This is a genomic window from Pseudooctadecabacter jejudonensis (assembly GCF_900172275.1).
Taxonomy (GTDB): domain Bacteria; phylum Pseudomonadota; class Alphaproteobacteria; order Rhodobacterales; family Rhodobacteraceae; genus Octadecabacter; species Octadecabacter jejudonensis.
In genome coordinates, this window is the sequence record NZ_FWFT01000002.1 from 1 (window position 1) to 452,183 (window position 452,183).

A 452,183-nucleotide genomic window follows, 5' to 3' on the forward strand; every position below is an offset into this window, starting at 1 on the left:
GGCCGTGATGGCCGGTGCGAACACCGAAACCAACGTCGACATCCGCCGCTCCAACGTTGACGCGATCGCAGTCCTGAAAGTGGGCGGCCAGATCGTCGACACCCAGGAAATCGAGTTCAACTAAGTCGATCTTTTCAAGACACAGCACGGGCCGCCCCTTTGGGGCGGCCCGTTGCCGTTGCGCAGTTTAGAATCGTTCCAAACCTTGACAGCGCAGCGACGGGCCCGCATATGTAAAGCCTGACAAAAAAGGTTTTCGCAGATGTTCATCCAGACCGAATCCACACCGAACCCCGCCACGTTGAAATTCCTGCCAGGTCAGCCTGTGTTGGAGATGGGCACAGCCGATTTCCCGTCGGCTGAGGCCGCAGAGAAAAGCCCGCTGGCCCGCCGCATCTTCGCGGTAGAAGGCGTCACTGGCGTGTTCTTTGGCCTTGATTTCGTGACGGTCACCAAGGGCGACGATGTGCAATGGGATCACATCAAACCTGCGATTTTGGGTGCGGTGATGGAACATTACCAATCCGGCGCGCCCGTGATGACCGGCGAACAGGCGGCATCGGGCCACGCCGAACACACCGGCGAAGACGGTGAGGTCGTGAACCAGATCAAGGAACTGCTGGACACGCGGGTGCGCCCTGCTGTGGCCCAAGACGGCGGCGACATCACGTTCCACGGGTTCGACCGCGGTGTGGTCTATCTGCACATGCAGGGCGCCTGCGCGGGTTGCCCGTCTTCGACCTTGACGTTGAAGATGGGGATCGAGAACCTGCTGCGCCATTACATCCCCGAGGTGGTCGAGGTCCGGCCCGTCGCGGCCTGAGCGGACGCACGCTAAAAGATGCAGCCTGATCCGACCCTTCTGGCGTTTGATACATCGGCGGCGCATTGCGCCGCCGCTTTGCGTTTGAATGGCATGGTCCATGTGGTCGTCGAAGAGATGGCGCGGGGTCAGGGGGAGCGGCTGATGCCCCTGCTTGAGGGGCTGTTGGCCAAGCACGATCAGACATGGGCCGATCTGGATGCGATTGCCGTGGGCATCGGGCCGGGCAATTTTACAGGCATTCGGATTTCGGTGTCGGCGGCGCGGGGCCTCGCCTTGGCCCTTGAGGTGCCTGCCGTTGGCATGTCGCTCTTCGAGACCACCCAGCATCTGGCCAATTGCGCCATGACGACCGTGCCAGCGCCGCGCGATCAGGTTTATCTGTTTGACGCTGAAACGATGCAGACCCCTGTGATGACTGACACCCCGCCGGCAATGGCGCGGTCATCGGCTGCGTTCGCCGCCTCTGCGCATATGGAGGCGATGGCGCACATCGCCGCGGCACGGATCATGCAAGGCGGCGATATTCCCGCCCCCGCGCCGCTGTACGTCAAGGCGCCCGATGCTGCGCCGTCGCGCGAACACCCCCCCCTGATCCTGCCATGACCGACGGCGTGACCCCCGCAGGGCTGACCGAAACCCATGACGCGGCCTTTGGCGCGGGCAAGGGCTGGCCGCCAGCGGATTTCGCCCGCTACCTGCACGATCCAACGGTTTCGATCTTTGGCGACGATGCCTGTTTCGCCGTGATCCGCCGCATCGGGCCCGAGGCCGAGGTGCTGACGCTGGCCACACACCCCCGCGTGCAGGGCCAAGGGCGGGCCAAAGCCATGTTGGCATCGGCTCTCGCCACAATGGCCAAAGCGCGGATCGAAGATGTGTTTCTTGAAGTCAGCGACACAAATTTCGCGGCCTCCGCCCTCTATCGCGGGCTTGGGTTCACCGCCTACGCCACGCGGGCTAATTATTACAAAGACGGCAGCGGGGCGATCTGCATGAAACGCAGGCTTGACCCCACGTCTGATGCCTCATTCTAAGGCGTTTGCCCGCAAACCTGTCAGAATCAGTTGAACTTCCCTGTCCTTCGGGGCCTACTTGTGCATGATCAAACATCCGCACCGCATCCTACTGCGGCGCCAAGGATCAACGGGGCGCACCAAAGCGCCCACCACACGAAACGGGGAGACCTCTACATGAGCCTTACAAAAACACTTCTGGGCGCAACGACCGCCATGGCACTGGCAGCCGGTGCTGCCTTCGCAGACGGCCACAGCGCTGGCCCAGCCATTATCTATGACCTGGGCGGCAAGTTCGACAAATCCTTCAACGAAAGCGCCTACAACGGGGCACAGCGTTGGGCCGACGAGAACGGCCAGGAATTTGCTGAATTCGAAATCACATCCGACGCGCAGCGTGAACAGGCGATCCGCCGCTTTGCCGAAGACGGCAACAGCCCCATCGTCATGGCGGGTTTCTCTTGGGCGACCGCGCTGGAAACAGTGGCCGCCGATCACCCTGACACAGACTTCGTTGTGATCGACGTGTCCTGGATCGACATGCCAAACGTCCGCGCTGTGGGCTTCAAGGAACAGGAAGGCTCCTACCTTGTGGGCATGATGGCCGGTATGGCGTCTGAAACGGACACCGTGTCCTTCGTGGGCGGTATGGACATCCCGCTGATCCGTCGTTTCGCCTGTGGCTACGCACAGGGCGCAATGGCGGCCAACGAAGACATGACCATTATTTCCAACATGACCGGCACGACACCAGCCGCTTGGAACGACCCCGTAAAAGGGTCCGAACTGGCGCTGAGCCAGATCTCTCAAGGGTCTGACGTTGTGTTTGCGGCCGCGGGCGGTACCGGTGTTGGTGTTCTGCAAACCGCAGCCGACGAAGGCATCCTGTCCATCGGCGTGGACGCCAACCAGAACTACCTGTTCCCGGGTCAGGTCCTGACATCCATGCTCAAGCGCGTTGATAACGTGGTTTATGAAAGCTTCTCGGGCACCACAGACGCGGGCATCGTGATCCTCGGTGTGGCTGAAGGCGGCGTGGGCGTGGCCCTCGACGAATTCAACGCCGAACTGGTAAGCGAAGACATGCTGGCCTCCGTCGAAGCCGCAACCGCTGCCATGGCATCGGGTGAGCTGATGGTCCACGACTACATGTCCGACGAAACCTGCCCTGCGCTTGAATTCTAAGACCAGTTAACCGAACATGAGAAGGCCGCGCCGAGAGATTGGCGCGGCCTTTTCAAATCGCCAAACGGGCACCGTCCACAGGGGAACAGCACATGGATGACGCACTAGCCACCTTTTTCGCAAGCTGGGGAGAGGCCGACGCCGACGCGCGCAAAGCCATGATCGCAAAGGCCATTGCCGACGGTTTCACCTATTCGGACCCACGCAGCGGTGGCCGCCTGTCCGGCCTGGATGCAGTGGCCGATTATGTCGGCATGTTCAGCGCCAACGCCCCCGGATGGACCGCCAGCGTGGACACGGCAGACACCGTAAACGACTACACCCGCGCGACCGTCGCCTTTGGCGGCAAAGGCCCCGATGGATCCGACATGATCCAGCACGGCACCTATTTTGCGGACACAAACGCCGACGGTAAGCTGGTGATGCTGGCCGGATTTGTTGGGTAAAGGACAAAGCGCATGAACGCCCCCGCCATTGAACTCAAAGGCATTTCTAAGGCCTTCGGCCCTGTGCAGGCCAACAAAGACATTTCCATCAGCGTGATGCCCGGCACGATTCATGGCATCATCGGGGAGAACGGCGCGGGCAAATCCACGCTGATGTCGATCCTGTATGGCTTCTACAAAGCTGACGCCGGTGAGATTTACGTGGGCGGCAACCGCACCGACATCCCCGACAGCCAGGCGGCCATCGCAGCGGGCATTGGCATGGTGTTTCAACACTTCAAACTGGTGCAGAATTTTTCGGTGCTGGAAAACGTGGTGCTGGGGGCCGAAGACGGCGCGATGTTGAAACCGTCCCTTGCCAAGGCGCGCAAGCAGTTGAAATCGCTGGCTGAGGAATATGAGTTGAACGTCGATCCCGACGCGATCATCCAGGATATCGGCGTGGGCATGCAGCAGCGGGTTGAGATCCTCAAGGCACTGTATCGTGAGGCGGACATTCTGATCCTGGATGAGCCCACGGGCGTTCTCACCCCGGCGGAGGCCGACCAGTTGTTCCGCATCCTGCGGCGGCTGAAGCAAGAAGGCAAAACGATCATCCTGATCACCCACAAACTGCGGGAGATCATGGACATCACCGACACCGTCAGCGTTATGCGGCGTGGCGAAATGGTGGGGTCTGTGAAAACGGTCGACACCAATCCGGCTGATCTGGCCGAACGCATGGTGGGCCGTAAGGTGTTGTTGCGGGTGGATAAAACGCCCGCACAACCCAAAGACACGGTGCTTGAGGTGCGCGGGCTTAACGTCACCGACGCCCAAGGCGTGCACCGTTTGAAAGACGTCTCCTTCAACATCCGTGCTGGCGAAATCCTTGGCATCGCGGGCGTCAGCGGCAATGGCCAGTCTGAACTGTTGGAGGTTCTGGGCGGCTATGAAAAGGCCACGGGTGAAATTCTGCTGAACGGGGAGGCGATTGATTTGACCGGCGCCCATTCGGACGGACAATCGCGCCGCAACCGTGGCATTGCCCATGTGCCGGAGGATCGCCAGCACGAAGGCCTGATCATGGAGTTTTCCGCCTGGGAAAACACCGCCTTCGGCTACCACCACGACGCGCGTTATCAAAAGGGTGCGTTGATGGACAACAAGGCCATTCTGGCGGACGCGCAGGAAAAGATGGACCGCTTCGATGTGCGCCCCCCCAATCCAATGTTGGCAGCCAAGAATTTCTCCGGCGGGAACCAGCAGAAAATCGTCGTCGCCCGTGAGATTGAACGTGATCCCGACTTGCTGCTGGTCGGCCAGCCCACCCGCGGTGTGGACATCGGTGCGATTGAATTTATTCATCAACAGATCGTGGCCTTGCGTGACAAGGGCAAGGCGATCCTGTTGGTGAGCGTGGAACTGGATGAGATCATGGGCCTGAGCGACCGCATCGCGGTGATGTTTGACGGCCAGATTATGGGCGAACGGCTGCCATCCGAGACGGACGAGACCGAATTGGGCCTGCTCATGGCCGGTGTGACCGATACGGACGCGCCTCATTCCGTAAAAGAAATTGAAGACAACCTTGCCCACGCGGGCACAGGCGAAAAGGTGTAACCCATGGAAAAGATGCCAAAATGGGCCGATGTGATCCTTGTGCCGGTGGTGTCGTTGCTGCTGGCGGCGATCATTTCGGTCATTGTGTTCTGGTCCGTGGGCCAAAACCCGTGGGAGGCGATCAAGCTGATGGCCTTTGGCGCGGTCGGCACCTCGGATTTCCTCGGCTATACGCTGTTTTACGCCACGAATTTCATCTTTACGGGGCTCGCCGTGGCGGTGGCGTTTCATGCGTCGCTCTTTAACATCGGCGGTGAGGGTCAGGTGCTGGTCGGCGGTCTGGGTGCTGCCATCGTGTGCCTGTTTATCCCTTGGCCCCACTGGACCTTGGCGCTGTTGGCGGGCGGGGCTGCGGCGGCGGTCTTCGGTGCCCTTTGGGTGACGATCCCCGCCTATTTGCAAGCGCGGCGCGGCAGCCACATCGTGATCACGACGATTATGTTCAACTTCATGGCGTCGGGCCTTTTGGTTTACATGCTGTCTGACGCCCTGCGCCCTGCGGGCCAGATGCAGACGGCTACGGCCATCTTCCCGGAGGCGACGCACCTGCCGTCTTTGAACGACATCGCGGGGCTGTTCGGGTCCGAATTGTTCGGGCGCTCCCCCGTCAATATCTCCATCTTCATTGCGCTTTTGGCCTGTGTGGGCGTGTGGCTGCTGATCTGGCACACGCGGCTGGGGTATCAGATCCGCGCCTTTGGACAGTCTGAAAGTGCCGCGAAATATGCGGGCATTTCGGCGGTGAACATCACAATGATTGCCTTGCTGATTTCGGGCGCCTTGGCGGGGATGATGGCGGTGAACAACACCATGGGCATCAACACGCCGCAACTGGTGGACAACGCCGCCGGCGGCGCGGGTTTCATCGGCATCGCCGTGGCGCTGATGGGACGCAACCACCCCGTCGGCATCATCATCGCGGCCCTTTTGTTCGGCGCGCTGTATCAAGGCGGGGCGGAACTGTCGGCGGCCACGTCGATCCCCGTCCAGATCGTCGTCGTGATCCAGGCCCTGGTGATCATGTTCACCGGCGCATTGGACCAAATGGTGCGCAGCCCGATTGAAGGGTTGTTCATGCGGTTTAGCAGCAAAGCGGTGAAGGAGTAAGCGACATGGATTTCTTCACAATCGTCCAACTTGGCGACGCCTCGATCCGCATGGCGATCCCGCTGCTTTTGGCCTGTTTGGCGGGGCTTTTTTCTGAACGTGCGGGGATTTTCGACATCGGGCTTGAGGGCAAGATGCTGGCGGCGGCGTTCCTGTCGGCGGCTGTGTCTTTCGCCAGCGGGTCCGTCTGGGTTGGCCTTTTGGCGGGCATCGGCATCTCAATCGCGCTGTCCATCGTGCATGGGCTGGCGTCGATCACGTTCCGGGGCAACCAGTTGATTTCCGGCGTGGCCATCAACTTTTTCGCCGCTGGCCTGACGGTCGTGATTGCGCAAGGCTGGTTCGCCCAAGGCGGGCGCACGCCGTCGTTGTCGGGGGCCGCGCGGTTTGATGGCATCGATTTCCCCGGCGCGCTGACCCGTGTCCGTGAGAAAATGCAGGCCTCTCCGGGCATGCAGTTCTATTCCGAATTCGTCTCGGGCCACTCGATCCTTGTGTATATCGGCCTGTTGTCCGTACCGCTGACGTGGTGGATCTTGTACCGCACGCGGTTCGGCCTGCGCCTGCGCGCCGTGGGCGAAGCGCCAGAGGCCGTGGACACCGCAGGCATCAGCGTCGTGGGTCTGCGCTATTCCGCCGTCATCATCTGCGGCATCCTGTGCGGCATCGCGGGGGCGTATCTGTCGACCGCTGTGCAAGCGGGCTTTACCAAAGACATGACCGCCAACCGTGGCTTTATCGCGCTGGCCGCGTTGATCTTTGCCAAATGGCGCCCGTGGTATGCGCTGGGGGCCTGCCTGCTGTTTGGTCTGTTCTTTGCGATTGATAATCGGTTCCAAAACATCCAGCTGCAGGTGCTGTGGATCATGGTGATCCTGATCGGCGCGTCCGCGGCCATGGTCCTCTACGCGATCAAACGCGAAAAGATCGACGTGATCGTACTGGGCGGGCTGTCGGCTGTGCTGACTGTCATCGCGCTGGCCACTTGGGTTGGCTCAACCGGCGAAGAGGCCGGTCTGGTCGCAGCCCTGTTCGAAACCGTCAAAGTGCCCAGCCAGCTGATCCAATCCCTGCCCTATCTGTTCGTCGTGATCGTGTTGGCGGGCTTTGTGGGCAAGGCCATTCCGCCGCGCGCAGGGGGACAACCCTATGTCAAGGAACGCTGAAGACCTCGCGGATAAGATCCGCGAAATCGCAGGCGATGCGCCGGTGCGGCTGGGCCTGATCCTTGGGTCCGGTCTGGGGCATCTGGCCGGTGCCGTCGAAGGCGTCGCCATTCCTTATGACGAACTGGAGGGGTTCCCCCACGCAGGCGTCAGCGGCCATGTGCCCCAACTGGTGATCGGCCAGTTGGAAGGCGTGCGCGTCGCCGTCTTCGGCGGACGGGCGCATTACTACGAAAGCGGGCGCGGCGATGCCATGCGCCTGCCCCTTGAGGTTCTGAAAGCCTTGGGTGCGGACACGATGATCGCCACCAACGCGGCCGGATCCATGGTGCCAGACATGCCCACGGGCGATATTATGATGCTGTCGGATCACATCAATTTCAGCGGCCTCAACCCGCTGATCGGCGAACAGACCGACGCGCGTTTTGTGCCTATGAAAGACTGCTACAACCCCGCCTTGCGCGATGTGCTGCGTACCGCAGCGGTTACGGCTGATGTCCATCTCCACGAAGGTGTGTATGCGTGGTATTCAGGCCCGTCGTTTGAGACCGTCGCAGAAATCAAGGCCCTGCGCACCTTGGGTGCCGATGCCGTGGGCATGTCCACCGTGCCTGAGGTCATCCTGGGCCGGTTCCTGGGCCTGCGCTGCGGCGCGATCTCAACGATCACCAACATGGCCGCAGGAATGAGCGACGAATCAATCTCCCACTCCCACACCAAAGCGATGGCCCCCATCGGTGCAGCAAAGCTGGAAAAGGTCCTTCGTGCTGCACTGCCGCATATTTAACCAAAATTCTCGCTGATTGAGACGTCTGGTCTTATCCATAGCCTCAATTGGGCGTTGATCATACGGCCAACAGGGGCGTATGGAGGCCGCATGCAAATCTACCTCCCCATCGCCGAAGTTTCGGTCAACGCCTTTTTGTTGCTGGGCCTTGGCGGGATTGTGGGCATCTTGTCCGGCATGTTCGGCGTGGGCGGTGGATTCTTGATGACGCCCCTGTTGTTCTTTATCGGCATTCCCCCCGCCGTGGCCGTGGCGACCGAGGCCAACCAGATTGTGGCCTCGTCCTTTTCCGGCGTCTTGGCGCACCTGCGGCGCAAGACCGTCGATTTACGCATGGGCACGGTGTTGCTGATCGGGGGGCTTGTTGGGGCGGCCCTTGGCGTTGTGCTGTTCAACTACCTGAAATCCTTAGGCCAGGTCGATCTGCTGGTGCGGCTGTGTTACGTCGTCTTTCTGGGGATCATTGGCGGGCTGATGTTCGTTGAAAGCCTGAACGCCATCCGCCGGTCGCGCAATCCGGCAACGGCTGTGCCCACGCGGCGCAAACACGGGCTGATCCATGCGCTTCCATTCAAGATGAAATTCCGCGTCTCGGGCCTTTATATCTCGGTTATTCCGCCGCTGTTGGTGGGGCTGTGCGTGGGCATTCTGGCCGCGATCATGGGCGTGGGCGGCGGGTTCATCATGGTGCCTGCGATGATCTATTTGCTGGGCATGCCCACCAAGGTCGTGATCGGCACATCGCTGTTTCAGATCATCTTTGTGACCGGTTTTACCACCTTGCTGCACGCCACGACAAACTACACCGTCGATGTCGTACTGGCCGTGCTGTTGCTGGTCGGCGGCGTGATCGGGGCGCAGATCGGCACCCGTATCGGCGTCAAAATGAAAGCTGAACAGCTGCGCATCCTGCTGGCGATCATGGTGCTGGCCGTGTGCGGTAAACTGGCGCTCGATCTGCTGCTGACACCGGCGGAACTTTATAGCATCGGCGCGGCGGGGGGACACTGATGATCCGGGTCCTGCTTCTTTCCGTTCTTCTCATCCTGCCGACAAAGTCGGTCGTGGCCGAAGAAATCGTCCTTGGCCTCAGTCGGAATGAGGTTGCGATCACCGCGACCTTCGATGGCTCCGACGTGTTGATTTTCGGCGCGATCAAACGCGACGCCCCCGCCCCCGCAGGCGGCCCGTTGGAGGTGATCATCACCCTCGCCGGGCCTGACCAACCCGTGACCGTGCGCCGCAAGGAACGGGTGGTGGGCATCTGGGCCAACACCGACGCGGTTGAGGTCGACGCGGCGCCATCGTTCTATGCTGTCGCCACCTCGGCCCCCCTGCGCGACGTACTGAACGATACGGAAGACCTGCGGCACCATATCTCAATCCCGCGGGTGATCCGGTCCGTGGGCGCACCCGATACGGTCGCCAATGCCAGGGCGTTCACGGATGCCTTGATCCGCATCCGCGCAGGCAACGGACAATACCAAGTGCTCGAAGATCAGGTGTTGATCGAAGAAGAGACCCTCTTTCGTGGCCAGATCACATTGCCCGCTGCCCTGACCGAAGGGGCCTACACGGCCCGCATTTTCATCACCCGTGATGGTGAGGTTGTAGACCTCTACGAGACTGAAATCGCCGTGTTCAAAGCGGGGCTGGAACGGTTCTTGTTTGAGATGTCACGCAATCAGCCACTGTTGTACGGTCTGATGTCGCTGGCCATTGCGATCGCCGCAGGCTGGCTTGCCTCCGCCGCGTTCCGCATGTTCCAACGATAATCTAAATTTCGCGGAATTTAGATCACCAACAAAATTCCGGAATTTTGTTCAGCCCCGCCCGACATATGGCATTTTCGTTGCCATGATCGTCTGAAACAAGGTGGTCGCGTGCAACGGCAGGTTCGCCATATGCCACACCGCATCCGCCACAAGATCCACCTCCATCGTGGGCGGCGGGGTCTGGCCATCGGCCACCGCGCGGTCCACGATCCCTTGCAACAATTCGGTCTGGGCATTGCCAATGTCGATCTGGCTGACAGCGATATCAAAAGACCGACCATCCAGCGCCAGCGATTTGGTCAACCCCGTTACACCATGTTTCGTGGTCGTATAGGTCACTGATCCTTCACGGGGCGCATGGGCCGAGATCGACCCGTTGTTGATGATCCGTCCGCCCATGGGCTCTTGGCCTCGCATCTGCCCAAAGGCCGCGCGGGCGCACAAAAACATGCCTGTCAAATTGACGTTCACGGCCTGCATCCAGTCGTCCACCGCGACCTCATCAATGGGGGCAGCGGGCGTGAACAGGCCTGCGTTGTTAAAGAGACAATCCAACCTGCCCGCCTGAGCCACAAAGTCTGCAAAGGCCGTGGTAACGGTCTTCGGCTGGGTCACATCGCAGGGCAGGACATGGGCGTGATCGCGCCCCTCCGCCACCTCACGCAGTGCCTCTTTGCGTCGTGCGATCAGGCCGACGGCCCAGCCTTCCTCCAGAAACCGCTCCGCCACGGCCCGCCCGATGCCACTGCTGGCGCCTGTCACGATAAGCGTTTTCATCCCTCATCCTCCTGCGTCTCAAGTGCCAGAGGTGCCGGTGCCGTGCGCAAATCATCCGTCGTCAAGAGCCCGCTGGGCCGCGCCAGCCGGTTGCGCACCACCCAACACAGTTTGTTTTCCGCCCGGGTGATCGCCACATAGGCCAGCCGTTTCCACAGCGGCTGCCCCGCCTCGACCCGTCCCATGCGCGAGGCTGCGTAAATGTCCGGCGCAAAGACCTGCACCGTGTCCCACTGCGATCCTTGCGCCTTGTGGATGGTCACCGCCGCGCCATGCAAGAAGGTGGCCCCCATCTTGGCTGCAAACGGAATGAACGGCTCCTCATCCCCTTCGAATTCGATCTTCACAATTGACGCCGCACTCAGCTGCGGGTCTTCGGCCCCCATCACATGCAGGCGCGAGAACCCAGGTTTGCGACCGGGCCCCAAGTAGACCACCTGCGCCCCTTTGATCAGGCCACGGGCCTCAAGATCCAGCCGTTTTTTGCGGTGCTTCATGGGCAATTCAATGCCGTCGCAAATCAGCGGCTCGCCCTCCAGAAGTTCATCATCGGGCGCGCCGTAAGCTGCGCGAAAGGCGTGGATCAGTTTGATCCGCGTGGCATTGCGCCAAACCAGACAGGGAGACCGTGCCATCAGATCGCTTTCCACCCGCCCGGCCATAACCACACGGTCATCCTTGGCCGCAGCCTCCCCCACAAGCTTTTCAAAGGCGTAGAAATCCACCGCTGGATCTGCCAGCGCATGCGCCAGATCAAGGATGGGGTTGTCAGCGGTCTGCCGGTGCACGCGGCTCAGCTCCAGCTTGCGCGGGGCAGGCAAGGTATCAAACACCATCTGCCCGCCCTCCGCCTTAACGGGCGGCAGCTGGGCCGGGTCACCGAACAAAACCAACGTCGGAAAGATATCCTTCAGGTCTTCGAATTGCTTGGCGTCCAGCATGGAGGATTCATCGACAAACCCGATGTCCAGCGGATCTTCGCGCCGCTTCCAACCGGTGATGAAATCGGACCCACGCAGCCCGGCCGCCGCAAGGGCCGCGGGCACCGACGAATTCTTCTGATAGCTGTCGAACGCCCGTTCCAGCGCCACATCGGTCAGCCCCTCGATCTCGGGTTTGTCGCCTTGACCGGCCAGCCATTCGGCCACCTTTTCAAACTCTGGATCATAGACGGGCGTGTACAGAATGCGGTGGATCGTGGTTGCGGGCACACCACGTGTGCGCAACACCGATGCGGCCTTGTTGGTGGGCGCAAGGATCGCCAGCGTGCGGCGGTCGCGTTTTTTGCGGCCTTCCCAATCGCCAGACACCACATCGACGCCCGCCGCCTGCAGCGCCTTGAACAACTGGGCCAACAGCAAGGTCTTGCCGCTGCCTGCTTTGCCCAGGACCGCCAACGTGGAATTGTCAGGATCCTCAGCGGGGGGCAGCGTTGTCCCCTCCACCAGATCGACGCCGACCGACTGCAACAGGTCCGATACGGTGTCCCACGCATCGGCTTGATCTTCGGAAAGGGTGAATGCGGGAAGGGCCATGGCGGGACACTATCCCCGCCACCGGCCATGTTCCAGCGGTTACGCGGCGCGCGCCTGCAATTTCAGAGGACGCGATCCAAAGGCGCGGGCGTACCAGTGTTCCGACACCGTGGACGACACGCCTGCACGTAGCAAAACGCGCATCCGGTCAATCGGGTCAAACGTCCACAGTCCCACGCTGATCTTTGCGCGGCCTTCGCCGGTGCTGCCCAAAACATCGGGGCTTGCCCCGATCATGCGGTAAATGCGCACCATGCGCGCATCGAACACGCCGACACATTGTGTGATGCCAAAGCCGCGCCCGATCTCGATGCCGCCCAGAACCAGCGCCGCCGCCACGCGGCTGTTGCTGTCACACGACAGACAAAAACGGGTGGATTCCCAGATGTGGGGGCTTTGCACCCTGTCGCCGTCCATCAAATCGCTGAAGTGGTCATTGACCATCGTGGGGCCTGTGGTTGGCAAAAACCGCATGGACCCGCCGTGGCTGCCATCGGGCTGTTGCCAGATGACATACAGCGGATCGCAGGCGTCGTATTCATCGCGTTCATAGCCTTGGGCATCAACCGCGACATCCCATTTCAACCGGTCGCGGAATTGCGCGGCGCGGTCGCGAAACATCGTATCTGAAAGTTTGGGGTAAGCGTCGAGTTGTGATCCGTAAAGATATCGTAGCATGTGGGCCTCCGTCCGTATGACGAAGACCCTAGGGCGGGTGGTTTAATGCCCTCTTTTCAGACCGTTCGGTGGGTGTTGCGCGGCACGTCGAAACGGGCGCTATTCCGCAGCCTCAATCGCTTCGCGCCCGGGCCATTTGCCCTGCGCCGCACGGGCAGCGCCGCCCATGATGATATGGCCCTCTGACACCGCGCGGGCAATTGCGTGCATGGTATTGCTGGCCGACAGTTTGAACCGCGCGCTTTCGATGTAGGCCCGCAACGTGTGCTCCGACAGGTTCAACGTCTGCGCCACCTGGCCCCGTGAATACCCCATGGCCAAATACGTCAGCACATCCACCTCACGGCCGGACAAGGGTTTGACAGGTTCTGGACGCCGCTTGTCCTCAATCTCCAGCGCTTTTTGATTGAACGAATGGGCGCACAGGATCAAATCGCGCCGGTGCGTTTCGGTGAAATCGGCCCAGTCCTCATCCGTCGCGTTGTGAGACAGTGAAAACAACGCGAACTGCCCGCTGGGGCCGCGAATGGGGATGGAATAGCCTTGGTTGCCCACGCCCGCCTCAATCGCTTCCTTGCGAAAGGCGATGGCGGGTTTGCTGGACCAATCCAGCTCTTTCCAATCCACGGGGTGGAACCGTTGGAAACAGCCGATGATAACGGGGTCAATGCGAACGTAATCGTTCTGCACGTACCGGGTAATCCATTCGATGGAATAGGTGCCACAGCCGTATTGTTCGCCATCCGCAGACACCCAATGATAGCCCAGATGGGCCACACCGTAATGGTCGCGCAGGGCTTCGGTGCAGGTCTGTAGGGCGCTAAGCTCCGTGGCCTGTTCGAGTGTCGCCAAATGGCGGCGAAGGTTGCCTTGCATTCTCATTCGCCGCGAACGGCGCCCCCTCTTGCATCGACGTGAGCTCAGCCTGCGCAACAGTCGAGGTCACTTCAAGCTGGTGAGCCAGCATGGGCAACCCGTTCTGGTCAGCAAATGTGCGAAGGTCGGCGATTACGTCGATGATCCATTTCTGTCCCATGAATGAGTCTCCTTTTGAGGGGTTAACGAAAGGTTAACACTTGAGGGCCACAGGGGGTTTTCCTGCGCCTGTTCCTCACTTTTCCATGTTTCTGGGGGCTTACCTACCCGCTGAAACCACCCCGCTATAAATGGGGAGGGTCCGATTCCCTAATATATTGGTTTTTCATGGGTCATTCGGCGTCCAAATCCGCGCACTCGCCCATAGGGTGATTCGGGCCATTCGAACTATCGCAGGTCTGCGGCCTGTCTTACAGCCGCGGCCCCACCCTAGTTCCCCCCCATCGGATCGATGCAAAAAACCCGCACGACAAAGATCGTGCGGGCCAGTCTCAGGGGAAAAGATTTCAGCGTCAGCCTTTGGCGGCAATCACATCTTCAAGGGTGCGCAGACCGGTTGTCGGGGCCTGAACCAGCACCGACATATTGCCCGGCTTGTGTTCATTGCGCAGCATTTTGGTGTGCGCGTCGGGCAGTTGATCCCAAGGGAACACTTCGGACATGCACGGATCCAGACGACGTTCCACCATCAGGTTGTTGGCCGCCGACGCCTGCTTGAGGTGGGCAAAATGGCTGCCCTGCAGACGTTTCTGGTGCATCCACATGTAGCGCACGTCAAAGGTGCAGTTGAACCCTGTGGTGCCAGCACAGATCACGACCATGCCGCCCTTTTTACAGACCAACGTGGACACAGGGAACGTGGACTCACCGGGGTGTTCGAACACCATGTCGACATTGTTGCCCTTGCCTGTGATATCCCAGATGGCCTTGCCGAACTTGCGCGCCTCAGTGAACCACTCCTTATATTCAGGCGTGTTTACCGTCGGCAGCTGGCCCCAGCAGTTGAAATCCTTGCGGTTGATGACGCCCTTGGCGCCCAGCCCCATCACGAAGTCCCGTTTGTCCTCGTCCGAGATCACGCCGATCGCATTGGCACCCGCCGTATTGATCAACTGGATCGCATAGGACCCCAAACCGCCCGATGCCCCCCAGACCAACACGTTCTGGCCCGGTTTCAGGTCATGGGGTTCATGCCCGAACAGCATCCGATAGGCCGTCGCCAGCGTCAGCGTGTAACACGCGCTTTCTTCCCACGTCAGGTGCTTGGGCCGCGGCATCAACTGTTGCGCCTGCACGTTTGTGAACTGTGCGAACGATCCGTCCGGCGTCTCATACCCCCAGATGCGCTGGCTGGTGGAAAACATCGGATCACCGCCGTTGCATTCCTCATCATCGCCATCATCCTGGTTGCAATGGACGACAACCTCATCGCCCACTTTCCAGCGTTTCACCTTGTCGCCCACCGCCCAAACGATGCCCGACGCGTCGGAGCCTGCGATGTGATAGGGCGCGCCGTGGCCGTCGAAGGGGGAAATCGGTTGGCCCAAACCGGCCCAAACGCCGTTGTAATTCACGCCCGCCGCCATCACGAGGACGAGAACTTCGTTGCTGTCCAACGTCGGCACGTCGACGACTTCAACCTCAAACGCCTTGTCCGGTTCACCATGACGTTCACGGCGGATCGTCCAAGCATACATCTGCGCGGGCACATGGCCCATGGGTGGAATTTCACCCATCTCATAGAGGTCTTTCACCGGTGCCTTCGCAGTCGCGGCATTTTCTTGGGTGTCGAGGGCCATATCGCTCATCTCCGTCTAAAACTCCGAGTGCCGCGCCGCAGAATCGGCGCGTTGAAGCAAGAATTAGAGACGGCAAAGCAATAAAGCAACCCAATGATTGCCAGTATTGTAATTTTATGTCTTCTGCGTTGCGGCATCCTGAGGCAAAATCACAGGATCCTTGAAATGATGCGCGATTGTGTTGGCGTAATATGTGACCACATCAGCCTCTCCCTCGGTGACACGCAGGATGTCGCCCCTGTCGATCAGCCCCCGGCGCTGCAAAATCCGTACTCCGTCTTGCGCCAATTGCGCTGGATCACGCCGCGGGGTGCGCAGCCCGACCGGCATGGCATCAAGGTCAGCGGCGATCTGGGCCACGATCTCCGCCTGGGTTGTGGCGCCGTTCAAGAGCGCGCGGCAGACCAGCGGCACGGGCACCACGGGGATGACGGCGCTGATCCGGCCCATCAACTCCTCGCCCAAGGCTTTGGTGTCGCCATCGTGACGGTCAGCAAAGTCGTGCAGGGACAGTGGCGCGCCAAAGCTGACACTTGCGGTGCCAAACACCGTCATCTTGCGCGTCAACCGCGCCCACAAATACCCCACGACCCCGCCCAACACCGTAAACAAGGGCGGCCGAAACCGCCGTATACCGGTTGCATGGGCCTTGATCAGGAACCGGTCCTCCAACACGCGGTCATAGTTCAGCGCCACCGGCACAAAGACCACGTCCCGCCCGTCGGGTTTGAAACCGTCCGTAATATAGCTGAGGATTCCCAACCGGGGCCGCGCAAGGTTGCCATCCAACGACAACCCACCCTCGGGGAAGACCGCCTGCGTAACACCGCCCTCCGTCGCCATCTGCACGTAGCGGGCCAAAACCCTGCGATAGAGATCACCGCTTTCTTCCTGCCGGCGCGATTTGCGGCGGATAAAGTACCCGCCCATCATCTTGATCACCGCCGACAGCGGCCAGACCCGCGCCCATTCGCCCACCGCATAAGACAAAGAGGTCGCGCGGCTGACCAGATAGGTCACCAACACATAATCCATGTTGCTGCGGTGGTTCATCACGAAGATCACGGTGGCGTCGGGGTCAATCGCCTCATACTCCGCACGGTCAAATTGTCCCACGCGCAGACGGTACAAAAACCGCGACAGCCATTTCGCCGCCCGCATCCCGAAACTGAAATAGGCCGTGGCACTGAACGAGGGCACGATTTCGCGCGCGTAATGGCGGGCCTTTTCAAACGCCACGTCTTCACGGATCCCCGTGGCCTGCGCGTAGTCATTGATCGCCTGAATAACCTCTGGGTCATAGACCAGACGTTGAATGGTGTCGTAGCGCCGCGCCAGCTTGAACGGCTCGATCGGTTTTTGCAGCCGCGCATTGACCCGCGCCACCACCCTCTCCGCCCGTCTGCGGAAAAACCAACGCACCGACGGAAACAGGAAATGGGACGCGAACGTCACCGCCGCGAACAAAACCATCAAAATCAAAAGCCAAAGGGGAATGGCCACAGGCATTGTCATGGGGTGGACCGTGGCAGGGAAAGACGTTGGGGTAAATGGGGTCATGCCGCAGCGCAGCGCGTTGACAAGGGCATAATCTTTCAGATACGTCATTGATTGAGTAATAAAATTGCGCAACCTGATTCACGAGGCCCGCCCATGACGCAGACGCAGAAAGATCGCCACGTTTCAAAGTCCGATCGCCAAGCCGATCGTCCGTGGCTGTTCAGAACTTACGCAGGCCATTCCACCGCCAAGGCCTCAAACGCGCTTTATCGGGGCAATCTGGCCAAGGGCCAAACCGGCCTGTCCGTGGCTTTCGATCTGCCGACGCAAACCGGCTACGACAGTGACCACATTCTGGCCCGCGGTGAGGTCGGCAAGGTCGGCGTGCCCGTCTGCCATCTGGGCGACATGCGCGCGCTGTTTGATGACATCCCGCTGGAACAGATGAACACGTCGATGACGATCAACGCGACGGCACCTTGGCTGCTGGCGCTTTATATTGCCGTGGCCGAGGAACAGGGCGCCGACGTCAGCGCCCTGCAAGGCACCGTTCAAAACGACATCATCAAGGAATACCTCAGCCGTGGCACCTACATCTGCCCGCCCGAGCCGTCCTTGCGCATGATCACCGACGTCGCCGCCTATACCCGCGAATACCTGCCAAAATGGAACCCGATGAACGTGTGTTCCTATCATCTGCAGGAAGCGGGGGCGACGCCGGAGGAGGAGCTGGCGTTCGCCCTCGCCACAGCGATTGCCGTTCTCGACGACCTCAAGGGCAAAGTGCCCGCCGAACATTTCCCTGCCATGGTGGGCCGCATTTCGTTCTTCGTGAACGCAGGTATTCGTTTTGTGACCGAGATGTGCAAGATGCGCGCATTTGTCGAACTTTGGGATGAAATCTGTCAGGATCGCTATGGCGTCGAAAACCCCAAATTCCGTCGTTTCCGCTACGGTGTGCAGGTCAATTCACTGGGCCTCACCGAACAGCAGCCCGAAAACAACGTCTACCGCATTCTGATCGAAATGCTGGCCGTCACGCTGTCCAAAGACGCCCGCGCCCGCGCCGTGCAATTGCCCGCCTGGAATGAGGCCCTGGGCCTGCCCCGCCCCTGGGATCAGCAATGGTCCCTGCGAATGCAGCAAATCCTCGCCTTTGAAACGGATCTGTTGGAATACGACGATCTGTTCACCGGCAATCCGGCGGTCGAAAAGAAGGTCGGCGAATTGAAAGAGGGCGCGCGGGCGGAATTGGCACAATTAGACGGCATGGCCAACGCGCAGGAAAAGATCGAATATATGAAGGCGCGGCTTGTTGATTCAAACGCCGCCCGCATCGCGGGGATTGAGGCAGGCGACACCACCGTCGTTGGCGTCAACAAATACCAGAACGGCGAACCCTCGCCCCTGACCTCCGGCGACGACGCCATTATGGTGAGCGACCCAGAGGCCGAGGCCGACCAGCTGGATCGTCTCAGCACTTGGAAAGACAGCCGCGATGCCGCCGCTGTCGCACGTGCGCTGGCCGATCTGAAGGCCGCCGCCCTAGACGGCAGCAACATCATGCGCCCCTCCATCGCCGCCGCGAAAGTCGGCGTCACAACCGGCGAATGGGCCGAAGTCATCCGTCAGGCGTTCGGCCAGTACCGCGCGCCCACAGGCGTATCGCAGAACCCATCCAACCGCACCGAAGGCCTTGATGACATTCGCGACCGTGTGTCGACCGTCAGCGCGAAACTGGGCCGCAAGCTGAAATTCCTCATGGGCAAACCGGGCCTCGATGGTCATTCCAACGGCGCCGAACAGATCGCAGCCCGCGCCCGCGATTGCGGCATGGATATTACCTACGAAGGCATCCGCCTCACGCCGGACGAAATCATCGACGCCATCCAACGGGATGATGCCCATGTCGTCGGCCTGTCGATCCTGTCGGGGTCTCACATCCCGTTGGTCACCGACATGATGGATAAAATGCGCGCCCTTGGCCTGTCCCACGTGCCGGTCGTGGTCGGCGGCATCATCCCGGACGAGGACGCAGATCGCCTGCGTGCCATGGGCGTCGCACAGGTCTACACGCCCAAGGATTTCGAATTGAACCGCATCATGAACGACATCGTTGATCTGGCCGACCCGTCCGCCGTCGCCGCCGAATAGACCGCCCGATATCAATTCCGACGGCTACGGGGCTGTATAAAAGGACAGATAAACTGAAATAGCCCATTGCGATCCAGACGATTGGCCTTCACTACGCGCATCACATTCGTGAAAAGGAGCGCGACATGGCAATTGATCTGAAATCAATGTCCAAAAAGGAATTGGAAAAACTGGCGCGTGATGTGCAAAAGGCATTGGATCGTCTGCATGCGCAAGACGTGAAAAAAGTACGTCAGGAAATGGAAAAGCTTGCCGCATCACATGGCGTTTCCGTGGAAGAGGTTTTGGGCGCCCCCGCCAAACCCGGCAAAGCAACCAAGGCCGCCAAATCCCCGTCCAAACCCAAATACGCCAACCCCGCCGACCCCAGCCAAACCTGGACCGGCAAGGGCCGCAAACCGGACTGGTTTCACGCCGCCATCAAATCCGGCGCGACCGCGGAGAGTTTGGCAATCTGATTATTCCAGCCTCTCGACCAATTCATCGTAGGTGTATTCTTCGGCAATAAAGCCGTCATCACCTTCGATGAAATCGGGATCCTGCGCCAGACAGCCAATCCCGCAGATTTGAAATGTCACCATATCCGTGGTGTCGATATACCAAAGCCGCCCGCCCGGTGTGGCGACCCAACCATCGATGCCTTCTTCTTCGTCCCCTTCCATGTCTGCACCGCTCGGTGTTTCGGAACTGTACTCGGTCGAAAAATCTCCATGGGTGTGATAAGATGCCGTGATCACCGCAATCTCCGTTGGGTCATCGGACAAACAGCTGCTTTCGTCCCCTGCTGTCGGAGGCGAGGCAATCAATTCGCCCGCATCATTAAAGCCCACATAACCGCAATACTCGGTCCCCGTCTCGAAAGACTGCAGGTTCAATTCCGTCAACGTAGCCCGCATCAACGCCTCTTCGTCGGCCGGTTGGGCCAGTGCCATTGCAGGCAAACACGCGGCGAATAGTGCAAATCTTTTCATGAATCTCTCCCCGTTTCGGGCATCTTTGATATGTTGCCCAAACAAAAGCTAGGGGAAATTGAAAGAGAATTGATCCCGCAATTGCATCTCAATACGGTGACGGAAAACGAGAGTATGGGACCAGTATGACACTCCACATCGGTGCGAAAACAGACGACATTGCTGACGTCGTATTAATGCCAGGCGATCCCTATCGCGCGAAATGGGTTGCAGAAACCTTTTTGACCGACGCCCGCTGCATCAACAATGTCCGCGGAATGCTGGGTTTTACCGGCACTTGGCAAGGCCACCGCGTCACCGTCCAAGGGTCCGGCATGGGCATGCCATCGATGTCGATCTACGCCAACGAATTGATCCGCGACTTTGACGTCCAAACCCTGATCCGCATCGGGTCCTGCGGGGCGATGCAAAACACCATTGCCCTGCGCGACATCATCATCGCGATGACGGCGACCACCTACGCGTCTCCGTCCAGCAGCATCTTCCGCGACCTGAACTTTTCCCCCTGCGCGGATTTCAGTTTGCTGTCGGCTGCGGCGCAAGCAGCCGCCTCCTTGCAGGTGGGCGTCCACGTCGGCGGCATCTACTCATCCGATACGTTCTACGACGAACGCCCTGACCTGAACGAAGCCATGATGCGCCACGGCATCCTCGGCGTCGAAATGGAGGCCGCCGAACTCTATACCCTCGCGGCCCGATATGGCCGCCGCGCCTTGGCCGTCATGACCGTGTCCGATCACCTGTTAACCAAAGAGGCCCTGCCCGCCGACCAGCGCGAACGAAGCTTTGCCGACATGGTTCACCTGGCGCTTAGGGCGGCCTTTGAAGGCTGACCCCCGTTTCTTTGGGTCAAAAATACCTAATACCCCCAGACAAGAAAAAGGCGCCCCCGTTTGCGGATGGGCGCCTTTTTCATCGTCTTCAGGGCGCGATCAAACGGACCGTTCGACCATCATCTTCTTGATGTGGGCGATGGCCGCAGCCGGGTTCAAACCCTTGGGGCATGTCTTCGCGCAGTTCATGATCGTGTGGCAACGGTACAGCTTGAACGGATCCTCCAGATCATCCAACCGCTCCCCCGTGGCCTCATCACGACTGTCGATGATCCAGCGATACGCATGCAACAACGCCGCTGGCCCCAGATACCGATCACCATTCCACCAATACGACGGGCACGACGTCGAACAGGACGCACACATCACACATTCATACAAACCATCCAGCTTCTTGCGGTCCGCAATCGACTGCTTCCACTCCTTCGCGGGACGGTTCGTCTTCGTTTCCAACCACGGCATGATCGACGCGTGCTGGGCATAAAAATGCGTCAGATCCGGGATCAAATCCTTCACCACCGGCATGTGTGGCAACGGATAGATTTTGATGTCGCCCTTGATCTCGTCCATGCCATAGATACAGGCCAGCGTGTTGATCCCGTCGATGTTCATCGCACAAGACCCGCAAATCCCCTCACGGCAAGACCGGCGGAACGTCAGCGTCGGATCGATCTCGTTCTTGATCTTGATCAACGCGTCCAGAACCATCGGGCCACAGCTGTCCATGTCGACGAAATAGGTGTCCAGACGCGGGTTCTGTCCGTCGTCAGGGTTCCAACGGTAAATCTGCACCTTGCGCAGATTGTTTGCCCCTTCAGGACGCGGCCAAGTCTTGCCTGTCGTCATTCGGGAATTCTTGGGCAGGGTCAATTGAACCATGTTAGCCTCCTTCGAACGATGCGATCACCGCATCTTTTGTTTTCAATTTCACACATCACATCGCCACTTGCAGGGACGGGTCAGGCGTCAATTCATTGATCCACGACGCGTCCGCTGCATATCCAAGCGCGACCACATCATCTCCAAACCGATCGACGAACGTCTTCGCCACGCTCGGCGGCAATGTAGAACGCCAGTCCTTGCGCGCACCTTTTCGCACATGGCCCTTCAGCGTTTCGTCCTGCTTCAGGTTTCCAAACAGACTATTCCGGCGAAACACCGACCGCGCCATATCAAGGTCAAGGCCATCGATACCCCAGTGGTCCATCCCGCGATCAAATTCCGTAAACTGTTTGTCGACCATCAGCTTCTCAAAGTGCCAGCGCACATGCGCCACGCCAGTGGCAATAAACGCACGGATTTCGCCCATCGTCTTTGCAAAATGATGGTCCATCTCAAACCGCATCTGATCTTCAAACGTCGGCAAAGCCAACATCTCTTCTTGATAGCTGCGGCCGCCAAAATTCTCACGCGGGATGTGCAACCACCGTTCGGTCTGGTTGCGCAGATGATAATGCGTGCCGGACACCAACACCTCCCGCGGGTCGCGGACCATATGAATGAACCGTGCGTCGGGGTGCGCCAACATGCCTTGGTTGAATTCCCCGTGCCAGCTGATCAGGATAGATCGGTCTTCATCCGGCTCCCACGTTGGATCGTTCAACTTCTCGCCCTTGATCACGTTCCGCGCAATCTTCAGACGTCGAGACAGCCGCCGCGTCACCAAATCCATCCAGACGGTGCCGGTCTTGTGATGCGTGCCAAGGCATAGGAAACGAGGGGTGCTCATCAATTGATCTTACCCTACGTCAGACCTGACGTCGCACAGGTCACTGTCGCAGGCCGTGCAAGAATGTTGGACACCAGTGTGATGTTGTCGGCGCTGGCCCCTTGTGCGGCCAGCACCAAAAGTTCGTCGCCCGTGGCGTTGTCGATGATACAGTTCGTCAAAACCTGCCCAGCAGGCCCCGGCACAGTGTCGGCCACAATCGGGGCCACAACGGCGCGGGCCGCGTCACGGCCTGTGTCCACGGCTGCGATTTCGACCATATCACAAGCGGACAGGGTCAGGGCAGCAGCGGCGAGGAAGGCGAAGGATTTGGTCATCTGGGTCTCCAATTCAAGTCAGCGCAGCACGGGTGGGCGAATAGGGTCCGCACCGGTGCGGTCTCGAACGCATTCGGTATAGACCTCAAGCGGGTCACGACCAGCGAGGAAATCGGACGACACCCCCACTTGAACGCCACCAAAGCCGCCCGTTCTGCTATTGGTGCCCACTGTAACACGGCCCGTCGGACCTTGCGCGGCCCGCGCCCGGTCTTCGCAAATTTCCGCCGCCCGCACCGGATCAACCGGTTGGGGGGTGCAGGCCGCGAGGACCAGCAGGACAGGGGCTGCGCGCCACATCAGAATGTGCGCTCTTTCGGGGCGATGCGCTTCATCTCAATGCCGCCTTCGGCCTCGGTCGTCAGCGGGTCAGTGACCACAGGACGATAGCTAAGCGTCACATCCGCGCCATCGACGTGGGAAATGGTATGCACCCGCCAGGTCTCGTCGTCACGCGTCGTGTAATCCTCATGGGCGTGGGCGCCGCGGCTTTCCTTGCGCGCCTCGGCTCCGGCCACCGTGGCCAGCGCGTTGGGCAGCAGGTTCGTCAACTCAAGCGTTTCCATAAGGTCGGAATTCCACACAAGGCTGCGGTCGGTGACCTTCAGATCACGTTCCTTGCCCGCAATGGCGGTCATCTTTTCAACGCCCTCTTTCAGCGTTTTGTCGGTACGGAACACGGCAGCGTCTTCCTGCATCGCCTTTTGCATTTCCAACCGCAGATCAGCGGTCGTCACGCCACCATCCGCGTGGCGCAGCCCGTCAAAACGGTCAAACGCCTTATCGACAGAGGCCGCGTTGGTCGACGGAATCGCGGCCCCGCGGTCCACCACATCGCCCGCGCGGATCGCCGCCGCGCGGCCGAAGACGACAAGGTCGATAAGGCTGTTTGACCCAAGGCGGTTCGCCCCATGCACAGACGCACAGCCCGCTTCGCCCACGGCCATCAGGCCGGGCACGATCCGGTTCGGATCGTCTTCGGTCGGGGACAACACTTCGCCGTAGTAGTTCGTCGGAATACCGCCCATGTTGTAGTGCACCGTCGGCAGCACGGGGATCGGCTCCTTCGTCACATCGACGCCCGCAAAAATCTTGGCGCTTTCCGAGATGCCGGGCAGACGTTCGGCCAAAGCCTCCGCCGGCAGATGGTTGAGGTTCAGGTGAATGTGATCCCCGTTGGATCCCACACCGCGCCCTTCGCGGATTTCCATGGTCATACAGCGGGAGACATAGTCGCGCGGCGCCAGATCTTTATAGTTGGGGGCATAACGTTCCATGAAACGCTCCCCTTCGGAGTTGGTCAGATAGCCGCCCTCACCCCGTGCGCCTTCGGTGATCAGACAGCCCGACCCATAGATGCCCGTCGGGTGGAACTGCACAAATTCCATGTCCTGCAGCGGCAGCCCAGCGCGGGCCACCATACCGCCACCGTCCCCCGTACAGGTGTGCGCGGACGTCGCGGAGAAATAGGCGCGGCCATAGCCACCTGTAGCTAAAACGACCATCTTGGCGTTGAACACATGCATCGTGCCATCGTCCAGCTTCCAGCAGACAACGCCGGTGCAGACCCCATCGTCCGACATGATCAGATCGATCGCGAAATATTCGATGTAGAATTCCGCCTGCTGTTTCAGGGATTGCCCATACAGCGTGTGCAGAATCGCGTGGCCGGTCCGGTCGGCGGCGGCACAGGTCCGCTGCACGGCGGGGCCTTCGCCAAACTCGGTCGTGTGGCCACCAAAGGGACGCTGGTAAATCTTGCCTTCTTCAGTGCGCGAAAACGGCACGCCGTAGTGCTCCAATTCATACACTGCCTTGGGGGCCTCACGGGCGAGGTATTCCATCGCGTCCGTGTCGCCCAGCCAATCCGACCCTTTGACAGTGTCGTACATGTGCCATTGCCAGCTGTCGGGGCCCATGTTGCCCAGCGACGCGGCAATGCCCCCCTGCGCCGCAACCGTATGCGACCGCGTCGGGAACACCTTGGAAATACAGGCCGTCCGCAGCCCCTGTTCGGCCATGCCCAAGGTTGCACGCAACCCTGCACCACCTGCACCCACTACCACGACGTCATAATCATGCGTCTCGTATTCGTAAGAAGCCATGTGTCAGATATCCTATCTGGTCAAAGCGCCATGCGGGCCAGTGCGAACAGGCCAACAGCGATCAAAGTATAGGCCAGGGCGTTCAACCCCAGCAGCGTCAGTTTTTCGGCCATCCCGTGCATGTAATCCTCAACCGCCTCAGCCGCTTCGGCGGTGAAGTGGGAAATCAACACAATCAGTGAGGCCGCCATGATAATAACGGGCAGCGGTTTGCTGAAATAGGCCTGAACCTCTTCGAATGTGCCGCCCAGGCCCATGCCAAAGGTGAACACAAACAACGGGATCATCACTTGCAGTGCGATCGAACTGCCAATCATTTTCCAGAAATGCTTGGTGCCCGATTTCGCAGACCCAAGGCCCTCGGCGCGTTTACGGTCGGTCAAATATGCCATTGTCCACCCCCCCCTTACAGTACGATGACGACAAACGCCGTCAGCAGGAATGAAATCAGGACCATCGCCTTGGCAAACAACTCGGACTTATCCACGTCCAGCATATAGCCGAAATCCCAGATCACGTGCCGGAGGCGCCCAAACATGTGGTAGAACAAGGCCCATGTCGCCAGCGCCATGATCAGGTCGCCAAACCAGCTGCGCAACAGCCCGTCGATAAAGCCAAAGGCGCTTTCGGACGTCGCCGCAGCAATCAGCCACCACACCACCAAAATCGACCCCAGCAAAAGTCCGATCCCCGTGATGCGCACAAAAATCGACGACATCGACGTCCACTGCGGGCGGTAGATCATCAAATGCGGAGACAGGGGGCGGTTGCCCCGATTCACGTCGGCCATATCGGTTCCCTTAGCTTGGACGCAGCAGCTATGCCGCGACAAATGTTGCTATTCTTTTAACGCAAATCCCCACCGTGTCACGGCACGTGAGCGCCAACAGGTGCGGATTCTTGACGCGGTTTGTTCATTTTATTGTGTTTGTGATCACACATTGAAACGGCGTGATCACAAAAATCGCAACTCCACGGGGCTTAGTTGTTTCGTGCAATCGACTGAGTCAATTCGCGGTAGAGTTTACGAATGATCTGATCGGGGTATTCGTCAAACCCATTCGCGGTGACGGCAAAAGCCCCCGGACCGGTGATCACGTTTTCCTCAAACCAGCCGGTGAGATCGAACCCCGTGTCCTCGATCACCAGCGCGTTCACCGTGACCTCCGCCGCCGCAAGGGCGGGCCAATGATCAGTGGGAAAGCTGCCCTCATTGCTGATCCCATCGCCCGAGATGTCGATGACATGGCGTTCGCACTCATCCACCAGTGCAAAATACGGCAGCGCCAGCTGCATCGCCTCCCCGATCGCGGTGGAAAAATCCCGCCACAACCGCGGCACGGTCGCGATCTCAAACGCGAAGGCATAAACGTCATCGGGGCTGTTCATCTGCGTCCAGTTGATCACAACCGTTTGCCGCCCCGTCCCCGTCCATTGCATCAGCGCCAGTTGGACATTCCCCTCGACCAGCGCGCCCAGGACGGCGCGGTCCGTCAGCCCTGCGGCCAACCCGTCCATCTGCGTGCGGTATTCGCTACCATCCACCGAACCCGACACATCTACGGCCAGCATCAACGCGACCTCGCACGCGGTGGCGGGGGCAGCGCAGATGGTTATGGCGGCAGCGGTCAGAACACCTTTCATCGGGCCAGCCTAACCTGCAAGCCGCCGTGCACCAAATCACAGATGGATCAGATCGGCATCAACGCCCAATAATCGAGGTCCAGCAGAACATCGGGCAGGTACTTGCCGTCCTCCCCCTTCAGCGCGCCAGCCTCACCGCCTTTGGTCGCCACCAGCCGCAGCCGCAGCGCGCCAACCCCCGGCACATCCGTCTCCGCCTTTTCCAACACCTCGGACCAGGCGCGCAGGGTGTCGCCGGAAAACGCAGGGTTCGCATGGGCGCCCGCGTTGATGGCGGCCATAAACTCCGCCCCTTCAAGCCCGTTGAACGACAGCGCGCGGGCCATGGAAATGATGTGTCCGCCATAGATCAGCCGCCGCCCATCGGGGCGCGATGTCACGTCGTAGTGCACCTTGGCCGTGTTCTGCCACAGCCGCGTGGCCATCATGTGCTCCGCCTCAGAAAGCGTCACACCATCAACATGGTCGATCACCTCCCCCACAGCATAATCGCCCCAGCGATGCGGTGCCCGCACGCCGACCTTATCCCAATGGGTGAAATCGAGGCCCTCGGGCACATGCAGGTCCGCCGCAGGCACCGCCTCGGGCAAATCCGGCACCACCGTCTCAGGGGCGGGCGCGTCCACGTCGCGTTTGCGCACCATAACCCAGCGCACGAAGGTCAGCACCTCATCGCCCTGCGCATCCAACCCCACGGTCTGCACCCAGACGATCCCCGTCTTGCCGTTGGAGTTTTGCTTGAGCCCGATCACCCGCGTCACAGCCTCCAACGCGGACCCGGGCGGCACCCGTTTCAGCCACCGCAAATCCGCATAACCCAGATTGGCCACCGCGTTCAGCGATATATCCGGCACCGTCGCGCCAAACACCTTGTGAAAGACGATCATGTCATCCAAAGGCGCGCCCTCAAGGCCCAACGCCATGGCCACCGGATCCGACACAGCGACCGCAAAGCGGGTCGGGTATAGCGCCTGATAGAGAGCGCGCTCCCCCTCCTCCACATTGCGCAGGGGGCCGTGGCGGAACACCTGGCCCACCTGATAATCCTCAAAGAAATAACCGGCGTTTGTCTTGGTCATTATTGCTGTCCCAGCTTCATGTCGGGCGCATACTCTGCCTCGATCTCTTTTGTCACAGCCTGCCCGCAGCGCAGCACGCCGTTGGCATGATCAAACGTGTATTGCGGGTCGCCATGCAGCACCCACCCCTTGGCCAGCGCCTCAGACACCTTGTGGCAAAAGGCCGACGTGTCGTCCTCTGTCAAAAATCGATAAATTACCCCCATGGCGTGACCCCCAACCAGTGATGAATAAGCATGACGATGACAGTCACGACGAGGGTTGCGACCACGGAGATGACCTCAGATTTCAAGGGCGGCGCATGATAAGCCCCGCGCGGGCCCTGTGCGCGGTTGATCAAAACCATTTCCGCCAGCGCCCAAAGGCCCATGCCGCCGAACAGCACGAAAGATGCGGTGTCCCCGTTCACCAACAGATGCGCCACAGCCCAGACGACCACCGCCGTCAGCTGCGGATGCCGCACCATGCGCGTGACCCGCGTGCCCTTGCCCGATGCGGCAAACAGATAGAACGCCAGCACCATAGCCAGGTTGTTCAACCACATCAGCCCGTTGCCACGCCCCCAATAGACCGCCCCATCAGCAAGGCGATAGCCAAGCACCATCAGCACAATCGCCAACACAGACGCCCCCGCCACGATGCCCTTGCCAGTGTCCCCAAAGGTCGCGCGATGCGCCGGCGCCACCCGTTTCCAAAAATGCGCGCCCGCCCACAGGGCCAGCCCAAGTAGTATAAGTGTCATTCCGCCTCCAATGCCGCGATTGCCTTTGCTTTGGCCAAGGTCGCCCGCGCGGTGACGATGTGCAAGTTCTCAACGATCTTGCCGTCTACGACGGCAACCCCCTTCCCTGCGGCCTCGGCCTCGGCAAAGGCGGCGATCTGGCGCTCCGCCAGATCGATTTCCGCCGCGGTCGGCGCGAATGCGGCGTTCGCGGCGGCCACCTGCGCGGGATGGATCAGTGTCTTGCCATCAAAACCCATGTCGCGGCCCTGTTCGCATTCCACCTTGAACCCCTCTTCGTCCTTGAACGCATTGTAAACGCCATCCACAGCCACCACGCCGTGGGCGCGCGCGGCCAGCAGGCACAGCTGCAACGACGTGATCAGCGGCTCACGGTCCGCGCGGTGGCGGGTGTTCAGATCCTTGGCCAGATCATTGGTGCCCAGAACGACCCCCTCAATCTGCGGGTGTGCCGCGATCTCGGCCGCATTCAGCACCCCCAGCGGCGTCTCCATCATGGCCCAAATCGGCTTGCCCGTCAGACGCGCCAGCGCATCCACGTCCGCCACGCCGTTCACCTTGGGCAGAAGCACCGCGTCACATGCCATCGCGTCCGCCGCGCGCGCGTCGGCCTCACCCCACTGGGTGTCCAACCCATTGATCCGCACCACGCGCAACCGGTTGCCATATCCGCCTTTGCCCAGCTCCTCGGCCAGTGTGTCACGCGCGGTGATCTTTTCATCCGGCGCCACCGCGTCCTCCAGATCAAACAGGATCACATCGACAGGCAAGCCCCGCGCCTTGTCCAGCGCACGCACTTTGGATCCGGGGATATAGAGGGCGGAACGATAAGGGCGGGACATGAGGAGACCTCCAACAGGTAATTATCTTGCGCCACATGGGCCAGATTATTTCGCATCTTGCAAGGCAAAAATGCCGCAACGCAGCGTACCACCCCCCCGGGCTGGCGCCACGCAACACCACCGAACGGTCGCGTTAACCTTATCTCAAACGGTTATCGTCCATGATTGGTCACAGACGGAAAGCCCATCACACACGCAGCCACCCCACATTGGTTGCCCCCTGAAGGAGAGACCAATGCACAAAACCCTGACATCACTCGCGGCCACCGCCGCACTGGCCCTGATCGCGGGCGCGGCGCCCACTCAAACCCAGGCCCAAACCCGCAACTGCGGTGATCATGCCCAAGTCGTCGAACGACTTGCATCGGGGTACGGCGAATCCCGACAGTCCATCGGCATGGGCGCGGACAACACAGTGGTCGAGGTCTTCGCCTCCCTTGAGACGGGCACCTGGACCATCACCGTGACAGCGCCCGGCGGGCCGACCTGTCTGGTGGCCTCCGGTCAGGCGTATCAAAACCTCTATGAGGACCTGCCAAATACCGATCAAGGCGCCTAAGCCCACAATCCACCCAAGCCGTCCCAGATCAGCTTGATCGACACGGCCAGCAACATCCATGTCACGACCGCATAAAACACGCGGTCGGGCAGCACCTTGATCAGCCGGTAGGCCACCCAGACACCGCCCAGCGCGGGCAAAAACAGCACCGCGGTGATCCACAAACTTTGCAGCTGCAACTGCCCCAAATGCCAATACGGTATGATTTTGAGGGCGTTCATAATGGCAAATCCCGCCGTGGACGTGCCCGCAAACACCATTTTGGGCAACTTCAACGGCAACGTCCAAACCTGCCAGGGCGGCGCGCCGGAATGGCTGACGAAACTGGTGAACCCCGCAACAGACGTCCACAGCAGGCCCCGCCCCCATGTGATCGGCCGCGCCGCGTCACCGGGTTTGCTGCGCAAGATGTAATTCAGCGAAAACGCCAAACCAATCACCCCGATCAGCACCCGCACGTGGTCTTCGGTCACAATGCTGGCCGTGGCCCAGCCCACCGCCGTTCCCACCAAGATCCCGAACACCGCGACCTTCAACACCCCAAGGTGGATGTATTTCCGATAGGTCCAGATCCCGAAGACGTCGGAAAAAACGAACACCGGCAACAGCAGCCCCGCCGCCACCAAAGGTGAGATGGTCAGGGACAAGATCGGCACCGCCAACGCCCCGAACGCAGGCGCGCCGCCCTTCGACAGCCCCACGCAGAACGCCGCAACCAGCGCCAAAATCCAAAATGTGGAACCGTCCAAACCCTGCCCCCTCTCCACACGGGAATCGCCGGATATCGCGCAAATCCCTCATGCAACTGCCTAGGGTGCCCGTGCCGTGAACGCAAACAATCCCATACAAACAAAGCCCTGAGGGATGCCGCGCCGCAGCACTCTTGCGCGATGCGCATCAAAAGACTACCCCTTGCGCCGATCACTCACGAACGGACAAAGGATCCATTGAACATGGCCAGACCCAAGATCGCCCTGATCGGCGCCGGTAACATCGGCGGCACCCTTGCCCACCTCGCAGCTGTGAAAGAGCTTGGCGACGTGGTGCTGTTTGACATCTCCGAAGGCCTGCCCGAAGGCAAAGCCCTCGACATCGCTGAATCCGGCCCCTCCGAAGGGTTCGACGCGGCCATGTCCGGCACCCAGTCCTATGAGGACATCGCAGGCGCCGACGTGTGCATCGTCACCGCCGGTGTCGCACGTAAGCCGGGCATGTCCCGCGACGACCTGCTGGGCATCAACCTCAAGGTCATGAAATCCGTGGGCGAAGGCATCGCGGCCCATGCGCCAAACGCCTTTGTCATCTGCATCACCAATCCGCTTGATGCGATGGTCTGGGCTTTGCGCGAATTCTCCGGCCTGCCCCACAACATGGTCTGCGGCATGGCGGGTGTTCTCGACTCTGCACGTTTCCGCCATTTCTTGGCTGAGGAATTCAACGTCTCCATGCGCGACGTGACGGCCTTTGTGCTGGGCGGCCACGGTGACACGATGGTGCCGTCTGTGCGCTATTCCACTGTCGCGGGCATCCCGCTGCCTGATCTGATCGACATGGGCTGGACGACACAAGAAAAGCTCGACGCGATGGTGCAGCGCACCCGTGACGGCGGCGCGGAAATCGTGGGCCTGCTGAAAACCGGCTCCGCCTACTATGCGCCTGCGACCTCCGCCATTGAAATGGCCGAGGCGTTCCTCAAGGATCAAAAACGCGTCCTGCCCTGTGCCGCCTATTGTGACGGCGATCTGGGCGTCAAGGACATGTACGTCGGCGTGCCCACAGTGATCGGTGCTGGCGGCGTTGAGCGGATCGTCAACATCAAGCTCAACAAAGACGAGCAAGAGATGTTCGACACGTCTGTCGCTGCTGTCAAAGGTCTCGTGGACGCCTGCAAAGGCATCGATTCGTCCCTCGCCTGATCTGAATCAAGACCAAACAAAGGCGCTCTTGTGACAAGGGCGCCTTTTTTTGTGCCATTGTCCCACGTTAAGAAACAATTAACCGTCTTCAGTCGGCCAAAAGCGCAAGTTGCACCAATCTGCGTGACTCAATCCCCTGAATTTTGTTAAAATTGTGTCATCGCGCAGATCGCGCATCAATCCTTGGGGGATGTTATGAAACGTATTTTTGGTCTTTTGGCCGTTGGTGTGGCTTTGTCTGCCTGTGCGCCGACCGGCAACAACTCTGTCTTCTTGGACAATGGCAACGACGTGTCGTTCTTGCGCACGGGTGCGACTGCCTGTCCGAATATCGGCACCGAAGTCAGCCCGCGTTATCCAATGCGCTGCGGTCCGCAGCAGCAGGTGATCCCGCGCTAAACGGACGATCCGACATTTGAAAAGCCGCGTGGCCCAATGACCGGCCACGCGGCTTTTTGTCGTTTTGGGCGACGGTGCGGACCTTTGGTTCAGACAAACGCGTGAATGATCCCGCGCCACACAGCTTGTGATTCCTCTTTAAATCCCTGTTATCCCTAACATCCATTAACAAGTGCACATTTGTGATCACACAATTTTCAAGTGTGATCACAAATGTCGCTTTTTCCGCAGTCACACCAAAAAAGTCATTTAGAGACGCCTCTTCACGGGTCTATAGCGGTTCTAACGCTTATCAGACCGAAGGACGGCTCTATGAACATCCACGAATATCAGGCCAAAGCCCTGCTCGCGCAATTCGGCGCCCCCGTCAGCGACGGCCGCGCCGTGCTGAAGGCCGAGGACGCGAAAACCGCTGCAGGTGAACTTGATGGCCCCCTTTGGGTGGTCAAGGCCCAGATCCACGCAGGCGGTCGCGGCAAAGGCAAATTCAAAGAGGCCGACGCGGGCGACGCAGGCGGCGTGCGCCTGACCAAATCGGTGGAAGAGGCCGCAGAAGAGGCCAAAAAGATGCTGGGCCGCACCCTTGTGACCCACCAGACCGGTCCGGCGGGCAAGCAAGTCAACCGCATCTACATCGAAGACGGTTCCGGCATTGAAACGGAAATGTATCTGGCCCTGCTGGTGGACCGCGCCACATCGCGCATCGGTTTTGTCTGCTCCACCGAAGGCGGCATGGACATCGAAGAAGTGGCTGAGGCCACCCCCGAAAAGATCCTGAACTTCACCGTTGATCCCGCCACGGGATACCAGCCCTACCATGGCCGCCGCGTGGCTTTTGCCCTCGGACTTGAAGGCCAGCAGGTCAAGCAATGCGTCAAACTGATGGGCCAGCTTTACAAAGCGTTCACCGAAAAAGACATGGAAATGCTTGAGATCAACCCCCTGATCGTGACCGACAAGGGCGATCTGAAAGTACTCGATGCCAAGGTCGCCTTTGACGGCAACGCCGTCTACCGCCACACAGATATCGCCGCCCTGCGCGATGAAACGGAAGAGGATCCAAAGGAACTCGCCGCCTCCAAATACGACCTGAACTATATCGCACTCGACGGCGAAATCGGCTGCATGGTCAACGGTGCGGGCCTTGCCATGGCGACGATGGACATCATCAAGCTGTATGGCGCGGAACCTGCAAACTTCCTCGACGTGGGTGGCGGCGCCACCAAGGAAAAGGTCACCGAGGCGTTCAAGATCATCACGTCCGATCCCAACGTCAAAGGCATTCTGGTCAACATCTTCGGCGGCATCATGCGCTGTGACGTCATCGCCGAAGGCGTGGTCGCGGCCGTGAAAGAGGTCGGCCTGCAGGTCCCCCTCGTCGTGCGCCTTGAGGGCACGAACGTGGAAGCCGGCAAAGACATCATCAACAACTCCGACGTTGATGTGATCGCCGCCGACGACCTCAAGGACGGCGCGCAGAAGATCGTGAAGGCGGTCAAAGGGTGATTGTCGGTTCGGCGCAGCCGATGAGGCATCCAGCGGATGCCTCAAGACAATCACGGGCGGAGCCCCGGGGTCAGAAATTTCGCGAAGGTAAAGCCTCGCACCACAGTTAAGGAGCCACCATCATGGCCATTCTCGTAAACGAAAACACTCGCGTCATCTGTCAGGGCCTCACCGGCTCGCAGGGGACATTCCACTCCGAACAGGCCATCGCCTACGGCACCAAGATGGTCGGCGGCGTGACACCGGGCAAAGGTGGGCAGACCCATCTGGACCTGCCGATCTTCAACTCCGTGCATGAGGCCAAGCACGTGACCGAGGCCAACGCCTCCGTCATCTACGTGCCGCCCCCCTTCGCCGCGGATTCCATCCTTGAGGCGATTGATGCCGAGATGGAGCTGATCATCTGCATCACCGAAGGCATTCCGGTGCTCGACATGATGCGCGTCAAACGCGCGCTTGAAAACTCCGCCTCTCGTCTGATCGGGCCGAACTGCCCCGGCGTGATCACACCGGATGCGTGCAAAATCGGCATCATGCCCGGCCACATCCACAAACGTGGGTCCGTGGGCGTCGTGTCCCGCTCCGGTACGTTGACCTATGAGGCGGTGAAACAGACGTCTGACAGCGGTCTGGGCCAGTCCACCGCCGTGGGCATCGGTGGCGACCCGATCAAGGGCACCGAACACATCGACGTGCTGGACATGTTCCTGGATGACGACGAAACCCAATCGATCATCATGATCGGTGAAATCGGCGGCTCCGCCGAGGAAGAGGCCGCCGAATTCCTGACCGAGCAAAAGAAGAAAGGTCGTTGGAAACCAACCGCCGGTTTCATCGCTGGCCGCACCGCCCCTCCCGGACGTCGCATGGGCCACGCCGGTGCTATCGTGGCAGGCGGCAAGGGCGACGCGGAATCCAAGATCGAAGCGATGAAATCCGCTGGCATCGTGGTGGCCGACAGCCCCGCGACACTGGGCGAGGCCGTGCTTGAGGCGATCGGCAAGTGATGTCTTTTGGGGCAGACGAGCGCATGGGCGCACAGCCAGCGAGGGCCATCTGATGGTTCTCGTGTCGCACGCCCACGCCTTCGTCTACCTCAAGACGTTCAAAACGGCCGGCACCTCCGCCGAAATGGCGCTGGAGCCGCTTTGCGCGCCCGCAGGCCATGTGCCTCAACACGCCTGCCCCGCCCAGATCAGCGATGTGGGCATCATCGGCGCACGCATGAAACCGGCCTCCACCGACACCACCGGCTGGTGGGGCCACCTGTCCGCCGCTGCCACGCGCGCCAAATTGGGCGACGCCCTATGGGCCGCTTATGACCGCATCGCGGTGCTGCGCAATCCTTTCGACAAAGCCGTGTCGTGGTTTTATTGGTCGCGCCGCAAGGACGACACCGAGGGCCGCACCATGATCGACGCCTTCCGCGCCTTCATCGCGGCCCAAACACAGGCTGGGTTTTTTGGATCCCCTCGTGATTTCGACCTGCACAGCACCCATATCAATGGCACGAACATCATCACCGGTTGGTTCCGGATGGAAACCCTGCGCCAAGATCTTGATCTCTTCGCCCGCGATAGGGGCATCGCCCCTGCGACCCTTGCGCTGGCCGCCACCAAACGCGGCCGCAGGTCGTCCGACACCCTGCCTGTCGCCGCCTATTACGACACAAAAACCGCCGATATCATCCGCCGCCATTACGCTTGGATGTTCGACATCGGCGGCTACTCACTTTACCCGCAAGACGCCCAGCGCGCCAGCCGAGAGGTTCTTACATGACCGACCAATCCAACAACGACGTCTTCCATGCCTCCTCCTTCATGCAGGGGCACAATGCGGAATATATCGAACAGCTGTATGCCCGCTACGCCGACAACCCCGGCGCTGTGGACGAACAATGGCAAGCGTTCTTCCGGTCGTTGGGCGATGCGCCGAGCGATGCCAAGGCGGAGGCCGCGGGCCCCTCTTGGGCCCGCACCGATTGGCCCCCGCAGCCCAATGACGATCTGACGGCCGCCCTCGACGGCCAATGGGCGGCTGAACCCGAGGCCGCTGGCAAGAAGATCAAGGAAAAGGCCGCCGAAAAAGGCGTCGAGATTTCCGAAGAACAGGTGCGGGCCGCGGTCCTCGACAGCATCCGCGCGCTGATGATCATCCGCGCCTACCGCATCCGCGGCCATCTGGTGGCTGACCTTGACCCGCTGGGCATGCGCGACCAGACCCCGCACCCCGAACTCGATCCCGCTTCTTACGGCTTCACCGCCGCCGACATGGACCGTCCGATTTTTATCGACAACGTCCTTGGTCTGGAAATGGCGACGATGAACGACATTCTCGCCATCGTGAAACGCACCTATTGCGGCACCTTCGCGCTTCAATACATGCACATTTCCAACCCGGAAGAGGCCGCATGGCTCAAGGAACGGATTGAGGGCGCGCACAAGGAAATCAGCTTCACCAAGGAAGGCCGCAAGGCCATCCTGAATTCCCTTGTCCAAGGTGAGGGTTTTGAAAAATTCCTGCACGTCAAATACATGGGCACCAAACGGTTCGGCCTTGATGGGGGTGAGGCGCTGATCCCCGCCATGGAACAGATCATCAAACGGGGCGGGCAGTTGGGCCTGCAGGACATCGTGATCGGCATGCCCCACCGCGGCCGCCTCTCTGTCCTCGCCAACGTGATGCAGAAACCCTACAAGGCGATCTTCAACGAATTTCAGGGCGGCAGCTTCAAACCCGAAGACGTCGACGGCTCCGGCGATGTGAAATACCACCTCGGCGCCTCGTCTGACCGTGAATTTGACGGCAACAATGTCCACCTGTCGCTGACAGCCAACCCGTCTCACCTTGAGGCCGTGAACCCCGTCGTTCTGGGCAAAGTCCGCGCCAAACAAGACCAAATCAATGACGAAGACCGCACAAAGGTCATGGGCATCCTGCTCCATGGTGACGCGGCCTTTGCAGGTCAGGGCGTCGTCGCCGAAGGGTTCGGCCTGTCGGGCCTCAAGGGGCACAAGACCGGCGGCACCATGCACATCGTGGTCAACAACCAGATCGGCTTTACCACCGCGCCGCATTTCTCGCGCTCCAGCCCCTACCCCACGGACATCGCCCTGATGGTCGAGGCCCCGATCTTCCACGTGAACGGCGACGACCCCGAGGCCGTGGTCCACGCCGCCCGCGTGGCCACCGAATTCCGCCAGAAGTTCCACAAAGACGTGGTTCTGGACATCATTTGCTACCGTCGGTTCGGCCACAACGAAGGCGACGAGCCGATGTTCACCAATCCGGTGATGTACAAAAAGATCAAAAAACAAAAGACCACGCTGACGCTTTACACCGAACGTCTGGTGCGTGACGGGCTGATCCCCGAAGGCGAAATCGAAGACATGAAGGCCGCCTTCCAGGCCCACCTGAATGAAGAATTTGAGGCCGGCAAGGATTACAAACCCAACAAGGCCGACTGGCTGGATGGGAAATGGTCCCACCTCGATAAGCGCGAAAAAAACAAATACCAGCGCGGCAAGACCGGCATTGAAAAAGAAACCTTCGACGAGGTCGGCAAAGCCCTGACCACAGTGCCCGACGGCTATCCTCTCCACAAAACAGTGGGCCGGATCCTTGAGGCCAAGAAAAAGATGTTTGAAACTGGGACGGGCTTTGATTGGGCCACCGGTGAGGCCTTGGCCTTCGGCTCGCTGCTGACCGAAGGCTACCCCGTGCGTCTGTCCGGTCAGGACTCCACCCGCGGCACATTCTCCCAACGGCACTCCGGCATCGTCAACCAAGAGGACGAGACCCGCTACTACCCCCTCAACAACATCCGCGACGGCCAATCCCGGTATGAGGTCATCGACTCCATGCTGTCGGAATACGCGGTGCTGGGCTTTGAATACGGCTACTCGCTGGCCGAACCCAATGCGCTGACCCTGTGGGAAGCGCAATTCGGTGACTTCGCCAACGGCGCGCAAATCATGTTCGACCAGTTCATCAGCTCAGGCGAAAGCAAATGGCTGCGGATGTCCGGCCTCGTCTGCCTTCTGCCCCACGGCTACGAAGGCCAAGGCCCCGAACACTCCAGCGCACGTCTGGAACGGTTCCTGACCATGTGCGGCGGCGACAACTGGATCGTGGCCAACTGCACCACGCCCGCCAACTACTTCCACATTCTGCGCCGCCAGCTGCACCGCAGCTACCGCAAACCGCTCATCATGATGACGCCAAAATCCCTGCTGCGCCACAAGATGGCCGTCAGCAAGGCGGAAGAATTCCAAACCGGATCGTCCTTCCACCGCGTCCTGTGGGATGACGCGCAATACGGCAATTCCGACACCAAACTGGTGGCCGACGACAAGATCAAACGCGTCGTCATGTGTTCCGGTAAGGTCTACTACGACCTTCTCGAAGAACGTGACGCGCGCGGCATCGACGATGTCTATCTCATGCGGTTTGAACAGTTCTACCCCTTCCCCGCCCAATCGGCGGTCAAGGAATTGGAACGTTTCCCACAGGCCGAAATGGTCTGGTGCCAGGAAGAACCCAAAAACCAGGGCGCATGGTCGTTCATCGAACCGAACATCGAATGGGTCCTGACCCGCATCGGCGCAAAACACACCCGCCCCTCCTACGCCGGACGCGCGGCCGCAGCCTCCCCTGCGACCGGCCTCGCCTCCCAGCACAAAGCACAGCAAGACGCGCTCGTGAATGACGCGCTTACCATCGAAGGAAACTAAGCCATGACCGAAGTCCGCGTGCCCACCCTGGGCGAAAGCGTCACCGAAGCCACCGTCGCCACCTGGTTCAAAAAACCAGGCGACAGCGTCGCTCAGGATGAAATGCTGTGTGAGTTGGAAACAGACAAAGTCACGGTTGAGGTTCCGGCCCCCGCCGCGGGCACCCTCTCCGAAATCGTCGCAGGCGAAGGCGACACCGTGGGCGTCGACGCCTTGCTGGCCCAAATCAGCGAAGGCGGCACGGCCACGACCTCAGAGGCCAAGGCCCCTGAACCCGAGGCCGAACCCGAAAGCCCCACCACCCCTTCTGGCGGGTCGGAAATGGACGTCATGGTCCCCACCCTGGGTGAGAGCGTGACCGAGGCCACCGTCTCCACCTGGTTCAAAAAACCAGGCGAAGCGTTCGAGGCCGATGAGATGTTGTGCGAACTCGAAACCGACAAAGTCAGCGTCGAAGTCCCCGCCCCCGCCGCAGGCGTCATGACCAAACTGCTGGCCGAAGAAGGCGCCACAGTCGAGGCGGGCGGCAAACTCGCCATCATGTCCACCTACGCCAACTCATCCGCCGCCACAGATGCGGGCGGGTCCTCGGCCCCGGCCGAGGGGTCGTCCGCGCCCGCACGCAAAGACACCGAAGACGCGCCCAGCGCCAAGAAACTCATGGCCGAAAACAACCTGCATGCCGATCAGGTCACCGGCACCGGTAAAGACGGCCGTGTCATGAAAGGCGACGTCCTCAAAGCCATGGCGGCCCCCGCCACAGCGCCTGCGCCCGCCGCCGCCCCACGCGCGCCCGTGGCCGCTGATCAGGCCGCCCGCGAGGAACGCGTGAAAATGACCCGTCTGCGCCAGACCATCGCCAAGCGTCTCAAAGACAGCCAGAACACCGCCGCGATGCTGACGACCTACAACGAGGTCGACATGACCGAGGTCATGGCCCTGCGCAACGAATACAAAGACCTCTTCCTCAAAAAGCACGGCGTCAAACTGGGCTTCATGTCGTTCTTCACCAAGGCCTGCGTGCATGCCCTGAACGAAGTGCCAGAGGTCAACGCAGAAATCGACGGCACTGACATCGTTTACAAAAACTACGTCAACATGGGCATCGCTGCAGGCACGCCCACGGGCCTCGTGGTGCCGGTGATCAACGACGCCGACGCCATGTCCTTCGCCGCCATCGAAAAGGCGATTGCCGAAAAGGGTGCAAAGGCCCGCGACGGAAAGCTCTCCATGGCCGAAATGCAGGGCGGCACCTTCACGATCTCCAACGGCGGTGTCTACGGCTCCCTCATGTCGTCGCCCATCCTGAACCCGCCGCAGTCCGGCATCCTCGGCATGCACAAAATCCAGGATCGCCCCATGGCCATCAATGGTCAGGTGGTGATCCGCCCGATGATGTATCTGGCGCTCAGCTACGACCACCGCATCGTCGACGGCAAAGGCGCGGTCACGTTCCTCGTGCGCGTGAAAGAGGCGCTCGAGGATCCGCGCCGGCTGCTGATGGATTTGTAACTTTGCATCGTGTCGACATAGGGCAGTCCCCGACCTTGTTGGGCGGGGGCAAAGCCCCCTCCCACGGGGCGTGTCGGGGGCTGCCTTTGGACGCACGGACTGAGACTTTCCGAAGCGTCCAGAAGGTCAGCTCCGGAAATGAGTCTTTCTGGCAATTTGGCGATGCAATGGGCGGCATTTTAGGCGGCTTCACCAAATCCCTAGGATCATAGCATGACCCCAGACCTCATCGCCCTCACCCCGCCAGCCCCGTGTCCGGTCCTACGCCGTGGCCCGTCGTCCGCACACCAAAGGCGCTGACATGACCGGCATCCTCAAAGCCATCCTTTTCGCCATCCCCTCGTTCGCCGTGGCAATCTTCGCGGCCTTCTTTGCGCGCCTTCGGTTTGAACAATGGTTGCCGCCCAGCGGCGGCACATGGAATGCGGTACAGGTCAGCCTGCTCACCCTCCTGACGTTCGCCGCGACCATGTGGCTGTGTTCGCGCCTTGCGACGTGGTGGCTCCAACGACAGCGGAAGGCAAACAAATGACCCCTGATCTCACCGTTCTTGCCCTCGCAGGCTTGCTTCAGGCCCTCCAGTTCGGCGCCTATTCCGTCCGCGCCAACATGGACGTTGGCCTCGGCTATTCCATGTCTGCGCGTGATCGCGCGCCGTCGCGTCCCCTCTCGGACCAAGCGGGCCGGTTGCAACGTGCGCTGAACAACCATTTCGAAGGGCTGATCCTGTTCACCCTTGCTGTCGTCTGTGTCGAACTCTCCGACCAGAACTCCGCCTTCACCGCCGCCTGCGCCTTCACCTATCTTGGCGCGCGCCTCCTTTACGTCCCCGCCTATTACTTCGGCCTGCGTCCATGGCGATCCGTCGTCTGGATGGTGGGCTTCACGGCGACCGTCCTCATGCTGATCTCTGCCTTGATCTAGGCAGCTCAGCCATACGCGAGCCATACGCAAACCATACGCAAGCCATACCGTCCAAAACGAAGGAATCTCACCATGGCCAACTACGACGTCATCATCATCGGATCCGGCCCCGGCGGCTATGTCAGCGCCATCCGCTGTGCGCAGCTGGGCCTGAAAACCGCCTGCGTGGAAGGCCGCGAAACGCTGGGCGGCACCTGCCTGAACGTGGGCTGTATTCCGTCCAAAGCCTTGCTGCATGCCTCCCATATGTTGCATGAGGCCGAACACAATTTTGCCGCCATGGGCCTCAAGGGCAAATCGCCATCGGTCGATTGGAAACAGATGTTGTCCTACAAAAACGACACCATCGGCGCCAACACCAGCGGCATCGAATTTCTCTTTAAAAAGAACAAGGTAGACTGGCTCAAAGGTTGGGGCTCGATCCCTGAGGCGGGCAAAGTGAAGGTCGGTGATGAGGTCCATGAGGCCAAGAACATCATCATCGCCACAGGCTCCGACGTGGCCACCCTGCCGGGCGTTGAGATTGACGAGAAAACCGTCGTCTCCTCCACGGGTGCGCTGGAACTTTCCAAGATCCCCAACAAGATGGTCGTGATCGGTGCGGGCGTCATCGGGCTGGAACTGGGGTCTGTCTACAAACGTCTTGGGGCTGAGGTCACGGTGATCGAATACCTTGACGTCATCACCCCCGGCATGGACGCCGAGGTGCAGCGCACTTTCCAAAAGCTTTTGAAAAAACAAGGGCTTGAATTCATCATGGGGGCTGCTGTTCAGGGAGTTGAGGCCAAGAACAACAAGGCGACCGTCACCTACAAACTACGCAAAGACGACAGTGAGGCGACGCTTGACGCCGATGTTGTCCTCGTCGCGACGGGCCGCAAACCCTACACCGATGGCCTTGGTCTGGCGGACCTTGGCGTTGAGATGTCGGGGCGGGGCCAGATCAAAACGGACGGTCATTACAAAACCTCCGTCGAGGGCATCTACGCCATCGGCGATTGCATCGACGGGCCGATGTTGGCGCACAAGGCTGAGGACGAGGGCATGGCCTGCGCCGAAGGCCTCGCCGGTCAGAAACCGCATGTTAACTATGATGTGATACCAGGGGTCATCTATACCCACCCTGAGGTCGCGAATGTCGGCAAAACCGAAGAACAGCTGAAAGAAGACGGGCGCGACTACAAAGTTGGCAAGTTTTCCTTCATGGGCAATGGCCGCGCCAAGGCCAACTTTGCCGCAGATGGTTTTGTGAAAATCCTTGCGGACAAGGCGACTGATCGAATTTTGGGCGCGCATATCGTGGGGCCCATGGCGGGCGATCTGATCCACGAGATTTGCGTGGCCATGGAATTCGGCGCCGCTGCCGAAGACCTCGCGCGTACGTGCCACGCACACCCGACATATTCTGAGGCCGTGCGTGAGGCGGCCTTGGCCTGCGGAGATGGCCCAATTCACTCATAAGGTGTGGCGAAAATTCGGCCAACAGATCAATGCCCGTCTTGAAACAGGCGGGCATTGATATTTTCTATTTTACTTTCAAATACTTAAATAAATTTACTTAAATTTAATCATCGCCATACCTTCGCCCTAAGGGCGAAATAGACCTGTCCCAATCGTAAAATCGATGGGATGAGTATGCGCCGTTTGTTTCTTTCATTTTCCTCCGCCCTTGCCATGGGTGTCACGCTGTTTGCAGCAACGCCAGCACAGGCCACCGTGGGTCAATATGGCACCGACTTGCGGTTCGTCACGCACACGACAATCCCCAGCCCTGGCGGGGGTGAGGCAATCGCCCTGTGTCATTTGGTGGATTACATGCATGTCCTGTTCATCCCCGTCTACACCACCGTCGAAGGCTACGCCCTCGCGACCGGCGACTGCACCGCGGAGACCTATCGCGACTTGAGCACTGAGAACCTGATGGACCTAAAGGCCGCAGGATTCGTGCCGCAGAACGTCCCAGACACACCGCACACCGGATGGGCTGATCTGGCTTGGGGTCACGCCTGGTTGATCATTGGCGCAATCGGGCTTCTGTACCGTGGCCTCACTTTGCTGCCCATGGGCCGCCGCAAACGGCGCGCCGCAGCGCCGGACACCCTTGCGATCCATTCGCTTGTCGCCATGTCGCAGGTGGCCGTGGCCGATGGCACAATTGATGATCGAGAAATCAGGCAGATTTCCACCATCCTGACCCGTCTGACAGGACAGGGGTATTCAATGGAACGGGTGGCGGAGCTTCTGCAACGCCTGAAGCCCACGCCTTCCGATCTGGCGCAAGTCGGCGCTGATTTGACGTCCAATGACCGCCAAATCGTGCTGGAGGCCGCGCTGAACATTGCCGTGGCAGATGGCGAAATTCACCCCAGCGAATATGCTGTCGTGTCTGATCTGGCGCAGCGGATGAAGATTGGGGCGGATCAGTTCCGCGCCGCACTGCACCGGATATCAGCCCACATGAGCATGGGTCAGGCCGCCTAGACCTTCAGCATCCGAAGGCCTTGCGTGGCGTCCGACCGCACGGCGAGCTTCAGGCTCGCCTCATCTCCGGCCTTCAGGGCGGCAAGGATCAGTTTGTGGTTGCGCGGCGTTTCCGTGCGGCGCAAGCGACCATAAAGCTTTGACATGGTCGGCCCAAGCTGCAGCCAAATCGTTTCCGCCATGGCCAGCATCGCAGGGGCCTGCGCCCGCAGATAAAGGGTGCGGTGAAATTCAAGGTTCAGCCGGATGTATCCCGGCGCATCTTGGCGGGCGATGACCGGCGCGATGCGGTTGTTGATTTCCTCCAACCGGTCAATCAGCGCCAGATGGGCGCGGGGCAAGGCGCGGGCGGCGAGTTCCGGTTCCAGCAAGGCCCGCAGGGTGGCCAGCTCCTCGATCCGTTCGTTCGACAGCTCAGGCGTTGAGACACGGCCGGACGAGGACAGGAACAACGCGCCTTCGGCCACCAAGCGCCGCGCCGCCTCTCGTGCGGGGGTCATGGACACGCCAAATTCCGCGCCAATGCCGCGCAACGTCAAAGCCTGGCCGGGGTGGATTTCGCCATGCATGATCCGCAGCCGCAAGGCACGGTACACGCGGTCATGGGCGGCGCCTGTTGGCTCTGTCGCTTTGGATTGGATCAACATGGGGTGAGTGTGATCACATCACGGGCGGGGGTCAATCGAAACGGACACGGTGCAGCGCGCTGCCATGATTTTTTAACCAGACGCGGCAGGCTTTGTGATCTGGAAACAAGTCTTCGACGACGCCCCAAAACCGGGACGAATGGTCCATGTGCTGCAGGTGGGCAACCTCATGCGCGGCGACGTATTCCAGCACCGCGGGCGGGGCCATAATCAGCCGCCATGAATACATCAGATCGCCTGCGCTGGAACACGACCCCCACCGGGACCGCGTGTCGCGCAGGGTGATGCGTCCATAAGGGCGGCCCAAGGCCGCCGCATATTTTTCAGACGCGGCGACCAATCCGTCCCGCGCCTGAAGTTTCAAAAATGCCTTCACGCGCGCCGCGACCTTCGCAGGCTCATCGGGCACGATCAGGCCCTCTGGGCCCACCCGCGCCCGCCGCACGTCACCCGCCATGACCCGCAGTTCTTGCCCGCGAAAGGGCACGGTGCCACCAATCTGCACCGCGACCTCGGGCGCGACCTCGGCAAGGTGTTTGCGCAGCCAGGCCTCACGGTCTTTGAGGAACGCCATCCCCTCACGTTCAGGCACCCGTGTGGGCAATGTCAGCGTTGCACGCCCATCGAGGCGTGACACGCGCAACGACAGCCGCCGCGCCCGCGAGGACCGCCGCAACAACACTTCTACTGGGGGGTTGCCATCAAGGATCAAACAGCCCATATCCGCCTTTCAATATGCACGCGCCAAACCCTTTGACACCATACCGGTGTTATGGCAGTTGGCGACGATCCGGCCAAGTGGCCGCACGGTTCAAAGGAAGATGACATGCCTAAGGAAGAGTGGGGAACCAAGCGCGTTTGCCCGACCACCGGAAAGCGGTTTTATGACCTGAACGCTGACCCTATCGTCAGCCCCTACACTGGCGAAGTCGTGACCATCGACACCGGCAAAACCCGCACCATGGTTGCGGATGCCGAAGATGCGCAGACCAAGAAGATGAAAGACGAGTCCGAGGATGAGGATCTGGTCCTCGATGACGACGATGACGATTCCGACGTCGATCTGGGTGATGATGTTCTGGATGATGATGACGACGACGATGATGTGTCCTTGGACGAAATCGCTGACGTCGCGGCGCCCGACGACGATTCTTAAGAAAACGGGTTTCAGGGCGAGAATTCCTCTTGATCTCGCCCGCCCTGCTGCGTAATCAGCACATCGTTGCCACCGTGATATAAACGGACACCAGACAGGCAACACCCAATGGTTTGGGGCATTAGCTCAGCTGGGAGAGCGCCTGCATGGCATGCAGGAGGTCAGCGGTTCGATCCCGCTATGCTCCACCAACCATTTCTCAATTCATGAAATATGAGCGGACCGGACACGCAGTGCGTCGAGGCGGTTTGGATTGGGGTCAGAGACGGTTGTTCAGCGCGCGGCTTTGATCGATCACGGCTTGGGCGAGCCGCGCGGTTTCGATCATTTTTTCCGATGCGATCTGCATGCGTTGCGCTGTCGTGCGCATGATCAAGGCCTCTGCTGTCAGATCAGCAACCTCATCCGAGATACGACGGATTTGGTCCAAAGACTGCGCATTTTGGCGATACATGATCATATCGTGTTTCATGTGTCCGAAACGCAAAACCGGCGAAATGGTTCCGCCGGTTTTCAACTTTTTTCGACTATTTTCGATATGTCTTTTTACATAGTTGATTTAAGACGATATTTTTTTGAAATCGCTGGCGTCATGACGTTCTTTTAGCTGCTCATGGGGTTCGCCCCAGGCGCGATTGACCATACGACCCCGCTGATATGCCGGGCGCGACATCACATCATCCGCCCACCGGTTCACATGTTCATAGCTGGCCACATCGAGGAAGTCTGCCGCGTCATACAAAAGACCTTTGACCAAGGCGCCGTACCACGGGGCCGTCGCCATGTCTGCGATCGTATACGCCTCTCCTGCGAGGTAGCGGCGGTCCTCAAGGTTGCGATCCAGGACATCCAGCTGGCGCTTGGCCTCCATCGCGAAACGATTGATGGGGTATTCGAATTTCTCTGGCGCGTAGGCATAGAAGTGCCCGAACCCACCCCCGAGATATGGGGCCGACCCCTGCAGCCAAAACAACCAATTGAGAGTTTCCGTGCGACCTTCCATATCCTTGGGCAGAAACGCACGGAATTTTTCGGCCAGATACAGCAGGATCGCGCCACTTTCGAAAACACGGACGCCGGTGGATTTGTCGAACAGCGCTGGGATTTTTGAGTTCGGGTTGACGTCTACAAACCCACTTGAGAACTGGTCGCCTTCATTGATGTCAATGAACCAGGCGTCGTAGTCCGCGCCATAGCCTGCCTCCAACAGCTCCTCCAACATGACGGTCACTTTGACCCCGTTGGGTGTCGCAAGAGAGTGCAGTTGCAAGGGGTGTTTCCCGGTCGGCAAATCCTTGTCGTGGGTCGGGCCTGCGATGGGGCGGTTGATGCTGGCGAACTTTCCGCCGCTTTCGGAATCCCACGTCCAGACTTTGGGGGGCGTATAGGTCATGTCAGGCTCCTTCATATGTCTTGGGACATAGCTAAGGGCCGCGGGCCAAACAACAATGGCCTGACATGATTTTGTCGGAATGTGCCGCCCTCAGGCCATGGCCATCGTGTCTTCAAGGATCAAATCGCTACACTTCTCGCCGATCATGATCGCCGGTGCGTTTGTGTTGCCGGACACGATTTCGGGCATGATGGAGCAATCCGCAACCCGCAGTCCGGCGATCCCATGGACGCGAAGACGGTCATCCACGACGCTGTCTTTGCCCGCACCCATCTTGCAGGTGCCCGTCGGATGGTAAATCGATGCGGTGTTGTTGCGCGCCCAATCCAGCGTTGCGTCGTAGTCGTTGATGTCCAGACTGCTGTTGGGCCGGAATTCTTCCGAAATTTTGCTGGTCAGCGGCGCATGACGGGCAATCGTGCGGGCGATGTTGACGCCCGCAACCACAGTGTCGCAATCCGTCTTGGTCGACAGGTAGTTCGGAATGATCGCCGGATAATCACGCGGGTTCTTTGATTTGAGGCGAATCTCCCCCCGCGATTCGGGCCGCAGTTGGCAGACGGACATTGTGAAGGCGGAAAACTTGTCCGCCCCCTTGCCCGGATTTTCAGCGGACAGAGGTTGGACGTGGAACTGAATGTCCGGCGTGTCCAGATCATCGCGCGTCTTGAGAAACCCTGTCGCAAGGCTGGCTGCCATCGTCATGGGGCCCGCGCGGAACATCAGGTACTTTAAACCGATTTTAGCCTGCCCAAAGAGGCTGGAGACCTCATCGTTCAAGGTTGGCTCATTGCATTTGTAAACCAGTCGCGCCTGCAGATGGTCTTGCATGTTTTTGCCTACGGCAGGCAGATCTGCCACGACATCAATGCCTTGCTCGGCCAGCTCATCCCCGGCACCTATGCCGGACAGCATCAACAACTGCGGGGAATTGATCGCCCCGCCCGACACCACAACCTCACGGCGGGCGGTCACTTTGACCTGCTTGCCGGACCGGTCGGTGTAGATGACACCGGTGGCGCGCTTGCCCTCAACCACGATCTTATCGGCTTGTGCATGGGTGACGATCTGCAAATTCTCACGCGATTTGACAGGATTAAGGTAGGCCACCGCCGCAGAACACCGCCGACCATTGCGCGATGTCAGTTGGAAAAAGCCGACGCCTTCCTGGTCCACACCGTTGTAATCAGGGTTAAATTTATAGCCCGCAGATTGCGCCGCCGCGACCCAGGCGTCAGTAATAGGACGTTGAATGCGCATGTTGCTGACCGACAGCGGGCCTTGGTCGCCGTGATACGCGTCTGCGCCACGCTCATTGTTCTCGGCCCGCTTGAACAATGGCAGCACGTCATCCCAGCCCCAGCCCTTGTTGCCCATCTGGCGCCAACGGTCGTAATCCTGGCTTTGCCCGCGCACATACAACAGGCCATTCAGGGAAGACGATCCCCCCAGAACCTTGCCGCGCGGCCATTCGATTGATCGCCCATTCAGGCCAGGATCGGGTTCTGTTTTATAACACCAGTCGACAGACGGGTTATGAATCGTTTTAAAGTAGCCCACAGGGATGTGGATCCATGGGTTCAAATCCCGCCCTCCGGCCTCAAGCAGGATGACCTTGTTTTTCGGATCGGCGCTCAATCGGTTGGCCACCACACACCCGGCAGAGCCCGCGCCTACCACAACGAAGTCGGCCTCAAGGTTTTCCATGGGGAACGGTCTCCTGCTTAAATTTTGGGCTGGGTGAAAAAATTTCTTGCCACACTGCAATAATGCGCGTCAGTATTGAGACTGCAAGTATCAATCTTGCCTTAGGGAGGAAAATTAATGAAAGCTTCTAAGGTGCTCAGCACCATTTCTCGCCGTGATCTGTTCAAGCTGACAGGTCGTTACGGCATCTCGTCCGTTGTGATGGGGGCCGCAGGCCTGACAGGTGCAGTGACCCTGCCCAACATCGCAAAGGCCGCCGAATCCGAATACGAAAAGCGTTTCGCGAATGAACCAAAGCACACCCTGACACTGGGCGCTGCTGGGTTTAACCCGCAGAACCTTTTGATCGAACGCGCTGGCGTTCTGACCTTTGCCCGCGATCTGGAGGAGCGCACCGAAGGTGAGATCCGTGTCGAGTTCGTCGGTGACAACCAGATCTGTGGTCAGCTGTCATGTGCCGAGAAGGCCCAGCTGGGCGTGATCGACATGTATTCTGCATCCACGCAGAACTCCGCCGGATCTACACCTTATCTGAACGTGCTGGACTATGCGTATATGTTCCGCACACGGGCCGACCAGTACCACTTCCTGTACAGCCCCGAGTCCATGGATCTGCTGCGCAACCCTCTCGAAGAGCGTCACGGCCTGAAGTTCCTCTTCAGCCACTGCGAATTGCGCGGCATCCAGCTGGGCAACAGCTTTGCTGACAAAGGCCCGATCACATCCGTGACACAGCTGGCCGGCACCAAGAACCGCGTGACAGGCACACAGCTGGGCCGCATCGCGATGGAGCTGATGGACCTGAACCCTGTGCCAGTGGCATGGGAAGAAACCCTCGACGCCCTGCGCACCGGTCTGATCGACGGCGCGGAAACATGGGCGTCTGCTGTGGCTTACGCCAACATGTCGCCTGCTGTGACCCAGTCTGTGGACATGGGCTTCTTCTGCGGCACAGAGCACACCGGCATGAACGCCGCCGTGTTTGACGCCATGGAAGAGCATCTGCAGGAAGCGATCATGGAATCTGCCTACCTAGCACAGGTCTATGTCCAGCACGCCAACGAGGCAGCCTTGGTCAACACGGTCGGCTTCACCGATCCGCCGATGCCAGGCACGATCTTTGCGGAAAACGATGTGGCTGTGTCCATCTTCACCGACGAAGCCCGCAAAGAAGCCGAAGAGATGTGTTCGCCTGAGTTCCAGCCAGCGGCTTGGGAACAGTGGCGTGAGCGCATCAACGGTTGGGCCGGTGGCCGCGACACGTATCAGGAAATCTATGACCTGGTCCGCAACGGCAACCCACACACAATCGCCGAAAACGTCGAACCACGTCGTTGGTGGCGCACCTAAAAGCGGCTTCAAGACCGCGAAACCAAACTGCGGGGCGGGTGGCACATGCCTCCCGCCCCTCTTTATCCAAGGCCATTCAATTTACAGCCGCCCACACAAGAGCGGCACAGAGTCAGCCAAGATCGTGCTGACCGTGGGAGGGACCAGAATGTTAGAGCTGTTAAGCGGCACAGGACAAATATTCGCCGGATTGGGCAGTGTATTTGTTGACGTGCTGACCGGCAATGAGCCGGACTTTTTTCCATTGCGCCGGTTAATGTTGTCGAATGCGGTCTGGATGTGGGGCGTGGTGACGACACTGTTGGGCGGGCTGCTGATCGCGCTCTTGTACCGTGCTGTCCCGTGGGTGGAACGCAATCTGGAACCGACATTGATGGTCGTGTCCTACCTGACCATCGGCGCCATCATCTTTGTCGAGGTGATCCGCCGCTTTATCTTTTCCGAACAATTCCCGTGGTCCACGACGATCCCCGGATATCTGTTCCTGATCATGACCTGGACCGGCTGCAGCTATAACGTGCGGCTGCGCACGCACCTGTCGTTCTCAGAATTCCGGTCAAAAATGCCGCGCATGCCGCAATTTGTGTTGCTGATGGCGGATGCTGCTTTGTGGTGGGGGATTTGCCTCTTGGTCATCGTGACCGCCACGGGCGTGATGGTGAACGCGGGCAACAACTTTATGATCGTCACCGGCACCAACAACGTCATGGTGTGGTGGTTCATGGCCACATTGCCGATTGCCTTTGTGCTGCTGTCGGCGCGGGTCTTTCAGAACCTGTTCCAAGACATCGGCAACTACCGGAACGGTCGTCCCCTGATCGAGCAAGCCGTGTTGGGAGGGCAGTAAAATGGATACCGGAACTCTCGTCACTCTCATTTCCATTGGCGTCACCGTGATGTTCATGCTGGGCATGCCTGTCTTTCTGGTCATCGCCTATTGGGTGCTGGGCACATCGCTGGCCCTGGGCCAACCGCTGGTCAACATCGGCACGGCCTTGTCGGATGTGTTCACGGACGGTTTTGCCTTGCTGGCGATGCCGCTCTTTATCCTCACCGGTGACTTGATCAACCGTGCGGGCATCGCGCGGCGGCTGTCGGACTTTGCCTATGCCTGCCTTGGCTGGCTGCGCGGTGGTTTGGCCATGGCCGCGATCGGAGCCTCTGGTTTGTTTGCCGCGATCTCGGGGTCGAACTCGGCCACGACGGCAACCATCGGGTCCATGCTGCACCCTGAAATGGTGAAAGGCGGCTACGATCCCCGCTTTTCAGCGGCAACCGCAGCCGCAGGCGGCACCGTCGGGATCATCATCCCGCCGTCGATCATCTTCATCGTCTATGGCTTCATCATGAACCTGTCGATCAACGACCTGTTCATCGCGGGCATTCTGCCCGGTGCCTTGATGGTGCTAGCGATGATCATCACGGCCTTCATCGTCTCCACGATGAACAAATGGGGCGTGTTGATTGGGCTGGATCCGATCCGCGTGATGAAAACCGCCCTTGGCGGCTGGTTGGGGTTCTTTGCCATTGGTCTGGTGCTTTGGGGCATCTACACGGGCAAATTCTCCCCCACTGAGGCCGCGGGTGTGACCGTGGGCTTCTGTGTCATCGTTGGCTTCATCTGCCTGCCGATCTATAAGGCGATGCGGATCGACGAAGAGCGGGACATCAACGAACGCGGGTTCAAGGAAATGGTCGTGGTGCGTGGTTTCGGTCCGCTTGAGCTGCCGTCCATTACCATGCGGTCCGCCCAGATCACCGGTATTCTGGCCCCGCTGATCGCCATTTCGGTGGTGATGCAGCAGAACCTGTCATCATTGGGCGCAAAGGAGCTGATCGAAGGCTTCCTGACCTCTATGGGCGGCTACTATCCGGTGCTGTTCACGGCCATGGCGATTGTGTTCGTGTCCGGCATGGTTCTGGAATCGCTGCCAGTCACGATCATTCTGGCGCCCATCTTGGCCCCTATCGCCCATTCTGTTGGCGTCGATCCGATCCAGTTTGCGGTGGTCTTCCTTGTGGGGGCGTCCATCGGCTTCATCACCCCGCCGTATGGTCTCAACCTCTACGTGGCGTCAGGGGTGACGGGGGTTCCGTATTTCAGATTGCTCAGATACTCGACCATGTATCTGTTCGCCCTGATCTCGGTCTGGTTCCTCGTGGCGCTTGTGCCCGGGATATCGAAGGCCTTGCTGCCGGGCGGCGTGATCTTTGAAATGATCCAGTCAATCTTTGGCGGAGGGGCCCCAGCCTAATGGACGGACAGACCTCGGATACGATCCCGACCAACCTGCGCCTGCTTTTGGTGCTGGAAGAGGTTGCGCGCGTTGGGGTGCCTGTCACCCCGACGGAGGTCAACGCCCAGTTGGGGCTGCCCAAACCCACAATCCACCGGCTTTTTGCCACATTGGAAGACGAAGGGTTCTTGCAAAAAGACATCGACGGGCGGGCCTATTCGCCTGGCCGTCGGTTGCGCGGAATGGCGACGGGTGTTCTGTCATCTCTGCGCATTCGCGCCGCCCGTCTGGCGGTGCTGCGCAAGCTGAGCGCGCAAATCGGCGAGACGTGCAACATCGCCCTGCCCGACCGCGACAGCATGATTTATCTTGAACGGGTTGAAACGGAATGGCCGCTGCGCATCCAACTCCCCGTGGGCACGACTGTGCCGTTTTATTGCACAGCGTCAGGCAAGATGTACCTATCGACGCTGCCCAAGGCCCATCTGGCCCGCTATGCCGCATCCGAAGAGTTTGAGGCCAAGACCGCAAACACAATCGCAAATGCCGACGATCTGATCGCCGCCGTGGCCGAAGTCCGCGCGCAAGGCTACGCGACCGACAGTGAGGAATTCATGGACGGCATGATCGCACTGGCCGTGCCGGTTATGGATGGCAACGACCGGTTGGTGGCCACGCTGTCCTTCCACGCGCCAACAGTGCGTTTTGATCTGGACCGGTCGCTGACTTTCCTTGAAGACATGCGATCTGCGGCCACCGATTTGGCGAGTCTGCTTTTGGACTAACCCTTGCTGAGGGTCTGCTCGGGATGGGCGCCTGCATCCTCTTCGCGCTGGACGAGGGTCGACCACTCCTCCGTCTTGGCCAATTCCGGCGGGGTGTCGCATGACCGGCGGTGAATGTTCACCTTGCTGATGAAATTCGCCGAAATGGGGGCCGTGACGAACAGGAATGCCATGATCAGCAATTCATGCAGCGATCCCTGCCCCTGTACGAACGAATAGACCATCGAGGCCAGCAGGATCATCCCGATGCCCATGGTGCCCACCTTGGTTGGTGCGTGCAGACGCGTCATGCTGTCGTTCAGTTTGATTAAACCAAAGGTGCCCACGAGCGCGAAAAACGCACCGACAAACAGGCAAATGGCCGCGAAATAGGTTCCGATCTCAGCCCAGTTCATTCGATGATATCCCCCCGAAGCACAAAGCGCGCATAAGCCACCGTGGACACAAAGCCCAACATGGCGATGATCAGCGCGGCCTCAAAAAACAACTGCGTGCCCTGCCACAAACCGATCAGAACGATCAGGCCAATGGCGTTGACCACCATGGTATCCAGCGCAAGAATGCGGTCCCCTGTGCTGGGCCCGATCACAAGACGCACCATCGACAGCACCTGCGACACGGCCACAGCAGCAAATGACACGATGATGGCAAGGTTCATCAGTTCGTCTGCGGGCATCATACGAAAATCTCCTTCAGGCGGGCTTCATAGCGGGATTTGATATCATCGCGCACGGCATCTGGGTCTTTTGCATCGAGGGCGTGGACAAGCAAATGATGCCCCGTATTGCTCATGTCCGCAGACACGGTGCCGGGTGTCAGGGTGATTGTCCCTGCAAGGATCGTGATCGCCTCAGGGCTGCGCAGATCCAGCGGGATCGTGATCCAGACGGAGCGCAGGTTCTTGTTGCGGCGGGTCAGGATGATCCATGCCACTTCGATGTTGGCAATGATGATGTCCCACAGAACGATCAGGACGTAGCCTATCATTTTCACGATACGGAACCCTTGGGGACGGTCCGGCCACCAGTTGGCTGTCAGCCGTGGAATGATGACGCCAAGGATCACGCCGAAAACAGCCATGCCCCAGGAAAATTCGTTCTGTAGCAAAATCCAGACCACGGCCATCAGCAGCGTCAGAAAGGGGTGCGGAAACAGCCAGTTGAAGAAACGGATCATGTTAGGAGCCCTCCGACGGGGTGCTGAGCTTTCCGGGGGTGTCGACCACGGTGCTGATATAGGCCTCGGGGTTGAAGAGCTGATCGGCGGTCGCAAGGGTGAAATCGTGGACAAAGCCCCCAAACGCCGTCAACGCAATAGACATCGCCAGCAGCCCCATCACGGCGGCATAAGCCATTGCGTTGGGCGGCTGCGCTGTCTGATCCTCCTGCGTGGCATAGGCTTTGGCCTTCCAGAACACGGTGCTGCCCGCGCGGCCAAACCCGACGATGGCGATCAAGGACGAGGCCAGAATGACCGTCCAGATCAGGGCCAGCCTGTCGGTGTCGTAGGCCGCGTCGAGGATCAGCAACTTGCCGATAAAACCGGACAGCGGCGGCAGGCCCGCCATAGCGATGGCCGCAGCAAAGAACAGAGCAGCGGTCAAAGAGGCACCTGCGACAGGGGGCATCGCCCGCAACACCAAAGACGTGCGGCTGTCTTTCACCATGTCCACGATCAGGAACAAGGCCGCCCCCGCCAACGTGGAATGGATGATGTAATACAGCGCGGCGCCAATGCTGGCCGGTGTGAACATGGAAATCGCGACCAGCACCATGCCCATGGACCCGATGACCGCGAAGGTCACCAAACGGTCGAGCTTCTTGGCGGCCAGCACCCCGATCATCCCCAACGCCAACGAGATCAGCGCCGCCGGTTGCAACCAGACATCATGCAGGCCCGATGTGACCTCAAGATCAGGGGGGAAGACGATGGTGTAGACCCGGATGATCGCATAGGCGCCCACCTTGGTCATGATCGCGAACAGCGCGGCCACTGGCCCCGGGGCCTCGGCGTAGCTGCTGGGCAGCCAGAAATGCAGCGGCACAAGTGCCGCCTTGATGGCAAAGACCAACAAAAGCAACACGGCCGCGACACGGATGCCCACGGTCTCGCTTGCATCAATCTCCGTCACGCGGCGGGCAAGATCGGCCATATTCAACGTGCCCGCTTCCGCGTAAATCGCGCCCAACGCGAACAAGAACAACGTCGATCCCAGGAGGTTGAACAGCACATATTGCACGCCCGCGCGCAGCCGTTCGTTGCCGCCCGCGTGGATCATCAACCCGTAGGAGGCGATCAACAGCACCTCAAAGAACACAAACAGGTTGAACAGGTCGCCCGTCAGAAACGCGCCCATAATGCCCATGATCTGGAACTGGAACAGCGCATGGAAATGGCGGCCCCGATCATCCCAGCCGGACCCAATGGCGTACATCAGCACAAACAGCGACAGCACCGCTGTCAGCAGGACCATCATTGTCGAAAGACGGTCCCCCACCAGCACAATGCCAAAGGGCGCGGCCCAATCGCCCAGCTGGTACAAAATGACGGTCCCGTCTGATGCGACCCACAACAGGCCGATCGCAATCGCAATCTGGGCCAGAATGCCAACCACCGAAAAGACCCGCTGAATGTTCAGGTGATACCGCGCAGCCAGCACGATAAAGGGCGCCAGAATGGCGGGCAGGATAACGGGGGCGATGATCCAATGGGTCATGTCACGTCCTCCGTCTCGTCAGACTTTGGATCGTTCACACGGTCATCATTGGACCCCAGATAGGCCCCCAATGAAATCATCACGACCACAGCAGTCATCCCGAATGAAATCACAATCGCCGTCAGCACCAAGGCCTGCGGCAACGGATCGGCGTAAACCTCGGCGTCTGTTAGAATGGGCGGCGCGCCCACGGTCAGGCGGCCTGAGGCAAACAGGAAGACGTTGACCGCATAGGTCAGCAGCGAAATCCCGAGGATCACAGGGAACGTGCGCAAACGCATGACCAGATACAGGCCTGCGGCGGTCATGATCCCGATGGCGGAGGCAACAAGAACTTCCATCGTTACACTCCCTCCGGGTTCGTGTTCGGAACGGCCTGATCCCGCGACGGGTCAATATCCATGGGTTCGTCAGAGTCCTTAATATGGGCGCGGCGCGCCAGACGTGAGAAACTTTCGAGAGACAGCATGACAGCCCCAAGAACGGCGAGGAAAACGCCAAGGTCAAACAGCAGCGCCGTCGCCAGTTCAAATTCCTGGAAGGGCGGAATGCGCACGTAGGTAAAATCCGTCGTCATGAACGGCTTGCCCACGAACCAGGACCCGATGCCGGTCAAGCCAGCGATCAGAACACCGGCCCCGATGATCCCGTGATAGGGGAAGCGTTGGCGGTCTTCGGCCCAGGCAAAGCCGGAGGCCATATATTGCATCACCACCCCAATCGACACCACAAGGCCTGCGATAAAGCCACCCCCGGGTTCGTTGTGCCCGCGCAGGAAGATGTAGAAGCCAACCATCAGCACCACGGGCATCATCACCCGTGTCAGCACCACCATCATCATCGGGTGCTGGGTGCCCGACAGCGGCTTATCCGGCACACGGTTCAACAGCCGTGCGCGCACTGGCCCGCTGAGCAGTGTTTCGGTCAGCGCGTAAATCAGCAGGGCCGCGATGCCCAACACGATGATTTCGGCGTAGGTGTCAAAGCCACGGAAATCCACGAGGATCACGTTGACCACATTGGTGCCGCCGCCGCCTTTGTAAGAATTCGCGAGATGGAATTCAGAAATAGGTGCCACTACCGCGTCACGCAGCAGATAGTGATATGACAACGCCATAGCGGCCAAACCGCCCACAGCAGCCACTGACACATCGCGGATGCGTTTCCACAACGGGCTTTCTTCGGGGGTCACGTTCGGCAGGAAATTCAGCGCCAACAGCAGCAGGATAATCGTCACCACCTCAACCGTGATCTGGGTCATCGCCAGATCCGGCGCGCTCAGGTAGACGAACCCGACAGACACCATCAGGCCCACGATCCCGATCAGGATCAACGCCAGCAGGCGGTTGTGATGCAACGAAGCAAGGCCTACGGTGGCGGCGGCCAGCATGACCCAGCCTGCGACCTCAACCCAACCGATGGGCTGGACCGCACGCACCGCCTCGCCCACAGTCCCTGTCGTCCACGCGTGGTAGCCTGCGGCCAAGATCGCGATCGTCGCGATCATCGCGTAGCGGGTGAAGGCACCATTGTGCAGCGGGTGGATCGCCCAGCGCGCCCACATCAATAAGGCAGCAATAATATCGTCGAAGATGGACTTCGCCTCGGGCCGTGGGGTTTTGTCCCACACCGCCAGGAGCGGCTTGAACAGCGCCAGAACGATCAAGCCACCGACAATGGCGATAATGGACATGATCAGCGGGGTGTTCACGCCGTGCCAGATCTTGATCGTGTAGTCCGGCACCTCAGCCACGCTGCCAATGACGGAGGCGGTGACCAGTTTCACAAACGGGGCCGCCAGAAACGGCGCCACACCGATGGCCACAACCAGCACGATCAAAATCGCAGGCGGCAGCCAGAGGCCGGGGCCCGGATCATGGGGTTTGGCCGGATAGCTTTCGGGATCACGTTTCTTCCCAAGGAAGGTGTGCCCGATCAGGCGGAAGCAGTAGGCCGCCGACATGAGAGACCCGAAAGTGACCAAGGCAGGCACCAACCATTCAGGACCAAAGAGATACGTCTTCTCCATCTCTTTGAGCATCATTTCCTTGCTGAGGAAGCCATTGAGCAGCGGAATCCCCGCCATGGACAGCGCACCCAACGTGGCGATGACAAAGGTGATGGGCATCAGGTGGCGCAACCCGCCCAAGATGCGGATGTCGCGGGTTTTGGTTTCGTGATCGACAATCCCCGCGGACATAAACAACGCCGCCTTGAACGTCGCGTGGTTCAGGATGTGGAACACCGCAACCATTGCGCCAAAGGCCGTGCCCGTGCCCAGCAACATGGTGATCAAACCCAGATGCGACACGGTTGAGAAAGCAAGCAACGCCTTCAGGTCATGTTTGAACAGCGCGATGACTGCGCCCAGAACCATCGTGATCAGACCAGCCGTGGTGACGACGTAGAACCATTCGGGCGTGCCCGACAGCACGGGCCACATGCGCGCCATCAGGAAAATCCCCGCTTTCACCATCGTGGCCGAGTGCAGATAGGCCGATACAGGTGTCGGCGCGGCCATCGCATGGGGCAGCCAGAAATGGAACGGGAATTGCGCGGATTTCGTAAAACAGCCGATCAGGATCAGCAGGAGGGCGGGCACATACAGCGGATCGGCCTGAATGGCCTCACGGTTCTGCAAAATTACGCTCAGGTCATAGCTGCCGGCGATGTTGCCAAGGATCAGCATGCCGCCAATCATCGCCAGACCACCCATGCCAGTCACCGTCAGCGCCATGCGCGCGCCTTGGCGTCCGGCCTCAAGATGTTTCCAGTAGCCAATCAGAAGGAAAGACGACAGCGATGTCAGTTCCCAGAAGATCAACAACAAAAGGATGTTATCGGACAACACGATGCCGACCATCGCGCCCTGGAACAACAACAGGTAGGTGAAAAATTCGCCCATGTTGTCTTCGCGCGCCAGATAATGGCGGCCATAGACGATGATCAACATGCCAATCCCAAGGATCAACAGCGCAAAGAAGAACCCGAGCCCGTCCAGCATCAACGTCACGTTCAGGCCCAACTGAGGGAACCAATTAAATCCGGTCTGGACAACCTCACCCGCCAAAATCGCGGGAAGATTTGTCAGAAGACCGATAAACGCGGCCAAGGATACCGTGAATGTCACGCCCCCTACGGCTTGCCGTCCTGCAGAATTCATCAACCCGGGCAGCAGTGCGCCCAAGAACGGTAAGGCGACGATAAGAAAGAGGGACACGTTAACTCCTGAATCCTAAGGGCCGAAGGTTTGGCCCTATCTGGGTCAGAACTAGTCCTCTCTCAAGAGAAACCGACAAAAATCCTCATAATTGACCCCGAAAATCGACATCAACTGACGTAAATTACCAAATTGTGGGTATGTCTTGGGCTATAAGCCTTCGACGAATTTGTAGTCTCGGTCAGATACAGGCAGCGCGTAGGACAGCGCCTCTTGGTATTCGGGGCTGTGATAAAACGTCTTGGCGGTGTCCATGTCTGCGAATTTGACGATGACACAGCGGGCACGGGTCGTGCCCTCCATCACCTCAACTTTGCCGCCACGGGCCAGAAATTCACCGCCGTATTTCGCCACGGCTGGTCCGGCCAGTTCAGCGTATTTGGCGTATTCGTCGGCATCTTTGACGTCCACTTGGACGATGGCATAGGCGGGCATGGCGGGGCCTCCGGCTGCAATTGCGTTCAGTTTCCGCCTTCATCTTAGGCAAATGGTGCTGCGCGTCTACGCAAAGTTCGGCAACATCACACCTTCCCCATGGTTCTAAATTTTACCGTTTGATAAAAAAATATTCTGTGCCAAGGTGAAATCAGCAACTGACACACGGGAGCCAACATGAATTCGCCTTACACCCCCGGCATTGCCGCCGCGCGTTTAGCGCCGGATGATCTGGCCGAGAATTTTGCCGACCTGCATGCGCCCCTTGACGGGCATGAGGCCGCCGTCGCCGCGGACCGTTGTTATTTCTGCCATGATGCGCCCTGCATCACGGCCTGTCCCACGGACATCGACATCCCCCTGTTCATCCGCCAGATCGCCACGGGCACGCCGGAGGCCGCGGCCAAGACGATCTTTGATCAGAACATTCTGGGCGGTATGTGCGCCCGTGTTTGCCCGACCGAGGATTTGTGCGAACAGGCCTGTGTGCGCGAGTTGGCCGAGGGCAAACCCGTTGAGATTGGGCGCTTGCAGCGCTACGCCACCGACACGGTCATGGCCAAAGGCACAATGCCCTACAGCCGCGCACCTGAGACCGGCAAAAAGGTGGCCGTGATTGGCGCAGGCCCCGCGGGTCTGTCCTGTGCGCACCGGTTGGCAATGTTGGGCCATGACGTGACAATCTATGACGCCATGCCCAAGGCGGGTGGCCTGAATGAATACGGCATCGCCGCCTACAAATCGACCGACGACTTCGCCGCGCGTGAGGTTGACTGGCTGTGTTCCATCGGCGGGATTGAGATCAAGACCGGCATGGCTTTGGGCAAAGAATTGAAGCTCGACGATGTGGTGGGCTGTTTTGCGGCCACGTTCCTTGCGGTGGGTCTGGGCGGGGTGAATGCCCTTGGCGCGCCGGGCGATGACAAAGACGGGGTCGATGACGCGGTTAGCTTTATTGAGACGCTCCGCCAGACGGACGATCTGTCCTCCCTCCCCGTTGGTCGCAACGTCGTCGTGATCGGCGGCGGGATGACGGCCGTGGATGCGGCGGTGCAGTCCAAACTGCTGGGGGCGGACACGGTGACAATCGCATACCGCCGCGGCCGGGATGCCATGGGCGCCAGCCGCTATGAACAGGACTTGGCCGCGTCCCATGGGGTGAAATTGCTGTTCAACGCGATGCCCATTGCAATTCACGGCAATGGATCGGCGGTTGAGATTGAACTGGAACGCACCGAGACAACAGACGGCACCCTGAAAGGCACGGGCGAGACACTCCGCCTGCCCGCCGATCAAGTGTTCCGCGCAATCGGCCAGACCCTGACGACCGATGCGGGGCTGGACCTGGACGGACGCAAGATTGCCGTCACGGGCGCGGGCCGTACGTCCCGCGCGGGCGTCTGGGCAGGCGGCGACTGTGCGGCCGGAGGCGATGATCTGACGGTAACAGCGGTGGCCGAGGGCCGCGACGCGGCGATGGATATTCATGCAACCTTGATGGGGGACGGATAAATGGCGGACCTGACAACAGATTTTCTGGGCATCAAAAGCCCCAACCCCTTCTGGCTTGCCTCTGCCCCACCCACGGACAAGGAATACAACGTCCGCCGCGCCTTTGAGGCCGGATGGGGCGGTGTGGTTTGGAAAACGCTGGGGTCCGAAGGGCCGCCGGTGGTGAATGTGAACGGCCCCCGCTACGGCGTGGTGTACGGTGCGGACCGGCGGGTGTTGGGGATCAACAACATCGAACTGATCACCGACCGCGACCTCTATACCAACCTTGAAGAGATCAAACGGGTGAAGGCCGACTACCCCGACCGCGCCGTGATCGTCTCCATCATGGTCCCGTGTGAGGAAGAGGCGTGGAAGGCGATCCTGCCGCTGGTTGAGGATACGGGCGCCGACGGGATTGAGCTGAACTTCGGCTGCCCGCACGGGATGTCCGAACGCGGCATGGGCGCCGCCGTGGGCCAAGTGCCCGAATACATCGAAATGGTGACGCGTTGGTGCAAGCAGTATTACTCCAAGCCTGTGATCGTAAAGCTGACGCCCAACATCACCGACATCCGCAAACCTGCGGCGGCGGCGAAACGTGGCGGGGCCGATGCGGTCAGCCTGATCAACACGATCAACTCAATCACCTCCGTCAACCTCGACACCATGTCGCCAGAGCCCAGCATCGACGGCAAAGGCACCCATGGTGGCTATTGCGGGCCGGCGGTGAAACCCATCGCCATGTCGATGGTCAGTGAAATTGCCCGTGATCCAGACACCGCCGGCCTGCCCATTTCCGGCATTGGCGGGGTGACCACGTGGCGCGACGCGGCGGAGTTCATCACTCTGGGCTGTGGCAACGTACAGGTCTGCACGGCGGCCATGACCTATGGCTTCAAGATCGTGCAGGAGATGATCAGCGGGTTGAGCCAGTGGATGGACGAAAAGGGCCACACCTCCATTCAGGATTTCATGGGCGCTGCGGTGCCAAACACAACGGATTGGCAGTACCTGAACCTCAACTACGTGGCCAAGGCCAAGATCGACCAAGACGCCTGTATTTCCTGTGGGCGGTGCTATGCGGCCTGCGAAGACACATCACATCAGGCCATCGCCATGTCTGAGGATCGCACGTTCAGTGTGATCGACGAAGAATGCGTGGCCTGCAATTTATGTGTTGATGTCTGCCCCGTGGAAAACTGTATCTCGATGGTGGCGCTTGAACCGGGAACAATTGATCCACGCACCGGCAAAACGGTGCAGAAAGATTATGCCAACTGGACAACCCACCCCAACAATCCGGCGGCACAAGCGGCGGAGTGATCAGGGTGTCAAAATAGCCTGAAGGGTGCGGTCCAAATGCAGGGCCGCGCCCTCAAACGGGTCTTCGTCGGGTAGAATGGCGCGGACCTGAACGTCGAAATCGGCGTAATGCTGGGTGAGCGACCAAATCGTAAATATCAAATGGTAGGGGGACACGTCGGCAATCCGGCCCGCCGCCTGCCACCTGCGGATGACGGCGACTTTTTCATCCACCAGATCTTTCAACTCTCCGCGCAGAACGTCCCCAATACGCGGAGCTCCTTGAATGATTTCATTGGCAAACAGGCGGCTTTCGCGGGGATAATGCTGGGACATCGCCAGTTTGCGCCGCGCGTATGCAATGATCTGTTCAATCGGATCGCCCTCGGCGTCCAAGGCCTGCAGCGGTTCCAACCAATCGTTCAGCAGCTGGGACAAGAGGGCGGTGTAAATCCCCTCTTTCGATTTGAAATAATACAGCAAATTGGGCTTCGACATGCCCGCAGCCTCGGCCACTTGGTCCAGTGTCGATCCGCGAAACCCGAATTGGGAAAACACCTCCAACCCCGCGCCAAGAATGGCCGCCTGGTTCTTTTTCTGAATGCGCGTGTCTGATTTGGCCATGGGGTGAACACTCTGCTGATGTTTTGGGCAATATGGCCCATATTAGCGGGGTTTAACGTCAACCTGCCCAAGGGTTAAGCAAAATCCTTGACGGACAGCGGACCTCTGTTAGCGTGTGTTTGACCAGATGGTCAAATATGAGAAGCCTGATTGGAGACATCATGCCAGCAGCCGGTGAGAACCTGAAGACCAACGGCGCCCGCCTCTGGGACAGCCTGATGGAGATGGCAAAAATCGGACCCGGCGTGGCGGGTGGCAACAACCGGCAAACCCTGACGGACGAAGACAGCGAAGGTCGGCACCTGTTTCAAACATGGTGCGAAGACGCGGGCTGCATCATGGGCGTGGACGAAATCGGCAATATGTTCGCGCGCCGTGAGGGCACGGACCCTGACGCCCTACCGGTGTATGTTGGGTCGCACTTGGACACGCAGCCCACGGGTGGCAAGTATGACGGCGTGCTGGGCGTGCTGGGCGGGCTTGAGATCATCCGCACGATGAATGATCTTGGTATCAAAACAAAGCACCCGATTGTCGTGACAAACTGGACCAACGAAGAAGGCACGCGCTTTGCCCCTGCGATGCTGGCATCCGGCGTGTTCGCGGGCAAACATGATCTGGAGTGGGCGCGGGACCGCCGCGATGCCGACGGAAAACGGTTCGGGGATGAGCTGGAACGCATTGGCTGGAAAGGCCCTGAAAAAGTGGGCGACCGCAAGATGCATGCCTTTTTTGAGTTGCACATCGAACAAGGCCCGATCCTGGAGGCGGAGGGGCGCGACATCGGCGTCGTCACCCACGGCCAAGGCCTGCGCTGGATCGAATGCACGGTGACGGGCAAGGAAAGCCACACCGGATCGACCCCCATGCACATGCGCAAGAACGCAGGGCGCGGTTTGGCGCTGATCACGGAACTGGTCCATGAGATCGCGATGAAGAACCAACCCAATGCAGTGGGCGCGATTGGGCATATTGATGTGTACCCGAACTCACGCAATGTGATCCCTGGCAAGGTGGTCTTCACCGTCGATATGCGCACGCATCTGTTGGATAAGCTCAACGCTATGGTGGACGAACTGATGGAGCGCGCACCAGCGGTCTGCGCTGACATTGGTGTTGAGTTTTCGGCCGAGATCGTCGGCCAATTCGATCCGCCTGCCTTTGACGAAGGCTGCGTGGGCGCCATCCGCGATGCAGCCGAACGGTTGGGATACAGCCACATGGATATCGTCTCGGGTGCGGGGCATGATGCGTGCTGGATCAATGATTTGTACCCGACAGCCATGGTCATGTGCCCCTGTGTCGATGGGCTGTCGCATCACGAAGCCGAAGAAATCAGCCAAGAGTGGGCAACAGCCGGGGCCGATGTTCTGTTGCATGCGGTGCTGGAGACGGCGGAGATTGTGACTTAGCGCCAAACCGGGGGGCCAGCCCCCAGACCCGCCACCGCTGGGGGCTGGCCCCCAGACCCCCAGAGTTTTTTGGTCAGATGAAGGAAGACCCCCCCGATGAGCGATACCCCCACAGGCGACGTCACCAACATTACCATTCGGTTCGAAGGCGACGGGCATGAAGCCGCAGCGCAGGCCTTCATGATCCAGTTTTCTGACGGCGGAATGGCAGAGGACATCGAAGAACGGCTTGCCCTGCAAGACATCACGGTGGCCGACACGGATTTCGACATCGACCAGAACCTTCTGATTATCCAAATTTAAGAGGCCACCATGACCAAAGTCATCAAAAACGGCACCATTGTCACCCATGACCTCACCTATGAGGCCGATGTCCTGATTGAGAACGGACAGATCGTTGAGATCGGCAAGGGCCTGAAGGGGGACGAAGAGCTGGATGCGACGGGCTGCTATGTCATGCCCGGCGGCATTGATCCCCATGTGCATCTGGAAATGCCGTTTATGGGGACCTATTCCACCGATGATTTTGAAAGCGGCACCCGCGCGGCACTGGCAGGCGGCACCACTATGGTCGTGGATTTCTGCCTGCCCAACCAAGGCGAAAGCCTGCTGGATGCGATCAAACGCTGGGACAACAAATCGACCCGCGCGAACTGCGACTACTCCTTCCACATGGCGGTCACGTGGTGGGGGGAACAAGTGTTCAACGACATGAAGACCGTGATCGAGGATCGCGGCATCAACACGTTCAAACACTTCCTCGCCTACAAGGGCGCGTTGATGGTGAACGATGATGAGCTGTTCAGCAGCTTCAACCGCCTGTCAGAACTGGGCGGCATCGCCATGGTCCACGCCGAGAACGGCGATGTGGTGGCGGAACTCTCCGCCAAACTGCTGGCCGAGGGCAACACAGGACCAGAGGCCCACGCCTACTCCCGGCCCAGTCAGGTCGAAGGCGAGGCCACAAACCGCGCCATTATGATCGCCGATATGGCGGGCGTGCCCTTGTACGTTGTGCACACGTCCTGCGAGGAGGCCCATGAGGCGATCCGGCGCGCGCGTCAGCAGGGCAAACGCGTTTGGGGGGAACCCCTGATCCAGCACCTTACGTTGGACGAGTCCGAGTATTTCAACAAAGATTGGGACCATGCCGCCCGCCGCGTCATGTCCCCCCCCTTCCGCAACAAGAAACATCAAGACAGCCTGTGGGCGGGCCTGCAAAGCGGTAGCCTGTCGGTCGTGGCAACGGACCATTGCGCCTTCACCACAGAGCAGAAACGCTTTGGCGTGGGCGATTTTACCAAGATCCCCAATGGCACCGGCGGGCTTGAGGACCGGATGCCGATGCTGTGGACCCACGGCGTGGAAACGGGCCGGTTGACCCCCAATGAATTTGTGGCCGTGACCTCAACCAACATCGCAAAGATCCTGAATTGCTATCCGCGCAAAGGGGCTGTGGCCGTGGGTGCGGACGCGGATCTGGTTGTGTGGGATCCGGCAAAGGAAAAGACCATCACAGCAGACGCACAGCAATCCGCCATTGATTACAACGTCTTCGAAGGCCAGCAGGTCAAAGGCCTGCCAAGGTTTACGCTGACCCGCGGCCATGTCGCCATCCACGACGGAGAGGTGCGCACCCAAGAAGGCCACGGCAAATTCGTCAAACGCGCGGGCAACGGGGCCACGAACCGTGCCCTGAGCACATGGAAAGAGCTGACGGCCCCACGCCCTGTGGAACGCACTGGCATTCCGGCGACAGGCGTTTGATAACACAAGCATTGATTTTCAAACCAAAGGATTTTTTCAATGCGTATTGCTGTTCTTTTGACTGGGCTTTTGCCGATCACCGCGCAAGCCCAGGTTTATGCCAATGAGGCCGGATGCGCCCGTTTGGCGGGTAAAGTTGCCAATGACGGGGTCATCATCTGGGCCGAAGGGGCCTTTGAATTTTGGGAAAGCCGCTGTCCCATCACGGGGTCCCAACAGGCGGGCAGTGGGGCGGCTCTTGTGACGCTCGAATGTTCGGGCGAAGGCGACACATGGGAAACCTATTACATGATTGAAACGACGTCGGATGTGGATCGCTATGTGGTTTACCCCTCCGACTACCCTGAAATTCGGAGTGAACTGACATCGTGCCAATGACGCAAGACCCAGTGATTTCGGCCCGTGCGCTTGATCTGACGTTTCAGACAAACGACGGGCCGGTGCATGCCCTGCGAGATGTGAATCTCGACATTCAGAAGGGGGATTTCGTGTCCTTCATTGGGCCGTCGGGCTGCGGGAAGACGACGTTTTTACGCTGTATCGCAGGGCTTGAGACGCCGACCGCAGGGCAGATCACGGTCAATGGCATGTCGCCCGATGAGGCCCGCCGCGCGCGGGCCTACGGCTACGTGTTTCAAGCCGCAGGGCTTTATCCGTGGCGCACGATTGGCGGCAACATTCGCCTTCCGCTTGAGATTATGGGATTCTCGAAAGCCGAACAGCGCGACCGCGTCGCCCGCGTTCTGGATTTGGTTGAACTGTCGGGATTTGACAAGAAATTCCCATGGCAGCTGTCGGGCGGGATGCAGCAGCGTGCGTCGATTGCCCGCGCGCTGGCGTTTGATGCGGATATCCTGCTGATGGATGAACCCTTTGGTGCGCTGGATGAAATCGTGCGCGACCATTTGAACGAACAGCTGCTGGCGCTTTGGGGGCGCACCGAAAAGACCATCGGCTTTGTGACCCATTCCATTCCAGAGGCGGTGTATCTGAGCACAAAGATCGTTGTCATGTCCCCGCGTCCGGGACGGATCAGCGATGTCATCGAAAGCCCCCTGCCCCGCGAACGGCCCTTGGATATCCGCGACAGCCCCGAATTTATCGAGATCGCCCACCGCGTCCGCGACGGATTGCGCGCAGGCCATCAGGATGACGCGGCATGACCGAGGGGGATGCTGCGAAACCATCGGCCCCACGCTGGCGCAAAGGCACGCCGCGGCCAAAACTGTCCCTGTTTGCGGCTGTCGTCTGTGCACTGGCCGCGGGCATGTGGGTGGCTGACGGCAGCATGACCGCGGCCCTGCTTTTGGGTCTGGCCGCAGCCCTGAACGGCTGGCAGGCCTACAAAGGCTGGGGCGTGCAGACAAAATGAACGCGCTTCGCACTCTCTTTCCGGTCGTCACAGTCATCGCTGTCATCCTTGGCATCTGGATCGCCGCCGTGGTGCCCATGAACATCCACCTGACGGCTGATCAGGCCGCCCGTCAGGACATCGCGGTCACACCCGACACACCGGCAGAGCGCAAAGAGCTGTCGGGCCTGTCGCTGGCCCTGCAAAACACCGGCATCTGGGGGATGACCTACACGCTTGAGCGGCCTCGCCTGCCCTCGCCCCATCAGGTGGGGGCAGAGTTATGGGATACGGTGGTGATGAAGAACCCAACCTCACGTCGGTCCTTGGTCTATCATGCCTGGGTCACGCTGTCGGCCACACTGCTGGGGTTTGCGATTGGCACCACCCTTGGCATCTTGTTGGCGGTGGGCATCGTCTACAATCGCACGATGGACAAATCCGTGATGCCCTGGGCGATCACGTCGCAGACCATCCCCATTCTGGCGTTGGCGCCCATGGTGATCGTGATGATGGGGTCCATCGGCATTCAGGGGCTTTTGCCCAAGTCCATCATCTCGGCTTATCTGTCGTTTTTCCCTGTGGTCGTCGGCATGGTAAAGGGGCTGCGCAGCCCGGATGGCATGCAGCTGGACCTGCTGCGCACCTACAACGCCAACGCCGGTCAGGGCTTTTGGAAACTGCGGCTGCCTGCATCAATGCCGTATCTGTTCGCTTCCTTGAAAATCGGCATATCGGCGGCGCTTGTGGGGGCGATCGTGGGCGAACTGCCCACGGGTGCGCGCGCGGGCTTTGGGGCGCGGATGCTGGTGGGGGACCAATATGGTCAGCCAATCGTCACATGGGCCGCGCTGTTCGGGGCGGCGATCACAGCGGCCTTGCTTGTCGCCATCCTGAGCCTGATTGAACGACGCACCTTGCGGCGTATGGGCATGGCGGGGGCGGCAGCATGATGGCATTGGCACTCATCCTGGGCGTTTGGGCGGCAGGCTGGTGGGTGAACACACGTCTGGCACATAGTGCGGCCTCTGACACGGCGGGCGTGCGCCTTTTGATCCCCGCCGTCTTCGGCCTGACCCTGATTGCCATGTGGGAAATCGCAGTGCGGGCCTATGACATCAGCGGCGTGATCCTGCCCGCCCCGTCTGACATCGCGGTGACATTCGCGTCGTCTATCCCGACACTCATGGCTGATTTCAACCAGACGATCATCAAGGGCGCGCTGACGGGGTATATCATCGGCATGATCGCGGCGTTTGGCGTGGCCTTGCTGGCCGACCGGTCCGATTTCCTGACCCGCGGCATCCTGCCTGTGGGCGCGTTTATGGCGGCCCTGCCTATTGTCGGCACAGCGCCAATTTTCGTCAAATGGCTGGGCAGTGATTGGGAAAGCAAGGCGGCGGTCGTCGCTGTTATGGTCTTCTTTCCGATCCTTGTGAACACGGTTGCAGGCCTACGGGATACCTCAGCTATGCAACGTGATCTGATGCGGACCTATGGCGCGGGCTATTGGCCCAGCCTGCTGAAACTGCGCCTGCCTGCGGCACTGCCGTTCATCTTCAACGGACTTAAAATCGCGACAACGCTTGCCTTGATTGGCGCCATTGTTGCTGAATTTTTCGGCTCCCCCACGGTTGGCATGGGCTTTCGGATTTCAACATCCGTCGGTCGCCTTGCCATGGATATGGTCTGGGCTGAAATTGTGGTCGCGGCCCTTGCGGGTTCGGCCTTTTACGGGGCGATGGCCCTGATCGAGAAACGGGTGACATTCTGGCACCCGTCCCAACGGTAAAGTCGCGGGGGAACAATCGCGCAACCGACCAACATGACTTTGGAGGTCAATATGAAAAAGACAATCGCAACCGCTACGCTCGCGGCATTGATGGGCACCACGGCTATGGCCGATGGCCACGCCAATGATGTCACGCTGCAACTGCAATGGGTCACGCAAGCCCAATTCGCAGGGTATTACGCCGCCCTCGATCAGGGGTTCTATGAGGACGAAGGGCTGAACGTCACGATCCTGCCCGGTGGGCCGGATATTGCACCCCCACAAGTGCTTGCAGGGGGCGGCGCGGACGTCATGCTGAACTGGATGCCATCCGCATTGGCCGCGCGCGAAGCGGGGCTGCCTGTGGTGAATATTGCGCAACCGTTCGTGTCCTCGGGTCTGATGCTGACCTGCTGGAAAGACACTGGCATCGAAAGCGTCGAGGATTTCCGCGGCAAGACCATCGGCGTCTGGTTCTTCGGCAACGAATACCCCTTCCTCAGCTGGATGAGCCAGGAAGGCATCCCAACGGACGGCAGCGACGACGGTGTGACCGTGCTGCGTCAGGGCTTCAACGTGGATCCGCTGCTGAACCGTGAGGCCGATTGCATTTCAACCATGACCTACAACGAATTTGGTCAGGTGCTGGATGCGGGCGTGTCCGAGGATGAACTGGTGACATTCAAGTACGAAGATCAGGGTGTGGCCACGTTGGAAGACGGCATGTACGTGCTGGAAGACAACCTTGAGGATCCGGTGTTCGTCGACAAAATGGAACGCTTTGTGCGGGCCTCCATGGCCGGTTGGCGTTGGGCCGAGGCGAACGTCGACGAGGCCGCCGCGATCATCATGGAATACGATGAAACCGGCGCCCAGTCCGAGGCCGCACAGGCCCGCATGATGGGAGAGATCGCCAAGCTGACCCAAGGCAGCACAGGCGCGCTGGATCAAGAAGCCTATCAGCGCACGGTGGATACTTTGCTGGCCGGTGGTTCCGATCCCGTGATCACTGCAGAGCCTGTGGGCGCATTCACGACAGCCATCACCGACGCTGCGCTGAACTAAACCGCGTTCCGTCAGACAGAAACCCGCCTGCGCGTGTCGTGGGCGGGTTTTTTCACGACCGCACCACACGGATTCGTGACGCGGCCCGGGTTACAATGCCAATGCCGTTCAGGCCATATCAACGCGCAACCAACCCCAAGGGGCGCACATGGCCAAAGCAGTTTTATACCGGATGGATTTGCCCAATTACACCTGCGGCTATGGCACCGCTGCACGCGATTTGCTGCGTGCCTCAGGGTTTGAGGTTGAGGAGCACATCCTGCGCACCCGCCCTGAAACCGATGCGTTCAAAGATAAGCACCACATCGCCACCACCCCTCTCATTTTTATCGACGGGCAAAAAATCGGCGGCTTCACGGATTTGAAAACTCACCTCAGGGCACAAAAACCCAAGCGTAAAGGTCTTTGGCGCAATCGTTAGATCAATGAGATTTCAGCTGCGCGACGAGGGCCGCATTCGCGGCCTCCCACTCCTTGAACGCCAAAAACGCCTGGGTGTTTTGATCGCGCGTCAGGATAGACCCCGGCTCGGACAAGGGGCCGTCCAAAAGCAGCCGCTTTGCCTGCTGATAGGTTTCGTTGCAGGCGAACCGTTCCACCTGACTCAGGACATGGGCCTCAGCAAGGGCTGAACATTCGTAGTAAACGGTGATGAGGGCCAGGAAGTCATCCATGCCGTCTTCATACCACACCCCATAGTCCGCTTGTGTTCACAAGATGGCCAGAGAGGTGTGAGGATGTCACGCCGACCTGAAGCCTCCGCCCCCCGTTTAGTTGGTTTGTGGGGCGGAGAAGGGAGGCTGTCTTCACCCCCAAGGCTCCGCCCGCAAAGGCTTCGGAAGGTCCACTGGACCTTTCACCGGGCCTGTGGTGTCGCGATTCACGCCAACCCCGGGGCTCCGCCCGCAAAGGCTAAGAAAGGTCCACTGGACCTTTCACCGGGCTTTGGCCCGGACTAGCCTTTGCCCTTCCACGGCACCAGTTTGCGTTCGGCCATGCGCATCAGCATATCGATGCCAAAGCCCACGATGCCGATGATAATCACGCCCAGCAGGATGATATCCGTCGACTGGAACTTCGACGCGGTGGTGATCATCTTACCGATGCCTTCTTCAGCGGCGACCAGTTCGGCGGCCACAACCGTGCCCCAGCATACGCCCATCGCGACCCGCGCACCGGTGAAAATTTCCGGCAGAGAGTTCGGGATGATCACATGCCGCAGGATTTGCCACTTCGACGCCCCCAGCGAATAGGCCGCATGCACCTTGGTGATCCGCACGCCGGACACACCGGACCGCGCCGCAATCGCCATGATCCAGAGCGCGGCGAGGAACAGCAGGAAGATCTTGCCGACTTCCCCGATGCCGAACCAGATGATCACCAGCGGGATCAGGGCCAGCGGCGGAACGGGGCGCATGAATTCGACGATGGGGTCAAACCAGCCACGGAACCAGTTGCTGAGGCCCATAGCGTAGCCCAGCGGGATCCCGACGATGGCGCCCAACAAAAAGCCCACGACAACGCGGAACAATGAAAAGCCCAAGTGCACCGTCAGATAGACGTTCTGATAGCCATATTTGGCGATGTCGATGAACGACTGCCAGACAACCTCAGGCGCGGGCAGGTACAATGGCTGCATTTGCACACCTTGGTTGGGCACAATGTTGATGGTGCCACGGTCGGTGATGGCCACGCGTCCAAAATCCAGATCGAAGGTCGGCGGGGTCTGAAGAAGGTTGCCGTCTTCGTCCTCAAGGCTGGCGTCGAACTCGAACTCTTGACCGTTGATTGCCACGATCCGCGCGCCATCATCGCGACGGCTGGCGGCATCATTGCGGTCCCATGCCACAATGGCGGAGCGGTATTCGACGATTTCAGTGGCGTCATTGGCGGCAATGCCGTCGCCAGGATCGACTTCGTAGTCGGTTTCTTCAGCACCTGCTTCGATCACACGCACGAAGACCTCGGCGTCGTCGCGATTTCCAGCCCCGTCTTCCATTGTGTAGGTGAAAGACGCCTCACCCAGAAACGGGCCCGGCAAATGAAGGAAACGCGGGATCAGGGACGATCCGGTGAAGGACCCCCAGATCACAAAGATCAGCACAACCGAGATGATCGAGGCCGACAGCATCGACCGCACAGCACTTTCATCGCCAAAGGTCACTGTCTTGAGGGATGTGTAATCCCGCGTCGGTGTCAAAAACGATTTCAACGCGCGCCATGCGAACATGAACGCCAAAATAATCGCCACATAGATCGCAATGGATGGGATCGCACTGAGCGCACCGATGAGGACGTTTTGGGTTTCGGTCCAAAGCTCTGAGCCAAGGAGGCCCATCTGGCCTGCGAAGACTTCCCAGCCCGTGGCCACGTCGCAGCCCTCAGGGGGCACGTAGCTTTCGCCTAGGATCTGGCCTTCGGGCACGGGGGAGGCACGCAATTCTGTCTGGGTCGTGCCCAGACGTTCAAAGGTGCACATGAGGTTGACGGTATCGACCATTGTTACGCCCCTTCCTCTGTTCGGCCCATGATTTCTTCTTCCATGTCCCAAATCATCGTGAGGATTTCTTCACGGGTGGGCGCATATTGGGGGTGTTCCTTGACCTCACGCAGGTCGGCATTCACGCCCATTTCGGCAAACGGCAGGCGGTATTCCTTGTGGATGCGGCCAGGTCGCGGCGCCATGACCAGAACGCGTTCGCCCAGCAGCAAGGCCTCGTCAATCGAATGGGTGATCAGAATGATCGTCTTGCCCGTCTCTTTCCACAGCTTCAGCACAAGACTTTGCATCTTTTCGCGGGTCAGCGCGTCCAGCGCGCCCAGCGGTTCGTCCATCAAGATGACGTCGGGGTCATTGGCCAGACAGCGGGCCAAGGCCACACGCTGCTGCATCCCGCCCGACAGCTCATACACCATCTTTTCCTTGAAATCCTGCAGGCCGACGATGTCGAGCAGATGATCCACGTTGCCCATGTAGTCGGCTTTTTTCTTACCTGCCATGCGCGGGCCAAAGCTGACGTTGTCGCGCACGGACATCCATTCGAACAGCGCGCCTTGCTGAAAGACCATGCCGCGTTCGGCGTCGGGGCCTTCGACAACGTGATCGTTCACGCGGGTCTCGCCCTCGGTCGGGGCCAGAAAGCCTGCGACGATGTTCAAAAGCGTGGTCTTGCCGCAGCCCGACGGGCCCAGCACACTCATGATTTCGCCTGGCTTGATGTCGAGGGTGACATCCTGGAGCGCCTGAACATGCCCGCCATTTGGCAGATCAAACCGCATTGAAATATTGTCGATGGCCAATCCGGACATTGGGGCCCCGCTGAAGTTTAAGGATTTCGTGGTGGTTGTTTCGTAAAAAGGGCCGCCCGTGCCGTGATCGACGCGGGCGACCCCTTTGGTCGTGTGTCAGGCCTTAGTTGGCAGCAGCCAATGGACCTGTGTTGATGTTGCCTTCGTAGCTGTCGAGGGCACCGTCGATGGAGCCAGCTTCAACGAACACGTTGGCCACGCCGGACAGGAAGGATGGTGCAGCGGCACCCAACCATGCGTCACCCAGCTGCTCTTCCACGGATGGGAAGACAAAAGTGGCGAGTGTGGCTTCGGTGGCTTCAACGTCCATACCAGCGTCCTGTGCGATCACGGGCAGCATTTCGTCTTTCATGTCGCCTGCGTTCCACATGGCGTTTGCTTCTGCAGTGACGGCAAGGAACTTGGACACAGTGTCTTCGTTCTCTGCAACCCAGTCGGTCGGGCCGGAGGTCACGTCGAACACCAGAATGCCGAGTTCGGTTTTCTCAGCGCCGGTCAGCAGGGTGTTGCCGTGCTCAAGCGCGCGACGCAGGGACCCGCCCCAGCCGCACATCATGTCGATGGACCCCTGAGCGATTGCAGCGGCGCCATCCGGTGGGGCCATGTCAACGATTTCCATGGATGCCACGTCAACGCCGAAGTGGTCCATCTGACGCAGGAAGCCGTAGTGTGCTGCGGTGCCCAGTGGCACAGCGGCCTTCAGACCGGCCAGATCGCCAGCTGTCGACGCGTCGATTTCCAGATCAGAGCGCACAACGCAGTTGTCGTTGTCAGCATAGGACACAGCCACGTCGAGCATCTGCAGGTCCTGACCAGCGGATGTTGCGACCACGAAGGGTGGCACACCCTGAGACACGGACAGCTGAACGTCGCCGGATGCCATAGCGGCGGACATCGCGGTGCCGGTGTCGAAGGACACCCAGTTGATTTCCATACCGAGGGCTTCTTCGTAGGTGCCGTTCACTTTGGCAAACTGGAAAGGCATGGGCCATTCGAGGAAGTAACCAACGGTGATGGCGTGGCCGTCAGCCATGGCTGTCGTGCCGCTGAGTGTTGCGGCAACGCCGAGGGCGAGGGCAGCAGTTGTTTTCTTGATCATAATGATCCCCTGTTGAGTTCACGTTGCATTCGCAACTTTATAAGTCATGCATTGGCACAACTTGCTTTAGAGCGTCGCCAGCCTAGGAAGGGAATCTGTCCGGCGTCAAATCATTTATCTTCGCTGGACTCACGGCGAGGGCTAATTTGGACCTAGAGAGGTTGAGAATGCCATATTCTGCGCTGGTTTTTGCCAAGCGCGTAAGCCGAAGATTTATTTTTCAGGCACCGTGAAAACGCAACAGACAGGCGCAGTCTTGACCCGTTTGCGCATCGGGGTTTCACCGTTGGCTCAGTCGATAACGTCATCCGTGCGCCCGTGGATCAGGTTTTCGCGCATAAGGCGATCCGCGAGGCTGCCACGGGGCATGGCGAGGGCCTCATGGTAGGCCATCTGGGACGCATGATGCGCCCGCGCGAGGGCGAACGCCTCCTGCGCGGGCAGGGCCTCAAACTGCAGCGTGTCATCCGCACGGTGTTGCGCCAGTCGTCCCCAATCCGCAGAGACGACGGTGGCGATCTTGGGATAGCCGCCTGTCGATTGGTGATCGGCCATCAAGACAGTAGGCACGCCATCACCCGACACCTGCACCGCCCCCCGCAAAACGGGTTCAGACGGGATCGACAACGCACCGTTGGGCGTAAGGCGCGGCCCGTTCAGCCGCATCCCCATCCGGTCATAGGCGGGGCTGACGCTGAATGCCCCCTCCAGAAAGGTCTGCCGTGCGGCGGCGGTAAAATGATGATCTTGCGGGCCCATGACAACGCGGATGGGCCCCTGCGCTGCGGGTGGATCCGGCAAAAAGCCGATCCGGTCGGGGCGCACCTGCGGGTCAATGACCGTCAAACGCGTCCCCGTCGTGATCATCGCCCCGCCCAGTCCCGTGACGGTTTGTGTGGCGGTGCTGTCCATCCACGACGCAGCCTCAAAGGCGCCCGCTACTGCGATGTAGGCCCAACTCCCGCGTGCGCCAGCCCGCAGACTAAGGGTTTCGCCGGGTCGCAACGTCAGGACTTGGGGCGTGCTGGTCTTCGTGCCCGCATGATCCACCTCAAACGCGCCACCGGTCAGGGCAAGGGTCATGGGCGCTGCTTGTCCCTTCAGGGTTATGCCACCCAAGGACACCTCAACCGCCGTGCTGCCTGCGGCATTGCCAAGGGCTGCATGGGCGGCGGCAAAGGCGTCTGGGTCCATGGGGCCAGAGGGTGAAATGCCGTACCGCAGCCCGCCTCTGCGGCCCGCGTCTTGCAGGCTGATCAAGGGGCCAGCGGCCACGACCTCAAGTTGGGCCGTCACGGCGTGACGCCTTGTCGGGCCATGTCATCGGCGCTGATCCGGTTGAACTGCACCCGGTCCCCCACCTGAAACGCGGTTGGGGCGTCGGCGGCCCCGGTCAAAATTTGCGTAGGCGACCGGCCGATGACGGACCAGCCGGTGGGCATCGTCAATGTCGTCACCAGGCATTGCCGGTCCGCAATCATCACAGCGCCCGCAGGCACACCGGGCACAGCGGCGGATTTGCGCGGCACGTAAATGGCGTCTGGCACGCCGCCCAAATAACCATAGCCGGGCGCAAAGCCGAACATCAGGACATCATAGTCGCCCGACAGATGCGCGTTGATCACCCCATCGCGGCTCATCCCTGTGGTTTTCGCCACCGCGGCAAGGTCAGGCGCAAAGGGCGCGTCATAGCACACATCGATGACGCAGGTTTGCCCAGACGTCGGCGCGACGTCGGCCTCTAATAGAAGATGTTCCACCGCTTGGGTCACCGCGCCGTGGTCCGTCTGCAGCGGATCAAAAACAACCATCAGATTGACCAAGGCAGGCACCCATTCGGTGACCCCTTCGATCGGTGCATGTGACAGCGCCTGATCCAGCGCGCGGATGCGGGCGTGGGCCCCCGCCTCGAACATGTCGGCAAAGGTCACAAGGACGCCGTAGTCGGCAACCGGCGTGCATGTCGGCATGCGCGGCACGTGGATCACCCCTCCAAAAACGCAGCTAAGGTCACGCCATGCGCCGTGAGACGGGCGCGAATATCCCGCGCCATGGCGACAGCTGTTGGGCCATCGCCGTGCACGCAGATCGACTGCGCCTTCAGCGCGATGGGCTCGCCACCCACCACCGGCATCTGGCCAGTCTCCAGGAACGACAGCAACCGTGCCGAGGCTTGGCCAGCGTCATGGATCATCGCGCCAATCTGTCCTCGCGGCACCAACTGACCGTTGGGCAGATAGCCGCGATCTGCAAAAACCTCAGAAAACACCGGATGGTCCGCGGCGCGGGCAGCCTCCTCGCTTTGCGTGCCGGAAATGGCCAAAAGCGCCAGCTGCGGATCAAGGGCGCGAATGGCCGCCACGATCGCATCCGCCACACCGCGCTCCCGCGCGGCCAGATTGCCCAGCGCGCCGTGCGGTTTGACATAGGCCACCTTGACGCCCGCGAGGGCCGCAATCCCCTGCAACGCCCCAATCTGCGCCACCACCATGCGCCCGATTTCATCAGGCGCCATGGGGATCACCCTGCGTCCAAATCCCAACGGATCATTGAACCCAGGATGCGCGCCGACAGTGACGCCTTTGTCGCGCGCCTGACAGAGGGTCCGATACATCGTATCGGGGTCGCTGGCATGACCGCCGCAGGCCACATTGGCCGATGTCACGATATCCAGCATGGCCGTGTCATCGCCCATGGACCAAGGCCCGAACCCTTCCCCCAAATCTGCATTCAGATCAATCTGCATCGGCCACCTGTTTCTGCGCGTCCTGCCATTGGGCCAGCTTTTGGCGGTGAGGACAAGCCGACTCTGACGGGTGATCTTGCCTTTTGCGCCATGCCACGTCACGTCTAGGCCATGGGAACGATGCGTGGACTTGGTGTGGTGGGTGTGCTGGCCCTTTTGGGGGTGCTTGCAGCGGGCCTGCATGTCGTGTCGTTCTCCTATTTCAAAACACAAGAGATTGACCGCGCCGCCGCCCGCCTGACGCTCTACACCAGTACGCTCACGTCCGAATTGCGCCATTTCGCCCATCTGCCGTTCCTGCTGTCGCTGGATCCGGTGGTTGTGGCGACATTATCAGGCGCCCCTGCGGCTGATCTGGACCGCCGCTTGGCGCGCTTTTCGCAAAGTGCCGGGGTTGACGCGATCTATCTGATGGACGGGACAGGGCTGACCGTCTCCGCCTCAAACGCGGCCACGCCCAGCAGCTTCAAAGGACAATCCTACGGGTTTCGCCCCTATTTTCAGGCCGCCCTGCGCGGCGAATTGGGCGAATTCTACGGCATCGGTGCCACCACGGGCATCCCTGGGTATTTCTATGCACTCGCTGTGCGCGCCGCGACGCCTCCGGATCGCGGGGTGATTGCGATCAAGGTTGATCTGTCCGAGGTGCAGGACAATTGGCAGGCCTCTGGAGAGCGGATCATTCTGGCCAATGACGACGGCGTGGTGTTGCTGGCCTCAGACCCTGCGTGGCGCTACCGGACGTTGACAAAACTCAGCGAAGGTCAACGCGACCGGATCGTTGCCTCCCGCCAGTTCGGCGCCGAAGGGTTGGCCCCGCTGGACGCCGCACTGGACGTGTCTGCGCAATCGGCGGTGCTCGATGGAGAACGGCTGCTGTACTTGCAAACCGGCAATTTACCCAACGGCTGGACGCTGCATTTCTTTGTGCCCGATGATGCGGCGTGGGCGCGGGCGTGGCTTGCGACAGGGGCGTTTTTGACGCTGCTTTTGATCAGTTTCAGTGTGTTTCAGGTGGCCCGCGTGCGCCGCATCCGGTCCGCGCTGCGCCGCTCCGAACGCGAAGAAACCGCCCTGCGGGCTGCCAACGCCCAATTGGCGGTTGAGATTGAGGACCGCCGCGCCGCCGAAGCCAGCCTGCAAAAAACGCAAAGAGAGTTGGAACGCGCGGGCCGCTTGGCCGCGCTGGGCCAGTTGGCCTCGTCAGTGACCCATGAATTGGGCCAGCCCATCGCGGCCATGCGCAACCAGCTGGCGGCCTCCGAGATGACGGTGGGGGCCACGCCGCTGCACGACAAGATGCAAGGGCTCGTGGCGCGGATGGAAAACATCACCCGTCAGCTGAAATTCTTTTCCCGCAAGGGGCGTGATCGGTTTGAGGTCTTTGATCTGCGCGCCGCGATGACAGCCACGTTGGACTTGATGGAGGCCACAATTGCCGCGCGCGGGGCCCACGTGCTGCTGGACGATGTGGCAGGCGATCTGACGCTAGAGGGCAACAAAATGCGGATTGAGCAGGTGATGACGAACCTCATCCGCAATGCACTGGATGCGGTGGAGGACGCGGACGTGCAAAACGTCACGATCCGCATGGGTGGGGAAGCAGATACGGTATGGTTTGCGGTGGCCGACACGGGCCACGGGTTGCGCGGGCAAAGCTTTGATGACTTGCGCGAACCCTTTGCCACCAGCCGCGAAAGCGGGCGGGGCATGGGTCTGGGCCTGACGATTTCCGCGGGCATTGTCACCGATCACGGCGGTACAATCACCGCGCAGGACTGCGCCGCGGGAGGCGCTGTGTTCCACGTGACGTTGCCGCGCAGGCACAGCAGCCCACCACAGACCCAAGGAGCCGAGCAATGACCGACACCCGCGTGCTGATCATCGACGACGACCGCGCCATGCGCTCCTCCCTTGTGGATTTGATAGAGGCCGCAGGCTGGACCGCCAAGGCGCTGGCCCGCGCGACCGAAGTCCCCCGCTGGGTGGCGCAATTCAGCCCCGATGTGATCCTGTCGGACGTGCGGATGCCGGATATGTCCGGCCTTGATCTGTTGCGCAGTCTGGACGATGCCCCACCCGTCGTTCTGATTTCCGCTCATGGGGATATCCCAACAGCGGTCGAGGCGATGAACAACGGCGCCTATTCCTTTGTCGAAAAGCCGTTTGATCCCAAACGTTTGTTGTTGATCCTGCGCCATGCCTCTGACCAACACCGCATGCGCCAAAGCAATGACCGCCTGAAAACCCGCCTGCGTGAGGTCACGGGGCTGGACCGTCACCTGTTGGGGCAGACGCCCGACATGCAGCGGCTGCGGGATATGATCGCACTGCTGGCCGACAGTGAGGCGTCGGTGCTGATCACCGGCGAGACCGGCACCGGTAAGGACCTGACCGCGCGGGCGTTGCATGATCTGTCGGGGCGGGGCGACCGGCCGTTCGTGGCGGTGAACGCCGCCCAGATCAACGCAGAACAGCTGCCGCATATCGCGCAGTCTGCCAATGGCGGCACGTTGTTTCTGGACGAGATTTGCGCCTGCCCTGCGCCCCTTCAGCCGACGCTGCTGCGTCTGATTGATGCGGGCGAAGTGTTGGCCCAAGGGCAAGGCGTGCCCGATCAGGTCACGTTGCGCGTGGTATCGGCCACCAACGAAGACACCGAACAGGCTGTGGCGGACGGGCGGTTGCGGGCGGATTTGCTTTACCGTCTCAGCGGGTTCACCCTGTCGCTGCCGCCCTTGCGCGCGCGGCTGGATGATGTGCCGATGCTGGCACTGCGGTTCTTGCAAGACAGTGCCGCCGCGCAAGATGTCCCCGTGCCCGAATTGACCGAAGCGGACCTGACCACGCTGATCGCCCACGACTGGCCGGGCAACCTGCGCGAATTGCGCAATGTGGCCGACCGGCGCGTGTTTCTGGCGCGCCAAGGCGGCGGCACCATGGCGGATGCCTTGGCCTCGGATGCAACACAGGCCCCCACACGCCCCGGCCTGCGTGAAGCTGTCGCCGCGTTTGAACGCCAAATGATCGCCAAGGCCATTCAGGCGCACGCTGGCCGGATGGACGACGCGGCAGAGGCTTTGGGCATCGGGCGGCGCACCCTCAACGAAAAGATCGTCAAGCTGGGCCTTGATAAAGACGCGCTGCTATAGCCCCCGAACACCCCTGCGGAAATCCGCAGGGCACCCCGCAAAACCGCGCGCGTTTTTCTTCATAGGTGATTTGGGGTCAAATGGGGCTACACTCTTCCTCACATAGATTCTGGGAGGAACAATATGTCCAAATTCATGAACCGTGCGGCCATCGCCGCCCTTGCAACTGCCTGCGCCACCACTGCTGTGGCGGAGGAATGGAATGTGTCGCTGTGGGGCTCGCCTCGCGCATTCACCGCCCACGTGGAAAAAATCGCAGAGCTGGTGGACGAAAAAACAGGCGGTGAATTCACCCTCAACATCAGCTACGGCGGCCTGTCCAACAACCGCGAAAACCTCGATGGCATTTCCATCGGCGCGTTTGAAATGGCCCAGTTCTGCGCGGGCTATCACCGCGACAAGAACCCCTCGATCACCGTGCTTGAGTTGCCGTTTCTTGGCGTAAGCTCCCTTGAACAAGAGGTTGAGCTGTCGATGGCCGTCTACCAGCACCCTGCGACAGTGGCCGATCTGGCCCGTTGGAATGCGACCCTGCTGATGCCGTCGCCCCTGCCCCAGTACAATATCGCCGGTGTGGGCGATGCCCCTGCCGCGCTGACTGATTTCGAAGGTCTCAGCGTGCGTGCCACGGGTGGCATCGGGGCCGCGATGGAAACCGTCGGTGCTGTGCCCACGTCCATGTCTGCCTCCGAGGTGCGTCAGGCAATGGACAGCGGTGTGGTTAAGGCCGTGGCCTTCGCCCCCCATGCGCACATGTCATTCGGCACCATTGAGAACGCGACGTGGTGGACGGAAAACCTCAACCCGGGCACTGTGAATTGCCCCGTGGTCGTGAACACCGACGCCCTCGATGGGCTGAGCGACGATCACCGTGAGGCGCTGCTCGGCTCCGTAGATGAGGCGCTGGATCACTACATCGCCAACTACAACGGCGCCACGATGGAGGCTTGGGGCCCCGCCTTGGAAGAGCGCGGCATCACCCGCGTGTCGTTCTCAGACGATGAAATTGCTGCGTTCAAAGAGGCCGCAGCAGCGCCAGCCGCCGCCGCGTGGATCGAGCAAAACAGCGCCGCCGGCCTGCCCGCGCAAGAGCTGTACGATATGGTCACCGGCATGATCGCCGACGGATCGTAAACCCCAATGCCCCCGCGCCCGACCGGCGCGGGGGTTTTTCTGTGCGATACTGACATTTGAACAAAGGGGGCATGACGTATGGCCACCGCATCCTTGGTGCTGACCGATGACAGCACGCTGAGCAAACTGGACCGCGCCTTGTTGCGCCTCGAACGGGCCTTTGCCCTGATCAGCGGGTTGGCGGTGTTCGGTCTGATGGTTTTGGCCGTCGTGTCCGTGACGGGCCGCAATGCCTTTCAAAACCCGCTGCCCGGCTATGTGGATTGGATCGAACAAGCCATGCCCCTGATCGCGTTCATGGGCATATCCTGGGTCATGCGCGAAGGCGGTCATATCCGCATGGATATCGTCGTGGGGCAGCTCAAGGGCCGTGCGCTTTACCTCACTGAACTGATCACGACCTTGGCGGTGCTGATCCTGATGGTGCTGCTTGTCTGGGGATCCTGGGCGCATTTCCAACGCAGCTTTGATTTTGCCGCCCCCATGTGGAGCCGCGACAGTTCCATGGACATCGCCCTGCCAATTTGGCCCGCCAAGCTGATGGCCCCCTTGGCCTTTGGCGTGCTGGTGGCACGCCTGCTGTTGCAGGTCTGGGCCTATGGGCGCGCCGTTGTGACCGGACAGGCGATTGCCGTCCCCCTGATTGCTGATGCCGCCACACAGGCGCGCATGGAAGCCGAACAGCTGGAAGACTGAAGAACATGGAACCGATTGATATTGGATTGTGGGTCACCGGTGGCCTGTTGGTCATGGTGGTGCTGGGGATGCGCGTGGCCTTTGCCGCGGGCCTTGCGGGCCTCATCGGGCTGATCTGGATTTTCTGGGCGCGCAAGGATTTCGCCATGGACGATTTCGGCTGGGCCCTCACCGTGGCCACCAAAACAGCCGGACAGGTGCCCCATTCCAAGGTGTCGTCACAGGCTTTGTCCCTGATCCCCACCTTCATCCTGATTGGCTATCTTGCCTATTACGCGGGCCTGACCAAAGCGATGTTTGAGGCCGCCAAACGCTGGATCGCCTGGGTGCCGGGCGGGTTGGCCGTGTCCACCGTCTTTGCCACCGCAGGCTTTGCGGCTGTATCGGGTGCATCTGTCGCCACGTCCGCCGTGTTTGCGCGCATCGCGATCCCCGAGATGCTCAAGATCGGGTACAACAAACAATTCGCCGCCGGTGTTGTGGCCGCAGGCGGCACGTTGGCGTCGCTCATCCCGCCCTCTGCCATTCTGGTGATCTATGCGATCATCGTGGAACAGGACGTGGGCAAGCTGTTGTTGGCGGGCTTCATTCCGGGGCTGTTTTCGGCCTTTGTCTACGCGGCGCTGATCATCGGCATGGCGCTGACAATCAAGGGCTTCGGCCCGCCGGTCACAGGATTCACATGGCGCGAACGCTTTGCCTCCCTGCCGCCTGCCCTGCCCATCGTCTTTGTCGTCGTCACCATCATCTGCTTTGTCTACAACCCCTTTGGCGGTGACGCCTGGGGCACCCCGACCGAGGGCGGCGCGATCGGGGCCTTCGTCGTGTTCCTCATGGCGCTCTACCGGGGCATGCGCTGGCCGCAACTGAAAGACGCGCTGCTGGAAACCGCCAAGCTCAGCGTGATGATCTTCACCATCATCTGGGGCGTGCTGATCTATGTGCGGTTTCTGGGCTTTGCCGAATTGCCCGCCGCCTTTTCCGACTGGATCACATCCCTGACCATGGACCCGATGTTGATCCTTATTTGCATCCTGCTGGCCTATGCGGTGCTGGGCATGTTCATGGATGCGATTGGCATGCTGCTGTTGACCCTGCCTGTGGTCTATCCGGCTGTCATGGCGCTGAACGGGGGGGCGGATGTGGCCGCCGCTGACAGCACCTTTGGCATGTCGGGGCCCATGTGTGCCATCTGGTTCGGCATTCTGGTGGTCAAAATGGCCGAGTTCTGTTTGATCACGCCCCCCATTGGCCTCAACTGCTTTGTGGTGGCTGGCGTGCGCGATGACCTCAGCGTGCAGGACGTGTTCAAGGGGGTGACGCCATTCTTCATCGCTGACGGCGTGACCATTGCGCTGCTGGTGGCCTTCCCATGGATCGTGCTCTGGTTGCCCAGTTTGGCATAGGGCGCGGGGTTTGACGGGGTCCGGCCTGCGCGCTACCACCCCTTCCATGGATCAAAACACGCCGCACCCGACTGACCACAACGGCCCCGACATTCAGGCGCTGGTGGATGAAGGCCGCAACCGCATCGATTGGGTGCACCGCTATTCGCCGGTGATGAACGGGCTGGTGCGGCGCACGGTGGGCGATGGCAGCCTGGCGGGCAAACGCATTGCCGTCGTTGTGCATCTTGAGGCAAAGACCGCCTATCTGGCGCAGGTGCTGGCCGACGCAGGCGCTGATGTGATCGCGGCGGGCAGCAATCCATTCACCACCAATGCCTCCGTCGTGGCCGCCCTGCGCGACAAAGGCATCCGCGTCGTGTCCGAGGCGGGCGGCACCCACGCCACATGGGAGGAAGAGCTACGCGCCGCCGCCGACCTCGAACCCGACTACATCATTGATGACGGGGCGGAACTCACCATGCGGGTGGGCATCCATCGCCCCGATGTCTTCAAGCGTCTCAAAGGCGTGTCCGAAGAAACAACCACCGGCACCGCGCGCCTGCACGCCATGGCCGCCGCTGGCAAACTGCCGTTTCCCGCGCTCACGGCCAATGATGCACGCTGCAAACATCTGTTCGACAACCGCTATGGCACGGGCCAGACCACCGTGCAGGCCATGTTGATGCTGACAAACCGGCAGGCCGCTGGGGCCGTTTGCGTCATCGTGGGCTACGGCTATGTGGGGCGTGGCATCGCGGAATACCTGTCAAAACTGCGGGCCAAAGTGCGCGTGGTTGAGGTCGACCCCGTCCGCGCGCTTGAGGCACATATCGACGGCCACGTGGTTGGCACCGCCGCTGATGTCTTGCCCGACGCCGATTTCGTGATCACCGCCACGGGCGGAATGCGGGCCGTGACCACGCCCGAATTCAACGCCCTGCCGGATGGCGCGATCCTGTGCAACGCAGGCCACCATGATCTAGAGGTTGATGTGGAGGCCTTGGCGACCATGGCCCAGCGCACCACACAAGGCGCGACTGACATGGTGACTTACCATCTGCCGGACAAAGACCTGCATGTGCTGTCCAATGGCGCGCTGGTGAATATCGCAGGCGGCAGCGGCCACCCGGTTGAGATTATGGACCTCACCTTCGCGGTCCAGGGCCTTGGCGCCCATTATCTGGTGAACACCCCGATGGACCCCGGCGTGCACGTATTGCCAAGGGCCGTGGACGACAGCATCGCAGCGGCCAAGCTGGACAGCCTTGGCGTCACGCTGGACGCCCCGCGATCAGAGCAAACCGATAACCACGCAGATTTCATCGACAGGATCACCCTATGACCGCCGCACAGGATTGGGCCCTGCGACATCTACCGCTCACACGGTCCGCTTTGGCGCGGCTGGATACAGACGGCCTGCAGGTGGCGCTGGATATGGACCGGTCGGCGGCGGCGGAGGGTCTGGCCGCAGCCTTGGCAGAGGCCGGGGTCACCGCCCTGTGGGGCCAAGACGCCGATGTCGTGATCGGCGCGGCGCAGGTGACGATCAACGGCACCGTCCACGCGCTTGATGCCACCGCCTTGGGCCACCTTTACGCGATTGAGATTGGCTTGGGTCAGGCCGCGGTTATGGCGCTGCTTGACATCACGAACCTGCAAATCGCAGGCCGCCCTGTGGGCGTCATCGGGTATGATCCAGCAGGACGCAGCATTGCGGCCCATGCGCGGGCCATGGGCGCGCGTGTCACGGTGATTGACGCAGATCCAGTGGCCGCCGTACGCGCGCTTCACGATTGCCATGATGTCGGGGACGGCGCTGCGGTGCGGACTGTCGATGTGGTCTTCGTCACCTCTGCCCGTGCGGCCGCACTGGTCATGGCACATGCGGATCATCTGCGGCCCGATACCTTGATCGCAAACACCTCCCCCCACGTCGGCCCGCGCAACTTTGCCGATCTTAATCCGGCCACCGACGTGCGCGCCCACGTCACCGAACACACCCGAAGCGATTCATCCTGCATCAAACTGATCGCACAAGGCGCCCCCCTGCAGACCGCAGCAGCGCAGGGTTTGCCGCTTGAGGGACGCGACGTTCTGTTTGCACTCGCCCTCAGCACGCTTCATCACCGCACCTCGCCCGATCCCCTCACAGCGGCTGAACGCGATGTGGCTGCAGACATCCTCACCCATAAAACCTGACGCAAGGCCCGATCCGATGAAACTGATCCTCGACACCGACCCCGGCGTAGATGACGCCATGACCTATTTCTACGCCCACGCCCACAGCGCAATTGACCTCATTGGGATCACATCGGTGTTTGGCAATGTCACAGTCGACAACGCCTATCGCAACGCCCATTGGCTGACCCAAACCACCGGTGCCACAGCCGACGTGCGACGCGGGGCGGAGACCCCGTTGCAGATCACGCCGAACCCGCCGTCTGACTACGTGCACGGCCCCACAGGCTTTGGCGACGTGGACATTGGTGAGGTTGCGATCCCCCCCCAGGATGAGACAGCCGCCGCCTATCTGGTGCGCATGGCCGCCGCCAGCCCCGGTGAAATCACGCTCTGTGCCATCGGGCCCATGACCAACGTGGCGCGGGCGATCCAGGCGGATCCTGCGTTTCTGGACAACCTCAAGCAGCTGGTCATCATGGGCGGGTCGCTGGATGCGGGCGGCAATGTCACCACCCAGGCCGAGGCCAATTTCTGGAACGACCCGCACGCGGCTGAGGTCGTGTTCAGCACGCCCACCGAAACAGAAATCCTCGTCGTGGGCCTCGATGTGACCACGTTGATCAGCTTTTATCAGGCCGATTTTGATGAATTGGCCGCGCAAAGCCCCAAGGCCGGCGGCTTTCTGCGCGACATCGGCCAGTTCTACATGCGGTTCTACGAAGAGGTCACGGGCACCTATCAGTGTTACCTCCATGACGTGGCCGCGATCATCGCAGCCGAACAACCCGCCCTTTTCACGTTTGAGGACACGCGCCTGCAGATGGTCTGCGACGGCGACGCGATCGGTGCGATGAGGCGCAGCCAAGAGCCCGACCGCCCAATCGTCCGCGTGGCCATGACGGTGCAGTCAGAAGCCGTGCGCACCCAATACAAAGCAGTGGCCGCGCAGAACCCCTAAGCCCTAGCGCCAGTTCAGCACGACCTTGCCGGACTGGCCCGATTTCATCTGTGCGAACCCTTTGGCAAAATCGGCCACGTCATAGCGGTGGGTGATCACGCCGCTGACGTCCAGACCATTTTGCAGCATGGCGATCATTTTGTACCACGTCTCAAACATCTCGCGGCCATAAACGCCCTTGATGGTGATCGCCTTGAACACGATGCGCGACCAATCGACGGGCGATTGGCCGGGCGGGATGCCAAGCAGCGCGATTTTGCCCCCCATCACCAGCGCCTCGACCATCTGGTCGAGGGCTTTTTGACTGCCCGACATCTCAAGCCCTACGTCAAAGCCTTGTTTCAGACCCAACTCATGCGCGACATCGCCCAAATCCTCATGGGCCACGTTGACCGTGCGCAGATTGGGCACGACCCGTTCAGCCAGCGCCAGCCGGTAGGGGTTCACGTCCGTCAGCACCACGTGGCGCGCGCCCGCGTGGCGGGCGATGGCGGCGGCCATGATGCCAATGGGGCCTGCGCCAGTGATCAAGATGTCTTCGCCCAGCAGATCAAAGCTCAGCGCGGTGTGCACAGCGTTCCCAAGCGGATCAAGGATTGCCCCAATGTCGTCGGGAATATCATCGGGCAAAGGCACCACGTTGAACGCAGGCAGCGCCAGATATTGCGCAAAAGCCCCTTGGCGATTGACACCCACACCGCGCGTGCCCGGATCCAAGTGAAATTTGCCCGCACGGGATTGTCGGCTGTCGGTGCTGATCAAATGCCCCTCCCCCGAACAGCGCTGGCCACGGGTCAGGCCAGACACATTGCGTCCGATCTCGACAATCTCACCAGCGAATTCGTGTCCCGTGATCATCGGCACGGGCACGGTGCCCGCGGCCCAGTCGTCCCAGTTCCAGATGTGGATATCAGTGCCGCAGATGCCTGTGGCATTGATGCGGATCAGTACATCATCGGGGCCGATGTCCGGCACCGGGGCGGTGATCTGCCACAACCCCTCTCGGGGAAGGGTTTTGGCCAGGGCTGTCATCTCATTTGCTGTCATTTGATCACCCCCAGGGCACGCCCTGCGGTCGCGAAAGCCGCCAGCGCGCGGTCCAGATCAGCGCGGGTCAACGCGGCATTCATCTGTGTGCGGATGCGGGCCTGCCCGTGGGGCACGACCGGAAAGAAGAACCCCGACACGAAAACACCTTCCTCAAACAGACGCGCCGCCATGTCCTGTGCCCACTGGGCGTCGCCCAGCATGACGGGGACAATCGGGTGCTCACCGGGCAACAAATCAAACCCCAGCCGTTCAAGCCCCGCCCGCCAATACGCGGCATTGTCGAAAAGCTGCGCGCGCAGATCGGCACCGTCTTCCACCAGATCAATCGCCGTCAAACCGGCAGCGACAACCGCAGGCGGCAGAGAGTTTGAGAACAGGTAAGGCCGCGCGCGCTGGCGCAACAGATCAATCACCGGCTGGGGCGCGGCGATGTAGCCGCCAATCGCACCGCCCAACGCCTTGCCCAACGTGCCCGTCAAAATGTCGACGTCTACCCCGAAATGATCCGGCGTACCCGCCCCGCGCGGCCCCATGACCCCCGTGGCGTGGCAATCATCGACCATCACAACAGCGTCGTACTTGTCCGCCAGTGCCGTGATTGCCGGCAGATCGGCCAGTGTGCCGTCCATGGAAAACACACCGTCCGTGGCGATCATCACATGGCGGGCGCCACCGGCCCGCGCCTGCTGCAGCGCGACCTCAAGCGCGGCCATATCGTTGTTGGCGTAGCGAAGGCGTTTCGCCTTGCACAATCGAATGCCATCAATAATCGACGCATGGTTCAAGCTGTCAGACACCACCGCATCCTCTGGACCCAAAAGCGGTTCAAACAGACCACCGTTGGCGTCAAAACACGCGGCAAACAGGATTGCATCGTCTTTGCCCAGAAACCGCGCCAGCCGCTGTTCCAACGTCCGGTGCAGATCCTGTGTGCCGCAGATGAACCGCACGCTGGCCATGCCGTAGCCGTGACCGTCCATCGCGTCTTTCGCCATTGCGATCAGGTCGGGATGATTGGCCAGCCCCAGATAATTGTTGGCGCACAGGTTGATGACATCGCGGTCTTGTACCCGCACAGCGCCTGCCTGATGCGATGTGATCAGACGCTCGGTTTTATACAGGCCATCGGCGCGGATTTGGGCCAAGGTATCCGTGATGTCGGACAGGAATGAACAGGGCATCGGAAAGCTCCTTTGCCTCATTTTCTGTCATGGCGGATTTTTATCCGCAATATTTAATTTCCGTTATGACGTATTTTTGTCTGTTAAGTCCGCCCGCGTTATCCCTGCGACTTCACGATCAGGTAAACACGGGCAGGCCCGTCCAGCGCCGTGATCTCATGGGCGATATCGGCCGCATACCGCGCCGTGTCTCCTGTCCGCAGATCGCAGCTGGCAGAGCCTGAGGTGACGCGCACGCGCCCCTCCAACACACTCAACTGTTCGCGCACCCCGCGCGCATGGGGGTCACTTTTGAGGGATCCGTTGTCCGAAAACCTTATATCATAGACCTCATGCCCGCCTGCATCTTCCGGCGGGGACAGGATCGCGATACGGCAGCCTTGGCCCATGTTATCGATCGTCGGCACCTCAGCGGCGCGCAAAACATCCACGCGGTCGCCGACATCGTCCTGCCCCATCAGCCCCGCAAAATCGACCTTCAGCGCGCGGGTCAGGTTCCACAGGGTGGCAATCGTCGGGCTGCTTTCGCCCCGTTCAATCTGGCTGACCATAGACCGCGACACCCCGCTTAGGTTCGCGATGGCGTCCAGTGACAGCCCTTGGGCCTTACGCGCGTCTTTCAGGCGTTGGGGCAGAACCCGCAGTATTGTATCAACATCATCCGTCATACTGGATATCTACGCAGGCTACAGGAATATGCAAGCGGCGGCAGGGTTTAGGCTCCGCGCCCCATGCGTCACATGCCATCCGGCGACTGGGCCACCTCACGGGCGTGAATGCCCAGAACGATCAAGGCAGGCCAAAGCAGATAGGCCTCAATCTCGATATTCTCACCAAAGGACAACAACGTCAGCGTCATCATCACCCCCATAGAAAGATATCCACGCGGGCTCAGTGTAGCATCCTTCATGGCCAGCGCAGTTTGCCACACGAACGGCACCAGCAAGGCAACAAGCCCCACCAAACCTTTGACAAACAAAAGCCCGAACCACGTGTGATGACTGCCGATGGGCATGTATTCGACCGCATGACTGCCCGGCTGTACGGTGCCATGCCCAAACCAGAAGGCATCGTTCTGCCAACGTTCCGAGGCAATCCGTTGCAAGGTGGCGCGCACCCGTGTGCTGTCGGCCCGTGCGCCTTTGAACGCGGCCACAGCGTCCAGTGCGGCCATGGCAACCTGTGTGCCCAAAACGGCCATTGATGCTGTGACCGCCGCCGCCATTTGCCACGCCCAGCCCCGCAACAACAACGGCATCATGCGCGGCCCGATGGTGCAGGCCACCAACCCGACCAAGCCCATCCGTGATTTAGAGGCAAGGATCATCAAAACGCCCGCAGCAATCCCGATGCTGCGCCATTTGATGTGTTTTTCTTCCAAGGCGAACAGCACCATGACGACCCCAAGAAGGGCGGCAAAGGGGGACCACGGCGCGTAGAATTGCCAGCGCGGCGTCCAACTCGCCGGATCCCATGTGAAGAAGAAAACAGAGAAATATTCAGGCCCCGGCCCGCCGATCGCCTTGAGGGGGGAGGTGAAAATGCGTTCCGGCAGCCCGATATAGGGCGCCACAAGAAGGACCGGGGCCAGGATCAGGGTCCACAGGCCAACGACACATTGCCCCCGCACCAGAACCTCCCGACGGATCGGAAGTGTTGCGCCAATCAAGGGAAACAGCGCCAACAACGCCCAGCCCTTGGCCCAACCGATGGAGGATTTTATCGTCTGTTTAAGACCAAGCCCCCAATCAAGGTGCCCGACCCACAAGGCAACCAATAGAACAAACATGCCGATGATCCAGCCCCACACCACCGCAGGGATCGGACCCGTTGCGCGCATGTCCTCCCGCACCGCTGGCCCCAGATAAAGAACCACAACAGCCAGCGCCCCGAAAAGCCACGCGATGACTGGCCCCACCACATAAAGCGCGCCCAACCCATAAAAGGGCCACGTCCAGACCAAGGTGCGATAAAGGCCCGCCTCAACGGGGTTCATCGCGGTCATTTGGACCCACCGGATTTCACCAGAAGCCACGAGATCAGGGCGTTGCGGATCCAGCCCAATGACAGCCCGAAGATCAGCATCAGCGTGGCGGCAATACCCGCCAGCACGGCCAGTTTCCGATTGGGCGAGGAGGGGGCGTTGGGCAAGGACGGATCTTCAAGGACCTGCACCAACGGATATGACGCATAGACGTCGGATTTACTGGATTCGTTGCGGGCAATGGCCGAGGCAAAGACGGCCTCCGACACCGAAAAATCCCGTTCCAGATCCTGCATTTCCGCCGCCACTGGGGCGAGGCTGTCAATCTGCGCCTGCCCGTCGGCTTGTTGCGCAATGAGCGTCGACAGCTCTTCTGTTGCGGCCTCAAGTTCAACGTGCAGGCGAACAAGCTCCGCCAAAAGCTCAGCCCGTGCACCTTGGGGCGCCAGATCAAGGCCCGCCAAGGTGTCTGCGTTCAGGCCTGTCACGGTCTGCGCCAGTTGCGCGGCCGCGGCGGCGGCCTCATCGCGGGCATTTCGGGCGGCCTCGACCTGCGGGTGACGCGACCCGAAGCGGGCGTTGGCCTCGGACAGGGCGACTTGCGAAAGGGCGATATCGTCAAGCAGGGCCAGATACCCGCCATCAGCAAAAAGCTTCAGCGTCGCGGCGGCCGCCTGCACACCCAGGCCCAATTGCGTCTCCAATGCGGCCAATCGGGCGCGCCGTTCGTTCACGCCTGCGCGCCGTTCAAAAATAAGCGCATCCAGCGACAACTGCCGATCCACCAAGGTGTTATATTGGTCGACAGACATCAGCCCCGTTTGATTTTGCAACGTTTCGATGCGGGCCCGCGTCATGCCAACCGACGCGCGGTATTCGGTGATGGCCTGCGATCCACTTGTCTCCCGCGCGCGCACTTCGTCGGCGCGCAAGGCGTCAAGTTCGGCCAGAAAAACCGCGACAAGGGCCACCCCTTTGGCCTGTGCGTCCTCAGGGGTTGGACCCTCCATTTCGATATGGATAAGGCTGGTTTGGTCCACCAATCGAACGCGCGGGGCGCCCAGCGCCTCTCGCGTCAGGCCAAGGGATCGGGCGGTGGCATCGACAATGCGGTCCGCGCCCAACAGGCGCTTGTAGGTCTCCGTCGGGCTGACGGCATTGCTGGCGAAGGCCGAATTGGCATAGGACGACGCCTGCCCGATGCCGTTCAGGTTCATCGACGCCGAGGCCCCGGACCCGGGCAAGATCAAAGAGGTGGTGGACCGAAACGACAGTGGTGCGGATTTGAGGTAGCCCAACAATGGCGCCCAGATCAGGGTGGTGCCCAAAAGGGCGACAGCCACATAGCGGGGCATACGCCGCAAATCCCCCACACGTCCGCCCATCAGGATACGGCGGCCAAAGCCACGGATAGACAGATGTGGCAGACGGGGGCGGAACGGCAGGGCAAGTCGGACGGTCATTGGCAATCTCCTTGGCCAAGGACTACGTCAGATGTGCGATAGGTTCAGGTGGGCGTTCGGTTTGATGCAGGGGGCGTTCGGGTCACACCCCCTATCCGTCGGGATAGGTTAGAACAGACCTGCTTCGCGGGCAATCAGCGCCGCCTGCGTGCGATTTGACGCCCCCACCTTGCGGTACAAGGTCTTTACATGAAGTTTGATGGTCGGTTCGCTGATATCCAGATCGCGGGCGATTTCTTTGTTGGATTTGCCTTGCGTCAATCCCTCAAGCACCTGCAATTCCCGCGCCGTGAGCTTTTCAGCCAGGGCGTTTTTCGGGGCCTCCTCAACCGCGGTCATAAAGTCGATCGGGGCGTATTGCTCCCCCATCGCCATGAACTTGACCGCGTTCACCAGCGATTTGGCCGGTAGGGATTTGGGCACAAAACCTGCGGCGCCGACCTCAAGGGCCTCTTCCGCGATGCTTTTGGAGGCCTCCCCGGAAATAAGCGCCACACGATCCGTCTCCTCAAGGGCCAACACTGATTTAAGCCCCTCAAGCCCGTTCATTCCGGGCATGTTGTAGTCCAACAAAACCAGATCGTAGGCGTCATCCGCCTTTATGCGCGCAATCGCATCCTCCAGTGTTCCAACCGATGCGGTTTCCATAGCGCCTTGGCCTTCGAGGAACATCACAAGGGTGTCCCGAAGAAGATCATGGTCGTCAGCAATCAATACACGCATGGCGAGAACCCCGTTATTTGGTTAACCCTATAGTATCGTAATTTATGGCCATTCAAGGGCAATGATACTGGGAATTCTGATAGCTGGTTAACCCATTCGGATAGGATGCGCGGTGCAAGCGGGCAGACACGCCCCGCCCGAATGGACCAGTCGACCCCCGAAAGAGGCCGTGACCTGTCCGCCCGCTCCGTTGCGGCAAGACCCTGAAATCGTTGATGCATTGGGCAATCGAAATCATCATCGAAAGTTGCCGCCATGACATTTCACAGCCCCTTTACCGGAACATTGGCCCCCATTCAGGCCTTGCCCGTCAAATACGTCCCCTCTTTGCGGGTCTCGTTGATCGACGCGCCTTTGGATCAAACGGTCGACGCCCTGCTGTCGCCGGGCCGTCGGCGCGTGGCGTTTATGAATGCCCATTGCTTCAACGTCATGGCTCAGGATCCGGCGTACCGCGCGGCCATCTACTCGGCGGATGTGGTGCTGCCTGACGGATCGGGCGTTGCCATGGCCTGCAAGATGTCGGGCGTCCGCTTGACGGCGAACCTAAACGGCACCGATCTTGTCCCCGCGCTGATCGCCAAGGCGGCCGCGCAGGGCAAATCGGTTTACCTCTTGGGCGCAAAGCCCGGCGTCGCCGCGAAAGCCGCGCTAGAGCTGACCCTGCGCAACCCGGGCCTGCGTGTCGTGGGCACGCTGGATGGCTACGGCCAAGCCCGCGACGAAGACGCGGTCATCGAAGACATCAACGCAAGCGGCGCGGACATTGTTCTGGTCGCGATGGGTGTGCCCATGCAGGACCTTTGGTTGCACCGAAACGCGCACCGTCTGAACGCCAATCTGACACTGGGCGTCGGCGCGGCGTTTGATTTTCTGGCCGGTCAGGTCTCACGTGCACCACGGGGGCTGCGCCGGTTGGGCGGCGAATGGCTGTGGCGCTTGGCGATGGAGCCACGGCGCCTCGCGAAACGGTATCTGATCGGCAATGTCACATTCCTGGCCCGGTCCGCCCGACAGGCGGCAAGCCAGATCACCATGGCCTCCGTTCTGCGACGGACGCTGGATGTGGCTGTTGCGGGAACTGCGGCCTTCCTCCTCGCGCCGCTGTTTGCCGCAACAGCCATTGCGATCAAACTCGACAGTCGGGGGCCGGTGTTCTTTCGGCAGACCCGTGTGGGGCAGGATGGCCGTGAGTTTCCAATGCTCAAGTTTCGGTCCATGCACCAAGATGCCGAAGCCCGCCGTGCGGACCTGTTGGCATCCTCAGACCGCGACGGCATTTGTTTCAAATCCAAATCCGATCCGCGCATCACCCGTGTGGGCCGGTTTATCCGCCGGTTCTCGATTGATGAGTTGCCGCAGATTTTCAATGTGCTGCGCACGGACATGTCGATCGTCGGGCCCCGCCCTGCCCTACCCTGTGAGGTCGCGGCCTATCCTGCCCGCGCCCTGGGGCGTCTGTCTGTCAAACCCGGGATCACCGGCGTCTGGCAGGTGTCGGGCCGCGCCAACATCGGGTTTGACCGGATGATCGACATGGACCTTGCCTACGCCAAGTCCCGCACCCTGCTTCTGGACCTGATCCTGATCTTCATGACCTTCCGCGCCGTCCTGTCCGGACGGGGCGCCCACTGATCTTCTTTCTGCCAAAAGGACCCTACCCATGACACATGTACGCAAAGCCGTCTTTCCCGTTGCCGGAATGGGCACTCGTTTTCTGCCCGCCACCAAATCAGTGCCAAAGGAAATGCTGCCCCTCGTTGATCGCCCCTTGATCCAATATGCAGTGGATGAGGCCCGCGCCGCCGGCATCGAAGAATTCATCTTCGTGTCTGCCGCAGGAAAAGGCGCGCTCGAAGACTACTTTGACACCGCCGCAGCCCTTGAGGCCACCCTGAAGGCCAAGGGCAAAACCGACGCCTTGCGCGCGATTGAACCGGCCCGCATGCCCGAAGGCGCGCTGACGATTTTGCGGCAGGCCAACGCGCTTGGCCTCGGCCACGCCGTCCGCCAAGCCCGTAATCTGATCGGGGACGATCCGTTTGCCGTGCTGTTGCCCGATGACGTCATCATGTCCGACAAAGGCGCCTTGGCCCAGATGATCGAGGCGCACCGTTCCACCGGTGGCCATATGGTCGCCACGATGGATGTCCCACGGAAGGCCACATCTGCCTATGGCGTACTGGACGTCAGCCATCAAGACGGGCGGGTTTTGCACGCCCGCGGCATGGTCGAAAAGCCGCGTCCCGATGTGGCGCCCTCCACGCAGGCGGTGGTGGGCCGCTATATCCTTGATCCGTGCATCTTTGACCGTCTGGCCCACATCGGCCCCGGGGCAGGCGGCGAATTGCAGCTGACGGATGCCATCAACGCCGACGCGCAAACGGCGGGCATCTGTGGTTATCAATTCGAGGGGGAACGGTTCGATTGCGGATCGATCACGGGGTTTGTGCAGGCCACAGCGGCCTTTGCACTGGCCCGCGCGGACCTGCGCCCCGCCCTGACGACGTTCCTACAGGACAGAACACAACCGCTGGAATTGTCGGCATAACCCCCCAAACCTATCCGTTCGGATAGGTCCCTATCCCGATACCCAAAAGCAAAACAGGATCGGATCTGGCATACCCTGTCCCAACCTCACAGGAGAACAACATGCTTACACGGTCCTTCTTTGCTTTCGCCGCTGCGGTCACCCTCACATTGATCGGGGCGGAGACGGCCCGTGCGGATGACGTGCCCTCCCCCAATGGGGACGTCATCCTCACGGTGTCCGGCGACATCGCGACGACCAACGTCGGTGACACCCTTCAATTTGATCGCGCGACCCTCACAGACCTTGGCCTGACAACGATTGAGACAACCACAATCTGGACCGACGGCACACAGGTCTTTGAAGGCATCCCCCTTGCCACGCTTGTGGACCTTTTGGGGATCGAGGATGGCACGCTCAATGCCACCGCCCTCAATGACTACACGGTCGAAATTCCCGTCTCGGATGCCGTCGAAGGCGGGCCGATCATTGCCCTGTTGTTGAACGGCGAAGAGATGTCGGTGCGCGACAAAGGCCCGTTGTGGGTTGTCTACCCCTATGATGCCTCTGACGCATATCAAACAGAGGTCATCTATTCGCGGAGCATCTGGCAACTCGACAGGATTGAGGTTGTCGAGTAGCCAAAAGGAAACCTCCAGCATGAGGCGCATGTGAACACAAAACCCCACTCACGGTTTAAGATCGGCCGCACCTTTGTTGTGCTGGCCGGTCTTTTGGCCTTTGCAACCATTGCGTTTCTGGCCTGGAACGTGGTCCGCGAAATTGATGCGCAAAGCACCGCACAGTCCGACAATGTGCAATGGTCCCTGTCCCAGACCGAGGTTGAGTTTCAGGAGTTCAGCGCCCGTTTGCGTTTGGGCAGCGATCTGTCGGGCCTGCGGCAGCGGTTTGATGTGTTCTACAGCCGTGTGCGCACCGTGCGCCGCGCGCAGGTGTTCGAAGACCTCCGCGCCTCGCCCGCGTTCGAAGGCCATCTGACAGCGCTTGAGACGTTTTTGGACAGCGCCGTTCCCATCATCGACGCCTCAGACGCGGGGCTGACCCGCAGTATCCCAACGCTCGCGGCCATGGCCGAAGATATCCGGCCTGAGGTGCGGTCCCTGGCCAATTCCGGCCTGCGCCTTTTTGCCGAAAAAGCCGACGCCCAGCGCGAGGCCGTCAGCCGCACCATGACCCAATTGGCCGTGGCGCTGGTGGTTTTGATTTCGGCGTTGGGGCTGGGGTTGGTCTATTTGGGGGCCCTGATCAAACGGATCAGCCGCCGCGAACGGGAACAAAAACAGACAGCAGCACGCATCAACACCATCATGAACACATCGTTGGACGGGGTGATCGTCAGCGATGCCGACGGTCGCATCACCAATTTCAATGCCGCCGCCGAGACGATTTTCGGCCACACGGCTGAGGATGTTCTGGGCAAGGAATTGGGCAAACTCATCGTGCCCGATCACATGCGGGCCGCCCATGACGCCGGCATGAAACGGATGCGCGACAAGGGTGAAAAACGGGTCGTCGGCAAAGGCCGTGTGCAACTGGAGGCAAAGCGCGCCGATGGGTCGCTGTTTCCGGTCGAACTGGCCATCCAATCCGCCACCACGGACGACGGCGATGTCTTCATTGCCTTTTTACGCGATATCTCAAAACGGGTAGCCGATGAAGCAGAGCTGATCGATGCCCGCGACAAGGCCATCGCCGGTGAGAAAAGCCGCTCGGAATTTCTTGCAACGATGAGCCATGAAATCCGAACGCCCCTGAATGGGCTGTTGGGTAATATGACCCTGATGCGGGATCTGCCCCTCAGCGCAAAGCAAGAAACGTATTTGCACAATATGGAAACCTCCGGCCGCTTGCTTCTGAGCCATGTTTCAGATGTGTTGGACATCGCCCGCTATGACAGCGGCAAGATCACAGCACGGGCGGAACCGTTCAACCTGTCTGCCTTGCTGCAAGATATCGTCGACAGCCAAAGCGGCATGGCCTTGGCCCAGGACACGACCCTTGATTGGGGCTGGGACGGGACGCCGCAGCACTGGATCACCGGCGACATGGAACGTCTTCAGCATGTCATGATGAACCTGATCGGCAACGCCGTGAAATTCACCAAGAACGGGCGTGTCTCCGTGACTGCGATCTGGCGCGCAGACGACGAGGTCGTCCGGCTGGAGGTTGAGGACACGGGTATCGGCATTTCAGAAGACCTGCACGACCACATCTTTGACGATTTCGTCACGGGCGACACGTCCTATGGCCGCGATGTCGGCGGCTCGGGCCTGGGCCTCAGTATCGTGAAACGGTTTGTCGATGTTCTGGGGGCACCGTCGGGGTGCGCAGCGCCCTTGGCAAGGGCAGCACGTTTACCGTCGAAATCCCCGCCGTCCCTGCCACCCCAGCGCACACCACCACGGCAGACGTGGATGCGCCACGACCGCCCGCCTCGCAGTCGGTGCTGGTGGTTGAAGACAATGAAATCAACCGCTTTGTCGTCAGATCCATGCTAGAGGCGGACGGCCATAAGGTGACCGAAGCGCATGATGGACAAGAGGGCATAAATCTGGCCCATGGCCAACGGTTCGATCTGATCCTGATGGATATCTCCATGCCCGTGGTTGATGGCCGCGTCGCCACGCAGACCATTCGTGCCGGGGATGGCGCGTCGGCCCAAACCCGTATCGTCGCCCTGACTGCCAATGCCCTGCCCGAAGAAAGGGCCGATTTTCTGGCCCTCGGCATGGAGGACGTCCTGACCAAACCCCTGTCCAAACCGGCCCTGCGTGCGGTCCTTGGCGCGGCCCCTGCCCGCGCCACGCCCAGCAATCACACGGTTCTTGATATGAACCACCTGTCTGAGACCCGCGACGCCCTGGGGGAGGACAATTTCCAAACCATGCTGGGCAAGCTTGATGCAGAAATCGCGGCGGTGGCCGGATGGGCGCATATTGACACTCCGCTGGATGACCTCGCGCAACACTCCCATAAGCTGGCCGGATCGGCGTCCTTGTTTGGGGCGTCAGATTTGGCCCAGGGGCTTCGTGACCTTGAAACGTCTGCCAAGTCAAAGGATGCCCATGGGGTCGCACAACGGGCGGCCGATGTGACCGCCCTGTCCTTGCGCACGCGACAGGCCCTTGCGGCCCTCAAGGCAACGTAGCGACCATTCCGACCACACCCAAAACGCGGCCCACTTCGGCAATGTTGGTGACGGTACTGTCGTAACAGGCGATGGAATCGCCAGGCAGAAGATAGGGGTCATAATCGTCCCTGTCCGCCCGCCGCAGCAGATCTTCGATGCTGCGTTCGATCACCACAGACACGCCCGTCACCGGATTGCGCGAGAACAGAACCGAGGATCTGTTCGCCGATGTGGACCGCGCACCGCCAACGCAATTGGCGTCCACCACAGCCTGCATGTACCGCGTGCCGTACGGGACCTGACGCACAGTCTGGCCGATGGCCGAGGCTGCGTTGTGCTGTGCGGGCTGTGTCAGATTGGACAAAAACAGGCTGACACCGGGCGGGCTGATCGGGCTGGGGCGCATCAGGTCATCCTGAAAACACTGGCGCGAGGGCACAAAGACCTCGTCCCCCGTCAGCAGCATAATATCGACGGCGTTTTGCCCTTCGAACACACCGCGCATGTCCAGACGGTACACATCAGACCCGCGCCGCACCTCTACCGATGAAATATCTGCATCAGGGCGCACGCCGCCTGCCGCACGCAGCGCCGCGGACAGGTTGCGCGCCTCCGTCGAGGCGCCCATGGCATCTTGCCTGCGTCCATCCAATGTGTCCCCGCGCACACCGCCGATTTCCACGGCGTGGGGTTCAAAAACGGCCCCCGAGACACCCACCGTCACAGAGGCGAAATCCGACGCCCGCACGGAAATGCGCGGCGCAGTGGTATAGAACTCCTCCGCCCTCAAGGCGCGGGCAATGTCAGCTTCGACCTGACCGGTGGTCCGACCTTGCGCCAGGATCGGCGGCAAAAAGGGCAACTTCAACGTCCCATCCCGCGAGATGACGTAGCTGCCGTTAAAGGTCTCATCCTCGGCGATGCGGATATCCAGCAGATCATTACGCGTCAGCCGTTCACCCCGCAGCGATTGCGCGGCCAGCGTTGATCCCTTGCCGTCACCTTCGCCCCCTTCGCCCGACCCGTAGGGCAAGCACTTCTGTCCGTTGATCTCGGCGGACCGCAGAAATTCTGCCGCGCGCCGCGTGACATCAGGTTCACGGTACTGGGCCTGATACCCGTCGCCTTGGGCAATGGGTTCCAGATTGTCGGGGGGGTCAATGCTGGCACAGGCTGAGGACAAAAGAAGGGACGCGGCCACGCCCAAATGGGTAAGGTGAGGGAAGGACACTGCCATGACGGCCTCCTGTTGCGGTGAATGTCTGTTGTGTCTGGTCTAGCCTCTCTGGGGCATCCAACCCAATTGGGCAGACGGCTGATGAAGGTATCCTGATGGATAGGGGCCGATGCCTTTGCCCCCTGCACCTGCCCGCCCGCGTCTGGGACAAAGGCGCATCAATGAGGGCACGATAGGGGCGTCAACAGCCACAGGTGCCCCATGATACGGACGATCCAGACACAGACCTTTCTGACCAGCCTTGCGGCCTACGGCGCGTCCGAAGTGGCGGCGAAGGCGTCACGGCTGCTGGTCGTTGTGGCGGTCGCCCGCACGCTTGATGTGGCGGTGATCGGCGTTGCAGCCGCAGCCCTCGCAGCGGGCGATATCCTCAAGGCGCTGACGGAAAACGGCATCGGGCAGCGTATCATCGCAGCACGCACCGACACGCTGGAGGCGGTTTGCATCACGGCACGGCGGCTGTTCTGGATGTGGTGCGCGGGCCTTTTTGTCGCCCAACTGGCCTTGGCGGGCGCGTTGTACGGCATCGGGGCCGACCCTTTGTTGGCGGCGTTGATCGCACTGATGGGGCTGGAATATCTGTTCATGCCCGCAGGCCTTGTGCAGGTCGCCTTGGCGATGCGCGCGGGCCAATTGAAACAGACAGCGGCCCTTGGTGGCGCGCAGGTCGTGGGCGCCAATCTGATATCGATTGTCTTGCTTGTCCTGTGGCCCTCTGCCATCGCACTTGTGATCCCGCGTGTGTTGTCCGCGCCGATCTGGCTGATTGCCGTGCGTCGGTTGCACCCATGGACACCAGGGGCCACGGCAGGCGCGCCGCTGGCCCCGTTCCTGCGCTACGGCTGGGCGGTTCTCGGTGTCGAGGTGGTCAAGGTCCTGCGCCTGCAAGCCGACAAGCTGATCGTCGGCGTGACCTTGGGGGCCGAGGCGCTGGGCCTTTACTTCATGGCCTTTAACGCGGGGCTCAGCCTGTCGAATGCCTTTGCCAACGCATTTTCAACCGTTCTCTTTCCCCAGCTTGCCCGCGCGACGGACAAGGCCCAGTCGGCGCGGTCGGGGTTGGTCTTGGGATTATGCTGCATCACGCCACTCGTTCTCATGCAGGCGGCCCTTGTCCCCGTTTATGTGCCGATGCTGCTTGGCGACGGATGGGCGGGCATTGAGGTTTACGTTCAAATCCTGTGCCTTTTGGCGATCCCCACAACCCTTTGGGCGGCCGCCGCCAGCTGGCTGCGCCATCATGATCGCCCGCATGTGGAATTCGCCATCACCAGCGGCCTTGCGGCGGCGGTTGTCCTGAATGCGCTGATGCTGGGGCCCATCGGCCTGACGGCTTTGGTTGTCGGCTACGCCACCCTCTCGGCGCTTTTGATGACAGCGACAGCCCTTTGGGTTTTGCGTCGCATCCTTCTTCCCACCACCAACAAATGGGTGACCCCATGACGACGTTTTCGATCATCATCCCGTGCTTTAACGCGGCCTCAACCCTGGGGCAGACGTTGGATGCCATCACCGCACAGACCTTCACCGACTGGGAGGCCCTGTGCATCGACGACGGGTCAAACGACGCAACCCGCGACCTGATCTGCACCTACGCCAAAAGTGATCCCCGCATCCGTCTGCTGACCAACGACGGCAAAGGCCCAAGCCGCGCCCGCAATCTGGCAGGCCTGCAGGCCGCTGTCGGGGATATCTTCGCCTTTTGTGACGCAGACGACATTTGGACACCCCAGAAGTTGACCCAGCTGCACGGCGCTTTCGCCGACAGGTCCACCGACGCGGCGTTCGGCCAGATTGCGTTCTTTGACCACTCCATCGACGTCATCAGCACCTATTCCAGCGTTCCGGCCACTCCGGTCACGATCCGAATGTTGCTGGGCGAAAACCCTGTCTGCACCATGTCCAACGTGGCCGTGCGCGGCCATGTCTTTCGCGCCATGGGCGGATTTGACGAACGCATGGTCCACAATGAGGATCTGGACTGGTTGATCCGCCTTGTGGGCGGCGGGGCGTGTGTGCGCGGTCTTGATGCGCTGCACACCTACTACCGCGCCAGCCCCTCCGGATTGTCGGCCGATCTGCCCGCGATGCAGGCGGGCCGTGCTGCGGCCGTGCGCACAGCGAGGCGGTTCGGCCACAACCCCACCCGCACCGAAGAGGCGATTTACGCCCGATATCTCGCACGCCGCGCCCTGCGTCTGGGCCATGGCCGCACTCAGGCGCTGCGGCTTGCGCTGGGTGGCATCTGCACCAGCCCGTGGGGCTTTTTCAATGTGCCGCGACGGGGGTGTTTCACGCTTTTGGCCGCACTCACCTGCCCGTTTCTTCCCACCAACCTGTCCCGCAAACTCTTTGCCTGACCCCAAATAAGGACCCCATCATGCCCCTCGCATCGATCATCGTGCCCAGCTTTAATGTGGCAGACACCATCGCTGAAACGCTCACCTCACTTTGCGCGCAATCCTATGGCGATTTCGAAATTATTGTCGTCAATGACGGATCAACGGACACGACCCTTGATGTGGTTGAACCCTTTCGCACAGACCCACGCGTGCATGTGCTGACCCAGCGCAACCGCGGTCTTGCAGGGGCGCGGAACTCAGGCATCGCCGCGGCACGGGGTGCCTTCATCGGGTTTTGCGATGCAGATGATATCTGGGCCCCGGAAAAGCTAGCCACCCATGTGACCCATCTTCTCGCCAGCCCTGACGTCGGCGTCAGCTATTCGGGATCGCGTTTGATCGATGACGCAGGTGCGGATCTTGGCCTCGCCCAGCGCCCCCGCCTGCTGGACGTTACAGCGGCACACATCCTCAAACGTAACCCCGTCGGCAATGGCTCCGCCCCTGTCATAAGACGAGACGTCTTCGACGCCATCGCCTACCGCCCCCACAGCGAACGGCACCGCGACTGGTATTTTGACGAAACCTTCCGTCAGTCCGAAGACATCGAATGTTGGATGCGCATCGCGTTGACGACGGATTGGATGTTCGAAGGCGTGACTGGCCTTCTGACGGCCTACCGGATCAACGCCAACGGCCTGTCCGCCGCGACAGACGCCCAGCTGGCGGCTTGGGAGAAAATGATCAGCAAATTGTCGGCGTTGCACCCCGCCTTCTTTGCCCGCCACACGAAGACAGCGCGGTCCTACCAGTATCGCTATCTGGCGCGGCGGGCCGTCAGTGACCGCAATGCGCACCGCGCGCTAGAGATGACCCGCGCGTCCCTCGCCCAATCCATGCGCCCCTTGCTCGAAGAACCCCGGAAAACACTGACGACCCTATGCGCTGCGATGACGCTTCATTGCGCAGGCCCCGCAGCACTTGATGTGCTGATGCAGAAAAAGGAAAACAACACATGACCCAGACGTGCACTGTCCTTCACCTAGTCGATGACACCACCGCAGGCGGCGTGACCCGTGTCATTGACCAAATGGTCGCCGCCGCCCCGCTGGCCGCTTGCGCGCATCAACGAGTGCTGCCTGTGACGCGTGGCCGGTTCGGCGCGCTGCCCAAGGATGTGGATATCATCGTGTCACACACCGCGATTTCATGGCGGACATTGCCTGCGCTGATGGCGCTGCGGGCCACGCATCCCAACGTCACGTTGATCCATGTCGAACACAGCTACACTGAAGGGTTCGTCGTGCATAATGTCACGCGGACACGCCGGTTCTTTGGCTTGCTCAAGATCGCCTTTTCGCTGTTTGATCGCGTGATCGCCGTCAGCGAAGCGCAGGCCGATTGGATGCGCCGCCATGAGCTGTGTTCACACAAATCCCTGACGACAATCCCGTCTTGGGTTGATCTGTCGCCCTTTCGCGACCTGACGCCACCGCGTGGTCCAATTCGGACGTTGGGTGCCATTGGGCGGCTTGACACCCAAAAAGGATTTGATCGCCTGATTGCAGCGTTTCAGTCCTTGCCGGATCCCGATCTGCGCCTGCGGATCATCGGCAAAGGTCCGCAGGAAAAACACCTGCGTCAACTGGCGGGAACAGATCCGCGTATCGTGTTCGCAGGCTTTGCCGACACCCCGACAGACGCCTACGCGGATGTGGATGCCGTTGTCATGCCATCCCGGTGGGAGGCCTTTGGGCTGGTCGCGACCGAAGCCCTCGCAGCAGGCCGTCCGGTTCTATGCGCCAATGTGGATGGCCTGCGAGACCATGACCCTTTCGGGGCGCAGCTTATTCAGGGGCCATCGGCCCGTGATCTGGTTTTGGGGCTGCGCAGGATGTTGGACACCCCGTATTCTCCACGCCCCGCGCAAAACCTGCGTCACCGCGAAGCCTTGTCCGTCAGACTTTGGCAAGACGTGTTTCTAGCCTCTGTGGCCGATCGCACGGGCGCTTTGGCAACCGCGGCTGAGTGATCGTGTAGGTGAACAGGGCGTGGCACCCCTCACGGTGGCGCAGACACCACTGATTTCCTCGTTTGATCAAAGACGTAACGCACCCCGCAAAGGACCTGCTATGTCGCAATTTGCGGGTGCGTTGGAGCCACATTCACTGTGCAAACCACCTCATCAAGGGCGTAGCACTTGCAAATTACAAGCTTTCAACATCGGTAGGAAGTTTGGTGGCGGACCGAGGAGGATTCGAACCCCCGACCCCTTGATTCGTAGTCAAGTACTCTATCCAGCTGAGCTATCGGTCCACGAGGGGCGATGTAGCCGCCTCGCCAGACCAATGCAAGGGCCAAATAGCCCAGAACGTCAGGAAAGTGTCAGGTTGGATTTTGGCAACGTGATGCGGAAGCGGGTGCCGGTCTCATCGGTTTTCTCAAGGTCCAGCCGCCCACCGTGGCCGCGGATCAGCTCCGCCGCGATGGCAAGCCCAAGGCCGGAACCACCGCGTGTTGTGCCCCCCTGAAAAGCCTCGAACAAATGCTCTTGCGCTTTCTTGGGCAGGCCGGGGCCGGTGTCTGCAACGGTGATCCGCCATGCGGTTTCGTCTTCAGCCCCGTGAACACAGATAAGCCCCGACTTGCCCGATGAAACGATCGCTTGGCGGGCGTTGCGCACAAGGTTTCCAATGACGCGGTACAACTGCTCCCCATCGGCACGAACATTCATGCCGGGCGGGATATCCTCTTCAAAGGTCAGATCATGGTCCCCGATGGCCAGACGTTCCCCCGCGATGACGTCATCCACAACCTCGGCCAGTTCAACGCGGGTCAGGCGCGGGGCGGGTTCATCCACACGGCCGAAGGCAAGCGTGCTTTCGCACAGGTTCACGGCGCGGGCGATGGAATTCACCAGCTTGGGCGCCAGACGCGCCACGGTCGGGTCTTCCGAACTTTCAATGCGGTCAGTGAACAATTGCGCCGACGTCAGGATGTTGCGTAAATCATGGCTGATTTTGCTGACGGCACCGCCCAGCTGGGCCAGCCGTTCCTTTTGGCGCAAGGCCCCTGTCAGCTGGGTTTGCATGGATTGCAGCGCCTCTTGCGCCTCACGCAACTCAACCACTCCAGCGTCGGGCATAATGATACGGCGCGCGTCCTCTGGTGCCTCTGCGTAGGCCTGCATATGTTCGACAACACCCTTGATCGGGCGGACCAGAAAAATGCGCACCGCAAGGAACAACAGGCTGGCCGTCACGATGGAAATGACCGCCGACAGGATCAGAATGCGGATGCCGTAATCGACAAGGGCGGCCTGCAACGGCGCAGACGGCAGCGTGATTTCAATCAGCAATCCGCCATCCTGCACGGGGTTTCCGATCACACGGATCACCCGTTCTTCGCCATCCACAAGCTGGGCCATGGCATCGCGGATCAGCACCCAGGCCGACGGATCCCGCATATCAAACGTGCGATAAATGGGCGACGGGATGGGCGACGACAGGATCAGTTGGCGAACCTCGTCGCGGCGCAACACCACGTTGTAAATCCCCGCATTTTCCAGCAACTCCGCCTCAAGATCAGCGGCGATCATGTCTTCCGCCAAAAGGGCCAGAGACGCGATTTGCGCGCGTTCAAGCCGGTCGAGGAAATAATCCTCTCGGTAGCGGGCCACGGACGGCACGAAAATCATCAATTCCGCGATCAGCACGAAGATTGTCGTGAGGATCAAGAAACGCCCTGACAGGGTATTGAGCATGTCTGCGCCGTCCGTTCTAGAAGGGGCACCCCGCGCCCACATGGCGCAAGGTGTATCTCGTGTTAGGGCAACCAGCGTTGGACAAACCCAACGACCCGTTTGACCATATCGCTTTCAAACAATCTGGGGCTAAAGTAGGCGCCCGCGGCCCGTTTGTTAATCTCAGATACGGTGGGATAGGGCAAAACAGTTGCGGCGATGGCAGACATTTTCATTTTGTTGGCAATCGCCATGGCCCACATGCCGATCAATTCACCCGCCAAGTGGCCTGCAATGGATGCGCCAACGGGTTTGCCTTTGACCACCATGACCTTGATCAAGCCGGTGGTTTTTCCTTCGGCGATGGCGCGGTCGTTCTCGTGGTAGGGGAAGCGAACAACCTCAACCGCGGCGCCGAATTTCTTCTTCGCTTGCGCTTCGGTCAGGCCGACTTGGGCCAATTCAGGGTCGGTGTAGGTGGCCCATGGGATATGGTCGGTCTTTTGCTTGCTGGGCAGCCCGAACAGCATTGACCGGATGACAACGCCCGCGTGATAGCCTGCCACGTGGGTAAACTGTAGCCCGCCCGCAGCGTCGCCCACGGCATAGACCTTCTTGTTGGTCACAGACCGCAAATCAGGCCCGACTTTGACCGCGCGGTCATGGGCCACGCCGGCCTTGTCCAGATCCAGCTTGTCGATATTCACCTTGCGGCCGACGGCCATCAACAGATGGGTGCCTTCGAAATCGCCCTTGGAGGTATGGACGGTCACACCCCCGCTGGATTTGCTGACCTTTTCGGCCTGCGCCTCTTCGATGATCTCAATGCCCTCGCCGCGCAGCTTGTCCAACACGATCTCGGCCATTTCAGGGTCGTCCTTGCCCATCGCCTTGGCGCCTTCGATCACCGTTACCTTACAGCCAAGCCGACGATGCGCCTGTGCCATTTCCATACCGATGGGGCCACCGCCGACAACGATCAGATGATCTGGCCGTTCGCGAAGATCGAAGATGTTTTCGTTGGTATAGACATCAACGTCATCCAGACCGGGGATAGGCGGCACAAACGGGCCGGAGCCTGTGGCAATCACAAAGCGCCGCGCCTCAATCACCGTGTCGCCCGCCTGGACTTCCGTCTTGGAAATAAAGCGCCCGAATTCGCGGATCACCTTGACACCGAAGCCTTCGAACCGTTCCTGGCTGTCGACCGGTGCGATGGTGTCGATGACGTTGTGCACGTGGTCCTTGGCGGCGGCATAATTGACGTCAGGGGTGACAGGCGCCACGCCCAGATTGCCGGTGTGGCCCATGGCATAGGCCTGTTTGGCCGAGGCGATCAGCGCCTTGGACGGCACGCAGCCGTAGTTCAAACAATCGCCGCCCATTTTGTGCCCTTCGAGGAGGACAACATCGCCCCCCATCTGTGAGGCCCCTGCCGCGATGGACAACCCGCCGGACCCGGCACCAATGATACAAATGTCAGTTTTAATGCGGTCCATAGTCTTACAGGCCTTTCTTGCCGCGCACGGCTTTCAGCAGGATGGGAAGGGCGGCCAGCAGACACAGGCCAAGGATCGGGAACAGGATGTGCGGCTCAAAGATAATGCCAAGGTTTGGCGTCTCACCCGCGGCAAAGACCTCTCCAAGGCCCGCGCCCACAGAGGTATAAACGATCGAGCCTGGAATGATACCAAAGAAGGTCGAAATCACAAAGCGGCGCAGCGGAACCTCAAGGAATGAGGGGATCAGGTTGGCCAGAAAGAAAGGCACGGCAGGCACAAGGCGGATCAGGAACAACATGGACCATTGGTTTTCATCGATCCCGTCTTTGATCTTCTTGACCATCCCTTCGGAGCCTTCAAGCTTGGCACCCAGCTGTTTGCCAAAGCCCCAGCGTGCGGCCAGAAAAATCGCCGTAGCGCCCAGCGTGGCGCCTGCCACGTTGAACAGGAACCCGGGGAAGGTCATGAACAAGAAACCGCCCGTCAGCGTCAGGATCGCAGCACCAGGCAGCGAAAACGCGACGACAACTGTGTAGATCGCGATGAACACCAACACCGTCAGCAGGTAGTTGGCATCGCGGAACGCGATCAGCGCCTCGCGGTTGTCGGCCAGCGCATCAAACGTCAGGTAATCCCGTAGGAAAAACGCTCCCGCCACGGCGACAATGCCGATGATAATAATGGGAAGGCGTTTAAGTATCGGGTTTTGTTTGGTCTCTTCGGTCGTGTCGGTCACGGATCTGGTCCTTATGTCCGCCCATCCGGGGCGGTGTGTTTCAAGTTGCATCCTAAATGCGGCAAGACGGTCTGTCCCGATACCCCCCTCACGCTGCGTTGATGTCAGGTGAGGATCGCCCGCGCTTTTGTTGCAATTCCCGTAAAGTCTGTAACAATCCAAGCGTGGATATTTGGTGAATGTTGCAGAATTTCGCCCAGCGTCGCGTTGACAGGCCGCCCCTTCCCCCCTATTGGACGGGCTTCGAGATTAAGAACGGCTCGAATCTGCTGACAGGTTCGCCACAACAACCGGAGAGACGCAATGAAGCGCACATTCCAGCCATCCAACCGCGTTCGCAAGAACCGTCACGGTTTCCGCGCCCGTATGGCCACCAAAGCTGGCCGCAAGATCCTGAACGCACGTCGTGCAAAGGGCCGCAAGGAGCTGTCCGCGTAAGCGGCATGCTTTTGGTCAGATGACCACCGGAGACGTAACATCAAAAACCGCCACAGCACAGCCTGAGGCGGTTTTTCTTGGTTTTGAAGGTCGCCTACCGATCTTGCAAAAACGTGCGGAGTTTGTCGCCGCCTCCCGCGCGAAATGGCAATCCGGTCAGGGCCTGACCGTGCAGATGCGCGACCGAGGTGATGGGGACGCGACCGTGCGCGTTGGTTTCACCTGCTCCAAAAAGGTCGGCAATGCGGTGGCCCGTAATCGTGCCAAACGCCGTTTGCGTGAAATTGCACGGCTGGATCTTTTGACTCATGCCAAACCCGGACATGATTACGTGCTGATCGGCAAACGCGATGTGACAGCGGCACGGACTTTCGAAGACCTGCGCGCCGATCTGGCCACCGCGATGGCCAAGCTCAGCCGCAAATGACACCGTTGGCGTTTCTCTTCTCCCTGCCTGTCCGGTTTTACCGCGTGACGTTTTCGCCATGGGTCGGCCACGGCTGCCGCTACCATCCCACCTGCAGCGCCTACGCGATGGAGGCGCTGCGCAAACATGGTGGCATCAAGGGCGGCTACCTCACCGCCCGCCGCATCGCGCGCTGTCATCCATGGGGCGGGTCCGGCGTGGACAACGTGCCGGACTGATCAGGCCGGTTACTCCTTTTCGAAGGAAATCACGACCTCTCCGATGTCGAAACCGAACCGTTTGACGTAGGCGATGTTAAGAAGTCGGTCATCCGTTTGCTGCCACATCCAATCGTCGAACGTCACGCGCAGGGTCTCCGTTTCGCCCTCTGCTGACGGGATCGGCAGATCAATTTCGTATTGCCAGTTAAACCGGTCGCCCTGTTCGCGCCCCGTGGCCACACCAATGACACCGGGGGCCGTGCCCTCCCACGTTTGATCGGCCACCGTGGGGCCGGTTTTGGTCAGCGTCCAGATGCGTTGTTCAGTCGATCCGTCTTCATAGACGAAATCCTCAACCAGCCGCAGGCGGTCCCCATCCCAATCCCCGTCGATCGTCACCACGAATTGGCGGCGGACGGTGCCCAGGATATCTTGGAACTGCCCGTAGGCGGTGAACGGCCCGTCGAAAAACTCTTCCAGGTTCAATTCACGGTCCGAGAGGCTGGCATCGTCGAAGGACGGTTTGCCGGTGCAGGCGGTGAGCGCAACAAGCGCAAGGGTGCTGATCCATTTCATGTCCTTTTTACGCGTCGGCCTCTCGGTCAGATCATGCGGCGCGCACTGGCTCGGCTGCCATACGCTTGCCATACGCCAGCCATACGCGTGCCAGCCCCCCTTTTCGCCGCCTTGCCAGACGCCCGACAGACACGTATTTGGGGCCCATGTTAGATGATGCAGACGACATTCACCCACTCTTTTACGGCGCGCCCAAAACGACGGAGTTCAAAAAACTCCGTAAGCGGATCGTGCAAAATACCCGTGAGGCCATCGACCAATACGGCATGATTGAGGACGGTGAGACACGGCCCAAGTGGTTGGTCTGTTTGTCGGGTGGAAAGGACAGCTACACCCTGCTCGCTGTGCTTTATGAATTGCAATGGCGTGGCCTGCTGCCTGTGGATTTGTTGGCGTGTAACCTCGATCAAGGACAGCCGAACTTTCCGGCCACGGTGTTGCCCAAGTTCCTTGAGGACATGGGTGTGCCGCACCGAATCGAATATCAGGACACGTATTCCATCGTGATGGATAAGGTCCCTGAAGGCCGCACATTCTGTGCGCTGTGTTCGCGGTTGCGGCGCGGCAATCTTTACAGAATTGCGCGGGAGGAAGGCTGTTCCGCCGTCGTGCTGGGCCACCACCGCGACGACATTCTCGAAACCTTTATGATGAATATGTTCCATGGGTCGCGCCTTGCGACAATGCCGCCGAAACTGGTTAACGAGGAGGGCGATCTGTTCGTCTATCGACCCCTGGCGCATGTGGCCGAAGTTGACTGCGAAAAGTTCAGTACATCAATGGGTTACCCGATCATTCCGTGTGATCTGTGCGGGTCGCAAGACGGGCTGCAACGCCAGCAAGTCAAAGCGATGCTGGATCAATGGGAACGCAACGCGCCGGGACGTCGGCAAAAGATGTTCCGGTCTTTGATGAACACGCGCCCCTCCCATCTTTTGGACCAGTCGATCTTCGATTTCAAAGGGTTAACACGACGCTCGTAAAGTGTGGTGTTTGGAAAAGACGCCGGTTGTTCATTAACCGGACCGTAAGATAGGCGGTGTAGCCCACTCTTTGACCAGATCTTCTGCACGATCTGTAAGGATGAGGCTGCTATGACAAAACCAAATGCGAAAATCGCCCGCAGGCAGGGCTGGATCATCGGGGCGGCTGGCTGCGGATTCAGTCTCGGGGCGATTTTGATCGTGTTGGGCCCCGCTGGCATCCTGACGGTGTTGATGCTGCTGCCCGCGATCGGTGCTGTCTCGCTCGCACGTCGACGTCTTAGTCAAAGCAGGCAACAGACCCTCACAACGCGAGAGGTCGTCACGGCGCGGCTGTCCCTGTCTCTTGGGGTTATTGAATACCCGACAACCGCCCTTTTGGTTGAGATCGACGATCATCACCGCCTTGAAGAAGTGTATGGCCGCGATGTCGTGGAACGCGCGATTGAGATGACGCGATCGGTCATCGAAGAAAACCTGACCGATTCTGATTTGACCGTTCATCTTGATGGCGCTTTGTTTGCCTCCGTTTTGGCCCCGCAAGGTCCCTTGGATACTGAAACGATGCTCAACACCTGTACGCGCATCCAGCACGCGTTGGGGCTTTTGTCACAGACAAGCGATCTGCCCCTCCACCTGACCGCGTCCATCGGGTTTGTGACATCCAACAAATTGGCGCGTCCCACAGCGGAAAGCCTGATGCAGGCCGCATTCTCCGCTCTGTCGGAGGCGCGCCGACGTGCCCCCGGTGCGGTACGCGCCTATTCCGAGGCGATCTCCGCAAAGCGGGCGGCACAACAACGGGTCGCCCGTGACGCCCGTCAGGCCTTTGAAAAGGGCGAAATCTTTGCCTATTTCCAACCTCAACTGAACGTCGAAACCGGTCAACTCTCTGGATTCGAAGCTTTGACACGATGGCATCATCCCGTGAATGGCATCCTGTCCCCAGCCGAATTTTTGCCAACATTCGAACAGGCGGGCCTCATGCCGCGCTTGGGCGAAACGATGATCAAAAAGTCCCTTCAGGCACTCACATTTTGGGATAAATCCGGTCTTGATGTACCTCGCATCGGTATCAACTTTTCAACGAGCGAGTTGAGCAATCCGAGGCTGGTTGAACAGATTGCCATGTATCTTGATGTCAGCAATATCTCCCCAGAGCGCCTCAATATCGAAGTGCTTGAAACCGTGATTGCACAGGAAGCGGACGACATCATCATCGGCAACCTCGCCGCCTTGGCCGATCTGGGGTGTGGGGTTGATCTTGATGATTTCGGAACAGGCTACGCGTCGATCACCAACATCCGGCGGTTCAGTGTCGGCCGGATCAAAATTGACCGGTCGTTCGTGTCCGGTATCGATTCCGATGATGAGCAGCGGCGCATGGTCGAGGCGATCCTGACCATGGCGTCCAGATTGGGCGTAAGAACTTTGGCAGAGGGCGTCGAAACCCGCGCAGAGCGCGAGACCCTGACGCAAATGGCCTGCGACGACATCCAAGGTTTTCAGATCGCCCGTCCCATGCCGGTTGAAGAAACTGTGGAATGGGCAAATGCATATTTCACCCGCACGTTGGAGCCCATCACCATATCCCGTCGTGCCAGTTAGCTGAGAAACATGCGACTAAACCATTCCCAATCAAATCAGGGCAAAAACCCTTGACCTTTCGGCCCCTGACCTGTTGAACCACCCTGATATTTACCCAAGATCCAGGCGGCTCTCATGGACGATCAGAACAAGAACCTACTTCTTGCAACAGCACTCAGTTTCCTCGTGATTTTGGTGTGGTTTGTGTTGTTCCCTCCGCCTCCCGTTGAAGACGCTGTCGCACCAGATGAGATCGTAGCAGCGGATGGCACGACCCTTCAGATTGACGCCGATGCCCCCACAGATGTGCCAACAGCATCGCTTTTGGCCCCCCAATCTGTCGAAGATGCCGCCAGCGAAACCGCCCGGGTGACAATTGACAGCCCTAGCCTGATCGGGTCCTTGTCGCTGACAGGCGGGCGCATTGATGACCTGCAGTTGAAAAACTACCGTGAGACATTGGACGAGGGTGCAGACCTGGTCCGTTTGCTTGCTCCAATTGGCACCGCGGCACCCTACTACGCTTTGCATGGGTGGGTGCCCTCCGTCGGCGCGACATCCGACCAGGTTCCCGGACCGTCCACCGAGTGGTCGATTGAATCTGGCGAAATCCTGTCCCCTGGCGCTGATCTTGTCTTGAGATGGGACAACGGCGCGGGCCTGATTTTCCGCAAAACCTATGCTGTCGACGAAGACTTTCTGTTCACGGTGACCCAAACCGTTGAAAACACCACCGGCGCGGACGTCGCGTTGCGCCCCTACGGCTTGGTCGCTCGTCATGGTGAACCCTATCAGATTGGTTTTTTCATTCAGCACGAAGGCGTTGTGCGGATGTCTGATGGGTCCATGGAAGAAATCAACTACGACGACATGCCGGACCTCACCACCGAAGAGGGTCGGATCGAAGTCGAAGAAAACGGCTGGATCGGCTTTTCCGATCAATACTGGATGACCGCACTGATCCCGACCCCGGGCCGCGACTTCCGGTCAACGGCCCGATTTGCCAACGACATTTACCAGATTGAAACGGTCTACCCCATGGTTACCGTTCCAGCGGGTGCCACTGCGGATGCAAGTTCCCAGTTCTTCGCAGGCGCCCAGGAATGGGAAGTCATCCGCACGTACCAAAACGATCTGGGTATCGACCGTTTCCTCGACAGTATTGACTGGGGCTGGTTCTTCTTTCTCACCAAGCCGATCTTCGCTGTGCTGCATTGGCTGAATGGCTTTATTGGCAACATGGGCTGGGCAATCATTGGCCTGACCCTGATCATCAAAGCGTTGTTGCTGCCACTGGCGTACAAGTCCTACGTCTCCATGGCGAAGATGCGCGAACTCCAACCTGAGATGGAAAAGCTGAAGGAGTCCGCAGGGGATGACCGCGAAAAACTCCAGAAAGGCATGATGGAGCTTTACCGGAAGAATAAGGTGAACCCTGCGTCTGGGTGCTTGCCGATCTTGATGCAAATCCCGATCTTTTTCTCCCTCTACAAGGTGATTTTTGTGACGATTGAATTGCGTCACGCCCCGTGGGTCGGCTGGATCAATGACCTGAGCGCGCCAGATCCGTCGTCGATCTTCAACATGTTCGGCCTGTTTCCATGGGACGCGCCAGCCCCCGACAGCATTCTGTCGCTTGTGTTCATCGGGATCATGCCAATTGCGCTGGGCATTTCAATGTTCCTGCAGCAAAAGCTGAACCCAGCACCCACTGATCCAACCCAAAAGATGATCTTTGCGTGGATGCCTTGGGTGTTCATGTTCATGCTGGGTGGTTTTGCAAGCGGGCTGGTGCTGTACTGGATTGCGAACAACACGATCACCTTCATCCAACAGTACGCCATCATGCGCAGCCAAGGATATAAACCCGACATCTTTGGGAACATCACTGGCAGATCCCGCGAGGCCAAAAAGGACTAATGCGACCGCCCTGCGGGGCGGCATTTGAACAGAAATCAGGCCGGTCCTTGATCAGGACCGGCCTGCGCCACATCAAGGGCTTCTCCATGCAACTTCCATTTCCTGCTGCCGAACAGCCAGACGACATCACCCGTGAGGCGGGGCGCAAGATGTTTGCAGGCGAAACCGAATTTCTAAAGGGCGTCGTTGCGATGAACGGGTTGCCGGAGGCCACGCGGCCTGAGGTGTGTTTTGCTGGCCGGTCAAACGTTGGTAAATCCAGCCTGATCAATGCCCTTACGGGACGCAAAGGTTTGGCGCGGGCATCCAACACGCCCGGCCGCACGCAGGAGATCAACTATTTCACCGTCGGCGAAAGCCACTTTTTGGTCGACTTGCCAGGATACGGCTTTGCGAATGCGCCGTTGGCTGTTGTCGAAAAGTGGCAACGTCTCCTCAAGTCATATCTGCGGGGCCGCGCGACGTTGCGCCGTGCGTTTGTGCTGGTGGATGCGCGCCACGGGATCAAAGCCGTGGACGAAGAAATCATGGCACTTCTCAGCTCAGCGGCTGTGACGTTCCAATGCGTGCTCACAAAGACCGACAAGCTGAAAAAGGGTGACCTTGACCGCGTGTTGGCGCAAGTCCGCGAAAAACTGTCCAAACATCCGGCCGCCTATCCGGAGCTTGTCCTGACGTCCTCTGAAAAAGGTGACGGGATTGAAACGTTGCGCGCAATCATTGCGGGGATAGACTAGGGCTTACGCACGCCCCTCAAAGGCCAGACATGAGAAAGCAAGACATGAACCGCGATTGGATCGCCACCGCCGCCACCCTCAGCGCGGCCCTGCCCTATTTGCAACGGTACAACGATGCAGTCGTCGTCATCAAACTGGGCGGCCATGCGATGTCCTCGGACCAAGCAATGGAAGATTTCGCCCGCGATGTGGTGCTGATGCGGCAGGTCGGCGTGAACCCCGTGATCGTTCACGGCGGTGGGCCGATGATCAATGAGATGTTGGACAGGCTCGCCATCACATCCGATTTCGTGAACGGCAAACGGGTCACCGATCAAGCCACGGTTGAGGTGGTCGAGATGGTGCTGTCGGGCCGTGTGAACAAGTGGATCGTCAACGCGATCAACCAGCAGGGTGGACGGGCGGCAGGGCTGTCAGGCAAGGACGCCAATTTGATGGTCTGCGATCAGGACGCGCCCGAGCTGGGCCTTGTGGGCACCCCTGCTGAGGTCGACACCCATGTGCTGACCAAACTGTTTGAGGCCAATATCATCCCCGTCATCGCCCCCTTGGGCACCGGCCGTCAGGGTGAGACATTGAACGTGAACGGTGATACGGCGGCTGGCGCTGTGGCTGCGGCCCTCAAGGCGGATCGTTTGCTGTTGTTGACAGATGTGCCCGGGGTGATGGACGCGGACAAAACGGTGCTGACGGATCTGACAACGCAACAGGTTCAGGACATGACACGCGATGGCGTGATCGCGGGCGGCATGATCCCCAAAACCCAAACCTGCCTTGATGCCCTGGCCGGTGGGGTGCGCGCCGCTGTGATCCTTGATGGTCGGGCACCCAATGCGTGCCTGTTAGAATTGTTCACCGATCACGGGGCGGGGTCCATCATTCGGGCCGCACGGTGACGCTGGATGACATCGCCACAGCCGCGGCTGAGTGGCAACTGACCCCTTTGGGGGCATTGTATGAAGCGGGCCAAACAATCGTTCTGTTGGGCCCGAAGGAGCCGGGATTTTGGCGCTTTGTCACCCAGTCTGCGGCTTTCACCTCTGCTAAGGCCGACCCCTTGGATTCATGGTCAACCAAGGCAATTACGGCTTTGGCGACGCAGACCGGCAGCGTGGCGGTCTTTCCTTTTGGTGGCCCCCCGTTTCATCCGTTCATCACATGGGCGCTGCGCAGCGGGGCCGCATGGCAAAGCCCTGTCGGCCTGTTGGTCCACCCAGACGCGGGGCTATTGGTATCCTATCGCGGGGCGCTTGTGTTCGAGGGGGCGTTGGCCCTGCCCCCTGCGGGCACCCGGCCCTGCGACACCTGCGCAGGTCAACCCTGCCGCACGGCCTGTCCAGTGACAGCGTTGGACGGGCAAAGCTATGACGTGCCAAAATGCAAGGCGCACATTGATGTCAGCCCCACCTGCCAAGCGGCCTGCCAAGTGCGCATGGCCTGTCCCATCAGCCAATCATACGGGCGTGATCCGGCGCAAACCGCGTACCATATGAAGGTGTTTCATTCCCCATGACCAAACGTCTGATCCTAATCCGCCATGCAAAATCCAGTTGGGACAGCCCATCGGACGATCATGCGCGTCCCTTGAATGACCGCGGACGGAAGGCGTGCAAAGACTTAGGACATTGGTTGTCTGGGCGCGGGCATGTGCCGGACGCTGTATTCTGCAGTGATGCCGCCCGGACAGTCGAAACGACGGACCGCATTGTTGCGGCGATGGATTGCACGCCGGACGTCACCTACCTGAACCGGCTGTATCATGCGACCCCAGAAACGTTGATGGACGTCGTGAAGAGCGCGAATGGATCCTGCGCCGCCATCATCGCGCACAATCCTGGGATTGCCTATTTTGCCGAACAGATCGTGACGGGCTCTCCGGAACATCCACAGTTCTTCAATTACCCCACGGGCGCGATATTGGTGTGTGATCTGCCCATAACAAACTGGGCCGACGCAACATCTGCATCGGCCCAGCTGATTGATTTTGTCGTCCCAAAGGATCTGTCAGGCGGCGGCTAAAATTCCGGAATTTTAGCGTCCCGCGTCAGTGGCCGAGGATCTGGCTCAGGAACAGTTTGGTCCGGTCGGATTGCGGGTTGTTGAAGAACTCTTCCGGTTCGTTCTGTTCCACAATCTGGCCCGCATCCATAAAGATCACGCGGTTTGCGACCTGACGGGCAAAGCCCATTTCATGGGTCACGCACAGCATTGTCATGCCTTCTTCCGCAAGCTCGATCATGGTGTCGAGGACTTCCTTGATCATCTCAGGGTCAAGCGCAGACGTCGGTTCATCGAACAACATGATCCGTGGCTTCATGCACAACGACCGGGCGATGGCCACACGTTGCTGCTGACCACCAGACAACTGGCCTGGATATTTGTCGGCCTGTTCTGGGATTTTCACCTTTTCAAGGTAATGCATCGCCGTCTCTTCGGCTTCCTTTTTGGGCGTTTTGCGCACCCAGATCGGGGCCAAGGTACAATTCTCAAGGATCGTCAGGTGCGGAAACAGGTTGAAGTGCTGAAAGCACATGCCGACCTCTGACCGGATTTTGTCGATGTTCTTGAGGTCCGACGACAGTTCGGTCCCGTCGACGATGATCTGCCCCGCCTGATGTTCCTCAAGACGGTTGATGCAGCGGATCAACGTGGATTTACCGGAGCCAGACGGCCCGCAAATCACGATCCGTTCGCCACGGTTCACAGTCAGATTGATATCACGCAGAACGTGGAACGTACCGTACCACTTGTTCATGTCGTTGATCTGGATGGCGACCTCATCAGAGACCGTCATGTTGCTGCGATCGATTTCGCGGTTTGTTGCGAGTTCAGACATTTCAGGTCTCCTTAACGGTGCTCACGCTGGAGCTTTCTTTCGAGGTAGAGGGAATAACGGCCCATGCCGAAGCAGAAGATGAAGAACAGCGCGCCGATAAAGACGAACAGTTCCCAATAGATGCCGTTCCAATCGGTGTCCGCGCGGATTGCGTTGGACAGGCCAATCGGGTCAAGCAAGCCGATGAAGACCACAAGAACGGTATCTTTGAACAGGCCGATAAACGTGTTCACGATGCCCGGGATGGAGATCTTCAGCGCCTGCGGCAGCACAATCAACTGCATGGATTGCCAGTAGCTGAGGCCAAGGCTGTCCGCGCCTTCGTACTGCCCTGTGGGAAGTGCTGCGAGACCGCCGCGGATGACTTCCGCGATGTAGGCCGCCGAGAACAGCGTCACCATGATGATCACACGCAGCATCAAGTCAAAATTCGTACCCGGAGGCAGGAAGTAGTTGAGAAGAAGCGACGCGGTGAACAGCCAGACAATCAACGGCACGCCGCGGATCACCTCAATAAAGGCCACACAAATCTTGTTCACAAAGAACAGATGCGACTGACGGCCAAGGGCCAGCAGAATACCAAGAGGCAGCGAAAGCACGATGCCCGCGATGCCGATGATCAGCGCCAACATGAACCCACCGATCTGGCGGCTGTCGATGGGGCGCAGGCCCACGCGGCCAAGTTCGGCATAGGTATCACGGATGGACGCCCCGACGCTGAGTTCCTGATTACGCGCGCCAAGGTAGGCGTTCAGGGCCGCGGCATCCTCGGATGTGGCATCCTCCGGCAGCTGGTTGACGTCGATCATGTTGCGATAGGCGCTTGGCACGGCGTCGCGCAATTCTTGTGTGGTGGCCCGCAACTCCGGCAGGCTGTTCTCACGTTCCGTCAAGGAATTCAGCGCCGTCAGAAAACCGCGGTTTTCGGTCTGCTGAGACGAGATGCGGAAGTTATCTTGCGCAATCGTCGTCGCCTCATCGCGCAGCTGTGTCAGCTGGGCCATGTTGGCGACCAGTGCCGCTTGTGGCGCCTCAAGATCAGATGCATTGGCTGCAATGATCTTGTCTTTGATACCATCAAGGGTGTCGACGTCGCTTTGCACCAACGCCGATGCCGTCGCGATGTCCGCCCGTAGGGCAGCCAGATCACTGGCGGAGGCATCCGCAGTCAGACCAGTTGCAAGGTCAATCAGATCGCCCAAGGAATCGGTCAGATCAGATTTTGCGACCAGCGCATCGATGTCCTCGGTGATGGAGGCATCTGCCTGGGTCGCACCAGCCGCCAACAAAGCGGCAACATCAGCCGGATCGGCGGTGTTGCTTTCGATATCGTTCAGCGCATCGCCCAGGAACTTGTTCACATCCGCGATCAGCCCGTCAATTGACGCTGCTGCCGCTTCGGCATCCGCCAAGTCGGCCTCACTGTCGCTGGCCGCTTCAGGAACACCGCCCCATTCAGACAAGATATCTTCAATCTGGCCGATGCTTTCTTCCGCACCATTAAGGAGCTGAACAGCGTCCTCCTTCGGCTCAATCTGCTGATCAATCGCGAATTCCTCAATGCGGATTTCGGTCATCTCAACCAGCAAGGCGTTTTTGGTTTCGACGGCTGCGGCGATTTCGGAAGCTTTTGCTTCGGCGTCGGCCTCAAGCGCTGCGATTTGCACCGGCAGGTCTTCGGCCTGTTGGTTCAGAGACGCCACTGTGTCCTCCAGACGGCCTGCGCCAACCATGCGGTTCAGGCTGTCGTCGATGGGGCCCATCAGGGCGCCCCACCAGACCAAGGCCGCCACAAGTGCACCGAGGTTGGCTACAATTGGTCCCGACACTTTGCTCAGGATTTTGTAGGCGACGAAGGCCGCAACAAACCCAAGGAGCGCCAAAATAGGCGTCCAGACCGCACCGCCCCAGATGAGCCAGGTGGCCAGGAAGGGATAAACGACCGTAAACCAGATCAACTGGCCCGGCACCCGTTCAGCGAACAGCACGGGGGCCAGCGCCACGAAGAACAGAACGAAGGCCAGAATAGGCCGCCAGTACAGCTCCGGCGGGTAGAACCCGAACAGGATCTGCAACCAACGGTCTTCGATCACCGCCCAGCAGGCCCCGTCGTGGCTGTCCTTGTAGAAACTGAACAGAACCTCACGGCATTCGGTCAGCGACCCCGCGTTCCAGACGCCGCCAAAAGCCCATGGCAGCACGAGTGCAAGCGCCCAATAGATGACGAACAAGGAAATCACGGTCAGCAAGATGTTGACCCAACCTGAAAACAGGTTTTCGCGGATCCATTTGATCACGCCGCGTTCTGTGACGGGTGGCTCTTGCTCACTCAACATGGTTTCGCGGACGTAGGAGACGGATTGTGCGTGTGTTTCGCTCATATCAACGCTCCTGCAGCTGAGTGCGGTTGTTGTAGACGTTCATCACCGCTGAGATCAGCAGGCTGAGGACAAGGTAGAAGGCGCCCAACAGCAACATCCCCTCAAGCTCACGGCCTGTTTGGTTGATGGTGATGCCACCAAGGGTGGACCGGACGTCCATATAGCCCACCGCAATTGCCAGCGACGAGTTCTTGGTCAGGTTCAGGTACTGGGAAATCAGCGGCGGAATGATGACGCGCATGGCCTGCGGCAAGATCACGAGGTTCATCGTGCGATTGGGGCGCAGGCCCAATGCGGATGCGGCCTCGGACTGGCCTTTGGAAATGGCGAGGATACCCGCACGGACGATTTCAGCGATAAACGCGCCTGTGTACAGCGACAACGCCAGCCACAGCGCGATCAGAGAGTTCCGCAAATGGATGCCGTCGGTGAAGTTGAACCCGCGAATGTAGGGGTACTGCATTGTGGCGCCCATCAGCACCAGCACAAGACCGGCTGGTATGATCAACAGACCCAGTTGCTGCCACCACGTCGTGGGGCGGTCACCGGTGGCTTCCTGAATCGCGTCGGCGCGGCGGCGCACCACGCGGATGACCAACAGAGACGCCACGAGAACGACAATCACAGCCAGCCAATTCATCGCAGCACTGGCGAACCAGCCGCTCTCAAACACGACGCCGGGCACATAGACGCCGCGGTTTGTCACCGCGACGGTTTCGCCCAGGATCATGGACGCGTCACCGCCGACCTTGAAATCACGCGGTTGCGGCATGCCCTCGGTCATCAGCGCGAAGATGGCGATGATCCACAGCAGCAACGGCACGTTACGGAAGCCTTCGACGTAGACGGCCATCAATTTGTTGACGATCCAGTTTTTGGACAGACGCAGAACCCCTGCAATCACGCCCAGAATGGTCGCCAGAATGCAGCCCAAAAAGGCCACGAGAATGGTGTTCAGAATGCCCACAATGGCTGCTTGGCCGTGGGTCGATTGGGAAGAATATTCCACCAGTCGTTGGTTGATGTCGTAGCCCGCAGGCTGGGACAAAAACCCGAAATCGAAATCTTTGCCCAAGGCGGACAAGTTTTGGATGGTGTTGTTCACCAACCAGTAAAGACCCAAAATCACAAGGATCATCGCTATCACTTGGATGGTGATCGACCTGTAACGGGTATCATAAAGAAGCTGACTAAGCCGGAAACCGGCTTTCGGTGGATCGGTTAGCGTTGTCATACGCGAACTCCCTGTCCCTGTCGGGTTGTCCAAAGTCCTCATCCATGCGGTTGGCCCGCGAACGGCTTTGGGTTCTCGTTATTGGTGTGGTGGTGGTGTCGTCTATTGGTGAAAGGGCGCGATCCGAAGACCGCGCCCTTTGCGTCAGCTAAAACTTAGCGGAAAGGTGGGGAGTAGATCAGGCCACCTTCGGTCCACTGCGCGTTCAGACCGCGTGCCAGACCGATTGGCGTGTTCTCACCGATGTTCTTTTCGAACAGCTCACCGTAGTTGCCGCCCGCCATGATGGCGTTCTTGGCCCAGTCAGCGTCCAGACCCAGCATCGCGCCCAGTTCACCTTCGGTGCCCAGCAGACGGTTGATTTCTGGGTTGTTTGTGCCTGCGGACAGCTCTTCGATGTTCGCGGAGGTCACGTTCAGCTCTTCAGCTGTCACCAGTGCGTTCAGCGTCCAGCGGACAATGTCGCCCCATTCGTTGTCGCCGTGACGTACGAGTGGGCCCAGTGGCTCTTTGGAGACGATTTCTGGCAGCAGGACGTGGTCGCCTGGTGCTTCGAATGTGGCGCGTGTTGCGGCCAGACCGGAGGCGTCTGTTGTGTAGACGTCACAAGCGCCAGCAAGGTACTGCTGCTGAGCTTCGGCATTGGTTTCGATTGGCACGGGCTCATAGCTGATGTTGTTGGAACGGAAGTAATCCGCCAGGTTCAGCTCTGTCGTGGTGCCTGTCTGGATGCAGACAGTTGCGCCGTCCAGATCTTTTGCGGAGGACACACCGAGGTCACGTGGGACCATGAAGCCCTGACCGTCGTAGTAGTTCACGCCAACAAATTCGAACTTGAGGTCGACGTCACGGGAGAATGTCCACGTGGTGTTACGTGCCAGCATGTCGATTTCGCCGGAGGCCAGCGCGGTGAAGCGTGTCTGACCGGTTGTTGGAACGAATTCAACAGCCATCGGATCGCCAAGAACGGCAGCAGCCACAGCACGGCATACGCCAACGTCAAAACCGTCCCACACGCCGTTTGCGTCGGGTGCAGCAAAACCGGTCAAGCCAGTTGTCACACCGCAGTTCAGCGTACCGCGGGCTTTGACATCGTCAAGCGTCGCTGCACCAGCTGCACCGGCGGCCAGACCAGCAACGGTCATTGCACCGAGGAGTACAGATTTTTTCATAAGATACCTCTTCCTGAGTTTCCCCGCGTGAGTGTGCAGGGTTTTTTTGTTCTGCCCCTGATAAGATCAAAGACAGGTGTGATTTGTCGCAGGCAAGCCCGCGCAACGCACATAGAGTGGTTCGATTCATCCACAGAGGTCAAGAGGCGCGGCGGTGCTTTTGCAGCAAAACGTTAAGATCTTCGCCACGCCCGTCCAATATGGCGGCTCTTTCAGCCTTCTGCCGATGACGTGGTCAATTTGTAGAACGTCAACGCATGAACAAAGGCGGTGTGTTTGATCGCCGCGGCGGCCTCGGCCTCTTCGTCCGCACCCCATTGTTCTGCTTGCCAAATTTCGTCCAAACGGGACATGTTCCAGCCCTCATCGGCGCCCAGTCGCCCCTGTGCCACAGCCAGCCCGATGACCAAGGACCCTGAAAGCGCTATCAAATCGTGCAGCGCGGTCAGCTGAAAGGGTGACGCAAGGTAAAGTGGCGCGGACAGGGCCGAAAGCGCAGCTTGAGATTGATCCACCGGCATGATCCCAGACGTCGGCAGCAACCGCGCGCCAAAGGTTTCATGTGCCCAGTCAAGAAGCGGGTCCCAGGTGGCGGCCTGTCGCGCCACCAGCGGGTCGGGATGGGTGGCGCGGTAGCACAACAAATCGCTGCCACCGTAGGCCGCCAGCATGTCCGCCACCTCGGTGAACTGCGTCGCGACTTTGTCGATCGCGGCATTGGCGGACCGCGTGAAGGGCATGACGTTCGGGTCGATCCCGTCCTCCACCGCGCGCCATTCATCGGCCACCGCCTCTGCCAACGCCTCGGTCGGAACGATCAGCGCAGATTTGGCAGGTGTTTTGACAGGGCGCGTATCAAGCTGCACGGCGAACCCGCCGTCAGCGGGCACGACGTTCACGTCTGTCCAGAACCGCTTTGCGGCCCACGCGCTCATAGCAGGCCCTCGAACGGATTGTCCGGGGCGTGGTCTTCGGCCCAGCCGAACAATTCCCAAGAATGGGTCATATGCGGGGGCAAGCTGGCCTTGATAAAAAGGTCTTTGCCTGTGGTCGGATGTTCGATACGCAAGGACCGCGCGTGCAGATGCAACTTGCGCCCCACCTCCTCGCCCATGCCAGCGCCCCAGCCATCACCAAGGTTTTCCTGCTGCGAGCCGCCGTATTTGCCATCCCCGATGATCGGGTGGCCGATCTCACCCATGTGGGCGCGCAGCTGGTGGGTGCGACCTGTGATGGGCGTCAACGCCAACCAAGCGGTCCGATCGGCAAGGGACGTCAGCACGGTGTAATCGGTGTGCGCGCGCTTTGCGCCCTCAACGCTGTCCACTTCGCGCGGATGCACGCAGCGCATCTTTTCGTTCTCGCCCTTGCGGCCATGTCCGGGCATCTTCACCAGCCCGTATTTGACCGACCCCAATTTGGGGAGCGGCACGCCCGCAACCAAGGCCCAATAGATTTTTTCGGTGTTGCGATGACGAAACGCCTCAGTCAGTTTTTTGGCGGCCAAGCGCGTGCGGGCCAGAACCAAAACGCCGGAGGTGTCCTTGTCCAACCGGTGCACCAATCGCGGCTTTTCATCATAGCCAAACTTCAACGCCTCAGCGAGGCCATCCACGTGACGCGTTTGCTTGCTGCCGCCTTGTGTTGGCAGGCCCGCCGGTTTGTTCAGCACGATCACATCGTCGTCTTTGAAGATCACGCAGCCTTGGATCAGCTTGATGTCACTTGGCGAAATGTCGCGCGGGCGGTCATCGACTTGGTTCGGGTCAGGCAGCGGCGGGATGCGCACCTGTTGGCCGTCTTCCACACGGGTCGAGGATTTGACCCGTCCCCCCTCCACACGGATTTCGCCCTTGCGGCACATCTTTTCGATCTGCCCCTGTTTCACATGGGGAAACCGGCGCTTGAACCAACGATCGAGGCGCTGATCGCCCTCGCCCGTGGCCACATATGTCGTTTGAACCTTGCTCATCCCAGTACCCCACGCATGATCATGACACCTGCGATCAACGCCCCCAACGACAGCACCACGGACGCCCCCACATACACAGCCGCCAGACCGGGCGTGCCGCGTTCGAATAGCGTGTATGCCTCAAGCGAAAAGGCTGAAAACGTCGTGAAGCCGCCCAACACCCCTGTCATCAAAAATGGATTCATATGGCCCAGCATTTTCTGCCCCAAATAGACAACGAGAAGGCCCATAACGAAGGATCCGATGACGTTGGCCGTCAGGACACCCACGGGGAAGCCCTGGGATGGACGGTAAAGGGCCACGCCCACGCCGTAGCGGGCTGCGGCGCCGATGGCACCGCCTAAGGCGACTTGGATCACAGTTGGTATCATGGGCGCGTCATATTCCCGTGGTGGGCAGAGTCAACCGTTGCGCTTGGCCCGCAGTTTGGCGAAAAAATCGACCCGTTTCTTCAGTTCGCGCTCATAGCCGCGATCGACAGGCGTGTAATAGACACCCCGTTTCATGGTGTCAGGGAAGTAATTTTGGCCGCTGAACCCGTCTTCGGCGTCGTGATCGTAGGCATAACCATCGCCGTAGCCTTGGTCTTTCATCAGTGATGTCGGCGCGTTGAGGATGTGTTTGGGCGGGGGTTCTGACCCGGTCTTTTCTGCCGCGCGCATTGCGTTTTTGTAGGCTGCGTAGCCCGCGTTGGATTTGGGCGCGAGGGCGAGGTAGGTGACAGCCTGCGCCAGCGCCAATTCGCCTTCGGGGGAGCCAAGACGTTCATAGGTTTCCCAGGCATGCAGGCAGATGGTTTGGGCCTGTGGGTCGGCCAGACCGATGTCTTCGACGGACATGCGGGTGATCCGGCGGGCCAGAAAACGCGGGTCTTCGCCCCCCTTGAGCATGCGGGCAAACCAATAGAGGGCCGCGTCAGGGTCAGACCCGCGCACAGATTTGTGCAAGGCACTGATCAGGTTGTAATGCTCATCCCCGGACTTGTCGTATTTCGTGGCGCGGCGCATGAGGCGTGTGGTCAGCGCGTCGGTGTTGAGTTTGTCTTTCGTCCGCCAGGCCGCGACCTGCTCAATCAAGTTGAGCAACCCGCGCCCATCGCCGTCAGCCATCTCCAACAGAGCCTCACGGGCGTGGGCGTCGAGGGGGAGTTTACGGCCGAGTTCCTGTTCGGCCCGTTGGGCAAGACGTTCCAAATCCGCTAAAGAAAGCCGTTCCAGAACAAGGACTTGGGACCGGGACAGGACGGCCGCGTTGAGTTCAAAGGACGGGTTTTCGGTGGTCGCGCCGACCAGCAGGATGGTGCCGTCTTCCATATGGGGCAGGAATCCGTCTTGTTGCGCTTTGTTGAAACGGTGGATTTCGTCAACGAACAACAGGGTCCCGCGGCCGTTCTGTCGGCGCAGTTTGGCGGCCTCGAACACTTTGCGCAGCTCCGGCACGCCAGTGAAAATCGCGCTGATCTGGATGAAATGCAGGTCGGTTTCATCGGCCAATAGGCGGGCAATGGTGGTTTTACCCACGCCGGGCGGGCCCCAGAAAATAAGCGATGACAGTGAATTGGAGGCCAGCATCACACCCAGCGGCGCATCAGGGCCGAGGACCTGTTCCTGCCCGATCACATCAGCCAGCGTTCGCGGACGCAAGCGATCCGCCAACGGGCGCGGTGCCGTGGTGGGCAGATCCGCCGCAGCGGCGCCAGTGTCAAAAAGATCGGCCATGGGGGTAAGGTATGTTCGGGGTCGGGGCGTCGCAATGAAAAAGGCCCGCCTGCGAACAGACGGGCCTTTCTACGAATGAAATCAGACGTTTATTCAGCGGCTTCTTCGGCTGCAACGCGGGCTTTGTCAGCGGCACCTTTGGCATCCACGTCGCGATCGACGAATTCGATGATCGCCATTGGGGCCATGTCGCCATACCGGAAACCGGCCTTCATGATGCGGACATAGCCACCCTGACGTTCAGCATAACGGGGGCCGAGGACGTCGAACAATTTCGCGACATACTGGTCTTGTTTGAGCTGGGACGCGGCCTGACGGCGGGCGTGCAGATCGCCGCGTTTGGCCAGCGTGATCATCTTTTCGATGATCGGACGCAGTTCTTTTGCCTTGGGCAACGTTGTTTTGATTTGCTCATGTTCGATGAGCGAGCCGGCCATGTTGGCCCACAATGCCTTGCGGTGTTCGTGGGTGCGGTTCAGGCGGCGGTAACCTCGTGCGTGACGCATTTTGTAGTCTCCATTTTGTTTTAGGGTGGGCCTTGGCGATGCGTGTCGCGGGCTCCGTTATTGGGGCGGAATTGCCCAGGGTTTTGCCGAAATCGGCGGTATGGCTTGCGTATGGCAAGCGTATGGCTGGCGTATGGCTACGCCAGCCACATAGGTTAGAAGCTGTCTTCGAACTTCTTGGCCAAATCTTCGATATTGTCTGGCGGCCAGTCTTCGACGTCCATGCCAAGGTGCAGACCCATGCCGGACAGAACCTCTTTGATCTCGTTCAGGGACTTGCGGCCAAAGTTCGGCGTGCGCAGCATTTCTGCTTCGGTCTTCTGGATGAGATCGCCGATGTAGACGATATTGTCGTTCTTGAGGCAGTTTGCAGAGCGGACAGACAATTCCAACTCGTCCACTTTCTTCAGCAGCAGCGGGTTGAATTCCAGACCGTCGTCGTCCGAGGACGCCTGTGCGGATTCTGGTTCGTCGAAGTTCACGAAGATCGACAGCTGGTCCTGCAGGATGCGCGCGGCAAAGGCCACGGCGTCATCCGGCGTGATAGATCCGTCTGTTTCGACCTTCATGGTCAGTTTGTCATAGTCGAGAACCTGACCTTCGCGGGTCGGCTGCACGTCATAGCTGACTTTTTTGACGGGGGAATAAATCGCGTCGATGGCCATCATGCCGATGGGCGCATCTTCGGGCTTATTCTTGTCGGCAGAGACGTAGCCTTTGCCCGTGTTGACCGTCAGTTCCATGTAGAGATCTGCACCTTCGTCGAGGTGACAGATCACGTGGTCTTTGTTCAGCACTTCGATGCCTGCGGATTCGGAGATGTCGCCAGCGGTGACAACGCCTGGACCCTTCGCCTGCACCTGCAGACGCTTGGGGCCTTCGACTTCCATGCGGATCGCGACGCCTTTGAGGTTCAACACCACGTCAGTGACGTCTTCGCGCACACCTGAGATGGAGGAGAATTCGTGCAGGACGTTGTCGATCTGAACGGCTGTGATGGCAGCGCCCTGAAGGGAGCTCATCAGGATGCGGCGCAGGGCGTTGCCCAGCGTGAGGCCGAAGCCACGTTCAAGCGGTTCGGCAATGACTGTGGCCTGACGCATCGGGTCATTGCCCGGTTTGACGTCAAGTTGTGTTGGCTTGATCAGTTCAGCCCAGTTCTTGTGGATCATGTGTCCCTCCATTCCTGTTTGCCTTCATGTCCAAAAAGGCAAACGCCCGAGGTTGAAAATGACGAAATGGGGCCACGGAACATCCGTAGCCCCAAGGGGTATTTTGTGTCGCTTAGACGCGGCGGCGCTTTGGTGGGCGGCAGCCGTTGTGGGCCATGGGCGTCACGTCACGGATCGACGTGATGTTGAAGCCGACAGCAGCCAAGGCGCGCAGTGCGGATTCACGGCCGGAACCGGGGCCCTGCACTTCGACCTCAAGCGTTTTAACGCCATGTTCCTGAGCCTTCTTGCCCGCATCCTCAGCGGCCATCTGGGCCGCGTAAGGTGTGGATTTCCGGGAACCTTTGAAGCCCATGGTGCCAGCAGACGACCAGGAGATCGCGTTGCCCTGCACGTCAGAGATCAGGATTTTGGTGTTGTTGAAGCTGGAATTTACGTGTGCAACGCCAGCTGCGATGTTCTTGGAGACCTTCTTCTTGCCTCCGCGACGGGGATCACGTGCCATTGGTCGTACCCTCCCTTATTTCTTCTTACCGGCAATGGCCTTCGCGGGGCCTTTGCGGGTGCGTGCGTTGGTGGAGGTCCGCTGACCGCGAACGGGCAGGTTCCGGCGATGACGCAGGCCACGGTAGGACCCGAGGTCCATCATGCGCTTGATGTTCATCGTGACTTCGCGACGCAGGTCGCCTTCGACGGTGTAGTTTTCGTCGATGTGTTCACGGATTTTCAGGACTTCAGCGTCGGACAGTTCGTTCACACGACGGGTGTGATCGATGCCTACGGCGTCGCAGATGGCGACGGCGGAGGTGTTGCCGATACCGGTGATGTAGGTGAGGGCGATTGGAACCCGCTTTGCAGTCGGGATGTTTACGCCGGCAATACGTGCCACGTGTCTTTTCCTTTTCGTTGCGGGTCCGTAACGCCGGACCCTTTTTTCACAACGTAAGCCCGAGGCGATTTCTGCCAGCGGGCTCAAGTCATATCGAGGTGTTCAAAACAGGGTGCGACCCTGCGATTCCCATACGGGATGGGGGCTTTTAGGAGTGTTCGGGTGAACGGTCAAGCCTTTGCTGTGCCGTTGTCTTTCGGTCGGCCTTCCAGCCGTTTCAATTGACGTATGGTCTGGCGGATCCAGACCGACATCCCAAGTGCTGCGAACGACAGTATGACGAAAGTCTGGGGGGCCATCCGCAACATCGTGAGTGTCAAAAACAGAAGCAATACACAGGCAAATGCCGCCGCCAATCTGGCGAGCGGCACGGCAACGGGTTGGACATTATGCGTCAAGAACGCCTGCGATATCCGCCGCGACCTGGTCCATCGTGCCCAGACCATCCACAGACTTCAGATCGCCTTTGGCATGGTAGTAGCCAATGAGCGGGGAGGTCTGTTTGTAATAAGCCATCAGACGGACCTTGAGGCTTTCGGCGTTGTCGTCGGCCCGCGCTATGCCGCCTGCGGCGACAGCTTCGGCCGCGCGGCCAAGGATACGATCCACCAGAACTTCGTCGTTCACTTCGAGAGCGATGACGTGATCAAGGGTGTTGCCGGTCTCGGCCAGCAGATCGCCCAAGGCGTCGGCCTGGGCCAGCGTGCGGGGGAAGCCGTCGAAGATGAAGCCGCCGTGGTCGCCGCCTGCCTCAAGCTTTTCGCGGATCAGGCCGATCACGATCTCGTCGGTGACCAGATCGCCGCGGTCCATGACAGCAGCAACCATTTTGCCCATTTCCGTGCCGGAGGTCTTGGCCTCACGCAGCATGTCGCCGGTGCTCAGCTGAACCATATTGCGAGCATCTACGAGTTTGGCGGCTTGCGTGCCTTTGCCCGCTCCGGGTGGTCCGAGAAGGATAATATTGGTCATCGACGAGACGGGCTCCGTTTCTTGCCACCGCGCTTACCGCGCAGCTGGGATTTCTCGATCAGCCCTTCGTATTGATGAGCCAGAAGATGGGATTGGATCTGCTGGATGGTATCCATCCCGACGCTGACGATAATCAAAACCGACGTGCCGCCAAAGTAAAAAGGAATGCTGAGGTTCGCGCGGAGGATTTCCGGCAACAGGCAGACCAGAGCCAGATAGGCAGACCCGAGGACAAGGATACGTGTGACCACGTAATCAAGATATTCCTTGGTGCGCTGACCGGGGCGGATGCCGGGGACAAAGCCGTTCTGGTTTTTCAGGTTGTCGGCCACTTCGTCCGTCTTAAACGCCACTTCGCGGGTGTAGAAGAAGGTGAAGAACACGATCATCGCCGTGAAGAAGATCAGGTACAGCGGTTGACCGGGCCCGAAGTAGGCCAGGATCGTGGACATGATCGGCCCAGCGGTGTCACCGCCCGAAAACGTGCTGAGCGTGGTGGGCAGCAACAGCAGCGCAGAGGCGAAGATCGCGGGGATCACGCCGGCGGGGTTCACTTTGATCGGCAAGTGGGACGAGCCACCGTCAAAGACCTTCATGCCGACCTGACGGCGCGGGTACTGAATGTGGATCTTACGCAAGGAGCGTTCCATGAAGACCACAAAGGCGAAGACCGCGATGACCATGGCGAAGACGCCCAGCACCAGACCCCAGTTGTTGGTTTCCTGACCCTGGGCCAGGAAGCCCGCGAGGGCGGCGGGAACTTCGGCGATGATACCGACGAAGATGATCAGAGAGATGCCGTTGCCGATGCCGCGTGCGGTGATCTGTTCCCCCAGCCACATCAGGAACATGGTGCCACCCACCAACGTAATCACGCAGGCCAGGCGGAAATAGAGGCCGGGGTCAGTCGCCAAATCGCCCGCCTCAAGCGAGGCGGCCATGCCGTACGCCTGGAAGGTGGCCAGCACCACGGTGCCGTAACGGGTGTATTGATTGAGCTTTTTGCGGCCCTGTTCACCCTCTTTTTTCAACTGCTTGAGAGGTTCCCACATGGCCCCCAGAAGCTGCACGATGATCGAGGCAGAGATATAGGGCATGATGCCAAGGGCAAAAATACCCATCCGGCCAAGCGCGCCACCGGTGAACATCGACAAGATGCCCCCGATGCCAGAGGCCGCTTCGTCCATGAAGGCGCGCAGGGCGTCGGTGTCGATGCCGGGCACCGGAATATAGGTGCCCAAACGGTAGACGATCAGAAGGCCGAGGGTGAAAAAGATCCGCTGACGCAATTCTTTGGCCTGGCCAAAGGCCGACCAACTTGTGTTCGCGGCCATTTGCTCTGCTGCTGATGCCATATCGGGTGCCTATATCTGTTATGCAAACGCCGCTGGCCGGGGATCCAGCAGCGGCGCTTTATCCATGAAACGATGTAAGGGGCGAAGCCGCCCCCCACAAGTCGTTATTCAGCGGCTGGCGCGGCTGTGACCGTCAGTTTACCGCCCGCTTTTTCGACAGCTTCGACGGCGCCTTTGGACGCGCCGGTGACTTCGATCGTTGCTTTTGCCGTCAATTCACCCTTGGCGAGGACGCGCACACCGTCGAGTTTACGACGCAGCGCGCCGGACGCGACAAGGCTGTCTTCGGTGATGGACCCAGCGTCGAGCTTTTTGGCGTCGATGAATTTCTGGATCAGGCCGAGGTTGATCACGGCGTATTTTTTACGGTTGGGCTTGTTGAAACCGCGCTTAGGCAGGCGCTGGTAGAGGGGCATCTGGCCGCCTTCGTAGCCACCAATGGCCACACCGGAGCGGGATTTCTGACCTTTGATACCACGGCCACCCATCTTACCCATGCCAGAGCCTGGACCACGGCCCACGCGTTTCTTTGGCTTGGTTGCACCTGGGTTGTCGTGCAGTTCGTTCAATTTAACCATGTCGCTGTCTCCTTGCCGGAAGACCTGACCCAGCGAAGATCAGGCACGCGGCGTTGATGTTGATTCTTATGGCCCACGCGGACCACTGGCGGCGTATAGGACAGCCGCGCGGGGCTGACAAGGGGTTTGGGCCGCCCCCGCTGCCCCTTTGGGGGCCGCGTCCTTACCCTATCCGCGCCCCGATTTGGCCCGATTGCCGTGATACGCCGTGGCGCATGACCCACACAGACGCCCTGCCCCGCCACTTTACCTGCATTGACGCCATGCGCGGCATTGCCGCGATTTTCGTCGTGATGTTTCACGCAACGCGCTTTTTTCAGGATCAGGCGGGCGTGCATGTGGTGCCGGTGGCCCCTGAAGACATGCCGTATGGCGCGTGGCTGTGGCCTGCGTTTGTTTATGGCGAAGAGGCTGTCCGGTTGTTCTGGGTGATTTCGGGGTTTGTTTTTGCCCATGTGTATTGGAACCGCCCCACCACCGCGCGCGAGTTTGCTGTGGCGCGGTTTGCGCGGCTGTATCCGCTGCATTTTGTGACGCTGATTTTGGTGGCGGGGATGCAGATGATCAGCCTGCAGACACAGGGGCACTGGCAGATCACCGGCAACAACGATCTCAAACACTTTGTGCTGCAGCTGTTCCTTTTGGACAGCAGTTTGGCCCTGTCCGACGGGGTGAGTTTCAACGCGCCGATCTGGTCGGTGTCGGCTGAGATTTTCGTTTATGTGCTGTTCTTCCTGTGTCTGCCATTGACCCGCCGCGCGCCCCTGAAGGGATCGCTGATTTTGGCGATGCTGTGTTACGGCGTTTTGGTCATCAGGCCTGATGGGTTTCTGATCGGGCCTTGGGTCTTTGCCTGCGGCGTGTTCTTTTTCGCCGGTGCGGCATGCTATGCTGGCTATGTTGGCCTGCGCGGGGCGGTGCGGCCCTTGGCCGTCAGTGTGGCGGGCCTGATTGGGGCGACGGTCATTGCGGGTCTTTTGGGGTTGCATGACGTGGCACTTTTGGTGGGATGCTGCGCCATCGTGATGGCTTTGGCCGCGATGGAACGCAGCGTGCAGGCGCGGCGCGGTGTGCGGGGCGGTATGCTGCAGTTTTTGGGCGACATCAGCTACAGTCTTTATCTGGTGCATATGCCGATCCAGATCCTCGTGGTGCTGATCATTGATCTGTATTTTGGCGGCGGACGGGACTTTGCCGCGTCATACCTGACGTTGCCGCTGTTCATCGCGGGCAGCATTTGGGTCGCCTATCTGACGAACCGGTATTTTGAGAAACCAGTGGGGGCGTGGCTGCGCGGCAAAATGCAAAAACGCCGCACACCGGTGGGTGGCGACGTTAAAGGCGTTTCGGTCGGAACGTGATCAGCGGCTAGAGCACGCGGCCTCGGCTGCGGCCAAACGGGCCTGCAGTTCGCGGGGGTTGCCTTCCATAATGGCGGCAATGTCGGTCACAAGGCAGTCTTCCACCGCTTCGGCGAGGTTATTGGCCCCAAGCGCCACATCACGGGCATGGGCCGCACCCAACATCATGACAGACGCGGTTAGAACCACGAAATCCGTGGTCACTGCGCCATCCTCATCGGCGCGAAACGCCTTGAGATGGGCTGCGATTTTGGTCTGCAGGGCAGATGGCATGATCTTCGTCCAATCCTCGGTTCAGGTTTGAACAAGGTAAACGACGATTGTGGCAAAAATTTGGGGCGATCTGGCCGTGATCTAGATGCCTTGGTCGGTGCGCAAACGGAAGCCGTGCCCGCGCAGGGTGGCGACGATGTCTTTGACCTGTTCGGCATCGCGGGCCTCAATCACCACTTCAAGTTCTGCCTGTTTGAGGGAGACGGACTGCATCATGCGTTGGTGGATGACCTCAACAACGTTGGCGCCGGCCTCACCGATCAGACGGGAGATGTCGGCCAGCTGACCGGGCGTGTCGTCGATTTCGAACGTCAGCCGCACGATGCGCCCGTCGCGCACAAGGCCGCGCAGAATGAGGGTTGAAAGGAGGCGGCTGTCGATGTTTCCCCCACAAACGACCAGTCCGACCTTTTTGCCTTTGAAGTGATCAAGATTGTTTTTGATGACCGCAAGGCCCGCACCGGGCGCGCCTTCGGCCACCAGTTTTTCCGCCGATAACAGATCAAACACAGCGTCTTCGATCTGGGGTTCGGTCGCGGTGAGAACCTGTGCGACATGGGTTTTGATGATGTCGATGTTGGCGGCAGCGGGCGCCTTGACGGCGATGCCTTCGGCGAGGCTGGCGCCGCCGAAATGCGTGTCGTGGGCGTTCACCTGGGCCGAGACGGCATCAAAAAGTTCGGCTTGCGCGCCGATGATTTCGACCTGCGGTTTGACCGCTTTGGCGGCCACCGCCATGCCCGCAATCAACCCGCCCCCGCCGATGGGGATGACGATGGTGTCAAGATCTGGTGCCTGATCGAGCATTTCCAGCGCCACGGTGCCCTGCCCCGCGGCGACGACCGGATCGTCGAAAGGGTGGATAAATGTCAGGCCGTCCTGTGCAGCGTGGTCGAGTGTGAATTGCACGCTGTCGTCAAAGCCCTTGCCGTAGGTGATGACGGTGGCGCCGAAGGTTTCGGTGGCCTTGATTTTGTTGAACGGCGTGCCTTCGGGCATGACGATCGTTGAGGCGATGCCAAGGCGGGTGGCGTGGTACGCGACCCCTTGGGCGTGGTTTCCTGCGGAGCAGGCGATCACGCCCGCTTGGCGTTGGACATCGGTGAGGGTCAGCAGTTTCGCCAAGGCCCCACGGGATTTGAACGCATTGGTGTGCTGGCGGTTTTCGAGTTTGAGGTGCAGGTCGATCCCCAGTTGCAGCGACAACCGCGTGGCAGGGACCAGCGGCGTGAGGATGGTGGCGTCGCGAATGGCGTCGTGGGTGGCGCGGATCAGGTCGGGGGTGAGGGCTGTCATGTGATCACCGTGGCGACCGATGATCGTGGACGCAATGATATTTGTGGTCGGGGGCAAATTCTCATTGAGAATTTGAGTGCAGACTTTCGTAGAAAGTCTGAGACCGACGAAAAACGCCCCACCGTTTCCGGCGGGGCGTTCTATTGCGACATCAAAGGTAAGGGCCTTAGCCCTTTTCTTCGATGATCTCGACCATGTGGGGGATGCTTTCGACCATGCCGCGCACGGAAGGTGTGTCTTCCAATTCGCGGGTTTTGTGCATCTTGTTCAGGCCCAGACCGATCAGCGTTGCACGCTGTTTGGCGGGGCGACGGATCGGAGAGCCGATCTGTTTTACGACGATGGTTTTTGCCATGGTTTAGGCCTCCTCAGCGACTTGAGCGGATGCGTCGGGCGCATCGTCACGCTTGGGCAGGATGTCTGCCACTTTCTTACCGCGACGCTGTGCGACGGACCGAGGCGATGCCTCTTTCTTCAGGCCGTCGATGGTGGCGCGGATCATGTTGTAGGGGTTCTGGGAGCCGATGGACTTTGCCACGACGTCCTGAATGCCCAGCATCTCGAAGACGGCACGCATTGGACCACCTGCGATGATCCCGGTACCTTGTGGGGCGGTGCGCATCACAACGCGGCCAGCGCCGTGGCGGCCTTCCATGTCGTGGTGCAGGGTGCGGCCTTCGCGCAGTTGCACGCGGATCATCTGACGCTTGGCTTGTTCGGTTGCCTTGCGGATGGCCTCTGGGACCTCCTTGGCTTTACCTTTGCCGAAGCCGACGCGGCCTTTCTGGTCGCCCACGACCACGAGGGCTGCGAAGCCGAAACGCTTACCACCCTTAACGGTTTTGGAGACACGGTTGATCGCAACCAAGCGATCGGCGAATTCTGGTGTTTCGTCCCGATCACGACCTTTGCCGCGACGGTTTTCACGTTCTGCCATGAGAACTTTCCTTTGTTTCAGGTGGCCCGCAGGCCGGTTGTTTCAATCGCGGTGACGCAGGTGCGCGTCCCGGATCATCGGAAGGGCCGCCGCGATGGCAGCCCTTCGCAGGGGTCTTAGACTTTCAGGCCGCCTTCGCGGGCTGCATCGGCCAGAGCCTTGATCTTGCCGTGGAAGAGGAACCCGCCACGGTCGAACTGGGCTTCGGTCACGCCTGCCTTCTTGGCGCGTTCTGCGATTGCAGCACCCACCTTGGCAGCCGCTTCGACGTTGTTCTTGCCAACGACGCCGAGATCTTTCTCGAGCGAGGAGGCAGATGCCAAAGTCACGCCGTTCGCATCGTCGATCAGCTGTGCGCTGATGTTCTTGCTTGAGCGGTGCACGGACAGACGCGGCTGGCCGTTGTTGACCTTACGCAGCTTGTTGCGAACACGCAGGCGGCGCTTGATGAAGAGTTGACGCTTGGAGTTTGCCATGGGTCTTACCTCTTGCCTTCTTTGCGGAAGATATACTCGTCCACATATTTGATGCCTTTGCCTTTGTAGGGCTCGGGCTTGCGCCATTCGCGGATGTTTGCGGCGACCTGGCCAACCAACTGCTGGTCGGGGCCTTCGACAACGATCTGCGTGGGCTTCGGAGCGGTCACGGTCACGCCTTCGGGGACGGTGAAGTCCACGTCGTGCGAGTAGCCGAGGTTGAGTTTCAGGACATTGCCCTGCATCTGGGCGCGGTAACCCACACCGTTGATCTCAAGCTCTTTTTTGAAGCCATCGGTCACGCCAGTCACCAAGTTGGCGATCTGGGTGCGGGACATGCCCCACTGCTGGCGGGCGCGCTTGGACTTTCCGCGCGGATCCACCTTAACCGTGTTCTCTTCGACTGTGATTGTCACATCGTCCGTGGCGGTGAAGCTGCGGGTGCCTTTTGGCCCCTTCACTTCAACCGTCTGACCGGAGACAGACGCCGTCACACCGCTGGGCAGTTCGACGGGTTTCTTACCAATACGAGACATCTTGTTCTCCTTAGAATACGGTGCAGAGCACTTCGCCGCCAACTTTGGCTGCCCGTGCGTTTGCGTCCGACATCACACCTTTGGAGGTGGAGACAATCGACACACCCAGGCCCTGACGGACGGATGGGATGTCATTGACGCCCATGTACACGCGACGACCGGGCTTGGAGACCCGTTTCACTTCGCGAATGACAGGGGTGCCTTCGTAGTATTTCAGGCTGATTTCAAACGCAGGATGACCTGCGGTATCTTTCGTGGCTTCATAGCCGCGAATGTAGCCTTCGTCTGCCAGCACATCCAGAACCCAGCCGCGCAGTTTGGACGCGGGGGTGGCCACGACGGATTTACCGCGCATTTGGCCGTTGCGGATGCGTGTCAGCATATCACCGATAGGATCGTTCATATCTGTCTCTCCTTACCAGCTGGACTTGACCATGCCGGGGATTTCGCCGTTGGAACCAAGGTCCCGCAGAGCGATCCGGCTGATCTTGAGCTTGCGGTAGTACGCGTGCGGACGTCCCGTAAGCTGGCAACGGTTGTGCAAACGTGTCGGTGCCGAGTTGCGCGGCAGTTTGGCAAGCTTGAGGCGCGCTTTGAAACGCTCTTCCATGGGCTTGCTTTCGTCGTTTGCGATTGCTTTGAGTTCGGCGCGTTTTGCTGCGTACTTTTCGACGAGCTTCTGACGCTTCACTTCGCGGGCGATCATGGATTTTTTAGCCATATCTATCAGTCCCCTTAGCTGTTGAACGGCATGTTGAAATGCTTCAACAGCGCTTTTGCTTCTGCATCGTTGTCTGCAGTGGTGCAGATCACGATATCCAGGCCCCAAACTTCGTCGACTTTGTCGAAGTTGATTTCGGGGAAGACGATGTGTTCCTTCATGCCCATGGCGTAGTTGCCACGGCCATCGAACGACTTGCCGGACACGCCGCGGAAGTCGCGGATGCGGGGCATGGCGATCGTGATCAGACGATCAAGGAATTCAAACATACGGTCGCCACGAAGGGTCACTTTGGCACCCAGAGGCATGTCTTCACGAACGCGGAAACCAGCGATGGATTTCTTGGCTTTGGTGATGACGGCCTGCTGACCGGCGATGGCTGTCAGATCTTCCTGGGCCGATTTGGCCTTTTTGGAGTCTTTCACAGCTTCTGCGCCTGCGCCGATGTTCAGGACGATTTTGTCCAGACCCGGGATTTGCATGTCGTTCTTGTAGCCGAATTCTTCCTTCATCGCGGCGCGAATCTTGGAGGCATACTCGGCCTTCAGACGGGGGGTGTAGTTTGCGGTGTCGAGCATCAGATCACGTCCCCTGTTGTCTTGGCGAAGCGGACTTTCTTGTCGCCGTCCATCTTGAACCCGACGCGCGTGGCTTTGCCGTTTGCGTCGACGATGGCGAGGTTGGACAGATCAATCGGCATGGCCTGTGGCGTACGGCCACCCTGGCTTGTCTGGGATTGCTTCACGTGACGGATCGCGATGTTCACGCCGTCGACGACAGCCTTGCCGGCTTTCGGGTCAACGGAGCTGATTTCGCCCGTCTTGCCTTTGTCTTTGCCGGCCAGCACGATGACCTTGTCACCCTTGCGGAGTTTAGCAGCCATATTACAGCACCTCCGGAGCGAGCGAGATGATCTTCATGAAGTTCTTCGCGCGCAGTTCACGAACCACTGGCCCGAAGATACGGGTGCCAACAGGTTCGTTGTTGTTGTTGAGAATGACGGCCGCGTTGCGATCAAAGCGGATCGCGGTGCCGTCTTCGCGGCGGACTTCCTTGGCGGTGCGTACGACGACGGCCTTACGGACGTCACCTTTCTTTACGCGACCACGTGGGATGGCCTCTTTCACCGATACGACGATGATATCGCCGACCGATGCGTAACGACGGTGAGAACCGCCGAGCACCTTGATGCACTGAACACGGCGTGCGCCGCTGTTGTCAGCAACATCTAGGTTGGTCTGCATCTGGATCATGGGTTTCTCCTGACCTTTGAACTCAGCGTAATCCGTCGCTGGCCCAGGGTTTCACGAAACGGGGGTGTGACTGCCTTAGGCAATCACCTCCCAGCGTTTGGTTTTCGACTTCGGCGCACATTCCTGAATGCGGACTTGGTCACCGACGTTGAATTGGTTGTTTTCGTCGTGGGCCCGATACTTTTTGGACTTACGGACGGTTTTCTGAAGCAGCGGGTGCTTGAAGCGACGCTCGACCGACACAGTGACAGTCTGGGCGTTTTGGTTGGAGGTCACGACCCCCTGCAGAATACGCTTAGGCATTGATTAAGCCTCCGACGCAGCGGCTGCTGCTTTTTCGTTCAGAATGGTTTTCACACGGGCCGCATCGCGTTTCACGGTGCGCATACGTGCTGTGTTTTCAAGTTGGCCTGTGGCCTGCTGAAAGCGCAGGTTGAAGCTTTCTTTTTTCAACGCTGCGAGGTCATCACGCAGCTGGTCGGGGGTTTTGTCCCGAAGTTCTTTGGCGTCCATCGGACGGCTCCTTTGTCAACATCACCGGCAGGCCGTTTGGTGTGAATATTGCACACGCCACGTGACCCGATTCTCCGGTGGAGTGGGTTAGATTGGGGGCGTATAGGGGGGATGGGGGCGTGTGGCAAGGGGTGTTTGCCCGGATACGGGCGATCTTTGCGAAACCCACTTTTATCCTGGTCGCACTCTACCATAGGATGCAGAAATGAATGAAGTGATGGCGGAAAGGGGCCGTCTTGCCTGTCGTCCTGGCCGTTTGGGATCGGTCAAAGTGAATGGGTCATAGGTGTGCTTATGGAACTTACTGTATTGATGGCATTGCTGTGAACCGGCCTTGTTGCGATTGGCACCGTGCTGTTTGACAGCGATTCACCAGATGACGACGGCCCGCCGACTGGTACGGTCAACGGCACCGACGGTGATGATACTGTGAGAGTGAGCGGGCTGGAGATCTTCGACATTGATGAGGTCAATTTCGGTGATGGTGATGATACCTTCACATCAAATGATGTGCCGGCTGCTGAAGTCGTATTCCTCAGCAGACGAGCGCATGATCTTTGGTGCAGCAGCGGCACGTATGACAAACGGCCGCCACCACGCTGACCACGATTATTTAGGCGTCCGACGCATCTGGATCGAGACGGATTCAGGCGCGAACCCGATATACTCGTAATCTGCCGGATCATAGGTTTCCATCAGCGCCTTGTATTCATGATGCCGCCAGCCGGGGTAGCCGTACAGTTCGTCAAACAAAATGACGCTGCCTTTGCGAAGACGCTTTTTCAGCGCCTTGAGGGCAAAGAGGGTCGGCGTGTAGGTGTCCATGTCCATGTGCACAAAGCCCACGGGGCGGTCTGCGTTGGCTTTCAAATAGCCCGGCAGCGTATCCTGCACCCAGCCTTTGACCAAGGTCACGTTGTCCGGCACGTCGGGCAGTTTGCCACCGGTGCTAAAGGCACCTGCACCGCGGCCGGTCTGGATGCCGGTCCAGTCCTCCTCTAGCCCTTCAAAACTGTCAAAGCCGGTCATGGACAGACCGTGACCGGCCAGATGTTTGCCAAACGTCCGGCAGCCCGCGCCCTCGGCCACGCCAAGTTCCATATAAAGCCCGTTTTCAACCGCGTTGTCCGTGGCGCGCTTGATCGCAAAGACACGCCCTTGTTCCTTGCGTTTGAACAGCATGGATTGCTCCATCTCGCTTTTGAAATGCTGCATGCTTTCGACGCGCGATTGGTGCGCCAGAAGATCAATGGGGGAGTCTGCCATGGGATTGCCTGTTGGTTTGTATTTTTGCAAAGGGTAAGGCGTCTGCCGATGTCTGGCCAGACTTGTGCGCTATGGCGCGTTGAATTGCGCCAATCCGTGCGGTAACGACACACATGGCCCAGATTAAATCCCTCTTTGTGACCCGCCTTTACCATGCCCCGCTTGGCCCCATTGACGCCGATGAGTTGCGCGCGTCGTGTTATTCCATCGCTGAGGATGATGAGGCCGGGCAGGAGTGGTGTGAGGAGAACGCGTTTCCGGGTTACACTTCTTATGCGTCGTTGACGGACCTGCCGTGGCGGTTTCCGATCTTTGCGGAGGTAAAGGCGGCGTTGGATGCCCATGTGGCCACCTTTGCCGAGGATCTGGCGTTTGATCTGGATGGGCGCGATTTGGTGTTGGAAGATATCTGGATCAATATCCTGCCCGAGGGTGGCATTCACACCAGCCACATTCACCCCCATTCGGTGATCTCGGGCACCACTTACGTGAAGATGCCTGAGGGCGCATCTGCGCTGAAGTTGGAGGACCCGCGCGCGCAGATGATGATGGCGACCCCACCCCGCCGCAAGGATGCGGATGAGGCACTGCAGCAGTTTGTCTATGTGAAACCCGCCGTGGGGGATGTGCTGTTGTGGGAAAGCTGGCTGCGCCATGAAGTGCCGATGAACATGTCCGAAGACGACCGGATTTCGGTCAGCTTTAACTACAAATGGGCCTAGACGTCTAAAATTGTCAGCATTCACCGGAAGGCCGATAAGGCCTTGGTAAGGGTTGGGCGTTAGGCCTGCGCCATCTCAGAACGGGATGGTGATATGCGGCTGATTTTCTTTGTGATGTGTGTGGTCTGGGCCAGCGGGGTGCGGGCGGAATTGCAATCGCTGTTTCCACGCAATGAAGTGGCCGTCGCGACCGCGCAGGGCAGTTTGTTTGCGGGCGCGCAGGCGGGCCTGTTTGCTCGGCCCGAGAGGGCTGCATTGCCCACCACGAATGCCCGTTTTGTGGCACCGCGAAGTACGGGCAGCACCCCGGTTGATCAATTGTTGAGCCTGATTGCCGAGGCGGAGGCAGGATCTAAGGGCTATGATGCGGTGCAATATGGCGCGCGTATCCGACCTGCTTTGCCGCCAACGCAGATGACGTTGGGCGACATTTATGCGTGGATCGATGCAACGCCCGGACAGCCGCACGCCATTGGTCGCTACCAGTTCATCCCCCCGACCCTGCGCCGCGTGGCGCAGATCCGCGGATTCGGCCCCGAAACACCGTTTACACCTGGCGTGCAGGATGCGTTGGCGGTGGTTTTGCTGGAGGACGCGGGGCTGTCGGCGTTTAAGGCAGGGGACATGGACAGGTTGGTGTTCATGCACAATCTGGCAAAGATCTGGGCCGGCCTGCCGCTGCCCAACGGGCGGTCATATTACGAAGGCTATGCTGGCAATTCAGCGTCGATGTCGTGGGCCGTATTTGATGGGGGCATGCGGGCGATTTGGGGGGTGTGAGGCCAAAGGTCCGTTGTGCCAACGAAGCGGAACAGGATTTGTCGGCTTTGCTGACGCAGCACATGCCTGCAGGCGCCGCATGTCCATCGCTTTGCTGCGGCAAACTTCGCCAAACCGGCCCTTCGCAGCGACAGATTGCGGGGGACCCAAGACAGAGGTTTTGCCGCACACTCTGGCCGTACGAACAGCGCAAAGCGAAGCTGCTGCTGGTTGAACAGCGGCCCGCACTCTCCTTGCCACATTTTTTAAGCATCTCCCTTTGATCGTGGCGTGATGGTCGCCCAACTGACTGAAGGAAGGATCATTCGTCGGATGGGCGGGCCTCTCCTCGATATCCATCAGCGTGACTTTCAATGTGTAGAAAAGATGGGCAATCAAACAACGAATGCTCAATTTGGCTGCGGATAAGTCGTTTGCGCTCTTTAGGGTCTCACCCGCCATTGACGTTCTGATGACCGGCTCAAATGACGTCGTCATGAACCGTGATCTTCGCATTCTCATCGTTGAACCTGACCCCGAGCGCGTGCAGGGGATCATCAGCGCTTTGACGGAGGCCGGATGGACGGATGTCAAAGCGCTGGCACAGATTTCGGCCTTGGACCGCACGGTCAAGAAATTTGTTCCGGATATCGTTCTGATCGACCTCAGCAATCCTGACCGCGACACGCTTGAACATATCTCGTTTGCCTCGGAAACCTCCAAGCGCGCGGTTGCCTTGTTCGTGGATCAGACCGACGATGCCTTGACGCAGGCGGCGCTGAACGCTGGGGTCAGTGCGTATGTGGTCGACGGCCTCAAGATGGAGCGGATAAAATCGGTCCTTGAGACGGCCATCGCCCGGTTCAAAATCATGCGGCAAATGCAGTCGGAGTTGGATGCCGCGAAACAGGCGCTTGAGGATCGCAAAACCATTGATCGCGCCAAAGGCATCCTGATGCGCCAGCGCAACATCTCCGAAGATGATGCCTACACGCTGCTGCGCAAGACGGCGATGGGGCAGAACCGAAAGGTGATCGACGTGGCGCACGCGCTGGTCACGGCGGCGGACCTGCTGTCATGAGCGATATTGTCCTGAACTGCGGTTACGTCCCATTGGTGGATTGTGCACCCTTGGTGATCGCAAAGGACCTTGGATTTGCAGCTGAAGAGGGGCTGGTGCTTAACCTTGTGGCGCAACCGTCCTGGTCGGCGTTGCGAGATATGCTTGCGCTGGGTCATCTGGACGCCGCCCATATGCTTTCCCCGATGCCGGTTGCCATGTCGATCGGGCTGGGTGGATTGCCTGCACGGGTGGACGCGCTGATGGTCCTGTCGGTTAACGGTACGGTGTTCGGCGTGTCGAACGCACTTGCGGCAGACCTAGGCGAGGTGCCCTTTGGTGATGCACAAGGGCTGTTGGCGGCCCTTGCCGCGCGCACGTCGGGTCCGCTGCGGATTGGCGTCCCGTTTCATTATTCTATGCATCGACTTTTGCTGTCCTATTGGGCTTCGTCGGTGGATGGCCTGAAGACGGAGGAGATCGTGGTGCCGCCGCCGCGCATGGCAGATGCTGTTGCCAACGGGTTTGTCGATGCGTTCTGGGTCGGCGAGCCGTGGGGCAGCGTTGCCGTCCAGCAAAACGTCGGACAGGTGATGATGACAGGCAAGGATGTCTGGGGGTTCGCGCCCGAAAAGGTTTTGGCCGTGCGCCATGACTGGACAAACGCAAATGAAGATGCCGCGGCGCGTCTGATGCGGGCCGTTTTTCGCGCCTCTGCCTGGCTTGACGCGGACAAAAACCGGACGCTTGCGGTGGAAATTTTGGCCCGCAGCGAACATCTGAGCATGTCGCCCGACCTGATTGACCCCGCGCTGACAGGACAGATTACGCCGCGCTTGAACCATGCCCCACAGACGGTGGCGCGGTTTATGCAGTTCCACAAACACGCGGCATCCTTTCCGTGGCGCTCTCAGGCGGCATGGATCGCCCGGCAACTTGGCGCGGATGCGACCGGCATCCAGACCGCAAAGTCCTGTTTCAGGTCTGATCTGTATCGCCGGAACCTTGGCGGGATCGGGGCCGACATGCCGGGCGCTTCGGAGAAAATCGAAGGTGCTTTGCGGTTTGAAACGGCAGTGGCATCGACGGGAGGCCATATGATTCTCGCCCCGGATGCTTTCTTTGATGGCAGAACCTTCGACTTTCCGGCTGAAAACTGATGATTTTTTAGGCAGTCTTTACATTCCTGCCGGATTTCATGCGGCGCTGCAGCATTGCCGTTGCGCTTTGCCCGCAGGACGCCCCATCGTGAGTGCAAGGGGCAACGACGCCTACTCACTCGCGCAGACCGACGCAGGCCGCGCATCAATCAAGAGCAATGCCGCTCGTAGGGACCACGGACTTTCTCCCCCGTGATCTTTACGTGCGGCTTTTTTTGTTTTGCCCCCCGGGCAAGGAAAGGATCTGAACATGAGAAGAACACTCGCGGTGCTTTTGGCGACGTCCAGCCTGTTGGCGACGTCCGTTGCGGCCCAATCCCTCGATCTGGAAAAGGAAGACCTGACGCTTGGCTTTATCAAGCTGACCGATATGGCGCCTTTGGCTGTGGCCTATGAGCTTGGCTATTTCGAGGACGAAGGCCTGTTTGTGACGCTTGAGGCGCAGGCCAACTGGAAAGTGCTTTTGGACGGTGTGATCAGCGGAGAGCTGGACGGCGCGCATATGCTGGCCGGGCAGCCCTTGGCCGCAACGATTGGATACGGCACCGAGGCGCATATCATCACGCCCTTTTCCATGGACCTGAACGGCAATGCCATCACCGTATCCAACGAAATCTGGGAGGAAATGCGCCCCAATGTTCCGCTTATGGATGACGGCCGCCCCCAGCATCCGATCAGCGCCAGCGCGTTGGCGCCCGTGGTTGAGGACTATCTGGATCGCGGCGAGCCGTTCAACATGGGCATGGTGTTCCCTGTCTCGACCCACAACTACGAAATCCGCTACTGGCTGGCGGCTGGCGGGTTGCAGCCAGGGTACTATAGCGAACAGGATATTTCCGGCCAGATTGACGCAGATGTGTTGCTGTCGGTGACGCCGCCGCCGCAAATGCCCGCTACGATGGAGGCCGGCACGATCTTTGGCTACGCCGTGGGCGAACCCTGGAACCAGCAAGCCGTGTTCAAGAACATCGGCGTTCCGGTGATCACCGACTACGACATGTGGAAGAACAACCCTGAAAAGGTCTTTGGCATCACCGCCGAGTTTGCCGAAGAATATCCAAACACAACACTGGCCCTGACCAAGGCGCTGATCCGCGCCGCGATCTGGCTGGATGAAAACGACAACGCCAACCGCGAAGAAGCGGTGCAAATGTTGTCGCGCCCCGAATATGTGGGGGCTGACGCAGAAGTCATCGCCAATTCCATGACCGGTTTCTTTGAGTTTGAAAAAGGAGACGTGCGCCCTGCCCCGGACTTCAACGTGTTCTTCCGCTATAACGCGACCTACCCGTTCTATTCGGACGCCATTTGGTATCTGACCCAGATGCGCCGCTGGGGCCAGATCAGCGAGACGATGCCCGATGAATGGTATTTTGAGACCGCCGCTGACGTGTACCGCCCTGACATTTACCTTGAGGCGGCGCGCCTGTTGGTCGACGAAGGCATGGCAAACGAGGCGGATTTCCCGTGGGACAGCGACGGGTTCAAGGCCCCGACGCCAGCGTCTGACATTATTGATGCCATCCCCTACGACGGCCGCGCCCCCAATGCCTACATCGACAGCCTGCCGATTGGCCTGAAGTCCGGCCAGACCGTCATCGACGGCGAAGTTCAGGGCTAAACAACCGCTGTCCGTGCTGCCAATCGCGGCGCGGGCGGCCCTTTCTCCTTTCCCTCAAAAGCAGCAGTTGGACACCCGATATGACCGCGATTGACCCCACAACACTCGACGCAGAGGCCCGCCGCCAACGTCGGTTTGCCCGTATCAACAAGGCCGACGCGTGGTTTCGCGTGTTGGGTCTGTCATGGATGACACCCATTTTGAAAGCCGTAGCCGGGGACAACCCACGCGGACAGGCCAAGGAAATCTGGCGCCTGCTTGGGGTTCCGCTGCTTGCAATTGCGGTGTTCATCGGACTTTGGGCCACCTTGGCACCAAAGGTGCAAACGTCCCTTGGTGCCGTGCCCGGACCGGCACAGGTCTGGGAGCAGGTTGGCGAATTGCGTGCCGACGCGGTGCGCGAGGGCGAACGCGAGGCGGCGTTCTATGTCCGCCAAGACGAACGCAACGCTGAACACATCGCAAATGGGGAGCCCGACAAAGTCCGCGACCGTGTCTATACCGGCAAGCCCACCTACTACGACCAAATCTGGACTTCGATCAAAACGGTCTTCTTCGGCTTTCTCATTGCGTCCATCGTCGCGATCCCGCTCGGTATTGCAGCTGGTCTGTCGGCCACGGCCAACGCCGCGTTGAACCCGCTTATTCAGATTTTCAAACCGGTCTCTCCGCTGGCGTGGCTGCCCATTGTGACCATGATCGTGTCGGCGACTTATACGACCAGCGACGGCATGTTCTCGAAGTCGTTCCTGATCTCGGCCATCACCGTGACGCTGTGTTCGCTTTGGCCGACGCTGATCAACACCGCACTGGGTGTGTCCAGCATCGACAAAGACCTCGTGTCGGTGTCCCGTGTTTTGAAAATGAACACCTACACCAAGATCACCAAACTGGTGCTGCCCTCGGCCCTGCCATTGATCTTCACGGGTTTGCGCCTGTCCCTTGGTGTTGGCTGGATGGTGCTGATTGCCGCCGAAATGCTGGCGCAGAACCCCGGTCTGGGCAAATTCGTCTGGGACGAATTCCAGAACGGATCGTCGCAGTCGCTGGCCCGCATCATGGTCGCCGTGTTCACCATCGGCATCATCGGCTTCCTGCTGGACCGCGTGATGTATGCGCTGCAATCCATGTTCACCTTCAGCAACAATCGGTGATCGGTATGAGCATTCTTCAATTCACCAACGTCTCGAAGAGCTATGGCGATACGCCGGTTTTGAAAGACATCAACCTTGATGTGGCAGAGGGCGAGTTTGTCGTTATCCTCGGCTTCTCGGGCACGGGTAAGACGACGCTGATCAATCTGATGGCGGGGCTTGAACACCCCACACGCGGCACGGTCAGCTTCAAGGGCTCTCCCGTTACGGAACCGGGCCGCGAACGGGGGGTCATTTTCCAAAGCTACTCGCTGATGCCTTGGCTGACGGTGCACGGCAATGTCGCGCTGGCCGTCGATACGATGTTCCCGGACATGTCCAAGGCTGAGAGGGCTGCAAAGGTCGCGCATTACGTCGATATGGTGGGCCTGTCCCACGCCGCCACCCGCCGCCCTGCTGAATTGTCCGGCGGGATGCGCCAGCGGGTCAACGTGGCCCGCGCGCTGGCGATGGACCCTGAGATGTTGTTGCTGGATGAGCCACTGTCTGCGCTTGATGCGCTTACACGTGCCAACCTTGCAGACGAAATCGAAGCGATCTGGGATGCCGACAAGAAAACCTGCGTGCTGATCACCAATGATGTGGACGAGGCGATTATTTTGGCCGACCGCATCATTGCTTTGAACCCCGACGGCACCTTGGGGGATGAATTCAAAGTCGACATCCCGCGTCCGCGCGACCGGGTGGCGATGAACACCAACCCCGATTTCAAGACCCTTCGCGCTGAGGTCACGAATTACCTGATGGATGTCGGCATCGCCGCGAAGGTTGAAGAAAGCCGTACGCTGCCCAAAGTCACGCCGATCCACAATGTCCCTGCGGCGGTGAAACAGGCGCAAGAGGGTGGCATTGATGAGAAATACCTGAATTTTTCCCAGCTTGATAAGGTCTATCCGACGCCCAAAGGCCCTCTCACGGTGGTCGAGAACTTTGATCTGAAGATCAACAAGGGTGAGTTTATTTCGCTTATCGGCCATTCTGGTTGTGGCAAATCCACGGTGCTGACGATGGCCGCGGGGCTGAACCCGATCAGCAAGGGCGCGATCCGGTTGGATGGTTGGAACGTCGAAGGCGCTGACCCTGAGCGCGCTGTGGTGTTTCAGTCGCCCAACTTGTTTCCCTGGCTGACGGCAAAGGAAAACGTGTCGATCGGGGTGGACAAGGTCTATCCCCGCGCGTCCCAGGCTGAACGTCAGGACGTGGTCGAATACTACCTTGAACGCGTTGGGCTTGCCGACAGCATGGACAAGGGCGCGGCTGATTTGTCCAACGGGATGAAACAACGTGTCGGGATCGCACGTGCCTTTGCCTTGTCGCCCAAGTTGTTGCTGCTTGATGAGCCCTTCGGGATGCTTGACAGCCTGACCCGGTGGGAATTGCAGGAAGTGCTGATGGAGGTTTGGTCGCGCACCAAGGTGACCGCCATTTGCGTCACCCACGATGTGGACGAAGCGATTTTGCTGGCGGATCGCGTTGTGATGATGACCAACGGACCGCAGGCGACCATCGGCAAGATTACTGATGTGAAGCTGCCGCGTCCCCGCACCCGCAAGGCGCTTCTGGAACATCCAGATTACTACGCCTACCGGCAAGAAGTCCTCGATTTCCTGGAGGAATATGAGCACGGCGCCAAACCGAAACCCAAAGCCATCGCAGCGGAGTGACCGAGATGACCCAGAAACTGATCGTGATCGGCGCAGGCATGGCCACAGGCCGGATGCTTGAGGCGCTGGTCGAGGCGAAGGCAGATTACCACATCACTCTCATCAACGGGGAGCCACGCGGCAACTACAACCGCATCATGCTGTCCCCCGTGTTGTCGGGTGAAAAAACCTATGCAGAGATCGTGACCCATGATGACGCATGGTATGCGGACAACGGCATCGCAACACGGTTTGGCTGTTTCGTGGACACCGTGGACCGCGCCGCCAAAACCGTGACGCTGACCACCGGCGAAACACTGGACTACGACAAATTGGTCTTCGGGACCGGGTCCACCCCCTTCATGATCCCCCTGCCCGGTCACGATCTGGACGGCGTCATCGCCTACCGCGATCTGGAAGACACCGAGAAAATGATGGGCCTTGGGCCAGACAATACCTGTGTCGTCATCGGTGGCGGCCTGTTGGGACTTGAGGCCGCTGCGGGCATGGCCGCGCGCGGGGTCGATGTGACCGTTGTGCACATCATGGGCCATCTGATGGAACGTCAGTTGGATGAGGCTGCGGGGTATCTGTTGCGCAAGGCGCTGATCGACAAGGGCATCACTGTCAAATGCTCGGCCAACTCTAAGGAGATTCTTGGTAAGGACGGTCACGTCCGCGCACTTTTGCTGGATGATGGCACTGAGCTGCCCTGTGATCTGTTGGTCATGGCTGTGGGCATCAGGCCCAATGTGAAGCTGGCGCAGGAGGCAGGATTGGCCGTAGGCCGTGGCATCCATGTGGATGACCAGATGCTGACGTCCGACGCCGATGTATTGGCCGTGGGCGAATGCGTTGAACATAACGGCGCGATCTTTGGCCTTGTCGCACCGCTGTATGACCAAGCCAAGGTGGCCGCGAAAACCCTGATGGGTGAAACGGATGCCTTCGTGCAAAAGGAGCTGTCCACCAAGCTGAAGGTCACGGGATGTGATCTGTTCAGTGCGGGTGATTTTGCCGATGGGGAGGGACGCGAGGATATCGTGTTCCGCGACCCGGCGCGCGGCGTCTATCGCCGGTTGGTGGTGCAGAACAACGTTGTCATCGGGGCCGTGATGTATGGTGACACCGCCGACAGCAACTGGTTCTTCGGCCTGATCCGCGACAAGACCGACATCGCGGACATGCGCGACACGCTGATCTTTGGCCCCGCCTATCAAGGGGGGACCCCCCTGGACCCTTTAGCAGCTGTTGCAGCCTTACCGCGTGACGCGGAGATCTGTGGCTGCAACGGTATCTGCAAAGGGCAAATCGAAGACGCCATCGCGGCGGGCGCCTCTGATCTGGGCGCGATCAAAGCCACGACCAAGGCCAGCGCGTCTTGTGGCACCTGCACGGGGCTGGTGGAACAAGTGTTGGCGGTGACACTGGGCGATGAGTTCGTGATCCCCGCTGCAGCCTCCATGTGCGGCTGCACAGATATGACCCACGAAGACGTGCGGCGCATGATCAAATCCCAGCGTCTGACGTCCATGCCTGCCGTCTGGCAGGAATGCGGCTGGAAAACGCCCGATGGGTGCCACGTCTGCCGCCCTGCGTTGAACTTCTATCTGCTGGCCGATTGGCCGCTGGAATACAAAGACGACCCGCAAAGCCGGTTCATCAACGAACGCAAACACGCCAACATCCAGAAGGACGGGACCTATAGCGTCGTGCCACGCATGTGGGGGGGGATCACCACCCCGAAAGAACTGCGCGCCATTGCTGACGCGGCGGATAAATACATGGTGCCCACGGTCAAGGTCACCGGCGGTCAACGCATCGACCTGTTGGGCGTGCGCGGCGAAGACCTGCCTGCGATCTGGAAAGACCTGAACGATGCGGGCATGGTGTCGGGCTATGCCTATTCCAAGGGGCTGCGGACCGTGAAAACCTGTGTCGGCACGGATCACTGCCGCTTTGGCACACAGGACAGTACCGGCCTTGGTATCAAGCTGGAACAGACGCTGCATGGGGCTTGGACGCCGCATAAGCTGAAACTCGGTGTGTCGGGCTGTCCGCGCAACTGTGCCGAGGCCACGTGCAAGGACATCGGTGTGGTTTGTGTCGACAGCGGCTATCAGATCAGCATCGGTGGGGCCGCTGGCATGGACGTCAAGGAAACCGAACTGCTGATGCAGGTCGGCACGGAAGACGACGCAATTCTGACCATCAAGGCGGTGACGCAGCTGTATCGTGAGAACGCAAAATACCTCGACCGGATTTACAAATGGATGGCCAAGGTGGGGCTTGAGTGGATCAAGGAACGGGTAGAGGCAGATCGCGACGCATTGGTTGAGAGGTTCGAACTCAGCCAGACGATTTATCGTCACGATCCTTGGGCCGATCACGTGGCAAAGCAGACCGAACGCTATCAGCCCCTTGCCAATCTTACCCTGGAGGCTGCGGAATGACCGACTGGATTGACATTGCCCCTTTGGACGACATCCCCCCGCGCGGTGCACGGATGATCAAAACCGCGCTGGGATGCGTCGCAGTGTTTCGGACGGCTGACGATGAGGTCTATGCCCTCGACAATGCCTGCCCGCACAAAGCGGGGCCTTTGGCGGAAGGGATCGTGCACGGCAAAGCGGTGACGTGCCCGCTGCACAACTGGGTGATTTCGCTGGAAACCGGCGAAGCGCAAGGTGCGGATGAAGGGCGCGTTGCGACCTATCCGGCGCGGGTGGATAACGGGCGCATCCTGCTGGATCGCGCGTTCCTGAAGGCCCGGCCCGCATCCGAGGCTGCTGCATGACCCTCACCCGCACCACATGTCCCTACTGCGGCGTGGGCTGCGGGGTTCTGGCTGGCGCTGACGGCACGATCAAGGGCGATCCTGATCATCCCGCCAATTTCGGGCGGCTGTGTTCCAAAGGAGCGGCCTTAGGGGAGACGATTGATCTGGACGGTCGGCTGCTGCATCCGAAGGTCAACGGCGTTCGCACAAACTGGGACAGCGCGCTTGATCTTGTAGCGTCAAACTTCAGCGCCGCGATTGCCGAACACGGGCCAGAAAGCGTGGCGTTTTATGCGTCCGGGCAATTGCTGACCGAGGATTATTACGTCGCCAACAAGCTCATGAAAGGGTTCATCGGGGCGGCAAACATGGACACGAATTCGCGGCTTTGCATGGCGTCGTCCGTTGCGGGGCACAAACGCGCGTTCGGGACCGACACTGTTCCGGGCACGTATCGAGACCTTGAAGAGGCCGATTTGATTGTCCTCGTTGGCTCCAACCTCGCGTGGTGTCATCCGGTCCTTTATCAACGGATTGCGGCGGCGAAAGAGGCGCGCCCCAACATGCGCATCGTCAATATCGACCCGCGCCGCACCGCCACGTCCGATCTGGCGGATCTGCACCTGAGCATTGCGCCCGACGGGGATGTTGCGCTGTTCAACGGCCTGCTTGCGCATCTGGCAGAGGCGGGCCGCATCGACGCCAACTATGCCACAGCGCATGTGAACGGATTGGCCGAGGCCGTCACGACGGCCAAGGATACCGATGTGGCCGACACCGGATTAAACGCGCCTGAGCTTGCCGCGTTTTTCGATCTTTGGGCGCGCACCGACAAAGTCGTCACGGTTTATTCCCAAGGTGTGAACCAATCCCAAAGCGGCACCGACAAGGTCAACGCCATCCTGAACTGTCACCTTGCGACGGGGCGGATTGGCAAACCCGGTTGCGGGCCATTTTCCGTGACAGGCCAACCCAATGCGATGGGCGGACGCGAGGTGGGCGGGCTGGCCAACATGCTCGCCAATCATCTGGACATCGCCGATCCGGACCACCGCGCCGCTGTGCAGGCGTTCTGGGACAGCCCGACGATCTGCACCACACCGGGGCTGAAGGCGGTTGATCTGTTTGCCGCCTGCGCGGCCGGCAAGATCAAGGCGCTTTGGATCATGTCCACAAACCCTGCCGTGTCCTTGCCGGACAGTGACGGCGTGGCAGCGGCGATTGCCAATGTGCCGTTTGTGGTCACGTCAGATATGCTTGAGGCGACGGATACCAATGACCTTGCCCATGTGCTGTTACCCGCCGCAGGCTGGGGGGAAAAAGACGGGACGGTCACGAATTCTGAGCGGCGCATTTCGCGCCAGCGGGCGTTTTTGGAAACACCCGGCGAGGCGCGCGCCGATTGGCGGATCATCAGCGATGTCGCGGCCCGCATGGGATTTGCTGACGCCTTCGCCTACCGGAAACCTGCCGACATCTTTGCCGAATATGTCGCATTGGACGCGGCGCTGTCCGCGTTCCCGCGCGATCTGGACCTAAGCATTTTTGCCGATGCCGACTATGCCAACCTGATCCCGACGCAATGGCCGCAGGACGATAAACGCTTTTTTGCGGACGGGCAGTTCTATCATCCAGATGGCAAGGCCCGCATGGTTCCGGTAACGTCGCCCGCGCTGTCGCAGCCGCGCTTTGCGCTGAATACGGGACGCAACCGCGACCAGTGGCACACGATGACCCGCACGGGAAAATCCGCCCGGTTGGGCGCGCATTTGGCGGAACCCTACCTGGAGATCAATCCGTGCGATGCCGTCGAGTTGGGGGCCGGCCCCGGTGCAATTCTAAAGGTTGAAAGCCCCTTCGGTTCGGCCCTGTTGCGCGCCTTGATCACGGATCGCGCGCCCCAAGGCCAGCTGTTCGCACCGATGCATTGGACCCGCCAACGCACCACAAGTGGCACGATCAACAGCCTGACCGCGCCGGACGTTGACCCCGTTTCGGGGCAACCGGCGCTGAAATCTGGCGGCGTGACTGCAACCGTCTTTGGTGCAACGTGGTATGGGTTTCTTGCGTGCCGCACGCGGCCTGTGCCGCGTACGCCCTATGCCGCCGTTGCGCGGACGGCAACGGGGTGGCAGGCGGAACTGGCCTCAGATCAGACCCCCGATGACTGGTGCGCCGAGGCGCAGGTGCTGGCGGATGTCATGGATGCGCAGATATCTGTACAGACGGATCGGGCCAGCGGCACGACCCGCGTGGCCCTGCATAGGGACGATGTGATTGAGGCCCTTTTGTTCGTTGCACCGCGTCCGGTTGTTGCAGCACGCAGCGCCGTTTGCGCATTGATTGGCACCGACACGCCGCCTCTTTTGGCCCTTGCTGGGCGTGGAGCGGCCGATTTGCCGGATCCAGGCCCGACCGTTTGTGCCTGCTTCAATGTGGGCCGTACGACGTTGCTGTCAGCCGTGGCGGGCGGGGCCAGAACCGTTATGGCACTGGGGGAGGTGACCTGCGCGGGCACGAATTGCGGATCATGCAAGCCCGAGCTTGCGGCATTGCTGGCGGCGGGATCCCTGCCGATGGCGGCTGAATGACCCTTGCGCCGTTTGTCCGCATTGTCGCCCGCGGCGCCGGGCGGGCACGGGCCCTGACCCTGGACGAGGCGCGCGACGCAATGGCGCTGATCCTGAACGGCAAGGCCGCACCGGAAGCCATCGGTGCCTTGCTGATGGTTCTGCGGTTGCGTGGAGAAACACCGGAAGAGATTGCAGGGTTCACGGCGGCCCTGCGCGCGCATGTATCTGGCGCGATACCTGCTGCAGACCTTGATTGGCCGTCTTATGCGGCAGGACGCAGTCGCGGTGCGCCGTTGTTTTTGTTGTCTGCCAGGTTGGTCGCGCAGGCAGGCTACCGTGTGTCATTGCACGGTTGGAATTCGCATCAATCCGCTGCGGCGTCGGTGCGCGCGGCCTTGGATCTTGCTGGACCGGACGTCGGCTACGCCCCTTTGGAAACGCTTTGTCCTGCGGCCTTTGATATGTTGGGCCTGCGCGACACGTTTGGACTGCGGTCCTGCATCAACACGGTGCTGCGCATGTGGAACCCGAGCGGGGCGCCCGTCAGCGTGCAAGGCGTGTTTCATCCCTCCTATCGCGGGTTGCAGGCCCGTGCGGCCGAGCGTCTTGGACAGCGCAATCTGGCGATCATCAAGGGCGGCGGCGGCGAGTTTGAACGCCATCCGTCCAAAGACATCTGTGTATTCGGCCTGCGTGACGGGGCCCACATCCAGACGCCCGCCCCTGCCGCGACCAACAACACCCGCCGCCTGCACGAAACGGGCCATGCGATTGACCTGTCAGCCTTGTGGCACGGCCATCTCAATGATGCGTTTGCCATTGCAACGGTCACCGGCACAGCAGGGCTGGCGCTTTATGCGCTCAAAGCAGCACCGACGGTTGAAAAGGCCGATAAACTGGCGCGTGCCCTTTGGGAGGCGCGCCACCAACCAGAAAGTCGTACCGCATGAAGACCTTTCCCATGTTCTTGCAAATGGCTGGCCGCCGCGTTGTGATCGTTGGGGGTGGCGAACAGGCCGCGCAAAAGACACGCCTGATGCTGAAGACACAGGCGCGGATTGAGGTGTTGGCGACGGACCTTGACCCTGAACTGGCCGATCTGGCCGCCGCAGGCCGTGTGATCCATCGCATCGGCCCGATCACGCCGCGTGTCTTTGCAGACACCGCGCTTGTTTTTGTGGCAACGGGCTGTCCGGGTCTGGACGCGGCGCTGCACGCGCTGGCGAAGGCCGCAGGCGCGACCGTGAACGTCGTGGACCAACCGCACCTGTGTGATGCGATTACACCGTCCATTGTGGACCGCGATCCGGTGGTCGTTGCCATTGGCACCGAAGGCACAGCGCCCGTGCTTGCTCGCCAAATCAAGACGAAACTGGAAGAAAGCCTTGAACCGCGTCTGGGTGATCTTGCTGCCCTTGCGGGTCGGATGCGTGTGGCAGCCGCCGCCCGACTTGCCCCGCGCGCACGGCGCGATCTGTGGCGCTGGGTGTTTAATGACACGCCGCGCCGCATGTTCGCCAGCGGGGCCGAGCGGGAGACCGCAAAGCGCATCAAGTCGGCCATTGAGACCGGCGATTTCGGCACATCCCAAGGCGGGAGTGTCAGCCTTGTGGGCGCAGGCCCGGGGGCCAAAGACCTCATCACCTTGCGCGGCGTGCAACGCCTGCAAGAGGCCGATGTGATCTACTACGACCGCCTGCTTGACCCTGAAATCCTGGAACTGGCCCGTCGCGACGCGGAGCGTATCTATGTCGGAAAGGCGCCGGGATGCCATTCGTGGCCGCAGGAAAAGATCACCCAAACGCTGGTGTCGGCCGCCAAACGCGGCCAACGCGTCGTGCGTCTCAAATGCGGTGATCCGGGGATTTTTGGACGCAGCAGCGAGGAAACCGATGCGCTGACCGCAGCGGGCATCCCGTTCGAGATCGTCCCCGGCGTCACTGCGGCCTGCGCGGCTGCAGCAAGTGCAGGGCAAAGCTTAACTGACCGCGAAGGCGTGGACACGCTGGTTCTGTCGACCGGACACCGTACGGATGGCTATGCTGTCCCAGATGCCATCGCCGAAATCCGCCCCGGAACCTGCGTGGCCCTATACATGGCGGTCGGTGCGGCCGAACGCATTGTACACCGTCTGAGCACGCAACATCCAGACGTTCAGTTTGACGTGCAAATTGCCTGCAAGGCGCAACGGACGGGTGAAGTCCTGCTTGACTGTCCGCTTGAGGATTTGCCGAAGACGCTGACGGAAAATGAAATTCTCGGGGAAACGATCATCTTCCTGCGCTGGCCGCGTGGACAAAAGGCGACCGAAGACCGGACCAGACAGTTCGGTGCGGTGTCTTAGGGGGCAACCAAACGGAACAGGTCTATTTGTCTTCGTCAGGATGACGGACACCCGTGGATGCACGCGGTCCACTTGGACCAGATCCGAGACGTTGATTTTTATATGGCCACAGCCACGCCATTTGCTGTCGATTGCCACGTTTCCCAAAGCCAATTCGCGGCCCCAACAGCGTGGTCCAGACCATGTTCGGATCGCCAATTCCGCAATGCGTTCAAAGCCGACGTTTCCTACAAAAGAAACCCCCCGCCGATGTTTCGACGGGGGGCTTGATTTTGACGGGGCGCGCTTTCATCGCTTCTGCGAAACGATGGCCACGCACGTGGCGATTTTCACGTTGTGAAAATCACCAGTCTTCGCGGACCACGGTGCGGGTTTTGAGAGGAAGTTTCATCGCAGCAAGGCGCAGGGCCTCACGGGCGATGTCTTCGTTCACGCCGTCGATCTCAAACATGATGCGGCCAGGTTTGACCTTGCATGCCCAACGATCCACGGAGCCCTTACCTTTACCCATACGAACTTCGATGGGCTTGGCGGTGATCGGGGTGTCCGGGAAGATGCGGATCCAAACACGGCCCTGACGTTTCATATGACGCGTCATGGCACGACGTGCAGCTTCGATCTGACGTGCTGTCACACGCTCTGGCTGGGTCGCTTTGAGGCCGTATGTGCCGAAGTTCAGATCGGAGCCGCCTTTGGCTTCGCCCTTGATCCGGCCTTTGTGCATCTTGCGGAATTTAGTGCGCTTTGGCTGAAGCATTGTTCAAACCTCCTAGCGGTCACGGCCCGGACGGGCGCCACGTGGGGCAGGACCATCCTGAAGCTCTTGTTGACGGCGGTCACGTGCAGCTGGATCGTGTTCCATGATCTCGCCTTTGAAGATCCATGTTTTGATCCCGATGATGCCATAAGGCGTCATCGCTTCAACGTGGGCGTAGTCGATGTCGGCACGCAGGGTGTGCAAAGGCACGCGGCCTTCACGGTACCATTCAGTCCGCGCGATCTCGGCACCGCCAAGACGACCCGCGAGGTTCACACGAATACCCAAGGCACCCATGCGCATCGCGTTTTGCACCGCACGCTTCATGGCGCGACGGAAGGACACACGACGTTCCAGCTGCTGCGCGATGGATTCACCCACGAGGGCTGCGTCCAGCTCAGGCTTGCGGACCTCAACGATGTTGAGGTGCAGTTCGCTGTCGGTCATTGCAGCAAGTTTCTTGCGGAGCGTTTCGATGTCCGCGCCTTTCTTGCCGATGATCACGCCAGGACGTGCAGTGTGGATGGTCACGCGGCACTTTTTGTGCGGACGTTCGATGATGACACGGCTGACGCCGGCCTGCTTGCACTCTTTCTTGATGAAGTCCTTGATCTTCAGGTCTTCGAGAAGGAGGTCACCGTAATCCTTGGTGTCGGCGTACCAGCGGCTGTCCCAGGTGCGGTTGACCTGAAGACGCATGCCGACGGGGTTTACTTTGTTACCCATTATGCTTGCTCCTCAACTTGGCGCACTTTGATGGTCAGCTCTGCAAAGGGCTTGATGATTTTGCCAAAACGGCCACGGGCGCGTGGGCGACCGCGTTTCATCGTCAAGTTTTTGCCCACGAAGGCCTCTGCGACGATGAGTTCATCGACGTCGAGGTTGTGGTTGTTCTCGGCGTTGGCGATCGCAGACTGAAGGCATTTCTTCACGTCCTGCGCGATGCGCTTTTTGGAGAACGTCAGATCGACCAGAGCCTTGTCCACGGATTTCCCACGGATCATCTGGGCGACGAGGTTCAGTTTCTGCGGGGATGTGCGAAGCATGCGCGTTTTCGCCATTGCTTCGTTGTCAGCCACGCGGCGGGGATTTTTATCCTTGCTCATGACTTACTTCCGCTTCGCTTTTTTATCAGCCGCATGGCCATAATAGGTGCGGGTCGGGCTGTATTCGCCGAACTTCTGACCGATCATGTCTTCGGTGATGGAGACTGGGATGTGCTTCCGGCCGTTGTAGACGCCAAACGTCAGACCAACGAACTGGGGCAGGATGGTGGAACGGCGGGACCAGATTTTGATCACGTCGTTGCGGCCGCTTTCTTTGGCAGCTTCGGCTTTCTTGAGCACGTAGCTGTCCACGAAGGGACCTTTCCAGACGGAGCGAGCCATAGTTAACGACCCTTCTTCTTGGCGTGCCGGGACCGGACGATAAGCCGGCTGGACGCTTTGTTCTTGTTACGTGTCTTGGCGCCCTTCGTGGGCTTACCCCAAGGTGTCACAGGGTGACGACCACCAGATGTCCGGCCTTCACCACCACCGTGTGGGTGGTCGATCGGGTTCATGACAACACCACGGACAGACGGACGAATGCCCTTGTGGCGCATGCGGCCCGCTTTACCGTAGTTCTGGTTGGAGTTGTCGGGGTTGGACACAGCACCAACGGTGGCCATGCATTCCTGACGGACAAGACGCAGTTCACCAGAGCTGAGACGGATCTGGGCATAACCCCCGTCGCGGCCCACGAACTGTGCGTAGGTGCCAGCAGCACGGGCGATCTGACCGCCTTTGCCGGGCTTCATTTCGATGTTGTGAACAATCGTACCGATGGGCATGCCAGAGAACGGCATTGTGTTGCCTGGCTTGATGTCTGCCTTGGCGGCGGAAATCACCTTGTCACCAACGCCGAGGCGCTGCGGGGCAAGGATGTAGGCCTGTTCACCGTCTGTGTACTGGACCAGAGCGATAAAGGCGGTGCGGTTGGGGTCATATTCAATGCGTACGACGGTCGCTTCGACGTCCATCTTGTTGCGCTTGAAATCTACGATCCGGTAGAGACGCTTTGCGCCACCACCACGACGACGTGATGTAATCCGTCCGGTGTTGTTCCGACCGCCCGACTTGGTCAAACCCTCAGTGAGGGATTTGACAGGACGTCCTTTCCAAAGCTCCGAACGGTCGATCAGCACCAGCCCACGCTGGCCCGGCGTCGTCGGTTTATACGACTTGAGTGCCATGTTAGCTTCTTCCGTTTGCTTGGCGGCCCCAACGGGTGGGGCCTATATGGTTGAGGCCCCCGTAGGTGCCCAATTTAGATGCCTTTTGCGCGCAGCTGTGCAACGCGCGAGACAACGACGAAGCCCCAGACGAATCTGGGGCTGAGCCGATGGGGTCTGATAGGGGGTGGGGTGGGGTTGGTCAAGGGGGTGAGGTGGATAGTCGACCACTAAGGCTTCATGGCAGGTAATCTACAACCAAAGTATGTTTTTATAAGTTGTGGTGTTTCAGGCGATTTGCAAACTCCGTTCGCAACCTTCAGAAAGACCTGGGCATTCATATCGGTTTTTGGGACGAAAATTTTCCGAGCTATACCAGTCTCTAAAGCTGATGCGGGTCGGACCTGAGCAAAGCGGTAAGCAACATATGATTTAGGCTTAGAAAGCCAAGGATGTTCGTGCGGAAGCAAGATGCAGGTAGGATCGCACTTGTCAGTCACGAATTCCGTAATGGATACAATCAGATTATTCCCATCCGCATCGGTATCGTTGCACACAACATGTAAATGCATCCTATCAGGGTCACGTCGAGGGCCAGATGGTATCAGCAAGGTTCCAGCCCTGTAGACACTCACTATTTACACCAGCCGATCAAAAAGTGCATTCATTCTCTTCTCGTCCTGGAGGCGGTCAACATGGGCTTGCGGATTAGTTACACCGACGTTTTGCATTATCCGACGCAGCGGAATTACTTTCGATGACTTTCCTGGATCCTCCCATTCGGGAAGATTTTTGGGATCATGTGTCCAGTCAACCAAATCCCAAGTTTGGTAGGATCCAAATTCGTCCCAAATAGCTTCTAAGGCCGTCAAATCAGCCTCACTCAGCTCATCAAGATCACTGATAGATAAATCCCGCCGCGATAGAGACACTCGGTTGTTTTCAACAGACTCAAGAAACTCCAACCACGGAGCCTTCTCGTGGTCTCGAACCTCACCTTTGAGGTAGTTATAAGTAGTAGAGTTTACAGGACCATGCTCCATGGAAACGCGTGTTTCACTTTGGATTGGGAAACCATAGCGAGAGATACTTTCCCGATCAGCAAGGTAAACCAACTTGATCGCTTTGAGCATATCAAGCGCAACTCTACCGTTCTTCAAAGCGAAGAAAGCTATCGTTTGAGCCGCTTTTCTCGGGTTGTAAGACATATTTGCCAGGGTTTCTGATTTGGGACAGTGCTTATCGAATCAATTATATTGTGATTGAGATAGTGTTGCGCAACAAAATGCAAGAAATATGACGAGAGTCGCAAATTGTGGCGAAAGCCCCCGCTTTTCAGCGAGGGCCTCCTAAGATCAACGTCAACGCGCCAACCCTTACAGGCCAGTGCTCACGTCGATCGTGTTGCCTTCTTCCAGCGTCACGTAGGCTTTCTTCACGTCTTTGCGCGTGCCCAACCGGCCGCGGAAGCGTTTGTTTTTGCCTTTGGTGATCGTGGTGTTCACAGCCTTCACCTTCACACCAAAGAGAGCCTCAACGGCTTCCTTGATCTGCGGCTTGTTGCTGTCGATGGCCACTTCGAACACAACTGCATTGGCTTCAGAGGCCATGGTTGCCTTCTCGGTGATCACCGGCTTGCGGATCACGTCGTAATGTTCTGCCTTGGCGTTCATTTCAAACGAGCCTCCAGTGCTTCGACGCCTGCTTTGGTCAACACAAGCGTGTCGGAGCGCAGGATGTCGTAGACGTTGGCACCCATGGAGGGCAGCACGTCCAGGGTTTCGATGTTGCGCGCGGCGCGGGCAAAATCTTCGTTCACGGCGGCGTCGATCACCAGGGCACGCTTCCAACCCAATGCGTTGACCGCTTTGGCCAGTGCGTTGGTTTTCGCGTCCTTCATCGCGGCCTCGTCCAGGATCACCAGCTCACCTGCCGCTTGCTTGGCGGACAGCGCGTGGCGCAGGCCGAGTTTGCGGAACTTTTTGGTCAGCTCGTGGCCGTGGGACCGTGGTGTTGGGCCCTTGTAGATACCACCTTTGCGGAAGATCGGGGCAGAGCGCGCGCCGTGGCGTGCGCCGCCGGTGCCTTTCTGGCGATAGATCTTCTTGGTGGAATAGGACACCTCGGAGCGGGTCTTTACCTTGTGGGTGCCCTGCTGCGCGTTGTTGCGCTGCCAGCGGACCACACGGTGGAGGATGTCCACGCGAGGCTCAAGACCGAAGATGGCCTCGTCCAGATCGACGGAGCCAGCGGCCTTACCGTCCAGTTTGATTGCATCAGCTTTCATCGGATGTGTCTCCTTCAGCTGCGCCACCCTCTTCGGCCTTATCGGCTTCGATGGAGGCTTCGGCTTCTTTCAGCGCGGCTTCTTCTGCGGCGGCCTGTTCTTCAGCGGCGGCCTTTGCAGCGGCTTCCTCTTCTGCGGCAGCTTGTGCAGCAGCTTCGTCAGCCAAACGCTGGGCTTCACGGGCGGCAGAGGCCAGAGCAGCAGGGTAGATCACATTCTCAGGTGTCGGCTTTTTGACCGCATCCTTGATTGTGACCCAACCGCCTTTGGACCCGGGCACAGCGCCCTTGACCATGATCAGGCCACGATCCGTGTCGGTCTTGACGACCTGCAGGTTCTGCGTGGTGACCTTGGCGGCGCCCATGTGACCGGCCATTTTCTTGCCTTTGAACACCTTGCCGGGGTCCTGACACTGACCGGTGGAGCCGTGCGAACGGTGCGAGATGGACACACCGTGTGTCGCCCGCAGACCGCCGAAGTTGTGCCGTTTCATGGCACCGGCGAAGCCCTTACCGATCGACGTGCCGGACACGTCAACGAACTGACCTTCGAAGTAGTGAGACGCGATGATCTCTTCGCCCACTTCGATCAGGTTTTCTTCTGCAACGCGGAACTCAGCGACCTTGCGCTTGGGCTCAACCTTCGCCTTGGCGAAGTGGCCGCGCATGGGGGCGGAGGTGCGTTTGGCTTTGGCCGTACCGGCACCCAGCTGAACCGCGACGTAACCGTCGGTGTCCAGGGTGCGTTGTGCCACAACCTGCAGATTGTCGAGTTGAAGAACGGTCACAGGGATCTGCTTACCGTCCTCTTGGAAAAGACGGGTCATGCCCACCTTTTTTGCGATTACACCAGAGCGCAACATCAGTAGCCCTCCTTAAACCTTGATCTCGACGTCAACACCGGCAGCCAGGTCGAGCTTCATCAGCGCGTCCACGGTCTGGGGTGTCGGGTCGACGATATCCAGAAGACGCTTGTGCGTGCGGATTTCGAACTGATCACGGGATTTCTTGTCAATGTGGGGTCCACGCAGAACGGTGAACTTTTCGATCTTGTTTGGAAGCGGGATCGGCCCCCGAACAGATGCACCCGTGCGCTTGGCAGTATTGACGATCTCTTGTGTGGACGCATCCAGCACGCGGTAGTCAAATGCCTTCAGGCGGATGCGGATGTTTTGGCTAGCAACGGCCATGTCATCACCCTTTACCTTAGGGTTCTTAACGGAGAGGAAGATGGCGGCTCATCCGGCACCCTCATCGCGTATTTTGTCCAATATAAAAAGGCGCGTAGAATCGCGCCTCTTGGATGGGTGGCTTTTAGGGGGACTTCGCCCATGGGGCAAGCGTATTCTTGTGTTTTGGCCCCAAGGATCCCGGCGCGTGGGTTAAGGGGTGCCCCACCGCATCGCGCCGACATTAATATCTTGTTCAGTCTTCCTTGTTAGCACCAAGACGGGGGCGATCGAAACGGATCGTAAGATGAACATTGATACCTTTATGGCAGGGCGCACGGACGCTGACGTTCTGAGCATTTTGCCGACCGCGCCTCTGTCGCAGGTGGCAGAGACCTTAACAAGCCACGGGATAGGCGCCCTAGTGGTGCTTGATGATTTTGGCAACCTTGTCGGCATTGTTTCGGAACGCGACCTGATACCGGTATTTGCCCGTGCAGACGCCATGGCCTTTGACGATCCTGTGTCGTCGATCATGACGAAAAATGTGGTCACCTGTACGGTCGAGGATGAGGTGGGGTATGTGCTGCGGCTGATGACGACAAACAACATTCGCCACATTCCCGTCAAGCGGGGCGGCGTCCTGCGGGGGATGATCAGCATCAGGGAACTGTCGCGCGCCTATGATATGCTGATGCATCAGGCCAATACGGATCCATTGACCGAGCTGTCGAACAGACGGCCATTTCTAAAGAACCTCAAAACCGAATTTGCGCGCGCGCGGCGCACCCAGCGCCCACTGTCGGTCGCCATGATCGATCTGGACCATTTCAAACAAGTGAACGACACCTATGGCCATGCTGCGGGCGACGCGGTGCTTCGGGCTGTTTCGGATGCCTTGATTTTGGAGTTTCGGTCAATCGATCTGGTGGGACGTTTGGGTGGGGAGGAGTTTGCCGTGATCTTTCCGGAAACCGATCTGTCCGGGGCTTTTACGGCCTGCGAACGATTGCGCGATGTCGTGGCATCGACCCCGGTTGAGGTGGACGATTTGCTGATCAATGTCACCGCCAGCATCGGGATCGCAACCCTGCAGGAGGAGTCTGAAAATGGGATGGCCCTTTTGGAAGAAGCCGACGCGCGTTTGTTGGCCGCGAAATCCGCTGGGCGAAATCGGGTTCTCTCAAAGGCCGCTTAACTTAGTCTACGATAACCGCACGGTCTGACCGTCAAAAGGCGACGGCAGCGCACCGTCTTATTTGGGTTTCACAACGCGGCTGACTTCATTCCCGTCAGGATCAATCTTGGTGATCGTACGTGGTCCGTCTTGCATATGCATTCCGGGCGCCCAACGATGAGACGCATATTGTTCGATCGTCTTAGAGCCGTCGCTGTGCTCAAAAACACGGTCTGTGCTGCCGCGCCCAAGGCGATCGTAGTTGCGAGAGTACCTAGCCATTGCATCGTCCTCCATCGGTAAGTCAACCTTCGTTGACCCTAGGTCAATGCGCTTGATCCGTAAAGTGACGGCCCCGTGCGACGCCAATCGCATGTCTGGGCAAAGCCGCGTTCAAATGGTTTCAAACCTTCGAACCGCCATACAAAAAGGCCCCCGCTTTGGGCGGGGGCCTTTGGTATTGGTTAGACTTCATCGGCTCTCATCGAAACTGTGTTTCGACTGCCGCCGCTGCAGTCTCGTAACTTTGGCAAAGCCAGAATTACTCAATGATCTTAGACACAACACCAGCGCCGACGGTGCGGCCGCCTTCGCGGATGGCGAAGCGCAGGCCTTGCTCCATGGCGATCGGTGCGATCAGCTCAACGTCGAACTTCAGGTTGTCACCTGGCATCACCATTTCTGTGCCCTCGGGCAGGTTCACGGTGCCGGTCACGTCCGTCGTGCGGAAGTAGAACTGCGGACGGTAGTTCGCGAAGAACGGCGTGTGACGGCCACCTTCGTCCTTGGTCAGGATGTAGGCCTCGGCCTCGAACTTCGTGTGCGGCTGCACGGAACCTGGCTTACACAGAACCTGGCCACGCTCAACGCCGTCACGATCAACACCACGCAGAAGCGCACCGATGTTGTCGCCAGCCTCACCACGGTCCAGCAGCTTGCGGAACATTTCAACGCCTGTGCAGGTCGTTTTCGCAGTGTCGCGGATACCAACGATTTCGATTTCGTCGCCCACGTTGATCACGCCGCGCTCAACACGACCTGTCACAACCGTACCACGACCGGAGATCGAGAACACGTCCTCAACCGGCATCAGGAACGGCTGGTCCACAGCGCGCTCAGGCGTTGGGATGTATTCGTCCACAGCCGCCATCAGCTTACGGATAGCTTCTTCGCCGATCTCAGGGTTGTTGCCTTCCATCGCGGCCAGAGCGGAACCGGGGATGACAGGGATGTCGTCGCCTGGGTACTCATAGGAGGAGAGCAGTTCGCGGATTTCCATCTCGACCAGCTCAAGCAGCTCTTCGTCGTCGACCTGGTCAACCTTGTTCATGAAGACGACCATCTTCGGGATGCCAACCTGGCGACCCAGCAGGATGTGCTCACGCGTTTGGGGCATTGGGCCGTCAGCGGCGTTCACAACCAGGATTGCGCCGTCCATCTGGGCCGCACCGGTGATCATGTTCTTGACGTAGTCGGCGTGGCCGGGGCAGTCGACGTGGGCGTAGTGACGGCTGTCGGTCTCGTATTCCACGTGCGCGGTGGAGATCGTGATGCCGCGGGCTTTCTCTTCGGGCGCGCCGTCGATCTGGTCATACGCCTGGAAATCACCGAAATACTTCGTGATCGCGGCTGTCAACGTCGTCTTGCCGTGGTCAACGTGACCAATCGTGCCGATGTTTACGTGCGGTTTCGTGCGTTCAAACTTTTCCTTAGCCATGATGGCCTCCTTGAATGTGTTGTGTGAGACCTCGGGCCGCAGCCCGAGGTCACCTAAGCCGGGGCCGGCTTAGGCGAATTTCGCCTGGATCTCGTCAGAGATGTTGGATGGCACCGGATCGTAGTGGTCGAACTGCATGGTGAAGTTCGCGCGACCCGAAGACATCGAACGCAGGTTGTTGATGTAGCCGAACATGTTGGCCAGTGGCACGAAGGCGTCGATCGCGATGGCGTTGCCGCGCGTATCCTGACCCTGCACCTGACCGCGGCGGGACGTGAGATCACCGATGATGCCACCGGTGTATTCCTCAGGTGTCACCACCTCGACCTTCATGATGGGTTCCAACAGCTTGGCGCCGGCCTTTTTCATGCCTTCGCGCATACACATACGTGCTGCGATTTCGAACGCGAGGACCGAGGAGTCAACGTCGTGGAACTTACCGTCCAGAAGCTGCACCTTGAAGTCGATCACGGGGAAGCCAGCCAGAGGGCCGCTGTCCATGACGGACTGAATGCCCTTTTCAACACCTGGGATGTATTCCTTTGGAACCGCACCACCCACGATGAGGGATTCGAAGGAATAGCCTTCGCCCGGCTCTGTCGGCATGATGTTAAGCTTGACCTCACCGAACTGACCGGAGCCACCAGACTGTTTCTTGTGGGTGTAGGTGTGTTCAACCGCGTGACCAATGGTTTCACGGTAGGCCACCTGCGGTGCACCGATGTTGGCTTCGACCTTAAATTCACGCTTCAGACGGTCCACGAGGATGTCGAGGTGAAGTTCGCCCATGCCCTTCATGATGGTCTGACCGGATTCCAGATCAGTTTCCACGCGGAAGGACGGGTCTTCTGCGGCGAGGCGCTGCAGACCCATGGACATCTTCTCTTGGTCGGCCTTCGTCTTGGGCTCAACCGCGATCTCGATCACCGGATCGGGGAAGGTCATCGTTTCGAGGACCACCTGATCCTTGTCGTCCGACAGGGTGTCACCGGTTGTGGTGTCTTTCAGACCAGCCAGCGCGATGATGTCACCTGCGAATGCTTCGGTGATTTCATCCTGCTTGTTGGAGTGCATCATCACCATACGGCCGATGCGTTCCTTGCGGCCCTTCGTGGTGTTCATCAGCGTGTCGCCTTTGTTCAGCGTACCGGAATAGATCCGCGTGAACGTCAGCGTCCCCATGTAAGGGTCGTTCATGATTTTGAACGCAAGGCCGGAGAACGCCATGTTGTCGTCTGCACGACGGGCGATGTTACGGGTTTCTTCTTCGTCGCCGGGGGCAAAGCCCATGTAATCCACAACGTCCAGCGGGCTGGGCAGATAGTCGATCACAGCGTTAAGCAGCGGCTGAACACCTTTGTTCTTGAAAGCAGAGCCACCCAGAACAGGCACGAAGGACATAGACAGTGTGCCCTTGCGCAGCAGTTTGCGCAGGGTCGGCACGTCAGGTTCGTTGCCTTCGAGGTATTCCATCATGGCGTCGTCGTCCATTTCGACGGCGGCCTCGACCATTTTGCCACGCCATTCGTTGGCCATGTCCTGCAGCTCTGGGCGGATGTCTTTCTTGATCCAAGACGCGCCGAGGTCTTCGCCCTCGTACACCCATTCCTGCATTGTCACGAGATCAACCAGACCTTCGAGGTCGGATTCGGAGCCGATTGGCACACCAACGGGCACGGCGCGTGCGCCGGTGCGGTCTTCGATCTGTGCAACACAGTTGAAGAAGTCGGCGCCGATCTTGTCCATCTTGTTGACGAAGACGATGCGCGGAACCTTGTAGCGGTCAGCCTGACGCCACACGGTTTCTGTTTGTGGTTCAACACCAGCGTTGCCGTCGAGCACGCAGACCGCGCCGTCGAGAACAGCCAAGGAGCGTTCAACTTCGATGGTGAAGTCAACGTGTCCGGGGGTGTCAATGATGTTCATCCGGTGCTTGGGGCTGTCAGGGGTCTGACCGTCCTCAGTGCGTTCCCAGAATGTGGTTGTCGCAGCGGAAGTAATCGTGATCCCGCGTTCCTGTTCCTGCTCCATCCAGTCCATGGTGGCTGCACCATCGTGCACCTCACCGATGTTGTGGGATTTACCAGTGTAGAACAAGATCCGCTCGGAGCAGGTGGTTTTACCTGCATCGATGTGGGCCATGATGCCGAAGTTGCGATAAAGTTCGAGAGGGTATTCGCGTGCCATTGGGTCTGCTTCCTCTTACCAGCGGTAGTGGCTGAACGCTTTGTTCGCGTCGGCCATTTTATGGGTGTCTTCGCGCTTTTTGACAGCTGTGCCGCGGCCGTTGACGGCGTCGACAAGTTCACCTGCAAGGCGCTCTTCCATGGTTTTTTCGTTCCGGCCTTTGGCGGCTGCGATCAGCCAGCGGATGGCCAGAGCCTCACGGCGTTCGGGGCGCACTTCGACGGGCACCTGATAGGTGGCACCACCGACGCGGCGCGAGCGCACTTCGAGGTTGGGTTTGATGTTGTCGAGAGCTTCGTGGAAAACCTCAACAGGGGCTTTCTTCAGCTTGTCTTCAACGCGGTCAAAGGCGTTGTAGACGATGCGCTCAGCAACGGATTTCTTCCCGTCGATCATGAGGTTGTTCATGAACTTGGACAGGACTTTGTCACCAAATTTTGCATCGGGCAGAATCTGGCGTTTTTCAGCGGCGTGACGACGTGACATTTAATGATCCTCTTACTTAGGACGCTTCGCGCCGTACTTGGAGCGACGCTGTTTCCGGTCTTTGACGCCCTGGGTATCCAGAACACCGCGCAGGATGTGGTAACGCACACCGGGAAGGTCTTTCACACGACCGCCGCGGATCAGAACCACGGAGTGTTCCTGAAGGTTGTGGCTTTCACCCGGGATGTAGCTGATGACCTCAAAGCCATTTGTCAGGCGCACTTTGGCAACCTTACGCATAGCGGAGTTCGGCTTCTTCGGTGTCGTTGTATAGACACGTGTGCACACGCCGCGCTTTTGCGGGTTGCCTTCAAGGTGAAGCGATTTGGAGCGTTTTACTTTGGGCTGCCGCGGTTTGCGGATCAGCTGTTGAATCGTTGGCATTAGGCTGGTTTCCCTACTTCCTACACATGTGTTGCAGCACCGATCGCGCCGCGGTTTTCTAATTCTCGTGTGCATCTTGCGTCCAAAATGCACAAATGACCCGCTGTCGTAGCCTTACCGGAGCATACGGAGCGGTTGGGTATTCAGAGGATCGGACCAGCAGTAGGTCGGATCTTGACCACGACGATTATGATGCCTGACCAACGGGTGAACCCACGGCCAAGTTGCGCGCTCTCTACAGCGGTTGGGATGAGGTGTCAACAGCGCCTCAGCGCGGGCGCAGGCCTTTGGCAGAAAGGGCCGCGGTCTGTCGGCTGGCGCGTTCCCGGTAAAGGGTAAAGAGGCCAGTGGCCACGACGATTCCCGCGCCGATCATCGTCAGCCGGTCCGGCCATTCGTTGAACAGCACAAGGCCTAGAATCAGTGCCACCAGCAGTGATGTGTAGCGGAACGGGGCTACAAACCCGATGTCCCCTCCGCGCATGCCTGCGACAGCCGCCGTATACCCTGCCATCAGGCACAGCGCCGCGCCTGTGATCAACGCGCCCTCGCCCAAGCTGGGCACGACCCAGCGTTCCTGAAGGACCACTGACCCGAGCCCTGACAGCACCGTGACCCCAATGGCCGCCGCCAATGCCACACGGGTGGACGGAATGGTGGACGACAATTTTCGTGCCGCCAGATCGCGCAGGGTCACAGCCGCGACAGCCGCCAGCCCATAGAGAGAATAGACCGTGAAGCCATCCATGCCGGGGCGGATGATGATGGTGACCCCCACAAACCCAACGACAATCGCCGCAATCCGGCGCCAGCCCACGGCCTCGCCGAAAAAGAGCGCCGCGGCCAGGGTGACGGTCAGCGGCAGGGCCTGCAAGATCGCCGACAGATTGGCCAGCGGCATAGAATAGAGCGCGGTCAGGAAAAAGACGGTGCCCACCGCCTCAGCCGCCGTGCGCAGGGCGGTCAACTTCCGATCCTGCGGGGTGGTCCGATAGCGCAGATGTCCCATGGACCACGCCAAAACAAACAGGCCGCCCGTGATCAAACAGCCGCGCAAAAAGATCTGCTGAAAGAACGGCAGCCCCCCCGACGCAAGTTTCATCAGCGCATCGTTGACGGTGAAGGCCGTCATCGACACCATAATCAAGAGGGCCGCCCGTATGTTATCTGACACTGCCATGCTCCCGTGCTATCAGCGGGGCCCGCGGGTGGAAAGCACCCTGTCAAAGCCAACCGACATCGCGACCGAAGAAGTTCAGACAGACCTCTCATGGCGTCGAACACGGGGAGAATTTGTTCGTGGGCTCAGCGGGTTTCGCAACTGGATCGGACCGCAGGACACCCCGCCTGGCCCGACCGGTTCATCTGATTGTGGCCTTGAATTGCCCATGGTGTCACCGCGTGACAGTGGCACGATCTGTGCTTGGCCGGACTGACAGCATTACAATGGACCTGGCCATCCCCAACCACGAGGACAATCTGTGGACATTTGATCAGACACGGCCCGCATCCCTCACCGGCGCCTCTGCCCGACTGCACCTATGAGACGGGGATCGGCCAAGCCCATCGGTATGCCAAGGCAATCTATGAGGCCGAAGGGTCTGATGAAAAACCCCTCCCACACCTCTACGTCAAAACGACGAAACGGATCGTCACGAACGAAAGCGCAGATATTGTCCAGATGCTGTTCGCATATGGGGCAAAACTTGGCGGCAATGGGCTTGATCTTCACCCCGCAGCGCTGCGCCCCGAGGTCGACGCGCTTATCACGTCAATCTGCATCGCCATCAACAACGGGGCCTACAAAGCAGGTTTTTCTTCCGATCAATACGTCTATGCGGCGCCGTTTGAGACCTAATTTGAAGAACTGCACGCCCTCAATGACCCTTTGGCGGACGGCCGCCCCTATTTGACAGTGGACACCTTTACCGAAGCAGACTTGCGGCTCTTCCCGACGCTCTTTCGTCACGAGCCGGTCTACGATGTCCGCATGAAACTGAACGGCGCCCGCAGTCTGGATTATCCAAACCTGTGGCGATGGCTGTGCCGGGTCTATGCGGTGCCAGACGTAGCCGTGGCCTCCTCGCTGCTTCATTGCCGGCAAGGCTATTTTGGAACAAGATGATCCCGTTGGGCCCGACCCATCCAATGTCTTATCCGGACGCCTACCTGCACCCTGACCTCGCCCCATCATGATGCACCAAAATGGGCCCTTCATGGACGACGGAACAGCCCGTTTCTTTGGGTCAAAAAGACCTCGGGGGTGAGGCGCAGCCGAGGGGGCAGCGCCCCCTTCCCCGCCGCGAAGCGGCGCGGGTCGGATGGGCAAAGCCCATTCGAAACAAAAGGGCCGCCGGCTTTCACCAACGGCCCTTTTTATGTCACTGAAACGGACGACTTACTCGTCGCGGCTCTCTTCTGTGTCTGCGATGATCGTGTCAAAGGCGTCACCACCGATGACATCATCCGCCACAGGCTCTGGCGCGGCCAGACGGGCGGCCTCTTCGGCCTCTTCACGGCGGGCCTGAATGACAACGTTGTCACGATCAGACGCAATCTTGGTGACACGCTGTGTCGCACCACCTGTCCCTGCCGGGATCAGACGGCCCACAATGACGTTCTCTTTCAGGCCAACCAGCTTGTCCCGCTTGCCCTGAACCGAAGCCTCGGTCAGCACGCGCGTTGTTTCCTGGAAGGACGCGGCAGAGATAAACGAACGGGTCTGCAAGGACGCCTTTGTGATCCCGAGCAAGATCGGCTCACCCTGTGCGGGGCGACCGCCACGGGCGATGGCCTTTTCGTTGGCCTCATCAAACTCGACCTTGTCGACGTTTTCACCCTTCAACAGCGTCGTGTCACCGCTGTCAGAAATCTCCCACTTCTGGAGCATCTGACGCACGATCACCTCGATGTGCTTGTCATTGATCTTCACACCCTGCAGGCGATACACGTCCTGCACTTCGTCGATCATGTAGTCCGCAAGTGCTTCGACACCCATGATGGCGAGGATGTCATGGGGGGCTGGGTTGCCATCCATGATGTAATCGCCCTTTTGCACGAAGTCGCCTTCCTGCACGGGGATGTGTTTGCCCTTGGGCACCATGTACTCGACCTTGGTGTCCGGATCATCGGCCGCCTCAATCGCGATGCGGCGCTTGTTCTTGTAGTCCTTGCCAAAGCGCACGTAGCCATCGATTTCGGCGATGATTGCGTGATCCTTTGGACGGCGGGCTTCGAACAATTCGGCCACACGAGGCAGACCACCGGTAATGTCCTTGGTCTTGGCGCCTTCGCGCGGAATACGCGCGACAACGTCACCAGCAGACACTTTTTGCCCGTCTTCGACAGACAGAACGGCGTCCACGGACATCGGGTAGGTCACTGGGTTGCCCGCCTCATTGCGCATAGGCTCCCCGTCGTCACCCACGACCAGGATTTCTGGCTTGAGTTCGTTGCCTTTGGGGACAGAGCGCCAGTCGGTGACGATTTTCTGGGTCATGCCCGTCGCATCGTCAGTGTCTTCGCGCACGGCAATCCCGTTCACGAGGTCCACGTATTTTACCGTACCGGATTTCTCGGCGATGATCGGCAGGGTGTAGGGATCCCATTCAAACATCTTGTCGCCCCGGGCGATCTCTGCGCCGTCCTTGACGAACACCTTCGAGCCGTAGCCAACCTTGTGGTTTGCACGCTCTTCGCCGTTCTCGTCCATGATGGCGAGGACCATATTGCGGCCCATCACGACCTGTTCGCCTGCCTCATTCTCAAGAATGTTGGCATTGCGGAACTCGACCTTGCCGTCAGACGACGCCTCAAGGAAGGACTGCTGGCCACCTTGGGCAACGCCGCCGATGTGGAATGTCCGCATCGTCAGCTGTGTGCCAGGCTCACCGATGGATTGTGCCGCGATGATGCCGACGGCCTCACCGATGTTGACGCGCGTACCACGGGCAAGGTCACGACCGTAACACATGGCGCAAACGCCGTCCTCAGACTCACAGGTCAGCGGGCTGCGGATGCGCATTTTCTGCACGCCCGCGGCCTCAATCGTGTCGGCCATGCGTTCGTCGATCAGATCACCGGCCTTGCACAGCACCTCATCGGTGCCGGGCTTCAGCACATCATCTGCGGACACGCGACCAAGGATGCGTTCGCCCAGGGACGACACGACCTCACCATCGTTCACGGCAGCTTCGGCTGTGATCGCACGTTCGGTGCCACAATCGACTTCGCGGACGATACAATCCTGCGCCACGTCCACAAGACGACGGGTCAGGTAACCGGAGTTCGCGGTTTTCAACGCCGTATCCGACAGACCCTTACGGGCACCGTGGGTGGAGTTGAAGTATTCGAGAACGGTCAAACCTTCTTTAAAGTTCGAGATGATCGGCGTCTCGATGATTTCACCGTTCGGCTTGGCCATCAGGCCGCGCATGCCGCCCAGCTGTTTCATCTGCGTGACCGAGCCACGCGCACCGGAGTGGGCCATCATGTAAACCGAGTTTGGTTCGGCCTCAGACCCGTCTTCGTTGCGCTTGGTGGTCGAGATGGTGGTCATCATCGCCTCGGTCACCTTGTCGTTCGACTTGGACCATGCATCGACAACTTTGTTGTACTTTTCGCCCTGAGTGATCAGGCCGTCCATGTACTGCTGTTCGAAATCCTTCACCTGTTCACGGGTCTCGTTGACCAGCGTCCATTTGGTGTCGGGGATGACCATGTCGTCCTTGCCGAAGGAAATACCGGCGCGGAAGGCTTCGCGGAAGCCCATTGTCATGATCTGGTCACAGAAGATGACGGATTCTTTCTGGCCACAGTAACGATAGACCGTGTCGATGACCTGCTGAACTTCCTTCTTACGCAGAAGACGGTTCACCAGTTCAAACGGGGCCTTGTTGTTCAGCGGCAAAAGCGCGCCCAGACGAACACGGCCCGGCGTGGTTTCAAACCGCTGCATAACCTCGTTGCCTTCGGCATCGATCTGCGGAATGCGCGCCGTGATCTTGGCGTGAAGGTGCACTTCGCCAGCGGCGAGCGCATGCTCGACCTCTTCGATGGTGCCGAAGGTCATGCCTTCGCCCTTCATGCCTTCACGTTCGATGGTCGTGTAGTACAGACCAAGGATCATATCCTGCGATGGCACGATGATCGGCGCGCCGTTGGCGGGCGACAGAACGTTGTTCGTGGACATCATCAGAACGCGGGCTTCGAGCTGAGCCTCAAGGGACAGCGGCACGTGAACAGCCATCTGGTCCCCGTCGAAGTCAGCGTTGAACGCAGAACAGACAAGCGGGTGCAGCTGAATAGCTTTACCTTCGATCAGCACGGGTTCGAACGCCTGAATGCCAAGACGGTGCAACGTGGGCGCACGGTTCAGCATGACCGGGTGCTCGCGGATGACCTCATCCAGGATATCCCAAACCTCGGGACGTTCTTTTTCGACCAGTTTCTTGGCTTGCTTCACGGTGGAAGACAGGCCTTTGGCTTCGAGGCGCGAGTAGATGAACGGCTTGAACAGTTCCAACGCCATCTTCTTGGGCAGACCACATTGGTGCAGCTTCAGCTCTGGACCGGTCACGATGACCGAACGGCCAGAGAAGTCGACGCGTTTGCCCAAAAGGTTTTGACGGAAACGACCCTGTTTGCCTTTCAGCATGTCGGACAGCGATTTCAGCGGACGCTTGTTGGCACCCGTGATCACGCGGCCACGGCGGCCGTTGTCGAACAAGGCATCGACGGATTCCTGCAGCATCCGCTTTTCGTTGCGGACGATGATGTCAGGTGCGCGCAGTTCAATCAGACGCTTGAGACGGTTGTTCCGGTTGATCACACGACGGTAGAGGTCGTTGAGGTCGGACGTCGCGAAACGGCCACCATCCAGCGGCACCAGCGGGCGCAGCTCTGGCGGGATCACGGGCACGACCGTCAAGATCATCCATTCGGGGCGGTTGCCAGATTCCAAGAAGCTTTCGACGATCTTCAGACGCTTGATGATCTTCTTGGGCTTGAGTTCACCCGTCGCGACTTTGAGTTCTTCGCGCAGGTGTTCTGCCTCTGCCTCAAGGTCAATCTGGGAGAGCATCTCACGGATGGCTTCGGCGCCGATGTTGGCGGTGAAGGCGTCCATGCCGTAGGCGTCTTGTGCGTCGAGGTATTCTTCCTCGGTCATCAGGGCACCATAGGTCAGGTCCGTCAGGCCGGGTTCGATCACCACGTAGTTTTCGAAATAGAGGATGCGTTCCAGATCGCGCAGCGTCATGTCCAGCATCAGACCGATACGGGATGGCAGGGATTTCAGGAACCAGATGTGTGCCACGGGGGCGGCCAGTTCGATGTGGCCCATGCGTTCGCGACGCACCTTTTGCAACGTCACTTCCACGCCGCATTTCTCGCAGACAACGCCGCGATATTTCATACGCTTATATTTGCCGCACAGACATTCGTAATCCTTGATCGGCCCAAAGATACGGGCACAGAACAGGCCATCACGTTCGGGCTTGAACGTCCGGTAGTTGATGGTTTCGGGCTTCTTGATCTCACCGAAGGACCAGCTGAGGATCCGTTCGGGGGAGGCCAAGGAGACCTTGATTTCGTCAAACGTTTTCGCCGGTGTGAGCGGGTTAAACGGGTTGTTTGTCAATTCCTGGTTCATATCGATACCTTTTCAGTATGGTGGGAGGGGTGAGGCAGGCTTTCATCGAAAGCCTGCGCCCAAAATTTCGAGGAAATTTTGGTTACTCATCATCCTCCGCATCCAGGAGTTCCATGTTGAGGCCTAGCCCGCGGACTTCTTTCACAAGAACGTTGAACGATTCTGGCACGCCAGCCTCGAAGTTGTCCTCGCCCTTGACGATGCTTTCATAGACCTTCGTCCGGCCTGCCACGTCGTCCGATTTCACCGTCAGCATTTCCTGCAAGGTGTAGGCGGCGCCGTAAGCTTCGAGTGCCCAGACTTCCATCTCACCGAAGCGCTGACCACCGAACTGCGCCTTACCACCCAGCGGCTGCTGCGTGACGAGGGAGTACGGCCCCGTAGAACGGGCGTGGATCTTGTCGTCGACCAAGTGGTGCAGTTTCAGCAGGTATTTGATGCCCACTGTCACAGGCCGTGCGAACTGTTCACCGGTGCGCCCGTCGAACAGGATCGACTGACCGGATTCAGAGAACCCAGCACGTTTGAGCGCATCGTTGACGTCGGCCTCAACTGCGCCGTCAAAGACGGGCGTTGCGATTGGCACACCGCGGGTCACGTTGCCTGCGGCCTCGACCAGTTGGCCTTCGTCCATGCCTTCGATGCCTTCTTCGTAGACATTGTCACCATAGGCGATCTTCATGGCGTCGCGGACAGGTGTCAGATCACCGGACCGGCGGTATTCGCCAAGGGCTTCGTCGATGTGCAGGCCCAGACCGCGTGCGGCCCAACCCATGTGCGTCTCAAGGATCTGACCGACGTTCATACGCGATGGCACGCCGAGCGGGTTCAGAACGAAGTCGACTGGCGTACCGTCTGCGAGGAACGGCATGTCCTCCATCGGGACAACCTTGGAAATGACACCCTTGTTGCCGTGACGACCGGCCATTTTGTCACCGGGCTGCAGCTTACGCTTCACCGCCACAAAGACTTTGACCATTTTCATCACGCCCGGGGGCAGATCGTCGCCGCGGCGCACTTTCTCGACCTTGTCTTCGAACCGTGCGTCGAGCAGTTTTTTCTGCGCTTCGTACTGTTCGTTCAGGGCTTCGACGATTTGTGCGTCGCCTTCTTCCTTCAGCGCTAGCTGCCACCAGTGGCTGCGGGGCATATCGTCCAGCAGGGCCGCGTCGATGGTCGTGCCAGCCTTGATGCCTTTGGGGCCTTTGGCGACGGTTTTGCCTTCGATCATGGTGCGCAAACGGGCGTAGATGTTGCGATCAAGGATCGTCATCTCGTCGTCGCGGTCACGGGCGAGGCGTTCGACCTCTTCCCGTTCGATCTGCAGGGCACGTTCGTCTTTTTCGACACCGTGGCGGTTGAAGACGCGAACCTCAACAACTGTCCCGAAGTCGCCGGGTGGCAGACGCAGGGAGGTGTCGCGAACGTCGGAGGCTTTCTCACCGAAGATGGCGCGAAGGAGTTTCTCCTCTGGCGTCATCGGGCTTTCGCCTTTTGGCGTGATCTTACCGACCAGGATATCCGCAGGGCCAACCTCTGCACCGATATAGACGATGCCCGCTTCGTCAAGGTTGCGCAGAGCTTCCTCACCGACGTTGGGGATGTCGCGGGTGATTTCCTCTGGCCCAAGCTTGGTGTCACGGGCGGCGACTTCGAATTCCTCAATGTGGATAGAGGTGAAGACGTCGTCGCGCACGATACGCTCGGAGATCAGAATGGAATCTTCGTAGTTGTAGCCGTTCCACGGCATAAACGCGACGACGACGTTCTTGCCGAGCGCCAGTTCACCGATATCCGTGGAGGGGCCGTCTGCGATGACCTCACCTTTGCCGACTGTGTCGCCCACCTTCACCAGCGGACGCTGGTTGATGCAGGTGTTCTGGTTGGAGCGCTGGAACTTGCGCATACGGTAGATGTCAACGCCGGGGTCGCCGACCTCAAGGTCGGACGTGGCGCGCACAACGATACGTGTGGCGTCGACCTGGTCGATGATCCCGCCGCGCTTGGCCATGATCGCCGCACCGGAGTCGCGGGCAACCACTTCTTCGATACCTGTACCAACCAAGGGTGCCTCAGCCTGCAACAAAGGCACAGCCTGACGTTGCATGTTCGAGCCCATCAGGGCGCGGTTCGCGTCGTCGTTCTCAAGGAACGGGATCAGCGAGGCCGCGACGGAGACCAACTGCTTGGGCGAGACGTCGATCAGGTCCACGTTGCCCGTGGGGGCCAGCGTGTATTCACCGTTTTGACGGGTGTTGACCATTTCGTTGGTGAAGACGTTGTTTTCATCCAAGGACGCGTTGGCCTGCGCCACCGTGTGACGCATTTCTTCGGTCGCAGACATGTAGGACACTTCGTCTGTGACCTTGCCGTCGACAACCTTGCGGTATGGCGTTTCGATGAAGCCGTATTTGTTCACGCGGGCAAAGGTCGCCAGCGAGTTGATCAGACCAATGTTTGGCCCTTCCGGCGTTTCAATCGGGCACATGCGGCCATAGTGGGTCGGGTGCACGTCGCGGACCTCAAAGCCGGCACGTTCGCGGGTCAGACCGCCTGGCCCCAGTGCGGACAGACGACGCTTGTGCGTGACTTCCGACAGCGGGTTGGTTTGGTCCATGAACTGCGACAGCTGCGAAGAGCCGAAGAATTCGCGCACGGCAGCGGCAGCAGGTTTCGCGTTGATGAGATCCTGCGGCATGACCGTATCGATTTCAACCGAGGACATACGTTCTTTGATCGCACGTTCCATCCGCAGAAGGCCAACGCGATACTGGTTTTCCATCAGCTCACCCACGGAGCGGACACGACGGTTGCCGAGGTGGTCGATGTCGTCCACATCGCCCTTGCCATCGCGCAATTCAACCAGCGCCTTGATACAGGATACGATATCTTCACGGCGCAGGGTGCGCAGCGTGTCTTCGGCCTCAAGTGCGAGGCGCATGTTCATTTTCACACGGCCCACGGCAGACAGGTCATACCGCTCGGCGTCGAAGAACAAGCTGTCGAACAGGGTCGATGCGGCGTCAACGGTGGGCGGCTCGCCCGGGCGCATCACACGGTAGATGTCCATCAGCGCGGTTTCGCGGGACATGTTTTTGTCCGACGCCATGGTGTTGCGCATGTAGGGGCCGACATTGATGTTATCGATGTCGAGGACAGGAATGGTGGTGACGCCAGCATCCACCAGCTCCTTCAGGGAGCCGCCGATGACTTCGCCATCTTTGTCCATTTCCAACGTCAACTCATCCCCGGCTTCGACGTAGATCGCACCGGTTTCTTCGTTGATGATGTCGAGGGCGGCAAATTTGCCAACGATCTGTTCGTAAGGCACGAGAAGTTCGGTCACTTCGCCTTCGTCGATCAGCTTTTTGACCGCGCGGGGCGTCATTTTCTTGCCCGCTTCACCGATCACTTCACCAGATTTGGCATCGACCAGATCGAACGTCGGGCGGGTGCCGCGCACACGTTCGGGGAAGAACTTGGTTTTCCAGCCCTTCGCCTTCTTGTCGTAGGTGTAATCGACAGTGTCATAATAGGCGTTCATGATCGCTTCTTGATCGAGGCCCAGCGCGTACAGCAGTGTTGTCACTGGCAGCTTACGGCGACGGTCGATGCGCGCGAACACAAGGTCTTTGGCGTCGAATTCAAAGTCGAGCCACGACCCGCGATACGGAATGATCCGGCAGGCGAACAGCAGCTTGCCCGAGCTGTGCGTTTTGCCTTTGTCGTGGTCAAAGAACACACCAGGAGAGCGGTGCATCTGGGACACGATCACGCGTTCCGTTCCGTTCACAACAAAGGTGCCGTTCGGTGTCATCAGGGGCATATCGCCCATGAACACGTCTTGTTCCTTGATGTCCTTCACGGACTTCGCGCCCGTGTCTTCGTCGACATCAAACACGATCAGACGGAGGGTGACCTTTAGCGGCGCGGAATAGGTCATGTCGCGCTGCTGACATTCCTCAACGTCGTACTTTGGCTTTTCAAGCTCGTACTTCACGAATTCCAGAATGGAGGTTTCGTTGAAATCCTTGATCGGGAAGACCGACTGGAACACACCCTTGATCCCTTCGCCGTCCAGCGGCGTGTCGCTGTCGCCGGAGCGCAGGAACAGATCATAGGAGGATTTCTGAACCTCAATGAGGTTCGGCATATCAAGCACTTCGTTGATTTTGCCATAATATTTACGGAGACGTTTCTGACCGAGGAACGTTTGCGCCATGTGTCTGAAAACCTTTCAAATTTTCTCAACGGTGCAGGGCAGTTGGGCGACTGACCTGCGGCCATACGAGACAGCAAAAAGGGGGTCCATTCTCGCCGCGCGACCCAAAGCGCGGCCCTCGACCCCAAATCTACCTTGGAAAACACCCCGCAGGGCCCTTACCAAGACAGAGCGCAATATTTTGCCTTCCCCTTGAAAACGTTAAGTTTTTCGAAGGGTGTGTCGGCTCCATATTGCAAGACAGAAAAGGCGGCCCCGAATCAATCGAAGCCGCATCTCGCGGTTATTTAGGATGTCTAAAGATATTTGGCAAGGGGGCGCGCCCCTCCACTTGGTTGGGTCATAGTTTGCCCCCAGTCCCATCCTTGGGTCAAGGGCTAACCACAAAACAGGGCGTATGGTTCCCGTATGGTTTGCGTATGGCACAGGTATGGCTGATGTCTGGCAAATGCGCCCTGACCATCAGAAGAAAATGGACAATCCCACCAGAGAGACCACCAAAAACAGGATCGTCATGATCCCGCCGGATCGCACAAAATCCACCACGCGGTAGCCGGCAGGCCCCATGATCAGCGCGTTGACCTGATGGGTGGGGATCAGAAAGGAATTCGAGGTTGAGATCGCAACCGTCAGCGCAAAAATCGCCGGATCGCCGCCCGCCTCGAACGCGATGGAGACGGCAAGCGGAACCAAAAGGACAGTGGCGCCCACATTCGACATCACCAGCGTGAACGCCGTGGCAAGAACCGCAAGACCAGCCTGCAGCGCCCAAAGCGGCCAGCCGTCCAGCAACGTCAGGATTTGTCCGGCAATCCATGCCGCCGTGCCAGTGTTCTGCACCGCCTGCCCCAGCGGGATGAGGGACGCGAGAAGGAAAACGGTGCTCCAACTCACGGCGTCATAAGCCTCATCAATGCTGAGAACGCGCGACAGGATCATGCCCAGCGCGCCTGCCAGCAGACACAGGGACAACAACAGATCGGTGAACAGGATCAGGCCCAACGTCATCGCAAAAAACCCAAGGGCCCAGTTCACCTTGTTGGGGCGCAACTCCTCTTGCGGGAAATCGGAGGTCACGACGACATAATCGCGGTCTTGTTTCAGGCGGGTGAGCTTTTCCCAGCGCACGTGTACGACCAACGTATCGCCCGCCTGTAGGGGCACCGCGCCGATATGGGTGGCGACGTGGTCTTCGGTTTCCACATGGCTGAGCGTGTCCTCCCCGCGGTGGATCGCCAAAATCGACAGCCCGTGTTTGGACCGCAGACGCAGATCAATCGGGCTTTGGCCGATGACAGAGGACCCAGGTGGGATCACCACCTCCGCCACGCCGGATTCCGTGGCCGCGAAATCATCGGCAAAGATATCGAGGGCTGGCAGAATTTTGACGTTGTAGGGTGTGCAAAATTCATCCTCCAACGCGCGGCGCAGGCCCAGAACAGCCAAACGGCACGGGGCCTCAATCACGGTGTCGGCCATGGGCGCGATGACCTTGTGACCCTTGTAGGATGTGCCGAGGATGTAAAGGTGGTGCGCCACCATGACGTCGGACAGGGTTTGGCCGATGAGAATGGACCCCTCCGGCACGCTGAGTTCAAACATATCCGCGCGCAGGCCGTAGGTGTTTTCGATGTAGTCCTGCATGGACCGCGCGGCACCGGCGTCCTCCCCCCTACCCCGCTGGCCGGGCAGGATCCAGCGGCCCAGCAACACGAAATACAGGACCCCCGTCAGCACCAACATGATGCCGATGGGGGTCACCGAAAACAGCCCAAAGGGTTCCATTTGTTGGCCCGCAGGCAACATGTCATTGGCCGTCGCCAACAGATCATTCAGAAGGATCAGGGGCGATGAGCCGACCATTGTGATCGTGCCGCCAAGAATGGCGCAAAAGCCCATGGGCATGGCAAGGCGCGACATGGGAATTTCGGTGCGCGCTGAAATGCGGCTGATCACGGGCAAAAACAGCGCCGCGGCGCCGACGTTTTGCATAAAGGATGAGATGACGCCGACGGTGCCGGACACGATGGGGATGATGCGCCCTTCGGTCGTGCCCCCGCGTTTGAGGATCAGCGCCGCGACTTTGGACATCAGACCGGTCTTGTCGAGGCCCGCGCCCACGATCATCACGGCGATGATCGAGATGACCGCGTTGGACGAAAAGCCAGCAAACAAATCGGCCCCATCAGACAGATTGCCCAAGCCCGGCACGGTGCTGAGGATCCCCAGAAGGGCCATCACCAGAAGAGCGGCAAGATCAATGCGGATGATTTCAGAGACAAACAGAAAAACGGTGAACGCCAGCAGCCCAAGGACAACCATCATTTCGAGTGTGAGAACTGAACCGTCCATGTTTCCTCCATCCCGGGATGTTTAGCGCCATATGGGACGAGCGCATAGGTCCAGTTTAAAGGTGGGGGATGGGCCAGGGGAGTGAGGATTGATGTGGCGATGGCGACGCGCACCAATGACGGCTTTCAGAGTAAATCGGAGAGCTTCAGAACCCGCCTAAGAAAAATCTGTGCTGCCGTCAGGAAGAATAACATATGAGAAAATCACTTCAGAAACGCTGTCGCCATGGGACTCACCTTTTACATCGTGAATATGAATACACGCGAAGTTACCCAACACGTTTTGAAGGCAAACGATTTGGTTTTCCTTTGGTGTCACGACACGGTTAGAGAAGTCAAAAACCGTGACGTCTTTGATATCAGAAATTTGGCCGGCCCCCGTTGCCAAAGCAATGCGTGAAACATTCGCGGGATCGGAATACAAATGAATAGCCTCTCCCGAAGCATTTGAAAATTTCAAAGTGAGTTCCGCTTCATCTTTTCCAATAAGAAATTGGCCGTTGTTTGCCTTGTATCCAAATGTGGTGCGGCCGCAGAGGCGATTGTTGACGTTTGAAGCCTGAAACGGCCAATAAATAGCGGTAAGAGTCGTTAACCCTCCAACAAAGACGACCAGTGGCTCTAAAGGGAACGACCAGTCAAGAATTTCCACGATCCACCAAGCAAAAGACAAAACAAGAAACAGAATGGCGAGCCAAAAAAGTGCCGTTTTTTGACGACGCTGAAATCGGTAGAGAGTATTGTGCATCATGCCGTAGAAATAGGATGGGTTCCATCACAATAGAAGGCCTCGAAAACAATTGCCTTTGCGCTGAACAGGACTGCGAAAGCAGTTTGAGCAGAAGACCTCTGCCAAAACAAGGTCGGGCATCGAATTCCGAAATGCAGCAAAGCCTGAAATGTTATCCCCAAACAAAAACGACGGCCCCTTTCGGGACCGCCGTCTTTGATCTTCCAAAGAAGAGCGTGGCTTAGGCCAGCTCGACCTCGGCGCCAGCTGCTTCCAGCTTGCCTTTGATGTCTTCGGCTTCTGCCTTGTCGACACCTTCTTTGATCTTGCCGCCAGCTTCGACGAGGTCTTTGGCTTCTTTGAGGCCCAGACCCGTGATGCCGCGAACTTCCTTGATCACGTTGATCTTGGATGCGCCAGCGTTCTTGAGAACGACGTCAAATTCTGTCTTCTCTTCTGCTGCACCGCCAGCGTCGCCGCCAGCAGGACCAGCCATCATCACAGCGCCGCCAGCTGCGGGCTCGATGTCGTACTCATCCTTGAGGATGGTTTTCAGTTCTTGTGCTTCGAGAAGTGTCAGGTTGACGATCTCTTCGGCAAGTTTCTTCAGATCAGCCATTGTGCTTTTCCATTTCTAAATTTGTGTTCCAACGTGAGGGGTCTTCCCTACGATGGCAGTCAGATTGCTTACGCAGCCTTCTCTTCGATGGTCGAGAGAATGCTTGCGACGTTCGAAGCAGGCGCGCCAATGGCACCAGCGATGTTGGCAGCAGGTGCACCGATGCAACCAACGATGGAGGCGATAAGCTCCTCGCGGGATGGCATTTCGGACACGGCTTTCACACCGGCAGGGTCCAGAGCGTTCTCACCCATGGCACCGCCGAGGATCACGAGCTTGTCGTTTTCCTTGGCGTATGTCTGAACAACCTTGGCCGCAGCCACAGGATCTTCAGAATAGGAGAGGACGGTCATGCCCGTCAGGTAATCCGCGATGCTTTCGCATGGTTTACCGTCGAGGGCGATTTTGGCGAGCTTGTTCTTGGCGACGCGCACAGAACCGCCAGCGTCGCGCATGCGACCCCGCAGATCCTGCATTTCAGCAACTGTCATGCCTTCGTAGTGGGCAACCACAACGACGCCAGAGCTTTCGAAGATTTGGCCGAGCTCTTCGACCAATTTTTCTTTCTGGGCTCTATCCACAGTTTCACTCCAAGTTTGGGGGTTGGATGGTCCGCGCCCCGGCTCAATTCTGCCAAAGCCCCAAGGGGCCCGACGTTGTTGTCCATATTTAACGGGGGTTGAGCCGAACAAGGATGGAGCCCATGGAGAGCACCAGTCAAATTCGTTTCTTTCCCGCCTCGGGCAGGATTTATGAAGCAAGGCTTCACCCACCGTCTCGGACGATAGAACGCACCGCGAATCGCAGCCCGTTCATGGGTCGGTATTTAGTCGGCAATGGGACGTTTGTGAAGGGGGCTGCTGCGGCACGGCCCGCATTGGGGCGACCGGCTTACGCCGCCACGTCCCCAAGGGGCGGTTCATAGACGAAATCGCCGATGCACAATCGGCCACGGCCTGCATTTTTGGCCAGATACAACGCATGATCTGCGGCCGCGATCAATTCATCGGATGTCTTGGCACTTGGCCCCGCCAGCGCGGCACCGATGGTTGCGCCTAAGGTCAGGTCAATGCCGTCATACTGCACGCCACGCGAAATCTCTGCGATCATGGCTTGGCCCATCGCCTCAAGTTGTTCGTTGACGTCTTCCCAGTGTTTAAAAGGTGCGACCACAACAAATTCGTCGCCGCCCATCCGCGCGACCAGATCCTGCGGGCGGACCAGTTCCGCCATTCGTCTGGAGGCCTCTTGCAGAACATAATCGCCCGCAGGATGGCCATAGGTGTCATTGATGGCCTTGAAGTGATCCAGATCAATCTGGATGACGGCAACAGGGGCCCCGCTGTCCAGCCAGCCGTCCAAAGCCTGTTCCAGAACCGAGAACAACTGGGCCCGGTTGGCCAGCCCCGTAAGCGTGTCGTGAAAGGCAGCGTGATGGAGATCTTCGGCGATCGCCTCAATCCGTTGGGTTTTGGCCGTGATCTCTTCGTGGGAGCGTTCCATCTCTGCCAAGGTTCGGCGGACGCTGTATTGGGCCGGCAGAAAAATCAGGAGTCCTTCGAGGATGAGGATGGTACACGCGATGGCCAACATGATGTGGGATTGATTGGTCAGCGCATCGGTACGTCCGCGGGCGTCTGTTTCCCAAAGATTGACCGCACGGTCGAGGCTGGCCAGAAGCGGAACGCTGGCTTGCTGCAGAACAGGCAGTAGACGGGCACCGTCCGGTTCTGTCAAAACGCGCCGCGTCAGGTCGATATAGGCCCGCGACATCTGATCCAGATCACCTTCGGACACATAATGCGCCCGTGTGATATCAGACATATGGGGGCGATTGACCAGCCAGTCGTTTGAGGTGGAAAACGTCCAAAGCGCCTGTTCCAGTGCCGCGTCGGACGCCGGGGTACGCTCCTCTTCCGGTGTGAGGGCAAGCAGCAAAATCCGCTGGCTCAGCATCCGTTGTTTTCCCGCGACATTGATGATTGTTGCGTCTTGTGCTGCCGCCTCAACCGCGCGCATCTGGGCCAGATGTGACCCCGCGATGAAGACCCCGACGAACAGCATGGCAAGCAAATACCGGCGCCATAACGTACGCGGATTGCCAACAAGCAGATTAAAGATGCGAACGAAGGTCACGATGAACACGTCGCTTTCAGGGAAACACAGATGCCCCAACCTGCTAATGCGTCAAAGTTAACAGATTGTCGCCCCGATCGGGAAACGCCCCAATTTAACGCATGGCATTTTAATCAAACCAGACAGAGCGGTCCCCAAAAAGTACCGCTTTCAGTCTTGGAAAACGTTATGTTTTGGCCGCCTTAGCCTCGCCTGCGGATTTCACGCGCTGGCGCAAATCGGTGGTCGAGATGTTCTCGGTGCGCGGCAGATAGGTCACGTCACACAGGTCTTTCAGGTCATCAAACTTGCCGGTCCAATCATCGCCCATGGCGAACAAATCGGCCTTGTGTTCGATCACATCGCTGCGTTTTTGGTCCCATGTCTCTTCGGGGATGACCAGATCAACGAAACTGCACGCCTCAAGCACCTCTTTGCGATCCTCATACGAGCAGACAGCTTTTTTGTCCTTTAGCGCGTTGAATTCATCAGTGGACAGCCCGACCACCAGTCTTTCACCCAGCTTTGCCAGACGTTCCAGAAGACGCACGTGGCCCGCGTGAAACAGATCAAAGGTGCCGTAGGTGATCACCGTGCGCGGTCCGGGATGGGCTTCGCGACACGTCCGCAAATAATCCTCAAACACCACATCCTGTTTGCCCATTTGATAGGTGTAGTAAGGATCCGGCACCTTCCATCCGGGCCCGTAATTGACCGCGAGGATCGGGTCAGGATTGGCGGGGCCCATCAGATCAAACGGGCCGGTCGGCTTCAGTGGCAACAGATCGGATTTGTGCACCGCTGCGGCACTGTAGGGATAAACCGACACCATGTCGTTGTCGTCGATCCATGCGGGAAACAGATCAAACTGCACGCCGGTCTTGGTGATCAGTTTCAGGATGCCGCGGTCGTCGTTCGTCATCCCGTCCAGCAAACCGCGCGCCTTGAGGCTGCGGGCTACGAATTTCCATTCCCGTGCCGCACGTACCGGATCATTCGCCTTCAGCAGAACGCCCAGATCAATGTCGTCATCGTGGGGCAGGAAACTACCATCTCGCACCATGCCCAATAGGGTGCCGGAATTGATAAAGGCCTCAAACCCGTCCTCGTTGAGCATCTGAAGGGCGGCATCAACATCCGCCGCGATTTCAGAGGCATCAAGGTTGGCAAACGTGTTTTCGTGATAGCCGTGCGGGGTCAAAGCCACCGGGTGCAAATAGGATTTGAACAGGTCAACAAACGCGTCAAACTCCGGCATTCGGTCCTGACGTTTGCAGACGTTGCGATACCGCGCCATGGTGCCCATCGCTTTTCCGGGCCGCAAACGGCCGATGGCGCAAATGCCTAAAAAGCTTTGCATGTATAGCTTGGACTTTTTGTCGACGTCCTGGTCCATCAACCACAGGATTTTCTGCCGTGGACGGATGGTGTTTTGACCTGTTTTCAGGATCGTCATGACCTCATCCCAAAGGGCGTGAAGTTCGGCGTCTGTCTGGTTTTTGTGTTCGCTGCTCATGGGCTGGAGGGTTACCGAAATTGGCCCGTCTGACAAAGCGGTTTGTTGCCGCTTGGGAAACAATCTTTGAAACGCGGCTTTGCCGAACACAGTATTGTCATGGTGGCGCTGATTTGGCGCGATCCGTCTTCGACCTAATTGATGTTGGGTAGATCACAGGAGACATATGATGAAATTACCACATTTTACACGTCGATCCGCTTTGTTTGCAGGGGCCGCCGTGCCCTTTGCCGTGGCCCAGTTGCCAAACACCGCAGGCGCAGAGGGCCATGCCGCCGACCCGCAAAACGCCATTCAGAACACGTTTGAGATGGGCGACATGGCGGTCTCTACATTGCTTGCGGGTTCCCGCGCAGTCGACAACCCGCAAGGTATTTTCGGCATGAACGTGTCCGAAGAGGAATTCGCCGCCGTGAGTGCGGCAAATTTCCTGCCAACGGATCAATCCCAGTTCTACTTTACGCCGACGGTGGTGCAAACAGGCACTGAAACCGTGCTGTTTGATGCGGGCCCATCGGCGGCAGGCACCACTGCCGCCCTCGCCCAAGCCGGGCTGGCGCCGGACGATATCGACGTCGTCGTCCTGACCCACATGCATGGGGACCACATCGGCGGTTTGACCAATGACGCGGGCGATGTCACCTTTTCCAACGCCCGTTACGTGACTGGACAGGCCGAGTTTGACCATTGGGCGGGGCTGGGCAACGACGGGTTTGAGGCCAAGGTCCGCCCCCTTGCAGAGAAAATGACATTCATCGCGGATGGGGGCGACGTGGCCTCTGGCGTCACCGCGATGGCGGCGTTCGGCCATACGCCGGGCCATATGGTCTATATGCTTGAGAGTGGCGGAAAGCAGGTGCTTTTGATGGCGGATTTGGCCAACCACTACGTCTGGTCATTGGCCTACCCTGAATGGGAGGTTCGGTTCGATGCCGATAAAGCCGCCGCTGCCGCAGCCCGCAAAACGGTGCTGGGCATGGTCGCCGCTGAAAAAATGCCCCTGATCGGGTATCACATGCCCTTCCCCGGTGTGGGTTATGTGGAAGAGGTCGACGCAGGCCGGTTTCGGTATGTGCCTGTCAGTTATCAACTGAGCCTTTGACATGATCTTTGTGGCGGCATGCGCCTTCTGTGTCGCCGCCACGCCCCCCAAAATTAAACGTAGAATTAAGATTTCCGCCCGTACTATACCGCGAAGTTTGGTGTGAGGAAAATCGTGTGCGTGATTTAGAGGACTTCGCTGGGATAGCATCGGATTGGTTTTGGGAAACGGATGCAGACCATCGTTTCACTTATTTTTCTGCGCGAATGCAGGAGGTCACAAAGATTCGGCCGGAGGATGTGCTGGGCAAACGCAGAGACGAACAACTCGCCGTTTGTCCGGATAACGCAAGTTTCGAAGCGCACCTTGAAGACTTGTACAATCATCGCCCGTTCCGAAACCTTGAATATAAAATCAAGCGTCAGTTGAGCGACGGGTATCTATGGCTCCGCGTGTCTGGCAATCCGGTGTTCGATCCTGAGGGACGATTTAAAGGATATCGGGGCACGGGCCACGACATCACACTCGAAAAGGAAGCGTTGGAACGGCTAGAGACCGCGAACGCAGCCCTGTCGGCCAAGAACCAAGAGTTAGAGGTCCTTCGGCGTGAACTCGAACTGGCGGCATTTGAGGATCCGTTGACGGGCCTGCCCAACAGGCGCGCCTTTGACGGGGAGATTGACGAAGCGTTGCATGGGGACCGCAGTGGCGTCGGCCTCCTTCTTCTCGATCTGGATCGGTTCAAGTGGGTCAACGACACATTGGGACATCCCGCAGGGGATATGGTTCTCGTCAAGACTGCGGAACGGTTGGTCAACCGATGCGATACAAAGGCAAAGGCGTTCCGCCTTGGCGGGGATGAGTTTGCAATCATCGTCCCCCGCTGTCCAAGCCTAGAGGACGCTGTGGATCTGGGACGCGCGATCATCAAAGACGCGCGTCAGCCCATGTCGTTTAGCAGTGTGGATTTCGAAATCGGTGCCAGCGTTGGCTGCGCTGTGACACACGGCCTTCCATCCAGCCCAAGCCGTTTGTTCAAACAAGCCGATGTCGCTCTCTATGACGCCAAGAACGGCGGCCGAAACCGCGTTATGCCGGTTGCGAAAAACGTGGCTTGACGGCGCCGCACCTCTGCGGCTGTGCAGGGATCGGGACAATTTGGGGCCACGCGAACCGCTGTTCCGTCAACGCCGCATCAACAACAACATAGGATGTCAGCCGCAACACCCGCTGGTGCAGGACGTGGGCGAAACAGGGCCAAGATCGCTTGCGTCGAGATCAAGGTCGCCCGTCAAAATCGGGGCGGGAATGTTCAACGCCTCCGCGAGACGGAAAAGCGTATTTTCCGGCACAACGCCGCCGCCCTTTGTCCGCTCAAGGATGGTCAGTTCACGCTCCGACACGCCGGTCATTTTCGCAAGTTTGGAACGCCCCATCTTACGAGCGGTCCGGATCGTTTTCAGCCGACATGTTTCGATTTTGTAATGCGACATTGAGGTGGCTTTCAGAAAAACACGGATGCCTGTCCTTACAAAATCTGGCGGCTGCTGGAAAGGACGCGTCTTTCGATGTCTGCACGCTTTCACTGCGGGATCGTACAAACCAAAAAGCGCGCCCCGCTTGGGGGCGCGCTTTGTAAAATTTCAATCAACGTGGGGCCGATGGCCTTAGTCGTTGCCCGTCGCGCTGTCGACGCTGATCGTGACGCCTGGGCCCATGGTAGAGGTCAGCGAGACCTTTTTCATGTATGTGCCTTTTGCGCCAGCGGGCTTTGCTTTCTGAACGGCATCTACGAAGGACAGCACGTTTTCTTCCAGCTTTTTGGCATCGAAGGACGCTTTGCCGACACCTGCGTGGACAACACCGGCCTTCTCAACTTTGAACTGAACTTCGCCGCCTTTGGCCGCTTCAACGGCGTCTTTGACGTCCATCGTCACAGTGCCAACCTTGGGGTTCGGCATCAGGTTGCGGGGGCCAAGCACCTTGCCCAGACGGCCAACGATCGGCATCATATCGGGCGTCGCGATGCAACGGTCGAATTCGATTTTACCGCTTTGCACGGTTTCCATCAGATCCTCTGCGCCAACGATGTCAGCACCAGCGGCCTTGGCCTCATCGGCTTTGTCGCCACGGGCGAAGACAGCAACGCGCATGGTTTTGCCTGTGCCATTTGGCAGGGCCACCTTGCCGCGGACCATTTGGTCTGCGTGGCGGGGATCAACACCCAGCACAACGGCGATTTCGATGGTTTCGTCGAACTTGGCTTTGGCGTTGCCTTTGACCAGTTCAACGGCTTCGGTGACAGAGACGTTCTCTTTGCCAGCGAAAGCTTCACGCGCGGCGCGTGTACGTTTTCCGAGCTTTGCCATCTTACTTCACCTCGATGCCCATAGACCGGGCGGAGCCCAGGATGATCTTCATTGCGCCTTCGACGGACGTCGCGTTGAGGTCCTTCATCTTGGCTTCGGCAATTTCACGCACCTGCTTGGTGGACACAGTGCCGACAACCTGACGGGACGGCGTGTTGGCGCCGGATTTCACCTTGGCGGCCTTCTTCAGGTAGTAAGACGCAGGGGGCGTCTTGATATCCATAGAGAAGGATTTGTCCTGGTAGTAGGTGATCACGGTTGGGCACGGCGCGCCGGGCTCCATCTCTTGCGTCTTGGCGTTGAACGCTTTGCAGAATTCCATGATGTTGATGCCGCGCTGACCCAGAGCGGGGCCGACGGGCGGGGATGGGTTGGCTTGACCTGCAGGAACCTGCAGCTTCATTGTGCCAGCGACTTTTTTAGCCATTGGTCGTTTCCTTTTCTCAGCGCCTTGGGATGCGTCCCAAGGTCAGGGTGCTTCGTGGTCCGGTGCCCGCACGCATGCGCGCCGCCTCCCACGGATGGAGTCCCGTTACCGGGATTGGGGGCGTTTAGCCCCGTGACGCCCCGTTTGCAAGAGGCAGCATCGCTAACGTCAATTTAACCTCAGTCGTTGAAAGCAAGCCCGGGGTCGGAGTGAACTTTGATGGAGGCCGCAATGGCGACGCAATTAACAGGTGCAACGGCTGTGCTTGTCTCGGAATCCGACACGCAAAACTACTTTGTCGGCGGCACATTCACGCTGGGGTCCGGCCCCTTTACCGATTTGTCGTTCGAAGCAGAGGATGATGAGACCGACTTTGCAGCCATTGGGTCCGAGTTCGGAGAATCGTTTGGCGCGGGCCGCCAATTGGGGACTTTGACAGATGGGTCCGGAGGGACCTTCGACAGTGGGCTGACCACATTGGAGGAGGTTCTGACGATCCAGGACCCTGTCACCGGCGACACGATTTTGGTCGGTCGTGTGGAAATTCGCGAAGACAATGGCTCACCTGGGGGCGGGGCCACCACACAATCGTTCTATATTTTCAGCGCGCCGATTAATCCGAACGTGACCTACGATGTGATTGACATTGATTTCACCCCTGGGGGCGATGGTCCGACCTATGAATACAACGACTTCGCGGACAGTGGTGTCATCTGTTTTGCATTTGGCACTTTGATCCAGACCCCGCACGGGGCCGTTCCGGTCGAAACCATCAAGGTCGGAGATCTGGTGCAAACAGTTGATCATGGGCTGCAGCCGGTTCTGTGGGTCGGCGCGCGGCATGTGACGCCCTCAAAAATGAATGCGGACGCCCGGTTTTGCCCTGTTCGCATCGGCGCGGGCGTCTTGGGAAATCAGGCGCCTCTTTTTGTGACACAGCAACATCGACTTCTCGTCGAGGAGACCTTGATCAAGGCAGGGCATCTGGTGGGGCGGCCCAAACTTGATATCAGGATAGCACGATCCCGTCCGGCGTTGACGTATGTGCACATTTTGCTAGAAAAACATTGCCTCTTGCTGGCCAATGGCTGCGCCGCAGAAAGCCTGTACCTGGGGCCTGTAACCCGACAAATTCTGCCACGGCGCAGTTTGCTGATGGCCGGTGCTGTCCAGCATTCGACCTTTGTGCGGCCTGTCGCGAAACGACACAACGTCTGGGATCATGCAAAGCGTCTGATCGCCTGAGCCGTCATCGGCTGTGCGGTCTTGCGCATAAAAAACGGCCAGCCCACAAGGACTGGCCGTTCGCAAAAAGATTTGACTGCAGGTTTAGCCCTGTTTCGTGACCTGCGCGTATTCCAGTTCCACTGGCGTGGCGCGACCGAAGATGGAGACGGTGACCTTGAGGCGCTGGTTGTCCTCGTCCACCTCTTCCACGGTGCCGTCGAAATCCTCGAACGGGCCGTCGTTGACTTTGACTTTCTCGCCAATCTCAAAGGAGATGAGGAGCTTGGGCGCTTCCTGACCTTCTTCAACGCGGCCAAGGATCTGCTGCACCTCGGCGTCCCGCATGGGCATGGGGCGACCTTGTGGACCCAAGAACCCCGTGACGCGGTTGATGGAGTTGATCAGGTGATAGCCCTCATCGGACATTTCCATGTGGACCAGCACATAACCCGGCATGAAGCGACGTTCAGCGGTGACTTTCTTGCCACGGCGGACCTCAATCACTTCTTCCGTGGGGACCAGCACTTCGTCGATCTGATCCTCAAGCCCCTGTTCTTCCACCGAGGTGCGGATGGTTTCAGCGATCTTCTTTTCGAAGTTCGACAGAACGGAAACGGAATACCAACGTTTCGCCATGATGCATTCACCTTTGCGTCTTGCGGCCCCCGATAGGGAGTCCCGGAAATAAAAGCGGCGTGCAACTCATCCGTTGCACGCCATCTAACTTGCGCAATTCATAGCGTGACCAACAGGTCACCGCAAGGGGCATCAGAATGCGTTGAGCACGCCTTCGAGGCCGGACCGGATGATCAAATCAACCAGCGTAAAGAACAATGCCATCACGGCGGCCATGATCAGCACCATGATGGTGGTCAACGTCACCTCACGGCGGGTCGGCCAAACGACCTTGCCGACTTCGGCGCGAACCTGCTGGATGAACTGCACTGGGTTGGTCTTGGCCATGATCTGTCCTTTGCGCGACGCTGCGGTTTGCAGGTAACGGGCTTGCGTGTGGTTTTCAACCCTTTGCGGGCCGGTGCCCGGCATTGATGGTGTGGAGGTGCGGCTTGGCAGGGGCTGAGGGACTCGAACCCACGACCCTCGGTTTTGGAGACCGATGCTCTACCAACTGAGCTAAACCCCTAAAGCCAAGTGCGGGGATACCCATGCGCGCGGGGCTTGGCAACACCCAAACGCGGTCAGTCGTCGGGTTTTGCGTCTTTTGATCGCTCCAAGGTGGAGACGGTGCCAAAGGTTTCGCGAATAATCTCATCCGCGGATTTGAACCGAAAGCCTGAGCCGCCACCGGGGAACACGCTTTCGAATGTATTGGGAGTGGGCCGCGCTGGTTCCGGGTCCGCGAAGGTGGCAGATGTGGTCGCCACGCCGCTGGCCCAAGGCGATCCGCCTTGGCCGGTGCGCGGTGGCGGTGCGGGGCGCGGTGAGGGGAAGGATTTGCCTTGCGGTGTTTCACGGGCGTTTTGCGGGACCTGCGCCGCGCGCCGGACAGCGCGGCGTCTGCGCCACCGGCGAAATTTCCAGACCGCCAACAGGCCCAAAACCACAGTCATGATGCCGCTGATCACAGGCGCCATCATGTCATCGAACAGATGTGCCTTTAACGCGTCCTCACGGCTGCCGCGAAAGGGGTGCATCAGGATGACAGATTTCGGGACACCTGCGGTCCGCACCGAATGAAGTGCCGATTCGACGCCGTCAAAGGTGCGCAAGCCCTGCACAGTGACGGTGCCATCCCGGCTGGCCCGATCGACGATTTCGGTGATCATGTCCGCCGCTTCGGCATTTGGCGCTGCAAGGGCCAAAACCACCGTCGCATTCGGATCGTCCAGCAGAACAAATTGGTGTCCTCTGTTCGCATCCATATAATTCAAAACCCCAACGTCCGGGCGCAGTTGGCCTTGGACATGCATTTCCATCAGCTGGGATGAACCGCGCAGCGGCACGTCTGCAAGGTCAGCGACAGGGGGCGGCCCCTCGCGCAGGGTCCGTTCCACGATGGCACGCAGGGTCAGATGATCCTCCACCATCTCCGCCGTCACACTGGCAAACAGCGCCGCGGCCACGGCAAACATCCACCAAGGGATCAGACCGAAAATGAGTTTTTTCATGGGGCCAGCTTAGGCATCCCATGACATGAAGGCGAGGCTATTTTGGCGCGGCGGCCCTCAAGGCGTCGAGGTCCGCATTGCAAATCGCAGCCTCAGCTTCGGTGATGTGTTCGATGGGCCAATCCCACCATGCGATGTCCAGCAGCGCGTCTATGGTTGCCTGATCAAAACGGCGACGGACGACCTTGGCAGGGTTACCCGCGACGATGCTATAGGGCGGAACGATGCCACCGACGACGGCACCCGCGCCGATGATACACCCTGATCCGATGTCTGCCCCGGGCATGACACGCACCCCCTGCCCCAGCCAGACGTCGTGCCCGATTGTCGTGTCTTGGAAGGCGGTCGGCATGGACGGGCGGTTGCGATCCATGTCGAGAAAGATGGAAAACGGAAACGACGAAAACCCGTCGTAGCGGTGATTGGCCGAGGCGGTGATGATCGTTACACCATCTGCAATCTGACAGAACGTCCCGATGCGCAGTGTTTCTGGCGCGCCAGGGTAAAGGTATGGCGCAAGGCTGGCGGCCCAATCGGCGGGCGGGGTGTGCGCGCTCATGTACGTATAATCGCCCACGGTGATATTGGGGTGATCGGTCGCCGCTTTCAGGAACACGGTGCCTTTGTGCACGGCCCCATTCGGTAAGATAACGGGGTGAAGCGTGTCGGGCGCGGGAAAGGTGCGTGGGGGGAGTGGGGGCATGGCAAACGTCCATAAATCCAGAAGCCGCCCTTATGGACTACGCCACGCGCGCGTTGTCAAAAAGTTTGAACCGCGACCTGATCCCGGACCGTCAGGAAAACCTATTCCACCTCTGCGCGAGACCGCCCCTGCACCACGTCCGAGAAATAGGCGATCTGCGTGCCACAGCCTGCAGCACACCGACTGACGAAGCTGCGATAGATGCCGTAGCGAAAATAGGGCTGCGCATTTACGTTGATGGTGCGTCCACGATGGGACCAAGCCAAGCGACCGTTGAGGTAGACATCCAATTTGCCATCTGCGCCCGTGCTCCAGATCGCGTTGACCATAATGCGGTTGAACCGGCCGATCAGTTGACTGCGCGGGGCAATGCAGTCCCACGCCAGATTGGGGGCTGGGTTCATCGGATCTGTATCGGGGACGTTCGGATCCTTGACCGAGACGATCAGACATTCATCGTTGACCTCCATCAGCAGGGTCGGGCCTTGCCCCCTGCCCTGAAAGCGCGGCAAGTGCCATTGGCCGATTTTCGTGTTCATGCGCGGACCAAGGTCGGGCCAAGTCGGGTCGAGCATAACGGAGTAACCCACCCAAACCTCTGTGCCGTTGCGCGGGCCGGTGTTTTGGATGAACTCCACACGTTCCCGATCACGCGAACAATCGGTTCCGGTGCAATCGCCGTCCCGCAATTCGAACCGTTCAACTTGCGTCCCATCGGACAGCTGCCCATGCTGGACAGCATATCTGTTGCGCGCCGCTTCGAGGTTGAACCTGCCAAATCCGTCTGCCAACGACGGCTGCGCCTGCGCCATCGGTGCGGCCAGTGCAAAAACGAGCAAAGTAAAGAACACCTTCATGTCAGACCCCTTTCAAGCGTCGTTCAAAACACGGACCACTTGCATCCCGCGCGACTGGAGAAGGTAATCGAACACGGTTCTTGAATAGACCCCATGTTTGAAAAAGAACCGGTCGGTCACCAACGCATTCGGATCAGATGGCGGGCGATAGCGGCCGGTGATCTGCACCTCTCCATCAAGCCAGACGGTCAGGCCAAATCCACCGGCGCCGTCGAATTGAACGAGGATCCGCAGGTCCTGCTCTGTCCCGTTGCGCAAGATCCGGTCAGGTGAAATGCCGCCAAGCTGCTGATCAATGCAGGACTGGCCGGCGCCCGTCTTGATCGCGCTGGCCACATACATGCGGCCATCAGGTTGAACGAACAATTGCATTGGCGGCGCACAGCCCCTGCGGCCATCATGGATGGAAAATATGCTGAACTCCCGGTTCACGGGTGATGTCATCGCTATGGTCGTTGTAAAAAGGTAGTCCCCCGCACGGTTGATCGGAAAATTATCGGACACGATCTCGGCTCGTTGATCAAAGATCCCACCGACGCGATTGTTGTTGCCTGTTGAGAAATCCCATCCGCCTGAGACCTGTCGCACCGAGCCCGCATCAGGGCTGCAGGACAAACGCCAGTCGTTCAAGGGGCCGGCGTTGCGTGTCGTGCTCTCCAGACAGCCCATAAGCGAAATGAAAGTCAGAAGAGAGAGAAGAATTTTCAGCATCAGCCCGATCTTTTTAAAGCCCTGGGAAGAAAGCGTAAAAATTCAAAGTGCGGCTGTCGATCACTGCGAACAGGGTGGTACTCCATTTGGAGTATCGCGTGGGTTGCCCATACAAAAAGGCCCCCGCTTTGGGCGGGGGCCTTTGGTATTGGTTAGACTTCATCGGCTCTCATCGAAACTGTGTTTCGACTGCCGCCGCTGCAGTCTCGTAACTTTGGCGAAGCCAAAATTACTCAATGATCTTAGACACAACACCAGCGCCGACGGTGCGGCCGCCTTCGCGGATGGCGAAGCGCAGGCCTTGCTCCATGGCGATCGGTGCGATCAGCTCAACGTCGAACTTCAGGTTGTCACCTGGCATCACCATTTCTGTGCCCTCGGGCAGGTTCACGGTGCCGGTCACGTCCGTCGTGCGGAAGTAGAACTGCGGACGGTAGTTCGCGAAGAACGGCGTGTGACGGCCACCTTCGTCCTTGGTCAGGATGTAGGCCTCGGCCTCGAACTTCGTGTGCGGCTGCACGGAACCTGGCTTACACAGAACCTGGCCACGCTCAACGCCGTCACGGTCAACACCACGCAGCAGGGCGCCGATGTTGTCGCCAGCCTCACCACGGTCCAGCAGCTTGCGGAACATTTCAACGCCTGTGCAGGTCGTTTTCGCAGTGTCGCGGATACCCACGATTTCGATTTCGTCGCCCACGTTGATCACGCCGCGCTCAACACGCCCCGTAACAACCGTACCACGACCGGAGATCGAGAACACGTCCTCAACCGGCATCAGGAACGGCTGGTCCACAGCGCGCTCAGGCGTTGGGATGTATTCGTCCACAGCCGCCATCAGCTTACGGATGGCTTCTTCGCCGATCTCAGGGTTGTTGCCTTCCATCGCGGCCAGAGCGGAACCGGGGATGACAGGGATGTCGTCGCCTGGGTACTCATAAGAGGAGAGCAGTTCGCGGATTTCCATCTCGACCAGCTCAAGCAGCTCTTCGTCGTCGACCTGGTCCACTTTGTTCATGAAGACGACCATCTTCGGGATGCCAACCTGGCGACCCAGCAGGATGTGCTCACGCGTTTGGGGCATTGGGCCGTCAGCGGCGTTCACAACCAGGATTGCGCCGTCCATCTGGGCCGCACCGGTGATCATGTTCTTGACGTAGTCGGCGTGGCCGGGGCAGTCGACGTGGGCGTAGTGACGGCTGTCGGTCTCGTATTCCACGTGCGCGGTGGAGATCGTGATGCCGCGGGCTTTCTCTTCGGGCGCGCCGTCGATCTGGTCATACGCCTGGAAATCACCGAAATACTTCGTGATCGCGGCCGTCAACGTCGTCTTGCCGTGGTCAACGTGACCAATCGTGCCGATGTTTACGTGCGGTTTCGTGCGTTCAAACTTTTCCTTAGCCATGTGTGGCACCCTCTATATTTGGGGGGCCCCGCAACGTCTCGGGGTTACCCTGATTTGATACGCGGGCGGAATAGTCTGGAATGGGTCAGAAATCAAGCAAGACGTTGGGCGGGCCGAAAATTGGCCCGCCCAAGAAAATCCACCGGAAATGAAGGACGTTAGGTGCCTTCCGCCGGGGCGATTTCGGCGGGGGCGATCAGATCGGGGTTATCTTCCAGAACGTTGCCTTCAAGAATCGTATCGTCTTGGGGCAGAACCTCATCATCGGCGCCAAACCAGCTGCCGTTTTCGCGCATGGTCCGTTCAATCGCACGGGCCGCGTTGAAGGCGAGGCCTTCCATCTGTTCCTCAGCCGACCGCGTAAAGCCCGACCCCAAGAACGGCACCGTGCAGCAGGGTTCAAACACCGTCAGCTGGATCGCCTCATCGTTGAGTTTCTCTTGGGTCGCATCCTCAAAGAAGTTGACCGAAAAAATCAGGACAGATTTCGGGGAATAGACCAGTGGGATGCCCGGTTGGGCCAGAACATAGCCTTCGACAGCGACGCCCACATGGAAGAACGCGGCGCCCTCAAACCGTTCAACCCCAAGGCGGTCGTTGACGGCTGTGGTCACCGCAGCCTGCCACGCGGCGTCTTCGACGGTGCGGGAAAACGGGCCCTGCACGGGCTCGTTTACAACGGCGATGTTATGGCCAAGACGGAAGGTGCCAAGGGGCTCTGGCGCTGCGTTCAGATCGTCGCGGATCCCGCCACAGGCTGTCAGAACCGCAAGACAGGATAGGATTAAAAGACGACGCATAACGGTGTTCCCTACGTTTGGTTGGACCATGCGTAGCGCAACAGGCGGCGGCCTGCAAACCTTTGACGTCGATCAGGATATCAATCGCAGATGGCCTGTAGGGCGACCCATTCCGTGTCCGTCAGCAGAGGCCTGAATGTTGCGCCTGATGGCTCTGCAGCGCGGGCAGCGGCAATACGATCGCCCATCGCAGGATGGGACGCCAGATGATCCAGAATGCCCGCGCTGGCCTCATGATGGGTGTCGTCGGTCAGGCGTTCAAACAAGGTGGCAATTGCCGAGGGCGGCAGATCGGCGTTCAACAAAGCGTTGTAGGCAAAGGTGTCGGCGGCGGCTTCCGCCTCTTGGGTGTAGTCGGCGCGAATGATCTGTTCGGCCAAAAACAAGACCAGCGCGCCACCGGCGAAATCGCCCAAAAGCAGGCCAAGCACACCGATGGATCCGGCAGACCGCAGGGCGATGCGGGTCGGGTCACGGGCGACGACATGGCCGATTTCATGGGCAAAGACAGCGGCGATTTCCTCAGGCGTGCCCGCTTCTTCTATGAGGCCGCGAAAGAACACCACGTAGCCGCCCGGTAAGGCGAAGGCGTTGATCATCGGGTGATCGAGGACATGAACCGTGAGAGGTGCGGCCAAATCCATTTGGTCCGTCAGACGCGTTTCGATTTTGCGCAAAGCGGCCAGCCCGGTGGGGTTTTCGCAGGTTTGCAGGCCCGCGATGCCGGTGTCATCCAACGCGGTGCGGATCTGTTCAAAGGTCGCATCGCCCAGCGCCTTTTCACCCTCGGGCGGCAGATAGTCGGCCAATTGATCGGCCATGACGGGCACCAGCACAAAGATGATCAGCGCGATGGAGGCCACAGCGGCCAGCCCCCATGCGGCCAGCTTTCCGCGACGCACGTGGCTGACAAAGCGGCCCAGCCGTTTGGCGCGGGCGCGGATGAGGGCGCGGTCATCTTCGGTGTCGATCAGCAGTCGCATCGTGGGATCGCCGCGCAGCCGCAGGACCATCTGATCACCGGCTTGATCCCGCAAGGCCCGCAGATCGGCATAGGGCCAGCGATATCCCTCCCCCCGATGGGCGAAGGTGAGGGTTTGATCCGCGTCGCTATAGCCAATGGCCACCGGCACGGGCTGGGCCGTGTCGCCATCGAAAAAGAGGGCGCGGCCCGTCACGCGGCGCGGTGGGGCCGCGGGGGAGGCGGGGCCATCCACGGTGATGATGGTGCGGTCGGTCATATGGCCCCCCACAGATCGAGGGCTTCGGCAAAGCCTTCGGCCTCCGCAAATTCGTCGCGCTGTTTTTGGGACACGTTGGCAAGCGCCGGGGCGTTTTCGATGGTGAGTGTTTCGGCGTAGTGACGCCAGACGGGCATGGTGACAAAGCAATGACGCAGGGTGGCCCACAGAAGGAAGACAAGGAAATAAGCGGCCACGCCCAGCCCCGTCCACACATAAAGGGGCAGGCCGTAAATCAGGCCGGGTTCAAGCGTAATGTCATAGGTCGCGCGCCAGCGTTGGTTTTCCACCATGCCGACAACCATCAAGATCGGCGCCACCGGCAACAAGGAAATGAGGCCCGTGGCAAGGTAGCCGAAGACATAGATGCGGGTCAGCGTGGCAGGTCTGGGATCGGCGCGCAGGGCGATGTCACCTGCGGTTTTGTGGTTCGCCAGAAGCCGGGTTGCCTCAACCGAATAGTGGATCAGGCCGTAGACAAACCATGGCACTCCCAAAGCATAAAGATAGGCAACCTGCACCTGCCCCATGACCACCTGATAGGTCGTAGCGGCCAAAATCACGGCCGAGATCAGGATGTGCGCATAGGCGGGCATCAACATCTGCCACCGCCCGCCTTGGTGCAATGTGGCCGAGCCGAAGACGGTGCGGTCGGTCTTGTATTTTTCAAGGTAGAACGTCTTGCGCGGCCAGAGCACACCCAGACTGAGGATCGTAAGGGCCCAATGCCACAGCGCGCGGGCCGCATAGCCCCATGCGCCCGGTTTCAGGCCAAATCGGACACCGCGCCACCGGCTGCGCGCCAGGGTGTAGCGGCGCGCGCGGTAGCGGGCGTAGAACCAGATGGGAATTACGCCGACGAAGCTGACGATGTAGGCCGTGACATTGGACGCCAGCAGGGACAGGCTGACGAACATCAAGATCAGGTTCACCACCCCGATGTAGAAGGCCAGCACCACCACAGCGAGGAAGAAGCCCAACAGCTTTTCCAGCGGGTCGCCCACGTATTCCAACGGTGTGCCGCCCGGCCGGATCGCGGACCAATACCAGCGGCGCAGTCTGGTTTTCAGCCAAAACCGATAGAACCCGAGCGTCAAAATCGTCCAGATCGACCCCCACAGCGCCTTGCGAAACAACGGGCCACGGGTACCCGCAAATGTTGTCGTCAGTGTGGTGGGGGACGTTTGATCGGTCACGTGAAGGTATTGTCCCTTGGGAACCCGCGTGGCGCCATGCGTCCGGCTGAGGCGCGCTTGGCGGTCCATTCGGCCAGTTCGGTTTCAGTGCGGGTGCGCCCTGCGGGATCAAGCCAAGACAGCCCATCGGCCAAGGTGAATGTCGTTACATCTGAAAGGCCACCGTCTTTGTATTTTTGCAAACGGACGCCTTTGCCGCGGGCCATTTCGGGCAGTTCGGAGATAGGGAAGACCAGGACTTTGCGGTTTTCACCCACAGCCGCGACGTGATCGCCGGTGACGGGTTTGCAGATTTTCGCAACGGTATCACCGCGCACGTTGAGGGCCTGTTTGCCTGCACGGGTCTGGGCGACGACCTCGTCCTCTGCGACGACGAACCCGTCACCGGCTGAGGACGCCAGTAGCAGTTTTTGCCCGGGCCGGTGGATGAACAACGCGACGATTTCGGCCTCATTGGGTAGATCGACCATCAGACGCAGGGGTTCGCCCATGCCACGCCCGCCAGGCAGGGTTGAGGCCCCCAATGTGTAGAAGCGCCCGTTTGACCCGAACACCAAAAGACGGTCGGTGGTCTCTGCGTGGAAGATAAACCGGCCTTCGTCGCCATCCTTGAACTTCAGCTCTCGGCCAAGGTCGATATGGCCGGACATGGCGCGGATCCAGCCCATTTTGGAACAGACGACCGTGACAGGTTCGCGGTCGATCATGGCCTCAAGCGGGACGTCTTCAACCTCCCCGGCGTCCGCAAATGTGGTTCGGCGTGCGCCGCCTTCAGACGTGGCCCCCATCAGTTTGCGGGTTTCGCGCAGCTGGTCGGCAATGGATTTCCATTGCAGGTCGTCGCTGTCGAGAAGATCTTCAAGCCCCGCGCGTTCCACCATCAGTTCGTCACGTTCTTTAACGAGCGCCTCTTCCTCAAGCCGCCGCAAGGACCGCAAGCGCATGTTGAGGATCGCGTCCGCCTGCACATCGCTGAGCCCGTTTTCCCGCCCCGCATAAGAGGAGGGGATTTTGCGTTCGTCGCTTTCCATAAAGGACGGCGCTGTGGCGTCTTCGTCAACGATCAGGGTCAGGCTGGACACGTCGACCCCGGCAAGCGGGGAGGCATAATCCGCCTCAGACGCTGCACGCGTGAGCGTGGATTGATGCGGTACGGACCAGTCCTCAAACATCAGCGCAGCCTTGGGGTCATCGTCGTAGCGGATGATGTCGATGACACGATCAAGGTTGAGAAAGGCGGTGATCAGGCCGGCCAGAACCTCCAACCGGTTGTCGATCTTGGCCATCCGGTGTCGGGACCGGCGGATCAGGACGTCGCGACGGTGATCGAGGAAGGCGCGCAGCACCTCTTTGAGACTACAGACCTGCGGGGTCAGCCCGTCGATCAAGACGTTCATGTTCAGGCTGAACCGCGTTTCCAGATCGGAATTGCGATACAGCAGGCCCATCAACACATCGGGATCGACGTTCTTTGACTTGGGCTCAAGAATGATGCGGATGTCGTCTGCGGATTCGTCCCGGACGTCCGCCAGGATCGGAACCTTTTTGGTCTGGATCACCTCGGCCAGCTTTTCGATCAGCTTGGATTTCTGCACCTGATAGGGGATCTCTGTGACAACGATTTGCCACTGCCCGCGGCCCAGGTCTTCAACCTCATGCCGGGCGCGCAGACGGAAGCCGCCTTTGCCTGTGCGGTAGGCGTCTGCGATGTTCTCACGCGGTTCAACGATGACACCGCCGGTGGGGAAATCGGGGCCTGGGATATACTCAAGAAGGGTTTCATCACGGGCATTGGGCGCTTTGATCAGGTGCAGACAGGCCTGTAACAACTCATCGAGATTGTGGGGTGGGATGTTCGTGGCCATCCCAACCGCAATCCCGCTGGAGCCATTGGCCAGCAGGTTTGGAAACGCCGCAGGCAACACCACAGGTTCCGACAACGTGCCGTCGTAATTCTCGCGAAAATCAACGGCGTCTTCGTTCAACCCTTCCAACAGCGCCTCAGCCGCGGCGGTCATCCGCGCTTCGGTGTAACGGGCGGCGGCGGGGTTATCGCCGTCGATGTTGCCAAAGTTCCCCTGCCCGTCCACCAACGGATAGCGGACGTTGAAATCCTGCGCCAAACGCGCCATCGCGTCGTAAATGGCGGCGTCCCCGTGGGGGTGATAATTGCCCATCACATCGCCGGAAATCTTCGCCGACTTGCGAAATCCCCCTGTGGGCGACAGGCGCAACTGGCGCATTGCATAAAGAATCCGGCGGTGCACCGGTTTCAAACCGTCGCGGGCATCGGGCAGCGCGCGGTGCATAATGGTCGAGAGCGCATAGGTCAGATACCTGTCACCGATCGCACGGCGCAGGGGTTCTGTGGGGTTCATCTTGGGGTCAAAAATATCTTCGCTCATACATCGTGTGTACCGCCCCGCCCCTTTGCCGACAACGCTGAATTGAGATGCAAATGCTGAATTTTTCCCCGCAAAAATGAGTCACGGAACCGTGAGGGCTCGGTTAAAGTTAACCAAGGGAACGTTAACGAATCTCTGGGGGGTTCGAGTTATGAAAACCTATGTTTGGGTGTCCTTCGCCTTTATGGGGTGGGCCTATTACGAAGTCTCAGGCGGTGCTGATTTTCAGCCCGTTGAACGCGATGTAATCGTAGCAGAGGCCGCGGTTGAGGCCGCGCCAGAGGTGACGCGCGCCGCACCTGAACTGCTGTCTGTTTCGACGTCAAATATAACGTCCGTTGAGGCGCCCGAAGCACAGGTGATTACGGCCTCCGTTCAGGAGCCTGCGCCTGTCACACGCGCCGAACCCGTCGTTGAGATTGCCGCCGCCCCCACGCCTGCACCCGAACCAGCCCCCGAACAAACTCCTGTCGACGTGGTGACTGACATCAGGGAAGTGGCGGGCAATCGAGTGAACATGCGGTCCGGTCCGGGCACCAATTTCGATGTCATTGTCACGCTCAATGGCGGTACGGCCCTTGAGGTGATCGAGATCGACGAGAGCGGTTGGGCCAACGTGGCCACCCTTGACCGCGGCGTCGAAGGTTGGATGGCCGAACGTCTGTTGACGGACCCCGACGCTTAACCGCTTGTCTGTCCGGCACACGCGGGGCAGAAGACCGGCATGACAAAATCTATTCTGATTACGGGATGCTCATCGGGCATCGGATATGATGCGGCCCATGGAATGCGCGCGGCGGGGTGGCGTGTCTTTGCATCGTGCCGCAGCGCCGAGGATTGCGCCCGCCTGAAGGCCGAAGGGTTTGACGCGCCCCTTATGGATTACCGCGACCCCGCCACATTGGAGGCCGGACTGGCCGAGGTTCTGGCGGCAACCGGCGGCACGTTGGACGCGCTGTTCAACAATGGTGGACATGCCACGCCCGGTGCGGTGGAAGACGTCCCGCGAGAGGCGTTGCGCGCCAACTTTGAGACCAATGTTTTTGGTGTCCACGACCTGACCCGCCGCGTGATCCCCGTGATGCGCGCCCAAGGGCACGGGCGGATCGTGCAACATTCGTCTGTGTTGGGGCTGATCACCTTGCCGTGGCGCGGCACCTATAACGCCACCAAATTCGCGCTGGAGGGGCTGACCGATACCCTACGGATCGAGATGGCGGACACGAACATCAAAATTGTGACGATGAACACAGGCCCTGTCACATCGGACATCCGCAAAAAGTCGATCCCGCATTTTGAACGCTGGATTGATTGGGAAAACTCTGCGCGACGGGGGCAATACGAGCGCGGTCTGAAAAAACGTCTGTATGAAGACAACGGGCCGGACAAATTTGAACTGCCAGCCTCTGCTGTCACGATGAAATTGCTGAAGGCCTGCACGCACCCCAACCCTAAACCGCGGTACTACGTGACAACACCGACCTACCTTATGGGCTTTCTGCGGCGCGTGCTGACAACACGGATGTTGGACCGCGTGCTACGAAAAGGCTGACCCGCTGCGCTTTGTTCTGGCTTTTCGACGGGCGGGCCTTAGGTGGCAGGGCAAGATCAACAAGGACGAAATGACATGGCTGACGATCCCTTTTTCTATGTAATCCTCGTGGCATGCCTTGGGGTGGCGGCGATCCTGATTTGGGGTGTGTCGCTGTTTGGCACCGGTGGTGACAGCAAGAAATCCAACAAAGTCATGCAGTTGCGCATTGCGGCGCAGTTTGTGGCCGTGGTGTTGATCGTGGGTTTTGCATATGTCCGCTCTCAAAGCGGCAACTGAGGATAGACACAGCAGATGGTTGTACTGAACAAGATTTACACGAAAACCGGCGACGCAGGTGAGACGGCATTGGGCAACGGCAGCCGCGTGGCGAAACATTCGCTGCGCGTGACGGCCTATGGCACCGTGGATGAGGCCAACGCGACCGTGGGAATGGCGCGTTTGCATGCGACAGGTGACATGGACGCGCAGCTGGCCGCCATCCAGAACGATCTGTTCGATCTGGGCGCGGACTTGTGCCGCCCCGACATGGAAAAAGACGGCGAGGCGGAATACGCGCCCTTGCGGATGACCGACGGACAAGTTGCGCGGCTGGAATCAGAGATTGATGCCATGAACGCGGATCTGGAGCCGCTGCGCTCCTTTATCCTGCCCGGCGGGTCCGCATTGGCCGCACATCTGCACCTGTGCCGGACAGTTGCGCGCCGTGCAGAACGTCTGTCGGTTGAATTGGGCGGTATGGAATCGGTGAACCCTGCCGGCGTCAAATACCTGAACCGTTTGTCCGACTGGTTTTTTGTGGCGTCGCGGATCGCCAACAACAGCGGCAAAGACGACGTTTTGTGGGTTCCAGGCGCGAACCGCTGAGGCACGAGGCGGCGATACGTCCAGTGGACGTATTGGCGCCTGGAAGCGCGAACCGCTGAGGCACGAGGCGGCGATACGTCCAGTGGACGTACTGGCGCCTGGAAGCGCGAACCGCTGAGGCACGAGGCGGCGATACGTCCAGTGGACGTACTGGCGCCTGGAAGCGCGAACCGCTGAAGCCTGAGGCGTCCTCGGTGACGCCAATCCAAAGAGATGACTAAGAAGGCCGCCTCCTGATCGGGCGGCCTCTTTCTTTGGTGGGCCTATCACCGACCTTTGATGCGATCGCCCTTGACTAGGTGAAATTTTTGCGCGTTTTTTCACATACGCGACGTCAGGTCCTACCTGTGTGTCGATTCTGGCCTATTTTCCGCGGGTCCTCTGCGGTATTTGAAACTGGAAGTTGAAGCTGAGGCGCGGACGTGCGCCGCCAAAGGGAGAAACCGCTGATGAAGGTCCTCGTACCCGTCAAACGCGTGATTGATTACAACGTAAAGGTTCGTGTGAAAGCGGACGGCAGCGGTGTCGATCTCGCCAATGTTAAAATGTCCATGAACCCGTTCGACGAAATTGCCGTCGAAGAGGCGATCCGCCTGAAAGAAGCGGGCAAAGCCGACGAGGTTGTGGCCGTGTCCATCGGGGTCAAGCAATCCCAGGAAACGTTGCGCACAGCGCTGGCCATGGGCGCGGACCGTGCCATTCTGGTTGTGGCTGCCGACGACGTGCACAACGATATTGAGCCTCTGGCGGTTGCCAAAATCCTCAAAGGTGTGATCGACGAAGAACAGCCTGGTCTGGTTCTGGCGGGCAAACAGGCGATCGACAACGACATGAACGCCACGGGCCAGATGCTGGCCGCCCTGACCGGTTGGTCGCAGGGTACATTCGCGTCCGAGCTGGACGTGGACGGCGACACGGCCACCGTGACCCGCGAAGTGGACGGCGGTTTGCAGACGATCAAGATCAAGATGCCTGCGATCGTGACGGTTGATTTGCGCCTGAACGAGCCGCGCTATGCCTCGCTGCCCAACATCATGAAGGCGAAGAAAAAGCCGTTGGACGAGAAAACACCTGCCGACTACGGCGTGGATGTTGCGAACCGTCTGGAAATCGTCGGCACGTCCGAACCTGAGGCCCGTGCCGCTGGTATCGTTGTCGGCTCCGTCGATGAACTTGTTGAAAAACTCAAAGAAGCGGGGGCTGTATAAAATGGCTGTTCTTCTGATTGCTGAAGTTGTGAATGGTGAGCTGTCCGTGGACGCCACCGCAAAAGCGCTGACTGCGGCGCGGCAAATGGGCGACGTGACCATCCTGTGCGCGGGAGCCGAGTGTCAGGCTGCGGCGGCTGAGGCTGCTACGCTGGACGGTGTGGCCAAGGTGCTGTGCGCGTCGGATGACGCCTATGGCCATGATCTGGCAGAGCCGATGGCAGACCTTATTGTGGGTCTGGCTGGTGATTACGCGCACATCTGCGCGCCATCGACCGCCGCGTCCAAAAACATCCTGCCCCGCGTGGCGGCGATGCTGGACGTCATGATCATCTCTGAGGTGACGGCCGTTGTGGACGCCGACACCTTCGAACGTCCGATCTATGCGGGCAATGCGATCCAGACGGTGAAATCGTCGGATGCAACGAAGGTCATGACGATCCGGACGTCCACGTTTGACGCCGCAGGCATGGGCGGCTCCGCTTCTGTGGAAGAGATCGCTGCAGCTGCGAACCCGGGTCTGTCCGAATGGGTCGAAGATAAGGTTGCTGAAAGCGACCGCCCCGAGTTGACATCTGCGGGCGTCGTTGTGTCCGGCGGGCGTGGCGTTGGGTCTGAGGAAGACTTCAAATTGATCGAAGGTCTGGCCGACAAATTGGGGGCCGCCGTTGGCGCATCCCGCGCGGCGGTCGATTCCGGTTATGCGCCCAACGACTGGCAGGTGGGCCAAACCGGTAAGGTTGTGGCACCTGATCTTTATGTGGCAGTCGGCATTTCCGGCGCCATCCAGCACCTTGCTGGTATGAAGGATTCCAAGGTGATCGTGGCCATCAACAAGGACGAAGAAGCCCCAATCTTTCAGGTGGCGGATTTCGGTCTGGTTGCTGACCTGTTTGACGCTGTGCCTGAACTGGTCGAAAAACTGGGCTGAACCACAGCCAAAAGAGTTCAAGAGGCCCGCGTTATCGCGGGCCTTTTGCGTTAGGACAGTGCGTGCATCAACGGGGTGCGTAACGCCTTCGCTGCCGCCATATGCGCATCAACGCCAAGCGCATCCCCTGCCGCCAAGGTATCCAACGGGGCAAAGGACATTCCCTCAAGCGTGCCGCGCTTGTGAACGACCTCAATAATATCATCGACGTGATCGCGCAGCGCCTCAACCATGTCGGCGGTGACAAACACCGGTTCCATATGCGGCTGCATCGCGCCTTCGTCCGCAGGTGTCCGAGAGGCAAACCACAGCAGCAGAACGGGACCTGTCGCGTCTTCGACCAACTCAATCATGCGGTGCAGCCATGTGTTTTGCAGGGCTGTGCGCACCAATGCAAACCGCGCTTCGTCCACAGCATTTAGCCGGGAAATAAGGTGTCCGGTGAAGGAAATCTCGGCGAAATCCACCTCAGGAAACAGCATTTTCAGCTTATTGGTTGGGGCAACAAAACGATCATTTCGGCGCGGATGGACACGGTAGAACGCATTGCTGAGGTTGGCCGCGCCGGGGATTTGCAAGACCGTGGCCGCCGCATCCCGCCTAAGGGTGCGCATCGCGGGATCATTCAGATACACATCAGGGCCTGCGGCCTGACACCCGAAGTTAACGCAAACCTCACCGATCGCGGTTTCAATCAGGTCAGGATACGGTTTGGGCACATAGCGGGCAAACGTATCTGACCCGCCAAGACAGGCCACAAACGGACCATCTGTTGGGCGGCGCGGCCCGCGAAAGGACAGCCGCGACAGGCCGTATGTGCAAGATGTAAGACGGAGTCCGCCTGTTGATGTCTCATAGGTTTTCATAGGTCCCACCCTTCTCAATTTAAACTCACCACTGCCTCTTTTCAGCCGATTCCCTTACCAAGTTGCTAAAGTGTTAATTTGTTGAAAATTGATCTGGATGCGGCGCCTTGAGCGTCCCCGTCGCGGGGCCTATGGTGGCGCCATTCAGCAAAGGGCAGAACCAATGGGCATTGAACGAATTGGCGTCGTCGGCGCGGGACAAATGGGCAACGGCATTGCGCATGTCTGCGCCTTGGCCGGTTATGAGGTTTTGTTAACAGACATCAGCGACGATGCATTGCGCGCAGCGCGGGCCAGCGTTGAGAAGAATATGGCGCGTCAGGTTACCAAGGGGTTGATCACTGAGGGCGACAAAGCCGACGCAATGAAACGGATCGGCACGACCCTGACATTGACGGACCTTGGCCCCACAGATTTGGTGATTGAGGCTGCCACAGAACGCGAAAGCGTCAAGCAGGCGATTTTTGAAGATTTGTTGCCCCACCTGACGCCCGATACGATCCTGACGACGAACACATCGTCAATTTCCATCACCCGGCTTGCGTCACGCACGGATCGGCCGGAAAAATTCATGGGGTTCCACTTTATGAACCCTGTTCCGATCATGCAGCTTGTCGAATTGATCCGCGGGATCGCCACAGATGTGGAAACGTTCGATGCCTGCAAAGGTGTGGTGGACCGGTTGGGCAAAACCTCGGCGACGGCGGAAGATTTCCCAGCCTTCATCGTCAACCGCATCCTGATGCCGATGATCAACGAGGCGGTCTATGCGTTGTATGAAGGTGTCGGAAACGTTGAATCGATCGACACCTCCCTAAAATTGGGGGCGAACCATCCGATGGGGCCGTTGGAGTTGGCCGATTTTATCGGGCTGGACACCTGTTTGGCGATTATGACAGTGCTGCACGATGGTTTGTCCGATACAAAATACCGCCCCTGTCCCCTTCTGACAAAATACGTCGAGGCAGGGTGGCTGGGCCGCAAGACCAAACGCGGGTTCTACGATTACCGTGGCGAGACACCGGTGCCGACACGATAATCTAAAATTCCGGAATTTTAGAGATCCCCGCCGACAGCTCAGTCTTCTTTCAAAGACAACGTATGATCCCGCAGCCAGGCCATGAAGGCGCGCGGATCATTGAGGCGGTCGGCGTAGTCTTCTGGTGAAATCGCAGGGCCGATCACCGGCTTTTGCGGTTTGTCAAAGGCATGGGCCACCTCGTGGATCAACAATCCCTGCCGCAGGGTTGAGCTGATCTGGTTGGCAATCTGATACGCCCTTGAATTGCTGCCCGGGAAAAAACACGGCACGATCGTCGCACCTGATCGTTTGATCATCTTGGCGGTAAAGACATTCCATTCCTCTTCAATCGCGGGGCCGAATGCCGTTTCTGACGCGGCCACGACGCCAGATGGGAACAGCGCAATCAGGCCGCCGTTCGCGAGGTGTTCCATCGCTTTGGCACGCATTTCGATCATTTTGCGTTGCGCGTCTTCCTCATGCAGGAAGGGGACAGGGATCATATAACTTGAGGCGCTTTCATCAATGCCCGTCAGCAAAGCCCGTGTCAGAATACGGTAATCGTTGCGACGTCGGCCAATCAAATCCGCCAATATCATGCCATCGACCAAGCCATGCGGATGGTTGGCCACGAACACCACAGGCCCTGTTTCAGGGATATGATCCAACTGATCCTGCGGCGTTTGAATTTCGATGCCCATCGCCCGCATCGTCGCGGGCCAGAAGGCCTGACCTGTGGGGGTGCCCATGCGTTCGAACCGGCGCACACGGCGAATGACCTTAATCTTACCGGTCAGCCATTCCATCCCCATGATGAACCAGCGTTTGGCGTTGCTGTCGAAGGTTTCCGAATAGGTCAGCGATCGTCGGTCATAGACGCGCGGCGCGTCCTCCTCCGGCGTCGTACTTTCGGTTTTGGTCGACGTATCGGTCAAACTCATGTCCTAGCCTTAGAAGTTCAGGACCTCAGTCCCCTTCGCCGAACTTATCCGCCACCAACGCATCGAGTGCAGTCATGAGCTGTTCAGCCTCAGGCCCCTGTGTTTCAACCTCAATAGAGGTTCCCTTGGAAGCTGCCAACATCAAAAGCCCCATGATGCTGTCGCCATCCGCTGACATGCCGTCTTTGCTGACTTCGGCCCTGGCATCAAAAGTCTCAACCGTTTCGGCAAACTTGGCCGAGGCGCGGGCGTGAAGGCCTTTGATGTTGACGATCTGCAAGGTGCGGCGTGTCATGGCGGGAAACTCATATCATTCAATCATGGGCGGCGCGGTCAGACATCCAGATTAACCGAGTGACTGTCGATGTATTTGCGCCCCGCCTCAAGCGCGGCTTTCACGGCGTCAGGCACGGATTTGCGGCGCGATTTCGCAAGTTTCACCAACATCGGCAGATTGGCGCCATAGACGATGCGGCGGTTTTCTGGCGAACAGGCCCGCAGGGACAGATTTGACGGGGAGCCGCCAAACATATCGGTCACGATGACAACACCATTGCCTGTATCCACGGCATCGGCGGCATTGCAAATCTCGGTCTGTTTAAGAGCCCGGTCATCTTCGGGCTCGATGGCGATGGCTTCAATCCCAGATTGTTTGCCCACGACATGTTGAACGGCAGACAGATATTCTGTCGCCAAACCGCCGTGCGCTACAATTACGATGCCGATCACGTTTGTGTCCTATGGCCATGAGACCCTTGCGCAGAAACGCCCGCGCGGTCCAGTTCTCTGTGTCGTTTAGACACCTGCCACCCCTTTTCTGCAAGGGCCAACGCGATACATTCAGTCACGTAAACCGATCGATGTTGCCCGCCGGTACAGCCAAACCCGATGCTGATGTGCGATTTGCCTTCTTCACGAAAGGCTGGCAGCAAAAGGTTAAGCAAATCTGTCGTTTTGTGTAAGAACGGTTGCAGTCGGCGATCCCCTTCAATGTGTTTGCCCACATCGCCATCCAAGCCGGTCAGCCCACGCAGTGCCGCATCCCAGTAGGGGTTCTTGAGAAACCGGCAATCGAAAGTCATGTCTGACGCTTTGGGCAGCCCCCGTTTGTACGAAAAAGACTGCAACGTGATCCCGAACAGCGCCGCCCCCTTTTCGCCGAACCAATCCGTCAGCCGTGCCTTGAGGTCATGCGGGGACAGATCTGACGTATCCAACAAAAACTCTGCCTCTGCGCGCAGGGGGGAGAGGATATCGGCCTCACGTCGAATGCCCTGAATGGCGGGTTCATCGGGCGCCAATGGATGGCGCCGGCGGGTCTCGGAATAGCGGCGCACCAATGCGTCCTCCGACGCCTCCAGAAAGAGGAGTTGCGCATCGATGTCGATGCGCGTTGCCATCAGATCGAGGGCTTCCTTCACGCGGTCCAGCGAAAAATCGCGGTTGCGCACGTCGATGCCGATGGCCAGCGGTCGCGTCAGGGGACCATCGGTCAGACGTGGCATCAAGGACAGGGGCATGTTGTCGATCGCCTCATATCCCAGATCTTCGAGCACATTGATCGCAGTCGACCGGCCTGCACCGGACGGACCGCTGACCATAATGATCTTTTGCACTCTGGTGTCGTGATCCGACATAGGGCCTCTTTCGGGATTAGTGGGTTCTGCCATGCATTAAATAATGAACCATAGCCTCTGCAATATAGGGGGTGTCGGGCTTGTGAAGCAGGGTGACATTCTGACCCAACAGGTGAATGTGTTTGGCCGCCGGCAATCTGTCAGGCTCCTCGACGCCCAGATCAAGGATCGCGGTCACTTTCGTCGCAGGTCCGAGGGGGGCCGCCAGCAGGCCAAGGCCCCGCACTTCAATTCCCGCAGGGAGCGTTGGCGGTGCGCTTGCAAGCAGTTGACCCTTAACCACCGTAAAAAGGGTCCTATCGTCCGCGATCAACGCAGCCCCAAGCGACATCAACCGCAAGGCGAGGCTGGACTTGCCGCAACCAGACGGGCCGCAGATGACGAGGGCCTGATCGTTCAGCGCGACCGTGCTGGCATGAAGGGACTGATGTCCGTCCGGCGCAGGTTTGACCGGAATGGACAGCATTTAAACAGGCAGGCCAACCACGAAGCGTGCGCCCAATGGTTCAGAGCCGATGTCGGCGTCGGTGGGGCGGATGTTTTCGGCCCAGATTACGCCGCCATGAGCCTCGACGATTTGTTTGGAAATGGCGAGGCCAAGGCCGGAGTTGTCACCAAACTGGGTCTCAGGCCGTTCCGAATAGAACCGCTGAAACACCTTTTGCAACGCGCCTTCGGGGATGCCAGGACCGGTGTCTTCGACAACAACCAGCACGCGGTTGTCGCGTTTTCGAACCCAGACGCGGATGGCATCGCCATCCTCGCAAAAGGAGATCGCATTGGAAATCAGGTTCACAAAGACTTGGGCCAAGCGCCCCTCCAGCCCGATAATCTCAATCGGATCTCGCGGCAGATCCGAGATAAAGTCGACGCCCTTTTCCTTGGCTTGATTGCCCAGAAATTCCGTCAGGTGGGTCAGCGTTTTGATCAGATTGAACGCCTCTTCCTCTTCCTTGACCAATTCGGAATCAAGTCGTGAGGCGTTGGAAATATCGCTGACCAGTCGATCCAGCCGTTGCACATCGTGTTCGATGACATCCAGCATACGTTGGCGATGTTCCTCTTTTTTGGCCAGCCGCAGGGTGCCCACCGCAGATCGCAACGACGCGAGCGGGTTCTTGATTTCATGCGCGACATCTGCAGCGAATTGTTCGTTGCCTTCGATGCGTTCAAACAAAGCCGATACCATGCCCCGCAGCGCGCCGGACAGACGGCCGATTTCATCGGGGCGCCCTGTCAGATCGGGAATGCGGATCCGGTGGGGTGACATTTTCCGTGCGTTCTTGTCGCGGCCCAGTTCGGCGGCCTTCGCCAGGTCAGACAACGGATGCGCAATTGTCGAGGCCAGCGCGAGGCTGAGAAGCACAGAGACGATAATCCCCACCACGAACATCTGCAGCAATTGTTCACGTTGCTGGGCGACCAGATCGTCCAGTTCGCCGGCAGCAGACACGAGCGCAATCACCCCCACCTGTGCGCCGCCCTGCTGAACAATCGGGGTCATCACGCTGAAAAACGATTGGCCTTGCCCATTGGTGCGGGTTTCGATCCATGTGCCTCTGTCCAAGGTGGCCGGCACGTTTGCGGACAGATCGCCCAAAAGATCCGCATCGCCCGCGCCCGCGTCAGCGCCCCGCAGCAGATCGACGGCGTTGGTCCACAGCGTGTTCAAACCCCGCGTAAGAAAGGTACTGCGTTCATTTTGATCAAGGCCAACGACCGCTGGATCATCCTCGCCCGATGCCATCGATTGGTCGATCAGGTTGCCTTGCGTATCCAACAGATACACATCGACCCCGCCGCGCAGGTCGAGGTTTTCAAGGGTGATACGGGCATCCGCCCCATCGCCGGACATCAGGTTAACGGGCGCGTTTACCGGCAGCTGTGCTTCAAACACATCTGCGATCAACTCAACCTCATTCACGAGGGCGGAGCCGCGCTGATAGGTCAGGTTGTCGCGCGCGGGATTGAGGTAGAGCATCCCCGCCACAAGAATAATCAACGCCAGCAAATTAAACGTAATGATCTTGCGCGCGATGGGGGAGCGGAACAGGTGCCGGAACGACCGGCGTTTGCGCCGCTCGGTCAGGAAATCATCGGCTTGCGGGGCCACAAAATCATCACCCAATACGACGTCGCCCGTCTCGCGCGCGGCGGCACGGACGGACTTTAGATCGCGAACGTCAATTTTAGGGGCAACCGTCATGGCCTGCCTTTGCTGTTACTCTTCGTTGTAGCGGTAGCCGATCCCGTAGAGCGTCTCAATCGCGGAGAATTCGTCATCCGCTGTGCGCATTTTCTTGCGCAGACGCTTGATGTGGCTGTCGATCGTGCGGTCATCCACGTAGACCTGATCGTCATAGGCCACATCCATCAGCTGGTCGCGGGATTTCACGAAACCAGGCCGCTGGGCCAGGGCCTGCAACAGAAGAAATTCCGTGACCGTCAGGGACACGTCACGGCCCTTCCATTTCACGGCGTGGCGCAGAGGATCCATCGACAGATCACCACGGACGAGAATTTTGTTTTCCTCGGACTCCTCGATCTCTTCGCCAGAGATCGCATCCTGACGACGCAGCAGCGCGCGGATGCGTTCCACCAAAAGGCGCTGGGAAAACGGTTTTTTTACGTAGTCGTCGGCGCCCATGCGCAGGCCCAGGACCTCATCAATCTCATCGTCTTTGGAGGTCAGGAAAATCACCGGCATGGAAGTTTTCTGGCGCAAGCGCTGCAACAGATCCATGCCGTCCATGCGCGGCATCTTGATGTCCAGCACGGCCATATCGGGCAATTTCTTGTTGAAAGCGTCAAGCGCCTGCTGGCCGTCGTTGTAGGTTTCCACATCGAAGCCTTCGGCCTCCAACGTGATCTGAACGGACGTCAAAATATTACGGTCGTCATCGACAAGTGCGATACGTGACATGTTACTGCCCCTCTTCTGCTCAATGTATTATTGCCTGTTTTTCTTTTGTTTTGCCCCGCTTCGACGTAGCGAATCAATCCAAAATCGCAAAATCCACGCAATGTTCGCCCTCTTGTGCCCACAAAAAAGGTAACCAATGACTAAAATGTCTCACTTTCGGCGGAAGGTTGCCCGCCGGGCAAAGTTGGTTGCGCTAACGTTCATTTGGTTGCGCTAACGGCGGCTGCGCCGTCTATCCAGCCATAAAATCATCATGTTAGGTCACGGATATCGGGGCCATGTCGGCCCCTTCAGATAGGAGCAAGACAATGGACCACGGCACGGTCAACCCTTCCATGAAGCTGCCCCAGCAGGGCATCAGCGGTTTGGGTCAGGTCTATTATAACTACTCCGAAGACCAGTTGATCGAAGAAGCGCTGAAGCGCGAGGAAGGTCAGCTGGGCAAAGGCGGCACCTTTTTGGTGAGCACGGGTAAATTTACCGGCCGGTCGCCAAAGGACAAACACGTGGTGCGGTCTGCCACGACCGAAAACACCATCTGGTGGGACAACAACGCTGCGATGGAGCCTGCGAAGTTCGATCAGCTGTATGACGATCTGATCGCGCACATGGGCGGTAAGGATTATTTCGTGTCCGACCTTTATGGCGGCGCGGACCCTGCGCACCGGATCGACGTGCGCTTTGTCACAGAACTGGCCTGGCACGGGCTGTTTATCCGCCACATGATGCGCCGCCCCGACGCGTCTGAGGTTGAAGGGTTCACGCCGGATTGGACCGTGATCAACTGCCCCAGCTTTGAGGCAGACCCAGAGCGTCACGGCTGCCGGACCTCTACCGTCATCACGATGAACTTCGACCGCAAGATGATCCTGATCGCGGGCACCGAATACGCCGGCGAAAACAAGAAATCGGTGTTCACGTTGTTGAACTACCTTCTGCCTGAGAAAGACATCATGCCGATGCATTGTTCGGCCAACCACGCGCAAGGCAACCCTGTGGATTCGGCGGTGTTCTTTGGCCTGTCCGGCACGGGGAAGACCACGCTGAGCGCAGACCCGAACCGCGTGTTGATCGGGGACGACGAACACGGCTGGTCCGATCGCGGCATCTTTAACTTCGAGGGGGGCTGTTACGCGAAAACCATCGGTCTGAACCCCGAGGCCGAGCCTGAAATTTATGCGACCACGCAGATGCCAGGCACCGTGATTGAGAACATGGTGTTTGACCCCGAGACGTTGGAGCTGGATTTCGAAGACGACAGCCTGACGGCCAACATGCGTTGCGCCTACCCGTTGCACTATATCTCAAACGCATCAGACAACGCCTTGGGCGGGCATCCCAAAAACATCATCATGCTTACCTGCGATGCCTTTGGCGTGTTGCCGCCCATCGCGCGGCTGACACCTGCACAGGCGATGTATCACTTCCTCAGTGGGTTCACGTCCAAGGTGGCAGGCACGGAGCGCGGCGTGACCGAGCCTGAGCCCACGTTCTCCACCTGCTTTGGTGCGCCTTTCATGCCGCGCCGGCCTGAGGTTTACGGCAACCTGCTGCGCCAGAAGATCGCGTCGCATGGGGCGACCTGCTGGTTGGTGAACACCGGCTGGACCGGTGGGGCCTATGGCACCGGCAACCGTATGCCGATCAAGGCGACGCGGGCGCTGTTGACCTCCGCACTCAATGGCACCTTGGTCGAGGGCCAGTTCCGCAAGGACGCAAATTTTGGCTTTGACGTGCCTGTAACCTGCGAAGGCGTGGATGACGTGTTGCTAACACCGCGCGACACATGGGCAGATGGGGCCGCCTATGATGCGCAGGCGGCAAAGCTGGTCGATATGTTTGCGGACAATTTCGCCCAATACGTCCCCTTCATTGATGAGGATGTCAAAGCGGCCGCAATCGGCTAGTCTGCCCCTATGGTCAGATCACTTTGCACAGTTACAACCGCCCTGGCCTTTGGCTGGGGCGGTTTTGTCTTGGCGGCAGACGACGCGTTTCAATCGCCGCTGCTGGGCCTATTTGAGGCGGGCGTCCTGTGCGCCCAAGACGAAGGCACATCGCGCGCCGCACCTGACACCGTTGCAGGGACAACCCATGTGGTGACGCGCGCGCCGGAGTTTATCAGCGACGGGCGTCTTGTTCCGGCGGTCATCGGGGTGGGGTTTGGCGTGCGGTCCGGCCTGCGCGACGGGATGATGCAGGATGGCGTAACAATGACCGTGACCCATCCACCATTTGCAGGGTCCGGTGCCACTCAGCAAAGCTTTCAAACCCGTATCGGGTCAGACACAGATCCGGGCATCACGTTTTATCAATTCGACTATGATTATGAACTGGCATTGGGCGACTGGACCATGACCGCGTCACTGGGGGCTGTGACCCTGTATGAGGTGACGTTCACCGTCGTTCCGCCTGAAACCTTGCCCAACTTGGCGGACGCCTGCGGGTATCAAAACCTGTTCAGCTAGCCAAAAACCGCACGGCGCAACAGGTTCAGCCCCGCCACGATCAGGACCAGCAAGGTCGCGCGCCGAAAGGTGGCCTGATCAAATTTGTCTTGCACGCGAAACCCGATGGCCAACCCGATCAACGCGGCGGGGATCAGGAACAGGGACAAGGGCAACGTGTCTGGTCGAAGGACACCCGTCTGAATATGCGCGCCTGCCAAGGCCACGGCACCTAAGCCGTAGATCGTCCCTTGCGCTCGGACACTGTCCTGTTTGGGCACGTTGATGGCAGTCAGGTAGGACACGGTGGGTGGCCCCCAAATCCCAGATACCCCGCCAATCAGGCCCGTGAACCCGCCCACCGCGGCCTCGACCCTGCTGGATCTGGACCCAAGGACAGGGCGCCACCCGGCCAGTTGGGCACAGGCAAACAGAAGGATCGGGCCCCCGATCAGTCCAAACAGCGCCCGCGCGTTCAAAACAGGAACCAATTGGGCGCTGGCCACAAGGCACACACAGCCCGCCGCCAGAAACACCCGAAACCGGATTACTGTCTGCCACGCGCTGCGCACGCCCTGCCGCAAGGCCTGCCACGTGTTGGTCAGCAACGTCGGTATAATCAACGCCGCCAAGGCCTGTTCGGGCGGCAACAGCAACGTCAGACCCGACATCATCACCGTCGGCATCGCGAAGCCCACGCAGCCCTTAACGAACCCCGCCAACAGCGCGACGGCGAACACCAGCGCAAGCGACAGTATGCTTTCTAGTCCGATTAGGGCGGTCATGGTATGACAGCTACACGCGCTGGACTGTCGCTGCACCCAAAATTCCGCAAGGTTATTTTTGTTCGTGCGACAAATGGTGCGCGAATTATTATTGCGCTGCCATTGCGAAGGCAGTATTTCTGCACGTGCAACATAAAGGAGTCGGCCATGCCCCGCGACGGACAAGACCTTGATCAGACCTCTGCAGTTATTCTGCCTGACCTGTTGGCCACAACAGCGGCGGCCCTGCCTCCTTTGCAGGCCCTTTTGACAGCCGCCAAAGACTGCGTCCGCGACAAGGTGACTGTGGACGGTCGTGTGTCCGGCGCCTTGGTTGAGGCCGAACAAACCGCCGCCCACGGGCTGGCCTGGGTGGCCACCTATGTTGAAGCACTGGCCCAGATGCAGGCCTGGGCCGAAAAGCTGGACGCAGACGACCAATTTGGAGAGGTCGAACAGCTGATCCACCAGATCGCCTTTGGCGAATACCTTTGGCAGCTCTATGGCGGCATCCCGATGAATCAGGGCGAAATTCTGCGCCTGCAAGACATCGGGCTGACCCAGGACCAGATGCGCGGGCTGATGGAACCAGCGGTGCAAACCCTGACCCAATCCGGCAACACGCAAGCGGCGCGGCTGCGGTTGGTTGATCTGATGCAGGAACGTCAGGCAGAAATCACCGTCGGGCGGTCCGGCCTCGATGAAGAACTTGAAATGATCCGCGAACAATTCCGCCGCTATTCGATCGAGCGGATCGAGCCTGAGGCCCACGAATGGCACCTCAAGGATGAGCTGATCCCGATGGAAATCATCGACGAATTGGCCGAAATGGGTGTCTTTGGCCTCACCATCCCTGAAGAATACGGCGGATTTGGTCTGTCCAAAGCGTCCATGTGCGTTGTGTCCGAAGAACTGTCGCGCGGCTATATCGGCGTGGGGTCGCTTGGCACACGGTCCGAAATCGCAGCAGAGCTGATCATCGCGGGCGGCACGGATGACCAAAAGGAAAAGTGGCTGCCCAAGCTGGCCAGCGCCGAAACGCTGCCCACGGCGGTGTTTACGGAACCCAACACAGGGTCCGACCTTGGCGCATTGCGCACCAAAGCTGTGAAGGATGAAAACGGCGATTGGGTGCTGAATGGTAATAAAACATGGATCACCCACGCGGCCCGGACCCATGTGATGACGGTGTTGGCCCGCACAGTGCCGGACACCGACAACTACAAGGGCCTGTCCATGTTCTTGGCCGAAAAGACCCCTGGCACGGACGCGGAACCATGGCAGGACCCCGGCATCTCTGGCGGCGAGATTGAGGTCTTGGGCTACCGTGGCATGAAGGAATACACCCTCAACTTTGACGACTTCAAAGTGAAGGGTGAAAACCTGTTGGGCGGCGAAGAGGGCAAGGGCTTCAAGCAGCTGATGGAAACCTTTGAAAGCGCACGCATCCAAACAGCCGCCCGCGCCGTGGGCGTCGCCTGCTCCGCGATGGATGAAGGCATGCGCTACGCACAAGATCGTAAGCAATTCGGGAAATCGCTGATCAACTTCCCCCGTGTGGCCAACAAGCTGGCCATGATGGCGGTTGAGATTATGGTGGCCCGTCAGCTGACCTATTTCAGTGCGTTCGAAAAAGACGAGGGCCGCCGCTGTGATGTCGAGGCCGGGATGGCAAAACTACTGGGCGCGCGCGTGGCTTGGGCTGCTGCAGACAATGCGTTGCAGATCCACGGCGGTAATGGCTTTGCGCTGGAATACAAAATCAGCCGCATCTTGTGCGACGCACGGATCCTGAACATCTTTGAAGGTGCCGGTGAGATTCAGGCCCAGGTGATCGCAAGACGCATCCTCTAGCGACATGGCCTTTTCGGCGGATTTCCCGCCGGAAGAGCTAAATTTATATAAATTTAGCGCACCCCACAAAAAATGGGGTAAGTGTTTCGTATGTTGAAAATCGCAACCGCCGCCAGCTTCTCTCTCCTCTCCCTCACGGCCTGTCTCGCTGATGAGACAGTGTCAGGCTATGCCGACCCGTCAGCGACCTATCACCTGATCGAATTGGACGATGCACCCTTCAGCGCCACGGCCACAATTGCCTTTCCGCAAGAAGGCCGCGTCGCGGGCAATGGGCCGTGCAACGGGTATTCTTCGATCCAGACCGTGCCTTACCCATGGTTTAACCTCGAATTCATCCGCGCCACACGACGCGCTTGCCCTGAATTGGCGGAAGAGGCGGCGTTCTTTGCCGCGTTGCAGGATATGACCTTGGCCGAAGCGTCGGGCGGAGTGCTGATCCTGTCTAACGAAGAGGGCCGCTCAATGGTGTTTGAGGCTCGTTAACCTTCTTTCGCGATCCTTTCCAACAGCCGCGCGCGGGCCTCAGGTAGGGCGCGATCCCCCAGCGACGGCACCAGATGGTTGTTTAGAAAATGTCCCGTGGTTTTCAGCGCGGCAAGGATATCGGCCACATCCGCCGAGCCCTGCCCCAGCAACACATGAGGCAAGGGCAACAGCTTGTCGGCCCAATCGCCCGCTGCGTGCCGCCCCACCGCGCGACCTGTGCGCGGGGACACATAGATCAGATCATCATTGCGTCCCGTCACGGCACAGGCCGACAGATCCAGACCAAAACCCAGATCTTCCAAAAGGACCAGTTCCCATTGCAGATAGGCCAGCGGCCAAACCTCCCCCTGACCCAACAAATCCAGCAGCTGAACCGTGCGGTGATAAAGTGCGCGGTGATCTTCGCGTTCGGGCAAAACATGGGTCAGGATCGACGTCACCGCATTCAACCCCGCCAGCGCCAGCCGGTCTGACATCACCTGCGCCGCACGGCTGCGAATGGGCTCGATGGTAAAGGCGCCAAGGTGTTCTTCAAGCCGCGCCTTCCACGTGACGTCCAGCTGAGCACCCGGCTGCAACATTGGCGCGATTTTGCGGCTGGTCCCGCCGCGCACGACCCCTGCCGCGCGACCATGGGACTGGGTAAACACCTCAATGATTGCGCTGTTTTCGCCGTGTTTGCGGACCTTCAACAAGGCCCCTTCGTCGCGCCATTCAATCATGGACGCACCTTAGGCCAATGACGGATCATCAAGCAAATGGCGGCCTGCGCGGTCTTCCACCTCGATGATCCAGAGGTCCGGATCGAAGGACGTTTGACGGGAAAGTGACGCATCCACCGCCCCCTCTTCGCCTTCGACCAAAACGACCCATGCCCGTTCGCCTGACATCAGATCAAAGCTGCGTTGAAAGGCCTGTGCTTGGCCATCCAGTGTGTTGAGTTTGACCAACACGCTGCCCGCTGTCGCATCCCCCTTGCGGGTCACGAAAACCGGGATGTCAGCCAGTCGCAACCGGGTCAGGTAGGCCGAAACCCAAATGTCAGAGGTCAACCGCGCGGTCATCGCGCCCAAAATTCCGGAATTTTGGGGCCCGCCGTCATGCGTTGCCGTCTTTGAAATCGAGGCCCATTTCGGAATAACGTTCGGATTCTTCCAGCCAGTTCGGGCGCACTTTGACCTGTAGGAACAGGTGAACCTTACGCCCCAGAAATTCGCTCAACTCCTCTCGCGCGGCTTTGCTGACCGCCTTGATCGTCTCGCCGCGGTTGCCCAGCACAATGCCTTTGTGACCATCGCGCGCGACGTAAACGATCTGATCAACCTTGGCGGATCCGTCTTTGCGTTCTTCCCAGTTTTCCGTCTCGACCGTCAGTTGATAGGGCAGTTCCTGATGCAGACGCAGGGTCAATTTCTCACGCGTCATTTCAGCTGCGATCATGCGCATGGGCAGATCAGCGATCTGGTCTTCGGGATAAAGCCAGGGCTCCTCCGGCATCCGGTCCGCCAGCCACAGTCGCAAATCATGGGCACCATGGCCCTTTTCGGCAGAGATAAGGAAGGTTTCTGCAAATGCGTAGCGGTCATTGAGGTCTTTGGTCAGCCCCAGCAAAACAGGCGCCTCTACTCGGTCGATCTTGTTGATCGCCAACGCGATGGTGCGACCTGTGCCGACCTCGGCCAAACGGTCCAAAATCGCCTCGACGCCTTTGGTGATTCCACGGTGGGCCTCGATCATCAAAACCACCACATCCGCGTCGGCCACGCCGCCCCAAGCCGCCGCAACCATGGCCCGGTCCAACCTGCGTTTGGGTTGGAACAAGCCCGGCGTGTCGACGAACACAATCTGGCTGTCCCCCTCGATGGCGACACCGCGAATGCGCGCGCGCGTTGTTTGCACCTTGTGGGTCACGATGGAGACCTTTGCACCCACCATGCGGTTCAGCAGGGTGGATTTGCCTGCGTTCGGCTCCCCGATGAGGGCCACGAAACCGGCGCGTTGGGTCATGATGTCTCTCCTTGCAGGCGCGCCAAAAGGGCGCGTGCGGCGGCCTGTTCGGCAGCGCGTTTGCTGGTGGCCTCGGCGCGGTCGCTGTCGCCGGTTTCAATCGTCACTTCGATGGTGAAAACGGGCGCGTGGTCTGGTCCGCTGCGGGCAACTTCTGTGTATTTGGGGGGCGGGTGCCCGTTGCCTTGCGCGAATTCCTGCAAAGCGGTCTTGGGGTCACGGGCGTCGTCTTTGACGTTGGTGATCCGGTCGCCCCACAAGGCCAGAACACGGTCGCGGGCCGCATCAAAGCCAGCGTCCAGATAGACAGCGGCGATGATCGCCTCCATCGCGTCGGCCAGCAGCGCCTCTTTGCGGCGCCCCCCTGTGAGCATCTCGGACCGGCCAAGTTTCAGCACAGCGCCCAGATCAATCTGGCGGGCGACATCGGCGCAGGCTTCTTTGCGAACAAGAGCATTGAAACGCGGGGCGAGCAGACCTTCGGCGGCATTGGGATCGGCGTTCAGCAAGGCCTCGGAGATCACGAGGCCCAGCACACGGTCGCCCAAAAACTCAAGCCGCTGATTGTCGTCACGGTGGGGTGAGGACATGGACGAATGCGTCACCGCGCGGATCAGCAACGCGGGGGCCTTGAACGTGTGGCCTAGCCGCGCCTGAAAGTCACGCAATGGGCCTGACAGCTTCACTCGATCGCCTTGAAATAACGGTCAGACCGCCACGTCCAGAAGGCCAGAAGCGAGGTCCCAGAGGACGAGAACATGATGCGATCCGCACGGCCTACGATGTCCTCAAAGGGCACAAAGCCCACACCGCCAGCCGTTTGCGCACGGCGACTGTCGGAGGAGTTGTCGCGGTTGTCGCCCATAAAGAAATACTGGCCCTCAGGCACTGTAAAGATGCCCGTCGTATCAAGACGTCGGTCGCCCACATTCAGAACAGTGTATTGGCGACCATCGGGCAAGGTTTCCGTGAACCGTTGTTTCAGGCAATCTTCGCCGATGGGGACAGTTCCGTTGGAACAGGTTGGAAAGTTTGGCGGCTGGCCGCGGCGCACGAACGGTTCGGTGAACAGTCCAGCGGCCTGTTGGGGCACGATTTCCCCGTTCAGGATGATCTGGCCGTCTTGCATCTGTACGGTATCACCCGGCATCCCGATGAGACGTTTGATGAAATCACGACCCGTGACAGGGTGGCGGAACACCACGACGTCTCCACGCTCCGGCTCGGACCCCATCAAGCGATCATTGCCACCTTTGAACACGCCGCAGAAGTCTTCGGCGTCCACATCAATACCCAAGGCCGGAATGACAATCGACGGGCAGGACGCGTAAGAATAGCCGTAGGCCATTTTGTTGACGAAGAGGAAATCACCGACCAGCAGCGTTTCTTTCATCGACCCCGAGGGGATCCAGAACGGCTGAAACAGGAAGGTCCGAAAGACGCCCGCGATCAACAGGGCGTAGACCACTGTTTTTATTGTCTCTTTAATCGATGCCCACACGGCGCGGCCTCATTCTTATGCTGGCTTAAAGGTCAGGGTTATGTGCGCGTGCGCGGGGGCCAAGTCAACCCGCTGTCTTGGCGCTGACGGGACGGGCTTCGATGACCACAAAGGCCTGTGCCCAAGGGTGATCGTCGGTCAATGTGACGTGGATGATGGCCTCATGCCCTTGGGGCGTCATCTGATCCAGCCGATCCTTGGCCCAGCCGCTAACAGCCATCACCGGCTGACCTGTGTGCAGATTGCTAACGGCCATGTCTTTCCACGAAATTCCCATGCGTAGGCCCGTGCCCAACGCCTTTGAACAAGCCTCCTTCGCGGCCCAGCGTTTGGCATAGGTGCCCGCGATATCTTTGCGACGTTCCGCCTTGCGCTGTTCGGTGTCGGTGAACACGCGGTTGCGAAACCGGTCGCCAAAGCGGTCCAGCGTGCCTTGTATGCGGTCGATGTTGGCCAGATCGGTGCCGATGCCAAGGATCATTCGTTGCCCAGTTCCTGTGTCACACTCACGTCGCCTGTCGCCTGATTGACGGTGATCGTCAACAAGGTGGAGTTTTGAAAGCTCTGTTCGGGCAGGTAGATGATCGCGGGGATCTGAAAGATCAGGCCGCGGGCGGGGTCATAATCGGCGGTTAACTCTTCGAATATCATTCCCGCGTAACCCAGCCCGTCATCAAGGCCCACAACCGTACAGGTCCGCCCCCCGACTTCGTCATAGGGCGGGTGCAGGATCAGCAGGTAAAACGCGGCGGCTGCGGGTTCGATCGTGTCCAGCAAGGCCACCCGCACGGCGCCATTGGAAAAGGTCGCACTGTAATCTTCCCAAGGTTCAACAACGGCATCGGCGCGGGCCTGCCAATCACACGGGGCGGCCAACTGGGCCGTGGCCGCGCCTGCGCATAGGGTCAACAGTCCGGTCAAAAGCCAACGCATGGAACACCTTTAGATCAATCAATGGTGTCGATATCATACACTTTGATGGCCTCCGCACCACCACACATCGCCACAAGCCGCGCGCCCAGCGCGCGATGACGGGCGTCTTGCGCATATGTGGCAAGGGCGCGGGCGGTCGCAAAGGTGCACACAAACCCGTAGGACGCCTCGGATGATTTGCCTTCCGCGTCAATGTTTGGGCCGTGGGAAAATTCCAGAAATCCATCGATTTGCCCCACCAGATCAGCCAAACCCGTCATGATACTGCGCAGTTCTTCGGGATCATCGCAGGGGTCGAAATAGACGGCGTGAAGGATCATGTTCGGGGCCTTTGCGAAAATTCAGGTTTCATGCAAACGATACAAATGCAGCACACGGTCTGCATCTACACCACCCGCATACTCAAAACACCCGCCGCAGGCCGCGTGAAAATCGGGCAGGGTCATCTGCGGAAAGCGGAACATCTGGTCGTCGATCTGATGCTGTTGAGCCCCGAAAACAACACGGGAAATCCCAGCCCAGCGCATTGCGGCCAAACACATCTCACACGGCTGACACGATGACAGCAATGTGCAGCCCGCCAAATCCCGCGTGCCAAGGGCGGCAGCGGCTTTGCCGATCGTCACGACCTCGGCGTGGCGGGTCGGGTCGTTGTCCTTAATGGCGGTGTTGCGCCCCCGCGTGACCTCTGCCCCGTCTTTGAGGATCGCAGCCGTGAAGGCAGGCTTACCCTCATCCGCGCCGATCTGCGCGGCCCAGGTGTTAATCTCCGTCATAATGTGACGTTCAAGGTCGGTGGGAGTGATCGTGTTGGTCATGGGCAGGAGATAGCCCGCCAGATGATCAAATCGACCGAGCCTCATCCATCAGGCGGCGCATTTCGGCCATGGCATCGGGCAAGCCCCGAAAGATCGCTTCGCCGATCAGGAAATGGCCGATGTTCAGCTCCATCACCTCAGGAAAGGCGGCGACGGGTTTGACCGTGTCATAGGTCAGCCCGTGGCCCGCGTGCACCTCAAGCCCAAGGGAATGGGCATAGGCGGACATCAGACGCATCTTTTCAAGCTCTGCATCGCGGGTCGCGAAATCGCCCTCGGAATGGGCGTCGCAATAGGCGCCGGTGTGCAATTCAATCACCTGCGCGCCGATGCGCGCGGCGGCATCGATCTGGCGACGATCGGCGGCGATAAAGATCGACACGCGGCACCCTGCCTCACGCAGGGGGGCAATGTAATGGGCCAGCGCGTTTTCCTCCCGCGCGACCTCAAGCCCGCCTTCTGTCGTCCTCTCCTCGCGCTTTTCGGGGACGATACAGACCGCGTGGGGCTTATGACGCAGGGCGATTTGCTGCATTTCGGCCGTCGCTGCCATTTCAAAATTCAACGGCACCGTCAGGGTGTCCATCAACGCATCAATGTCCGTATCGGTGATGTGGCGACGGTCCTCGCGCAAGTGGGCGGTGATTCCATCGGCCCCGGCCTGTTCCGCCAGTTTGGCCGCACGCACCGGATCCGGCGTATTGCCACCGCGCGCATTGCGGACGGTTGCGACGTGGTCAATGTTCACACCCAGACGTAAATTGGACATAGATCAGCCCTCCTTCTGGACTGATACTAGCACGCTAATCCGCGCCGTCAGCCGGATTCTTCAACTGCGCCAATTTTTCGCGCAAAATCTTGCGGCGACGGTTCTGGTAGGCACGGATGACAGGAACAGAGAGGTAGTAACAGACCGAGGCAGTGACGATGCCAGGTATGATGCCGCCGACCATATAAGGGTAAAACACTTCGTCGTAGAACTGCGACAGGCCGCGCCAATCCATCTTTTCGTGCGTGAAGATGGCCATGAAGTTGTGCCAAAGATCCTCAAACGCGTTGCCAAATTGGCAGCCGATGCCGCACACGCCCCGCTGGCCGCCTTCGATCAGATCCCGGTCCAGCCGTGTGCCAAGCAGCCAATGCCCCGTCGCCAAGGCCGACCATGCGATGGGAAGATACGTCAGGGGATTGCCAAAAAACGTGGCCATCAAGGACGCAAGGATATTGCCCCGCATAAGTTTCGCCGTGCCCGCTGCGATAAAGAAATGCAGACCATAAAACGGGGTGAAGGACGCGAAAACACCGGCCCAAATGCCGCGTGCGATCTTTTCAGGGGTATCGGGCAAACGCCGCACACGGTGTTTGACGTATTGCGCCGCACGGCCCCACCCGCCCCGCGGCCAGAGTAATTCCAGCGTAGCCCGCCAAAGGGGGCGTCTGTCTCTGCGTCGAAAGACCACCTGTTGTCCGTTCCTGCCCTATCTTGGCCCCGTGATGGACCCTGTAATTGAACCCGTGACGGCCCGCGCAAATTTACGAGCCGCGCTGCACCTGCCCTGCGCGATCCGGGTCTCTATGACGTTCGATTGTGGCAACATTACTGTCCGCCTCGAGCGCCGTCATGACGATGTGCATATGTTCTACGTCCCGCAGGTCAACCTCGATCAGCAATCTGTAGTAATCGGGTTTACGATCAATGAACTGCAAGTCCGAGATATTGGCGTCGTTCTCACCAATCAAGGTGCAGATGCGACCAAGCACACCGGCGTCGTTCGTAATGGTCAGATCCAACGTGATCGTATTGGACGCCGAATGCGTGCCTTCCTGCCAATGCAGATCAATCCAGCGTTCGGTTTGGTCCTCAAGTTCGGCCAGAACGTCGCAATCGATGGCGTGAACCACCACACCCTGACCCCGATAGGTGATGCCGACGATCCTCTCGCCGGGGATAGGTTGGCAACATTGCGCACGGCGGTGATGCTGATCGGCGCTTAGGCCGATGACCGCGCGGCGGGCCTCAATCTCGGCGCCTGCGTGTTTCACAAGATCGGGGTAGATGGCAGAGACCACATCGCGCGATGAAATCTCGGCAGCGCCGACGCGTTCCAGCAAATCATCGACATTGCCAAGACCTAAGGATTTTCCGGCGGTGCGCAGGGCTTTGTCCGTTGGCTTGCGATCAATGTTCTCAAAGGACACGCGGACCAATTCTCGACCTAGTTTGATGAACCGTTCGCGGTCTTCTTCGCGCAAGGCACGCCGAATGGCAGTTTTCGCGCGGCCGGTGACGGCCATGTCGATCCACGTGACCTGCGGCGTCTGGCCCTCGGCGGTGATGACCTCAACCGATTGGCCATTCTTCAGCCGCGTCCACAGCGGCACGCGCAGTCCGTCGACCTTGGCCCCGACACAGGCATGGCCAATCCGGGTGTGGATCGCATAGGCAAAATCAATGGGCGTCGCCCCGCGGGGCAGTTTGATCACGTCGCCCTTGGGGGTGAAGCAGAACACCTGGTCCTGATACATCTCCAACTTGACCATATCGAGGAACGTGTTGTCGTCGTCGTCCTCATCAATACGGTCGGTCAGCTGGGCAATCCAGCGTGCTGGGTCCACCGCAAAGCGGTTTTCGGTGCGGATCCCGTCACGGTAAGACCAATGTGCGGCCACCCCTGCCTCGGCCACTTCGTGCATCTCAACGGTGCGGATCTGCACCTCTACCCGTTTGCCGTCGCGCCCCGACACGGTGGTGTGCAGGCTGCGGTAGCCGTTCGATTTCGGCTGGCTGATGTAATCCTTGAACCGACCCGGCACAGCGAACCACCGTTGATGGATTGCGCCGAGGGCAGCATAGCAATCGGCCTCAGACTGGGTGATAATGCGGAAGCCGTAGATGTCAGACAGGCGGCTGAACCCCTGCTGCTTTTCCTGCATCTTGCGCCAGATCGAATAGGGCTTTTTCGCGCGGCCATAAATGTCGGCGGCGATATCGGCCTTGTCCAACTCGTGTTCCATATCGGCAGTGATCTTTTCGACCACATCGCCCGTTTCACGCTGCAAGGTAATGAAGCGGCGGATGATGGAATTGCGACCCTCGGGGTTGAGGACGCGGAACGCCAGATCCTCCAACTCCTCACGCATCCATTGCATCCCCATCCGGCCCGCAAGCGGCGCGTAGATGTCCATCGTCTCACGCGCTTTTTGGGCCTGCTTTTCGGGACGCATGGACTTGATCGTGCGCATGTTGTGCAAACGGTCTGCCAGCTTCACCAGCGTGACCCGCAGATCGCGGGACGTCGCCATGAACAACTTGCGAAAGTTTTCGGCCTGCTTGGTCTCGGTCGAACTCAGCTGCAGGTTGGTCAGCTTTGTGACACCGTCCACCAACTCCGCGATTTCGCGGCTGAACCGCGCTTCGACATCTGTGAAGGACGCCTTGGTGTCTTCAATCGTGTCGTGCAACAGGGCGGTGATCAGGGTGGCGTCATCCATCTGCTGTTCGGCCAGAATGCCGGCCACAGCGATCGGATGGGTGAAATAGGGCTCACCTGAATGACGGAACTGGCCGTCATGCATGTCTGCGCCGAACACGAACGCATCTGCGATCATGTCGGCGTTGGTTTTTGGATTGTAGGTGCGAACCAGCGCGATCAGGTCATCTGCTGTCATGCTGGTTCGATCTGCCTATCTGCTGCGCGCTTACTTCTGGCCTTGGGCTTCCATCAAAGCCCGCAGAAGTTTCTCTTCGCTCATGTCATCATCGGCGGGCTTGTCCGCTTCGGGCGATCCGCCACCCATCAGCAGGGCCATCGAATCCTCTTCAGGTTCGTCCACCTCAATCTGGGTCTGGTTGGCCTCAATCACGCGTTCCCGCAGATCGTCCGCCGTCTGGGTTTCATCGGCAATCTCACGCAGGGCAACAACGGGATTTTTGTCGTTGTCACGGTTGACGGTCAACGCGCCACCGGCAGAGATTTCGCGCGCACGGTGTGCGGCAAGCATCACGAGTTCGAAACGGTTTGGAACCTTGTCAACGCAGTCTTCAACGGTCACGCGGGCCATGGATGCTCCAATCTATCAATCCATCAGGGGGTATGAACGGGCGTCATAAAGGCTTGACACCTATAATACAACCCGATTCCGGCGTTTGTTTGATCAGCTGAGGCGGCGCACGCTGGCCAGATCGGACGCAGAACAAGCGTCGCGCATTTGCCGTACGGTTTGCCCCAAGACCGGATGCCTCCAATCAGGGGCCACGTCAGCCAAAGGCACGAGGACAAAGGCACGATCTTGCAGGCGCGGATGCGGCAAGATCAGCTGATCCGGCGGGCGCACCATCTGTTCCTCAAGCGCAAGCCCCCGCCAGTGATCATATGTCGTCCGGTCGGGTAAAATCTGTCCCCCACAAGCGATCAGATCCAGATCAAGAGTGCGCTGCCCCCACCGCACAGCGCGCGTGCGGTCAAAATCCGCCTCGATCCGGTGCAGTTGGGCCAAAATTTCAGGGGCCGCCAAACCTGTCTTCAGGGTGCAGGCCGCGTTGACAAAATCAGGGCCCGCCCCCTCTGGAAAGGCAGGCGTCTGATACAAATGACTGACCGAAAGGGGGCCGAACACCTCCTCCAATGCGCCCAATGCCGCCTGTAATGTCTGGGCGGGCGGACCTGCGCGCGTCGGGACATTGCCGCCAAGGGCAAGCAGCGTTATGTCGCCGATGTTGTCAGCTTCCCCTTGATGCATTTGGTATTTCCCATATGTTCCGCGCGCTTGACCCAACCACTCACCCTTCTTTTCCCATTGGTCAGGCCTCTTTGAAAGGACATATTTGCTATGTTTTATCGCGATGAGCGGCTTGCGCTCTTCATCGATGGATCAAACCTTTATGCGGCCGCCAAGGCGCTGGGTTTTGACATCGATTACAAACTGTTGCGACAAGAATTTATGCGCCGCGGAAAAATGCTGCGGGCGTTCTATTACACAGCTCTTTTGGAAAACGACGAATACTCGCCCATCCGTCCGCTTGTCGATTGGCTGAACTACAACGGGTTCACCATGGTCACGAAACCGGCCAAGGAATTCACCGATTCGATGGGCCGCCGGAAAATCAAAGGCAACATGGATATCGAACTGGCCGTGGATGCCATGGAATTGGCCCCCCATGTGGATCACATCGTGATTTTCAGCGGCGATGGTGATTTCCGCCCGCTGATCGAAAGCGTGCAGCGTCAAGGCGTACGGGTGTCCGTGGTGTCCACCATCCGCAGCCAACCCCCGATGATTGCAGACGAATTGCGCCGCCAATGCGACAACTTCATTGAACTGGATGAACTGCGCGATGTCATCGGTCGCCCGCCGCGTGAACCGCGTGCAGAAGAACCAGCGCTGGCCGACAGCCAAGACTAAAAATGAGGGCGTCCCTGATGGGGCGCCTTCTTTTTACGTGGCACAGGCACGCGGGCAACACTGGACCCCCGCCGCCGCCGCGCATAGGTTATCCCCGAACGGAGACCTGACCCATGACCAAGCCCCCCCTGTCCCTTTATCTGGCCGCCCCGCGTGGGTTTTGCGCAGGCGTAGATCGCGCCATCAAAATCGTTGAAATGGCATTGGAAAAGTGGGGCGCGCCCGTCTATGTGCGCCACGAAATCGTCCACAATAAATTCGTGGTCGATGATTTGCGCGCCAAAGGCGCGGTGTTCGTCGAAGAACTGGACGAATGCCCAGACGACCGGCCCGTCATTTTCTCAGCCCACGGCGTGCCCAAATCAGTACCCGCCAAGGCGCAAGCGCGTGAGATGGTGTTTGTCGACGCGACCTGCCCACTGGTCAGCAAAGTCCACATTGAGGCCCAACGCCACGCCGACAACGGCCTGCAAATGATCATGATCGGTCACGCGGGTCATCCAGAAACCGTAGGCACCATGGGCCAGCTGCCCGAAGGCGATGTGCTGTTGGTCGAAACGGTGGAAGACGTAGCCACGGTCGACGTCCGCGACCCCGAGGCGCTGGCTTTCGTGACCCAAACAACCCTCAGCGTGGATGACACAGCTGATATCGTGGCGGCCCTGAACGCGCGTTTTCCGGCCATCGTTGGGCCCCACAAGGAAGACATCTGCTATGCCACCACCAACCGCCAAGAGGCGGTCAAGGCGGCCGCGCCCAAATGCGACGCGATGTTGGTTGTGGGCGCGCCGAACTCTTCGAATTCCCAACGTTTGGTAGAGGTCGCCCGCCGTGCGGGATGCGACTACAGCCAGCTGGTGATGCGCGACACCGACATCGACTGGCGCGCGCTTGAAGGGATTTCATCCATCGGCATCACGGCCGGTGCCTCTGCCCCGGAAGTGCTGATCAACGAAGTCATCGACGCCTTCAAAGCACGCTATGACGTGACCGTCGAAGTCGTGGAAACCGCCGTCGAAAACGTAGAATTCAAAGTGCCGCGCGTTTTGCGGGAACCGGCGTGAGGCGCACAAACTCTAAAATTCCGGAATTTTAGAGGCCCCAATGAAGGACTACGTCACATTCGAAGCCGCGGTCGAACCCATGGTCTGGGGAAAGGCCACATACACAATTCTCAGGTTGCCCAAGAACGTTGTCGATGCGCTTGGCCCGACAAGACGGGTCGAAGGAGAAATTAACGATCACCCCGTCAATCTCGCACTGACCAAGGCCCCCGTGATTGATGATGTGTTCCTTTATGCTGGCAAATCGCTTTTGCGTCAGGTCGGTATTACGGCAGGAGAACGGGTCGAGGTGCGTCTTCGCCCTGCCCCCGCCGACGACGTTGACGTGCCCCCCGATGTCATAAACGCGATCCGATCCGCCGGCATTACAGAGATCTGGGGCGCATTGACGCCCGGCAAACAGCGGGGCTTGCTCTATGCGGTGAACAGCGCCAAACGTGCAGACACACGTCAGCGCCGTATCGCTGCGCTGATCATCGAATTGAAAGGCGTGTGACCTGATGTTTGCATTCAAAGACATTCCCAAATCTGCCCTGATCCTTGGCCTTGCGGGCCTTGTGCCCTTCTTCTGGGGGGCGGTAACCATCTACAGTGAGGCCGCAGCGGAGGCGACGATGGGTCTTGTCGGGCCGCGATTCATCGGGCCCTACGTCGGCCTCGCCTATGGCACAGTGATCCTGTCGTTCATGTCCGGTGTTTTGTGGGGCTTTGCCACCAAGACCGACGGGGGCCAAGCGGCCACAGGCTACGCGCTGTCCGTACTGCCTGCCCTTTGGGCGTTCTTCATGGTTGGCGGTGGGCCCACATCGGCAGGCATGAACCTGATCGCGGGGTTCCTGGCGCTGTTGGTGCTGGATTACGCCTTTTGGACGTGGGGCCTTGCCCCCCGTTGGTGGATGGCGCTGCGTGTCATCCTGACAGGTGCTGTCATTGCCTGCTTGCTGCCGGTGGTCCTATGACCGTCGATGCCCGCACCATCGCCGTCTATGACGCCAAGGCCCAAGACTATGCCGATCATTTCGACAGCGCTGGAAAGCCAGGCGCGCATCTGCGCCGGTTCATGGCAGCCCTGCCCACTGGCGGCCGCGTGCTTGATCTGGGCTGTGGGCCTGCGAATGCATCGCGGTTCATGATCGAGGCTGGTTTTGATGTCATGGCCCTTGATGCCTCGGCGGAAATGGTGCGCGTCGCGGCTGAGTTAAATGGCGTGGATGCGACCCTTGGAACCTTTGACGATCTGAAAGAGGTGGCGGCCTTTGACGGGATATGGGCGAATTTTTCCCTCCTTCATGCGCCGCAAGTCGACCTGCCCCGCCACCTCTCCGCGATTGCACGGGCCTTGCGACCCGGCGGCGTATTCCACATCGGCATGAAAGTCGGAACCGGCACAGCGCGCGACGGCATGGACCGGCGGTATACTTATGTGACCGCCCAAGGGTTGGCTGATCTTTTGGCAGTGGCCGGTCTGAATGTCACGGATACGGACACCGGACATGAGGTCGGGTTGGCCGGCACTGACGACCCGTGGGTTGTCATGATGGCGGTGAACCATGCCTGATCTGTTCGCCTACACAGACGGCGCGTGTTCGGGCAATCCCGGCCCCGGGGGCTGGGGCGCCTTGCTGATCGCGCGCGACGGCGAGGCCATCGTCAAGGAACGTGAACTCTCCGGCGGAGAGGCCCGCACAACCAACAACCGCATGGAATTGCTCGCTGCGATCCATGCGCTTGAAACCCTGTCCGCCCCCTCCCGCCTGACAGTGGTCACCGACAGCTCCTACGTCAAAGACGGGATCACGAAGTGGATCTACGGGTGGAAATCGAAGGGCTGGAAAAAGAAGGGCGGCGAGATCAAGAACGTCGATCTTTGGCAACGCCTCGATGCCGCCCGCGAACGCCATGATGTGACGTGGGAATGGGTCAAAGGCCATGCAGGGCACCCCGAAAACGAACGGGCCGACGCCCTTGCGCGGGCGGGCATGGCGCCGTTCAAACCCGCGAAATGACCGCCGTAGAAGCCCTCGACTACGGGTCGGTCTTTGTCTTCGCCCTGACAGGAGCCCTTGTGGCCAGCCGTGCCCAGCTTGATCTGGTGGGATTTGTGTTTGTCGCCTGCCTGACGGCTGTTGGCGGAGGCACCGTGCGGGATGTGATCCTGGATCGCGCGGTGTTCTGGGTGGCTGAGCCCATCTTTGTGGCTGTCGCCAGTGTGGCGGCGATCTTCGTGTTTCTGACCGCGCATTTGCTGGAATCCCGCCTTAGGGCGATTTTCTGGCTGGACGCGCTGGCCTTGGCCGTTGCTGTGCCCGCAGGTGTGGCGGCGGCACTCGGGATGGGCGCGCTTTGGCCGGTTGTTGTGATCATGGGCATCGCAACAGGGTGTTTTGGCGGACTGATGCGGGATGTGGTCTGCAATGAGGTTCCCTTGGTCCTCAAACAGGGGGAGCTTTACGTCACATGCGCCTTGTTGGGGGCGGTGACGGCGTTGGCCCTCATCTGGATTGGACAGCCACTGGCCGTGGCCCTCGTGGGGTGTGCCATCGTCACTTTTGCGCTGCGGGGCGGATCATTGGCATTTGGTTGGCGATTGCCTGTCTACAAAAGCCGCCCACCCCGCCGCTAAGGCTGGATTTAGGTATTTTTGACCCAAAGAAATCAGACAAGGGTCAGTGGTGGCGTCCACCCTTTGAGCATGTCTGCCACGGCGCTGGGACGTTTGCCGGCACGCTGCGCGCGCATGATTTCGACCGAACCTGCGCCACAGCCGATGTACAAACGCCCGTCCTTTGCGTATGTCTCACCTGCACCGAGCGACGTGTCAGACGGGGCGGCCTGAAGCAGTTTCAACCGTTCGCCGTCGGCTGAGGTCCACGCACCAGGAAACGGGGAAAGCCCATTGATCTGGCGCGCCAGTTCTGTGGCATCTTGTGTCCAGTCCAAGCGCGCCTCGGATTTGTCGATTTTTGCGGCATAGGTCACGCCCTCTTGGGGTTGCGGTGCAGGCGAAAGGTCATCCAGCGTCGCCAAAGCATCAACAATCGCATCCGCACCAAGGCTTCTCAGCCGGTCATGCAATTGCCCCGTTGTCTCACCCACCTCAATGTCGATCGACCGCCGCAAAAGCACATCACCGGTATCAAGGCCTGCATCCATTTGCATGATGCACACCCCTGTTTGGGAATCCCCTGCCATGATCGCGCGGTGGATCGGTGCGGCCCCCCGCCACCGTGGCAACAGCGAGGCGTGGATGTTCAAACAGCCTTTGTCAGGGGCGTCCAAAATCGCCTGCGGCAGGATCAAACCGTAGGCCACCACAACCGCAATTTCCGCGTCCAATGCCGCGAAGTCAGCCTGCGCATCCACCCCCTTCAAAGACACCGGATGCCGGACCATTAATCCCAAATCATCCGCCCGCGCGTGAACAGGGGTCGGGCGTTCTTTCTTGCCGCGCCCTGCAGGACGCGGCGGCTGACAATATACGGCGACCACCTCGTGCCCCGCATTGACCAGCGCATCCAGCACGGGCACCGAAAAATCAGGCGTCCCCATAAAGACAATCCGCATCGCAGCCTCCTTCATCTGACCAGAAAAACTCCCCCCGGAGGGTCGGGTCGCCCCAAGTTTCACCGCTTCAATTTTCGCGCTTTCTTCAGCAACATATCCCGTTTTGGGCGGCTCAGGCGGTCAAAGTACATCTTGCCGTCCAAATGATCGATCTGGTGCTGCACGGAGGTGGCCCAAAGGCCTACAAAATCCTTTCGATCATACACGCCCGCCTCATTCATGAACCGCACGGTCACAGCACGCGGACGCTCCAGCGCGGCCGACACACCAGGCAAATTCGGTGAGGCTTCTTCATGGCCGCGCAAATCAACAGAGGCATGCAGAATCGTCGGGTTTGCCATCCGCACCGCTTGGCCGCGTTTGTCGGATGCATCAACCACGGCCAGCCGCAGCCCCACCCCCAACTGCGGGGCCGCAAGCCCCACGCCCGGCATCGCATCCATCGCCTCAACCATCTCGTCCCAAAGGGCACGGATGTCATCGTTGATCTCATCAACCTCGACCGCAGGGGTGCGCAGGATTTTGGCGGGATAGGGGACAAACGGTCTATGGGGCATAGCGGGCCTCAAGGGTGGTGCGCGTTTCTGGCGATTGGTGATCGAAGATCACGGCGCCATTCAAATGATCGAATTCGTGCTGGATGCAACGGGCGAGCGTGCCGTCAAATCGGGCCGTGTGCTCTACGCGATCAAGGGATGACCACCGAAGGGTCACCGCTTCGTGCCGCATAACCGACATGGGTAGATCAGGAATGGACAGGCATTGCTCATCCATCGCAACTTGTGGGCCTGTCGTTTCCATCACCTGCGGGTTGATGAAAACGCGCGGGTCCCGCACACCTTCTTTCCACGTCACATCAACCACAAAAACGCGTTTCAGGATCGCGATTTGGGGGGCCGCAAGGCCACGGCCCTTGGCGGCATACATCGTGTCATAAAGATCGGTGATCAAATCCGGCAGGTCAGGATCGTCCAGATCGACGGCCCGACAAGGCGCGGACAACACCGGATCGGGCCACAGGCGGATGTCACGCTTTGCCACGCGCGATATCCCGCTTCAGTTTCTGCATTTTGCGGGTGATCATCTGACGTTTCAACGGCTTGAGGTAGTCGATGAACAGCTTGCCATCCAGATGATCAATTTCATGCTGAACGCAGGTCGCCCACAGCCCGTCGAACTCTTCCTGAACCTCTTTGCCGTCCAGATCTGTCCATTTGACTTTGACTTGGGCGGGGCGATCGACCTCGGCGTATTGGTCGGGGATGGACAGGCAGCCTTCGTCATAGGTCGACATTTCTTCGGATACGCCGATGATTTCAGGGTTGATCAGCACCATCGGGCGGGGGGCCTCCCCTTCGTTCTTGACACAGTCCATCACCAGCATCCGGTGCAGCACGCCGACCTGCGGGGCGGCCAGCCCGATACCCGGAGCATCGTACATCGTTTCGAGCATGTCGTCGGCCAGTCGGCGGACCTCAGTGTCGATGGACGCAACTGGGTCGGCGACCGTTTTCAGGCGCGGGTCAGGGTGAATAAGGATCGAACGGCGTGTCATGGCGCATCATGTATGCGCATTGGCCATGCGGCGCAACAAGGGTTGCGCATGCCGGTGGTGCGGCTAGCTTAGACGTTGAAAAGGAGACCCACATGAGCTTTGACACCCCTATCGACCGCCGCGGCACCCATTGCGTGAAATGGGACATGATGGAGCCGATCTACGGCGTCGATGCGCAAGACGGGATCGCCATGTGGGTGGCCGATATGGAATTTCGTCCGCCCCAATGTGTGCAAGATGCCGTCAAGGCCATGCACGACCACGGTGTGTACGGATATTTCGGGGACGACAGCAAATATTTGGCCGCGATCCAGTGGTGGATGAATACGCGCCATGGCTGGAAAATCGAACCGGAGTGGGTGTTCACCACCCACGGTCTGGTCAACGGAACGGCCATGTGTGTCGATGCCTTCACCAACCCCGGCGACGGGGTGGTGTTGTTCACGCCGGTGTATCATGCCTTTGCCAAAGTGATTAACGCCGCCGGACGTCAGGTGGTGGAATGCCAGCTGACCAACGACGCCGGTCGGTATGAATTTGATTTCGACAGTTATGACGCCCAGATGACAGGCAACGAACGCATGGTCATCCTGTGTTCGCCGCACAACCCCGGCGGTCGCGTCTGGACCAAGGCAGAGCTACAGGCGGTGGCGGCATTCGCCAAACGTCATGACCTGATCTTGGTCAGCGACGAAATCCACCAAGACCTGACCTTCCCGGGCCACACACACATTCCCATGGCGCATATCGACGGGATCGAAGACCGGTTGGTGATGATGACGGCCACCACCAAGACGTTCAACATCGCGGGCTCGCACAGCGGCAATGTCATCATCGAGGATCCCGATTTGCGGCGCCAGTTCGGGGCGCGTATGGCGGCCCTTGGCCTGTCGCCAAATTCCTTCGGTTTGTTCATGGCCGAGGCGGCCTATTCGCCAGAGGGTGCCGCCTGGGTGGATGACCTTCGCAGCTATCTGGATGGCAACCGCCGCGCGTTTGATGAAGGCGTGAATGCAATCCCCGGGCTGGCATCCATGCCGCTTGAGGCGACCTATCTGGCTTGGGTTGATTTCAGCGGCACCGGCATGGGCCGCGACGAATTCACCCAGCGGGTTCAGCAAGATGCAAAGATCGCGGTGAACCACGGGCCAACATTCGGCACCGGAGGGGAGCCCTTTTTAAGGTTCAATTTCGCAGCCCCAAGGGCGCAGATCGACGAGGCGGTCGAGAGGCTGGCAAAGGCATTCGGAGATTTGCAGTAAAGAAGTCTCAAGGCGCGGCTTGACCCGCAGCCAAGACGCCCCAATCCATCCCTTTGCAACAGCCCGTGTGTCTTGCGTCGGCCTGTTGCGCGGGCTTACCGGCCCAAAAGGGCGATGGGCGCATCATCCGGGCGTTCGAAATCCAGTGGCGCGCCATCTGCGGCGGCCGTGTTGCGTTTGAAATCATAGACCATTTCATCGCCCTCTTGGGCGGCTGCAACAATCAAACACTGGCTCAGGTGACGACCACCATCATACAAGTCGACCAAGCCGCGAAGTTTGGGCGTTGTCTCAGCCTCAACCACGAAGCCCTCGGATGTCAGACGCAAAACGCGAAAGCTGTCACCGCCTGCTTCCACCCGCAGACGCGATATCTTTCGATCGGCCCGCCGCTTGGCCGCATGCATTTCAGTCCAGATCGACTGTGGTAAAGATTCGATCATCTGATCCTCCATCCTTCTGACGAGAATTTGGCATCAGACAGGTAAAGGTCAAGTTAACTCTAAATCTTATTTGATTATGTCAAATCCAGACACCTATGCCTTGGCCTTTGGTCGCAAGACATGGGGCTTGGCCGCATCATACAATGCTGAATCCGGAAACCCGTTTTCGTCCGACAAAGCAGGCCCCAACAAGATCAACGCCGTGCGCGTGATCTTGGCCGCACGCACCTTTTCACGGATATCCGTCAACGTGCCGCGAATGATCTGCTGATCGGGCCACCCCACACGATAGATGACCGCCACAGGACATTCTGCGCCGTAGTGTGGCACCAGCTGGCGTTCAATCTCACGCAAGGCGCGGATGCCCAAATGAATGGCCAGCGTCGTGCCGGTACGGCCGAAATTCTCCAACGTTTCACCGGCAGGCATGCCCGTCGATTTCATCGACATGCGGGTCAACACGATGGACTGCGCGACCTCTGGTACCGTCAACTCCTGCCCCAGCGCTGCGGCTGCTGCGGTATAGGCCGGCACACCTGGAATAATCTCATAGGGAATACCATCAACCTTCAGCCGCCGGATCTGCTCCGCAATCGCCCCATACAGGGACGGATCGCCCGAATGCACCCGCGCCACATCCTGCCCAGCCGCATGGGCCTTGACGATTTCCGCATGGGTTTCATCCAGATGCATGGGCGCCGTGTCCATCACCACGGCCCCCTCCGGCGCAATCGCCACGACATCTGCAGGGACCAAAGACCCCGCGTAAAGGCACACAGGACAGGCCTTGATCAGCCGCGCAGCCTTCAGCGTCAAAAGCTCCGGATCACCAGGGCCAGCCCCGATAAAATAAACGGTCATGGGGTGGCCTCCTCGGGGATGTAGGGATCGTTGCGTTTGTCGGTCAGATCACCGTCGATCTTGCGGGCATAACCGCGCGGCGTGAACATGCGCGGCCCCTCACCCAAGCGCGCCAGCCGCGAATTGGAGGATCCGACAAGTACCACGGTCAGCATATCAACCTCATCCACCTGCAGGTCTTTGAGGGCACGATACCGCACGTGTTCCGTTGGGCGACCTAGATTGGTGGCAAGCATGACAGGCGTATCGACGGGGCGATGTTGCAGCAAAATGTCCCGCGCCTCCGCCAGCAAGGTCCGCCGTGTCTTGGACACAGGATTGTAAAACGCGATCACAAAATCGCCCTCAGCCGCCGCATGCAGACGCCGAATAATGTCATCTCTGGGCGTCAAAAGATCGCTTAGGGAAATGGTGCAGAAATCATGTCCCAGCGGTGCCCCAGCCCGCGCGGCCGCCCCCTGCAGCGCGCTGACACCGGGCGAACACACGACTTCAACCCGACGGGCGGCATCGCTGACGCCTTCCTCATCCGGGCCGCGGTCAAGCAGTTCAAACACCAGCGCACCCATGGCGTAAATGCCCGCATCGCCCGAACAGACAAGGGCTACGTTTTTGCCCTTCGCCGCCTGTTCCAACGCATAGCGGCACCGTGCTTCTTCCCCGCCCAAGGGGAAATCGCTGCGGGCCTTTCCGGCGGCCAGTGGCCCTAGAAGATCAATATACAATCCGTAGCCCACCAATTCTTCGGCATCTGCGACAAGTTTGGATACTTCTGGCGTGCGCCACGACGCCTGTCCCGGCCCGATTCCAACCACCGACAGCCGCCCCCGCGCGCGGCCGCGCATCTTGGAAATCGGGGCCGACGCCCGCGCAACAGCGCAGGTCGCGTTGGCGGTTTTCGCCTTTGGGATGATCAACGCGCTGTCTGGTCCGGCTGCGGCAAGTGCGGCCCCCTCGGAGACGCCGTGGCAGCCCACCTCGGCGAAGACCACGTCGGACGGCGTCTGCAGACGATCCGCCTCTGCCTCCAACTCTGTGGCGGTAAACACACGATACGGAACGTCCAATCGCCGCGCGATTTCGTTCATCGCGCCCTCATCCGCCTTGAGGTCGAGGGAGGCCACGCAGGCGATACTCTCAGCCAAGATCAGGGCTCGGCCCAAGGCGTCCTGCACTAACGTCCAGACCTCTTCTACATCCGCGCCGCGGGCACAGCCCAGGCCCAACGTGATGTCTTGACGCACAAAACCGATCGATGCGTCGCCGTCATCCGCCTTCAAATCAACGGGCAGAGACCCCTTCGTTGGAAGGTGCGGCGCGGCATCGACCGACACATTCTTCATCGCCGCCACTCCTGCAAGCCAAGGGGCGGCACCGGTCAGGGTAAACCGCTCCCCATTCAGCAGACCCGCCATGACCGCCTTTGCCCCCTCAGGGTTCACCACACGCCAGCCTGCGGGCGGCTCATCTAATGCGACGCCCATGGCCACGTCTCCTGCCGTGGTGACCGCAGCGGTGCCGTCCAATCCTTCGGCAATCTGCGATGCCAACCGGTTGGCCCCGCGGTGCCCGCCCAAGAGGGGCACAACAACACGCCCATCATCCGACACTGAAATCACCGGCGGTTCCGTCGTCTTATCCGCCAACAGGGGCGCCACCCCGCGGATCAGAATGCCACTGGCACAAATCCCGACAATCGGCGTGCCTGCCGCAAACAAGTCCCGCGCATGATCCAACGCATTGGCAAAGTACGCATCGGCCTGCGCAACGCGCCCCTCGCGCCCATGGACCTGTGCGCCCAGGATCGCCGCCACACGGTGGGCAATGGGCGCGCCTGATGCAGACAGAGCCAAGACAACAGGCGCATGAATATCGTGTGTTAGAGCCATGGATCGGCCCCTTTCGTCAGCAAAATCATGGAAAAATAAGGCGCTTTCTCAGGCGCTTCCGCCAAAGGCAGAACAACCTGTTCAGGCAAGCTGGCCCGTTCGATATATGTGGCCTGCGCGGTCAGCCCCAAGGCGTCAATGACGCTGCGGATTTTCTGCAAATGCCGCCCCACTTTCATGATCGCAACGGCCTCCGCCCCCGCAATCCGGTTTCGCAAATCCGCCTCATTCATCGGCCCCGGCAAAACGGTCAACCGCTCATTGCGGGCCACAAGCGGGCGTCCCGACACAGCCGCACAGGCCGTCACAGACGTGACCCCGGGGATAACCTCAACCTGAAAGTCCTGTTTCAGCCGCGCGTGGACATACATAAACGATCCGTAAAAAAACGGATCACCTTCGCACAGCATCACGACATCAGTGCCTTTACGCAAAACATCCGCAATCTCGGCCGCGCCTTTGTCATAGGCAGCCTGCGCAGGCTCCCGTGCCACGGTCATGGGCACATCCAGACGAATTTCGTGTGCATCTGACGCAATCAAATCGGCGGCAATCGCACGGGCAAAACTGTCGCCTCCGGCCAAAGACGGATAGGCCACGCAGGCCGCCCCCTCAATCGCGCGCGCCGCCTTCAACGTCACCAGATCCGGATCGCCCGGCCCCAGCCCCACACCAATCAACCTACCCAGCATGGCCGCGCCCCATCTTCATCTGACCCCAAAAACTCCCCCCGGAGGGTCCGTTTGCCGTGTTGCACATCATCGTTTGATCAAGCTCCACTGCGTCACGGGCATTGACGGACGCCACCCCGTAAACGCGCCAACAGGGTCAGCCCGATGGGTCTGCAGCCGAACCAGATCTCCGCCGTGCAATTTGTGCAGCGCGATCAGCTGCGCTTCGCTTTCCAATGTCACGGCGTTGGCAACGACGCGCCCCAAAGGCCGCACGGCAGCCCACACCGCCTCAAATGTCTCCGGCGAAAGGCCACCACCGATAAAAACAGCATCCGGAGGCTCAAGGTTTTCAAGGGCTTGCGGAACTTTCCCATCGATCAATTCCAACTTGGGCGCCCCCAGCGCCAGTGCGTTTTCCGCGGCCATCGCGCGGCGGTCAGTGCGGGGTTCGATGCCGATGGCGCGGGCGTAGCGGGCTGCGCGCATCCATTCGATGGCGACGCTGCCGCAGCCGGTGCCGATGTCCCACAAAAGCGCACCGCGCATGGGCATCAATTTGGCGACGGTCGCGGCGCGCACTTCGCGTTTGGTCATGGTGCCATCAGATTGGAACAGATCATCCGCAAGCCCCGGAACACGTGGCAAAAGCGCTGCATCTGGGGCCGCAACACACTCGATACACAAGGTGTTGAAGGCGGGCACATCATGGGACCAGTCGGCAGCGGTCCCGTCAAACCGTTCTTCACGCGCGCCGCCCATGGCGGCGAGGACAGTCATGGACGAGCCGCCAAAACCGCGATCGGTCAGAAACGTCGCGATCTGGCCTGGGGTTTCCGCGCCGGTCGTGAGGACGATAAGCCTTTGATCTGGCTGTATAAAAGCGATCATTTGCTCGACGGGCCGGCCATGGACCGTCAAGGTCTCACAATCCGCCAGCGACCACCCCATACGGGCTGAGGCCAGCTGAAATGCGCTGAGTTGGGGATGATAGACGATCTGGTCGGCGGGGATCGCACGCCCGATGCGGGCACCCACGGAGAACCACAGGGGATCCCCTGTCACCAACACCACGACGCGACGATCTTTCAACGATTCCAATGTGTTGATCATGGCATCGAAGGGCGAGGGCCAGGCGATCCGTTCGGCATTCGGGTTGCTGGACAAGGTATGATGACGGTCCCCACCGACGATCACCTCTGCCGCTTCGACGATGGTTCGGGTGGCGGGGGTCAGGCCGTCCATGCCGTCTTCGCCGATGCCGACGATGTGCAGCCAAGGGGCGGGTGTGAGCGCGTTAACCATTGGCGATTTCCGGCAAATTGGGCGTATGGCACGCGTATGGCTGGCGTATGGCAACCGTATGGCTCAATGTGTGGCAGGACAGGTTAACCATTTGAAACCTCAGGCAAGCCCGCGGCCAGCGCGTTGACCGCCGCCGAGGCCATAGCGGAGCCGCCTTTGCGGCCCCTGAGCGCGACAAAATCCACCCCGCGCGGGTTGGCGGCGAGTTCGGCTTTGCTTTCGGCCGCCCCCACAAACCCCACGGGAAAGCCGAGGATGACGGCGGGTTTGGGGAACCCTTGATCGATCAGATCAAGCAAATGAAACAGAGCGGTGGGCGCGTTGCCGATGGCAACCACAGCACCCGCGATATGCGGTTCCCAAAATTCAACGGCGGCGGCGGACCGTGTGTTGCCGATGGATTTGGCATGGTCCAGCGTGCGGGGATCGTTGAGGGTGACGATTACGTCATTGCCTGCGGGCAAATACCTGCGGATGATGCCCGCACCGACCATTTCACAATCACACAGGATGGGCGCCCCGCCCCTCAGGGCGATGTGGCCTGCTTCGCTAACACCTGGACTGAAGGCCAGACGGTCGGCGATTTCGACCATGCCGCACGCGTGAATAAGCCGCGTGATCAGCGGGTGCATCTGAGACGGAAACCGATCCAGCCGCGCTTCGTCTGCGACGGTGGCAAAGGACTGCGCGTAGATGGCGGCTGGGTCTTTTTCATAGGGGCGCATATCAAAATTCCGGAATTTTGATGGGGCTAAAATTCGGGAATTTTAGCGGCGACGTTTGCGGGCGGATTCGGGGCCGTGCGGGTGCTTGGCGTGGGGATATTCGGCATGGTGGTGATGGTGGTGATCATCGTCGCCATGGTGATGGTGATGGTGGTGGTGGTCGTGCCCCTTTTCCATCGCCTGCAAGCGGCACATGCCGGTGCAGAAGGTGTCGCACAGGATGCAATCGGCCACGTTTGATCCCGGCGCGGAGGCGCCTTGGCCTTCGACGTGGTGGTGGTGGGAGTCCTGGATCGCGCCCACTTCGCCCTCAAACCCCACGACGGCGGTGCGGTATTTGCACAGCACGCAAGTGGGCGGAGGGGTTTCAGCGAAGGCAGGGTGGTTGCGTTGATCGGGCGTGATGTGTTTGTGTTCGCCGTTTTCAAACGCCAGCACCTGTTCTCTGTAGCCGCAGATCCCGCAGTTGGGGGGCGGGTTTTTGCCGGTTTGTTCGATGATGCGTTCGGCAAAGGTTTCGAGCACTTTTGGGTGATCGCCCAGATAGCCTGCTTTGACAAATGTGATGTCGGGATGATCCGCGGCGACCTGATCGGTGAAGCCGTAAATCCGGTCGATCAGGATGCCGGAGAACAGAAAATACGGGAACACGATGATACGTTTGTAGCCCAGTTTTGCCGCATGGCTGAGGCAGGGTTCGACGAGGGGGAAGGTCACGCCGGAGTAGCCGACCTCACACCAGCCAAAGCCCAGACCCTCGTGCAGCATCCGCGCGATTTTGGCGACGTTGCCGTTGGCGTCAGGGTCCGACGCGCCACGCCCGATGACCACAAGGCAGGTGTCGTGGCGGTGAACCTGGGCGGTTTTGTTCGCCTCGGCCTCGGCCTCTTCGATGCGGCCAGCGGCGGCGGCAATCATTTTGGGATCAACGCCCAGTTCGCGGCCATAGCTGATCGGCATCCCGTGTTTGGCGGCATAAGTGTTGAGCACGGTCGGGATGTCATTTTTGGAGTGCATGGCGGCAAAGAGCATGCCCGGCACGGCGAGGATGCGGGTGCAGCCGCTGTCGCGCAGGGTGTCGAGGCCGTCGCGGATCACGGGGTTGGCAAATTCAAGGTAGCCGTATTCGGTCTGCCAGTCTTTGGGCAGCAGGGCGGGCAGTTTGTCGGCCAGGGTCGCGAATTCATCGACAGCGGATTGGGAGCGGGAGCCGTGCCCGCAGATCATCACGCCGGTTTTTTGGGGGGTATCGGTCATGTGGCCTGTTCCTCTTGCGCGTCGCCTGGGATTGAGGCCTCTGGGGTGGCGTCCTCGGTGTTTTCGTCTGCCTTTTTGCGCCCGCCCAGCAGAGCGATGGCCCCTGCGATGGCGATGCCGCCCAGGGCGATCCAGTGGCCGTGGCCTGCGACCTCTCCCAGGTGGCCGATATGGGCCAGCGCCGGTGTGGCGATCAGTGTCGCGGTAGGGATGAGGGCGGCCAGGATGGGGCGCAATCTGGGGCGCATGGGGGCAATCTCCGGTTACAGCACGCGCCAGACCCCCGCAGGTGCGGGACGGACGATCCGACGTTTGGTCCCCTGTATGGGTCAACGCAGCGGTCGGCAACCTTTCTGGCCCGTTGGGGCGTCGTCTGGGCGCAGTTGATCATGAGGGCTGGGTGGGGGCAAGTGAGGAAGCGGCATTGTGGCGCTGTGGCGCGACGTCAGGTCGGGGAGTGGGGGCGCTGCTCGTGATGTTTTTGGGGGCGCTGCCCCCGGCCCTATGGGCCTCCCCCGGGATATTTGGGAAACAAAGACAGGCGCGGTTGTGCGTTGATGCACGGGTGGTGCGCTGTGACGGGCGTGTGCGCAGGGGACGGGCTGCGTTAGGTGAGGGGCAAGCAAGGAATGGAGGCCCGCGATGGGACATTTGGTAGACGGCGTTTGGCATGACGTTTGGTATGACACGAAATCCACCGGCGGGTCGTTCAAGCGCGACACGGCGAAGTTTCGCAACTGGATCACGGCGGATGGGTCTGCGGGGCCGACGGGCGAAGGTGGATTTGAGGCCGCATCAGGGCGATATCATCTGTACGTGTCTTATGCGTGCCCTTGGGCGCATCGGGCGCTGGTGTTCCGCAAGTTGAAGGGGTTGGACGCCCACATTTCGGTCAGCGCGGTGCATCCCGATATGCTCAGCGATGGGTGGACATTTGAGACGGATGACCACGGGGCGACGGGGGATGATCTTTATGGGCTGCCGTTTGCGCGGGATCTTTATATCAAGGCTAACCCTCAGGTCTCGGGCCGGGTGACGGTGCCTATTTTGTGGGACAAGGACCGGGAAACGATCGTCAGCAACGAAAGCTCTGAGATCATTCGCATGTTTAATTCTGCGTTTGATGGGATCACGGGGAACAGCGACGATTACTGGCCGCAAGAGATGCGCGACGACATCGAAGAGGTGAACGCGCGGATCTATGACACGGTGAACAATGGCGTTTACAAGTCGGGGTTTGCCACCACGCAGGAGGCCTATGACGCGGCTGTGGGGCCTTTGTTTGACAGCCTGGATTGGTTGGAGGAGCGGCTGTCGCAGCAGCGCTATCTGATGAGCGACCGCATGACGGAGGCCGATTGGCGGTTGTGGACGACGCTGATCCGGTTCGACATGGTCTATCACCAACATTTCAAATGCAACCGCAAGCGGATCATCGATTATCCGAACCTTTGGGGCTTTACCCGAGAGCTGTATCAGGTGCCCGGTGTGGCGGAGACAGTAAACATGCATCACATCGTGCGCCATTATCATTACAGCCACGAGAGCATTAACCCCAACCGCATCATCCCGATCAATCCGGTGATCGATTTTGACGCGCCCCACGGGCGGGGCTGACGCGATTGGTGTCTTGAAGAGGGCGCGCGTTTCGGGTTCATGTGGCGGAGCAAATTGAGGAGCCTGCCCCATGACCACCGCCACCTGGATCACCGTCTGCGACACCTGCAAACGCGAAGGCTGGGATGCCGCAACAGGCGCACCGACGGACGGGGAGGCTTTGGCCGCTTTGGTTGAGGCGGTGTTGTTTGAGGCGGCGGCGAACACGGACCCTGATGGGATCAGCGTCCGCACCCGCCGCGTGTCGTGCACCATGGGCTGCGACCGCGCGTGCAACATCACGGTGCAGGCGGCGGGCAAGATCAACTATTCGCTGGGCACGTTTGCGGCGACGGAGGACGATGCTGCGGCGATTGTTGAGTATGCGGGCAAACATGCCGCATCGGAGACGGGCCAAGTCCCCTACCGCGAATGGCCGCAAGGCGTGAAGGGACATTTCGTATCCCGCCATCAGCCCCTGCCTGAGGAATGAGCCAGGCCGGACACACGGGACGCGATCATGGCGGGGGCCTGGACGCCGCGGTTGCCGCCTTTGGCGGCGTTCGGGGCGACTGGCTGGATCTAAGCACGGGGATCAATCCGGTGCCCTATCCGGTGGGCGAGATCGACCCAGAGGCGTGGACGGCCCTGCCCGACCGGGGCGCGACGGACCGGCTTTTGACGGCGGCGCGGGCATTTTGGTCTGTGCCGGAGGGTGCCGCGATTGTTGCCGCGCCTGGGACGTCATCTTTGATTGTGCAGATGCCCTGGCTGTCGGACGCGCGGCGGGTTCATATCCCGCGCCCCACCTACAATGAACATGCCGCCGCCTTTCGGTTGGCGGGCTATATGCACGAGGATGAATCGGATGCGCCGGTTGCGGTCTACGTGCATCCCAACAACCCCGATGGACGTCTGTGGGATACGGCCACGGTCACGGATCCGGCCCGTGACTTGATCGTGGTCGATGAGAGCTTTTGCGACGTGATGCCAGAGGCCAGCCATGTGTGGCACGCAGGCGAAGGACAGGCCGTTGTTCTGAAGAGTTTCGGGAAATTCTGGGGGCTGGCGGGGCTGCGGCTGGGGTTTGCCATCGGCACGCCACACCGTTTGGCACGGCCGGGCTGCGGGGCCGCGGATGTGGTGGATCTGGCCGAACAGTTGGGCCCCTGGGCCGTTGCGGGCCCTGCGTTGGAGATCGGCGCGCGGGCGTTGGAGGATGTGGCCTGGGCCGAGGCCACACGGACAAGGCTGGCACGGGATGCGGCACGGTTGGACCGGCTGGTGGGCTGGGATCTGGTCGGCGGAACGGATTTGTTCCGCACCTATGCGGTGCCTGATGCGGCTGCGATGCAAGAGAAGCTGGCGCAGGGGCGGGTGTGGTCACGGGTGTTTCCCTATTCGAAGACGTGGATCCGGCTGGGCTTGCCCGCGCCGGATCAGTGGGACCAGTTGGAGGCCGCGCTGTGATCGCAGTGGCCTGTGCCATGGTGCTTGACGCGGCGTTGGGGGAGCCGAAGTGGCTGTGGGACCGCCTGCCCCACCCCGCCGTGCTGATGGGACGCGCCATTGGCTGGGCGGACGGTCGGTTGAACAACCGGACCTATGTGACAGGTGTGGCCGTGGTTGCTGTGCTGGTCTGGGCGATGATCTGTTTGGGCGCGGCGTTGATGGCGGTGCCTGGGGTTTGGGTTGAGGTCATCGTGGGGGCTGTGATGCTGGCGCAACGGTCTTTGGTGGATCATGTGCGAGCCGTGGCGGACGCGCTGCGGATATCGCTGGGCGATGGTCGCGGCGCGGTGGCGATGATTGTGGGGCGCGACGTGTCGGGGATGGACTCCCCTGCGGTTGCGCGGGCCGCGATTGAAAGTGCGGCGGAGAATTTCAGTGACGGGGTGATTGCGCCGCTCTTTTGGTTTGTGGTCGCAGGGTTGCCGGGGCTGTTGGTTTATAAGGTGGTGAACACGGCAGACAGCATGATTGGTTACCGCACGGAGCGGCATGAGAAATTCGGCTGGGCGGCCGCGCGGCTGGATGATGTGCTGAACTGGGTGCCTGCGCGTCTGACGGCGGGGTTGATCCGCACCGTCGCGGCGACCCGCGCCCCATGGCGCGCGATCCGCCGCGACGCGGGCCTGCACCGGTCGCCCAACGCAGGCTGGCCCGAGGCAGCAATGGCGCCCGCCTTGGGGGTCGCGCTGTCCGGGCCGCGGAGTTACGAAGGCACGATCGAGGACTTTCCGTGGGTTCATGGCTTGGGGCGGCGGGATGCGGGTGTGGCCGATATTGAGGCCGCCTGCGCCCTGCTGTGGCGGGCCTGGGCCGTGGCACTGGCTGCGGTGGTTGCGATTGCGCTTGTGGTCTGACCCGTTAGGGTGGTCACAAAAGCGGAGGTGAGCATGCGCGTTTTAAGCATTCTAGCGGTATTGGCAGCGGGCCCTGTGGCCGCGCAGACCTGCGGTGGGTCTTGGTCTGACTTCAAGGACGGGCTGCTGGCGGAGGCCGTCGCGCGGGGGGTCGCGCAGGCGGATGCCGCGCGGTTCCTCGCGGGGGCGCGGCAGGATGCAGAGGTGCTGCGCGCGGACCGGGCGCAGGGCGTGTTTCAGCGTGACTTCATCGACTTTTCGCGGCGGTTGATTTCGCAGAACCGGATCGACAATGCGCGCGCGCAATCAAGCCGTCAGGATGCGATTTTCGACCGGATCGAGGCAGAGCTGGGCATCCCGCGCGAAGTCATGCTGGCGTTCTGGGCGTTTGAGACGGATTTCGGCGCGGTGCAGGGCAATTTCAACACCCGCGATGCGCTGGTGACATTGTCGCATGATTGCAGGCGACCGGAGCTGTTCCGCCCGCAGGTCTTTGCCGCGATGGAGCTGGCCGCGCGGGGCGATATGGACCCCGACCGCACCACGGGCGCTTGGGCGGGTGAGATCGGCATGGTCCAGATGTTGCCCGGCGACATCATCGAGAACGGGCGCGATGGGGACGGCGATGGGCGGGTGTCGCTGAAGACATCGGCGCCGGATGCGCTGTTGTCCGGCGCGTCGGTCTTGGCGTCGCTGGGGTGGGCGCCGAACCAGCCTTGGCTGCAAGAGGTGGTCGTGCCGGCTGAGATGGATTGGTCGCTGTCGGGGACCGAAACGCAGCTGACCACAGACCAATGGGCCGCGATGGGTGTGACCGCGCGGGCGGGCGAATTGCCGGATTTGCCCGCATCGTTGATTTTGCCCATGGGGCGCAAGGGGCCTGCGTTCCTCACCTATCCGAATTTCGATGTGTATTTTGAGTGGAACCAATCCTTTGTCTATGTGCTGACGGCGGCCTATTTTGCCACGCGCATTGGCGGCGGGCAGATTTATGATGCGGGCACCCCCGATGCAGGGCTGTCGGGCGATCAAATCCGGCAGTTGCAGGAAAAGTTGCAGGCGCGGGGCTACGATGTGGGCGGGGCTGACGGTATTTTGGGCGCGAAAACCCGTGCAGCGGTGCAGGCGGAACAACAGCGTCTTGGCCTGCCTGCGGACGCCTGGCCCACGCCTGCGCTTTTGGCGCAGTTGTGAGGGCGGACGCCTTGGGCGAAGCAAAAAGCCAATGGGGCGTGTGCACCACCGTCAAAGCGCCGCTGGCCCAAATTCTGGCCTTTGTGGCGTGGCACAAACACCTAGGGGCGGCGCGGATTTGGGTGCATCTGGATGATGCTGATGATGTGTCGGCAGGCATTCTGAAACAGATCGACGGGGTGACGCCCGTGCTGTGCAACAAATCCTATTGGGCGGATTTGGGCGGGCGGCCCAAACGCCAAGAACCGCGACAGGCATTGAACGTGCAACGGGTCTACGCGCAGGCGGAGGTTCCTGTTCTGGCCCATCTGGATGTGGACGAATTTTTGTGGGCCGAGCGCCCCATCGCCGCCATTCTGGATGATTGGACCGACGACACGCCGTTTCTGCGCGCCCGCCCCGCAGAGGCGTTGCATGATGCGGGCCTGCCCGATGATATTTTTACGGCGCGGCAGTTTCGCTATCCGTTTCCCACGCCCATGCCGATTGCAGACCGGTACGACGTGTTGGGTGATTACACCGCGCTGATGATGAAGGGCGCGCTGAGCCATAAGGCGGGCAAATCTTTGTTCCGCACAGGCGTCAAAGGTCTGGTGCCCAAGCTGCATGCTGCAAGTTGGGAGGGCCAATCGGACCCCATTAAACTGCGCCTGCATCCCGAATTGACGGTGCTGCATTTTCACGCTCAAAACAAAGCGGCCTGGCTGGCAGCCCTGCCCCACCGCACCACCGATGGGGCCTATCGGTTCAACGAGGCACTGGCCGGTTTCGTGGCCGACGCCACGGCAGAGGAGATCGACACCTTCTATGCCGCGACCCAGACCGCCACGCCTGCGTTTATCGAAAAGCTGCGGCGCCATGGGCTGTTGCTGGAGGCGGATTTGGGGCTGAAGGATAAGGTGTCGGCCCTGTTTTGAGGCTCTATTCTGGGGCCCTATTCTGAGGACAGCGCCTCAACCGGTCCGATGTCGCGAACCGGAAAGCGGCCACCGTCGGCGGTCAGCAGGACCAGCCGATCCCCGGACATCACAAATTGGTCGCACCGTTCCACGCCTGTGACGAAGGTGATGCAGACAATGCTGTCTTCGGTGGCCGCGTCCAACGTGTGGTGCCCCAGCCATGTGCCGCCGCCGTTGGCCGCGCTGTAATCCCACGAATAGGTGCCATCGGTGTTGTAACGTGAGGTGCCGTCATCAAAATACGTAAGCGGACGGTCGAGGATCAGGGCGGCCAGACCAGTCGGAACGGTGTCTGTCGCGCGGGTGGCGTAGTCTTGCGCTGCGGCGGATGTCGCCAGGAGAAGCGTAAAGGGAAAGATGAGGTGTTTCATCCCCCGATGTTATCAGCGAACCCGCGAATGTCGCGTCACAATGGCGTGGGGCGCGCAATGTCTTGAAAAGACATTGGGGACAAAATTTCGAGGAAATTTTGGTTACGCCACCAGCGTTTCGGCAGCTTTCAGATCAACGCTGACCAACTGGCTGACGCCCTGTTCGCCCATGGTCACGCCGAACAAACGGTCCATGCGGGACATGGTGACGGCGTGGTGCGTGATGATCAGGAACCGTGTGTCGGTGCGGCGTGTCATCTCATCCAGCAGATCGCAGAACCGCGTGACGTTGGCATCATCCAGCGGCGCGTCGACCTCGTCCAGCACACAGATGGGGGCGGGGTTGGCGAGGAACACAGCAAAGATCAGCGCCAGCGCCGTCAACGTCTGTTCGCCGCCGGACAGCAGGGACAGCGTGCTGAGTTTTTTGCCAGGCGGTTGGCACATGATCTCAAGCCCTGCATCGAGGGGGTCTTCGCTTTCGACCATCACGAGCTTGGCCTCACCGCCGCCGAACAGGTGTTTGAACAGGGTGCCGAAGCTTTCGTTAACCTGCTCAAAGGCTGTGAGCAGACGTTCGCGGCCTTCTTTGTTCAGCGATGCGATGCCCGTGCGCAGGGCGCGGATGGCCTCCTCAAGGTCGGTCTTTTCACGGGCGAGCAGATCGTGTTCTTCCTGCACCTCTTTGGCGTCTTCTTCGGCGCGCAGGTTCACCGCACCCAGCGCGTCGCGTTGCCGTTTCAGGCGGTTCACATCGTTTTCGATGGCGTCCGAGGCGGGCATTTTGTCGGGATCAACATCGAGCTGATCAAGGAGCTTGTCGGGGGTGGTGTCCTGCGCCTCCATGATGCGGTCGGCGGCGGCGTCCATGGTTTCACGGGCGGCGTCGGCGCGGGCCTCTGACCTTGCGCGGGCCTCACGCGCCTCGGACGCTGCGCGTTCGGCGTCCCGTTCAGCCATTGTGGCCTCCCGCAAGGCATTTTCGCCTGTGGCCAACGTGTCTGCGGCCTCTTTGCGGCGGGCCTCGGCCTCCGCCATCGCGGTAGCGAGTTCGTCGCGTTTGGCGGCGATTTCATCGGGGGCTGTCAGCGCGACTTTGAGTTCGGCCTCGGAGGTTTCCTTACGCTCGGCCAGTTCAGACGACCGTTTAGAGGCGGTTTCAAGCCGGTGTTTCCAGCCGGACACCTCTTTGGTGATTTCCTGGGAGCGTTTGGTGCGGGCCTCGCCCTCGCGGCGCACTTCGTCATAGCCGGAGCGTTTGGCCATCATCGTCATGCGGGCCGCTTCGACGGTCATTTTGACGTCTTCGACGGCGGCGCGGGCCTCGTCCAGGGGGGCCAGCGCGCGGGCGGCGGCTTCGGCCTCCGCCAAGGCTTTGCGGGCGGCCATGGCCTCTTCCTCGTGGCGCGTCACGGCCAGGCCGGAGCTGTCGAGTTTGCTTTCGGCCAGATTGCGGTCCGCCTCGGCCCGAGACAGCGCGCGGTTGGCGTCGGCCACGGCTGCATCGGCGGCCCGGCGGGCGTCCCGTGCGGCTTTGTCAGCCTGCGCCAATTCGGCCAAACGGGTGGTCAACATCTCATGCGCGCGGACCATGCCATCGGCCTTGGCCTGCGCGTCGTTCAGGTCTTTTTTCAGCCCCTCAAGACGGTTGAGCTGTTGCAGACGCAGGGCCGCCGCAGATGGCGCGTCCTCGGCCGCAGCGCGGAACCCATCCCACCGCCACAAATCCCCGTCGAGAGACACGAGGCGCTGCCCCGGTGCGAGGTCTTTTTGCAGGCGCGGGCCGTCCGCGGCGTCCACAAGGCCCACCTGCCCCATCCGGCGCACCAAAACCTCAGGCACGGAGACATAGTTGGTCAGCGCCTTGACGCCTACAGGCAGGGTTTGCGGCTGGCTGTAGCCGGGCAAGGCGACCCAGCCGGACCCCATGTCGGACGTCACAGCGGGCGCCTTGAGGTCATCAGACAACGCCGCCCCCAGCGCCTTTTCATAGCCGCCTTCGACCCGCAGTTGATCAAGGATCTGGCTGCCTTCGGAACTGTCACGATCGACCAGTTTGGCAAGTGCTGCGGTTTCAGCGCGCAGGGCATTCACCTCGCCCTCCGCCTCGGAGCGCAGGGCGCGGGCGTCGGCCTCTCTGCCTTGGGTGTCGGCGCGGGCGGCCTCTGCCTCGGCCAGCACGATTTCAGCCTTTTCGGCGGTGGCGCGGGCTGTGGCCTCCTCCGTCTGGGCGCGTTCGAAATCAGTTGCCGCGCGTTCCAGGGCCGCCTGCGCCTCAGCCTTGGTGGCCAGCGCCCGCTGCGCGTCATGTTCGTTCTTTTCCAACGTCCTGCGGTAATCGTCAATCAGACGTTGGGACGACTGATGGCGGGCCGCCAAACGGGCCACGTCCTCGGTCATCTGGCTGAGATCGGCCTCACGATCGGCAAGGATTCGCGCCCCGTCGGTTGAGGCCACGCGCGCCTCCTCCAGACGGTCGGCGTGGCCCTCATGGGCTTTGGCGATCTCTTGGGCTTCCCATTCAAGACGGGCAATCGTCTCGCCCGCGTCCTTGTTCAACCCGGCCTCACGGTCCATGTCGCGGGCCAGCTGTTCAATGCGATTGGTGAGGGTTTCGATGGTCTGTTTGGCGCGTGCCTCTTGGTCGGTGAGGGTATCGCGCTGAACGGTCAGGCGCTGCAAAACAGCGGCCGCAATCGCCTCTTCCTCACGCAGGGGCGGCAGGGCATCCTCGCATGTCTGACGCGCCTTGGCGGCCTGCCGTGCTGCGGTCTCGGCGGCGGCGGCGGCGGTCGTCCGCGCGCGCAGCTGGTCGGCCGCGGCAGCACGCGCCTCATCCGCCTCTTTCCAGCGACGATACAGCAACAGCCCCTCGGCCTGCCGCAGATCGTCGCCAATGGCGCGGTAGCGGGCGGCCTGACGGGCCTGCCGCGCCAACTGCCCCAACTGGCTGGCCAGCTGTTCAATCACGTCATCCACGCGGGCAAGGTTCTGTTCAGAGCCTTTCAGCTTCAACTCCGCCTCATGGCGACGCTGGTACAGGCCGGAAATCCCCGCCGCTTCCTCAAGAATACGGCGGCGCGCCTTGGGCTTGGAGTTGATCAGCTCGGAAATTTGGCCCTGCCGGACCAACGCGGGCGAATGCGCCCCGGTGGAGGCATCCGCAAACAACATCTGCACGTCGCGCGCGCGCACGTCCTTGGTCCCGACCTTGTAGGCAGATCCCACGTCGCGGGTGATCCGGCGCACGATTTCCAACGTGTCACTGTCGTTGAACGCAGCGGGGGCCAGCCGTTCCGCGTTGTCGATGATCAGGCTGACCTCGGCAAAGTTGCGGGCGGGGCGGGTGGAGGCACCGGCAAAGATCACGTCCTCCATCCCGCCGCCACGCATCGCTTTGGGGCGGTTTTCGCCCATCACCCAGCGCAGCGCCTCAAGCAGGTTGGACTTGCCACAGCCATTTGGCCCAACCACGCCTGTGAGACCGTCCTGAATGATCAAATCGGTCGGGTCGACGAAGCTTTTGAAGCCATTAAGACGAAGGCGGGAGAACCGCATGGGGCCTGCTTTCCGTGATTCTGTGCGTGACCCATATGCTGCGCGGGTGCGCCCCTGCCTGTCAACGAACCCACACAGAATGTAGGGATATCAGCGGACTTATCCCCAAGATATCGCGTAACAGGCGTGGAAAACGCCCACGCCCTCCTTCATCTGACCCGAAAAACTCGCCCCGCAGGGCAACAAAATTCCGGAATTTTGTTCACCCGCCCGCAGCACGCGATGTCGCTTTCTGTCAGGGTGCGCCGGAATCCACCTTGACCGCCTGCCCCACCCGCGCGCACAACAGCGCTGCATGGTTCCCCCGTGTCCGGCCCAGCCAGACAGGGGAACAAGAGGGAATGTGGTGCGGGCTGATCCAAACAGGAGGCCCAAGGCCACAGCCGCCCCCGCGACTGTAAGCGGTGAGCGCCCGTCAATTCAGCCACTGGATCACTCCGGGAAGGCGACGACGCGCTACGACCCGCAAGCCAGGAGACCTGCCATGCCAAATGCAACCTGTCGTCGGGGAAGGCGACATGAAAGGACCAAAAAGATGCCTGCCAAAATACCTGCCACCGTTGTCACCGGATTCTTGGGCGCCGGCAAAACCACTCTCATTCGTCACATGCTGGAACACGCCGAGGGCAAGCGCATTGCGCTGATCATCAACGAATTTGGCGATCTGGGCGTGGATGGCGATATCCTCAAGGGGTGCGGGGACGAGACCTGCACCGAAGACGACATCATGGAGCTGTCGAACGGCTGCATCTGCTGCACGGTCGCAGATGATTTCATTCCGACCATGGAAAAACTGCTGGATCGAGAGACACCCCCCGATCACATCGTGATCGAGACCTCTGGCCTTGCCTTGCCACAGCCGTTGGTGCGGGCGTTCAACTGGCCCGGGATTTCCACGAAGGTCACCGTGGATGGTGTGGTGACTGTCGTCGACGGGCGTGCTGTGACCGACGGGCGGTTCGCCCATTCGGTTGAGGCCGTGGACGCCCAACGCAAGCTGGACGAAAATCTCGATCATGAGACGCCCTTGTCGGAGCTGTTCGAGGACCAGATCGCCTGCGCCGATATGATTGTCGTCAACAAGTCCGATCTGTTGGAGGCCGGACAGGCGGATGCGTTGCGAGCGACCCTCAAAGCGGATGCCCGCGCCGGTGTGCAGGTGGTGACATCCACCATGGGCGCGCTGCCTGTGGATGTTTTGCTGGGCCAAGGCGTTGGGGCCGAGGGCGATCTGGACGCCCGACATGAGGTGCACCACCACCATCATCATGACGACGATCACCACGACCATGATGACCATGACCACGCGCATGAGCATCACCACGCGCATGACCATCACCACCATGAACACGGACACGACGAATTCGAGAGTTTCGTCGTCGAACGGGGTGAAATCGCAGACCCTGCCGCCTTTGCCGCCCAAGTGGCCGATGTCATCCGCGCGCATGATATTTTGCGTCTGAAGGGGTTTGCCGCCATCGAAGGCAAACCCATGCGGCTGACGCTGCAGGCCGTGGGCCCACGGGTTGATACCTATTTTGACCGCCCGTTCGGCACCGATGCGCGCACCACACGGCTGGTTGTCATCGGACAGGCGGGGCTGGACCATACCGCGATCACCGCAGCCCTTCAGGCATGATCACCGTCGAGGCCGCAGATCCGACGGCTCAGGGGCCAGCCGCGCTGCTGGCCCAAAGTCATGCCTTGATGAATGCGATGTTCCCGGCGGATGCCTGCCACTATCTTGATCTGGCGGCCCTGCAAGCGGATCACATCCGCTTCTTCGCCGCCCGCACCGGCGGTCACGTGGTGGGCACCGGCGCCTTGGCGGTCATGGACCGCTACGGAGAGGTCAAATCCATGTTCACGGATGAGGCAGGGCGCGGCCAAGGCGTGGCCGCGGCCATCCTGCGCATGATCGAAGACACCGCACGGGGCGAGGGCCTGCCCCTGTTGCGCTTAGAAACCGGCAGAGGCCTTGATGCGGCGCACAGATTGTACCGCCGTTTCGGTTTTACGGAATGCCGGGCCTTCGGGACCTACACCGACGGGCCTTATTCCTTGTTCTTCGAAAAGGCACTGACGTGAGGTTTGGGGCGTTCCTTATAGGGATTTTGCGTGCCGTTGCGGCGCAACCGGTCCCAGCCGCGCGCCATTTTGCCATCGGCCTCATCCACGGCGTCCTGACCTGCGACGGATCGAAACTGCGGCGGGATTTCTTCCATTTTGCTCATGTCGGTCCCTTTGTCTGGCGATTGATCTGGACGTCGAACGCGCCGATGCGCGGAAAGGTTCAGCAATGCATTTGCTAGCCGCGACCCCGGGCGCCATCGACGACGGAAAAGAGCCGGTCGATCTGGGCCAGACACCCGCTGATATCGTGGTCATTTCTGCGGCGGATACGGAGCTCGCCGCGCTCTCTGCGGCACGGGGAGAGTTGGACAATACGCCCACATTGCGCCTTGCCAGTATGATGCATTTGATCCACCCGATGTCGGTCGATCTGCATCTGGACAGCTGTGCGACCAAATCCCGGCTGGTGATTGCGCGGGTGTTGGGCGGGGTCGGATACTGGACCTACGGGGTGGAACAATACGCCGCACGCTTGCGCGCGGCCGGCGTGCCGTTGGCGTTGTTGCCCGGTGATGACAAGGAAGACGCAGAGCTGCGCAGCCTGTCGAGCGTCAGTGACGCCGATTACGACGCGCTGTGGTCCTATTTGGTGGAAGGCGGGCCTGAGAACGCGACAAACGCCCTCAGCTATGCGCGCCACATGCTGGAGGGCGGTGAGGCCCCTGCCCCTGCGCGCCCGCTGCTGAAGGCGGGGGTGTATTGGCCCGGCGCGGGCGTCAGTGATCTGGCCACGGCACAGGCCAACTGGACCGATGGGGCCGCGATTGTTCCAATCGTCTTTTACCGTGCCTTGGTGCAGGGGGCTGGTTTGAACCCGATCAACCGGTTGGTGAAGGGGCTGGTGCGCGCGGGGCTTAACCCGCTGCCGGTGTTTGTGGCCTCCCTCAAAGACCCGCTGTCGCAGGCCACGGTGAAGGGGCTTTTTACCGCCGCCCCCCCTGACGTGATCCTGAACTGCACCAGTTTCGCTGTGGGGTCGCCGCATGCGGGCGACGCGGCAGCAGTGAACCCGCTGGCAGCAGGTTATGCCAACGGGGCGCCGGTGTTTCAGGTCGTGCTTGCCGCATCATCGGAAGAGGCATGGGCAGAGGGTCTGACGGGGCTGGGCGCGCGCGATATTGCCATGAATGTCGCCCTGCCCGAGGTCGACGGCCGCGTCCTGACCCGCGCGATCAGCTTCAAGGGCGAGGCCTATTTCGACGACGCCACCGAATGCCCCATTGCGACCTATCGCGCCGTAGGCGACCGCGTGGATTTCGTTGTGCAACTGGCCACGACCTGGGCCGCATTGCGGGCCCAAACCGCGGCCCAAAAACGCGTGGCGCTGGTGGTGGCGAATTACCCCAACAAAGACGGGCGCCTTGCCAATGGTGTGGGCCTCGATACGCCTGCGGCCACGGTGCATGCCCTGCACCTTCTCAAAACCGCCGGATATGACGTCACGCCGCCTGCGGATGCAGGCGCGCTGATGGAGAAGATGATGGCCGGCCCGACGAACTGGCTGACGGATCGTGCTGCGCGGCATGGGGGTGAGGTCTTGCCCCTCGATATCTACAAAAAACATTTCAATGCGCTCCCTTGGAGCGTGAAAGGGCAAATCACCGCACGGTGGGGCGCCCCAGAAGATGATCCGTTCTACGTCGCCCCCCCTTCATCTGACCCCCAAAAACTCGCCCCGCAGGGCCGGCCAGCCACGGGTTTTGCCCTCTCCATTCACCGTTACGGCAACGCCATCGTGGGCCTGCAGCCCGCACGGGGCTACAATGTGGATCCGACCGACACCTATCACAGCCCCGATCTGGTGCCGCCCCACAACTATCTGGCGTTCTATGTCTGGCTGCGTCACCACTGGGGCGCGGATGCGATTGTGCACATGGGCAAACATGGCAATCTGGAATGGCTGCCCGGCAAGGCGGTGGCCCTGTCCGAGACCTGCTGGCCGGAGGTCGTTTTGGGCCCAACGCCGCATGTCTATCCCTTCATCGTCAACGATCCGGGTGAAGGCACGCAGGCCAAGCGGCGCAGCTCTGCCGTGATCATCGACCACCTGACACCCCCTTTGACGCGCGCCGAAAGCTACGGGCCCCTGCGCGATCTGGAGGCCTTGGTGGACGAATATTACGAGGCCGCAGGCGTCGATCCGCGCCGCATTGACCATCTGCGCCGCGAGATCTTGTCGCTGTCCGACGTCACGGGGTTGGCGGCAGATGTCGGGTTCGATGGGGACGAAGACGGGGATCTGGCCAAGCTGGATGCCTATTTGTGTGAGTTGAAAGAGGCCCAGATTCGCGACGGTTTGCATGTGTTCGGTCAATCGCCCGAGGGGGATCAGCTGCGCGATTTGGTCATCGCACTGGCCCGCATTCCACGCGGCGATGGCACGGGCGGCGATGCATCGCTGTTGCGGGCTTTGGCCGCTGATCTGGGGCTGGGGTTTGATCCGCTGGATTGCAATTTGGCCGCCGCGGCAGAGGTCAAACCGGCCTTGCTGGCCGACCTGACCTCGGACAGCTGGCGTACGCTTGGCGACACGGTTGAGCGGTTGGAGCTGTTGGCGATTGCGCTGATGGAGGGCGGAGCGGCGCCTGGCCCCGCGTCTGGCGCTGTGTTGGATCAGATGCGCGGTGCGATCCGCGACACGGTTGCGGCGTGCGGGCCGCGTGAAGGGCACGGGTTGCTCCGCGCCCTCGCGGGGCAGTTCGTGGCCCCTGCCCCGTCGGGTGCGCCGACGCGCGGGCGGTTGGACGTTTTGCCCACGGGGGGCAATTTCTTTTCCGTGGATGCGCGTGCGGTGCCCACGCCCACGGCCTGGGCCTTGGGATGGAAATCTGCCAGTCTGCTGATTGAAAAACATCTGCAGGATCACGGTGATTGGCCGCGCACGATGTTGGTCACCGCCTGGGGCACGGCCAATATGCGCACGGGCGGCGATGACATTGCGCAGGCCATGGCGCTGATGGGGGTCAAGCCAAAGTGGGACGCGGCGAACCGACGTGTGACCGGGTTCGAGATCATCCCTGAGGGCGCTTTGGGGCGGCCACGGGTGGATGTCACGTTGCGGATCAGCGGGTTTTTCCGCGACGCGTTTCCGCAGCTGATTGCGCTTTTTGATTCAGCGGCGCAGGCGGTGCAGGCGTTGGACGAGGCCCCCGGCCAGAATCCTGCGGCGGAAAGGGCACGGGCGGGCGAAGGGGCCGCGCGGGTCTATGGATCAAAACCCGGCGCCTATGGTGCGGGCCTGCAGGCGATGATTGACGAGAGGCTTTGGGCGGGGCGCGCCGATCTTGCGGACGCTTATCTGGAATGGGGCGGCTATGCCTATTCGGCAGCACAAGAGGGCGTGCGCGACCGCGCGGGGTTTGAGGCGCGATTGGGCCAGGTTGAGGCCATTGTGCAAAATCAGGACAACCGGGAACACGACATCCTCGACAGCGACGATTACTACCAGTTCGAAGGCGGGGCGGCGGCGGCGGTGGCCACCCTGCAGGGCCGTGACCGCCCCGTGTATCACAACGATCATTCACGCCCCGAACGCCCCGTCATCCGCACGTTGGATGATGAGATTGCCCGTGTTGTGCGGTCCCGCGTGGTGAACCCAAAGTGGATCGAAGGCGTCAAACGCCACGGCTACAAAGGCGCGTTTGAGATGGCGGCGACGGTCGATTACCTTTTTGCCTTTGCGGCCACGACAGGCGTCGTGAAGACCCATCACTTTGACATGGTCGAGGAGGCGTTTTTGGCCGACGAGGACACGCGCGACTTCATTGCGCAGCACAACGCCCCTGCCCTGGCCGAAATTGCCGCCCGTCTGGCTGAGGCGATTGATCGTGGCCTCTGGACGCCGCGCAGCAATTCTGCGCGGGCGCGCATTTCAGACCTGACCAGAGAAGGGCAGTAAGGGAGGCCGTGAACTCATAACCCGGCAGCGAGAGCAGCCACACCAAGATACGCAAACAGAATACAAACAGAAAAATAACGCATCCGGCCTCCCTGACTGCTGTGAAAACACCACGTGAGGGGACGAAATGTCAGGGGAAAAGAGGCGCCGTTTTCCCAACTGCAGCAGCCCCCTTGGCAAGCCCGCCAGATCAGACCAGCATCAGACCCAGAAGGAGACGACAGTATGAGCACCGAAGACGCCGACCGCCACGCCATGAAGATGGCCAAAAAGAAGGCCGCCCGCGATAAGATCATGGCGACCAAGACGGACAAGAAGGGCTTGATTATTGTGCATACCGGTAAGGGGAAGGGGAAATCCTCTGCCGCGTTCGGGATGATCTTCCGCCATATCGCCCACGGGATGAAATGCGCGGTTGTGCAATTCATCAAGGGGGGGATGTCGACGGGGGAGCGCGATCTGATCTTGTCCAAATTCTCGGATGACTGTGCGTTCCACACAATGGGCGAAGGGTTCACATGGGAGACGCAGGACAAGACCCGCGACACAGAAATGGCCATGGCCGCGTGGGAAAAGGCGAAAGAGCTGATCCGCGATGAGGCCAATTCGATGGTTCTTTTGGATGAGGTCAACATCGCCATCCGGTATGATTATGTGCCGATTGCAAATGTGGTGAAGTTTCTGGTCGAGGAAAAGCCGGACATGACCCATGTGGTGCTGACGGGGCGCAATGCCCATGCGGATCTGATCGAAATTGCCGATCTGGTGACCGAGATGGAGCTGGTCAAACATCCGTTCCGGTCGGGCATCAAGGCGCAAATCGGCGTCGAGTATTAAGGGTGCAGATGGGGCAAACCCATCGCGATGCGCTGGCCGACTTGTTGGTCTGGCGACGTGATGTGCGGCATTTTCGGACCGAGGCGATTGACGGGGCGGTGCTGGGCCGGTTGCGGGCCGCGATGGACCGTGCGCCAGCGGTGGGCAATGCGCGGCCCTGGCGGGTGATGCAGGTGGAGGATGCCGCCAAACGGGCGGCGGTCACCGCCAATTTCGAGGCGGCGAATGCGCGGGCTGCGGATATTTACGAGGGGGAGGCCGCGCAAAAGTATCGCAGCCTGAAACTGGCGGGCTTGCACGATGCGCCGGTGCATCTGGCCGTCTGGACAGACACGGCCCCTGCCGAAGGCGCGGGACTGGGGCGCCAGACCATGCCCGAGATGCTGGCCTATTCCACGGTCGCCGCGATCCACACGTTGTGGCTGGCGGCACGGGCCGAAAACATCGGTGTGGGGTGGGTGTCGATCCTGGATCCTGCGCCCTTGAAGGATCTGTTCGGCGTGCCTGCCACGTGGGACTTAACCGCCTATTTGTGCGTGGGTCACGCGGCTGAGGATGCCGATACGCCGTTGTTGCATCGCGCTGGCTGGCAGGACAACACTGCGACACACTGGGACGTGGTCTAGGCGGCAGGGAACCCTGAGAGTGCGGTTTTGTTAGGTCTTCAAACCTTTGGGAGACCGACAATGAGCAAAGACCGAAAGACAATCTGGGACGAATGGCAGGACCTTGTGAACATGGCCCCGCAAGAGCTGGACGATTGGCTGGACACCGAAGACAGCAAATCCGTCGGCGACAGTGACGACGGCGAAAGCACAGGTCACAAATCGGGGCGGCGGATTGTGAACATCCAGCGCACCAACAAAGACGATCTGACCGACGATCAGTGGTCGCATATGGGCAAGGTTGTCGGCTATATCAAACGCCATACGTCACAAGGCGGGCCGGATGACGATGTGGAAACGTCGGCATGGCGGTATTCATTGATGAACTGGGGACATGATCCTTTGAAGTAAGGGGCGGCTAAAATTCCGGAATTTTAGCGCTGCACGGAGGGACAGATGGCGACACGGTTGCTGACGGAATTCGGGATGGGCACGTCGCTGCGGCGGCAAGATTACACGCAGGCCGCGCGGCGGGCGCTACAGGACGCGCTTTGGCACAATTCGATCAATCTGGCGGAGCTGTACGGCCAGCCGAAAGAGGCGATGCAGATCACCGTTGAGATCGGTGTGCAGCAGCCCGATGCCGTTGATACGGACGCGTTGCGGGACATTTTCCCTTATGGTCAGCTGCAATTTGACGTGGTGAAGGGCGGGCTGGATGTGCCGCGCCCCGACGGACACCCGACGGTTATCGCCAATGTGGCGCTGTCCGTCGCACTGGAGTTGGACGCATGAGTGATCAACGGTTCATCATCGAAATGGGCATGGGCAATGACCTTTATGGCCGCGACTACACCAAGGCCGCCGCGCGGGCGATTGAGGATGCGTTGCGGCATTCGTCAATTCCTTTGTTTGAGGCCACGGGCCTGTCCCACGACGCTATGCGGGTTCAGGTGACGGTGGGTGTGCAGGACCCCGATGCGGTGGATTGTGCGGCTTTGGCCGAAAAACTGCCCCGTGGGCGGGCCGAGGTGCGGGCCGTGACAGGCGGGCTGAATGTGACCAATCCGGACAACGGCAATGTGATCGTCATCGCCTCTGCCGCGGTTGAGGCATTTTTGCCGTTTCAGGGCTAGATCGGGGGTTTTCCGCGTGACAGGGTGAGGGCGAAGGAGGCCCTCGCCATGCCCGACGATATTCGCATTCCCAACGATCTGGACAGCTTTTGGATGCCGTTCACGCCCAGCCGTGCCTTTCAAGAGGCGCCGCGCATGCTGCATAAAGCCGACGGCGTGCGCTATGTGACCGTGGACGGGGCGGAGAAGTTCGACGGCACCGGCGGGCTGTGGTGCTGCAATGCGGGCCACAACCATCCACGCATCGTCGAGGCGATCCAGCGGCAGGCCGCGGATCTGGATTTCGCCCACACTTTCGGTCAGGGTCATCCGATTGCGTTTGAGGCGGCGGCGCGGGTTGTGGACCTTGCACCGGGGATGGACCACGTATTTTTCACCAACTCAGGCTCTGAGGCTGTGGATACGGCATTGAAAATCGCGCTGGCCTATCACGCGGCGCGAGGTGACGGCGGGCGGCGCATGTTGGTGGGGCGCGAAAAGGCCTATCACGGGATCAACTTTGGCGGGCTGAGTGTTGGCGGGATTGGCCTGAACAAGGGCCAGTTTGGCACGCTTTACCCCTCCGTCGCGCATCTGCGGCACACATGGCTGGAGGAAAACCACTTTAGCCGCGGGATGCCGGAGCACGGGGCGCATTTGGCCGACGACCTGCAGCGGTTGTGCGATTTGCACGGGGGCCACACCATTGCGGCGGTGATCGTGGAGCCTGTGTCCGGTGCGGGTGGGGTGTTTCCCCCGCCCAAAGGATATCTGGAGCGGTTGCGCGAGATTTGCGACGCCCATGGCATCCTGTTGATTTTTGACGAGGTGATCACGGGTTTCGGACGCATGGGCACCGCCTTTGCCTATGAGGCGTTCGGTGTGCAGCCTGATCTGGTGACCTGCGCCAAAGGGATGACCAATGCGACCGTGCCCATGGGCGGCGTTTTGGCCACGGCTGCGGTGCGTGATGCATTCCGCCAAGCGCCCAGCAAGATGCCTGATCTGTTTCATGGCTATACTTATTCAGGTCATCCGCTGGCGTCAGCGGCCTGTATCGCCACATTGGAGGTCTATCGGGACGAAGATATTTTCGGGAATGCGGCCCGCATGGCCACCCCGTGGGAGGACATGGTGCATGGATTGGCCGATATTGACGGTGTGATAGACGTGCGCAACTGCGGGATCATTGCGGCGATCCAACTGGCGCAACAGGGCGCTGTTGGCGACGCGGGACGGGCGGCCCATGCCAAGCTGTGGGAGGCCGGATTGATCGTGCGACCCATTGGCGACGCGCTGGCCATGTCGCCGCCGCTGACCATCACCCAGGCCCATGTGGATGAGATTGGGGCGACGCTGCGGTCTGTGCTGGCGGCCTAAAATTCCGGAATTTTAGGGGTCTAAATTTATATAAATTTAGGGCCTCCGGCGGGAGTTTTCTGGTCAGATGAAATCAGCCCCGCGCCAGACCGGACAGGGTGAGCGTGGGGGACAGCGCGTCTTCGTCGACGATGAGGTCGATCACGGCGAAGGTGCCACTGTTTTGCGCCCGGGTGAAGGCCGGTGCGAAGTCATCTGTATGACGCACCGTTTCGCCGTACCCGCCGTAGGAGCGCGCCAAAGCTGCAAAGTCTGGATTGGCCAACATCGTGCCGGACACGCGGCCGGGATAGGTTTTTTCCTGATGCATGCGAATGGTCCCGTAGCGGCCGTTGTTGACGACGATCACGATGGGGGTCGCGCCATGTTGGGCGGCGGTTGATAGTTCGTTCAACGTCATTTGGAAACACCCGTCTCCGGCCAGGCAGACCACGGTGCGGCCCGGGTGTTCGAGGCTGGCGGAGATCGCGGCAGGGAAACCGTAGCCCATGGAGCCTGATGTGGGGGCGAGTTGGGTGCCGTGGGATTTGAAGACGTAATAGCGGTGCAGGAAGGCCGCGTAGTTGCCGGCACCATTGGTCAGGATAGCGTCTTCGGGCAGGGTGTCCGAGAGGTGTTTGATCACCGCCTCCAGTTTCACATCGCCGGGGGTGGTTTGGGGGGTGCGCCAGCCGTCGTAGGCGGCGCGGGCCTGTCTGGTCCAATCGGGCCAACCGGTGCCTGTGGCGGGCTGATCAGCCAAAGCCGCGAGGAGGTCGGGGGCCTTGGCCGTGACGGCCAGATCGGCGGGGAAGACGTGGGCGATTTCATCCGCATCTGCGTGGACATGGGCGATTGCGCAGTGCGGGGCGTGCGGATCAATGAGCGTGAAGCCCTGCGTTTCGATGTCGCCCAGCCGCGAGCCCAGCACCAAGAGCGCATCGGCCTGCCGCACCACATCGCCCAGCGCGGGGTTGAGACCGACGTTGAGGTCGCCCGCGTAGCACCGATGGCGGTTGTCCATATAATCCTGCCGCCGGAAGCCCAGCGCCACGGGCAGGGTGTGATTGTCCGCGAAGCTTTGCAGATCGGCGGCGGCCTGGGGCGACCAGTGGGGGCCGCCTGCGATGATCAGGGGACGTTCGAAGCCTGACAGCCAATGGGTGAGTGTGGCGGCCGTGGTCGTGAGGTCGAGTGTGACGGGGGCCGTTTGCGGGGCGCGGTCGGGGACGTCTGCGGTGGCGGACAACATGTCTTCGGGCAGGGCCAACACCACGGGTCCGGGACGGCCGGAGGTGGCCACGTGGAACGCGCGGGCGATGTATTCCGGCAAGCGGTCTGTCTGGTTCACCTCGGCCACCCATTTGACGAGGGGGGCGAACATTCGGGTGTAGTCGACCTCTTGAAAACCCTCTCTGTCACGATCAGCGCGGCGCACTTGACCCACGAACATCACAAGCGGCGTGCTGTCTTGGCGGGCCACATGCAGCCCGGCGGAGGCATTGGTGGCGCCGGGGCCACGGGTCACGAAGGCGACACCGGGCTGGCCTGTCAGTTTGCCGTAGGCCTCGGCCATCATGGCGACGCCGCCTTCCTGGCGACCCACGATGTTGTCGATGCCCGCATCATAGAGGCCGTCGAGGGCGGCGAGGAAGCTTTCGCCCGGGACAGAAAACACACGCCGCACCCCGTGCAGGCGCAGCTGATCGACTAGAATTTGGCCGCCATGGCGCATGGAATGTTCCCCCGCATCGTCTTCCTTGCACCTTTGCGCACTGGTCGCGCGGGCGAAAGCCCCTAGGTTCATCTAAAACCAAATATCGGAGGCATTATGGCTTATCTTCTGGGACTGTCCGGCGCATTGCGCGGGGCATCGACGAACACGAAACTGATCCATGCCGCAGGGCGGGTGTATGGTGGTGATCTGCGGATGGGGGATCTGCGTCTGCCGCTTTATGACGGTGATTTGGAAGAGGCCGAGGGCGTGCCTGCGTCTGTGCAAACGCTGGCCGACCAGATCAAAGGGGCCGAGGCCGTGGTGATTTCCACGCCGGAGTACAACAAATCCATCTCAGGCGTGCTGAAGAATGCCCTGGATTGGGTGAGCCGCACAGATGGCAGCCCATGGGCGGGCAAACCGGTGGCCATCATGTCGGCCACGGCGGGCCGTGCGGGCGGCGAGCGGACGCAGTTTGCGCTGCGGCTGTGCATGATGCCGTTTCGGACGCGTTTGATCCAAGGGCCTGAGATGTTGTTGGCCGACAGTTCCAACCAATTTGATGCGGACGGAAACCTGACGGATGCGCGGGCCCAGAAGGCGTTGGAGGGTTTGATGGATGCCCTGAAAGCAGAAGTCGCGCGCGGCTGACGGCTTGCACGCGTTGCGGCCATACGGCAGCGTGGGGTGATGAGTGAGACGACTCAGACACTGAGCTGCGGGATGGATCCCGCGCGGGCACGGGCGCTGCAGGCGACCTTGGGGATGGAAGCATCGGTCGAGGCGGGCGATCCGCTGCCGCCATTCTTTCATCACGTGTATTTCTGGGATCCGGTGCCCCCTGCCCGGCTGGGCCGTGACGGGCACCCTGCCACGGGGGGCTTTGTGCCGGATCTGGGCCTGCCACGCCGCATGTGGGCGGCGGGGCGGCTGTTGTTTCATAGGCCTTTGTTGGCGGGGGTGCAGGCCGAAAAGACCAGCGTGGTGGAGGGTGTGACCCGCAAGACGGGACGGTCGGGGCCGCTCGCCTTTGTGCGGTTGCGGCACGATATCAAACAACGGGGCGGCGTGGTGCTGAGTGAGTGGCAGGATCTGGTCTACCGCGAGGATGGCGTGGCCGCCGAGAGGCCCCGTGCCCGCACGGATGAAACGCATGTTGAAGAGGTGACGTTCGACAGCACGATGCTGTTTCGATATTCCGCCCTGACGTTCAACGGGCACCGCATTCATTACGATCAGGACTATGCGCGGCAGGTCGAAGGGTATGATGATTTGGTGACCCACGGCCCGCTTTTGGCGCAACGATTGATGCTGATGGGACAGGCGCAGCTGGGGCGCCCCTTGGCCCAGGTGGATTACCGCGCGACGGCCCCGCTGACCCTGCCCCATCCTGCGACGTTGTGTTGGGCTGAGACCGACGAGGGGGGCGACGCTTGGGTGCGCGCGCCTGATGGGGTGCAATGCATGGTGGCGCAGATCAGGTAGGGCTGCGCGCTAAAGGCTCATGTCCGGGGCGAAGTCTGGTGGCAGGGTGTTTTCGCCGGTGGTGATCAGTTGCGCCAGTTGGGTGGCAGCCAGAGGGGCCATGCCAAAGCCGATTTTGAACCCGCCGTTGGCCACGAAATCGCCCGCACGGAACGGGTGATGGCCGACCATCGGGGCGCGGGTGCGGGCCCGGGGGCGGACGCCGGCCCACCTGGCGCGTTCAGGCGCATCGGCCAAGGCGGGCATCAGGGCGCGGGCCTTGGCCAACAGGGCGTCACATTGGGCGTCGGTTGTTGTGCCGTCGGTAAACTCGCGTTCGGTGGTGGACCCGATGGCGGTGGTGCCATCTGCGTGGGGGATGATGTGCAACCCGTCGATGAAGACCTGCGGGGCGGTGCGTGCGTCATGGTCAAGCAGCACGGCTTGGCCTTTGATGCCGGTGCCGACCATGCGGCTGTGGGCGTGTGTCATCTCCTCCAGCCCCGCATGACCGGTCGCCCAGACGGTTGGACCGGTGAAGGGGCTGTCGTCTTGGGTGATCACGCCGCCCTTGGCGCGGATGGCGGCGGCCAGCGCGTGGCAGGCCTGACGCGGATGCAGCCGCGCGGTGAGGGTGTCGTAAATCCAAAGACCCGTGGGCGAGGGCGGCGCGAAGGCGGGCGGCTGATCTGTGACACCCCATGTGGCCTGCCCCTGCCACAGGGTTTGGGCGCCTGTCGCACGGGCGCGGGCCAGATCCTCGCCCTCGTCCATAACGGGTTGGATGCGGCCTGTGCGCCCGTAGCCGGACGAGGTTTGGCCCGCGGCCTCGATCTCGGCCCACCAGTTTTCCGCCATGATCAGACTTTGAAATTGGAACGCCTTTTTGGGGTTCCAGCCTTCGGGCACATGTGGGGCCAGCGCGCCGACGATGCCACCCGAGGCACCAGCGGCCACGCCTGCGGGATCCACGACGTGCACCGTGGCCCCGCGCGCGATCAGCGCCCACGCCACCGACAGGCCAAAGACGCCCGCGCCGCGCACCGTAATATCCGCCATTGCCATTGCCGCCCCGTTGCTTTCACTCTCTGCCCATCAGATAGGACCAAACAGCATGACAGACCAGCGGGCTCAGGTGGAATGGCGGGACGGCGACGTGCCCGTGTCGCGGCAGTTCGACGATCCCTATTATTCGCTGGACGATGGCGTGGCGGAAACGCGGCATGTGTTTTTGGAGGGCAACGGGTTGCCGCAGCGGTTTGTGGATGGGTTTCACGTGGCGGAATTGGGGTTTGGCACGGGGCTGAATTTTCTGGTGACTTTGGCCGCGTGGCGCGCAGCAGGTGTGGCGGGCCAGCTGCGGTTCACGAGTTTTGAGGCCTATCCTTTGGCGCGGCCCGATCTGATGCAGGCATTGGCCGCGTTTGACGGGCTGCCGGTTGAGGTTTTTGCAGGCGACGGAGAGGGTTTGCCTGCGCAGGTCACGGGGCCGGATTTTGAATTGAATATCGTGGTGGGCGATGCGCGTGACACCCTGCCCCAATGGGACGGTGCCGCCGACGCGTGGTATCTGGATGGCTTTTCCCCTGCCAAAAACCCCGAGCTGTGGGGCGATGCATTGATGGCTGAGGTCGGGCGTCATACAGCGGCGGGCGGCACCTGTGCGACCTACACCGCCGCCGGTTTCGTGCGCCGCGCATTGGAGGCCGCAGGGTTTGATATTACCCGCACCCAAGGGTTCGGACGCAAACGGCATATGACGCGCGGGGCAAAATCGTGACGGGCGACAGGTTGGGCATCGCGCTGATGGTGGTGACCACGTTTGTGTTTGCCGTGCAAGACGGGATCAGCCGACATCTGGCGGCGGAATATAATGTGATGATGATCGTGGCGATCCGCTATTGGTTCTTTGCGGCCTTCGTCATTGCCATCGCACGTCGGCAGGCGGGGTCGGTGCGCGCGGCGGCGGCCACGGCGCAACCGCTGGTGCAGGCCTTTCGCGGGGTTCTGTTGGCGGCAGAGATTTGCGTGATGGTCTGGGCGTTTGTGCTGCTGGGGCTGGTTGAGGCGCACGCCGTCTTCACCTGTTACCCGTTGTTGATCGCGGCCCTGTCGGGGCCGGTTTTGGGCGAACATGTGGGCTGGCGGCGATGGGCTGCGATTGGCATCGGGTTTGTCGGGGTGCTGATCATCTTGCGGCCGGGGTTTGGTGTGTTTTCCCCGGCGGCGGTGGTGCCTTTGGTGTCGGCTGCGATGTTTGCGCTTTACGGGCTTCTGACGCGATATGTGGCGCGCCGTGACAGCACGGCAACGTCGTTTTTCTGGACGGGGGTCATGGGGGCAATCGTGATGACGCCTTTGGGACTGTGGCAGTGGGAGCCTATGGCGGGGGGCGATTGGATCTGGATGGGGGCCTTGTGCCTGACCGGCGCCAGCGCCCATTGGTTGTTGATCAAGACCTATGAGGTGGCCGAGGCAAGCGCAGTGCAGCCCTTTGCCTATTTGCAGCTGGTGTTCGCGGCGGCCATCGGTGTGTTTGTGTTCAGCGAAGCCTTGGCGGCGAATGTGGTTGTGGGGGCGGCCATCGTGGTATCTGCGGGCCTGTTTACGCTGTGGCGGACGCGGCGGGCGGTCTAAAATTATATAATTTTAGACGGTGGCTAAAATTCCGGAATTTTAGCCGTCGCTGCGCGCCACGGGGCGCAGCAGATCCGGGGCGGCGCGATCTGGGCGGGCGACGGGGCGGATGACGGGTGTTTCGCCGATCAGCAGATCCGTAAACCGCACGGGGGCGATCCGCCCTGTCAGGCGCGCGCGATAGACTGGGATGCCTTCGGTCACACGCATGACGTAGTTGCGGGTTTCGCGAAACGGGATGTGTTCGATCCAATCGATGACATCTACCGGCGTCTCGTTGTCAAACCCACGTCGTGGGTCGCCGCGTTCTGACATCCAGTCGCGCGGTCTGCCGGGGCCTGCGTTATACCCCGCCGCAATCATCACCGGACTGTTGCCAAACAACCGTGTCAAATACGCCAAATATTCCCCGCCCAGTGCTGCGTTGTATTCCCAATCTGTCGTCAGCCGCGCACGGCTGTAGGGCACATCCAGCCAGCCTGCCACATCCTGCGCTGTGCCGGGCATCAGCTGCATCAGGCCCAGCGCGCCCACGGAACTGCCCGCATCCACACGGAATTCTGATTCTTGCCGCGCAATGGCCAGCGCCAGCGCCGGTTCAACCGGCAACGCCATCTCCGCCATCGGGTGGATCGGGAAATAGACATCTTGCACCAGAATGCCTTCGCGCGCGGCTGTTTTGGCGGCCAGTACGGTGTAGAACGGCTCATCCAGATCCATGAGCATCTGGCCCAGCTGCCCAATTTCGAACCGGTCCATGTCAGCGGCTGCGTCACGGATGAACAGCACCGCGCTGCCCCGTTCGCCCGCGGCCAACAGGGCAAGCCCTGCGCGGACCGCCTCGTTTTGCAACACGGGGCCCCTGCGCCAATCGCCGTAGGTTTCACCGCCCACAAGGTCGGGATCCATCGTTAGGCCAAGCTGTTCGGCGGAGAGCAGACCATAAAACGACGTCTGATGCTGGGCGCCGGCCTGAAAGGCGGCCACCGCGGCCTCGGCGTCACCGCGGCCTTCGTGGGCGCGGCCCAACCAATAGCCCGCGCGCCCCTTTGAGATCGGGGAGGTGACGGCCGCGTCAAAGGCCTCAAAGTGCAGCAAGGCGCGGTCAAAGTCCCGCAGATAGGTCAGCGCGATATAGCCGGCCAACCATTCCAGATCGGCATAGTTGCGATCCTGCGGCGCGATAAAGTGATCGGCGGCCAAGGCATAGGCCCGGTCAATCCGGCCTTCGCGCATGTTCCAGCGGGCCAGGATGCGCCGCCACGACCCCCAGCGCCACGGCACGCCCAGCCTGTCGGCGCTGACCGATTGGGCCAGAAGCAATTCGGAGGCATTTGTCCAATCGGTGCGGTCGGCCAGCCAGTTGAAACGGTCATAGGCCAGCCCCGGATCGCCCCTTAAACGGTCCGGCACAAGGGCGCGGCGGTCGTTGAGGTCGTCGGCCTTGGTGATGTATCCGATGCGGGCGCGAACAAGGGCCGCCGTCCCATCATCCAGCAAGGGCAAGACGTTTTGAACATCCGACGTGCGCCAACGCCACAGCAGCATATCGGCACGGGCGACGTGAAGGGGGGCCACGAGGTCGGCGTGGGCGTCTATGATGGCTTGATGGCCCGCGTCGGTCAGGCCTTTGGTGGTCCAGACGGCGGCGATCAGCGTGTCGGCCTCGGCCCCACGGCCTGCACGGGTCAGCGCGCCTGCGTAGGCCACGGCGCCTTGGCCTGTTTGGACATCGTGGCCGTCAAAGAACGCAAGGATGTCGGCGTCAGCCACGCTGTCGTCTATGCTGCGTTCGGCGGCGGCGCGGATGCGGCTCAGGCCCGGCCAATCGGGGCGGCTGTTCAAAAGGGCGGTGAATTGGTCAAAGGGCACATCGTCTGTTTCATCGTCTCGCAGGTCGAGCCATCGCACCAGATCGCCATAAAGCGGATCGGTGCCGCGCAGCAGGCCGCCGACGTCACCTTGTGGATCGTCCAGCGCCTCGACCGCTTGCACAAAGGCCGGATCGACCAGATCGGACACATCGGCGGATTGGGCCGCACTGGTTGTGCCGGACACGGCCCAAATCACCGTCGCCACCAACGACGCCCAAAAGGACATCGTGAGGCTGGCAGATTGTGTGCCTGGATGTGTCATCGCGCCCGCTCCTCATCCCGTGTTGGTGCGTGGGTTGCGCCTTGGGATGTTCTTCATACAACAAATTTAGGCGCTTGGCGGCCCGCTACAACTCACAAACTTGGCAAAGGCGGAAAACCCCGCTAGGGGACGGAATGAACTGGGCGATTTTGCCCCACCAACTGAAAGGATGCGTATCATGCTCAAGGGTTCCCTCCCCGCTTTGGTCACGCCGTTCAAGGACGGCCAGTTGGATCTTGATACGCTGAAAAAACTGGTGGAGTGGCATATCGACCAAGGCAGCCACGGTTTGGTGCCGGTGGGTACGACCGGGGAAAGCCCCACGTTGACCCATGAAGAACACGATCTGGTGGTGGAAACTGTGGTGCAGGCTGCGGCGGGGCGTGTGCCCGTGGTGGCGGGCGCCGGGTCCAACAACACCGCCGAAACCGTGCGTTTGGTGAAGGCCGCCAAGGCCGCAGGGGCCGATGCGGCGCTGGTGGTGACGCCCTATTACAACAAGCCCACGCAGCGCGGGTTGATCGCGCATTTCACAGCCGCCGCCGATTGCGGTTTGCCCATCATCATCTACAACATCCCGGGCCGGTCCGTGGTGGACATGACGCCCGAAACGATGGGTGAGCTGGCCAAACACGACATGATAATCGGCGTCAAAGATGCCACCGGTGATTTGGCACGGGTGCCCAACCAACGACTGACCTGCGGGCCGGACTTTGTGCAGTTGTCGGGCGAAGACCCCACCGCCATCGGGTTCAACGCCCAAGGCGGCGTGGGCTGCATTTCGGTCACGGCCAACGTGGCCCCTGCCCTGTGCGCGCAGATGCAAGAGGCCACAGCCGCGGGCGATTACGACACTGCCCTGACCCTGAACGACCGTTTGATGCCGCTGCACAAGGCGATTTTCACCGAACCCGGTCTGGTGGGGGCGAAATACGGCATGTCTTTGCTGGGGATGTGCGCGGATGAGGTTCGGTCGCCGCTGACGGGGCTGGAGGACGCGACCAAGGCCAAGATGCGCGACGCCATGGTGTACGCGGGCCTGATCAACTAGGCGCCAAACAAAAGATCGTGCAAACGGGCGGGGATTTCCCCGCCTGTTTTCATTTGGGCCCATCTTATTTCGGGTCGCGCAGCCAGCCCGGCGCGTAGTGGACGTCTGTGCTGCCCACAAAGGTCGCGACGCGAGCCAGTTCGGCCTTGAGAGCTGTGAGGCGGGCTTTGCCCATGCGCACGCCCGCCTCGGGCCAGAAGGCGGTGACGGTTGTTGCGGCACCGTCGCGTTTGGCGTCGATCCGACCGATGATCCGGTCGCCCTGCAGCACGGGGAACACATAGTATCCGTAGGTGCGTTTGAGGGCGGGGACGAAGATTTCGATGCGGTAGTGGAACCCCCACAGACGCTGCGCCCGTTTTCGATCGCGCAGGGCGGGATCAAACGGAGAGAGAAGCCGCACCCGCGCGTTTGGTTCAGGCGGCGCGCTGTTGAGTTTTTCTGGCCAGATGAAGGAGGCGCGGCGCGTGCCATCGTGGGCTTCGATGTCAACCTCAAGGAGGGTGCCGTCTGCTTTGGCGCGGGTGCACCAGTCTTTGGCCTGCTGCGGTGTGATGAGGGCGTAGAAGGCGGCGAGTTCGCCGGAGGTTGCAAAGCCCAGACGGTCGAGGGCGGTGCGGCAGGCCCAGTCGATTACTTCGTCTTCGGTCATGCGTGCGTTCAGGTATTCGGGGGGAATGACGCGTTCCGTCAGGTCATAGTATTTGCGGAAGCCGCGACGGTGGCAGACGCTGAGCTCGCCCGCGCGCCAAAGGTATTCGAGGGCGGTTTTGGACGGGTGCCAATCCCACCATCCACCTGATTTGCGCACCTCACCCTCGCCCACGTCCATGGAGGAGGCGGGGCCGGTGTCCGCAATTTGGCGCAGCACCGTGTCCAGTTGATCGCGAAAGCCGGGGCGGCGCCAGGCGTCCCATTTGGCGTCCATATGCGCCTTTTCGCGGGCGAATTTGTGCCGCCATGCGGGAAAGCTGGACATGGTGATGACAGAGGCATCGTGGGTCCAGTGTTCAAACGCGCCACGGGTTTTCAGCAGCCGTGGCAGGTTGGGCGCGCGGTATTGCTGGCGGCGCGACCACAAGATCAGATCATGGGCCCGGGCCAGCGTGTTGACGCTGTCGACCTGCACAAACCCAAGGTGGTCGATCACACCTTGCAGGTCCGCGCCTTTGCCCTGCCCGCTGCGAGGGCCGAGCAGCAGATGGTGATCCAGAAACAGGCGGCGGGCGGTTTGGGTGTCGATCAGCGGTCGTGTCATTAGGGCACCCTATGGGTTGTCGCAGGCGGCGTCCTCCCCTATTTGGCAAGACATGGCAAAGACGGACGACAGCAAGAACTACAAGGTGATCGCGGAGAACCGCCGCGCCCGCTACGATTATGCGATCGAGGATGATCTGGAATGCGGGATTGTGCTGAGCGGGTCGGAGGTGAAATCCCTTCGGGTCGGGCAGTCGAATATTGCTGACAGTTATGCATCTGTTGAGGATGGGGAGCTGTGGCTGACCAACGCCTATATCGCGCCCTACAAGCAGGCGATGTTTCCCCATGAGGAACGCGCGCGCCGTAAGTTGCTGGTGTCGCGGCGGGAGTTGGCGCGGTTGTGGAATGCCACCCAGCGCCAAGGCATGACGTTGGTGCCGTTGGTGATGTACTTCAACCATAAGGGCCGCGTGAAGCTGAAGATCGCCGTTGCCAAGGGCAAGCAAAAGCAAGACAAACGCGCCACCGAAGCCAAGCGGGATTGGGGTCGCCAGAAGGCGCGGCTGCTGCGGCACGGCGAATAGCCGGTGATTTTGCGGGGAATGACGGCACAAACCTCCCCTATTGCCTGAAAATTAATCATTGTTAACATCCGGCCAGCCTTGGCCCGTGGTGGGAAGGCCTTTGGCGCGCCATGGTCGCGCCATCACATGACACGCCCCGGTGGGGGGCGAACAGGAAGGATTGGGAACGATGGAAATGATTTTGGGACTGCTGATCCCCGCGCTTTCGGGTGCTGCGGGCGGCAACATTACGGGTAAAATTTCCGAGACGCTGAACGCGGGCGGCATGCTGAATACCGTTTTGGGGGCCGTTGGCGGCCTTGGGGCGGGCACTATTTTGGGCCAGTTGGGCATTGACGCCCCCACCGGTGAAGCTGCGGCTGAGGCGGCCAGCAATTTCGACATCGGCGCGCTGATCGGCGCTGTGGGTGGCGGGGCCGCAGGTGGTGGCGTTCTGGCGTCTGTCGTGGGTGTTATCAAATCTGCCATGAACAAATAAACTGACCAAGGTCAGCGCAAGGGGCGTCCTTCGGGGCGCCCTTTTTTATGGGCTTTAGGCAGGGGCGGACCGCCTGCGGCCTTGCGTCAAAGGCCCCTGAGGAGTAGGGACCACAGCAACGTGGCCTGCCCGGTGGCGGCGGTGTCGGTGATGCGGAAAGAAGGTGCGCCCATGGTGACTGATGATCCCAAAACGCTGGTTTCGACGGCATGGTTGGCCGATCATCTGAAGGACCCGGACCTGCGGGTGCTGGATGCCACGTGGTTTATGGCCAGCGAGGGGCGTGACCCGATAGCCGAGTATGAGGCGGCGCACATCCCAGGCGCGCGGTTTTTTGACATCGAAGAGATCAGCGATAGCCGGTCTGAGTTGCCGCATATGATGCCCAGCACCGAAAAATTCATGAGCCGGATGCGCAAGATGGGCGTGGGAGACGGGCACCAGATCGTGGTGTACGACGGAATGGGTTTGTTCAGCGCCGCCCGCGTGTGGTGGATGTTCCGCCTGTTGGGCAAGACAGATATTGCCGTGCTGGATGGCGGGTTTCCCAAGTGGCAGGCCGAGGGGCATCCGGTGGAGGATTTGCCCCCTGTGATCCGCGACCGCCACATGACGACGACGCGGCAGAACCAGATGGTCAAGGACGTCACACAGGTGGCCGCCGCGTCCAAGCTGGGCGATTATGTGATCGTTGATGCGCGGTCGCCAGAGCGCTTTCGCGGTGACGCGCCGGAGCCGCGTGAGGGGCTGCGGGCGGGGCATATTCCGAACAGCCGCAACGTGTTTTACCGTGATCTTCTGAACCCCGATGGCACTATGAAAGACCCCGCCACGATGCGTTCGGTGTTTGAGGCCGCGGGCGTCGATCTGGCCAAACCCGCTATCCTGACCTGCGGGTCGGGTGTGACGGCGGCGATCCTTGCCCTCGCCCTGGAGCGGATGGGCAAGACCGATCACGCAGTTTACGACGGAAGCTGGTCCGAATGGGGCCTCTTCCATGATCTTCCCCTAGCAACCGGAGACGCCTGATGCTGGAGCATCTGAAAGAGCAACCGAAAGACAAAATCCTCGCCCTGATGGCGGCCTATCGCGCCGACGCGCGTGACACAAAGATCGACCTTGGAGTGGGTGTGTACAAGGACGCGTCTGGCAACACGCCGGTGATGCGCGCCGTGAAAGAGGCAGAGCGCCGGATCAACGCGGAGCAGACGACGAAGGCCTATACGGGGCTGGCGGGCGATCCTGCGTTTTCAGACGCGATGATTGATCTGGTGCTGGACGGCGCTGTGGCCCGTGACCGTGTGGCCGCAGTGGCGACCCCTGGCGGCACAGGTGCCATTCGGCAGGCGTTGGAGCTGATCAAGATGGCCGCCCCCGGTGCGACCGTCTGGTTGTCGGACCCGACGTGGCCGAACCATCCGTCGATTATCAAGTATCTGGGGATGAAGTCGAAATCCTACCGTTATTTTGACAGTGACACGGGCCAGGTGGATTATGTGGGTATGCTGACCGATCTGGGTCAGGTGCTGCCCGGTGATGTGGTGCTGCTGCACGGCTGTTGCCACAACCCCACGGGGGCCAATCTGACGATGCCCCAGTGGAAGGGCGTGATTGATCTGCTCAAGGACAAGGCGGCGATGCCGTTCATCGACATTGCCTATCAGGGCTTTGGCGACGGTTTGGCGCAGGATGGGGCGGCCACGCGTTTGGTGGCGTCGTCCTTTGACAACGTGCTGATCGCGGCGAGCTGTTCAAAGAACTTCGGCATTTACCGCGAACGCACGGGGATCCTGATGGCGGTGGCCAAGGATGAAGCCCAGCGCGATCTGGCGCAGCAGAATCTGGCCTACCTCAACCGCCAGAATTTCAGCTTTCCGCCCGATCACGGGGCACGGATTGTGTCGACCATCCTGACCGACGCGGAGTTGCGCGCCGATTGGGAGGCCGAGTTGGAAGAGGTCCGTTTGGGCATGTTGGACCTGCGCAAACAGCTGGCGGATGAGCTGCGCCGGCTGAGCAATTCGGACCGGTTCGATTTTCTTGCGGAACATCGCGGGATGTTCAGCCGTTTGGGCACCAGCCCTGACAAGGTCGAGATGCTGCGCGCGGATCACGGGATTTACATGGTGGGGGACAGCCGGATGAACATTGCCGGTCTGAACGCCGACACCGTGCCGGTTCTGGCCCGCGCCATCATCGACGCTGGCGTGTAGCAAAGTCTGGTACAGACTTTGCGTCCAGACTTTTCACAAAAGTCTGGTCTCGCATCACATCAAGGGCGTGCCCATATCTTGGGGGCGCCCTTTGCCATTTCTGGAGGTTTCCATGCCCAACACTGCCCTTATCACCGGAGCCTCTGGAGGGATCGGTGCTGCCCTTGCGCGCTATCACGCCTCAAAGGGGGGTGATCTGATCATCACCGCCCGACGTGCCGATGCCCTCGAAGAAATGAAGGCCGAGCTGGAGGCCACCCATAACATCAGCGTTCATGTGATCGCCCTTGATTTGGGCACGCCCAATGGCGCCGAAAGTCTGGTAGAGGCGGTAGAAACCAAGGGCCTGACTGTGGACATCCTGATCAACAACGCTGGGTTTGGCGGACACGGGCGACACGTTGATCGTGACCTTGCGGACGAACAGGCGATGATTGATCTGAATGTGAAGGCACTGGTGACCCTGACCCATGCGTTTGGCGGAAAAATGGCAGCAGGGGGTGGTGGACGGATCCTGAATGTCGGGTCCACGGCTGGGTTCATGCCGGGGCCCTTGCAGGCCGTTTACTTTGCGACGAAGGCTTTTGTGAATTCGTTCAGCCAAGCGGTCGACCATGAATTGCGCCCCAAAGGTGTGACCGTTACGGTGCTGGCCCCCGGCTATGTGGAGACGGATTTTTCCGCCCGCGCGGATCTGGACGGCACGGACCTGACCAAATCCGGCGCAACGCCGCAGAGCGCCGCAAAACACGGCTATGACGCCATGATGAACGGCGATCTGGTGACAATCAACGAGCGTCGCTTGTCGTTCATGTTGGGGTGGATCATTCCGTTCCTGCCCCGCCGCGCCGTCCTGAAGATGGTCGAGAAGATGCAGTCGAAGTGATCGACCCCGGCCGCTATTCGACCGGAATGGCCACTGTTAAAATGCCACGTCCGGTTTGGCCGTTGAAGGTTTCATCGTAGACCTCATATTCGGGGGCGGCGCGGGGTTTGAGCCCTGCGGCGGGGATCGCGTCATTCCAAATGGCGTTGAACATTGCGGGCATGTCGGACACGTGGCCGTCATGTTTGAAGGTCGCGTAGGTGCCGGCTGGGATGTGCAGGGATGTCATGCCTTCGGGCACGTCTTCACCGGCCAGCGCACAGCCGGCCATGTAGTCAAATTTGCCGTCCGGCGTCACGTTGTAGCTGACGCCGTAGGCGGCACTTTGGTCCAGATCGGGCGTGTCGCAGTTGGCATTGAACCGTGACCAAAGCGCAGGGATGTCTGCGATCTGATCGTGGGAGCACGCGATGGAATAGCCTGCAAGGGTCCGTGCGTCGTGGTGGCGGACCTCAGGCGGGGCGAGGGCGATGGGGGTGTTCACTGTCATTGTCAAAGGCTCCGTTAGTGTCAGGGAGGAAAGGGACCCCGCCGCACGAATGCTGCGCGGGGTGCAACCGAACGCGGCCGTGAAGGCGCGGGTGAAGGCCTCATGGCTGTTGTAGCCCGCCTCAAGCGCTGTGGTCAGGATATCCTGCTGCCCAAAGGCCAAGGTGGCCGCCGCGGCGGACAATCGCCGCGCCCGCAGGTAGCCCATGGGTGATTGCCCCGTGCCCGCGCGAAAGGCACGCGAGAGGTGATAGGGGCTGACTGCGCAGCGGCGCGACAGATCATCCACTGTCAGCGGACGGTAAAGATGCTGTTCAAGCTGCCACAGTATTTTTGCCACAAGGGTCATGGGGGTGTCCGTTTCGTTCGATGCAGCCTTGGTGTAGCGCGACGCGCAGCACCCTTGCTTGATTGTTCTTGCTGTTTTGGTGGCAAAACGCAAAAGGCCCCGCTGGTGTCCAGCGGGGCCTTTCGTCAGGCTATGTCAGGGAGGATCTAGCCTTTGGTAAAGTCTGGGTAGGCTTCCATGCCCAGCTCGGATGTGTCGAGGCCCTGGATCTCAGCCTCTTCGGAGACGCGGATGCCCACAGTCGCCTTGAGGATGAACCAGACCACGCCAGCCGCGACGAGGGTGAAGACACCGACCACAACGATGGAGTAGAGCTGCGTGCCCAAGGAGGCGTCGCTGTTGGTCAGGACCACAGCGATGGTGCCCCAGATGCCAGCGAACAGGTGAACCGGGATGGCGCCGACAACGTCGTCGATTTTCAGCTTGTCGAGGAACGGCACACCGAAGACCACGATCACACCACCGATGGCACCGATCAGGGACGCCATGCCCAGCGACGGGGTCAGAGGTTCTGCCGTGATGGACACGAGGCCCGCAAGACAGCCGTTCAGCACCATGGTCAGGTCAACCTTGCCATACATCACCTGTGTCAGGATCAGGGCAGCGACCGCACCGGCAGCAGCGGCTGCGTTGGTGTTGGCAAAGATGCGGGAGACGTCAGCAATATCGCCCACGGTGCCCATCGCCAGCTGAGAGCCGCCGTTGAAGCCGAACCAGCCCATCCACAGGATAAACGTACCCAGAGTTGCGAGGGCCAGGTTGGAGCCCGGCATCGGGTTCACGCGGCCGTCCTTGTACTTGCCCAAACGGGGCCCGAGGATCAGCGCACCGGCCAGAGCAGCCCAGCCACCCACGGAGTGCACAACAGTAGAGCCTGCGAAATCAAGGAAGCCTGCTTCGTCAAGGAAACCACCGCCCCACTTCCAGGAGGCCTGCAGCGGATAGATGATACCCGTCAGGATGACCACGAAGATCAGGAAGGGCCACAGTTTGATGCGTTCGGCCAGAGCGCCGGACACGATCGAGGCTGTCGCCGCACAGAACATCAACTGGAAGAAGAAATCAGACCCGGTGGAGGCATAGGCCGCGTCGTCTGCGTCGGCCAATGTCACGCCGACGGCTTCAAGAACGCCGGGACCGAACACGCCGGACAGAACGCCTTCGACCGCCCAGGACCCAAGCGGGTACATCAGGTTGTAGCCGAACGCCCAGTAGGCCAACGCGGCCAGAGAGAACAGCGCGATGTTTTTGGTCATCTGCATGGTCACGTTTTTGGACCGCACCAGACCGCCTTCGAGCATGGCAAAACCGGCGGCCATCCAGAACACGAGGAAACCACCGACCAGGAACAGCAAGGTGTTCATGATCCAGACGAATTCTTCGGTTGAGGGCGATGCCGCGTCTTGCGCCAGCGCCAAGGTCGGAAGGGCGGCAACGGCCCCTGCGACGGAAAGTGTTTTCAGGAATTTCATGTCAATAGTCCCTTGTTGGCGCTTAGATCGCGTCGTCGTTGAGTTCACCGGTGCGCACGCGCAGGGCGCTTTGCACATCAAGCGTAAAGATTTTGCCGTCGCCGATTTTGTCGGTCTTGGCGGTGCTGGCGATGGTATCGACCACCTGTTCCGCCATGGCCGATGCCACAACGATTTCCAGTTTCACCTTGGGGACGAAATTCACGGCGTATTCCGCGCCACGATAAATTTCCGTGTGCCCTGATTGAGAGCCGAAGCCCTTGATTTCGGTGACCATCATCCCGCGGACACCGATGGCTGTCAGGGCCTCGCGGACCTCTTCCAGCTTGAACGGTTTGATTGTTGCAATAATGAGTTTCACGATTGTCCCTTCCGGTTTTCGTCTAGGCAGGCCGAGTGGCCCCGCTGAGGGTACAAAGGCTTCGGTGTGGGCTGGTTCTCAAGCAGATGAGGCGTAATTCCCGAGGTTCACTCAAGGTAAATGCACAAAATTTGCACAAATTGTGCTATTTGATTAATTTTTAGGCAGGCAGAAAAGCGCCGAAAGGCACGCGAAGTTTCTCTACATTTGGAATCAGTAAAGGTATTGTGGCGCAAAGTGACGCCGAAAACGGCGCAAGCACGATACGGGCGAAAGTGGGCAGAATGACCGGGACACGACGATCCAAACCACCCTTGGTGGCGGAAAAGCGCAGCCGACCTGCGCCGAAGCGGCGCAAACCGGCTGCAACGTCGCGCCGCACGTCGAGCCGTCCTGCCAAACCGCGCGGGGTGATCGGCACGCTTTTGTGGCCGTTCAAATGGCTGCTGATCCTGATTTGGCGTCTGTTCTGGCGCGGCACGGTTGTGGTTGGCGCGATCGTGGGGGTCGCGGTGTTCTATTACGCGTCGACCCTGCCCCCGATTGAGGATCTGGTGGATGGCCGCACGCGCGGGTCTGTGACCCTATTGGACGCCCGGGGGGAGACCTTTGCCTGGCGTGGGGATCAATTCGGCGGAATGGTCACGGCGGATACGGTCAGCCCGCACCTGCGCAACGCCATCATCGCCACCGAGGATAAGCGGTTCTACAATTGGTATCACATCGGCATCGATTTTTACGCCACCGCCGCCGCCATGGTCCGCAATCAGCGGCTGTATGGCAATCCACTGCGCGGGGCGGGCGGGTCTTCGATCACGCAGCAGACGGCCAAATTGCTGTGTTACGGTCGCCCGTTTGATCTCAACGCCTGGGAGAGCGAGACCGAGTACGAACAGGACTGCCGCAGCACCACGCTTTGGCGCAAGATCGTCGAAGCGACCTACGCCATGGCGATGGAGACGCGGTACACCAAGGACGAGATCCTGACGATCTATATGAACCGGGCCTATCTGGGCGCAGGCAGCCGCGGGTTTGAGGCTGCGGCCCAACGGTATTTCGGGATTTCCGCGGCCGAGGTGAACGCGCCGCAGGCTGCGATGATGGCCGGATTGTTGAAAGCACCGTCGTCGTTTTCCCCGACGCGCAACTTGCAAACCGCGCAGGACCGCGGGGCAACTGTGCTGCGTCTGATGCGCGAGGCTGGATATTTGACAGCGGAAGAAGAGGCCACCGCGCAGGCCAACCCCGCCACGCTGTCCGCCGCAGCACGGCAACGGGCGGGCGGGTATTTCGCAGATTGGGTCATGGACAGCGGGCCGAATTTCTTCACCGAACAGACCACCGAAGACGTGATCATCCGCACCACGCTGGAGCCGCGCATTCAGAATGCGGCGGAAGAGGCGTTGACGTGGGTGTTTGAAAACAAGGTCCGTGAGGGCAGCCAAGCGCAGGCCGCGATTGTCGTGATGTCCGCCGACGGGGCCGTGCGCGGCATGGTGGGCGGGCGTGATCTGACGGTGGCGGGCGCGTTCAACCGCGCGACGCAGGCGTTGCGACAGACCGGTTCGGCGTTCAAGCCGTTTGTTTATGGCACTGCATTGGAGCTGGGCATGTCGCCGCTGGATGTGCTGGTAGATGAACCGCGCTGTTGGTCTGTGCCGGGATCAGGGGAATACTGCCCCAGCAACTACACCAACGATTTCGCAGGCCCTATGACGATGGTTGAGGCGCTTCAACAATCGCGCAACATTCCCGCCGTCGCCTTGTCGGAGACCGTGGGCCGCGAAAACGTGCGCACCGTAGCGGAAAATTTCGGCATCGACAGTGATCTGGCCAATGGTCCGGCGCTGGCGCTTGGCACATCTGAGAGCACGTTGCTTGAGATGACGGGCGCCTACGCGGGGATCCTGAATGGCGGGTCGGCGGTGAAACCCTACGGGCTGGTGGAGTTGCGGCTGATGGGGGATGACGCGCCGCTGCTTGAGGCCGCAGGCGGCATCCGTGAACGGGTCATTCAGGAGGATGCGGCGCGGCAGCTGACGTGGATGATGTATCAGGTGGTCGAGGGCGGATCAGGCCGCCGTGCGGCCATCGACGGATGGGAGATTGCGGGCAAGACCGGCACCACCAACCGCGCGCGCGATGCGTGGTTTATTGGATTTTCAGGGGATTATGTGGCGGGCGTCTGGATGGGCTATGACGACAACACGCCGTTAACGGGCGTGACGGGGTCTGGCCTTCCGGCTGAGATCTGGCACGAAACCATGCGCCGCGTATTGGACGGCTTGCCGGTGACGCCCCTGCCCATGACCATCCCGCAGACGCAGGTTCCGCAATTTGAAGGCACCGTGACCTCGACCGGACAAAACGGGGGGGGGCTGGGCTACAGCGAAGAACAGGCCAACGATATCATTCAGGATCTGCTGATTGATCTGATCACCAACGGCGGCTAGGCGGCGCGGCGATTATTCCGGATCAGGGCAGCGCGAATAAGCGAAGGCGTAGCCGTCCCAGAGCATGATGATGCCGTCACTTTCCGCGTCGTTCATCACCATGGCGCGTTCGGTCCAGACCTCATCGTTGCCGGAACACGCCATGGTATAAAGCGTGGCATCCATATCGACGACGTTGACGGGCCGCGTCATGCGGCATTCCAGATCGACACCGTAGAAAATACCGTCCTCAATCCGCAGCGCGCCCCCGTCGACACCCACGAGGGCGCATTCGGCGTTGGCGTTTTGGCGGAAGGTGCCGTCGTAAGGGGTCGCAGCCGCGATGGCGGGGGCCAAAATCAGGGCAAGGGTCAGTTTGGGGGGCAGTTTGATCATGTCAAATCCCGGATCAGCGCATCGAGGTTGCCGCCACGGGCATCCAGCATCGCGCCGATTTCGGCACGTTCGGCCAGCAGCATATTGATGCCTTCCACGATGAGGTTGAAAAACACAGGGCGGCCGGGGCGATCACTCACGTGGAAATCCACCTGCAGCGGGCCTTCGCTGGGCAGGATCGCGCGGGTCTGCACCTCGATATAGCTGTTCACCGCACGTGAGCCCTGGACCTGAATTTGCCCGCCGACGAATTCATTGAACCGGCGGCCATACTTGTTGGCCAGATAGAACCCGAAGGCGTCCGCGAAGGCGCGTTTTTGCGCGTCAGAGGCGGAGCGTCCGTCATTGCCCAGCGCATACGCGGCCAGATAGGCAGTGTCGGCGTAGCGGTCAAAGATGCCTTTGAAGCTGCCGATCATCGATGGCAGGGCAGCGCCTGACGCGATCACGCCGTTGATCTCATCCACGGCGCGGGTGACCAGACCTTCGGCCTGCGCGCCGGTGAGCGCAAGGGCAGGCATCGGCACGGCTGCAATAAGAGGGGCTGTGGTCAGCGCCATTATGCGGCGGCGCGTGAACGTAAGATCGGTCATTTATTCAAACCCTTCGAGGTTCAAGTCACCGGCGAACGGATCAATCGCATCGTCTGCCGGTGCCTCTTGTCCCAGTTCAAAACGGCGGCGTTGCAGGGCAATGAGCCGCGCCTGTTCGTAGCTGTCGGCGCTGTCATACAGCACCCCGTCGATGGTGTCGAAAAGGTCACCACGGGTCAGGCCAAGATCCGCCGCCCGGGTGAATGTGCCATAGTCCAGCTGCGGGGCCGTGCCCACCTGATCAAGGGGGTCAAACAGCAAATCGACCAGTTCGCCCACCGCATCGCGCTGGTTTGATGGCCCCAAGAGCGGCAGTTCGATATAGGCGCCTTCGCCCACGCCCCAGACGTGCAAGGTTTCCCCGAAATCGGTCTTTTGTTCTGTCAAGCCAATCGCCCCCGCAGGATCGAAGAGCCCACCGATGCCCACGGTTGTGTTGATCAAAAAGCGCATCGTGTTGGTCGCAGCCCCGCCGATGTCGGCCTGCAACAGACCATTGGCCACCGCACTGGGCAGGCCCACGTTGTCGGCAAAATTGGTGATCGGCTGGGTGTACTCATCTGGGATGCTGCCGCTGACGCGTCCCGCGGGGCGCAGGGCGATTTGGTCCAGACCTTTGTTGAAGGCGTGGATCTGCCGGTTCGTCGCCTCATAGGGGTCATTGACCGTCAGGCTGGTGTCCCCTGTCGTGCAGGCGGCCACGCTGCCTATGGCCATTAGGACGCAGACCGCACGAAAAGACTTAAAAAGGAAATGTGTCAATGGCAGTATCCCTGCAGCAACTGGTAATGGTTTCGAAAGCATCTTTTGATTTAGACCAATCAAACGGGATGTCAGGGCCGCGCTTGCGGGCGACTCTGTCTGAAAATAACGATTCAACCTTAAGGTGCCACATTCCGCGCACCGTTCCTAGGGAGAGGCGAAACGTCGCCAATGGCACTGAGAGAACCCACCAAAGCTGAGATCACGGCCGGCCGGACAGAGCTGACCCGTGCGCGCAAACGGTCGCGGCGGCTCTATTGGGCTGTGGGGTTGTTCAGCAGCTTTGTGAATCTGCTGATGCTGACAGGCCCTTTGTATATGTTGAACGTCTACGACCGCGTGCTTGGGTCACGGTCGCTGGAGACGCTGGTGGCTTTGTCGGTGTTGGTCGGGTTCATGTATGTGATGATGGGCATCCTTGATTACGCCCGTGGCCGTGTGATGGGGCGGATCGGTGCGCAGTTTGAAACGGATCTTGATGAACGGGTGTTCAACGCGGTGCTTCGATCAAAGGCATCGGGCCGCGCCCCGGCTGAAGCGGCGACGGGCCAGCAGGATTTGCGGGCCATTCAGCGGGCCATCACCTCGCCCGTTGCCTTGGCGCCCTATGATATTCCTTGGGCGATCATCTTTACGTTGGGTCTGTTTATTTTTCATCCGATGATGGGATATCTGGCCGTCGGCGGGGCTGTCATTCTGACCATCGTGGCCCTGTTGAACCAGTTCAGCAGCCGCCGCGCCCTGGAGGAGGCCAATCGCGCCTCAATCCGTGCCGAAACGATGGGCGAACAGTTGCGCGGGGATGCGGACACCATTCAGGCCTTGGGCATGCGCCGCGCGGTGTTTGAACGGTGGCTTGATCTGCGCCGCAAGTCTCTTGAGGCGGGGATTGCGTCCGGTGATGTGGGCGGCAGTTTTGGCAGCATAACCAAATCTTTTCGGCTTTTTCTGCAATCCGCGATGCTGGGCCTTGGGGCCTATCTTGTGTTGTTGGGAGAGTTGACGCCAGGTGCTATGATTGCGGGGTCTATCCTGTTGGGTCGGGCCCTTGCCCCGATTGAGATCTTGGTCAATCAATGGCCGATCCTGAACCGCGCGCGCATCGGCTGGGTCAATCTGACCCGTCTTTTGGGGGCCGTTGCAGTCCCGTCGGAAAAAACCCAACTGCCACGCCCTGCCGCCCGCATCGTGGCCGATCAAGTGACGATCCTTCCGCCCGGCGAAACAAAGGCCAGCATCCGCATGGCGTCGTTTCAGGTGGACCCTGGGGATGCGGTTGGGGTCATTGGCCCTTCGGGTGCGGGTAAATCCACCTTGGCGCGCGCGCTTGCCGGGCTTTGGATGCCGGCTGCGGGGACCCTGCGTTTGGACGGCGCCACGTTGGATCAATATGACGCCGATGTCCTCGGGCGGTATGTGGGTTATCTGCCGCAATCGGTGACGATGCTGGCGGGAACCATTCGGGACAACATCGCCCGTATGGAGAAGGATCCCGATCATGCAAAGGTGGTTGAGGCCGCAAAGGCCGCCGCTGCCCATCAGATGATTTTGCAGCTGCCCGAAGGGTATGACACGGTGATCGACAGCACCGGCGGGCGGTTGTCCGGCGGGCAGATGCAACGCATTGGCCTCGCCCGCGCTCTCTACGGGAACCCTGTGTTTCTGGTGCTGGATGAGCCGAATTCCAACCTCGACAACGTAGGGTCCATTGCAATCAATATGGCGATCCGTGACGCCCGCGCCCGCAAGCAAAGCGTTTTTGTCATGGCTCATCGGCCCGCTGCGATCGAACAGTGCAACAAGTTGATGTATATCGAAGACGGTATCGTGAAGGCCTTTGGCACCTCGGACGAGGTGAAGGCCAAAGTCTTGGCAAACCGCGAACAGATTGACCGCGGCAAGGGCAAAGGGGGCGGCGTGACATGAGAGCCCATTGGTCGGCCAGACGGCCCCTTATGATTGGCCTGTTGGCCCTGCTGATCCTTGTCGGGGGCTTTGGCGGGTGGGCTGTGACCGCCCAAATCACCGGTGCGGTGATCGCCAGCGGTCAGATCGAAGTCGACCAGAACCGCCAGATCGTGCAGCATCTTGACGGCGGGGTGGTGACGGACCTACGGGTCGACGAAGGCGGCACCGTCGCCGCGGGCGATTTGCTGATCCGGCTGGACGCGCAGGATCTTGGTGCGCGATTGACCGTGATCGAAGGCCAGTTGTTTGAGGCTTTGGCCCGCCGCGCTCGATTTGAGGCGGAACGCGACGACGCGGACAGCCTGACGTTCGATCCGCTGCTGGATGAAGGCGCACCGGAGTCGGTTGCCGCACTCAAGGCGGGTCAGCAAAACCTGTTTGAGGCCCGCCGCGAAGGGGTGGCGCGCCAGACGGAACAGCTGGAAAACCGCAAAGACCAGATCGCCGCACAGGTCGTCGGGCTTGAGGCACAACAAGAGGCGTTGCGCACGCAGCTGGCGCTTATTGAAGAGGAGCTTGCCAATCAGCAGTCCTTGCTTGACCGTGGCCTGGCACAGGCGGGGGCCGTTCTGAATTTACAGCGCGAACAGGCGCGCTTGCGTGGTCAGGTGGGTGAATTGGCAGCCGGTGTTGCGGGTGCCGCGGAACGCATCACCGAAATTGAAATTCAGATCCTTGGTCTGGGCACCGCACGGCGGGAGGAGGCCATCAGCCGCCTGCGTGACTTGCAGTTCAATGAGCTGGAATTGCGCGAACAACGCATATCGGTGAAACGGCAGCTGGACCGGCTGGATATTCGCGCCCCTGTCAGCGGCGTGGTTTACGGGCTGACTGTGTTCGGGGCTGGCGCCGTGGTGCGCCCGGCCGAGCCGCTTTTGTTCATCGTCCCGCAGGATCGTCCGCTTGTGATTTCGACCCGCGTGGCGCCCACGGATATTGATGTGGTGTCCATCGGTCAGGATGTCAGCCTCAGGTTTTCGGCCCTTGACCAAAAAACCACGCCGGAGCTGAACGGGACAGTCGCCACAGTATCAGCCGATACATTCACCGATGACGCCACCCAGTTCAGCTATTACCGCGCGGAAATCACACTGAACGAGGGGGAGATCACGCGCCTGCCAGCTGCATCGACCCTGCTGCCGGGCATGCCGGTTGAGGCGTTTATCCGCACCGCAGATCGCACCCCGATGTCCTATCTGACACGGCCTTTGACGGATTACATCGCGCGGACGTTCCGCGACGGGTGATTGCATCCGCCTGACGTCCGCACTAGCGTCGCGCCACATCAACAGATCGAGGATCACACCCTATGTCCATCGAAACCCGTCTTGCCGAACTTGGCGTTACCTTGCCCGACGCCCCCGCCCCTGCGGCCAATTATGTGCCCTTTGTGCGAACCGGATCCCAGCTGTTTGTGTCTGGCCAGCTGCCCAAAGGCGAAGGCGGTCTGGTGGTCGGAAAACTAGGCGCTGATCTGGATGTGACCGCCGGGGCCGCCGCCGCGCGGGACTGCGCCATCAATCTGATCGCACAGCTTAAGGCGGGGTGTGACGGCGATCTCGACCGGCTGGTGCGGGTCGTCAAACTTGTGGGCTTCGTCAATTCCACCCCTAATTTTGCAGACCAGCCAGCGGTGATCAACGGCGCGTCGGATTTCATGGTTGAGGTCTTCGGAGACAAAGGCCGCCACGCCCGCAGTGCGGTGTCCGCGGGGGCCTTGCCGTTCAACGTTGCCGTCGAAATCGAAGCCATCTTTGAAATCGAATGACCCTGCCGGCCTCTTTTCTTGATCGCCCCATCGCGCACCGAGCGTTGCATGACGCAAATTGGGCCGAAAACTCCGCCCAAGCGGTAGGGGCCGCTGTGGAGGCAGGCTACGGGGTTGAGATCGACATCCAGCCGTCAAAGGACGGTGTGCCGATGGTCTTTCATGATTACGACATGGCGCGTTTGACCGGACTGCAGGGCCCCATCGCCGGAAAAACCGCGGCGGATCTGGCCGATATTCCGCTGAGCGGCGGGGGAACGATCCCGACGTTGTCGCAGGTTTTGGAGATCGTGGCCGGCCGTGTGCCCCTGTTGATCGAAATAAAGGATCAGGACGGCGGTCTTGGCCCGATGGTTGGGCCTTTGCAACAGGCTGTCTGTGCGGCACTGGAGGGCTATGGCGGCGATGTGGCGTTGATGTCGTTTAACCCCCATGCCGTCGCGGCGTGTCAGACGCATGCGCCGCATATCCCACGCGGGCTGGTGACCTGTCCCTATCCCGCTGAAGACTGGCCCACGGTGCCCAGCAAAACCCGTCAAGCACAGGCCATGATCCCCGATTTTGACCGTGTGGGGGCAAGTTTCATCAGCCATCAGGAGGATGATCTGAACTCCCCCCATGTGGCGAAGCTGCGGGCCCGTGACGTGCCCATCCTGTGCTGGACGATCCGTAGCCCCACACAAGAGGCCGAGGCCCGCAAGATCGCCCATAACATTACGTTCGAAGGCTATCTTGCCTAGCCTTCGGGCCTTGAACTTACGGCGCGCTGCGCCACCTGATGGATATGGACGGCAGCGCAATCGAAATCTCCACGCACACATCACTCGGCAGCATTGACGCGGCGGATTGGGACGCCTGCGCCTGCCCTGAGGCGGCAGACGGACGGGCCATTGATCCGTTTACCACGTATCGGTTCCTAAAGGCGTTGGAAGACAGCGGCAGTGTTGGGCGCGGCACCGGCTGGGATCCGCATTATCTGGCGGCGCGTCAGGATGGCCAGCTGATCGCGGTGGCGCCGCTATATGGCAAATCGCACAGTCAGGGCGAATATATGTTCGACCACAACTTCGCCCACGCGTTTGAGCGGGCGGGTGGGCGATATTACCCGAAACTGCAGATCGCCGTGCCGTTTACCCCCGCAACAGGACGTCGGTTTCTGACCCGTCCAGGGCATGAGGTGCAGGGAATGGCGGCCCTGGTTCAGGGGTCCGTTCAGATCGCGTCAGACAATGAATTGTCATCGTTGCATGCAACGTTCTGCACCGAAGGCGAGGCACTGGCGGGTGCGGACATGGGACTGCTGCACCGCACGTCGCAGCAATATCATTGGGCCAATGACAGCTATGCAGATTGGGATGGCTTTCTTGCCGCGTTATCGTCGCGAAAACGCAAAACGCTGCGCAAGGAACGGCGCACAGCACAGGCGTTTGGCGGCGATATCGTGCAACTGACCGGTGACCAGATTGAGGCGCACCATTGGGACGCCTTTTGGACGTTTTACCAAGACACGGGCGCGCGCAAATGGGGCCAGCCCTATCTGACGCGGGCGTTCTTCGAGGTTGCACATGAGACGTTGCGCGATGACATGCTGTTGGTGTTTGCGATGCGCGATGGGGTGCCCGTGGCGGGCGCACTGAATTTTATCGGACGTGATACACTTTATGGCCGCTATTGGGGGTGCACGGAACATCACCCCTGCCTGCACTTTGAGGTCTGTTATTATCAGGCCATCGACTATGCAATTGCCCAAGGCATGGCGCGGGTTGAGGCGGGCGCGCAAGGCGAACATAAGCTGGCCCGTGGATATTTGCCCGTAACCACCCATTCGCTGCATTGGTTCAGCGATGCTGGCTTTCGCGGGGCGGTGGCTGACTATCTGCAGGCGGAACGCGCCGCAATTGATGAGGAAATTGAGGTCCTGACATCCTACGGACCGTTCAGGAAAATCCATGTGGAGGAACAGGAATGAGTTACGCACTGGGCCAGGACGGCCGGGACATTTTATCAAATGCAGGTTGGACTGTCGGCGACACCTCCGCCCACAAAACCTTCACCTTCAAGAATTTCGTCGAAGCCTTCGGCTGGATGACATCCGCCGCGATTGAGGCCGAAAAGCTGAACCACCATCCGGAATGGTCGAATGTTTACAAAACGGTTGAGGTCACTTTGACGACCCATGACACCGGTGGGCTGTCTGATCTGGACCTAAAGCTTGCGCAGAAGATGGATGCTTTGGCCGCGTAGCCTCTGACCCGGCGCTGACGCACCGAACCAGAGGCGGGTCAGAGGGGCGTGGCCCCTCTGGGTCGTCTCACATGTCGTCCAACAGGCCTTCGCCCGCGGAGATACCGCATTCGCCGGGGCTTTCTTCGACGTTCAGCACTTTCACTTCGCCGTTTTCCACCAGCATCGCGTAGCGTTTGGACCGGTTGATCAGGCCCGCAGGTGGGGCGGTGAACTCCATACCCAGCGCTTTGGTCAATTCAGAGGCGGCATCGCCGACCATGGTGATGCCTGCCTCGGTGGCGCCGGTGCTGTCGCCCCAATTGGCCAGTACGAAGGGGTCGTTGACGGAAACGCAGATGATCTCCTCCACGCCTTTGTCTTCAAACTGGCCTTTGGTGCGGATGAACGACGGCACATGGGCGGTGGTGCATACGCCCGTATAGGCACCGGGCACCGCGAACAGCACGACTTTGCGTCCTTCGGTCAGGGCCTTGACAGTCACCTGTTCAGGCCCCTCGGCCCCCATTTTCACCAGCGTCGCATCGGGGAGGCTGTCGCCCACAGAAATTGTCATGCTTTGTCCTTCTTTGGCATTTGCGTGTCTGTGCCCTGCAATATAGGGTTCATTGCTGCGGGAACCAGACGGGGAAAGAGTTTATGGGCCACATCGTTGTGATCGGCGCAGGCCAGGCGGGCGCGTCGCTGGTCGGAAAATTGCGCACACAAGGCTATGACGGCGACATCACCTTGCTGGGCGCAGAAGACGGGCCACCCTATCAGCGCCCTGCCCTGTCAAAGGCCTATTTGCTGGGTGAGATGGAACGGGACCGGCTGTATCTGCGTCCCCGCGATTGGTACGCGGGCAACGACATTGCCTTGCGCACGGGCACCCGTGCTGTGTCCGTAGACACCACCGCGCAAACCGTCACCGTGGAAGGCGATGAGGTGCTGACCTATGACCATCTTGCCCTGACCACCGGATCGCACCCGCGTCTTTTGCCTGATGCTGTGGGGGGCAATCTGGACGGCGTGTATCAGGTGCGTGATCTGGCCGATGCGGATGCAATGATGCCCGAATTTGTGGAAGGTCGCCGCCTGCTGATCATTGGCGGCGGCTATATCGGGCTGGAGGCCGCTGCCGTCGCGGCCAAAATGGGACTGCATGTTGTGTTGGTTGAAATGGCGGAGCGTATTTTGCAGCGGGTCGCGGCCCCCCAGACCTCCGATTATTTCCGTGACCTGCACCGCGCCCACGGTGTCGACATCCGCGAGGGCGTGGGGTTGGACACGTTGACCGGTGAGGGCCGCGTCTCTGGCGCGGTTCTGACCGATGGCACCACGTTGGACATTGATTTTGCCATCGTCGGGGTGGGGATTTATCCCGCGACGGTTCTGGCCGAGGCTGCGGGCATTGCCTGCGACAACGGCATTCAGACGGACGTTTATGGCCAGACCTCTGCCGCCAACGTCTGGGCCGCCGGCGATTGCGCCACGCTGGAGTGGCACGGCCAACAGATCCGGCTGGAAAGCGTCGGCAACGCCATTGATCAGGCGGAATGTGTGGCGCGCAACATGTTGGGCGCACATGAGGCCTATGTGCCCAAGCCGTGGTTTTGGTCCGACCAATATGATGTGAAACTGCAGATTGCAGGGCTGAACCTGGGATATGACGATGTGATCGTGCGCCAGACCGGTGATGCGCAATCGCATTGGTATTACTCCGATGATCGTTTGATCGCTGTCGACGCCATGAACGACCCGCGCAACTACATGATCGGCAAACGTCTGATCGAGGCGGGAAAATCCCCTGCCAAAACGGTGATTCAAGACCCTGAGACAGATATGAAGGCGCTTTTGCGCGCATGAGGATCATCGCGGGCCAACACCGAGGGCTGACCCTCGCCAGCGTCGGCAAGGGCGATACAGCCGCTCATCTGCGCCCCACCCCGGACCGCGTGCGTGAAAGCCTGTTCAACGTGCTGATGGGTCACGGGATGCCGCAGGGGGCGCGGGTGCTTGATCTGTTCGCGGGCACCGGCGCGCTGGGGCTTGAGGCGTTGTCGCGCGGTGCTGTGCATTGCACCTTTGTCGACAACGGACGCATCGCGCAAAAGTTGATCCGCGAAAACCTGACCAAAGCCCGCCGCACGGGCGACGCATGGGTTTTGACAACAGCCGCCGACCGACTTCCAGCTGCCCCTGCCCCTTGCGATCTGGTGTTTCTGGATCCGCCTTATGGCAAGGCGCTGGGTCAAGGGGCGCTGCTGGCGGCGCAAGCTGCAGGTTGGCTGGCCGAGGGCGCCTTGGTGGTGTTCGAGGACAGCGCCCCGCAAGCGGTGCAGGGCTTTACCGTGCTGGACAACCGGCGCTATGGCGACACCCACATCACGTTGCTGTCCCCCGCCTGATTTGGCGGAAATGCCAACGCGTGGTATCCTGCACGCATGAGCACCACCTGGACAGACATCCCCGCCCAACCCGCAAAAACGGCCAGTGTCCCACTGCCCAAACCGCAACCCTTTGGCGTGCCGGTTTTGATCGGCGACTGCGCGTCCCCCTTGGCCGGGGAAACAGTGCTGTCGTTGTTGATGAAACGCAGTACTGGGGCTTAGTCGGACGAAGAGGCGGCCCGCGCCAACCCGCCGTCCAGCGCAAGCGCCTGTGCGGTGCTGACACAGACATCGTACCAGACAGCCACGCCCCATCCATTGTCCAACACGTAAAAATATGACCCAAAATCGTTAAGGCCTAGAACGCAAAACGCCCCGAAGTGCCAGATGTTGGTGCCAAGATCCGTGTCACGGACAAACACGCCGGGGCCGTATTGGGCACCCCCGTTCAGCGGCGTGCTGGGCCAATCTTTCTGCGGGGTCAATCGGGTGGCGAACCGTGCGTAATCGACCACGGTCATGTTCCAGCCGCCCCACGCCAAAGCGCCGCCATTGCGGGGATCTGGTCCGGCACTTGTCAGGCCATCCAACACCCGGGCGCGGCACACATCGGCCACGGGCTGGCCCGTCGCCTCCGCAATCACGCGGCCCAAAATGGCGTAGTTTTCGTTGTTGTAGAAAAACACAGGTGCACCCAAAGGGCGGGCCAACGCCAATGCCGTGATCCTGTCGTCGATATCGCCCCCACCCCACAGCACAGGGTTAATGACGCTTTGCGTGCGGTCGAAATCGAGGCCCGATGTGTGGGTCAACAACGCCTCAACCGTGATGGCCGCCTGTTCGCTTTGTCCGGCAGGCAACAGATCGGGGCGGTCTGAAAAGGCCTCACCCAAGGTGGTGTCATAGGACAAAATGCTGTCGTCAATAAGGGACAACACGCAGGCTCCTGTCACGGCCTTGGACAGCGAGGCAATCGGCACGGGGCGATCGGCGGACATGCCGCTGCCGTGCACTGACACAACCGCGCCCTGATAGGTGATGGCAAGGGCGCTTTGCCCGATGCCGCCCGCACCTAGCCAATCTAGCCATGCGGCCTTTATCGCGTCCTCGTTGGCCACGGCCGGGGTGGCCAAGGCCCCCGCAAGGGCCAAACGGACCGCCGCAACCTTCAATACGTGGGGTGGAACATGCCCTTGGGAGACAGCGTGAAAATATCCGCCCCGTCCGAGGTGATCCCGATGGAATGTTCAAACTGCGCCGACAGGGACTTGTCGCGGGTAACCGCAGTCCAGTCATCGGCAAGGATTTTCGTCTCTGGCCGGCCAAGGTTTACCATCGGTTCAATCGTGAAAAACATGCCTTCTTCCAGAACGGGGCCGGTGCCCGCGCGCCCATAATGCAGCACATTGGGCGGCGCATGAAATACCAAGCCCAGACCATGCCCGCAGAAATCACGCACAACAGACATGCGCTGGCTTTCCACATAGGTCTGAATGGCGTGGCCAATATCCCCGAATGTGTTGCCGGGTTTGGCGGCCTCAATCCCCAACATCAGCGCGTCGTGGGTCACCTCGATCAAACGTTCCGCTTTACGGTTGGGCTTGCCGCCTGCCACATACATGCGGCTGGTGTCGCCAAACCACCCGTCCACAATCACGGTCACATCGATATTCAGGATATCACCGGACTTCAGCGCCTTGCTGCCAGGAATGCCATGACAGACCACATGGTTCACCGAAATGCAGCTGGCGTGCTGATACCCTTTGTAGCCGATGGTGGCGGACACGGCGTTTGCCTCATCCACCCAATCAGTGATCATCTTGTCCAAGGCGCCCGTGGTCACGCCCGGCTGCACGTGGTCTGCGATACGGTCCAGAATGTCCGCCGCCAAGGCACCAGCCTTGTGCATGCCCGCAAAATCGCCTGCCTCATACAGCCTGATGCCATCTTTTGTCAGCCGTGCCTTGGTCGTGTCCACGTGTCTCATCCTTTTCGCTTGCCCCTCAAATAGGGCATTGGGCGCGGGTTCTAAACCCCCTCCCCCTTCATCTGACCCGAAAAACTCCCCCCGGAGGGTCGATCAGTCAAACGGCAGTCGGTCTGACAGAAAAATACCGTCGGGCGATACGTCACACGCGAAACACATCACCTCAACCCCAGCCGCGATTGCTGCGTCGAAAGCTGCGGCATAGGTGGGATCAATGTCGCGGGCCACATCCACGCGGGCGCAATCGCCGCGTTGCACCAAAAACAACAACACCGCACGGTTGCCTTCGTCCACCATCGCGGCCAAATCGGCCAAATGTTTTGCCCCCCGCGCGGTCACGCTGTCTGGAAATTCAGCCAGCCCTCCGGTGCGCGACAGGGTGACGGATTTCACCTCAAGATAACAATCGCGCCGTCCTGCGCCGGACAAAAGGAAATCCACGCGGCTTTTCTCGCGGTATTTCACCTCGGGCCGGATTTTGTCGTAGCCGGTCAGGCCCTCAAGCCTTTCCTCCAAGGCCTCCGCCACGATCGTGTTTGCCGCACCGGTGTCGACGCCCACGCACCCGCCGTCCAGTTCCACCAGCCGCCATCCCCAGTCGAGCTTTTTGCGCGGATCGTTGTTTCCCTCCAGCCAGACACGCATGCCTTCGTCTTTCAGACCCATCATGGATCCAGGGTTCGGGCAATGCGCTTTGACGATGCGCCCGTCGTCCAATTCAACATCCGACAGGAATCGCATGTAACGGCGGATCAGTCGACCGGGCACAAGGGAGGTGGCAAAGCGCATATTCGCCCCATATACCATTTGAAGATACAGGAGAAGACGATGCCAAACCCAACCGCCGCCATGCTTGTCATCGGGGATGAAATTCTGTCCGGTCGGACACGCGATGCCAATATGTACCATTTGGCCAATGAGTTGACGGGGATCGGCATTGATCTGAAAGAGGTCCGCGTGGTCAGCGACGACGCACCCGCGATCATCGCCGCCGTGCAGGCCCTTTCAGCAGGCTACGATAGCGTGTTCACGTCTGGCGGGATCGGCCCGACGCACGATGACATCACCGCCGATTGCATTGCGGCGGCGTTTAATGACACCATCGACGTCCGCGATGACGCCCGCGCGTTGCTGCAGGCCCATTACGACCGCGACGGCAAGGACTTTAACGAAGCGCGCCAACGCATGGCCCGCATTCCCGCCTCTGCCACGTTGATCGATAATCCGGTGTCGGTGGCGCCAGGGTTTCGGGTTCAAAACGTCCATGTCATGGCCGGTGTGCCGTCGGTGTTTCGTGCCATGGTCGCCTCTGTCCTGCCGACATTGACAGGTGGCGCGCCGCTTATTTCTGAAAATCTGCGGATTGATCGGGGCGAGGGCGATATCGCGGGGCCCTTGGGCGCGGTCGACGCCAAATACCCCGAGCTGTCGATCGGATCCTATCCGTTTCAGCAAGAAAACGGCCAATACGGCGCCAATATCGTGATCCGCGGCACAGATCTGGACATGATCAACGCAGCCCTTGCCGATCTGCGCGCAGCCTTTCCCGCATGACGCCTGAAACCCTGACCCAGCTGATCGACGCCACATGGCCCGCCAAGGCCATCACGGACGTGGCAGGCTGGACCATCAGGGAGGGTGCAGGCGGCGGATCACGTGTGAGTGCGACCACCGCGACGACAGCTGCCAAGCTGGAGGAACACGCCCGCGCCGAAGACGCCATGCGCGCGTTGGGCCAGACCCCGCTGTTCATGGTGCGCACGGGCGAAGAGACGTTGGATGCCACCTTGGCGGAGGCGGGCTACGTCATCAAAGACCCGGTCACCTACTACACTGCACCCGTCGCAACCCTCGCCACCCAGCGCCCCCCGCCCGTGACCTGTTTTGAGGTTTGGCCCCCACTGGCAACGCAGGCCGAAATCTGGGACGCGGGCGGCGTGGATGACGCGCGTCTGGCCGTCATGGCCCGCGCCAAAGGCCCCAAAACCACCGTTCTGGGCCGCATCCATGACACCCCCGCAGGCACCGCCTTTGCCGCCATTCACGATGGCACCGCCATGCTGCATGCCATCGAAACGTCCCACGCCTTGCGCCGTCAGGGCCTTGCACGGCACATGATCCGTGCGCTGGCGTTTTGGGCTGAGGGCAAGGGCGCGCAGACCGTGACGCTCCTTGTGACGCGGGCAAATACGCCTGCGAACGCGCTCTACTCTTCCCTCGGCATGACCCCTGTGGGAGGATACCACTATCGCATCCTGCCTGAGGCCTAAATGACCACACCTTTGCCCACCGCCCTGAACCTGCCGCCGCAAGACCCGCTGCCGGATCACATCGCCAAGTACTTTGACGTCTGCGACGACAAACTGGGGTTCGTGCCCAATGTGCTGCGCGCCTATGCCTTTGATGTGCAGAAATTCGATGCGTTCTCTGCGATGTACAACGACCTGATGCTGGCCGACAGCGGGCTGTCCAAACTGGACCGAGAGATGATCGCGGTGGTCGTGTCATCTGTGAACAAGTGTTTCTATTGCCTGACGGCACATGGCCAAGCGGTGCGTGCGCTGTCGGGTGATCCGAAACTGGGCGAGATGCTGGTGATGAATTGGCGGGTGGCGGATTTGGACGCGCGCGAGACCGCGATGCTGGCGTTTGCCGAGAAGACAACCAAGGCCAGCGCCGAGGTGACAGAGGACGACCGGACCGCCCTGCGCACCGCCGGTTTCACGGATCGCGACATCTGGGACATCACCGCCGTGACAGGATTTTTCAACATGACCAACCGCATGGCATCGGCCACCGACATGCGGCCCAATGACGACTATCACGCGCAAAACAGATGATCCGCGCGTGCCTTCTTGCGGCGCTGATGCCGCTGCCCGCCTTGGCTGTGACGTTGGATTTGCCCAGCAATGCCACCCTGACGGCTGAGGTGACGGAAGGCGAGACGCGCTATGACATGCCCACCGGCAGTTGGACGCCCGAAGGCCTGCCGACGGCACCCGCCACGGGGGCCTTCAACCAACAAGCCTGGCGGATTGAGGCGGCGGGGCTGACCACGTTTCAAATCCTTGATCCGCTGATGGCGCAGCTGACGGAGGCAGGGTTTGAGATCGCGTTCGAATGCACTGATGACGTCTGCGGTGGGTTTGACTTCCGCTTTGCCACGCCCGTGCTGCCCGCCCCTGAGATGGAGGTGAACTTTGGCGATTACCGCTTCGTCTCTGCCCGTCGGGACGGTGAGGCAGGGCCGGAGGTTGTGACCTTGCTGGCGAGCCGGACATCGCAGGCGGGGTTTGTGCAGATCATCCGCGTCGGTGGCGCGGCTGAGGCCGCGACCCAGACGGTCGCCCCTGCGATCCGCGCCGCAGCCCCCACGGTGACGGGCGATCTGGCTGCTGGGCTGGAGGAAGACGGACGGTTTATTCTGTCGGATCTGACTTTTGCCACGGGCTCAGCCCAGTTGGGTGGTGGGACGTTTGCGTCGCTGACCGATCTGGCCGATTATTTGGCCGCGAACCCGTCGCGGGTGGTGGCGCTGGTTGGACACACCGATGCGGTCGGGTCGCTTGATGGCAATATCGCACTGTCCAAACGGCGGGCCGGATCTGTGCTGGAACGGCTGGTCAGCACCTACAACGTGCCGCGCCGGCAGCTTGACGCCCAAGGGATGGGATATCTTGCCCCCGTGGCCACCAACGTCACCGCTGAGGGACGCGAGGCGAACCGCCGTGTCGAGGTTATCATCACCTCGACCGAATGAAAAAACGCAGCCCCAAGGGGCTGCGTATAGGCGGGGCGGAAGCCCTTGGGAATCAAACGTCGAAATTGCAGTGGTTTACCAAGCGTCGGGGCCTTTTTCGGCAAAGGCGTGAACCAGGAAATCGATAAAGGCGCGGACCTTGGGTTGGGTGAACCGGCCAGGGGGATACACCGCATAGATGCCTTGGGTTTCGACAGGCAAATTCGGGATAGCCTCTTCGATCAGGCCCTGGTCCATGGCGTCGGCGTACAGGAATGAAGGTAGGTAGGCGATCCCAAGGCCGGAAATTGCGGCATTCAAAAGGGACTGGCCATCATTGACTGTCAACCAGCCTGCGGTGCGGACCTGACGCTTTTCACCTGAGGGGGCAGTCAGTTTCCACACAGCCGAATTGGCCTGGTTGGAATAATGCAGCAGTTTGTGGTCGTTCAGATCGTCGATCTTTTCAGGGCGACCGTAGTGTTCAAAATAAGCGGGCGATGCGACCATCCGGCGGGACGTCTCGGTCAGCTTTCGGGCCCGCAGGGTGCTATCTTCCAATTCACCAATGCGCACGGCCATGTCAAAACCCTCGGAAATCAGTTCGACGTACCGATTGTTGAGAACCATGTTGACGGTGATGTCTGGGAATTCGCCCAGGAAATCCCCCAAAACAGGCGACAGATGGTTCACGCCAAAATCTGTGGCCACGCTGATCCGCAAAAGGCCCGATGGGGCGCTTTGCATCGACGTCACCAGCGCATCCGCCTCTCCGGCATCATTCAGAACACGTCGGGCGCGGTCATAATAGGCGAGGCCAATTTCCGTGGGGCTGACACGGCGTGTCGTCCGGTTCAGCAAGCGTGCGCCCAATCGTGCCTCCAGTGAGGAGACGTGTTTCGAAACGGCAGATTTGGAAATCCCCATTTTCTTGGCTGCATCTGTAAATCCACCTTGGTCCACGACTGTGGCGAAGGCTTCCATTTCCGTCAGGCGATCCATTTGGGGGTCCTCAATCTGCATCTTTTGTCGAGGATCATCTATCAGGGTGAAATGGGGCGGGACTTGGACACTCGCCTGACAATTGCAGGGTTTCTGCGCGACTGTTGCGAGGCAGGAAACATGGAAACGGGTCGTTTCCGCGCCTGCACAGGGGGCCTTGTCGCACCACACCTATGGGGCGATACGCCTAAGAACATCTGCGATCTGAACGCCGATCCGTGCAGCCCCATCCACCGAAGGATGCACCAGATCGCTGGCGTAAAGGGCCAGATTGTCAGGCGGGATGACGTCAGCGGTGTCCACGAATGTCACACCGTCCAAACCGGCAGCCATCTGTCGCTGGCGTGATTTCAGATCATCCAACGTGGCACGACATGGAAGGAAGGGGCCGCCTTTGACGCTGATGGGATAGTAGCCCACAAAGATCACCGGCGTGCCGGATTGCTGCAGCCTGCGCACGAAATCGGGCAGCGGTCCGCGGCGTCCATCGGCGCTGATCAACGCATCCAGCGTCTGTGCTTTCTGCACAGCGGGCCCATCGCACACAGCGCCGATATCATTGCCGCCGCCGTTCATCACAACCACATCCCACGTGCCGTCTACAAATTGGGAAGGGATGCCCCGCGCGCCTGCAAAGGGGGCCCCTGCGATGGATTGGTTTGTGACGCTGCGCTGGGTCTGATCCTCAATCACATCGGGGATCGACTGACCTTTGCCCCGATGCCACGCCAAAATACTGTCACCGATAACCAAAACATCCGCGTCGCGATCCACTGCGGGCGGGATGACGACACAGGCGCCCAGCATTGCAGTCACCAAGATAGCAAAGAACGCCTTCATTTATAATGCTCCCGCCGGGTTCCAAAATCGTGCACCCGTTTGCGCCACGCGCGGTAGCTGCCGGGCCGCAGGTTTGCGCGCATCAACGCGACGACCTGCTTTTCGGACAACCCGTATTCCGCCTCAATCGTTCCGAAGGGTGTATGATCACTCAGCGCCATTTCGATAATGGCGGATCGGTCGGCGTCGGTAAGATCGGGCGAAGACATGGGGCGCACTCCTTTATGCGCATACCTGAGGCCCCCGCCCGATCCGTCAAGCCGTCACAACCCCGCGACCAGCCGCGTGCCTTGATCAATGGCGCGTTTCGCGTCCAGCTCTGCCGCGACATCCGCGCCGCCGATCACATGACAGGCTATGCCCTTGGCGCCCAACGCATCCGCCAAGGACCGATCAGGCACCTGCCCTGCGCACAGTACAATTGTGTCGGCAGCGATTACCGTTGGGTTTTCGCGCGCCTCACCAAAGCTGACATGCAGGCCGGTCGCGTCGATGCGTTCGTAGTTTACGCCGCCCATCATTTCGACATTCTTCATCTTGAGGCCGGCACGGTGAATCCAACCGGTTGTCTTGCCCAAGCCCTTGCCGAGCTTTTGCGCTTTGCGCTGCAACAGGGTGACCTGACGCACAGGTTGGTCCGGCTGTGGGCCTTCGGGGCGCAAGCCGCCGCGCACCTCTTCTGGATCCCCCACGCCCCATTCCTCAAGCCAGACGGCCAGATCTTCGGTGGGGCTGTCACCGGTAACCAGATAGTCGGCCACGTCGAAGCCAATGCCCCCCGCACCAATGATCGCAACCTTTTCGCCCACGTCTGCCTTGCCGCGCAAAACGTCGATGTAGGACAACACGTTCGGGCCGTCTTGTCCGTCAATCTGCGGATCGCGGGGGCTCACGCCGGTCGCGATGATCACCTCATCAAAGCCCGCCAAATCGTCTGCTGTGGCGTCTTGGCCCAGCCTGAGAGTGATGCCCGCCTCAGCGACAGCCGTGCGGTAATACTCGACCAGCCCCCAGAATTCTTCCTTCCCGGGCACTTGTTTGGCCATGTTCAACTGGCCGCCAATCTCATCCGCGCGATCAAAGAGGGTTACATTCATACCCCGCTCCGCCGCCGCCAATGCAGACGCCAGCCCAGCAGGCCCCGCCCCCACGATCCCGACTGTTTTGGACGACGGTGTCATCACCAGTTCAGTCTCATGGGCCGCCTTGGGGTTCACCAGACAGGACGCGATCTTCATGGAAAAGGTGTGATCCAGACAGGCCTGATTGCAGGCAATGCAAGGCGCGATCAACGCCGCCTTGCCTGCCTCGGCCTTTGCCACAAAATCCGGATCCGCGAGGAAAGGCCGCGCCATGGACACCATGTCAGCACAACCATCCGCCAGCACGTCCTCCCCCACCTGAGGGGTGTTGATGCGGTTCGAAGTGATGACCGGAATGCCCACCTCGCCCATCAGCTTCTTGGTGACCCAGGTGAACGCACGACGGGGGACAGAGGTCGCGATGGTCGGGATCCGCGCCTCATGCCAACCGATCCCGGTGTTCAGGATCGTGGCCCCTGCGGCCTCGATCGCGCGGGCCAGTTGAACCACCTCAGCCCAGGTCGATCCGTTCGGCACCAGATCAATCATCGACAACCGGTAGATCACGATGAAATCCGGCCCAACCGCCTCCCGCACGCGGCGCACAACCTCAACCGGCAGGCGCATGCGGTTTTCATAGGATCCGCCCCAACGGTCATCGCGTTTGTTGGTGTGGGTCACCAGAAACTGATTGAGGAAATACCCCTCAGACCCCATCACCTCAACGCCGTCATATCCGGCCTCACGGGCGCGAACTGCCGCAGTCACCATGTCGGCAATCTGTTTCTCGATGCCATCCTCATCCAGCTCTGTCGGTGGAAACGGCGAAATAGGAGACTTCACAGCAGACGGGGCGACACAGTTTTTTGAGTAAGCATAGCGCCCCGCGTGCAAGATCTGCATCGCAATCTTGCCGCCCGCCTCATGCACGCGGTCCGTGACCACACGGTGGTTGGCAATGTCCTGATCCGAGAACAGCCCCGCCGCCCCCGGAAACACCCCGCCTTCCGCATTGGGCGCCATACCGCCCGTCACCATCAAGGCCACGCCACCCCGTGCACGGGCCGCATAAAACTCAGCCACACGGTTCCAATCGCGGGTCTCTTCCAATCCTGTGTGCATAGACCCCATCAACACGCGGTTCTTCAACGTGGTGAAGCCCAAATCCAGCGGGGCCAGCAAATGTGGATAATAAGACATCAAAACCTCCTCGTTTGCGCCACCTAACCCTAGCTTGACGCCAACGTCACTCCATACGCCGCGTCATCCGCTTCTTTGGGTCAAAAATACCTCGGGGGGGCTTCGGCGTAGCCGAAGCGGGGGCAGCGCCCCCAAACGTGCCGCGCAGCGGCACCCGTCGGATGGGCAAAGCCCATTCGAAACCTCTTACCCCAACGTCTCCACACAGTGCCGTCGGAATGCCTTTTTCAGCATATCCAACTCGGCCCGCAACAAAGACATCTCCGCGCGGATATCTTCGGCCAAGGCATCCCCCGCAACGATGGAAAAGCTGCCCAGCACCGCATCGCTACGTCGGTCCGATATCACAAAGGTCTGGACGCCGTCGGCAATCCGTTCGGCGGGAACCGGGATCGCGACACGCCAATGCTCCTCCAGGCGGTCTTCGACAACCTCGACCCCCGTCAATTCCTCATCGAGGTGTGTCACGCGGATGTCCGGTTGCCAGTCGTCTGCGCCGTGATAGCTCAACGCGCCGGTCCAGACGCCTTCGACCATGCGCAGTTTGGTCAGCTCAATCTTGTCGGTCATGATTGCCCCTTATAATTCCGCGCGCGGGTTCCGTGACAGCGTCACATCCCGCAAAGTCACCTGATTCATCTCTGGCCCTTCGAAAATCAGGTCGATCCACATTGAATCGACCCGCTTTTCGTTCAGCTTGGTGTAGGCCAAGTCAAATTCCACCATGATCTGGTCCCCGTCCAACGGCAGTTCCCGCACGATCTGTTCCGTATTGGGACCGTGGCGCACGTTCAGGCGGGCAAAAATCTCAAGCGGTTTTTCAACTTCGACGATGGCATCCAACCGCACCAAGTGGGTCTTCATCAATCCCTCGCACCCCGACTGGGGCAGGTTTAACACAAGGCTCAGAAACGACCCGTCAAAGCGGAACACATCCATCCGCAGACCGTAGGGCGCCAGATCGGCCTCCCGCATGTTGCGCAGTTGGCGCAATGTCAGCTCCGAGATCTGGCAGTCGTGAAAGATCGTCACCTCGTCGCCCAGCATCGTCTTGCTTTCAACAGCAGATAGACCCTGCACGGGCAAGGCCCCACGCCACAATTGGGGCCGCCACGACCAATCGGTGCCGGGCGGTTTGGGAAACGACGACGACCCGATGCGGGGCAAGGCCAAACGGCTGTCTGCTGTGTGGGTCAGCTCATCCAGTTTGTGACGTAAAATGCGGGCCTGGTTGCGTTGGCGGCGCAGCACGGACAAATCTGTCGTAGCGGCAGCCTTAGCCGCACGGGACCAAAACGCCCGAGATCGCCGCATAAGAACGCGTTCCAAAAGTCCGGTTTTGTGCTGCGCCATGGCGGATGCCCTGATCCTGTGTCGTCTCAATGTCGTTACATATCTGACAAATTGTTTCGCAAAAGGAAACAATTAGACGGCATTTGGATTAAATTTAGATGATGTAACAGTTACAGGTCGGGCTGTGGCTGCGCGTTCACTTCGGCCAATTGGGCCATGGCCACAACCAGCAGGCGTTCCCCCGCAGATGCGCTCAGCGGGTTTCGATCGAAGCTGAGGACTGACACGGTGGTCAGACGGCTGCCCACATCCAGAAACCCGCGCCACTGGGGGCCGCTGGTGCCTTCAAATGCGGGCCCTGCGGTGTCCTCAAACCGTGCCAGAACACCAGCGCGGTCCGTGACTGTCGCGACCTGAGGCACCTGCGCCAGGTCACCGGCGGACGACAGCACGCCACGGCCAGATTCAGACCGCAGGAAGGCGGCGAAGGCGTCTTCGTTGCCTGTCACGCTGGCTGTGCCTTCGGCGCCGAACTGGACCATGATCAACCCGTCGGGGTTGGGGATCACGACAGCCTCATCCGACACCAGCGCGCAGCCCGCCATGATGGCAAAGCCACGGGATGCATCGCTTGCGCCTTGGTCGATGCAATACCCATCGGGCCCGCGCACACGCACCGCCCCGTCCAGCACCGCCAAAGTGCGGATGCCTTCGTTGGTGGCGTCAGGGGACGACCCAAGGGTCGCCAAACGGTCGGCCAGACCGTTTGACATGTCCGCACATCCCGACAGCACCAGTGCAGCCGCCAAACACCATCCCCCCCGAACGATCATTTGGGTCAGATGTCCATGTAGATGTGGCGTTCCTGCTTGGCGCCCGGATGCGTCACCGCACCTTTCTGGGCGCCACCGACCAGCTGCGCATATTTCCACAACGCGCCGGAGGCATAGATCGTCTCACGCGGGCCTTTCCAATCGGCCTTGCGCGCGGCCAGTTCGTCGTCGGTCAGATCGACAGACAGCTCACCTGTGACGGCGTTGATGGTGATCATATCGCCATGCTGCAACAGGCCAATAGGCCCGCAATGCGCAGCCTCTGGCCCGACATGGCCCACGCAGAAGCCGCGTGTCGCACCAGAGAACCGACCGTCGGTGATCAGCGCCACTTTCTTGCCCATGCCCTGACCGGACAGGGCCGCCGTGGTGGCCAGCATCTCACGCATGCCTGGCCCACCGGAGGGGCCTTCGTTGCGGATCACCAGAACCTCACCTTCTTCGTATTCGCGCTTTTTGACAGCCTCAAACGCGTCTTCTTCGCATTCGAACACACGGGCGGGGCCGGTAAAACTTTGCTCTTCCTGGCTCATCCCTGCGACCTTCACGATCGCGCCTTCAGGGGCCAGATTGCCCTTCAGACCGACGACGCCACCTGTTGGCGTCAAAGGTGTTTCGACGGGGTAGATGACTGTACCGTCGGCGTTGCGGTCGATCTTGTCCAGCTCTGCCCCGATGCTTTCGCCGGTGGCGGTGATGCAGTCTTCGTGGATCAAACCGGCCTTGCGCAGCTCGCGCATGACAACGGGCACGCCGCCCACCTCATAGAGGTCCTTGGCCACATACTGGCCGCCTGGTTTCAGGTCGACGAAGTAGGGCGTGTCGCGGAAGATTTCGCAGACATCCATCAGGTCAAAGTCAATTCCGGCCTCATGGGCGATGGCAGGCAGGTGCAGACCCGCGTTTGTTGATCCGCCCGTGCAGGCCACCACGCGGGCGGCGTTTTCCAACGACTGACGTGTGACGATATCGCGGGCGCGGATGTTCTTGGCGATCAGGTTCATCACCGCCTCACCAGACGCCTTACCGTACTGGTCGCGGGATTCGTAGGGAGCAGGTGCAGAGGAGGAATTGGGCAGGGCCAGGCCAATCGCCTCGGACACGCAGGCCATGGTGTTGGCGGTGAACTGGCCGCCACAGGCACCGGCAGAGGGGCAGGCCACACGTTCCAGCACTTCCAACGCCTCTTCAGACAGGGTGCCGTTCTGCTGGCGGCCCACGGCCTCAAACATATCCTGCACGGTCAAATCGCGGTTGGCGAAATCTGCGGGCACATCGGCACCGGCGGGGGCCCGGCCTGGCAGGATCGACCCGCCGTAGATGAACACCGATGGCGTGTTCAAACGCACCATTGCCATCATCATGCCGGGCAGGGATTTGTCGCAGCCCGCAAGGCCCACGATGGCGTCATAGGAATGGCCGCGCATGGTCAGTTCAACCGTGTCGGCAATCGCCTCACGCGAGGCCAGCGAGGACCGCATGCCCTCGTGCCCCATTGCGATCCCGTCGGTCACGGTGATGGTGGTGAATTCACGTGGCGTGCCGTTGGCGGTCTTCACGCCAAGCTTCACCGATTGAGCCTGACGGTTCAGCGCAATGTTACAGGGGGCTGCTTCGTTCCAGCACGTCGCGACACCGACGAGGGGTTGATAGATCTCTTCCTCGGTCATGCCCATAGCGTAGTAGTAGGACCGGTGCGGCGCGCGTGCGGGACCGATGGTCACGTGACGGCTGGGCAAATTGGTCTTGTCGGTGCGGTTGCTGTGATCTTTGGCCATGTCGGCTGCCTCCCGGGTGATGCGTTGCGCAATGGTCTAATTGGCATGATCGAAGGGAACAAGGGCCATTGGCCTTTGGCGCGGCTTTCCACCGCGACAAAAACACGCCACACTCGGACGTATGCGGCTGACTTTCACGCAACTTGACGGCGCCTACAGCATCGTGCACCTGCCCGCCGATGATGCGGTGCCCGCGTGGGCCAACGGTGACGGCTTGGTCACGCTCACTTGGGCGCTGGATGAAGTGTCGATCACCTGCCTGACCGCGCGCGTTCCAAGCGACGTGACCGCAAGCCATGGCTGGACCGCCCTGCGGGTCGATACCCTGGCCGATCTGGACGCGCCCGGGGTCGTCATGGCTGCCGTCACACCCATCTCGACCGCGGGTCACGGGGTCTTTGTCCTGTCGTCGCACCTGCGCGACCATCTGCTGGTGCGCACAGACGCAGTGCCCGATATTCGGGCCCTGCTGGCAGACGCGGGCCACGACGTTGCCCAATAAGCCCAGCGCATATCCCGCCATGCGCATATTGGCGGATCCGTTTCAGCCGACCGCCAACTGGGTCTATGTGATCATCGCGATGGCCGTTCTGCATTTCGGCTTTGCCATCATCGTCACCCCGCTTGTCACTGTTTGGTATCAAAGCACTGCCGTCCTGAATGACCCAACACTGGCCGACGCCCTGATTGCAGGATCGACCCCTGCAGGGGTTCGGTGGAACCTCGCGTTTTTTGGGGTTTATGTGGCGCTCTTGTGGGGTCTCATGCGGATGTTGCATGGCCTGCCCCTGCGCACGCTCATTGGGCCGCCTGCCACAGCGATCGTCGCAGGTCTTAAAATTGGTCTCTACCTGATCCCCCTTTACGCGCTGTTGGTGATCCCTGCGGTGAGCGGGCCGCAGGTCTATCAAAACCTTGCATTGGTGGATTGGGTGCTGTTGCTACCCGCCACCCTGCCTTTGCTGTTCGTGCAAATCAGCGCCGAGGAATTGGTCTTTCGCGGCTACCTGCAAAGCCACCTTGCCGCACTGAGCCGTCACCCCTTGATCTGGATGCTGATCCCGTCGGTGCTGTTTGGCCTGATCCATTATGACGGGACCGAGCCTGCCTATTCTGCCTGGGCTTACGTCGTCTGGGCCACCGGCCTTGGGCTTGTTTGCGCAGATGTCACAGCGCGGCATGGCACCCTTGGGCCTGCATTGGCCATCCACTTCGTCAACAACATATCGGCGCTGCTTGTCGTCGCCGCGGACGACTGGCTTTATGGCGCGGCGCTTTATATTTGGCCGACCTTTGGAAAACCGTGGGAGCCATGGATCCCGTTTGAGGCGCTGTTCCTCCTCTGTCTTTGGCTGACAGCGCGACTGGCCATCCGCCGCTGACGTTGATTGCAATTCAGCCCCCGTCTGATTATCTGAACGCAACGTCATATCGAGGCCCCCATGAACTGGATTTCCAACTACGTCCGCCCGCGCATCAATTCGATCTTTTCGCGCCGTGAGGTGCCCGAAAACCTGTGGTCGAAATGCGACGAATGCGGCACGATGCTGTTTCACCGCGAACTGGCCGAAAACCTGAACGTTTGCACGTCTTGCGGCCATCATATGCAGATCAGCCCACGGGACCGGTTCGCAAACCTGTTCGACGGCGGCGCCTTTGCCGAAGTTGACGTGCCCGTCCCCAATGCCGACCCGCTGAACTTTCGTGACCAAAAGAAATATCCCGATCGCCTGAAGGCCGCGCAAAAGCAAACGGATGAAAAAGAGGCCATGCTGGTCGGCACCGGCGACATGGGGCGCACGCCGATTGTGGCCGCCTGTCAGGACTTCAGCTTTATGGCGGGGTCGATGGGCATGTATGTGGGCAACGCCATCATTGCGGCCGCTGAAAAGGCGGTAGAGCGTCAATGCCCCCTTATTCTGTTTACCGCTGCAGGCGGCGCACGGATGCAGGAAGGCATCCTCAGCCTGATGCAAATGCCGCGGACCACCGTGGCCATCGAAATGCTGAAAGAAGCGAACCTGCCCTACATCGTGGTCCTCACCCACCCGACCACGGGGGGTGTCACAGCCAGCTATGCCATGCTGGGAGATGTCCACATCGCTGAACCCAATGCCCTGATTTGCTTTGCTGGCCCGCGCGTTATCGAACAAACGATCCGCGAAAAACTGCCCGAAGGGTTTCAACGGGCGGAATACCTGCTCGATCACGGTATGCTGGACCGCGTCACAGAACGTGGCAAGATGCGCGACGAGCTGATTACAATCACCCGCATGCTGATGGGCCTGGACCCCGCAATCACTGGCGATCTGCCCGCACCAGACATAACCGAAGCCGAGGATATGCTTGAGGCTGTAAAAGGCGAAGACAGCACGTCATGATCCCCCTGCAGGGTGGCACTGCCGCCGGGGCCGCTATTGTTGCCAGCCTGTACTGGATCGGGGCCCTCAAGGAACGCAGCGGTCTTGCGGTACTGGTGGCTGCCGTGGCCTTTTTCTGGCCGGTATTCGCCTTTCAGGCCGGGGCGGGCAATGCCACCATCGCGCTGCACAGCCTTATCTTTATCGCCTTCGCAGCCCTAGCTGCGTTCGGGTTTCGAACCAGCGCGCGGTTTCTGGCCGGTCTGCTGATAGCCCACGGTGCGCTTGACGGCGTTCTGTTTTTCACTGGCCATCCCGGCCCTCATTGGTGGCCTGCTTTCTGCGCCAGCCTCGATATCACTGCAGGGCTTGCGCTGCTTGTCCTGATCCACAAAAACAAGGTTGCGGCCTGATGCGCCGGGCCTGCTTCATCTGACCCTAAAAACTCCCCCCGGAGGGCCGCCCTCCTCTCGCTCCAAAGGCCCCTGATCATGCCCCAATCCTCCGACCTGATCCTAGACCGCATGATGGCCCTGCACCCCAAGGTCATCGACCTTACGCTTGATCGGATGTGGCGCCTGCTGGATGCCTTGGGCAACCCGCAGGACCGCTTGCCCCCGGTCATCCATATCGCAGGCACCAATGGCAAAGGCAGCACGCAGGCAATGATCCGCGCGGGGCTTGAGGCCACGGGCGCAAAGGTTCACGCCTATACCTCCCCCCATCTGGCACGCTTTCACGAACGCATCCGGCTGGCGGGCACGCTGATCACCGAAGAGTCGCTGACCGAAACGCTGGACCGGTGCTATGTCGCCAACAATGGCGCCGACATTACGTATTTTGAGATCACAACGGCGGCGGCCCTTTTGGCCTTCGCCGAAACGCCCGCAGATTACACGCTGCTTGAGGTCGGTCTTGGCGGGCGCCTGGACGCCACCAACGTCATGACCCCGCGCCTAAGCATTATCACCCCCGTGGACCTTGATCACCAACAATTCCTGGGCGACACGATCGAGGCCATCGCGGGTGAAAAGGCCGGCATCATCAAACCGCAAACCCCCGTCATCGTGGGCCCCCAACATGACACCGCGATGGAGGTGATTGAACGCAAAGCCATGCGCGAGACTGCACCGCTTATTGCCCACGGCCAACATTTCCACGTCACCCGCGAACACGACCGCCTCATCTACCAAGACGAAACGCGACTTCTCGATCTGCCGCTGCCCGCGCTGCCTGGCCCTCACCAGATCCAGAACGCGGGCGCGGTGCTGGCCGCTCTGTGCCATCTTGGCGCAGATGAGCTGGCCTGCGAGGCCGCGATGACCAACGCCACTTGGCCTGCACGTATGCAGCGGGTCACGAGCGGCCCGCTCGTGGATCGCTGCAGCCCTGCCGAGCTTTGGCTCGATGGCGGGCACAACCCAGCGGCGGGCCATGCCATCGCCGCGACGCTGGCGGCTTTGCCCGTAAAGCCGACGCACCTGATTTGCGGCATGCTGAACACCAAGGACGTGACAGGCTTTATGGCGTCGCTTGCCCCCCATGCGGCCACTCTCACGGCGGTCTCAATCCCCGGTGAGGCCAACACCCTGCCTGCGGAGGCCACCGCTGCCGCGGCAACCTCAGCAGGGATCGCCGCGACGACAGCGCCGGACCTTTACGCAGCCCTTGACGCGATCACGGACACAGCCCCCCATGCGCGCATCCTAATCTGCGGATCGTTGTATTTTGCGGGCCACGTCTTGCGGGAAAACACATGATCCGCGCGGCTGCCGTTCTGTGCGCCTTTGCCCTGCCCGCGCAGGCTGCGGATTTCGAATTCTGCTGGGACGGCGACAATGGATATCGCATGGAAGGATCCATGACGGTGCCCGATGCGCTGTTGAACCGCCCGCTTTTGACGCACAACGACGTCACCGCGTTTTTCATTCAAGGGTTTCAGGACGATGTGTTTCTTGGCTCTTGGGATCTGAGCCAGCTGACGCCCGAGACCTCTTGGAACCTCAGCTTTGATCCGCGCGGGATGGTTTTTCCCACCGGCGGTATGCACGACAGCCCCAAAGGCCAGGCGTGGAACGCGGGCGGGCGCGCGGATGATTGCGGAGATCCGGGGTTTGGCTTCAATTCCGGCACCAACGCGCAGGATCTTTGCGTCAACAACGTCTGGCGCACCGACAGTATGATCAGCCGCTACACGCGCTTTCCTGTCTTTCCTGCAGGCAGCACCACCCTTGATTGCGGCGGTGCGCCCTTGCTTGGGCATCTGATCACCCCGCGATCCTCAGCCAGTTGAACGCGACAGTTTCCAAAAAATCGAATCACCAGATTCGTTTTTCCTTTGACGCCTGATTCGTTCTCGCTCTATATCTTGTTTTTAAGTCTATTTGAGCGCAGGCCTGCCAGCCGTCACACCAGATATTGCGCTTACGTCGTTGGGGGACGGAAGATGAAACGCGCAAGTATAGCGTGCATTTTGACAACAGTGACCAGCGCCGCGGCTGCGCAATCCCTGCCCGTGACTGACGACGCGGTCTTTACGTTCAACGGTCAGGAAATCACGATCTCCCGGTCGTCTGTGCTGCCCGACACCAGCTTTGACGTGGTCAGCCGTGCGCTGTCAGATTGCCTGCAGCCCTGCCTGTCGCCCATGACGGCGGCGCGCAACGTCGCCACAGTGGGAGAGCTTGATGTGATCGAATTCATGTCAGGCCCGCTGGAGAATGGCGACGGTCTGTTGGTGGATGCCCGCCTGCCCGAAGACCGCAGCGCGGGGTATATCCCCGCCTCCGTCAACATCCCGTCGGCCACCGTGGCCGAAACCAACCCCTTTCGCGATGAAATCCTCATGGCGCTTGGCGCTGAGCAATATCAAGGCATCTTCAACTTCGAAGGCGCGATGGACCTTGTCGTCTACGACGACGGCCCCGCCACCCAGGATGCCCCCGTTTTTATCCAAGACATGTTGGCTGCGGGATATCCTGCGAACAAGATCCACTATTACCGTGGCGGCATGCAGGTCTGGACGACCTTGGGTCTGACAACAACACGGGCCGCGCAATGACCCCCATGTGGCGCGCCCCAACTTCGCATCAGGCCTTGCCCGCCTGACGCGACACGCAACACCGCACCCCATGGTGCGATACGATCTTGGCAGGGCGGGGGGGCGAGCCTTGGGCTCGTCCTTCTGTTTCAACAGGCAACGGTGGCCGTCTTGGGGCGCGCCCGGACCACCGCGAAAAACCAGCAGGCGCGCCCCACGAATTCACAGCCCACACGGGCAGAGCACAATGGCGCGCAAGACGTCGAAGCAAAAGGAAGGGCATATGGGACACACCGCAGTCGCAGCTATCACAGCCGTTCTTTTGGCATGGAGCACCGCCGCTGTCGCGCAAGACGTGCGCATCACCACGTTCAAAGGGTCCAGCACGTTCACCTTGAACGGTGAAACCTTTACCGTCATTCGCAACCCCGACACCTCTGCTGTGATCACTGGCGACTTTGCCCGGACCTCTCGTGCGTGCCCGCCTGATTGTCTGCAGCCGATGGTCGCGGCAACCGGCGTTGCAACCTTGGGTGAGCTTGAGGTTCTGGCGTTTCTCGAAACCGCTGTCACCGAAGGCCGTGGCCTGTTGATTGATGCCCGCGCGTCGGACGACTACGCCACAGGCGCAATCCCTGGGTCTGTCAACATTCCCGCAATCACATTGTCCGCTGAAAACCGGTTTCGCAAAGACATCCTGCGGGCCTTGGGCGCTGTCGACATCAACGACGAAACGATGACTTTCGATGGCGCGATGGATCTGACGTTCTATGGCGGCGGCGCTTGGTCGTCTGACGCGCCTGACGCCATTTCTTACCTGATCGAGGCGGGCTATCCGCCGTCAAAACTCCGCTTTTACCGTGGCGGGCTGCAGGCTTGGTTGTCTGTCGGTCTGTCCATTCTTTTGTCGCCCAACGGCTAACGCACTGAAAGTTCTCATTCCATGATCCGTATCGTTGTTGCCCTGACCGCCTTTGCCGTTTTTGTCTGTGCCCTGATCGTCTTTCGCCCGTTTGGAGGCGATGACACCCAAGTGGCCGACCGCCTAGGCACCCCCGTAGAGGTCACCCCAGAAGTGGCCAATGTAGCCGAGGATATCGCAACCGAGGCCACGCGCGCGGCCACGCCGGATATCACCTCTGTGGTGGATGCGGCACTGGCGGCCACCACACCGCTGATCACGGACCCAGACACGGGTCTTATTGATGCGCCGCGCCGCGTTGACGTGGCCCGGCCCAATACCGACGACACGCATCTGAATGACATGACGAACAACGTGCTGGCGGAACTGGGCTTTGCCGGTGTGGAACCTGTCACGACCAACAGCCAAGTGCTGCGCGAATCGACCTCGGAAATTCTGGCCGGGATTGAGGCCGCGACCGGTCAACGTTCGGTCTTGCAGGAACGCGATACGCTTGAGGCGATCGTGGTGGCGGCCTTGCGGTCGGGCACGAGTGACGAAGACATCGACACCATGGTGAACGAGGCGGCCGCAGCGGGCACCGTGGCAGTGCCTGAAATCCTTGTGACATCCGATGGGCGCGTCGACACACACGTCCTTCTGGATAACATCATCGTACAGGCCCAGATTGCAGCTGGCGGCCCTGCCCCTGCGATCCCCGATGTCTCCCCCGATGAGGTGGACGGCATGGAAGTGCGCATCGTCCAGCAAGCCACCGACACCGTGCAGGCCCGGTTTTATACCGTTCAGCGCGGCGACAGCCTTGGGGCGATTTCCATCAAGTTTTTTGGCTCAATCGAACACTTTGAGGCGATCTTCGAGGCCAACCGGGGGCTGCTGTCCAGCCCAGATCGCATCCGCGTCGGTCAACGGCTGGTGATCCCGCAGTTGGACGAAGCCTAGCGACCAGCCCCCTTAGGCTGACCGGCCCCAATCCGCGCCTTGCATTTCGCGCAGTCGGCTGGCCGTACGTTCGAATTCGAACACCCCTTCGCCTTCGAGGTACAACATCTCGGGCACGGCGGCTGCGGACGCGATCAGCCGCACTTTGCCTTCGTAAAGCGTATCAATCAACGTCACGAACCGCTTGGCTTCGTTGAAGTTGGAGCGCCCCAGGGTTGGAATGTCCTCTAGCACCAAAACACGCACAGCGGCGGCGACGGCCAGATAATCCGCAGGACCCAAGGGCGTGCCGCACAAGTCGCGGAACCGCGCGCGGGCCACACCATTGGCAAAGGCCGGCAACACCACATCGCGCCCCTTGACCCGCAACGTCAGCGGGGGTGCTGCTCCGTTCGTAAGGTCATCCCACACCTGATCAATCTGAGCCCGCGCCTGTGCCGTCAAAGGTGTAAAATAGGTTGGGGTTCCCGCCAAAACGCCTTGCCGGTAATCGGTGTCACTGGCCAATTCGTGGACCACCATCTTTTCCTTGAGCAGCGCAATAAATGGCAAAAACAATTGTCGGTTCAGGCCGTCTTTATACAAATCGTCAGGCACCCTGTTGGAGGTCGTCACCACCGTGACGCCTGCGGCAAACAATGCTTCGAACAAACGCCCAACGATCATTGCATCGGTGATGTCGCTGATCTGCATTTCGTCGAACGCCAGAAATCGGACCCGACCCGCCAAATCGGCCGCGACAGGGGCAATGGCATCGTCCACGCCATCCGAACGGGCCGTCGCAATTGCGCCATGGACCCACTGCATGAACGCATGGAAATGTTGCCGTTCCTTGGGGACTTCGATCAAATCATAGAGCATATCCATCAACATGGATTTTCCACGCCCGACGCCACCCCAAAGATAAAGCCCCTTTGGTCCTTGGGCGGGCGTGGCCTTGCGAAACCAGCCAGCCTTGGGGGCCTCTGGCGCGTCCAGAACGGCGCGGCGCACTCGGTCCATTTCAGGCAACGCGGCCCGCTGGACGGGGTCTTCGGTCAAATCCCCTGCTGCGACGCGCGCCGCGTATTCTTCCATTACAGATCGCATGGTGGCCCCTCTTTTGTCTTTGTTTCAGAAATATCCCCGCCGGAGGCAACAAAATTCCAGAATTTTGTTTTGCTAAAATTCCGGAATTTTAGCCCGCAACGTGTAAAGAAAATTGACGCGCCTGCACCCAGACGCCACGGTGCGGCCATGACGACGCGCACGCAGACACCGAACCTTGTGACCCCTGTCCTCGTGGCAGGCTGTATCATCATCATGATCAGCTTTGCCGTACGCGCATCCTTCGGTGTCTTTCAAATTCCAATCGCAGAAGAGTTCGCTTGGGCACGGGCGGAATTTTCCCTCGCCATCGCGATCCAGAACCTCGCGTGGGGCATCGGCCAGCCGATTTTTGGGGCCCTTGCCGAACGGCTGACCGACCGTAAGGCGATCATTCTGGGTGCTGTTATCTATGCCGTGGGTTTGGTTCTGTCAGCCAATTCGATCTCTCCTATTGGGCACCAGACGTACGCATGGCTGGTGGGGTTCGGCATTGCGGGCACGGGGTTTGGGGTCATCCTCGCCGTCGTGGGCCGCGCCGCTTCAGACGAACACCGGTCCATGGCGCTGGCCGTGGCCACTGCGGCGGGGTCAGCCGGTCAGGTCTTCGGTGCACCGCTGGCCGAATACCTTCTGACACTGATGTCTTGGCAGTCCGTGTTCTTGGTCTTTGCGGGTCTTGTTTTGGCCTCCCTGCTGACGTTGCCCATGATGAAAGCGCCCAACGCTGCCTCAAAGGCTGAGCTTGAAGAATCCATCGGTCAGGTCATCCGCCGCGCCTTTTCGGATCCGTCCTACACCCTCATCTTTCTGGGCTTCTTTTCGTGCGGGTATCAACTGGCCTTCATCACAGCGCATTTCCCCGCCATGATCACCGAGATGTGCGGCCCGATTTTGCCTGGCGGCGCGCTGCATTCCGTCGGCATCACAACCACATCGGCCTTGGGCGCCATTGCCATTTCCCTGATCGGATTGTCCAATATCGCAGGCACCTTGTTGGCGGGCTGGGCGGGTAAACGGTATTCGAAGAAATACCTTTTGGCGGGCATCTATACCGGACGGACCATTGCGGCGGCCCTGTTCATCGCCGTCCCGATCACCCCCACAACCGTGATCCTCTTTTCGATCGTCATGGGGTCGCTTTGGCTGGCGACCGTTCCGCTGACAAGCGGGTTGGTCGCGCACATTTATGGGCTGCGCTACATGGGCACACTTTACGGGATCGTCTTTTTCTCACACCAACTGGGGTCGTTTCTGGGGGTCTGGTTGGGCGGACGTCTCTATGACGCCTACGGCAGCTACACGGCGGTGTGGTGGGTTGGTGTGGCCATCGGCGCATTTTCCGCGATCATCCATTTGCCGATACGAGAGAACCGTAGGACACCGCCGCTGGCCACGGCCTAGACATACTCCGGCCTTGGGGGGGGTTAATGGCTGACGTCCTCTCGCAAGATCTGCGTCAGTAGGTTGGCCACCTCAGCTGAATGCGTGTACAGAACACGATGATCCGCGTCTGAGATCACCTCTTGCCGGACGCTGCGGTTCCACTGCGTCAGTGTGCCCAAGGATTTCAGAGGTATAACAGTGTCCCGTTCCGCCCAGATGCCCACGACAGGAACGCCCGCGCGGCCAATGTTTCGCTGGGCCTCTTCTTGGGTTTCGGACAGAACGTTGCGGCGGCTCGACAGAAGCGAGGGCAAAAAGCCTTTGCTGTTATATTCGGCCAACTGTGCCTCAATAATACCGGGGATATCGAACGGCTGGCCCAAATGCGCCTGTAGCGCCCGACGTTCGCGGCGCGCGACGATAATATGGTGAATCCACGCGCCCACAACCGGCAAGGCACAGGCCGCCTCAACCCAAGGATCGGGCCGCATCCAGACCCCTGCGGACGCGACCAAGATCAATCTGCGCACACGATCCGGATGCTGCGCTGTGAAGCCTGCGGCGATCGTTCCCCCCATAGAGAACCCGATCACTGTCACATCGTCATTGATCTGCTGGTGCACCAAAAGATCATCCAGCTGGCGCGCAAAGAATTCGGAGGTTTGTGCATCTTTCGGCGCATCGGAAAAGCCGCGCCCATAAAGGTCATATACCAAAACCCGAAACCCCAGTTGTCCCAGGTGCTGGGCCAGTGCGTACCACACGGGGCTTGGCGTTGACAGGCCGTGAACACAGACAACCACGGGCCCCCGCGCCGCACCCAGCCAGCGATAATGCGTCACACCGGCGCTCAGTTTCGCGAACCGCCCGGGCGCACGATCACGGAACGTCTCTGCGCTTTGACGTCTGCCCTCAGCCAGAAACGGCATGGCTGCGACGCCCGCCAAAACGATCAACGGCAGGAGCCACCCCATCATACGGTCTGCCCCTCAATGACATCCAGAATGTGGCGGCTGGTCATCAAATCCAGATGTGCTCCACCACCATTTTTGAACAAAGTGATTTCCTCATCTGACCCGCGTTTGAACGCATCCAGATCATAGTAATCCGCCACCACGTCGGCGGCTTTGATGACACCGCTGGCGAGTGGGATCTTCAGTTCACCAATGTGGCCCAAAGTCGTGTCATAACTGTCCACGAAGAGGCGTGATTTGAGCAAAGTGGCATCGTCGACCTCTCGCATGTCGGGGCGGTAGGCGCCGATCAGGTCGATGTGCTGACCGGGCTGAAACCATGCGCCCTGAAGGATGGGATCTGTCGTCATCGTGGCTGAGGTGATGATGTCGGCAGCCTTCACCGCAGCCTCTAGATCGCTTGACACTTTCGTGCCGGGACACTCCTTCACGAAGGCCTGCGCGCCGTCCGGGGACCGGTTCCAAACCGTAAATTCTGCATCGGGAAACGCCGCGCCATAGGCGGACCACAACGCGCGGCCTACGGTGCCCGCGCCGACGATCAAAATGCGTTTGCTGTCAGGACGGGCCAACCGGCGGGCGGCCAGCAGGCTGTCCCCTGCTGTTTTCCACTTGGTCACGAGGTGAAAATCAACAATCGCCTCAAGCCCACCGTCGACATCGGAAAACAGGTTCACGGCGCCATTGATCATGGGTGCCCCACGGTCGCGATTGGTGGGGAAAATTGTGGCGCATTTGATCGCGAGCCCCAGCCCGTCGATCCATGCAGAGCGGTTCAGCAATGTGTCGGGATCGCGATACAAAAACACGTCCTCGACCGTGCCTTTCGGCAAGTTATGTCCTGCCGCCAACGCATCGGTCAGCGCCAACCAGTCCAGCGCGGGATCACCCTGTTCAAACGAAATCATCCGTGTCATGTGGCGCCCCCTTCGGCCAGCAACCCTTCGGCAATCAGGCGATCTTCCCAGCCTTGCGGGCTCTTAAACAGGTGCACGCCCCACCCGCGGGCGGCGGCGGCGTCGATGTTCTCTTGCCGGTCATCGGCAAACAGCAGGCCGGATGGGGATATGCCGCAGTCGGCCTCAACCATCTCATAAATCCGAGGGTCGGGTTTGGTCACGCCCATGTGGCCGGAGATATAGCGGCGGTCGAATTCTTCGAGAAACGGGTATTCCCGCACGCCGATCTCAAATGTCTCGATCCCGAAATTCGACAGCGCAAAAACAGGCACATCCGCCCGCCGCAGCGCCCGCAAAATGCGCACAGACTGGTCGATTGCGGGGGCCGCCATTTCGATCCAGCGATCGTGCCACATCATCACCTCATCCGCCCAATCAGGATTGGCGTCTGCCACATCGCGGATGACCTGTACGAAAGGCTGTCCCTGATCCACGCGATCATTCATGGCGTGCAGATCGATGGCAGCAAAAAAGGCCTCACGCCGCGCGCGCCCGATCACGGCATCATAGAACCGTTCAGGTTGCCATTCGATCAGCACATTTCCGATGTCAAAGACGACAGCACGTTCGGTCATATCAGACAGTCCCCTTGGTTTTGCGCAGACTATCAGGTTTGCACATCGTTCAAAGACGTTTTGCCGCCCTGAGTTCGCGTTCCAGCGCATCAAGAAACCGCGATCTGTCCGCCTTGGAAAAGGCCTTGCCGCCGCCTGTGCGGAACGGATCAGCGGCGCGGATATCTGCCATCAGATCGCGGGTGGCGAGGATATTTCCAATGTTGGCTTGGGTCAAAGCCTCGCCATTGTGTTTGAGGACACGGGCGCCGGCCTCGACACATTTTGCAGCCAAGGGGATGTCGCCGGTTATGACCACATCGCCCGGTTTGGCCCGGTCGGCGATCCACATATCGGCCACGTCAGGGCCGTCCGGCACAATGACCGTTTCAACCAGCGGATTCTGCGAGGGGCGCAGCCCGCCGTTGGACACAATGAACATCTGCACGCCATGCCGTGTGCCAACTTTTTCAACCTCTGCCTTTACGGGGCAGGCATCTGCGTCAACGTAAATCATATGCGCCGCCCAACCGCGCTGCGCGCGACCGAGCGGTGCGGGTCGGCCCGCAGGGTCGGATCGTGCCGCGCTAGTGCCACAAGGCGTCCGCGTGGAAAGCGATGTGATCTTCCATGAACGACGAGATGAAGAAATAGCTGTGGTCGTACCCCTTTTGCAGCCGAAGCTGACCCTCTTGTTTGCGGGCTGTAAAAGCTGCTGCAAAGGCCTCTGTTCCCAGCAGATCCCAGAACTGATCTTCGGTTCCAGTGTCGACCAACATCGGGCCGTCAAACCCGCCGCCTTGCATCAACAGCGTTGCATCGTGTGGCCCCCAGTTTGCCTCATCGCCCCAGTAGGCCGCGAATTGTTTGCGCCCCCAATCGCTTTGCGTGGGGTTGCAGATAGGTGCGAAGGCCGAGACCGACTTGAACCGACCCTTCAAGGCCATCGCCATCGTCAGCGCGCCGTGACCGCCCATCGAATGGCCGGTGATCGACTGACGGTCCATGTCGAGGGCGAAATTTGCCCCCAGAAGGTGTGGCAGCTCCTCCGCGATATAGGTCCACATTTTGAAATGCTCGGACCACGGCACCCGGGTCGCGTCGATATAAAACCCGGCGCCCTGGCCCAGATCATAGGCGTCGTCGTTTGGCACACCCTCGCCGCGCGGCGATGTATCTGGAAAACACAAGCCAATCCCGTGATCGGCGGCCCATGCTTGCGCGCCCGCCTTTGTCATTGCGTTTTCGTGGGTGCAGGTCAGGCCTGACAGAAACCACAACAGCGGCACCGGACCGTCCGCTGCCTCAGCCGGCAAGAACAGCCCGAACGTCATGTTCGTGCCTGTTGCCATCGACATGTGCTTGTAGACCCCTTGCGTGCCGCCAAAGCTGCGGTTCTCCGATAGCGTTTCCATCAGGCCTTCCCTTCGTATGTCGTCAGAATCTCATCAAGCGGTTTCTTTTTCTTGGCCACGGCGGGCACTGTCGCGCTGTCGGCGGGGTGGCCCACGGCCAGAATCATAATGGGCTTTTCATTCTCGGGTCGGTCACACAGGTCGTTGAGGAATTTCATCGGGTTGGGTGTATGCGTCAGACAGGACAGCCCTGCGGTGTGCAGCGCCGTGATCAACATTCCCGTGGCGATGCCGACGCTTTCGGGGACGTAGTAGTGTTTCACACGCTCGCCGTTCCGGTCCCCCCAGCGTTGGGCAAACACCACGATCAGCCATGGGGCGATATCCAGGTGGGGTTTGCTGGCGTCGGTGCCGATGGGTTCCAATGCCTTCAGCCACGCATCCCCGCCGCCCCCGCCGTAGAATTTTTGCTCTTCATCCTCAGCGGCCTTGCGAATGCGCGCCTTCATCTCTGGATCGCTGATGGCCACGAAATGCCATGGTTGTTGGTTCGCGCCTGAGGGGGCTGTTCCGGCGGCACGCACGCAGGCCTCGATGACCTGTTTTGGCACGGGCCGATCGATGTAGTCGCGGATGGAATGGCGGGTGCGGACATGATCATAAAACCGATCCGCCTCGGCCTGCATTTGCGCATCGTCGTAATCGGCGCGGTCCGGCAAAGGCAGGGCCTGATAGGTGGGCGGGGTCTGTTCGGTCATGGCATGATCCTATGGACGGTCAACTAGCTGATGGCGGCGATCACAACAGAGACCGTTACAACGCTGGCCGCTGTCGAAATCAGAATAGAGGCAGAGACGCGCGCAGGCGCGACCCCGTAATGTTGCGCCAAGATGTAGACATTTCCCGCAACAGGCAAGGCAGCGGCGGCGATCATGACGCCTGCGGCATAAGGATCGACCGGCAACATGACCAGCGCGGCAAATGCAACGGCGGCGGGGTGCAGCACCAGCTTGGCAAAAGACAACCACCCCGCCACGGCAACCTTTTCCGCCGATTTGGTCGCCAAGGACGCACCAATGGCAAACAACGCGCCGGGGGTGGCCGCAGCTCCGAGGATCGACAGAAATTCATTGGCCGGTTTCGGGATCGGTAATCCCGCACCCGACACCATTAGACCAAGGCTGATCGATACAATCATCGGGTTCTTCAAAAGCCCCAAACCGACGGTGCGCAAGATGCCCAACGACATCCGCCCATCGCGCGATCCTGTGATCAGGATGACCACCAGCGACCCGAAGACGATCAAATCAACGGACAGCACAAGCATCACCGGACCAATCGCCCGTTCACCCAACAGCAAAACCAACATCGGTATGCCCAGAAAGCCCACATTTCCAATGACAGCGCACTGCGCCTCGATCGCGGCCTCTTCAACGCCGCGGCGGCGCACCAAGGCTACGGCGGTCGCCAGCAGGTACACAAAAAGCGTGCCCCAAAGGTAGGCCAGCACAAACGGCAAATCGAAAATGTCCGACAGCGACAGGTTCGCGGAAAAGCGAAACAGCATGGCCGACAGGGCGAAGTAGAAGACAAATTTCGTCAGATAGGCTGTCGCCTCAGGTGTGAAAAAGCCAGTGCGCCCTGCGCCATAGCCCAGCCCAATCAAGGCGAAAAATGGCAAGGTCTGAAGAAAGATGTCCCACATTTCATAGCCGTAGCACCCATCGCGGGAACGCGGAACCCGAATTTCAAGGGAAGGATATGTCCGCACTTTGTAAGAAATGAACCGATCGGTTCACTTTTCTGTTGTAAACCGAACTGTTTAGTTTATTTAAGCCTCAAGAGACATGGAAAACCGAAAGGAAATACAATGACACGTTCTTTGATTGCAGCTGCGACGGCCTTGATGCTGGTTGGGGGCGCGGCCTCTGCGGGGCCGATGGCCTTTACCTTACCCACGCTGACCTTCCCTTCGACCGAGGATGTCACGAAGGGCACCGCATGCCTGACCCCATCCACCACTCAAACCTGCATCACGCAGGAGTGACGCCACGCCTTCCTTGCCCGTTCTGAACGAAACGGTTTATGTTAAGGTTCGGGCAAGGAGGCCACATGGCAGACGGAACACCACAGGTTAAGCGCGGACGTAAGTTCGATCAGGTGCTGGATGGCGCCCGCAAGATATTCATGTCTGACGGGTTCGAAGGGGCGAGCGTGGACGACATCGCCCGTGAAGCGGGCGTATCGAAGGCGACTTTGTATTCCTATTTTCCGGACAAACGTCTGTTGTTCATGGAAGTCGCCAAGGCCGAGTGTATCCGGCAAGCCGATATGGCGATGGAAACCATCGACCAATCCGCACCCATCACGGACGCCCTTACCGATGCCGCGTGGCGGATGGTGGAATTTTTCACGTCCGATTTCGGGCAAAGGGTCTTCCGCCTGTGCGTCGCCGAAAGTGACCGCTTTCCCGAATTGGGCCGCGAATTCTACGAAAGCGGGCCAGCATTGGTGCGCGCCAAACTGATCGAATTCATGCAATGCGGGATCGAGAGGGGCGAGCTTGTCGTGGATGACCTACCGCTGGCCGCCGACCAGTTCGGAGAGTTGTGCAAAGCTGACCTGTTCCCACGTCTGGTGTTCAGCATGGATAAGTCGTTCGACCAACCCCAAAAACGGCGGATCGTTGAAGGCGCCGTTGCCACGTTCATGGCGCGCTACGGCACCTAATTCGACAGATCACCGATCGTTTTGAAGATCGCCAGCTCTTCCGGACGTAGGGCGTCGTTTTCATCGTTCATGGGCAGCCCGTTCAAGACATAGGCGAATTGAACATCGCGGGTTGGGTCGGACCAGACACCGCCGCACATTCCATAGGCCTTTGCGAAATGCCCTCGCAACGGATGGGGGTAGAAGGCTGGATCATCGTAGATTTGCAGCCCCCATGCATAGGATTGAAACAGGCCATCGGGGCCAAGCACCGCACCCTGCCCGTCGCGCCATCCGTGATCTTGCGGATGGGTGGCAAGGGTCGATGCGATTTCTAACGCCGATGTGAGTGTGATGCGCGCGCCGCCCTGCGGTGCAAAGGCATGGGGGTGTCCGACAGGGACATCTGGCGCGGTCACTGCGCCCTTATCAATCTGCGCCTCAAACCCCGCATCCCCCAGCCTGTAAGTGGCGATGTGATCGGGCCGCACCGGTGCACCCGCCCAGTTGAAATAGGCCTGAAGATTCAAAGACGTCGTGACAGATTTTGCAACCGCCTGATCGAACCGCATGTCGCTGACAACCTCAACCACGCGGGCAAGCAGGACGTAGTTGAGGTTCGCGTATTCCATCTGCTGACCCACAGCCGCACCCGACCAGATGGCATCGCCCGTTTGATCCAACCAATCCGACAACGGTTGATCCGGCGGGATGATATAGCCGCCCGCATCCGTGATGCCTGAGGCATGGCAGGCGAGATCGGCGATGGTCGGGGCCTGTCCTTTGGGGCCCCTAAGGGCGGGGCCCAAAACCTCATACGCGGGGGTGGCAACATCAACGCCTGCGTCACGGCACACCCGCCACGCGGCGCGTCCCGTCAGGATTTTGGAAATTGAGGCCGCCCGCCAGAACGTGTCCGGCCCTGCGGCAAGCCCGTCCATTCCATCCAGATAAAACGCATCCTGACCGCCCCGACGCACAGCGATGCCGCAAAACGCAAAAGGCCCGGCCTGACGGACAGACCGGACCAGTTGATCCATTGCCGCGATCAATACATTACAACGGACCGGATGCTTTCGCCTTTGTGCATCAAATCGAAGCCTTTGTTGATGTCGTCAAGACCCATGGTGTGGGTGATCATCGGGTCGATTTCGATCTTCCCTTCCATGTACCAATCCACGATTTGTGGCACATCCGTGCGGCCCCGCGCACCGCCGAAGGCTGTGCCACGCCAGCTGCGCCCTGTGACCAGTTGGAAGGGACGGGTGGCAATCTCGGCCCCTGCAGGTGCGACACCGATGATGATGCTTTCGCCCCAGCCCTTATGCGCCGATTCCAGTGCCGTGCGCATGACATCCACGTTGCCGGTGGCGTCAAAGGTATAATCCGCGCCACCTTTGGTGAGGTTCACCAGATGGGCGACGATATCGCCATCCACGTCCTTGGGGTTCACAAAATCGGTCATGCCGAACCGTTCGGCCATCTCAACCTTCGAGGGGTTCAGATCAACGCCCACGATCTGATCTGCACCGGCCAACCGCAGGCCCTGGATCACGTTGAGGCCGATGCCACCCAGCCCGAAGACAATCGCGCGGCTGCCGATTTCCACTTTGGCCGTGTTGATCACCGCGCCGATGCCCGTGGTGACGCCACAGCCGATGTAGCAGATTTTGTCGAACGGCGCGTCGGGCCGCACTTTGGCAAGGGCGATTTCGGGCAAGACCGTGTGATTGGCGAAGGTCGAACAGCCCATGTAATGCAGGATCGGGTCGCCGTCGAGGGTGCTGAACCGCGATGTGCCATCAGGCATCAGTCCATGCCCTTGTGTCGACCGGATCGACTGACACAGGTTGGTTTTGGGGTTCAGGCAGTACTCACACTCCCGACATTCGGGGGTATAAAGCGGGATCACATGATCGCCCTTTTTCAGGCTGGTGACACCGGGGCCCACATCGACAACGACGCCCGCGCCCTCGTGGCCCAAAATGGCGGGAAACAACCCCTCAGGGTCGGCGCCCGACCGGGTAAATTCATCCGTGTGGCAAATACCCGTGGCTTTGATTTCAACCAGAACTTCGCCGGCGCGAGGGCCGTCAAGGTTGACTTCCATCACCTCAAGCGGCTTGCCCGCGGCGATGGCGACTGCGGCGCGTGTACGCATGTTGGTTCCTCCCTTATTCAGATTCAAAGTGTGCGAAACTGCAGGGCCATGCAATCCCCAGTTTACATTGCCGGTCTGCGGCATCCTCCGTGATCTGTGTTGCGCAGCCGTCATCGGTTGGGAATACTGACCGGTATGAAACATCTCATCCTGCTCGCCCCGATTGTCGGCCTTGCGGCCTGTGACGCCCCTTTGACCAAAACACCCCCAACGCCGCCAGCCCCCCCGCTGAGCGCGGACACCTGCAACGCCAACCGGCATACGGCTGTCATCGGGCAGGACGCCACGGCGCTGGAACGCATATTGATTATGGATGAGGTGCGCGTGATCCGGCCCAACATGGCGGTCACGCAGGATTTCCGACCAAACCGGATCAATTTCAACATCGGTCCTGACAACCGTGTCATATCGATCATGTGTGGGTAATTTATCGAAGCCACCTCGGGCGCGCGACTGGGTGGGGGCTAATACAACGCACCCGAGGGACTTACGATGACCTCTGGATGCACCCCAAACATGTCAGGTCTAAGATCGCATTGTGACCTTTTTGGACAGATATGGCCGCTTGGGTTGAAATGACGACCAAAGAGCGCAACTGTTTGGTATGAATGCGCCGACACCCTTTCCCGGAAAACAGCACGCCCAAGTGGCGTTTCACCGCACTGAGCTGAATATGATCCTGTCCCTGTACGGCCGGTTTGTCGCGGCGGGCGAATGGCGGGACTACGGGATTTCCCATTTGAAAGACGTGGCCGTCTTTTCGGTGTTTCGACGGACCGCTGAACATCCCATGTACCGCATCGAAAAGCGCCCTGCGCTAAGGCTCAAACAGGGGCAATACGTCGTGCTGGGGATGGAGGGGCAGATCCTTAAACGCGGAAATGATCTGCGACAGGTGCTGCGCGTGTTGGAGCGCAAACTGATCCGCGCCGTGGATTAAAGCACGCGTTTGCGGGCCAGAATATCCCCATCGCCTTGCGCCTTGATGCGGATCGTTGCTTCTGCCAGACCTTCGTAGACGCACGCCATGTGATGGGCATTGGCGTGGATCATGGTCTGGGCGTCGACCATCATGGCAACGTGACCTTTCCAAAAAACCAGATCCCCCCGCTGAAGCTCCGCATCAGCGGCAAGGGGCCGTCCGAACCCTTCCCTCTGCAAATCGCTGTCGGCGGGGCAAACATGGCCGCAGGCGTGATAGGCCGTTTGAATGAGCCCTGAGCAATCGATGCCACGGCTTGAATTGCCGCCCCACAGATAGGGCGTGCCGAAAAACAGCTGGGCGACGGTGGCAGGGTCCGCAAAGGGCTGATCCAGCGGGCGTAGATGTTTTTTCGGGATGTAGCCAAGGGGGGTTTCGAACATCTTGTGGCGTTCATCCACCACCGTGACCTCAGCCCCGAAGGGCAGATGCACGAGATCGGCGGATTTGAAACTTTCGCCCGCATAGGCGTGGGTCGCGAGGGTTGAGACACGGTGACTGGGCTGCGCTGGGGCGGTCAACGCGGCCTCGGCCACATAGCCCACGTAGCCGTCCCGTTTGGACTGCACAAAGGCCCACCCCTCACGGCGTTCATAGACGGCGACAGCGGCCCCCATCAGCAGCTGGCGGTCGCGTTTACCAGCGGGGCTGGCGCAGAGATCAACGACCGTTTGGCCGATGCTGGCCGGTTCGCTCACAACAAAGGCCTTCGCCTCTACCTGACCCTTGAGGTGCACAGCGGCGACGCGCCCGTTGGCTGGGGTTAATCGGCGGTCAGTCACAGATCAAGGACCTGTGGCAATGCGGCCAAAAGAGCCCGCGCGCCCTGCCCTGCGCCGCCCTTAGGGCGTGCTGGTGCAGCCGCGGGGTTCCAGCCGTAGATGTCGAAATGGGTATAGGGTGTGTCTGTCACAAAGCGGCGCAGGAAAAGTGCCGCCGTGATCGAGCCCGCAAATCCCCCCGACGGCGCGTTGTCGAGATCGGCGATTCCGGGTTCGATCATCGCCTCGTAGGGGTCGTGGAACGGCATCTGCCACACAGGGTCCGCCGTGTCTGACGCGGCTTTTGGCAAGACCGCGGCCATGGTTTCGTCGGTGGTGTAGAACGGGGCAAGATCTGGGCCCACAGCCACACGTGCGGCCCCCGTCAACGTGGCCATGGAAATGATTTGATCCGGCGCGTCTTCTTCAGCGAGGGCCAAAGCATCGGCCAGCACAAGACGTCCTTCGGCGTCGGTGTTGTTGATCTCAACCGTCAAACCCTTGCGGCTGGTCAGAACATCACCAGGCCGGAAGGCGGAGCCATCTACCGCGTTTTCAACCGCTGGGATCAGCACGCGCAATTGCAGCTTGAGGCCCAGCGCCATGATCATATGGGCCAGCCCCAGGACGGTGGCCGCCCCGCCCATGTCTTTCTTCATCAAGCCCATCGACGCGCCAGGCTTCAGGTTCAGACCGCCCGTGTCGAACACGACACCTTTGCCCACCAACGTCAGCTTTGGTCCGCTGTTCCCCCAGCGCAGATCAATCAGACGTGGGGCGCGCGACGACGCGCGGCCTACGGTGTGGATGAGGGGGAAAGTCTGCGTCAGAAGGTCCTCGCCTTGGGTCACCTCTGCCGCGCCGCCGTGCATTTCGATCAGATCCAGAGCCGCTTGGGTCAATTCCGCAGGCCCCATATCCGACGCAGGCGTATTGATGAGATCCCGGGTGAGGCATTCACCTGCGGCCATGGCCTCAACCTTCGCAGTATCCACGCCATCTGGGGCAACGAAGTGCGCCTGAGGGGTGGCTTGTTTGGCATAGCGGTCAAATCGATATGCGGACAAAAGCAACCCCAAAGCTGCTTCGTCCAAATCGGTCCCGTTCAGTTCGGTTTCGATCCGGTATGTGCCCTTGGGCAGTTTGCCCGCGACCGCCGCCAGCACAAACCGACGCCGCGTTTGCCCCTTTGCGCCCAGTCCGGCGTAGACGCGCGCGACCCCGCCGGATGAATTCGGCACAACGCACAAGCTGCCAAAGCCGCCCGTAAATCCGTTGGCAGCCAACCACGCCGCATCACTCTCAGCGGTCGTGTCCTCGCCCGCGAACACAGTTATCAATGGGATGGCGTCGTCAGTTGACGCTGCAAATTTCGGGGCATTGGCAAGAAGAGACATAGGACCTCACGGCTTGGGTTTGGGAAAATCCTATCCCAAGCCGTGAGGGAGGACCACGCCTCAATACGTGCTGATCGGACCTGCTGCGTGATCCAAGGCCTGCGACATCAGTCGCATCAGGCGGGACAAGGTGGCTGTCAACGCGACCTCATCAGGATCGTCGATGCAGTAGACAACATCTGCGGCCACCTGCCCCATGCGGCGCAGGCCAAGTTGATCGGCCAACAAAACAATACTGCGTGCACGGGTTTCCAACCGGTCAAATGCCCCTGCTTGATAATCCTCATCCAACCAACGCAGATGACGGGACAGCTCTTCGAGCCCAGAACAGATCAGATCGCTGTGGTCAAAATTTTCTCCGTCCATGCCGAATGGGGACAATGCACGAACGTCTTGACCGAACGTTTCCTTCGGGACCAATTGCGCCACAACGGCGGATTGCCCCCGGCTATTATGGTTCATACCACTCACTCCTATTCACCCAAACACCGCGATACGCCTACAACGTTTCCAAGTGGTTTCTAGTACCCTCAATAATGTCTCGAAATTTGTGAAAACTTTTCATAAAAGCGTGACAAGACGACAGGGAATACTAACTGATGAAAATTGCGCACCAATTGCCCGCCTATTTGGCCCGGCGCTATCATGGCTGGAAGGCCACGACATACGAACAGAACAAAGGCTGGCACCTGCAATTGGCCGAAGAAGGCCAGCACCCGCGCTGCATGGTCATCTCATGTTGTGACAGTCGCGTCAGTCCCCTGGCCCTGTTTGAGGCTGATCAGGGGGAGCTGTTCATCCACCGCAATATTGCCAACCTTGTCCCCCCACACGAAGGCGATGGCCGCCATCATGGCACGTCTGCGGCCGTTGAATACGCCGTGAAGGTTCTTAAGGTGTCACACCTTATCGTGCTGGGCCATTCGGCCTGCGGCGGGGTCAAAGGATGTTACGACATGTGTGCCGGTCACGCCCCCGACCTTGAGGATCCATCCAGCTATGTAGGTCGCTGGATGGATATCTTACGCCCCAGTTATGACGACCTGAGTGATGGCAGCGACGAAGATCGCATTGCCGCTTTGGAAAAACACTCTGTCGTCGTGTCTCTGACGAACCTGATGACATTCCCCCATGTTCAAGCCGCCGTTGAAGAAGGTCGGCTGTCGCTGCATGGACTTTGGACAGACATCGGGCAGGGCGGTCTGGAATTCTATGACGCCGAAACGGACACGTTCCGGCCCGTCTGACCTGCGACGATCCACCGCCGCCCCGTTATGGGGTTGCCGTAGCGTCCTGCATCGTTAAAGAACGGTGCAACCGCAAAACGAGGGCACAATGGCCGATATTCTTGACCTCGCGGCGACCAATCTGTTGTCGCCCGTTATTTTGTCATTCGTTCTGGGCCTTGCTGCGGCATTGGGTCGATCTGATCTGAGCGTGCCGGAGGCCGCAGCCAAAGCCCTGTCGATCTACCTGCTGTTCGCGATCGGGTTCAAAGGTGGGGCTGCCGTGGCGGCCAACGGGCTGGACGGTACGTTGGTTGCGACACTTGTGGCGGGTTTTGTGCTGTCGGCCATCTTGCCATTTATCGCGTTCTTGCTGTTGCAGGTTCTGACAAACCTGAGCCGTGTGGATGCAGCTGCGGTGGCAGGTCACTACGGGTCGATTTCGATCGTAACGTTTGTGGCCGCCAGTTCTGTGTTGGAAGGCCGCGCCATTTCATCCGAAGGCTACATGGTGGCCGTCGCCGCCGTGATGGAGGCACCCGCAATCCTGTCTGCCCTCTGGCTGGTTTCAACAGGCGGATCGGGCCGACGGATGGACAGCGAATTGATGCGGGAGATATTGCTGAACGGATCCATCGTGCTGCTGGTCGGGTCGTTCTTTATCGGCGCTATTACGGGCGACGACGGTCTTGAGGCGATTTCAAGCTTTATCGTCGCGCCGTTCACCGGCGTGCTTTGCCTGTTCTTGCTGGACATGGGGCTGGTCGCCGGGCGCGGTCTGCGTGAATCGCGCGGGGTGCTGAACATGGGCGCAGTCGCCTTCGGCATCGCGATGCCTATCATCGGCAGCTTCATCGGGCTGGGGGCGGCTTTGATCGTGGGCCTGTCGCCGGGGGGGGTGGCGCTGTTGATGGTGTTGTCGGCCTCCGCCAGCTACATCGCCGTGCCAGCCGCCATGCGTGTGGCCCTGCCAGAGGCAAATCCGTCAGTTTATCTGACGTTGTCCCTCGGCGTGACTTTTCCGTTCAATCTGACAATAGGCATTCCGCTTTATGTAGCGGTAAGCCAAGCCGTAACAGGGGGCTGATATGCAAACTCACCACGCCAAACGCGTCGTCATCACGATTGAAGCGATCATGCAGAAACGTCTGACCGATACCCTCGAAGGGGCGGGCGTGACCGGCTATTCCATTCTGCCCGTCCTGGGGGGATCTGGTCGGTCCGGGGCGTGGTCGCGTGAAGGGCAGATCAGCCGGGCCAGCGGCATGGTTCAGGTCGTGTGCATCATCCGTGAGGAACGGCTGGACGGGCTGCTTGAGGCCGCGTTTGAGGTCGTGGACAAACACATTGGCGTGGTGACGATTACCGACGTTGAAGTCCTGCGCGCAGAGCGGTTTTAGGGCCCGTTACCCTGTTTGCGGCACATTGCGTCGCATCACATAACGCATATTCTTGCAAGAACGGCCCCGCCGATGCCGGAGGAGCCGTCTGATGTCATCGAACCTTTCTGGGCGAAAGGATCAGCCCTTTTTCAGGACCCGTGCGCCCAATGTTTCGGCGATTTGCACCGCGTTCAGGGCGGCGCCCTTGCGCAGGTTGTCCGACACGCACCACAGGTTCAGGCCATTTTCAATCGTGCTGTCCTGACGGATGCGGCTGATGAACGTTGCGAAATCGCCGACGCATTCCACAGGCGTCACGTAGCCGCCGCTTTCACGCTTGTCGATCACCATGATCCCCGGGGCCTCACGCAGGATGTCGCGGGCTTCGTCTTCGTCGAGGAAATCTTCAAACTCGATGTTGATCGCTTCGGAATGGCCCACAAACACGGGCACGCGCACGCAGGTCGCTGTGACCTTGATCTTTGGGTCGACGATCTTCTTGGTCTCCGCGACCATTTTCCATTCTTCCTTGGTGGACCCGTCTTCCATGAAAACATCGATATGCGGGATCACGTTGAAAGCGATCTGCTTGGGGTAGACGCTCGGCTCCACTTCCTGACCGGGAACATAGACGCCCTTGGTTTGATTCCACAGCTCATCCACGGCGTCTTTGCCGGTGCCGGACACAGATTGGTATGTGCTGACGACGACGCGTTTGATGCGGGCGCGGTCATGCAGCGGTTTCAGCGCGACCACCATTTGCGCGGTTGAGCAGTTGGGATTGGCGATGATGTTTTTCTTCGCATAGCCCTCAACCGCCTCTGGGTTCACCTCTGGCACCACAAGCGGAACGTCAGGGTCATAGCGATACAGCGACGAGTTATCGATCACCACGCAGCCCGCCTTGGCGGCCACGGGTGCGTATTTCTTGGTGGCATCCGACCCAACCGCAAAGAACGCGATGTCGTAGCCCGCGAAATCGAAGGTATCCAAGTCTTTCGTCTTGAGCGTCGTCTCGCCGAATGTCACTTCCGTGCCCATGGATTTGCGGGAGGCGAGTGCCACCACTTCATCGGCTGGAAACTGGCGTTCCGCCAGAATGTTGAGCATTTCGCGGCCCACGTTGCCCGTGGCGCCACATACGACGACTTTATAGCCCATCTGCTTGGTTCCTTTGTAAAGACTCATGCCCCTTTGGTGGGGCGTGGCCCTCTTAGACGTTTGGGGACACAAACGAAAGAGGCAGTCGGCGAAAGGATCAGCCGTGGCGGCTAAGACCGGCGATCGGGCGCAAAGGCATAGATGACCAAGCCGCAGCAAATGAGACATCCGTAGAACAAAAACAGCTGGTTGTAGGCGTCGGCGCCGGTCTGCGTCCAACGGTCCATCAAGCGACCGGTGACAAATTGCATGACGCCCACGCCGCCAATGCCAAAGAGGTTCAACATGGTCACGCCGCGCCCTGTCAGATGATCCGGGAAAAACGCGCGGCCATGGGCGATGAGGACAGGAAACGCTGTGCCCCCAATCCCCACCACCGCCAGCAACGCGACCGCACCCCAGATCGACCCACCCGCAGGGAGGGCGAACAAGGCAAAACACGCCAAGGCGCCCAAGGCATTGCCCCCGAAGACGACCCATTTGCTGGATCCGAACAAACGGTCCGCCGGACCATAGAGGAAACTTCCCACGATCATCGCAAGCCCCATGACCAGTGTCACTGACCCGATCATCGCCGTATCAGCGCCAAACACATCTGCGCTGTAGGGGCCCGCCCAGAGACCGCGAATGCCCGCAGCAGGCGCGTAATTCACAAACATCATCGGAAAGATCAGCCACAGGGCCGGAATGCGCAGGACGTCAAGAACAGTGCCGCTTTGGCCAGTGGTCGAAGTGTTGGGGGGATCTTTGACAAATACCCAAAGGGAGGTTGCGATAAGAAGAGTGAGAGCCGCCAGCGTCCACATGGTCTCTCTCCATCCCAGTGTCTCAACCGCCCAGGCCATGGGGGCCGCACTGGCAAGGTTGCCCACAGACCCGAACCCGATGACAGCCCCCGCAAGGGTCGAGAACATCGCCGCTGGGTACATCTTGGCAAAGATGTAGTAGCTGGCCATCAGCACAGGCGCGCAGCCCACGCCGATCAACGCCATGGCCCACGCAATATGGGTTGGCGTTGTGGCCATCGCGAAAACCGCAGCGCCCCCGGCCCCACCCAGTGCAAACAAAGATACGGCGGTCCGTTTCGGGCCGATCCTGTCCAAGGCCTCACCCACGGGGATTTGCATGGCGGCAAACACAATGAACCACAGCCCGGACGCATAGGCCAAATCTGCGGGGGTCGCGCCCAGATCGGCCTCAAGCGCGGGCGTGAGGACGGCCAGAAAGGCGCGGTAAAACTGGCTGAGTACATAGGCCAGCACGAGGCAAACAAGACCGATACGCATGATGTGGCATTCCTTTGGCCCGATGGGTCGCATGGACAGGGACACGAGGGCAAGGGGTCGCATTCCTGACCAAAACAATAGGCCATAGATAGACGGCAGCAGATCAATCAGGTATCGGGCGATATGACCGACAGCACGCACATCAACGACAGCCCCGACCGGCCCACTTGGTTCTTCGCCGACAAAGCGATTGCTGCCGTGGCCTTTACGGTCGCCTTGTTCTGCATGTTGCCCCATCTGGCCGTTTTGCTGGCATCCTTTACCAGCGATACAGACACCTTGCGCCATTTGGCTGATACCGTTTTGGCCCGCTACACCGGAAATACGCTTGCCCTTGTGGTGATCGTCGGCATAGCGACTTTTCTGATCGGCACGGGGGCGGCATGGTTGGTCACGATGTGCGATTTCGTGGGCCGTCGCTGGCTTGAGATTGCGTTGGTCATACCGTTGGCGTTTCCGGCCTATGTTCTGGCCTATGCCTACACCCATCTGTTGGACCATCCGGGCATTGTGCAAACCACCTTGCGCGATCTGACAGGGTGGGGCCCACGGGACTATTGGTTCCCCGAAATTCGCAGCCTAGGTGGGGCGGCTGCGATGCTGTCGCTTGTATTGTATCCTTATGTTTACCTTTTGGCGCGCGCGGCGTTTCTGGGGCAATCCGGCACGACATTTCTGGCCGCGCGGTCTTTGGGCAAATCCGCACTGGTGGCGTTTTTGACGGTCTCCTTGCCATTGGCCCGTCCTGCCATCGCGGCGGGCGTATTGCTGACCATGATGGAAACCATCGCAGATTTTGGAACGGTGTCCTATTTCGGCGTGCAGACGTTCGCCACGGGTATTTACAGCAGTTGGTTTTCCATGGCCGACCGAGGGGCCGCCGCACAGCTGTCGCTGGGCCTTTTGGCGTTCGCACTGTTGCTGGCCATGCTGGAACGCGCCAACCGAGGGCGCGCGCGGTTTGCAAATGGCAAGCGGCAAGAGGTGATTGGCCGCGTTCGACTGCGGGGCCGCGCGCAGGTGGGTGCCATTGTTCTGTGCGGGTTGCCGGTGCTGTTCGGCGTCATCATTCCTGTCATTGCCTTATCGGTCATGGCCGTCGGATCAGAGCAAAACCTGCTGAGCCGCAGATACGTCAAATTCATCACAAACTCCCTGACGCTTGCGGGGATTGCGGCATTGGTCACGGTCGCCATGGCGGTGATCCTCGGTAGTTTCGCACGGTTGCGCAGCACGCGGGCTGCGACGGGGGCGATGTATGTGGCGCGGGTCGGCTATGCTGTGCCCGGCGGCGTGATCGCCGTGGGCCTGTTGGTGCCCTTCGCGGCCTTTGATAACGCGCTTGATGCGTGGATGCGCGCGACCTTTGACGTGTCCACAGGATTGTTGTTCACAGGGTCGATCTGGCTGCTGATCGGGGCCTATATGATCCGCTTTTTGGCCGCTGCCTTAGGCGCCTATGAGGGCGGCATCGCAAGCGTCAGCCGCAACATCGACGCCGCCAGCCGCGTTTTGGGCGAAAGCTCCGCCGGCACGATCCGGCGGGTCCACGTGCCCCTCTTGACCCCCAGCTTGCTGACCGCCGCCTTGATCGTCTTCGTCGATGTCATGAAAGAGCTGCCCGCAACGCTGATCATGCGCCCGTTCAACTATGATACGTTGGCGGTGCAGGCCTTCCGGTTGGCATCTGACGAACGGCTGTCGGGCGCTGCGGTGCCAAGCCTGCTGATCGGCGCGATTGGACTGCTGCCCGTTATCTTGCTGTGCCGCAAAGTTGCCCGTCACGACGCATAAACATGCCCCACAAAAAAGGGCGCCGATGAGGGCGCCCTTTCGTGTCTTGATCGGTCCTGAGACCGGCGGGGTTATTCCCAACCCACGTCGTTGAAGATCTGCTGGGCGAGCGGCACATTGGCGGCCACATCGCTCAGATCCACATCATCAGGCTTGAAGATACCCAAAGTGGCCACGGAGGGCGAGATGCCAACGCCAGGCACCGCTGGGTATTCATCGTTACCGGCGGAGAAATACTGCTGCGCCTGATCAGAGGCGAGGTATTCAAGGAACAACACAGCGTTGTCGCGGTTTGGTGCGTTTGCTGCAACGCCACCGCCGGACAGGTTCATATGCGCGCCTTCAGCGTCTTGCGCGGGGAAAACCCAACCGATGTCAGCGCGGGCGTCTTCTGGCAGGCCGTCCACGTCTTTGCGGACGGAACGTGCGAAGTAATAAGTGTTGGAGATCGAAATATCGCACTCACCCGACACCAGACCGCGCAGCTGATCCGTGTCACCGCCCTGTGGATCACGGGCAAAGTTGTTCACGACGCCCTGCGCCCAATCACGGGCTGCTTCTTCACCGTGGTTTTCGATAACCGCAGACAGCAAGGTCTGGGAATAGACGTTGGACGAAGACCGGTGGCACACCATGCCTTCATAGGCAGGGTCGGCCAGGTCAACATAGGTCATGGGTGGGTTTTCGACGTCGTTCTTATCGTAGAAGATGATCCGCGCACGCTGGGAGAACCCGAACCACTGATTGTCGGCGTCCTGCAGGTAGCTTGGGATGCGGGCCTCAAGAACGTCGCTTTCGACGGACTGCAGGACGCCTGCATTTTTCGCACGCTCAAGACGTGAGGTGTCAACGGTCAGCAGAATATCAGCGGGGGAGTTCGCGCCTTCGGCTTCCATACGGGCGATCAATTCGTCCGCATTGCCTTCGATGCGGTTGATGGTGATGCCGGTCATGTCCTCAAAGTCAGAGTACAGACGTTCATCCGTGTCGTAGTGACGTGAGGAATAAAGGTTCAACTCACCCTCTGCGAACGCAGGTGCGGCGGTTGCCATCAAAAGGGCCGAAAGGGTCAGGTTCTTCATTGTCATTGGACACTCCATGTTATCTGACTTTTTTTGTCAGATACTCTGGGACATCATGCAGGTCAAGCTTTTCTGACTAATTTTATCAGAATTCAGTTTGTCTTGACGGATGGCTGCGTTTGCGGCCCTGTGCAGGAGAGGGAGGCATCGCATATGGCAGCACTGGGATTTTCCACCACACCGGCGAAAACATCCTACGATGTCGTCATCATCGGAGGGGCTATGTACGGGTCGGGCGTCGCGTGGTTTCTGACCAATGATCCCGACTTTGACGGGTCGGTCTTGGTCATCGAGAAAGACCCGACTTATGAAAAGTGTGCCACAGCACATACCAATTCGTGCATCAGGCAACAGTTCAGCAACCCGCTGAACGTAGAGATCAGCCGATTTGGCGCCCAGTTCATCAAGGGCTTTCGCGAACACATGGGCGGTGACACGCGGGTGCCGGAGCTGTCGATCCAAAACTATGGCTACATGTATCTGGCCGATGACGACGCCTTCGCCCAACAGCTGCGCGCCTCCCATGCAGTCCAGTCTGCGGCGGGGGCTGCCACGCAACTGATGACCGCGGATGAGATCGCGGCCGCCTATCCGTTTTACAACGTCGATGACATTGTGCTTGGGTCGATCAATACGGTTGACGAAGGCTATTGGGACGGCGGCACCGTGTTTGATTGGTTCCGCCGGTCCGCCCGCGAACGGGGCGTCGAATATCTGGCAGGCGAGGTTGCCGCCCTGCGTCTGGCTGGCGGCAAGGTCGAGGCTGTCGTGCTGACGACCGGTGAGGCCATTGGCTGCGGTCAGGTTGTCAACGCCAGTGGAACCCGAGGCGCAAAAACAGCGGCCATGGCGGGGATCGCCCTGCCGGTTGAACCGCGCAAACGCTTCAGCTGGATCTTCTCTGCCGAACAACCTCTCGAACAGGACTTGCCGCTGACAATTGATCCCAGCGGTGTGCATTTCCGACAGGACGGACCGCAGACTTATTTGGCGGGCGGGCACTCAGATGTGGACCCAGCCGTCGACTTCGATGACTTCACAATGGATCACGCCCTTTGGGAAGACAAAATCTGGCCCACCATCGCCACCCGCATTCCCCAGTTCGAGGCCATTAAGGTCGTGACCGAATGGGCGGGCCATTACGATTATAACACCTTCGATCACAACGCGATTTTGGGGCCGCATCCTGAGGTGACGAATTTTCATTTCCTCAATGGGTTCTCGGGCCACGGGCTACAGCAAACGCCTGCACTCGGGCGCGGCACGGCTGAGATGTTGGTGCACGGTGGCTACCGCACGCTTGACCTCAGCCCATTCGGGTTTGACCGGATCAGCAAAGGGGCGCCGTTTCGCGAAAACGCGGTGATTTAACGCCCCAGAGCGTGTTTAGAACTGCGCCACCAAGTTGATAAAGCTGCCGCCTTCGTCGAAATCAATATCCGTCAAATCGCTGGACACTGTCCCAAAATTATAGCCAACGCCCAGTTTCACGTTCGGCCCAAGGTTGCGGTAAACCGCGCCCAGCGCACCAAATTCCGTCGTCTCTGTCTGGTCAAACCGCATTGCGCGCACCTCAACCAAGGCATCCCAGTTGTGCAGGAAATGATAGCGCGCGTTGGCCACCAGAAGGGCTGCGTTGTTTTCGGTGAATGCCGTGGCGGCATCGGGCGCAGTCTCAGACAGGCGCACGCCGATTTTGCCGCCCAAGGTCCATTCCTCATTCAGGTCATAGGACGCATCAAAGCTGAGGACATGGCTGCGCTGCAGGGATCCTGGCGTGTCGCTGTTGTCCAGCTGCTGGCCGTAGGTGTCTTCCAGATAGCGGTAGCGGAACAGCATGTTCAGACGTTCATTGTCGATGGGGCGGTAGGCATAGCCCAGCTGCGCATCGATCAAATCACCGCTTTCGACGATGGTGCCATCGCCAGATGTGGTGGCCGCATCAAGACGGAAAATCAGGCGGCGTTCTTCATCGATTTTATGCGCGACATCAGCGACCAAAAGAACCGTTTCACTGTCTCGGTCGCTGCCAGACAGCGTACCATCATCGGTGCGATATTCTAACCGAGCGGACGCTGTCGTGCTGGCATCCTGATACGCCATCCCAAGCCCGAGGCCCCGACGCTCGTAGTCTCCATTCACATCATCGCGGACCTGTCCGAATTCGACAGACGCCGTGTAGGTCAGATAATCGGACACCTCATACGAGACACCATAGGCCGATGTCAGGGACCGATGGGCCCCGAACATATCGTAGGTGTTTTCGCCATAAGTGGACCAGCCACCACCCAGGTCGCGACTGCCGCCAAAGATCAGACGCCCGTCATCATTGCCCACCAAATCGACGCCCGCGATGTCGCGGTCGGGGTCGAGTTCGTATCCGAAGTAGGTGCTGTCCTGTTCACCACGTTCCTGACGGAAGACGATACGCGCGCCTGTGCCCTGATCCCCGTCGGACACTTCGCCCTCAACCGTCCAGGTGTCGGCAAACGCATAAGATCCGCCGAGGCCAACGCGGTCATTCGCCTCGATCGTGCCGGACCGGTCCAAGGTGCTTTGGACGTAACCAAAGACAGTGAGGTCGTCGCTTGGCGCATAGGTCAGACGCACGGCGGCATCGGTACGGGTGCCGATTTCGGTGCCGTCATCGCGGTCGGTGTAGCCGAGCCCTGCCGCCAAAGTCAGCGCTGGGTTGAGGGCATAGGACACCTCAACCGTGCCTTCGCGTTCTATGTCACCGGCATCCGACGTCAGATCATCATAGGCCGCGGCAATCGACAAACGGTCACTGACCTGCGCATCCAGCGCCACGCCCCAAAGGGTTTCATCGGCGTCAATGTCATAGTCGAGGGTCGAAAATCCTTCGGTACGTTTTTCAAAATAAGTCGCAATCGCGCCCTCGGCCGACAAGCCCAGATCAGACAGGTTTGCCCCAGCCTCGAGCCTGTAGGCCTCACCCGTGCCGCCGGCGTCGGTCTGCGTGTCGAACACCAAACCCCCATCGGACGAAATGGAAGACGTGAAGCCCGGCCCTTCGCTGCGCGCGTAATCCAAGGAGACATATGCGGTCGGGCTTGGTTGCCACAGCAGATCGACACCGATGGCCTGTTGGTCATCGCCTGTGCCGTTGTCTTCGGACATGGCGGTGACGCCAATGCGGATGTCGTCTGTCACCCAAGCCTCGGCCCGTCCGCCATAGGCAAAGGTGTCAACGTCCTGTGCCGTAGGGCTGTATTCGTATTGCGCGATCAATGCGGTTTCCGTGTTCCCGCCGGGGGCTGTGACAATCACACCGTCGGTCCCGCCATAGCTCGACAAGGGTGCGGACAGTGTCACGACGCCTTGGATGTAGTTGATCGAATAATCCTGACCCGCGACCAGTTCACGTGTTTCCAACACCCGACCTGTCGACGCATCGCGGACCTGAACACTTATGGTTTCCGACCCGATCCCGATGTCTGAGCGGTTGAGGAAATAAACAGCCCCGCCGGTGCCGATCAGCACATCGCGTTGCGCCAGCCGTTCGGGCTGGGCCGAGTAAAGATCAACCGAAGCGCGAGGCGCGCCCTCAGACGTCACATCCGAGGTCTCATAATGGCCCGTCAGGCCATAAAGTGTGCGTTCGTTGCGCAGATAGCCGCCCTGCACCTGTGCTTGGTAATTGCCCCACAGGAGGAAATTGTTATCCCTCTCCACCCGCAGATAAATACGACCTTGGGTCGGGGTATCATCCACGATGGTGCTGTCGTCACCATAGGTCGGGTACAGATCATCCGGGTCGATGCGCAGCAGCACCGAGCGCGGATCGCGTTCGTCCAGATCTGACAACAGATCTTCAAGCGGACCAACACCCGTGTCGATCTGCGCCGTAAGTTGCACGCCATTGGCGAAGTGGCCGTTTACGTAGCCCGCAGCCCGCCCTTCGCTGTATGTTTCAGTCACCCCGTCCGAGCGACGCGTGCCGTAGGTCAGATCAGCGGTCGCAACATAGAACCAATCGGCGCGCGGCACGGTGATGTCACGCACCAGATCGACGTTCTGGCCCGCACCGGTCACTTGCACCCCAACAGGATGCGCACCAGCTGGCAGGATACGTTGTACGGCAAACCGGCCTGACGCGTCCGGGCGGATCACCTCACCCATGGTTTGCACCCGCGCGCCCTGCGGCACGGAGGAGCCGGACACCGTCACAGCGCCACCGTGCACGGGTATTCCGCGCCGCGCGGTGGCATCTGTGCCGTCTTCAACGCCGTCTGCACGCAACCGACTGTCAGCGCGGTTCAGGGACAGAGGTGCCGTTTCATCATACCGTCCGCGCGCATCGTAGACGCGGTGGGTGGCATAGATGTCGCCATCGGGCACCTGAACCGTGGTGGTGCCATTTGGCGCGATGGGCCGTGTCGCCACCAAACGCGGGGCACCGGCACCGGAGGTGTCATAGAGGCGGATTTCGCCACGTGTGACATAGGCCGGATAGTTCATCGCAGATTGCAGGGTGACAGACGGACCGACGGGGCCCTCAATCTCCAGATCAAGAACGGGGGTCGCGGTCAGGCCGTCGTACTGAATGCGCACATCTGCCTGATCCAGCTGCGCGTCCGGACGACGGACCTGCTGTTGAATAGAAGCATCCCCTGCCGTTGGCGCACCGTTGATTGTGATCAGAAAGCCCGCACCCTCTTGCGCGATGATCGGTGTGGCGAAGGTCACGCAGCTGCCCAGCAAAACTGCGCGCAAGGGCAAACGAGACGACATGAACTGAACCATTACTGGACCCTCGCAATCGTGGTTTCGATCCGCAGGCGATAGGGGCCGCGCCAGCGGTCATTGATCAGCGCCTCTACCGCGGCCAGACGCGCACGCGCTGTCTGATCGCTTTCGCCATTGGTGTAGTAGGTCAGGCGCAGCACGGACGGCGTGCTTTCGATTTGTGAGATCAACCCATCGACGCCTTGTTCAAGCCCCGCGACCGGTTGATCCGATCCCGCAACAAAGGCCGCTGCCAACAAATCAATATCCACCAGATTTGCTAAGGTCGCGCCAAAGTTCATCTCAGCCATAATACCTGCGGTCAGGCGCAGCGTCCGTGGGTTTTCCGATGTGACGCGGTAGCCCGTGGGCAAGGACCGGTCATCCAGTTTCAGGGTGAAGTTCGCCCCCGTCGGTCCCGGCAATTCGGCGCAAGGCACGCTAAAGCGGCCATAGGCATCGGTGGTGATTATATCACCCCGCACCGTCACAAGGTGCACACCTGCAAGGCCAGGTTCGCCCCGTTCTTGCTGATCAATCACCTCGGGTGTCACCGCGAATTTGCCGTCATTGAACGTCTGATCCGAAATCGGCGCGCGCGCATCAGGCGGCGGGTCTTGGTAGCCGTTGCCGTTTACGTCATCAAAAACCTTGCCGATGACATCCGTGCAATCAAACACTGCTTCGGGCGAGACGGTGAACGTCGCGGTCGCCGCGTTTGAGATTTGATCGCCTTGGTTGTCCAGAACGAACACCTCGTTCGTGTATGTCCCGACCCCATCCAGCAAAAGCGCGGACAACGTAATCGTCACGGTGTCGCCGCCCCCGATGGTCACGCCGTTCCATTCAAGACGCCGGCCCGTCCGATCAGGCGCAGGGGTCGACGCGCCGTTGAACGTGGCGCTGTCCGGCACATACGTCAGGCCTGCGGGAAGCAGATCGACCAAGGTCAAATCAGCTTCCGGCGTGCTGTTTCGGTTGGTAAATGTGATTTCATAGTCAATCACCGATCCAGCCTGATACGGCCCTGCGGACGTAATGGCCTTGTCGGCCAAAATGTCCGGATCCGCGTCGCTGGCCGCCACACCGGTCGAAGCCGTCAGGTCGGCCGCCGTGAAGTCACTTGAGACGACAGCGGTGTTCTGTCCCGCAGGGGAGCCTGCCGCGATGTCGTAGCGGACGGTGATTGCGATCGTAGCTGTGTCACCAACGTTCAGTGTAGATCCAGACGCCAGTGTCTGCGTGACCGTTGTGCCGTTATATCCACTGTTCGCCCCGCCTTCGGCCAGGCCGGTCACCACAGGTGTCGACACGCTCAACAACGTGGCGGGGGCGACGAAGGCTGTCATGTCATCTAGGACGGACAGATCGCGGTGTGTCACGTTGCCAGCATTTTCAACCGTGATGGTGAAGACCGTTTCAATCGTTGTGTCGACGATCCGTTCGGGCACAGACGCGACCTTGTTTACGATGAGGGCTGGATCTTGTGGAATGACCACGCCTGTCGCGTCGTTGATCACATTGCCGTCGGTGTCGTCCCCATTGTCAGACACATCCGTTACGGGCAGCCCCGTGGGTGTGGTCCCCGTCACCGAGGCGGTGTTTGAAATGCTGCCATTGTCCACATCATCCTGCGTCAAGGTATAGGTCACCGTCCACGTCAGGGATGCGCCCCCCGCGATGGTCTGACCAGAAACAGCCGCAGGGGAGATGCTGTCAGGCGTCAGAGGTGTGCCATCGCCACGGGTCAGGGTGTCCGTCAATGTCAGCCCAGACAACGACACGTTGCCCAGATTGGATGCGACAATATCGAACGTCACGACACTGCCCGCGCCCGTGGGGTCCGCCGATGTAACGGTTTTCACCACGTCAAGCTGCGGCGCGGGCGCGATCACAATCGCTGTGGGATCGTTAACGACATTGCCATCGCCATCGTCGCCATTGTCCGACGAATCGGACACGAAATCGCCGAGGGGGCCAACACCAAACACATTCGCCACGTTGGAAATTCCGCCGGCGTCCACGTCGTCTTGGGTGATTTCATAATCGACGGTCCAGGCGAAGACCTCACCCGGGGCAAGGATCGTTTCAGACGCATTGGGGGCCACGCGGACGGGCGCAGACACCTGATCAGACAGATCGGTCCCATCGTTGCGCGTCAGAGTGTCTGTGACCTCAACATTCAAGATGTCGACGTTGCCACGGTTCGCGGCCTCAATCCGGAAGGTGACGATTTCGCCAACAGCCGCGGCCGCGACTTGAACCGTTTTCGTGACATCCAGAACAGGGTCCGCCGTAATCGGAACCAACGTCGGGTTGTCATCGCCATTGCTGGCGTCTCCCTCATCGGACACGTCCTGTGCCGGGGTGCCGTCCGGCCCAGCGGTGACCGCCGTTACGGTATTCGACACGCCGCCCGCGTTGATATCGCTCTGCAGGATTTCGTAGGTCGCGCGGTAGATCCAGACCTCATCCACATCAATCCGATCGTCGCCATCCAGATCCCCCGACACCAGTTCAAACGGGGTCGTCAGGAATGTCGGACGTCCGGTCCCGATCCGCGTCATGCGGTCTGTAATGACGGGTTCGTCCAACGTGACATTGCCGGTGTTTGTCACCCGCAAGGTGTAGGTGATCGTCTCGCCCAGTGTGGTCGAAGGCACCTGCGCTGTTTTCACCACCTCAAGCGACGGGGCCGCATCAGGGCCGTCTGTCGTGATGGTATCGGTTGCGGATGTGGGGCGATCAAACAGTGTCTCACCGGTGACGGTCGCCGTGTTTTCAATGGTGCCGTCATCCACATTCTGCTGCGTCACAGTGTAGGATGCCGAACAGCTGACGTTATCGGTCGCCCCTACGGCCAGTTGGGCAATGGTGCAAGAAAAGCCGGGGATCAGCGGATCGGTCACTTCGAGATTTCGCAACGTGAACGGGCCATCGTTTGTCACCGCGAACGCATAGGTGACCGCCGACCCAACGGGGCCGAAGGGCGACGGGTTGGCCGTTTTGACAAGGCTGATGCCGGGCGTGGTATCAGGGCCAACCGCTGTCGCATCACCAAGGCTTCCAGTGACGTTTTCGCCATCTGGTGTCAGACCCTGTGCCCCCGCAAGGTTCACAAGCTCCCCGCTGTCCATCTCAGCTTGTGTGATGGTCAAGGTTGGCGAACAGGTGAAATCCTGCCCAGGGGCAAGGGTGGCAACCTCACACACCAGATCGGGGATGAGGCTGTCCGTCACCACAATATTGGTCAACGTTTGGTTGCCGGTGTTGGTTGTGGTGATCGTGTAGGTCAGCACATCGCCGATGGCGTCATAGCGCGTGGGGTTCACCGTCTTGACGGTTTCTAGCGCAGGGGCTGTATCTGCCAAAACCTCTTCGGTGACGGGGGCGCTGGACACAGGTGTTGCAGGGTCATTGCCAAAGATGGTTTGCGCAAAGGCTGTGTTCAAGACCGTCTCGGCGTCCAGATCCTCTTGCGTGATCGTGTAGGTGGCAAAGCATGACACCGTCTCTGTGGGGATCAGGTCGGGGTTGGTCGCATCTGGAACATAGCACGCAATCGGATCATCAAAGTAGTCGTCGGTGATCGTAATATCTGACGCGAAGGACACCGTGCCCGAGTTGGTGATGATGTATTCGTACGTCAGCTTGTCCCCGATGGCCGAGAATGTCCCGTCTGCCAATGGGGTGTCGGATGCATCCGTCACCGTGCGGATCACCTTCTCGACGGTCAGCGAGGGAACGCCATCGGCGGGGATTGTCTCGCTCGTCAATGGGCTTTCAACGGCGCCGCTGGACGCAGATGCAAGGTTTGTCACACTGGACAGTTGAACGTCTGTCGATGTGACCGTGTAGGTCGCCATGCACACCAATGCCCCCTGCGGGGCCAATCCGCCCGCGGGCAGCGCGGGACAGACAACGGTATCGATCAGGTTGTCCTCCACAGTGATCGGATCGGTCAACGTCAAGTTGCCGGTGTTGGTCACGGTGTAGGTGTAATCGACCTCTGCCCCGACGATGAAGTCAGCCGATGCAATCACTTCGGCCTCTTTCACCACTTCCAACGCGGGCAACTGCAGCGCAGGGGTTGAGGTGCTGTCCGTCACCGGATCGGCCCCCGGAACAGACGCTGTGGCCGTGTTGTCCACTTGGCCGGTGTCGATATCTGTTTGTATGATGCTGTAGCTGCCTTCGCAGGTCGCCACCGCACCGGGGGCGAGGGGCGGCGCGGGGCAAACGATTGTTCCCCCTGCATCAGTGATCAAAGGGTCCGAAATCGTGATCGGATCCGTCAGGGTGATGTTGCCCGTATTCGTCACGATGAACTGATAGGTCAAAACATCATCAACGGCGTCGAATGTTGGCCCGCCCGCGCTGAGGATTTTATTCATCGTAATCGACGGTTCCGCCGGAATGGTCACCGTCGCGGGGGTGTCGACATCATCCGTCACGGGTAGGCCCGTTGGCGGTGTGCCAGACCCAGTCGCCACGTTGGAAACGCCGCCAGCGTCAACATCGGGTTGTGTCAGGACATAGGTCGCAAGGTAGCGCGCGGTTTCGTCCACCTGCAACGTTCCCTCTGGCGATCCGCTGCTTGCACCCGCAAACGACGGGCCAGACGTCAACGTAAGTTCGGTGCCGTCCGCGCGGGTTAGCGTGTCGTCGCTGACCGCGACGCCTGTCAGGGTCACATTGCCCGTGTTGCGCAACACGATCTCAAACGTGACGGTTTCATCGACGCCTGTGTTTTCCACCAGGACCGTCTTGGTCGCTTCGATGGATGGATTTGCTGGGATCACAAACGGGGTGGACGTGTTCCCGGCCCCTGCCCCGTTGTTCGACACGTCAGACACATCGGTATCAAACGGTGACGTTCCGGTGGCCGTGGCCGAATTGGACAGCCCGCCTGCGTCAACGTCATCCTGCGTCAGAGTATGAACGATCTGGTAGGTCCAAACCTCACCTGGGGACAAATCCGCGCCATCGCCGCTGACCAGGGATGGTGTCGGGTTTGGCGTGATTCTGGACCCGTCGATCCGGCTGAGCCTGTCGGTCAAGGTGATCTGGTCCAGTGTCACATTGCCGATGTTTTCAACAGTAATGTCAAAGGTGACGATATCGCCGGCCTCAAGCCCTGTGTTCGCGGACACGGTCTTGTTGGCTTGGATAGCGGGGGCCTCAGCCTCGGGGGTGACGCTGGCGTCATCGGTCGCTGTGGGCGATGTGCCATCCGGACTGGTGGAGGTCAAAGACACCGTGTTTGTCAACGCGGCACCTGCATCAATATCGGCCTGTGTCACCACATAATCAGCCGTCAGTGTCGCGGTGCCATTCGGCGCCAGTGTGCTGACCGTGGCAGAGGGTTGGATGCTGAGCGCTGCTGTGCCCGATGCTGATGTGTGCTGATCATCTAGCATGATATCGGTCAACGTCACGTTGCCGGTGTTACGGATGGTGTAGGTGTAGGTGATCGTGTCACCCTCAGCGACATTCGCCGTGGCGTTGGCGACCTTTTCGATGCTCACACCCGGGGTGCGAACCGATGGCACGGTTTCAGATGCTTCCGCGCCATTTGGATTGTTGGGATCGAACGGAACCTCTGTCGATGAGACATTTGCAATGTTGGTCACGCCACCGTTGTCCACATCTGCTTGGGTGGTGTCATACGTCGCGGTGCAGGTGATGAACCCAAGCGGCGGGATACCCATTGCGGTCAGCGGTGGACAGGTCACCGTCCCGATTTTGTCGTCATCGATCACGGGGGTTTCGAACAACGTCACGTTGCCCGTGTTCGCGACCGTATAGGTGTAGGTGATCGTCACATTGTCGGCGGCAAAATCATCAAGGTCCGCCTCTTTGACCAAGGAGAACCCAGGCTCCCTCGCGGGGCCGATGCTGCGCAGGGTGCCAGTCTGGGTGATTTCGTCGGCGTCCGGCGTGCGCGGCTGGCCTTCGGCGGTGGCAATGTTGTCGATAAAGCCGTTGTCGATATCCGTTTGCGTCACCGAATAGACAAATTCGCAGTTGGTGTCGGTGTCGCCGGGGGCAAGTGTGCCGATGTCACACTGACCGGCGACTATGCTGTCTGTCACAGACACATCATCAAGGGTGATGTTGCCGTTGTTGGTGACGCTGATGCGGAAGGTCATCTCCTCACCCTCAGCGGAGTAATCCGAACCGGGCTCACCCGATGTCAGGCTTTTGACCACAAGCAGGGAGGGATCGAATGCCTCGACCTGTTGTGTCGCGGTATCTGTTGCGGACACCGGTGTTCCGCTTGGGTTGGTGGCAGTGGTTGTCGCCGTATTGGACAGATCCTGTACATCAATGTCGGATTGCTGGACGGTGTAGCTGCCCTCGCAAATCAGAATGCCACCGGGCGCGAGGTTCACAATCGTTGGCGCTGCAATGCCGCCCACTGTACAGGTCAGATCAGGGATGCGCGGATCGGTGATCTGCACATTCGACAGGGTCTGGTTGCCCTCATTTTCGGCCGTCATCCGGTAGGTAATCATGTCACCTTCGGCGGCTGGATCGTTTCCGGCAATGACCTCTTTCAGTAGGCTCAACTCAGGCTCTTGGACACCTGTTACCTCTTCGATCGCGGCAGGCGACAGAACGTCTTGACCGCCGAACACCGTTTCAGCGACGGCGGAGTTGACCACAGTGCCCGCGTCAAGATCGGCCTGCGTGACGGCATAGGTTGCCGTACATTCAACGGATTGACCCACCAAAAGCTGCCCCCCTGGTCCGGCAGGACAGCTGATCGTGCCTGAAATTCGGTCATCTTCGACAGTGATCGCATTGGCAAAGGCCGGTGCTGGCGCCCCGTCTGATGTGTTCGTGACCGTGTAGGTGTAGGTGATGATTTCGCCCAAGGTGCTGAACGATGTGACATCGGCCTCTTTGACGATCGACAAGGCCGGATCGGCAGTGTCAGGGGTCACGACACTCGCCGGCGGCGACGTGATCCCGTCCGCACTGGCTGTTGCCGTGTTGGTGATCGAGCCGAGTTGAACGTCCGTCAGTGTCACCGCATAGGTGCCCGTGTAATCGAGGAACTGTCCCGGCAGCAATCCACCCGCAGGGAAGGTTCCCAACAGCATCAGACTGGCTGGATCGATGATGCTGTCATTGACCACGGGCTGGGTGGTGATGGTCGTGTTGCCTTCGTTCGTGACACGGAAATCGTAGGTAAATGTCTGACCGGCGGCAAAGCTTCCGCTGTTGGCAAGATCAAACGTCTTTATGATGCTCAGCTCCGGGGACTGGATCGCAACGGCAATGACGCTGTCGCTGTCAGATGGAACCGGATTGCCGCCGAACGTCGCTACGGGGGAGGCCGTGTTGGTGATCTGGCTTGCATCAATGGCGGGCTGTGTCGCAGTCCATATATGGGTACATTGCGCACTTTCGCCCGGATCAAGATCAACCGTGGCACAGGTCAGGCCGTTGCCGATCTGGTCATCATTAACCGTGATCGGGGCCTCGATTGTGACGTTGCCGTTGTTGGTAATCGTGAAATCATAGCTCAAGCTGTCGGTCAGTGCGGCAAACGTCGTGGGTGTGCCCGGCGTGATGACCTTTTCAATATCAAGGCTTGGGGTCTGCGTTGCCGTGACCGTTTCCGTCTCAAGCCCGGAGCCAACGGTTGTTGGTCCGCCCGGAACTATGGTTTGGGTCACAAAGGCCTCGGCCTCGTTCGTGACAAATCCTGCGTTCAGGTCTTGCTGCGTGACCGCATAGGTGGCCGTGCAGGTGAGGGTGCCGCTCGGCGGGATCCCTGCGGCTGGCGTGATGGGGCACGTCACGGTTGTCTTGTCATCGGTCACCGTGATTGGACCGCGCAGGGTGATGTTGCCTGCGTTGGTGACGACATAGTCGTAGGTCACCTCGTCACCGAGATCGCTAAAGTTCGCGCCCGAGGTCGCGGTTTTGACCATCGTGATCGCGGCCACCTGTGCAGGGCCTGTCAGGGTCACGTCATCTGTCGCGGTCAAGGTGCCATCGGTCACCGTTACGGTGTTGGTAAGCTGGGCGCGGTCAATATCCGCCTGCGTGATATCGTAGGTGTCTTGCAGGGCCGTCGTGCCATCGGCGCAAAAATTGACCGTCCCGCCAACAGGAATGGACGGAAGGGGGCAGGTAAAGCCGGTCAAATCATCGGTCAGGGTGAACCCCGTCAACGTCACGTTGCCGTCGTTTGTGACGCTGAATGTGTACAGCTCAGACGAAGGAAGGCTGCCGAATGTGCCGCTGTTGTCGTTTTCAGATTTGACCACCGAAATGGCAGGCACCGCGTCTTCGACATCGACGATTTCGTCATCTGTCGCGGTCGGTGGTGTCAGGCCGGCCTGGGGCGTCGCCGTGGCCGACACCGTGTTCGTCAGATCATTGCCCGCATCGATATCATCTTGCGTCACTGTATAGCGTGTCGTCACAGTCGCTGTCTCATTCGGCCCCAATGTGGTGATCACGTTTGAGGGGGCGAAGGTCAGCGTCGCAGTGCCCGACGCGCTGGTATGAGTGTCCGTGAGGGTGATGTTGTCCAGCGTCGTGTTGCCGGTGTTCGTCACAACGTGGGAATAGGTGATCACCTGTCCTTCTTGCACGTCCGTTGTATCATTCGCGGTCTTTTCAACGGTGAAGGTCGCGGTCCGGGTGGGGCCTGGTGTGGACACAGAACTCTGAGAGGTTGGGGCCCCAGGTGCATTGGCCTCTGCAACGTTGTCAAAGGACCCTGCGTCGATGTCGTCTTGGGTGACGGTGTGTGCGGCAATACAGGTCGTATCGTCGGTGATCATGGGCGCCAGTCTTGGAATGGTGCAGGTCAGGCCGACCTGCGGGTCCGTCACCACGATATCGTTCAACGTCAGGGTGCCTGTGTTGGTGACCGAGAAATTATAGCGGATTTCGTCGCCCACAGCGGCAAAGCTGCTGACATTTGCCGTCTTGTCCAAAGACAACGCACGGATCTGGGTGGCAGGGTCCGCAGTGACCGTTTCGGACGCCGTGGCGGACAAAATCTCACCGGTAGGGGCCGTGCCGGAGGCGTTCGCCACGTTGTCGATCGTGCCAAGATCCAGATCAGCCTGTGTCACCTCATAGTCGCCTGTACACGACACGGTTGAGAACGGCGCGATGTTCGTAAACGTACAATCGAGCGCGGGAATTTTGACGTCCGTGACCTCGGCCATGGCGATGGTTTGTGCGCTGTCATTCGTCAGATCGAATGTATAGGTCACCGTCGATCCAACCGCGCCGAAATCGGCGGGGCCTGTCTTCACAAGGGACATGGCAGGGACGACGGAAGACGGAATGGTTGCCGTCGACGATGGCGATGTAACGATATTGCCAAAGGGATCGGTGAAGCTGGCGGTCGCTGTGTTTCCGATCTGACCGGCATCAATATCGGCTTGCGAAATGGTATCGAGGGATCCCGTACAGGTGAACGTGCCCCCAGGGATCAACGTCGCCGGCTGGGCGCACGTGACCGACGTCACCTTCGGGTCATTGATCGAAATGACCTGTGACGATGTGATCGTCGTTGTGCCTGAATTGCGAACGGTGAAGGTGTAGTCAATCGTGTCCGTCAAGGATGAGAACGTCTGGGCGGGGTTCGTCAGGGTCTTGGTCAGATCAAGATCGGGCGCGCCAAGGTCAAACACGATCGCCGTGTCTTCGTTCGACGTTGTGGCACCTGATGAGGCCGTGGCACGGTTTGTCACAAATCCTGCCGCAACATCGTCGTTGTCGAGGGTATAGGTGTTGACACAGACAATCTGCGACCCGGTGACAGGGGCCGGTGGGATCGGGCCAGGGGCACATTCAAACGGTGCGCCGATGCGGTCGTCATCGATAAAGATCGGGGCGGTCAACGTCGTGTTGCCCGTGTTTGTAACGGTGAAGGTGTAATTGACGACCTGACCGTTCTGGAAAGACCCCGCGGGGACCGGATCCGCCGCTTTGTCCAGCAGCAGTGCTGGCATCTGGTCCGCGTTCACGGTCAGCGATGTGTCATCCGTATCAACCGTGTCCCCTGTTTGCGTGGTGCTGGACGCCGAGGCAATGTTGGTGACAAATCCCGCATCAAGATCGTCCTGATCCACCACATGCGGCGCGTCAGAGGTACAGGTGATCGACGCGCCCGCACCAATGGTTGTCACAGGGCAACTGACAGACACCTTGTCGTCCGTGATCGTCGGGTTGAACAGATCGACGGTTCCGGTGTTGGTCAAAACATATTCATAGTCGATCGTGTCGCCCAAAGCATCAAACGTCGTGTCCGCGCCAGCGGGCAGCCTCTTCACGATGGTGAGGCCCGTGGTGATCACGGCAGGCACCGTCACATCGGCGGTTCCGGTGATCGGAACGCCGCCCACGGTGATGTCCGCCGTTGCGATGTTTTCAACCTCTTCGGCGTTCAAATCGGGCTGCGTGATGCGGTAATCTCCGGTGCAGATAATGGTGGCATTCGGCGCCACGGTGCCTGCCGGACAGACAACGCTGCCACCTGCGTTTGTGATCAGGGGATCAGTGATCGCAGGGGCGGCAGGCCATGTGACATTGCCGGTGTTCTGGATCGCGATTTCAAACTGCAGCAGATCATTGACCGCGTCGAAATTGCCCTGAATGGCTGTCTTGGTGATCGTCAAAGCCGGGGCCGCTGCTGGGCCATCCAGGCGTTCGTCGTCCGTATCACCGACATTCGCACCGTTCGGATCTTGGCTGGCGACAGTGGCGACATTGACCAGTTGTTGGCCCGACAAGGCGAAGTCATCAATATCGTCTTGGGTGACGGTATAGGTGGCCGTACAGGTCGTGGTATCGTTCGGAGCCTGCGGCACAAGGCTCGCGATTGTGCAGATGTTGCCGGGGATTTTGTCATCGGTCAGAACGACATCGGTCAACGTGGTATTGCCGGTGTTGTTTATGACATACGTGTAGGTGATCACCTCCCCCACTGTTGAAAACGCCGCGCGGTCTGCGGATTTCAAAACCTCGATTCCGGGGGCAAGGGCCGTGGACGATGTGATTGTGACCGTGTCCTGTACAGCACCAAGGCTGCCGAATTCGGGTGTGCCAGACGCTTGCGCGATGTTGGTCACGGTTTGGCTGTCGAAATCGTCCTGCGTGATGGTGTATTGGCCCGTGCAAGTCGTAGACGACGTCGTCCCCGAACTGGTCGTTTTGGGCAAAAATGTCGCGGCACAAGTGATCGGTGTTACGATCCTGTCGTCGGTCACGCGGATGTCGTTGATATCCACCGAACCGATGTTGGTGATCAGAAAACTGTAGGTGACCACCTCTCCCGCTGCGGCAAACGTGGTGCGATCCGCGGTTTTCTCAAATTCGTACCCTGGGGCAATTGTCCGCAGGCTTTCCGACGGCAGGCTGTTGCCGCGGCGGAAGTCCCAATAGTTGTCGTTGGGATCGCTGTCGAACACCTGTGTGGTGGTTTGCTGCGTGGTCAGGATGTTGTCCATCAACACCGGATCATCCGAGAAGAACCAGCCCGTGTTGAAAGAGTTGTTGCCGAAGCCCTGTTCAAACCCAAAGCTTTGCGTGCCCGAGTTGTCCGTTTTTTCTGTGCGAATATCCGACCAATTCCCGACGTTCACGCCGTTCATAATCAGATCAATATCATCCTCATCGAACCCGTTGGTCTGGGTGTCGCCGTCATATGCGGAGAAGCGGACGTACATCCGGTCAATCCGTGTACCGAAATAATCCGAACATGTCCGCACGCCGCAATCCAGCGGGATCGGGTTGTTGATGGTGAACGGATTGCCTCGAAAGCCCGAAGGACTGCCGCGGAACTGAAACCCGCGAAAGGCACCGGCCGGGTCGGAAAACTGATAATAGACTTGGCCGTTGGCCCCAATCAAAACGATCGCAACGCCCCCTGCTTCGGGATAAGGCCCGGGCAGGGAAATGCCTTCGTTCGGAACGGTAGTTGTAAACGGCGTCGCTTGCGCCTCAATCGGCGCAGACACCATAGCCGCCACGATGGCTGCTGCCCCAAACCACTTCGCCAAAGTCCGCTTCAAGACATCGCCCTCGCTCACAACCATTCTTAGGTGTATTTATCCGACAGTTCTATCGTCGGTTGCGGCTAGGATAGCGGCTTAAATCAGCGTCTCAATTATTACCTATGGGGAAAATCCGCGTAACTTTGCCAACTCGGCCTGAGGTGCGCCCTATTTGCATCACTTAAGGTCGGGGTGGCGCCCGATGAGACGCATAAACGGTCCTGCCCGCAGATAAGTCCCGGTCTCGTGCCGTGACCGTGTGCGGAGAACAGGCGTCGTAGACGACGCATCCGAGCGGCTTTCGCGCAAAACGATGTAAAGGCCCGAGGCGATGATGACACTTGCCCCGATCAACGTCATTGTGTCGATGGTTTCATTGAAAAACAGCGCGCCAAACACCGCCGCCCAAATGATTTGGCTGTATTGCATCGGCGCAATGATGGCAGCCTCCCCGATCTGATAGGCGGCGATGATGAACCGTCCCGCTGTCCATGCAAAAGCGGAAACCAAAGCGACGAGGCCCAAATGCTCAATCGGCATCGGTTCGTACACAAACGCCAAAGCCGCCCCCATCAGAACAAAATTCGCGACCAGCGGATACAGCAGTATGACCACGGGGCGTTCATCCGCACCAATGCGGCGCACAATGATGGATGCAAAGGATCCCCCGACTGCCGCGGCCAGCGCGGCAGCGTGGCCCAACGTCAGTTCGGTCGACCCTGGCCGCAGAACAATCAAAACCCCGCTAAGGCCAACAATCACCGCGATCCAACGGCGCAACCGCACTTTTTCCCCAAGGATCGGAATGGCAAGAATTGTGATCAACAAAGGCGCCGCAAACAAAATCGCATAGGTTTGCGCCAATGGCAGCACGGTGAAGGCGTAAAATGCACTTAACGCGGTGACAACGGCGGCAATCGTTCTTAGCGCCATCCACCACGGGTGAACCGGCAACAACGTCCCTGGCTTGGCGTCCCGCATCAACATGATCGTCGCCAGCGGAAAGCTGAATAAGACCGAAAAGAACACGATCTGAACTGGGGAATACTCCGCCCCCAGCGTTTTCACGAACACGTCGTGGGTGGCAAATATTCCAAATGACAAAAGCGCCAGAAGCGCTCCTTTTGCGTTGGGGGACATCGGTTTAGCCGCCTTGAGGTTTCGTGTTGCACCTTGCCTAACATCACCCTTTAGCGGTGACAAACGAAGCAATTGTTAATCCCAAAAGGTCTGCCTAGGGTGGCGGGATGAACACCCCGTCCCAATCTGTTATACTGTTCGGCGCCACCGGCACGATCGGCCGCGCCACGGCTGCGGCCTTGGTTGAGGCTGGCCATGCTGTGACATGTGTCACGCGTGCGGGATCCGACACAAATGGCCTGCCCGCTGGTGTCGCGGTTTTGGACATGAACCTGGATCAGATCGACGTGTCACAGCTGCAGGGGATCGACGCTGTCGTGTCATGCCTCGCGTCGCGAACGGGCACGCCGCAGGATGCGTGGGCGATTGATCATGATGCCCATCTTAGAATCCTCAAAGCCGCCCAAGCCGCTGGCATCAAACACTTCGTTCTGTTGTCTGCAATCTGCGTTCAGAAACCGAAACTGGCTTTCCAGAAGGCCAAACTGGCGTTTGAGAGTGCGTTGATCGACAGCGGGTTGACCTATTCCATCGTGCGGCCCACGGCGTTTTTCAAATCCCTCTCTGGTCAAGTGGACCGTGTTAAAAACGGACGCCCCTTTTTGATGTTCGGGGACGGCGAAAGAACAGCATGCAAGCCGATCAGCGACCGCGATTTAGGCCGATATGTGACCCTTTGCCTATCCGATCCGGACAAACAGAACGCCGTTTTACCAATCGGCGGACCCGGCCCGGCCCTGACCCCATTGATGCAAAGCACCCTCTTGGCCGAAGTCCTCGGCCAGCCCGTTCAAACCCGCAAAATGCCCCTGTGGGTCATGGACGGGATCATCGGGATGCTTAGGATCGTCGGGGTGTTCAGCCAAAGGGCGCGCGACAAGGCGGAACTTGCCAAAATTGGGCGATACTATGCCGCTGAGTCGATGCTCGTCCTGACCAACAACGGCTACGATGCAAGCCGTACACCGGAGTTTGGAACCGACACGCTGGCGGATCACTACCGTGCACTCGTCGCGGGGGACGTGGCCGCCGATCTTGGCGACCACGCTGTTTTCTAAGCCTTACAGGCTTGCGTCGAGGGCCGCGAGGATCGCGTCACCCATGCCAGAGGTGCTGACGGGGGTGGTGTCTTCGTCACCCAACAAATCACCAGTGCGGACACCATCAGCCAGAACCTTTTCAATGGCAGCTTCCAGACGCGTCGCCTCATCGCCTTGATCAAAGGAATACCGCAGCGCCATCGCAAAGCTCAGGATACAGGCAATCGGGTTTGCCTTGCCCTGCCCCATGATGTCGGGCGCGGACCCGTGCACGGGTTCGTACATCGCTTTGGGGCGACCATTGGCCATCGGCGCACCCAGCGACGCGGACGGCAGCATGCCCAAAGACCCCGTCAACATGGCCGCACAATCGGACAGGATGTCGCCAAACAGGTTGTCGGTGTAGATCACGTCAAACTGCTTGGGTGCGCGGACCAGCTGCATGGCGCCGTTGTCAGCATACATGTGGGACAGCTCAACTTCGGGGTAATCCTTGTGCACCTCGGTCACGACATCGCGCCACAGGATGCCGGATTCCATGACGTTGGCTTTTTCCATGGAACAGAGCTTTTTGTTCCGGCGCATCGCCATCTCAAAGGCCGCCCGGGCACCGCGTTCAATCTCGGCCTCGGTGTAGCGCTGGGTGTTCACACCGACGCGCATGTTGTCTTCCATATGGATCCCGCGGGGTTCACCGAAATAGACGCCGGACGTCAGTTCGCGCACGATCATGATGTCGAGGCCCGCAACAATGTCCTTTTTCAAAGACGAGAAATCGGCCAGCGCGTCAAAGCACTGTGCCGGACGCAAGTTGGCGAACAAATCCATTTCCTTGCGCAGACGCAGCAGGCCGCGTTCGGGCTTCACGCTGAAATCGAGATCGTCGTATTTGGGGCCACCCACGGCGCCCAGCAGAACGGCATCGACCTCTTGGGCTTTGGCCATTGTATCGTCGTGCAGCGGGGTGCCGTGTTTGTCGTAGGCCGCGCCCCCAACCAGGTCTTCGGACACGTCAAATACCAGGTCACGTTTGGCACCGAACCAATCGATGATACGGCGCACTTCAACCATGACTTCGGCACCGATGCCATCACCTGGCAGGATCAAAAGGGAGGGGTTCGACATGACGTTTTCCTTGGCTAAATCGCGTTGCCAAAGCGCCTAGCCCTTTGGGGGGCGAGGGTCAAGTTTCGCCATGAATTATTGGGGCAAAGCGATGTCGACCCAGACGAGACGGTGGGAGCCCGCGGCTATGACCATTGCGGCCATCGGTGCGTCTGGGGCAGGCCAGAACACCCCCGCGTCCACGACGGCAAGGTCACGGCTGGGCAAGACGTAGGACACGCGCAGATTGCCCGGGACGTCCCCCCTCCAATCCGCAGTATCCTGTGCGGCTGGCCCAAGGTGGGTCGCATCGGCAGCTTGGGCAGCACCGCGGCTGACAGGGCGCGGATCTTGGAGGGATCGATGGTGCAGCAGGTCGTGGATCACCTGCTGCGATCCCTCCCCATCGAAAGGATCGGCGTTGGCATTGCCAATAACGATCGGGTTGGCGGGGGTTGGGCCAAAATGACCGTTCAGCACGGCCGTCCACAGGCGAAGCTCGGCCGCGTTGCGCAACCCGTTGAAATCCTCAGGCCCGTCGAAAACGGGCGGGGTCGCGTCGAAGGCCAAAAGGGTGATCCGCCCTTTGCCCACGTCTATCGGAACCGACCAGTGCGCGGTGGAGGATGCGGGCAGCGTCTCAAACACATCTGGCGTGGGGAAAAGAGTACCATTCACCATGGGCAAGGCAGCGTCAGGGATGTCGCGCCATAAGGTGGCGGAGTAGTCCTGCACCGCATCCTGTTGGATTGGGTAATGGGAGAGAATGGCAAGGCCACCGTCGCCCAAGAACCGGCCATATCCAACAGCGTCGCGTGCGTCGCCAGTAAATCCGTCACCGTCAAGATCCAAACCCGTTTGGTGCCCTGCGTTGGGCACTGCGCTGAACTGGTGGGCATAGGGTTGATCCAACTGCGCCGCGAATGCTGAGAGAGCGGCCCCCGATCCGTCAAAATCGAAATCCGTCAGCACCAGAATATCCGGTGCCACCTGATTGATCACCGCAGTGATAGCGTCAATTTGGGGGTCGTCCCCTTTGCCGATATCGCGCAACAAAAGGGCGGGGCCTTCGCGGCTGAGGGGGGCGGCAAAGGTGGCGATCCGAAGAGTGTCAGCACCAGCAAATCCAGGCCAAAGCAGGCACAGGAGGACGGTCAGGCCGGCAGCCCGTCGTCCTCTTTTGCGTTCAGGTACGCGCGTTCCCGCTGATTGGAAATCATCTGCGCCACGCGGAGCATCGCAATCCCGCGCATAATCAGGCTGGAAGGGATGAAGGCCCATGCGGTCATCGTCCAAATCAACGTGTGTGTGTCCTGCAGTTGGATGGGGTTGAACACATCCGACGCAAGTTTCACCAATGCTGGGATCAAGAAGGGCAGCAAGAACCCTAATATAAGGTTAACCTGCCCGTCGCGTTCGAGCCGATGCACAACGTCCCCGCCTGCGGTGGGGTCAAACGTGGGCAGGTTCGTCCAGACGTTGAAACCACCGCGTTGGTTTGGCCAATTCTTAAGGCGCAGGGCGACCACGAACACGGCGAGGGACAACAGGGACACCAAATAGCTGAGCCCGGCGGCAATTCGCACATCATTGATCAATGTAACGTCAGCCTCGGGTGGGAGCATAAGCACAACCAGACGGACCGGCGAATAAGGAAAATCCATCGCGTCGGCCAGTGAGCCGCCAATGATCTGGAACAACGCCGTCAGTGTCGTCGGGTCGGTCGCGCCTTTGGCGATGACAGTCAACGCGACAACCGTAGCCGCAAGGCCGCCAAAGCGGATGCGGTTGAACGGCGGCGCATCGCGGAATTCGATCAGGCTGGGGGACGAGGAATTGTATTCAACAAAGGTAAACACACCCGCCACGATGCAGACCAGCGCCACAATCTGCGCTGTGTCCACAGATGTGTGCGCCAACACCAAAGCCGGCATCGCGATCATCAAAATCACCATGGCCGCCCGAAGGACGGCGCCAGAAAGACGCGAAATCACTGCCTTTTTTCCTTCATCTCGGTCGGATGCGATACGATGCCGCGCCCTTGTCCCGGTCTGATCCTGCCTGTTGTCGGCAGGTTGCCTCATAGTTGCCATAAATTTGCCTACATTCCATTAACGTCGCAAGTGACCTTAATCATGTGCCGCAAAATGAAGGCTGATTTGCGGCAATACTGGTGCGAGATTGCAACCATTCCGTAGCATTGAAACGGTGGTCACAATATCTAGGGGTTTCAAGCGATTGCGGCACTAATTCAGATTTACGAACCGTTAGGGCCTGCGGCAAAATTAAGGGGCACCCGAGGGCGCCCCTAATGGCAAATCTGCCAAATTCTGGTCAGATAAGGTTAAACCGGCACGATCAAACCCAAGGGCGTTGCGCCGAAACTTGGCCCTCAAACGCATCAATGGCCGCAGATTTTTCCATCGTCAGGCCGATGTCATCCAAGCCATTCATAAGGCAATGCTTCTTGAAGGGGTCCAGATCAAACGTGAAGGTTTCACCATCAGAAGACGTCACAGTCTGCGCCTCCAGATCCACCTCAATCCGTGCGTTTGCGCCTTTTTCTGCGTCCTTCATCAGCACATCGCGCTGATCTTCGGGCAGAACGATGGGCAGAATGCCGTTCTTGAAACAGTTATTGTAAAAGATGTCCGCGAAGGATGTGGAGATCACGCAGCGGATGCCGAAATCAGCGATTGCCCAAGGCGCATGTTCGCGGGAAGAGCCACAGCCGAAGTTGTCACCAGCGACGAGAATCGACGCCTCACGGTAAGCAGGCTGGTTCAGCACAAAATCAGGCAGTTCATTGCCCTGACGGTCATACCGCATTTCGTCAAAGAGGTTCACACCAAGGCCGGAACGTTTGATGGTTTTCAAAAACACCTTGGGGATGATCATATCGGTGTCGATGTTCACGAGCGGCATAGGCGCCGCGATGCCAGAGAGTTTGTCGAATTTTTGCATGTCATTTCCTCGTCGTGTGTTAACGGCGCTTTGTCGTCTCGTTAACGAAGGTAAAAGGGTAAGGCGCGATTTGGCGCGGTATGGTTTCCGTATGGTTTTGGTATGGCTTCCGTATGGCTAGGTCGTCTGGCGGCACTGCGGATGAAGAGTAAGCCCCTGATCTTGCGACATTTTCCTCAAATAGTTCAGAAAAGAGTTAAGATCGACTTCAAATGAGATGCTCTTGCCCGTCTGGGGGGCTGTCCGCGTCAGATCGGACGGGCGGGCTGTCTTGATTACCTTTCCCGTCGCAGCAGCCCCCGCAAAGGGACGTTTCCAGACTTTGGAGCGCGCCCAGCGACCGGGTTGGGTTGTGCCCTGAAGCGGACCGAGGATGCCGCGTGACGACATATCGCCCATCAGCGCCTCAGCCTGATCAAGATCGAGCCCAAGCTGACGGGCCAGCGAGAACACGGAGAAATTGACGCGGGATTGGGCGTGGTAGATCGCAGCGTGCAAGGCAGACGCCGGATAGGCCGCCTTGGTCGCGGCCCCCACAGCAACATTCGGAACCAAGGGCGCCGCAATCGCGCCGCCCAGCAGTTGCAAAAACCCGCGCCGTTTCATCACATCAGATCCCGCACATCGGTCAGCTTGCCAGTGACAGCCGCCGCGGCAGCCATCGCAGGAGACACAAGGTGCGTGCGCCCTTTGTACCCCTGTCGGCCTTCGAAGTTGCGGTTGGATGTGGACGCACAGCGTTCGCCTTCGGCCAACTGGTCGGGGTTCATCGCCAGACACATGGAACAGCCCGCCATACGCCATTCAAAGCCTGCGTCTTTGAAGATGTCGGCAAGACCTTCTTCCTCAGCTTGCGCACGCACAAGGCCGGAACCCGGCACGACCATCGCCCGCATCCCGTCTTTGACTTTCTTGCCTTTCAGGATTTCAGCTGCGGCGCGCAGGTCTTCGATACGGCCGTTGGTGCAGGACCCGATGAAGACCGTGTCGATTTCGATGTCGGTCAGTTTCTGACCGGCGCTGAGGCCCATGTAATCGATCGACCGCTGTGCGGCCTCAACCTTGCCGCCCTGAAAACTGTCGGGGCTGGGAACGGTCGCGGTGATGGGCAAGACATCCTCGGGCGAGGTGCCCCAAGTGACAGAGGGTGCGATATCTTCGCCCTTGAGCGTCACGACTTTGTCCCAATGGGCGTCGTCGTCAGAATAAAGCGTTTCCCACCACGCCTGCGCAGCTTCCCATTCGGCGCCTTTGGGGGCGTGGGGACGGCCTTTGCAGTAGTCGAACGTCTTCTGGTCCGGTGCGATCAGGCCCGCACGCGCGCCGCCCTCGATGGCCATGTTGCACACGGTCATGCGGCCTTCCATGGACAGGTCCTGGATGGCGGTGCCGCAATATTCGATGACATAGCCGGTGCCGCCCGCAGTGCCGGTTTCACCGATCACGGACATGGTGATGTCTTTCGCGGTGACGCCGGGGCGCAGGTGGCCGGTGATCTCGACCTTCATGTTCTTGGATTTCTTCTGGATCAACGTCTGGGTCGCCAGCACGTGTTCGACCTCGGACGTGCCGATGCCGTGGGCCAGCGCCCCAAAGGCACCATGGGTCGCGGTGTGGCTGTCACCGCACACAACGGTCATGCCGGGCAGTGTCCAGCCCTGTTCAGGGCCGACAATGTGCACGATCCCCTGACGGACATCGCTGACGGGATAGTAGTGGATACCAAATTCTTTGGCATTCTTGTCCAGCGCGTCCACCTGAATGCGGCTGTCCTCGGTCATGGTTTCGGCGTTGGCGCGGTCCAACGTGGTGGGCACGTTGTGATCCGGTACGGCGATGGTTTTCTCAGGCGCACGCACCTTGCGGCCGGCCATGCGGAGCCCTTCGAACGCCTGAGGGCTGGTCACTTCGTGGACCAGGTGTCGGTCGATATACAGCAGACAGGTGCCGTCTTCGGCCTCATGGGCGACGTGGGCATCCCAGATTTTATCATAAAGCGTTTTGGGGGACATATCGGTCCTCTCCCGTAGTTTGTTGGCGTAAGGAAATGAGATCTTGGCGCCCTGCGACAGCAAGGCGGCGGGCGTCATAGACGGGCGAGTACGGTGCATGTCGCACCATAAAAGCGCCAAGGCAGGCGCGCGCGGTCATCCATGTCGAACACTTGTGTCATAGGTGGCAGATATACGGTGCGACTGAGTCTCGCAAGTGGGATAGATCGCCCTATCTTCCCCACCAAAGGAGATCGCACATGCGTAAACTGCTTTCAGTGCTGGGAATTGGATTGGCAAGTATGGCAACAGCCCAAGACACACATCAGGACGGCTATTACGGCAAATATGAAACCCCAAGCTATACGGTGCAGGCCACGTTAGAGGGGGCGGAGGTCCGCCAGTATGCCCCACATCTGCTTGCGGTCGTTGCCGTGCGCGGGGATCGGCGCGGCGCGCTGAATAGAGGATTCCGTACTTTGGCGGGCTATATCTTTGGCGGCAATGAACAGGGCGCTTCGGTGTCCATGACGTCGCCTGTGACCCAGAAAGGGGCCGACCAATCAGCCTCCTCAGACATAGACGACATTTGGGAGGTCACCTTCATGATGCCCACCGAATTTAACCGAAGCACCCTGCCCGCCCCCAACAACCCCGCTGTGCGTTTTGTAGACGTCCCCGAACGCCGCATGCTGGTCGCCACCTTTACAGGGCGGGCCACGTCGTCCGTCCTCGAAGATCAGACCAACCGCTTGCGCGCTCTTGCGGCAAACCAAAACCTGACCCTCACGGGCGCTCCGACCTTCATGTTCTACGATGGTCCCGCCACCCTGCCGAACCGCCGCCGCAACGAAGTCGGCTTCGTTATTGACTGACGCCGCCGCCCCTTTCATCTGACCAGAAAAACTCAAATTCCGCAGAAGCAACAAGCGCCTCGAGACGGATAAGATGATCGGGCTGGGTCATGTTCGCCTCCGTGACTGATTCCGACAGATCACGCAGTTGGGGCCAACATAAATGAAATTGCTTCCTTTTTGGGGGGCTTGCTTGAACCAAACCGGTGACAGGGGCATTGTGCCTTTATGGCGAACCATGACCTTGACCCTCAAGACCAACCCGAAACGCCAGCAGAGCAAAGCAGCCTGCCGCCCGAGGCCGCGCAGGAGATCGAGACATCGGGTCAGGCCGGGGCTGAGGCCGCCCTTGAGCAGATTGCAGAAGTGGGGCAATCCTTGGCGACCCAAGGTCTGACCTTTCTGGAAACGTTGATCCGACCTTGGAATTTCTATCAGCTGCTAATCGCCCTTGGGGCGTATTTGGCATCTTTGATCCTGCGGCGGTGGCTTGCGCCCAAACTGCATGAATGGCTGCGGTCCCGCGAGGGTTGGCCGAAATGGCGTTTGCGTATCGCCTTGGTCGTCCACAAACGGCTGGGCGGTATCCTGTTTGTCGCGCTGATTTGGGTGATCGTTGTAACGATGCAGGCCGTCACCTGGCCGTCACGATCTTATTTGTTGGGCCTCATTGCGACGTTGGCGACGGCTTGGCTGTTTGTTGCCTTCGCCACGCGTCTGATTGGCAATCCTTTTTTGCGAACCCTCGTACGATACGGCGCGTGGGTGTATGTGACGTTGAACATCATCGGCATCACCGATGAGATGGAACGCCTTCTGGACAGTATCGCGATTGAACTGGGCGACACCCGCATTTCGATCTGGCTGGTTCTGCAGGCGGTGTTCATTCTTGGCGTCTTCTTTTTTGTTGCGCGCTTTTTGTCGACGACCACGTCAGCACGCATTCAGCGCAATGAGGACATCAGTCCGTCCATGCAGGTGTTGGCCGTCAAGTTCCTGCAGGTGCTTCTTTATGGTGCCGCGTTCTTTATCGGGCTGCGAGCAGTGGGCTTTGATCTGACCGGGCTTGCGGTGCTGTCAGGTGCGATTGGCGTGGGCCTTGGCTTTGGTCTGCAAAAGGTCGTGTCGAACCTGGTCTCAGGCGTTATCATCTTGCTGGATAAGTCCATCAAACCCGGGGACGTCATTACCGTCGGATCGACCTTTGGATGGATCAACAGCCTTGGCGCGCGCTACGTCAGCATCACCACACGGGACGGGCGTGAGTATCTGATCCCGAACGAGGATCTGATTACGACCCAAGTGGTGAACTGGTCCCACTCCAACGATTTTGTGCGGCTGGATATCTATTTTGGCACTGCCTATGGGGACAACCCGCATGAGGTGCGCAAACTGGCGATTGAGGCCGCGACGTCCGTGGATCGCGTTCTGGAGTTTCGGCCACCGGTTTGTCACATCGTGGGCTTTGGGGATTCGTCGGTGGATTACATTCTGCGGTTCTGGATCAAGGATCCGACAGGCGGACTGACGAACATTCGCGGCAATGTATATCTGGCCTTGTGGGATGCATTTGAGGCGCACGGCATTTCCATCCCGTTCCCTCAGCGAGAGGTGAAAGTGCTGGAAGGGTCCGAATTGGCGCACAAAGCGCTGGACTAGGGATCGTCTTGTGACATGTGTTGAATTGGTGCGGGTGCGTTGCTAGGTTAGGGCATGCCCAGCGCCAGGGTCATGGTGGCGTATTTTAAGGAGGACAATGCACTGTCTTTATCCACTGGGGCAGCCCCTGCTGCCAACGCTGCGATGACCACGCAGACCCCAACCGCGGACAGCACGCTGGCGGCTGTTCTGAAATCCCTAGATGATGACAAAGCCGAAGACATCGTGCAGATCGATCTGCGCGGCAAGTCGGAGATGGGCGATCATATGGTGATCGCGTCGGGCCGATCGTCACGTCAAGTGTCGTCGATGGCTGAAAAGCTGACCGATCGTCTGAAGCAGACCTATGGCATCCTGAGCAAGGTTGAGGGCAAGACCACGGGCGACTGGGTTTTGATCGACACAGGCGATGTGGTTGTGCATCTGTTCCGGCCGGAAGTGCGTGAGTTTTACCAGCTCGAAAAGATGTGGCTGGACCCTGACGAGGCCGCGAAAGCGGATTGATGCGGGTCACCCTGTGCGTTGTAGGCCGTCTGCGTGCGGGGCCGGAACGCGATTTAATCGACGACTATGTGATGCGGTTTGACCGGACCGGCCGCGGCCTTGGCCTTGGTCCGTTGGATGTGCGCGAGGTGGACGGAAAGGGCGGCGGTATGGCCGCTGAGGCGGCATTGTTGCGGCGGGCTCTTCCAGCCGGTGCGGCTGTCATCGCTTTGGACGAACGCGGATCGGTCAAATCATCACCTGCATTTGCGGCAGATCTTGCGCGTTGGCGTGATGACGGACGCCAGGATCTGGCGTTTGTCATTGGTGGTGCGGATGGCATTGATCCGGCCCTGCGGGCAGACTGCGACGGGGCGCTGTCCTTTGGCAAAATGGTGTGGCCGCATATGTTGGTGCGGGTGATGCTGGCAGAGCAGCTGTATCGTGCGGCCAGTATTTTGGCGGGGTCGCCCTATCATCGGGTGTAGCAGTGCATATTTTTGAAACAGCGAAACGGGGGCGGTTTCGTCTGTCTGGCGGGTGGGGTATGAGGGCTGCGATGTTGTTAGGGAGCTTTAAATGACCGCACCGAAGCCTGTTGTACTTTGTATACTTGATGGATGGGGCAAGCGCACCGAGACACGTGGCAATGCGCCCGCATTGGCCGCGACGCCCAATTTTGACCGTGTGATGCAGGGACCGAATGCGGAATTGATCACCCATGGCCCGGATGTTGGGCTGCCCAAGGGGCAGATGGGCAATTCAGAGGTGGGCCATACCAACATCGGCGCGGGGCGCGTTGTGGCGATGGACCTTGGTGCGATTGATTTGGCGATTGAGGACGGCTCGTTTTTTGAAAACGATGCGCTGGTTGCTTGGTGTGACCAGTTGGCGTCGCGTGGTGGGGTCGCCCACATCATGGGGCTGGTCAGTGATGGAGGTGTGCACGGACATATCGACCACATTCAGGCCGCGCTGAAGGCTGTGACGGACCGTGGATTGCCTGTCGTGCTGCATGCCATCACCGATGGACGCGATGTGGCGCCGAAATCCGGCGTTGGGTTTCTTCGGGATCTGGTGGAGAGGATGCCTGAGGGCGTCACGATTGGATCTGTCACCGGGCGCTACTATGCGATGGACCGCGACAACCGATGGGAGCGGGTCGAAACCGCATATGCGGCGATGGTCCGTGGTGAAGGGCCCCGTGGCGACAGTGCGGCAGAGGTCGTTGAGGCTGCCTATGCGGAGGGCGTGACGGATGAATTTGTGCCCGCCACAGTCCTGGGGGATTACGCGGGGATGACAAGCGACGACGGTCTGTTTTGCCTCAACTTCCGCGCAGACCGCGCGCGGGAGATTTTGGCAGCCATGGGCGCGCCGGACTTTGACGGGTTTACCATCGACGGACGGCCAGATTTGGATCTGTTGGGCATGGTCGATTATTCGACAGCCCACAATGCCTATATGACGACGTGCTATCCCAAACAGGAGATCACCAACACCCTGGGCGCATGGGTGGCCCGGCAGGGCCTACGACAGTTCCGCGTGGCGGAGACGGAAAAGTACCCCCATGTGACGTTCTTTCTCAATGGCGGGGTAGAGACGCCAGAGACCGGTGAGGACCGATATATGGCGGCGTCTCCCAAGGTGGCGACCTATGACTTGCAGCCCGAGATGTCGGCGGCAGAGGTGGCGGAGGCCTTCGTGGGTGCGATCAAGGACCAGTATGATCTGATCGTGTGCAATTTTGCCAATCCTGACATGGTTGGCCACACCGGCGATCTGAGTGCGGCCATCGCGGCCTGTGAGGCGGTGGATGCAGGATTGGGCCGCGTGCTGGATGCGTTGGATGCCGTGGGCGGGGCCATGATCGTCACGGCCGATCACGGCAACTGCGAAACGATGATTGACCCTGAAACTGGCGGGCCACACACAGCGCACACCATCAACCCTGTGCCTGTGGCGTTGGTGGGGGGCCCAGAAGGGGCCCAATTGCAAAATGGAAGGTTGGCGGATTTAGCGCCGACGTTGCTGGCACTGATGAACGTGGCCAAGCCCGACGAGATGACAGGTGTGTCGCTGATTTCGTGAGGGGGCTGGCCGTCATATGCGCCCTGATCACGGGGCCTGTCTGGGCGCAATCTCCGGCAGATGATGCGCAGGCGGCGGCTGTTCGGCTGGGCGAGGCGCGGGTGGCGCTGGATGCGGCGGATGGACGGTCTGATCGGGTGGCGGCGTTGACGCAAACCGTTCAGGCCTACGAAGACGGGTTGGCCGCTTTGCGGGACGGTTTGCGCCGCGCAGCGATCCGGCAGCGCACGTTGGAAACGGATTTGGCATCACGGTCGGAGGAGGTCGCGCGGCTGTTGGGGGTGTTGCAGACCATGGAACGCTCCCCCGCGCCGATTTTGCTGTTGCACCCAAATGGGCCCACGGGCACGGCGCGGTCCGGCATGATGTTGGCGGATGTGACACCGGCCTTGCAGGACCGTGTGGTCGCATTGCGCGCGCAACTGGAAGAACTGGCGGTGCTACAAGGATTGCAGGGCGATGCGCTGACGATTCTGGCCGACGGGCTGCAAGGCGCGCAGGACGCGCGCGCGGCCCTGAGCAAAGCCATCGCTGACCGTACCGATTTGCCCAGCCGTTTTGCTGAAGATCCGGTGCAGACCGCGCTGCTGCTGGCGAGTTCTGAGACGTTGGAGGCGTTTGCCAGTGGGCTGGTCGAAACACAGACCGGCAGTGGGCCGGATGCAGCCACGGTGAAGGGGGCGATCCCGCTTCCTGTCGAAGGTCAGGTGCTGCGCGGGTTCAACGAGGCCGATGCGGCCGGTATCGCGCGACCCGGGTTCGTGATTGCCACGCGACCACGGGCGTTGGTCACCACGCCGGTGCCTGCAACCGTGCGTTATGCCGGCCCGCTGCTGGACTATGGCAATGTGATGATCCTTGAACCGGCCAAGGATGTGCTTTGGGTTCTGGCCGGACTGGAACAGGTGTTTGGTGAGGTGGGACAGATTGTCCCAGAGGGCACTCCTGTGGGGATAATGGGGGGGCAATCACCCTCTGCTCAAGGGATTTTGACCGAAAGCGGGCAGGGTTCCGCCGGTCAGCGAAGTGAAACGCTTTATCTTGAGGTCAGAGACAGGCAGAGTGCCGTGAACCCCGCGGAGTGGTTCGCCGTAGAATAGGAACCCCGCGGGATATATTTTGAGGATTGGGAGCGAGTGATGAAGAAGTTTGCAATGGCCGCCGTGGGTGGCGTTTTGTTAGGGGCCGTGGCCACCACGCAAGTGGCGGGCCCGTTGGTCGCGCAAGAGGCGCAGAGCAATGCCAGCGTTTATGAACAACTGGATCTGTTTGGCGATATTTTTGAACGCATCCGTGCGCAATACGTCGAGGAAGTCGATGAGGCCGCGTTGATCGAAGCCGCGATTGACGGGATGCTGACGTCGCTTGATCCGCATTCCAGCTATCTGTCGCCCGAAGACGCCGCGGACATGCGCGAAGCGACACGGGGTGAATTTGGCGGCCTTGGGATTGAGGTGACGCAAGAAGAAGGCTTTGTGAAGGTCGTGTCACCTATCGACGGCACGCCAGCGTCCGAGGCAGGCATCGAAGCCGGCGATTTCATCACAGCCGTGGACGGGGAAAACCTGTTGGGGCTGACGCTGGATGAGGCGGTTGAGTTGATGCGCGGGCCTGTCGGGTCAGAGATTCTGATCACCGTGGTGCGCGAAGGTGTCGACCAGCCATTTGATGTGTCGATTATCCGCGACACCATCAAACTGACAGCGGTGCGCAGCCGTGTTGAGGGCGAAACCGTTGTGCTGCGTCTGGTGACATTCAGCGACCAGACCTACCCCAGTCTTGAAGAACAACTGGCCGAGCAGGTGGCCGAGGCGGGCGGCATGGACAACGTCAACGGCTTTGTCATCGACCTGCGTAACAATCCGGGCGGTTTGCTTAACCAAGCGATTGCGGTCAGTGACGCGTTTCTGGACGCTGGCGAAATCACGTCAACCCGTGGGCGCGATGCGTCCGACGGGCAGCGCTGGAACGCACGTGAGGGCGATCTGGCCGAAGGCAAGCCCATCGTGGTGTTGATCAACGGTGGGTCCGCGTCGGCATCAGAGATTGTCGCCGGTGCCTTGCAAGACCACCAACGTGCCATTGTCGTGGGCACCAATTCCTTCGGGAAAGGGTCTGTACAGACGGTCATGCCCCTGCGCGGCGACAGCGCCATGCGCCTGACGACGGCGCGGTATTACACGCCATCGGGCCGGTCCATCCAGGCGCTGGGCATTTCGCCCAACATCATCGTGGAACAACCCCGCCGTGACCCCAACGCTGAGGCCACCGAGGAGGACGAGGATGCAGGGTTCATCCGGTCCGAGGCGGACCTGCGCGGTTCGCTTGAAAACGACAGCCTGTCCGAGGACGAGATCGAACAGATCGAGGCGGATCGGGCGCGCGCCGAAGATGCCGCTGCACTGCGCGAAGAGGATTACCAATTGGCCTATGCCATCGACATCCTCAAAGGGCTGAGCGCGCTGGCACCGCAGCAGTAAAATTGCACTTACGAATTTCACGCCGCCGGATTACCCTCCGGCGGCGTTTTCATATTGAGAGGGGCGAAAATGGTACGTACGATGACACCAGATGAGATTGCCAAGCTGCCCTATCGGCCCTGCGTTGGTTTGATGATCATTAACCCGGATGGCCACGTGTTTGTCGGCCAACGGATGGATCGGTTTCAGGACGCCTGGCAGATGCCACAAGGCGGCATTGACCCGGGCGAGGACGTGGAAACCGCAGCCCTGCGTGAATTGGCCGAGGAGACAGGAATCACCCCCGATCTGGTCGCGATTGAGGCTGAAACCGCGCAATGGCTGCCCTACGATTTGCCCCATGATATCGTGCCCAAGATCTGGAAAGGCCGATTTCGGGGTCAGGAACAGAAATGGGTCTTATTGCGGTTTCATGGGCGCGATGACCAGATCGATATCGTGCAACCGCATCAGGAATTCTCAACCTGGAAGTGGGTCGCCCCCGAAGACGTGTTGGCCACCATCGTACCATTCAAACGTGAGGTTTACGCCCGTGTGCTGGATGAATTCGGGCCAAAGATATGACGGGGATCCGCCTCGCTTTGATTGCGATGTCAGGCGTCGTCGCGACGCAGGCCACCGCCCTGTCCTGTTTGGCCCCTGATATTGCAGACACATATAGGGCAGTGGAAGCGGCACCTGAGGCCTATGTGGTCGTCAAAGGGATATTCGATTTTCCGACACCGCCTTCCTCCGCGACTGACGATATCAACGCGCCGCTCATAATCCGATATGAGGCGTCTTTTGACGGCATCGCCCTGACCCGAAACGGTTTCACAGCGCCCACCAATCTTGATGTCGTCGTCACGCATGATTGTGCCGCAGCGTGGTGCGGATCATTGGTGGCGGACATTGACACGATCGCTTTTCTGGAACGCACGGCGACCGGTTACGCCATCACGGTCGGGCCCTGTGGCGGGCAGGCCTTCCATGCACCCGATGCCGCGATGATCCGCACGGTCGAAGCCTGTGCAACAGGTGCGTGCCGCTAGGCCCTAGCGCCGCGTCCGTTTGACCTTGCGCGCTGTCTTTGCGGCCTTCTTTTTGCCTTTAGACATCTTGCGTTTGGGCGGCTTTCCACGGCCCTTCGATGGCCCCTTGGGCAGCGCCTGACCGTCAAGATCAAGCAGATCAACGATTAAGCCCCCCGTCGTTGCATCCGCCTCAACCAGTTTGACCGTTGCGCGCTGACCCAACCCGATGATCTGGCCGGAATTGGCCCCCATCAGCGTCTGGGTTTCAGCATCGTAATGAAAATACTCCGCCCCCAGATTGCGCATGGGAATCATACCGTCGGCACCGGTTTCATCCAGTTTCACAAACACACCAAAGCGCGCGATGCCGCTGATCCGGCCTTCCATCACAGCGCCAGTCCGGTCGTTCAGATAAGCGGCAAGATAACGGTCTGTCGTGTCGCGTTCGGCCATCATGGACCGGCGTTCTGTGTCCGAAATCTGCTTGGCAGTGTCGGCAAGACGTTCGATGTCGTGCGGGGCCAACCCGTCGTCCCCCCACCCGTGCGCCGTGATCAAGGCGCGGTGCACGATCAAATCCGCATAGCGCCGGATGGGCGAGGTGAAATGCGCATAAGACTGCAGCGCCAACCCAAAATGCCCAAAGTTTTCAGGGTTATAATAGGCCTGTGTCATCGACCGCAGGGTGGAGATGTTGATGAGCTCCGCCGTATCCGTCCCCTCAGCCTGCGCCAAAAGCCGGTTGAGGTGCGCTGTCTTGAGAACCTGACCCTTCGCCAAAGTCAGGCCAGAGGCCGCGGCGGTTTCGCGCAGGGCCTCCAGTTTTTCCTGGCTGGGTTCTTCGTGGACGCGGAACAACAAAGGCGTGCGTTTGGCGATGAGCGTTTCGGCGGCGGCCACGTTGGCCATCACCATGAATTCCTCAATCAACCGATGGGCATCCAGACGGTCCTTGAAGGCCACGCCAGTCACGGACCCGTCGTCAGCCAGCACGATCTGGCGTTCCGGCAAATCGAGTTCCAACGGTTGACGCTGCGCGCGCGCCTGTTTCAAGGCAGCGTAACAGCCATAAAGCGGGCGGATGACGTCCTCAAGAAATGGCGCCACCTTGTCTCCCACGTCTCCATCCATTGCGGCCTGCACCTCTTCGTAGTTCAGCGATGCAGGAGAGGTCATAAGCCCACGCACAAACCGATGAGACGTCTTGTTGCCCGCCCCGTCAATCTGCATTTCCACCGCAAGACAAGCGCGCGGCACTCCCTCATGCAGCGAACATAGATCGCCAGACAGCCTGTCCGGCAACATCGGCACAACACGGTCAGGGAAATAGGTCGAATTGCCACGCTTGCGGGCCTCATGGTCCAACGCCGAACCGGGGGTGACGTAATGAGCGACGTCGGCAATGGCGACCCAAAGGGCGAACCCCCCGTCGGCGTTGGGAATCGCACAACACGCGTCGTCATGATCACGTGCATCCCATGGGTCGATCGTGATCAACGGCAGATGACGCAAATCCTCGCGGCCTGTCAGGCCCGCCGGCTTGGCACGGTCTGCCTCATCCATCACCTCATCAGGGAAGTGATCGGGAATGCCATGTTGATGAATTGCAATGAGCGACACCGCGCGCGGCTCAGTCGGGTCGCCCAGCCGCGTCACAATGCGTGCCTTCGGAAGACCCATGCGGCCCTTGGGACCTGCCTGTTCCGCCTCGACCAGTTCTCCATCTTTCGCAAGCCCGGTGGCACCCGCGGCCACGACCCATTCCTTTTGAGACCCTTTATCAACAGGCAACACCCGCCCGCCCTCCGATCCCGCGCGAAACACGCCAAGAATGCGCAGCGGATTGGCTCCTATCCGCCGGATCAGCCGCGCGGTATAGGCGTAATCTTCGCCGGTCACTTCCGTCAAACGGCCCAAGATGCGGTCGCCTGCGCCAAGTGCGGGATCGGATGCGCGGGGGTTCACCAAAATCCGCAGCACCTCCCCCTCGCCGGCCCACTCCAGAGGTCGCGCGAAAAGATCACCGTCAGCATCAGGGCCAACAACCTCCAGCACGGAAACAGGGGGCAACTTGTCCGGATCGCGGTAGGACGATTTGCGCTTTTGCAGCTTGCCCTCGTCCTCCAACTCCCGAAGCAGCCGTTTCAGGTCGATACGGGCCGCCCCTTTGAGTCCAAACGCCCGCGCAATATCGCGCTTTGCAGTCTGGGTTGGGTTTTCAGCGATCCAATCAAGGATCTCGGTCTTGGAGGGGATACGTGTCATACCAGATCACCTAGCACGCAGGTCTGAAAGGTGCAGGCCCCAACTTCATCTGACCAAAAAAACTCCCGCCGGAGGCCCGAATTTTCAAAATTCGGATCACCAAAATTCCGGAATTTTGGTTGCCCCTTACGAAAAGTAATCGCGTAAAATACGTGCGTAGACCGCCTTGAGTTGGTGGATCTGTTCTGTTGGCACACATTCGTCAACTTGGTGCATAGTTTTGCCAACCAAGCCAAATTCAACAACCGGACAGTGGTTTTTGACAAATCGTGCATCGGATGTACCGCCTGTGGTCGAAAGTTCAGGCATGATACCGGTTTCTGCCTCAACTGCGGTGCTCACCAGGTCGGACAGAGGCCCGGGGGGCGTGAGAAAGCTCTCACCCGACACACGGGTCACTACGTCGATGGCCACACCAAAATCGGCGGCGACGGCATCCACTTCGGTTTGTATCCAGTCCGACACGGACGCGGAGGAGTGCAGATCATTGAACCGGATGTTCACACTCGCCTTGCACGCGGCTGGGATCACATTGGTGGCCGGATTGCCTGTGTCGATTGTCACCACTGCAAGCGTTGAGGGGTCAAAATGATCGGAGCCTTTATCCAATTCGTGGCTGGCCAGACGGTCCATCAGACGCGCCATCGCAGGAAGCGGGTTCAGCGCCCGGTGTGGATAGGCTGAATGGCCTTGTTTGCCGGTAACCGTGAAATGGCTGGTCATGGATCCACGACGTCCGACCTTGATCATCTCCCCCATTTTTTCGGGGCAGGTCGGCTCTCCCACGATGCAGGCCGTCATGGTTTCGCCTTGGGCTTCCATCCAATCCAGCAGGGCGATCGTGCCATCAGTGGACGGCCCCTCTTCATCGCCGGTGATCGCCAGAACAATGGCGCCATCCGGGGGCGTATCACGGACGAAATCCACAGCCGCCGCCGCAAAGGCCGCAACGCCGGATTTCATATCCGTCGCACCGCGGCCATAAAGGATGCCGTCACGTATTTCCGCCCCGAACGGATCCACCGTCCATGCGTCAACGTCACCCACAGGCACCACATCCGTGTGGCCATTGAATCCGAACGACTTGTTCGCCCCTTTGCTGCCCCAGCGTGCATAAAGGTTTGGCGTCTCGCCGCGGTCAACGCGCCATGTCTCGAATCCCGCATCAGACAGCAGTTTATCCAACAGCTGCAGCGCCCCGCCTTCGACGGGGGTGACGCTGGGACATTTGATCAAATCTGCTGTCAGGGCGACGGGATCGATGGGCATTTTCTGTCTCCTTATGCCGCTGCGTTACCTGTTCTGGCGCGGAAAAGGAAGCGCAGGACGTTGTGGCACCTGCGACACATATTTCGCGTGACGTGAAGGTAAACCACGAAAAACCAAAGAAAATCCGAACGTTGAGGGTATGATTAACCCAATAAAACAGACCCGAGGCAGGGCAGACATCGAGCGGACCCCAAATGGTCCAACGGCCGCAACGTCGGCCACAAGATATAGGTTTTCTCGACCGCTGTGCGTGTCGGGATCCGTCTGACGTGTCTCACCGCATATGAGGTGGGAAGTATGGTTGCAGGTGTAGAACTTACGTACCAGACAAACGCGAACGCGACGCAGATGGCGAATACCATCTTCGGCGACGGTGTGACGGTGAACAGCGCGTCCTATTCCGGATCCAACTATTCATCGGCCATTTATTCCAACGGGGATGCTGTGGCGGGCAACGTCACGCCATCGGACACGGGGGTCATCCTGTCCACTGGGCGGGCGTCAAACTTTACCAACAATTCCAGCCAATCCAACCTGCGCAGCAACACGTCGACCAACTCTGGTGGTGCAAACAATGACGCAGATTTCAACGCGATCACGGGCACCAACACCTATGACGCGTCATTCCTGACGGTCGATTTCACGCCGGACGAAGGCCTGGATACTTTAACGATGCAGTTCGTTTTCTCGTCAGAGGAGTATCCAGAATACGTCAATTCCATCTACAACGATATGGTCGGGGTCTGGATCAACGGTGTTCATGTCCCCTTGTCTGTTGCCAATTCGGGAACGGCCATCAACTCGGTCAATGGCAACAACAACGTCAATCTGTACAACAACAACACGGGCGACCAGTTCAACACGGAAATGGACGGGTTTACCGTCACGATGACGCTGACCATCCCGTTGGAACCAGACACGGTGAACACGATCAAGATCGGGATCGCAGACACCGGCGACAGCAGCTACGATTCAAATCTGTTGATCGGGGCGGATACCGTTCAGGCGATGCTGATTGCCCAAGAAGATTTCGTGACGATGCAGGACAGCACGACCAAGACAGTCGACGTCTTGGGCAACGATCTCAACAACACCACAGGCACGGTGCAGATCACACACATTAACGGGATCGCCGTGGAGATCGGCGACAGTGTGACCCTGACCACCGGCCAGACCGTTCAGCTGAACGAAGACGGCACCATCAGCATCACGACTGACAGCGATTTTGAAACCTCCAGCTTCACGTATGAAATTGAATCGCTTGATAGCAATGGAAACGTTCTTGAGACCGACGTCGGGTTTGTCACGGTTGAAACGATCCCCTGTTTTGTCGCAGGCACGATGATTGATACGGTGGCCGGACCGCGCGCGGTTGAAACACTTGATGCGGGTGATCTGGTTGTGACGCGCGATGACGGGCTGCAACCGGTGCGTTGGGCGGGCCGCCGTAAAGTTGCCGCCACAGGTAAGATGGCGCCGATTCGGTTGGCCGCGAATGTCTTGGGCACGCATAATGCGCTGATGGTATCGCCTTTGCACCGCATTCTGGTGAAAGATGCCTTGGCCGAATTGATGTTCGGTGAGGATGAGGTTTTGGTCGCCGCCAAAGACCTTGTGAACGACGACACCATCCGCCCCGTCGAAGGCGGTGAGGTGGAATATGTTCACCTGATGTTTGATCGCCATCAGGTGATCTATTCAGAAGGCCTTCCAACGGAGAGCTTTTTGCCAGGTCCGCAAACCTGCAAATCGTTTGAGGCCGAGATCGTGGATGAAATCACCACGCTGTTCCCTGAGTTGGACGTCATGACCGGCGAGGGCTACGGCCCCGCCGCGCGCCCCCTGTTGAAACGGTATGAGGCCGAGGCGCTGTTGCGAGGGGTTGCCTGATCCCATGACGCTGAATTGGATCGCCACACGCACACCTGAGAGGAGTGCGTTTCATCCCAAGGGCCTGGGGGCCACGTCACGGGCCGCCCCCGTCGGGATGGAGTTGCTGGCGCGTGGGTCGCTGTTGATCGAGGCCACAACACGGCCTGTAACGACGCCTGTGAACCTGTTGCGGTTTAGCGTCCTGGACCCATGGCCCTCGGGCGTGAAAATCTGTCTGGAACCTGACGGGACCGTCCGTTTGATGATCCGGCAGGGGGAACGGTATTTGGAAACCGCGTTGAAAACCGGATTGGGGGGCAAAACCAAGACGGCGCAGATTGCGCTGATCTGGGATGCCCCGCGTCGTCGCGGACGGTTCAGTGTCTTTGTTCCCGATAACGGTCATCTCTGGCAAACGGATGTGATGGCGCCCTTTCCATTATCCATGCGGGATGTGCGGCGGATTGTGACAGACACCGAACGATCCACCATCGACAGCGACGTGTCCTTTGTGGCTGTGGCTGATGCCCCCTGCCCCCTTGGTCCCATTCCCGGACTGGCAGAATCGTCTGCGGTGGACACTCCGGGCGGTCCGGTTTTGATCCAAGACCTGAAGCCGGGCGATTTGGTCTGCATCGAAGGCCGTGCGCCGGTGCGTGCGTTGTGGGTGGGACATACCAGCATGCCAACCCTTGGCCGGTTTGCCCCGATGAAATTGCGCAGGCCGTATATGGGGCTGTGGGATGATCTGGTCACCACCATGGACCAACGCGTGTGTCTTTCGGGGTCCGAGGTCGAATATCTGTTTGGCGAAGAACGGGTGGCCACGGCTGTGCGCCATCTGGAAATTCGCAACTGTGCAGCGCCTGTCAAAGCCATCCCGCCTGTGATGCGGTACTATCAGGTGTTGTTGGAGACCCACGAGATCATGCGGGTGAACGGCGCTTTGGTTGAAAGTTTTGACGGATCCGCCGCCCTCGCAAATGACGCCATCAAGTCGACATCGGTGTTGGCCGACATGCCCGCCCATCTGCGCCCGCGCGAGGCCGGTTTGGCCGCCCCCGTTTTGCAAGGGTTTGAGGCCTTGACCCTGACGGGCGCGACGATCGGCTAGGGCGCGTCGTCCGTGTCGAAGAACGGCGTCATCTGCGCCACGATCACTGAATTTTCGTCCAGAGCGCGTTGCATCAGGGCGCGTTCATCCTCGGAAATGTCGTGGCCTTCGGCCAGCCGTTCGTCGAGGGTGCCATAGCCGGAGACGTCCAAGGGGGCCACGTCGGCTTGTTTGAGGATCGCAACGGTTTCGCGGACAGCCTCCGCCTCATCCACGCCAGAGGCATAGATCATCAGCGCGCCTCCTGTGCTGTCCTTGGGCAGGCCATCGCCGTCCTTGCGGCCGACTTCGACCAGCAGGGTGAACACCTGCTGGCGGGTTGGCTTTTTGGGTTTTTTCTTTTTGTCCGACATGCCCCCCGTGGTGCGGATGAGGGGCTGTCTTGTCAAGGGTCTAGCTGGCCAGTTTGCGGTAGGCCGCGATCAAAAGACTGGCCCCAGCAGCCCCCACAATAAGCTGCGGAATCCATGCGTTTTCAGCGTAGATACCAAAGAACCCCAGCAAGGCGTTCAACACAACAGCACCCAGAATACCCAAGCCGATATTGGCAAAGACGCCGGTGTTGGCCTTCATGATCATGCTGGCAATCCAGCCTGCCAAGCCGCCCACGATCAGCGATGCAATAAGTCCAAGCCCCATGTTCGTCTCCGTCAATTATGTCGGATGACAAACGATGAGAGATCAGGATTTGTTCCCGTCTTCATCGCGGTAGCGGGACTTTGCGGCCCAGAGGGACGAAAAGATCAGCACCGCCTGAATGGGGATAAAGCCCAGCGCCAGAAGGGCTGTGATGGTTGCCCAAAGCGGCAAGTTGAATGTCTCGGCAAGGGTGGTGAACGGCCCCCAGACCAGCACAAACACCACCGCAAGGCAGGCCGCATCAAGGGCCACGGGCACATAGGCCGCAGCCCATCCCGGACGCTCACCCCGCGCGATGCGGGCACGGGCAAGCGTCCGGCTGAGGATCATCAGTCGCGCAGCAATTCGTTGATGCCCGTTTTGGAGCGCGTGCGTTCGTCAACGCGTTTCACGATGACCGCACAATAGAGGTTCACACCGTTCTTCGAAGGCATGGAGCCTGCCACGACCACGGAATAGGGCGGCACTTCGCCGTACATGACTTCGCCGGTGTCGCGGTCCACAATTTTGGTGGATTGGCCGATGAACACGCCCATGCCCAGCACGGAGCCTTCGCGGACAATGCAACCTTCGACAACCTCAGACCGGGCACCGATAAAGCAGTTGTCTTCGATGATGGTGGGGCCGGCCTGCATGGGTTCCAGCACGCCGCCGATGCCCACGCCGCCGGACAGGTGGACGTTCTTACCAATCTGCGCGCAGCTGCCGACAGTGGCCCAAGTGTCGACCATCGTGCCTTCGTCCACATAGGCGCCAAGGTTCACGAAAGATGGCATCAGCACCACGCCGGGCGCGATGAATGCGGATTTGCGCACGACGCAGTTGGGCACAGCGCGGAAGCCTGCGGCTTTCCACTGGTCGTCGCCCCATCCTTTGAACTTGCTGTCGACCTTATCCCACCAGCCGCCAGCCTGTGGGCCGCCGTCATGCTGCTCCATATCTTTGATGCGGAACCCCAGCAGCACGGCCTTTTTGGCCCATTGGTTCACGTGCCAGCTGCCATCGTCCTGTTTTTCGGCCACGCGAAGGCTGCCAGAATCGAGGGCGTTCAGTGTTTCTTCGATCGCCTCACGCTGTTCACCGATGGTGGCAGGGGTGATTGTGTCACGGGCGTCCCATGCGGCTTCGATTGCGGTTTCAAGCTGTGCGTTGGACATAGGCCCCCCATTGGTGCTGTGTTTGCGGTATGTTTCCTGCGCCACATAGCGCGATGCGCCGGATTGGGCAATCAGATCGGGATGGGCGCAGGGTTGGCCCCACACAGCAGCACCGCGATGCGTTCGTCAGGTGAGGGTTCATAGGCCCCCGACAAAAGCGCCGCCAAGGCCGCAGCACCCGCTGGTTCGACAAGCTGGCGCAGGGTTTGCCAGATCGCCTTTTGCGCAGCGGCGACGGCCTCGTCTGTCACCAGGACGGTCTGCAACCCACCCGATTGCGCCAGTGACAAGGGCAACTGCCCGATCCGTTTGGCACCCAGCGCATTGGCGCAAATGCCCGAGACGTCCACATCCGTTTGGTGGCCTGCAGCAAGGGCTGCGTGCATGGCGTTTGTCGTCTCTGTCTCGACCCCGATGATCTTGGGCGCGTCTTGGCGGTCTGCGAACCACGCAAGCGCCCCGCCGATCAAACCACCGCCGCCGATGGCGACCAAAAGGGTGTCCGCGGCAAGGCCCTGTGCCTCCCATTCCATGAAACAGGTGCCCTGTCCCGCGACCGTGGCGGGCGCGTCATAGGGGTGGATGTCCAACGCGCCGGTTTGCGCCTGATGGGCGGTCGCGGCGGCTGCAGCGTCGGCATAGGCACCTTCGACGATGTGCAAATCCGCACCTGTCTGGCGGATGACGTCAATTTTCGCGGGGCCTGCGAACTCCGGCACAAAGATATGCGCCGCATGGCCAAGGGTGCGCGCCGCGTGGGCCACGGCAGCCCCATGGTTGCCACCTGAGGCCGCAACGATCCCGGCCTCAGGCACCGCCGCCGTCAGCACCGAATTGAACGCGCCCCGCGCCTTAAAGCTGCCCGTAACCTGCGTGTGTTCGAATTTGAATTGCAGGGCCCGGCTAAATCCATGCGACGTCATCACGGGCGTGCGGTGCACATGGGTGGCAATGCGGTCTGCAGCGGCTGTAATTTGGGCGGGCGTCACAGTCATGTCAGGGCCTTTGGTTGGACAAAGCCCAAGCAACCTGCCACTAAAAATACAACAGACACAACAACCCATTGAGGCCGCCCATGAAAGACGACACCCGCCGCCATCCGTTCCGCGACAGTCATCAGGACCGGGAGGATGCAACGCAAGTGCCCGACACGCCGCAGACCCGGTCCCCCGCCTATGCGCTGGCCTTTGCGGACGATGATTTCATGTGCCGTGATGAATTGCGGCCCGTGCGCTTGCAGCTTGAACTGCTGAAGCCGGAGATGTTGTTGGATGAAGCGGGCATCAAATCCACCGTTGTGATGTTCGGGGGCGCCCGCATTCCTGAGCCTGCAAAGAAAGACAGCGCCCGCACCCAGACGCTTGCGGATTTGTCTGTCTACTATGACGAGGCACGGACCTTTGCGCGGCTGATGACCGAAAAGGGCGATGCAAACGAAAACGTCGTCGTCACAGGCGGTGGGCCGGGCGTGATGGAGGCAGGCAACCGCGGTGCTGTCGACGCCGGCGGTCGGTCGATCGGGTTGAACATCGTGCTGCCACACGAACAGGCCCCGAATGAATTTGTCACGCCTGAGCTGTGTTTCAATTTCCACTACTTCGCAATTCGCAAGATGCATTTTCTAATGCGCGCCAATGCGATCACCGTGTTTCCCGGCGGCTTTGGCACGTTGGATGAGCTGTTCGAGGCGCTGACGCTGATCCAGACGGGCCGCATGGCAAAGGTGCCGTTCTTGCTGTTTGGCCGAAAATTCTGGGAAACCATCGTGAATTGGGACGCTTTGTCAGACGCGGGCACGATTTCAGCGGATGATCTGGACCTTTTCCGCTTCGTGGATACCGCCGAAGAGGCCGTCGCCGCGCTGGAGGCTTGGGAAGGTGTCGGTGAGAAACGGGGCGAAATTCCAGGCCGTTAAAGCGCCGCGACCGACTACAATACCATAGGTTGCAAAACGTGGTCTTTCTCCTCATGTTTGGGAGAAGGTTTTGTCTGAAAGGCATCGCATGAAAATAGTTGTGATGGGTGTGGCTGGGTGCGGCAAGACCACGCTGGGTGTGGCCGCAGCCCAAGAGCTGGAGGCAGTCTTTATCGATGCCGACGACCTTCACCCTCAGGACAACATAGATCATATGTCGGCGGGCAAACCGCTGACAGATGAGATGCGTTGGCCGTGGTTGGACGCCTGCGGCGAGGCCTTGCGCAGCCATGACCGGATTGTGTTGGGATGTTCGGCTTTGCGACGGTCATACCGTGATCATCTGCGCAATTATGTGCCGGATTTTCGGCTGGTCTACCCACGGGTGACGGAAGAGACGATTCGCGACAGGTTTAAACGCCGCACGGGACATTTCATGCCGGAACGTCTGATTTCCAGCCAATTCCGCACGTTGGAACCGCCGACGATTGACGAAAACCCGATCCTTATGCCCGCGTCGCTGCCCGTGCAGCGCGCAGCCCGTTTGGTGGCGTCTATTGTCCTCGCGAAATGAAGACGCCGTCTTTGGCGGATGAGGCTTGGCAGGCGGCGATGAACCACATGCCGTCCATGGCGGCCTCAATCCCTGGCAAAAGGGCGCCATCACCGGTGCCTGCGATCAAGTCCGCGGCATCCGCGTAAAGCGTGGCGAACCCCTCAAGGTATCCTTCGGGATGACCAGGTGGGATGCGGGTCCAATCCGGGCCGGTTCCGGCCCCACCGCGGGTCAGGATCTGTTTGGGTTGGCCGAAACGCGTAAACGTCATCTGGTTGGGATTTTCCTGCCCCCATTCAAGACCGCCTTTGTCGCCGTAGATGCGCAGACGCAGGCCGTTTTCACTGCCGACGGCCACCTGTGACGCCCAGAGCATCGCCCGCGCGCCTCCATCCATGCGCAGCAGGATATGCGCGTTATCGTCGACCATGCGCCCGCCCACGAAGCTGTGCAAATCCGCCGCTAAAGCAGCCGGCCGCTGGCCTGTTACGAAGGACGCGAGGTTCAGCGCATGAGTGCCGATATCACCAATCGCCCCGCCGCCCGCGCGTGCGGGGTCCGTGCGCCATGCGGCTTGTTTGTTGTCTGGATCCGGGGCTTGGGCCAGCCAATCTTGGGCGTATTCCGCCTGAATAACGCGGATCTGGCCCAGATCGCCCCGCGCCACCATCGCGCGCGCCTGCCGGATCAGGGGATAGCCGGTATAATTGTGCGTGAGGATGAAATGTGTCCCCTTGGCGCGGGCGTTCTCCACCGCGTGTGCGATGTCGTCCGCCTGATCCTGCGTTGCGGCCAAGGGTTTATCGCAGATGACGTGAATGCCAGCATTCAGGAAGGCGATCGCGGGGCCTGCGTGCATATGGTTGGGTGTCACGATAGACACAGCGTCTATGCCATCGTCGCGCGCCGCCTCTGCTTTGGCCATATCTTCATACGACGTGTAAGACCGTGCGAGGCCAAGGTCATCTGCGCTGGCCTGTGCGCGGACGGGGTCCGACGACAGCGCGCCTGCGACCAGATCCCAGCGGTTGTCCAGACGGGCCGCGATGCGATGGACGCCGCCGATAAACGCACCCTGTCCACCGCCGACCATGCCGAGTTTCAATCGCTTCATTGGCCCAACATCCTTTTGATCATGGCGGTGTCCTGCGCGAGGCCTGCGGCAACGGCAAAGGGCAAACAGGTGTTTTTGACCGACCGCGTTACAGTCCCGCTTCGGCTTCGATCTGCTTGCGGGATTTGCGGGCGCGTTCTGTGGCTGATTTCAACTGTCCACAGGCCGCCATGATGTCTTCGCCGCGCGGGGTGCGGATGGGGGAGGCATAGCCCGCCTTGTACACAATATCCGCAAAGGCCTGAATGCGATCCCAATCGGAGCGTTCATAGGGCGCGCCGGGCCATTCGTTGAACGGGATCAGGTTGATCTTGGCGGGAATGCCTTTGATCAGTTTGACCAGACGCCGAGCGTCTTCGTCGCTATCATTCACGTCTTTGAGCATGACGTATTCGAAGGTGATCCGTTCAGAATTGGAGACTTTGGGGTATTCAGCCAGCGCCTTGAGCAGCTCTTCGATGTTCCAGCGTTTGTTGATCGGCACCAGTTTGTCGCGAACCTCATCCGTGGTGGCGTGGAAACTGACCGCCAGCTGACACCCAATTTCTTCGGCCGTGCGAGCGATTTCGGGTACGACGCCGGAGGTGGACAGGGTGATGCGGCGACGGCTGAGCGCGATGCCTTCACCATCCATTGCAATCTTCATCGCATCGCGAACGTTTTCGAAATTATACAGCGGCTCGCCCATGCCCATCAAAACAATGTTGGACAACAAACGCGGCCCGTTCTCGCCGGTGCCTTGGCCGGGTTCGGGCCATTCGCCCAGATCGTCACGGGCCAGCATGACCTGACCAATGATTTCCCCCGCCGTGAGGTTGCGGACCAGTTTTTGGGTGCCGGTGTGGCAAAAGCTGCACGTCAGCGTGCAGCCGACTTGGGACGAAATGCAAAGGGTGCCACGGTCGGTTTCGGGGATATAGACGACCTCAACCTCATGCCCGCCCGCGATGCGCACAAGGTATTTGCGGGTGCCATCGGCGCTGACATGTTTGGACACGACTTCGGGCAGATCAATCGTAAAATGTTCGGCCAGTGTGGCGCGAAAATCTTTGGCCAGGTTCGTCATCACCGCAAAATCGCGCACGCCCCAATGGTAGATCCACTGCCAGATTTGGTTCACCCGCATCTTGGCCTGCTTTTCCTTGACGCCCACGGCGATCAGCGCCTCACGCAGCGCGGGGCGCGTCAGGCCGACGATATTTGTGGGGCCACCTGTCGGAAGAACCCGTTTGATCGTCATGACGTCTTGGGTGATGGGCGCGGAAGGCTCCATAAGAATCGGCTCCGATGTCTGTTTCGGGGTCTATATAACGACGCAGGCCGGAATCCCAAGATGTGCTCATGGGATCCGGCCTGCGATGAAAATTCCAGCCGCCGCTTAGCTACAGCGGTTCGCGGCCTCTTCCACGCCAGCGGTGAAGCCCAGCAGAGAGAACGTATCGCGCGTAACGGTGCCGCGACCGGACCGTGCGGTGACCGTGGCCTCGGCCCCGCGTTTCATGGCCGCAACGATTTGCGCGTCGGCCTCTGGTGTGGCAGGCCAGGCCCATTCGCCTTCGGTGAACAGCTCAAAATCGGTGCCGCCGATGTTCAGCTCAGCCGTGGACCCAGAGGCAAAGGGATAGCCGCCCGTGAATGTCACCTGCCCCTGCACGCCCGCACCTGGACGGTAGAACACAAACAAAAGGATCTCACCCCGGCGCACGGACACGACCTGTCCATCGCGTGAGTTCACGGTTTCCTTAGGGGCGGACACGGCCCAACATTCCGTCGGGTCGCTTTCCACAAAGACGGACCAATCGGTGTTGGCCGCCACGCGGTTTGAACTGGTTTCCTGTGCCGACGCTGCTGTGCCCAAAACGGCCAAGCCAGCACAGAAAGAAACAGCGCCCAAAGCGCGGGTCAATTTTGAAATCATAACTACAGCCTCCAAGCTGTCCTTGCCTCTGGTTGCTCTACCTAGCGCAGCACCTCTGTTGGGCACCTTTTCGGCTAGAATGAGCGGTTTCAACTCGATACCCATAGCACTAGCAAGATTTTGCCCAAATGGGAAAGCCTTTTGCGCAAAGGGCACTGCGCGGGGTTCCGCGCATCAGAAAGGACCGACATGACAGGTGCAGTTGATTTGGTTGAGCTTTGGCGCGGTGGGCGGCTGGAAAGCGTGCATCAGGGCCATGCTGTGGTGATGAACGGCGCGGGAGAGGTTGTGGAAAGTTGGGGCAACCCCGATCACGTGACCTATCCGCGTTCATCAGCCAAGATCATTCAGGCCCTGCCGATGGTCGAAAGTGGCGTCGCCGACCGGATGGGGCTGACACAGGCGCATTTGGCGTTGTCGTGTGCATCCCATTCGGGGGCGGCCATTCACACGGATCCGGTGCAGCGCTGGCTGGACGATCTGGGGCTGAATGACGACGCATTTCGCTGCGGCCCGCAATGGCCGTCTGATCTTCCGGCGCGCAACGGGCTTGTGAAAACCGACGACAGCCCGTGCCGCTATCACAACAATTGTTCGGGCAAACACGCGGGCTTTCTGACAATGGTGGCCGCCAACGGCTGGGGACCAGAGTATGTAGAGGCGGATCACCCCTTGCAGCAGGTGATCAAAACGACCTTCGAAGAGGTCTGTGAGAACACAAGCCCCGGCTGGGGCATTGACGGCTGTTCGGCCCCCAATCACGCCATGTCGATGCGCGGCGTGGCCCACGCCATGGCGCGGTTTGCCGTGGCAGACGACAGCACCACGCGCGGGGCGGCCATGGTCCGCCTGCGGGAGGCCACGATGGCGCATCCTGCTTTGGTCGCCAATGTGGATCGTGCCTGCACCCATCTGATGCAAGCTGGCAAAGGCGCGGTGTCCGTCAAAACGGGGGCCGAGGGGTATTTCATCGCCATCATCCCCGGCAAGGGCTTGGGCGTCGCGCTGAAGATCATGGACGGCGGCACACGCGCCTCCGAATGTGCCATGGCCGCGATCCTGTGCCGCCTCGGCGTGCTGGACAAAGACGACCCGCTGGTCAGCCGGTATCGCAACCCCGACCTTAAGAATTTTGCGGGGTTGGTCACAGGCGATATGCGGCCTGCGGCGGCCCTTGCCTCAGTCTGAAAAATCCGCCATGTCGGTGCTGTTCTCAGGGCGGGGTGCAATTCCCCACCGGCGGTTACAGCCCGCGAGCGGCCCGTACGATGTAATGTACGGGTGTCAGCAGATCCGGTGAAAGTCCGGGGCCGACGGTCATAGTCCGGATGAGAGAGAGCAGCGATGCGGGTGGGTCCCCCCCCCGCGTTCGTCGTGTCTTGCCCCGAGGTGATGTGTCACCCGCCAGCGTTCTGGCGACCAACGGGAAAGGAGACCCACATGACACTTGCCCAAACCGAAACGGCCCCGCGTTTTGCCTTTGTAAAGGCGAACTGGCACGCAGATATCGTGAACCGCGCCTACGACGGCTTCGCAGAGGTGATCCCCGAGGCGCAGATTGACGTCTTCGATGTGCCCGGCGCGTTTGAAATGCCTCTGCTGGCGCGTGATCTGGCCGCGACCGGACGCTTTGCTGCTGTCGCCTGTGCGGCACTGGTTGTGGATGGTGGCATTTATCGCCATGATTTCGTGGCGCAGGCCGTGGTCGATGGCCTGATGCGCGCGGGGATGGATACAGGTGTGCCCGTGTTGTCCGTCTCTTTGACGCCGCACCAGTTTCAGGAAACCGACCACCACCGCGCGATCTACGCCGATCACTTCGTCGAAAAAGGGCGCGAGGCCGCGCGTGCGGCCCTTATGATCGGCAAGACCCGTGCGGCGCTGGCCGCTTAAGTTACAAACTCCGATTTGGCGTAGCCTTGCAGGTAAAGAAGGGCGGTCAGATCCCCGTGATTGACCCGCACATCACACTTTTCCTGCAAGGCAGGCTTACCATGGAGCGCCACACCGGTGCCCGCGTTTTGCAACATCAGCAGATCATTCATCCCATCGCCCACGGCCAAAACATCTGTGTGCGCGAGGCCGAGCCGAGCCGTGATGTCGTTCAACGCCTCTAGCTTGGCTTGCTGCCCAAGGATCGGGCGCACAACGCGCCCCGACAAAACGCCGCCCTCAACCCCAAGCGTATTGGCGCGGTTTTCATCGAACCCCAATCGGGCCGCCACGGCTGAGGTGAAGGCGGTAAATCCGCCAGACACCAACGCGGCATATCCGCCGTTGGCCTTCATCGTTTGCACCAAGGCGCGTCCGCCAGGCATGTCGTCAATCCGTGTCTCAAGAACGTGGTCGATGATGCCCTCATCCAGACCCGCCAGCAGGCCCACCCGTTCATCAATTGCAGCTTCGAAATCCAACTCACCGTTCATTGCCCGCGCTGTGATATCGGCCACTCGGTCTCCCACACCGGCCTCGGCGGCCAACTCATCAATGCACTCCTGCTGGATCATCGTGCTGTCCATATCTGCCAGCAGCATCTTTTTGCGCCGCCCCTCAAACGGCTGCACAATAAGGTCGACTGCCTGTCCTTGCAGGTCGCCCCAGACGGTATGCGCATTGCCCGGCACCGCTGGCAGGGCAAACTCGGCAGCTTCATCCGCCGCCAACCACTGCACAATTTCGCCGCCCCAGGCATTGCGCAACGCCTCCACCAAGGCAGGCGTCAAATCGCCTTGCTTCGCAATCAAAGTCGCAACAAACATCTGATCCCCCATTTGGTTGCCGCCAAAAACCAAGGCTGCAGGCAAAGCACAAGGGCCCGGGCTTCTTTGGGTCAAAAATACCTAAATGCACCGCCCTCAACCCGGGCCAAAGGTTTCCGATAGACTCCCAAACGTGCCGCAAGATCGCACTTAGACGTCGCAAACGTGTCGTTTGGCTGTTGTGCCCTGCGCCGCACCCGCCTATGTCCAGCGGTGGGACACCCTTCCCCAACGAAGGGCGCATATCTGTAAGGATAACAGCAATGGCTATTCAAAAACCGGCAACGCGGCCGGCAAATCCGCGTTTTTCCTCTGGCCCCTGTGCCAAACCCCCCACATGGTCGCTTGACGCATTAAAGGACGCCCCTTTGGGCAGGTCCCATCGCGCCGCCGTGGGCAAAGAGAAATTAAAAGCAGCGATCGAAGGCACGCGCGACGTGCTAGGCATCCCTGCGGATTACAAAATCGGCATCGTGCCGGCGTCTGACACGGGCGCCGTTGAGATGGCGATGTGGTCCCTGCTGGGCGAACGGCCCGTGCAAATGGTCGCTTGGGAAAGCTTTGGCGCGGGCTGGGTCACAGATTGTGTCAAGCAACTCAAGATCGAGGCAACAACGCGCACCGCCGAGTACGGCGAGATTGTCGACATGGCGACGCTGGATTACGACCAAGATGTTGTTTTCACCTGGAACGGCACGACATCGGGCGTGCGGGTGCCCAATGGTGACGTCATTCCGGCAGACCGTGCAGGACTGACGATTTGCGACGCCACATCGGCGGCCTTCGCGCAGGACCTGCCATGGGACAAACTGGATGTGACGACCTTCTCTTGGCAAAAAGTCATGGGCGGTGAGGCCGCACATGGCATGCTGATCCTCAGCCCGCGCGCGGTTGAACGGCTGGAAAGCTACACGCCGGCGTGGCCAATGCCAAAAATCTTCCGTCTGACAAAGGCCGGTAAATTGATCGACGGCATTTTCACTGGCGCCACGATCAACACGCCGTCGATGTTGTGTGTCGAAGACTACCTTTTTGCCCTCAACTGGGCAAAATCCATCGGCGGGCTGGACGCGCTGCAAATGCGGGCAAATGCCAATGCGCAGGCGATCTGGAATTTCTGCGCCACCCGTGATTGGATCGACAATCTTGCGGTGAACAAGGCGACGTGGTCGAACACCTCAGTCTGCTTGAAATTCACCGATCCGCGCATCGAAGACGGCGCAGCTTTTGCCAAAGCGGTGGCCAAACGGCTTGAGGCTGAAGGCATCGCTCTCGATATTGGGGCCTACCGCGATGCACCCGCCGGTCTGCGGATCTGGTGCGGTGCGACGGTTGAGACCTCTGACATCGAAGCAATGCTGCCGTGGCTCGACTGGGCGTTCCAGTCAGAGATTGCCACCTAATCAAATTTTCCAAAATTTGGGTCCAAAATCTCTTCAGAGATTTTGCGCCCGCTCTCATAAGGACCAAACACATGGCCCCCAAAGTACTCGTCTCCGACAAGCTGTCTGAAACTGCTGTTCAGATCTTCCGTGACCGCGGCATCGACGTGGATTTCATGCCTGACCTTGGCAAGGACAAAGACAAACTGGCCGAGGTGATCGGCCAATACGACGGCCTTGCCATTCGGTCGGCCACTAAGGTCACCGCGAAGTTGCTGGAAAACGCCGAAAACCTAAAGGTCATCGGCCGCGCCGGTATCGGCACGGACAATGTCGACAAAGAGGCTGCGTCGAAAAAGGGTGTGATCGTCATGAACACTCCCTTTGGCAACATGATCACCACCGCCGAACACGCCATTGCGATGATGTTCGCCGTGGCCCGTCAAATCCCTGAGGCCAGCGCTTCGACCCATGCCGGGAAATGGGAGAAGTCGAAATTCATGGGGGTCGAGCTGACGGGCAAAACCCTGGGCGTCATTGGCGCTGGCAACATCGGCGGTATTGTGTGTGACCGCGCACGCGGGTTGAAGATGAAAGTCATGGCTTACGACCCCTTCCTGGGCGAAGAAAAAGCCGAGAAAATGGGCGTTCAGAAAGTTGAGCTGGAAGAGCTGTTCGCGAAGGCGGATTTCATCACACTCCACGTGCCCTTCACCGATCAAACTGCCAACATCCTGAGCGCCGAGAACATCGCCAAGCTGAAACCCGGCGTGCGCATCGTCAACTGCGCCCGTGGCGGTCTGGTGGACGAAGACGCGCTGGCAGAGGCCCTGAAATCCGGCCATGTCGCCGGTGCGGCCTTTGACGTGTTCAAAACCGAGCCCGCCACCGACAGCCCGCTGTTCAACCTGCCCAACGTCGTCGTAACCCCCCACTTGGGTGCGGCCACGACCGAAGCGCAGGAAAACGTGGCCCTTCAGGTCGCTGAACAAATGTCGGACTACCTGATGACGGGCGCTGTGACCAATGCGCTGAACATGCCATCTGTCACGGCAGAAGAGGCCAAGGTCATGGGGCCGTGGATCAATCTGGCTGGCCACTTGGGCAACTTCACAGGCCAGATGACGGATGAGCCGATCAAGGCGATCAACATTCTGTACGACGGGACCGTCAGCGACATGAACCTTGAGGCGCTGACTGCGGCCACCATTGCGGGCATCATGAAAAAGGTGAACCCTGACACCAACATGGTCTCTGCCCCCGTGATCGCCAAAGAACGTGGCATCCAGATCAGCACCACCAAGCAGGACAAATCCGGCGCCTTTGACGGCTACGTGAAGGTTACTGTTGTGACCGCGAAACGGGAACGTTCGGTTGCGGGGACGGTGTTTTCGGACGGCAAACCCCGGTTCATCCAGATCAAAGGCATCAACATCGACGCCGAGATCGGGGCGCACATGGTCTACACGACCAACGAAGACGTGCCCGGCATCATCGGGGCGCTGGGTCACACGATGGGTGAGAACAAGGTCAACATCGCGAACTTCACCTTGGGCCGGGCCGCGGTCAAAGGCGAAGCCATCGCATTGCTTTACGTTGACGAACCTGTACCGGCAGCGGCTTTGGCAGCGCTTGAGGCCACAGGGCTGTTTACCCAGGTCAAACCCCTTACGTTTGACGTCGCCTGATCGCCGTTGGTTCCAAAGTATCCTGACAGGGCGTGGACAGCATGGGGCAGCCTTCCCCCCTTCCCCGCCCTGTCAAGCTGCACTAAGCCTAGGGCATGGTGCTGCACGACATCAAAAAACGGCTTTTCATCGCGCGCAGGCAGCGCCGTGCGCGCCGCGTCTTGATAAACACCATCCAACGGCTACACCCCCACGGTTCAAACAGCAGCTGGCACATCCGTCATCTGACATCGCGCGGCCATGCGCGCGGGCCGCGCGATCTGTTTCGTTGCATTGCACCGAACGGCGAGCCCATGATTGCCAAGGTCTATTCCGAACGGGCTGCGGTCGAGGCGTCGTTCCAGGTTCTTGTTGAGACGGCACAGTTCACCGATCAGCTGGTCCAGCCAATTCTATGCGATGCGGACACGGGCGTTTTGCTGATGGAGGACGCGGGGAACGCCGACCTTCAGTCGCAAATCGGGACGCCTCAACAGACCCGAATGATGCAGCAGGCTGGCGCATGGCTGGCGACCTTTCATGGGCGGGGAGGTGTGCGGCAGGCGCGCTTTACCCAAACGGCCGAAATGCCCATTCCGCCCGCGCAGCAAACCAAACTGCGCCCTGTGTTTGAGAAACTGCACACGCGGGAACAGGACGTCTTGGGCAGGGCTGTCACCGTGGCGCAAACGTTCGGAGATTTCAAACCGGAGAACCTTATCCTCAGCCAACGGGGGCTTCTGGGCATCGATCGCCCGCTGCATGAAACGGCCCCTCGGGAACAGGATTTGGCGTTCTTTTTGTTTTGCACCCAACGCGTGGGGTTCACGTCCGATCCGTCGCTGGCCCGATTTGCCGAAGGGCGCGCGGCCTTTTTGAACGCCTATGGCTATCCTGAACGAGACGCGCCTTTGCTGGATCAGGTGTTGGATTTGATTTCTGTCAGACAATGGATGTATCGATCCGGGCGGGCGGATACGCCAGCCGCGCATCAGGCGTTTTATGACGACTGGATTGCGCGACAGCATCGCGACTAGCTTTTCAATCCCACGCCAGCCGCTTATAGCCTTCCTATGCTTTATGCCATTGGCGACATTCACGGATTTACCGACCAACTGGATCGCGCGTTCGATTTGATCGCGGCGGACGGTGGGAAAGATGCCCCTATCGTCTTTATGGGCGACTACGTAGACCGTGGGCCCAATGCCAAAGGGGTGATCGAAACACTGATGGCAGGCCAAGCGGCGGGGCGGCCCTGGACGTGTTTGATCGGCAATCACGATCTGATGTTCTGGCGGTTTGTGACCCAAGGCATCTGGCAGGACCGCATGATCAAATCCGGCAAGGGCTGGCTGCATCACCGTCTTGGCGGCAATACCACGACGATGTCCTACCTGCCGGATTTGGACCTGTTAGAGGGAATTGACCCGGTCACAGACGCAGACCGCGCATGGTTGCAGCCGCTGCTGCGGGAGGCCGTACCTCAGGCACATCTGGATTGGATTGCGAACGGGCCGCGCTACGCCGAACGTCACGGTCATCTGTTCGTGCACGCGGGCATCCGCCCTCATGTCGCGCTGCCCGATCAGACCGAGGAAGACCTTGTCTGGATCCGCGAAGGGTGGATCGACAATACGGACGACCACGGCGTTATGGTCGTTCATGGACACACTGCGTTGGATTTTCCGGAACACAGGGGCAACCGCATCAACATCGACAGCGGCGCAGGCTATGGCCGGACGCTGGTGCCGACGGTGTTGGACGACGGCCAATGGTACACGCTGGATGAGACAGGGCGCACGCCGCTGACGCCGTCACAACTGGCGGATTAACCTGTGGCGCGTATGACGGTCTGACGTTGGCGCGAAGGTTTGTTCATAGGTGAAACCGTTGCTTTCCCAAAAGGCGCGGCCTTTGCGGTTTTCATCCAGCACCGCAATCAGCATACGTCGCGCGCCCCGTTGCGTGGCCTTGGCGACGATATGGGACACCAGTGTCCGCCCCAATCCTTGCCCCCGCACCGCCGGATCAAACACCATCATGCCGATGTAGCAATCAAGGGCGGACGGATAACCGAACAGGTAGGCCGCCACGCCGACCAGTGTGCCGTCCTGTTCCGCCCCGAGATGGAAACACGCACCTTCTGTGACCGTTGGCGGGCGATCCGCGAAGAAATCCGCCACGTAGGCATCGTCTGCCGGATGCCCCGTTTCCAAGGTGATGTAGTCCGCGGCGACATCAAAGACGGCACGGACGGCCTGTGCATCTTCAGAATAAGTCACGGGACGAATAGGCATGGACAGACCATGCGCCCCATCCTGTCAGAGAGCAAGCGTCTGGTCGCCCCGCAATGGATGGGATAGGGACGCCCTATGGGCACAACATTCACCACATTGGCTGCACTGCTAAACCACGGATATGACACGGTGATTGATGTGCGGTCCCCCGCGGAATTTGCTGAAGATCACGTGCCGGGGGCGATCAACCTGCCCGCCCTATCAAACGCCGAACGGGCCGAGGTTGGGACGATTTATGTCCAAGACGATCCATTCAAGGCCCGCAAGATCGGCGCGGCATTGGTTGCACGCAATGTCGCGGCCCATTTGCAGGGGCCTTTGGCTGACAAGGACGGGGGATGGCGTCCTTTGGTGTATTGCTGGCGCGGGGGTCAACGGTCCGGGTCGTTCGCATCCATTCTGCAACAGATTGGATGGCGGGCCGACATGGTGACGGGCGGGTATCAAACCTTTCGTGGGCTCGTCCATCAGGTTGCCTATGAGGACGCGGTCGCGCCGCCAGTGATCCTGCTGGATGGCAACACAGGCACTGCCAAAACAGATGTTCTGCACCGCTTGACCGCGCGTGGGGTTCAAACACTCGACTTGGAAGGCCTCGCGCATCATCGCGGGTCGCTTTTGGGCGGGTACGCAGAGGCGCAACCGGCGCAAAAGGCGTTTGAGACCGCCATCGCCGTGGCCCTGACACGCGCGGATCCGACCCGTCCGATCATCGTCGAGGCGGAAAGCAGCAAAGTGGGCGATTGTATCATTCCGCCGACCCTTTGGGCCGCCATGAAGGCCGCGCCGCGCATCGCCGTAGACGCACCGTTAAAGGCGCGGGCCGACTTTCTGACGCAGGCTTACGCAGACCTGACAGAGGCCAAAGACGTCTTTGCAGGAAAGCTGGAGGCGTTGCGGCGGCATCGTGGGAAAACAGTCGACGTGTGGCTCGATTTATTGGCGCGGGGAGAGATGTCCGCGTTGGCCTGCGCCCTGATGGAAGATCACTACGATCCCGCCTACCGCACCGCCCGCGCACGGCACGCGCCGCAGGTCTTAGCGACGTTCGAGGCAGCAACACTGGACCCAGCGGGACGCGACCGTTTGGCCGCTGATATCGCTGATTGGATCAAACGAAGGTGACGCCCGCGCCTTCGGTGATCTGACCAATGACGTAAACATCTTCGGCCAAGTCTGCTGCGACCCCTTGCGGAACCGCAGCAAGAAGGCCGCCGCCGGTTTGCGGATCATACATCAGGGCTGCTGTGGCTGAATCCGGTGCGGTGATGTTCGGGATATCCGCGTTGGCGGGGTAAAGCGTGGACCGCACGCCAGCCTCTGCCAACGCAAGGGCTCCGTCCATCAGCGGCACGGCGTCCAAGTTAACGCGCGCGCCGACGCCGGACGCGGCACATATCCCTGCCAAATGACCGGCAAGGCCAAACCCGGTCACATCGGTCATCGCGTTGGCCTGCGTCAGCATTGCCGCGATGTCGCCTTGGGGCGCCATCATGTGGTTGAGGGCCGCAAGAACGTCATCGCCCCGCGCCAGCCCCCGCATCTCAGCGGCCATAAGGGTGCCGGCACCAATGGGTTTCGTCAGCACCAGAACATCGCCCGCCTTCGCCCCTGCAAGCGTGATCGGGTCGTGGTCCAATAGGCCAGTGACACTCAGGCCAATGGTCAACGTCTCTCCCATTGTGGTGTGCCCGCCGACCAGCGCGGCGCCTGCATCTTGCAGGCAGGTGGCGGCCGTTTGCGTGATCTCGGCCAGTGTGCGCGCCTGCAGATCAGGCGTCATACGTGGCACGATCAGGGACAGGGTCGCCGCCTGCGGCTTGGCCCCCATGGCCCAAATATCGCCCAACGCATGGGTCACGGCGATGCGTGTCATGACAACGGGGTCGTCCGTCACGGCGCTGAGGTGATCTGTCGTGAGGACCTGGCGTTGCCCGCCCACCGTGAGCACCGCTGCGTCATCGCCGGGCAAGGCCCTAATGTCGGTGCGGTCCGTCGCGGGCAGATCGCCCAAAACGCCAGACAACACATCGCGCCCCACCTTGGCCCCGCACCCGCCACAGGGTGGAACGGAGCCAACGGCGTCGGCCACGCCAAAGGCCGTCCGAAGGGGCAAATCAACCTCCATTTGCGGCAGGCCCTCAAATTGGTTCATGAACGTACGGTCGATGTGGTCTTTCCATTTCCACAACAGCGCGCCCTTGCGCGCGGTCCCCAGCTTTTCTGCCAGCGCGACCTTACCGCCCAATGAAATCAGTTTGAGATAGTCTTTCTGAGGACGAAACGGACGCATTGGACCGCCAGCCAGACGCGCCCGCAGATTGTCGTAAAGGAACGGGGCCTCGCGGACGGCAAAGACGCCCGCTTTGGGGCGCGGATCATGGCGAAGGTGCGCGCAATCACCGACGGCAAAAACGTCCAAGTCCGATGTCTGAAGGCTTGGCCCCACGGTCAGAAACCCGTCATGTGTCTCAAGACCGATCTGCGCGACCCAGTCGTGGGGACGGGCACCGGCGGCACCCGTGGTGAAACCCGATGTGATGATGCGCCCGTCGGCCAAACGCAGACCATCGGCCAGAACCTCAACCACATCGGCGTTTTCAACAGACGTCACGCCAAGGCCATCCAGTGCGGCCAACAGGCGGGACCGCGCAGGCCCATTGAACCCATCAAGGACGCGGCCCCGGTCGATCAAGGAGACCTTTGGCGCACGGTCCCGAAGGGCATGGGCCATTGCCATCGCCAGTTCAGCCCCCGCCACGCCCCCGCCGATGACAGCGATTTTTGGCGCCGACGCGGTGGCACGAAACTGATCCCATTTGGTGGCAAAGGTGCCCAGCGGTTTGGCTGGGATACCGTGAGTCGCAAAACCCGCCAGTTTTGGCATTTCCGATGTGATGCCCACATCAATGGCGGCCACGTCATAGGCCACGGGCGGACGTCCGGGCACGGTGATGGTTTTGGCCTGCGGATCCATCGCCACCGCTTTGCCAGAGATCAGGCGCGCGCCTGCGAAACGGGCGAGTTTGACCAGATCAATATCCAGTTCATCCCGCGTGTAATGGCCCGCGACAAAACCGGGCAACATCCCGGAATAGGGCGCTGTGGGGCCGGGATTGATGACGGTCAGACGCACACCGGGCAGCGGATTCATACCCCATTTGCGCAGCACAAGCGCGTGGGTGTGGCCGCCGCCAATGAGGACAAGATCGCGGGTGAAAGGGATCGTTTGTTTCATAAGCTCGTTCATAGGCGGCGGTGCGACGCGGTGCCAGTCACCAATGCGTCAGTCGTAGCCGGTCATTTCCAGATAACCGCGCCCTTGGTGGCTGCCGGAGATCGTCACCGGACCTTCCCAATAGGGGATTGATGTGGACATCCAGGATTGGGGGTTGATCGCCTGCACCTCGACCTCGACCCCGCGGTCAGGCAGACGCACGGCCCACCCCGTGGGGACATCGCGCCCGCCCACGTCTGTCACCGTCAGCGGGTCCGCCTGAAAGGCACCGTCGGGATAGGGCGTGGTGGTTCCATCAGGGGCAATCCATGTGGCGGCGGTGTAATGGCTGCCGCCCGTTTGGCGCAGACGGAACCCCATCAGTTTCCCCTCCCCCAGTGACAGCGAAAACCAATCCCATCCGGTCTGATCCTCGGACAGTGGTTGCGAGGACCATTCGCGATCAAGCCAGGCTTGGCCGGTGACGGGGATGTCGCCCCCCGGCAGGCTCAACATGCCTTCGATGCCGTAAAAGGGTTGGGAATAATAGTAGCTGGCCTGTCCTTGGGCCGATTTGACGGAATAGCCAGCATCACCGTGAAAGACCAACGGGCCCTGCGCGGTCAGTTGCATGTCGTAGGCGAAGTCAGGCGCAGTGGCTGTCATACGCAAGTTGTCAAAATCGGGGCCCGCCAGTTGCCAATCATCGATCCACGCCTCAAACGGATCAGCCTGCACGCCGGCTTGGCCGATGCCCCCACGGGCCAGCCGTTCGGTCACGTAATGGGCGTCGGGGGTGGTGACGGCGGCGTGGCCCATCCACAGCTGCGGGGACGTCCAGCCGTCGACCTCACCCGCCGCGAGGGCCGTGCGAAAAAGCGTCCATTGTAGCCCATAGTCGGTGCCATCCTCATCCTTCAGATTGGCCGTCAGATACCACCATTCGATGCGGTAATCGGGATGTGGGCCATGGTCTGCAGGGAAATCGAATTCAGCGGGCCGCTGGGGTGTGGCGAAATCTTGCGTTGCGGTGCCGAGGCCCGCGAAGCCTTGGGCGTAGGCGGCAAAGGGGATCAGAACAGCGAGAAGAACAGATTTAACGTTCATTGGAAAACACCTTGAGCAGATCCGCAGGCCGCGTGCGGGCCAATCGTCGCGCAGGCCAGAGGGCGGCCAGCACCGCGGCAACCACCGCGAAGACCGCAAGCCGCAGATAATCCAGCGGGAAGAGGAACATAGGCAAGCGCCAGCCGAATGCCTCAACATTCACAACGGCCAGCAACGTCCACGCAAGGGCGAGGCCTAACGGCAGGGCCAAGGCGGCGGTCAGAAGGGCGAGGAGAACAGCGCGGATCACCTCAATCCGGCCCAGACGCGCGCGGGTCAGACCCTGCGCCCAAACGGGCGCCAGTTGGGGCAGGCGCATGGTGGCCAAGGTCAAAAGGCTCATCAGGATGGCAAACCCCGCCACGGCGAGGGTCAGGACATTCAGCGCGCCAGTGACGGTAAACGTACGGTCGAACACGTCGAGGGAGAACGCCTTGATCCCTGCCTGATTGATCATATTCGCCTCCGCCAAGCCGAAATCGTCGCGCAGGGCGATGGACAGGGGGGTGACACCCTGAGGGTCCATGCGGACGCCGAAGCGCAGGGGCGTGATATCGGGATAGAGAGCCTCAAACGTGGCCTCGGTGATCAGCGCCTGCCCGATTGGGTTGCCGTAATCGCCGTAGATGCCCAGCACGTCGAAGGGCTGGCCTGCGATGATGACGGCATCGCCGATGGCGATATCGGCGCGACGGGCGAGTTGTTCGTTGATGGCCGTGCCCTCCCCTGCCTCAATCCTTGCCCATGCGTCAGGGGCGGATTGCAGGAACTGCCAGTTGTCGTGGTACGTGGCGTCCGGGGTGGGGCCGAAGATTTCGGACGGAACGCCGCGGATATCTTGGGTCGCGTTTTGGATCGGCAGAATGCGATCCACACGCGGTTCAAGATAGGCACGCAGGGCCGTGGCCTGTTCGGCGTCGTCGGCGTAGACATAAAATTCAGACGCAAGCCGTTGATCGAGGAACCCGGTGAACGTCAACCGAAACGAGCTGACCATGGTGCTGACGCCCACATTGGCCGCCATCGCTAAGAGAAGCGCCATCAGGGCGAGTGACAATCCTGGCAGTTGTTGGCGGGTGTCGGCCCAGAACCATTCGCCCATGACGCTGCGCGCACGGGACGCGCCAAAGGCCAAGACACGGTCAAGGATCAGCGGAAGTGCCAGCGCAGCACCGATCAGCAGCGCGGCCAACATCCCAAAGCCCGCGACAAGACCATCGGCACCCCACGCCAGTGCTGCGGCAAGGACCAGCAGCGCAAGCGCCGCCACCCCTTGCCAAAGGCGGCCTTGTCCCGCCTGCATCGCCCAAGCCCTTGGGCGGGCGGAGGCCAGTAAGGGCATTTTTGACAACCGGTACAGTGAGGCCGAAGCCGCAAGCCCCGTGCCGCCAACCGCAATCGCCAGCCCCGACAACCACCATTCGGGACGCAATTGAAGCGTGCCTGAAACGGATGCGCCATAGAGGCCGGACAACGTCGCGGCGACATCCGGCAAAAGTGCGGCGGCCACCAGATAGCCCAGCCCCACACCGATGGCACCTGCGATGATGGACAGCGCCAACAGCTCTACCGCGATCAGGGCCACCAGACGGCGCAGCGGAAAGCCCAGCGCGCGCAGGGTTCGGATGACGGGGCGGCGTTGTTCGAACGCCAGCCCAATGGCCCCGTGGACGATGAAAATACCCACCGCAAAGGACAGAAGGCCAAAGGCCGTCAGGTTCAGGTGAAAACTGTCAGTGAGCCGTGCGACGTCTGAACCTGCCTGCGGCGGGCGCGATGTCAGATCGGGCGCGATGTCCGCCAAGGGGGGCTGCGTCTTGGGCTGCACCGGCGCGACGATGAGGCGGCTGAGCTGACCCTCCAGACCCAAAAGCCGTTGCGCGGTGCCCACGTCTGTCAGGATCACATCCGGCGCGACCTCGGTCGAGGCTTGTGTGGCGACATCCAACGGCGGCAGGCGATCCAGAGTGGCCTGTGTGGCAAACAGGACGCCGGAGAGCAGAACATTCACCGTCAACTCCCCGTCGCTAAGGTCGACGGGGCCGAGCCCGCCTGGCGCTGTCAGTGGATCAAGCCCGATCAGACGAATGCCCTCCAACCGGCCCTCTGCCACGGGGCTAACCTGCCAGCCCGCACGACGCAGGGCGATATAGGTGGACTGGTCGATGCTGCCGGTCGGGGAGGTGATTTGCGCGAACTGCCCCTCGCCTAGGGTTTCGGCGGCGGCGTCATAGGAGGCGCGCGCCTCGGCGTTCACGGCCTGCACGCCGGACCAAAGCGCCGTGGCCAGAGACAGGCCGACCACCAGCGTAAACAGCTGCAACGGATTGCGCCGCCAGTGGGACAAAAGTGCTGCAAGACCCGCGCGCGTCACGCCACGCGCCCCGCCCGCAAATGCAATCGTCGTGCCATGCGCGCAGCAAGGCGTTCGGAATGCGTTACCATCAACAAAGCGGCCTGTGTCTCGGTCACCAGATCCAACATCAGGGTCATGACGGTGTCAGCCGTGGCCTCATCCAGATTTCCGGTAGGCTCATCCGCAAGCACCAGTTTCGGACGAGCGGCCAAAGTGCGGGCGATGGCAACGCGTTGTTGCTGCCCCCCCGACAATTGTTCGGGATATTTGGTCAACTGGGCGGTCAGGCCCATGCGGTCGGACAGGTCCGCCGACCACGCGGCATCTTCGCGCCCCGCCAATCGGGCCTGAAAGGCGATGTTGGACGCCACCGTCAAGGACGGGATCAGGTTGAACTGTTGAAAAATCACCCCAACCTGATCGCGACGGATGGCAGCGCGCCCCCCATCATCGAGGGCACCGATATCGACACCCTCAATGTCGACCCGCCCGCTGTCGGGTTGGTCCAGCCCGCCTACCAGATGCAACAATGTGCTTTTCCCACTGCCGGATTCACCCGTTAACGCGAGTGTTTCACCAGCGTCCATGGTCATGGACACGCCGTCCAGCACGGTGATTTGCCCGTCGGGCCCGGGGTAGGTTTTGGTCAGATCACTGACAGAAAGAAGCATGGGTTTGGTCCGATCGAAATAGGCTAGGTCAGTAGATAGCGGTGCTGCGAGATTGAAAAGAGGATGCGACACCGTGTTTCGCCGTGACGTCAGACTTGGGCGGACGTTCGTCCGTATCATAGGGTCAGCGCAGATCATGCGAAAGGAACAGCGTCCATGTCCGATATTGTCATCCTATCCGGTGCCCGAACCGCCATTGGTACGTTTGGGGGATCACTGGCGGGCGTTGCCCCGACTGATCTGGCCACAACGGTCAGTCGGGCCGCGCTGGACCGCGCCCATGTTGAGGGCGGACAAATCGGCACGGTCACATTCGGGCACGTCATCAACACCGAGCCGCGCGATATGTACCTGAGCCGTGTGGCCGCGATGGAGGCTGGCGTTCCGGAGACCGTGCCTGCGATGAACGTGAACCGCCTGTGCGGGTCTGGCGTGCAGGCGATTGTGTCGGTCATCCAATCGCTGAGCCTTGGGGATGCCGATTTTGGCCTTGCCGGTGGGGCCGAAAACATGAGCCGGTCGCCCTTCATACTGCCCGACGCCCGCTGGGGGGCGAAGATGGGGGATGTGGGCGGGCGCGACATGATGCTGGGCGCGCTGAATTGCCCTTTTGGGACAGGGCACATGGGGGTCACGGCGGAAAACGTCGCTGCTGAACATGGTATCATGCGGGCGGATCAGGATGCGTTTGCCCTCACCTCTCAAGAGCGGGCAGCGGCGGCGATTGAAGCCGGGTATTTTAAGGATCAGATCGTGCCGGTTGAGGTGAAAATTCGGCGAGACATGGTCGCCTTTGCCCGAGACGAGCACCCGAAGACCACCACGGCGCAGGCTTTGTCTGGCCTGCGGACGATGTTCCAGAAAGACGGCACGGTGACCGCGGGCAACGCATCGGGGATCAACGACGGGGCGGCGGCTTTGGTATTGGCGCGGGCTGAGGCTGCAGAGGCCGCGGGCCTGACGCCAAAGTTCCGCGTGTTGGGCTATGCCCATGCAGGCGTGCGGCCAGAGGTCATGGGCATTGGTCCCGTGCCCGCCGTGCGGATCCTGTGTGACAAAACCGGGCTGACTGTGGGCGATTTCGACGTGATTGAAAGCAACGAAGCCTTTGCATCGCAGGCCTTGGCCGTCACGAGAGAGTTGGGGTTGGACCCCGCCCGCGTGAACCCCAATGGCGGCGCGATTGCGCTGGGCCATCCGGTGGGCGCCACGGGGGCGATCATCACTGTGAAGGCGATGTATGAGCTTGAACGCAGCGGTGGCACGCGTGCCCTGATCACCATGTGCATTGGTGGCGGGCAAGGCATCGCCTTGGCGATTGAGAGGATCTGACGCAACCTATTCAAGTCGCGGCGTCATTTCGGTGATGGATAGTCCCGCACGAATGTCAGTTTTTCATCGCTGTCCGACAGATCCGCATCGTACTGGTAGCCGCCGATGTTGAACGCCTTGAGGTCGTCCATATCCGTGACGCGGTTTTCAACGATGTGGCGGGCCATGGCGCCACGGGCACGTTTGGCAAAGAACGAGACGATGCGCGGCTTGTTGTCTTTCACCTCCATAAACACGGGGGTGATAACGCGGAGTTTCAGGGCCTTGCGGTCAGCTGCGCCAAAATATTCCTGACTGGCGCAATTGACGAGGGTGTCTGTGTTTTGTGCTTCTCCCAGATCATTGAGGGCTTTGGCCAACGTGTCGCCCCAATAATCATAAAGCGATTTTCCACGCCGTGTCTTAAGCTTGCTGCCCATTTCAAGCCGGTACGGTTGGATCGCGTCGAGAGGACGCAGAAGGCCGTAAAGGCCAGACAGAATACGCAAGTGGTTTTGCGCATACGCCAAGTCATCGTCGGAGAGGGTTTTCGCCTCAAGCCCCTGATATGTATCGCCGTTGAACGCAAATGCGGCCGCTTTGGTTTTGTCGGCATCTGGCGCGGCCTCGAACGCTTTGAACCGGTCACGGTTGAGACGGGCAAGATCATCAGAGATCGACATGAGGTCTTTCAGTGCGCCCAGCGTCAGGTTGCGTGAGGTTTTGGCCAAACGCACGGCGTCGTCCTGAAAATCAGGTTGGGTCGGGGTGACATCCACAGGATCCCAATCGAGCGATTTTGCAGGCGAGATGACGGTCAGCATGGGCGGTCCTGTGGTGCGTTTCGGAGTTGATTTCTGAACTTCAGATATGGGCTTTCGTTTGCGAAAGTAAACAGTTTGGCCGGGGGGTGGCGACTGAGATAGTTGGCCGCGTTTTTCGTGGCTGGTCGACCCTTCGGGGAGAGTTTTTTGGGTCAGATGAAGGGGGGCGTTGCGCTGCGGTTTGGAGGAGGCGTTAACCTTGATGAAGTGTGGCCGCCTGATTGTCCCGCGTGTCCGGGCCTAGGCGCTGGCGAGAACTTCGAGGAAAGCGGGGCCAAACCGTTCGGCGTATTTGGCACCGATGAGACGTTCCAAAGCCGCCTCATCTTGCGGTTTGGTGCTGGCGACCTTGGCCAGTTGTGAGGCAGTGCAAGACAGCGGTTTGTCTGTGCCGTGAGGGCCCCGGGTGAGATCGGCCTGTACCTCAAGCAAGCGGTCGTAGATGGAGCCTTCGGCACGACCGGCGAGTTTTTGGCGGGCGGGGTGAAGGGCCTCGGCCTCACCGTTGATGACTTCGAGAAAGGCCGCGCCATATTTGTCGAGCTTTTTGGCACCGACGCCGCCCACACGGGCCATGTCGTCCAAGGTGCGGGGCCGTTTTTCGGCCATCTCGATCAAGGTCCGGTCGTTGAAGATGATGTAGGCGGGGCCGCCTGCTTGTTCAGCAAAGAAGCGGCGTTTGGCCTTGAGCGCAGACAGGAGCGGCGCGTCTTCTTCGGCGACCATTTGTTTGACGCGCGGCCCTGAGCGGGCGGCCTTGATGGTATCGCGGCGCAGTTGGATTGTGGCTTCGTCCCGCAGGATCGGGCGGGCGCGGTCTGTCATGCGCAGAGCGCCGTGACGTTCGGCATCAGGACGCATGAGATCATGGCCCATCATTTGCCGGAAAATCGCCTGCCACTGGACGCGCGAATAGTCGCGACCTACGCCAAAGGTCGGCAGTTGGTCATGGCTCCACTGTGCTATTTTATCGGTCTGGTTGCCCAGAAGGATGTCAATCAGATGGCCGGACCCGAACCGTTCGTCGGTGCGCAAGGCGGCCGAGAGCGCCATGCGCACGGGCGTGGTGCCGTCGAAGACGTCTGCTGGTTTGTCGCAAAGATCGCAGTGGCCGCAGGTGTCGGGCGCCTCACCAAAATACCGGAGCAGGTTTTGACGGCGGCAGGTCAGCGCCTCTGCCAGACCCAAAAGCGCGTTGAGGCGACCATGGTCCGCGGCGCGGCGTTCGGGTGGGGCCAAACCCTCGTCAATTTGTTGGCGACGGTAGCGGATATCGTCAGGGCCAAAGAGGGTGAGGGTTTCCGCAGGCGCGCCGTCACGGCCCGCGCGACCGATTTCCTGATAATAGCTTTCGATGGATTTCGGCAAATCCGCGTGGGCGACCCAACGGATGTCCGGTTTATCGATGCCCATGCCAAAGGCGACTGTGGCGCAGACGACAAGGCCGTCTTCCTGTTGAAAGCGCCGTTCGACCCCGCGCCGGTCCTCTGGGTCCATGCCGCCGTGATAGTGGCAGGTGGTATGGCCATTTTCCGCAAGCGCGCGGGCCAAGGTTTCGGTTTTGGCGCGGGTGCCGCAGTAGACGATACCGGATTGGCCTTTGCGGGCGCTGGCGAAACTGAGGATCTGGGCGCGGGGGCCGTCTTTGGCGGCGAAAGCCAAATGGATGTTCGGCCGATCAAAGCCGTGTAGGAAGGTTTCGGGCGCGGTGCCTGCGAACAGCTTTTCGACGATTTCGGCCTGCGTTTCTTCGTCCGCGGTCGCGGTAAAAGCAGCCAGCGGGACATCAAGCGTCTGTCGCAGATCGCCGATGCGCAAGTAATCAGGGCGGAAGTCGTGGCCCCATTGGGACACGCAGTGCGCTTCGTCCACAGCGATGAGGCCGACACCAATCTGGCGCAGCATATGTTGCGCACCATTGGACGCCAGACGTTCAGGCGCGAGGTACAGGAGTTTGCACGTGCCCGCGCGCAGGGCCGCGTGGGCGGCCTCGGTCTCGTCCTCCGTATTGCCGGAGGTCAGCGCGTGGGCATCGACGCCGTTCTCGCGCAAAAATCGGACCTGATCGCGCATAAGGGCAATCAGCGGCGAGATGACGATGGTGACCCCGTCGCGCACCAAGGCAGGCAGCTGGAAGCAAAGGGACTTGCCGCCGCCCGTCGGCATGATCGCCAGGGTGTTTTTTCCATCGATGACAGCAGACACAATGTCTTGTTGGCCTGGACGGAAGCCGTCAAAGCCGAAGACGTCGCGAAGGAGCGTGGCAGCACTCATGCGGGGACCATGCCTGTGTTTTTGTTACTGCTTGATTAAGGCACAAAGAATCACAGGCGTAGGGTCAGGGCAAGGTGTCAGTAACCAAAAGCACCGGCGTTGTTGATCAAAATGATGCGCAGCGCCTCAAGTCCCAAAAGGGCAACCAACGGGCTCAGGTCAATCCCGCCCATTTGCGGCAGGATGCGACGGATCGGGGCATAGATCGGCTCCAGCAAGCGCGAGAGGCCAGACCAGACCTGATAGACGAATTGTTGGCGGAGATTGAGAACCTCAAACTGGATAAGCCACGACATGATGAAGTGGATAAAGATAAACAGGCGCGCCACGCCGATGAGCATGAGGAGGATGTCAAAGATAGATTGCATGGCACGGGTCCTTTGGTCGCTTTCCAGTGCAGGTAAGCATGGAGAGGTTAAAGGGCAATGACTTTCCGTTGCGTTACGGGTTGACGTGGACGTCAAGCGTCGCACATGTGGCCGCATGTACCCTTTCTTGCGCCTTGGTTGGACTTTGATTGCGTCGCGGCGATTGCCGCCGATGGACCCGCTTGACATGCATGTGTCCCAGCATTGGGCACGGCTAAGCGATTGTGACATCTTTGGTGAGATGAACAACGGTCGCATTCTGACGCTGTATGAATTTGGCCGGTTCCAGGCGTCGGTACGAATGGGGCTTTGGGCGCTTTTGAAAAAACGCAAATGGGCCTTTGCGGTGGCGGGCACATCCATCCGGTATCGCAAGCGGATCACGCCCTTTGAACGCTATGAGACGCGCACCAAGATTGCGACCTGGGATGAGCGGTTTGTTTATATCGAACAGGGGATGTTCAAGCGGTCGGGTGAATGCGCCAGCCATGTCTTGTTCCGAACAGCGGTGGTGAAGAACGGGCGCGCCGTTCCCACCGCTGAGGTGATGGAGGCCTTGGGCATTACAGCCCCGCGCCCAGTGCCCGCAGACTGGGTGCAGAACTGGATTGACGCAGAGGCCACGCGAACGTGGCCCCCTAAGCTTTAGCAACACCTGATCGCTATTCACATCCGACGTCTCTAAATCATTGCAACGTTCTATATTTGCCTGCTTACTGCGCCAAACAGGGGAGCAGGGATCATGGCTACGGTATCCAAAAAACGAATTTGGGGCTGGATGTCCTTTGATTGGGCGTCACAACCTTTCTATACGCTGGGTCTGACCTTTGTGTTTGGCCCCTATTTCGCTGTTGTCGCAGCGGAGCACTTCATGGGCACCGGACTGGAAGAAGGGGCGGCCAAGGCGCAGGCGCAAAGCCTTTGGTCCGCAGGCCAGACCATTGCGGGGCTGTTCATCGCCTTCACCGCCCCCTTCCTTGGCGCGTTTGCGGACAATTCAGGGCGGAAAGTGCCGTGGATCGTCTTGTTTTCCATCATTTATGTCATCGCCACCACGTCGCTGTGGATGCTGGAACCAAGTGGGACCGCGCTGATCCTTGTGCTGGTGTTGTTTTACGTGGGCTTCATCGCGGCGGAATCCTCGCTGAATTTTGTGAACGCGATCCTGCCCAGCCTTGGCACCAAAGAAGAGGTCGGGCGGATCTCAGGGTCCGGTGCGGCGTTTGGATATTGGGGTGGGGTCGTGGCGTTGGCGATCATGCTGCTGTTGTTTGTGGAACAGGACAACGGCAAGACCATTTTCGTGAACCTTGATCCGATGTTCGGGCTTGATGCGGCTGAGAAAGAGGGCACGCGATTTGTCGGGCCGTTTATCGCCATCTGGTATGCGGTGTTCATGATCCCGTTTTTCCTTTTTGTGCGTGATGATCCCAAGGCCGGCGGCAAGACAACCAGCCTTGGCGCCGTGGCAGGTGATCTGTGGGGCACGTTGAAATCCGTGGCCCAGCGCAAAAGCCTTTTGAATTTCCTCGTCGGGTCGATGTTCTACCGCGACGCGCTGAATGCCCTGTATGCGTTTGGCGGTGTCTATGCGGCGCTGGTTCTGGATTGGTCCGTGACACAGATTGGCGTCTTCGGCGTGGTGGCCGCCATTGCAGCGGCAGTGACGACCTGGGCCGCAGGGTTGGCCGACAGACGGTTCGGGCCAAAGCCGGTGATCCGCGTGGCCGTGTGGTGTCTGATCATCGTGAGCCTGACGATTGTGTTTATGTCACGCGAACAGGTCTATTGGATCGCACTGCCTATCGGGTCGACCCTGCCGGACACGATTTTCTACATCTGCGGGGCCGTGATCGGTGGCGCGGGTGGGGCCGTGTATTCGGCCAGCCGATCCATGATGGTGCGTCACACCCATCCTGACCGCCCCGCCGAGGCGTTTGGCCTGTTCGCACTGTCGGGCAAGGCGACTGCATTTTTGGCCCCTGCAGGGATCACGTTTTTCACATGGATGACAGGCAACACGCAGCTTGGCTTTTTGCCGGTCATCTTTCTGTTCCTAATTGGTCTGGTCTTGTTATGGTGGGTCAAACCAGAGGGAGACGCAGACGAATGGGCCGCACACGAAAGCTAACCGCACTTGCCGCAGCGATCCTGTTGGCCGCCTGTAATTCTGGGGCCGACCGCGATGCACGTCCCACAGCGCAGGCCACTGCCAATGCGGGCGACACGCGGGTGGCCAAAGATGTGTTTGGGTTCCTTCCGACGGCGTCCAACCAACGGTCCGAGGCCATTGGCGGATATGCCCGCGGCTGTCAGGCGGGCGCAGTCCAGTTGGCCGAAACCGGCCCGACTTGGCAAGCGATGCGGCTGAGCCGTAACCGGAATTGGGCACAGCCGGTCACCATCGATTACGTTCAAGACCTTAGCCGGTTTGCTGCGACCCTGCCCGGGTGGGAGGGGATTTACGTCGGCGACATGAGCCAGCCACGTGGCGGGCCAATGCTGACCGGTCACCGGTCCCATCAGTCGGGACTGGATGCGGATATCTGGATGTTGCCACCCGATCGGTTGAACCTGACGGAACAGGAACGTGAAAACCTGTCGTCCATTTCCATGCGCGCCCAACGCGGGGCCGCGACAAATGCGAATTGGACCGAAGAGCATATGCAATTGATGCGGGCGGCCGCGTCCGACCCCCGCACCGCACGGATTTTCGTTTTTCCGGCGGCCAAGGTCGCGATGTGCGCCTGGGAAACCGGAAACCGCGATTGGCTAAACAAAATCCGCCCGTGGCACGGGCATCACTACCATTTCCATGTGCGGTTGAATTGCCCCAGAGGGGATCGCAATTGCGAAGATCAGGCGCCTATTCCCGCCGGTGACGGCTGCGCGGATGCTGACCGCTGGGTGCGCGATATTTTGAACCCGCCCCCACCACCGCCAACCGATCCGAATGCGCCGCCCGCGCCGCGTCGCGGCCCCACGACGATGGCACAGCTGCCCGCCCAATGTCTGGACGTCGCGGCAAGCCAGTAACCGTTTGACAAGCATGGCGCCGCCCCGATAGGAGGCGGCGTCCTTCATGGTGAAGGGCCAAGTGTCCGACTACCTTGTCAAAACGGATTGATAAAATGACCCGTATTCTTCCTGGCGTGATCGCCATGGCCACTGTCGTTGTGGCGTCCAACATTCTTGTGCAGTTCTTTGTCGGCGACTGGCTGACCTGGGGTGCTTTCACCTATCCTATCGCTTTCCTGGTGACAGACGTCATGAACCGCGTCTATGGCGCATCCGCAGCCCGTCGCGTTGTGTTCGTGGGCTTTGCCGTAGGCGTTATTTGTTCCCTGATCGGCAGTCAGGTTGAGATCAACCTTGGAACAGCCGACGATCCCTTTATGGCGCCTGCAGTGACCCTGCGCGTCGCGATTGGGTCTGGCATCGCCTTCCTGACGGCACAGCTCTTGGATATTGCGATATTCTCGCGCTTGCGTGCAGGCACATGGTGGCGCGCACCGCTGGTGTCGAGCGTGATCGGCTCAGCCGTAGACACGGCCCTCTTCTTCTCTATTGCGTTCTCTGCGGGGGCTGTCGCCGTTCTGGGTGCGGACCATAACACCGACTTCTTTAATGAAGTTGTGGCCACCCCGTTCGGCTTTGACGCAACGCGCTGGGTCGGGACGGCGGTCGTCGACTGGGGTGTGAAAATTGCAATCGCTTTGATCGCCTTGATCCCGTTCCGCCTGATTGTTGGGCGGATCCAACAAAACGCCCAGATGTCGTAAATTTGTTTTGGTGATCCCCAGAAGTTGTGGTTTCCTACCCTTAGGCGAAACAACGAAAGGAGGTGATCCAGTGTCGAGAAAGCATTTGGAGAGAGGTGTCGGGACAACTGTGGAGGGACGTGTCTAGGGCAGCCCTTGGGCATGTAGCTTTGCAGGTGGCGCGCGTGAAACGCCGGTCCTAACCGACCCCACCTCCGTAACTTTCGGAAGGCCGTCCCCTCGCCGGGGCGGCCTTCTTCTTTGGGGATTTGGGGCGTATGGTTTGCGTATGGCTCGCGTATGGCTGGCGTATGGCAGCTTGGCCAGCCGCGGGGTTGAGGAATTGAGAACCAAAGAAGGACGGGCGCGATGCCACTGCGGGTGATGGACGGGGTCCAGATCGAGGACTGGGAGGTGACGGAGCAGTTCGTGCGGTCGTCCGGTCCGGGCGGGCAGAACGTCAACAAAGTGTCCACAGCGGTGGAGCTGCGGTTCGAGGCGGAACGGTCACCGGCGCTGACGGGGTATGCGAAGGCGCGGCTGAAGCGGCTGGCGGGCCGCCGCTGGACGTCCGATGGCGCGGTGGTGCTGTTCGTGCAGGAGACGCGGTCACAAGCGCGGAACAGGGAGATCGCGCGGGAGAGGTTGGTGGAATTGGTCCGCAAAGCATTCGAGCGCCCCAAACGGCGGGTCCCGACCCGGGTCAGCGCGAACCAGAAGCGCAAGCGGGTGGAGGCGAAGAAGAAGCGGGGGGAGGTTAAGGCGTTGCGCAAGGGGCCGGAGGTTTGAGTAAAATATTTGGATGTTGTTAGAAACGCATGCCTGTTGTCGCGCCTCGCCAAGTCAAATAAGCTGAAGATAGTTGGTAGTTTGGAGTGGTCGTTATGGGAAGTTTCTTTTCAACACTTTTTCTGGGGTTAATTGCGGCGGTCATTGGCGCAACTATTCAGCAACGCACTTGGCGGCACAGAAGTTTAGAAGATCTCGAAGAAAAGGAGAGGGCTGAAGCGAAGGAAACAATCAAGATTGTCTCAGAAGCTCTTGATCGTCGCCTTGAAGCACAGAGGAAATTTACTCATAAGGTTCTGTCCGGATCAGCGGTCGACCTAGATAGAGATGAATTCCGACAAGCCACTACGGCTTGGATGGGTGGTTACTCAAGCAATCTGTCACGTATCTATCACAGCTTTGGTCGCTCAACAGTTCTAAATTTTGAACACCGCATTCAATCTGGCCTCCAGTATGCAAGTGCTGTTTTGAGTCTTTCGAAAAAACCTGGGCTAGAACACTTGTGCACTCGCGACCGTGAATTATTCTACAATTCAGAGAAGCGCCTTAGCCTAATTCAGCATGACATTCACAAGTTCCTCAATGAGTTGGACGATAGAGTTTCAAACGGCGAAATAGGTCGGACCCAATCCATAAACAATTTGTCTGGAGACGATCTTGAAATGGTAAGCCGGCTCTATCTGGTCCGCAGACTGCTTGGCGTCGAAGGCAGAATCTCTAGAGCGTATTGATATCGCGAGTTTACAGCACGCGCCCACTTGAGACCCTGTAACTCACCTATCCGAATGATAATCTCAGGAGTGATGACTCGAATCTTTTTTTCTAGCTCAATCGCTTCAAATACGCTTTTTGGAAGGGGCCTTGCCAATAAAGACGCGATGAAGCAAGCCTCATGGGACGATAAGGACAAGGCAGGCTTAGAGAAAATGAAACTTGAGGCCATTTCGCAACCTTCCAAGCGATAGCCAAAGTAACTGTCATGAATATATGCGTAGAATATCTGGGACTTGCTACGGTGAGCATTGAGGAGAAACGCTAATAGTGCTTCTCTGACTTTCCGGCGAATAGTTCGCTCGTAACGCCCGGTTGCAATTCGTACCAACTGTTGGTCGATTGTGCTTATTGCGCCTAGCCGTTTCCAAGAAATTATTCGTTTAAGAATTCGCAGTGGCGCCCGAAATTCGAAACCTCTATGAGCAAAGAACCCACGATCCTCAAGCATCAAAATAGCTTTCTGCACCTCACTGAGGACATCTGATGTGATGCGATGACTATGGCCGAAATAAATTCGGTCTAAAACCTTCTCATCAATTGCGAAAATGACCTTTTCAAGGTCTCGATTCAGCGAAGCAAGCTGGCGTTTCAGACTAAAATTTTGACGAACTACATTTTGGTTGCCATTCAATCTCATACTTCAGAGGCCACCTTCACACTATCGATCAAACATTATCGCAACCTTAGAGAGCAGAAAGAAGACTAAACCACAACCTCCACCCGTTCCTGCTCACCCACCCCAAACACGCGCTTATACCGTTCAACCTCAGCCTCTGGCCCCATCGCCTTATTCGGGTTGTCGCTCAGTTTCACGGTCGGCTTCCCGTTTGCCTCCACGGCTTTGCAGACGAGTGAGAAGGGGGCGAGGCGGTTGTCGGGGGTGAGGCCTTTGAAGTCGTTCGTCAGCATCGTGCCCCAGCCGAAGCTAGCCTTCACGCGGCCTTTGAATTGCTCATGCAGGGCCACGATCTTGTCGGCGTCGAGGCCGTCGGAGAAGATCACCAGTTTTTCGCGGGGGTCTTCTCCGCGGGATTTCCACCAGTTGATGGCGGTTTCGGCGCCGGTTGCGGGGTCTCCGCTATCCACTCTGATCCCCGTCCAGCCCGCCAGCCAGTCTGGGGCGTTTTCGAGGAAACCTCGCGTGCCGTAGGTGTCGGGCAGGATGATGCGCAGGTTGCCGTCGTGTTCGTCGTGCCAGTCGGACAGCACGTCATAGGGGGCGCGGGCGAGGGCTGCGTCGTCCTCGGCCAAGGCGGAATAGACCATGGGGAGTTCGTGGGCGTTGGTGCCGATGGCCTCAAGATCGCGGTTTTTGGCGATGAGGCAGTTGGAGGTGCCGGGGAAGGCGTCGCCCAAGCCTTCTTGCATGGCCTGCACGCACCAGTCCTGCCAGAGGAAGGAGTGCCGGCGGCGGGTGCCGAAATCAGCGACACGCAGCCCTTCAAGCGGTTGAAGTTTCTCGATCTTTTCCCACAATTTCGTCATCGCGCGGGCGTAGAGGACTTGCAGTTCGAACCGGCCCATGGTGCCCAACACCGCACGGCCGCGCAGTTCCATGAGGATGGAGAGGGCGGGAATTTCCCACAGCATAACCTCGGGCCAGCTGCCTTCGAACGTCAGTTCATATTGGCCGTCCCGTTTTTCGAGGTGGTAATCCGGCAGGCGGAGGTTTTCGAACCAATCCATGAATTCGGAGCTGAACATCTGGCGCTTGCCGTAAAAGGTGTTGCCGCGCATCCACGTGCTTTCGCCACGGGATAGAGAGAGGGAGCGGACGTGATCGAGTTGTTCGCGCAGCTCCCCCTCGTCCACCAGATCGGCGAGGCGCACGGATTTGGTGCGGTTGATCAGCGAGAAGGTGACCTGGGTGTCGGGTTTGTTGCGAAACACCGACTGGCACATCAGCAGTTTATAGAAATCTGTATCGATGAGGGAGCGGACGATCGGGTCGATCTTCCAGCGGTGATTCCAGACACGGGTTGCGATGTCGACCATGATAGAGTTCCCTTGCGGCTGACGGTGTTAGATCAAACGAAGGACGCGGTTGCAATGAAGATGACACGGATGATCACGGCGGTCGAAGCCCATGCAGAGGGCGAAGGCGGACGTGTGATTACAGGTGGGATGCCTGTGCTGAAGGGCAATTCCGTGTTTGAAAAGATGCGCTATCTGGAGGCGCACCACGATGACATCCGGCTGTTGATGCTGCGTGAACCCCGCGGCAATCCGGCGCTGTGTTGCAATGCGATTGTGCCGCCCTGTGACCCTTCGGCAGATGCGGGGTTCATTGTGATGGAGCAGACGGAATACGCGCCGATGTCAGGATCGAACGCTATTTGTGTGACGACGGTTTTGTTGGAAACCGGCATTGTCCCCATGGTCGAACCTGTGACCACCTTGCGGCTAGAGGCCCCCGCAGGCGTGATTGAGGTGCGTGCGACTTGCAAAGATGGCAAAGTTGAACGTGTCGCGTTCGAAAATGTCCCGGCATTTGTCGCACATCTGGATGTGCCATTGGATGTGGCCGGATTTGGCACGATCACGGCCAGCATTGCATGGGGTGGCATGTGGTTCGTGATTGCAGATGCGTCGGAGTTTGGCATTGATCCGGTTGCGGAAAATGGCGCAGCCAGCGTGCGGGCGATTGAAGCGATGCGGCACGCTGCTGCCGAACAATATCCGGTGCGACATCCCGACAACCCAGACCTGACCGGGCCTACGATCGGACAAATCATTGCGCCGCCTATTGATCCCGCCACCCATGGACGCGGAGCGATTTCGGTGTCGTCCGGCCCATTTGACCCTTTGCGGCCAGACGCGTTGACCGGCGCATTGGACAGATCCCCCTGCGGCACTGGCACATGCGCAAAGATGGCTGTCCTGCACGCCAAAGGAGAGTTGGGGGTGGGCGAGGATTACATCAACGCCTCACCCATCGGGACAAAGTTCACGGGCCGGATCGAGCGCATCACACAGGTCGGCGATTACGACGCGATTGTGCCCAGCCTGTCAGGGCGCGGCTGGATTTCGGGCGTTGCGCAATGGATGTTGGACCCAAGTGACCCCTTCCCCGAAGGTTTCACCATCGGGGACATTTGGGGCTAACCCAGGACAACAGGTTAGGCGGCCTTCGCATGGTCAGAGAACGGCCTTTGGGCAATCGAATGCACCAAGGCGTCATCCAGCCGTTCACGGAACGCGACGCCAACGCGGCGATTGGCGGCCCAGCGCACGATGGCATCAACACTCTTATTTTTGAAATTCAATGTGACGCGTTCACCGACACGGAGATCTTTTGCCCCCGTCAGGCCGGCGCCAGAACTGCTGACATTTTCAACAACGAATTTACGTCCAAATCCCCGAGCGGACAGAATAATCGGGGCCTTGGTCGGAAGGCGGGGTTCACGTGGAATCATCGTAGTCTCCTTTCCCAAATACAAGATCGGAGTACGACACAAAGGTTTAAGGACAAGTAAGCCCCAATTTTACAGCAAATTAACCCCAACATCGACCATGCCCGCGCGGGCGGCCTTGAGCGATCCGTCAAAATCAATTGCGCGACAAAGGTCAGTGCGGACGTGGACCGTGAAGCCAAGTTTTGCGGCATCCACCGCAGAAAAATTCACGCAAAAGTCCGTGGCGAGGCCCACAAGCGTCAGGGTGTCGATGGCACGGGTCCGCAGGTAACCTTCGAGCCCGGTTGGGGTTGAATGATCGTTTTCAAAAAAGGCGGAATAGCTGTCGATTGCCGGATTGTATCCCTTACGTATGATCAGATCTGCGGCGTCGGTGTTGAGGTCGGCGTGAAACGCCGCCCCTTGCGAGCCTTGAATGCAATGATCAGGCCACAGCACTTGCGGTCCGTAGGGCATTTGGGTCAACGACATCGGTTCTGCGTCATGGCTTGAGGCAAAGGAGCTGTGGCCTGCGGGATGCCAATCTTGCGTCAGAACAACGGCGTCGAAGTCTGACATGAGGGCATTGATGGGCGACACAATCTCATCCCCGCCGGAGACGGCGAGTGCTCCGCCCGGGCAGAAGTCGTTTTGGACATCGATCACAAGGAGGGCGTGGGACATGTGGGCACCTTTGGCTGCTGATGCGCCCTGTTTAAGGGCCTCGCGATGTGGGGCCAAGGGCGGGTGTGAGTTTTTCTGGTCAGATGAAGGGGGAGTTGCGCGCATCCGCGGGGGGGCGTATTTGGTCGCGCATGTATACTGTTGCTGCCCTTTATCATTTTACCAAGTTCGAGGACCCTGCTGCGCTGAAGGGGCCGTTGGCCGCTGTGTGTTGCAGCCATGGTGTGTCAGGCACGTTGCTGCTGGCCAAAGAAGGGATCAACGGCACGATTGCAGGCACGCGCGCAGGGATTGATGCGGCTTTGGCGCATATACGTGCCTTGCCGGGCTGTTCTGATCTGGAGTGGAAGGAAAGCACGGCGTCGGTGCCGCCTTTCAACCGGATGAAGGTGCGTTTGAAGCGTGAGATCGTGACAATGGGCCAGCCGGATGTGGACCCGACGGCCGCGGTGGGCCGTTATGTGGCGCCCAAGGATTGGAATGAGCTGATCGCCGCGCCCGATGTGGCGGTGATCGATACGCGGAACGATTACGAGGTGGCGATCGGTACGTTTGATGGTGCGATTGATCCACAGACCAAGAGCTTTGGCGAGTTTCCTGCCTGGTGGGAGGAGAACAAGGATCGCTTTCACAACAAGCGCATTGCCATGTTTTGCACGGGCGGAATCCGCTGTGAAAAGTCCACCAATTTCCTGATTGGTCAGGGGGTTGAGGAGGTTTATCACCTGAAGGGCGGCATTCTGAAGTACCTCGAAGAGGTTCCTCAGGAGGACAGCACTTGGGATGGTGAGTGTTTCGTTTTTGATGCGCGCGTCAGCGTTGGGCACGGTCTGGCCGAGGGGCCGCATGTGTTGTGTTACGCCTGCCGGCGACCGCTGTTGCCCGAGGACACCGCGCGGGCGGAGTACGAAGAGGGCGTATCGTGTCATCAGTGCGCGGGCGAGACATCGGACCGCGACAAGGACCGGTTTCGTGAACGGCAAAAGCAGATTGCGCTGTCGAAAGAACGCGGTGAAAATCACGTCGGTCCGAAGACTTAACCGCTGGCCTTTCGTAGCAAATTGGGGTGATGTCGGCGCAAAGGAGACACGCCATGATCACCCCTGACCTGCTGGACACGATCCGATCCAAATTTGCGCATGTGGAGGCTTGCCCGTTTCAGGGGCCACGTGTGTTTTTTGAGAATGCGGGCGGTGCGTTGACGTTAAATGCAGCCGTGGAGACGTCAGCACGGTTTGCGGCCATTCCCGACAATCAGGGGCGGGATAATCCGGCGGCCCATGCTTTGGTGGATATCATTGCAGAGGCCAAGGCTGCTGCGATGGAGTGGTTTAACGCGCCCGGCGGTCAGGTTTTTGTCGGCGAGAGCGGGACGGAGTTGTTGTTCCGTCTGATCCGGACGGCTGTGACTGGAACGGATGGCGGGGTGCTCTTGGGGTCGACCGTTGAACATCCAGCATCGAGGTCGGCCATGGCACATTGGGCGGAGGCCTTTGGACGCGATTATCGGCTGGTGGCCCATGATGATGCGTTGGGGTTGGTGACGGCTGACGCCTATGCGGCGGCGGTGACGCCGGACACCAAGGTGGCCACGATTTTGCACACGTCGCCTGTGACCGGCATGGGGATGGATTTGGCGGCGATTGCGGCGGCGATCCGGGCGGTGGCGCCGGAGTGTTTTGTCATCGTCGATGGCATTCAGCATGCGTCGCACGGGTTGATTGACCTGACGGCGGCGGGCGTCGATGGCTATGTCGTGTCGCCCTATAAGGTGTTTTCGCGCCATGGGTATGGGGTGGCGTGGGTCAGTGACCGATTGACCGCCTTGGGGCCGGAGCAGTTGGACGGCGGACCGGAGGCAAATTGGGAATTCGGAACGCGGGACACCGGGGCCTATGCGACATTCCACGATGTCGTCGATTATTTCGACTGGTTGGGGGCGCAGGTGGGCGGTGGCGACAGCCGCCGCGACCGGATCGAGGCGGCGGGGACAGCGATCAAGGCCCACGAGAGGACATTGACGGAGGCGATGTTGCACGGGGTCGGCAATCTGAAAGGATTGGCTGATTATGACGGTGTTCACGTTGTCGGTGGCGTGGACAACCCAGCGCGTGAGGGGCTGGTGTGTTTTTATGCAGACGGGCATGCGGCAGCAGATATCGTTGCGGCGTTAAACGTCGAAGGCGTGCGGACCCATGTGCGCAAGGCGGACCATTACAGCGGGAATATCCTGACGCCTTTGGGACAGGAGGCCGCTGTGCGGGTGTCCATGTGCCATTACAACAGCGAAGCCGAAGTCGCGCGGTTTTTGGGCGTTATCGCGGATACATTGTAGGGCCGCCCCAATGCGGGACGGCCCAATGAAGAACGGCCCAGTGGGTCAGGCCGCTGCGGCGGCTGTGTCGAGTTTCGGATAGTCGGTGTAGCCCGCCTCATCCCCGCCATAGAAGGTGTCTTGATCAGCCTCGGCCCAGTCCGCACCTTGGCGGATGCGTTCGGGTAGATCGGGGTTTGAGATGAAGGGGCGACCAAAGGTGACCGCGTCGGCATAGCCTGTCTCTATCGCCTCTTCCGCGCGGGCCTGATCATATCCGCCGTTTGCGATATAAAGACCCGAGGTGAATTCAGGCCGCAGTTTTTGCGCCAGTTTGCCGTCGCTTTCGTTGCCGGGGAAATTTTCGACAACATGCAGGAAGGCGATCTGTTCGTCGCTGAGACCGCGATAGATTTCGGCAAAATGCCCCTCTGGGTCGCTGTCGGACATGTCGTGGGCCTGACCCAAGGGCGACAGCCGCACACCGATGCGCCCGCGCTCCCATGTGGAGGCGACGGCCCCGATCGCTTCGCGCACGAGACGCAGCCGGTTTTCCAGCGATCCGCCGTAGGCATCATCGCGGGTGTTCACGCCGTCTTGCAGGAATTGATCGAGGAGGTAGCCGTTGGCGGCGTGAACCTCGACCGCGTCAAAGCCCGCGTCTTTGGCCAAACGTCCGGCACGTTCGAACTGGGCGATGACATCGCGGATACCATCAATCGTGAGCGCATCCGGTTTCGATGTGTCGGTGAACCCATCGGCGGTGAAGGTTTGCGCCTTGGCGGCGACATCTGTGGACGACACAGGGTTCCGGCCATCGGGCAGAACGGACGTGTGGCTGATCCGGCCGACGTGCCACAGCTGAAGACACATCCGGCCACCGGCGGCATGCACGGCGTCGTTGATCTTGCGCCAACCGGCCACCTGTTCGTCGGTGTGGATACCTGGTGTCTGGATGTAGCCTTTGCCCATCGGATCGATCTGGGTCGCTTCGGTCCAGATCATGCCAGCGGTTGCGCGTTGGGCGTAGTATTCGGCGGCCTTGTCCCATGGGGTGCCGTCATCATGGGCACGGTTGCGGGTCAGGGGGGCCATCAGGACACGGTTGGGAAGTTCGATCGGCCCCATGGCGAGGGGTTTGAGAAGGGGGGAGGTCATTGTGCTCTCCTTATTGGGAATTGGATTCGTCGAAGGGGGCTGCGGCATCTTGCGCATCGTCGGCATGGTTGACGTCGCCATCGCCGGACCAGTCGCCCTCAAGCCGGTTGGCGTCTTTGACGCCTTTGGGCAGTTCACGCGCGAGGTCGGCCACGGGGGGATCGTCACGGTCGATTTCTTCGATGCGAATGTCGCGGTTCTCGCCGGGCGTGACCTCGGTCAGGCCTTGGGTGTCGGCGGTGCTGTCGGGCTGTGTGCTGTCGGTTGTCTTGTCAGTCATAGCGGTTCTCCTTTGCCGGACGAACGCGAGGGGGGCGGGATTGGTTCAGTGAAAAGTCGCGGTCATCGACTTGACGGTAGGGCAGATTATCTTTGGGGCATGAGCGATGATCCCACCTGCCCGCTGTGTCTGCGCCCCATTCCGCCCGGTGTGCCGCAAAGCCTGCACCACCTGATCCCGAAGCTGAAAGGCGGCAGGGGCGGGCCGGTCATCCTGATCCACCACATCTGCCACAAGGAAATCCACGCGACGCTGTCAGAGGCAGAATTGGCCCGCGATTATGCCAGTGCAGAGGCCCTGCGGGCGCATCCGCGGCTGGCGAAGTTCTTTGCTTGGGTCGCGAAACGGCCCCCGGATTTCATGAGCCGGGTGCCTAAAAAATCGCGAGGGCGCAAACGCTAGAAGTCGAGGTTTTCGACGCTCAGCGCGTTTTGCTGGATGAATTCGCGGCGGGGTTCAACGACGTCGCCCATCAGTTTGGTGAACAGATCGTCGGCCTCTGCCACGTCTTCGACGCGGACTTGCAACAAGGTGCGGGCATCCGGATCAAGGGTGGTTTCCCACAGCTGATCGGGGTTCATTTCGCCCAAGCCTTTGTAGCGTTGCAGCGACAGGCCCCGTTCGCCTTCTTCAAGGATCGCCGCCAGCAGGTCGAGCGGACCATAGATGTTTTGCACGCGGTCCTTACGGACCAGCGTTGCCGGCTGGGCGTAGACGTCTTGCAGGTGCTGGGTAAAGGTGCCGGATTTGCGCGCCTCACCGGAGCGGAGCATGCCACCGTCCAGCGTGCGGACCTCTTCCACGCCGCGCAAGATGCGGGTGAGGCGGATGCCTTTGTCCTGCGTGATGCGCCCCTGCCAGCCGCGTTCCCATTCCAGTGCGATCAGATCAAGACGGGCGGCCACACGGTCAGCCACGCCTTGCAGGTCCCTGTCGACAGCGCCGGACACGAAGGCGCCTGCGATGGCGGCCTGTTCAAGAATGTGACGGGGATAGTGCGTCGGGAAAGCGTCAAGCACACGTTTCAGACGGCCCGCTTCATCGACCACACGGCGCAGGTCTGCGCCGGTGATCTCTTCGCCGTTGCCTTGGCGCAGCATGGCGCCATCGACACCCTGATCGGTCAGGTAGTTGTCCATGGCGGCCTGATCTTTGAGGTAGACCTCAGACTTGCCACGGCTGACCTTATAGAGCGGCGGCTGCGCAATATAGAGGTGCCCGCGTTCGATGATTTCGGGCATTTGACGGAAGAAGAACGTGAGCAAAAGGGTGCGGATGTGCGCCCCGTCCACGTCCGCGTCCGTCATGATAACGATCTTGTGGTAACGCAGTTTTTCGATGTTGAATTCGTCGCGCCCGATGCCGGTGCCCAGCGCCATCACGAGGTTGCCGATTTCCTGACTGCCCAGCATCCGGTCAAACCGCGCGCGTTCCACGTTAAGGATCTTACCTTTGAGCGGCAAAATCGCCTGCGTCTGACGATCCCGCCCCGTCTGGGCGGACCCGCCAGCCGAGTCCCCCTCGACCAAGAACACTTCGGTTTTGGACGGGTCTTTTTCGGAACAGTCTTTGAGTTTGCCTGCGAGGAAATTCACATCCATCGCCGTTTTGCGACGGGTGAGTTCGCGCGCCTTGCGGGCCGCTTCTCGTGCCAAGGCGGCCTCAATGATCTTGCCGACGACCTCTCTGGCGATGGCCGGGTTTTCCTCAAACCACTCGGCCAGTTTTTCGTTCATCAGGGATTCCACCGCGGGGCGGACTTCTGAGGACACCAGTTTATCCTTGGTCTGGGACGAGAATTTGGGGTCAGGTACTTTCACCGACAGCACACAGGTCAGCCCTTCACGTGCGTCGTCGCCTGTGAAACTGACCTTTTCCTTTTTGGCGATGCCCGAGGATTGGGCGTAAGCATTGATTGTCCGCGTCAGTGCGGCGCGGAAACCCGCCATGTGCGTCCCGCCATCCCGCTGGGGGATGTTGTTGGTGAACGGCAGCACCATTTCGTTGTAGCTGTCGTTCCACCACATGGCGACTTCGACGCCAATATCGTCCTTTTCGCCGGTGACATAGATCGGCTCAGGGATCATCGGCACCTTGGAGCGGTCGATGTATTTGACGAATTCCTTGACGCCGCCTTCGTAGAACAGCTCCGTCCTCAGATGGTCGGCGGGACGCTCGTCGGTCAGAATGATGCGGACGCCGGAGTTGAGGAACGCCAGTTCGCGCAGACGTTTTTCCAGCGTCTCGAACGAGTAGTCGCGATTGGAGAACGTATCGGTCGAGGCAAGGAAGCGAACCTCGGTCCCCGTCTGATCGGTGTCACCCACGACCTCAAGATGTTTGACGGTTTCGCCCCGTTCAAACCGCGCGATGTGTTCCTTTCCATCGCGCCAGATACGCAGTTCGAGCCAGTCAGACAGCGCGTTCACAACGGACACGCCCACGCCGTGCAGACCGCCCGACACCTTGTAGGAATTGCTGTCGAATTTGCCGCCCGCGTGCAACTGGGTCATGATGACCTCGGCCGCGGAAACGCCTTCTTCCTCGTGGATGCCCACGGGGATACCACGGCCATTGTCACTGACCGAAACGGAGCCATCGTCATGAATTTTGACGTTCACCGCGTCCGCATGACCGGCCAAGGCCTCATCAATGCCGTTATCCACGACCTCATAGACCATGTGGTGCAGGCCAGACCCGTCGTCGGTGTCTCCGATGTACATGCCAGGGCGCTTGCGAACCGCCTCTAACCCTTTGAGAACCTTGATGGAATTGGCGCCGTATTCTTCGGCATTCTGCTGCTCATCGGCCATGTTGGACCCTTTGTCATTTGCTTGCCAATTTATAGCGATTTTACAAAGGGATGTCACGCAAATGGGGCGTATTTTGTGGGCTTCGGGGGCGTTATGCAGAATTATTGAATCGGCGATACCCTGCCGCGCTTTCGCGCTCTCGGGACATCGCCGATCCCTGGCAAAAGTGGTATCCGCAAACGCCCTATGTCAGGGGGATCACAAGGCCCACGCCGATCATCAAAACGCCAGCTGTGATGTTCATACGCCGCACTGCCTTGGGCGAGGTCAGCAGGCGTCGCACACGGTCGATCATCGCCGCCATAAACAGGTTTCCGACAAGCGGCACGAGCGCGGACATGGAGGCCACGGCGATGATATCGGCCGTGGTGAACGCGGCCAAATCGAAGAACCCCGGCAACATGCCCATGTAGAACAAAATGGCCTTGGGGTTGCCCAGGATCACCGCAAGGCCCGCAACAAACCCCGCCCATATGCCGGGCCGGGTCAGACGGCTGTCGGCCTTGCTCAGGTCTTTGTCGGCTGATCTGAGGATCAAGTAACCCATCAGGATGAAGGTGGCACAGGCAACCCATTTCAGCGCCTCCAGCGTGCTCGGATACTGGTCAACCACCCACGCCATGCCGAGGACCGCAAACAGCGACCACAAGACATCGCCGATGACGACGCCCATCGTCAGCGGCCATGCGGCGGCAAAGCCACCTGACAAGGCGCGGGCGATCAAACCGACCCAGACAGGCCCCGGTGTCAGGAACAGAATGGCCAGCGCACCGGCATAAAGCGCCAATTCGGTAAGGGTAATTGTCATAGCTGCCGCGCGTTCGAATTGCCGTTGTCATCGGTGACTTCGACGTATTGGGCGCGGTCGTCAAGTTCCCCGAACAGCTCAGACCCTGTGCCGGTCATGAAGGCCTGCGATTCCAGCGCGCAGATTTCATCGTAAAGTGCGGCACGACGGCTGGCATCAAGATGGGCTGCAACCTCATCCAACAACAAAATCGGGGCCGCACCGAAATCGTCTTTCAACGCACGGGCATTGGCCAGAATGAGAGAGATCAAAAGCGCCTTTTGCTCTCCTGTTGAACAGTCCTTCGCGGGGACGTCTTTGGCCGCAAAGACTCCGTAAAGGTCAGCACGATGCGGCCCGATTAACGTGCGCCCAGCGGCCAGATCGCGGGGGCGGCTGCGCGTAAAGGCATCTTGCAGGGCCTGTGGATCATCGGGGGCGTCGCAGGATGGCTCGGCGTGGGTCAGGGTTAGTGTTGCGCTTGGAAACGCAGTCTCGGCAGCCGCTTGTGCCTCGGCCAATCGGGTCAAGGCATGGGTGCGGTTTGCATGGATGCGCGCGCCCGCCTCGGCCATCTGTCCCTCAAGCGCTTTGTACCAATGGGCGTCGCCCACCATGTCTTTCAACAGTTTATTGCGTTCTCGCATGGCCTTTTCATAGGTCAGAACTGCCTCCGCGTGGGTCGGCTCGAAAGACAATGTCGTGCGGTCCAAAAATCGCCGCCGCCCCTCTGCGCCTTCGATCCAAAGACGGTCCATCGCAGGGATCAGCCACAGCACGCGTGCAATCTTGCCCAATGCGGTCTGCGCCGCCGCTTTACCGTCAATCTTTGTCTGACGAGAGGCGCCACCCTCAGACCAGGTTTCAATGTCATGTGGCTGCCCAAGCGAGGTCAACGCCGAGGTCACCTTCCAACCCAGAGCCTCGGGCCTGCGCGTCATGTCCTCGGACGACGCACGCCGCAAACCGCGCCCCGGCGACAGGATCGACACCGCCTCAAGAATGTTGGTCTTTCCTGCCCCATTGGGTCCGAAAATGGCGACCGGGCGACCATCCAAAGCCAACCTGGCCCGTTTGTGCGATCGGTAATGGGAGAGCGTCAATTGGGACAGGAAAAGGCCTGACATATCACACGACCCTCCCCTTCATCTGACCCGAAAAACTCCCGCCGGAGGCAACAAATTTCCGGAAATTTGTTTCTTTCACTAAAATTCCGGAATTTTGGTCACACGCGCATGGGCATGACGACGTAAACGGCAGAGGTGTCGTTGCCTTCGCGCATCAACGTGGGATCACCCGATGAGTTGAACATGAACACCGCATTTTCGCGATCCACCTGAGAGGCAATTTCAAGCAGGTATTTCGCATTGAACCCGATTTCCAACCGTTCATCGCCGTAGGCAACGGCAAGTTCCTCTTCCGCCGCGCCGCTGTCTGGCGCATTGACAGAGAGGATCAGCCGGTCTTCATCCAGCTGCAGCTTAACCGCACGAGAGCGCTCAGATGACACCGTCGCCACGCGGTCCACAGCTTTGGCAAATTCGGACGCATCCACTTCCAACTTGCGCGTGTTCCCCTGCGGGATGACGCGGGTGTAGTCAGGGAACGTGCCATCAATGACCTTTGATGTCAGCGTGATTTCGGGTGTCGCAAAACGCACCTTGGTCTCCGACACGGACACCGCAATCTTCATGTCATCATCATCCAGCAGCTTGCGCAGCTCCCCCACGGTTTTGCGAGGCACGATAACGCCTGCCATACCGTCCGCATCCGCGGGCAGATCCGCATCAATCCGCGCCAAACGGTGGCCATCGGTGGCCACACACCGCAGCACTTTGCCGCCGTCGGCATCCGCCACATGCATGTAGACCCCGTTGAGGTAATAGCGCGTTTCTTCCGTCGAGATCGCAAATTTGGATTTGTCAAACAGCCGCCGCAGGGTAGGCGCATCAGCGGAGAAGTTCGTGGCGTAGTCGGACGACGCCATCACGGGGAAATCTTCCTTGGGCAAGGTCGCCAACGAGAAGTTCGACCGGCCTGCCTCAATCGTCAGGCGACCAGACGCGCTGTCCTCGGTCAGGGTGACCAACGCACCGTCGGGCAGCTTGCGCACAATTTCATTCAACGTCACCGCGGACACTGTCGTTGCCCCAGCCCGTTCGACCTGTGCGGGGGCCTTGTCCACAACCTCGATATCCAAATCCGTGGCGCGGAATGTGGCGTCGGACCCTTCGGCTTCGATCAGGACGTTTGCCAGGATCGGAATGGTGTTGCGCCGTTCCACCACAGATTGGGCCTGCGCCACGGCTTTGAGCAGTGTTGCGCGTTCGATGCTGAGTTTCATGGCCCTGTCTCCGATAGTTCATCCCGTTACTCGGGACCGCAAAATTACCGGATTTTGCCCCCTCCACAAGGGGGCGGAGGGGGTTAACGTGATGAATTTACGCTATTGGTGCGCTTAATCCTCTAGCGCGCGGCGCAGCAGTTCCAGATCGTCTGCGATCTGACTGTCGGACTGACGCAATTCATCGATTTTGCGCACGCCGTGCATGATTGTCGTGTGGTCCCGTTTGCCGAACTTGCGGCCAATTTCAGGCAGGCTGCGGGTGGTCAGCTGTTTGCACAGCCACATGGCCATTTGGCGCGGGCGGGCCAAGGTGCGGGTGCGTTTGGGCCCCAGCAAATCAGACAGTCGAATGTCGTAGTGTTCGGCCACCTTGCGTTGGATTTCTTCGATCGTCAGCTTGCGATCGGAGGCGCGCAGGATGTCAGACAGACAATCTTGCGCCATTTCAACCGTCACAGTGCGACCCACAAGGGACGCCAAGGCGTAAAGCCGGTTCAACGCCCCCTCAAGAACACGCACGTTGCTGGAAATGCGATGAGCCAGGAATTCAAGGACACCAGGCGCGATGTCCACGCCGGGATAAATGGTCTGATACGTTTCCTGCTTGGCGTGCAGAATCCCGAGGCGGAGTTCGAAATCCGTCGGGTGCAGATCAACGACGAGACCGCATTGCAGCCGGGATTTGATCCGCTCGCTCAGATCACGGATTTCGCCGGGTGCGCGATCGGCTGAGATGATCAGCTGTTTGTTCTGATCCACGAGGGCGTTGAACGTATGGAAGAATTCTTCCTGCGTGCTGTCCTTGCCCTCAAGGAATTGGATGTCGTCGACCATCAGCACATCAACAGACCGGAAGTGCTGTTTGAAGTCCATCATTTTGCGATCCCGCAGGGCTGAGATGAAGCGGTAGATGAACTGATCGGCAGAAATGTAGAGGACGTTGAGGTCCGGGCGTTTCTCACCCAGTTCATGTGCAATGGCGTGCATCAAGTGGGTTTTGCCCAGACCAACGCCGCCATACAGAAAGAGGGGGTTAAAGGTGGTTGGCCCACCTTCGGCCACACGTTTGGCGGCCGCATGGGCCAGTTCGTTCGGTTTGCCGACGACAAAGCTGTCAAAAGTGAACCGCTGGTCAGGCTGTGCATCGCCGCTTTTGATCGGGGCGGTTTTTGCCATCGCAGGCTGCGGTGCGCTTACCTGAGAGGTGTTCGCGGCCGCCTCAAACGCAAGACGTTGCACGCTCAACCCCTGCCGGTTCAAATGATAGACGATCTGATCGCCGTAGGTTTTCGACACATAGTCCCCGTGGAAAGAACTTGGTGCACCAAGACGGGCCACGCCTTCGCCGGCTGTCATCAGCGACAAAGGTTCAATCCAGCTTTTGAAATTGCCCGCACCAATGGCCGACCTCATGTCAGCCTTCACCTGTTCCCAGTGCCCTTGTGTCATCCTGTCCCCGTTTGTCCCTACCTTACCATGCGGCTTGCGCCACGACGTCTGCGGTCGTTTTGGTTCCGATAGAACGAACGGTCTGACCCGGCGCATTGACACGCGCCGACTGGCCGTTCAGGCCTTTGCGTTTGTCGGTCAGTTCATCGGATATAGAACCCGACGCCAACCGCCATCGCAGACAACATGGTCACCTAAAATTGGCCCAGCTCCCACACTGTGCCAATTCAATGGTTGAGCGAGATACGCCTTATTTCTAAGGCCAGATTGCACACCCACCGAGATGGATAGTCCCAAACAAACTGTCTCGCGGTCCCACGCTCCCCCAGGAACGAAAATGAATCGCACCGTGAAATTGCCCCGTGGCGCAGACCATTTCAACAGCAACCTTGGCCTTGACAGAAAAGTAGTCGAAACGAATCTGACGGACCTTTGAATCTCAAGGAAAAGTCATTCCACGGCTGTGCAAAAATGAAACGCTGAGACGAAAAAGGCGGCACCGAAGCGCCGCCCTTTGACAGTATTTTCCAAGAATCGGCAGGCCCCTTTCGGGCGCGATCCCCGTGCCGCTTTAGCCCAGCGCCTTCACGCGGGCGACCAGGCGGGACATTTTGCGGGCAGCGGTGTTCTTGTGGAAAACGCCCTTTGTCACGCCGCGCATCAGTTCAGGCTGAACAGCGCGCACAGCGGCAGCGGCTGCGTCTTTGTCACCAGAGGCAATCGCCTCTTCTGCTTTGCGCAGGTAGGTGCGAATGCGGGAACGACGGGCTTTGTTGATTTCAAAACGACGCTCATTCTGGCGGGCGCGTTTTTTGGCCTGTGGAGAGTTTGCCATGGGTTCGGTCTCTTTCGGGTTCGTTGTGTTCAAAATTCGGTAACACACGCAACCCACCGGCAGACCACAACCGGGATTGATTCGAGCCTTAGGCGGGCATCACGCGCATTTCGTCGCCGCGTATAGGGCAAAGGGCGGTGGTTTGGAACCCCTACTTGTCACGGAACTGCGGTTCACGCTTTTCGATGTAGGACGCCATACCTTCGGCTTGGTCTTCGGTGGCAAACAGGGACTGGAACAGACGACGTTCGTAATTGATGCCTTCGGCCAATGTCGTTTCATACGACCGGTTGACCGCATCTTTGACAGCCATCGAGGCCAGCAAGGATTTTTCAGCGATGCGGTTTGCGGCTGACATCGCCTCATCCTTCAGCTTTTTGGCAGGGACGACGCGGCTGACCAAACCAGAGGCGAGCGCCTCTTCCGCGTCCATAAAGCGGCCCGTCAGGTGCATATCCATGGATTTGGATTTGCCCACATAGCGCGTCAATCGTTGGGTGCCGCCGATGCCTGCGATCACGCCAAGGTTGATTTCAGGCTGGCCAAACTTGGCCGTGTCCGCGGCGATGATAAAATCGCACATCATCGCCAATTCACACCCGCCGCCCAGCGCATAGCCTGCCACAGCGGCGATGATGGGTTTGCGTGTGCGCAGGAATTTGTTCGATTCCTCCTCAAAGAAGTTGGCCCTATACATGTCAACAAACGACTGTTCCGCCATTTCTTTGATATCAGCGCCCGCCGCAAAAGCCTTGTCTGAGCCCGTGATCACGATGCAGCGCACTTTGTCCGATGCGTCCGCCTCCGCCACGGCTGTCGCCAGTTCAGCCATTAGGGCAGAATTCAGGGCGTTCATGGCGTCGGGGCGGTTCAGCGTGATCAGGGCGACATCATCCGAGACGTCGACGTTGATGGTTTCATAGGCCATTGGGGAGGCTCCCGTTGAGGATATGAGCGCCTAGAGATACCCCAAGTAGCGGGGCATTCAAGCTATCTTTGGCATTTGGGACAATAGAAGGTCGACCGGCCGGACTGAACAATGCGCGCGATGGTGCCGCCGCAGTCAGGCGTTTGGCAGGGATGGCCTTCGCGGTCGTAGGCCTGAAAGCCGTGCTGGAAATAACCCAACTCACCGTCCGCTTGACGGTAGTCGCGCAAGGATGACCCGCCTGCCTCGATCGCCTCGGCCAAGACATCCCGCACGATCGGCACAAGGGAGGCAACGCGCGCTTTAGACAAGGCACCCGCCTTGCGTTTGGGGTTGATGCCGGCGCGGTGCAACACCTCACACACATATATATTGCCCAAACCGGCCACGATGCGTTGATCCAGCAGCGCGGTTTTGATCGGCGCATTCTTCCCACGCAGCTTTTCAACGAGATAGCTTTCGTTGAACGCATTGCCCAAGGGTTCGGGGCCGATGGTTTTGATCAGCCAGTGATCCTCAAGCGTCGCGGTGGGGCCAAGATCCATCGCACCGAAGCGGCGCGGGTCGTTGAAGGTGATGCGCGCGCCACCCTCCATGTGAAAGACAACGTGGTCATGTTTTTCGGGGGCGGGGTGTTCGTGGTGGAATTGGCCCAGCGGGTCACCGGACACCGTCATGCGACCCGACATGCCGAGGTGGATGATCAACGTCTCGCCGGTGTCTAAATCGGCCAGAACATATTTGGACCGACGCCGCAGCGCCGTCACCCGTGCCCCTGTCAGCCGGTCGGCCATGCGGTCGGGAAACGGCCAGCGCAGATCGGGGCGGTTGACGTCAGCCCGCGTGATCACCCGCCCTTCCATCGAAGGGGCAAGGCCACGGCGGACGGTTTCAACCTCGGGCAATTCGGGCATTGCAGCCTCCGCGCTGATTTGGCCGTTTGTATCTGAAAGGCGGACGCTATATCTGCAGGATGAACTGCGCAAGGTGCTGAAGATGAGCGACGACAAGACCACCCATTTCGGATTTGAAACCGTGCCCGAGGGCGACAAGGCAGGGTTGGTTCAGGGCGTGTTTTCCAGCGTCGCCAGCAAATACGACGTTATGAATGACGCCATGAGCCTTGGCATCCACCGGTTGTGGAAAGACGCCATGATGGATTGGCTTGCCCCACGGGCCGGACAAAAGCTGTTGGATGTGGCCGGTGGGACCGGCGACATTTCCTTCCGGTTTTTGAAACGCGCAGGGTCCGGCCATGCGACGGTGTTGGACCTGACAGAGCCCATGTTGATCGAAGGCCGCAAACGGGCTGAGGCCGCACGGCAGGACCATGCCTTGGATTGGGTGGTGGGCGACGCGATGGCGCTGCCGTTCGACGACAACACCTTTGATGTCTACACGATCAGCTTTGGCATCCGAAACGTGACCCGCCCGCAAGAGGCGTTGAACGAAGCCTTCCGCGTCCTGAAACCCGGGGGGCGCCTGATGGTGCTGGAGTTCAGCCAGATCCCCAACGACATGCTGCAACGGATGTATGATTTCTATTCATTCAATGCCATTCCCGTCATGGGAAAGGTCATCACGGGCGATCGCGACAGCTATCAGTATCTGGTCGAGTCCATTCGCAAATTTCCTGATCAGGACACGTTCCTTGGCATGGTCCGGCAGGCCGGGTTCGACAATGCGAAATACCGCAACCTAAGCCTTGGGATTGCCTGCTTGCATTCCGGTTGGAAGCTGTAACATGCGCGGCCCGCACAATATTGTTCGCCTGATCCGCACCGGCGCCACGCTGGAACGCACAGGCGCCATGAAGGTGATCATGGACGCGGTTGAGGCCCCTCGGGCCGTGCGGATGGCCGTCAGGACACTGGTTTGGCCGTTTCAATGGTTGGGCCTGAAGGGGGATCCAAAACTGCCCGCCGTGACCCGTGCGTTGCAGGCGTTGGGGCCAGCATACATCAAGTTCGGGCAAATTCTGTCCACGCGGCCCGATGTGGTCGGCAACGATCTGGCCCTTCAATTGAGGGTCTTGCAGGACAAGCTGCCCCCGTTTCCCGTGGATGTCGCCAAGGCCGAGGTGGAACGGGAACTGGCTGTTTCGGTGGATAACGTGTTTTCGGAGTTCTCAGAACCTGTCGCCGCGGCGTCCATCGCACAGGTCCACAAGGCGCGCTTGCGCGACAGCGGTGATTTTGTCGCGGTAAAGGTCTTGCGTCCGGGGATCGAACGGGCCTTCCAAAAAGACATCGACGCGTTCTATCTGGCCGCATCGGTGATCGATACGTTTTCACCGTCATCCCGCCGGTTGCGGCCCATTGATGTGGTCGAACATTTCGAAGGCGTGGTGCTGAGTGAGCTTGATTTGCGTCTCGAAAGCGCCTCCGCCTCCGAATTTGCGGACAATACCAAGAACGATGATGGTTTCGCTTTGCCCGCCGTCCATTGGCCCCTGTCGGGCCGGCGCGTCATGGTGTTGGATTGGGCGGAGGGCATCAATGCCGCAGACGTAGAGGCGATTGCAGCTGCGGGGCACGACTTGACAGACCTGTCGCGCCGTGTGCTTCAGCTGTTTTTGAACCACGCACTCAGAGACGGATATTTCCACGGTGATATGCACCACGGAAACCTCAAGATTGCGGCGAATGGCGATATCATCGCATTCGATTTTGGCATCATGGGCCATCTGGATGAATACACCCGTCGTGTGTACGCCGAGATTTTGTTCGGCTTTATTCGTCGGGATTACAAACGTGTGGCCGAGGTGCATTTTGAGGCGGGGTACGTGCCTGCAGATCGCGATGTCGACGAATTTGCCCGCGCATTACGCGCCGTGGGGGAGCCGATCTTCGGCATGAATGCCGAAAAAATCTCAATGGCGCGGCTGTTGTCGTATCTGTTTGAGGTGACGGAACGCTTTGGCATGCAAACGAGAACCGAACTTATCCTTCTGCAACGGACAATGGTTGTCGTCGAAGGTGTGGCGCGGACGTTTGATCACCGAATGAACATCTGGGACGCCGCAAAACCGGTGGTGGAAGATTACATCAAAGACAGCATTGGCCCACGGGCTGCAGCCGCCGATCTTGTTAAGACGGCACAGGTGCTTGCACGTTTTGGCCCCCGCCTTCCTGCGATGGCAGAGGCGGCTTTGATCAAGCTCAATCAAGATCCTGCCCCTGCGCCGCGCCGCTCTTATTGGCCTGCTGTGGGTTGGACCGTGTTTGGCGCAGGTTTGGCGGGAATCGTGATCGCGGTTTTAGACTTGGTCAGCTGATCATTCACGCAACGCCGACACACCTGAGGCAGGCACCGCGACCCCGCCTTCAAGAATGAGAATGGCCTGCCCGCCGTCGCTGCGGACTTCATTGACCTGCGCGTAGACGTCAGCGGTTTCATTGATCAAGACTTCACCGTTGGATGAACTGATAATGCGGAATTCATAAACGCCATTGGCAAACGGAGTGCCATCGGCATTCGTGCCGGCCCATTCAATGGGGTCAGCCGACACGGGAATTTCGGTGCGTTCCACCTCGTTCCCCTCCTCGTCGAAGACCACGAGTTCGACAGTATCCGCAACGGCGGCGGGATTCGGTGCGATTGTAATGGGGCTGCCATCGAAATAGGCTGGCATCGCTGCACGGGCTTCTTTGCCGACCCAATCCGCCATCTGCGCCATGCCTGACGTGTTCATCTGCACCATCAATGCGTTCAAGAGATCGTTTGTCAGCACCTGCTGTTCGACCCCGGAAAACGTCGCCAGCTGCATTGCGTATTCTGCGGAATCCGTTGGGTTGAGCGGATCTTGATTTTCCATCTGGACGGTCAACATCTTCAGGAATGTTTCGAAATCCGAACTGATGACGGCTTCGGACGTTTCGGTTTGTGGGCCAAACCCAGCAGGGCCTGTCTGGCTGATCGAAGCGAAATCCATTGATTTGTCCTTATAATTTGAGATCAAGTCCGCCGCCCGGCTGGCGCAACGGTTGTGGAATGGAAACGTCGGGGGAAATCTGCGGGCCCGCGGGGGACGGCAAACGCTCTTCCGGGGGATGGTCATCTTGGTTGCTGCCATCGAAAGAAAACGACGGGTTATCGTAACCCATGTCCGCAAATTCCTGCAGAAGGCTGTCGATATTTCGGCGCATCAAGTCAGCCGTTTCAGGTCGTTCCGCGACAATATTGACGACGATCCCAGCCTCACCCGCAGACAAGGACAACCGGACCGTCCCCAACTCTTCCGGGTTCAATGTAATCTGAGTAGCCGCGCCCTGCGCTTGGGTCAGCGCCGCCGCAAGTTGTTGGGCCACAAAACCTGCATGTTGCCGCATCACCGGCATCATCGCAGATGCGTTTTGGGGGGCGGCCATCGGTGAGGATGAGGTCGACGCCAAGCCAACGTCCGCCACGAAAAGTTCGGACATTTCGGTTTCTGCGAATGGTTCATCCGTCACAGTCGGCAATGGACGAACCAGGTGTTCAAACCCCGCTAAAGAAGTCAGTCCCGAAGGTTGAGGGGGCGACAGGGTCGAAAAAACGACGTTTGCATTCGGAGGCTGAGGCGCGGCGGACAGCGTCTCAGCACGTGGTGCGGGTGCTATTCCGTCCAGCGTCCTCTCAGACGTCTCACCTGATTTTCCGTTCGGCAATGAGGCCTTAGGGTTGATCATCGATGCAACTTCGGTGGTTCGTGTATTTGAGGGGGCGGCACCCTCCTGAGGACGTTCAGCTGGTGGCGTCGATGGGGCAGCCTCCGCCGTCCTTGCGTTTAACGACGTGAACGCAGACGTCCCCCCTTCAAGGGGCTCGGATATGACACCGTCGGAAGGAACAGGTCCCACCGTGTTGTCCAGCTTGCTTTCTACGCGTCCGTCAGCCGAAACACGCATCACAGGGCCTTCGCCCTGAAGCAATGGAGAGGTCGATGACTTTTTGTCCGACAGCTGCGGTTCTTCCGGTGCGATCAAGCCTTCGTCAGACGTGTCTTGCCCACCTATTTCGCCAGCCAGACTGCGTTTGGGCATAGGTGCGACCTGTTCCGGTGAAACCGCGGCCAACGTTCCAGCAACCGGTGTTTCGAGCTCATGAGAGATGACTTGTTTCGTCTCATCACCCTCTGTTGCCACCGCATTAGTTTCTGGCGTCTCAGTCTCAGTTTCGACATCGTTGATTTCAACGACTGGGCCCTCTGGATTGGGATGAGACTCCTCCCACGCAGCCAAAAAATCCGCTGATTTTTGGCCGTCTACCATGGGTTCGGCATGAGGCGGGGTGGGCACGTTGGCGCCGGTACGCATTAAGGCATCTGCAAGAATCATCGGTTTCTCCGACAGTGATCAATCTGCCCCCTCTTATCTGTGGTTTCCTTACTGATTCTTTACCGCTGACCCTTAAAGCCCAAACAAATTGAACAAACTGGAGGCCGATATGGAAATACAAAGATCCCAACCGCATACCCCAACCTCATCCGACGCGCGGATGATGGCCGTGGCCCAAGACTTGGAGGCCGCATTTCTGGCTGAGATGTTGAAATCAATCGACTTCGGCAAACAACCTGAAGGCTTTGGAGGCGGCTCGGGTGAGGATCAGTTTGCATCCTTCATGCGCGAAGAGCAGGCTCGCCGCATGACAGCCGCCGGTGGCATCGGATTGGCACAAACGCTGTTTGAAGCAATGACCGGAGGGCAAAATGTCGAAGCGCGCGATTGAAGAACTGACCCAACTGTTGGACGCGGAAAAAGCAGCGCTGTTCAGCGGTGATTTGGACGCCATCGCCAAAATGGCTGAGCAAAAGATGCAGTTGACGCAAAAATTGGAAGGCGCATCGGCAACAGATCTGTCGGCGTTGTCCAGGCGATTACATGACCACACACGCCTGTTAGAGGCTGCGAAATCTGGTGTCGGACAAGCCGTTGCAACCCTAACGAAACAACGCGCAGCGCGGTCGTCCCTCTCCAGTTATGATCCTTCAGGGAATGCGACAAGCATTGGAACACCGCTGCGCAAGACAGACCGGAAGTTCTGAAAATTGTAAGAAAATCATAGAGATATTGGGGTTTGAGATTAAGCGCCTATTAACGTTTGGCGGAGGATACCGGCGCTGCACTTAGCGAAAGTGGCACAAGGCCGAAAAGGTCCTCGTAGACGTCAGAACGACGAAAGCCTGTGAAAGCAGCAGGCGTTTTGAAACCGGCGCGAAACGTGCCAAAAAATAGGTGACATAACATGTCCAGCATTCTGACAAACAATGGCGCAATGGTTGCGCTGCAAACTCTCAAGTCCATCAACTCCGATCTGACCAAAACACAGTCGATGATCTCGACAGGTAAAGATGTGGCGTCCGCCAAAGACAATGCCGCTGTCTGGGCCATTTCCAAAACAATGGAAAGCGACGTGAAGGGCTTCAAAGCGATTTCTGACAGCTTGAGCCTGGGCCAATCCACCGTAGCCGTTGCGCGTAATGCATCGGAAACAGTGACGGACTTGCTGACAGACATCAAAGGCAAAATCGTTGCCGCTCAAGAAGAAAACGTCGACCGCGCCAAGCTTCAGACTGACATTGATGCACTGACAGAACAGGTCAAATCTGTTGTCGGCGCTGCCCAGTTCAATGGTTTGAACCTTGTTGATGGCTCAACGACGGCGACAAATGCCAATGGCAACGCCGGTATTAACGTACTGTCCTCTCTCGACCGCGACAGCGCTGGAAATGTTGCCTCTAGCAATATTGGCGTCGATTCACAGAACCTGTCCACGGCGGCTGGTACAGACATCACGGCGGGCACTGGTACTGGTAGCGCAAGTGTGACCGTTCTTGCCGCCAATGGTGGCGCCGATGAAGTCGACATCACTGGCTTTACCTTCCTTGATAATGCGGGCGCGGCTGCCGGTACTGCCGCTTTGAAAGGCAGCACCGCTGGTGTTGACACCTCAGTCGTCAATGGTCTGATTGTTGGCGACACAATCAATCTCAAAATCGGAGACGTTGAAGGAACCTATCGTGTCCGTGAAAACGACACCTCCGCCTCTGTCACCGCTGGTCTGAAGGACGCTTTGCAAGAGGCCGGTTTGAGCACCGATGACTTCGCGCTTGATCTGACGACGGCGGGAACGCTTTCGGTTGAAAACCTGACCAGTGAGGCCGGGATTGCGGTTGAATACGAAGTGTCTCGTGGGTCTGGCACCTTGGCAGGTCTTGAGAATATCGATGTGACGAACGATGCTGCGGGCGCGCTCTCAGCGATTGAAGGGATGTTGACCGGTTCGATTGATGCGGCAGCGGCATTTGGTTCGGTGGAAGGGCGTCTGCAAACACAATCGACGTTCATCTCCAGCCTCTCGGACAGCTTGAAGTCTGGTATTGGCTCCCTCGTAGATGCGGACATGGAAGAAGCCTCTGCGCGTCTTCAGGCACTGCAGGTCCAACAGCAGCTTGGCGTTCAGTCCCTGTCCATCGCGAACCAGGCACCACAGTCCATCCTGTCCTTGTTCCGTTAATCGAAGACTTCTGGGGCGCTTTCGGGCGCCCCAGCTTTCTATTCACCGCGCAGTAAAGCTGCGCGTTCATCAGTGCCGTCCGGAAAGGACAAAACGTGAATATTATCGACCAAGCTCGCCAAGCGTACGCCCCAAAGACCACCGTATTACGCACCGGACGTTCCATCGAACATCAGTTGTTTTCGGATGTCACAGTGCGTCTCAAAGAGGCTAACGCCAAAAAGAAAACAGATTTTGCAACATTTGCAGAAGCCGTTCACGCCAATCGGGCCGTTTGGACCCACTTAGCCTCCCAGGTCGCAGAGGATGAAAACGCGCTTTCTACCGATCTGCGAGCACGAATCTTCTACCTAGCGGAATTTACAGCCTTTCATTCGGCCAAAATCCTCCAAAACTCTGCTGACATTGCTCCACTAATTGAAATCAACACGGCAATGATGCGTGGACTAAGCGCACGGGATGACACGTAATGTCAGGTTTGGTTTTGAAATTGGGCCCGAAGGAACGCGTTTTGGTCAACGGGGCTGTCATAGAAAACGGAGATCGTCGCTCGCGACTATCGATCTTGACCCCGAATGCCAACATTTTGAGGCTTAGGGACGCGATCCGTCCGACAGAGGCCAACACGCCCGTCCGGCGAGTTTGTTACATTGCACAATTGATCCTGTCCGGCGATGCCACGGAGATCGAAGGACGCACGCAGCTTTTGCGTGGTATCGAGCAACTGGCGCAAGCATTCGATGATGCAGACAGCCGCGAAGCCTTGTCTGAAGCCGCAGACGCCGTTCATTCAGGTGAGTTTTACCGTGCCCTCAAAAGACTGCGCAGTCTTCTGCCGCGGGAAGAGGTCTTGCTGAACAATGGGCAGCGACTGGCATGACCTTCCAGCCTGTCGTTCCTTTCTCCGGCTATAGCGGGTGGCTGTTTCTTGAGCGAACCGGTGAAAGCCAGCAACAGGCCTTTAACGAAAGCGTGCCGGTCAAAAGAATAACGGACGCATTCCGTGAAAGGATTGGCACCATTCAAACGGCTGAAGATCTGATGAAAGATCGGGAGCTTTTGTCGGTGGCTCTGGGGGCATTCGGTCTTGATGACGACATTAACAATACCTTCTTCATTCAGAAAATTCTTGAAGAGGGAACAAGTGACCCAGAGGCCTTGGCCAATCGACTGGCCGATCCTCGGTATGCAAATCTGAGTGAGGCCTTTGGTTTCGGAACCGGACTGACCCTGACAGGTCTTTCCTTTTTTGCAGATGACATAATCGACCGTTACGAAGCACGGCAGTTTGAAAAGGCGGTGGGGCAGCAGAACAATGATTTACGGTTGGCTCTCAACGTGGATCCTGCTCTCGACGATCTGCTTGATACAAACAGCACCAATGATGGTAGATGGTTCGGCATGATGGGGAATGCGCCCTTGCGCGAAGTCTTCCAGACAGCGCTTGGTTTTCCATCTAGCTTTGCGACACTTGATCTGGACAAACAACTTGAGCAATTCAAAGAGCGTGCCGAAAGCACGTTTGGGACAAGCGACATGGGCGAGATTGCGTCAGCCGAAAAGCAAGAAGACCTGATCCGGTTATTCTTGCTCAGGTCAGAGGCCAGTTCAGCGGCGATTGGGTCAACCTCGATTGCACTCACCCTACTCCAACAAATCTAGGTCCGGTCTTTACTCCGATGTGATCGCACGTTGTAGCATCCGAAAGGAACCTGCGATGCCTTGCGACCCGCTGTGCGAGATAAACGTTTCAAGCGCGTCGCGTGTTCCGATTGCGGCATCGACCCTTGGATCTGTCCCAGCCACATATAGGCCCGCCTTAATCATCAATTCGGATTGATCATACGCGCCAATCAATTGACGCGCCTCGGAGATCAACTTGTTTTCAGCCGGATTCGCGGCTGTTGGAAGGGATCGTGAAACAGAACGTGTGACGTCGATCGCAGGAAATCTGCCGCGTTCTGCGATTGCACGATCCAAAACCACGTGACCATCCAAAAAGCCCCGCAACATATCCGCGACCGGTTCTTCCATATCCGACCCACTTACGAGAACGGTATAAATTGCCGTTATGTCACCCTGCCCGTCACAACCCGGACCGGCGCGTTCACACACCGCCGCGATGGCGGCAGGCGTCGAGGCAGGATGCCCCCGCAAAGATGCTGGCTCCCCCGCAGTGACCGCCGTTTCTCGATGTGCCTCAGCAAAACGGGTGACGCTGTCCACCAACAACAAGACTTGCAGCCCTTGATCACGAAAATGCTCGGCCACGGTCGTTGCGGCAAGTGCGCAGCGACGCCGCGTTTGAGCGGCCCGATCAGACGTCGCTGCCACAATCACGCTGCGCGCCATGCCTTCAGCGCCCAAAGTTACCTCAACAAACTCCCTGACTTCACGGCCGCGTTCGCCCACCAAGCCTATCACGATAACATCGGCATCCACTTTTTTGGCCAGGGATGCCAGCAATGTCGATTTACCCACGCCCGAGCCTGAAAACAGACCGATCCTCTGCCCTCTGACGATGGGAAGGATCGTGTCAAAAACCGCAAAACCAGTGGCAAGTCGCGATCCCAGCGGGCGCCGACGTGTTGCGACGGGTGGCGGGGTATGAACGCTCCGCCCGGTGAGAGCAGGCAACAACGGTCGCCCATCCAAGGGTTGGCCATCAGGATCAACAACGCGACCAATCCACCCATTGTGCGGCGCAAACTCTGGCCGCGGGTGCAAGACTGCAAAGGCACCAGGTGCCAAACCTTCGGTGGGGCCATCGACAAGAATCCGAACGCCCGACGCGCCGGTGCTGAGGATTTCGCCCTGCACACCAGATCCCAAAATCTTGATCCGGTCACCCACGCGGGCGTTTTCATTCAATCCGGTGATCCGAACCTCACTCCCCCGAATTTCATCAACTGTTCCAATTGGATACGTTGAGCGTACGCGCGACAAGGCGCCGGTCATTTGTTCAAGAATATCGTGCATCAGAGGTCCTCACTGTTCTGGCGACAACCAATTCTTAGGGAATCATCATTAAGGCTTAGTTGAAACCAATCGAGGGAGAAGCCCCGATGTTCAAAAATCTTTCGATGTTTGAAACATCCTTTGCAATGGCGCGTCATGCTGGCGCGCGGCAAGCTGTGACGGCGGCGAATATCGCCAACGCCGATACACCTGGATATCGCGCGCAATCCATTGCGCCGTTCCGTGACACCTATCAAACGCAAGGCACGCTGCAGATACAATCCACCCGCGCAGGTCATCTTGCCGGGCAAAAATCCGCAACGCAGGCGCGGGCGGTGGACAGTTCAGCTGAACCTGCCCCCAACGGCAACTCAGTCTCGCTTGAGCTTGAGATGGTGAACGCCGTTGAAATCCAACGCGAACACAGCCGCGCCATGATGATCTACAAGCACTCGCTCGATGTCATGCGCATGAGCATAAGCCGGAGGTAACCCATGGCTGATTTTTCTGATGCAATGAATATCACCGCAAGCGGGATGAAAGCACAGGCGGCACGTCTGCGGCATGTCTCTGAAAACATTGCGAATGCGGACACCCCTGGATACCGCCGTAAGACCGTCAGTTTTGAGGCTGAAATGCAAGCTGGGCGCACAACGGGTCTGGTGGAAACAGGCCGCGTCAGGTTGGATCAAACCGACCTTGGCGAAATTTATGATCCGAGCCATCCCCTCGCTGACGCCAACGGGATGTACCAAGGGTCCAACGTCAATCTCCTCATCGAAATTGCCGACGCCAGAGAGGCCCAGCGCAGCTATGAGGCAAACCTCAAACTCTTTGATCAGGTGCGGCAAATGTCGACATCCCTGACAGATCTTCTTCGTAAATAGGGGCTAATTTATGGAAATTACATCACGTCTTGTCGCCGACGCCTACGCGGCCAACAAACCCGCCACGGCACCTGATCCAAGCAACAGTATCGGGGCAACGTTTGGGTCTATTGCAGCCTCCTTTAGTGAGACGCTGCAGACCAGCGAAAGCACCGCGATGGCGGCCATGACCACCGGGGCAGACCCTCACGCCTTGGTTCAGGCCCTGGCCCAAACGGAATTGGCCGTAGAAACCGCCGTTACCGTTCGGGACCGCGTCGTCGAAGCCTATCAAGAGATTTTGCGGATGCCGGTCTGATGACGGAAGCCCTCTTCTACGACACGATGCGACAAGGATTGTGGGTGGCGACACTCATCTCCTTGCCCATTTTGTCGGTCGCATTGCTTGCAGGTCTGGTTGTGGGGCTTTTTCAGGCTCTGACCTCAATTCAGGAAATGACGTTGACCTTTGTGCCCAAGCTGTTGGCGATCGTTGGTGTCTTTTGGATCACCATGGGATTCATGACTGAAACATTGGTGGCCTTCTTTCAAACAACCCTTGTTCCCGCGATCACAGGAGGCTGACCCTTGGAAAACGCGACCTATACTGTGCTCACACGACAATCCGGACTGACCAATCAGTTGCGCATTGTTGCCAACAATATCGCCAATTTGTCGACCACGGGGTTTCGTGCGGAAGAGATGATCTTCTCCGAACATGTGTCGGCGCTGCGCGGGGATAACCCGTCGTTGTCGATGGCAACAGCGGTGGCGCGAAGCGTTGTGTCATCGCAAGGCCCCTTGGCCCAAACAGGCGGGACATTCGACCTCGCGATTGAAGGGGAAGGGTTTTTTCTGATTGAAACGCCGGATGGCGAACGGCTGACCCGTGCGGGGGCGTTTACGCCAAATGAGAATGGTGACCTTGTCACCATGGACGGGTTTCGCGTTCTGGACGCGGGTGGTGCGCCTGTTTTCGTCCCTCAGGGTGCAGGCCAAGTTGGCATCGCACCTGACGGGACGATCAGCGCGGGCGGGCAACCCGTTGGGCAAATCGGCCTTGTCGTACCAACGAACCTGAACGGGCTGGTCCGTGAAGACGGTGTGCGGTTTCGCGCGGACGACGGATTTGAACCCAGCCTTGAGGGGCGGATGCTTCAAGGTTTCGTTGAGGAATCCAACGTAAACCCCATCCTCGAAATTGGCCGCATGATCGAAGTTCAGCGCGCCTATGAGCTGGGGCAGAGCTTTATCGACAAAGAAGACGAACGCATTCGTGGCGCCATTCGGGCGCTTGGTCAGTAACAATTGAGGAGGCATCGCCATGCGTGCCCTTAGAATTGCCGCCGCCGGAATGGCCGCACAACAAACACGCGTCGAAGTGATTTCGAACAACCTCGCGAACATGAGCACCACCGGCTACAACACGCGCCGCGCAGAATTCGCCGACCTGCATTATCAACAAATGCAGCGGCCCGGCACGATCAACGCTTCGGACGGCACTGTCGTCCCAACGGGTGTACAACTTGGCCTTGGGGTGCGGCCGTCTTCGGTGTCGGTCATGCTGAGCCAAGGGTCACTGGCCGCCACGGGTGGGGACCTTGACCTCGCGATTGAGGGCAATGGGTATCTTGAGGTGACATTGCCCGATGGGCGGGCCGCCTACACCCGTGACGGCGCGTTGAAACGCACCGGCGATGGCCTGATCGTGACATCGGACGGATACCCCGTTGTGCCGGATATTACGATCCCGCAAGACGCACGATCAATCTCGATTAATGCCGAGGGCGAGGTTTACGCTTTCTTCATCGATCAAATTGAACCCCAGTTGTTGGGGCAATTCACCGTATCTGGCTTCACCAACGCCAAGGGCCTGGAAGCGATTGGATCGAACCTGTTTCTTGAAACGCCGGCATCCGGCCCCTCTGTCGCGACGACACCTGGTCAAGACGGGTTGGGGGTCTTGCGACAGGGCTACCTTGAAGACAGCTCTGTCGATCCTGTGCAGGAAATCACCGATTTGATCAAAGCGCAGCGTGGCTATGAACTGAATTCCAAAGTCATTTCTGCCGCAGATCAGATGATGGGCTCCATGGTGCAAATCCGATGATCCGTCTGACCGTTTTTCTGATCTGTCTTGCAGGCTATGCCAGCGCCGAAGTTCTTGTCGCGACACGCACCATTCCGGCCCGCAGCATCATCGGCCCCGAAGATCTGGCCTTTCAGGACATCAATATCATGGGGGGCGTGTCCGATCCGAGTATAGCGGTCGGACAAGAGGCGCGTGTGGCCCTTTATGCAGGTCGTCCAATTCGCGCCGCTGATCTGTCCCCCCCCGCGGTGGTGGAACGGAATCAGTTGATTCCACTGATCTACAGTCGTGGTGGCATCACGATTTCCACCGAAGGGCGCGCGCTGGATCGCGCCAGCCCCGGCGATTGGATCCGGGTCATGAACCTCAATTCGCGCGCAACCATCACGGCGCAAATACAAGAAAACGGCGTCGCCGTTGTCGGCCAGTAGGAGGCATCATGCGCCCTTTCATCTTTGTCACATTTGTGAGTCTCATCGTCCTGAGCGCCTGTTCCCGGGTCCGAGAAATCGGCCAAGAACCGGAGTTTACGGCTCCACAGGCTTCGGCCGAGGCGATTGCCATGACCACGTATGGGTTGGGCTCCGAACTGGCGTCCGGCCCGGTCCGTGATGGCACGCCATCCTTGTGGACCGGCGAACGCGGTTCACTGCTGGGTGATCGGCGCGCAGTCCAACGAGGCGATATTCTGACCGTGGTGATCGAAATTGACGACAGTGCGTCCATTTCAAATTCGACAGACCGATCCCGCAGCGGATCCGAAAGCCTCTCTATCCCCAACCTGTTTGGCCTGCCCCAGCGCGCAAACGAAGCTTTGCCCGAAGGCGCGACCTTGGACTCAGCTGTTGATTTCAGTTCGAACAGCTCGTTCGGCGGTGACGGGTCCGTCCGGCGAAACGAACAGTTGGAGCTTCGTATTGCCGCAACAGTTGTCGGCGTCATGCCCAACGGCGTTTTGTCCATTCAAGGCACGCAGGAGGTCCGTGTGAATTTCGAAATGCGCGAACTTCTCGTGTCGGGATTTGTTCGCCCAGAAGACATCAGTCGTCAGAATGAAATCACTTACGACAAACTTGCCTCTGCGCGGATTTCTTATGGTGGCCGAGGGCAAATTTCCGATGTTCAGCAACCGCGAGCAGGCCAACAGCTTACCGACATTCTACTGCCGTTTTAGGATTTGATCATGAAGAAGTTATTGCTGCCACTTATTCTGATGATTGTCGGCACCGCCGCCGGCGGTGGGGTCGGGATGTTCTTGATGAACGCTGAAGACCCTGATGAGACGATGCTGGTTGAAACGTCAGGCAACCCGTGTGGCGACGAACATGACAGTGACGAAATGATGGCAGAGGAGGCGAGCGATCCAGTTCCGCTGGAACAGCGCGAATACGCCAGGATGAGCAACCAGTTCATTGTTCCTGTGATCTTGAATGACAAAGTTGCTGCGATGATGGTGATGTCACTGAGCCTAGAAGTCGAGGTCGGGGGGCAAGAAGCTGTTTTCTCCCATGAGCCCCGCCTGCGTGATGCATTTCTGCAGGTCATGTTTGACCATGCGAACATGGGAGGGTTCAACGGAGCCTTTACATCGACCGCAAACATGCGCCTGCTTCGTAACAGCCTACAAGAAGCCGCAGATCGCGTGATGCTGGGTCATATTTCAGATGTCTTGATCGTCGACATTGTTCGACAGGATGTCACCAACTAGCGCGCCGGTCTTTACTGCGTAGGTGTTCTCGTAAAACATCCTCATAAACAGCGCGCGCGGCTTCCAGCTTGGCCAGCGCCTGAGCCACTTTCGCCTTGGCTTCTTCTCGGTCCCGGGCGGCATGGGCCATTTCCTGGTTTATCTTCTTTTTCCGGTCGATGACCCAAGTTTCCCACAAGAGGTTGGCCCCGGCACGCGTGGAAGGATCGTCGAAACACTCTGAAACAGGCCGGTCCAATTCGGCCAGTTGGGTGCGCAGTTCTTGCACGCGCCGTGCAGCATTTTGCAAATGAGATTGTTTCGCACGATAGACCATATCGAGCATTGGCAAGAGTTGTTGGATTTGATCAAGTTTAGCGCTCATCGACGTGCCAGTTTTCGGACCCGGTCGGCGAACCTGATTGCAGCGGCGACCGCCTTATAATGCTCCGGCGAAATTTGCTGGCCTATTTCGACAGTCGCGTGCAATGCGCGCGCTGTTGGCGGATCCGAATGGATCGGGACACTGTTTTCGTTCGCGATTTCACGAATGCGCGCGGCCACGAGATCAACGCCTTTCGCCACACATTCCGGTGCACCCAATCCGGTGCGATCCCATTTCAAAGCGACCGCATAATGGGTCGGGTTGACCACAATCACGTCCGCGTCGGGAACGTCCGCCAGCATTTGGTTCATCGCAATCGACATGCCTTTTTGGCGACGTTGCTGTTTAAGAGCGGGATCCCCTTCGGTATTCTTCGTTTCGTCCGTCAGCTCCTTTCGGGACATCCGGTTCTTGCGGAGATGCTCAGCCCTTTGCCAAGTGTAGTCCACAACGCCCAGGGCCGCGGCGATGATAAGGACGATGCCCATCAAAGACACACACATCGACAACAAAATGGCGGTCACCTGCCCCGCCGATACAGCCATCGCCGTCATGATGTCCGGCAGGCGCGCCAGCAGGAAAAAGAACAATACGGTTGAATACAGAACGAGTTTCGCAAAGCTTTTCGCAAATTCAAACAGCCCCGAGCGGCCGAACTTATTCTTCGCCTGAGAGATGGGTGAGATCCGCGAGAGCTTAAATTCAAGTTTTGAAGGCGCGAAAACAAAGCCCCGCTGTACAATAAGCGAGAGCACAACTGCACAGGCCGGAATTGCAAACCAAGGCGAAAGCCAAAATCCCAAGTCTCGAAGCAGCCCCCCCATCACAGGCGCGCCGGAGCTTTGAAAAAGGTCATCTGCAATCTGGTCAGAGCGGCTGATAAACCCAGACAGATGACTTCCGATTTCGACCAACGACAGTGCACCGATGGAGACACCGACAATCAAGAGCCCAGCATAGGCCGATGCGGTATTGAGGTCAGTTGATCGCGCGAAATCACCTTTCTTCCGCGCTTCCTCAAGTTTCTGAGGCGTGGCCTCATACTGCTTGTCATCATCCGTGTTTTGATCGCTCATGACGGCCCCCTAAAGGGATCCATCAAGAACCGTCCCATCGATTCAACCCAAATTGACAACATCAACGGTGCCGCCAACATAAGTATGATCAGGCCACCCGCGGTGATCGCAGGCGCGCCGACAAACGCCACCATCAACTGGGGCATCGCCTTGTTAATGACACCCAAAATCACGTTATAGATGAGTGAAGCGATCACGAATGGCGCGGCGAGCGTGAACCCCAATGCAAATGAACGGGAGATTTCCGCAATCCCCGATTCACTTAGGACACCCGCGGGGATCACCTCGCCAAAAGGCACCATGTCGTAGCTATGGATCATGAATGCCGCGAACTGGACATGTAGCCCCATGATTGTTGCCAAGGCCAGCCCGCCCACAACCAGAACATGGCCCATGGCAGGCAACGGATCCATGCCCGCTGCCCCGAAGATCTGGGACAATGACGTGGATTGAGCGGCAATGGACCCAGCGACCTGCAAAGCCATGACAAACAATCGAAGCATCAAGCCCAAGAAGACGCCTGTCACAGTTTCGGCGAACAAGAGCCCCACGTAAGGCATCATATCCCCGTTCAGCGGGGGGATGGAAACAGCAGGGGACACGATGGCGGTAAAGGCGATGGCCAAACCGATTTTCACGCGAACAGGTACCGATTGCTCCCCAAAGGCCGGCAACAAGGATACCATTGCGCCAACCCTCAAAAATACCGCAAAGGCCTGCCACAACCCCTCCTGTGCGAGGCCTGACAATTGTGCGAGCCCCTCAATCATGCGGGCACAAGTCCAACCAACGCCGGTTTTGCATCAACGCCAATTTCTTCGAACGACAGAACCGGATTAGGTAATCCCTTCGCTGTCATAACCGTTCGCAAAAAGCGGCGACGTTTCATCGAAGTAACGATGGCAGGGAAAGCACCCGCTTCGGTGGCAGCCGATACCTTATCTGAGATCGCTGTCGCCAAGCGATTGAACTCGTCAGGCGGTAGCGCCACATCGCCTGAGTTTCGATCGGATGAGATCTGATACGTCGCAAACGTGTCTTCCCATTCCGGCGCCAACTGAACCAAAGGGATGGTTCCATCGGGCCGCCGCATGTTTGCAACGAGTTGGAAGCCGAGCCTTTGCCGCACATGCTCCGCCACCCCCTCAGCTGAGGGGTAGAGTTGCCGACCTTCGGCACATGCTTCGATAATCAGGGGCAGATTTCTAATGGACACCCGTTCTTCGAGGAGCAACCGGAGAACCGACAGAAGCAGATCGACCGGCACCTTATCTGGGACAAGTTCATCAAGCATTTTGCGGTTCGCATCGGCACGAGACGTATCGGTGAGGCTGCACATCTCATCCAGTAGCCGACGAAGCGCCTTCAGTGTCAGCAGTCTCGCAAAGTTCTTCTTTATCACCTCGAGGAGATGGGTCGCCAAAACTTCCGTCGGATGGACGGTTGTCAGACCAGACAACGCTGCTTCTTCCTGATCATCCGGCGAAATCCAGCGCGCGGGCGCACCATAGACCGGCTCGCTCACGTCTTTGCCATCTGGTGCGGGAAGGGCTGGATCAGACAGCAGTGTCAAAACGCGACCCGGCTGCAAGATATCCTGCACCTGCTCTACACCATGGACCAGAATACGATAGTGATTCTGAGGCAAAGCGGCATTGTCGGTAAGCCTGATCTCAGGAAGCAGCACGCCAAATTCAGTCGCAACATGGTTGCGCATATTTCCAATTCGCACATCAAGACCAACGCCGGGATCAAGCACCATTTCCACCAGATCAGGCGCAAACTCAACGTGGATATCATCAAGGTCGAGAAGATCCCCGATGCTTTCTTTGACGGGGGTATGCATGGGTTGGGCCGCGGCGGCACTGGCCTCAGCGTCTGCCTTATCCCTACTTTTTTTGCTGTAGAATGCTGCAGTGCCAAGGAGGGCCGCGCCCACCACGAACGGAATAAACGGCAAGCCAGGCACAAGGGCGAACATCACCATCAGCCCTGCAACAGTCGCAAGAGCTGCGGGATGCCCCCCGAGTTGCGCAACCAACGTCAGATCCGTTGCACCCTTTGCACCGCCCCGTGCAAGCAACAGAGCCGCCGCGATCGATATAATCACCGACGGTATTTGGTTCACCAAACCATCGCCAACAGTCAGGATCGCATAGGTTTCGAAGGCGACACCCAATGGCATGCCGTGGACCGCCGCCCCCATGATAAGCCCCATCACAAGGTTGAGCGCCGTAATCAAAAGCCCTGCAATCGCATCGCCTTTTACGAATTTTGACGCGCCATCAAGCGAACCGAAAAAGGTGGTTTCAGCTTGTTCGACTTCTCTTCTGCGCTTGGCCTCAGCATGATCGATTGCGCCCGCACTCATATCGCTGTCGATCGCAAGCTGTTTGCCCGGCATGCCGTCCAGTGCAAAACGCGCCCCAACTTCAGCCATACGCGTTGCGCCTTTGTTAATGACAATGAAGTTTACGATCAAAAGGACACAAAACACGACGAGGCCCAAAAAGACGCTGCCACCCATCACAAAATTTGCAAAACCTTCGATGACGTCGCCAGCCGCATTTGTACCGGTGTGGCCTTGGCCGATGATAAGCTTCGTTGACGAGACGTTGAGCGACAGGCGCAACATCAATGAAGCCAGAAGGATTGTGGGAAATGCGGAGAAGTCGAGCGGTCGCTCAATAAAGAGTGTCACAGTGAAAATTAGGATTGCCAGCGCGAATGAAATTGCCAGTCCGGCATCCAAAACCCACGATGGCATAGGCAAGATCATCATTACAATGATCGCCATCAAAGCGAGAGCGAGAAGAATAGTTGGTTGGAACAGGTCGCGAATTGACAGGCCGATCATTGTGAACAGCCTCGCTCACCTGCAAAGGATTTTTTTTGTACTTGATCCATCTATCGACCTTGCGCTTTCTGCTGCGGGACGATTTTTGGTTAATCCGGAAACCTTTCGATTTCGTAACTTCGACGATTACTCAGACAAAACTGGGGTTTCGAATTGCTGGAGCAACCCTTCGATAGCGCGACGGCTTTCTTGAGACTGCTCAACCAAAGTTCGACGCTCTGTCAAAGTTTCAGGTAACGTCGCACCGCTATCGTCGAGACGTACTTGTGCGAATTCTCCCAATGGGTCGTCCTGCATGACCGCCAATCTTTCCCAAGCCTCCGCGCGAAACTCTCCAAGGCCGTTAGACGTCTCTGGATCTGCCGGCGCCTCGGTCAATGCGCTCTCGAAATCACCCATGTGATCGAAAGCTGATGCGCGCAGCACCTTCGCACGGTCAGAATTAATTCCCGAGATCGCCTCTAGCGCGATAATATATTCGCCCGCTTCGATTCCGGCCTCCGCCATCAGATATCGCCTCTCTGAGGCTGCATCTTGAGATGTCGGGGCGTCCAGAACAGTGAGTGCTCTGCGCGGAAAACCGAGATCAATCAGTCTTTGCGCAATTGCATTCCTTGTCTCACCTGAAAGCTCAGGCGGCGGTCCCGCGAAAACCAGTTGCAGGAAGGTGCTTGCCGCACCGTTCGACGCCAGTTTATCGAAAACAAAGTCGACGGTGGCGCGCGCAGATTCATCCTCCAAAGGTGTAACCAGGGCGAGAGCCCGTTCATATTCGCCTTTGGCCACCCACCCACGTGCCTCATTTACCTGAAGCTTCAGATACATGGGCCCTGCCCTGTATTCTGCTGCGAGACCTGCCGCAATGAGTAAATCTTCCTCAGAGGGGACGATTTCGTGCTGCTGATAGAGGTCCAAAAGTTGATTTACCACTTGTGGAGTGACATGTGGATTTGTCCGAACCTCTTCGCGAAGCAAAGCAAGGGCGCGATCGACGTCTCCTTCAATTTCAGCAAGATCCGCCCGTATGGCCTGAACGTCCGATTCTTCTTTGATGTCGGGAACATTTGCTGACTGTAGCACTTGTTCTGCAAGATCTGGTCGTCCTTCAGACAGGAAGTGATCCGCGACCCGTGCTGACAAATGCCCCCGAAGTGGTTGAGGGATAGAAAAATATCCCTGCATCAAATAATCCAAATTCGCATCATCATCCGGCAGTTCGCCAGATGCTAGAAAACCCCAGAAGGAACCAAGACTTGCACAATTTCGCTGCGCGGAAAGCTTTGGGTAGGGGCCATCATAGTCATCGATAAGACCGGCAAGCTCGGCGAGTATGACCCTGGTTTGAGATGACGCACTATTCGCCCTTAAAGCCAAAAGAGCTTCCGCCCCGAAACCGAAGTGAAGGTAAAGCTGAGCGAGTGATGTATGCGCAGCAATCGGTTCTTGGCCAAACGATCCAGACAGAGGTTCAGCAAGCGATGCAAGCTGCACATTAAAAGGTCTGTCATCGGCCCAGGATGCCAAATCAAAGGTTTCATTATCGAGACAAACCTGCGGCTCTCTCGCCTCCAAAGCACGCGAGATTCCGGCCAACGTTTCGTCGGTTGCCGTCGATATATCGAGACCGAGGGAAGGGGAAACCGCAAGCGTCTCTTCTACGACGGATGGCTCAGGATCAGCAGGGCTGACAGATCCGCTGGTTTCCGGTGGGGTCACATTCGTTGGCGTCAAATAGCCCTGTGTTGCAGCGCGGGACAGACCTTCCAGAAGTGCAGCCTCCGCTGTTTGAAGGGACTGATCCGCCGAGGCGCTTTCGGGCGCATCGGCCAAAACCATACTCGAAGTAAGGTCACGCGTTGGGAGAGGTGTTGCATTCAACGTCAGACCATTGGGAAGGCCGAGCAGATCTGGTAGAAAAGCTACATCTTCTCTCATTGCGGTCCGCAATGCGGGTTCAAGTGGGGCATCCGCGGCCTCAAGGGTTTCGATGGGATTTTGACCGTCAACGATATCAACAACCAAACGATCAGGGCGCCACAAGAACGCCTCGGCCTGGCAATTGCACGTTACAAGAAAATCGAGGCGAGATCCGCTTCGGGGGATGAGATCTAGGAGTCTATCCCGCGGTATCCGATCAAACACGCCCTCGATCGCAAAACCATCCACTTCGTCCTCAAGCTGCAGGGCAAAACCGGTATCAGTTTCCATCACGCGCCAGTCGGTCCCCTCCTCAATAGAAAAGACGAGCCGAGAGAAGGTGTCATGTTCGCCACTGCGGATTGCAACAGGATCAGCAAGGGCAATGGCGGGCAGATATACGAGAAGAGGTAGGATCCACTTCATGCGGCGTCCTGCTTTGCGGCTTTCAGTGCTTCCTCCAGATCGCCAAATGTTGGCCGCACTTGGCCCGGTGCATTCTGACGACCCACCTCGATACAGATGTTTGGCGGGTGCTGATAAAGGTTCGCCACTAGGACTTCTCGAATGAGTTTATAGAAATGCCCATCATCTTCGACCACGGTCGTCACGCGACCGGCGAATGGGCCGACAATACCGTAGGCAAGAAAAACACCCAAAAATGTCCCGACAAGAGCGCCGCCAATCATCTTGCCCAAAACTTCCGGTGGCTGATCAATCGAACCCATCGTCTTGATCACGCCCAAAACGGCAGCAACAATACCAAGCGCCGGCAAGCCATCTGCAATCGTCTGCAACGTGTGTGCACCATGCATACTATGATGCATGTTTGCTTCGATCCGCTTTTCAAGAACCTCTTCAACCTGATGAGGATCATCATAGTTCATAGACGCTGAACGCATCGTATCTGCAATGAGGGCCACTGCTTCTTTGTCGGAGAGTATTTTCGGATACTTTCCAAAGATCGAGCTGTCTTCGGGTGCTTCGATATGACCTTCCAACTCAACCGGGTTGCTGCGGGCAAGGCGAATGAGTTCAAACAAAAGACATAGCAGGTCACGATAGTCGTCAGGCTTCCATTTTGGGCCTTTGAAGACTTTGCCCATGTCCTTCAACGTATGTTTGATCCCGGCCACATCGTTTGAAATTACAAACGCCCCAACCGCCGCACCGCCGATCATAATCATCTCGAAAGGCAGGGCTTTGAGGATGAGGCCCATTTTGCCCCCGGCAAGCATATACCCCCCGAAAACCATCGCGAAAACGATGAGAATACCGATAATCCCAACCATGATTCTTGCCCTATTTTTGTTCTGCCACCTTGTGGCATCCCAATCGTTAAAGTTCCGTCAGCGCCGACTATTGAGTTGGTGCATTCGCGTTGCGACCTGCAATAATCACACTGATTGAATAAGCCGTTTGAGGGTCAAGCCCCGCCATGATCGCGGCTGCCGCCTCTGGCTGCATGCGAACCAAAAAACCGGATGCAAATTCTGGTGCCATTTGTTCAAACAGGCTCGCGGCATCGGCAGACTTCATGGTTTCATAGACAGCCGTCAGCCGAGTGATATCGCTGTCATTTGCAGTTTCTGACAATGCCACTGCCGCCAATAACGACTCTTCTGCTGCCTCAAGTTCACCCAGCCTGCGATCTATTTCCTCATTTGCTGCGTCCAACGCACGCAATCGGTCCGCCAATACGGCTTCGCGTTGGTCCAGCATTTGCTCACGTTCTCGTAATGCCGCGATCAACGGATCGAGTGAAATATCATCCTCCGCGGGTTCAATGATCTCTTCGGCTGATGTTTCGGCGATCGCCAAAGCCGGCCCCATCCCAAT

The 452,183-nt window shown here is 59.6% G+C and carries 462 protein-coding genes, 3 tRNA genes, 1 pseudogene and 2 riboswitches (1 of these 468 running past the window's edge); of the genes and pseudogenes, 217 read left to right on the forward strand and 249 right to left on the reverse strand.

The genetic code is table 11. The features are described 5' to 3' along the window. Positions 1–262: 262 nt before the first annotated feature. From PSJ8397_RS05030 to PSJ8397_RS05080, 11 genes are all read left to right on the forward strand, one after another. Positions 263–823, forward strand: a complete 561-nt coding sequence (locus tag PSJ8397_RS05030) for a NifU family protein (protein ID WP_085863512.1) — start codon at positions 263–265, stop codon at positions 821–823. 18 nt (positions 824–841) lie between these two features. After that, entirely contained in the window at positions 842–1,429 is a 588-nt protein-coding gene (gene tsaB, locus PSJ8397_RS05035) for a tRNA (adenosine(37)-N6)-threonylcarbamoyltransferase complex dimerization subunit type 1 TsaB (RefSeq protein ID WP_085863513.1), read from the forward strand. Continuing rightward, entirely contained in the window at positions 1,426–1,860 is a 435-nt protein-coding gene (locus tag PSJ8397_RS05040) for a GNAT family N-acetyltransferase (RefSeq protein ID WP_085863514.1), read from the forward strand. Before tsaB ends, PSJ8397_RS05040 begins: the two co-directional genes overlap by 4 nt. Positions 1,861–2,016: 156 nt before the next feature. Then, a complete protein-coding gene (locus tag PSJ8397_RS05045) occupies positions 2,017–3,024 on the forward strand; it encodes a BMP family lipoprotein (protein WP_085863515.1) in 1,008 nt (335 codons plus the stop codon). A 92-nt stretch (positions 3,025–3,116) separates the two neighbouring features. Continuing rightward, entirely contained in the window at positions 3,117–3,470 is a 354-nt protein-coding gene (locus tag PSJ8397_RS05050; protein WP_085863516.1) for a nuclear transport factor 2 family protein, read from the forward strand. Positions 3,471–3,482: 12 nt separating this feature from the next. Beyond that, positions 3,483–5,072 carry an ABC transporter ATP-binding protein gene (locus tag PSJ8397_RS05055; protein WP_085863517.1) on the forward strand — a complete coding sequence of 530 codons (1,590 nt, stop codon included), beginning with the start codon at positions 3,483–3,485 and terminating at the stop codon, positions 5,070–5,072. Between the two features lie 3 nt (positions 5,073–5,075). After that, positions 5,076–6,179 (forward strand): ABC transporter permease, encoded by a 1,104-nt coding sequence (locus tag PSJ8397_RS05060; RefSeq protein WP_085863518.1) that lies wholly within the window; start codon positions 5,076–5,078, stop codon positions 6,177–6,179. 5 nt (positions 6,180–6,184) lie between these two features. Continuing rightward, positions 6,185–7,345, forward strand: coding sequence for an ABC transporter permease (locus PSJ8397_RS05065; RefSeq protein ID WP_085863519.1), 1,161 nt, complete (start codon positions 6,185–6,187; stop codon positions 7,343–7,345). After that, on the forward strand, positions 7,329–8,132 hold the full coding sequence (locus PSJ8397_RS05070) for a purine-nucleoside phosphorylase (RefSeq protein ID WP_085863520.1): 804 nt from the start codon (positions 7,329–7,331) through the stop codon (positions 8,130–8,132). The genes PSJ8397_RS05065 and PSJ8397_RS05070 overlap by 17 nt, the downstream gene beginning before the upstream one ends. A gap of 90 nt (positions 8,133–8,222) precedes the next feature. After that, on the forward strand, positions 8,223–9,143 hold the full coding sequence (locus PSJ8397_RS05075) for a sulfite exporter TauE/SafE family protein (protein WP_085863521.1): 921 nt from the start codon (positions 8,223–8,225) through the stop codon (positions 9,141–9,143). Beyond that, positions 9,143–9,907, forward strand: coding sequence for a TIGR02186 family protein (locus PSJ8397_RS05080; RefSeq protein WP_085863522.1), 765 nt, complete (start codon positions 9,143–9,145; stop codon positions 9,905–9,907). The genes PSJ8397_RS05075 and PSJ8397_RS05080 overlap by 1 nt, the downstream gene beginning before the upstream one ends. Positions 9,908–9,955: 48 nt before the next feature. On the opposite strand, the gene PSJ8397_RS05085 is transcribed toward PSJ8397_RS05080, so the two are convergent. From PSJ8397_RS05085 to PSJ8397_RS05110, 6 genes are all read right to left on the reverse strand, one after another. Next, the gene (locus PSJ8397_RS05085) at positions 9,956–10,684 is read right to left on the reverse strand and encodes an SDR family oxidoreductase (RefSeq protein WP_085863523.1); all 729 of its coding nucleotides are present in this window, start codon (positions 10,682–10,684) and stop codon (positions 9,956–9,958) included. Beyond that, positions 10,681–12,219, reverse strand: coding sequence for an ATP-dependent DNA helicase (locus PSJ8397_RS05090; RefSeq protein ID WP_085863524.1), 1,539 nt, complete (start codon positions 12,217–12,219; stop codon positions 10,681–10,683). The genes PSJ8397_RS05085 and PSJ8397_RS05090 overlap by 4 nt, the downstream gene beginning before the upstream one ends. Positions 12,220–12,258: 39 nt before the next feature. After that, the gene (locus PSJ8397_RS05095) at positions 12,259–12,897 is read right to left on the reverse strand and encodes an acyl-homoserine-lactone synthase (protein ID WP_085863525.1); all 639 of its coding nucleotides are present in this window, start codon (positions 12,895–12,897) and stop codon (positions 12,259–12,261) included. Between the two features lie 99 nt (positions 12,898–12,996). Further along, the gene (locus tag PSJ8397_RS05100) at positions 12,997–13,779 is read right to left on the reverse strand and encodes a helix-turn-helix transcriptional regulator (protein WP_143515375.1); all 783 of its coding nucleotides are present in this window, start codon (positions 13,777–13,779) and stop codon (positions 12,997–12,999) included. A gap of 506 nt (positions 13,780–14,285) precedes the next feature. Next, positions 14,286–15,572, reverse strand: coding sequence for a crotonyl-CoA carboxylase/reductase (gene ccrA, locus PSJ8397_RS05105; RefSeq protein WP_085863527.1), 1,287 nt, complete (start codon positions 15,570–15,572; stop codon positions 14,286–14,288). Between the two features lie 114 nt (positions 15,573–15,686). Next, positions 15,687–17,087 (reverse strand): 1-acyl-sn-glycerol-3-phosphate acyltransferase, encoded by a 1,401-nt coding sequence (locus PSJ8397_RS05110; protein ID WP_085864256.1) that lies wholly within the window; start codon positions 17,085–17,087, stop codon positions 15,687–15,689. Between the two features lie 138 nt (positions 17,088–17,225). Here PSJ8397_RS05110 and PSJ8397_RS05115 point away from each other — a divergent pair, with 138 nt between their 5' ends. Next, entirely contained in the window at positions 17,226–19,226 is a 2,001-nt protein-coding gene (locus PSJ8397_RS05115) for a protein meaA (protein WP_085863528.1), read from the forward strand. Positions 19,227–19,351: 125 nt separating this feature from the next. Further along, a complete protein-coding gene (locus PSJ8397_RS05120) occupies positions 19,352–19,684 on the forward strand; it encodes an H-NS histone family protein (RefSeq protein ID WP_085863529.1) in 333 nt (110 codons plus the stop codon). Here the strand turns inward: PSJ8397_RS05120 and PSJ8397_RS05125 are convergent, their stop codons facing one another. Then, positions 19,685–20,197: a DUF4329 domain-containing protein gene (locus tag PSJ8397_RS05125; protein WP_085863530.1), complete on the reverse strand. Its 513-nt coding sequence runs from the start codon at positions 20,195–20,197 to the stop codon at positions 19,685–19,687. It abuts the gene before it with no gap. A gap of 125 nt (positions 20,198–20,322) precedes the next feature. Here PSJ8397_RS05125 and deoD point away from each other — a divergent pair, with 125 nt between their 5' ends. Continuing rightward, on the forward strand, positions 20,323–21,030 hold the full coding sequence (gene deoD / locus PSJ8397_RS05130; protein WP_085863531.1) for a purine-nucleoside phosphorylase: 708 nt from the start codon (positions 20,323–20,325) through the stop codon (positions 21,028–21,030). 99 nt (positions 21,031–21,129) lie between these two features. Here deoD and PSJ8397_RS05135 read toward each other — a convergent pair whose 3' ends face one another. From PSJ8397_RS05135 to PSJ8397_RS05190, 12 genes are all read right to left on the reverse strand, one after another. Next, entirely contained in the window at positions 21,130–21,909 is a 780-nt protein-coding gene (locus tag PSJ8397_RS05135; RefSeq protein ID WP_085863532.1) for a succinate dehydrogenase iron-sulfur subunit, read from the reverse strand. Between the two features lie 55 nt (positions 21,910–21,964). Then, entirely contained in the window at positions 21,965–22,759 is a 795-nt protein-coding gene (locus PSJ8397_RS05140; protein ID WP_143515376.1) for a sulfotransferase, read from the reverse strand. Between the two features lie 14 nt (positions 22,760–22,773). Then, entirely contained in the window at positions 22,774–23,076 is a 303-nt protein-coding gene (locus PSJ8397_RS05145) for a hypothetical protein (RefSeq protein WP_085863534.1), read from the reverse strand. Positions 23,077–23,094: 18 nt separating this feature from the next. Further along, a complete protein-coding gene (locus PSJ8397_RS05150; RefSeq protein WP_085863535.1) occupies positions 23,095–23,376 on the reverse strand; it encodes a hypothetical protein in 282 nt (93 codons plus the stop codon). After that, positions 23,376–25,181, reverse strand: coding sequence for a succinate dehydrogenase flavoprotein subunit (sdhA, locus tag PSJ8397_RS05155; protein ID WP_085863536.1), 1,806 nt, complete (start codon positions 25,179–25,181; stop codon positions 23,376–23,378). Before sdhA ends, PSJ8397_RS05150 begins: the two co-directional genes overlap by 1 nt. 20 nt (positions 25,182–25,201) lie before the next feature. After that, complete coding sequence (locus PSJ8397_RS05160) at positions 25,202–25,573, reverse strand: succinate dehydrogenase, hydrophobic membrane anchor protein (RefSeq protein ID WP_085863537.1); 372 nt, start codon at positions 25,571–25,573, stop codon at positions 25,202–25,204. 14 nt (positions 25,574–25,587) lie between these two features. Continuing rightward, a complete protein-coding gene (sdhC, locus tag PSJ8397_RS05165; RefSeq protein WP_085863538.1) occupies positions 25,588–25,971 on the reverse strand; it encodes a succinate dehydrogenase, cytochrome b556 subunit in 384 nt (127 codons plus the stop codon). Between the two features lie 191 nt (positions 25,972–26,162). Next, positions 26,163–26,825, reverse strand: a complete 663-nt coding sequence (locus tag PSJ8397_RS05170; protein WP_085863539.1) for a DUF1194 domain-containing protein — start codon at positions 26,823–26,825, stop codon at positions 26,163–26,165. Positions 26,826–26,872: 47 nt separating this feature from the next. Next, positions 26,873–27,904 carry a MaoC family dehydratase gene (locus tag PSJ8397_RS05175; protein ID WP_085863540.1) on the reverse strand — a complete coding sequence of 344 codons (1,032 nt, stop codon included), beginning with the start codon at positions 27,902–27,904 and terminating at the stop codon, positions 26,873–26,875. Next, positions 27,904–28,110, reverse strand: a complete 207-nt coding sequence (locus PSJ8397_RS05180) for a DUF1737 domain-containing protein (protein WP_085863541.1) — start codon at positions 28,108–28,110, stop codon at positions 27,904–27,906. The genes PSJ8397_RS05175 and PSJ8397_RS05180 overlap by 1 nt, the downstream gene beginning before the upstream one ends. Next, a complete protein-coding gene (locus PSJ8397_RS05185) occupies positions 28,101–28,646 on the reverse strand; it encodes an NnrU family protein (protein WP_085863542.1) in 546 nt (181 codons plus the stop codon). The genes PSJ8397_RS05180 and PSJ8397_RS05185 overlap by 10 nt, the downstream gene beginning before the upstream one ends. Continuing rightward, positions 28,643–29,488: an HpcH/HpaI aldolase/citrate lyase family protein gene (locus tag PSJ8397_RS05190; RefSeq protein WP_085863543.1), complete on the reverse strand. Its 846-nt coding sequence runs from the start codon at positions 29,486–29,488 to the stop codon at positions 28,643–28,645. The genes PSJ8397_RS05185 and PSJ8397_RS05190 overlap by 4 nt, the downstream gene beginning before the upstream one ends. Before the next feature lie 235 nt (positions 29,489–29,723). On the opposite strand from PSJ8397_RS05190, the gene PSJ8397_RS05195 reads away from it, so the two are divergent. After that, complete coding sequence (locus PSJ8397_RS05195; protein ID WP_085863544.1) at positions 29,724–30,047, forward strand: hypothetical protein; 324 nt, start codon at positions 29,724–29,726, stop codon at positions 30,045–30,047. Here the strand turns inward: PSJ8397_RS05195 and PSJ8397_RS05200 are convergent. Beyond that, positions 30,044–30,796, reverse strand: coding sequence for a sulfite exporter TauE/SafE family protein (locus PSJ8397_RS05200; RefSeq protein ID WP_085863545.1), 753 nt, complete (start codon positions 30,794–30,796; stop codon positions 30,044–30,046). The genes PSJ8397_RS05195 and PSJ8397_RS05200 overlap by 4 nt on opposite strands. Before the next feature lie 204 nt (positions 30,797–31,000). Between PSJ8397_RS05200 and mdh the strand changes: the two genes are divergently transcribed. The 11 genes from mdh to PSJ8397_RS05255 all read left to right on the forward strand — a co-directional run bounded on the left by mdh (position 31,001) and on the right by PSJ8397_RS05255 (position 43,518). Next, positions 31,001–31,963 carry a malate dehydrogenase gene (mdh, locus tag PSJ8397_RS05205; protein WP_085863546.1) on the forward strand — a complete coding sequence of 321 codons (963 nt, stop codon included), beginning with the start codon at positions 31,001–31,003 and terminating at the stop codon, positions 31,961–31,963. Positions 31,964–32,158: 195 nt separating this feature from the next. Next, positions 32,159–32,362, forward strand: coding sequence for a hypothetical protein (locus PSJ8397_RS05210; protein WP_085863547.1), 204 nt, complete (start codon positions 32,159–32,161; stop codon positions 32,360–32,362). A 312-nt stretch (positions 32,363–32,674) separates the two neighbouring features. Continuing rightward, entirely contained in the window at positions 32,675–33,868 is a 1,194-nt protein-coding gene (gene sucC / locus PSJ8397_RS05215; RefSeq protein WP_085863548.1) for an ADP-forming succinate--CoA ligase subunit beta, read from the forward strand. A 122-nt stretch (positions 33,869–33,990) separates the two neighbouring features. Then, positions 33,991–34,875: a succinate--CoA ligase subunit alpha gene (gene sucD, locus PSJ8397_RS05220; RefSeq protein ID WP_085863549.1), complete on the forward strand. Its 885-nt coding sequence runs from the start codon at positions 33,991–33,993 to the stop codon at positions 34,873–34,875. Between the two features lie 52 nt (positions 34,876–34,927). Continuing rightward, entirely contained in the window at positions 34,928–35,647 is a 720-nt protein-coding gene (locus PSJ8397_RS05225) for a hypothetical protein (protein WP_085863550.1), read from the forward strand. Further along, a complete protein-coding gene (locus PSJ8397_RS05230; protein WP_085863551.1) occupies positions 35,644–38,601 on the forward strand; it encodes a 2-oxoglutarate dehydrogenase E1 component in 2,958 nt (985 codons plus the stop codon). The genes PSJ8397_RS05225 and PSJ8397_RS05230 overlap by 4 nt, the downstream gene beginning before the upstream one ends. A gap of 3 nt (positions 38,602–38,604) precedes the next feature. Then, the gene (gene odhB / locus PSJ8397_RS05235; protein ID WP_085863552.1) at positions 38,605–40,113 is read left to right on the forward strand and encodes a 2-oxoglutarate dehydrogenase complex dihydrolipoyllysine-residue succinyltransferase; all 1,509 of its coding nucleotides are present in this window, start codon (positions 38,605–38,607) and stop codon (positions 40,111–40,113) included. 301 nt (positions 40,114–40,414) lie between these two features. After that, a complete protein-coding gene (locus tag PSJ8397_RS05240; protein WP_085863553.1) occupies positions 40,415–40,645 on the forward strand; it encodes a hypothetical protein in 231 nt (76 codons plus the stop codon). Beyond that, complete coding sequence (locus tag PSJ8397_RS05245; protein ID WP_085863554.1) at positions 40,642–41,037, forward strand: MAPEG family protein; 396 nt, start codon at positions 40,642–40,644, stop codon at positions 41,035–41,037. The genes PSJ8397_RS05240 and PSJ8397_RS05245 overlap by 4 nt, the downstream gene beginning before the upstream one ends. Before the next feature lie 72 nt (positions 41,038–41,109). Further along, positions 41,110–42,498, forward strand: a complete 1,389-nt coding sequence (lpdA, locus tag PSJ8397_RS05250) for a dihydrolipoyl dehydrogenase (RefSeq protein ID WP_085863555.1) — start codon at positions 41,110–41,112, stop codon at positions 42,496–42,498. A 174-nt stretch (positions 42,499–42,672) separates the two neighbouring features. Next, positions 42,673–43,518: a tellurite resistance TerB family protein gene (locus PSJ8397_RS05255; RefSeq protein ID WP_085863556.1), complete on the forward strand. Its 846-nt coding sequence runs from the start codon at positions 42,673–42,675 to the stop codon at positions 43,516–43,518. Here the strand turns inward: PSJ8397_RS05255 and PSJ8397_RS05260 are convergent. Both PSJ8397_RS05260 and PSJ8397_RS05265 read right to left on the reverse strand, forming a co-directional pair. Continuing rightward, on the reverse strand, positions 43,515–44,165 hold the full coding sequence (locus PSJ8397_RS05260) for a GntR family transcriptional regulator (RefSeq protein WP_085863557.1): 651 nt from the start codon (positions 44,163–44,165) through the stop codon (positions 43,515–43,517). The two genes, PSJ8397_RS05255 and PSJ8397_RS05260, sit on opposite strands and share 4 nt — an antisense overlap. A gap of 31 nt (positions 44,166–44,196) precedes the next feature. Beyond that, positions 44,197–44,886 (reverse strand): M48 family metallopeptidase, encoded by a 690-nt coding sequence (locus PSJ8397_RS05265; RefSeq protein ID WP_085863558.1) that lies wholly within the window; start codon positions 44,884–44,886, stop codon positions 44,197–44,199. 105 nt (positions 44,887–44,991) lie between these two features. Here PSJ8397_RS05265 and PSJ8397_RS05270 point away from each other — a divergent pair, with 105 nt between their 5' ends. Both PSJ8397_RS05270 and PSJ8397_RS05275 read left to right on the forward strand, forming a co-directional pair. Beyond that, a complete protein-coding gene (locus tag PSJ8397_RS05270; RefSeq protein ID WP_085863559.1) occupies positions 44,992–45,321 on the forward strand; it encodes a TIGR02300 family protein in 330 nt (109 codons plus the stop codon). Positions 45,322–45,436: 115 nt separating this feature from the next. Beyond that, a tRNA-Ala gene (locus PSJ8397_RS05275) sits at positions 45,437–45,512 on the forward strand. 68 nt (positions 45,513–45,580) lie between these two features. On the opposite strand, the gene PSJ8397_RS05280 is transcribed toward PSJ8397_RS05275, so the two are convergent. The 3 genes from PSJ8397_RS05280 to PSJ8397_RS05290 all read right to left on the reverse strand — a co-directional run bounded on the left by PSJ8397_RS05280 (position 45,581) and on the right by PSJ8397_RS05290 (position 48,421). Then, a complete protein-coding gene (locus tag PSJ8397_RS05280; protein ID WP_143515377.1) occupies positions 45,581–45,793 on the reverse strand; it encodes a hypothetical protein in 213 nt (70 codons plus the stop codon). Between the two features lie 87 nt (positions 45,794–45,880). Further along, entirely contained in the window at positions 45,881–46,714 is an 834-nt protein-coding gene (yghU, locus tag PSJ8397_RS05285; RefSeq protein ID WP_085863561.1) for a glutathione-dependent disulfide-bond oxidoreductase, read from the reverse strand. A gap of 90 nt (positions 46,715–46,804) precedes the next feature. Next, the gene (locus tag PSJ8397_RS05290) at positions 46,805–48,421 is read right to left on the reverse strand and encodes a GMC family oxidoreductase (RefSeq protein WP_085863562.1); all 1,617 of its coding nucleotides are present in this window, start codon (positions 48,419–48,421) and stop codon (positions 46,805–46,807) included. A 117-nt stretch (positions 48,422–48,538) separates the two neighbouring features. On the opposite strand from PSJ8397_RS05290, the gene PSJ8397_RS05295 reads away from it, so the two are divergent. The 4 genes from PSJ8397_RS05295 to PSJ8397_RS05310 all read left to right on the forward strand — a co-directional run bounded on the left by PSJ8397_RS05295 (position 48,539) and on the right by PSJ8397_RS05310 (position 52,793). Continuing rightward, positions 48,539–49,771: a TRAP transporter substrate-binding protein gene (locus PSJ8397_RS05295; RefSeq protein ID WP_085863563.1), complete on the forward strand. Its 1,233-nt coding sequence runs from the start codon at positions 48,539–48,541 to the stop codon at positions 49,769–49,771. A gap of 148 nt (positions 49,772–49,919) precedes the next feature. Further along, a complete protein-coding gene (locus PSJ8397_RS05300; protein WP_085863564.1) occupies positions 49,920–50,618 on the forward strand; it encodes a TRAP transporter small permease in 699 nt (232 codons plus the stop codon). A 1-nt stretch (position 50,619) separates the two neighbouring features. After that, complete coding sequence (locus tag PSJ8397_RS05305; protein WP_085863565.1) at positions 50,620–52,026, forward strand: TRAP transporter large permease; 1,407 nt, start codon at positions 50,620–50,622, stop codon at positions 52,024–52,026. Then, positions 52,026–52,793: an IclR family transcriptional regulator gene (locus PSJ8397_RS05310; protein WP_085863566.1), complete on the forward strand. Its 768-nt coding sequence runs from the start codon at positions 52,026–52,028 to the stop codon at positions 52,791–52,793. The genes PSJ8397_RS05305 and PSJ8397_RS05310 overlap by 1 nt, the downstream gene beginning before the upstream one ends. On the opposite strand, the gene PSJ8397_RS05315 is transcribed toward PSJ8397_RS05310, so the two are convergent. The 7 genes from PSJ8397_RS05315 to PSJ8397_RS05345 form a co-directional block, all read right to left on the reverse strand. Further along, complete coding sequence (locus PSJ8397_RS05315) at positions 52,790–53,188, reverse strand: Na+/H+ antiporter subunit G (RefSeq protein ID WP_085863567.1); 399 nt, start codon at positions 53,186–53,188, stop codon at positions 52,790–52,792. The genes PSJ8397_RS05310 and PSJ8397_RS05315 overlap by 4 nt on opposite strands. Next, positions 53,185–53,472, reverse strand: coding sequence for a K+/H+ antiporter subunit F (locus tag PSJ8397_RS05320; RefSeq protein ID WP_085863568.1), 288 nt, complete (start codon positions 53,470–53,472; stop codon positions 53,185–53,187). The genes PSJ8397_RS05315 and PSJ8397_RS05320 overlap by 4 nt, the downstream gene beginning before the upstream one ends. Next, complete coding sequence (locus PSJ8397_RS05325) at positions 53,469–53,969, reverse strand: Na+/H+ antiporter subunit E (protein WP_085863569.1); 501 nt, start codon at positions 53,967–53,969, stop codon at positions 53,469–53,471. Before PSJ8397_RS05325 ends, PSJ8397_RS05320 begins: the two co-directional genes overlap by 4 nt. A gap of 1 nt (position 53,970) precedes the next feature. Then, positions 53,971–55,509 (reverse strand): monovalent cation/H+ antiporter subunit D, encoded by a 1,539-nt coding sequence (locus PSJ8397_RS05330; RefSeq protein WP_085863570.1) that lies wholly within the window; start codon positions 55,507–55,509, stop codon positions 53,971–53,973. Beyond that, positions 55,506–55,850 (reverse strand): Na+/H+ antiporter subunit C, encoded by a 345-nt coding sequence (locus PSJ8397_RS05335; protein WP_085863571.1) that lies wholly within the window; start codon positions 55,848–55,850, stop codon positions 55,506–55,508. The genes PSJ8397_RS05330 and PSJ8397_RS05335 overlap by 4 nt, the downstream gene beginning before the upstream one ends. Before the next feature lie 2 nt (positions 55,851–55,852). Further along, entirely contained in the window at positions 55,853–58,729 is a 2,877-nt protein-coding gene (locus tag PSJ8397_RS05340; RefSeq protein ID WP_085863572.1) for a monovalent cation/H+ antiporter subunit A, read from the reverse strand. 150 nt (positions 58,730–58,879) lie between these two features. After that, positions 58,880–59,164 (reverse strand): DUF1330 domain-containing protein, encoded by a 285-nt coding sequence (locus tag PSJ8397_RS05345; RefSeq protein ID WP_085863573.1) that lies wholly within the window; start codon positions 59,162–59,164, stop codon positions 58,880–58,882. Between the two features lie 177 nt (positions 59,165–59,341). Between PSJ8397_RS05345 and PSJ8397_RS05350 the strand changes: the two genes are divergently transcribed. Together PSJ8397_RS05350 and preA are read left to right on the forward strand one after the other, a co-directional pair. Further along, a complete protein-coding gene (locus tag PSJ8397_RS05350) occupies positions 59,342–60,676 on the forward strand; it encodes an NAD(P)-dependent oxidoreductase (RefSeq protein ID WP_085863574.1) in 1,335 nt (444 codons plus the stop codon). Then, positions 60,677–61,981, forward strand: coding sequence for an NAD-dependent dihydropyrimidine dehydrogenase subunit PreA (gene preA / locus PSJ8397_RS05355; RefSeq protein ID WP_085863575.1), 1,305 nt, complete (start codon positions 60,677–60,679; stop codon positions 61,979–61,981). Here the strand turns inward: preA and PSJ8397_RS05360 are convergent, their stop codons facing one another. Beyond that, positions 61,982–62,584, reverse strand: a complete 603-nt coding sequence (locus PSJ8397_RS05360) for a TetR family transcriptional regulator C-terminal domain-containing protein (RefSeq protein ID WP_085863576.1) — start codon at positions 62,582–62,584, stop codon at positions 61,982–61,984. 161 nt (positions 62,585–62,745) lie between these two features. Here PSJ8397_RS05360 and PSJ8397_RS05365 point away from each other — a divergent pair, with 161 nt between their 5' ends. From PSJ8397_RS05365 to PSJ8397_RS05410, 10 genes are all read left to right on the forward strand, one after another. After that, entirely contained in the window at positions 62,746–63,996 is a 1,251-nt protein-coding gene (locus PSJ8397_RS05365; RefSeq protein ID WP_085864257.1) for a Zn-dependent hydrolase, read from the forward strand. A gap of 96 nt (positions 63,997–64,092) precedes the next feature. Further along, complete coding sequence (locus tag PSJ8397_RS05370) at positions 64,093–64,299, forward strand: hypothetical protein (RefSeq protein WP_085863577.1); 207 nt, start codon at positions 64,093–64,095, stop codon at positions 64,297–64,299. Positions 64,300–64,308: 9 nt separating this feature from the next. Then, entirely contained in the window at positions 64,309–65,763 is a 1,455-nt protein-coding gene (gene hydA / locus PSJ8397_RS05375; RefSeq protein WP_085863578.1) for a dihydropyrimidinase, read from the forward strand. Between the two features lie 39 nt (positions 65,764–65,802). Continuing rightward, entirely contained in the window at positions 65,803–66,141 is a 339-nt protein-coding gene (locus PSJ8397_RS05380; protein WP_085863579.1) for a hypothetical protein, read from the forward strand. Continuing rightward, positions 66,138–66,926: an ABC transporter ATP-binding protein gene (locus tag PSJ8397_RS05385; RefSeq protein ID WP_085863580.1), complete on the forward strand. Its 789-nt coding sequence runs from the start codon at positions 66,138–66,140 to the stop codon at positions 66,924–66,926. Before PSJ8397_RS05380 ends, PSJ8397_RS05385 begins: the two co-directional genes overlap by 4 nt. Next, entirely contained in the window at positions 66,923–67,135 is a 213-nt protein-coding gene (locus PSJ8397_RS05390) for a hypothetical protein (RefSeq protein ID WP_085863581.1), read from the forward strand. Before PSJ8397_RS05385 ends, PSJ8397_RS05390 begins: the two co-directional genes overlap by 4 nt. Next, positions 67,132–68,067 (forward strand): ABC transporter permease, encoded by a 936-nt coding sequence (locus PSJ8397_RS05395; RefSeq protein WP_085863582.1) that lies wholly within the window; start codon positions 67,132–67,134, stop codon positions 68,065–68,067. The genes PSJ8397_RS05390 and PSJ8397_RS05395 overlap by 4 nt, the downstream gene beginning before the upstream one ends. Beyond that, on the forward strand, positions 68,064–68,906 hold the full coding sequence (locus PSJ8397_RS05400) for an ABC transporter permease (protein ID WP_085863583.1): 843 nt from the start codon (positions 68,064–68,066) through the stop codon (positions 68,904–68,906). The genes PSJ8397_RS05395 and PSJ8397_RS05400 overlap by 4 nt, the downstream gene beginning before the upstream one ends. A 51-nt stretch (positions 68,907–68,957) precedes the next feature. Then, positions 68,958–69,950, forward strand: a complete 993-nt coding sequence (locus tag PSJ8397_RS05405) for an ABC transporter substrate-binding protein (protein WP_085864258.1) — start codon at positions 68,958–68,960, stop codon at positions 69,948–69,950. Between the two features lie 148 nt (positions 69,951–70,098). Further along, positions 70,099–70,371, forward strand: coding sequence for a glutaredoxin family protein (locus PSJ8397_RS05410; RefSeq protein WP_085863584.1), 273 nt, complete (start codon positions 70,099–70,101; stop codon positions 70,369–70,371). 1 nt (position 70,372) lies between these two features. On the opposite strand, the gene PSJ8397_RS05415 is transcribed toward PSJ8397_RS05410, so the two are convergent. The 7 genes from PSJ8397_RS05415 to PSJ8397_RS05445 form a co-directional block, all read right to left on the reverse strand. Beyond that, positions 70,373–70,624 carry a hypothetical protein gene (locus PSJ8397_RS05415; RefSeq protein ID WP_143515378.1) on the reverse strand — a complete coding sequence of 84 codons (252 nt, stop codon included), beginning with the start codon at positions 70,622–70,624 and terminating at the stop codon, positions 70,373–70,375. Positions 70,625–70,905: 281 nt separating this feature from the next. Then, positions 70,906–72,450, reverse strand: coding sequence for an ABC transporter permease (locus PSJ8397_RS05420; RefSeq protein WP_085863586.1), 1,545 nt, complete (start codon positions 72,448–72,450; stop codon positions 70,906–70,908). Between the two features lie 2 nt (positions 72,451–72,452). After that, the gene (locus tag PSJ8397_RS05425) at positions 72,453–73,259 is read right to left on the reverse strand and encodes an ABC transporter ATP-binding protein (RefSeq protein ID WP_085863587.1); all 807 of its coding nucleotides are present in this window, start codon (positions 73,257–73,259) and stop codon (positions 72,453–72,455) included. 103 nt (positions 73,260–73,362) lie between these two features. Further along, positions 73,363–74,358: a taurine ABC transporter substrate-binding protein gene (locus PSJ8397_RS05430; RefSeq protein WP_085863588.1), complete on the reverse strand. Its 996-nt coding sequence runs from the start codon at positions 74,356–74,358 to the stop codon at positions 73,363–73,365. 291 nt (positions 74,359–74,649) lie between these two features. Further along, positions 74,650–75,654 carry a 5-oxoprolinase subunit C family protein gene (locus PSJ8397_RS05435; RefSeq protein WP_085863589.1) on the reverse strand — a complete coding sequence of 335 codons (1,005 nt, stop codon included), beginning with the start codon at positions 75,652–75,654 and terminating at the stop codon, positions 74,650–74,652. Then, a complete protein-coding gene (locus PSJ8397_RS05440) occupies positions 75,651–76,328 on the reverse strand; it encodes a 5-oxoprolinase subunit B family protein (RefSeq protein WP_085863590.1) in 678 nt (225 codons plus the stop codon). The genes PSJ8397_RS05435 and PSJ8397_RS05440 overlap by 4 nt, the downstream gene beginning before the upstream one ends. Before the next feature lie 14 nt (positions 76,329–76,342). Further along, complete coding sequence (locus tag PSJ8397_RS05445) at positions 76,343–77,104, reverse strand: LamB/YcsF family protein (protein ID WP_085863591.1); 762 nt, start codon at positions 77,102–77,104, stop codon at positions 76,343–76,345. 111 nt (positions 77,105–77,215) lie between these two features. On the opposite strand from PSJ8397_RS05445, the gene PSJ8397_RS05450 reads away from it, so the two are divergent. From PSJ8397_RS05450 to PSJ8397_RS05485, 8 genes are all read left to right on the forward strand, one after another. Next, on the forward strand, positions 77,216–78,967 hold the full coding sequence (locus PSJ8397_RS05450; protein ID WP_235000599.1) for a sensor histidine kinase: 1,752 nt from the start codon (positions 77,216–77,218) through the stop codon (positions 78,965–78,967). Further along, complete coding sequence (locus PSJ8397_RS05455) at positions 78,964–80,256, forward strand: sigma-54-dependent transcriptional regulator (RefSeq protein WP_085863592.1); 1,293 nt, start codon at positions 78,964–78,966, stop codon at positions 80,254–80,256. Before PSJ8397_RS05450 ends, PSJ8397_RS05455 begins: the two co-directional genes overlap by 4 nt. A 123-nt stretch (positions 80,257–80,379) precedes the next feature. Further along, complete coding sequence (locus PSJ8397_RS05460) at positions 80,380–81,390, forward strand: type 2 periplasmic-binding domain-containing protein (RefSeq protein WP_085863593.1); 1,011 nt, start codon at positions 80,380–80,382, stop codon at positions 81,388–81,390. 78 nt (positions 81,391–81,468) lie between these two features. After that, entirely contained in the window at positions 81,469–82,086 is a 618-nt protein-coding gene (locus tag PSJ8397_RS05465; protein WP_085863594.1) for a TRAP transporter small permease subunit, read from the forward strand. Positions 82,087–82,091: 5 nt separating this feature from the next. Continuing rightward, a complete protein-coding gene (locus PSJ8397_RS05470) occupies positions 82,092–83,492 on the forward strand; it encodes a TRAP transporter large permease (RefSeq protein WP_085863595.1) in 1,401 nt (466 codons plus the stop codon). A gap of 46 nt (positions 83,493–83,538) precedes the next feature. Beyond that, positions 83,539–84,816 (forward strand): adenosylhomocysteinase, encoded by a 1,278-nt coding sequence (locus tag PSJ8397_RS05475; protein ID WP_085864260.1) that lies wholly within the window; start codon positions 83,539–83,541, stop codon positions 84,814–84,816. After that, on the forward strand, positions 84,813–85,673 hold the full coding sequence (locus tag PSJ8397_RS05480; protein WP_085863596.1) for a Rossmann-fold NAD(P)-binding domain-containing protein: 861 nt from the start codon (positions 84,813–84,815) through the stop codon (positions 85,671–85,673). The genes PSJ8397_RS05475 and PSJ8397_RS05480 overlap by 4 nt, the downstream gene beginning before the upstream one ends. Positions 85,674–85,689: 16 nt before the next feature. Then, positions 85,690–86,613, forward strand: coding sequence for a nucleoside hydrolase (locus PSJ8397_RS05485; protein ID WP_159453092.1), 924 nt, complete (start codon positions 85,690–85,692; stop codon positions 86,611–86,613). A gap of 3 nt (positions 86,614–86,616) precedes the next feature. Here the strand turns inward: PSJ8397_RS05485 and tdh are convergent, their stop codons facing one another. From tdh to PSJ8397_RS05515, 6 genes are all read right to left on the reverse strand, one after another. Then, the gene (gene tdh / locus PSJ8397_RS05490) at positions 86,617–87,645 is read right to left on the reverse strand and encodes an L-threonine 3-dehydrogenase (protein WP_085863598.1); all 1,029 of its coding nucleotides are present in this window, start codon (positions 87,643–87,645) and stop codon (positions 86,617–86,619) included. 11 nt (positions 87,646–87,656) lie between these two features. Continuing rightward, positions 87,657–88,844 (reverse strand): glycine C-acetyltransferase, encoded by a 1,188-nt coding sequence (locus PSJ8397_RS05495; protein WP_085863599.1) that lies wholly within the window; start codon positions 88,842–88,844, stop codon positions 87,657–87,659. A gap of 98 nt (positions 88,845–88,942) precedes the next feature. Beyond that, the gene (locus PSJ8397_RS05500; RefSeq protein WP_085863600.1) at positions 88,943–89,512 is read right to left on the reverse strand and encodes a helix-turn-helix domain-containing protein; all 570 of its coding nucleotides are present in this window, start codon (positions 89,510–89,512) and stop codon (positions 88,943–88,945) included. 68 nt (positions 89,513–89,580) lie between these two features. Next, positions 89,581–90,849: an O-antigen ligase family protein gene (locus tag PSJ8397_RS05505; RefSeq protein WP_085863601.1), complete on the reverse strand. Its 1,269-nt coding sequence runs from the start codon at positions 90,847–90,849 to the stop codon at positions 89,581–89,583. Further along, positions 90,846–92,291, reverse strand: a complete 1,446-nt coding sequence (locus tag PSJ8397_RS05510; RefSeq protein WP_085863602.1) for a GumC family protein — start codon at positions 92,289–92,291, stop codon at positions 90,846–90,848. Before PSJ8397_RS05510 ends, PSJ8397_RS05505 begins: the two co-directional genes overlap by 4 nt. A gap of 108 nt (positions 92,292–92,399) precedes the next feature. After that, the gene (locus PSJ8397_RS05515) at positions 92,400–93,014 is read right to left on the reverse strand and encodes a response regulator transcription factor (protein ID WP_085863603.1); all 615 of its coding nucleotides are present in this window, start codon (positions 93,012–93,014) and stop codon (positions 92,400–92,402) included. A 255-nt stretch (positions 93,015–93,269) separates the two neighbouring features. Between PSJ8397_RS05515 and PSJ8397_RS05520 the strand changes: the two genes are divergently transcribed. The 5 genes from PSJ8397_RS05520 (at position 93,270) to PSJ8397_RS16810 (ending at position 98,713) form a co-directional block, all read left to right on the forward strand. After that, positions 93,270–94,649, forward strand: coding sequence for a WecB/TagA/CpsF family glycosyltransferase (locus PSJ8397_RS05520; protein ID WP_085863604.1), 1,380 nt, complete (start codon positions 93,270–93,272; stop codon positions 94,647–94,649). 28 nt (positions 94,650–94,677) lie between these two features. Continuing rightward, positions 94,678–95,565 (forward strand): UTP--glucose-1-phosphate uridylyltransferase, encoded by an 888-nt coding sequence (locus tag PSJ8397_RS05525; RefSeq protein WP_085863605.1) that lies wholly within the window; start codon positions 94,678–94,680, stop codon positions 95,563–95,565. A 101-nt stretch (positions 95,566–95,666) separates the two neighbouring features. Continuing rightward, the gene (locus PSJ8397_RS05530; protein WP_085863606.1) at positions 95,667–96,185 is read left to right on the forward strand and encodes an oxidoreductase; all 519 of its coding nucleotides are present in this window, start codon (positions 95,667–95,669) and stop codon (positions 96,183–96,185) included. 30 nt (positions 96,186–96,215) lie between these two features. Beyond that, on the forward strand, positions 96,216–98,063 hold the full coding sequence (locus PSJ8397_RS05535; protein WP_143515379.1) for a sensor histidine kinase: 1,848 nt from the start codon (positions 96,216–96,218) through the stop codon (positions 98,061–98,063). Beyond that, positions 98,015–98,713, forward strand: coding sequence for a response regulator (locus tag PSJ8397_RS16810; protein WP_159453093.1), 699 nt, complete (start codon positions 98,015–98,017; stop codon positions 98,711–98,713). Before PSJ8397_RS05535 ends, PSJ8397_RS16810 begins: the two co-directional genes overlap by 49 nt. Here the strand turns inward: PSJ8397_RS16810 and PSJ8397_RS05540 are convergent. Next, positions 98,700–99,932, reverse strand: a complete 1,233-nt coding sequence (locus tag PSJ8397_RS05540; protein ID WP_085863607.1) for a polysaccharide biosynthesis/export family protein — start codon at positions 99,930–99,932, stop codon at positions 98,700–98,702. The genes PSJ8397_RS16810 and PSJ8397_RS05540 overlap by 14 nt on opposite strands. Before the next feature lie 201 nt (positions 99,933–100,133). On the opposite strand from PSJ8397_RS05540, the gene PSJ8397_RS05545 reads away from it, so the two are divergent. Genes PSJ8397_RS05545 through PSJ8397_RS05560 form a run of 4 tightly spaced genes read left to right on the forward strand, consistent with a single transcriptional unit; the run spans position 100,134 to position 104,306 of the window. Then, positions 100,134–101,375, forward strand: a complete 1,242-nt coding sequence (locus tag PSJ8397_RS05545) for an oligosaccharide flippase family protein (protein ID WP_085863608.1) — start codon at positions 100,134–100,136, stop codon at positions 101,373–101,375. Then, positions 101,372–102,292, forward strand: a complete 921-nt coding sequence (locus PSJ8397_RS05550; protein ID WP_085863609.1) for a glycosyltransferase family 2 protein — start codon at positions 101,372–101,374, stop codon at positions 102,290–102,292. Before PSJ8397_RS05545 ends, PSJ8397_RS05550 begins: the two co-directional genes overlap by 4 nt. A gap of 20 nt (positions 102,293–102,312) precedes the next feature. After that, complete coding sequence (locus tag PSJ8397_RS05555) at positions 102,313–103,293, forward strand: glycosyltransferase family 2 protein (protein ID WP_085863610.1); 981 nt, start codon at positions 102,313–102,315, stop codon at positions 103,291–103,293. Further along, a complete protein-coding gene (locus PSJ8397_RS05560) occupies positions 103,290–104,306 on the forward strand; it encodes a glycosyltransferase family 4 protein (RefSeq protein WP_085863611.1) in 1,017 nt (338 codons plus the stop codon). The genes PSJ8397_RS05555 and PSJ8397_RS05560 overlap by 4 nt, the downstream gene beginning before the upstream one ends. Before the next feature lie 207 nt (positions 104,307–104,513). On the opposite strand, the gene PSJ8397_RS05565 is transcribed toward PSJ8397_RS05560, so the two are convergent. From PSJ8397_RS05565 to PSJ8397_RS05580, 4 genes are all read right to left on the reverse strand, one after another. After that, positions 104,514–104,590 (reverse strand) — tRNA-Arg (locus tag PSJ8397_RS05565). 58 nt (positions 104,591–104,648) lie between these two features. Next, positions 104,649–106,037 (reverse strand): ATP-binding protein, encoded by a 1,389-nt coding sequence (locus tag PSJ8397_RS05570; protein WP_085863612.1) that lies wholly within the window; start codon positions 106,035–106,037, stop codon positions 104,649–104,651. 62 nt (positions 106,038–106,099) lie between these two features. After that, the gene (locus tag PSJ8397_RS05575; protein ID WP_085863613.1) at positions 106,100–107,515 is read right to left on the reverse strand and encodes a dihydrolipoyl dehydrogenase family protein; all 1,416 of its coding nucleotides are present in this window, start codon (positions 107,513–107,515) and stop codon (positions 106,100–106,102) included. A 4-nt stretch (positions 107,516–107,519) separates the two neighbouring features. Further along, on the reverse strand, positions 107,520–108,254 hold the full coding sequence (locus PSJ8397_RS05580; RefSeq protein WP_235000600.1) for a TVP38/TMEM64 family protein: 735 nt from the start codon (positions 108,252–108,254) through the stop codon (positions 107,520–107,522). Between the two features lie 303 nt (positions 108,255–108,557). On the opposite strand from PSJ8397_RS05580, the gene rpmH reads away from it, so the two are divergent. Genes rpmH through yidD form a run of 3 tightly spaced genes read left to right on the forward strand, consistent with a single transcriptional unit; the run spans position 108,558 to position 109,337 of the window. After that, positions 108,558–108,692, forward strand: coding sequence for a 50S ribosomal protein L34 (rpmH, locus tag PSJ8397_RS05585; protein ID WP_009831305.1), 135 nt, complete (start codon positions 108,558–108,560; stop codon positions 108,690–108,692). Between the two features lie 19 nt (positions 108,693–108,711). Beyond that, a complete protein-coding gene (rnpA, locus tag PSJ8397_RS05590; protein ID WP_085863615.1) occupies positions 108,712–109,119 on the forward strand; it encodes a ribonuclease P protein component in 408 nt (135 codons plus the stop codon). Continuing rightward, positions 109,116–109,337, forward strand: a complete 222-nt coding sequence (gene yidD / locus PSJ8397_RS05595) for a membrane protein insertion efficiency factor YidD (protein WP_085863616.1) — start codon at positions 109,116–109,118, stop codon at positions 109,335–109,337. The genes rnpA and yidD overlap by 4 nt, the downstream gene beginning before the upstream one ends. Positions 109,338–109,346: 9 nt before the next feature. Here yidD and PSJ8397_RS05600 read toward each other — a convergent pair whose 3' ends face one another. Then, positions 109,347–109,895: a DUF3833 domain-containing protein gene (locus PSJ8397_RS05600; RefSeq protein ID WP_085863617.1), complete on the reverse strand. Its 549-nt coding sequence runs from the start codon at positions 109,893–109,895 to the stop codon at positions 109,347–109,349. 146 nt (positions 109,896–110,041) lie between these two features. On the opposite strand from PSJ8397_RS05600, the gene ttcA reads away from it, so the two are divergent. The 7 genes from ttcA (at position 110,042) to PSJ8397_RS05635 (ending at position 117,141) form a co-directional block, all read left to right on the forward strand. After that, positions 110,042–110,878, forward strand: a complete 837-nt coding sequence (gene ttcA / locus PSJ8397_RS05605; protein WP_085863618.1) for a tRNA 2-thiocytidine(32) synthetase TtcA — start codon at positions 110,042–110,044, stop codon at positions 110,876–110,878. Between the two features lie 111 nt (positions 110,879–110,989). Continuing rightward, positions 110,990–112,486, forward strand: coding sequence for a bifunctional diguanylate cyclase/phosphodiesterase (locus tag PSJ8397_RS05610; protein ID WP_085863619.1), 1,497 nt, complete (start codon positions 110,990–110,992; stop codon positions 112,484–112,486). A 114-nt stretch (positions 112,487–112,600) separates the two neighbouring features. Further along, positions 112,601–114,385, forward strand: coding sequence for a membrane protein insertase YidC (gene yidC, locus PSJ8397_RS05615; protein WP_085863620.1), 1,785 nt, complete (start codon positions 112,601–112,603; stop codon positions 114,383–114,385). Between the two features lie 86 nt (positions 114,386–114,471). Further along, positions 114,472–115,122: a ribosome biogenesis GTP-binding protein YihA/YsxC gene (gene yihA / locus PSJ8397_RS05620; RefSeq protein ID WP_085864261.1), complete on the forward strand. Its 651-nt coding sequence runs from the start codon at positions 114,472–114,474 to the stop codon at positions 115,120–115,122. 29 nt (positions 115,123–115,151) lie between these two features. Further along, complete coding sequence (gene argB, locus PSJ8397_RS05625) at positions 115,152–116,018, forward strand: acetylglutamate kinase (RefSeq protein ID WP_085863621.1); 867 nt, start codon at positions 115,152–115,154, stop codon at positions 116,016–116,018. Next, positions 116,015–116,635 (forward strand): ferredoxin, encoded by a 621-nt coding sequence (locus tag PSJ8397_RS05630; RefSeq protein WP_085863622.1) that lies wholly within the window; start codon positions 116,015–116,017, stop codon positions 116,633–116,635. Before argB ends, PSJ8397_RS05630 begins: the two co-directional genes overlap by 4 nt. Beyond that, positions 116,632–117,141, forward strand: coding sequence for a SixA phosphatase family protein (locus PSJ8397_RS05635; RefSeq protein WP_085863623.1), 510 nt, complete (start codon positions 116,632–116,634; stop codon positions 117,139–117,141). Before PSJ8397_RS05630 ends, PSJ8397_RS05635 begins: the two co-directional genes overlap by 4 nt. Positions 117,142–117,166: 25 nt before the next feature. On the opposite strand, the gene PSJ8397_RS05640 is transcribed toward PSJ8397_RS05635, so the two are convergent. From PSJ8397_RS05640 to rplO, 16 genes and pseudogenes are all read right to left on the reverse strand, one after another. Then, positions 117,167–117,958, reverse strand: a complete 792-nt coding sequence (locus PSJ8397_RS05640) for an amino acid ABC transporter ATP-binding protein (RefSeq protein ID WP_085863624.1) — start codon at positions 117,956–117,958, stop codon at positions 117,167–117,169. 11 nt (positions 117,959–117,969) lie between these two features. Further along, positions 117,970–118,611 (reverse strand): annotated as a pseudogene (locus tag PSJ8397_RS17170) (amino acid ABC transporter permease); the annotation flags it as partial. A 1,729-nt stretch (positions 118,612–120,340) separates the two neighbouring features. Then, positions 120,341–121,573, reverse strand: coding sequence for an amino acid ABC transporter permease (locus PSJ8397_RS05650; RefSeq protein WP_085863626.1), 1,233 nt, complete (start codon positions 121,571–121,573; stop codon positions 120,341–120,343). 155 nt (positions 121,574–121,728) lie between these two features. Next, positions 121,729–122,745, reverse strand: a complete 1,017-nt coding sequence (locus PSJ8397_RS05655; protein ID WP_085863627.1) for an amino acid ABC transporter substrate-binding protein — start codon at positions 122,743–122,745, stop codon at positions 121,729–121,731. A 212-nt stretch (positions 122,746–122,957) separates the two neighbouring features. Continuing rightward, complete coding sequence (locus tag PSJ8397_RS05660) at positions 122,958–123,680, reverse strand: ATP12 family chaperone protein (protein ID WP_085863628.1); 723 nt, start codon at positions 123,678–123,680, stop codon at positions 122,958–122,960. After that, complete coding sequence (locus PSJ8397_RS05665; RefSeq protein WP_085863629.1) at positions 123,677–124,717, reverse strand: RluA family pseudouridine synthase; 1,041 nt, start codon at positions 124,715–124,717, stop codon at positions 123,677–123,679. Before PSJ8397_RS05665 ends, PSJ8397_RS05660 begins: the two co-directional genes overlap by 4 nt. Next, positions 124,714–125,088, reverse strand: a complete 375-nt coding sequence (gene crcB / locus PSJ8397_RS05670) for a fluoride efflux transporter CrcB (protein WP_085863630.1) — start codon at positions 125,086–125,088, stop codon at positions 124,714–124,716. Before crcB ends, PSJ8397_RS05665 begins: the two co-directional genes overlap by 4 nt. A gap of 30 nt (positions 125,089–125,118) precedes the next feature. Then, on the reverse strand, positions 125,119–126,435 hold the full coding sequence (locus tag PSJ8397_RS05675; RefSeq protein ID WP_085863631.1) for a replication-associated recombination protein A: 1,317 nt from the start codon (positions 126,433–126,435) through the stop codon (positions 125,119–125,121). A gap of 89 nt (positions 126,436–126,524) precedes the next feature. Further along, positions 126,525–126,941 carry a 50S ribosomal protein L17 gene (gene rplQ, locus PSJ8397_RS05680; protein WP_085863632.1) on the reverse strand — a complete coding sequence of 139 codons (417 nt, stop codon included), beginning with the start codon at positions 126,939–126,941 and terminating at the stop codon, positions 126,525–126,527. Positions 126,942–127,096: 155 nt separating this feature from the next. Beyond that, positions 127,097–128,113 (reverse strand): DNA-directed RNA polymerase subunit alpha, encoded by a 1,017-nt coding sequence (locus tag PSJ8397_RS05685; RefSeq protein WP_085864262.1) that lies wholly within the window; start codon positions 128,111–128,113, stop codon positions 127,097–127,099. A 112-nt stretch (positions 128,114–128,225) separates the two neighbouring features. Then, positions 128,226–128,618, reverse strand: coding sequence for a 30S ribosomal protein S11 (rpsK, locus tag PSJ8397_RS05690; RefSeq protein ID WP_085863633.1), 393 nt, complete (start codon positions 128,616–128,618; stop codon positions 128,226–128,228). Between the two features lie 15 nt (positions 128,619–128,633). Further along, complete coding sequence (gene rpsM, locus PSJ8397_RS05695; protein WP_085863634.1) at positions 128,634–129,002, reverse strand: 30S ribosomal protein S13; 369 nt, start codon at positions 129,000–129,002, stop codon at positions 128,634–128,636. A gap of 170 nt (positions 129,003–129,172) precedes the next feature. Further along, positions 129,173–129,301 carry a hypothetical protein gene (locus PSJ8397_RS17335; RefSeq protein WP_268794662.1) on the reverse strand — a complete coding sequence of 43 codons (129 nt, stop codon included), beginning with the start codon at positions 129,299–129,301 and terminating at the stop codon, positions 129,173–129,175. Positions 129,302–129,389: 88 nt separating this feature from the next. Further along, on the reverse strand, positions 129,390–129,974 hold the full coding sequence (locus tag PSJ8397_RS05705; RefSeq protein ID WP_085863636.1) for an adenylate kinase: 585 nt from the start codon (positions 129,972–129,974) through the stop codon (positions 129,390–129,392). Continuing rightward, positions 129,971–131,329: a preprotein translocase subunit SecY gene (secY, locus tag PSJ8397_RS05710; RefSeq protein WP_085863637.1), complete on the reverse strand. Its 1,359-nt coding sequence runs from the start codon at positions 131,327–131,329 to the stop codon at positions 129,971–129,973. The genes PSJ8397_RS05705 and secY overlap by 4 nt, the downstream gene beginning before the upstream one ends. A 104-nt stretch (positions 131,330–131,433) precedes the next feature. Beyond that, entirely contained in the window at positions 131,434–131,907 is a 474-nt protein-coding gene (gene rplO / locus PSJ8397_RS05715; RefSeq protein ID WP_085863638.1) for a 50S ribosomal protein L15, read from the reverse strand. A gap of 215 nt (positions 131,908–132,122) precedes the next feature. Between rplO and PSJ8397_RS05720 the strand changes: the two genes are divergently transcribed. Then, positions 132,123–133,268, forward strand: a complete 1,146-nt coding sequence (locus tag PSJ8397_RS05720; protein WP_159453094.1) for an acyltransferase family protein — start codon at positions 132,123–132,125, stop codon at positions 133,266–133,268. On the opposite strand, the gene PSJ8397_RS05725 is transcribed toward PSJ8397_RS05720, so the two are convergent. The 13 genes from PSJ8397_RS05725 to rpmC all read right to left on the reverse strand — a co-directional run bounded on the left by PSJ8397_RS05725 (position 133,269) and on the right by rpmC (position 139,273). Then, positions 133,269–133,541 carry a hypothetical protein gene (locus PSJ8397_RS05725; protein WP_085863640.1) on the reverse strand — a complete coding sequence of 91 codons (273 nt, stop codon included), beginning with the start codon at positions 133,539–133,541 and terminating at the stop codon, positions 133,269–133,271. It lies immediately after the preceding gene. 81 nt (positions 133,542–133,622) lie between these two features. After that, positions 133,623–134,837 carry a threonine ammonia-lyase gene (locus PSJ8397_RS05730; RefSeq protein WP_085864263.1) on the reverse strand — a complete coding sequence of 405 codons (1,215 nt, stop codon included), beginning with the start codon at positions 134,835–134,837 and terminating at the stop codon, positions 133,623–133,625. A gap of 166 nt (positions 134,838–135,003) precedes the next feature. Continuing rightward, positions 135,004–135,192: a 50S ribosomal protein L30 gene (rpmD, locus tag PSJ8397_RS05735; protein ID WP_085863641.1), complete on the reverse strand. Its 189-nt coding sequence runs from the start codon at positions 135,190–135,192 to the stop codon at positions 135,004–135,006. Between the two features lie 3 nt (positions 135,193–135,195). Continuing rightward, positions 135,196–135,774, reverse strand: a complete 579-nt coding sequence (gene rpsE / locus PSJ8397_RS05740) for a 30S ribosomal protein S5 (RefSeq protein ID WP_085863642.1) — start codon at positions 135,772–135,774, stop codon at positions 135,196–135,198. A 116-nt stretch (positions 135,775–135,890) separates the two neighbouring features. Continuing rightward, positions 135,891–136,250 carry a 50S ribosomal protein L18 gene (rplR, locus tag PSJ8397_RS05745; RefSeq protein ID WP_085863643.1) on the reverse strand — a complete coding sequence of 120 codons (360 nt, stop codon included), beginning with the start codon at positions 136,248–136,250 and terminating at the stop codon, positions 135,891–135,893. Positions 136,251–136,255: 5 nt separating this feature from the next. Beyond that, on the reverse strand, positions 136,256–136,786 hold the full coding sequence (rplF, locus tag PSJ8397_RS05750) for a 50S ribosomal protein L6 (RefSeq protein ID WP_085863644.1): 531 nt from the start codon (positions 136,784–136,786) through the stop codon (positions 136,256–136,258). A 10-nt stretch (positions 136,787–136,796) separates the two neighbouring features. Further along, positions 136,797–137,189, reverse strand: coding sequence for a 30S ribosomal protein S8 (gene rpsH, locus PSJ8397_RS05755; protein WP_085863645.1), 393 nt, complete (start codon positions 137,187–137,189; stop codon positions 136,797–136,799). Between the two features lie 12 nt (positions 137,190–137,201). After that, complete coding sequence (gene rpsN / locus PSJ8397_RS05760) at positions 137,202–137,507, reverse strand: 30S ribosomal protein S14 (RefSeq protein ID WP_085863646.1); 306 nt, start codon at positions 137,505–137,507, stop codon at positions 137,202–137,204. A 14-nt stretch (positions 137,508–137,521) separates the two neighbouring features. Further along, positions 137,522–138,085, reverse strand: coding sequence for a 50S ribosomal protein L5 (gene rplE / locus PSJ8397_RS05765; protein ID WP_085863647.1), 564 nt, complete (start codon positions 138,083–138,085; stop codon positions 137,522–137,524). Next, positions 138,085–138,390, reverse strand: a complete 306-nt coding sequence (gene rplX / locus PSJ8397_RS05770; RefSeq protein ID WP_085863648.1) for a 50S ribosomal protein L24 — start codon at positions 138,388–138,390, stop codon at positions 138,085–138,087. Before rplX ends, rplE begins: the two co-directional genes overlap by 1 nt. Before the next feature lies 1 nt (position 138,391). Further along, a complete protein-coding gene (gene rplN, locus PSJ8397_RS05775) occupies positions 138,392–138,760 on the reverse strand; it encodes a 50S ribosomal protein L14 (RefSeq protein WP_009574016.1) in 369 nt (122 codons plus the stop codon). Between the two features lie 75 nt (positions 138,761–138,835). Next, positions 138,836–139,063: a 30S ribosomal protein S17 gene (gene rpsQ / locus PSJ8397_RS05780; RefSeq protein ID WP_085863649.1), complete on the reverse strand. Its 228-nt coding sequence runs from the start codon at positions 139,061–139,063 to the stop codon at positions 138,836–138,838. Positions 139,064–139,066: 3 nt separating this feature from the next. Beyond that, complete coding sequence (gene rpmC / locus PSJ8397_RS05785; protein WP_085863650.1) at positions 139,067–139,273, reverse strand: 50S ribosomal protein L29; 207 nt, start codon at positions 139,271–139,273, stop codon at positions 139,067–139,069. 351 nt (positions 139,274–139,624) lie between these two features. On the opposite strand from rpmC, the gene PSJ8397_RS16815 reads away from it, so the two are divergent. Next, positions 139,625–139,876 (forward strand): hypothetical protein, encoded by a 252-nt coding sequence (locus tag PSJ8397_RS16815; RefSeq protein WP_143515382.1) that lies wholly within the window; start codon positions 139,625–139,627, stop codon positions 139,874–139,876. Positions 139,877–139,882: 6 nt separating this feature from the next. On the opposite strand, the gene PSJ8397_RS05790 is transcribed toward PSJ8397_RS16815, so the two are convergent. Next, entirely contained in the window at positions 139,883–140,539 is a 657-nt protein-coding gene (locus tag PSJ8397_RS05790; RefSeq protein WP_085863651.1) for a class I SAM-dependent methyltransferase, read from the reverse strand. A 113-nt stretch (positions 140,540–140,652) separates the two neighbouring features. Here PSJ8397_RS05790 and PSJ8397_RS05795 point away from each other — a divergent pair, with 113 nt between their 5' ends. From PSJ8397_RS05795 to cysG, 12 genes are all read left to right on the forward strand, one after another. Beyond that, positions 140,653–141,261 carry a 2OG-Fe(II) oxygenase family protein gene (locus PSJ8397_RS05795; RefSeq protein ID WP_085863652.1) on the forward strand — a complete coding sequence of 203 codons (609 nt, stop codon included), beginning with the start codon at positions 140,653–140,655 and terminating at the stop codon, positions 141,259–141,261. Positions 141,262–141,354: 93 nt separating this feature from the next. After that, positions 141,355–142,041, forward strand: a complete 687-nt coding sequence (locus PSJ8397_RS05800; RefSeq protein ID WP_085863653.1) for a lysozyme family protein — start codon at positions 141,355–141,357, stop codon at positions 142,039–142,041. Between the two features lie 475 nt (positions 142,042–142,516). Continuing rightward, positions 142,517–143,101, forward strand: a complete 585-nt coding sequence (locus PSJ8397_RS05805) for an ANTAR domain-containing response regulator (RefSeq protein ID WP_085864264.1) — start codon at positions 142,517–142,519, stop codon at positions 143,099–143,101. Then, complete coding sequence (locus PSJ8397_RS05810; protein WP_085863654.1) at positions 143,098–144,240, forward strand: CmpA/NrtA family ABC transporter substrate-binding protein; 1,143 nt, start codon at positions 143,098–143,100, stop codon at positions 144,238–144,240. The genes PSJ8397_RS05805 and PSJ8397_RS05810 overlap by 4 nt, the downstream gene beginning before the upstream one ends. 250 nt (positions 144,241–144,490) lie before the next feature. Next, positions 144,491–145,861: a CmpA/NrtA family ABC transporter substrate-binding protein gene (locus tag PSJ8397_RS05815; protein WP_085863655.1), complete on the forward strand. Its 1,371-nt coding sequence runs from the start codon at positions 144,491–144,493 to the stop codon at positions 145,859–145,861. Positions 145,862–145,941: 80 nt separating this feature from the next. Next, positions 145,942–147,015 carry an ABC transporter permease gene (locus tag PSJ8397_RS05820; RefSeq protein ID WP_085863656.1) on the forward strand — a complete coding sequence of 358 codons (1,074 nt, stop codon included), beginning with the start codon at positions 145,942–145,944 and terminating at the stop codon, positions 147,013–147,015. Positions 147,016–147,020: 5 nt separating this feature from the next. Next, entirely contained in the window at positions 147,021–148,679 is a 1,659-nt protein-coding gene (locus PSJ8397_RS05825; RefSeq protein WP_200811287.1) for an ABC transporter ATP-binding protein, read from the forward strand. A gap of 5 nt (positions 148,680–148,684) precedes the next feature. Continuing rightward, positions 148,685–151,111 carry a nitrite reductase large subunit NirB gene (nirB, locus tag PSJ8397_RS05830; protein ID WP_085863658.1) on the forward strand — a complete coding sequence of 809 codons (2,427 nt, stop codon included), beginning with the start codon at positions 148,685–148,687 and terminating at the stop codon, positions 151,109–151,111. After that, positions 151,108–151,455 (forward strand): nitrite reductase small subunit NirD, encoded by a 348-nt coding sequence (gene nirD / locus PSJ8397_RS05835; RefSeq protein WP_085863659.1) that lies wholly within the window; start codon positions 151,108–151,110, stop codon positions 151,453–151,455. Before nirB ends, nirD begins: the two co-directional genes overlap by 4 nt. After that, positions 151,452–154,028 carry a nitrate reductase gene (locus tag PSJ8397_RS05840; protein WP_085863660.1) on the forward strand — a complete coding sequence of 859 codons (2,577 nt, stop codon included), beginning with the start codon at positions 151,452–151,454 and terminating at the stop codon, positions 154,026–154,028. The genes nirD and PSJ8397_RS05840 overlap by 4 nt, the downstream gene beginning before the upstream one ends. Continuing rightward, positions 154,025–154,960 carry a glycosyl transferase family protein gene (locus PSJ8397_RS05845; RefSeq protein ID WP_085863661.1) on the forward strand — a complete coding sequence of 312 codons (936 nt, stop codon included), beginning with the start codon at positions 154,025–154,027 and terminating at the stop codon, positions 154,958–154,960. The genes PSJ8397_RS05840 and PSJ8397_RS05845 overlap by 4 nt, the downstream gene beginning before the upstream one ends. Further along, complete coding sequence (gene cysG, locus PSJ8397_RS05850; RefSeq protein ID WP_085863662.1) at positions 154,957–156,354, forward strand: siroheme synthase CysG; 1,398 nt, start codon at positions 154,957–154,959, stop codon at positions 156,352–156,354. Before PSJ8397_RS05845 ends, cysG begins: the two co-directional genes overlap by 4 nt. Positions 156,355–156,697: 343 nt before the next feature. Here the strand turns inward: cysG and rplP are convergent, their stop codons facing one another. From rplP to rpsJ, 10 genes are all read right to left on the reverse strand, one after another. Beyond that, a complete protein-coding gene (gene rplP, locus PSJ8397_RS05860) occupies positions 156,698–157,111 on the reverse strand; it encodes a 50S ribosomal protein L16 (protein WP_085863664.1) in 414 nt (137 codons plus the stop codon). Between the two features lie 12 nt (positions 157,112–157,123). Next, entirely contained in the window at positions 157,124–157,837 is a 714-nt protein-coding gene (gene rpsC / locus PSJ8397_RS05865) for a 30S ribosomal protein S3 (protein WP_085863665.1), read from the reverse strand. Then, the gene (rplV, locus tag PSJ8397_RS05870) at positions 157,837–158,217 is read right to left on the reverse strand and encodes a 50S ribosomal protein L22 (protein WP_085863666.1); all 381 of its coding nucleotides are present in this window, start codon (positions 158,215–158,217) and stop codon (positions 157,837–157,839) included. Before rplV ends, rpsC begins: the two co-directional genes overlap by 1 nt. A gap of 3 nt (positions 158,218–158,220) precedes the next feature. Further along, positions 158,221–158,499 carry a 30S ribosomal protein S19 gene (gene rpsS, locus PSJ8397_RS05875; protein WP_085863667.1) on the reverse strand — a complete coding sequence of 93 codons (279 nt, stop codon included), beginning with the start codon at positions 158,497–158,499 and terminating at the stop codon, positions 158,221–158,223. 2 nt (positions 158,500–158,501) lie between these two features. After that, positions 158,502–159,344 carry a 50S ribosomal protein L2 gene (gene rplB, locus PSJ8397_RS05880; protein ID WP_085863668.1) on the reverse strand — a complete coding sequence of 281 codons (843 nt, stop codon included), beginning with the start codon at positions 159,342–159,344 and terminating at the stop codon, positions 158,502–158,504. Between the two features lie 617 nt (positions 159,345–159,961). Next, positions 159,962–160,531 carry a Panacea domain-containing protein gene (locus PSJ8397_RS05885; RefSeq protein ID WP_085863669.1) on the reverse strand — a complete coding sequence of 190 codons (570 nt, stop codon included), beginning with the start codon at positions 160,529–160,531 and terminating at the stop codon, positions 159,962–159,964. Between the two features lie 168 nt (positions 160,532–160,699). After that, on the reverse strand, positions 160,700–160,996 hold the full coding sequence (locus PSJ8397_RS05890; RefSeq protein WP_085863670.1) for a 50S ribosomal protein L23: 297 nt from the start codon (positions 160,994–160,996) through the stop codon (positions 160,700–160,702). Continuing rightward, a complete protein-coding gene (gene rplD / locus PSJ8397_RS05895; protein WP_085863671.1) occupies positions 160,993–161,610 on the reverse strand; it encodes a 50S ribosomal protein L4 in 618 nt (205 codons plus the stop codon). Before rplD ends, PSJ8397_RS05890 begins: the two co-directional genes overlap by 4 nt. Further along, complete coding sequence (gene rplC / locus PSJ8397_RS05900) at positions 161,600–162,472, reverse strand: 50S ribosomal protein L3 (RefSeq protein WP_085863672.1); 873 nt, start codon at positions 162,470–162,472, stop codon at positions 161,600–161,602. The genes rplD and rplC overlap by 11 nt, the downstream gene beginning before the upstream one ends. A gap of 12 nt (positions 162,473–162,484) precedes the next feature. After that, positions 162,485–162,799, reverse strand: coding sequence for a 30S ribosomal protein S10 (rpsJ, locus tag PSJ8397_RS05905; protein WP_085863673.1), 315 nt, complete (start codon positions 162,797–162,799; stop codon positions 162,485–162,487). Positions 162,800–163,085: 286 nt separating this feature from the next. Between rpsJ and PSJ8397_RS05910 the strand changes: the two genes are divergently transcribed. Continuing rightward, the gene (locus tag PSJ8397_RS05910) at positions 163,086–163,976 is read left to right on the forward strand and encodes a diguanylate cyclase (protein WP_200811288.1); all 891 of its coding nucleotides are present in this window, start codon (positions 163,086–163,088) and stop codon (positions 163,974–163,976) included. A 57-nt stretch (positions 163,977–164,033) separates the two neighbouring features. Here the strand turns inward: PSJ8397_RS05910 and PSJ8397_RS05915 are convergent, their stop codons facing one another. The 6 genes from PSJ8397_RS05915 to PSJ8397_RS05940 all read right to left on the reverse strand — a co-directional run bounded on the left by PSJ8397_RS05915 (position 164,034) and on the right by PSJ8397_RS05940 (position 169,909). After that, on the reverse strand, positions 164,034–164,237 hold the full coding sequence (locus tag PSJ8397_RS05915; RefSeq protein WP_143515383.1) for a hypothetical protein: 204 nt from the start codon (positions 164,235–164,237) through the stop codon (positions 164,034–164,036). A gap of 259 nt (positions 164,238–164,496) precedes the next feature. After that, positions 164,497–165,672 (reverse strand): elongation factor Tu, encoded by a 1,176-nt coding sequence (gene tuf, locus PSJ8397_RS05920; protein WP_085863675.1) that lies wholly within the window; start codon positions 165,670–165,672, stop codon positions 164,497–164,499. Between the two features lie 69 nt (positions 165,673–165,741). Continuing rightward, on the reverse strand, positions 165,742–167,859 hold the full coding sequence (gene fusA, locus PSJ8397_RS05925; protein ID WP_085863676.1) for an elongation factor G: 2,118 nt from the start codon (positions 167,857–167,859) through the stop codon (positions 165,742–165,744). 15 nt (positions 167,860–167,874) lie between these two features. Further along, complete coding sequence (rpsG, locus tag PSJ8397_RS05930; RefSeq protein ID WP_085863677.1) at positions 167,875–168,345, reverse strand: 30S ribosomal protein S7; 471 nt, start codon at positions 168,343–168,345, stop codon at positions 167,875–167,877. Positions 168,346–168,357: 12 nt separating this feature from the next. Continuing rightward, positions 168,358–168,729 (reverse strand): 30S ribosomal protein S12, encoded by a 372-nt coding sequence (gene rpsL, locus PSJ8397_RS05935; RefSeq protein ID WP_024809820.1) that lies wholly within the window; start codon positions 168,727–168,729, stop codon positions 168,358–168,360. Between the two features lie 268 nt (positions 168,730–168,997). Then, a complete protein-coding gene (locus PSJ8397_RS05940; RefSeq protein WP_085863678.1) occupies positions 168,998–169,909 on the reverse strand; it encodes a DMT family transporter in 912 nt (303 codons plus the stop codon). Between the two features lie 309 nt (positions 169,910–170,218). Here PSJ8397_RS05940 and PSJ8397_RS17175 point away from each other — a divergent pair, with 309 nt between their 5' ends. Then, positions 170,219–170,587, forward strand: a complete 369-nt coding sequence (locus PSJ8397_RS17175; protein WP_235000601.1) for a glutathione S-transferase family protein — start codon at positions 170,219–170,221, stop codon at positions 170,585–170,587. 57 nt (positions 170,588–170,644) lie between these two features. Then, entirely contained in the window at positions 170,645–170,854 is a 210-nt protein-coding gene (locus tag PSJ8397_RS17180; RefSeq protein ID WP_235000644.1) for a glutathione S-transferase family protein, read from the forward strand. 273 nt (positions 170,855–171,127) lie between these two features. On the opposite strand, the gene rpoC is transcribed toward PSJ8397_RS17180, so the two are convergent. The 8 genes from rpoC to PSJ8397_RS17410 form a co-directional block, all read right to left on the reverse strand. Continuing rightward, positions 171,128–175,381, reverse strand: a complete 4,254-nt coding sequence (gene rpoC, locus PSJ8397_RS05950; RefSeq protein ID WP_085863679.1) for a DNA-directed RNA polymerase subunit beta' — start codon at positions 175,379–175,381, stop codon at positions 171,128–171,130. Positions 175,382–175,463: 82 nt separating this feature from the next. After that, positions 175,464–179,603: a DNA-directed RNA polymerase subunit beta gene (gene rpoB / locus PSJ8397_RS05955; protein ID WP_085863680.1), complete on the reverse strand. Its 4,140-nt coding sequence runs from the start codon at positions 179,601–179,603 to the stop codon at positions 175,464–175,466. Positions 179,604–180,065: 462 nt separating this feature from the next. Beyond that, positions 180,066–181,955 carry an SLC13 family permease gene (locus tag PSJ8397_RS05960; protein WP_085863681.1) on the reverse strand — a complete coding sequence of 630 codons (1,890 nt, stop codon included), beginning with the start codon at positions 181,953–181,955 and terminating at the stop codon, positions 180,066–180,068. A gap of 156 nt (positions 181,956–182,111) precedes the next feature. Further along, on the reverse strand, positions 182,112–182,705 hold the full coding sequence (locus PSJ8397_RS05965) for a hypothetical protein (protein ID WP_085863682.1): 594 nt from the start codon (positions 182,703–182,705) through the stop codon (positions 182,112–182,114). 220 nt (positions 182,706–182,925) lie between these two features. Beyond that, positions 182,926–183,303: a 50S ribosomal protein L7/L12 gene (rplL, locus tag PSJ8397_RS05970; protein WP_085863683.1), complete on the reverse strand. Its 378-nt coding sequence runs from the start codon at positions 183,301–183,303 to the stop codon at positions 182,926–182,928. Positions 183,304–183,371: 68 nt separating this feature from the next. Next, positions 183,372–183,884: a 50S ribosomal protein L10 gene (gene rplJ / locus PSJ8397_RS05975; protein WP_085863684.1), complete on the reverse strand. Its 513-nt coding sequence runs from the start codon at positions 183,882–183,884 to the stop codon at positions 183,372–183,374. Positions 183,885–184,194: 310 nt separating this feature from the next. Further along, positions 184,195–185,448 carry a diguanylate cyclase domain-containing protein gene (locus tag PSJ8397_RS05980; protein WP_159453096.1) on the reverse strand — a complete coding sequence of 418 codons (1,254 nt, stop codon included), beginning with the start codon at positions 185,446–185,448 and terminating at the stop codon, positions 184,195–184,197. A gap of 157 nt (positions 185,449–185,605) precedes the next feature. Further along, complete coding sequence (locus tag PSJ8397_RS17410) at positions 185,606–186,934, reverse strand: adenylyltransferase/cytidyltransferase family protein (protein ID WP_085863686.1); 1,329 nt, start codon at positions 186,932–186,934, stop codon at positions 185,606–185,608. A 166-nt stretch (positions 186,935–187,100) separates the two neighbouring features. Between PSJ8397_RS17410 and PSJ8397_RS05990 the strand changes: the two genes are divergently transcribed. Beyond that, complete coding sequence (locus PSJ8397_RS05990; RefSeq protein WP_407691738.1) at positions 187,101–188,036, forward strand: MBL fold metallo-hydrolase; 936 nt, start codon at positions 187,101–187,103, stop codon at positions 188,034–188,036. Positions 188,037–188,152: 116 nt separating this feature from the next. Continuing rightward, positions 188,153–189,094 carry a sensor domain-containing protein gene (locus tag PSJ8397_RS17385; protein WP_306372137.1) on the forward strand — a complete coding sequence of 314 codons (942 nt, stop codon included), beginning with the start codon at positions 188,153–188,155 and terminating at the stop codon, positions 189,092–189,094. Between the two features lie 96 nt (positions 189,095–189,190). Here the strand turns inward: PSJ8397_RS17385 and PSJ8397_RS06000 are convergent, their stop codons facing one another. From PSJ8397_RS06000 to rplK, 3 genes are all read right to left on the reverse strand, one after another. Further along, the gene (locus tag PSJ8397_RS06000; protein ID WP_085863688.1) at positions 189,191–189,469 is read right to left on the reverse strand and encodes a helix-turn-helix domain-containing protein; all 279 of its coding nucleotides are present in this window, start codon (positions 189,467–189,469) and stop codon (positions 189,191–189,193) included. A 174-nt stretch (positions 189,470–189,643) separates the two neighbouring features. Next, the gene (gene rplA / locus PSJ8397_RS06005) at positions 189,644–190,345 is read right to left on the reverse strand and encodes a 50S ribosomal protein L1 (protein WP_085863689.1); all 702 of its coding nucleotides are present in this window, start codon (positions 190,343–190,345) and stop codon (positions 189,644–189,646) included. 1 nt (position 190,346) lies between these two features. After that, positions 190,347–190,772 (reverse strand): 50S ribosomal protein L11, encoded by a 426-nt coding sequence (gene rplK, locus PSJ8397_RS06010; RefSeq protein ID WP_085863690.1) that lies wholly within the window; start codon positions 190,770–190,772, stop codon positions 190,347–190,349. 231 nt (positions 190,773–191,003) lie between these two features. On the opposite strand from rplK, the gene PSJ8397_RS06015 reads away from it, so the two are divergent. After that, positions 191,004–192,017: a Hint domain-containing protein gene (locus PSJ8397_RS06015; RefSeq protein WP_159453098.1), complete on the forward strand. Its 1,014-nt coding sequence runs from the start codon at positions 191,004–191,006 to the stop codon at positions 192,015–192,017. 84 nt (positions 192,018–192,101) lie between these two features. Here PSJ8397_RS06015 and nusG read toward each other — a convergent pair whose 3' ends face one another. The 12 genes from nusG to PSJ8397_RS06075 all read right to left on the reverse strand — a co-directional run bounded on the left by nusG (position 192,102) and on the right by PSJ8397_RS06075 (position 203,446). Beyond that, the gene (gene nusG / locus PSJ8397_RS06020; RefSeq protein ID WP_085863692.1) at positions 192,102–192,635 is read right to left on the reverse strand and encodes a transcription termination/antitermination protein NusG; all 534 of its coding nucleotides are present in this window, start codon (positions 192,633–192,635) and stop codon (positions 192,102–192,104) included. 132 nt (positions 192,636–192,767) lie between these two features. Continuing rightward, on the reverse strand, positions 192,768–192,962 hold the full coding sequence (secE, locus tag PSJ8397_RS06025) for a preprotein translocase subunit SecE (protein WP_085863693.1): 195 nt from the start codon (positions 192,960–192,962) through the stop codon (positions 192,768–192,770). Positions 192,963–193,067: 105 nt separating this feature from the next. Next, positions 193,068–193,143, reverse strand: a tRNA-Trp gene (locus tag PSJ8397_RS06030). A gap of 55 nt (positions 193,144–193,198) precedes the next feature. Then, positions 193,199–194,128, reverse strand: a complete 930-nt coding sequence (locus tag PSJ8397_RS06035) for a hypothetical protein (protein WP_085863694.1) — start codon at positions 194,126–194,128, stop codon at positions 193,199–193,201. 37 nt (positions 194,129–194,165) lie between these two features. Next, positions 194,166–194,831 (reverse strand): CatB-related O-acetyltransferase, encoded by a 666-nt coding sequence (locus PSJ8397_RS06040; RefSeq protein ID WP_085863695.1) that lies wholly within the window; start codon positions 194,829–194,831, stop codon positions 194,166–194,168. A 101-nt stretch (positions 194,832–194,932) separates the two neighbouring features. After that, positions 194,933–195,688, reverse strand: a complete 756-nt coding sequence (locus tag PSJ8397_RS06045) for a heparin lyase I family protein (protein WP_085863696.1) — start codon at positions 195,686–195,688, stop codon at positions 194,933–194,935. A 12-nt stretch (positions 195,689–195,700) separates the two neighbouring features. Further along, positions 195,701–196,399, reverse strand: coding sequence for a hypothetical protein (locus tag PSJ8397_RS06050; protein WP_085863697.1), 699 nt, complete (start codon positions 196,397–196,399; stop codon positions 195,701–195,703). A gap of 229 nt (positions 196,400–196,628) precedes the next feature. Further along, positions 196,629–197,804, reverse strand: coding sequence for an elongation factor Tu (gene tuf / locus PSJ8397_RS06055; protein ID WP_085863675.1), 1,176 nt, complete (start codon positions 197,802–197,804; stop codon positions 196,629–196,631). Between the two features lie 158 nt (positions 197,805–197,962). Continuing rightward, positions 197,963–198,604 (reverse strand): hypothetical protein, encoded by a 642-nt coding sequence (locus PSJ8397_RS06060; protein ID WP_085863698.1) that lies wholly within the window; start codon positions 198,602–198,604, stop codon positions 197,963–197,965. Between the two features lie 80 nt (positions 198,605–198,684). Next, positions 198,685–199,845 (reverse strand): M48 family metallopeptidase, encoded by a 1,161-nt coding sequence (locus PSJ8397_RS17390; RefSeq protein ID WP_085863699.1) that lies wholly within the window; start codon positions 199,843–199,845, stop codon positions 198,685–198,687. After that, positions 199,842–201,041 (reverse strand): DUF898 domain-containing protein, encoded by a 1,200-nt coding sequence (locus PSJ8397_RS06070; protein WP_235000602.1) that lies wholly within the window; start codon positions 201,039–201,041, stop codon positions 199,842–199,844. The genes PSJ8397_RS17390 and PSJ8397_RS06070 overlap by 4 nt, the downstream gene beginning before the upstream one ends. Next, a complete protein-coding gene (locus PSJ8397_RS06075; RefSeq protein ID WP_085863700.1) occupies positions 201,038–203,446 on the reverse strand; it encodes a DNA topoisomerase IV subunit A in 2,409 nt (802 codons plus the stop codon). Before PSJ8397_RS06075 ends, PSJ8397_RS06070 begins: the two co-directional genes overlap by 4 nt. 151 nt (positions 203,447–203,597) lie before the next feature. Here PSJ8397_RS06075 and PSJ8397_RS06080 point away from each other — a divergent pair, with 151 nt between their 5' ends. The 6 genes from PSJ8397_RS06080 to PSJ8397_RS06105 all read left to right on the forward strand — a co-directional run bounded on the left by PSJ8397_RS06080 (position 203,598) and on the right by PSJ8397_RS06105 (position 208,004). Continuing rightward, positions 203,598–204,131 carry an SH3 domain-containing protein gene (locus tag PSJ8397_RS06080; RefSeq protein ID WP_159453099.1) on the forward strand — a complete coding sequence of 178 codons (534 nt, stop codon included), beginning with the start codon at positions 203,598–203,600 and terminating at the stop codon, positions 204,129–204,131. 39 nt (positions 204,132–204,170) lie between these two features. After that, the gene (locus PSJ8397_RS06085) at positions 204,171–204,998 is read left to right on the forward strand and encodes an SDR family NAD(P)-dependent oxidoreductase (protein WP_085863702.1); all 828 of its coding nucleotides are present in this window, start codon (positions 204,171–204,173) and stop codon (positions 204,996–204,998) included. Between the two features lie 75 nt (positions 204,999–205,073). Next, on the forward strand, positions 205,074–205,277 hold the full coding sequence (locus PSJ8397_RS06090) for a twin transmembrane helix small protein (RefSeq protein WP_085863703.1): 204 nt from the start codon (positions 205,074–205,076) through the stop codon (positions 205,275–205,277). Between the two features lie 15 nt (positions 205,278–205,292). After that, positions 205,293–205,865 carry a cob(I)yrinic acid a,c-diamide adenosyltransferase gene (locus PSJ8397_RS06095; protein ID WP_085863704.1) on the forward strand — a complete coding sequence of 191 codons (573 nt, stop codon included), beginning with the start codon at positions 205,293–205,295 and terminating at the stop codon, positions 205,863–205,865. Positions 205,866–206,314: 449 nt separating this feature from the next. Next, positions 206,315–207,073, forward strand: a complete 759-nt coding sequence (locus PSJ8397_RS06100; protein ID WP_085863705.1) for an electron transfer flavoprotein subunit beta/FixA family protein — start codon at positions 206,315–206,317, stop codon at positions 207,071–207,073. A 1-nt stretch (position 207,074) separates the two neighbouring features. Next, complete coding sequence (locus PSJ8397_RS06105; protein ID WP_085863706.1) at positions 207,075–208,004, forward strand: electron transfer flavoprotein subunit alpha/FixB family protein; 930 nt, start codon at positions 207,075–207,077, stop codon at positions 208,002–208,004. Positions 208,005–208,054: 50 nt separating this feature from the next. Here the strand turns inward: PSJ8397_RS06105 and PSJ8397_RS06110 are convergent, their stop codons facing one another. Then, on the reverse strand, positions 208,055–208,870 hold the full coding sequence (locus PSJ8397_RS06110) for a DUF6473 family protein (RefSeq protein WP_085863707.1): 816 nt from the start codon (positions 208,868–208,870) through the stop codon (positions 208,055–208,057). A gap of 163 nt (positions 208,871–209,033) precedes the next feature. Here PSJ8397_RS06110 and PSJ8397_RS06115 point away from each other — a divergent pair, with 163 nt between their 5' ends. After that, the gene (locus PSJ8397_RS06115; RefSeq protein WP_085863708.1) at positions 209,034–209,909 is read left to right on the forward strand and encodes a 3-hydroxybutyryl-CoA dehydrogenase; all 876 of its coding nucleotides are present in this window, start codon (positions 209,034–209,036) and stop codon (positions 209,907–209,909) included. A 38-nt stretch (positions 209,910–209,947) separates the two neighbouring features. On the opposite strand, the gene PSJ8397_RS06120 is transcribed toward PSJ8397_RS06115, so the two are convergent. Genes PSJ8397_RS06120 through PSJ8397_RS06150 form a run of 7 tightly spaced genes read right to left on the reverse strand, consistent with a single transcriptional unit; the run spans position 209,948 to position 215,392 of the window. Further along, a complete protein-coding gene (locus PSJ8397_RS06120) occupies positions 209,948–210,832 on the reverse strand; it encodes a lysophospholipid acyltransferase family protein (RefSeq protein WP_085863709.1) in 885 nt (294 codons plus the stop codon). 25 nt (positions 210,833–210,857) lie between these two features. Further along, complete coding sequence (locus PSJ8397_RS06125; protein WP_085863710.1) at positions 210,858–211,127, reverse strand: HPr family phosphocarrier protein; 270 nt, start codon at positions 211,125–211,127, stop codon at positions 210,858–210,860. Positions 211,128–211,165: 38 nt separating this feature from the next. Further along, on the reverse strand, positions 211,166–211,561 hold the full coding sequence (locus tag PSJ8397_RS06130; RefSeq protein ID WP_085863711.1) for a PTS sugar transporter subunit IIA: 396 nt from the start codon (positions 211,559–211,561) through the stop codon (positions 211,166–211,168). After that, positions 211,558–212,469 carry an RNase adapter RapZ gene (gene rapZ / locus PSJ8397_RS06135; protein WP_085863712.1) on the reverse strand — a complete coding sequence of 304 codons (912 nt, stop codon included), beginning with the start codon at positions 212,467–212,469 and terminating at the stop codon, positions 211,558–211,560. The genes PSJ8397_RS06130 and rapZ overlap by 4 nt, the downstream gene beginning before the upstream one ends. Before the next feature lie 16 nt (positions 212,470–212,485). Continuing rightward, positions 212,486–212,935, reverse strand: coding sequence for an HPr kinase/phosphorylase (locus PSJ8397_RS06140; RefSeq protein ID WP_085863713.1), 450 nt, complete (start codon positions 212,933–212,935; stop codon positions 212,486–212,488). Continuing rightward, positions 212,936–214,675: a sensor histidine kinase gene (locus tag PSJ8397_RS06145; protein ID WP_085863714.1), complete on the reverse strand. Its 1,740-nt coding sequence runs from the start codon at positions 214,673–214,675 to the stop codon at positions 212,936–212,938. It abuts the gene before it with no gap. Positions 214,676–214,690: 15 nt separating this feature from the next. Further along, complete coding sequence (locus PSJ8397_RS06150; protein WP_085863715.1) at positions 214,691–215,392, reverse strand: response regulator transcription factor; 702 nt, start codon at positions 215,390–215,392, stop codon at positions 214,691–214,693. A gap of 308 nt (positions 215,393–215,700) precedes the next feature. Between PSJ8397_RS06150 and PSJ8397_RS06155 the strand changes: the two genes are divergently transcribed. Beyond that, on the forward strand, positions 215,701–217,299 hold the full coding sequence (locus PSJ8397_RS06155) for a phosphoenolpyruvate carboxykinase (protein ID WP_085863716.1): 1,599 nt from the start codon (positions 215,701–215,703) through the stop codon (positions 217,297–217,299). Between the two features lie 9 nt (positions 217,300–217,308). Continuing rightward, positions 217,309–217,860 carry a DUF3859 domain-containing protein gene (locus tag PSJ8397_RS06160; protein WP_085863717.1) on the forward strand — a complete coding sequence of 184 codons (552 nt, stop codon included), beginning with the start codon at positions 217,309–217,311 and terminating at the stop codon, positions 217,858–217,860. Here PSJ8397_RS06160 and PSJ8397_RS06165 read toward each other — a convergent pair. Continuing rightward, a complete protein-coding gene (locus tag PSJ8397_RS06165) occupies positions 217,857–218,624 on the reverse strand; it encodes a sulfite exporter TauE/SafE family protein (RefSeq protein ID WP_085863718.1) in 768 nt (255 codons plus the stop codon). The two genes, PSJ8397_RS06160 and PSJ8397_RS06165, sit on opposite strands and share 4 nt — an antisense overlap. A gap of 147 nt (positions 218,625–218,771) precedes the next feature. Between PSJ8397_RS06165 and PSJ8397_RS06170 the strand changes: the two genes are divergently transcribed. Further along, positions 218,772–220,457, forward strand: a complete 1,686-nt coding sequence (locus PSJ8397_RS06170; RefSeq protein WP_085863719.1) for an acyl-CoA dehydrogenase family protein — start codon at positions 218,772–218,774, stop codon at positions 220,455–220,457. A 90-nt stretch (positions 220,458–220,547) separates the two neighbouring features. Continuing rightward, complete coding sequence (locus PSJ8397_RS06175; protein WP_085863720.1) at positions 220,548–220,943, forward strand: META domain-containing protein; 396 nt, start codon at positions 220,548–220,550, stop codon at positions 220,941–220,943. Here the strand turns inward: PSJ8397_RS06175 and recO are convergent. The 14 genes from recO to folK form a co-directional block, all read right to left on the reverse strand. Next, the gene (gene recO, locus PSJ8397_RS06180; protein WP_200811301.1) at positions 220,940–221,665 is read right to left on the reverse strand and encodes a DNA repair protein RecO; all 726 of its coding nucleotides are present in this window, start codon (positions 221,663–221,665) and stop codon (positions 220,940–220,942) included. The genes PSJ8397_RS06175 and recO overlap by 4 nt on opposite strands. Positions 221,666–221,677: 12 nt before the next feature. Further along, positions 221,678–222,010 (reverse strand): DUF1491 family protein, encoded by a 333-nt coding sequence (locus PSJ8397_RS06185; RefSeq protein ID WP_085863722.1) that lies wholly within the window; start codon positions 222,008–222,010, stop codon positions 221,678–221,680. Positions 222,011–222,044: 34 nt separating this feature from the next. Next, positions 222,045–222,953 (reverse strand): GTPase Era, encoded by a 909-nt coding sequence (era, locus tag PSJ8397_RS06190; RefSeq protein WP_085863723.1) that lies wholly within the window; start codon positions 222,951–222,953, stop codon positions 222,045–222,047. After that, the gene (gene rnc, locus PSJ8397_RS06195) at positions 222,950–223,639 is read right to left on the reverse strand and encodes a ribonuclease III (RefSeq protein WP_085863724.1); all 690 of its coding nucleotides are present in this window, start codon (positions 223,637–223,639) and stop codon (positions 222,950–222,952) included. The genes era and rnc overlap by 4 nt, the downstream gene beginning before the upstream one ends. Continuing rightward, on the reverse strand, positions 223,636–224,454 hold the full coding sequence (gene lepB / locus PSJ8397_RS06200) for a signal peptidase I (RefSeq protein ID WP_085863725.1): 819 nt from the start codon (positions 224,452–224,454) through the stop codon (positions 223,636–223,638). The genes rnc and lepB overlap by 4 nt, the downstream gene beginning before the upstream one ends. Before the next feature lie 64 nt (positions 224,455–224,518). Continuing rightward, complete coding sequence (gene acpS / locus PSJ8397_RS06205; RefSeq protein ID WP_085863726.1) at positions 224,519–224,935, reverse strand: holo-ACP synthase; 417 nt, start codon at positions 224,933–224,935, stop codon at positions 224,519–224,521. Then, the gene (locus PSJ8397_RS06210; protein WP_085863727.1) at positions 224,932–225,387 is read right to left on the reverse strand and encodes a hypothetical protein; all 456 of its coding nucleotides are present in this window, start codon (positions 225,385–225,387) and stop codon (positions 224,932–224,934) included. Before PSJ8397_RS06210 ends, acpS begins: the two co-directional genes overlap by 4 nt. Positions 225,388–225,401: 14 nt before the next feature. After that, positions 225,402–225,707 (reverse strand): Dabb family protein, encoded by a 306-nt coding sequence (locus PSJ8397_RS06215; RefSeq protein WP_085863728.1) that lies wholly within the window; start codon positions 225,705–225,707, stop codon positions 225,402–225,404. Between the two features lie 21 nt (positions 225,708–225,728). Beyond that, complete coding sequence (locus PSJ8397_RS06220) at positions 225,729–226,250, reverse strand: nucleoside deaminase (protein ID WP_085863729.1); 522 nt, start codon at positions 226,248–226,250, stop codon at positions 225,729–225,731. Beyond that, positions 226,231–226,974, reverse strand: coding sequence for a pyridoxine 5'-phosphate synthase (locus PSJ8397_RS06225; RefSeq protein ID WP_085863730.1), 744 nt, complete (start codon positions 226,972–226,974; stop codon positions 226,231–226,233). Before PSJ8397_RS06225 ends, PSJ8397_RS06220 begins: the two co-directional genes overlap by 20 nt. A gap of 34 nt (positions 226,975–227,008) precedes the next feature. Then, a complete protein-coding gene (locus PSJ8397_RS06230; protein ID WP_085863731.1) occupies positions 227,009–227,665 on the reverse strand; it encodes a DUF2062 domain-containing protein in 657 nt (218 codons plus the stop codon). Between the two features lie 73 nt (positions 227,666–227,738). Continuing rightward, positions 227,739–229,874 (reverse strand): RelA/SpoT family protein, encoded by a 2,136-nt coding sequence (locus tag PSJ8397_RS06235; protein ID WP_085863732.1) that lies wholly within the window; start codon positions 229,872–229,874, stop codon positions 227,739–227,741. 30 nt (positions 229,875–229,904) lie between these two features. Further along, positions 229,905–230,267: a DNA-directed RNA polymerase subunit omega gene (rpoZ, locus tag PSJ8397_RS06240; RefSeq protein ID WP_085863733.1), complete on the reverse strand. Its 363-nt coding sequence runs from the start codon at positions 230,265–230,267 to the stop codon at positions 229,905–229,907. 93 nt (positions 230,268–230,360) lie between these two features. Further along, on the reverse strand, positions 230,361–230,945 hold the full coding sequence (folK, locus tag PSJ8397_RS06245) for a 2-amino-4-hydroxy-6-hydroxymethyldihydropteridine diphosphokinase (protein ID WP_085863734.1): 585 nt from the start codon (positions 230,943–230,945) through the stop codon (positions 230,361–230,363). 90 nt (positions 230,946–231,035) lie between these two features. On the opposite strand from folK, the gene PSJ8397_RS06250 reads away from it, so the two are divergent. From PSJ8397_RS06250 to PSJ8397_RS06280, 7 genes are all read left to right on the forward strand, one after another. Further along, positions 231,036–231,608 (forward strand): LabA-like NYN domain-containing protein, encoded by a 573-nt coding sequence (locus PSJ8397_RS06250; protein ID WP_085863735.1) that lies wholly within the window; start codon positions 231,036–231,038, stop codon positions 231,606–231,608. A gap of 113 nt (positions 231,609–231,721) precedes the next feature. Continuing rightward, the gene (gene ispH / locus PSJ8397_RS06255) at positions 231,722–232,672 is read left to right on the forward strand and encodes a 4-hydroxy-3-methylbut-2-enyl diphosphate reductase (RefSeq protein ID WP_085863736.1); all 951 of its coding nucleotides are present in this window, start codon (positions 231,722–231,724) and stop codon (positions 232,670–232,672) included. Positions 232,673–232,712: 40 nt separating this feature from the next. Beyond that, positions 232,713–233,168, forward strand: coding sequence for a YdeI/OmpD-associated family protein (locus tag PSJ8397_RS06260; RefSeq protein ID WP_085863737.1), 456 nt, complete (start codon positions 232,713–232,715; stop codon positions 233,166–233,168). A gap of 4 nt (positions 233,169–233,172) precedes the next feature. Beyond that, a complete protein-coding gene (locus tag PSJ8397_RS06265) occupies positions 233,173–233,631 on the forward strand; it encodes a DUF3429 domain-containing protein (RefSeq protein ID WP_085863738.1) in 459 nt (152 codons plus the stop codon). Continuing rightward, on the forward strand, positions 233,628–234,230 hold the full coding sequence (locus PSJ8397_RS06270; RefSeq protein WP_085863739.1) for a class I SAM-dependent DNA methyltransferase: 603 nt from the start codon (positions 233,628–233,630) through the stop codon (positions 234,228–234,230). The genes PSJ8397_RS06265 and PSJ8397_RS06270 overlap by 4 nt, the downstream gene beginning before the upstream one ends. Beyond that, positions 234,223–234,678, forward strand: a complete 456-nt coding sequence (gene rnhA, locus PSJ8397_RS06275; RefSeq protein WP_085863740.1) for a ribonuclease HI — start codon at positions 234,223–234,225, stop codon at positions 234,676–234,678. Before PSJ8397_RS06270 ends, rnhA begins: the two co-directional genes overlap by 8 nt. Beyond that, a complete protein-coding gene (locus tag PSJ8397_RS06280; protein WP_085863741.1) occupies positions 234,675–235,295 on the forward strand; it encodes a trimeric intracellular cation channel family protein in 621 nt (206 codons plus the stop codon). The genes rnhA and PSJ8397_RS06280 overlap by 4 nt, the downstream gene beginning before the upstream one ends. Positions 235,296–235,327: 32 nt before the next feature. Here the strand turns inward: PSJ8397_RS06280 and fmt are convergent, their stop codons facing one another. From fmt to def (PSJ8397_RS06300), 4 genes are read right to left on the reverse strand one after another with little or no spacing between them, the layout of a single operon-like run. Further along, a complete protein-coding gene (fmt, locus tag PSJ8397_RS06285) occupies positions 235,328–236,236 on the reverse strand; it encodes a methionyl-tRNA formyltransferase (protein ID WP_085863742.1) in 909 nt (302 codons plus the stop codon). Between the two features lie 59 nt (positions 236,237–236,295). Next, positions 236,296–236,793: a peptide deformylase gene (def, locus tag PSJ8397_RS06290; RefSeq protein ID WP_085863743.1), complete on the reverse strand. Its 498-nt coding sequence runs from the start codon at positions 236,791–236,793 to the stop codon at positions 236,296–236,298. Further along, entirely contained in the window at positions 236,783–237,277 is a 495-nt protein-coding gene (gene def / locus PSJ8397_RS06295; RefSeq protein ID WP_085863744.1) for a peptide deformylase, read from the reverse strand. The genes def (PSJ8397_RS06290) and def (PSJ8397_RS06295) overlap by 11 nt, the downstream gene beginning before the upstream one ends. Beyond that, positions 237,264–237,791 carry a peptide deformylase gene (def, locus tag PSJ8397_RS06300; protein ID WP_085863745.1) on the reverse strand — a complete coding sequence of 176 codons (528 nt, stop codon included), beginning with the start codon at positions 237,789–237,791 and terminating at the stop codon, positions 237,264–237,266. The genes def (PSJ8397_RS06295) and def (PSJ8397_RS06300) overlap by 14 nt, the downstream gene beginning before the upstream one ends. 92 nt (positions 237,792–237,883) lie before the next feature. Here def (PSJ8397_RS06300) and PSJ8397_RS06305 point away from each other — a divergent pair, with 92 nt between their 5' ends. Then, positions 237,884–239,053 (forward strand): MalY/PatB family protein, encoded by a 1,170-nt coding sequence (locus PSJ8397_RS06305; protein ID WP_085863746.1) that lies wholly within the window; start codon positions 237,884–237,886, stop codon positions 239,051–239,053. 95 nt (positions 239,054–239,148) lie between these two features. Here PSJ8397_RS06305 and PSJ8397_RS06310 read toward each other — a convergent pair whose 3' ends face one another. The 8 genes from PSJ8397_RS06310 to PSJ8397_RS06345 form a co-directional block, all read right to left on the reverse strand. Further along, complete coding sequence (locus tag PSJ8397_RS06310) at positions 239,149–239,496, reverse strand: hypothetical protein (RefSeq protein WP_085863747.1); 348 nt, start codon at positions 239,494–239,496, stop codon at positions 239,149–239,151. A 93-nt stretch (positions 239,497–239,589) separates the two neighbouring features. After that, positions 239,590–240,357, reverse strand: coding sequence for a precorrin-4 C(11)-methyltransferase (gene cobM, locus PSJ8397_RS06315; protein WP_085863748.1), 768 nt, complete (start codon positions 240,355–240,357; stop codon positions 239,590–239,592). Further along, positions 240,354–242,246 carry a precorrin-3B C(17)-methyltransferase gene (gene cobJ, locus PSJ8397_RS06320; protein WP_085863749.1) on the reverse strand — a complete coding sequence of 631 codons (1,893 nt, stop codon included), beginning with the start codon at positions 242,244–242,246 and terminating at the stop codon, positions 240,354–240,356. The genes cobM and cobJ overlap by 4 nt, the downstream gene beginning before the upstream one ends. Beyond that, positions 242,237–242,938: a precorrin-2 C(20)-methyltransferase gene (gene cobI, locus PSJ8397_RS06325; RefSeq protein WP_085863750.1), complete on the reverse strand. Its 702-nt coding sequence runs from the start codon at positions 242,936–242,938 to the stop codon at positions 242,237–242,239. The genes cobJ and cobI overlap by 10 nt, the downstream gene beginning before the upstream one ends. 66 nt (positions 242,939–243,004) lie before the next feature. After that, positions 243,005–244,222 (reverse strand): precorrin-6y C5,15-methyltransferase (decarboxylating) subunit CbiE, encoded by a 1,218-nt coding sequence (gene cbiE, locus PSJ8397_RS06330; protein ID WP_085863751.1) that lies wholly within the window; start codon positions 244,220–244,222, stop codon positions 243,005–243,007. A gap of 83 nt (positions 244,223–244,305) precedes the next feature. Then, entirely contained in the window at positions 244,306–244,947 is a 642-nt protein-coding gene (locus tag PSJ8397_RS06335) for a precorrin-8X methylmutase (RefSeq protein WP_085863752.1), read from the reverse strand. A gap of 42 nt (positions 244,948–244,989) precedes the next feature. Next, positions 244,990–246,204: a sirohydrochlorin chelatase gene (locus tag PSJ8397_RS06340; RefSeq protein WP_085863753.1), complete on the reverse strand. Its 1,215-nt coding sequence runs from the start codon at positions 246,202–246,204 to the stop codon at positions 244,990–244,992. Next, positions 246,201–246,452, reverse strand: coding sequence for a DUF6732 family protein (locus tag PSJ8397_RS06345; RefSeq protein ID WP_085863754.1), 252 nt, complete (start codon positions 246,450–246,452; stop codon positions 246,201–246,203). Before PSJ8397_RS06345 ends, PSJ8397_RS06340 begins: the two co-directional genes overlap by 4 nt. A 394-nt stretch (positions 246,453–246,846) precedes the next feature. Between PSJ8397_RS06345 and PSJ8397_RS06350 the strand changes: the two genes are divergently transcribed. From PSJ8397_RS06350 to PSJ8397_RS06375, 6 genes are all read left to right on the forward strand, one after another. Next, positions 246,847–247,821 carry a glutathione S-transferase family protein gene (locus PSJ8397_RS06350; RefSeq protein WP_085863755.1) on the forward strand — a complete coding sequence of 325 codons (975 nt, stop codon included), beginning with the start codon at positions 246,847–246,849 and terminating at the stop codon, positions 247,819–247,821. 70 nt (positions 247,822–247,891) lie between these two features. Then, entirely contained in the window at positions 247,892–248,293 is a 402-nt protein-coding gene (locus PSJ8397_RS06355; RefSeq protein ID WP_085863756.1) for a DUF1636 family protein, read from the forward strand. Beyond that, positions 248,290–249,270 (forward strand): threonine-phosphate decarboxylase, encoded by a 981-nt coding sequence (locus PSJ8397_RS06360; RefSeq protein WP_085863757.1) that lies wholly within the window; start codon positions 248,290–248,292, stop codon positions 249,268–249,270. The genes PSJ8397_RS06355 and PSJ8397_RS06360 overlap by 4 nt, the downstream gene beginning before the upstream one ends. Continuing rightward, the gene (gene cbiB, locus PSJ8397_RS06365; protein ID WP_085864268.1) at positions 249,270–250,166 is read left to right on the forward strand and encodes an adenosylcobinamide-phosphate synthase CbiB; all 897 of its coding nucleotides are present in this window, start codon (positions 249,270–249,272) and stop codon (positions 250,164–250,166) included. The genes PSJ8397_RS06360 and cbiB overlap by 1 nt, the downstream gene beginning before the upstream one ends. A 33-nt stretch (positions 250,167–250,199) precedes the next feature. Then, entirely contained in the window at positions 250,200–251,360 is a 1,161-nt protein-coding gene (locus tag PSJ8397_RS06370) for a lytic murein transglycosylase (RefSeq protein ID WP_085863758.1), read from the forward strand. A gap of 11 nt (positions 251,361–251,371) precedes the next feature. Then, complete coding sequence (locus PSJ8397_RS06375; RefSeq protein ID WP_085863759.1) at positions 251,372–252,277, forward strand: glycosyltransferase family 2 protein; 906 nt, start codon at positions 251,372–251,374, stop codon at positions 252,275–252,277. A 17-nt stretch (positions 252,278–252,294) separates the two neighbouring features. On the opposite strand, the gene PSJ8397_RS06380 is transcribed toward PSJ8397_RS06375, so the two are convergent. Together PSJ8397_RS06380 and smc are read right to left on the reverse strand one after the other, a co-directional pair. After that, on the reverse strand, positions 252,295–252,690 hold the full coding sequence (locus tag PSJ8397_RS06380; protein ID WP_085863760.1) for a hypothetical protein: 396 nt from the start codon (positions 252,688–252,690) through the stop codon (positions 252,295–252,297). A gap of 102 nt (positions 252,691–252,792) precedes the next feature. Continuing rightward, on the reverse strand, positions 252,793–256,248 hold the full coding sequence (smc, locus tag PSJ8397_RS06385; protein ID WP_085863761.1) for a chromosome segregation protein SMC: 3,456 nt from the start codon (positions 256,246–256,248) through the stop codon (positions 252,793–252,795). Between the two features lie 281 nt (positions 256,249–256,529). Continuing rightward, a riboswitch (cobalamin riboswitch) is annotated at positions 256,530–256,749 on the forward strand. Between the two features lie 34 nt (positions 256,750–256,783). Between smc and cobW the strand changes: the two genes are divergently transcribed. Beyond that, positions 256,784–257,887: a cobalamin biosynthesis protein CobW gene (cobW, locus tag PSJ8397_RS06390; protein WP_085863762.1), complete on the forward strand. Its 1,104-nt coding sequence runs from the start codon at positions 256,784–256,786 to the stop codon at positions 257,885–257,887. Beyond that, a complete protein-coding gene (locus PSJ8397_RS06395; protein WP_085863763.1) occupies positions 257,884–258,336 on the forward strand; it encodes a GNAT family N-acetyltransferase in 453 nt (150 codons plus the stop codon). Before cobW ends, PSJ8397_RS06395 begins: the two co-directional genes overlap by 4 nt. On the opposite strand, the gene PSJ8397_RS06400 is transcribed toward PSJ8397_RS06395, so the two are convergent. Next, entirely contained in the window at positions 258,303–258,482 is a 180-nt protein-coding gene (locus PSJ8397_RS06400) for a hypothetical protein (protein WP_085863764.1), read from the reverse strand. The genes PSJ8397_RS06395 and PSJ8397_RS06400 overlap by 34 nt on opposite strands. A 65-nt stretch (positions 258,483–258,547) precedes the next feature. Here PSJ8397_RS06400 and cobN point away from each other — a divergent pair, with 65 nt between their 5' ends. The 7 genes from cobN to PSJ8397_RS06435 all read left to right on the forward strand — a co-directional run bounded on the left by cobN (position 258,548) and on the right by PSJ8397_RS06435 (position 266,216). Next, positions 258,548–262,279, forward strand: a complete 3,732-nt coding sequence (cobN, locus tag PSJ8397_RS06405) for a cobaltochelatase subunit CobN (protein ID WP_085863765.1) — start codon at positions 258,548–258,550, stop codon at positions 262,277–262,279. Between the two features lie 225 nt (positions 262,280–262,504). Beyond that, on the forward strand, positions 262,505–263,116 hold the full coding sequence (gene cobO / locus PSJ8397_RS06410) for a cob(I)yrinic acid a,c-diamide adenosyltransferase (RefSeq protein WP_085863766.1): 612 nt from the start codon (positions 262,505–262,507) through the stop codon (positions 263,114–263,116). A 2-nt stretch (positions 263,117–263,118) separates the two neighbouring features. Next, on the forward strand, positions 263,119–263,742 hold the full coding sequence (bluB, locus tag PSJ8397_RS06415; protein ID WP_085863767.1) for a 5,6-dimethylbenzimidazole synthase: 624 nt from the start codon (positions 263,119–263,121) through the stop codon (positions 263,740–263,742). Between the two features lie 60 nt (positions 263,743–263,802). Continuing rightward, positions 263,803–264,132 (forward strand): DUF3140 domain-containing protein, encoded by a 330-nt coding sequence (locus tag PSJ8397_RS06420; RefSeq protein ID WP_085863768.1) that lies wholly within the window; start codon positions 263,803–263,805, stop codon positions 264,130–264,132. A 45-nt stretch (positions 264,133–264,177) separates the two neighbouring features. Then, positions 264,178–264,516, forward strand: a complete 339-nt coding sequence (locus PSJ8397_RS06425; protein WP_085863769.1) for a Lin0512 family protein — start codon at positions 264,178–264,180, stop codon at positions 264,514–264,516. Further along, positions 264,513–264,857: a Lin0512 family protein gene (locus PSJ8397_RS06430; protein ID WP_085863770.1), complete on the forward strand. Its 345-nt coding sequence runs from the start codon at positions 264,513–264,515 to the stop codon at positions 264,855–264,857. Before PSJ8397_RS06425 ends, PSJ8397_RS06430 begins: the two co-directional genes overlap by 4 nt. Before the next feature lie 48 nt (positions 264,858–264,905). Next, positions 264,906–266,216, forward strand: coding sequence for an aminotransferase class III-fold pyridoxal phosphate-dependent enzyme (locus tag PSJ8397_RS06435; RefSeq protein WP_085863771.1), 1,311 nt, complete (start codon positions 264,906–264,908; stop codon positions 266,214–266,216). A gap of 73 nt (positions 266,217–266,289) precedes the next feature. Here PSJ8397_RS06435 and PSJ8397_RS06440 read toward each other — a convergent pair whose 3' ends face one another. Beyond that, positions 266,290–267,930, reverse strand: a complete 1,641-nt coding sequence (locus PSJ8397_RS06440; RefSeq protein ID WP_085863772.1) for a thiamine pyrophosphate-binding protein — start codon at positions 267,928–267,930, stop codon at positions 266,290–266,292. A gap of 96 nt (positions 267,931–268,026) precedes the next feature. On the opposite strand from PSJ8397_RS06440, the gene PSJ8397_RS06445 reads away from it, so the two are divergent. Continuing rightward, positions 268,027–268,563, forward strand: coding sequence for an NADPH-dependent FMN reductase (locus tag PSJ8397_RS06445; protein WP_085863773.1), 537 nt, complete (start codon positions 268,027–268,029; stop codon positions 268,561–268,563). A 39-nt stretch (positions 268,564–268,602) separates the two neighbouring features. Next, the gene (locus tag PSJ8397_RS06450) at positions 268,603–269,397 is read left to right on the forward strand and encodes an FAS1-like dehydratase domain-containing protein (protein ID WP_085863774.1); all 795 of its coding nucleotides are present in this window, start codon (positions 268,603–268,605) and stop codon (positions 269,395–269,397) included. Positions 269,398–269,406: 9 nt separating this feature from the next. Here the strand turns inward: PSJ8397_RS06450 and PSJ8397_RS06455 are convergent, their stop codons facing one another. Beyond that, positions 269,407–270,441 carry an NAD(P)/FAD-dependent oxidoreductase gene (locus PSJ8397_RS06455; RefSeq protein WP_085863775.1) on the reverse strand — a complete coding sequence of 345 codons (1,035 nt, stop codon included), beginning with the start codon at positions 270,439–270,441 and terminating at the stop codon, positions 269,407–269,409. 49 nt (positions 270,442–270,490) lie between these two features. Between PSJ8397_RS06455 and mnmD the strand changes: the two genes are divergently transcribed. Both mnmD and PSJ8397_RS06465 read left to right on the forward strand, forming a co-directional pair. Then, positions 270,491–271,156 carry a tRNA (5-methylaminomethyl-2-thiouridine)(34)-methyltransferase MnmD gene (gene mnmD / locus PSJ8397_RS06460; protein ID WP_085863776.1) on the forward strand — a complete coding sequence of 222 codons (666 nt, stop codon included), beginning with the start codon at positions 270,491–270,493 and terminating at the stop codon, positions 271,154–271,156. Next, a complete protein-coding gene (locus PSJ8397_RS06465) occupies positions 271,153–272,013 on the forward strand; it encodes a DMT family transporter (RefSeq protein WP_268794664.1) in 861 nt (286 codons plus the stop codon). The genes mnmD and PSJ8397_RS06465 overlap by 4 nt, the downstream gene beginning before the upstream one ends. Positions 272,014–272,052: 39 nt before the next feature. Here the strand turns inward: PSJ8397_RS06465 and PSJ8397_RS06470 are convergent, their stop codons facing one another. Further along, positions 272,053–274,149 (reverse strand): lytic transglycosylase domain-containing protein, encoded by a 2,097-nt coding sequence (locus PSJ8397_RS06470; RefSeq protein WP_235000603.1) that lies wholly within the window; start codon positions 274,147–274,149, stop codon positions 272,053–272,055. A 178-nt stretch (positions 274,150–274,327) separates the two neighbouring features. Between PSJ8397_RS06470 and dapA the strand changes: the two genes are divergently transcribed. Continuing rightward, entirely contained in the window at positions 274,328–275,200 is an 873-nt protein-coding gene (gene dapA / locus PSJ8397_RS06475; protein WP_085863777.1) for a 4-hydroxy-tetrahydrodipicolinate synthase, read from the forward strand. Between the two features lie 64 nt (positions 275,201–275,264). On the opposite strand, the gene PSJ8397_RS06480 is transcribed toward dapA, so the two are convergent. After that, positions 275,265–276,458 carry a winged helix-turn-helix domain-containing protein gene (locus tag PSJ8397_RS06480; protein WP_085863778.1) on the reverse strand — a complete coding sequence of 398 codons (1,194 nt, stop codon included), beginning with the start codon at positions 276,456–276,458 and terminating at the stop codon, positions 275,265–275,267. Between the two features lie 52 nt (positions 276,459–276,510). Between PSJ8397_RS06480 and smpB the strand changes: the two genes are divergently transcribed. From smpB to PSJ8397_RS06505, 5 genes are all read left to right on the forward strand, one after another. Further along, positions 276,511–276,984, forward strand: coding sequence for an SsrA-binding protein SmpB (gene smpB, locus PSJ8397_RS06485; RefSeq protein WP_085863779.1), 474 nt, complete (start codon positions 276,511–276,513; stop codon positions 276,982–276,984). A gap of 169 nt (positions 276,985–277,153) precedes the next feature. After that, complete coding sequence (locus tag PSJ8397_RS16820) at positions 277,154–277,462, forward strand: hypothetical protein (protein WP_143515386.1); 309 nt, start codon at positions 277,154–277,156, stop codon at positions 277,460–277,462. Between the two features lie 171 nt (positions 277,463–277,633). After that, positions 277,634–278,491 (forward strand): 3-mercaptopyruvate sulfurtransferase, encoded by an 858-nt coding sequence (gene sseA / locus PSJ8397_RS06495; protein ID WP_085864271.1) that lies wholly within the window; start codon positions 277,634–277,636, stop codon positions 278,489–278,491. Further along, the gene (locus PSJ8397_RS06500; RefSeq protein WP_085863781.1) at positions 278,491–279,675 is read left to right on the forward strand and encodes an amino acid aminotransferase; all 1,185 of its coding nucleotides are present in this window, start codon (positions 278,491–278,493) and stop codon (positions 279,673–279,675) included. The genes sseA and PSJ8397_RS06500 overlap by 1 nt, the downstream gene beginning before the upstream one ends. Positions 279,676–279,787: 112 nt before the next feature. After that, positions 279,788–280,561, forward strand: a complete 774-nt coding sequence (locus tag PSJ8397_RS06505; protein ID WP_085863782.1) for an SDR family NAD(P)-dependent oxidoreductase — start codon at positions 279,788–279,790, stop codon at positions 280,559–280,561. Positions 280,562–280,574: 13 nt separating this feature from the next. On the opposite strand, the gene PSJ8397_RS06510 is transcribed toward PSJ8397_RS06505, so the two are convergent. From PSJ8397_RS06510 to PSJ8397_RS06520, 3 genes are all read right to left on the reverse strand, one after another. Next, positions 280,575–281,399, reverse strand: coding sequence for an AraC family transcriptional regulator (locus tag PSJ8397_RS06510; protein WP_143515387.1), 825 nt, complete (start codon positions 281,397–281,399; stop codon positions 280,575–280,577). A gap of 146 nt (positions 281,400–281,545) precedes the next feature. After that, entirely contained in the window at positions 281,546–282,871 is a 1,326-nt protein-coding gene (locus tag PSJ8397_RS06515; RefSeq protein ID WP_085863784.1) for an ammonium transporter, read from the reverse strand. Between the two features lie 22 nt (positions 282,872–282,893). Then, complete coding sequence (locus tag PSJ8397_RS06520) at positions 282,894–283,232, reverse strand: P-II family nitrogen regulator (protein WP_085863785.1); 339 nt, start codon at positions 283,230–283,232, stop codon at positions 282,894–282,896. Positions 283,233–283,516: 284 nt separating this feature from the next. Here PSJ8397_RS06520 and PSJ8397_RS06525 point away from each other — a divergent pair, with 284 nt between their 5' ends. Continuing rightward, the gene (locus tag PSJ8397_RS06525; protein ID WP_085863786.1) at positions 283,517–285,685 is read left to right on the forward strand and encodes a transglycosylase domain-containing protein; all 2,169 of its coding nucleotides are present in this window, start codon (positions 283,517–283,519) and stop codon (positions 285,683–285,685) included. 12 nt (positions 285,686–285,697) lie between these two features. On the opposite strand, the gene PSJ8397_RS06530 is transcribed toward PSJ8397_RS06525, so the two are convergent. Genes PSJ8397_RS06530 through PSJ8397_RS06540 form a run of 3 tightly spaced genes read right to left on the reverse strand, consistent with a single transcriptional unit; the run spans position 285,698 to position 287,370 of the window. After that, positions 285,698–286,060 carry a hypothetical protein gene (locus tag PSJ8397_RS06530; protein WP_085863787.1) on the reverse strand — a complete coding sequence of 121 codons (363 nt, stop codon included), beginning with the start codon at positions 286,058–286,060 and terminating at the stop codon, positions 285,698–285,700. After that, the gene (locus PSJ8397_RS06535; protein ID WP_085863788.1) at positions 286,057–286,653 is read right to left on the reverse strand and encodes an MlaC/ttg2D family ABC transporter substrate-binding protein; all 597 of its coding nucleotides are present in this window, start codon (positions 286,651–286,653) and stop codon (positions 286,057–286,059) included. The genes PSJ8397_RS06530 and PSJ8397_RS06535 overlap by 4 nt, the downstream gene beginning before the upstream one ends. Next, positions 286,654–287,370, reverse strand: a complete 717-nt coding sequence (locus tag PSJ8397_RS06540; protein WP_235000604.1) for an MlaA family lipoprotein — start codon at positions 287,368–287,370, stop codon at positions 286,654–286,656. 216 nt (positions 287,371–287,586) lie between these two features. On the opposite strand from PSJ8397_RS06540, the gene PSJ8397_RS06545 reads away from it, so the two are divergent. The 6 genes from PSJ8397_RS06545 (at position 287,587) to PSJ8397_RS06570 (ending at position 293,395) form a co-directional block, all read left to right on the forward strand. Next, complete coding sequence (locus tag PSJ8397_RS06545) at positions 287,587–289,341, forward strand: type I secretion system permease/ATPase (RefSeq protein WP_085863789.1); 1,755 nt, start codon at positions 287,587–287,589, stop codon at positions 289,339–289,341. Beyond that, the gene (locus PSJ8397_RS06550; protein WP_085863790.1) at positions 289,338–290,630 is read left to right on the forward strand and encodes an HlyD family type I secretion periplasmic adaptor subunit; all 1,293 of its coding nucleotides are present in this window, start codon (positions 289,338–289,340) and stop codon (positions 290,628–290,630) included. The genes PSJ8397_RS06545 and PSJ8397_RS06550 overlap by 4 nt, the downstream gene beginning before the upstream one ends. A 62-nt stretch (positions 290,631–290,692) precedes the next feature. Beyond that, positions 290,693–291,151 (forward strand): RidA family protein, encoded by a 459-nt coding sequence (locus PSJ8397_RS06555; protein ID WP_085863791.1) that lies wholly within the window; start codon positions 290,693–290,695, stop codon positions 291,149–291,151. Continuing rightward, complete coding sequence (locus tag PSJ8397_RS06560) at positions 291,148–291,891, forward strand: glycerophosphodiester phosphodiesterase family protein (RefSeq protein ID WP_085863792.1); 744 nt, start codon at positions 291,148–291,150, stop codon at positions 291,889–291,891. The genes PSJ8397_RS06555 and PSJ8397_RS06560 overlap by 4 nt, the downstream gene beginning before the upstream one ends. A gap of 44 nt (positions 291,892–291,935) precedes the next feature. Beyond that, complete coding sequence (locus PSJ8397_RS06565) at positions 291,936–293,120, forward strand: GNAT family N-acetyltransferase (RefSeq protein ID WP_085864273.1); 1,185 nt, start codon at positions 291,936–291,938, stop codon at positions 293,118–293,120. After that, positions 293,117–293,395 carry a 4a-hydroxytetrahydrobiopterin dehydratase gene (locus PSJ8397_RS06570; RefSeq protein ID WP_085863793.1) on the forward strand — a complete coding sequence of 93 codons (279 nt, stop codon included), beginning with the start codon at positions 293,117–293,119 and terminating at the stop codon, positions 293,393–293,395. The genes PSJ8397_RS06565 and PSJ8397_RS06570 overlap by 4 nt, the downstream gene beginning before the upstream one ends. A 67-nt stretch (positions 293,396–293,462) precedes the next feature. Here the strand turns inward: PSJ8397_RS06570 and PSJ8397_RS06575 are convergent, their stop codons facing one another. After that, positions 293,463–293,951, reverse strand: a complete 489-nt coding sequence (locus tag PSJ8397_RS06575) for a peroxiredoxin (RefSeq protein ID WP_085863794.1) — start codon at positions 293,949–293,951, stop codon at positions 293,463–293,465. Positions 293,952–294,034: 83 nt separating this feature from the next. Between PSJ8397_RS06575 and PSJ8397_RS06580 the strand changes: the two genes are divergently transcribed. Genes PSJ8397_RS06580 through PSJ8397_RS17005 form a run of 3 tightly spaced genes read left to right on the forward strand, consistent with a single transcriptional unit; the run spans position 294,035 to position 295,989 of the window. After that, the gene (locus tag PSJ8397_RS06580) at positions 294,035–295,243 is read left to right on the forward strand and encodes an NAD(P)/FAD-dependent oxidoreductase (protein WP_085863795.1); all 1,209 of its coding nucleotides are present in this window, start codon (positions 294,035–294,037) and stop codon (positions 295,241–295,243) included. After that, a complete protein-coding gene (gene rsmD, locus PSJ8397_RS06585) occupies positions 295,240–295,785 on the forward strand; it encodes a 16S rRNA (guanine(966)-N(2))-methyltransferase RsmD (RefSeq protein ID WP_085863796.1) in 546 nt (181 codons plus the stop codon). Before PSJ8397_RS06580 ends, rsmD begins: the two co-directional genes overlap by 4 nt. A 36-nt stretch (positions 295,786–295,821) precedes the next feature. Further along, positions 295,822–295,989, forward strand: coding sequence for a hypothetical protein (locus tag PSJ8397_RS17005; protein ID WP_159453100.1), 168 nt, complete (start codon positions 295,822–295,824; stop codon positions 295,987–295,989). On the opposite strand, the gene PSJ8397_RS06590 is transcribed toward PSJ8397_RS17005, so the two are convergent. The 3 genes from PSJ8397_RS06590 to sfsA form a co-directional block, all read right to left on the reverse strand. After that, positions 295,986–296,900 carry a serine hydrolase domain-containing protein gene (locus tag PSJ8397_RS06590; RefSeq protein WP_235000605.1) on the reverse strand — a complete coding sequence of 305 codons (915 nt, stop codon included), beginning with the start codon at positions 296,898–296,900 and terminating at the stop codon, positions 295,986–295,988. The genes PSJ8397_RS17005 and PSJ8397_RS06590 overlap by 4 nt on opposite strands. A 35-nt stretch (positions 296,901–296,935) precedes the next feature. Beyond that, positions 296,936–297,754 (reverse strand): type I methionyl aminopeptidase, encoded by an 819-nt coding sequence (map, locus tag PSJ8397_RS06595; RefSeq protein ID WP_085863798.1) that lies wholly within the window; start codon positions 297,752–297,754, stop codon positions 296,936–296,938. Between the two features lie 93 nt (positions 297,755–297,847). Beyond that, on the reverse strand, positions 297,848–298,543 hold the full coding sequence (sfsA, locus tag PSJ8397_RS06600) for a DNA/RNA nuclease SfsA (protein WP_085863799.1): 696 nt from the start codon (positions 298,541–298,543) through the stop codon (positions 297,848–297,850). A 39-nt stretch (positions 298,544–298,582) separates the two neighbouring features. On the opposite strand from sfsA, the gene PSJ8397_RS06605 reads away from it, so the two are divergent. Genes PSJ8397_RS06605 through PSJ8397_RS06620 form a run of 4 tightly spaced genes read left to right on the forward strand, consistent with a single transcriptional unit; the run spans position 298,583 to position 301,514 of the window. Further along, positions 298,583–299,308 carry a competence/damage-inducible protein A gene (locus tag PSJ8397_RS06605; protein WP_085863800.1) on the forward strand — a complete coding sequence of 242 codons (726 nt, stop codon included), beginning with the start codon at positions 298,583–298,585 and terminating at the stop codon, positions 299,306–299,308. Beyond that, positions 299,305–300,024: a GNAT family N-acetyltransferase gene (locus tag PSJ8397_RS06610; RefSeq protein WP_085863801.1), complete on the forward strand. Its 720-nt coding sequence runs from the start codon at positions 299,305–299,307 to the stop codon at positions 300,022–300,024. Before PSJ8397_RS06605 ends, PSJ8397_RS06610 begins: the two co-directional genes overlap by 4 nt. Then, positions 300,025–300,594 (forward strand): peroxidase-related enzyme, encoded by a 570-nt coding sequence (locus PSJ8397_RS06615; RefSeq protein ID WP_085863802.1) that lies wholly within the window; start codon positions 300,025–300,027, stop codon positions 300,592–300,594. Then, positions 300,591–301,514 carry an OmpA family protein gene (locus tag PSJ8397_RS06620; RefSeq protein WP_085863803.1) on the forward strand — a complete coding sequence of 308 codons (924 nt, stop codon included), beginning with the start codon at positions 300,591–300,593 and terminating at the stop codon, positions 301,512–301,514. The genes PSJ8397_RS06615 and PSJ8397_RS06620 overlap by 4 nt, the downstream gene beginning before the upstream one ends. Positions 301,515–301,589: 75 nt before the next feature. On the opposite strand, the gene PSJ8397_RS06625 is transcribed toward PSJ8397_RS06620, so the two are convergent. The 8 genes from PSJ8397_RS06625 to ilvD form a co-directional block, all read right to left on the reverse strand. Next, positions 301,590–302,495, reverse strand: a complete 906-nt coding sequence (locus tag PSJ8397_RS06625) for a LysR family transcriptional regulator (RefSeq protein ID WP_085864274.1) — start codon at positions 302,493–302,495, stop codon at positions 301,590–301,592. A gap of 171 nt (positions 302,496–302,666) precedes the next feature. Then, on the reverse strand, positions 302,667–303,335 hold the full coding sequence (locus PSJ8397_RS06630; RefSeq protein ID WP_085863804.1) for an SGNH/GDSL hydrolase family protein: 669 nt from the start codon (positions 303,333–303,335) through the stop codon (positions 302,667–302,669). Continuing rightward, positions 303,332–303,544 (reverse strand): TIGR03643 family protein, encoded by a 213-nt coding sequence (locus PSJ8397_RS06635; protein WP_085863805.1) that lies wholly within the window; start codon positions 303,542–303,544, stop codon positions 303,332–303,334. The genes PSJ8397_RS06630 and PSJ8397_RS06635 overlap by 4 nt, the downstream gene beginning before the upstream one ends. Positions 303,545–303,598: 54 nt before the next feature. Beyond that, on the reverse strand, positions 303,599–305,617 hold the full coding sequence (locus PSJ8397_RS06640) for an NADPH-dependent 2,4-dienoyl-CoA reductase (RefSeq protein WP_085863806.1): 2,019 nt from the start codon (positions 305,615–305,617) through the stop codon (positions 303,599–303,601). A 186-nt stretch (positions 305,618–305,803) separates the two neighbouring features. After that, positions 305,804–306,187: a hypothetical protein gene (locus tag PSJ8397_RS06645; protein WP_085863807.1), complete on the reverse strand. Its 384-nt coding sequence runs from the start codon at positions 306,185–306,187 to the stop codon at positions 305,804–305,806. A 9-nt stretch (positions 306,188–306,196) separates the two neighbouring features. Next, positions 306,197–306,970 carry a DUF6478 family protein gene (locus PSJ8397_RS06650; protein WP_085863808.1) on the reverse strand — a complete coding sequence of 258 codons (774 nt, stop codon included), beginning with the start codon at positions 306,968–306,970 and terminating at the stop codon, positions 306,197–306,199. A gap of 110 nt (positions 306,971–307,080) precedes the next feature. Then, positions 307,081–307,743: a hypothetical protein gene (locus PSJ8397_RS06655; protein WP_085863809.1), complete on the reverse strand. Its 663-nt coding sequence runs from the start codon at positions 307,741–307,743 to the stop codon at positions 307,081–307,083. A 5-nt stretch (positions 307,744–307,748) separates the two neighbouring features. Then, complete coding sequence (gene ilvD / locus PSJ8397_RS06660; protein ID WP_085863810.1) at positions 307,749–309,521, reverse strand: dihydroxy-acid dehydratase; 1,773 nt, start codon at positions 309,519–309,521, stop codon at positions 307,749–307,751. Between the two features lie 121 nt (positions 309,522–309,642). Here ilvD and PSJ8397_RS06665 point away from each other — a divergent pair, with 121 nt between their 5' ends. The 9 genes from PSJ8397_RS06665 (at position 309,643) to PSJ8397_RS06705 (ending at position 316,785) form a co-directional block, all read left to right on the forward strand. After that, the gene (locus tag PSJ8397_RS06665) at positions 309,643–310,023 is read left to right on the forward strand and encodes an ACT domain-containing protein (protein WP_085863811.1); all 381 of its coding nucleotides are present in this window, start codon (positions 309,643–309,645) and stop codon (positions 310,021–310,023) included. 19 nt (positions 310,024–310,042) lie between these two features. Then, complete coding sequence (locus PSJ8397_RS06670) at positions 310,043–310,903, forward strand: CPBP family intramembrane glutamic endopeptidase (protein ID WP_085863812.1); 861 nt, start codon at positions 310,043–310,045, stop codon at positions 310,901–310,903. A gap of 60 nt (positions 310,904–310,963) precedes the next feature. Next, positions 310,964–311,902 (forward strand): acetyl-CoA carboxylase, carboxyltransferase subunit beta, encoded by a 939-nt coding sequence (accD, locus tag PSJ8397_RS06675; RefSeq protein WP_085863813.1) that lies wholly within the window; start codon positions 310,964–310,966, stop codon positions 311,900–311,902. Next, entirely contained in the window at positions 311,899–312,294 is a 396-nt protein-coding gene (locus PSJ8397_RS06680) for a hypothetical protein (protein ID WP_085863814.1), read from the forward strand. The genes accD and PSJ8397_RS06680 overlap by 4 nt, the downstream gene beginning before the upstream one ends. 78 nt (positions 312,295–312,372) lie before the next feature. Beyond that, the gene (locus PSJ8397_RS06685; RefSeq protein ID WP_085863815.1) at positions 312,373–313,641 is read left to right on the forward strand and encodes a bifunctional folylpolyglutamate synthase/dihydrofolate synthase; all 1,269 of its coding nucleotides are present in this window, start codon (positions 312,373–312,375) and stop codon (positions 313,639–313,641) included. Further along, positions 313,638–314,174: a hypothetical protein gene (locus PSJ8397_RS06690; RefSeq protein WP_143515388.1), complete on the forward strand. Its 537-nt coding sequence runs from the start codon at positions 313,638–313,640 to the stop codon at positions 314,172–314,174. The genes PSJ8397_RS06685 and PSJ8397_RS06690 overlap by 4 nt, the downstream gene beginning before the upstream one ends. 189 nt (positions 314,175–314,363) lie before the next feature. After that, complete coding sequence (locus tag PSJ8397_RS06695; RefSeq protein WP_159453101.1) at positions 314,364–314,942, forward strand: rhodanese-like domain-containing protein; 579 nt, start codon at positions 314,364–314,366, stop codon at positions 314,940–314,942. A gap of 262 nt (positions 314,943–315,204) precedes the next feature. Then, positions 315,205–315,843, forward strand: coding sequence for a rhodanese-like domain-containing protein (locus PSJ8397_RS06700; RefSeq protein WP_159453102.1), 639 nt, complete (start codon positions 315,205–315,207; stop codon positions 315,841–315,843). 21 nt (positions 315,844–315,864) lie between these two features. Beyond that, positions 315,865–316,785, forward strand: a complete 921-nt coding sequence (locus PSJ8397_RS06705) for a LysM peptidoglycan-binding domain-containing protein (RefSeq protein WP_085863818.1) — start codon at positions 315,865–315,867, stop codon at positions 316,783–316,785. A gap of 12 nt (positions 316,786–316,797) precedes the next feature. Here PSJ8397_RS06705 and zapE read toward each other — a convergent pair whose 3' ends face one another. Beyond that, positions 316,798–317,874: a cell division protein ZapE gene (gene zapE / locus PSJ8397_RS06710; protein ID WP_085863819.1), complete on the reverse strand. Its 1,077-nt coding sequence runs from the start codon at positions 317,872–317,874 to the stop codon at positions 316,798–316,800. Between the two features lie 147 nt (positions 317,875–318,021). Here zapE and PSJ8397_RS06715 point away from each other — a divergent pair, with 147 nt between their 5' ends. Further along, the gene (locus tag PSJ8397_RS06715; protein WP_085863820.1) at positions 318,022–319,275 is read left to right on the forward strand and encodes an MFS transporter; all 1,254 of its coding nucleotides are present in this window, start codon (positions 318,022–318,024) and stop codon (positions 319,273–319,275) included. Between the two features lie 23 nt (positions 319,276–319,298). On the opposite strand, the gene PSJ8397_RS06720 is transcribed toward PSJ8397_RS06715, so the two are convergent. The 7 genes from PSJ8397_RS06720 to PSJ8397_RS06750 form a co-directional block, all read right to left on the reverse strand. Further along, positions 319,299–320,234, reverse strand: a complete 936-nt coding sequence (locus PSJ8397_RS06720) for an alpha/beta fold hydrolase (protein ID WP_085863821.1) — start codon at positions 320,232–320,234, stop codon at positions 319,299–319,301. Further along, positions 320,231–321,148: an ornithine cyclodeaminase family protein gene (locus PSJ8397_RS06725; protein ID WP_085863822.1), complete on the reverse strand. Its 918-nt coding sequence runs from the start codon at positions 321,146–321,148 to the stop codon at positions 320,231–320,233. Before PSJ8397_RS06725 ends, PSJ8397_RS06720 begins: the two co-directional genes overlap by 4 nt. Then, positions 321,145–321,765, reverse strand: a complete 621-nt coding sequence (locus PSJ8397_RS06730) for an HAD family hydrolase (protein ID WP_085863823.1) — start codon at positions 321,763–321,765, stop codon at positions 321,145–321,147. The genes PSJ8397_RS06725 and PSJ8397_RS06730 overlap by 4 nt, the downstream gene beginning before the upstream one ends. 49 nt (positions 321,766–321,814) lie before the next feature. After that, positions 321,815–322,261, reverse strand: coding sequence for a YaiI/YqxD family protein (locus tag PSJ8397_RS06735; RefSeq protein WP_085863824.1), 447 nt, complete (start codon positions 322,259–322,261; stop codon positions 321,815–321,817). Between the two features lie 70 nt (positions 322,262–322,331). Beyond that, positions 322,332–323,159, reverse strand: a complete 828-nt coding sequence (gene fghA / locus PSJ8397_RS06740) for an S-formylglutathione hydrolase (RefSeq protein ID WP_085863825.1) — start codon at positions 323,157–323,159, stop codon at positions 322,332–322,334. Beyond that, a complete protein-coding gene (locus PSJ8397_RS06745; RefSeq protein WP_085863826.1) occupies positions 323,159–323,857 on the reverse strand; it encodes a nitroreductase family protein in 699 nt (232 codons plus the stop codon). Before PSJ8397_RS06745 ends, fghA begins: the two co-directional genes overlap by 1 nt. A gap of 23 nt (positions 323,858–323,880) precedes the next feature. Beyond that, on the reverse strand, positions 323,881–324,804 hold the full coding sequence (locus PSJ8397_RS06750; RefSeq protein WP_085863827.1) for an AEC family transporter: 924 nt from the start codon (positions 324,802–324,804) through the stop codon (positions 323,881–323,883). A gap of 165 nt (positions 324,805–324,969) precedes the next feature. Here PSJ8397_RS06750 and PSJ8397_RS17010 point away from each other — a divergent pair, with 165 nt between their 5' ends. After that, positions 324,970–325,146, forward strand: a complete 177-nt coding sequence (locus PSJ8397_RS17010; RefSeq protein WP_159453103.1) for a hypothetical protein — start codon at positions 324,970–324,972, stop codon at positions 325,144–325,146. A 65-nt stretch (positions 325,147–325,211) separates the two neighbouring features. Beyond that, the gene (locus PSJ8397_RS06755) at positions 325,212–325,829 is read left to right on the forward strand and encodes a TetR/AcrR family transcriptional regulator (RefSeq protein ID WP_085863828.1); all 618 of its coding nucleotides are present in this window, start codon (positions 325,212–325,214) and stop codon (positions 325,827–325,829) included. Here PSJ8397_RS06755 and PSJ8397_RS06760 read toward each other — a convergent pair. Both PSJ8397_RS06760 and PSJ8397_RS06765 read right to left on the reverse strand, forming a co-directional pair. Next, positions 325,826–326,848 carry a serine hydrolase domain-containing protein gene (locus PSJ8397_RS06760; RefSeq protein WP_143515390.1) on the reverse strand — a complete coding sequence of 341 codons (1,023 nt, stop codon included), beginning with the start codon at positions 326,846–326,848 and terminating at the stop codon, positions 325,826–325,828. The two genes, PSJ8397_RS06755 and PSJ8397_RS06760, sit on opposite strands and share 4 nt — an antisense overlap. Before the next feature lie 8 nt (positions 326,849–326,856). After that, the gene (locus PSJ8397_RS06765) at positions 326,857–327,969 is read right to left on the reverse strand and encodes an S-(hydroxymethyl)glutathione dehydrogenase/class III alcohol dehydrogenase (protein ID WP_085863830.1); all 1,113 of its coding nucleotides are present in this window, start codon (positions 327,967–327,969) and stop codon (positions 326,857–326,859) included. A gap of 135 nt (positions 327,970–328,104) precedes the next feature. On the opposite strand from PSJ8397_RS06765, the gene PSJ8397_RS06770 reads away from it, so the two are divergent. Together PSJ8397_RS06770 and PSJ8397_RS06775 are read left to right on the forward strand one after the other, a co-directional pair. Further along, positions 328,105–328,395, forward strand: coding sequence for an I78 family peptidase inhibitor (locus tag PSJ8397_RS06770; protein WP_085863831.1), 291 nt, complete (start codon positions 328,105–328,107; stop codon positions 328,393–328,395). A gap of 178 nt (positions 328,396–328,573) precedes the next feature. Continuing rightward, positions 328,574–328,909, forward strand: coding sequence for a DUF2794 domain-containing protein (locus PSJ8397_RS06775; protein WP_085863832.1), 336 nt, complete (start codon positions 328,574–328,576; stop codon positions 328,907–328,909). Here PSJ8397_RS06775 and PSJ8397_RS06780 read toward each other — a convergent pair. Genes PSJ8397_RS06780 through PSJ8397_RS06790 form a run of 3 tightly spaced genes read right to left on the reverse strand, consistent with a single transcriptional unit; the run spans position 328,906 to position 331,571 of the window. Further along, complete coding sequence (locus tag PSJ8397_RS06780; RefSeq protein WP_085863833.1) at positions 328,906–329,733, reverse strand: C40 family peptidase; 828 nt, start codon at positions 329,731–329,733, stop codon at positions 328,906–328,908. The genes PSJ8397_RS06775 and PSJ8397_RS06780 overlap by 4 nt on opposite strands. Next, positions 329,730–331,109 carry a leucyl aminopeptidase family protein gene (locus tag PSJ8397_RS06785; RefSeq protein ID WP_085863834.1) on the reverse strand — a complete coding sequence of 460 codons (1,380 nt, stop codon included), beginning with the start codon at positions 331,107–331,109 and terminating at the stop codon, positions 329,730–329,732. The genes PSJ8397_RS06780 and PSJ8397_RS06785 overlap by 4 nt, the downstream gene beginning before the upstream one ends. A 60-nt stretch (positions 331,110–331,169) precedes the next feature. Further along, complete coding sequence (locus tag PSJ8397_RS06790) at positions 331,170–331,571, reverse strand: hypothetical protein (protein WP_085863835.1); 402 nt, start codon at positions 331,569–331,571, stop codon at positions 331,170–331,172. A 137-nt stretch (positions 331,572–331,708) separates the two neighbouring features. On the opposite strand from PSJ8397_RS06790, the gene PSJ8397_RS06795 reads away from it, so the two are divergent. The 3 genes from PSJ8397_RS06795 (at position 331,709) to PSJ8397_RS06805 (ending at position 333,735) form a co-directional block, all read left to right on the forward strand. Further along, positions 331,709–332,356, forward strand: coding sequence for a carbonic anhydrase (locus PSJ8397_RS06795; RefSeq protein ID WP_085863836.1), 648 nt, complete (start codon positions 331,709–331,711; stop codon positions 332,354–332,356). A gap of 88 nt (positions 332,357–332,444) precedes the next feature. Next, positions 332,445–333,422, forward strand: coding sequence for a sodium-dependent bicarbonate transport family permease (locus PSJ8397_RS06800; protein WP_085863837.1), 978 nt, complete (start codon positions 332,445–332,447; stop codon positions 333,420–333,422). Position 333,423: 1 nt separating this feature from the next. Next, positions 333,424–333,735, forward strand: a complete 312-nt coding sequence (locus PSJ8397_RS06805) for a P-II family nitrogen regulator (protein WP_085863838.1) — start codon at positions 333,424–333,426, stop codon at positions 333,733–333,735. A gap of 120 nt (positions 333,736–333,855) precedes the next feature. Here the strand turns inward: PSJ8397_RS06805 and PSJ8397_RS06810 are convergent, their stop codons facing one another. Both PSJ8397_RS06810 and PSJ8397_RS06815 read right to left on the reverse strand, forming a co-directional pair. Further along, a complete protein-coding gene (locus tag PSJ8397_RS06810; protein WP_085863839.1) occupies positions 333,856–334,878 on the reverse strand; it encodes an aspartate-semialdehyde dehydrogenase in 1,023 nt (340 codons plus the stop codon). Positions 334,879–334,988: 110 nt separating this feature from the next. After that, entirely contained in the window at positions 334,989–336,164 is a 1,176-nt protein-coding gene (locus PSJ8397_RS06815; RefSeq protein WP_085863840.1) for an MFS transporter, read from the reverse strand. Positions 336,165–336,287: 123 nt separating this feature from the next. Here PSJ8397_RS06815 and PSJ8397_RS06820 point away from each other — a divergent pair, with 123 nt between their 5' ends. Then, positions 336,288–337,958 (forward strand): ABC transporter permease, encoded by a 1,671-nt coding sequence (locus PSJ8397_RS06820; protein WP_085863841.1) that lies wholly within the window; start codon positions 336,288–336,290, stop codon positions 337,956–337,958. A gap of 71 nt (positions 337,959–338,029) precedes the next feature. On the opposite strand, the gene PSJ8397_RS06825 is transcribed toward PSJ8397_RS06820, so the two are convergent. Then, positions 338,030–339,046: an extracellular solute-binding protein gene (locus PSJ8397_RS06825; protein WP_200811290.1), complete on the reverse strand. Its 1,017-nt coding sequence runs from the start codon at positions 339,044–339,046 to the stop codon at positions 338,030–338,032. 147 nt (positions 339,047–339,193) lie between these two features. Here PSJ8397_RS06825 and PSJ8397_RS06830 point away from each other — a divergent pair, with 147 nt between their 5' ends. Next, positions 339,194–340,411, forward strand: a complete 1,218-nt coding sequence (locus tag PSJ8397_RS06830; RefSeq protein ID WP_085863842.1) for an NAD(P)/FAD-dependent oxidoreductase — start codon at positions 339,194–339,196, stop codon at positions 340,409–340,411. 15 nt (positions 340,412–340,426) lie between these two features. On the opposite strand, the gene PSJ8397_RS06835 is transcribed toward PSJ8397_RS06830, so the two are convergent. The 3 genes from PSJ8397_RS06835 to PSJ8397_RS06845 form a co-directional block, all read right to left on the reverse strand. Beyond that, positions 340,427–343,807: a porin family protein gene (locus PSJ8397_RS06835; protein WP_235000606.1), complete on the reverse strand. Its 3,381-nt coding sequence runs from the start codon at positions 343,805–343,807 to the stop codon at positions 340,427–340,429. Next, positions 343,807–355,866, reverse strand: coding sequence for a beta strand repeat-containing protein (locus tag PSJ8397_RS06840; RefSeq protein WP_085863843.1), 12,060 nt, complete (start codon positions 355,864–355,866; stop codon positions 343,807–343,809). Before PSJ8397_RS06840 ends, PSJ8397_RS06835 begins: the two co-directional genes overlap by 1 nt. A 135-nt stretch (positions 355,867–356,001) precedes the next feature. Further along, positions 356,002–356,964, reverse strand: coding sequence for a DMT family transporter (locus tag PSJ8397_RS06845; protein WP_085863844.1), 963 nt, complete (start codon positions 356,962–356,964; stop codon positions 356,002–356,004). Positions 356,965–357,071: 107 nt separating this feature from the next. Here PSJ8397_RS06845 and PSJ8397_RS06850 point away from each other — a divergent pair, with 107 nt between their 5' ends. Further along, positions 357,072–358,022 (forward strand): NAD(P)H-binding protein, encoded by a 951-nt coding sequence (locus tag PSJ8397_RS06850; RefSeq protein ID WP_085863845.1) that lies wholly within the window; start codon positions 357,072–357,074, stop codon positions 358,020–358,022. A gap of 3 nt (positions 358,023–358,025) precedes the next feature. Here the strand turns inward: PSJ8397_RS06850 and leuB are convergent, their stop codons facing one another. From leuB to leuC, 6 genes are all read right to left on the reverse strand, one after another. Beyond that, on the reverse strand, positions 358,026–359,129 hold the full coding sequence (gene leuB, locus PSJ8397_RS06855) for a 3-isopropylmalate dehydrogenase (protein WP_085863846.1): 1,104 nt from the start codon (positions 359,127–359,129) through the stop codon (positions 358,026–358,028). 75 nt (positions 359,130–359,204) lie between these two features. Beyond that, complete coding sequence (locus PSJ8397_RS06860) at positions 359,205–360,164, reverse strand: endonuclease/exonuclease/phosphatase family protein (RefSeq protein ID WP_235000651.1); 960 nt, start codon at positions 360,162–360,164, stop codon at positions 359,205–359,207. A gap of 98 nt (positions 360,165–360,262) precedes the next feature. Further along, positions 360,263–361,102, reverse strand: a complete 840-nt coding sequence (locus PSJ8397_RS06865) for a hypothetical protein (RefSeq protein ID WP_085863847.1) — start codon at positions 361,100–361,102, stop codon at positions 360,263–360,265. 364 nt (positions 361,103–361,466) lie between these two features. Next, on the reverse strand, positions 361,467–362,072 hold the full coding sequence (gene leuD / locus PSJ8397_RS06870; RefSeq protein WP_085863848.1) for a 3-isopropylmalate dehydratase small subunit: 606 nt from the start codon (positions 362,070–362,072) through the stop codon (positions 361,467–361,469). A 117-nt stretch (positions 362,073–362,189) separates the two neighbouring features. After that, on the reverse strand, positions 362,190–362,681 hold the full coding sequence (locus PSJ8397_RS06875) for a hypothetical protein (RefSeq protein WP_143515391.1): 492 nt from the start codon (positions 362,679–362,681) through the stop codon (positions 362,190–362,192). Further along, positions 362,678–364,084, reverse strand: coding sequence for a 3-isopropylmalate dehydratase large subunit (gene leuC / locus PSJ8397_RS06880; protein ID WP_085863850.1), 1,407 nt, complete (start codon positions 364,082–364,084; stop codon positions 362,678–362,680). Before leuC ends, PSJ8397_RS06875 begins: the two co-directional genes overlap by 4 nt. Positions 364,085–364,323: 239 nt before the next feature. Here leuC and PSJ8397_RS06885 point away from each other — a divergent pair, with 239 nt between their 5' ends. The 9 genes from PSJ8397_RS06885 to PSJ8397_RS06925 all read left to right on the forward strand — a co-directional run bounded on the left by PSJ8397_RS06885 (position 364,324) and on the right by PSJ8397_RS06925 (position 372,661). Next, positions 364,324–364,938: an SOUL family heme-binding protein gene (locus PSJ8397_RS06885; RefSeq protein ID WP_235000607.1), complete on the forward strand. Its 615-nt coding sequence runs from the start codon at positions 364,324–364,326 to the stop codon at positions 364,936–364,938. 207 nt (positions 364,939–365,145) lie between these two features. After that, on the forward strand, positions 365,146–366,576 hold the full coding sequence (locus PSJ8397_RS06890) for a mechanosensitive ion channel family protein (RefSeq protein WP_085863851.1): 1,431 nt from the start codon (positions 365,146–365,148) through the stop codon (positions 366,574–366,576). Between the two features lie 54 nt (positions 366,577–366,630). Next, positions 366,631–367,080, forward strand: a complete 450-nt coding sequence (gene rsfS / locus PSJ8397_RS06895) for a ribosome silencing factor (RefSeq protein WP_200811291.1) — start codon at positions 366,631–366,633, stop codon at positions 367,078–367,080. Beyond that, positions 367,080–367,547, forward strand: a complete 468-nt coding sequence (gene rlmH, locus PSJ8397_RS06900; RefSeq protein WP_085863852.1) for a 23S rRNA (pseudouridine(1915)-N(3))-methyltransferase RlmH — start codon at positions 367,080–367,082, stop codon at positions 367,545–367,547. The genes rsfS and rlmH overlap by 1 nt, the downstream gene beginning before the upstream one ends. A 91-nt stretch (positions 367,548–367,638) precedes the next feature. After that, positions 367,639–369,150: a 2,3-bisphosphoglycerate-independent phosphoglycerate mutase gene (gene gpmI, locus PSJ8397_RS06905; RefSeq protein ID WP_085863853.1), complete on the forward strand. Its 1,512-nt coding sequence runs from the start codon at positions 367,639–367,641 to the stop codon at positions 369,148–369,150. After that, positions 369,147–370,250 carry a murein hydrolase activator EnvC family protein gene (locus PSJ8397_RS06910; RefSeq protein WP_085863854.1) on the forward strand — a complete coding sequence of 368 codons (1,104 nt, stop codon included), beginning with the start codon at positions 369,147–369,149 and terminating at the stop codon, positions 370,248–370,250. The genes gpmI and PSJ8397_RS06910 overlap by 4 nt, the downstream gene beginning before the upstream one ends. Positions 370,251–370,289: 39 nt before the next feature. After that, positions 370,290–371,630, forward strand: coding sequence for a S41 family peptidase (locus PSJ8397_RS06915; RefSeq protein ID WP_085863855.1), 1,341 nt, complete (start codon positions 370,290–370,292; stop codon positions 371,628–371,630). An 81-nt stretch (positions 371,631–371,711) separates the two neighbouring features. Continuing rightward, positions 371,712–372,194, forward strand: coding sequence for an RNA pyrophosphohydrolase (locus PSJ8397_RS06920; protein WP_085863856.1), 483 nt, complete (start codon positions 371,712–371,714; stop codon positions 372,192–372,194). Further along, complete coding sequence (locus tag PSJ8397_RS06925; RefSeq protein WP_085863857.1) at positions 372,191–372,661, forward strand: hypothetical protein; 471 nt, start codon at positions 372,191–372,193, stop codon at positions 372,659–372,661. Before PSJ8397_RS06920 ends, PSJ8397_RS06925 begins: the two co-directional genes overlap by 4 nt. A 3-nt stretch (positions 372,662–372,664) precedes the next feature. On the opposite strand, the gene rnr is transcribed toward PSJ8397_RS06925, so the two are convergent. Both rnr and dapE read right to left on the reverse strand, forming a co-directional pair. Beyond that, positions 372,665–374,908 (reverse strand): ribonuclease R, encoded by a 2,244-nt coding sequence (gene rnr / locus PSJ8397_RS06930; protein ID WP_085863858.1) that lies wholly within the window; start codon positions 374,906–374,908, stop codon positions 372,665–372,667. Between the two features lie 126 nt (positions 374,909–375,034). After that, positions 375,035–376,177 carry a succinyl-diaminopimelate desuccinylase gene (gene dapE, locus PSJ8397_RS06935; protein ID WP_085863859.1) on the reverse strand — a complete coding sequence of 381 codons (1,143 nt, stop codon included), beginning with the start codon at positions 376,175–376,177 and terminating at the stop codon, positions 375,035–375,037. 297 nt (positions 376,178–376,474) lie between these two features. Between dapE and PSJ8397_RS06940 the strand changes: the two genes are divergently transcribed. Continuing rightward, entirely contained in the window at positions 376,475–378,067 is a 1,593-nt protein-coding gene (locus PSJ8397_RS06940) for a Hint domain-containing protein (protein WP_085863860.1), read from the forward strand. Positions 378,068–378,071: 4 nt separating this feature from the next. After that, the gene (locus tag PSJ8397_RS06945) at positions 378,072–379,163 is read left to right on the forward strand and encodes a Hint domain-containing protein (RefSeq protein ID WP_159453105.1); all 1,092 of its coding nucleotides are present in this window, start codon (positions 378,072–378,074) and stop codon (positions 379,161–379,163) included. On the opposite strand, the gene PSJ8397_RS06950 is transcribed toward PSJ8397_RS06945, so the two are convergent. The 5 genes from PSJ8397_RS06950 to PSJ8397_RS06970 all read right to left on the reverse strand — a co-directional run bounded on the left by PSJ8397_RS06950 (position 379,160) and on the right by PSJ8397_RS06970 (position 381,954). Beyond that, the gene (locus tag PSJ8397_RS06950) at positions 379,160–379,516 is read right to left on the reverse strand and encodes a hypothetical protein (protein ID WP_085863862.1); all 357 of its coding nucleotides are present in this window, start codon (positions 379,514–379,516) and stop codon (positions 379,160–379,162) included. The genes PSJ8397_RS06945 and PSJ8397_RS06950 overlap by 4 nt on opposite strands. 40 nt (positions 379,517–379,556) lie before the next feature. Further along, positions 379,557–379,802, reverse strand: a complete 246-nt coding sequence (locus PSJ8397_RS06955; protein WP_085863863.1) for a GlsB/YeaQ/YmgE family stress response membrane protein — start codon at positions 379,800–379,802, stop codon at positions 379,557–379,559. A 42-nt stretch (positions 379,803–379,844) separates the two neighbouring features. Next, positions 379,845–380,132, reverse strand: a complete 288-nt coding sequence (locus PSJ8397_RS06960; protein ID WP_085863864.1) for a hypothetical protein — start codon at positions 380,130–380,132, stop codon at positions 379,845–379,847. Further along, positions 380,132–380,959 (reverse strand): 2,3,4,5-tetrahydropyridine-2,6-dicarboxylate N-succinyltransferase, encoded by an 828-nt coding sequence (gene dapD, locus PSJ8397_RS06965; protein ID WP_085864280.1) that lies wholly within the window; start codon positions 380,957–380,959, stop codon positions 380,132–380,134. The genes PSJ8397_RS06960 and dapD overlap by 1 nt, the downstream gene beginning before the upstream one ends. Positions 380,960–381,030: 71 nt before the next feature. After that, entirely contained in the window at positions 381,031–381,954 is a 924-nt protein-coding gene (locus PSJ8397_RS06970) for a serine/threonine dehydratase (RefSeq protein ID WP_085863865.1), read from the reverse strand. Between the two features lie 80 nt (positions 381,955–382,034). On the opposite strand from PSJ8397_RS06970, the gene PSJ8397_RS06975 reads away from it, so the two are divergent. Together PSJ8397_RS06975 and PSJ8397_RS06980 are read left to right on the forward strand one after the other, a co-directional pair. After that, complete coding sequence (locus tag PSJ8397_RS06975) at positions 382,035–382,874, forward strand: LOG family protein (RefSeq protein ID WP_085863866.1); 840 nt, start codon at positions 382,035–382,037, stop codon at positions 382,872–382,874. A gap of 88 nt (positions 382,875–382,962) precedes the next feature. Further along, positions 382,963–383,448, forward strand: a complete 486-nt coding sequence (locus PSJ8397_RS06980; RefSeq protein WP_143515392.1) for a gluconokinase — start codon at positions 382,963–382,965, stop codon at positions 383,446–383,448. On the opposite strand, the gene PSJ8397_RS06985 is transcribed toward PSJ8397_RS06980, so the two are convergent. The 3 genes from PSJ8397_RS06985 to PSJ8397_RS06995 all read right to left on the reverse strand — a co-directional run bounded on the left by PSJ8397_RS06985 (position 383,429) and on the right by PSJ8397_RS06995 (position 386,462). Beyond that, on the reverse strand, positions 383,429–384,544 hold the full coding sequence (locus PSJ8397_RS06985) for a Gfo/Idh/MocA family protein (protein ID WP_235000610.1): 1,116 nt from the start codon (positions 384,542–384,544) through the stop codon (positions 383,429–383,431). The genes PSJ8397_RS06980 and PSJ8397_RS06985 overlap by 20 nt on opposite strands. Before the next feature lie 88 nt (positions 384,545–384,632). Then, entirely contained in the window at positions 384,633–385,817 is a 1,185-nt protein-coding gene (gene rlmN, locus PSJ8397_RS06990) for a 23S rRNA (adenine(2503)-C(2))-methyltransferase RlmN (protein ID WP_085863867.1), read from the reverse strand. Between the two features lie 105 nt (positions 385,818–385,922). Then, positions 385,923–386,462 (reverse strand): invasion associated locus B family protein, encoded by a 540-nt coding sequence (locus tag PSJ8397_RS06995; RefSeq protein ID WP_085863868.1) that lies wholly within the window; start codon positions 386,460–386,462, stop codon positions 385,923–385,925. 189 nt (positions 386,463–386,651) lie between these two features. Here PSJ8397_RS06995 and PSJ8397_RS07000 point away from each other — a divergent pair, with 189 nt between their 5' ends. Together PSJ8397_RS07000 and PSJ8397_RS07005 are read left to right on the forward strand one after the other, a co-directional pair. Beyond that, entirely contained in the window at positions 386,652–387,650 is a 999-nt protein-coding gene (locus tag PSJ8397_RS07000; RefSeq protein ID WP_085863869.1) for an asparaginase, read from the forward strand. Positions 387,651–387,667: 17 nt separating this feature from the next. Then, a riboswitch (FMN riboswitch) is annotated at positions 387,668–387,806 on the forward strand. A gap of 96 nt (positions 387,807–387,902) precedes the next feature. Beyond that, a complete protein-coding gene (locus tag PSJ8397_RS07005) occupies positions 387,903–388,355 on the forward strand; it encodes a 6,7-dimethyl-8-ribityllumazine synthase (protein WP_085863870.1) in 453 nt (150 codons plus the stop codon). On the opposite strand, the gene serB is transcribed toward PSJ8397_RS07005, so the two are convergent. Continuing rightward, the gene (gene serB, locus PSJ8397_RS07010; RefSeq protein ID WP_085864283.1) at positions 388,352–389,221 is read right to left on the reverse strand and encodes a phosphoserine phosphatase SerB; all 870 of its coding nucleotides are present in this window, start codon (positions 389,219–389,221) and stop codon (positions 388,352–388,354) included. The genes PSJ8397_RS07005 and serB overlap by 4 nt on opposite strands. Before the next feature lie 263 nt (positions 389,222–389,484). Between serB and PSJ8397_RS07015 the strand changes: the two genes are divergently transcribed. From PSJ8397_RS07015 to PSJ8397_RS07030, 4 genes are all read left to right on the forward strand, one after another. Continuing rightward, entirely contained in the window at positions 389,485–390,624 is a 1,140-nt protein-coding gene (locus tag PSJ8397_RS07015; RefSeq protein ID WP_085863871.1) for a phosphoserine transaminase, read from the forward strand. Between the two features lie 71 nt (positions 390,625–390,695). Beyond that, positions 390,696–392,291: a phosphoglycerate dehydrogenase gene (gene serA, locus PSJ8397_RS07020; protein ID WP_085863872.1), complete on the forward strand. Its 1,596-nt coding sequence runs from the start codon at positions 390,696–390,698 to the stop codon at positions 392,289–392,291. A 95-nt stretch (positions 392,292–392,386) separates the two neighbouring features. Continuing rightward, entirely contained in the window at positions 392,387–393,307 is a 921-nt protein-coding gene (locus PSJ8397_RS07025; RefSeq protein WP_085863873.1) for a hypothetical protein, read from the forward strand. 36 nt (positions 393,308–393,343) lie between these two features. After that, a complete protein-coding gene (locus PSJ8397_RS07030; protein ID WP_085863874.1) occupies positions 393,344–394,102 on the forward strand; it encodes a metallophosphoesterase in 759 nt (252 codons plus the stop codon). Here the strand turns inward: PSJ8397_RS07030 and PSJ8397_RS07035 are convergent. Next, entirely contained in the window at positions 394,085–394,552 is a 468-nt protein-coding gene (locus tag PSJ8397_RS07035; protein ID WP_159453106.1) for a GNAT family N-acetyltransferase, read from the reverse strand. The two genes, PSJ8397_RS07030 and PSJ8397_RS07035, sit on opposite strands and share 18 nt — an antisense overlap. Positions 394,553–394,642: 90 nt before the next feature. Between PSJ8397_RS07035 and mnmH the strand changes: the two genes are divergently transcribed. Next, positions 394,643–395,692 carry a tRNA 2-selenouridine(34) synthase MnmH gene (mnmH, locus tag PSJ8397_RS07040; RefSeq protein WP_085863876.1) on the forward strand — a complete coding sequence of 350 codons (1,050 nt, stop codon included), beginning with the start codon at positions 394,643–394,645 and terminating at the stop codon, positions 395,690–395,692. Here mnmH and selD read toward each other — a convergent pair. The 4 genes from selD to PSJ8397_RS07060 are packed head-to-tail and all read right to left on the reverse strand — an operon-like array spanning position 395,679 to position 401,918. Further along, a complete protein-coding gene (gene selD / locus PSJ8397_RS07045) occupies positions 395,679–397,805 on the reverse strand; it encodes a selenide, water dikinase SelD (RefSeq protein WP_085863877.1) in 2,127 nt (708 codons plus the stop codon). The two genes, mnmH and selD, sit on opposite strands and share 14 nt — an antisense overlap. Before the next feature lie 48 nt (positions 397,806–397,853). Then, positions 397,854–398,891 carry a lipocalin-like domain-containing protein gene (locus PSJ8397_RS07050; RefSeq protein ID WP_085863878.1) on the reverse strand — a complete coding sequence of 346 codons (1,038 nt, stop codon included), beginning with the start codon at positions 398,889–398,891 and terminating at the stop codon, positions 397,854–397,856. Then, positions 398,881–401,265, reverse strand: coding sequence for an ABC transporter permease (locus tag PSJ8397_RS07055; RefSeq protein ID WP_085863879.1), 2,385 nt, complete (start codon positions 401,263–401,265; stop codon positions 398,881–398,883). The genes PSJ8397_RS07050 and PSJ8397_RS07055 overlap by 11 nt, the downstream gene beginning before the upstream one ends. Next, a complete protein-coding gene (locus PSJ8397_RS07060) occupies positions 401,262–401,918 on the reverse strand; it encodes an ABC transporter ATP-binding protein (protein ID WP_085863880.1) in 657 nt (218 codons plus the stop codon). The genes PSJ8397_RS07055 and PSJ8397_RS07060 overlap by 4 nt, the downstream gene beginning before the upstream one ends. A gap of 156 nt (positions 401,919–402,074) precedes the next feature. Here PSJ8397_RS07060 and PSJ8397_RS07065 point away from each other — a divergent pair, with 156 nt between their 5' ends. After that, positions 402,075–403,250, forward strand: coding sequence for an acetyl-CoA C-acyltransferase family protein (locus tag PSJ8397_RS07065; protein WP_085863881.1), 1,176 nt, complete (start codon positions 402,075–402,077; stop codon positions 403,248–403,250). Positions 403,251–403,273: 23 nt separating this feature from the next. On the opposite strand, the gene yaaA is transcribed toward PSJ8397_RS07065, so the two are convergent. The 3 genes from yaaA to PSJ8397_RS07080 all read right to left on the reverse strand — a co-directional run bounded on the left by yaaA (position 403,274) and on the right by PSJ8397_RS07080 (position 406,695). Beyond that, positions 403,274–404,053 carry a peroxide stress protein YaaA gene (gene yaaA, locus PSJ8397_RS07070; protein WP_085863882.1) on the reverse strand — a complete coding sequence of 260 codons (780 nt, stop codon included), beginning with the start codon at positions 404,051–404,053 and terminating at the stop codon, positions 403,274–403,276. Between the two features lie 240 nt (positions 404,054–404,293). Continuing rightward, entirely contained in the window at positions 404,294–406,327 is a 2,034-nt protein-coding gene (recQ, locus tag PSJ8397_RS07075) for a DNA helicase RecQ (RefSeq protein ID WP_085863883.1), read from the reverse strand. 77 nt (positions 406,328–406,404) lie between these two features. Continuing rightward, on the reverse strand, positions 406,405–406,695 hold the full coding sequence (locus tag PSJ8397_RS07080; RefSeq protein ID WP_085863884.1) for a YggT family protein: 291 nt from the start codon (positions 406,693–406,695) through the stop codon (positions 406,405–406,407). 172 nt (positions 406,696–406,867) lie between these two features. Between PSJ8397_RS07080 and PSJ8397_RS07085 the strand changes: the two genes are divergently transcribed. The 6 genes from PSJ8397_RS07085 (at position 406,868) to PSJ8397_RS16830 (ending at position 411,976) form a co-directional block, all read left to right on the forward strand. Next, positions 406,868–407,344, forward strand: a complete 477-nt coding sequence (locus PSJ8397_RS07085) for an acyl-CoA thioesterase (protein ID WP_235000612.1) — start codon at positions 406,868–406,870, stop codon at positions 407,342–407,344. A gap of 93 nt (positions 407,345–407,437) precedes the next feature. Then, complete coding sequence (locus tag PSJ8397_RS07090) at positions 407,438–408,826, forward strand: MFS transporter (protein WP_085863886.1); 1,389 nt, start codon at positions 407,438–407,440, stop codon at positions 408,824–408,826. After that, positions 408,805–409,731, forward strand: coding sequence for a penicillin-insensitive murein endopeptidase (gene mepA, locus PSJ8397_RS07095; RefSeq protein ID WP_085863887.1), 927 nt, complete (start codon positions 408,805–408,807; stop codon positions 409,729–409,731). The genes PSJ8397_RS07090 and mepA overlap by 22 nt, the downstream gene beginning before the upstream one ends. A gap of 95 nt (positions 409,732–409,826) precedes the next feature. After that, a complete protein-coding gene (locus PSJ8397_RS07100) occupies positions 409,827–410,477 on the forward strand; it encodes a queuosine precursor transporter (protein WP_085863888.1) in 651 nt (216 codons plus the stop codon). Positions 410,478–410,825: 348 nt separating this feature from the next. Continuing rightward, on the forward strand, positions 410,826–411,245 hold the full coding sequence (gene arfB / locus PSJ8397_RS07105) for an alternative ribosome rescue aminoacyl-tRNA hydrolase ArfB (protein ID WP_085863889.1): 420 nt from the start codon (positions 410,826–410,828) through the stop codon (positions 411,243–411,245). 95 nt (positions 411,246–411,340) lie between these two features. After that, positions 411,341–411,976 carry a hypothetical protein gene (locus tag PSJ8397_RS16830; protein WP_143515393.1) on the forward strand — a complete coding sequence of 212 codons (636 nt, stop codon included), beginning with the start codon at positions 411,341–411,343 and terminating at the stop codon, positions 411,974–411,976. Here PSJ8397_RS16830 and PSJ8397_RS07110 read toward each other — a convergent pair. Both PSJ8397_RS07110 and pncB read right to left on the reverse strand, forming a co-directional pair. Further along, the gene (locus tag PSJ8397_RS07110) at positions 411,922–412,656 is read right to left on the reverse strand and encodes a biosynthetic peptidoglycan transglycosylase (protein ID WP_085863890.1); all 735 of its coding nucleotides are present in this window, start codon (positions 412,654–412,656) and stop codon (positions 411,922–411,924) included. The two genes, PSJ8397_RS16830 and PSJ8397_RS07110, sit on opposite strands and share 55 nt — an antisense overlap. Positions 412,657–412,721: 65 nt before the next feature. Next, positions 412,722–414,014, reverse strand: coding sequence for a nicotinate phosphoribosyltransferase (gene pncB / locus PSJ8397_RS07115; RefSeq protein ID WP_085863891.1), 1,293 nt, complete (start codon positions 414,012–414,014; stop codon positions 412,722–412,724). 54 nt (positions 414,015–414,068) lie between these two features. Between pncB and PSJ8397_RS07120 the strand changes: the two genes are divergently transcribed. After that, positions 414,069–415,124 (forward strand): proline racemase family protein, encoded by a 1,056-nt coding sequence (locus tag PSJ8397_RS07120; RefSeq protein WP_085863892.1) that lies wholly within the window; start codon positions 414,069–414,071, stop codon positions 415,122–415,124. A 14-nt stretch (positions 415,125–415,138) separates the two neighbouring features. Here PSJ8397_RS07120 and PSJ8397_RS07125 read toward each other — a convergent pair whose 3' ends face one another. Continuing rightward, on the reverse strand, positions 415,139–415,459 hold the full coding sequence (locus PSJ8397_RS07125) for a PilZ domain-containing protein (RefSeq protein ID WP_143515394.1): 321 nt from the start codon (positions 415,457–415,459) through the stop codon (positions 415,139–415,141). 45 nt (positions 415,460–415,504) lie between these two features. After that, positions 415,505–416,098: a bifunctional nicotinamidase/pyrazinamidase gene (gene pncA, locus PSJ8397_RS07130; RefSeq protein WP_085863894.1), complete on the reverse strand. Its 594-nt coding sequence runs from the start codon at positions 416,096–416,098 to the stop codon at positions 415,505–415,507. 131 nt (positions 416,099–416,229) lie between these two features. Here pncA and trhO point away from each other — a divergent pair, with 131 nt between their 5' ends. Next, positions 416,230–417,138, forward strand: coding sequence for an oxygen-dependent tRNA uridine(34) hydroxylase TrhO (trhO, locus tag PSJ8397_RS07135; protein ID WP_085864284.1), 909 nt, complete (start codon positions 416,230–416,232; stop codon positions 417,136–417,138). 53 nt (positions 417,139–417,191) lie between these two features. Next, complete coding sequence (locus PSJ8397_RS07140; RefSeq protein WP_085863895.1) at positions 417,192–418,433, forward strand: aminotransferase class V-fold PLP-dependent enzyme; 1,242 nt, start codon at positions 417,192–417,194, stop codon at positions 418,431–418,433. 45 nt (positions 418,434–418,478) lie between these two features. On the opposite strand, the gene PSJ8397_RS07145 is transcribed toward PSJ8397_RS07140, so the two are convergent. After that, positions 418,479–419,570, reverse strand: coding sequence for an alkene reductase (locus PSJ8397_RS07145; RefSeq protein WP_085863896.1), 1,092 nt, complete (start codon positions 419,568–419,570; stop codon positions 418,479–418,481). 10 nt (positions 419,571–419,580) lie between these two features. Then, complete coding sequence (locus tag PSJ8397_RS07150; RefSeq protein WP_085863897.1) at positions 419,581–419,850, reverse strand: hypothetical protein; 270 nt, start codon at positions 419,848–419,850, stop codon at positions 419,581–419,583. A gap of 99 nt (positions 419,851–419,949) precedes the next feature. On the opposite strand from PSJ8397_RS07150, the gene PSJ8397_RS07155 reads away from it, so the two are divergent. Beyond that, entirely contained in the window at positions 419,950–420,252 is a 303-nt protein-coding gene (locus PSJ8397_RS07155) for an HNH endonuclease family protein (protein ID WP_085863898.1), read from the forward strand. Here the strand turns inward: PSJ8397_RS07155 and gyrB are convergent. From gyrB to mutM, 8 genes are all read right to left on the reverse strand, one after another. Further along, positions 420,249–422,663 carry a DNA topoisomerase (ATP-hydrolyzing) subunit B gene (gene gyrB, locus PSJ8397_RS07160; protein WP_085863899.1) on the reverse strand — a complete coding sequence of 805 codons (2,415 nt, stop codon included), beginning with the start codon at positions 422,661–422,663 and terminating at the stop codon, positions 420,249–420,251. The two genes, PSJ8397_RS07155 and gyrB, sit on opposite strands and share 4 nt — an antisense overlap. A 184-nt stretch (positions 422,664–422,847) precedes the next feature. Then, entirely contained in the window at positions 422,848–423,471 is a 624-nt protein-coding gene (locus PSJ8397_RS07165; RefSeq protein WP_085863900.1) for a LysE family translocator, read from the reverse strand. Continuing rightward, entirely contained in the window at positions 423,468–424,577 is a 1,110-nt protein-coding gene (recF, locus tag PSJ8397_RS07170) for a DNA replication/repair protein RecF (RefSeq protein WP_085863901.1), read from the reverse strand. The genes PSJ8397_RS07165 and recF overlap by 4 nt, the downstream gene beginning before the upstream one ends. A 98-nt stretch (positions 424,578–424,675) precedes the next feature. After that, entirely contained in the window at positions 424,676–425,794 is a 1,119-nt protein-coding gene (gene dnaN, locus PSJ8397_RS07175) for a DNA polymerase III subunit beta (RefSeq protein WP_085863902.1), read from the reverse strand. Between the two features lie 114 nt (positions 425,795–425,908). After that, positions 425,909–427,246: a chromosomal replication initiator protein DnaA gene (dnaA, locus tag PSJ8397_RS07180; RefSeq protein ID WP_085863903.1), complete on the reverse strand. Its 1,338-nt coding sequence runs from the start codon at positions 427,244–427,246 to the stop codon at positions 425,909–425,911. Between the two features lie 571 nt (positions 427,247–427,817). Beyond that, positions 427,818–428,081 carry a 30S ribosomal protein S20 gene (gene rpsT, locus PSJ8397_RS07185; RefSeq protein WP_085863904.1) on the reverse strand — a complete coding sequence of 88 codons (264 nt, stop codon included), beginning with the start codon at positions 428,079–428,081 and terminating at the stop codon, positions 427,818–427,820. A 151-nt stretch (positions 428,082–428,232) separates the two neighbouring features. Beyond that, complete coding sequence (locus tag PSJ8397_RS07190) at positions 428,233–429,009, reverse strand: enoyl-CoA hydratase (protein ID WP_085863905.1); 777 nt, start codon at positions 429,007–429,009, stop codon at positions 428,233–428,235. A gap of 62 nt (positions 429,010–429,071) precedes the next feature. Continuing rightward, entirely contained in the window at positions 429,072–429,923 is an 852-nt protein-coding gene (mutM, locus tag PSJ8397_RS07195) for a bifunctional DNA-formamidopyrimidine glycosylase/DNA-(apurinic or apyrimidinic site) lyase (RefSeq protein ID WP_085863906.1), read from the reverse strand. A gap of 82 nt (positions 429,924–430,005) precedes the next feature. On the opposite strand from mutM, the gene ubiE reads away from it, so the two are divergent. Further along, positions 430,006–430,752 carry a bifunctional demethylmenaquinone methyltransferase/2-methoxy-6-polyprenyl-1,4-benzoquinol methylase UbiE gene (gene ubiE / locus PSJ8397_RS07200; protein ID WP_085863907.1) on the forward strand — a complete coding sequence of 249 codons (747 nt, stop codon included), beginning with the start codon at positions 430,006–430,008 and terminating at the stop codon, positions 430,750–430,752. 1 nt (position 430,753) lies between these two features. Beyond that, complete coding sequence (ubiB, locus tag PSJ8397_RS07205) at positions 430,754–432,286, forward strand: 2-polyprenylphenol 6-hydroxylase (protein WP_085863908.1); 1,533 nt, start codon at positions 430,754–430,756, stop codon at positions 432,284–432,286. On the opposite strand, the gene PSJ8397_RS07210 is transcribed toward ubiB, so the two are convergent. Both PSJ8397_RS07210 and PSJ8397_RS07215 read right to left on the reverse strand, forming a co-directional pair. Next, the gene (locus PSJ8397_RS07210; protein WP_085863909.1) at positions 432,287–432,943 is read right to left on the reverse strand and encodes a flagellar hook capping FlgD N-terminal domain-containing protein; all 657 of its coding nucleotides are present in this window, start codon (positions 432,941–432,943) and stop codon (positions 432,287–432,289) included. 10 nt (positions 432,944–432,953) lie between these two features. After that, positions 432,954–434,261: a flagellar hook-length control protein FliK gene (locus tag PSJ8397_RS07215; protein WP_407691741.1), complete on the reverse strand. Its 1,308-nt coding sequence runs from the start codon at positions 434,259–434,261 to the stop codon at positions 432,954–432,956. Positions 434,262–434,436: 175 nt separating this feature from the next. Here PSJ8397_RS07215 and PSJ8397_RS07220 point away from each other — a divergent pair, with 175 nt between their 5' ends. The 6 genes from PSJ8397_RS07220 to PSJ8397_RS07245 all read left to right on the forward strand — a co-directional run bounded on the left by PSJ8397_RS07220 (position 434,437) and on the right by PSJ8397_RS07245 (position 438,168). Then, positions 434,437–434,718 carry a rod-binding protein gene (locus PSJ8397_RS07220; RefSeq protein ID WP_085864285.1) on the forward strand — a complete coding sequence of 94 codons (282 nt, stop codon included), beginning with the start codon at positions 434,437–434,439 and terminating at the stop codon, positions 434,716–434,718. A gap of 16 nt (positions 434,719–434,734) precedes the next feature. Then, a complete protein-coding gene (locus PSJ8397_RS07225) occupies positions 434,735–435,034 on the forward strand; it encodes a hypothetical protein (RefSeq protein ID WP_235000614.1) in 300 nt (99 codons plus the stop codon). 200 nt (positions 435,035–435,234) lie between these two features. Next, positions 435,235–436,506, forward strand: coding sequence for a flagellin (locus tag PSJ8397_RS07230; protein ID WP_085863912.1), 1,272 nt, complete (start codon positions 435,235–435,237; stop codon positions 436,504–436,506). A gap of 95 nt (positions 436,507–436,601) precedes the next feature. Further along, positions 436,602–436,976: a flagellar biosynthesis regulator FlaF gene (gene flaF, locus PSJ8397_RS07235; RefSeq protein WP_085863913.1), complete on the forward strand. Its 375-nt coding sequence runs from the start codon at positions 436,602–436,604 to the stop codon at positions 436,974–436,976. Continuing rightward, on the forward strand, positions 436,976–437,386 hold the full coding sequence (gene flbT / locus PSJ8397_RS07240) for a flagellar biosynthesis repressor FlbT (RefSeq protein WP_085863914.1): 411 nt from the start codon (positions 436,976–436,978) through the stop codon (positions 437,384–437,386). Before flaF ends, flbT begins: the two co-directional genes overlap by 1 nt. Then, positions 437,383–438,168 carry a DUF1217 domain-containing protein gene (locus tag PSJ8397_RS07245; RefSeq protein WP_085863915.1) on the forward strand — a complete coding sequence of 262 codons (786 nt, stop codon included), beginning with the start codon at positions 437,383–437,385 and terminating at the stop codon, positions 438,166–438,168. The genes flbT and PSJ8397_RS07245 overlap by 4 nt, the downstream gene beginning before the upstream one ends. Positions 438,169–438,177: 9 nt before the next feature. Here the strand turns inward: PSJ8397_RS07245 and PSJ8397_RS07250 are convergent, their stop codons facing one another. Next, positions 438,178–439,485 carry a FliI/YscN family ATPase gene (locus PSJ8397_RS07250; RefSeq protein WP_085863916.1) on the reverse strand — a complete coding sequence of 436 codons (1,308 nt, stop codon included), beginning with the start codon at positions 439,483–439,485 and terminating at the stop codon, positions 438,178–438,180. Between the two features lie 86 nt (positions 439,486–439,571). Between PSJ8397_RS07250 and PSJ8397_RS07255 the strand changes: the two genes are divergently transcribed. Genes PSJ8397_RS07255 through PSJ8397_RS07295 form a run of 9 tightly spaced genes read left to right on the forward strand, consistent with a single transcriptional unit; the run spans position 439,572 to position 444,130 of the window. Continuing rightward, a complete protein-coding gene (locus PSJ8397_RS07255; RefSeq protein ID WP_085863917.1) occupies positions 439,572–439,955 on the forward strand; it encodes a FlgB family protein in 384 nt (127 codons plus the stop codon). Between the two features lie 3 nt (positions 439,956–439,958). Next, positions 439,959–440,351: a flagellar basal body rod protein FlgC gene (flgC, locus tag PSJ8397_RS07260; RefSeq protein ID WP_085863918.1), complete on the forward strand. Its 393-nt coding sequence runs from the start codon at positions 439,959–439,961 to the stop codon at positions 440,349–440,351. Between the two features lie 10 nt (positions 440,352–440,361). Next, entirely contained in the window at positions 440,362–440,649 is a 288-nt protein-coding gene (fliE, locus tag PSJ8397_RS07265) for a flagellar hook-basal body complex protein FliE (protein ID WP_085863919.1), read from the forward strand. Continuing rightward, on the forward strand, positions 440,646–440,915 hold the full coding sequence (locus tag PSJ8397_RS07270; protein ID WP_085863920.1) for a flagellar biosynthetic protein FliQ: 270 nt from the start codon (positions 440,646–440,648) through the stop codon (positions 440,913–440,915). Before fliE ends, PSJ8397_RS07270 begins: the two co-directional genes overlap by 4 nt. 3 nt (positions 440,916–440,918) lie before the next feature. Further along, positions 440,919–441,635 (forward strand): flagellar hook-basal body complex protein, encoded by a 717-nt coding sequence (locus PSJ8397_RS07275; protein ID WP_085863921.1) that lies wholly within the window; start codon positions 440,919–440,921, stop codon positions 441,633–441,635. A gap of 19 nt (positions 441,636–441,654) precedes the next feature. After that, positions 441,655–442,440, forward strand: coding sequence for a flagellar basal-body rod protein FlgG (gene flgG, locus PSJ8397_RS07280; protein WP_085863922.1), 786 nt, complete (start codon positions 441,655–441,657; stop codon positions 442,438–442,440). Beyond that, the gene (flgA, locus tag PSJ8397_RS07285) at positions 442,437–442,853 is read left to right on the forward strand and encodes a flagellar basal body P-ring formation chaperone FlgA (RefSeq protein ID WP_085863923.1); all 417 of its coding nucleotides are present in this window, start codon (positions 442,437–442,439) and stop codon (positions 442,851–442,853) included. The genes flgG and flgA overlap by 4 nt, the downstream gene beginning before the upstream one ends. Before the next feature lie 8 nt (positions 442,854–442,861). Further along, positions 442,862–443,596: a flagellar basal body L-ring protein FlgH gene (gene flgH / locus PSJ8397_RS07290; protein WP_085863924.1), complete on the forward strand. Its 735-nt coding sequence runs from the start codon at positions 442,862–442,864 to the stop codon at positions 443,594–443,596. A gap of 9 nt (positions 443,597–443,605) precedes the next feature. After that, positions 443,606–444,130, forward strand: coding sequence for a flagellar basal body-associated FliL family protein (locus tag PSJ8397_RS07295; RefSeq protein ID WP_085863925.1), 525 nt, complete (start codon positions 443,606–443,608; stop codon positions 444,128–444,130). On the opposite strand, the gene PSJ8397_RS07300 is transcribed toward PSJ8397_RS07295, so the two are convergent. From PSJ8397_RS07300 to PSJ8397_RS07330, 7 genes are all read right to left on the reverse strand, one after another. Next, on the reverse strand, positions 444,120–444,494 hold the full coding sequence (locus PSJ8397_RS07300; RefSeq protein WP_085863926.1) for a hypothetical protein: 375 nt from the start codon (positions 444,492–444,494) through the stop codon (positions 444,120–444,122). The two genes, PSJ8397_RS07295 and PSJ8397_RS07300, sit on opposite strands and share 11 nt — an antisense overlap. Further along, the gene (locus PSJ8397_RS07305; protein ID WP_085863927.1) at positions 444,491–445,570 is read right to left on the reverse strand and encodes an EscU/YscU/HrcU family type III secretion system export apparatus switch protein; all 1,080 of its coding nucleotides are present in this window, start codon (positions 445,568–445,570) and stop codon (positions 444,491–444,493) included. Before PSJ8397_RS07305 ends, PSJ8397_RS07300 begins: the two co-directional genes overlap by 4 nt. Beyond that, on the reverse strand, positions 445,567–446,340 hold the full coding sequence (locus PSJ8397_RS07310; RefSeq protein WP_085863928.1) for a flagellar biosynthetic protein FliR: 774 nt from the start codon (positions 446,338–446,340) through the stop codon (positions 445,567–445,569). The genes PSJ8397_RS07305 and PSJ8397_RS07310 overlap by 4 nt, the downstream gene beginning before the upstream one ends. Continuing rightward, positions 446,337–448,427 (reverse strand): flagellar biosynthesis protein FlhA, encoded by a 2,091-nt coding sequence (gene flhA / locus PSJ8397_RS07315; RefSeq protein ID WP_085863929.1) that lies wholly within the window; start codon positions 448,425–448,427, stop codon positions 446,337–446,339. Before flhA ends, PSJ8397_RS07310 begins: the two co-directional genes overlap by 4 nt. A 126-nt stretch (positions 448,428–448,553) precedes the next feature. Beyond that, positions 448,554–450,770 (reverse strand): hypothetical protein, encoded by a 2,217-nt coding sequence (locus PSJ8397_RS07320; RefSeq protein ID WP_085863930.1) that lies wholly within the window; start codon positions 450,768–450,770, stop codon positions 448,554–448,556. Further along, positions 450,767–451,636 (reverse strand): flagellar motor stator protein MotA, encoded by an 870-nt coding sequence (gene motA / locus PSJ8397_RS07325; RefSeq protein WP_085863931.1) that lies wholly within the window; start codon positions 451,634–451,636, stop codon positions 450,767–450,769. The genes PSJ8397_RS07320 and motA overlap by 4 nt, the downstream gene beginning before the upstream one ends. 67 nt (positions 451,637–451,703) lie before the next feature. Further along, positions 451,704–452,183, reverse strand: the 3' portion of a protein-coding gene (locus tag PSJ8397_RS07330) for a MotE family protein (RefSeq protein WP_085863932.1). 81 nt of this gene lie beyond the right edge of the window; 480 of the gene's 561 nt are visible here — the last part of the coding sequence; its start codon lies off the right edge, out of view; it ends in the stop codon at positions 451,704–451,706.

Coding starts and splice junctions, on each gene's coding strand:
- PSJ8397_RS05030 (WP_085863512.1), top strand. CDS start 263: ATGTTCATCCAGACCGAATCCACACCGAACCCCGCCACGTTGAAATTC.
- tsaB (WP_085863513.1), top strand. CDS start 842: ATGCAGCCTGATCCGACCCTTCTGGCGTTTGATACATCGGCGGCGCAT.
- PSJ8397_RS05040 (WP_085863514.1), top strand. CDS start 1,426: ATGACCGACGGCGTGACCCCCGCAGGGCTGACCGAAACCCATGACGCG.
- PSJ8397_RS05045 (WP_085863515.1), top strand. CDS start 2,017: ATGAGCCTTACAAAAACACTTCTGGGCGCAACGACCGCCATGGCACTG.
- PSJ8397_RS05050 (WP_085863516.1), top strand. CDS start 3,117: ATGGATGACGCACTAGCCACCTTTTTCGCAAGCTGGGGAGAGGCCGAC.
- PSJ8397_RS05055 (WP_085863517.1), top strand. CDS start 3,483: ATGAACGCCCCCGCCATTGAACTCAAAGGCATTTCTAAGGCCTTCGGC.
- PSJ8397_RS05060 (WP_085863518.1), top strand. CDS start 5,076: ATGGAAAAGATGCCAAAATGGGCCGATGTGATCCTTGTGCCGGTGGTG.
- PSJ8397_RS05065 (WP_085863519.1), top strand. CDS start 6,185: ATGGATTTCTTCACAATCGTCCAACTTGGCGACGCCTCGATCCGCATG.
- PSJ8397_RS05070 (WP_085863520.1), top strand. CDS start 7,329: ATGTCAAGGAACGCTGAAGACCTCGCGGATAAGATCCGCGAAATCGCA.
- PSJ8397_RS05075 (WP_085863521.1), top strand. CDS start 8,223: ATGCAAATCTACCTCCCCATCGCCGAAGTTTCGGTCAACGCCTTTTTG.
- PSJ8397_RS05080 (WP_085863522.1), top strand. CDS start 9,143: ATGATCCGGGTCCTGCTTCTTTCCGTTCTTCTCATCCTGCCGACAAAG.
- PSJ8397_RS05085 (WP_085863523.1), bottom strand. CDS start 10,684: ATGAAAACGCTTATCGTGACAGGCGCCAGCAGTGGCATCGGGCGGGCC.
- PSJ8397_RS05090 (WP_085863524.1), bottom strand. CDS start 12,219: ATGGCCCTTCCCGCATTCACCCTTTCCGAAGATCAAGCCGATGCGTGG.
- PSJ8397_RS05095 (WP_085863525.1), bottom strand. CDS start 12,897: ATGCTACGATATCTTTACGGATCACAACTCGACGCTTACCCCAAACTT.
- PSJ8397_RS05100 (WP_143515375.1), bottom strand. CDS start 13,779: ATGAGAATGCAAGGCAACCTTCGCCGCCATTTGGCGACACTCGAACAG.
- ccrA (WP_085863527.1), bottom strand. CDS start 15,572: ATGGCCCTCGACACCCAAGAAAATGCCGCGACTGCGAAGGCACCGGTG.
- PSJ8397_RS05110 (WP_085864256.1), bottom strand. CDS start 17,087: ATGACAATGCCTGTGGCCATTCCCCTTTGGCTTTTGATTTTGATGGTT.
- PSJ8397_RS05115 (WP_085863528.1), top strand. CDS start 17,226: ATGACGCAGACGCAGAAAGATCGCCACGTTTCAAAGTCCGATCGCCAA.
- PSJ8397_RS05120 (WP_085863529.1), top strand. CDS start 19,352: ATGGCAATTGATCTGAAATCAATGTCCAAAAAGGAATTGGAAAAACTG.
- PSJ8397_RS05125 (WP_085863530.1), bottom strand. CDS start 20,197: ATGAAAAGATTTGCACTATTCGCCGCGTGTTTGCCTGCAATGGCACTG.
- deoD (WP_085863531.1), top strand. CDS start 20,323: ATGACACTCCACATCGGTGCGAAAACAGACGACATTGCTGACGTCGTA.
- PSJ8397_RS05135 (WP_085863532.1), bottom strand. CDS start 21,909: ATGGTTCAATTGACCCTGCCCAAGAATTCCCGAATGACGACAGGCAAG.
- PSJ8397_RS05140 (WP_143515376.1), bottom strand. CDS start 22,759: ATGAGCACCCCTCGTTTCCTATGCCTTGGCACGCATCACAAGACCGGC.
- PSJ8397_RS05145 (WP_085863534.1), bottom strand. CDS start 23,076: ATGACCAAATCCTTCGCCTTCCTCGCCGCTGCTGCCCTGACCCTGTCC.
- PSJ8397_RS05150 (WP_085863535.1), bottom strand. CDS start 23,376: ATGTGGCGCGCAGCCCCTGTCCTGCTGGTCCTCGCGGCCTGCACCCCC.
- sdhA (WP_085863536.1), bottom strand. CDS start 25,181: ATGGCTTCTTACGAATACGAGACGCATGATTATGACGTCGTGGTAGTG.
- PSJ8397_RS05160 (WP_085863537.1), bottom strand. CDS start 25,573: ATGGCATATTTGACCGACCGTAAACGCGCCGAGGGCCTTGGGTCTGCG.
- sdhC (WP_085863538.1), bottom strand. CDS start 25,971: ATGGCCGACGTGAATCGGGGCAACCGCCCCCTGTCTCCGCATTTGATG.
- PSJ8397_RS05170 (WP_085863539.1), bottom strand. CDS start 26,825: ATGAAAGGTGTTCTGACCGCTGCCGCCATAACCATCTGCGCTGCCCCC.
- PSJ8397_RS05175 (WP_085863540.1), bottom strand. CDS start 27,904: ATGACCAAGACAAACGCCGGTTATTTCTTTGAGGATTATCAGGTGGGC.
- PSJ8397_RS05180 (WP_085863541.1), bottom strand. CDS start 28,110: ATGGGGGTAATTTATCGATTTTTGACAGAGGACGACACGTCGGCCTTT.
- PSJ8397_RS05185 (WP_085863542.1), bottom strand. CDS start 28,646: ATGACACTTATACTACTTGGGCTGGCCCTGTGGGCGGGCGCGCATTTT.
- PSJ8397_RS05190 (WP_085863543.1), bottom strand. CDS start 29,488: ATGTCCCGCCCTTATCGTTCCGCCCTCTATATCCCCGGATCCAAAGTG.
- PSJ8397_RS05195 (WP_085863544.1), top strand. CDS start 29,724: ATGCACAAAACCCTGACATCACTCGCGGCCACCGCCGCACTGGCCCTG.
- mdh (WP_085863546.1), top strand. CDS start 31,001: ATGGCCAGACCCAAGATCGCCCTGATCGGCGCCGGTAACATCGGCGGC.
- PSJ8397_RS05210 (WP_085863547.1), top strand. CDS start 32,159: ATGAAACGTATTTTTGGTCTTTTGGCCGTTGGTGTGGCTTTGTCTGCC.
- sucC (WP_085863548.1), top strand. CDS start 32,675: ATGAACATCCACGAATATCAGGCCAAAGCCCTGCTCGCGCAATTCGGC.
- sucD (WP_085863549.1), top strand. CDS start 33,991: ATGGCCATTCTCGTAAACGAAAACACTCGCGTCATCTGTCAGGGCCTC.
- PSJ8397_RS05225 (WP_085863550.1), top strand. CDS start 34,928: ATGGTTCTCGTGTCGCACGCCCACGCCTTCGTCTACCTCAAGACGTTC.
- PSJ8397_RS05230 (WP_085863551.1), top strand. CDS start 35,644: ATGACCGACCAATCCAACAACGACGTCTTCCATGCCTCCTCCTTCATG.
- odhB (WP_085863552.1), top strand. CDS start 38,605: ATGACCGAAGTCCGCGTGCCCACCCTGGGCGAAAGCGTCACCGAAGCC.
- PSJ8397_RS05240 (WP_085863553.1), top strand. CDS start 40,415: ATGACCGGCATCCTCAAAGCCATCCTTTTCGCCATCCCCTCGTTCGCC.
- PSJ8397_RS05245 (WP_085863554.1), top strand. CDS start 40,642: ATGACCCCTGATCTCACCGTTCTTGCCCTCGCAGGCTTGCTTCAGGCC.
- lpdA (WP_085863555.1), top strand. CDS start 41,110: ATGGCCAACTACGACGTCATCATCATCGGATCCGGCCCCGGCGGCTAT.
- PSJ8397_RS05255 (WP_085863556.1), top strand. CDS start 42,673: ATGCGCCGTTTGTTTCTTTCATTTTCCTCCGCCCTTGCCATGGGTGTC.
- PSJ8397_RS05260 (WP_085863557.1), bottom strand. CDS start 44,165: ATGTTGATCCAATCCAAAGCGACAGAGCCAACAGGCGCCGCCCATGAC.
- PSJ8397_RS05265 (WP_085863558.1), bottom strand. CDS start 44,886: ATGGGCTGTTTGATCCTTGATGGCAACCCCCCAGTAGAAGTGTTGTTG.
- PSJ8397_RS05270 (WP_085863559.1), top strand. CDS start 44,992: ATGCCTAAGGAAGAGTGGGGAACCAAGCGCGTTTGCCCGACCACCGGA.
- PSJ8397_RS05280 (WP_143515377.1), bottom strand. CDS start 45,793: ATGAAACACGATATGATCATGTATCGCCAAAATGCGCAGTCTTTGGAC.
- yghU (WP_085863561.1), bottom strand. CDS start 46,714: ATGACCTATACGCCCCCCAAAGTCTGGACGTGGGATTCCGAAAGCGGC.
- PSJ8397_RS05290 (WP_085863562.1), bottom strand. CDS start 48,421: ATGGAAAACCTTGAGGCCGACTTCGTTGTGGTAGGCGCGGGCTCTGCC.
- PSJ8397_RS05295 (WP_085863563.1), top strand. CDS start 48,539: ATGAAAGCTTCTAAGGTGCTCAGCACCATTTCTCGCCGTGATCTGTTC.
- PSJ8397_RS05300 (WP_085863564.1), top strand. CDS start 49,920: ATGTTAGAGCTGTTAAGCGGCACAGGACAAATATTCGCCGGATTGGGC.
- PSJ8397_RS05305 (WP_085863565.1), top strand. CDS start 50,620: ATGGATACCGGAACTCTCGTCACTCTCATTTCCATTGGCGTCACCGTG.
- PSJ8397_RS05310 (WP_085863566.1), top strand. CDS start 52,026: ATGGACGGACAGACCTCGGATACGATCCCGACCAACCTGCGCCTGCTT.
- PSJ8397_RS05315 (WP_085863567.1), bottom strand. CDS start 53,188: ATGAACTGGGCTGAGATCGGAACCTATTTCGCGGCCATTTGCCTGTTT.
- PSJ8397_RS05320 (WP_085863568.1), bottom strand. CDS start 53,472: ATGATGCCCGCAGACGAACTGATGAACCTTGCCATCATCGTGTCATTT.
- PSJ8397_RS05325 (WP_085863569.1), bottom strand. CDS start 53,969: ATGATCCGTTTCTTCAACTGGCTGTTTCCGCACCCCTTTCTGACGCTG.
- PSJ8397_RS05330 (WP_085863570.1), bottom strand. CDS start 55,509: ATGACCCATTGGATCATCGCCCCCGTTATCCTGCCCGCCATTCTGGCG.
- PSJ8397_RS05335 (WP_085863571.1), bottom strand. CDS start 55,850: ATGGAAGTTCTTGTTGCCTCCGCCATCGGGATCATGACCGCCGCAGGC.
- PSJ8397_RS05345 (WP_085863573.1), bottom strand. CDS start 59,164: ATGCCCGCCTATGCCATCGTCCAAGTGGACGTCAAAGATGCCGACGAA.
- PSJ8397_RS05350 (WP_085863574.1), top strand. CDS start 59,342: ATGAATTCGCCTTACACCCCCGGCATTGCCGCCGCGCGTTTAGCGCCG.
- preA (WP_085863575.1), top strand. CDS start 60,677: ATGGCGGACCTGACAACAGATTTTCTGGGCATCAAAAGCCCCAACCCC.
- PSJ8397_RS05360 (WP_085863576.1), bottom strand. CDS start 62,584: ATGGCCAAATCAGACACGCGCATTCAGAAAAAGAACCAGGCGGCCATT.
- PSJ8397_RS05365 (WP_085864257.1), top strand. CDS start 62,746: ATGCCAGCAGCCGGTGAGAACCTGAAGACCAACGGCGCCCGCCTCTGG.
- PSJ8397_RS05370 (WP_085863577.1), top strand. CDS start 64,093: ATGAGCGATACCCCCACAGGCGACGTCACCAACATTACCATTCGGTTC.
- hydA (WP_085863578.1), top strand. CDS start 64,309: ATGACCAAAGTCATCAAAAACGGCACCATTGTCACCCATGACCTCACC.
- PSJ8397_RS05380 (WP_085863579.1), top strand. CDS start 65,803: ATGCGTATTGCTGTTCTTTTGACTGGGCTTTTGCCGATCACCGCGCAA.
- PSJ8397_RS05385 (WP_085863580.1), top strand. CDS start 66,138: ATGACGCAAGACCCAGTGATTTCGGCCCGTGCGCTTGATCTGACGTTT.
- PSJ8397_RS05390 (WP_085863581.1), top strand. CDS start 66,923: ATGACCGAGGGGGATGCTGCGAAACCATCGGCCCCACGCTGGCGCAAA.
- PSJ8397_RS05395 (WP_085863582.1), top strand. CDS start 67,132: ATGAACGCGCTTCGCACTCTCTTTCCGGTCGTCACAGTCATCGCTGTC.
- PSJ8397_RS05400 (WP_085863583.1), top strand. CDS start 68,064: ATGATGGCATTGGCACTCATCCTGGGCGTTTGGGCGGCAGGCTGGTGG.
- PSJ8397_RS05405 (WP_085864258.1), top strand. CDS start 68,958: ATGAAAAAGACAATCGCAACCGCTACGCTCGCGGCATTGATGGGCACC.
- PSJ8397_RS05410 (WP_085863584.1), top strand. CDS start 70,099: ATGGCCAAAGCAGTTTTATACCGGATGGATTTGCCCAATTACACCTGC.
- PSJ8397_RS05415 (WP_143515378.1), bottom strand. CDS start 70,624: ATGGATGACTTCCTGGCCCTCATCACCGTTTACTACGAATGTTCAGCC.
- PSJ8397_RS05420 (WP_085863586.1), bottom strand. CDS start 72,450: ATGGTCGATACCGTCAACCTCATGTGCACCTTTGAACGTCTGGGCACG.
- PSJ8397_RS05425 (WP_085863587.1), bottom strand. CDS start 73,259: ATGTCCGGATTGGCCATCGACAATATTTCAATGCGGTTTGATCTGCCA.
- PSJ8397_RS05430 (WP_085863588.1), bottom strand. CDS start 74,358: ATGATCAAGAAAACAACTGCTGCCCTCGCCCTCGGCGTTGCCGCAACA.
- PSJ8397_RS05440 (WP_085863590.1), bottom strand. CDS start 76,328: ATGCCGACATGCACGCCGGTTGCCGACTACGGCGTCCTTGTGACCTTT.
- PSJ8397_RS05445 (WP_085863591.1), bottom strand. CDS start 77,104: ATGCAGATTGATCTGAATGCAGATTTGGGGGAAGGGTTCGGGCCTTGG.
- PSJ8397_RS05450 (WP_235000599.1), top strand. CDS start 77,216: ATGGGAACGATGCGTGGACTTGGTGTGGTGGGTGTGCTGGCCCTTTTG.
- PSJ8397_RS05455 (WP_085863592.1), top strand. CDS start 78,964: ATGACCGACACCCGCGTGCTGATCATCGACGACGACCGCGCCATGCGC.
- PSJ8397_RS05460 (WP_085863593.1), top strand. CDS start 80,380: ATGTCCAAATTCATGAACCGTGCGGCCATCGCCGCCCTTGCAACTGCC.
- PSJ8397_RS05465 (WP_085863594.1), top strand. CDS start 81,469: ATGGCCACCGCATCCTTGGTGCTGACCGATGACAGCACGCTGAGCAAA.
- PSJ8397_RS05470 (WP_085863595.1), top strand. CDS start 82,092: ATGGAACCGATTGATATTGGATTGTGGGTCACCGGTGGCCTGTTGGTC.
- PSJ8397_RS05475 (WP_085864260.1), top strand. CDS start 83,539: ATGGATCAAAACACGCCGCACCCGACTGACCACAACGGCCCCGACATT.
- PSJ8397_RS05480 (WP_085863596.1), top strand. CDS start 84,813: ATGACCGCCGCACAGGATTGGGCCCTGCGACATCTACCGCTCACACGG.
- PSJ8397_RS05485 (WP_159453092.1), top strand. CDS start 85,690: ATGAAACTGATCCTCGACACCGACCCCGGCGTAGATGACGCCATGACC.
- tdh (WP_085863598.1), bottom strand. CDS start 87,645: ATGACAGCCCTGGCCAAAACCCTTCCCCGAGAGGGGTTGTGGCAGATC.
- PSJ8397_RS05495 (WP_085863599.1), bottom strand. CDS start 88,844: ATGCCCTGTTCATTCCTGTCCGACATCACGGATACCTTGGCCCAAATC.
- PSJ8397_RS05500 (WP_085863600.1), bottom strand. CDS start 89,512: ATGACGGATGATGTTGATACAATACTGCGGGTTCTGCCCCAACGCCTG.
- PSJ8397_RS05505 (WP_085863601.1), bottom strand. CDS start 90,849: ATGACCGCGATGAACCCCGTTGAGGCGGGCCTTTATCGCACCTTGGTC.
- PSJ8397_RS05510 (WP_085863602.1), bottom strand. CDS start 92,291: ATGACCGTCCGACTTGCCCTGCCGTTCCGCCCCCGTCTGCCACATCTG.
- PSJ8397_RS05515 (WP_085863603.1), bottom strand. CDS start 93,014: ATGCGTGTATTGATTGCTGACGACCATGATCTTCTTCGGGACACCCTT.
- PSJ8397_RS05520 (WP_085863604.1), top strand. CDS start 93,270: ATGACATTTCACAGCCCCTTTACCGGAACATTGGCCCCCATTCAGGCC.
- PSJ8397_RS05525 (WP_085863605.1), top strand. CDS start 94,678: ATGACACATGTACGCAAAGCCGTCTTTCCCGTTGCCGGAATGGGCACT.
- PSJ8397_RS05530 (WP_085863606.1), top strand. CDS start 95,667: ATGCTTACACGGTCCTTCTTTGCTTTCGCCGCTGCGGTCACCCTCACA.
- PSJ8397_RS05540 (WP_085863607.1), bottom strand. CDS start 99,932: ATGGCAGTGTCCTTCCCTCACCTTACCCATTTGGGCGTGGCCGCGTCC.
- PSJ8397_RS05545 (WP_085863608.1), top strand. CDS start 100,134: ATGATACGGACGATCCAGACACAGACCTTTCTGACCAGCCTTGCGGCC.
- PSJ8397_RS05550 (WP_085863609.1), top strand. CDS start 101,372: ATGACGACGTTTTCGATCATCATCCCGTGCTTTAACGCGGCCTCAACC.
- PSJ8397_RS05555 (WP_085863610.1), top strand. CDS start 102,313: ATGCCCCTCGCATCGATCATCGTGCCCAGCTTTAATGTGGCAGACACC.
- PSJ8397_RS05560 (WP_085863611.1), top strand. CDS start 103,290: ATGACCCAGACGTGCACTGTCCTTCACCTAGTCGATGACACCACCGCA.
- PSJ8397_RS05570 (WP_085863612.1), bottom strand. CDS start 106,037: ATGCTCAATACCCTGTCAGGGCGTTTCTTGATCCTCACGACAATCTTC.
- PSJ8397_RS05575 (WP_085863613.1), bottom strand. CDS start 107,515: ATGGACCGCATTAAAACTGACATTTGTATCATTGGTGCCGGGTCCGGC.
- rpmH (WP_009831305.1), top strand. CDS start 108,558: ATGAAGCGCACATTCCAGCCATCCAACCGCGTTCGCAAGAACCGTCAC.
- rnpA (WP_085863615.1), top strand. CDS start 108,712: ATGACCACCGGAGACGTAACATCAAAAACCGCCACAGCACAGCCTGAG.
- yidD (WP_085863616.1), top strand. CDS start 109,116: ATGACACCGTTGGCGTTTCTCTTCTCCCTGCCTGTCCGGTTTTACCGC.
- PSJ8397_RS05600 (WP_085863617.1), bottom strand. CDS start 109,895: ATGAAATGGATCAGCACCCTTGCGCTTGTTGCGCTCACCGCCTGCACC.
- ttcA (WP_085863618.1), top strand. CDS start 110,042: ATGTTAGATGATGCAGACGACATTCACCCACTCTTTTACGGCGCGCCC.
- PSJ8397_RS05610 (WP_085863619.1), top strand. CDS start 110,990: ATGACAAAACCAAATGCGAAAATCGCCCGCAGGCAGGGCTGGATCATC.
- yidC (WP_085863620.1), top strand. CDS start 112,601: ATGGACGATCAGAACAAGAACCTACTTCTTGCAACAGCACTCAGTTTC.
- yihA (WP_085864261.1), top strand. CDS start 114,472: ATGCAACTTCCATTTCCTGCTGCCGAACAGCCAGACGACATCACCCGT.
- argB (WP_085863621.1), top strand. CDS start 115,152: ATGAGAAAGCAAGACATGAACCGCGATTGGATCGCCACCGCCGCCACC.
- PSJ8397_RS05635 (WP_085863623.1), top strand. CDS start 116,632: ATGACCAAACGTCTGATCCTAATCCGCCATGCAAAATCCAGTTGGGAC.
- PSJ8397_RS05640 (WP_085863624.1), bottom strand. CDS start 117,958: ATGTCTGAACTCGCAACAAACCGCGAAATCGATCGCAGCAACATGACG.
- PSJ8397_RS05650 (WP_085863626.1), bottom strand. CDS start 121,573: ATGACAACGCTAACCGATCCACCGAAAGCCGGTTTCCGGCTTAGTCAG.
- PSJ8397_RS05655 (WP_085863627.1), bottom strand. CDS start 122,745: ATGAAAAAATCTGTACTCCTCGGTGCAATGACCGTTGCTGGTCTGGCC.
- PSJ8397_RS05660 (WP_085863628.1), bottom strand. CDS start 123,680: ATGAGCGCGTGGGCCGCAAAGCGGTTCTGGACAGACGTGAACGTCGTG.
- PSJ8397_RS05665 (WP_085863629.1), bottom strand. CDS start 124,717: ATGAGCAAGGTTCAAACGACATATGTGGCCACGGGCGAGGGCGATCAG.
- crcB (WP_085863630.1), bottom strand. CDS start 125,088: ATGATACCAACTGTGATCCAAGTCGCCTTAGGCGGTGCCATCGGCGCC.
- PSJ8397_RS05675 (WP_085863631.1), bottom strand. CDS start 126,435: ATGGCCGATCTTTTTGACACTGGCGCCGCTGCGGCGGATCTGCCCACC.
- rplQ (WP_085863632.1), bottom strand. CDS start 126,941: ATGCGTCACGCACGAGGTTACCGCCGCCTGAACCGCACCCACGAACAC.
- PSJ8397_RS05685 (WP_085864262.1), bottom strand. CDS start 128,113: ATGATCCACAAGAACTGGGCTGAACTGATCAAGCCAACACAACTTGAC.
- rpsK (WP_085863633.1), bottom strand. CDS start 128,618: ATGGCACGTGATCCCCGTCGCGGAGGCAAGAAGAAGGTCTCCAAGAAC.
- PSJ8397_RS17335 (WP_268794662.1), bottom strand. CDS start 129,301: ATGGCCCCCCAGACTTTCGTCATACTGTCGTTCGCAGCACTTGGGATG.
- PSJ8397_RS05705 (WP_085863636.1), bottom strand. CDS start 129,974: ATGACCAATATTATCCTTCTCGGACCACCCGGAGCGGGCAAAGGCACG.
- secY (WP_085863637.1), bottom strand. CDS start 131,329: ATGGCATCAGCAGCAGAGCAAATGGCCGCGAACACAAGTTGGTCGGCC.
- rplO (WP_085863638.1), bottom strand. CDS start 131,907: ATGGTTAAATTGAACGAACTGCACGACAACCCAGGTGCAACCAAGCCA.
- PSJ8397_RS05720 (WP_159453094.1), top strand. CDS start 132,123: ATGACCCACACAGACGCCCTGCCCCGCCACTTTACCTGCATTGACGCC.
- PSJ8397_RS05725 (WP_085863640.1), bottom strand. CDS start 133,541: ATGCCATCTGCCCTGCAGACCAAAATCGCAGCCCATCTCAAGGCGTTT.
- PSJ8397_RS05730 (WP_085864263.1), bottom strand. CDS start 134,837: ATGACAGCCCTCACCCCCGACCTGATCCGCGCCACCCACGACGCCATT.
- rpmD (WP_085863641.1), bottom strand. CDS start 135,192: ATGGCAAAAACCATCGTCGTAAAACAGATCGGCTCTCCGATCCGTCGC.
- rpsE (WP_085863642.1), bottom strand. CDS start 135,774: ATGGCAGAACGTGAAAACCGTCGCGGCAAAGGTCGTGATCGGGACGAA.
- rplR (WP_085863643.1), bottom strand. CDS start 136,250: ATGGCAAACTCCAAGCGTCAACTCTTCATCAAGCGCCGCCTGCGTGTT.
- rplF (WP_085863644.1), bottom strand. CDS start 136,786: ATGTCTCGTATTGGTAAGAAACCCGTCGAACTGCCCAGCGGTGTGACG.
- rpsH (WP_085863645.1), bottom strand. CDS start 137,189: ATGAACGATCCTATCGGTGATATGCTGACACGCATCCGCAACGGCCAA.
- rpsN (WP_085863646.1), bottom strand. CDS start 137,507: ATGGCTAAAAAATCCATGATCGCCCGCGAAGTGAAGCGTCAGAAGCTC.
- rplE (WP_085863647.1), bottom strand. CDS start 138,085: ATGCTCGACACCGCAAACTACACCCCCCGTCTGAAGGCCGAGTATGCC.
- rplX (WP_085863648.1), bottom strand. CDS start 138,390: ATGGCTGCTAAACTCCGCAAGGGTGACAAGGTCATCGTGCTGGCCGGC.
- rplN (WP_009574016.1), bottom strand. CDS start 138,760: ATGATCCAGATGCAGACCAACCTAGATGTTGCTGACAACAGCGGCGCA.
- rpsQ (WP_085863649.1), bottom strand. CDS start 139,063: ATGCCTAAGCGTATTCTGCAGGGGGTCGTGACCTCCAACCAAAACGCC.
- rpmC (WP_085863650.1), bottom strand. CDS start 139,273: ATGGACGCCAAAGAACTTCGGGACAAAACCCCCGACCAGCTGCGTGAT.
- PSJ8397_RS05790 (WP_085863651.1), bottom strand. CDS start 140,539: ATGGCAGACTCCCCCATTGATCTTCTGGCGCACCAATCGCGCGTCGAA.
- PSJ8397_RS05795 (WP_085863652.1), top strand. CDS start 140,653: ATGGCCCAGATTAAATCCCTCTTTGTGACCCGCCTTTACCATGCCCCG.
- PSJ8397_RS05800 (WP_085863653.1), top strand. CDS start 141,355: ATGCGGCTGATTTTCTTTGTGATGTGTGTGGTCTGGGCCAGCGGGGTG.
- PSJ8397_RS05805 (WP_085864264.1), top strand. CDS start 142,517: ATGAACCGTGATCTTCGCATTCTCATCGTTGAACCTGACCCCGAGCGC.
- PSJ8397_RS05810 (WP_085863654.1), top strand. CDS start 143,098: ATGAGCGATATTGTCCTGAACTGCGGTTACGTCCCATTGGTGGATTGT.
- PSJ8397_RS05815 (WP_085863655.1), top strand. CDS start 144,491: ATGAGAAGAACACTCGCGGTGCTTTTGGCGACGTCCAGCCTGTTGGCG.
- PSJ8397_RS05820 (WP_085863656.1), top strand. CDS start 145,942: ATGACCGCGATTGACCCCACAACACTCGACGCAGAGGCCCGCCGCCAA.
- PSJ8397_RS05825 (WP_200811287.1), top strand. CDS start 147,021: ATGAGCATTCTTCAATTCACCAACGTCTCGAAGAGCTATGGCGATACG.
- nirB (WP_085863658.1), top strand. CDS start 148,685: ATGACCCAGAAACTGATCGTGATCGGCGCAGGCATGGCCACAGGCCGG.
- nirD (WP_085863659.1), top strand. CDS start 151,108: ATGACCGACTGGATTGACATTGCCCCTTTGGACGACATCCCCCCGCGC.
- PSJ8397_RS05840 (WP_085863660.1), top strand. CDS start 151,452: ATGACCCTCACCCGCACCACATGTCCCTACTGCGGCGTGGGCTGCGGG.
- PSJ8397_RS05845 (WP_085863661.1), top strand. CDS start 154,025: ATGACCCTTGCGCCGTTTGTCCGCATTGTCGCCCGCGGCGCCGGGCGG.
- cysG (WP_085863662.1), top strand. CDS start 154,957: ATGAAGACCTTTCCCATGTTCTTGCAAATGGCTGGCCGCCGCGTTGTG.
- rplP (WP_085863664.1), bottom strand. CDS start 157,111: ATGCTTCAGCCAAAGCGCACTAAATTCCGCAAGATGCACAAAGGCCGG.
- rpsC (WP_085863665.1), bottom strand. CDS start 157,837: ATGGGTAACAAAGTAAACCCCGTCGGCATGCGTCTTCAGGTCAACCGC.
- rplV (WP_085863666.1), bottom strand. CDS start 158,217: ATGAGCAAGGATAAAAATCCCCGCCGCGTGGCTGACAACGAAGCAATG.
- rpsS (WP_085863667.1), bottom strand. CDS start 158,499: ATGGCTCGCTCCGTCTGGAAAGGTCCCTTCGTGGACAGCTACGTGCTC.
- rplB (WP_085863668.1), bottom strand. CDS start 159,344: ATGGCACTCAAGTCGTATAAACCGACGACGCCGGGCCAGCGTGGGCTG.
- PSJ8397_RS05885 (WP_085863669.1), bottom strand. CDS start 160,531: ATGTCTTACAACCCGAGAAAAGCGGCTCAAACGATAGCTTTCTTCGCT.
- PSJ8397_RS05890 (WP_085863670.1), bottom strand. CDS start 160,996: ATGAACGCCAAGGCAGAACATTACGACGTGATCCGCAAGCCGGTGATC.
- rplD (WP_085863671.1), bottom strand. CDS start 161,610: ATGAAAGCTGATGCAATCAAACTGGACGGTAAGGCCGCTGGCTCCGTC.
- rplC (WP_085863672.1), bottom strand. CDS start 162,472: ATGTTGCGCTCTGGTGTAATCGCAAAAAAGGTGGGCATGACCCGTCTT.
- rpsJ (WP_085863673.1), bottom strand. CDS start 162,799: ATGGCCGTTGCTAGCCAAAACATCCGCATCCGCCTGAAGGCATTTGAC.
- PSJ8397_RS05910 (WP_200811288.1), top strand. CDS start 163,086: ATGAACATTGATACCTTTATGGCAGGGCGCACGGACGCTGACGTTCTG.
- PSJ8397_RS05915 (WP_143515383.1), bottom strand. CDS start 164,237: ATGGCTAGGTACTCTCGCAACTACGATCGCCTTGGGCGCGGCAGCACA.
- tuf (WP_085863675.1), bottom strand. CDS start 165,672: ATGGCTAAGGAAAAGTTTGAACGCACGAAACCGCACGTAAACATCGGC.
- fusA (WP_085863676.1), bottom strand. CDS start 167,859: ATGGCACGCGAATACCCTCTCGAACTTTATCGCAACTTCGGCATCATG.
- rpsG (WP_085863677.1), bottom strand. CDS start 168,345: ATGTCACGTCGTCACGCCGCTGAAAAACGCCAGATTCTGCCCGATGCA.
- rpsL (WP_024809820.1), bottom strand. CDS start 168,729: ATGCCAACGATTCAACAGCTGATCCGCAAACCGCGGCAGCCCAAAGTA.
- PSJ8397_RS05940 (WP_085863678.1), bottom strand. CDS start 169,909: ATGGCAGTGTCAGATAACATACGGGCGGCCCTCTTGATTATGGTGTCG.
- rpoC (WP_085863679.1), bottom strand. CDS start 175,381: ATGAACCAGGAATTGACAAACAACCCGTTTAACCCGCTCACACCGGCG.
- rpoB (WP_085863680.1), bottom strand. CDS start 179,603: ATGGCGCAAACGTTCCTCGGTCAGAAACGTCTCCGTAAATATTATGGC.
- PSJ8397_RS05960 (WP_085863681.1), bottom strand. CDS start 181,955: ATGGACGGTTCAGTTCTCACACTCGAAATGATGGTTGTCCTTGGGCTG.
- PSJ8397_RS05965 (WP_085863682.1), bottom strand. CDS start 182,705: ATGATGCACAATACTCTCTACCGATTTCAGCGTCGTCAAAAAACGGCA.
- rplL (WP_085863683.1), bottom strand. CDS start 183,303: ATGGCTGATCTGAAGAAACTTGCCGAAGAGATCGTCAACCTGACACTT.
- PSJ8397_RS17410 (WP_085863686.1), bottom strand. CDS start 186,934: ATGAGCAGCGAACACAAAAACCAGACAGACGCCGAACTTCACGCCCTT.
- PSJ8397_RS05990 (WP_407691738.1), top strand. CDS start 187,101: ATGATGAAATTACCACATTTTACACGTCGATCCGCTTTGTTTGCAGGG.
- PSJ8397_RS06000 (WP_085863688.1), bottom strand. CDS start 189,469: ATGTCGCATTACAAAATCGAAACATGTCGGCTGAAAACGATCCGGACC.
- rplA (WP_085863689.1), bottom strand. CDS start 190,345: ATGGCAAAGCTCGGAAAACGTACACGCGCCGCGCGTGAAGCTTTCGCT.
- rplK (WP_085863690.1), bottom strand. CDS start 190,772: ATGGCTAAAAAAGTCGCTGGCACAATGAAGCTGCAGGTTCCTGCAGGT.
- PSJ8397_RS06015 (WP_159453098.1), top strand. CDS start 191,004: ATGGCGACGCAATTAACAGGTGCAACGGCTGTGCTTGTCTCGGAATCC.
- nusG (WP_085863692.1), bottom strand. CDS start 192,635: ATGGCGAAACGTTGGTATTCCGTTTCCGTTCTGTCGAACTTCGAAAAG.
- secE (WP_085863693.1), bottom strand. CDS start 192,962: ATGGCCAAGACCAACCCAGTGCAGTTCATCCAGCAGGTTCGCGCCGAA.
- PSJ8397_RS06035 (WP_085863694.1), bottom strand. CDS start 194,128: ATGAAAAAACTCATTTTCGGTCTGATCCCTTGGTGGATGTTTGCCGTG.
- PSJ8397_RS06040 (WP_085863695.1), bottom strand. CDS start 194,831: ATGCCCCCACTCCCCCCACGCACCTTTCCCGCGCCCGACACGCTTCAC.
- PSJ8397_RS06045 (WP_085863696.1), bottom strand. CDS start 195,688: ATGAAGGTGTTCTTTACTTTGCTCGTTTTTGCACTGGCCGCACCGATG.
- PSJ8397_RS06050 (WP_085863697.1), bottom strand. CDS start 196,399: ATGCTGAAAATTCTTCTCTCTCTTCTGACTTTCATTTCGCTTATGGGC.
- tuf (WP_085863675.1), bottom strand. CDS start 197,804: ATGGCTAAGGAAAAGTTTGAACGCACGAAACCGCACGTAAACATCGGC.
- PSJ8397_RS06060 (WP_085863698.1), bottom strand. CDS start 198,604: ATGCGTCGTCTTTTAATCCTATCCTGTCTTGCGGTTCTGACAGCCTGT.
- PSJ8397_RS17390 (WP_085863699.1), bottom strand. CDS start 199,845: ATGACCGACCGCACCATCATCACCGTGGATGGCCCCGCCTCCCCCGCG.
- PSJ8397_RS06075 (WP_085863700.1), bottom strand. CDS start 203,446: ATGAGCGAAGATATTTTTGACCCCAAGATGAACCCCACAGAACCCCTG.
- PSJ8397_RS06080 (WP_159453099.1), top strand. CDS start 203,598: ATGAAAACCTATGTTTGGGTGTCCTTCGCCTTTATGGGGTGGGCCTAT.
- PSJ8397_RS06085 (WP_085863702.1), top strand. CDS start 204,171: ATGACAAAATCTATTCTGATTACGGGATGCTCATCGGGCATCGGATAT.
- PSJ8397_RS06090 (WP_085863703.1), top strand. CDS start 205,074: ATGGCTGACGATCCCTTTTTCTATGTAATCCTCGTGGCATGCCTTGGG.
- PSJ8397_RS06095 (WP_085863704.1), top strand. CDS start 205,293: ATGGTTGTACTGAACAAGATTTACACGAAAACCGGCGACGCAGGTGAG.
- PSJ8397_RS06100 (WP_085863705.1), top strand. CDS start 206,315: ATGAAGGTCCTCGTACCCGTCAAACGCGTGATTGATTACAACGTAAAG.
- PSJ8397_RS06105 (WP_085863706.1), top strand. CDS start 207,075: ATGGCTGTTCTTCTGATTGCTGAAGTTGTGAATGGTGAGCTGTCCGTG.
- PSJ8397_RS06110 (WP_085863707.1), bottom strand. CDS start 208,870: ATGAAAACCTATGAGACATCAACAGGCGGACTCCGTCTTACATCTTGC.
- PSJ8397_RS06115 (WP_085863708.1), top strand. CDS start 209,034: ATGGGCATTGAACGAATTGGCGTCGTCGGCGCGGGACAAATGGGCAAC.
- PSJ8397_RS06120 (WP_085863709.1), bottom strand. CDS start 210,832: ATGAGTTTGACCGATACGTCGACCAAAACCGAAAGTACGACGCCGGAG.
- PSJ8397_RS06125 (WP_085863710.1), bottom strand. CDS start 211,127: ATGACACGCCGCACCTTGCAGATCGTCAACATCAAAGGCCTTCACGCC.
- rapZ (WP_085863712.1), bottom strand. CDS start 212,469: ATGTCGGATCACGACACCAGAGTGCAAAAGATCATTATGGTCAGCGGT.
- PSJ8397_RS06140 (WP_085863713.1), bottom strand. CDS start 212,935: ATGCTGTCCATTCCGGTCAAACCTGCGCCGGACGGACATCAGTCCCTT.
- PSJ8397_RS06145 (WP_085863714.1), bottom strand. CDS start 214,675: ATGACGGTTGCCCCTAAAATTGACGTTCGCGATCTAAAGTCCGTCCGT.
- PSJ8397_RS06150 (WP_085863715.1), bottom strand. CDS start 215,392: ATGTCACGTATCGCACTTGTCGATGACGACCGTAATATTTTGACGTCC.
- PSJ8397_RS06155 (WP_085863716.1), top strand. CDS start 215,701: ATGGACCACGGCACGGTCAACCCTTCCATGAAGCTGCCCCAGCAGGGC.
- PSJ8397_RS06160 (WP_085863717.1), top strand. CDS start 217,309: ATGGTCAGATCACTTTGCACAGTTACAACCGCCCTGGCCTTTGGCTGG.
- PSJ8397_RS06165 (WP_085863718.1), bottom strand. CDS start 218,624: ATGACCGCCCTAATCGGACTAGAAAGCATACTGTCGCTTGCGCTGGTG.
- PSJ8397_RS06170 (WP_085863719.1), top strand. CDS start 218,772: ATGCCCCGCGACGGACAAGACCTTGATCAGACCTCTGCAGTTATTCTG.
- PSJ8397_RS06175 (WP_085863720.1), top strand. CDS start 220,548: ATGTTGAAAATCGCAACCGCCGCCAGCTTCTCTCTCCTCTCCCTCACG.
- PSJ8397_RS06185 (WP_085863722.1), bottom strand. CDS start 222,010: ATGACCGCGCGGTTGACCTCTGACATTTGGGTTTCGGCCTACCTGACC.
- era (WP_085863723.1), bottom strand. CDS start 222,953: ATGACCCAACGCGCCGGTTTCGTGGCCCTCATCGGGGAGCCGAACGCA.
- acpS (WP_085863726.1), bottom strand. CDS start 224,935: ATGATCCTTGGCATCGGCACCGATCTGGCCAACATCGACCGCATACAA.
- PSJ8397_RS06210 (WP_085863727.1), bottom strand. CDS start 225,387: ATGCGTTGGCTTTTGACCGGACTGTTGACCCTATGCGCAGGCGCGGCC.
- PSJ8397_RS06215 (WP_085863728.1), bottom strand. CDS start 225,707: ATGATCCTTCACGCCGTCTATTTCGACCCCTGCGATGATCCCGAAGAA.
- PSJ8397_RS06220 (WP_085863729.1), bottom strand. CDS start 226,250: ATGAGGCTCGGTCGATTTGATCATCTGGCGGGCTATCTCCTGCCCATG.
- PSJ8397_RS06225 (WP_085863730.1), bottom strand. CDS start 226,974: ATGTCCAATTTACGTCTGGGTGTGAACATTGACCACGTCGCAACCGTC.
- PSJ8397_RS06235 (WP_085863732.1), bottom strand. CDS start 229,874: ATGACAGCAGATGACCTGATCGCGCTGGTTCGCACCTACAATCCAAAA.
- rpoZ (WP_085863733.1), bottom strand. CDS start 230,267: ATGGCCCGCGTGACCGTTGAAGACTGCGTTGACAAGGTTCCAAACCGT.
- folK (WP_085863734.1), bottom strand. CDS start 230,945: ATGCATCAAGGGGAAGCTGACAACATCGGCGACATAACGCTGCTTGCC.
- PSJ8397_RS06250 (WP_085863735.1), top strand. CDS start 231,036: ATGTTTTATCGCGATGAGCGGCTTGCGCTCTTCATCGATGGATCAAAC.
- ispH (WP_085863736.1), top strand. CDS start 231,722: ATGACCAAGCCCCCCCTGTCCCTTTATCTGGCCGCCCCGCGTGGGTTT.
- PSJ8397_RS06260 (WP_085863737.1), top strand. CDS start 232,713: ATGAAGGACTACGTCACATTCGAAGCCGCGGTCGAACCCATGGTCTGG.
- PSJ8397_RS06265 (WP_085863738.1), top strand. CDS start 233,173: ATGTTTGCATTCAAAGACATTCCCAAATCTGCCCTGATCCTTGGCCTT.
- PSJ8397_RS06270 (WP_085863739.1), top strand. CDS start 233,628: ATGACCGTCGATGCCCGCACCATCGCCGTCTATGACGCCAAGGCCCAA.
- rnhA (WP_085863740.1), top strand. CDS start 234,223: ATGCCTGATCTGTTCGCCTACACAGACGGCGCGTGTTCGGGCAATCCC.
- PSJ8397_RS06280 (WP_085863741.1), top strand. CDS start 234,675: ATGACCGCCGTAGAAGCCCTCGACTACGGGTCGGTCTTTGTCTTCGCC.
- fmt (WP_085863742.1), bottom strand. CDS start 236,236: ATGCGGATTGTCTTTATGGGGACGCCTGATTTTTCGGTGCCCGTGCTG.
- def (WP_085863743.1), bottom strand. CDS start 236,793: ATGCCCCATAGACCGTTTGTCCCCTATCCCGCCAAAATCCTGCGCACC.
- def (WP_085863745.1), bottom strand. CDS start 237,791: ATGACACGCCGTTCGATCCTTATTCACCCTGACCCGCGCCTGAAAACG.
- PSJ8397_RS06305 (WP_085863746.1), top strand. CDS start 237,884: ATGAGCTTTGACACCCCTATCGACCGCCGCGGCACCCATTGCGTGAAA.
- PSJ8397_RS06310 (WP_085863747.1), bottom strand. CDS start 239,496: ATGATCGAATCTTTACCACAGTCGATCTGGACTGAAATGCATGCGGCC.
- cobM (WP_085863748.1), bottom strand. CDS start 240,357: ATGACCGTTTATTTTATCGGGGCTGGCCCTGGTGATCCGGAGCTTTTG.
- cobJ (WP_085863749.1), bottom strand. CDS start 242,246: ATGGCTCTAACACACGATATTCATGCGCCTGTTGTCTTGGCTCTGTCT.
- cobI (WP_085863750.1), bottom strand. CDS start 242,938: ATGCTGGGTAGGTTGATTGGTGTGGGGCTGGGGCCGGGCGATCCGGAT.
- cbiE (WP_085863751.1), bottom strand. CDS start 244,222: ATGGTTAACGCGCTCACACCCGCCCCTTGGCTGCACATCGTCGGCATC.
- PSJ8397_RS06335 (WP_085863752.1), bottom strand. CDS start 244,947: ATGCGCCCCTATGAAAAAGACCCAGCCGCCATCTACGCGCAGTCCTTT.
- PSJ8397_RS06340 (WP_085863753.1), bottom strand. CDS start 246,204: ATGACCGATACCCCCCAAAAAACCGGCGTGATGATCTGCGGGCACGGC.
- PSJ8397_RS06345 (WP_085863754.1), bottom strand. CDS start 246,452: ATGCGCCCCAGATTGCGCCCCATCCTGGCCGCCCTCATCCCTACCGCG.
- PSJ8397_RS06350 (WP_085863755.1), top strand. CDS start 246,847: ATGGGACATTTGGTAGACGGCGTTTGGCATGACGTTTGGTATGACACG.
- PSJ8397_RS06355 (WP_085863756.1), top strand. CDS start 247,892: ATGACCACCGCCACCTGGATCACCGTCTGCGACACCTGCAAACGCGAA.
- PSJ8397_RS06360 (WP_085863757.1), top strand. CDS start 248,290: ATGAGCCAGGCCGGACACACGGGACGCGATCATGGCGGGGGCCTGGAC.
- PSJ8397_RS06370 (WP_085863758.1), top strand. CDS start 250,200: ATGCGCGTTTTAAGCATTCTAGCGGTATTGGCAGCGGGCCCTGTGGCC.
- PSJ8397_RS06380 (WP_085863760.1), bottom strand. CDS start 252,690: ATGAAACACCTCATCTTTCCCTTTACGCTTCTCCTGGCGACATCCGCC.
- smc (WP_085863761.1), bottom strand. CDS start 256,248: ATGCGGTTCTCCCGCCTTCGTCTTAATGGCTTCAAAAGCTTCGTCGAC.
- cobW (WP_085863762.1), top strand. CDS start 256,784: ATGCCTGCCAAAATACCTGCCACCGTTGTCACCGGATTCTTGGGCGCC.
- PSJ8397_RS06395 (WP_085863763.1), top strand. CDS start 257,884: ATGATCACCGTCGAGGCCGCAGATCCGACGGCTCAGGGGCCAGCCGCG.
- PSJ8397_RS06400 (WP_085863764.1), bottom strand. CDS start 258,482: ATGAGCAAAATGGAAGAAATCCCGCCGCAGTTTCGATCCGTCGCAGGT.
- cobN (WP_085863765.1), top strand. CDS start 258,548: ATGCATTTGCTAGCCGCGACCCCGGGCGCCATCGACGACGGAAAAGAG.
- cobO (WP_085863766.1), top strand. CDS start 262,505: ATGAGCACCGAAGACGCCGACCGCCACGCCATGAAGATGGCCAAAAAG.
- PSJ8397_RS06420 (WP_085863768.1), top strand. CDS start 263,803: ATGAGCAAAGACCGAAAGACAATCTGGGACGAATGGCAGGACCTTGTG.
- PSJ8397_RS06425 (WP_085863769.1), top strand. CDS start 264,178: ATGGCGACACGGTTGCTGACGGAATTCGGGATGGGCACGTCGCTGCGG.
- PSJ8397_RS06430 (WP_085863770.1), top strand. CDS start 264,513: ATGAGTGATCAACGGTTCATCATCGAAATGGGCATGGGCAATGACCTT.
- PSJ8397_RS06435 (WP_085863771.1), top strand. CDS start 264,906: ATGCCCGACGATATTCGCATTCCCAACGATCTGGACAGCTTTTGGATG.
- PSJ8397_RS06440 (WP_085863772.1), bottom strand. CDS start 267,930: ATGCGCCATGGCGGCCAAATTCTAGTCGATCAGCTGCGCCTGCACGGG.
- PSJ8397_RS06445 (WP_085863773.1), top strand. CDS start 268,027: ATGGCTTATCTTCTGGGACTGTCCGGCGCATTGCGCGGGGCATCGACG.
- PSJ8397_RS06450 (WP_085863774.1), top strand. CDS start 268,603: ATGAGTGAGACGACTCAGACACTGAGCTGCGGGATGGATCCCGCGCGG.
- PSJ8397_RS06455 (WP_085863775.1), bottom strand. CDS start 270,441: ATGGCAATGGCGGATATTACGGTGCGCGGCGCGGGCGTCTTTGGCCTG.
- mnmD (WP_085863776.1), top strand. CDS start 270,491: ATGACAGACCAGCGGGCTCAGGTGGAATGGCGGGACGGCGACGTGCCC.
- PSJ8397_RS06470 (WP_235000603.1), bottom strand. CDS start 274,149: ATGACACATCCAGGCACACAATCTGCCAGCCTCACGATGTCCTTTTGG.
- dapA (WP_085863777.1), top strand. CDS start 274,328: ATGCTCAAGGGTTCCCTCCCCGCTTTGGTCACGCCGTTCAAGGACGGC.
- PSJ8397_RS06480 (WP_085863778.1), bottom strand. CDS start 276,458: ATGACACGACCGCTGATCGACACCCAAACCGCCCGCCGCCTGTTTCTG.
- smpB (WP_085863779.1), top strand. CDS start 276,511: ATGGCAAAGACGGACGACAGCAAGAACTACAAGGTGATCGCGGAGAAC.
- PSJ8397_RS16820 (WP_143515386.1), top strand. CDS start 277,154: ATGGAAATGATTTTGGGACTGCTGATCCCCGCGCTTTCGGGTGCTGCG.
- sseA (WP_085864271.1), top strand. CDS start 277,634: ATGGTGACTGATGATCCCAAAACGCTGGTTTCGACGGCATGGTTGGCC.
- PSJ8397_RS06500 (WP_085863781.1), top strand. CDS start 278,491: ATGCTGGAGCATCTGAAAGAGCAACCGAAAGACAAAATCCTCGCCCTG.
- PSJ8397_RS06505 (WP_085863782.1), top strand. CDS start 279,788: ATGCCCAACACTGCCCTTATCACCGGAGCCTCTGGAGGGATCGGTGCT.
- PSJ8397_RS06510 (WP_143515387.1), bottom strand. CDS start 281,399: ATGACCCTTGTGGCAAAAATACTGTGGCAGCTTGAACAGCATCTTTAC.
- PSJ8397_RS06515 (WP_085863784.1), bottom strand. CDS start 282,871: ATGAAATTCCTGAAAACACTTTCCGTCGCAGGGGCCGTTGCCGCCCTT.
- PSJ8397_RS06525 (WP_085863786.1), top strand. CDS start 283,517: ATGACCGGGACACGACGATCCAAACCACCCTTGGTGGCGGAAAAGCGC.
- PSJ8397_RS06530 (WP_085863787.1), bottom strand. CDS start 286,060: ATGATCAAACTGCCCCCCAAACTGACCCTTGCCCTGATTTTGGCCCCC.
- PSJ8397_RS06535 (WP_085863788.1), bottom strand. CDS start 286,653: ATGACCGATCTTACGTTCACGCGCCGCCGCATAATGGCGCTGACCACA.
- PSJ8397_RS06540 (WP_235000604.1), bottom strand. CDS start 287,370: ATGGCCATAGGCAGCGTGGCCGCCTGCACGACAGGGGACACCAGCCTG.
- PSJ8397_RS06545 (WP_085863789.1), top strand. CDS start 287,587: ATGGCACTGAGAGAACCCACCAAAGCTGAGATCACGGCCGGCCGGACA.
- PSJ8397_RS06550 (WP_085863790.1), top strand. CDS start 289,338: ATGAGAGCCCATTGGTCGGCCAGACGGCCCCTTATGATTGGCCTGTTG.
- PSJ8397_RS06555 (WP_085863791.1), top strand. CDS start 290,693: ATGTCCATCGAAACCCGTCTTGCCGAACTTGGCGTTACCTTGCCCGAC.
- PSJ8397_RS06560 (WP_085863792.1), top strand. CDS start 291,148: ATGACCCTGCCGGCCTCTTTTCTTGATCGCCCCATCGCGCACCGAGCG.
- PSJ8397_RS06565 (WP_085864273.1), top strand. CDS start 291,936: ATGGACGGCAGCGCAATCGAAATCTCCACGCACACATCACTCGGCAGC.
- PSJ8397_RS06570 (WP_085863793.1), top strand. CDS start 293,117: ATGAGTTACGCACTGGGCCAGGACGGCCGGGACATTTTATCAAATGCA.
- PSJ8397_RS06575 (WP_085863794.1), bottom strand. CDS start 293,951: ATGACAATTTCTGTGGGCGACAGCCTCCCCGATGCGACGCTGGTGAAA.
- PSJ8397_RS06580 (WP_085863795.1), top strand. CDS start 294,035: ATGGGCCACATCGTTGTGATCGGCGCAGGCCAGGCGGGCGCGTCGCTG.
- rsmD (WP_085863796.1), top strand. CDS start 295,240: ATGAGGATCATCGCGGGCCAACACCGAGGGCTGACCCTCGCCAGCGTC.
- PSJ8397_RS17005 (WP_159453100.1), top strand. CDS start 295,822: ATGAGCACCACCTGGACAGACATCCCCGCCCAACCCGCAAAAACGGCC.
- map (WP_085863798.1), bottom strand. CDS start 297,754: ATGAGACACGTGGACACGACCAAGGCACGGCTGACAAAAGATGGCATC.
- sfsA (WP_085863799.1), bottom strand. CDS start 298,543: ATGCGCTTTGCCACCTCCCTTGTGCCCGGTCGACTGATCCGCCGTTAC.
- PSJ8397_RS06605 (WP_085863800.1), top strand. CDS start 298,583: ATGCCAAACCCAACCGCCGCCATGCTTGTCATCGGGGATGAAATTCTG.
- PSJ8397_RS06610 (WP_085863801.1), top strand. CDS start 299,305: ATGACGCCTGAAACCCTGACCCAGCTGATCGACGCCACATGGCCCGCC.
- PSJ8397_RS06615 (WP_085863802.1), top strand. CDS start 300,025: ATGACCACACCTTTGCCCACCGCCCTGAACCTGCCGCCGCAAGACCCG.
- PSJ8397_RS06620 (WP_085863803.1), top strand. CDS start 300,591: ATGATCCGCGCGTGCCTTCTTGCGGCGCTGATGCCGCTGCCCGCCTTG.
- PSJ8397_RS06625 (WP_085864274.1), bottom strand. CDS start 302,495: ATGGATCGCCTGACGGAAATGGAAGCCTTCGCCACAGTCGTGGACCAA.
- PSJ8397_RS06630 (WP_085863804.1), bottom strand. CDS start 303,335: ATGAAGGCGTTCTTTGCTATCTTGGTGACTGCAATGCTGGGCGCCTGT.
- PSJ8397_RS06635 (WP_085863805.1), bottom strand. CDS start 303,544: ATGTCTTCGCCCGATCTTACCGACGCCGACCGATCCGCCATTATCGAA.
- PSJ8397_RS06640 (WP_085863806.1), bottom strand. CDS start 305,617: ATGTCTTATTATCCACATTTGCTGGCCCCGCTGGATTTGGGCTTCACC.
- PSJ8397_RS06645 (WP_085863807.1), bottom strand. CDS start 306,187: ATGACCGACAAGATTGAGCTGACCAAACTGCGCATGGTCGAAGGCGTC.
- PSJ8397_RS06650 (WP_085863808.1), bottom strand. CDS start 306,970: ATGGCGCAGCACAAAACCGGACTTTTGGAACGCGTTCTTATGCGGCGA.
- PSJ8397_RS06655 (WP_085863809.1), bottom strand. CDS start 307,743: ATGATCGTTCGGGGGGGATGGTGTTTGGCGGCTGCACTGGTGCTGTCG.
- ilvD (WP_085863810.1), bottom strand. CDS start 309,521: ATGGCCAAAGATCACAGCAACCGCACCGACAAGACCAATTTGCCCAGC.
- PSJ8397_RS06665 (WP_085863811.1), top strand. CDS start 309,643: ATGCGGCTGACTTTCACGCAACTTGACGGCGCCTACAGCATCGTGCAC.
- PSJ8397_RS06670 (WP_085863812.1), top strand. CDS start 310,043: ATGCGCATATTGGCGGATCCGTTTCAGCCGACCGCCAACTGGGTCTAT.
- accD (WP_085863813.1), top strand. CDS start 310,964: ATGAACTGGATTTCCAACTACGTCCGCCCGCGCATCAATTCGATCTTT.
- PSJ8397_RS06680 (WP_085863814.1), top strand. CDS start 311,899: ATGATCCCCCTGCAGGGTGGCACTGCCGCCGGGGCCGCTATTGTTGCC.
- PSJ8397_RS06685 (WP_085863815.1), top strand. CDS start 312,373: ATGCCCCAATCCTCCGACCTGATCCTAGACCGCATGATGGCCCTGCAC.
- PSJ8397_RS06690 (WP_143515388.1), top strand. CDS start 313,638: ATGATCCGCGCGGCTGCCGTTCTGTGCGCCTTTGCCCTGCCCGCGCAG.
- PSJ8397_RS06700 (WP_159453102.1), top strand. CDS start 315,205: ATGGGACACACCGCAGTCGCAGCTATCACAGCCGTTCTTTTGGCATGG.
- PSJ8397_RS06705 (WP_085863818.1), top strand. CDS start 315,865: ATGATCCGTATCGTTGTTGCCCTGACCGCCTTTGCCGTTTTTGTCTGT.
- zapE (WP_085863819.1), bottom strand. CDS start 317,874: ATGCGATCTGTAATGGAAGAATACGCGGCGCGCGTCGCAGCAGGGGAT.
- PSJ8397_RS06715 (WP_085863820.1), top strand. CDS start 318,022: ATGACGACGCGCACGCAGACACCGAACCTTGTGACCCCTGTCCTCGTG.
- PSJ8397_RS06720 (WP_085863821.1), bottom strand. CDS start 320,234: ATGATGGGGTGGCTCCTGCCGTTGATCGTTTTGGCGGGCGTCGCAGCC.
- PSJ8397_RS06725 (WP_085863822.1), bottom strand. CDS start 321,148: ATGACACGGATGATTTCGTTTGAACAGGGTGATCCCGCGCTGGACTGG.
- PSJ8397_RS06730 (WP_085863823.1), bottom strand. CDS start 321,765: ATGACCGAACGTGCTGTCGTCTTTGACATCGGAAATGTGCTGATCGAA.
- PSJ8397_RS06735 (WP_085863824.1), bottom strand. CDS start 322,261: ATGATTTACGTTGACGCAGATGCCTGCCCCGTAAAGGCAGAGGTTGAA.
- fghA (WP_085863825.1), bottom strand. CDS start 323,159: ATGGAAACGCTATCGGAGAACCGCAGCTTTGGCGGCACGCAAGGGGTC.
- PSJ8397_RS06745 (WP_085863826.1), bottom strand. CDS start 323,857: ATGACCGAACAGACCCCGCCCACCTATCAGGCCCTGCCTTTGCCGGAC.
- PSJ8397_RS06750 (WP_085863827.1), bottom strand. CDS start 324,804: ATGTGGGACATCTTTCTTCAGACCTTGCCATTTTTCGCCTTGATTGGG.
- PSJ8397_RS17010 (WP_159453103.1), top strand. CDS start 324,970: ATGACACGTTCTTTGATTGCAGCTGCGACGGCCTTGATGCTGGTTGGG.
- PSJ8397_RS06755 (WP_085863828.1), top strand. CDS start 325,212: ATGGCAGACGGAACACCACAGGTTAAGCGCGGACGTAAGTTCGATCAG.
- PSJ8397_RS06760 (WP_143515390.1), bottom strand. CDS start 326,848: ATGGATCAACTGGTCCGGTCTGTCCGTCAGGCCGGGCCTTTTGCGTTT.
- PSJ8397_RS06765 (WP_085863830.1), bottom strand. CDS start 327,969: ATGCGTACACGCGCCGCAGTCGCCATCGCCGCGGGCAAGCCGCTTGAG.
- PSJ8397_RS06770 (WP_085863831.1), top strand. CDS start 328,105: ATGAAACATCTCATCCTGCTCGCCCCGATTGTCGGCCTTGCGGCCTGT.
- PSJ8397_RS06775 (WP_085863832.1), top strand. CDS start 328,574: ATGAATGCGCCGACACCCTTTCCCGGAAAACAGCACGCCCAAGTGGCG.
- PSJ8397_RS06785 (WP_085863834.1), bottom strand. CDS start 331,109: ATGTCTCTTCTTGCCAATGCCCCGAAATTTGCAGCGTCAACTGACGAC.
- PSJ8397_RS06790 (WP_085863835.1), bottom strand. CDS start 331,571: ATGAACCATAATAGCCGGGGGCAATCCGCCGTTGTGGCGCAATTGGTC.
- PSJ8397_RS06795 (WP_085863836.1), top strand. CDS start 331,709: ATGAAAATTGCGCACCAATTGCCCGCCTATTTGGCCCGGCGCTATCAT.
- PSJ8397_RS06800 (WP_085863837.1), top strand. CDS start 332,445: ATGGCCGATATTCTTGACCTCGCGGCGACCAATCTGTTGTCGCCCGTT.
- PSJ8397_RS06805 (WP_085863838.1), top strand. CDS start 333,424: ATGCAAACTCACCACGCCAAACGCGTCGTCATCACGATTGAAGCGATC.
- PSJ8397_RS06810 (WP_085863839.1), bottom strand. CDS start 334,878: ATGGGCTATAAAGTCGTCGTATGTGGCGCCACGGGCAACGTGGGCCGC.
- PSJ8397_RS06815 (WP_085863840.1), bottom strand. CDS start 336,164: ATGCGTATCGGTCTTGTTTGCCTCGTGCTGGCCTATGTACTCAGCCAG.
- PSJ8397_RS06820 (WP_085863841.1), top strand. CDS start 336,288: ATGACCGACAGCACGCACATCAACGACAGCCCCGACCGGCCCACTTGG.
- PSJ8397_RS06825 (WP_200811290.1), bottom strand. CDS start 339,046: ATGACAATGAAGAACCTGACCCTTTCGGCCCTTTTGATGGCAACCGCC.
- PSJ8397_RS06830 (WP_085863842.1), top strand. CDS start 339,194: ATGGCAGCACTGGGATTTTCCACCACACCGGCGAAAACATCCTACGAT.
- PSJ8397_RS06835 (WP_235000606.1), bottom strand. CDS start 343,807: ATGGTTCAGTTCATGTCGTCTCGTTTGCCCTTGCGCGCAGTTTTGCTG.
- PSJ8397_RS06840 (WP_085863843.1), bottom strand. CDS start 355,866: ATGGTTGTGAGCGAGGGCGATGTCTTGAAGCGGACTTTGGCGAAGTGG.
- PSJ8397_RS06845 (WP_085863844.1), bottom strand. CDS start 356,964: ATGTCCCCCAACGCAAAAGGAGCGCTTCTGGCGCTTTTGTCATTTGGA.
- PSJ8397_RS06850 (WP_085863845.1), top strand. CDS start 357,072: ATGAACACCCCGTCCCAATCTGTTATACTGTTCGGCGCCACCGGCACG.
- leuB (WP_085863846.1), bottom strand. CDS start 359,129: ATGTCGAACCCCTCCCTTTTGATCCTGCCAGGTGATGGCATCGGTGCC.
- leuD (WP_085863848.1), bottom strand. CDS start 362,072: ATGCAAAAATTCGACAAACTCTCTGGCATCGCGGCGCCTATGCCGCTC.
- leuC (WP_085863850.1), bottom strand. CDS start 364,084: ATGTCCCCCAAAACGCTTTATGATAAAATCTGGGATGCCCACGTCGCC.
- PSJ8397_RS06885 (WP_235000607.1), top strand. CDS start 364,324: ATGCGTAAACTGCTTTCAGTGCTGGGAATTGGATTGGCAAGTATGGCA.
- PSJ8397_RS06890 (WP_085863851.1), top strand. CDS start 365,146: ATGGCGAACCATGACCTTGACCCTCAAGACCAACCCGAAACGCCAGCA.
- rsfS (WP_200811291.1), top strand. CDS start 366,631: ATGCCCAGCGCCAGGGTCATGGTGGCGTATTTTAAGGAGGACAATGCA.
- rlmH (WP_085863852.1), top strand. CDS start 367,080: ATGCGGGTCACCCTGTGCGTTGTAGGCCGTCTGCGTGCGGGGCCGGAA.
- gpmI (WP_085863853.1), top strand. CDS start 367,639: ATGACCGCACCGAAGCCTGTTGTACTTTGTATACTTGATGGATGGGGC.
- PSJ8397_RS06915 (WP_085863855.1), top strand. CDS start 370,290: ATGAAGAAGTTTGCAATGGCCGCCGTGGGTGGCGTTTTGTTAGGGGCC.
- PSJ8397_RS06920 (WP_085863856.1), top strand. CDS start 371,712: ATGACACCAGATGAGATTGCCAAGCTGCCCTATCGGCCCTGCGTTGGT.
- PSJ8397_RS06925 (WP_085863857.1), top strand. CDS start 372,191: ATGACGGGGATCCGCCTCGCTTTGATTGCGATGTCAGGCGTCGTCGCG.
- rnr (WP_085863858.1), bottom strand. CDS start 374,908: ATGACACGTATCCCCTCCAAGACCGAGATCCTTGATTGGATCGCTGAA.
- dapE (WP_085863859.1), bottom strand. CDS start 376,177: ATGCCCATCGATCCCGTCGCCCTGACAGCAGATTTGATCAAATGTCCC.
- PSJ8397_RS06940 (WP_085863860.1), top strand. CDS start 376,475: ATGGTTGCAGGTGTAGAACTTACGTACCAGACAAACGCGAACGCGACG.
- PSJ8397_RS06945 (WP_159453105.1), top strand. CDS start 378,072: ATGACGCTGAATTGGATCGCCACACGCACACCTGAGAGGAGTGCGTTT.
- PSJ8397_RS06950 (WP_085863862.1), bottom strand. CDS start 379,516: ATGTCGGACAAAAAGAAAAAACCCAAAAAGCCAACCCGCCAGCAGGTG.
- PSJ8397_RS06955 (WP_085863863.1), bottom strand. CDS start 379,802: ATGGGGCTTGGACTTATTGCATCGCTGATCGTGGGCGGCTTGGCAGGC.
- PSJ8397_RS06960 (WP_085863864.1), bottom strand. CDS start 380,132: ATGATCCTCAGCCGGACGCTTGCCCGTGCCCGCATCGCGCGGGGTGAG.
- dapD (WP_085864280.1), bottom strand. CDS start 380,959: ATGTCCAACGCACAGCTTGAAACCGCAATCGAAGCCGCATGGGACGCC.
- PSJ8397_RS06970 (WP_085863865.1), bottom strand. CDS start 381,954: ATGACTGTGACGCCCGCCCAAATTACAGCCGCTGCAGACCGCATTGCC.
- PSJ8397_RS06975 (WP_085863866.1), top strand. CDS start 382,035: ATGAAAGACGACACCCGCCGCCATCCGTTCCGCGACAGTCATCAGGAC.
- PSJ8397_RS06980 (WP_143515392.1), top strand. CDS start 382,963: ATGAAAATAGTTGTGATGGGTGTGGCTGGGTGCGGCAAGACCACGCTG.
- PSJ8397_RS06985 (WP_235000610.1), bottom strand. CDS start 384,544: ATGAAGCGATTGAAACTCGGCATGGTCGGCGGTGGACAGGGTGCGTTT.
- rlmN (WP_085863867.1), bottom strand. CDS start 385,817: ATGGAGCCTTCCGCGCCCATCACCCAAGACGTCATGACGATCAAACGG.
- PSJ8397_RS06995 (WP_085863868.1), bottom strand. CDS start 386,462: ATGATTTCAAAATTGACCCGCGCTTTGGGCGCTGTTTCTTTCTGTGCT.
- PSJ8397_RS07000 (WP_085863869.1), top strand. CDS start 386,652: ATGACAGGTGCAGTTGATTTGGTTGAGCTTTGGCGCGGTGGGCGGCTG.
- PSJ8397_RS07005 (WP_085863870.1), top strand. CDS start 387,903: ATGACACTTGCCCAAACCGAAACGGCCCCGCGTTTTGCCTTTGTAAAG.
- serB (WP_085864283.1), bottom strand. CDS start 389,221: ATGTTTGTTGCGACTTTGATTGCGAAGCAAGGCGATTTGACGCCTGCC.
- PSJ8397_RS07015 (WP_085863871.1), top strand. CDS start 389,485: ATGGCTATTCAAAAACCGGCAACGCGGCCGGCAAATCCGCGTTTTTCC.
- serA (WP_085863872.1), top strand. CDS start 390,696: ATGGCCCCCAAAGTACTCGTCTCCGACAAGCTGTCTGAAACTGCTGTT.
- PSJ8397_RS07025 (WP_085863873.1), top strand. CDS start 392,387: ATGGTGCTGCACGACATCAAAAAACGGCTTTTCATCGCGCGCAGGCAG.
- PSJ8397_RS07030 (WP_085863874.1), top strand. CDS start 393,344: ATGCTTTATGCCATTGGCGACATTCACGGATTTACCGACCAACTGGAT.
- mnmH (WP_085863876.1), top strand. CDS start 394,643: ATGGGCACAACATTCACCACATTGGCTGCACTGCTAAACCACGGATAT.
- selD (WP_085863877.1), bottom strand. CDS start 397,805: ATGAAACAAACGATCCCTTTCACCCGCGATCTTGTCCTCATTGGCGGC.
- PSJ8397_RS07050 (WP_085863878.1), bottom strand. CDS start 398,891: ATGAACGTTAAATCTGTTCTTCTCGCTGTTCTGATCCCCTTTGCCGCC.
- PSJ8397_RS07060 (WP_085863880.1), bottom strand. CDS start 401,918: ATGCTTCTTTCTGTCAGTGATCTGACCAAAACCTACCCCGGGCCCGAC.
- PSJ8397_RS07065 (WP_085863881.1), top strand. CDS start 402,075: ATGTCCGATATTGTCATCCTATCCGGTGCCCGAACCGCCATTGGTACG.
- yaaA (WP_085863882.1), bottom strand. CDS start 404,053: ATGCTGACCGTCATCTCGCCTGCAAAATCGCTCGATTGGGATCCTGTG.
- recQ (WP_085863883.1), bottom strand. CDS start 406,327: ATGAGTGCTGCCACGCTCCTTCGCGACGTCTTCGGCTTTGACGGCTTC.
- PSJ8397_RS07080 (WP_085863884.1), bottom strand. CDS start 406,695: ATGCAATCTATCTTTGACATCCTCCTCATGCTCATCGGCGTGGCGCGC.
- PSJ8397_RS07085 (WP_235000612.1), top strand. CDS start 406,868: ATGGACCCGCTTGACATGCATGTGTCCCAGCATTGGGCACGGCTAAGC.
- PSJ8397_RS07090 (WP_085863886.1), top strand. CDS start 407,438: ATGGCTACGGTATCCAAAAAACGAATTTGGGGCTGGATGTCCTTTGAT.
- mepA (WP_085863887.1), top strand. CDS start 408,805: ATGGGCCGCACACGAAAGCTAACCGCACTTGCCGCAGCGATCCTGTTG.
- PSJ8397_RS07100 (WP_085863888.1), top strand. CDS start 409,827: ATGACCCGTATTCTTCCTGGCGTGATCGCCATGGCCACTGTCGTTGTG.
- arfB (WP_085863889.1), top strand. CDS start 410,826: ATGCCACTGCGGGTGATGGACGGGGTCCAGATCGAGGACTGGGAGGTG.
- PSJ8397_RS16830 (WP_143515393.1), top strand. CDS start 411,341: ATGGGAAGTTTCTTTTCAACACTTTTTCTGGGGTTAATTGCGGCGGTC.
- PSJ8397_RS07110 (WP_085863890.1), bottom strand. CDS start 412,656: ATGAGATTGAATGGCAACCAAAATGTAGTTCGTCAAAATTTTAGTCTG.
- pncB (WP_085863891.1), bottom strand. CDS start 414,014: ATGGTCGACATCGCAACCCGTGTCTGGAATCACCGCTGGAAGATCGAC.
- PSJ8397_RS07120 (WP_085863892.1), top strand. CDS start 414,069: ATGAAGATGACACGGATGATCACGGCGGTCGAAGCCCATGCAGAGGGC.
- pncA (WP_085863894.1), bottom strand. CDS start 416,098: ATGTCCCACGCCCTCCTTGTGATCGATGTCCAAAACGACTTCTGCCCG.
- trhO (WP_085864284.1), top strand. CDS start 416,230: ATGTATACTGTTGCTGCCCTTTATCATTTTACCAAGTTCGAGGACCCT.
- PSJ8397_RS07140 (WP_085863895.1), top strand. CDS start 417,192: ATGATCACCCCTGACCTGCTGGACACGATCCGATCCAAATTTGCGCAT.
- PSJ8397_RS07145 (WP_085863896.1), bottom strand. CDS start 419,570: ATGACCTCCCCCCTTCTCAAACCCCTCGCCATGGGGCCGATCGAACTT.
- PSJ8397_RS07150 (WP_085863897.1), bottom strand. CDS start 419,850: ATGACTGACAAGACAACCGACAGCACACAGCCCGACAGCACCGCCGAC.
- PSJ8397_RS07155 (WP_085863898.1), top strand. CDS start 419,950: ATGAGCGATGATCCCACCTGCCCGCTGTGTCTGCGCCCCATTCCGCCC.
- gyrB (WP_085863899.1), bottom strand. CDS start 422,663: ATGGCCGATGAGCAGCAGAATGCCGAAGAATACGGCGCCAATTCCATC.
- PSJ8397_RS07165 (WP_085863900.1), bottom strand. CDS start 423,471: ATGACAATTACCCTTACCGAATTGGCGCTTTATGCCGGTGCGCTGGCC.
- recF (WP_085863901.1), bottom strand. CDS start 424,577: ATGTCAGGCCTTTTCCTGTCCCAATTGACGCTCTCCCATTACCGATCG.
- dnaN (WP_085863902.1), bottom strand. CDS start 425,794: ATGAAACTCAGCATCGAACGCGCAACACTGCTCAAAGCCGTGGCGCAG.
- dnaA (WP_085863903.1), bottom strand. CDS start 427,246: ATGACACAAGGGCACTGGGAACAGGTGAAGGCTGACATGAGGTCGGCC.
- rpsT (WP_085863904.1), bottom strand. CDS start 428,081: ATGGCAAACTCTCCACAGGCCAAAAAACGCGCCCGCCAGAATGAGCGT.
- PSJ8397_RS07190 (WP_085863905.1), bottom strand. CDS start 429,009: ATGGCCTATGAAACCATCAACGTCGACGTCTCGGATGATGTCGCCCTG.
- mutM (WP_085863906.1), bottom strand. CDS start 429,923: ATGCCCGAATTGCCCGAGGTTGAAACCGTCCGCCGTGGCCTTGCCCCT.
- ubiE (WP_085863907.1), top strand. CDS start 430,006: ATGAGCGACGACAAGACCACCCATTTCGGATTTGAAACCGTGCCCGAG.
- ubiB (WP_085863908.1), top strand. CDS start 430,754: ATGCGCGGCCCGCACAATATTGTTCGCCTGATCCGCACCGGCGCCACG.
- PSJ8397_RS07210 (WP_085863909.1), bottom strand. CDS start 432,943: ATGGATTTCGCTTCGATCAGCCAGACAGGCCCTGCTGGGTTTGGCCCA.
- PSJ8397_RS07215 (WP_407691741.1), bottom strand. CDS start 434,261: ATGGTAGACGGCCAAAAATCAGCGGATTTTTTGGCTGCGTGGGAGGAG.
- PSJ8397_RS07220 (WP_085864285.1), top strand. CDS start 434,437: ATGGAAATACAAAGATCCCAACCGCATACCCCAACCTCATCCGACGCG.
- PSJ8397_RS07230 (WP_085863912.1), top strand. CDS start 435,235: ATGTCCAGCATTCTGACAAACAATGGCGCAATGGTTGCGCTGCAAACT.
- flbT (WP_085863914.1), top strand. CDS start 436,976: ATGTCAGGTTTGGTTTTGAAATTGGGCCCGAAGGAACGCGTTTTGGTC.
- PSJ8397_RS07245 (WP_085863915.1), top strand. CDS start 437,383: ATGACCTTCCAGCCTGTCGTTCCTTTCTCCGGCTATAGCGGGTGGCTG.
- PSJ8397_RS07250 (WP_085863916.1), bottom strand. CDS start 439,485: ATGCACGATATTCTTGAACAAATGACCGGCGCCTTGTCGCGCGTACGC.
- PSJ8397_RS07255 (WP_085863917.1), top strand. CDS start 439,572: ATGTTCAAAAATCTTTCGATGTTTGAAACATCCTTTGCAATGGCGCGT.
- flgC (WP_085863918.1), top strand. CDS start 439,959: ATGGCTGATTTTTCTGATGCAATGAATATCACCGCAAGCGGGATGAAA.
- fliE (WP_085863919.1), top strand. CDS start 440,362: ATGGAAATTACATCACGTCTTGTCGCCGACGCCTACGCGGCCAACAAA.
- flgG (WP_085863922.1), top strand. CDS start 441,655: ATGCGTGCCCTTAGAATTGCCGCCGCCGGAATGGCCGCACAACAAACA.
- flgA (WP_085863923.1), top strand. CDS start 442,437: ATGATCCGTCTGACCGTTTTTCTGATCTGTCTTGCAGGCTATGCCAGC.
- flgH (WP_085863924.1), top strand. CDS start 442,862: ATGCGCCCTTTCATCTTTGTCACATTTGTGAGTCTCATCGTCCTGAGC.
- PSJ8397_RS07295 (WP_085863925.1), top strand. CDS start 443,606: ATGAAGAAGTTATTGCTGCCACTTATTCTGATGATTGTCGGCACCGCC.
- PSJ8397_RS07300 (WP_085863926.1), bottom strand. CDS start 444,494: ATGAGCGCTAAACTTGATCAAATCCAACAACTCTTGCCAATGCTCGAT.
- PSJ8397_RS07305 (WP_085863927.1), bottom strand. CDS start 445,570: ATGAGCGATCAAAACACGGATGATGACAAGCAGTATGAGGCCACGCCT.
- PSJ8397_RS07310 (WP_085863928.1), bottom strand. CDS start 446,340: ATGATTGAGGGGCTCGCACAATTGTCAGGCCTCGCACAGGAGGGGTTG.
- flhA (WP_085863929.1), bottom strand. CDS start 448,427: ATGATCGGCCTGTCAATTCGCGACCTGTTCCAACCAACTATTCTTCTC.
- PSJ8397_RS07320 (WP_085863930.1), bottom strand. CDS start 450,770: ATGAAGTGGATCCTACCTCTTCTCGTATATCTGCCCGCCATTGCCCTT.
- motA (WP_085863931.1), bottom strand. CDS start 451,636: ATGGTTGGGATTATCGGTATTCTCATCGTTTTCGCGATGGTTTTCGGG.